Origin of the sequence: Synechococcus sp. MVIR-18-1 (genome assembly GCF_014279835.1) — a bacterium.
Taxonomy (GTDB): Bacteria; Cyanobacteriota; Cyanobacteriia; order PCC-6307; family Cyanobiaceae; genus Synechococcus_C.
Map to the genome: position 1 here is coordinate 826,120 of NZ_CP047942.1, position 446,824 is coordinate 1,272,943.

At 51.5% G+C, this 446,824-nt stretch carries 451 protein-coding genes, 7 tRNA genes, 1 other RNA gene and 2 pseudogenes (1 of these 461 cut by a window edge); 216 read left to right on the forward strand and 245 right to left on the reverse strand.

Annotation, left to right across the window (positions count from 1 at the left end; translation table 11 throughout):
* A protein-coding gene (gene cysS, locus SynMVIR181_RS04425; protein WP_186590116.1) for a cysteine--tRNA ligase crosses the window boundary here: on the reverse strand, positions 1–660 show its 5' portion. The gene continues 837 nt to the left of window position 1, outside the view; 660 of the gene's 1,497 nt are visible here — the first part of the coding sequence; the start codon lies at positions 658–660; its stop codon lies off the left edge, out of view.
* A gap of 32 nt (positions 661–692) precedes the next feature.
* On the opposite strand from cysS, the gene SynMVIR181_RS04430 reads away from it, so the two are divergent.
* Entirely contained in the window at positions 693–848 is a 156-nt protein-coding gene (locus tag SynMVIR181_RS04430) for a hypothetical protein (protein WP_186590117.1), read from the forward strand.
* A gap of 72 nt (positions 849–920) precedes the next feature.
* On the opposite strand, the gene polA is transcribed toward SynMVIR181_RS04430, so the two are convergent.
* Both polA and SynMVIR181_RS04440 read right to left on the reverse strand, forming a co-directional pair.
* Positions 921–3,914 carry a DNA polymerase I gene (gene polA, locus SynMVIR181_RS04435; RefSeq protein WP_186590118.1) on the reverse strand — a complete coding sequence of 998 codons (2,994 nt, stop codon included), beginning with the start codon at positions 3,912–3,914 and terminating at the stop codon, positions 921–923.
* A 24-nt stretch (positions 3,915–3,938) separates the two neighbouring features.
* A complete protein-coding gene (locus tag SynMVIR181_RS04440; RefSeq protein ID WP_186590119.1) occupies positions 3,939–5,114 on the reverse strand; it encodes an efflux RND transporter periplasmic adaptor subunit in 1,176 nt (391 codons plus the stop codon).
* Between the two features lie 168 nt (positions 5,115–5,282).
* On the opposite strand from SynMVIR181_RS04440, the gene ychF reads away from it, so the two are divergent.
* The 4 genes from ychF to SynMVIR181_RS04460 all read left to right on the forward strand — a co-directional run bounded on the left by ychF (position 5,283) and on the right by SynMVIR181_RS04460 (position 9,212).
* On the forward strand, positions 5,283–6,374 hold the full coding sequence (ychF, locus tag SynMVIR181_RS04445; protein ID WP_186590505.1) for a redox-regulated ATPase YchF: 1,092 nt from the start codon (positions 5,283–5,285) through the stop codon (positions 6,372–6,374).
* A 415-nt stretch (positions 6,375–6,789) separates the two neighbouring features.
* Complete coding sequence (locus SynMVIR181_RS04450; protein WP_186590120.1) at positions 6,790–7,800, forward strand: hypothetical protein; 1,011 nt, start codon at positions 6,790–6,792, stop codon at positions 7,798–7,800.
* Positions 7,793–8,674 carry a sulfotransferase domain-containing protein gene (locus tag SynMVIR181_RS04455; RefSeq protein WP_186590121.1) on the forward strand — a complete coding sequence of 294 codons (882 nt, stop codon included), beginning with the start codon at positions 7,793–7,795 and terminating at the stop codon, positions 8,672–8,674. Before SynMVIR181_RS04450 ends, SynMVIR181_RS04455 begins: the two co-directional genes overlap by 8 nt.
* Positions 8,667–9,212 (forward strand): hypothetical protein, encoded by a 546-nt coding sequence (locus SynMVIR181_RS04460; protein WP_186590122.1) that lies wholly within the window; start codon positions 8,667–8,669, stop codon positions 9,210–9,212. Before SynMVIR181_RS04455 ends, SynMVIR181_RS04460 begins: the two co-directional genes overlap by 8 nt.
* On the opposite strand, the gene SynMVIR181_RS04465 is transcribed toward SynMVIR181_RS04460, so the two are convergent.
* Positions 9,209–9,490 (reverse strand): PqqD family protein, encoded by a 282-nt coding sequence (locus SynMVIR181_RS04465; protein WP_186590123.1) that lies wholly within the window; start codon positions 9,488–9,490, stop codon positions 9,209–9,211. The genes SynMVIR181_RS04460 and SynMVIR181_RS04465 overlap by 4 nt on opposite strands.
* A gap of 60 nt (positions 9,491–9,550) precedes the next feature.
* Here SynMVIR181_RS04465 and SynMVIR181_RS04470 point away from each other — a divergent pair, with 60 nt between their 5' ends.
* Positions 9,551–10,333 (forward strand): transposase, encoded by a 783-nt coding sequence (locus tag SynMVIR181_RS04470; protein ID WP_186590124.1) that lies wholly within the window; start codon positions 9,551–9,553, stop codon positions 10,331–10,333.
* A gap of 238 nt (positions 10,334–10,571) precedes the next feature.
* On the opposite strand, the gene SynMVIR181_RS04475 is transcribed toward SynMVIR181_RS04470, so the two are convergent.
* The 7 genes from SynMVIR181_RS04475 to SynMVIR181_RS04505 all read right to left on the reverse strand — a co-directional run bounded on the left by SynMVIR181_RS04475 (position 10,572) and on the right by SynMVIR181_RS04505 (position 18,441).
* Entirely contained in the window at positions 10,572–11,717 is a 1,146-nt protein-coding gene (locus SynMVIR181_RS04475) for a carbamoyl-phosphate synthase (protein WP_186590125.1), read from the reverse strand.
* Between the two features lie 237 nt (positions 11,718–11,954).
* A complete protein-coding gene (locus SynMVIR181_RS04480; RefSeq protein ID WP_186590126.1) occupies positions 11,955–12,815 on the reverse strand; it encodes a phosphatase PAP2 family protein in 861 nt (286 codons plus the stop codon).
* Between the two features lie 373 nt (positions 12,816–13,188).
* Positions 13,189–14,373: a carbamoyl-phosphate synthase gene (locus tag SynMVIR181_RS04485; RefSeq protein WP_255444438.1), complete on the reverse strand. Its 1,185-nt coding sequence runs from the start codon at positions 14,371–14,373 to the stop codon at positions 13,189–13,191.
* 280 nt (positions 14,374–14,653) lie between these two features.
* Entirely contained in the window at positions 14,654–15,853 is a 1,200-nt protein-coding gene (locus SynMVIR181_RS04490) for a carbamoyl-phosphate synthase (RefSeq protein WP_255444439.1), read from the reverse strand.
* A gap of 273 nt (positions 15,854–16,126) precedes the next feature.
* Positions 16,127–16,507 (reverse strand): hypothetical protein, encoded by a 381-nt coding sequence (locus SynMVIR181_RS04495; protein WP_255444440.1) that lies wholly within the window; start codon positions 16,505–16,507, stop codon positions 16,127–16,129.
* Positions 16,500–17,180 (reverse strand): Coq4 family protein, encoded by a 681-nt coding sequence (locus tag SynMVIR181_RS04500; protein WP_186590127.1) that lies wholly within the window; start codon positions 17,178–17,180, stop codon positions 16,500–16,502. The genes SynMVIR181_RS04495 and SynMVIR181_RS04500 overlap by 8 nt, the downstream gene beginning before the upstream one ends.
* The gene (locus tag SynMVIR181_RS04505; RefSeq protein ID WP_186590128.1) at positions 17,146–18,441 is read right to left on the reverse strand and encodes an MFS transporter; all 1,296 of its coding nucleotides are present in this window, start codon (positions 18,439–18,441) and stop codon (positions 17,146–17,148) included. The genes SynMVIR181_RS04500 and SynMVIR181_RS04505 overlap by 35 nt, the downstream gene beginning before the upstream one ends.
* 11 nt (positions 18,442–18,452) lie before the next feature.
* On the opposite strand from SynMVIR181_RS04505, the gene SynMVIR181_RS04510 reads away from it, so the two are divergent.
* Positions 18,453–20,099: an alpha/beta hydrolase gene (locus SynMVIR181_RS04510; RefSeq protein WP_186590129.1), complete on the forward strand. Its 1,647-nt coding sequence runs from the start codon at positions 18,453–18,455 to the stop codon at positions 20,097–20,099.
* On the opposite strand, the gene SynMVIR181_RS04515 is transcribed toward SynMVIR181_RS04510, so the two are convergent.
* From SynMVIR181_RS04515 to SynMVIR181_RS04545, 7 genes are all read right to left on the reverse strand, one after another.
* Positions 20,093–21,112 carry an ABC transporter permease gene (locus tag SynMVIR181_RS04515; protein ID WP_186524946.1) on the reverse strand — a complete coding sequence of 340 codons (1,020 nt, stop codon included), beginning with the start codon at positions 21,110–21,112 and terminating at the stop codon, positions 20,093–20,095. The two genes, SynMVIR181_RS04510 and SynMVIR181_RS04515, sit on opposite strands and share 7 nt — an antisense overlap.
* On the reverse strand, positions 21,112–22,722 hold the full coding sequence (locus SynMVIR181_RS04520) for an ABC transporter substrate-binding protein (RefSeq protein WP_186590130.1): 1,611 nt from the start codon (positions 22,720–22,722) through the stop codon (positions 21,112–21,114). The genes SynMVIR181_RS04515 and SynMVIR181_RS04520 overlap by 1 nt, the downstream gene beginning before the upstream one ends.
* Before the next feature lie 25 nt (positions 22,723–22,747).
* The gene (locus SynMVIR181_RS04525; protein ID WP_186524948.1) at positions 22,748–22,993 is read right to left on the reverse strand and encodes a hypothetical protein; all 246 of its coding nucleotides are present in this window, start codon (positions 22,991–22,993) and stop codon (positions 22,748–22,750) included.
* 112 nt (positions 22,994–23,105) lie between these two features.
* Complete coding sequence (locus SynMVIR181_RS04530; protein ID WP_186590131.1) at positions 23,106–24,422, reverse strand: homoserine dehydrogenase; 1,317 nt, start codon at positions 24,420–24,422, stop codon at positions 23,106–23,108.
* A gap of 36 nt (positions 24,423–24,458) precedes the next feature.
* A complete protein-coding gene (locus tag SynMVIR181_RS04535; protein ID WP_186590132.1) occupies positions 24,459–24,920 on the reverse strand; it encodes a SufE family protein in 462 nt (153 codons plus the stop codon).
* Positions 24,921–24,928: 8 nt separating this feature from the next.
* Entirely contained in the window at positions 24,929–25,405 is a 477-nt protein-coding gene (locus SynMVIR181_RS04540) for a hypothetical protein (protein WP_186590133.1), read from the reverse strand.
* A gap of 42 nt (positions 25,406–25,447) precedes the next feature.
* The gene (locus SynMVIR181_RS04545; protein WP_255444442.1) at positions 25,448–26,029 is read right to left on the reverse strand and encodes a 5-formyltetrahydrofolate cyclo-ligase; all 582 of its coding nucleotides are present in this window, start codon (positions 26,027–26,029) and stop codon (positions 25,448–25,450) included.
* Between the two features lie 296 nt (positions 26,030–26,325).
* Here SynMVIR181_RS04545 and SynMVIR181_RS04550 point away from each other — a divergent pair, with 296 nt between their 5' ends.
* Positions 26,326–26,547, forward strand: coding sequence for a hypothetical protein (locus tag SynMVIR181_RS04550; protein WP_186590135.1), 222 nt, complete (start codon positions 26,326–26,328; stop codon positions 26,545–26,547).
* A 261-nt stretch (positions 26,548–26,808) separates the two neighbouring features.
* Here SynMVIR181_RS04550 and SynMVIR181_RS04555 read toward each other — a convergent pair whose 3' ends face one another.
* The 3 genes from SynMVIR181_RS04555 to SynMVIR181_RS04565 form a co-directional block, all read right to left on the reverse strand.
* A complete protein-coding gene (locus SynMVIR181_RS04555; protein ID WP_186590136.1) occupies positions 26,809–27,549 on the reverse strand; it encodes a carbonic anhydrase in 741 nt (246 codons plus the stop codon).
* Between the two features lie 358 nt (positions 27,550–27,907).
* Positions 27,908–28,132, reverse strand: a complete 225-nt coding sequence (locus tag SynMVIR181_RS04560) for a hypothetical protein (protein WP_186590137.1) — start codon at positions 28,130–28,132, stop codon at positions 27,908–27,910.
* 106 nt (positions 28,133–28,238) lie between these two features.
* On the reverse strand, positions 28,239–28,607 hold the full coding sequence (locus SynMVIR181_RS04565) for an AbrB family transcriptional regulator (protein ID WP_186524956.1): 369 nt from the start codon (positions 28,605–28,607) through the stop codon (positions 28,239–28,241).
* A 1,285-nt stretch (positions 28,608–29,892) separates the two neighbouring features.
* On the opposite strand from SynMVIR181_RS04565, the gene SynMVIR181_RS04570 reads away from it, so the two are divergent.
* Entirely contained in the window at positions 29,893–30,159 is a 267-nt protein-coding gene (locus SynMVIR181_RS04570; RefSeq protein ID WP_186590138.1) for a hypothetical protein, read from the forward strand.
* Between the two features lie 41 nt (positions 30,160–30,200).
* Here the strand turns inward: SynMVIR181_RS04570 and SynMVIR181_RS13235 are convergent, their stop codons facing one another.
* Both SynMVIR181_RS13235 and SynMVIR181_RS04580 read right to left on the reverse strand, forming a co-directional pair.
* Positions 30,201–30,503 (reverse strand): hypothetical protein, encoded by a 303-nt coding sequence (locus SynMVIR181_RS13235; RefSeq protein ID WP_255444443.1) that lies wholly within the window; start codon positions 30,501–30,503, stop codon positions 30,201–30,203.
* Between the two features lie 94 nt (positions 30,504–30,597).
* A complete protein-coding gene (locus SynMVIR181_RS04580; RefSeq protein WP_186590139.1) occupies positions 30,598–32,301 on the reverse strand; it encodes a YdiU family protein in 1,704 nt (567 codons plus the stop codon).
* A 302-nt stretch (positions 32,302–32,603) separates the two neighbouring features.
* On the opposite strand from SynMVIR181_RS04580, the gene SynMVIR181_RS04585 reads away from it, so the two are divergent.
* Positions 32,604–32,939, forward strand: a complete 336-nt coding sequence (locus tag SynMVIR181_RS04585; RefSeq protein ID WP_186590140.1) for a hypothetical protein — start codon at positions 32,604–32,606, stop codon at positions 32,937–32,939.
* 15 nt (positions 32,940–32,954) lie between these two features.
* Here SynMVIR181_RS04585 and SynMVIR181_RS04590 read toward each other — a convergent pair whose 3' ends face one another.
* From SynMVIR181_RS04590 to SynMVIR181_RS04620, 7 genes are all read right to left on the reverse strand, one after another.
* Positions 32,955–33,305 carry a hypothetical protein gene (locus tag SynMVIR181_RS04590; protein WP_186590141.1) on the reverse strand — a complete coding sequence of 117 codons (351 nt, stop codon included), beginning with the start codon at positions 33,303–33,305 and terminating at the stop codon, positions 32,955–32,957.
* A 941-nt stretch (positions 33,306–34,246) separates the two neighbouring features.
* A complete protein-coding gene (gene ruvC, locus SynMVIR181_RS04595) occupies positions 34,247–34,729 on the reverse strand; it encodes a crossover junction endodeoxyribonuclease RuvC (RefSeq protein ID WP_186590142.1) in 483 nt (160 codons plus the stop codon).
* 6 nt (positions 34,730–34,735) lie between these two features.
* Entirely contained in the window at positions 34,736–35,824 is a 1,089-nt protein-coding gene (bchI, locus tag SynMVIR181_RS04600; protein ID WP_186524962.1) for a magnesium chelatase ATPase subunit I, read from the reverse strand.
* Complete coding sequence (locus SynMVIR181_RS04605; protein WP_186590143.1) at positions 35,821–37,209, reverse strand: DUF3370 domain-containing protein; 1,389 nt, start codon at positions 37,207–37,209, stop codon at positions 35,821–35,823. Before SynMVIR181_RS04605 ends, bchI begins: the two co-directional genes overlap by 4 nt.
* A 14-nt stretch (positions 37,210–37,223) precedes the next feature.
* Positions 37,224–38,348 (reverse strand): serine hydrolase, encoded by a 1,125-nt coding sequence (locus SynMVIR181_RS04610; RefSeq protein ID WP_186590508.1) that lies wholly within the window; start codon positions 38,346–38,348, stop codon positions 37,224–37,226.
* Positions 38,349–38,374: 26 nt separating this feature from the next.
* Positions 38,375–39,091, reverse strand: a complete 717-nt coding sequence (locus tag SynMVIR181_RS04615) for an RNA methyltransferase (RefSeq protein ID WP_255444444.1) — start codon at positions 39,089–39,091, stop codon at positions 38,375–38,377.
* Positions 39,092–39,099: 8 nt separating this feature from the next.
* On the reverse strand, positions 39,100–39,489 hold the full coding sequence (locus tag SynMVIR181_RS04620; RefSeq protein ID WP_186590145.1) for a cytochrome c: 390 nt from the start codon (positions 39,487–39,489) through the stop codon (positions 39,100–39,102).
* Positions 39,490–39,545: 56 nt separating this feature from the next.
* On the opposite strand from SynMVIR181_RS04620, the gene petG reads away from it, so the two are divergent.
* Complete coding sequence (gene petG / locus SynMVIR181_RS13240; protein WP_071778027.1) at positions 39,546–39,659, forward strand: cytochrome b6-f complex subunit V; 114 nt, start codon at positions 39,546–39,548, stop codon at positions 39,657–39,659.
* A 10-nt stretch (positions 39,660–39,669) separates the two neighbouring features.
* On the opposite strand, the pseudogene rsmD reads toward petG, so the two are convergent.
* The 5 genes and pseudogenes from rsmD to SynMVIR181_RS04645 form a co-directional block, all read right to left on the reverse strand.
* Positions 39,670–40,248, reverse strand: a pseudogene (gene rsmD, locus SynMVIR181_RS04625) (16S rRNA (guanine(966)-N(2))-methyltransferase RsmD); the annotation flags it as partial.
* Positions 40,206–40,856, reverse strand: a complete 651-nt coding sequence (gene hisH / locus SynMVIR181_RS04630) for an imidazole glycerol phosphate synthase subunit HisH (RefSeq protein ID WP_186590146.1) — start codon at positions 40,854–40,856, stop codon at positions 40,206–40,208. The gene hisH and the pseudogene rsmD, both read right to left, overlap by 43 nt.
* Positions 40,857–40,898: 42 nt before the next feature.
* Positions 40,899–41,222, reverse strand: a complete 324-nt coding sequence (trxA, locus tag SynMVIR181_RS04635; RefSeq protein WP_011618905.1) for a thioredoxin — start codon at positions 41,220–41,222, stop codon at positions 40,899–40,901.
* Positions 41,223–41,419: 197 nt separating this feature from the next.
* The gene (locus SynMVIR181_RS04640; protein ID WP_186524968.1) at positions 41,420–42,583 is read right to left on the reverse strand and encodes a GuaB3 family IMP dehydrogenase-related protein; all 1,164 of its coding nucleotides are present in this window, start codon (positions 42,581–42,583) and stop codon (positions 41,420–41,422) included.
* 60 nt (positions 42,584–42,643) lie between these two features.
* Entirely contained in the window at positions 42,644–43,327 is a 684-nt protein-coding gene (locus SynMVIR181_RS04645) for a CAAD domain-containing protein (protein ID WP_186590147.1), read from the reverse strand.
* A gap of 130 nt (positions 43,328–43,457) precedes the next feature.
* Here SynMVIR181_RS04645 and gyrA point away from each other — a divergent pair, with 130 nt between their 5' ends.
* The 3 genes from gyrA (at position 43,458) to SynMVIR181_RS04660 (ending at position 50,797) form a co-directional block, all read left to right on the forward strand.
* Positions 43,458–46,079 carry a DNA gyrase subunit A gene (gene gyrA, locus SynMVIR181_RS04650; RefSeq protein ID WP_186590148.1) on the forward strand — a complete coding sequence of 874 codons (2,622 nt, stop codon included), beginning with the start codon at positions 43,458–43,460 and terminating at the stop codon, positions 46,077–46,079.
* Between the two features lie 2 nt (positions 46,080–46,081).
* Positions 46,082–47,320, forward strand: a complete 1,239-nt coding sequence (gene crtL / locus SynMVIR181_RS04655; protein ID WP_186590149.1) for a lycopene beta cyclase — start codon at positions 46,082–46,084, stop codon at positions 47,318–47,320.
* 168 nt (positions 47,321–47,488) lie between these two features.
* Complete coding sequence (locus tag SynMVIR181_RS04660; RefSeq protein WP_186590150.1) at positions 47,489–50,797, forward strand: autotransporter outer membrane beta-barrel domain-containing protein; 3,309 nt, start codon at positions 47,489–47,491, stop codon at positions 50,795–50,797.
* Between the two features lie 100 nt (positions 50,798–50,897).
* On the opposite strand, the gene SynMVIR181_RS04665 is transcribed toward SynMVIR181_RS04660, so the two are convergent.
* A complete protein-coding gene (locus SynMVIR181_RS04665; RefSeq protein WP_186590151.1) occupies positions 50,898–52,466 on the reverse strand; it encodes a glycoside hydrolase family 57 protein in 1,569 nt (522 codons plus the stop codon).
* A gap of 131 nt (positions 52,467–52,597) precedes the next feature.
* On the opposite strand from SynMVIR181_RS04665, the gene SynMVIR181_RS04670 reads away from it, so the two are divergent.
* The gene (locus tag SynMVIR181_RS04670) at positions 52,598–54,220 is read left to right on the forward strand and encodes a 2-isopropylmalate synthase (RefSeq protein WP_186590152.1); all 1,623 of its coding nucleotides are present in this window, start codon (positions 52,598–52,600) and stop codon (positions 54,218–54,220) included.
* A gap of 10 nt (positions 54,221–54,230) precedes the next feature.
* On the forward strand, positions 54,231–55,082 hold the full coding sequence (locus SynMVIR181_RS04675) for a carbohydrate ABC transporter permease (RefSeq protein ID WP_255444445.1): 852 nt from the start codon (positions 54,231–54,233) through the stop codon (positions 55,080–55,082).
* Here SynMVIR181_RS04675 and SynMVIR181_RS04680 read toward each other — a convergent pair.
* Positions 55,072–55,443: a hypothetical protein gene (locus SynMVIR181_RS04680; protein WP_186590154.1), complete on the reverse strand. Its 372-nt coding sequence runs from the start codon at positions 55,441–55,443 to the stop codon at positions 55,072–55,074. The genes SynMVIR181_RS04675 and SynMVIR181_RS04680 overlap by 11 nt on opposite strands.
* Before the next feature lie 142 nt (positions 55,444–55,585).
* Between SynMVIR181_RS04680 and SynMVIR181_RS04685 the strand changes: the two genes are divergently transcribed.
* Complete coding sequence (locus SynMVIR181_RS04685) at positions 55,586–55,831, forward strand: Nif11-like leader peptide family natural product precursor (protein ID WP_186590155.1); 246 nt, start codon at positions 55,586–55,588, stop codon at positions 55,829–55,831.
* An 86-nt stretch (positions 55,832–55,917) separates the two neighbouring features.
* The gene (locus SynMVIR181_RS04690) at positions 55,918–56,199 is read left to right on the forward strand and encodes a 2Fe-2S iron-sulfur cluster-binding protein (protein WP_186590156.1); all 282 of its coding nucleotides are present in this window, start codon (positions 55,918–55,920) and stop codon (positions 56,197–56,199) included.
* Here the strand turns inward: SynMVIR181_RS04690 and SynMVIR181_RS04695 are convergent.
* Complete coding sequence (locus tag SynMVIR181_RS04695; RefSeq protein ID WP_115070654.1) at positions 56,196–56,402, reverse strand: hypothetical protein; 207 nt, start codon at positions 56,400–56,402, stop codon at positions 56,196–56,198. The genes SynMVIR181_RS04690 and SynMVIR181_RS04695 overlap by 4 nt on opposite strands.
* Before the next feature lie 115 nt (positions 56,403–56,517).
* Positions 56,518–56,973, reverse strand: a complete 456-nt coding sequence (locus tag SynMVIR181_RS04700) for a hypothetical protein (RefSeq protein WP_186590157.1) — start codon at positions 56,971–56,973, stop codon at positions 56,518–56,520.
* A 96-nt stretch (positions 56,974–57,069) separates the two neighbouring features.
* Here SynMVIR181_RS04700 and SynMVIR181_RS04705 point away from each other — a divergent pair, with 96 nt between their 5' ends.
* From SynMVIR181_RS04705 to SynMVIR181_RS04730, 6 genes are all read left to right on the forward strand, one after another.
* The gene (locus SynMVIR181_RS04705) at positions 57,070–57,327 is read left to right on the forward strand and encodes a hypothetical protein (protein WP_370593876.1); all 258 of its coding nucleotides are present in this window, start codon (positions 57,070–57,072) and stop codon (positions 57,325–57,327) included.
* Between the two features lie 10 nt (positions 57,328–57,337).
* Positions 57,338–57,640 (forward strand): MTH1187 family thiamine-binding protein, encoded by a 303-nt coding sequence (locus SynMVIR181_RS04710; RefSeq protein WP_186590158.1) that lies wholly within the window; start codon positions 57,338–57,340, stop codon positions 57,638–57,640.
* A gap of 107 nt (positions 57,641–57,747) precedes the next feature.
* Positions 57,748–58,302: a hypothetical protein gene (locus tag SynMVIR181_RS04715; RefSeq protein WP_186590159.1), complete on the forward strand. Its 555-nt coding sequence runs from the start codon at positions 57,748–57,750 to the stop codon at positions 58,300–58,302.
* Positions 58,295–58,591, forward strand: coding sequence for a hypothetical protein (locus SynMVIR181_RS04720; protein WP_186590160.1), 297 nt, complete (start codon positions 58,295–58,297; stop codon positions 58,589–58,591). The genes SynMVIR181_RS04715 and SynMVIR181_RS04720 overlap by 8 nt, the downstream gene beginning before the upstream one ends.
* Before the next feature lie 41 nt (positions 58,592–58,632).
* Positions 58,633–59,040, forward strand: coding sequence for a hypothetical protein (locus tag SynMVIR181_RS04725; RefSeq protein WP_186524981.1), 408 nt, complete (start codon positions 58,633–58,635; stop codon positions 59,038–59,040).
* A 3-nt stretch (positions 59,041–59,043) separates the two neighbouring features.
* Positions 59,044–59,706 (forward strand): RluA family pseudouridine synthase, encoded by a 663-nt coding sequence (locus tag SynMVIR181_RS04730; protein WP_186590161.1) that lies wholly within the window; start codon positions 59,044–59,046, stop codon positions 59,704–59,706.
* A gap of 6 nt (positions 59,707–59,712) precedes the next feature.
* Here SynMVIR181_RS04730 and SynMVIR181_RS04735 read toward each other — a convergent pair whose 3' ends face one another.
* Complete coding sequence (locus tag SynMVIR181_RS04735) at positions 59,713–61,818, reverse strand: HDIG domain-containing metalloprotein (RefSeq protein WP_186590162.1); 2,106 nt, start codon at positions 61,816–61,818, stop codon at positions 59,713–59,715.
* 71 nt (positions 61,819–61,889) lie between these two features.
* On the opposite strand from SynMVIR181_RS04735, the gene folD reads away from it, so the two are divergent.
* From folD to SynMVIR181_RS04760, 5 genes are all read left to right on the forward strand, one after another.
* On the forward strand, positions 61,890–62,771 hold the full coding sequence (gene folD / locus SynMVIR181_RS04740; protein ID WP_186590163.1) for a bifunctional methylenetetrahydrofolate dehydrogenase/methenyltetrahydrofolate cyclohydrolase FolD: 882 nt from the start codon (positions 61,890–61,892) through the stop codon (positions 62,769–62,771).
* 41 nt (positions 62,772–62,812) lie between these two features.
* Entirely contained in the window at positions 62,813–63,751 is a 939-nt protein-coding gene (gene crtE / locus SynMVIR181_RS04745) for a geranylgeranyl diphosphate synthase CrtE (RefSeq protein WP_186590164.1), read from the forward strand.
* A gap of 2 nt (positions 63,752–63,753) precedes the next feature.
* Complete coding sequence (locus SynMVIR181_RS04750) at positions 63,754–64,269, forward strand: divergent PAP2 family protein (RefSeq protein ID WP_255444447.1); 516 nt, start codon at positions 63,754–63,756, stop codon at positions 64,267–64,269.
* Positions 64,266–65,738 (forward strand): AAA family ATPase, encoded by a 1,473-nt coding sequence (locus tag SynMVIR181_RS04755; protein WP_186590165.1) that lies wholly within the window; start codon positions 64,266–64,268, stop codon positions 65,736–65,738. The genes SynMVIR181_RS04750 and SynMVIR181_RS04755 overlap by 4 nt, the downstream gene beginning before the upstream one ends.
* Before the next feature lie 2,096 nt (positions 65,739–67,834).
* Positions 67,835–68,011: a hypothetical protein gene (locus SynMVIR181_RS04760; protein ID WP_186524988.1), complete on the forward strand. Its 177-nt coding sequence runs from the start codon at positions 67,835–67,837 to the stop codon at positions 68,009–68,011.
* A gap of 153 nt (positions 68,012–68,164) precedes the next feature.
* On the opposite strand, the gene SynMVIR181_RS04765 is transcribed toward SynMVIR181_RS04760, so the two are convergent.
* The gene (locus SynMVIR181_RS04765; RefSeq protein ID WP_186590166.1) at positions 68,165–68,851 is read right to left on the reverse strand and encodes a GAP family protein; all 687 of its coding nucleotides are present in this window, start codon (positions 68,849–68,851) and stop codon (positions 68,165–68,167) included.
* A gap of 442 nt (positions 68,852–69,293) precedes the next feature.
* Positions 69,294–69,806 (reverse strand): hypothetical protein, encoded by a 513-nt coding sequence (locus tag SynMVIR181_RS04770; RefSeq protein WP_186590167.1) that lies wholly within the window; start codon positions 69,804–69,806, stop codon positions 69,294–69,296.
* A 176-nt stretch (positions 69,807–69,982) separates the two neighbouring features.
* Between SynMVIR181_RS04770 and SynMVIR181_RS04775 the strand changes: the two genes are divergently transcribed.
* Complete coding sequence (locus SynMVIR181_RS04775; RefSeq protein ID WP_186524991.1) at positions 69,983–70,138, forward strand: hypothetical protein; 156 nt, start codon at positions 69,983–69,985, stop codon at positions 70,136–70,138.
* A gap of 20 nt (positions 70,139–70,158) precedes the next feature.
* Here the strand turns inward: SynMVIR181_RS04775 and SynMVIR181_RS04780 are convergent, their stop codons facing one another.
* The 6 genes from SynMVIR181_RS04780 to SynMVIR181_RS04805 form a co-directional block, all read right to left on the reverse strand.
* On the reverse strand, positions 70,159–70,752 hold the full coding sequence (locus tag SynMVIR181_RS04780) for a histidine phosphatase family protein (RefSeq protein WP_186590168.1): 594 nt from the start codon (positions 70,750–70,752) through the stop codon (positions 70,159–70,161).
* Between the two features lie 60 nt (positions 70,753–70,812).
* A complete protein-coding gene (locus SynMVIR181_RS04785; protein ID WP_186590169.1) occupies positions 70,813–71,163 on the reverse strand; it encodes an acylphosphatase in 351 nt (116 codons plus the stop codon).
* Positions 71,112–72,500, reverse strand: a complete 1,389-nt coding sequence (locus SynMVIR181_RS04790; protein WP_186590170.1) for a cobyrinate a,c-diamide synthase — start codon at positions 72,498–72,500, stop codon at positions 71,112–71,114. Before SynMVIR181_RS04790 ends, SynMVIR181_RS04785 begins: the two co-directional genes overlap by 52 nt.
* Before the next feature lie 16 nt (positions 72,501–72,516).
* Positions 72,517–73,812, reverse strand: a complete 1,296-nt coding sequence (locus SynMVIR181_RS04795; RefSeq protein WP_186590171.1) for a glucose-6-phosphate dehydrogenase assembly protein OpcA — start codon at positions 73,810–73,812, stop codon at positions 72,517–72,519.
* A 56-nt stretch (positions 73,813–73,868) separates the two neighbouring features.
* A complete protein-coding gene (gene zwf, locus SynMVIR181_RS04800; protein ID WP_186590172.1) occupies positions 73,869–75,392 on the reverse strand; it encodes a glucose-6-phosphate dehydrogenase in 1,524 nt (507 codons plus the stop codon).
* A gap of 158 nt (positions 75,393–75,550) precedes the next feature.
* Positions 75,551–76,705 (reverse strand): FAD-binding oxidoreductase, encoded by a 1,155-nt coding sequence (locus SynMVIR181_RS04805; protein WP_186590173.1) that lies wholly within the window; start codon positions 76,703–76,705, stop codon positions 75,551–75,553.
* Between the two features lie 186 nt (positions 76,706–76,891).
* Between SynMVIR181_RS04805 and SynMVIR181_RS04810 the strand changes: the two genes are divergently transcribed.
* The gene (locus SynMVIR181_RS04810; RefSeq protein WP_186590512.1) at positions 76,892–77,389 is read left to right on the forward strand and encodes an SRPBCC family protein; all 498 of its coding nucleotides are present in this window, start codon (positions 76,892–76,894) and stop codon (positions 77,387–77,389) included.
* A 210-nt stretch (positions 77,390–77,599) separates the two neighbouring features.
* Here the strand turns inward: SynMVIR181_RS04810 and SynMVIR181_RS04815 are convergent.
* A tRNA-Glu gene (locus SynMVIR181_RS04815) sits at positions 77,600–77,672 on the reverse strand.
* 46 nt (positions 77,673–77,718) lie between these two features.
* Entirely contained in the window at positions 77,719–78,870 is a 1,152-nt protein-coding gene (locus SynMVIR181_RS04820) for a histidine kinase (RefSeq protein WP_186590174.1), read from the reverse strand.
* A 103-nt stretch (positions 78,871–78,973) separates the two neighbouring features.
* On the opposite strand from SynMVIR181_RS04820, the gene SynMVIR181_RS04825 reads away from it, so the two are divergent.
* From SynMVIR181_RS04825 to pepN, 3 genes are all read left to right on the forward strand, one after another.
* Positions 78,974–79,546 carry a hypothetical protein gene (locus tag SynMVIR181_RS04825; protein WP_186590175.1) on the forward strand — a complete coding sequence of 191 codons (573 nt, stop codon included), beginning with the start codon at positions 78,974–78,976 and terminating at the stop codon, positions 79,544–79,546.
* A gap of 66 nt (positions 79,547–79,612) precedes the next feature.
* A complete protein-coding gene (locus SynMVIR181_RS04830) occupies positions 79,613–80,074 on the forward strand; it encodes a cAMP phosphodiesterase (protein WP_186590513.1) in 462 nt (153 codons plus the stop codon).
* Between the two features lie 100 nt (positions 80,075–80,174).
* Positions 80,175–82,805: an aminopeptidase N gene (pepN, locus tag SynMVIR181_RS04835; RefSeq protein ID WP_186590176.1), complete on the forward strand. Its 2,631-nt coding sequence runs from the start codon at positions 80,175–80,177 to the stop codon at positions 82,803–82,805.
* Between the two features lie 118 nt (positions 82,806–82,923).
* Here the strand turns inward: pepN and SynMVIR181_RS04840 are convergent, their stop codons facing one another.
* From SynMVIR181_RS04840 to SynMVIR181_RS13245, 6 genes are all read right to left on the reverse strand, one after another.
* Entirely contained in the window at positions 82,924–84,042 is a 1,119-nt protein-coding gene (locus SynMVIR181_RS04840) for a glycoside hydrolase family 10 protein (RefSeq protein WP_186590177.1), read from the reverse strand.
* A 515-nt stretch (positions 84,043–84,557) separates the two neighbouring features.
* Positions 84,558–84,743 (reverse strand): hypothetical protein, encoded by a 186-nt coding sequence (locus SynMVIR181_RS04845; protein WP_186590178.1) that lies wholly within the window; start codon positions 84,741–84,743, stop codon positions 84,558–84,560.
* Positions 84,744–84,945: 202 nt separating this feature from the next.
* On the reverse strand, positions 84,946–85,980 hold the full coding sequence (locus SynMVIR181_RS04850) for a chlorophyll a/b binding light-harvesting protein (RefSeq protein WP_186590179.1): 1,035 nt from the start codon (positions 85,978–85,980) through the stop codon (positions 84,946–84,948).
* Positions 85,981–86,363: 383 nt separating this feature from the next.
* Positions 86,364–86,603 carry a hypothetical protein gene (locus SynMVIR181_RS04855; protein WP_186590180.1) on the reverse strand — a complete coding sequence of 80 codons (240 nt, stop codon included), beginning with the start codon at positions 86,601–86,603 and terminating at the stop codon, positions 86,364–86,366.
* Positions 86,604–87,059: 456 nt separating this feature from the next.
* Positions 87,060–87,287, reverse strand: a complete 228-nt coding sequence (locus SynMVIR181_RS04860; RefSeq protein WP_186590181.1) for a hypothetical protein — start codon at positions 87,285–87,287, stop codon at positions 87,060–87,062.
* Positions 87,288–87,994: 707 nt separating this feature from the next.
* Entirely contained in the window at positions 87,995–88,132 is a 138-nt protein-coding gene (locus SynMVIR181_RS13245) for a high light inducible protein (protein WP_186590182.1), read from the reverse strand.
* 1,045 nt (positions 88,133–89,177) lie between these two features.
* Between SynMVIR181_RS13245 and SynMVIR181_RS04870 the strand changes: the two genes are divergently transcribed.
* Positions 89,178–89,453 (forward strand): hypothetical protein, encoded by a 276-nt coding sequence (locus SynMVIR181_RS04870; protein ID WP_186590183.1) that lies wholly within the window; start codon positions 89,178–89,180, stop codon positions 89,451–89,453.
* A gap of 313 nt (positions 89,454–89,766) precedes the next feature.
* Positions 89,767–90,531 carry a histidine phosphatase family protein gene (locus SynMVIR181_RS04875; RefSeq protein WP_186590184.1) on the forward strand — a complete coding sequence of 255 codons (765 nt, stop codon included), beginning with the start codon at positions 89,767–89,769 and terminating at the stop codon, positions 90,529–90,531.
* 1,060 nt (positions 90,532–91,591) lie between these two features.
* Here SynMVIR181_RS04875 and SynMVIR181_RS04880 read toward each other — a convergent pair.
* The gene (locus tag SynMVIR181_RS04880; protein ID WP_186590185.1) at positions 91,592–91,822 is read right to left on the reverse strand and encodes a hypothetical protein; all 231 of its coding nucleotides are present in this window, start codon (positions 91,820–91,822) and stop codon (positions 91,592–91,594) included.
* Positions 91,823–92,760: 938 nt separating this feature from the next.
* Between SynMVIR181_RS04880 and SynMVIR181_RS04885 the strand changes: the two genes are divergently transcribed.
* Entirely contained in the window at positions 92,761–92,892 is a 132-nt protein-coding gene (locus tag SynMVIR181_RS04885; protein WP_186590186.1) for a photosystem II protein Y, read from the forward strand.
* 312 nt (positions 92,893–93,204) lie between these two features.
* Here SynMVIR181_RS04885 and SynMVIR181_RS04890 read toward each other — a convergent pair whose 3' ends face one another.
* On the reverse strand, positions 93,205–93,390 hold the full coding sequence (locus tag SynMVIR181_RS04890; protein ID WP_186590187.1) for a hypothetical protein: 186 nt from the start codon (positions 93,388–93,390) through the stop codon (positions 93,205–93,207).
* 210 nt (positions 93,391–93,600) lie between these two features.
* Between SynMVIR181_RS04890 and SynMVIR181_RS04895 the strand changes: the two genes are divergently transcribed.
* A complete protein-coding gene (locus SynMVIR181_RS04895) occupies positions 93,601–93,771 on the forward strand; it encodes a hypothetical protein (protein WP_186590188.1) in 171 nt (56 codons plus the stop codon).
* 296 nt (positions 93,772–94,067) lie between these two features.
* On the opposite strand, the gene SynMVIR181_RS13250 is transcribed toward SynMVIR181_RS04895, so the two are convergent.
* Both SynMVIR181_RS13250 and SynMVIR181_RS13450 read right to left on the reverse strand, forming a co-directional pair.
* A complete protein-coding gene (locus SynMVIR181_RS13250) occupies positions 94,068–94,205 on the reverse strand; it encodes a high light inducible protein (RefSeq protein WP_255444497.1) in 138 nt (45 codons plus the stop codon).
* 1,375 nt (positions 94,206–95,580) lie between these two features.
* On the reverse strand, positions 95,581–95,712 hold the full coding sequence (locus tag SynMVIR181_RS13450; RefSeq protein ID WP_370593877.1) for a DUF3104 domain-containing protein: 132 nt from the start codon (positions 95,710–95,712) through the stop codon (positions 95,581–95,583).
* 238 nt (positions 95,713–95,950) lie between these two features.
* Here SynMVIR181_RS13450 and SynMVIR181_RS04905 point away from each other — a divergent pair, with 238 nt between their 5' ends.
* A complete protein-coding gene (locus tag SynMVIR181_RS04905; protein WP_186590189.1) occupies positions 95,951–96,133 on the forward strand; it encodes a hypothetical protein in 183 nt (60 codons plus the stop codon).
* Between the two features lie 409 nt (positions 96,134–96,542).
* On the opposite strand, the gene SynMVIR181_RS04910 is transcribed toward SynMVIR181_RS04905, so the two are convergent.
* Entirely contained in the window at positions 96,543–96,722 is a 180-nt protein-coding gene (locus SynMVIR181_RS04910) for a hypothetical protein (protein WP_255444449.1), read from the reverse strand.
* Between the two features lie 229 nt (positions 96,723–96,951).
* Here SynMVIR181_RS04910 and SynMVIR181_RS13160 point away from each other — a divergent pair, with 229 nt between their 5' ends.
* Positions 96,952–97,101, forward strand: a complete 150-nt coding sequence (locus tag SynMVIR181_RS13160) for a hypothetical protein (protein ID WP_222929426.1) — start codon at positions 96,952–96,954, stop codon at positions 97,099–97,101.
* A gap of 160 nt (positions 97,102–97,261) precedes the next feature.
* Positions 97,262–97,417: a hypothetical protein gene (locus SynMVIR181_RS04915; protein WP_186590190.1), complete on the forward strand. Its 156-nt coding sequence runs from the start codon at positions 97,262–97,264 to the stop codon at positions 97,415–97,417.
* Between the two features lie 366 nt (positions 97,418–97,783).
* On the opposite strand, the gene SynMVIR181_RS04920 is transcribed toward SynMVIR181_RS04915, so the two are convergent.
* Positions 97,784–98,515 carry a phycobilisome rod-core linker polypeptide gene (locus SynMVIR181_RS04920; protein WP_186590191.1) on the reverse strand — a complete coding sequence of 244 codons (732 nt, stop codon included), beginning with the start codon at positions 98,513–98,515 and terminating at the stop codon, positions 97,784–97,786.
* Positions 98,516–99,136: 621 nt separating this feature from the next.
* Here SynMVIR181_RS04920 and SynMVIR181_RS13260 point away from each other — a divergent pair.
* From SynMVIR181_RS13260 to SynMVIR181_RS04940, 4 genes are all read left to right on the forward strand, one after another.
* Positions 99,137–99,343 (forward strand): site-specific integrase, encoded by a 207-nt coding sequence (locus SynMVIR181_RS13260; RefSeq protein WP_255444499.1) that lies wholly within the window; start codon positions 99,137–99,139, stop codon positions 99,341–99,343.
* A 332-nt stretch (positions 99,344–99,675) separates the two neighbouring features.
* Positions 99,676–100,002 (forward strand): hypothetical protein, encoded by a 327-nt coding sequence (locus SynMVIR181_RS04930; protein ID WP_186590515.1) that lies wholly within the window; start codon positions 99,676–99,678, stop codon positions 100,000–100,002.
* A gap of 375 nt (positions 100,003–100,377) precedes the next feature.
* Positions 100,378–101,457 carry a photosystem II q(b) protein gene (gene psbA, locus SynMVIR181_RS04935; RefSeq protein ID WP_006854385.1) on the forward strand — a complete coding sequence of 360 codons (1,080 nt, stop codon included), beginning with the start codon at positions 100,378–100,380 and terminating at the stop codon, positions 101,455–101,457.
* Positions 101,458–101,718: 261 nt separating this feature from the next.
* Positions 101,719–101,904 carry a hypothetical protein gene (locus SynMVIR181_RS04940; protein ID WP_186590192.1) on the forward strand — a complete coding sequence of 62 codons (186 nt, stop codon included), beginning with the start codon at positions 101,719–101,721 and terminating at the stop codon, positions 101,902–101,904.
* A gap of 917 nt (positions 101,905–102,821) precedes the next feature.
* On the opposite strand, the pseudogene SynMVIR181_RS04945 reads toward SynMVIR181_RS04940, so the two are convergent.
* The 3 genes and pseudogenes from SynMVIR181_RS04945 to SynMVIR181_RS04955 all read right to left on the reverse strand — a co-directional run bounded on the left by SynMVIR181_RS04945 (position 102,822) and on the right by SynMVIR181_RS04955 (position 104,938).
* Positions 102,822–103,093 (reverse strand): annotated as a pseudogene (locus SynMVIR181_RS04945) (DUF3104 domain-containing protein).
* Between the two features lie 184 nt (positions 103,094–103,277).
* On the reverse strand, positions 103,278–103,742 hold the full coding sequence (locus SynMVIR181_RS04950; RefSeq protein WP_186590193.1) for a hypothetical protein: 465 nt from the start codon (positions 103,740–103,742) through the stop codon (positions 103,278–103,280).
* Between the two features lie 467 nt (positions 103,743–104,209).
* Complete coding sequence (locus tag SynMVIR181_RS04955) at positions 104,210–104,938, reverse strand: hypothetical protein (RefSeq protein ID WP_186590194.1); 729 nt, start codon at positions 104,936–104,938, stop codon at positions 104,210–104,212.
* A 317-nt stretch (positions 104,939–105,255) separates the two neighbouring features.
* On the opposite strand from SynMVIR181_RS04955, the gene SynMVIR181_RS04960 reads away from it, so the two are divergent.
* Positions 105,256–105,414, forward strand: a complete 159-nt coding sequence (locus SynMVIR181_RS04960) for a hypothetical protein (RefSeq protein ID WP_186590195.1) — start codon at positions 105,256–105,258, stop codon at positions 105,412–105,414.
* 32 nt (positions 105,415–105,446) lie between these two features.
* On the opposite strand, the gene SynMVIR181_RS04965 is transcribed toward SynMVIR181_RS04960, so the two are convergent.
* The gene (locus tag SynMVIR181_RS04965; RefSeq protein WP_186590196.1) at positions 105,447–106,442 is read right to left on the reverse strand and encodes a ribose-phosphate pyrophosphokinase; all 996 of its coding nucleotides are present in this window, start codon (positions 106,440–106,442) and stop codon (positions 105,447–105,449) included.
* A gap of 96 nt (positions 106,443–106,538) precedes the next feature.
* On the opposite strand from SynMVIR181_RS04965, the gene SynMVIR181_RS04970 reads away from it, so the two are divergent.
* Positions 106,539–107,090 (forward strand): hypothetical protein, encoded by a 552-nt coding sequence (locus SynMVIR181_RS04970; RefSeq protein ID WP_186590197.1) that lies wholly within the window; start codon positions 106,539–106,541, stop codon positions 107,088–107,090.
* Here SynMVIR181_RS04970 and SynMVIR181_RS04975 read toward each other — a convergent pair.
* Together SynMVIR181_RS04975 and SynMVIR181_RS04980 are read right to left on the reverse strand one after the other, a co-directional pair.
* Positions 107,059–108,021 carry an LCP family protein gene (locus tag SynMVIR181_RS04975; protein ID WP_255444453.1) on the reverse strand — a complete coding sequence of 321 codons (963 nt, stop codon included), beginning with the start codon at positions 108,019–108,021 and terminating at the stop codon, positions 107,059–107,061. The genes SynMVIR181_RS04970 and SynMVIR181_RS04975 overlap by 32 nt on opposite strands.
* 286 nt (positions 108,022–108,307) lie before the next feature.
* Entirely contained in the window at positions 108,308–109,396 is a 1,089-nt protein-coding gene (locus tag SynMVIR181_RS04980; protein WP_304623034.1) for an NAD(P)H-binding protein, read from the reverse strand.
* A 148-nt stretch (positions 109,397–109,544) separates the two neighbouring features.
* Here SynMVIR181_RS04980 and malQ point away from each other — a divergent pair, with 148 nt between their 5' ends.
* Positions 109,545–111,071, forward strand: coding sequence for a 4-alpha-glucanotransferase (gene malQ, locus SynMVIR181_RS04985; RefSeq protein WP_186590199.1), 1,527 nt, complete (start codon positions 109,545–109,547; stop codon positions 111,069–111,071).
* On the opposite strand, the gene SynMVIR181_RS04990 is transcribed toward malQ, so the two are convergent.
* Positions 111,038–111,886: a RodZ family helix-turn-helix domain-containing protein gene (locus SynMVIR181_RS04990; RefSeq protein ID WP_186590200.1), complete on the reverse strand. Its 849-nt coding sequence runs from the start codon at positions 111,884–111,886 to the stop codon at positions 111,038–111,040. The two genes, malQ and SynMVIR181_RS04990, sit on opposite strands and share 34 nt — an antisense overlap.
* Positions 111,887–111,899: 13 nt before the next feature.
* Positions 111,900–112,634, reverse strand: a complete 735-nt coding sequence (locus SynMVIR181_RS04995; RefSeq protein ID WP_186590517.1) for a pseudouridine synthase — start codon at positions 112,632–112,634, stop codon at positions 111,900–111,902.
* 176 nt (positions 112,635–112,810) lie between these two features.
* Here SynMVIR181_RS04995 and SynMVIR181_RS05000 point away from each other — a divergent pair, with 176 nt between their 5' ends.
* Entirely contained in the window at positions 112,811–113,776 is a 966-nt protein-coding gene (locus tag SynMVIR181_RS05000; protein ID WP_186525006.1) for an RpoD/SigA family RNA polymerase sigma factor, read from the forward strand.
* Between the two features lie 8 nt (positions 113,777–113,784).
* On the opposite strand, the gene SynMVIR181_RS05005 is transcribed toward SynMVIR181_RS05000, so the two are convergent.
* The 3 genes from SynMVIR181_RS05005 to SynMVIR181_RS05015 are packed head-to-tail and all read right to left on the reverse strand — an operon-like array spanning position 113,785 to position 116,299.
* Positions 113,785–114,264, reverse strand: a complete 480-nt coding sequence (locus tag SynMVIR181_RS05005) for a hypothetical protein (protein ID WP_186525007.1) — start codon at positions 114,262–114,264, stop codon at positions 113,785–113,787.
* Positions 114,265–114,307: 43 nt separating this feature from the next.
* Positions 114,308–116,017 (reverse strand): AarF/ABC1/UbiB kinase family protein, encoded by a 1,710-nt coding sequence (locus SynMVIR181_RS05010; RefSeq protein ID WP_255444454.1) that lies wholly within the window; start codon positions 116,015–116,017, stop codon positions 114,308–114,310.
* Positions 116,018–116,068: 51 nt separating this feature from the next.
* Positions 116,069–116,299, reverse strand: coding sequence for a hypothetical protein (locus tag SynMVIR181_RS05015; protein ID WP_186590713.1), 231 nt, complete (start codon positions 116,297–116,299; stop codon positions 116,069–116,071).
* Between SynMVIR181_RS05015 and SynMVIR181_RS05020 the strand changes: the two genes are divergently transcribed.
* Positions 116,215–117,639 carry an aminotransferase class I/II-fold pyridoxal phosphate-dependent enzyme gene (locus SynMVIR181_RS05020; protein ID WP_186590201.1) on the forward strand — a complete coding sequence of 475 codons (1,425 nt, stop codon included), beginning with the start codon at positions 116,215–116,217 and terminating at the stop codon, positions 117,637–117,639. The two genes, SynMVIR181_RS05015 and SynMVIR181_RS05020, sit on opposite strands and share 85 nt — an antisense overlap.
* Positions 117,636–118,556 carry a phosphatidate cytidylyltransferase gene (locus SynMVIR181_RS05025; protein WP_186590202.1) on the forward strand — a complete coding sequence of 307 codons (921 nt, stop codon included), beginning with the start codon at positions 117,636–117,638 and terminating at the stop codon, positions 118,554–118,556. The genes SynMVIR181_RS05020 and SynMVIR181_RS05025 overlap by 4 nt, the downstream gene beginning before the upstream one ends.
* Positions 118,557–118,573: 17 nt before the next feature.
* On the opposite strand, the gene SynMVIR181_RS05030 is transcribed toward SynMVIR181_RS05025, so the two are convergent.
* The 5 genes from SynMVIR181_RS05030 to SynMVIR181_RS05050 all read right to left on the reverse strand — a co-directional run bounded on the left by SynMVIR181_RS05030 (position 118,574) and on the right by SynMVIR181_RS05050 (position 124,450).
* A complete protein-coding gene (locus SynMVIR181_RS05030) occupies positions 118,574–119,212 on the reverse strand; it encodes a DUF2993 domain-containing protein (protein ID WP_186590203.1) in 639 nt (212 codons plus the stop codon).
* Positions 119,200–120,075: an alpha/beta fold hydrolase gene (locus SynMVIR181_RS05035; protein WP_186590204.1), complete on the reverse strand. Its 876-nt coding sequence runs from the start codon at positions 120,073–120,075 to the stop codon at positions 119,200–119,202. The genes SynMVIR181_RS05030 and SynMVIR181_RS05035 overlap by 13 nt, the downstream gene beginning before the upstream one ends.
* Positions 120,072–121,205 (reverse strand): iron-containing alcohol dehydrogenase family protein, encoded by a 1,134-nt coding sequence (locus SynMVIR181_RS05040; protein WP_186590205.1) that lies wholly within the window; start codon positions 121,203–121,205, stop codon positions 120,072–120,074. Before SynMVIR181_RS05040 ends, SynMVIR181_RS05035 begins: the two co-directional genes overlap by 4 nt.
* 7 nt (positions 121,206–121,212) lie before the next feature.
* Positions 121,213–123,795, reverse strand: a complete 2,583-nt coding sequence (locus SynMVIR181_RS05045) for an ATP-dependent Clp protease ATP-binding subunit (protein WP_186590519.1) — start codon at positions 123,793–123,795, stop codon at positions 121,213–121,215.
* A 166-nt stretch (positions 123,796–123,961) separates the two neighbouring features.
* Positions 123,962–124,450, reverse strand: coding sequence for a GNAT family N-acetyltransferase (locus SynMVIR181_RS05050; RefSeq protein WP_255444455.1), 489 nt, complete (start codon positions 124,448–124,450; stop codon positions 123,962–123,964).
* A 41-nt stretch (positions 124,451–124,491) separates the two neighbouring features.
* On the opposite strand from SynMVIR181_RS05050, the gene lysA reads away from it, so the two are divergent.
* Genes lysA through SynMVIR181_RS05085 form a run of 7 tightly spaced genes read left to right on the forward strand, consistent with a single transcriptional unit; the run spans position 124,492 to position 130,977 of the window.
* Positions 124,492–125,853 (forward strand): diaminopimelate decarboxylase, encoded by a 1,362-nt coding sequence (lysA, locus tag SynMVIR181_RS05055; RefSeq protein WP_186590206.1) that lies wholly within the window; start codon positions 124,492–124,494, stop codon positions 125,851–125,853.
* Positions 125,854–125,883: 30 nt separating this feature from the next.
* Positions 125,884–126,717, forward strand: coding sequence for a diadenylate cyclase CdaA (gene cdaA, locus SynMVIR181_RS05060; protein ID WP_186590207.1), 834 nt, complete (start codon positions 125,884–125,886; stop codon positions 126,715–126,717).
* Entirely contained in the window at positions 126,714–127,487 is a 774-nt protein-coding gene (locus SynMVIR181_RS05065; protein ID WP_186590208.1) for an isoprenyl transferase, read from the forward strand. Before cdaA ends, SynMVIR181_RS05065 begins: the two co-directional genes overlap by 4 nt.
* A 49-nt stretch (positions 127,488–127,536) precedes the next feature.
* Positions 127,537–128,514: a biotin synthase BioB gene (bioB, locus tag SynMVIR181_RS05070; RefSeq protein WP_186525016.1), complete on the forward strand. Its 978-nt coding sequence runs from the start codon at positions 127,537–127,539 to the stop codon at positions 128,512–128,514.
* Positions 128,514–129,461: a rhodanese-related sulfurtransferase gene (locus tag SynMVIR181_RS05075; RefSeq protein WP_186590209.1), complete on the forward strand. Its 948-nt coding sequence runs from the start codon at positions 128,514–128,516 to the stop codon at positions 129,459–129,461. Before bioB ends, SynMVIR181_RS05075 begins: the two co-directional genes overlap by 1 nt.
* A 35-nt stretch (positions 129,462–129,496) precedes the next feature.
* Positions 129,497–130,474, forward strand: coding sequence for a DUF952 domain-containing protein (locus SynMVIR181_RS05080; protein ID WP_186590210.1), 978 nt, complete (start codon positions 129,497–129,499; stop codon positions 130,472–130,474).
* On the forward strand, positions 130,474–130,977 hold the full coding sequence (locus SynMVIR181_RS05085; protein ID WP_186590522.1) for a hypothetical protein: 504 nt from the start codon (positions 130,474–130,476) through the stop codon (positions 130,975–130,977). Before SynMVIR181_RS05080 ends, SynMVIR181_RS05085 begins: the two co-directional genes overlap by 1 nt.
* On the opposite strand, the gene lipA is transcribed toward SynMVIR181_RS05085, so the two are convergent.
* Complete coding sequence (lipA, locus tag SynMVIR181_RS05090; protein WP_186590521.1) at positions 130,959–131,861, reverse strand: lipoyl synthase; 903 nt, start codon at positions 131,859–131,861, stop codon at positions 130,959–130,961. The two genes, SynMVIR181_RS05085 and lipA, sit on opposite strands and share 19 nt — an antisense overlap.
* Before the next feature lie 31 nt (positions 131,862–131,892).
* Positions 131,893–132,462, reverse strand: coding sequence for a recombination mediator RecR (gene recR / locus SynMVIR181_RS05095; protein WP_370586562.1), 570 nt, complete (start codon positions 132,460–132,462; stop codon positions 131,893–131,895).
* Positions 132,463–132,566: 104 nt separating this feature from the next.
* Here recR and psbP point away from each other — a divergent pair, with 104 nt between their 5' ends.
* On the forward strand, positions 132,567–133,121 hold the full coding sequence (psbP, locus tag SynMVIR181_RS05100) for a photosystem II reaction center PsbP (protein ID WP_186525482.1): 555 nt from the start codon (positions 132,567–132,569) through the stop codon (positions 133,119–133,121).
* A 118-nt stretch (positions 133,122–133,239) separates the two neighbouring features.
* Positions 133,240–134,547: an NHLP bacteriocin system secretion protein gene (locus SynMVIR181_RS05105; RefSeq protein WP_186590211.1), complete on the forward strand. Its 1,308-nt coding sequence runs from the start codon at positions 133,240–133,242 to the stop codon at positions 134,545–134,547.
* Between the two features lie 196 nt (positions 134,548–134,743).
* Here the strand turns inward: SynMVIR181_RS05105 and SynMVIR181_RS05110 are convergent, their stop codons facing one another.
* The 6 genes from SynMVIR181_RS05110 to SynMVIR181_RS05135 all read right to left on the reverse strand — a co-directional run bounded on the left by SynMVIR181_RS05110 (position 134,744) and on the right by SynMVIR181_RS05135 (position 143,856).
* Positions 134,744–136,555: a TolC family protein gene (locus SynMVIR181_RS05110; RefSeq protein ID WP_255444456.1), complete on the reverse strand. Its 1,812-nt coding sequence runs from the start codon at positions 136,553–136,555 to the stop codon at positions 134,744–134,746.
* A 272-nt stretch (positions 136,556–136,827) separates the two neighbouring features.
* Entirely contained in the window at positions 136,828–137,967 is a 1,140-nt protein-coding gene (locus SynMVIR181_RS05115; RefSeq protein WP_370593878.1) for an FUSC family protein, read from the reverse strand.
* The gene (locus tag SynMVIR181_RS05120; protein ID WP_186590214.1) at positions 137,964–138,923 is read right to left on the reverse strand and encodes an aromatic acid exporter family protein; all 960 of its coding nucleotides are present in this window, start codon (positions 138,921–138,923) and stop codon (positions 137,964–137,966) included. Before SynMVIR181_RS05120 ends, SynMVIR181_RS05115 begins: the two co-directional genes overlap by 4 nt.
* A 27-nt stretch (positions 138,924–138,950) precedes the next feature.
* Complete coding sequence (locus SynMVIR181_RS05125) at positions 138,951–139,859, reverse strand: LCP family protein (RefSeq protein ID WP_186590215.1); 909 nt, start codon at positions 139,857–139,859, stop codon at positions 138,951–138,953.
* Positions 139,860–139,926: 67 nt separating this feature from the next.
* Complete coding sequence (locus SynMVIR181_RS05130; RefSeq protein WP_186590216.1) at positions 139,927–142,017, reverse strand: cation:proton antiporter; 2,091 nt, start codon at positions 142,015–142,017, stop codon at positions 139,927–139,929.
* A 30-nt stretch (positions 142,018–142,047) separates the two neighbouring features.
* Positions 142,048–143,856: an ABC transporter ATP-binding protein gene (locus tag SynMVIR181_RS05135; RefSeq protein ID WP_186590523.1), complete on the reverse strand. Its 1,809-nt coding sequence runs from the start codon at positions 143,854–143,856 to the stop codon at positions 142,048–142,050.
* Positions 143,857–143,952: 96 nt separating this feature from the next.
* Between SynMVIR181_RS05135 and SynMVIR181_RS05140 the strand changes: the two genes are divergently transcribed.
* Positions 143,953–144,138, forward strand: coding sequence for a hypothetical protein (locus SynMVIR181_RS05140; RefSeq protein ID WP_186525026.1), 186 nt, complete (start codon positions 143,953–143,955; stop codon positions 144,136–144,138).
* Between the two features lie 19 nt (positions 144,139–144,157).
* On the opposite strand, the gene SynMVIR181_RS05145 is transcribed toward SynMVIR181_RS05140, so the two are convergent.
* From SynMVIR181_RS05145 to SynMVIR181_RS05180, 8 genes are all read right to left on the reverse strand, one after another.
* Positions 144,158–144,517, reverse strand: coding sequence for an RNA-binding protein (locus SynMVIR181_RS05145; protein WP_186590217.1), 360 nt, complete (start codon positions 144,515–144,517; stop codon positions 144,158–144,160).
* Positions 144,518–144,891: 374 nt separating this feature from the next.
* Positions 144,892–145,146 (reverse strand): hypothetical protein, encoded by a 255-nt coding sequence (locus tag SynMVIR181_RS05150; protein WP_186590218.1) that lies wholly within the window; start codon positions 145,144–145,146, stop codon positions 144,892–144,894.
* Positions 145,147–145,194: 48 nt separating this feature from the next.
* Positions 145,195–147,000, reverse strand: coding sequence for a DEAD/DEAH box helicase (locus SynMVIR181_RS05155; RefSeq protein WP_186525029.1), 1,806 nt, complete (start codon positions 146,998–147,000; stop codon positions 145,195–145,197).
* 103 nt (positions 147,001–147,103) lie between these two features.
* Positions 147,104–147,457 (reverse strand): phosphomannose isomerase type II C-terminal cupin domain, encoded by a 354-nt coding sequence (locus SynMVIR181_RS05160; RefSeq protein ID WP_186590219.1) that lies wholly within the window; start codon positions 147,455–147,457, stop codon positions 147,104–147,106.
* Positions 147,458–149,137, reverse strand: a complete 1,680-nt coding sequence (locus SynMVIR181_RS05165; RefSeq protein ID WP_186590220.1) for an ATP-dependent RecD-like DNA helicase — start codon at positions 149,135–149,137, stop codon at positions 147,458–147,460. It abuts the gene before it with no gap.
* Complete coding sequence (locus SynMVIR181_RS05170; RefSeq protein ID WP_186590221.1) at positions 149,134–152,793, reverse strand: UvrD-helicase domain-containing protein; 3,660 nt, start codon at positions 152,791–152,793, stop codon at positions 149,134–149,136. The genes SynMVIR181_RS05165 and SynMVIR181_RS05170 overlap by 4 nt, the downstream gene beginning before the upstream one ends.
* Entirely contained in the window at positions 152,790–156,113 is a 3,324-nt protein-coding gene (locus SynMVIR181_RS05175; protein WP_186590222.1) for an exodeoxyribonuclease V subunit gamma, read from the reverse strand. The genes SynMVIR181_RS05170 and SynMVIR181_RS05175 overlap by 4 nt, the downstream gene beginning before the upstream one ends.
* Positions 156,107–156,715 carry a metallophosphoesterase gene (locus SynMVIR181_RS05180; protein ID WP_186590223.1) on the reverse strand — a complete coding sequence of 203 codons (609 nt, stop codon included), beginning with the start codon at positions 156,713–156,715 and terminating at the stop codon, positions 156,107–156,109. The genes SynMVIR181_RS05175 and SynMVIR181_RS05180 overlap by 7 nt, the downstream gene beginning before the upstream one ends.
* A gap of 53 nt (positions 156,716–156,768) precedes the next feature.
* Between SynMVIR181_RS05180 and SynMVIR181_RS05185 the strand changes: the two genes are divergently transcribed.
* Positions 156,769–157,056, forward strand: coding sequence for a hypothetical protein (locus tag SynMVIR181_RS05185; protein WP_255444457.1), 288 nt, complete (start codon positions 156,769–156,771; stop codon positions 157,054–157,056).
* Positions 157,057–157,111: 55 nt separating this feature from the next.
* On the opposite strand, the gene SynMVIR181_RS05190 is transcribed toward SynMVIR181_RS05185, so the two are convergent.
* Positions 157,112–157,501, reverse strand: coding sequence for a putative quinol monooxygenase (locus tag SynMVIR181_RS05190; RefSeq protein WP_186590224.1), 390 nt, complete (start codon positions 157,499–157,501; stop codon positions 157,112–157,114).
* Between the two features lie 292 nt (positions 157,502–157,793).
* Here SynMVIR181_RS05190 and SynMVIR181_RS05195 point away from each other — a divergent pair, with 292 nt between their 5' ends.
* The gene (locus tag SynMVIR181_RS05195) at positions 157,794–158,648 is read left to right on the forward strand and encodes a bile acid:sodium symporter family protein (RefSeq protein ID WP_186590225.1); all 855 of its coding nucleotides are present in this window, start codon (positions 157,794–157,796) and stop codon (positions 158,646–158,648) included.
* A gap of 166 nt (positions 158,649–158,814) precedes the next feature.
* On the opposite strand, the gene SynMVIR181_RS05200 is transcribed toward SynMVIR181_RS05195, so the two are convergent.
* The 8 genes from SynMVIR181_RS05200 to SynMVIR181_RS05235 all read right to left on the reverse strand — a co-directional run bounded on the left by SynMVIR181_RS05200 (position 158,815) and on the right by SynMVIR181_RS05235 (position 166,380).
* Complete coding sequence (locus SynMVIR181_RS05200; protein ID WP_186590226.1) at positions 158,815–159,105, reverse strand: hypothetical protein; 291 nt, start codon at positions 159,103–159,105, stop codon at positions 158,815–158,817.
* A gap of 160 nt (positions 159,106–159,265) precedes the next feature.
* The gene (locus SynMVIR181_RS05205) at positions 159,266–159,466 is read right to left on the reverse strand and encodes a hypothetical protein (protein WP_186590227.1); all 201 of its coding nucleotides are present in this window, start codon (positions 159,464–159,466) and stop codon (positions 159,266–159,268) included.
* A gap of 993 nt (positions 159,467–160,459) precedes the next feature.
* On the reverse strand, positions 160,460–160,786 hold the full coding sequence (locus SynMVIR181_RS05210; RefSeq protein WP_186590228.1) for a hypothetical protein: 327 nt from the start codon (positions 160,784–160,786) through the stop codon (positions 160,460–160,462).
* Positions 160,787–161,821: 1,035 nt separating this feature from the next.
* Complete coding sequence (locus tag SynMVIR181_RS05215; RefSeq protein ID WP_186590229.1) at positions 161,822–162,331, reverse strand: hypothetical protein; 510 nt, start codon at positions 162,329–162,331, stop codon at positions 161,822–161,824.
* Positions 162,332–162,373: 42 nt separating this feature from the next.
* On the reverse strand, positions 162,374–162,883 hold the full coding sequence (locus SynMVIR181_RS05220; protein ID WP_186590230.1) for a hypothetical protein: 510 nt from the start codon (positions 162,881–162,883) through the stop codon (positions 162,374–162,376).
* 2,165 nt (positions 162,884–165,048) lie between these two features.
* Positions 165,049–165,315 carry a hypothetical protein gene (locus SynMVIR181_RS05225; RefSeq protein ID WP_186590231.1) on the reverse strand — a complete coding sequence of 89 codons (267 nt, stop codon included), beginning with the start codon at positions 165,313–165,315 and terminating at the stop codon, positions 165,049–165,051.
* Positions 165,316–165,768: 453 nt separating this feature from the next.
* Entirely contained in the window at positions 165,769–165,993 is a 225-nt protein-coding gene (locus SynMVIR181_RS05230) for a hypothetical protein (RefSeq protein WP_186590232.1), read from the reverse strand.
* A 48-nt stretch (positions 165,994–166,041) separates the two neighbouring features.
* Positions 166,042–166,380, reverse strand: a complete 339-nt coding sequence (locus SynMVIR181_RS05235; protein WP_186590233.1) for a hypothetical protein — start codon at positions 166,378–166,380, stop codon at positions 166,042–166,044.
* A 344-nt stretch (positions 166,381–166,724) separates the two neighbouring features.
* Between SynMVIR181_RS05235 and SynMVIR181_RS05240 the strand changes: the two genes are divergently transcribed.
* Entirely contained in the window at positions 166,725–167,024 is a 300-nt protein-coding gene (locus tag SynMVIR181_RS05240) for a DUF3303 domain-containing protein (protein WP_186590234.1), read from the forward strand.
* Positions 167,025–167,105: 81 nt separating this feature from the next.
* On the opposite strand, the gene SynMVIR181_RS05245 is transcribed toward SynMVIR181_RS05240, so the two are convergent.
* Together SynMVIR181_RS05245 and SynMVIR181_RS13165 are read right to left on the reverse strand one after the other, a co-directional pair.
* On the reverse strand, positions 167,106–167,495 hold the full coding sequence (locus SynMVIR181_RS05245) for a putative quinol monooxygenase (RefSeq protein WP_186590235.1): 390 nt from the start codon (positions 167,493–167,495) through the stop codon (positions 167,106–167,108).
* Between the two features lie 192 nt (positions 167,496–167,687).
* Positions 167,688–167,867 (reverse strand): hypothetical protein, encoded by a 180-nt coding sequence (locus SynMVIR181_RS13165; protein ID WP_222929427.1) that lies wholly within the window; start codon positions 167,865–167,867, stop codon positions 167,688–167,690.
* A gap of 194 nt (positions 167,868–168,061) precedes the next feature.
* Between SynMVIR181_RS13165 and SynMVIR181_RS05250 the strand changes: the two genes are divergently transcribed.
* The 7 genes from SynMVIR181_RS05250 (at position 168,062) to SynMVIR181_RS05280 (ending at position 176,708) form a co-directional block, all read left to right on the forward strand.
* Complete coding sequence (locus SynMVIR181_RS05250; protein ID WP_186590236.1) at positions 168,062–169,210, forward strand: site-specific integrase; 1,149 nt, start codon at positions 168,062–168,064, stop codon at positions 169,208–169,210.
* A gap of 58 nt (positions 169,211–169,268) precedes the next feature.
* Positions 169,269–169,751: a DUF1651 domain-containing protein gene (locus SynMVIR181_RS13265; protein ID WP_255444459.1), complete on the forward strand. Its 483-nt coding sequence runs from the start codon at positions 169,269–169,271 to the stop codon at positions 169,749–169,751.
* Positions 169,752–169,833: 82 nt separating this feature from the next.
* Complete coding sequence (locus SynMVIR181_RS05260) at positions 169,834–170,934, forward strand: carbamoyl-phosphate synthase (RefSeq protein ID WP_255444460.1); 1,101 nt, start codon at positions 169,834–169,836, stop codon at positions 170,932–170,934.
* Positions 170,935–171,190: 256 nt separating this feature from the next.
* Positions 171,191–172,291 carry a carbamoyl-phosphate synthase gene (locus SynMVIR181_RS05265; RefSeq protein WP_255444461.1) on the forward strand — a complete coding sequence of 367 codons (1,101 nt, stop codon included), beginning with the start codon at positions 171,191–171,193 and terminating at the stop codon, positions 172,289–172,291.
* Positions 172,292–172,680: 389 nt separating this feature from the next.
* The gene (locus tag SynMVIR181_RS05270) at positions 172,681–173,811 is read left to right on the forward strand and encodes a carbamoyl-phosphate synthase (protein ID WP_186590237.1); all 1,131 of its coding nucleotides are present in this window, start codon (positions 172,681–172,683) and stop codon (positions 173,809–173,811) included.
* Between the two features lie 255 nt (positions 173,812–174,066).
* Positions 174,067–175,284: a carbamoyl-phosphate synthase gene (locus SynMVIR181_RS05275; RefSeq protein WP_255444462.1), complete on the forward strand. Its 1,218-nt coding sequence runs from the start codon at positions 174,067–174,069 to the stop codon at positions 175,282–175,284.
* Positions 175,285–175,544: 260 nt separating this feature from the next.
* A complete protein-coding gene (locus tag SynMVIR181_RS05280; RefSeq protein WP_255444463.1) occupies positions 175,545–176,708 on the forward strand; it encodes a carbamoyl-phosphate synthase in 1,164 nt (387 codons plus the stop codon).
* 311 nt (positions 176,709–177,019) lie between these two features.
* On the opposite strand, the gene SynMVIR181_RS05285 is transcribed toward SynMVIR181_RS05280, so the two are convergent.
* The 5 genes from SynMVIR181_RS05285 to SynMVIR181_RS05305 form a co-directional block, all read right to left on the reverse strand.
* The gene (locus tag SynMVIR181_RS05285; protein ID WP_186590238.1) at positions 177,020–177,355 is read right to left on the reverse strand and encodes a hypothetical protein; all 336 of its coding nucleotides are present in this window, start codon (positions 177,353–177,355) and stop codon (positions 177,020–177,022) included.
* Between the two features lie 56 nt (positions 177,356–177,411).
* Positions 177,412–179,688, reverse strand: coding sequence for a DUF3854 domain-containing protein (locus tag SynMVIR181_RS05290; protein WP_186590239.1), 2,277 nt, complete (start codon positions 179,686–179,688; stop codon positions 177,412–177,414).
* Positions 179,688–179,981 (reverse strand): hypothetical protein, encoded by a 294-nt coding sequence (locus SynMVIR181_RS05295; RefSeq protein ID WP_255444464.1) that lies wholly within the window; start codon positions 179,979–179,981, stop codon positions 179,688–179,690. Before SynMVIR181_RS05295 ends, SynMVIR181_RS05290 begins: the two co-directional genes overlap by 1 nt.
* Positions 179,982–179,985: 4 nt before the next feature.
* The gene (locus SynMVIR181_RS05300) at positions 179,986–180,210 is read right to left on the reverse strand and encodes a hypothetical protein (protein WP_186590714.1); all 225 of its coding nucleotides are present in this window, start codon (positions 180,208–180,210) and stop codon (positions 179,986–179,988) included.
* A gap of 433 nt (positions 180,211–180,643) precedes the next feature.
* Positions 180,644–180,717 (reverse strand) — tRNA-Pro (locus SynMVIR181_RS05305).
* A 78-nt stretch (positions 180,718–180,795) separates the two neighbouring features.
* Between SynMVIR181_RS05305 and SynMVIR181_RS05310 the strand changes: the two genes are divergently transcribed.
* Complete coding sequence (locus SynMVIR181_RS05310; RefSeq protein ID WP_186590240.1) at positions 180,796–181,179, forward strand: PAS domain-containing protein; 384 nt, start codon at positions 180,796–180,798, stop codon at positions 181,177–181,179.
* Positions 181,169–182,362 (forward strand): HAMP domain-containing sensor histidine kinase, encoded by a 1,194-nt coding sequence (locus tag SynMVIR181_RS05315; RefSeq protein WP_186590241.1) that lies wholly within the window; start codon positions 181,169–181,171, stop codon positions 182,360–182,362. Before SynMVIR181_RS05310 ends, SynMVIR181_RS05315 begins: the two co-directional genes overlap by 11 nt.
* Here the strand turns inward: SynMVIR181_RS05315 and SynMVIR181_RS05320 are convergent.
* Together SynMVIR181_RS05320 and SynMVIR181_RS05325 are read right to left on the reverse strand one after the other, a co-directional pair.
* The gene (locus SynMVIR181_RS05320; protein WP_186590242.1) at positions 182,359–182,712 is read right to left on the reverse strand and encodes a response regulator transcription factor; all 354 of its coding nucleotides are present in this window, start codon (positions 182,710–182,712) and stop codon (positions 182,359–182,361) included. The genes SynMVIR181_RS05315 and SynMVIR181_RS05320 overlap by 4 nt on opposite strands.
* A 73-nt stretch (positions 182,713–182,785) precedes the next feature.
* Positions 182,786–182,857: transfer RNA gene (locus tag SynMVIR181_RS05325), tRNA-Lys, on the reverse strand.
* Positions 182,858–182,937: 80 nt separating this feature from the next.
* Between SynMVIR181_RS05325 and SynMVIR181_RS05330 the strand changes: the two genes are divergently transcribed.
* The 7 genes from SynMVIR181_RS05330 to SynMVIR181_RS05360 all read left to right on the forward strand — a co-directional run bounded on the left by SynMVIR181_RS05330 (position 182,938) and on the right by SynMVIR181_RS05360 (position 187,822).
* Entirely contained in the window at positions 182,938–183,501 is a 564-nt protein-coding gene (locus SynMVIR181_RS05330) for a gamma carbonic anhydrase family protein (RefSeq protein ID WP_186590526.1), read from the forward strand.
* A gap of 27 nt (positions 183,502–183,528) precedes the next feature.
* Entirely contained in the window at positions 183,529–183,651 is a 123-nt protein-coding gene (locus tag SynMVIR181_RS05335) for a photosystem II protein Y (RefSeq protein ID WP_006852358.1), read from the forward strand.
* Positions 183,652–183,694: 43 nt separating this feature from the next.
* Entirely contained in the window at positions 183,695–185,074 is a 1,380-nt protein-coding gene (trmFO, locus tag SynMVIR181_RS05340) for an FADH(2)-oxidizing methylenetetrahydrofolate--tRNA-(uracil(54)-C(5))-methyltransferase TrmFO (RefSeq protein ID WP_186590243.1), read from the forward strand.
* Positions 185,055–185,351 (forward strand): hypothetical protein, encoded by a 297-nt coding sequence (locus SynMVIR181_RS05345; protein ID WP_370593879.1) that lies wholly within the window; start codon positions 185,055–185,057, stop codon positions 185,349–185,351. The genes trmFO and SynMVIR181_RS05345 overlap by 20 nt, the downstream gene beginning before the upstream one ends.
* A 31-nt stretch (positions 185,352–185,382) precedes the next feature.
* The gene (gene crtH, locus SynMVIR181_RS05350) at positions 185,383–186,918 is read left to right on the forward strand and encodes a carotenoid isomerase (RefSeq protein WP_186590244.1); all 1,536 of its coding nucleotides are present in this window, start codon (positions 185,383–185,385) and stop codon (positions 186,916–186,918) included.
* Positions 186,919–186,998: 80 nt separating this feature from the next.
* Positions 186,999–187,280, forward strand: a complete 282-nt coding sequence (locus SynMVIR181_RS05355; protein ID WP_186590245.1) for a hypothetical protein — start codon at positions 186,999–187,001, stop codon at positions 187,278–187,280.
* Positions 187,277–187,822 carry a hypothetical protein gene (locus SynMVIR181_RS05360; RefSeq protein ID WP_186590246.1) on the forward strand — a complete coding sequence of 182 codons (546 nt, stop codon included), beginning with the start codon at positions 187,277–187,279 and terminating at the stop codon, positions 187,820–187,822. Before SynMVIR181_RS05355 ends, SynMVIR181_RS05360 begins: the two co-directional genes overlap by 4 nt.
* Positions 187,823–188,379: 557 nt before the next feature.
* Here the strand turns inward: SynMVIR181_RS05360 and SynMVIR181_RS05365 are convergent.
* Complete coding sequence (locus SynMVIR181_RS05365; protein WP_370593888.1) at positions 188,380–189,102, reverse strand: response regulator transcription factor; 723 nt, start codon at positions 189,100–189,102, stop codon at positions 188,380–188,382.
* A 118-nt stretch (positions 189,103–189,220) separates the two neighbouring features.
* Here SynMVIR181_RS05365 and SynMVIR181_RS05370 point away from each other — a divergent pair, with 118 nt between their 5' ends.
* The gene (locus SynMVIR181_RS05370; protein WP_186525074.1) at positions 189,221–189,493 is read left to right on the forward strand and encodes a DUF6761 family protein; all 273 of its coding nucleotides are present in this window, start codon (positions 189,221–189,223) and stop codon (positions 189,491–189,493) included.
* 35 nt (positions 189,494–189,528) lie between these two features.
* On the opposite strand, the gene grxD is transcribed toward SynMVIR181_RS05370, so the two are convergent.
* The 4 genes from grxD to SynMVIR181_RS05390 all read right to left on the reverse strand — a co-directional run bounded on the left by grxD (position 189,529) and on the right by SynMVIR181_RS05390 (position 191,419).
* Complete coding sequence (grxD, locus tag SynMVIR181_RS05375) at positions 189,529–189,852, reverse strand: Grx4 family monothiol glutaredoxin (RefSeq protein ID WP_186525075.1); 324 nt, start codon at positions 189,850–189,852, stop codon at positions 189,529–189,531.
* 45 nt (positions 189,853–189,897) lie between these two features.
* Positions 189,898–190,131: a BolA family protein gene (locus SynMVIR181_RS05380; RefSeq protein WP_186525076.1), complete on the reverse strand. Its 234-nt coding sequence runs from the start codon at positions 190,129–190,131 to the stop codon at positions 189,898–189,900.
* Between the two features lie 68 nt (positions 190,132–190,199).
* A complete protein-coding gene (locus SynMVIR181_RS05385) occupies positions 190,200–190,739 on the reverse strand; it encodes a hypothetical protein (protein WP_186525077.1) in 540 nt (179 codons plus the stop codon).
* A gap of 26 nt (positions 190,740–190,765) precedes the next feature.
* Entirely contained in the window at positions 190,766–191,419 is a 654-nt protein-coding gene (locus SynMVIR181_RS05390) for a 1-acyl-sn-glycerol-3-phosphate acyltransferase (RefSeq protein WP_255444465.1), read from the reverse strand.
* A 178-nt stretch (positions 191,420–191,597) separates the two neighbouring features.
* Between SynMVIR181_RS05390 and SynMVIR181_RS05395 the strand changes: the two genes are divergently transcribed.
* Both SynMVIR181_RS05395 and SynMVIR181_RS05400 read left to right on the forward strand, forming a co-directional pair.
* Positions 191,598–192,347, forward strand: a complete 750-nt coding sequence (locus SynMVIR181_RS05395) for a pyridoxine 5'-phosphate synthase (RefSeq protein ID WP_186525078.1) — start codon at positions 191,598–191,600, stop codon at positions 192,345–192,347.
* The gene (locus tag SynMVIR181_RS05400) at positions 192,344–192,664 is read left to right on the forward strand and encodes an MgPME-cyclase complex family protein (protein WP_186590247.1); all 321 of its coding nucleotides are present in this window, start codon (positions 192,344–192,346) and stop codon (positions 192,662–192,664) included. The genes SynMVIR181_RS05395 and SynMVIR181_RS05400 overlap by 4 nt, the downstream gene beginning before the upstream one ends.
* A gap of 364 nt (positions 192,665–193,028) precedes the next feature.
* Here SynMVIR181_RS05400 and SynMVIR181_RS13270 read toward each other — a convergent pair whose 3' ends face one another.
* Positions 193,029–193,163: a hypothetical protein gene (locus tag SynMVIR181_RS13270; RefSeq protein WP_255444466.1), complete on the reverse strand. Its 135-nt coding sequence runs from the start codon at positions 193,161–193,163 to the stop codon at positions 193,029–193,031.
* 328 nt (positions 193,164–193,491) lie between these two features.
* On the opposite strand from SynMVIR181_RS13270, the gene SynMVIR181_RS05405 reads away from it, so the two are divergent.
* The 5 genes from SynMVIR181_RS05405 to SynMVIR181_RS05425 all read left to right on the forward strand — a co-directional run bounded on the left by SynMVIR181_RS05405 (position 193,492) and on the right by SynMVIR181_RS05425 (position 195,672).
* Positions 193,492–193,698, forward strand: a complete 207-nt coding sequence (locus SynMVIR181_RS05405) for a hypothetical protein (RefSeq protein WP_186590248.1) — start codon at positions 193,492–193,494, stop codon at positions 193,696–193,698.
* 200 nt (positions 193,699–193,898) lie between these two features.
* Positions 193,899–194,075, forward strand: a complete 177-nt coding sequence (locus SynMVIR181_RS05410; protein ID WP_186525082.1) for a hypothetical protein — start codon at positions 193,899–193,901, stop codon at positions 194,073–194,075.
* Positions 194,076–194,447: 372 nt separating this feature from the next.
* Complete coding sequence (locus tag SynMVIR181_RS05415; protein ID WP_186590249.1) at positions 194,448–194,624, forward strand: hypothetical protein; 177 nt, start codon at positions 194,448–194,450, stop codon at positions 194,622–194,624.
* 176 nt (positions 194,625–194,800) lie between these two features.
* The gene (locus tag SynMVIR181_RS05420) at positions 194,801–195,196 is read left to right on the forward strand and encodes a phosphoribosyltransferase (RefSeq protein WP_186590250.1); all 396 of its coding nucleotides are present in this window, start codon (positions 194,801–194,803) and stop codon (positions 195,194–195,196) included.
* Between the two features lie 8 nt (positions 195,197–195,204).
* Positions 195,205–195,672, forward strand: coding sequence for a nucleoside 2-deoxyribosyltransferase (locus SynMVIR181_RS05425; protein ID WP_186590251.1), 468 nt, complete (start codon positions 195,205–195,207; stop codon positions 195,670–195,672).
* Here the strand turns inward: SynMVIR181_RS05425 and SynMVIR181_RS05430 are convergent.
* The 4 genes from SynMVIR181_RS05430 to SynMVIR181_RS13170 form a co-directional block, all read right to left on the reverse strand.
* Positions 195,660–196,286, reverse strand: a complete 627-nt coding sequence (locus SynMVIR181_RS05430) for a DUF3598 family protein (protein WP_186590252.1) — start codon at positions 196,284–196,286, stop codon at positions 195,660–195,662. The two genes, SynMVIR181_RS05425 and SynMVIR181_RS05430, sit on opposite strands and share 13 nt — an antisense overlap.
* A gap of 80 nt (positions 196,287–196,366) precedes the next feature.
* A complete protein-coding gene (locus SynMVIR181_RS05435) occupies positions 196,367–196,948 on the reverse strand; it encodes a glutathione S-transferase family protein (protein ID WP_186590253.1) in 582 nt (193 codons plus the stop codon).
* Positions 196,949–197,206: 258 nt separating this feature from the next.
* A complete protein-coding gene (locus SynMVIR181_RS05440; RefSeq protein WP_186590254.1) occupies positions 197,207–198,214 on the reverse strand; it encodes an SDR family NAD(P)-dependent oxidoreductase in 1,008 nt (335 codons plus the stop codon).
* Between the two features lie 94 nt (positions 198,215–198,308).
* The gene (locus SynMVIR181_RS13170) at positions 198,309–198,548 is read right to left on the reverse strand and encodes a hypothetical protein (RefSeq protein WP_222929428.1); all 240 of its coding nucleotides are present in this window, start codon (positions 198,546–198,548) and stop codon (positions 198,309–198,311) included.
* Between the two features lie 109 nt (positions 198,549–198,657).
* Between SynMVIR181_RS13170 and SynMVIR181_RS05445 the strand changes: the two genes are divergently transcribed.
* Positions 198,658–199,116, forward strand: a complete 459-nt coding sequence (locus tag SynMVIR181_RS05445) for a hypothetical protein (protein WP_255444467.1) — start codon at positions 198,658–198,660, stop codon at positions 199,114–199,116.
* Positions 199,117–199,119: 3 nt separating this feature from the next.
* Here the strand turns inward: SynMVIR181_RS05445 and SynMVIR181_RS05450 are convergent, their stop codons facing one another.
* Positions 199,120–199,332, reverse strand: coding sequence for a hypothetical protein (locus SynMVIR181_RS05450; RefSeq protein WP_186525493.1), 213 nt, complete (start codon positions 199,330–199,332; stop codon positions 199,120–199,122).
* Between the two features lie 129 nt (positions 199,333–199,461).
* Between SynMVIR181_RS05450 and SynMVIR181_RS05455 the strand changes: the two genes are divergently transcribed.
* A complete protein-coding gene (locus SynMVIR181_RS05455; protein ID WP_186525087.1) occupies positions 199,462–199,908 on the forward strand; it encodes a Fur family transcriptional regulator in 447 nt (148 codons plus the stop codon).
* Here SynMVIR181_RS05455 and SynMVIR181_RS05460 read toward each other — a convergent pair whose 3' ends face one another.
* The gene (locus SynMVIR181_RS05460) at positions 199,909–200,382 is read right to left on the reverse strand and encodes a hypothetical protein (protein WP_186590256.1); all 474 of its coding nucleotides are present in this window, start codon (positions 200,380–200,382) and stop codon (positions 199,909–199,911) included.
* Between the two features lie 55 nt (positions 200,383–200,437).
* On the opposite strand from SynMVIR181_RS05460, the gene SynMVIR181_RS05465 reads away from it, so the two are divergent.
* A complete protein-coding gene (locus SynMVIR181_RS05465) occupies positions 200,438–200,701 on the forward strand; it encodes a cell division protein SepF (protein WP_255444500.1) in 264 nt (87 codons plus the stop codon).
* Here SynMVIR181_RS05465 and arsS read toward each other — a convergent pair.
* The 3 genes from arsS to SynMVIR181_RS05480 all read right to left on the reverse strand — a co-directional run bounded on the left by arsS (position 200,694) and on the right by SynMVIR181_RS05480 (position 203,341).
* Positions 200,694–201,671 (reverse strand): arsenosugar biosynthesis radical SAM (seleno)protein ArsS, encoded by a 978-nt coding sequence (arsS, locus tag SynMVIR181_RS05470; RefSeq protein ID WP_186590257.1) that lies wholly within the window; start codon positions 201,669–201,671, stop codon positions 200,694–200,696. The two genes, SynMVIR181_RS05465 and arsS, sit on opposite strands and share 8 nt — an antisense overlap.
* A 198-nt stretch (positions 201,672–201,869) precedes the next feature.
* Positions 201,870–203,063 carry a glucosylglycerol 3-phosphatase gene (stpA, locus tag SynMVIR181_RS05475; protein WP_186590258.1) on the reverse strand — a complete coding sequence of 398 codons (1,194 nt, stop codon included), beginning with the start codon at positions 203,061–203,063 and terminating at the stop codon, positions 201,870–201,872.
* Between the two features lie 119 nt (positions 203,064–203,182).
* Positions 203,183–203,341: a hypothetical protein gene (locus SynMVIR181_RS05480; protein ID WP_186590259.1), complete on the reverse strand. Its 159-nt coding sequence runs from the start codon at positions 203,339–203,341 to the stop codon at positions 203,183–203,185.
* 60 nt (positions 203,342–203,401) lie between these two features.
* Here SynMVIR181_RS05480 and SynMVIR181_RS05485 point away from each other — a divergent pair, with 60 nt between their 5' ends.
* The gene (locus SynMVIR181_RS05485; protein ID WP_186590260.1) at positions 203,402–204,931 is read left to right on the forward strand and encodes a hypothetical protein; all 1,530 of its coding nucleotides are present in this window, start codon (positions 203,402–203,404) and stop codon (positions 204,929–204,931) included.
* Here SynMVIR181_RS05485 and SynMVIR181_RS05490 read toward each other — a convergent pair.
* Together SynMVIR181_RS05490 and SynMVIR181_RS05495 are read right to left on the reverse strand one after the other, a co-directional pair.
* Positions 204,928–207,579 carry an AAA family ATPase gene (locus SynMVIR181_RS05490; RefSeq protein WP_186590261.1) on the reverse strand — a complete coding sequence of 884 codons (2,652 nt, stop codon included), beginning with the start codon at positions 207,577–207,579 and terminating at the stop codon, positions 204,928–204,930. The two genes, SynMVIR181_RS05485 and SynMVIR181_RS05490, sit on opposite strands and share 4 nt — an antisense overlap.
* Positions 207,570–208,763 (reverse strand): DNA repair exonuclease, encoded by a 1,194-nt coding sequence (locus SynMVIR181_RS05495; RefSeq protein WP_186590262.1) that lies wholly within the window; start codon positions 208,761–208,763, stop codon positions 207,570–207,572. The genes SynMVIR181_RS05490 and SynMVIR181_RS05495 overlap by 10 nt, the downstream gene beginning before the upstream one ends.
* A gap of 109 nt (positions 208,764–208,872) precedes the next feature.
* On the opposite strand from SynMVIR181_RS05495, the gene SynMVIR181_RS05500 reads away from it, so the two are divergent.
* The 6 genes from SynMVIR181_RS05500 to SynMVIR181_RS05525 all read left to right on the forward strand — a co-directional run bounded on the left by SynMVIR181_RS05500 (position 208,873) and on the right by SynMVIR181_RS05525 (position 214,836).
* On the forward strand, positions 208,873–210,039 hold the full coding sequence (locus tag SynMVIR181_RS05500) for a phosphotransferase enzyme family protein (protein ID WP_255444469.1): 1,167 nt from the start codon (positions 208,873–208,875) through the stop codon (positions 210,037–210,039).
* Entirely contained in the window at positions 210,040–210,624 is a 585-nt protein-coding gene (locus SynMVIR181_RS05505) for a DOMON-like domain-containing protein (protein ID WP_186590263.1), read from the forward strand.
* A 22-nt stretch (positions 210,625–210,646) separates the two neighbouring features.
* Positions 210,647–211,654 carry a transglycosylase SLT domain-containing protein gene (locus SynMVIR181_RS05510; RefSeq protein ID WP_370593880.1) on the forward strand — a complete coding sequence of 336 codons (1,008 nt, stop codon included), beginning with the start codon at positions 210,647–210,649 and terminating at the stop codon, positions 211,652–211,654.
* Positions 211,655–211,718: 64 nt separating this feature from the next.
* A complete protein-coding gene (locus tag SynMVIR181_RS05515; RefSeq protein ID WP_186590265.1) occupies positions 211,719–212,423 on the forward strand; it encodes a hypothetical protein in 705 nt (234 codons plus the stop codon).
* Between the two features lie 24 nt (positions 212,424–212,447).
* Positions 212,448–213,770, forward strand: coding sequence for an O-acetylhomoserine aminocarboxypropyltransferase/cysteine synthase family protein (locus SynMVIR181_RS05520; RefSeq protein WP_186590266.1), 1,323 nt, complete (start codon positions 212,448–212,450; stop codon positions 213,768–213,770).
* Between the two features lie 172 nt (positions 213,771–213,942).
* Positions 213,943–214,836, forward strand: a complete 894-nt coding sequence (locus SynMVIR181_RS05525) for a homoserine O-succinyltransferase (RefSeq protein WP_186590267.1) — start codon at positions 213,943–213,945, stop codon at positions 214,834–214,836.
* Here the strand turns inward: SynMVIR181_RS05525 and SynMVIR181_RS05530 are convergent.
* Positions 214,827–215,144 carry a hypothetical protein gene (locus tag SynMVIR181_RS05530; RefSeq protein ID WP_186590268.1) on the reverse strand — a complete coding sequence of 106 codons (318 nt, stop codon included), beginning with the start codon at positions 215,142–215,144 and terminating at the stop codon, positions 214,827–214,829. The two genes, SynMVIR181_RS05525 and SynMVIR181_RS05530, sit on opposite strands and share 10 nt — an antisense overlap.
* An 85-nt stretch (positions 215,145–215,229) precedes the next feature.
* On the opposite strand from SynMVIR181_RS05530, the gene SynMVIR181_RS05535 reads away from it, so the two are divergent.
* Positions 215,230–215,817, forward strand: a complete 588-nt coding sequence (locus tag SynMVIR181_RS05535; protein ID WP_186590269.1) for an alpha-ketoglutarate-dependent dioxygenase AlkB — start codon at positions 215,230–215,232, stop codon at positions 215,815–215,817.
* Here the strand turns inward: SynMVIR181_RS05535 and SynMVIR181_RS05540 are convergent.
* Complete coding sequence (locus SynMVIR181_RS05540; RefSeq protein WP_186590529.1) at positions 215,759–216,706, reverse strand: AEC family transporter; 948 nt, start codon at positions 216,704–216,706, stop codon at positions 215,759–215,761. The two genes, SynMVIR181_RS05535 and SynMVIR181_RS05540, sit on opposite strands and share 59 nt — an antisense overlap.
* A gap of 84 nt (positions 216,707–216,790) precedes the next feature.
* Between SynMVIR181_RS05540 and SynMVIR181_RS05545 the strand changes: the two genes are divergently transcribed.
* The gene (locus tag SynMVIR181_RS05545; protein ID WP_186590270.1) at positions 216,791–217,006 is read left to right on the forward strand and encodes a hypothetical protein; all 216 of its coding nucleotides are present in this window, start codon (positions 216,791–216,793) and stop codon (positions 217,004–217,006) included.
* On the opposite strand, the gene SynMVIR181_RS05550 is transcribed toward SynMVIR181_RS05545, so the two are convergent.
* Genes SynMVIR181_RS05550 through SynMVIR181_RS05570 form a run of 5 tightly spaced genes read right to left on the reverse strand, consistent with a single transcriptional unit; the run spans position 216,991 to position 221,265 of the window.
* On the reverse strand, positions 216,991–217,734 hold the full coding sequence (locus SynMVIR181_RS05550) for an amino acid ABC transporter ATP-binding protein (RefSeq protein WP_186590271.1): 744 nt from the start codon (positions 217,732–217,734) through the stop codon (positions 216,991–216,993). The two genes, SynMVIR181_RS05545 and SynMVIR181_RS05550, sit on opposite strands and share 16 nt — an antisense overlap.
* Before the next feature lie 25 nt (positions 217,735–217,759).
* Entirely contained in the window at positions 217,760–218,788 is a 1,029-nt protein-coding gene (locus SynMVIR181_RS05555; protein ID WP_186590272.1) for an amino acid ABC transporter permease, read from the reverse strand.
* The gene (locus SynMVIR181_RS05560) at positions 218,788–219,291 is read right to left on the reverse strand and encodes an HdeD family acid-resistance protein (protein WP_186590273.1); all 504 of its coding nucleotides are present in this window, start codon (positions 219,289–219,291) and stop codon (positions 218,788–218,790) included. The genes SynMVIR181_RS05555 and SynMVIR181_RS05560 overlap by 1 nt, the downstream gene beginning before the upstream one ends.
* 25 nt (positions 219,292–219,316) lie before the next feature.
* Complete coding sequence (locus SynMVIR181_RS05565; protein WP_186590274.1) at positions 219,317–220,216, reverse strand: ABC transporter permease subunit; 900 nt, start codon at positions 220,214–220,216, stop codon at positions 219,317–219,319.
* Complete coding sequence (locus tag SynMVIR181_RS05570; RefSeq protein ID WP_186590275.1) at positions 220,213–221,265, reverse strand: amino acid ABC transporter substrate-binding protein; 1,053 nt, start codon at positions 221,263–221,265, stop codon at positions 220,213–220,215. Before SynMVIR181_RS05570 ends, SynMVIR181_RS05565 begins: the two co-directional genes overlap by 4 nt.
* Positions 221,266–221,376: 111 nt before the next feature.
* On the opposite strand from SynMVIR181_RS05570, the gene SynMVIR181_RS05575 reads away from it, so the two are divergent.
* Positions 221,377–221,700, forward strand: coding sequence for a hypothetical protein (locus SynMVIR181_RS05575; protein WP_186590276.1), 324 nt, complete (start codon positions 221,377–221,379; stop codon positions 221,698–221,700).
* Positions 221,701–221,719: 19 nt separating this feature from the next.
* Here the strand turns inward: SynMVIR181_RS05575 and SynMVIR181_RS05580 are convergent, their stop codons facing one another.
* On the reverse strand, positions 221,720–223,306 hold the full coding sequence (locus SynMVIR181_RS05580) for a SulP family inorganic anion transporter (protein ID WP_186590277.1): 1,587 nt from the start codon (positions 223,304–223,306) through the stop codon (positions 221,720–221,722).
* A 36-nt stretch (positions 223,307–223,342) separates the two neighbouring features.
* Positions 223,343–224,635: an FAD-binding oxidoreductase gene (locus tag SynMVIR181_RS05585; RefSeq protein WP_186590278.1), complete on the reverse strand. Its 1,293-nt coding sequence runs from the start codon at positions 224,633–224,635 to the stop codon at positions 223,343–223,345.
* A gap of 94 nt (positions 224,636–224,729) precedes the next feature.
* Here SynMVIR181_RS05585 and SynMVIR181_RS05590 point away from each other — a divergent pair, with 94 nt between their 5' ends.
* Together SynMVIR181_RS05590 and SynMVIR181_RS05595 are read left to right on the forward strand one after the other, a co-directional pair.
* The gene (locus SynMVIR181_RS05590) at positions 224,730–225,845 is read left to right on the forward strand and encodes a sirohydrochlorin chelatase (protein WP_186590279.1); all 1,116 of its coding nucleotides are present in this window, start codon (positions 224,730–224,732) and stop codon (positions 225,843–225,845) included.
* Between the two features lie 394 nt (positions 225,846–226,239).
* Complete coding sequence (locus tag SynMVIR181_RS05595) at positions 226,240–226,530, forward strand: DUF2811 domain-containing protein (RefSeq protein ID WP_186590280.1); 291 nt, start codon at positions 226,240–226,242, stop codon at positions 226,528–226,530.
* Here SynMVIR181_RS05595 and SynMVIR181_RS05600 read toward each other — a convergent pair.
* The 6 genes from SynMVIR181_RS05600 to SynMVIR181_RS05625 all read right to left on the reverse strand — a co-directional run bounded on the left by SynMVIR181_RS05600 (position 226,484) and on the right by SynMVIR181_RS05625 (position 231,316).
* Complete coding sequence (locus tag SynMVIR181_RS05600; RefSeq protein ID WP_186590281.1) at positions 226,484–228,142, reverse strand: GMC oxidoreductase; 1,659 nt, start codon at positions 228,140–228,142, stop codon at positions 226,484–226,486. The genes SynMVIR181_RS05595 and SynMVIR181_RS05600 overlap by 47 nt on opposite strands.
* 536 nt (positions 228,143–228,678) lie before the next feature.
* Positions 228,679–228,755, reverse strand: a tRNA-Met gene (locus SynMVIR181_RS05605).
* A gap of 53 nt (positions 228,756–228,808) precedes the next feature.
* The gene (locus SynMVIR181_RS05610) at positions 228,809–229,780 is read right to left on the reverse strand and encodes an asparaginase (protein WP_186590282.1); all 972 of its coding nucleotides are present in this window, start codon (positions 229,778–229,780) and stop codon (positions 228,809–228,811) included.
* Positions 229,781–229,813: 33 nt separating this feature from the next.
* The gene (locus SynMVIR181_RS05615) at positions 229,814–230,308 is read right to left on the reverse strand and encodes a CGLD27 family protein (protein ID WP_186590283.1); all 495 of its coding nucleotides are present in this window, start codon (positions 230,306–230,308) and stop codon (positions 229,814–229,816) included.
* 11 nt (positions 230,309–230,319) lie between these two features.
* Positions 230,320–230,688: a ribosome silencing factor gene (rsfS, locus tag SynMVIR181_RS05620; protein WP_186525120.1), complete on the reverse strand. Its 369-nt coding sequence runs from the start codon at positions 230,686–230,688 to the stop codon at positions 230,320–230,322.
* The gene (locus SynMVIR181_RS05625) at positions 230,681–231,316 is read right to left on the reverse strand and encodes a DUF3318 domain-containing protein (protein ID WP_186518953.1); all 636 of its coding nucleotides are present in this window, start codon (positions 231,314–231,316) and stop codon (positions 230,681–230,683) included. The genes rsfS and SynMVIR181_RS05625 overlap by 8 nt, the downstream gene beginning before the upstream one ends.
* Positions 231,317–231,435: 119 nt before the next feature.
* On the opposite strand from SynMVIR181_RS05625, the gene carB reads away from it, so the two are divergent.
* From carB to SynMVIR181_RS05640, 3 genes are read left to right on the forward strand one after another with little or no spacing between them, the layout of a single operon-like run.
* Positions 231,436–234,759, forward strand: coding sequence for a carbamoyl-phosphate synthase large subunit (gene carB / locus SynMVIR181_RS05630; protein WP_186590284.1), 3,324 nt, complete (start codon positions 231,436–231,438; stop codon positions 234,757–234,759).
* 26 nt (positions 234,760–234,785) lie between these two features.
* On the forward strand, positions 234,786–235,457 hold the full coding sequence (locus tag SynMVIR181_RS05635) for a DUF3386 domain-containing protein (protein ID WP_186590285.1): 672 nt from the start codon (positions 234,786–234,788) through the stop codon (positions 235,455–235,457).
* Between the two features lie 34 nt (positions 235,458–235,491).
* Positions 235,492–236,832, forward strand: a complete 1,341-nt coding sequence (locus SynMVIR181_RS05640; protein WP_186590286.1) for a sodium:alanine symporter family protein — start codon at positions 235,492–235,494, stop codon at positions 236,830–236,832.
* Here SynMVIR181_RS05640 and SynMVIR181_RS05645 read toward each other — a convergent pair.
* Together SynMVIR181_RS05645 and SynMVIR181_RS05650 are read right to left on the reverse strand one after the other, a co-directional pair.
* Positions 236,807–237,046, reverse strand: a complete 240-nt coding sequence (locus tag SynMVIR181_RS05645; protein ID WP_186525125.1) for a DUF6447 family protein — start codon at positions 237,044–237,046, stop codon at positions 236,807–236,809. The genes SynMVIR181_RS05640 and SynMVIR181_RS05645 overlap by 26 nt on opposite strands.
* A 53-nt stretch (positions 237,047–237,099) precedes the next feature.
* Positions 237,100–238,839, reverse strand: coding sequence for an ABC transporter ATP-binding protein (locus SynMVIR181_RS05650; RefSeq protein ID WP_186590287.1), 1,740 nt, complete (start codon positions 238,837–238,839; stop codon positions 237,100–237,102).
* 15 nt (positions 238,840–238,854) lie between these two features.
* Between SynMVIR181_RS05650 and SynMVIR181_RS05655 the strand changes: the two genes are divergently transcribed.
* The 4 genes from SynMVIR181_RS05655 to SynMVIR181_RS05670 are packed head-to-tail and all read left to right on the forward strand — an operon-like array spanning position 238,855 to position 241,126.
* Positions 238,855–239,079, forward strand: coding sequence for an RNA-binding S4 domain-containing protein (locus SynMVIR181_RS05655; protein WP_186590288.1), 225 nt, complete (start codon positions 238,855–238,857; stop codon positions 239,077–239,079).
* Positions 239,080–239,112: 33 nt separating this feature from the next.
* Positions 239,113–239,844, forward strand: a complete 732-nt coding sequence (tpiA, locus tag SynMVIR181_RS05660) for a triose-phosphate isomerase (RefSeq protein WP_186590289.1) — start codon at positions 239,113–239,115, stop codon at positions 239,842–239,844.
* Positions 239,845–239,850: 6 nt separating this feature from the next.
* Complete coding sequence (gene folP / locus SynMVIR181_RS05665) at positions 239,851–240,684, forward strand: dihydropteroate synthase (protein ID WP_186590290.1); 834 nt, start codon at positions 239,851–239,853, stop codon at positions 240,682–240,684.
* 25 nt (positions 240,685–240,709) lie between these two features.
* Positions 240,710–241,126 carry a thiol-disulfide oxidoreductase DCC family protein gene (locus tag SynMVIR181_RS05670; protein WP_186590291.1) on the forward strand — a complete coding sequence of 139 codons (417 nt, stop codon included), beginning with the start codon at positions 240,710–240,712 and terminating at the stop codon, positions 241,124–241,126.
* Between the two features lie 244 nt (positions 241,127–241,370).
* Here SynMVIR181_RS05670 and SynMVIR181_RS05675 read toward each other — a convergent pair whose 3' ends face one another.
* Positions 241,371–245,378 (reverse strand): magnesium chelatase subunit H, encoded by a 4,008-nt coding sequence (locus SynMVIR181_RS05675; protein WP_186590292.1) that lies wholly within the window; start codon positions 245,376–245,378, stop codon positions 241,371–241,373.
* Positions 245,379–245,496: 118 nt separating this feature from the next.
* On the opposite strand from SynMVIR181_RS05675, the gene dapB reads away from it, so the two are divergent.
* From dapB to SynMVIR181_RS05700, 5 genes are all read left to right on the forward strand, one after another.
* Positions 245,497–246,348: a 4-hydroxy-tetrahydrodipicolinate reductase gene (gene dapB / locus SynMVIR181_RS05680; RefSeq protein WP_186590293.1), complete on the forward strand. Its 852-nt coding sequence runs from the start codon at positions 245,497–245,499 to the stop codon at positions 246,346–246,348.
* Between the two features lie 12 nt (positions 246,349–246,360).
* The gene (locus SynMVIR181_RS05685; RefSeq protein WP_186590294.1) at positions 246,361–247,035 is read left to right on the forward strand and encodes a hypothetical protein; all 675 of its coding nucleotides are present in this window, start codon (positions 246,361–246,363) and stop codon (positions 247,033–247,035) included.
* Between the two features lie 17 nt (positions 247,036–247,052).
* Positions 247,053–247,304, forward strand: coding sequence for a high light inducible protein (locus SynMVIR181_RS05690; protein ID WP_186525132.1), 252 nt, complete (start codon positions 247,053–247,055; stop codon positions 247,302–247,304).
* A gap of 353 nt (positions 247,305–247,657) precedes the next feature.
* A complete protein-coding gene (locus tag SynMVIR181_RS05695; RefSeq protein ID WP_370593889.1) occupies positions 247,658–248,482 on the forward strand; it encodes an FAD-dependent monooxygenase in 825 nt (274 codons plus the stop codon).
* 19 nt (positions 248,483–248,501) lie between these two features.
* On the forward strand, positions 248,502–248,714 hold the full coding sequence (locus SynMVIR181_RS05700) for a DUF2949 domain-containing protein (RefSeq protein WP_006852436.1): 213 nt from the start codon (positions 248,502–248,504) through the stop codon (positions 248,712–248,714).
* On the opposite strand, the gene SynMVIR181_RS05705 is transcribed toward SynMVIR181_RS05700, so the two are convergent.
* A complete protein-coding gene (locus SynMVIR181_RS05705) occupies positions 248,705–249,223 on the reverse strand; it encodes an adenine phosphoribosyltransferase (protein ID WP_186590530.1) in 519 nt (172 codons plus the stop codon). The two genes, SynMVIR181_RS05700 and SynMVIR181_RS05705, sit on opposite strands and share 10 nt — an antisense overlap.
* 625 nt (positions 249,224–249,848) lie before the next feature.
* On the opposite strand from SynMVIR181_RS05705, the gene SynMVIR181_RS05710 reads away from it, so the two are divergent.
* The 4 genes from SynMVIR181_RS05710 (at position 249,849) to SynMVIR181_RS05725 (ending at position 251,790) form a co-directional block, all read left to right on the forward strand.
* Positions 249,849–250,406, forward strand: a complete 558-nt coding sequence (locus SynMVIR181_RS05710; RefSeq protein ID WP_186590296.1) for a DUF3038 domain-containing protein — start codon at positions 249,849–249,851, stop codon at positions 250,404–250,406.
* Positions 250,407–250,414: 8 nt separating this feature from the next.
* Complete coding sequence (locus SynMVIR181_RS05715) at positions 250,415–251,050, forward strand: DUF4335 domain-containing protein (protein ID WP_186590297.1); 636 nt, start codon at positions 250,415–250,417, stop codon at positions 251,048–251,050.
* 48 nt (positions 251,051–251,098) lie between these two features.
* The gene (locus SynMVIR181_RS05720) at positions 251,099–251,344 is read left to right on the forward strand and encodes a hypothetical protein (protein ID WP_186525136.1); all 246 of its coding nucleotides are present in this window, start codon (positions 251,099–251,101) and stop codon (positions 251,342–251,344) included.
* Positions 251,345–251,418: 74 nt separating this feature from the next.
* Entirely contained in the window at positions 251,419–251,790 is a 372-nt protein-coding gene (locus SynMVIR181_RS05725) for a hypothetical protein (RefSeq protein ID WP_255444472.1), read from the forward strand.
* Positions 251,791–251,816: 26 nt separating this feature from the next.
* Here the strand turns inward: SynMVIR181_RS05725 and SynMVIR181_RS05730 are convergent, their stop codons facing one another.
* On the reverse strand, positions 251,817–252,266 hold the full coding sequence (locus SynMVIR181_RS05730) for an EF-hand domain-containing protein (protein WP_186590299.1): 450 nt from the start codon (positions 252,264–252,266) through the stop codon (positions 251,817–251,819).
* Positions 252,267–252,454: 188 nt separating this feature from the next.
* Here SynMVIR181_RS05730 and SynMVIR181_RS05735 point away from each other — a divergent pair, with 188 nt between their 5' ends.
* The 5 genes from SynMVIR181_RS05735 (at position 252,455) to SynMVIR181_RS05755 (ending at position 256,677) form a co-directional block, all read left to right on the forward strand.
* Positions 252,455–253,165, forward strand: a complete 711-nt coding sequence (locus tag SynMVIR181_RS05735) for a response regulator (protein ID WP_186525499.1) — start codon at positions 252,455–252,457, stop codon at positions 253,163–253,165.
* An 8-nt stretch (positions 253,166–253,173) separates the two neighbouring features.
* A complete protein-coding gene (locus tag SynMVIR181_RS05740) occupies positions 253,174–254,517 on the forward strand; it encodes an ATP-binding protein (RefSeq protein ID WP_186590300.1) in 1,344 nt (447 codons plus the stop codon).
* A gap of 152 nt (positions 254,518–254,669) precedes the next feature.
* Complete coding sequence (ppk2, locus tag SynMVIR181_RS05745; RefSeq protein WP_370593890.1) at positions 254,670–255,554, forward strand: polyphosphate kinase 2; 885 nt, start codon at positions 254,670–254,672, stop codon at positions 255,552–255,554.
* Between the two features lie 261 nt (positions 255,555–255,815).
* Positions 255,816–256,286, forward strand: coding sequence for a hypothetical protein (locus SynMVIR181_RS05750; RefSeq protein WP_186590302.1), 471 nt, complete (start codon positions 255,816–255,818; stop codon positions 256,284–256,286).
* 238 nt (positions 256,287–256,524) lie between these two features.
* The gene (locus tag SynMVIR181_RS05755) at positions 256,525–256,677 is read left to right on the forward strand and encodes a hypothetical protein (protein WP_186525142.1); all 153 of its coding nucleotides are present in this window, start codon (positions 256,525–256,527) and stop codon (positions 256,675–256,677) included.
* Between the two features lie 514 nt (positions 256,678–257,191).
* Here the strand turns inward: SynMVIR181_RS05755 and SynMVIR181_RS05760 are convergent.
* From SynMVIR181_RS05760 to SynMVIR181_RS05770, 3 genes are all read right to left on the reverse strand, one after another.
* Positions 257,192–257,419, reverse strand: coding sequence for a hypothetical protein (locus SynMVIR181_RS05760; RefSeq protein ID WP_186525144.1), 228 nt, complete (start codon positions 257,417–257,419; stop codon positions 257,192–257,194).
* A 78-nt stretch (positions 257,420–257,497) separates the two neighbouring features.
* On the reverse strand, positions 257,498–258,034 hold the full coding sequence (locus SynMVIR181_RS05765) for a thermonuclease family protein (protein WP_186590303.1): 537 nt from the start codon (positions 258,032–258,034) through the stop codon (positions 257,498–257,500).
* 14 nt (positions 258,035–258,048) lie between these two features.
* Complete coding sequence (locus SynMVIR181_RS05770) at positions 258,049–260,220, reverse strand: glutamine synthetase III (RefSeq protein WP_186590304.1); 2,172 nt, start codon at positions 260,218–260,220, stop codon at positions 258,049–258,051.
* Between the two features lie 500 nt (positions 260,221–260,720).
* Between SynMVIR181_RS05770 and SynMVIR181_RS05775 the strand changes: the two genes are divergently transcribed.
* Complete coding sequence (locus tag SynMVIR181_RS05775; RefSeq protein ID WP_186590305.1) at positions 260,721–261,368, forward strand: DUF938 domain-containing protein; 648 nt, start codon at positions 260,721–260,723, stop codon at positions 261,366–261,368.
* Between the two features lie 410 nt (positions 261,369–261,778).
* Here the strand turns inward: SynMVIR181_RS05775 and SynMVIR181_RS05780 are convergent, their stop codons facing one another.
* From SynMVIR181_RS05780 to SynMVIR181_RS05790, 3 genes are all read right to left on the reverse strand, one after another.
* The gene (locus SynMVIR181_RS05780; protein WP_186590306.1) at positions 261,779–261,970 is read right to left on the reverse strand and encodes a hypothetical protein; all 192 of its coding nucleotides are present in this window, start codon (positions 261,968–261,970) and stop codon (positions 261,779–261,781) included.
* A gap of 574 nt (positions 261,971–262,544) precedes the next feature.
* Positions 262,545–262,778 (reverse strand): hypothetical protein, encoded by a 234-nt coding sequence (locus SynMVIR181_RS05785; RefSeq protein ID WP_186590307.1) that lies wholly within the window; start codon positions 262,776–262,778, stop codon positions 262,545–262,547.
* 641 nt (positions 262,779–263,419) lie between these two features.
* Positions 263,420–263,626 (reverse strand): hypothetical protein, encoded by a 207-nt coding sequence (locus tag SynMVIR181_RS05790; RefSeq protein WP_186590308.1) that lies wholly within the window; start codon positions 263,624–263,626, stop codon positions 263,420–263,422.
* Positions 263,627–264,345: 719 nt separating this feature from the next.
* Between SynMVIR181_RS05790 and SynMVIR181_RS05795 the strand changes: the two genes are divergently transcribed.
* Both SynMVIR181_RS05795 and SynMVIR181_RS05800 read left to right on the forward strand, forming a co-directional pair.
* The gene (locus tag SynMVIR181_RS05795; RefSeq protein ID WP_255444501.1) at positions 264,346–264,678 is read left to right on the forward strand and encodes a thermonuclease family protein; all 333 of its coding nucleotides are present in this window, start codon (positions 264,346–264,348) and stop codon (positions 264,676–264,678) included.
* Between the two features lie 434 nt (positions 264,679–265,112).
* On the forward strand, positions 265,113–265,379 hold the full coding sequence (locus SynMVIR181_RS05800) for a hypothetical protein (protein ID WP_186525151.1): 267 nt from the start codon (positions 265,113–265,115) through the stop codon (positions 265,377–265,379).
* 272 nt (positions 265,380–265,651) lie between these two features.
* Here SynMVIR181_RS05800 and SynMVIR181_RS05805 read toward each other — a convergent pair whose 3' ends face one another.
* Positions 265,652–265,957 carry a heavy metal-binding domain-containing protein gene (locus tag SynMVIR181_RS05805; protein WP_370593891.1) on the reverse strand — a complete coding sequence of 102 codons (306 nt, stop codon included), beginning with the start codon at positions 265,955–265,957 and terminating at the stop codon, positions 265,652–265,654.
* An 801-nt stretch (positions 265,958–266,758) separates the two neighbouring features.
* Here SynMVIR181_RS05805 and SynMVIR181_RS05810 point away from each other — a divergent pair.
* The gene (locus SynMVIR181_RS05810; RefSeq protein WP_186590309.1) at positions 266,759–267,607 is read left to right on the forward strand and encodes a sigma-70 family RNA polymerase sigma factor; all 849 of its coding nucleotides are present in this window, start codon (positions 266,759–266,761) and stop codon (positions 267,605–267,607) included.
* A 95-nt stretch (positions 267,608–267,702) separates the two neighbouring features.
* Here SynMVIR181_RS05810 and SynMVIR181_RS05815 read toward each other — a convergent pair.
* A tRNA-Ser gene (locus SynMVIR181_RS05815) sits at positions 267,703–267,789 on the reverse strand.
* Between the two features lie 362 nt (positions 267,790–268,151).
* Positions 268,152–270,494: a ribonucleoside-triphosphate reductase, adenosylcobalamin-dependent gene (nrdJ, locus tag SynMVIR181_RS05820; RefSeq protein ID WP_186590310.1), complete on the reverse strand. Its 2,343-nt coding sequence runs from the start codon at positions 270,492–270,494 to the stop codon at positions 268,152–268,154.
* A gap of 159 nt (positions 270,495–270,653) precedes the next feature.
* Here nrdJ and SynMVIR181_RS05825 point away from each other — a divergent pair, with 159 nt between their 5' ends.
* From SynMVIR181_RS05825 to SynMVIR181_RS05840, 5 genes are all read left to right on the forward strand, one after another.
* The gene (locus SynMVIR181_RS05825) at positions 270,654–272,855 is read left to right on the forward strand and encodes a mechanosensitive ion channel family protein (RefSeq protein ID WP_186590311.1); all 2,202 of its coding nucleotides are present in this window, start codon (positions 270,654–270,656) and stop codon (positions 272,853–272,855) included.
* Positions 272,855–273,550 (forward strand): trans-aconitate 2-methyltransferase, encoded by a 696-nt coding sequence (locus SynMVIR181_RS05830; RefSeq protein ID WP_186590312.1) that lies wholly within the window; start codon positions 272,855–272,857, stop codon positions 273,548–273,550. The genes SynMVIR181_RS05825 and SynMVIR181_RS05830 overlap by 1 nt, the downstream gene beginning before the upstream one ends.
* A 49-nt stretch (positions 273,551–273,599) precedes the next feature.
* Complete coding sequence (locus tag SynMVIR181_RS05835) at positions 273,600–275,264, forward strand: peptide chain release factor 3 (RefSeq protein ID WP_255444473.1); 1,665 nt, start codon at positions 273,600–273,602, stop codon at positions 275,262–275,264.
* A 59-nt stretch (positions 275,265–275,323) separates the two neighbouring features.
* On the forward strand, positions 275,324–275,560 hold the full coding sequence (locus tag SynMVIR181_RS13275; protein ID WP_255444502.1) for a hypothetical protein: 237 nt from the start codon (positions 275,324–275,326) through the stop codon (positions 275,558–275,560).
* A 64-nt stretch (positions 275,561–275,624) separates the two neighbouring features.
* Positions 275,625–276,314 carry a CPP1-like family protein gene (locus tag SynMVIR181_RS05840; RefSeq protein WP_186590313.1) on the forward strand — a complete coding sequence of 230 codons (690 nt, stop codon included), beginning with the start codon at positions 275,625–275,627 and terminating at the stop codon, positions 276,312–276,314.
* A gap of 9 nt (positions 276,315–276,323) precedes the next feature.
* On the opposite strand, the gene hslO is transcribed toward SynMVIR181_RS05840, so the two are convergent.
* Positions 276,324–277,178, reverse strand: a complete 855-nt coding sequence (hslO, locus tag SynMVIR181_RS05845; protein WP_255444474.1) for an Hsp33 family molecular chaperone HslO — start codon at positions 277,176–277,178, stop codon at positions 276,324–276,326.
* On the opposite strand from hslO, the gene SynMVIR181_RS13280 reads away from it, so the two are divergent.
* Complete coding sequence (locus SynMVIR181_RS13280) at positions 277,131–277,259, forward strand: hypothetical protein (protein ID WP_255444535.1); 129 nt, start codon at positions 277,131–277,133, stop codon at positions 277,257–277,259. The genes hslO and SynMVIR181_RS13280 overlap by 48 nt on opposite strands.
* Here the strand turns inward: SynMVIR181_RS13280 and SynMVIR181_RS05850 are convergent.
* Positions 277,239–277,883 (reverse strand): ABC transporter ATP-binding protein, encoded by a 645-nt coding sequence (locus SynMVIR181_RS05850; protein WP_186590315.1) that lies wholly within the window; start codon positions 277,881–277,883, stop codon positions 277,239–277,241. The genes SynMVIR181_RS13280 and SynMVIR181_RS05850 overlap by 21 nt on opposite strands.
* A 107-nt stretch (positions 277,884–277,990) precedes the next feature.
* Between SynMVIR181_RS05850 and SynMVIR181_RS05855 the strand changes: the two genes are divergently transcribed.
* From SynMVIR181_RS05855 to SynMVIR181_RS05880, 6 genes are all read left to right on the forward strand, one after another.
* The gene (locus SynMVIR181_RS05855; RefSeq protein ID WP_186590316.1) at positions 277,991–278,440 is read left to right on the forward strand and encodes a DUF3531 family protein; all 450 of its coding nucleotides are present in this window, start codon (positions 277,991–277,993) and stop codon (positions 278,438–278,440) included.
* Between the two features lie 135 nt (positions 278,441–278,575).
* The gene (rpsB, locus tag SynMVIR181_RS05860; protein WP_186525161.1) at positions 278,576–279,292 is read left to right on the forward strand and encodes a 30S ribosomal protein S2; all 717 of its coding nucleotides are present in this window, start codon (positions 278,576–278,578) and stop codon (positions 279,290–279,292) included.
* An 85-nt stretch (positions 279,293–279,377) separates the two neighbouring features.
* Positions 279,378–280,034 (forward strand): translation elongation factor Ts, encoded by a 657-nt coding sequence (tsf, locus tag SynMVIR181_RS05865; RefSeq protein ID WP_186590317.1) that lies wholly within the window; start codon positions 279,378–279,380, stop codon positions 280,032–280,034.
* A gap of 2 nt (positions 280,035–280,036) precedes the next feature.
* Positions 280,037–281,215 carry a hypothetical protein gene (locus SynMVIR181_RS05870; protein ID WP_186590318.1) on the forward strand — a complete coding sequence of 393 codons (1,179 nt, stop codon included), beginning with the start codon at positions 280,037–280,039 and terminating at the stop codon, positions 281,213–281,215.
* The gene (recG, locus tag SynMVIR181_RS05875) at positions 281,179–283,713 is read left to right on the forward strand and encodes an ATP-dependent DNA helicase RecG (protein ID WP_186590319.1); all 2,535 of its coding nucleotides are present in this window, start codon (positions 281,179–281,181) and stop codon (positions 283,711–283,713) included. The genes SynMVIR181_RS05870 and recG overlap by 37 nt, the downstream gene beginning before the upstream one ends.
* An 87-nt stretch (positions 283,714–283,800) precedes the next feature.
* Positions 283,801–284,544, forward strand: a complete 744-nt coding sequence (locus SynMVIR181_RS05880) for a M15 family metallopeptidase (protein ID WP_186590320.1) — start codon at positions 283,801–283,803, stop codon at positions 284,542–284,544.
* Here SynMVIR181_RS05880 and SynMVIR181_RS05885 read toward each other — a convergent pair.
* Positions 284,528–286,267, reverse strand: a complete 1,740-nt coding sequence (locus tag SynMVIR181_RS05885; RefSeq protein ID WP_186590532.1) for an NADPH-dependent assimilatory sulfite reductase hemoprotein subunit — start codon at positions 286,265–286,267, stop codon at positions 284,528–284,530. The two genes, SynMVIR181_RS05880 and SynMVIR181_RS05885, sit on opposite strands and share 17 nt — an antisense overlap.
* 146 nt (positions 286,268–286,413) lie before the next feature.
* On the opposite strand from SynMVIR181_RS05885, the gene glyS reads away from it, so the two are divergent.
* Positions 286,414–288,573, forward strand: coding sequence for a glycine--tRNA ligase subunit beta (glyS, locus tag SynMVIR181_RS05890; protein WP_186590321.1), 2,160 nt, complete (start codon positions 286,414–286,416; stop codon positions 288,571–288,573).
* Positions 288,574–288,588: 15 nt separating this feature from the next.
* Here the strand turns inward: glyS and chlP are convergent, their stop codons facing one another.
* Positions 288,589–289,977: a geranylgeranyl reductase gene (gene chlP, locus SynMVIR181_RS05895; protein ID WP_186590322.1), complete on the reverse strand. Its 1,389-nt coding sequence runs from the start codon at positions 289,975–289,977 to the stop codon at positions 288,589–288,591.
* Positions 289,978–290,077: 100 nt separating this feature from the next.
* On the opposite strand from chlP, the gene SynMVIR181_RS05900 reads away from it, so the two are divergent.
* The 8 genes from SynMVIR181_RS05900 to ccsB all read left to right on the forward strand — a co-directional run bounded on the left by SynMVIR181_RS05900 (position 290,078) and on the right by ccsB (position 297,196).
* Positions 290,078–290,845 (forward strand): M15 family metallopeptidase, encoded by a 768-nt coding sequence (locus SynMVIR181_RS05900; RefSeq protein ID WP_186590323.1) that lies wholly within the window; start codon positions 290,078–290,080, stop codon positions 290,843–290,845.
* Positions 290,846–290,899: 54 nt separating this feature from the next.
* The gene (locus SynMVIR181_RS05905; protein WP_186590324.1) at positions 290,900–291,169 is read left to right on the forward strand and encodes a U32 family peptidase; all 270 of its coding nucleotides are present in this window, start codon (positions 290,900–290,902) and stop codon (positions 291,167–291,169) included.
* Positions 291,170–291,671: 502 nt separating this feature from the next.
* Positions 291,672–293,474 carry a translational GTPase TypA gene (gene typA / locus SynMVIR181_RS05910; protein ID WP_186590533.1) on the forward strand — a complete coding sequence of 601 codons (1,803 nt, stop codon included), beginning with the start codon at positions 291,672–291,674 and terminating at the stop codon, positions 293,472–293,474.
* On the forward strand, positions 293,471–293,830 hold the full coding sequence (locus tag SynMVIR181_RS05915) for a DUF309 domain-containing protein (protein WP_186590325.1): 360 nt from the start codon (positions 293,471–293,473) through the stop codon (positions 293,828–293,830). Before typA ends, SynMVIR181_RS05915 begins: the two co-directional genes overlap by 4 nt.
* Positions 293,831–293,895: 65 nt before the next feature.
* Complete coding sequence (locus SynMVIR181_RS05920) at positions 293,896–294,321, forward strand: LptA/OstA family protein (protein ID WP_186590326.1); 426 nt, start codon at positions 293,896–293,898, stop codon at positions 294,319–294,321.
* Positions 294,318–295,046: an LPS export ABC transporter ATP-binding protein gene (gene lptB, locus SynMVIR181_RS05925; RefSeq protein ID WP_186590327.1), complete on the forward strand. Its 729-nt coding sequence runs from the start codon at positions 294,318–294,320 to the stop codon at positions 295,044–295,046. The genes SynMVIR181_RS05920 and lptB overlap by 4 nt, the downstream gene beginning before the upstream one ends.
* Entirely contained in the window at positions 295,043–296,221 is a 1,179-nt protein-coding gene (locus SynMVIR181_RS05930) for an LptF/LptG family permease (protein ID WP_186590328.1), read from the forward strand. Before lptB ends, SynMVIR181_RS05930 begins: the two co-directional genes overlap by 4 nt.
* A gap of 42 nt (positions 296,222–296,263) precedes the next feature.
* Positions 296,264–297,196, forward strand: a complete 933-nt coding sequence (gene ccsB, locus SynMVIR181_RS05935) for a c-type cytochrome biogenesis protein CcsB (protein WP_186590329.1) — start codon at positions 296,264–296,266, stop codon at positions 297,194–297,196.
* A gap of 255 nt (positions 297,197–297,451) precedes the next feature.
* Here the strand turns inward: ccsB and dnaK (SynMVIR181_RS05940) are convergent, their stop codons facing one another.
* Both dnaK (SynMVIR181_RS05940) and SynMVIR181_RS05945 read right to left on the reverse strand, forming a co-directional pair.
* Positions 297,452–299,323, reverse strand: coding sequence for a molecular chaperone DnaK (gene dnaK / locus SynMVIR181_RS05940; protein ID WP_186590330.1), 1,872 nt, complete (start codon positions 299,321–299,323; stop codon positions 297,452–297,454).
* Between the two features lie 548 nt (positions 299,324–299,871).
* The gene (locus tag SynMVIR181_RS05945; protein WP_186590331.1) at positions 299,872–300,147 is read right to left on the reverse strand and encodes a hypothetical protein; all 276 of its coding nucleotides are present in this window, start codon (positions 300,145–300,147) and stop codon (positions 299,872–299,874) included.
* Between the two features lie 688 nt (positions 300,148–300,835).
* Here SynMVIR181_RS05945 and SynMVIR181_RS05950 point away from each other — a divergent pair.
* Both SynMVIR181_RS05950 and SynMVIR181_RS05955 read left to right on the forward strand, forming a co-directional pair.
* Positions 300,836–301,030, forward strand: a complete 195-nt coding sequence (locus SynMVIR181_RS05950) for a hypothetical protein (RefSeq protein ID WP_186525181.1) — start codon at positions 300,836–300,838, stop codon at positions 301,028–301,030.
* 465 nt (positions 301,031–301,495) lie between these two features.
* On the forward strand, positions 301,496–301,792 hold the full coding sequence (locus tag SynMVIR181_RS05955; protein WP_186590332.1) for a DUF3104 domain-containing protein: 297 nt from the start codon (positions 301,496–301,498) through the stop codon (positions 301,790–301,792).
* 158 nt (positions 301,793–301,950) lie between these two features.
* Here SynMVIR181_RS05955 and SynMVIR181_RS05960 read toward each other — a convergent pair whose 3' ends face one another.
* The 3 genes from SynMVIR181_RS05960 to SynMVIR181_RS05970 form a co-directional block, all read right to left on the reverse strand.
* Positions 301,951–302,292 carry a hypothetical protein gene (locus SynMVIR181_RS05960; RefSeq protein ID WP_186590333.1) on the reverse strand — a complete coding sequence of 114 codons (342 nt, stop codon included), beginning with the start codon at positions 302,290–302,292 and terminating at the stop codon, positions 301,951–301,953.
* 204 nt (positions 302,293–302,496) lie between these two features.
* Positions 302,497–302,700 (reverse strand): hypothetical protein, encoded by a 204-nt coding sequence (locus tag SynMVIR181_RS05965; RefSeq protein ID WP_186590334.1) that lies wholly within the window; start codon positions 302,698–302,700, stop codon positions 302,497–302,499.
* A gap of 381 nt (positions 302,701–303,081) precedes the next feature.
* Positions 303,082–303,837: a hypothetical protein gene (locus SynMVIR181_RS05970; protein ID WP_370593881.1), complete on the reverse strand. Its 756-nt coding sequence runs from the start codon at positions 303,835–303,837 to the stop codon at positions 303,082–303,084.
* Between the two features lie 85 nt (positions 303,838–303,922).
* Between SynMVIR181_RS05970 and SynMVIR181_RS05975 the strand changes: the two genes are divergently transcribed.
* The 5 genes from SynMVIR181_RS05975 to SynMVIR181_RS05995 all read left to right on the forward strand — a co-directional run bounded on the left by SynMVIR181_RS05975 (position 303,923) and on the right by SynMVIR181_RS05995 (position 307,239).
* Positions 303,923–304,645: a DUF475 domain-containing protein gene (locus tag SynMVIR181_RS05975; RefSeq protein WP_186590336.1), complete on the forward strand. Its 723-nt coding sequence runs from the start codon at positions 303,923–303,925 to the stop codon at positions 304,643–304,645.
* A gap of 4 nt (positions 304,646–304,649) precedes the next feature.
* Positions 304,650–304,988: a DUF6464 family protein gene (locus tag SynMVIR181_RS05980; protein ID WP_186590337.1), complete on the forward strand. Its 339-nt coding sequence runs from the start codon at positions 304,650–304,652 to the stop codon at positions 304,986–304,988.
* Entirely contained in the window at positions 304,988–305,476 is a 489-nt protein-coding gene (locus SynMVIR181_RS05985) for a hypothetical protein (protein WP_186590338.1), read from the forward strand. Before SynMVIR181_RS05980 ends, SynMVIR181_RS05985 begins: the two co-directional genes overlap by 1 nt.
* A 237-nt stretch (positions 305,477–305,713) precedes the next feature.
* Entirely contained in the window at positions 305,714–305,926 is a 213-nt protein-coding gene (locus SynMVIR181_RS05990; protein ID WP_186590339.1) for a hypothetical protein, read from the forward strand.
* A gap of 95 nt (positions 305,927–306,021) precedes the next feature.
* On the forward strand, positions 306,022–307,239 hold the full coding sequence (locus tag SynMVIR181_RS05995; RefSeq protein WP_186590340.1) for a DEAD/DEAH box helicase: 1,218 nt from the start codon (positions 306,022–306,024) through the stop codon (positions 307,237–307,239).
* Positions 307,240–307,249: 10 nt separating this feature from the next.
* Here SynMVIR181_RS05995 and fmt read toward each other — a convergent pair whose 3' ends face one another.
* The 11 genes from fmt to SynMVIR181_RS06050 form a co-directional block, all read right to left on the reverse strand.
* Positions 307,250–308,278 (reverse strand): methionyl-tRNA formyltransferase, encoded by a 1,029-nt coding sequence (gene fmt, locus SynMVIR181_RS06000; RefSeq protein WP_186590341.1) that lies wholly within the window; start codon positions 308,276–308,278, stop codon positions 307,250–307,252.
* Positions 308,279–308,288: 10 nt separating this feature from the next.
* Positions 308,289–309,656 carry a TldD/PmbA family protein gene (locus SynMVIR181_RS06005; RefSeq protein WP_186590534.1) on the reverse strand — a complete coding sequence of 456 codons (1,368 nt, stop codon included), beginning with the start codon at positions 309,654–309,656 and terminating at the stop codon, positions 308,289–308,291.
* Between the two features lie 2 nt (positions 309,657–309,658).
* The gene (locus SynMVIR181_RS06010; protein ID WP_370593882.1) at positions 309,659–311,122 is read right to left on the reverse strand and encodes a TldD/PmbA family protein; all 1,464 of its coding nucleotides are present in this window, start codon (positions 311,120–311,122) and stop codon (positions 309,659–309,661) included.
* Between the two features lie 61 nt (positions 311,123–311,183).
* Entirely contained in the window at positions 311,184–312,269 is a 1,086-nt protein-coding gene (acsF, locus tag SynMVIR181_RS06015) for a magnesium-protoporphyrin IX monomethyl ester (oxidative) cyclase (protein WP_186525191.1), read from the reverse strand.
* Between the two features lie 74 nt (positions 312,270–312,343).
* Complete coding sequence (locus SynMVIR181_RS06020) at positions 312,344–312,805, reverse strand: DUF2996 domain-containing protein (protein ID WP_186590342.1); 462 nt, start codon at positions 312,803–312,805, stop codon at positions 312,344–312,346.
* Between the two features lie 45 nt (positions 312,806–312,850).
* Complete coding sequence (locus SynMVIR181_RS06025) at positions 312,851–313,387, reverse strand: hypothetical protein (RefSeq protein ID WP_186590343.1); 537 nt, start codon at positions 313,385–313,387, stop codon at positions 312,851–312,853.
* Entirely contained in the window at positions 313,384–314,013 is a 630-nt protein-coding gene (locus SynMVIR181_RS06030; protein WP_186590344.1) for a flavin prenyltransferase UbiX, read from the reverse strand. The genes SynMVIR181_RS06025 and SynMVIR181_RS06030 overlap by 4 nt, the downstream gene beginning before the upstream one ends.
* Before the next feature lie 4 nt (positions 314,014–314,017).
* Positions 314,018–316,399, reverse strand: coding sequence for an RNB domain-containing ribonuclease (locus SynMVIR181_RS06035; protein ID WP_186590345.1), 2,382 nt, complete (start codon positions 316,397–316,399; stop codon positions 314,018–314,020).
* A 127-nt stretch (positions 316,400–316,526) separates the two neighbouring features.
* A complete protein-coding gene (locus tag SynMVIR181_RS06040) occupies positions 316,527–316,832 on the reverse strand; it encodes a TMEM165/GDT1 family protein (protein ID WP_186525196.1) in 306 nt (101 codons plus the stop codon).
* A gap of 6 nt (positions 316,833–316,838) precedes the next feature.
* Complete coding sequence (locus SynMVIR181_RS06045; protein ID WP_186525197.1) at positions 316,839–317,168, reverse strand: TMEM165/GDT1 family protein; 330 nt, start codon at positions 317,166–317,168, stop codon at positions 316,839–316,841.
* The gene (locus SynMVIR181_RS06050; protein WP_186590346.1) at positions 317,161–317,535 is read right to left on the reverse strand and encodes a YkgJ family cysteine cluster protein; all 375 of its coding nucleotides are present in this window, start codon (positions 317,533–317,535) and stop codon (positions 317,161–317,163) included. The genes SynMVIR181_RS06045 and SynMVIR181_RS06050 overlap by 8 nt, the downstream gene beginning before the upstream one ends.
* Positions 317,536–317,653: 118 nt before the next feature.
* Between SynMVIR181_RS06050 and psb30 the strand changes: the two genes are divergently transcribed.
* Complete coding sequence (psb30, locus tag SynMVIR181_RS06055) at positions 317,654–317,761, forward strand: photosystem II reaction center protein Ycf12/Psb30 (RefSeq protein WP_038013133.1); 108 nt, start codon at positions 317,654–317,656, stop codon at positions 317,759–317,761.
* Here the strand turns inward: psb30 and SynMVIR181_RS06060 are convergent.
* Both SynMVIR181_RS06060 and recJ read right to left on the reverse strand, forming a co-directional pair.
* The gene (locus tag SynMVIR181_RS06060) at positions 317,740–319,104 is read right to left on the reverse strand and encodes a chloride channel protein (protein ID WP_186590347.1); all 1,365 of its coding nucleotides are present in this window, start codon (positions 319,102–319,104) and stop codon (positions 317,740–317,742) included. The two genes, psb30 and SynMVIR181_RS06060, sit on opposite strands and share 22 nt — an antisense overlap.
* A complete protein-coding gene (gene recJ / locus SynMVIR181_RS06065) occupies positions 319,101–320,996 on the reverse strand; it encodes a single-stranded-DNA-specific exonuclease RecJ (protein WP_186590348.1) in 1,896 nt (631 codons plus the stop codon). The genes SynMVIR181_RS06060 and recJ overlap by 4 nt, the downstream gene beginning before the upstream one ends.
* A gap of 61 nt (positions 320,997–321,057) precedes the next feature.
* Between recJ and SynMVIR181_RS06070 the strand changes: the two genes are divergently transcribed.
* The 3 genes from SynMVIR181_RS06070 to SynMVIR181_RS06080 are packed head-to-tail and all read left to right on the forward strand — an operon-like array spanning position 321,058 to position 323,091.
* A complete protein-coding gene (locus tag SynMVIR181_RS06070; protein ID WP_186590349.1) occupies positions 321,058–321,822 on the forward strand; it encodes an HAD-IA family hydrolase in 765 nt (254 codons plus the stop codon).
* On the forward strand, positions 321,822–322,160 hold the full coding sequence (locus tag SynMVIR181_RS06075; RefSeq protein ID WP_186525202.1) for a DUF565 domain-containing protein: 339 nt from the start codon (positions 321,822–321,824) through the stop codon (positions 322,158–322,160). Before SynMVIR181_RS06070 ends, SynMVIR181_RS06075 begins: the two co-directional genes overlap by 1 nt.
* Positions 322,161–322,170: 10 nt before the next feature.
* Positions 322,171–323,091, forward strand: a complete 921-nt coding sequence (locus SynMVIR181_RS06080; RefSeq protein ID WP_186590350.1) for a kinase — start codon at positions 322,171–322,173, stop codon at positions 323,089–323,091.
* A 2-nt stretch (positions 323,092–323,093) separates the two neighbouring features.
* On the opposite strand, the gene rpmF is transcribed toward SynMVIR181_RS06080, so the two are convergent.
* Positions 323,094–323,270, reverse strand: a complete 177-nt coding sequence (gene rpmF / locus SynMVIR181_RS06085; RefSeq protein ID WP_006852524.1) for a 50S ribosomal protein L32 — start codon at positions 323,268–323,270, stop codon at positions 323,094–323,096.
* An 87-nt stretch (positions 323,271–323,357) separates the two neighbouring features.
* On the opposite strand from rpmF, the gene ftsH (SynMVIR181_RS06090) reads away from it, so the two are divergent.
* On the forward strand, positions 323,358–325,253 hold the full coding sequence (gene ftsH / locus SynMVIR181_RS06090) for an ATP-dependent zinc metalloprotease FtsH (protein ID WP_186590351.1): 1,896 nt from the start codon (positions 323,358–323,360) through the stop codon (positions 325,251–325,253).
* Positions 325,254–325,285: 32 nt separating this feature from the next.
* Positions 325,286–328,072, forward strand: coding sequence for a UPF0182 family protein (locus SynMVIR181_RS06095; RefSeq protein WP_186590536.1), 2,787 nt, complete (start codon positions 325,286–325,288; stop codon positions 328,070–328,072).
* Positions 328,073–328,447: 375 nt separating this feature from the next.
* On the opposite strand, the gene SynMVIR181_RS06100 is transcribed toward SynMVIR181_RS06095, so the two are convergent.
* Positions 328,448–328,690: a hypothetical protein gene (locus SynMVIR181_RS06100; RefSeq protein WP_186590352.1), complete on the reverse strand. Its 243-nt coding sequence runs from the start codon at positions 328,688–328,690 to the stop codon at positions 328,448–328,450.
* Between the two features lie 468 nt (positions 328,691–329,158).
* Entirely contained in the window at positions 329,159–329,761 is a 603-nt protein-coding gene (locus SynMVIR181_RS06105; RefSeq protein ID WP_006852528.1) for a peroxiredoxin, read from the reverse strand.
* 161 nt (positions 329,762–329,922) lie between these two features.
* Between SynMVIR181_RS06105 and SynMVIR181_RS06110 the strand changes: the two genes are divergently transcribed.
* Positions 329,923–330,216, forward strand: a complete 294-nt coding sequence (locus tag SynMVIR181_RS06110) for a hypothetical protein (protein ID WP_186590353.1) — start codon at positions 329,923–329,925, stop codon at positions 330,214–330,216.
* Positions 330,217–330,254: 38 nt separating this feature from the next.
* On the opposite strand, the gene SynMVIR181_RS06115 is transcribed toward SynMVIR181_RS06110, so the two are convergent.
* The 7 genes from SynMVIR181_RS06115 to SynMVIR181_RS06145 form a co-directional block, all read right to left on the reverse strand.
* Positions 330,255–330,328: transfer RNA gene (locus tag SynMVIR181_RS06115), tRNA-Met, on the reverse strand.
* Between the two features lie 35 nt (positions 330,329–330,363).
* Positions 330,364–331,368: a M23 family metallopeptidase gene (locus SynMVIR181_RS06120; protein WP_186590537.1), complete on the reverse strand. Its 1,005-nt coding sequence runs from the start codon at positions 331,366–331,368 to the stop codon at positions 330,364–330,366.
* 109 nt (positions 331,369–331,477) lie between these two features.
* Positions 331,478–331,945, reverse strand: a complete 468-nt coding sequence (locus tag SynMVIR181_RS06125) for a tRNA (cytidine(34)-2'-O)-methyltransferase (RefSeq protein WP_255444479.1) — start codon at positions 331,943–331,945, stop codon at positions 331,478–331,480.
* Between the two features lie 74 nt (positions 331,946–332,019).
* Complete coding sequence (locus SynMVIR181_RS06130; RefSeq protein WP_186590354.1) at positions 332,020–332,586, reverse strand: bifunctional adenosylcobinamide kinase/adenosylcobinamide-phosphate guanylyltransferase; 567 nt, start codon at positions 332,584–332,586, stop codon at positions 332,020–332,022.
* Positions 332,587–332,590: 4 nt separating this feature from the next.
* Positions 332,591–333,739, reverse strand: a complete 1,149-nt coding sequence (pxcA, locus tag SynMVIR181_RS06135; RefSeq protein ID WP_186590355.1) for a proton extrusion protein PcxA — start codon at positions 333,737–333,739, stop codon at positions 332,591–332,593.
* Positions 333,740–333,745: 6 nt separating this feature from the next.
* The gene (gene psb32, locus SynMVIR181_RS06140; RefSeq protein WP_186590356.1) at positions 333,746–334,423 is read right to left on the reverse strand and encodes a photosystem II repair protein Psb32; all 678 of its coding nucleotides are present in this window, start codon (positions 334,421–334,423) and stop codon (positions 333,746–333,748) included.
* Positions 334,424–334,453: 30 nt separating this feature from the next.
* Entirely contained in the window at positions 334,454–334,861 is a 408-nt protein-coding gene (locus SynMVIR181_RS06145; RefSeq protein WP_186525330.1) for a tellurite resistance TerB family protein, read from the reverse strand.
* 68 nt (positions 334,862–334,929) lie between these two features.
* On the opposite strand from SynMVIR181_RS06145, the gene SynMVIR181_RS06150 reads away from it, so the two are divergent.
* Positions 334,930–335,568 (forward strand): cofactor assembly of complex C subunit B, encoded by a 639-nt coding sequence (locus SynMVIR181_RS06150; protein ID WP_186590357.1) that lies wholly within the window; start codon positions 334,930–334,932, stop codon positions 335,566–335,568.
* Between the two features lie 1,439 nt (positions 335,569–337,007).
* Here the strand turns inward: SynMVIR181_RS06150 and lptC are convergent.
* A complete protein-coding gene (lptC, locus tag SynMVIR181_RS06155) occupies positions 337,008–338,225 on the reverse strand; it encodes an LPS export ABC transporter periplasmic protein LptC (protein WP_186590358.1) in 1,218 nt (405 codons plus the stop codon).
* On the reverse strand, positions 338,222–339,766 hold the full coding sequence (metG, locus tag SynMVIR181_RS06160) for a methionine--tRNA ligase (protein WP_186590359.1): 1,545 nt from the start codon (positions 339,764–339,766) through the stop codon (positions 338,222–338,224). The genes lptC and metG overlap by 4 nt, the downstream gene beginning before the upstream one ends.
* Before the next feature lie 60 nt (positions 339,767–339,826).
* On the opposite strand from metG, the gene SynMVIR181_RS06165 reads away from it, so the two are divergent.
* Positions 339,827–340,477: a Mo-dependent nitrogenase C-terminal domain-containing protein gene (locus SynMVIR181_RS06165; protein ID WP_186590360.1), complete on the forward strand. Its 651-nt coding sequence runs from the start codon at positions 339,827–339,829 to the stop codon at positions 340,475–340,477.
* The gene (locus tag SynMVIR181_RS06170) at positions 340,474–342,297 is read left to right on the forward strand and encodes an FAD-dependent oxidoreductase (protein ID WP_186590361.1); all 1,824 of its coding nucleotides are present in this window, start codon (positions 340,474–340,476) and stop codon (positions 342,295–342,297) included. Before SynMVIR181_RS06165 ends, SynMVIR181_RS06170 begins: the two co-directional genes overlap by 4 nt.
* Here the strand turns inward: SynMVIR181_RS06170 and SynMVIR181_RS06175 are convergent.
* Genes SynMVIR181_RS06175 through rpmG form a run of 3 tightly spaced genes read right to left on the reverse strand, consistent with a single transcriptional unit; the run spans position 342,294 to position 344,798 of the window.
* On the reverse strand, positions 342,294–344,384 hold the full coding sequence (locus SynMVIR181_RS06175) for a ribonuclease catalytic domain-containing protein (RefSeq protein ID WP_370593883.1): 2,091 nt from the start codon (positions 344,382–344,384) through the stop codon (positions 342,294–342,296). The two genes, SynMVIR181_RS06170 and SynMVIR181_RS06175, sit on opposite strands and share 4 nt — an antisense overlap.
* Positions 344,338–344,559, reverse strand: coding sequence for a 30S ribosomal protein S18 (gene rpsR, locus SynMVIR181_RS06180; RefSeq protein WP_006041316.1), 222 nt, complete (start codon positions 344,557–344,559; stop codon positions 344,338–344,340). Before rpsR ends, SynMVIR181_RS06175 begins: the two co-directional genes overlap by 47 nt.
* A gap of 38 nt (positions 344,560–344,597) precedes the next feature.
* Positions 344,598–344,798, reverse strand: a complete 201-nt coding sequence (gene rpmG / locus SynMVIR181_RS06185; protein ID WP_011619264.1) for a 50S ribosomal protein L33 — start codon at positions 344,796–344,798, stop codon at positions 344,598–344,600.
* Between the two features lie 128 nt (positions 344,799–344,926).
* Here rpmG and pheT point away from each other — a divergent pair, with 128 nt between their 5' ends.
* On the forward strand, positions 344,927–347,377 hold the full coding sequence (pheT, locus tag SynMVIR181_RS06190; RefSeq protein ID WP_186590362.1) for a phenylalanine--tRNA ligase subunit beta: 2,451 nt from the start codon (positions 344,927–344,929) through the stop codon (positions 347,375–347,377).
* Here the strand turns inward: pheT and rlmD are convergent.
* The gene (gene rlmD, locus SynMVIR181_RS06195; protein WP_186590363.1) at positions 347,355–348,749 is read right to left on the reverse strand and encodes a 23S rRNA (uracil(1939)-C(5))-methyltransferase RlmD; all 1,395 of its coding nucleotides are present in this window, start codon (positions 348,747–348,749) and stop codon (positions 347,355–347,357) included. The genes pheT and rlmD overlap by 23 nt on opposite strands.
* A gap of 80 nt (positions 348,750–348,829) precedes the next feature.
* On the opposite strand from rlmD, the gene SynMVIR181_RS06200 reads away from it, so the two are divergent.
* The gene (locus tag SynMVIR181_RS06200) at positions 348,830–349,324 is read left to right on the forward strand and encodes an allophycocyanin subunit alpha-B (RefSeq protein WP_186590364.1); all 495 of its coding nucleotides are present in this window, start codon (positions 348,830–348,832) and stop codon (positions 349,322–349,324) included.
* 788 nt (positions 349,325–350,112) lie between these two features.
* Here the strand turns inward: SynMVIR181_RS06200 and SynMVIR181_RS06205 are convergent.
* From SynMVIR181_RS06205 to SynMVIR181_RS06225, 6 genes are all read right to left on the reverse strand, one after another.
* Complete coding sequence (locus SynMVIR181_RS06205) at positions 350,113–351,195, reverse strand: molecular chaperone DnaJ (RefSeq protein ID WP_186522585.1); 1,083 nt, start codon at positions 351,193–351,195, stop codon at positions 350,113–350,115.
* A gap of 41 nt (positions 351,196–351,236) precedes the next feature.
* Entirely contained in the window at positions 351,237–352,904 is a 1,668-nt protein-coding gene (locus tag SynMVIR181_RS06210) for a DUF3370 family protein (RefSeq protein WP_186590540.1), read from the reverse strand.
* Between the two features lie 148 nt (positions 352,905–353,052).
* Positions 353,053–353,184: a hypothetical protein gene (locus SynMVIR181_RS13455; RefSeq protein ID WP_370593884.1), complete on the reverse strand. Its 132-nt coding sequence runs from the start codon at positions 353,182–353,184 to the stop codon at positions 353,053–353,055.
* Positions 353,185–353,186: 2 nt separating this feature from the next.
* A complete protein-coding gene (locus SynMVIR181_RS06215) occupies positions 353,187–353,840 on the reverse strand; it encodes a sigma-70 family RNA polymerase sigma factor (protein WP_186590365.1) in 654 nt (217 codons plus the stop codon).
* A gap of 57 nt (positions 353,841–353,897) precedes the next feature.
* Entirely contained in the window at positions 353,898–354,794 is an 897-nt protein-coding gene (locus tag SynMVIR181_RS06220; protein ID WP_186590366.1) for an ATP adenylyltransferase, read from the reverse strand.
* A complete protein-coding gene (locus SynMVIR181_RS06225; protein WP_255444481.1) occupies positions 354,784–355,761 on the reverse strand; it encodes a SpoIID/LytB domain-containing protein in 978 nt (325 codons plus the stop codon). Before SynMVIR181_RS06225 ends, SynMVIR181_RS06220 begins: the two co-directional genes overlap by 11 nt.
* Between SynMVIR181_RS06225 and SynMVIR181_RS06230 the strand changes: the two genes are divergently transcribed.
* Positions 355,760–356,500, forward strand: a complete 741-nt coding sequence (locus SynMVIR181_RS06230) for an SDR family NAD(P)-dependent oxidoreductase (RefSeq protein ID WP_186590367.1) — start codon at positions 355,760–355,762, stop codon at positions 356,498–356,500. The two genes, SynMVIR181_RS06225 and SynMVIR181_RS06230, sit on opposite strands and share 2 nt — an antisense overlap.
* On the opposite strand, the gene SynMVIR181_RS06235 is transcribed toward SynMVIR181_RS06230, so the two are convergent.
* Positions 356,482–356,889 carry a DUF2237 family protein gene (locus SynMVIR181_RS06235; protein WP_186522593.1) on the reverse strand — a complete coding sequence of 136 codons (408 nt, stop codon included), beginning with the start codon at positions 356,887–356,889 and terminating at the stop codon, positions 356,482–356,484. The two genes, SynMVIR181_RS06230 and SynMVIR181_RS06235, sit on opposite strands and share 19 nt — an antisense overlap.
* A 111-nt stretch (positions 356,890–357,000) precedes the next feature.
* On the opposite strand from SynMVIR181_RS06235, the gene SynMVIR181_RS06240 reads away from it, so the two are divergent.
* Positions 357,001–357,231, forward strand: coding sequence for a hypothetical protein (locus SynMVIR181_RS06240; protein WP_186522595.1), 231 nt, complete (start codon positions 357,001–357,003; stop codon positions 357,229–357,231).
* A 28-nt stretch (positions 357,232–357,259) separates the two neighbouring features.
* Here the strand turns inward: SynMVIR181_RS06240 and SynMVIR181_RS06245 are convergent, their stop codons facing one another.
* Genes SynMVIR181_RS06245 through SynMVIR181_RS06255 form a run of 3 tightly spaced genes read right to left on the reverse strand, consistent with a single transcriptional unit; the run spans position 357,260 to position 362,181 of the window.
* The gene (locus tag SynMVIR181_RS06245) at positions 357,260–357,532 is read right to left on the reverse strand and encodes a DUF4090 family protein (protein WP_186519126.1); all 273 of its coding nucleotides are present in this window, start codon (positions 357,530–357,532) and stop codon (positions 357,260–357,262) included.
* A 52-nt stretch (positions 357,533–357,584) separates the two neighbouring features.
* Positions 357,585–361,205 (reverse strand): methionine synthase, encoded by a 3,621-nt coding sequence (metH, locus tag SynMVIR181_RS06250; RefSeq protein WP_186590368.1) that lies wholly within the window; start codon positions 361,203–361,205, stop codon positions 357,585–357,587.
* Positions 361,206–361,263: 58 nt separating this feature from the next.
* Entirely contained in the window at positions 361,264–362,181 is a 918-nt protein-coding gene (locus SynMVIR181_RS06255; RefSeq protein WP_186590369.1) for a branched-chain amino acid transaminase, read from the reverse strand.
* A 76-nt stretch (positions 362,182–362,257) separates the two neighbouring features.
* Here SynMVIR181_RS06255 and cobN point away from each other — a divergent pair, with 76 nt between their 5' ends.
* Entirely contained in the window at positions 362,258–366,034 is a 3,777-nt protein-coding gene (cobN, locus tag SynMVIR181_RS06260) for a cobaltochelatase subunit CobN (protein WP_186590370.1), read from the forward strand.
* Here cobN and SynMVIR181_RS06265 read toward each other — a convergent pair.
* Genes SynMVIR181_RS06265 through uvrC form a run of 6 tightly spaced genes read right to left on the reverse strand, consistent with a single transcriptional unit; the run spans position 366,024 to position 371,581 of the window.
* Entirely contained in the window at positions 366,024–366,599 is a 576-nt protein-coding gene (locus SynMVIR181_RS06265; protein ID WP_186590371.1) for a hypothetical protein, read from the reverse strand. The genes cobN and SynMVIR181_RS06265 overlap by 11 nt on opposite strands.
* Positions 366,600–366,626: 27 nt before the next feature.
* Positions 366,627–367,280, reverse strand: coding sequence for a PHP domain-containing protein (locus SynMVIR181_RS06270; RefSeq protein ID WP_186590542.1), 654 nt, complete (start codon positions 367,278–367,280; stop codon positions 366,627–366,629).
* Positions 367,273–367,866, reverse strand: coding sequence for a protoporphyrinogen oxidase HemJ (gene hemJ / locus SynMVIR181_RS06275; protein WP_186590372.1), 594 nt, complete (start codon positions 367,864–367,866; stop codon positions 367,273–367,275). The genes SynMVIR181_RS06270 and hemJ overlap by 8 nt, the downstream gene beginning before the upstream one ends.
* Before the next feature lie 35 nt (positions 367,867–367,901).
* Positions 367,902–369,308 (reverse strand): cryptochrome/photolyase family protein, encoded by a 1,407-nt coding sequence (locus tag SynMVIR181_RS06280; RefSeq protein ID WP_186590373.1) that lies wholly within the window; start codon positions 369,306–369,308, stop codon positions 367,902–367,904.
* A 6-nt stretch (positions 369,309–369,314) separates the two neighbouring features.
* Complete coding sequence (locus tag SynMVIR181_RS06285; protein WP_186590374.1) at positions 369,315–369,629, reverse strand: hypothetical protein; 315 nt, start codon at positions 369,627–369,629, stop codon at positions 369,315–369,317.
* A complete protein-coding gene (gene uvrC / locus SynMVIR181_RS06290) occupies positions 369,626–371,581 on the reverse strand; it encodes an excinuclease ABC subunit UvrC (RefSeq protein ID WP_186590375.1) in 1,956 nt (651 codons plus the stop codon). The genes SynMVIR181_RS06285 and uvrC overlap by 4 nt, the downstream gene beginning before the upstream one ends.
* A 55-nt stretch (positions 371,582–371,636) precedes the next feature.
* On the opposite strand from uvrC, the gene coaD reads away from it, so the two are divergent.
* Positions 371,637–372,119, forward strand: coding sequence for a pantetheine-phosphate adenylyltransferase (gene coaD / locus SynMVIR181_RS06295; RefSeq protein ID WP_186590376.1), 483 nt, complete (start codon positions 371,637–371,639; stop codon positions 372,117–372,119).
* Between the two features lie 10 nt (positions 372,120–372,129).
* Positions 372,130–373,080: a hypothetical protein gene (locus tag SynMVIR181_RS06300; RefSeq protein WP_186590377.1), complete on the forward strand. Its 951-nt coding sequence runs from the start codon at positions 372,130–372,132 to the stop codon at positions 373,078–373,080.
* On the opposite strand, the gene dacB is transcribed toward SynMVIR181_RS06300, so the two are convergent.
* Genes dacB through dapF form a run of 5 tightly spaced genes read right to left on the reverse strand, consistent with a single transcriptional unit; the run spans position 373,055 to position 377,949 of the window.
* On the reverse strand, positions 373,055–374,338 hold the full coding sequence (gene dacB, locus SynMVIR181_RS06305) for a D-alanyl-D-alanine carboxypeptidase/D-alanyl-D-alanine-endopeptidase (protein ID WP_186590378.1): 1,284 nt from the start codon (positions 374,336–374,338) through the stop codon (positions 373,055–373,057). The genes SynMVIR181_RS06300 and dacB overlap by 26 nt on opposite strands.
* The gene (locus tag SynMVIR181_RS06310; RefSeq protein ID WP_186590543.1) at positions 374,335–374,850 is read right to left on the reverse strand and encodes a DUF4330 domain-containing protein; all 516 of its coding nucleotides are present in this window, start codon (positions 374,848–374,850) and stop codon (positions 374,335–374,337) included. The genes dacB and SynMVIR181_RS06310 overlap by 4 nt, the downstream gene beginning before the upstream one ends.
* Before the next feature lie 46 nt (positions 374,851–374,896).
* Positions 374,897–375,598, reverse strand: a complete 702-nt coding sequence (locus SynMVIR181_RS06315; RefSeq protein WP_186590379.1) for a DUF1995 family protein — start codon at positions 375,596–375,598, stop codon at positions 374,897–374,899.
* Positions 375,599–375,632: 34 nt separating this feature from the next.
* Positions 375,633–376,820 carry a cysteine desulfurase family protein gene (locus SynMVIR181_RS06320; protein ID WP_186590380.1) on the reverse strand — a complete coding sequence of 396 codons (1,188 nt, stop codon included), beginning with the start codon at positions 376,818–376,820 and terminating at the stop codon, positions 375,633–375,635.
* A complete protein-coding gene (gene dapF, locus SynMVIR181_RS06325; RefSeq protein ID WP_186590381.1) occupies positions 376,807–377,949 on the reverse strand; it encodes a diaminopimelate epimerase in 1,143 nt (380 codons plus the stop codon). Before dapF ends, SynMVIR181_RS06320 begins: the two co-directional genes overlap by 14 nt.
* Positions 377,950–377,975: 26 nt before the next feature.
* Here dapF and SynMVIR181_RS06330 point away from each other — a divergent pair, with 26 nt between their 5' ends.
* A complete protein-coding gene (locus SynMVIR181_RS06330; RefSeq protein WP_186590382.1) occupies positions 377,976–378,206 on the forward strand; it encodes a hypothetical protein in 231 nt (76 codons plus the stop codon).
* A gap of 43 nt (positions 378,207–378,249) precedes the next feature.
* Complete coding sequence (leuS, locus tag SynMVIR181_RS06335) at positions 378,250–380,853, forward strand: leucine--tRNA ligase (protein WP_186590383.1); 2,604 nt, start codon at positions 378,250–378,252, stop codon at positions 380,851–380,853.
* Positions 380,854–380,857: 4 nt separating this feature from the next.
* Here the strand turns inward: leuS and SynMVIR181_RS06340 are convergent, their stop codons facing one another.
* The gene (locus SynMVIR181_RS06340) at positions 380,858–382,456 is read right to left on the reverse strand and encodes a glucose-6-phosphate isomerase (protein ID WP_186590384.1); all 1,599 of its coding nucleotides are present in this window, start codon (positions 382,454–382,456) and stop codon (positions 380,858–380,860) included.
* Positions 382,457–382,561: 105 nt separating this feature from the next.
* On the opposite strand from SynMVIR181_RS06340, the gene SynMVIR181_RS06345 reads away from it, so the two are divergent.
* The gene (locus tag SynMVIR181_RS06345; RefSeq protein WP_186590385.1) at positions 382,562–383,338 is read left to right on the forward strand and encodes a helicase DnaB; all 777 of its coding nucleotides are present in this window, start codon (positions 382,562–382,564) and stop codon (positions 383,336–383,338) included.
* A gap of 72 nt (positions 383,339–383,410) precedes the next feature.
* Here SynMVIR181_RS06345 and SynMVIR181_RS06350 read toward each other — a convergent pair whose 3' ends face one another.
* The 3 genes from SynMVIR181_RS06350 to SynMVIR181_RS06360 are packed head-to-tail and all read right to left on the reverse strand — an operon-like array spanning position 383,411 to position 386,381.
* Positions 383,411–384,331 (reverse strand): N-acetylmuramoyl-L-alanine amidase, encoded by a 921-nt coding sequence (locus SynMVIR181_RS06350; protein WP_186590386.1) that lies wholly within the window; start codon positions 384,329–384,331, stop codon positions 383,411–383,413.
* A complete protein-coding gene (locus tag SynMVIR181_RS06355) occupies positions 384,313–386,010 on the reverse strand; it encodes a PDZ domain-containing protein (RefSeq protein WP_186590387.1) in 1,698 nt (565 codons plus the stop codon). Before SynMVIR181_RS06355 ends, SynMVIR181_RS06350 begins: the two co-directional genes overlap by 19 nt.
* Complete coding sequence (locus SynMVIR181_RS06360) at positions 386,010–386,381, reverse strand: DUF1257 domain-containing protein (protein ID WP_186590388.1); 372 nt, start codon at positions 386,379–386,381, stop codon at positions 386,010–386,012. The genes SynMVIR181_RS06355 and SynMVIR181_RS06360 overlap by 1 nt, the downstream gene beginning before the upstream one ends.
* A 9-nt stretch (positions 386,382–386,390) precedes the next feature.
* Between SynMVIR181_RS06360 and purN the strand changes: the two genes are divergently transcribed.
* Entirely contained in the window at positions 386,391–387,101 is a 711-nt protein-coding gene (purN, locus tag SynMVIR181_RS06365) for a phosphoribosylglycinamide formyltransferase (protein WP_186590544.1), read from the forward strand.
* Here purN and argC read toward each other — a convergent pair.
* Entirely contained in the window at positions 387,092–388,156 is a 1,065-nt protein-coding gene (gene argC, locus SynMVIR181_RS06370; RefSeq protein WP_186590389.1) for an N-acetyl-gamma-glutamyl-phosphate reductase, read from the reverse strand. The two genes, purN and argC, sit on opposite strands and share 10 nt — an antisense overlap.
* Positions 388,157–388,257: 101 nt before the next feature.
* Here argC and ribBA point away from each other — a divergent pair, with 101 nt between their 5' ends.
* The gene (ribBA, locus tag SynMVIR181_RS06375) at positions 388,258–389,868 is read left to right on the forward strand and encodes a bifunctional 3,4-dihydroxy-2-butanone-4-phosphate synthase/GTP cyclohydrolase II (protein WP_186590390.1); all 1,611 of its coding nucleotides are present in this window, start codon (positions 388,258–388,260) and stop codon (positions 389,866–389,868) included.
* Between the two features lie 4 nt (positions 389,869–389,872).
* On the opposite strand, the gene SynMVIR181_RS06380 is transcribed toward ribBA, so the two are convergent.
* A complete protein-coding gene (locus SynMVIR181_RS06380) occupies positions 389,873–390,298 on the reverse strand; it encodes a peptidylprolyl isomerase (protein WP_186590545.1) in 426 nt (141 codons plus the stop codon).
* 84 nt (positions 390,299–390,382) lie between these two features.
* On the opposite strand from SynMVIR181_RS06380, the gene mtnP reads away from it, so the two are divergent.
* On the forward strand, positions 390,383–391,300 hold the full coding sequence (mtnP, locus tag SynMVIR181_RS06385) for an S-methyl-5'-thioadenosine phosphorylase (protein ID WP_186590391.1): 918 nt from the start codon (positions 390,383–390,385) through the stop codon (positions 391,298–391,300).
* Here the strand turns inward: mtnP and murQ are convergent.
* The 4 genes from murQ to dnaK (SynMVIR181_RS06405) are packed head-to-tail and all read right to left on the reverse strand — an operon-like array spanning position 391,294 to position 395,555.
* Positions 391,294–392,229 (reverse strand): N-acetylmuramic acid 6-phosphate etherase, encoded by a 936-nt coding sequence (murQ, locus tag SynMVIR181_RS06390; RefSeq protein WP_186590392.1) that lies wholly within the window; start codon positions 392,227–392,229, stop codon positions 391,294–391,296. The genes mtnP and murQ overlap by 7 nt on opposite strands.
* Positions 392,226–392,627 (reverse strand): DUF3110 domain-containing protein, encoded by a 402-nt coding sequence (locus tag SynMVIR181_RS06395; protein WP_186522683.1) that lies wholly within the window; start codon positions 392,625–392,627, stop codon positions 392,226–392,228. Before SynMVIR181_RS06395 ends, murQ begins: the two co-directional genes overlap by 4 nt.
* Before the next feature lie 44 nt (positions 392,628–392,671).
* Complete coding sequence (locus tag SynMVIR181_RS06400) at positions 392,672–393,577, reverse strand: DnaJ C-terminal domain-containing protein (protein WP_186590393.1); 906 nt, start codon at positions 393,575–393,577, stop codon at positions 392,672–392,674.
* Positions 393,561–395,555: a molecular chaperone DnaK gene (dnaK, locus tag SynMVIR181_RS06405; RefSeq protein WP_186590394.1), complete on the reverse strand. Its 1,995-nt coding sequence runs from the start codon at positions 395,553–395,555 to the stop codon at positions 393,561–393,563. The genes SynMVIR181_RS06400 and dnaK (SynMVIR181_RS06405) overlap by 17 nt, the downstream gene beginning before the upstream one ends.
* Before the next feature lie 142 nt (positions 395,556–395,697).
* Between dnaK (SynMVIR181_RS06405) and pstC the strand changes: the two genes are divergently transcribed.
* Genes pstC through pstB form a run of 3 tightly spaced genes read left to right on the forward strand, consistent with a single transcriptional unit; the run spans position 395,698 to position 398,425 of the window.
* On the forward strand, positions 395,698–396,645 hold the full coding sequence (pstC, locus tag SynMVIR181_RS06410; protein ID WP_186590395.1) for a phosphate ABC transporter permease subunit PstC: 948 nt from the start codon (positions 395,698–395,700) through the stop codon (positions 396,643–396,645).
* Positions 396,646–396,647: 2 nt separating this feature from the next.
* Entirely contained in the window at positions 396,648–397,550 is a 903-nt protein-coding gene (pstA, locus tag SynMVIR181_RS06415; RefSeq protein WP_186590396.1) for a phosphate ABC transporter permease PstA, read from the forward strand.
* A gap of 56 nt (positions 397,551–397,606) precedes the next feature.
* Positions 397,607–398,425 carry a phosphate ABC transporter ATP-binding protein PstB gene (pstB, locus tag SynMVIR181_RS06420; RefSeq protein WP_186590397.1) on the forward strand — a complete coding sequence of 273 codons (819 nt, stop codon included), beginning with the start codon at positions 397,607–397,609 and terminating at the stop codon, positions 398,423–398,425.
* Between the two features lie 222 nt (positions 398,426–398,647).
* Here the strand turns inward: pstB and SynMVIR181_RS06425 are convergent.
* A tRNA-Ser gene (locus SynMVIR181_RS06425) sits at positions 398,648–398,734 on the reverse strand.
* Positions 398,735–398,780: 46 nt separating this feature from the next.
* Between SynMVIR181_RS06425 and SynMVIR181_RS06430 the strand changes: the two genes are divergently transcribed.
* The 12 genes from SynMVIR181_RS06430 (at position 398,781) to SynMVIR181_RS06485 (ending at position 410,071) form a co-directional block, all read left to right on the forward strand.
* Positions 398,781–399,149 (forward strand): 2Fe-2S iron-sulfur cluster-binding protein, encoded by a 369-nt coding sequence (locus SynMVIR181_RS06430; RefSeq protein WP_186590398.1) that lies wholly within the window; start codon positions 398,781–398,783, stop codon positions 399,147–399,149.
* Positions 399,149–400,015 (forward strand): inositol monophosphatase family protein, encoded by an 867-nt coding sequence (locus SynMVIR181_RS06435; protein ID WP_186590399.1) that lies wholly within the window; start codon positions 399,149–399,151, stop codon positions 400,013–400,015. Before SynMVIR181_RS06430 ends, SynMVIR181_RS06435 begins: the two co-directional genes overlap by 1 nt.
* A gap of 47 nt (positions 400,016–400,062) precedes the next feature.
* Entirely contained in the window at positions 400,063–401,241 is a 1,179-nt protein-coding gene (locus tag SynMVIR181_RS06440; protein WP_186588654.1) for an ATP phosphoribosyltransferase regulatory subunit, read from the forward strand.
* A 26-nt stretch (positions 401,242–401,267) separates the two neighbouring features.
* Complete coding sequence (locus tag SynMVIR181_RS06445; RefSeq protein ID WP_186588655.1) at positions 401,268–401,492, forward strand: ferredoxin family protein; 225 nt, start codon at positions 401,268–401,270, stop codon at positions 401,490–401,492.
* A 298-nt stretch (positions 401,493–401,790) separates the two neighbouring features.
* Complete coding sequence (gene htpG, locus SynMVIR181_RS06450) at positions 401,791–403,695, forward strand: molecular chaperone HtpG (protein WP_186588656.1); 1,905 nt, start codon at positions 401,791–401,793, stop codon at positions 403,693–403,695.
* A gap of 61 nt (positions 403,696–403,756) precedes the next feature.
* Complete coding sequence (gene rpmB, locus SynMVIR181_RS06455; RefSeq protein WP_186522701.1) at positions 403,757–403,993, forward strand: 50S ribosomal protein L28; 237 nt, start codon at positions 403,757–403,759, stop codon at positions 403,991–403,993.
* A 35-nt stretch (positions 403,994–404,028) separates the two neighbouring features.
* A complete protein-coding gene (locus SynMVIR181_RS06460; RefSeq protein ID WP_186588657.1) occupies positions 404,029–404,580 on the forward strand; it encodes a peroxiredoxin in 552 nt (183 codons plus the stop codon).
* Positions 404,581–404,648: 68 nt separating this feature from the next.
* The gene (ggpS, locus tag SynMVIR181_RS06465; RefSeq protein WP_186588658.1) at positions 404,649–406,148 is read left to right on the forward strand and encodes a glucosylglycerol-phosphate synthase; all 1,500 of its coding nucleotides are present in this window, start codon (positions 404,649–404,651) and stop codon (positions 406,146–406,148) included.
* Positions 406,148–407,419 carry an ABC transporter substrate-binding protein gene (locus SynMVIR181_RS06470; RefSeq protein ID WP_186588659.1) on the forward strand — a complete coding sequence of 424 codons (1,272 nt, stop codon included), beginning with the start codon at positions 406,148–406,150 and terminating at the stop codon, positions 407,417–407,419. The genes ggpS and SynMVIR181_RS06470 overlap by 1 nt, the downstream gene beginning before the upstream one ends.
* Positions 407,416–408,297, forward strand: coding sequence for a carbohydrate ABC transporter permease (locus SynMVIR181_RS06475; RefSeq protein ID WP_186588660.1), 882 nt, complete (start codon positions 407,416–407,418; stop codon positions 408,295–408,297). Before SynMVIR181_RS06470 ends, SynMVIR181_RS06475 begins: the two co-directional genes overlap by 4 nt.
* Positions 408,294–409,106, forward strand: a complete 813-nt coding sequence (locus tag SynMVIR181_RS06480; protein WP_186588661.1) for a carbohydrate ABC transporter permease — start codon at positions 408,294–408,296, stop codon at positions 409,104–409,106. The genes SynMVIR181_RS06475 and SynMVIR181_RS06480 overlap by 4 nt, the downstream gene beginning before the upstream one ends.
* Positions 409,103–410,071 carry an ABC transporter ATP-binding protein gene (locus SynMVIR181_RS06485; RefSeq protein ID WP_186588662.1) on the forward strand — a complete coding sequence of 323 codons (969 nt, stop codon included), beginning with the start codon at positions 409,103–409,105 and terminating at the stop codon, positions 410,069–410,071. The genes SynMVIR181_RS06480 and SynMVIR181_RS06485 overlap by 4 nt, the downstream gene beginning before the upstream one ends.
* 68 nt (positions 410,072–410,139) lie before the next feature.
* On the opposite strand, the gene csaB is transcribed toward SynMVIR181_RS06485, so the two are convergent.
* Entirely contained in the window at positions 410,140–411,216 is a 1,077-nt protein-coding gene (gene csaB / locus SynMVIR181_RS06490) for a polysaccharide pyruvyl transferase CsaB (protein ID WP_186588663.1), read from the reverse strand.
* A 72-nt stretch (positions 411,217–411,288) separates the two neighbouring features.
* Between csaB and SynMVIR181_RS06495 the strand changes: the two genes are divergently transcribed.
* Genes SynMVIR181_RS06495 through psaK form a run of 3 tightly spaced genes read left to right on the forward strand, consistent with a single transcriptional unit; the run spans position 411,289 to position 412,208 of the window.
* Entirely contained in the window at positions 411,289–411,591 is a 303-nt protein-coding gene (locus tag SynMVIR181_RS06495) for a DUF2499 domain-containing protein (protein ID WP_186522709.1), read from the forward strand.
* A complete protein-coding gene (locus tag SynMVIR181_RS06500) occupies positions 411,588–411,917 on the forward strand; it encodes a DUF3593 domain-containing protein (protein ID WP_186588664.1) in 330 nt (109 codons plus the stop codon). The genes SynMVIR181_RS06495 and SynMVIR181_RS06500 overlap by 4 nt, the downstream gene beginning before the upstream one ends.
* Positions 411,918–411,950: 33 nt before the next feature.
* Positions 411,951–412,208 (forward strand): photosystem I reaction center subunit PsaK, encoded by a 258-nt coding sequence (gene psaK, locus SynMVIR181_RS06505; RefSeq protein WP_186588665.1) that lies wholly within the window; start codon positions 411,951–411,953, stop codon positions 412,206–412,208.
* 55 nt (positions 412,209–412,263) lie between these two features.
* On the opposite strand, the gene dxs is transcribed toward psaK, so the two are convergent.
* Positions 412,264–414,207: a 1-deoxy-D-xylulose-5-phosphate synthase gene (dxs, locus tag SynMVIR181_RS06510; protein WP_186590546.1), complete on the reverse strand. Its 1,944-nt coding sequence runs from the start codon at positions 414,205–414,207 to the stop codon at positions 412,264–412,266.
* 79 nt (positions 414,208–414,286) lie between these two features.
* On the opposite strand from dxs, the gene ilvA reads away from it, so the two are divergent.
* From ilvA to SynMVIR181_RS06525, 3 genes are all read left to right on the forward strand, one after another.
* Entirely contained in the window at positions 414,287–415,813 is a 1,527-nt protein-coding gene (ilvA, locus tag SynMVIR181_RS06515; RefSeq protein WP_186588666.1) for a threonine ammonia-lyase, biosynthetic, read from the forward strand.
* A gap of 90 nt (positions 415,814–415,903) precedes the next feature.
* Positions 415,904–416,407: an SMC-Scp complex subunit ScpB gene (gene scpB / locus SynMVIR181_RS06520; protein ID WP_186522717.1), complete on the forward strand. Its 504-nt coding sequence runs from the start codon at positions 415,904–415,906 to the stop codon at positions 416,405–416,407.
* A 33-nt stretch (positions 416,408–416,440) separates the two neighbouring features.
* A complete protein-coding gene (locus SynMVIR181_RS06525; RefSeq protein WP_006852627.1) occupies positions 416,441–416,743 on the forward strand; it encodes a YggT family protein in 303 nt (100 codons plus the stop codon).
* Positions 416,744–416,779: 36 nt separating this feature from the next.
* Here SynMVIR181_RS06525 and SynMVIR181_RS06530 read toward each other — a convergent pair whose 3' ends face one another.
* Positions 416,780–417,109, reverse strand: a complete 330-nt coding sequence (locus SynMVIR181_RS06530) for a nucleoside triphosphate pyrophosphohydrolase family protein (RefSeq protein ID WP_186590547.1) — start codon at positions 417,107–417,109, stop codon at positions 416,780–416,782.
* Between the two features lie 89 nt (positions 417,110–417,198).
* Between SynMVIR181_RS06530 and pyk the strand changes: the two genes are divergently transcribed.
* The 3 genes from pyk to ftsH (SynMVIR181_RS06545) all read left to right on the forward strand — a co-directional run bounded on the left by pyk (position 417,199) and on the right by ftsH (SynMVIR181_RS06545) (position 422,232).
* Positions 417,199–418,983: a pyruvate kinase gene (pyk, locus tag SynMVIR181_RS06535; protein WP_186522719.1), complete on the forward strand. Its 1,785-nt coding sequence runs from the start codon at positions 417,199–417,201 to the stop codon at positions 418,981–418,983.
* A gap of 19 nt (positions 418,984–419,002) precedes the next feature.
* Positions 419,003–420,232 (forward strand): ABC transporter permease, encoded by a 1,230-nt coding sequence (locus tag SynMVIR181_RS06540; protein ID WP_186588667.1) that lies wholly within the window; start codon positions 419,003–419,005, stop codon positions 420,230–420,232.
* 68 nt (positions 420,233–420,300) lie between these two features.
* Complete coding sequence (ftsH, locus tag SynMVIR181_RS06545) at positions 420,301–422,232, forward strand: ATP-dependent zinc metalloprotease FtsH (RefSeq protein ID WP_186588668.1); 1,932 nt, start codon at positions 420,301–420,303, stop codon at positions 422,230–422,232.
* 84 nt (positions 422,233–422,316) lie between these two features.
* Here ftsH (SynMVIR181_RS06545) and clpP read toward each other — a convergent pair whose 3' ends face one another.
* Positions 422,317–422,907, reverse strand: a complete 591-nt coding sequence (gene clpP, locus SynMVIR181_RS06550) for an ATP-dependent Clp endopeptidase proteolytic subunit ClpP (protein ID WP_011619341.1) — start codon at positions 422,905–422,907, stop codon at positions 422,317–422,319.
* 81 nt (positions 422,908–422,988) lie between these two features.
* Between clpP and psb29 the strand changes: the two genes are divergently transcribed.
* A complete protein-coding gene (gene psb29 / locus SynMVIR181_RS06555) occupies positions 422,989–423,732 on the forward strand; it encodes a photosystem II biogenesis protein Psp29 (protein WP_186588669.1) in 744 nt (247 codons plus the stop codon).
* Here the strand turns inward: psb29 and SynMVIR181_RS06560 are convergent.
* From SynMVIR181_RS06560 to petN, 3 genes are read right to left on the reverse strand one after another with little or no spacing between them, the layout of a single operon-like run.
* Complete coding sequence (locus SynMVIR181_RS06560) at positions 423,684–425,129, reverse strand: hypothetical protein (protein ID WP_186588670.1); 1,446 nt, start codon at positions 425,127–425,129, stop codon at positions 423,684–423,686. The two genes, psb29 and SynMVIR181_RS06560, sit on opposite strands and share 49 nt — an antisense overlap.
* Positions 425,116–425,265 (reverse strand): hypothetical protein, encoded by a 150-nt coding sequence (locus SynMVIR181_RS06565; RefSeq protein ID WP_186590701.1) that lies wholly within the window; start codon positions 425,263–425,265, stop codon positions 425,116–425,118. The genes SynMVIR181_RS06560 and SynMVIR181_RS06565 overlap by 14 nt, the downstream gene beginning before the upstream one ends.
* 1 nt (position 425,266) lies before the next feature.
* Positions 425,267–425,368: a cytochrome b6-f complex subunit PetN gene (gene petN / locus SynMVIR181_RS06570; protein ID WP_011619345.1), complete on the reverse strand. Its 102-nt coding sequence runs from the start codon at positions 425,366–425,368 to the stop codon at positions 425,267–425,269.
* Between the two features lie 73 nt (positions 425,369–425,441).
* Here petN and clpS point away from each other — a divergent pair, with 73 nt between their 5' ends.
* Entirely contained in the window at positions 425,442–425,738 is a 297-nt protein-coding gene (gene clpS, locus SynMVIR181_RS06575) for an ATP-dependent Clp protease adapter ClpS (protein ID WP_186588671.1), read from the forward strand.
* Positions 425,738–427,144 (forward strand): BCD family MFS transporter, encoded by a 1,407-nt coding sequence (locus SynMVIR181_RS06580; protein WP_186588672.1) that lies wholly within the window; start codon positions 425,738–425,740, stop codon positions 427,142–427,144. The genes clpS and SynMVIR181_RS06580 overlap by 1 nt, the downstream gene beginning before the upstream one ends.
* Before the next feature lies 1 nt (position 427,145).
* Here SynMVIR181_RS06580 and SynMVIR181_RS13290 read toward each other — a convergent pair whose 3' ends face one another.
* Positions 427,146–427,373 (reverse strand): hypothetical protein, encoded by a 228-nt coding sequence (locus SynMVIR181_RS13290; protein WP_255444179.1) that lies wholly within the window; start codon positions 427,371–427,373, stop codon positions 427,146–427,148.
* Positions 427,374–427,446: 73 nt separating this feature from the next.
* On the opposite strand from SynMVIR181_RS13290, the gene SynMVIR181_RS06585 reads away from it, so the two are divergent.
* On the forward strand, positions 427,447–427,731 hold the full coding sequence (locus SynMVIR181_RS06585) for a DUF2103 domain-containing protein (protein WP_186588673.1): 285 nt from the start codon (positions 427,447–427,449) through the stop codon (positions 427,729–427,731).
* 71 nt (positions 427,732–427,802) lie between these two features.
* Here the strand turns inward: SynMVIR181_RS06585 and SynMVIR181_RS06590 are convergent, their stop codons facing one another.
* The 5 genes from SynMVIR181_RS06590 to SynMVIR181_RS06610 form a co-directional block, all read right to left on the reverse strand.
* A complete protein-coding gene (locus SynMVIR181_RS06590; protein ID WP_186588674.1) occupies positions 427,803–428,111 on the reverse strand; it encodes a hypothetical protein in 309 nt (102 codons plus the stop codon).
* A gap of 838 nt (positions 428,112–428,949) precedes the next feature.
* Positions 428,950–429,297 carry a hypothetical protein gene (locus tag SynMVIR181_RS06595; protein WP_186588675.1) on the reverse strand — a complete coding sequence of 116 codons (348 nt, stop codon included), beginning with the start codon at positions 429,295–429,297 and terminating at the stop codon, positions 428,950–428,952.
* Positions 429,298–429,536: 239 nt separating this feature from the next.
* A non-coding RNA gene (gene ssrS, locus SynMVIR181_RS06600) (6S RNA) lies at positions 429,537–429,723 on the reverse strand.
* Positions 429,722–430,891, reverse strand: a complete 1,170-nt coding sequence (locus SynMVIR181_RS06605) for a 5-(carboxyamino)imidazole ribonucleotide synthase (protein ID WP_186588676.1) — start codon at positions 430,889–430,891, stop codon at positions 429,722–429,724. The genes ssrS and SynMVIR181_RS06605 overlap by 2 nt, the downstream gene beginning before the upstream one ends.
* Positions 430,892–430,951: 60 nt before the next feature.
* Positions 430,952–431,848: a carbohydrate ABC transporter permease gene (locus SynMVIR181_RS06610; protein WP_186588677.1), complete on the reverse strand. Its 897-nt coding sequence runs from the start codon at positions 431,846–431,848 to the stop codon at positions 430,952–430,954.
* 50 nt (positions 431,849–431,898) lie between these two features.
* Here SynMVIR181_RS06610 and aroB point away from each other — a divergent pair, with 50 nt between their 5' ends.
* Positions 431,899–433,032: a 3-dehydroquinate synthase gene (gene aroB, locus SynMVIR181_RS06615; protein WP_186588678.1), complete on the forward strand. Its 1,134-nt coding sequence runs from the start codon at positions 431,899–431,901 to the stop codon at positions 433,030–433,032.
* A gap of 4 nt (positions 433,033–433,036) precedes the next feature.
* Here aroB and SynMVIR181_RS06620 read toward each other — a convergent pair whose 3' ends face one another.
* The gene (locus SynMVIR181_RS06620) at positions 433,037–434,182 is read right to left on the reverse strand and encodes a class I SAM-dependent methyltransferase (protein WP_255444180.1); all 1,146 of its coding nucleotides are present in this window, start codon (positions 434,180–434,182) and stop codon (positions 433,037–433,039) included.
* A 114-nt stretch (positions 434,183–434,296) separates the two neighbouring features.
* Here SynMVIR181_RS06620 and SynMVIR181_RS06625 point away from each other — a divergent pair, with 114 nt between their 5' ends.
* Positions 434,297–435,106 (forward strand): TPM domain-containing protein, encoded by an 810-nt coding sequence (locus tag SynMVIR181_RS06625; protein WP_186588680.1) that lies wholly within the window; start codon positions 434,297–434,299, stop codon positions 435,104–435,106.
* Between the two features lie 27 nt (positions 435,107–435,133).
* Here the strand turns inward: SynMVIR181_RS06625 and SynMVIR181_RS06630 are convergent, their stop codons facing one another.
* From SynMVIR181_RS06630 to SynMVIR181_RS06640, 3 genes are all read right to left on the reverse strand, one after another.
* On the reverse strand, positions 435,134–435,874 hold the full coding sequence (locus SynMVIR181_RS06630) for a glycoside hydrolase family 104 protein (RefSeq protein ID WP_186588681.1): 741 nt from the start codon (positions 435,872–435,874) through the stop codon (positions 435,134–435,136).
* Positions 435,875–436,137: 263 nt separating this feature from the next.
* Positions 436,138–437,232 carry a hypothetical protein gene (locus SynMVIR181_RS06635; protein WP_186588682.1) on the reverse strand — a complete coding sequence of 365 codons (1,095 nt, stop codon included), beginning with the start codon at positions 437,230–437,232 and terminating at the stop codon, positions 436,138–436,140.
* Positions 437,226–438,083, reverse strand: coding sequence for a TIGR04168 family protein (locus SynMVIR181_RS06640; protein ID WP_186588683.1), 858 nt, complete (start codon positions 438,081–438,083; stop codon positions 437,226–437,228). The genes SynMVIR181_RS06635 and SynMVIR181_RS06640 overlap by 7 nt, the downstream gene beginning before the upstream one ends.
* A 94-nt stretch (positions 438,084–438,177) precedes the next feature.
* On the opposite strand from SynMVIR181_RS06640, the gene nadA reads away from it, so the two are divergent.
* From nadA to SynMVIR181_RS06675, 7 genes are all read left to right on the forward strand, one after another.
* Positions 438,178–439,113, forward strand: a complete 936-nt coding sequence (nadA, locus tag SynMVIR181_RS06645; RefSeq protein ID WP_186588684.1) for a quinolinate synthase NadA — start codon at positions 438,178–438,180, stop codon at positions 439,111–439,113.
* Between the two features lie 377 nt (positions 439,114–439,490).
* Entirely contained in the window at positions 439,491–440,468 is a 978-nt protein-coding gene (locus SynMVIR181_RS06650) for a ligase-associated DNA damage response exonuclease (protein WP_186588685.1), read from the forward strand.
* A gap of 10 nt (positions 440,469–440,478) precedes the next feature.
* Positions 440,479–442,179, forward strand: a complete 1,701-nt coding sequence (locus tag SynMVIR181_RS06655; protein ID WP_186588686.1) for an ATP-dependent DNA ligase — start codon at positions 440,479–440,481, stop codon at positions 442,177–442,179.
* 168 nt (positions 442,180–442,347) lie between these two features.
* Positions 442,348–444,834 carry a ligase-associated DNA damage response DEXH box helicase gene (locus SynMVIR181_RS06660; RefSeq protein ID WP_186588687.1) on the forward strand — a complete coding sequence of 829 codons (2,487 nt, stop codon included), beginning with the start codon at positions 442,348–442,350 and terminating at the stop codon, positions 444,832–444,834.
* Between the two features lie 170 nt (positions 444,835–445,004).
* Complete coding sequence (locus SynMVIR181_RS06665; protein WP_186588688.1) at positions 445,005–445,487, forward strand: DUF427 domain-containing protein; 483 nt, start codon at positions 445,005–445,007, stop codon at positions 445,485–445,487.
* Positions 445,487–446,035, forward strand: a complete 549-nt coding sequence (locus SynMVIR181_RS06670; RefSeq protein ID WP_186588689.1) for a PAP/fibrillin family protein — start codon at positions 445,487–445,489, stop codon at positions 446,033–446,035. Before SynMVIR181_RS06665 ends, SynMVIR181_RS06670 begins: the two co-directional genes overlap by 1 nt.
* 278 nt (positions 446,036–446,313) lie before the next feature.
* Positions 446,314–446,802, forward strand: a complete 489-nt coding sequence (locus SynMVIR181_RS06675) for a tetratricopeptide repeat protein (RefSeq protein WP_186522755.1) — start codon at positions 446,314–446,316, stop codon at positions 446,800–446,802.
* Positions 446,803–446,824: the final 22 nt, after the last annotated feature.

Sequence of the window (446,824 nt, forward strand, 5' to 3'; positions counted from 1 at the left end):
TTCACGAACCATCGCCGAACATTCGATGTGCCATCCGGGGCGTCCGTCACCCCAGGGGGATGGAAAGCTTGGCTCATCGACTTTTGCGCGTTTCCAAAGGGCGAAATCAAAGGGGTGCCGCTTGCGTGCTTCTTCTGCATCGGCGACGCGACCAGCAGCATTGTCCTGTTGATCACTGAGGTCTCGACCGCTGAGCTTCCCGTAGCCCGCGTGCTTCATCACGGCGAAGTAAACATCGCCATCTGCGGAGTAGGCCGCACCTTTGGCCTCAAGCTCTGCGATTAAGCCACGGATGCTGTCAAGACAACGGGTGGCGCGGGGCATGCGGTCAGGGCGCAAGATCCCCAGAGCATCCATGTCTTGATGGAAAGCATCGATGTTTCGTTCGCTTACCTCATCCATCGATGAGGATTCTTCAGCGGCGCGCTTGAGGATCTTGTCGTCGATGTCGGTGAAGTTTTGAACGAACGTCACCACGTAGCCGCGCCAAATCAAATAGCGACGTAAAACATCCCAGTTGATATAGCTGCGTGCATGACCGAGATGGCAGAGGTCATAGACCGTGACCCCACAGCAATAAATGCTGACCTCTCCTGGTTTAAGTGGGAGAAAGGGTTCCGTGCGGCGGGTGATGGTGTTGGTAAACCGCAGGGAAGACATCAGGCTCAAAAAGGGGAATCAAATCGCGGCTGATGCCTGCCTACGCAGATCAAAAGCCTTATTTCGATGTTAGATCCGTGCTGGCGATGCCTCTTCGTTCCTCCGGTGGCTTGGATCGTCGCCGACCGCTAGCTGAACTCAGACCACTGATCCTTAAGAGAAGTGGATTGAAGTGGATTCGTCGCTGAAGTGAGGCTTATTCGCTGCTTTTGATGTCGCTAAATCTCAATGGCTGCTCTTTTGTTTTGTTTTTGAGGTTTTCATTTCGCGTCCATCCAGTTATCACCAATGCCTGTTTCTACGACAAGTGGCACGCTTAGCTGTATGGCTTTTTCCATCGTTTGCACCACAAGTTGCTGAATGTCATTAAGTGCAGTTGGGTCAACTTCTAATACCAATTCATCATGCACTTGTAGAAGAAGTCTGGCTGGCAAATGTTTGCTTTCCAGCTCTGCTTGAAGTTGCACCATCGCCAGCTTGATGATGTCGGCACTGGAACCCTGAATGGGAGCGTTCGCCGCTGCTCGAAGTTGTTGCGCTTCCATCCCGCCGCGTCGCGCCACTTCTAAATTGATCTCGAGTGGATCCATGCCGCTGAGGCGGCCGAGCCCATTTCGGTCGAAGTGGAAAGGACGCCTGCGTCCCAAAATGGTTTCCACATAGCCCTGACTGAGGGCAAGACGTTCTTGAAGTTCAAGGAAAGCGAACACCTTGGGATAGCGCTGTTTGTATTTGCTTAAAAAGTCTTTGGCCTCGCTTTGACTTACACCTGTTTCGCGCGCAAAGCGTTGGGCACCCATGCCATAAATCACGCCGAAATTGATGGTTTTGCCTAGCCGTCGTTCGTCTGACGAGACCTCGTCTTTATCGAGAAGCAAGCGAGCGGTAAGGGCATGCACGTCGTCTCCATCGCGATAGGCCTGTTGCAGGACCTCTTCCCCGGATAGGTGCGTGAGGATGCGAAGTTCGATTTGGGAATAATCAGCGCTGAGCAATTTCCAGCCGTCTTGGGGCAGAAAGGCCTTACGAATTCTTCTGGAAAATTCGGTCCGAACAGGAATGTTCTGCAGGTTGGGATTGCTGCTGCTCAGCCGGCCAGTCGCGGTCACTGCCTGGTTGAAATCGGTGTGGACCCGTCCGGTTTCCGCTTCTACTAGTTGCGGCAAGGCATCCACATAGGTGCTCTTTAATTTGCTCAGCACCCGATGTTCAAGCACCAGGGGCACAACGGGGTGATCGTGTTCCAGCTTCTCGAGCACGGTGGCATCGGTGCTGTATCCGGTTTTGGTGCGACGTGATTTTTTGCGGTCCAGCCCGAGGGTGTTGAACAGCAGTTCACCGAGTTGCTTCGGGGAGGCGAGGTTGAAATCCACCTCTGCAACGTCTTTTGCTTTCGATTCCAGTTGTTCGAGAGTGGCACCGATCTCTGAGGAGAGACCCGCTAGGTAGGGCACGTCGATGCGAATCCCTGTGGCCTCCATCACCGCCAGCACGGGTTCAAGGGGCAGCTCAACATTGCTAAGCAAGTTTGGAAGTTGGGGGCCTAAGTCCTCGAGTTGTTTGTTGAGATCGATCGCCAGTTTGCGGGTGAGATGCACATCCATGCCGCAGTACTGAGCGGCTTGTTCCAGGGGAACTTCGGAGAACGTACTGGCCTTGCCGTCTTTGGCTTTGCCCACCAGATCACTGAACAGGGTGGGACGAATGCCGTAATCCCGCTCGGCCATCACATCCAGGCCATGTTTCGCAGCCGCATCCCTGAGGTAATCGGCCAGCAGGGTGTCCATGACGACACCAGCAAGCGGTAAGCCATGGCGCAACAGAATCAAACGGTCGTATTTGGCGTTTTGAAGGGCTTTTGGGTGCTCGCCACTGGCCAACCAAGGAGCAAAGGCTTGCAGCACCGTTTCCAGTGGCAATTGCTCTGGGCTGGGATCGCCCCGATGACTCACCGGGATGTAGGCCAAATCGTCAGTGTTAGGTCCCCAACAAACGCCAATGCCAACGAGCTGAGCGCGGAATGGATTGAGATCGGTGGTTTCCGTGTCGAGGGCAACGGGGGCTAGGGGATCACGGCAGTTCATTAACTGCGTTAACAGTGCCTTGAGTTGATCAAGGGTTTGAACGAGCCCGGGATGTAAGACCGGTTGGGTTTGGCTGGACTTTGCCTCAGATTCAGCCTCTGATGCCGCCTCGGGCCCTGATGGTTGAGCTGATGTTGTGGCTTCAGCTTTGGCGGGGCCTGGCTCCTCTGCTTTGGCGAGGAGATGGGCGTTAGCCGCTAAACCACCACTGGAAAAGGTGGCCACAAAGTTGGGGACCTGACGGATCAGGCTGTTCAGCTCGAGTTCCTCTAGGCGCTGACTCAGGCCATCGCCATCAACGCTGCCCAGGTCGAGTTTGGGCTCCTCTGGTAGCGGAATGTCCACCAGAATTTCAGCCAGGTGCCGTGACAGGTAGGCATTGTCTTTGTCGTTAGCAAGCTTGGCTTTCAGTGCACCTTTAATGGCGCCACGACTCGCTTTTGGACCCTCTGCTTCCACCTCGGCTAGGGCTCTGTACACCCCATCGAGATCGTCGTTGTCTTTCAGCAGGCTGATCGCTGTTTTGGGACCCACTCCCTTCACGCCAGGGATGTTGTCGGAGCTATCGCCAGTGAGAGCCTTGAGTTCAACCACCTTGGTGGGAGCCACGCCGAGCTTGGCTTGCACGCCGGCTTCATCGATCAAGGTGGGGCCACTGCTTTTGGCATAGGGACCGCCGCCCATATAAAGGACAGCGATGTTGCGGCTGTCGTCCACCAGTTGGAAGAGGTCGCGATCACCGCTCAGAATGCGCACGCTCCATCCATCTGCTGCTGCGCGGTTGGCCAGGGTGCCGAGCACATCGTCGGCTTCAAAGCCCGGGGCCAGACAGAGAGGAAGTTGCAGCTGCGTCTTCAGAATCTCTTGAAGCTGCCTCAGGTCTTGGAAGAAGTGGTCGGGAGCGACGTCGCGATGGGCCTTGTAGTTTGGGTCGGCCTTATGGCGGAAGGTGGGTTCAGCTGTATCGAAGGCGATCGTCACGCTGTTGGGCTTCAGCCCTTTGCAGTTATCGAGAAGGGCCTTGAGGAATCCATAGGTGACGCTCGTAGGAATTCCGTCTTTGGTGCTGAGTCCACCCTCACCGCCTTTGCTGAAGGCGTAAAAACTGCGGAACGCCAGTGAGTGTCCGTCCACCAGCAGAAGCAGGGGTTGATCGGAGGTGGGGCTCATGGGTTTCGGCAGGGGTGGTCAGGATTAGTCGCGTTGTTTCGCCCAGGGCGGCAAGTCGATGAACACCTGCGTTCCCGGTTCCACTCCGGAGAGAATCGCACTTTGGCTGCCGCCGCTAGCGCCAAGTTCGATCGACTTGAATGTGGGTTGATCGTTCTTGCCCACCAGCAACACCCCTGGTTTGCCGTCTTCCGTCACGATCGCCACGGTTGGGACCAAGGTGCTCGCGGCGGTGCGTCCGGTTTGAAAGTTCACGTCTGCCGTCATGCCGATGCGCAGGATCGGAGGTGGATTGAGAAGGGTGAGTTCCACCTCAAAGGAGATCACGTTGTTGGTTTTCTCAGCGCGTGGTGCGATGTCGCGAACTTCAGCGGCAAAGCTTTGATCTGGGAACGCATCAACGCGAACGTTTGCGACTTGCCCGATTTTGATCCGGCCGATATCGCTTTCGGGCACTTTTGCCGTGACTTCAAGGCCCTCGGAGAGCTCAACAATCGAGGAGCTGGTGGCGCCTGCTGAGGAGGATGCAGCAGTGGTTGGTGTCACAAAGGAGCCTGGTTCGGCATAGCGCTCAGTGATCACTCCGCTGAAGGGTGCTCTGATTAACAGTTCACCTCCTTCTATGTCTCTTTGTTGGATTCTTTCCTGGGCCGCTTCAAAGTTGGCTTTGCTGCTGAGGTAGCGGGCTCGATAGTCGTCCCGGTCTTCGGCGCTAATCACGCCACTGGTAAATAACGTCCGACGTCGTTTGTAGTCAGCAGCCTTGGCTTCGTAGTCGGCTTTGGCTTGACGTGCCAAAGCTTGGAGTTCATCGAGACGGTCTTGAAAGTCACCCCGGTCCATGCGGGCGAGCACCTGCCCTTTCTCGACGCGGGCTCCTTCGTCAACGAGCAAGGCTTCGAGCAAGCCTTGCCGTCTTGGGCTCACGTTGACGCGGCGAATCGCTTCTAACTCGCCGCTAGCAGTGACCACACCAGGGAGCGAGCCGCGGGTGGCTTGAACGGTGTAGTCGGATAGGTCGCGACCTCCGCTGCGGGTGCTGGTCAGCATCCAAATCAAACTGCCGCCACCCACAACTGCTGCAGCCACGCCAGCGATGACAAGGCGTTTGCGTCGTCGTCGATCTCCGCTGAGGCGAGTAAGAGAGGTCAAGTCATGGTCCTTGGCGAGTAATGGGGTTTGCCGTTGTTGGCTGACCATGACAGCGCCTGTATCAGAACTTCACACATAGTCTCGCTTGTGTCCTGAAGAATCGACGAACCAGTTGGAAATTTGCACGTTACCGTAACGGTGCTGATACGTAATCGTGCTTTTAGTGAGGTTGCCGGGCGAAGGGGCAGTTGAGGGTCGGTGGATAGATTTGCCTACATGCTTAAAGCTGGAATCGTCGGATTGCCCAACGTTGGCAAATCCACCTTGTTCAATGCCCTCGTGGCTAACGCGCAGGCTCAGGCTGCGAACTTTCCGTTCTGCACGATTGAGCCGAATGTGGGCACGGTGGCGGTTCCCGATGACCGCCTCCAGAAGCTCTCCGACCTCAGCAAGAGCAAAGAGCTGATCCCTACACGGATGGAGTTCGTTGATATCGCCGGTTTGGTGAAGGGTGCCAGTCAAGGCGAAGGCTTGGGCAATAAGTTCCTCTCCAACATTCGTGAGGTCGACGCGATTGTTCACGTGGTGCGTTGCTTTGAAGACGACGATGTGATTCACGTGTCTGGGTCGGTGGGTCCTGCACGCGATGCCGAGGTGATCAATCTTGAACTTGGCTTGGCCGATCTTTCTCAGATCGAGAAGCGGCGTGAGCGGCTGAAGAAGCAAATGCGTACGAGCAAGGAAGCTCAGGTGGAAGATGAGGCTCTTGCGCGCATCCAAGAGGTGCTCGAAGCCGGTGGTGCCGCACGCAGTATCGAGTTGACGGATGAAGAAGCGCTGATGATCAAACCGCTCGGACTGCTCACCGCTAAGCCGATCATTTACGCCACCAATGTGAGCGAAGACGATTTGGCTGCGGGCAATGGCTACTGCGAAGAAGTTGCGGCCCTTGCCGAGAAAGAAGGTGCTGAGTCCGTGCGCATTTCAGCGCAGGTGGAGGCCGAGTTGGTTGAGTTGGGCGAAGAAGAATGTGCTGATTATTTGCAGGGTCTTGGTGTGAGTGAAGGAGGCTTGCGCAGTCTCATTCGTGCCACCTATCGACTCTTGGGTTTACGTACTTACTTCACGACGGGTGAAAAAGAAACACGCGCTTGGACCTTCCGTGCCGGGATGACTGCACCGCAAACAGCAGGGGTGATTCACACTGATTTTGAGCGTGGATTCATCCGTGCGCAAACCATTGGTTGGGAGAAGTTGCTGGAGGCTGGCTCACTTTCAGAGGCTCGGAATAAGGGCTGGTTGCGTAGTGAAGGCAAGGATTATCTCGTCGATGAAGGAGATGTGATGGAGTTTTTGTTCAATGTTTAATATTAAATTAGTAATTTAAAAATTTTGTTGTGCTTATTTGTGATTACAGGGTCGGAGAGTTGATATTTTCTTGAGCTTTGCATATACTGCGGACATGCTTGCTCCGAAAATTAATCTTTAGGTTTAATGCAGTCTATTGCAAGTGATTGCCTGCAATTGAAAAATAATTTTGAGGGTAATTTTTTGACTATCGCCCCACCCCATACATACAGAAGAACTCTTCGCCACCTTTTCGGCGGAGAAACTCTTTTGCCATCAATCTCGATAACGCTTCCGCTGGTGTCTTCCTTAGCTCCACAGCCACTTGAGTAAGCGGGGTGAGAGAAAACTCGTCTCCTTGATCAAGTGGCATTTCAGTGATTTCTTGCCAGCTCAGGTCAAATCACGAGAGACTCCATGCAAACTCACTATTTCGTTGATCAAACCTCATCGCTATTGCGCCCTCGGGGCAGAGATCAGCAGTGATTTGGTTTTGCCAGAGCTGCAAGCTTCCGATTCAGCCTGTGATTCGTTGGTGCAGATCCAACAGGGAGATCATGGGCAATGGCCCAGCCTTGAGCCGAGCCCTCACAGCACGCCAACACTGCGGCTTGCACCTCAAGATTGGCGCTTAGAACTGGAAGGCATTGGCTGGTTTCGTGCCACTGGTGGTGAGCGTTTGGAATGGCAACGTTGGGATGACAGCGTCAGCGACCGCGACATCCGAACGTTTGCTGTAACCAGTGGGCTTGGAGCCCTAGCGATCCAGCGTGGCGCGTTGGTTTTGCATGGAACAGCTCTGGAGCGTGACGGAGAGGCGATTCTGCTGTTAGGGCATCCAGCTGCAGGAAAGTCCACCCTGGCCTGGTGTTTAATCCAAGAAGGTTGGCACTTACTCAGTAGTGAGCTAGTTGCCGTTGGCAGTGATGGGATAGTTCAGCCAGGGATGCATCAACTCAAGCTCTGGTACGACGCTGCTATGACCTTGGAATTGGATTATGCACAGCTACAACCTGTAAGAAAGGGACTTAAGCGATATGCATTGCTAGCTGAAGAGTTAACTTGCATGCCACAGCCAACACCATTACGGCTGATCTATGCCTTAAATCGCGCCAAAGAAGATTCAGGTAAAGAGGAGGATGCCGATGAGGCAGGAGATGAAATGGAAAAAGTATCTCTTAAGGCTTCACGAAATTTCTCACAAACAAATGCCTTAATGCGCCTGCGCAACCAAGCCTTTCACGCCAGGATGTATCGAGGCATGGATGCAGAAGCGCAGCTATTTATGCAGGCAGCTGCACTAGCTCGAACGGTGCCATTGCATGCCTTGATCGTTCCAGATGGAATCAAAGCAATGGCCGAAAGCCTGAAGGAGGTGGACCTCATGCAACCCGAATCGATGCAACAGCGCAAAAAGAGCAAAGAAGAGGACGCAAGCAATGACTGAAGATCACAGCTACTGGTATCTAGCCTCGTATCCAAAATCAGGCAACACCTGGTGCCGGGTTTTTATTACTGAATTGATGAGACTGGCAGGAGAGAATCCTGGAGAAGAATTAAACCTTAATCAAGATATTGAAACTGGAGCGATTGCCTCATCCAGGCTTTGGCTAGACGATCAATTAGGAATCAATAGTTGCGATCTAAGTTTTAGTGAACTTGATCCGTTGCGCGGACGTGCTGGTGCCAGTGCATGGCTATTCGCAGAAGGAGAGCGCTTTCACAAAGTGCATGATGCCTTTAAATCTCCTGATTCCCGTGGACGCCCGGTGGTGAGTACAACATGCTGCTCTGGTGTTGTTTATATCCTGCGCCACCCGGAAGATGTAGTCGTATCACTCAGTCACTTCTTCTCATGGCCGTTGGATCGATGCGTTGATTCCTTGCTTGATCCAAGTGCAGCACTGGTGCCAGGGGAACGCTTTGGCGGCCATCAAGTACGCCAACACATGGGCCGCTGGGATCAACATGTGCGCTCATGGGCTGATCAAACTCAGCTACCAGTTTTGATCATGCGCTATGAAGACATGCTAGCAAAAGGATCAGAAACATTCACCAAATTAGCAACCTTTTTAGGGCTTCCTACTGACTCGAAACTCATTGATCAGGCTTTGGAAAATACCTCCATTGATCGACTCAAGAAGCTTGAGGAAGATGTTGATGGCTTTGCAGAAAAACCTGCCGGTTGTGAGCGGTTCTTCCGCTCAGGTCGGACAGGAGAAGGAGCAGAACAACTTTCAATTGAGCAGCGAAAGCGACTAGCAAATGGGTTGTCTGAAGCGATGAATCGCTTTGAATACGAAGGGCCAGACGTTGACTGATCCTCGAATTGAATTTGTATTTGGAGAGGTGAGTGATCAGCTCAGAAGCGAATTGAAGGCTTTTTGGAGCCAGTATGGCAAGCCACATCAAGAAGAATTGAAGTCGTTTCGAGCAACACTAAGCAATAACCAAAAACGCATGGGTCTACTTAAAAAGCCCATATCGCGACAGCCTGCCGCAATCTCACGTGATCAGTCAGGCGCAATTAACGGCGTTGTATTTGTCGTATTGAGAGAGCTAGAGACTTCCCGAGATCTCGGAAGCCATGCCTACTTTCAACGCATGTATGTAATTCCAGAATCCAGGAATCCACGTCTGGCAAATCAGCTCTTTAGAGCATTCCTTCAAGGGTTTGATCGTGAAGTAGAGAAGCGTGATCATCGAGCAAAAGTATTACTAGCCGAAAACATTAATCCTGGCTTGCAGAAAGCATCCATGCGCCGTTATTTTGCACGCCTTGGCTTCCAAATGCTTGGAGGGAATCAACTTGGCGGTGAAATTTGGGCAAGAAAGCTCAAAACACATTTCTCATTTTAGTCCTCAACCACGGCAATCACTTTCTTCTCCAAGGCAGCTTCCAGCCAAGTTTCGATAGCGGACTTGCATTCATCTGAAGTGACTTCATATTCCTCCTGTAAATTCTTGCAGAGTTCAGGCAGTGTTGGCTGTGTCTTTAGTGCATTCCAAATAGCTGAGCCTGTCTCGTTAAGAACAAGATAGTCGCAGGTATTGCTTTGAAATAAAGCTACATCGCCATCGAGTTCAGTGCAAACAGCTTGGTGATGCTGCTTAAAGCGTTTGGTGCCACTTACCATTTAACTTTTAAAACTCGTCATTAGCATCTTGTCAATAATGGCATAGAAATCGGTTAGGACATGGCACGTCAACCGCGCTATCTGCCAGCAGGACATTCCTTTCACCTCACGCTCAGGTGCAATAGCCGTCAGTTTCTAATTGCCCAAGGCTTGAGACGTGATGTTCTGTTAGCTGTGCTCGCTAAAGCCAAGCAGAGGGTGCCACACAAGTTGTATGCGGTGTGCCTGATGGCTAATCACCTGCATCTGCTTCTGCGTCCTGATGATGCAAGTGAATTGCCAAAGCTGATGCATTGGATTGGCTGGTATTCAGCCATGGCTTTGAATCGTCTTTCTGGACGTTGCGGGCATTTTTGGGAAGCCAGGTATTACGCCACTGCCATTGCTCCAAAAGATCACAGGCGAGTGCTGAATACATTGCGCTACATCCATGCCAATCCCAAAGCAGCAGGAGTACGAAAGGGCTTCTATGACCCCTATTCCAATTACGGGCATTACGGAAGATTGGAATGTGATGGCATCAGTGAGTGGCACCCAAGCTTTCTGCAATTGGCATCAAGCCTTAAGGGTTGCTCCAGGCGATATGCACGGTTCTGCCAGTACTACCGGCACAAAAGCAAAGGCGGCTCTAGGTGCCATTGGGGCTCAAGGATGCTGAACCGTCTGGTTGAAAAAGGCAGAAGCAGTCAAAGCAGGAAGAACCGGGTCTCACCAGGGCAGCAGAAACTACCCTTTGCTTTTGACATCAGACTCAATCAAATTCCAGAAGGCTGGCATCAAGTTGCGGTGAGATTTAGAAGGGCAAATGGCATCCGTGATGGTGATTCAAGAATGCTGCTTTAATCAATTATTTCGCGATTAATCACACAATAATAGAGTCAATACCTACATTACTAGCAGAACTAAATGCGAAAGCAGTATTTACTATGCCTAGGCTCTAATGCAACTTAAATATTAAATATAATATCCTAAGCAAGCCAACCCTAAGCTTAGATCGTGCCAGGTATTGAACCATCAATTAGCTGCTTTTATGAGAGTTTTGATGACATATCAAATCCTAGATGGGCTTGTACTCAAGTACTCACGGGTTCTTAACGGGTTCCCAGCCGTTAGCGGTTGCATCTTTTGCGCCAGGGCTACAATGTGCCAGGGCTAGCTTGCGGTTGGCAGCCGTTGAAAAAACCGAGGTTGCAGCCGTTCCGAACCGGTCAGTCGGGGTACCGACCGAAGCTCCAGAACGGGGTACCGACCTTATCAATTTACCATTGCGCGGATCAAACACTTTGCATGAAACTGCTGCATCATGAACGCGGATATTCCTGTTTTTAACGCTTTCAGATAAGGCTTGAATCGTTGGCTTTTGCCATGCTTTTTTCTTCGTTTCTGCAGCTGAACTATTGCTACCAAAGCGATACTCAATGTTGCCTGACACTCTGGTTTCAAACGCTTCGTCATAGGAAACATTGATCCCAGCAGTTAATCCATAAGCGATCTGATAATCCAGCTCAACCTGCACGCCAGAACCATCTGCTTCTCCTAGATCACCGCTTTGGTAGTAATAACCAATTGAGGCATCCCACTCTGGAGTGATTGCATAACCAACATCAAGCCCATAGGTATCAAGCGCCCCGCCTTGAAAGGCTCTATTTAGCTGCTGCTCTGTATCACCAACAGGGATTAAGGCATAGGCATTGAAGTTCCAGCTATCTGATACTGCTTCTAAACCTGCTGCAATCTGCTGGAAAAAAGCACTTTCCTTGTCGTAGAGCGTGACACCTGTTTCAGCATTGCCTGTATTCATCGGCCTGCTGTCATAGCCGCCGTTCAGCCCATACATCCAGCTGCGGTCGCTGTTCAGCCAGCGATAACCAAGCCTTGAGGAGGTGCTGATCGTGGTGCCAGCAACAGTGGTGTTGATGATGCTGCTGTCATTGCCGTAATCAGCAAAGTTCGCATTGAGCAGTACATCAGCAAAGAACACACTGTTCTCGCCTACAGCGATTGGAAGGAACCCACCAATGCCTGCTTGATTTGGTGTTCCTGCTCCTTGTAGTGCGCCTTGAAAACCCCAGTTGAACTTGACTGCATCCTTGAGGTTGATCTCCATCACCCCTAGATCATCTGCGCCACCTGTCTCTTGAGCAGCAGCAGACAGCAGTGCACTGTTAGCGATTGCGAGTGCGGCAGCTCCGCTCAGCGATAACGACAGGCGCAGTGAACGCTGCATTGATAAGGATGGGATCTATTAAGCGCAGAATGCCTCGCTTTGATGGCAGATGAGAGCTGCAGTAGGCAGTTTCAGCTTTGCTGCTATTCAGTAGGCAATAAAAAACCCCGCTCGTGGCGGGATTGAACATTAGCTACCACTTGCTATCAGTTGATGCTTGGGTGTAATTTGGCAGCCTTTTCGGCGAATAGATGATTAATCTCTAGCCCTTAGAAGTTAGTTGCCTAAACAAAACGATCAGCGGTTCAAGGCTTCCTGCTCTTGGGTACAGTTCGGATTAAGTAGTCGGTCACCTGTTCGCAGTGATTTCACTTCTAATGCAGCAGCACGAAGATCAGCTCTGAAAACAGAATCGCTGTGGAGCTGTGCCACCGTCGCTGAACCCATTACAAATCCTGCCTGGACATCACTTTCCCAGTGAACATTGCAAACATTTCTGCTTTCACCGTAAGTAATACCGCGAGCCAAGATCTGGTCCTGCCTCTCAGGCGCTATCTCGCTGAGAATAAGAGCCCATGCCCAGCCAACCGAGGTATGACCTGAAGGGTATGAACCGTCTTCTCTCAGAGCGTTCTCAATTTCTGGAGTGCAAACCGGTTTTCCATTTTGAGTGAAAGGCCGAGGTCGTTGATAATGGTTTTTGGCGCGATAGGTAGCTAAACCCGCATCAGTTAATGAACGTCTGAGGAGGATATAGAGCTTAGGTGTATCTTCCTGGGTGATCTGAATCCCCAAGGCACATGAATAGATGCCAGAGGCGGTAGGAAAATCAAGATCCGCATCACGTGTAGCTAGGTCCCAACGTGAACTACCTTGGAGAGGCAAATTATCTTCTGCTGTCGCAACATCAAGGGCGTAGGCAGCAGAATTTTTTTTCGGTGGAGCAGCTAAAAGCTTTAGGGAATCGGGCAGGGAGTCAGGCTTGAGATAGCCCTTCATATACCCCTTGAGTGAGCCTGTTTGGATTTCCTTAAAACCAGGAGGAGAACCAATCTCTGACTCGCAATCCGTGCCGGATTCAGCCATAGCTGGCAGTCCAACACTTGCATTGACAGTGGCTAGAGAAAAAGCGACAAAGCTAATCCAAAAACGATGCATGCTTATTTAGGCAATTATCCTGTCTAAACCATATATCGCAATTCATCTTTATTGCTTAAGAAAACAATTTCTTATTTAGGCTGATGACTGGTGGCATTATTTTTATCCGATCAGCTGATCAAGGTCTTTGGCTCGTTGAGAAAGTTCCGATGTCCAGAGAAAGAGCAATCAAAACGACACAGACGAGTCCTAGCTAAACCAGCTTCACTTCATCTGAGTGTCGAGGGTCATTGGTAAGTGGCAACTGCTTGAAGCATTCCCCGCTGCAATAAAAACTCCGCTTGTGGCGCGCTGCAATATACCTAGCTGACACCCTTATTTTAGCGATCTCGTTTTATCTAATTTCAGCTCAATCGTGCCAGGTATTGAACCATCAATAACATGTCGGGGTTGGGCCCGTACTCTTGCGGCAACGTTCCCAGCCGCCACCATAGAACGATGTCTTACTTGGGTTACCTGGGTTACAGTGGAGGTCAGAACGAACCCCGCGTGCGCGTTGGCTCGCTTTCCAAAAACTTAGGTTCGTTCCACTACTTCCTGCTGTTGAAGCCCTACTACCCGGATCGTTGTGCCGTACTGGTTTACCATCCAATTCATTAAATATCTTGCACACCGCATCTGGATCTGCTGCATCATGAACGCGGATATTCCTGTTTTTAACGCTTGCAGATAAGGCTTGAATGGTTGGCTTTTGCCATGCTTTTTTCTTGGTTTCTGCAGCTGAACTATTGCTACCAAAGCGATACTCAATGTTGCCTGACACTCTGGTTTCAAAAGCTTCGTCATAGGAAACATTGATGCCAGCAGTTAATCCATAAGCGATCTGATAATCCAGCTCCACCTGCACGCCTGATCCATCTGCTGTTCCTAGATCACCGCTTTGGTAGTAATAACCAACAGAGGCATTGAGTTCAGGGGTGATGAAATACCCAACATCAAGGCCATAGGTATCAAGCGCCCCACCGAGATAACGCGCATTGAGGCGCTGCTCTGTATCACCAACAGGAATCAAGGCATAAGCATTGAAGTTCCAGGTATCAGAGACTGCTTCTAAACCTGCTGCAATCTGCTGGAAAAAAGCACTTTCCTTGTCGTAGAGCGTGACACCTGATTCTGCATTACCTGTATTCATCGGCCTGCTGTCATAGCCGCCATTCACGCCATACATCCAGCTGCGATCACTATTCAGCCAGCGATACCCAAGCCTTGATGAGGTGCTGATTGTTGTACCAGCAACTTCTGTATTGACGATGCTGCTGTTGCCGCCGTAATCAGCAAAGTTGGCATTGAGCAGTACATCAGCAAAGAACACACTGTTCTCGCCTACAGCGATTGGAAGGAACCCACCAATGCCTGCTTGATTTGGTGTGCCTGCTCCTTGTAGTGCCCCTTGAAATCCCCAGTTGAACTTGACTGCATCCTTGAGGTTGATCTCCATCACCCCGAGATCATCTGCGCTGCCAACGTCTTGAGCAGCAACAGGCAAAAGAGCGCCGTTAGAGAGTGCCAGTGCAGCAACACCACTCAGCGATAACGACACCCGCAAGGAACTCTGCATTGATAAGGATCTATTGAGCGCAGAATGGCTTGCTTGTGCTGCTGTTGCCCGCTGCAGTAGGCAGTTCCAGCTTTGGTGTATCAAAAGCTACAAATTTACCGTTCGTGGCGGGCTGCTGGGTGCAATGTCCCTAGCTGACACCCTTATTTTAGAGATCTCGTTTTATCTATTTTCTGCTCAATCGTTCCAGGTATCGGATGGCATTTAGGCGTGATCAAGCAGTGATCAAAGAAATAAAAAGACGCTGTCATGGCAGAGGCTTGGTTGGCAACGCTATTTATTATTTAGCTGCATCTACTACTACGTCCAATGCTCCAAGCTCACCCGCCACACCCTTCGCATTCGCGCCAAAAGTTCGTCCGCCTATCACTCCCTGACCCGTACAGTAAAACATTTCCTGAAGAACACTGCATTCGTTGCCATACACCGGAACGCAATCATTGGGATTTCCATTCCATCCGCTTTGCCCATGACCTTGCCACCGGCTGTAGCTTGGATTATGACACCTTAACGTGTCCCAATACATTTTACACACGCCCTTAGTACATCTCACGTCATGTACTCTGACAGCCCTGTTCTTGGGTGATGCTGTTAACGCATTAATTGTTGGATTCTCCCACTTTTTCTTCGTCGCTGCTGTTGTACTTGGTCCACCAAAGCGAACTTCAATATCAGCTGAAACTCTTGTATCGAATGCTTCGTCGTAGGAGATATTGACCCCTGCTGTTACTCCACTGGTCATCTCATACGCAAGACGTCCGAGTACGCCAGAACCATTAGCTGTTCCTAGATCACCATTTTGGTAGTAATAACCAACAGAAGCATTAACGACTGGAGTGATGAAATAGCCAACATCAAGCCCGTAGGTGTTCAATGCACCGCCTTGGTAATACCAGTTCAGCCTCTGCTCGGTATCACCAATAGGAACCAAGGCATAGGCATTGAAGTTCCAGTCATTGGAGACTGCTTCTGCATTGACTGCAACCTGCTGGAAGAAAGCACTCTCTTCTGTGCCGCTCACATTGATGCCTGTATCGGTTCCTCCCGTATTCATCGGCCTGCTGTCATAACCAGTATTCAGCCCGTACATCCAAGAGCGGTCACCATTGAGCCAGCGATAACCAAGCCTTGATGAGGTGCTGATCGTGGTGCCAGCAACTTCTGTATTGATCAGGCTGCTGAAGCCGCCGTAATCAGCAAAGTTCGCATTGATCAGTACATCAGCGAAGAACACACTGTTCTCGCCAACAGACAGTGGCAAGAACCCGCCGATACCGGCTTGGTTGGGTGTTCCTGCGCCTTGCAGTGCGCCTTGAAAGCCAATGGTTGGCTTGACCAGATCTTTAAGGCTGATGCTCATCACCCCGAGATCATCTGCGCTTCCAGCTTCTTGAGCAGCAGCAGACAGGAGGCCAACGTTTGAAAGTGAGAGTGCTGCAACGCCGCTGAGCGATAACGACAGGCGCAAGGAACGCTGCATTGATAAAAATCTATTGAACTTACCCTCCCTCCCTCTGGTGTCAGAGGAGGGCTTCAGTGGTCAGTTTCAGCTTTGCTGTTCTTCAGTAAGCAATAAAAAACTCCCGCTAGTGGCGGGGCTAATGAGTAGTTAGTCGGGAGATGGATGCAATGCCTATGTGCACTATTATTGTTGTATCTAGGGGCCAAGATTGTGTAGTAAAAATAGAGAAGCGGATTTCTCAGGATTAGATTATGGGGTAATTTGTGTGCAGTAAAGCTATTTTATTTGTTTTCAGAGAGCCTCAATGGCTTCCATAGCCGGAACGAATTTTTCGTTGTTTTGGTTGAAATCTGTGCACTCTTGATTCATCGCTTCACTCACCAGCTGGATGGTTTGCGTGGCTTGGGAAGACTTTAGCCAGTCTTTTTGCGACTCCCATTTGTTTGTTTTGATGGCTGTGGCCACGATGAGATCAGCACGCTCTTGGCTGTAGTCCGCGTGCAGCACTTTGCAGGCTGCGTAAGCCGATTGCCCCACGAGTGCTCGGCGCATGTCTTGCTCGGACGTTTGGTTGGTCTGGGCTTGTGCGCTACTCCAAAGGATCGCCTGACTCAGCATCAAACCAAGGCTGATCCAGAGCAAATGTTTGCGGGGCATCATCGGCTTACGCATAGGTTGCGCTGAAAGTCTCGCCTGTGGCCATCGGGATGCCCAGTTCCTCTCTCCATTGGCTCAGCGGTTTCTCCCAGCCTTCCTCCCAGCGCTGTAAGACGAGGGGCTTGGCCTGCAGGCCGACGCGCTGTCCGTGCGCAATGGCGCGACTGATCGCTTCGTGGTCAGTGGGTTGAAAACGGAAAGCCTTAAAGCTCGCCAGAAGATTGAGCAGCACATAAGCGGGGAAGCCAATCTGGGTGGCGGTGATCGCCAACACGGCAGACTCCCCCTGCGCCTGGGTGTTGAGCCCAGCGATCACGTGATGGATGTCATGGGTGGTAGCGATGCGTTGGGTGAGCCAAAGGGCTTCTGTGCTCGTGTCTCGAGGACGAAAAAAGTCGGCGTCGTAATTCAAGCGGCGAATCATTCCCGCATAGGCCCAGCCCAGTGTTCCTTCCGGAAGCAACTCCAGCGTCTCAATGTTTGGTTGAAAGGCTGGGAAGCGCTGGTCCATCATCTCGGCACCGCCAGGTAAGGCCTTAAAGCGCGCGATCGAAACATCCATGGCCTCACTGTCGAGGAAGTTGTCGATCAGGTCACCCACCCCATTGAGTGCACCTTCGGTGACAGCAATCTCGCGCAGGATGCGCAAATTTTTAATGGAGCGCAGCAGTTCTCGGGTTCGTGGCATCTAAGGGTTCCTCAATCGGACTCGCACTCAAATTTGGCTTGTAGCGGGGACGGACGGCCTTTAAAAGGGGCACCACCGCTAAACAGGTGCCAGCCATCAACAACCAAAGCACCAAGCCGTGACCCTGGTGGTCGAGAAGGACACCTGCAAGCAGAGGAGCTGCGATGGCACTGATCGCAAAGCACTGCGAGAACAAGGCCATCGCTAAACCGCGATGTTGGAGTGGTGTCTCTTCCACCATGGCCTCTGCCGCAGTAGGTAAAAAAGCCGCCTCCCCAAAGGCGATCGGAACCATCGCAAGCGCAATCAGGCTGCTGCCTCCCGACCAAAGCGCGGACCCAGCCAAAAGCAGGCAGCCAGTAATGAATCCGAGCAGACCCATGCCGAGGCCAAAACGCAGACTTCGCTTTGCAACCCAGTTGCCGATGGGCCACTGAAGCACCATCAACAGAAGAAGCTGCCAAGCAATCAAGCCGCCGCTGGACGTTTCGCTGAGCGGTGCGCGCGCCAGTCCCCCTCGCACCATGTCGAGGGGGAGGGCGCTTTGCATTAGAGACACAATTCCAGTGGCGATCACGCTCACAACCAGCACTGGAATGAGGGGCAGAAGCCAGCGCCAATCTGCCTCTGAGTTGGCTTTCGCTTCTGTCTTGGTGTCTCCGTTCGGCGCCGACTCAGCCTTGAGTTTGTGGTTGTTGGTTGTCGCGGCGCTGGCATGCAATAGCGCTGCCCGTCCATCTGGTAGCGGCGTGAGCAACAACACCACGAGCATGCTCAATACGGCCGCGGCCTCCACCGCGTAAACCATCCTGATCATCTCCATGGAGGACAGCACCGCACCAAGTAAGGCGCCAGTGGCGACTCCTAAGGCGTCTGCGCTGCGCGCGAGAGCGTAACCGCGGCTGGAATTGAAACCGCTGCAGCTCAAGGGAACGGCCAATTCAATCGCAGGGAAATAAAGGCCGGCCGCCAAACCGATCAGCAACTGTCCAACGAGGTATCCGTTGAAGCCTGTGGCCTGAAACAGCACTAAATCCGCCATCAAGGCGAGTAGGGCAGCCGCTCGGACTGGCCATGAGCAGGTCAGCCCGCGGTCCAGCAAGACACCACTCAGCAACCTCGCCACCGTGCCGATTAAGGCAGAGGCCGCTAACCCCTGACTCACTTGCACTGCCGTGAAGCTGGCCTGGTGAAACACAATCGGTGTCAGATAGATGACACCACCCGCTCCAAAAGAGGCGAGCAGGCGAATGAACGCCACTTCTTGCAAAGGTGCGGGAAACTGGTTCCACCAGTGGACTGGTCTTGGCCTTGCGAAGACGCTCAACAGGACTGCGATTAGCTGCAGGTTGTGTATGCAGTCTGCTGTTTTTTGGCGTCTCACCGCGTCCGTTGTGGGCTGCTTCTCAGCTGGAAGTGCAGATCGATGGCACGGTAATTCCCTTTTCTATTGGTGATCTGGCGAAATGGGCGCGGTCTGATGGACGTCACCGCTCCGAACTCAGTACTTGGTTTTCGTTGTTGGCGCCCGAGAGTCGAGCAGGCGTTTTGGAGCTGCTTCAGGCTCCAGTGATCCTGGATCGCAGCATGGCGCGCCAGCTCTTGAACAGCTGGGCTGGCCGGCAATTGTTGGATCAAATTGCTGATTTGGTGCGGGTGGACGACGACACGGAGGGGGTGATTGTGCGTCAAACGATCAACGACCTTCTAACCCGACAGCAGCAGGTCTCTAGCTTGGATTTGCTTGAGGCTTTGCCTGCCGAGAGTGTTCGTCTTGATCTCGATCTCTTGCTCGAACTGGCATCCAGTTGGCGGATGCAACTGGAGCGCCAACAACAATTGGTGCGCAGCCTGGATCGCTCTCCAGTGACGGCCACAGTTTCTGAGCCTGCTGCCGTCTTTCCTCAGGACGCCGACGCGTTGTTGGAACCGCGCTTGATGTCCTTGGCGGTTCCTCATCGTGAGGAGCCATTGGGGTTTCAGCTCTGGTTGCCTGTGGAGGGGGCGCCAAAGCGCGAGCAATGGATGGTGCTGATGCCTGGATTAGGCGGCAGCCCAGATCATTTCCGTTGGCTTGGCCGCGGCCTGAGTCGTCGCGGTTGGGCCGTCTTGGTTCCAGAGCACCCTGGCAGCGATGACGAAGCGGTCCAGGCGCTATTGGAAGGGCGTCTCTCCCCTCCCGGTGCGGAAGTTCTTCCCGCTCGGCTGAAAGATCTTGATGCCCTGCTTAAGGCCCGCGATCAGGGTGTGTTTCAGGTGCCGGGTCAACGCTTGGTCCTGGCTGGCCACTCCCTGGGTGCCTTCAGTGCGTTGCTTTCAACCGGTGCCAGTCCTGCTCCAGGTCTTGCGCGGCGTTGTACTTCGGTTTTGCGTGATTTGCCGCTCAGCAACTTGTCACGACTGTTGCAGTGTCAGTTGGTGGATGTTGCGTTGCCAAAGCAAGTCGCACCGAAGGGTTTGTCGGCTGTGATTGGCTTCAACAGTTTTGGCAGCCTGCTCTGGCCTGCTGGTTCTCTTTCGAAAACCGTCAAAGTGCCTGTCTTATTGACTGGCGGCACCCTCGATCTGATCACGCCGCCGATCAGCGAACAGTTGGGATTGTTATTGGCGATGCCTGCGGATCCTTCCAGCCGCGTTGTGCTTGTGGAGGGGGCGAGTCATTTCTCACCCGTACGCGTTGAGGGGCAGAGGCAAGGCGGACGAGGTGAGGATCTCTTTCAGCTGGGAGAAGAGCTCGTGGGTGTGCAGCCGCTCCAGGTGCAAGCGCTGTTGGAGCAGGAAGTGGTGCAGTTTTTAGTGGATCAAGAACAGAGCAATGGTGAGCAGCGAACCGCTGCCAAGACGCTGCATTTGAAGCGGGGAGAGCTTCATCTTCATCGGCTCGATCGCGAAGCGGCCTCAGCCCTGGTGCATCAATAACGGATGCGTGGATCGAGCACGGCCACCAAGAGATCGACCGCCACGCTCACCATCACGACGAGGGCGGCGATGGCCACAACGATGCCTTGGACAACCGGGTAATCGCGTTGGTTGATGCTTTCGTAAAGGCTCATGGCAATGCCTGGCCAGGAGAAGGTCACTTCAATGAGTAGTGCCCCACCGATGAGCGATGCCACCGTGATGCCTGCAATCGTGAGCACGGGCAGCAGAGCATTGGGCAAGGCGTGGCGCAGTACGACCTGGACTTCGCTCAGTCCACGGCTCCTCGCCGATTCCACATAATCCGATTTCAAGGTGCGGTTCAGATTGAGCCGTAGGGCGTTCGTGAACACGCCGCTCAAAAGGAGCCCCAAGGTGCAGGCCGGCAGCACGAGGTGCCGAACGCTTCCTTGCAGGGCAGCCCAATTGCCGCTGATCACGCTGTCAAAGATCAGAAAACCGCTGCCTTCTGGGGGGATCAAGCTGGGAGGGAATCTGCCGCCAACGGGCAGCCAGCCGAGCATGACCGCAAACACGAGTTGGATGAGCATCGCCGCCCAAAATGGGGGTAATGCGTAGGTGCCAATGCCGTAGAAGCGGCCGGCGAAGTCAAATTTCCCCTCGGGCCTGGCAATCCCGCTAAACCCCACGGCCAAGCCCAGAACGGCCGCGATGATTAAGGCGGTGATCCCAAGCTCCAGGCTTGCCGGGAGCGTTTTGCTGATGATCGAACGCACCGACTCGTTATTAATCAGTGCATTGCCTAAATCTCCATGAACCAGCTTGCTGAGAAAATCAAAATATTGATTCCAGAGCGATTGATCGAGGCCCAGGCTGCTTCTCAGAGCGGCTTTAGCGGCTTCTGGGGCCCTGCTTCCGAGTACTGCATCCACCGGGTCTCCCGGCGCGACACGCAGGAGCAGAAAGACCAGGCTGGCAATCAGCCAAAGCATGAGCGGCGCGAGGGCGAGTCGGGTTGCGCAATAGCGGAAAAGCTCCCTTCCTCGTGCCATTAGCGTCGCTCTCCCAGTTGGGCCAGATCCACGAGCCCGTTGCCATTAAAGATCGGAGGGTTTAATCGAAGCTGACCCCAGGCTTTTGGAGCCACAACCCAGACCGGGAGGTAAGGAGCTCCTTCTGCTGCCATTGCATCCACGGCTCTCAGTTCTTGTAGACGTGCCTTGCCCTGAAGGCTGTCACTACGGCTTAACGCTGCTTGTAGCCCTGGTTCGGTCCAGAAGGTGCCTCCATCCACGGCCTCACCCTCCTTGCAGATAGTCCCTTCCGAGCGCTTGCAGCTGAGCAAGGGGGAGAGATAGGCCTCAGGATCTGGATAGGAGCCACCCCAGTCAAGAATCACGGCTTCGAACGATCCTTCGCTGAGCTGTTTATACACCGTGGTGGACTCCACGCCGTTGAGGGTCATCTGGACGCAATCGGGCAGATCGCGTTTCAGCTGCGCTTGCCAGGTGAGAGCCATCAAACGATCGGAGGGGACGTTGGTGCGAAACGTGAATGGGACTTGCAAGCGACGCCCTGTGCAGTACCCGGCTTCTTGATACAACTGGCGGGCTGTGGCGAGGTTGTAGGCGGGCCAGGGCTCTGTTTTTCCTCCCCGCAAACTGGGGGGGATGAGGGACCGTAAGGGCTCTCTTTGGGTGTAGCTCACGCGGGCGCTGATCAAGCGGCGATCCAGGCTGTGGGCGAGGGCCCGACGCACGGTTTGACGTTGCAGCGGCGGACTATTGGTGCGCAGAGTTACAAAGGTGATGTTCATGGCCGGACCTTTGCTTTCGAGTAGCAGGGCCTTATCTGCCCGTTCGCTTAGGGCTCGTTTTTGATCTTCATCGATGGAGTTGGAGAGCAATACATCCACCTCGCCGCTGATCAGGGCTCCAAACAGTGCTGTGGAATTGCTGAGATTGATGAGGTCGAGACCAACATTTTTTGGTGTTGCTCCCCAGTAGTTGCGGAAGGGCAGAAGACGTTGTTGGGTGTTGCGAAAGCTATTGAGGACGTAGGGCCCCGTTCCTACAAATCGATCATTGAGGAAGCGATCGGCATGGTCGGCGTAGGCCTTTGGGGAGACGGGGGTGAGATAGGGGGAGGTCAGCAGGCTTTCGATCGAGCTGGAGGGCTGTTTGAGCCGCAGGCGCAGTTCAAAGGGGCTGGGTGCATCGATCGCTGCAATGCGATCGTTCAGTAAATAGCGCTGGGAGCCGATGCGAAGGAAGCGCTTCAAGCTGAAGGCCATCGCTTTTGCGTCAAAGCGAGTGCCGTCGTGGAACAGCACATCGCGGCGTAGAGGGATGGTCAGGCTGAGACCGTCATCACTGAACTGAGGTTTGGATGCAGCCAATTGGGGCTGAAGCTTTCCTTTGGTGCCTCGGATGTAAAGCGTGTCGCCGAGAGCGCTCAAAACTTGCAAGACCCCTGTCGTGCTCGCCAGTGCTGGATCAAGGGAGGAGATGCGCCCGGCGCTAGCCACCGTCAGACGCTCGCTTTGGCGTTTGGGCTGGCAGGCGCTTTGGCTGAAGGCAAGGACGAAGCCGATCAACACGCTGGCCTGAAGGCGGGAGCGACGGCGATCAGTCACGCAGCGATTCTTGAGATCAACCGCCATTCAAACCCTTAAGGCTCTGCCGTAATTATTCGAACTCTTCTGTAAGGGTTGAGATCTGTTCAAGAGCGACTTCAAACACGGGGCAACCGTGGGGATCGAGAGGCCATTGGCGAATCCAACACCGGTCATGGTCGTCATCGATGCCGATCACTTGAAATGGACCTTCTCCAGAGCGGAGCTTGATGCAGTCACCTTGATGAAGCGTCATGACAGACCGAGCACTCTGCTGATCGCAGTGTGATCCCAAGGTGAGTGTCAGTTCGTTCGACATGAACGGTTGAGAGCACAGATCTGCAAACGCAGATTTGCTCTGTGATAGTTCTTACAACTTTGCCTTATCTCGGGGCTCCACCGCCAGGGGTGCGTTGGTGATCTGAACCTGCTCAAAGACAGCCGAGATGGGCATCCAGGCTTAGAACCCCCTCAATGGCATGAATGGCTTTGAGCGCCGCACTCATTTGCCCATTGCCAACAACGTGCGTGATCACAACGATTTCAGCTCCCGCATCACTGGCTTCGAGCTGAACGATGGATTGAATAGAGACGTTGTGATCGCCGAAGCAGCTGCCGATGCGGCCGATCACGCCTGGCGCATTTTCTGTTTTGAAACGCACATAGTTTCGCTGGCTTGTTTGCTCCTTGTTGGCCAGGTGGCAAGCGCGCCAGCTGGAGGCTGCAAGCAGGGGGTCGAGGTTTCCGTCTGCTGGTTTGAGTTGGCGAATGCCAGCAATGTTGAGGATGTCGGCCACCACGGCCGAAGCGGTCGGTCCTGAGCCAGCGCCAGGTCCGTAAAACATCACCCTTCCGATCGGATCACCTTCAACCAAAATCGCGTTGTTCACCCCATTCACCCCGGCGAGGGGGTGGTCATTGGGGACCAGGGTGGGTTGAACGCTCACCGCCAGAGGCAGCGATGTGGGATGGCTGGGGTCGGGTTCCATGCTTTCGGCCACGGCAAGCAGCTTCACGCCGTAGCCCAACTGGGTGGCGTAATCCACGTCTCTGCTTTGCAGCGTGCTGATCCCTGCCGTATAGATGCCGTTGCGATCAATGGGCCCCCCGAAGGCCAATCCGGAGAGGATGGCGATTTTGTCGGCGGCATCGAGCCCCTCTACATCTGCGGCTGGGTCGGCTTCGGCATAACCCAGATCCTGGGCGTCGCGCAGGACAGCGTTGTAATCAGCACCCTCCTCAGCCATCCGACTCAGGATGTAATTGGTGGTGCCATTGATAATTCCGCTCACGCGTTGAATGCGGTTGCTGCCGAGCGATTGCTTGAGCGGCTCAATGATCGGAATCCCGCCGCCAACGGCGGCTTCAATCAGCACGTAAACACCTGCGGCCGCTGCGGCGGCGGCAATCTCTTCGCCATGCCTGGCGATGACCGACTTGTTAGCGGTCACAACCGACTTGCCAGCAGCAATCGCACGCATGATCAGGGTGCGAGCTGGCTCGATGCCTCCCATCACTTCCACCACAACGTCCACGGCTGGGTCGTCGACGACGGCTTCAGGGGATGTGGTGAGGATGCTTTCGTCTAGAGCAATGGGCCGCGTGCGGTTTCGATCTCTTACCGCTACACGGACGAGATCCAGATCAGCAATCAGAGGGTGTCTCCCTTCTGGCGTCTGGAGAATGCTTGCCACTCCGGCACCCACAGTGCCGAGACCGAGAAGGCCAATTCCGATCCGGGTGGACATTGAACAGGTTCCGTTTGTGTCGCTGATCAGCAGACTCTATGAATCCATAGCGTCATCGGTGTTTGTTAGGGCATGAGCCTGGGATTGCATCGCTCGCAAAATGTTCAAAAAGCCGTTGGCTCTTGAGGGGGTCAGGCTTGATTGCAAGCCAGTAGCGGCAATGAAGTCGGGATTGACGGCGAGAACTTGATCTGGAGTGAGATCACTCATTCCTTTGATCAGTAAGGCAAGCAGCCCTTTGGTGATCAAGGCATCGGACTCTCCTTGCCAGCACACGTGGTTGTCCTGGAGAGCGGCATGAATAAACACTTGAGACACGCAACCTTGAACCTTGCGGTCTTCGGTTTGGAGCTCTGCGGGCATCACGGGGAGCTTTTTCGCCAGCCAGAGCACGTACTCGTAACGCTTGCGTGGGTCTGGCGTGCCGCTAAGCCGATCTGCCAGGCGGTCTAGCTCCTCGCTTCCGTATTGGCTCGAGGAGCAGCAGGGGTCTGCCATGGACGGTTTCAGCGATTCAGGCTGGGTTGGCGCACCTTAACCATCAGGCCTGTAAGTCCGAGCAGGGCAGGTGCCCCCAGCCAGGCGAAAGCCGGCAGCGCGGTGGATTGGTTTTGGGTTTGCACCACCTCGTCCAGCAAGACGCTGCCCTGTCGAATCGGTAATTCCAAATAGTCGCGATGTCCGGGGCCACCATCCACTTGCAAATCCAAGACGCCTTCAACCAGGCCTGGAAGTATTAAGACCAGTTGTCCATTCGCTCCGATCTCACCGAGTTCTTCTCCAGGTGTTCCATCGGCATTAAGCAGTCGCACAGCGGCACCTTCAACTGGCTCACCTGTGGAGAAGCTGCTACTGAGCTCTAATTGGCCATCGAGATAGCGCAGTGAGCTTTCGATTCCATGGGCCTGCGCCTGCTGGCCTGCCATGACTCCCAGACCTAAAGCAGTGCAGGTGACCAGCAGGCGGCGTGAAAACACGGTCATGGCAGCGGGCTTAGAAGGATTTCATCTTGCAGAACATTCGCTCTAATGGCTAGCCCTACGCAAGCTGCAGCCTTGTTCGGTGATCCATCCATCCAAGGGCTGATCCCAGGGTTCTGTCGGCAGCAAGGTGGGATGGACGCACGCCTCAGGTAAGACGGCAAACGTCGGCAGCGTTGACCACCCAGGTTGACTGAGCAAGCGGTCATAGCAACCGCCTCCGTAGCCCAGGCGCATGCCGTTTCGATCGACGGCAAGGGCTGGAAGTAGTAAGAGGGCCAGTTCAGTGGGTTTTAACGCTGGTGATGTGAGGGGGGCGGGAATAGAAAAGGCATCGCCGCGAAGCTCTCTTGGCGATGGGGCATTTCGCCAAGCGTGATAAGTCACGCTGTAATCCGCTGCCGTTGCAGGCAGGGCAAGGGGTGCAGGCTGCAGTTCGGCCAACAGGCGTAAATCGGGTTCCCCCGGAAGGGGCCAGGTGATTCCGATGGCCCCATGGTGGTGAGGAGGCCCCTGGGCGTTCAGATGGGCAAGCACGCTTTTTACCAGTGAGGCATTCAGCTTTGGCATCAGCCCATGGCGTATGCGGCGGTATTCAGACCTCAGGGCCTTTTTTGTAGCAACCACTTTGAAGCCACTTTTAAGCAGTTTGTGAGAGCGATCTGGGTCTGACCATGGTCTGGGTTCGAAAGGGTGATGTCTGAAGTAACTTCGCTTTATCAAAAAATGAGAACTGATGGACAAGCTCAAAACTTGGCTGAAGCAGCTCAATGCTTATGCAAACAAGCATCTTCAGACCTGGGAGGTTGAAAGAAAGCGCTGAAGAACGGTGGCCTTGAAGACTTGATCGTTGCACTGCATGGTGATCGTTCCTGTTGCGTCTTCTCCTTGTCTAAAACGTGAGTAACACGCTGCTTTGATTGATGAGAGCCGTTTTCTTTTGTGCGTCTCTGTTGCTGGCCTTGCCTATGGCTGCAGCTGAGAAGGGCACGTCGACCGCCCAGGGTGTAAATGAACAGATGGCAACGGCTCAAGCGATGCGCAGCGTTCCCAAAGGCGCAACAGTTGTGGATACCACCTGCAAAGAAATTGGTGTTGGTGCCTTTACTTATCGGTTTCAATGCTCAGTGCATTGGGCTCAATAATCAGCGCAGCTTTCAAGTCCATTCTTGATTTCCTTCTGGGTGGTTTGGTATGTCGATCGAAGGTAAACCAGGTCACCAAATGATGGCCCTGGTCTCTGTTCACCAAGCCCTTGTGAAGATCGATTGAAAGGACTCAGCAAAGAGCTATGTACTCGTTAATCAATGACTTTTTTCTTATCCATCGGCCTTGCTTCTTTCCCGTAAAGGCAGTGCAGCACTGAGGTCTTGAGGGGTAAGATCCATGCTCCTAGCGTCTTCAACTCAGACGATGGAGACCTTGCCGGAGGCAATATCGAAATACCCGGCCACGATTTGAAGCTCTCCCGATTGAACTGCCTTGGCTAAAACGTCGCTGCGTGTCGTGAGTTGTTGAGCCGTTGCACTGGCATTGTTCTTGATGGCGTTCGTCAAGGTGTCTCCTGGGACCAAGTTGGCTCGAATCGGTTTGATGAGCTGATCGAATAGTGGCGTGAGTGTTTTATTCGCTCGAGCGGCTTGAACAGCGCCACAATTGCTGTGGCCCAAAACCAAGATCAAGGGCGTTTTTAAGACTGCAACGCCAAACTCGAGAGAGGCAATTCCCTCGTCAAAAGGAGTGTTTCCTGCGCTACGCACAACAAACAAATCACCAGCAGCAGCATCAAAAATCCATTCCGGAGCAACTCTGGAGTCGGCGCAGCTGATGATGGAAGCCCAAGGGGATTGAGACTCTTCCAGAACGCTTGAAGGAAGGAAGCAATTGTCTAACCAAAGGTTGGACATCACTTGGGCACGTTCGTTCAAACTCGTGGCCTTGTTCTTCGCTTGCCAAGCTGCTGCAAACCGCGCATTTCCATCGATCAGGGCCGTGAGTGAATCGTCTGGCCGGCAGGATTGGGCTGATTCCTTCTGCGCTAGAACCGCTGCTTCGGCCTTAGCCGGCTTGATCAACTGCATCGCAGCCGCGAGACCAAACGCGTTTAGGCCACTACGAAACAAAAAAGAGCGTCGATTGAGTGTCACGAAACCTGCTTGAAGTGAGACTCAATTCCCAGGGTGCTGATCAAGACCCAGTGAAAACGATCTGAAAAGTTTAGACAGGCCTCTCATTCCAATCACACGTTTTGAAGTGCTGTGAACACACTCATTCCAAGCTGTTACAGCAATTGATTGCAGCCAGGTTGGTTTGCGCGCTGATGCTCAGCACCAATTTGTGAGCGTTAAGCCCTTCTCTCGATCGACCGATGCCAAATATCAGCCTGAGCGATCCCTTCCATAATTTCTTCATGATGAGCACCGATTTGAGTCTGTGCTCCTTTGGTTCATAGGCCGTTGACTAATCGATTCCGCGCGCTTGCCCGCTTACAGATGTAAGGAGCTTTTAGATCGATTCTGCGGCGAGATACAGCGAACCAGCAAATCCATCGCGTCGTTTTCGATCACCCCATACACATTGCAGATCCCCCTGTGTTTCCTTGTGATAGAGATCTTCTGCGAGCTGCACAAGATTTCCGCCGTTCTGCAAATAGTCATCGGCGCTCTCGTATCCATTGTTTTGAAGCCACTGCACGGTGAGGTTGATCGCAGTTTCTTCGACCCTGGTCATTGCACCGTTACGTCATCTTGACGTTCTACTCGGCTGATCTCTTCAGTGCTGGGCAATAAAAAACCCCGCTGGTGGCGGGGCTTAACTCAATCGATAGGAGAAGGACTCACTCGTCGCCTTCTTCCTCACCACCCACAGGAATCAAGCGAATCGCTTTTTTGCCAAGCTTGATGGTGAATTCGTCACCAACTTGGAGATCGAGCATGGCGGTGTAAGCCTTGCCGATCAGCAGATTGCCGTTGCCCTGAACTGTTGCAACGTAGGAAAGCTTGCGTCCGCCTTTACCAACGCCAGCGTTTCCGCCGCCGAGGTCAATGCCTTTGGCATTGAGGAGAGCTTCATAAAAGGCGGTGAAATTGACCCGGTCACTGCCGTCTTTCTTTTTAGAGACGTAGCCACATGCTGTGGCGAGATCAGTCTTGGATACATCTCCAAGGTCTTTTACCTTGGTGAGCAGGTCGGAACCGGTGAGCATTTGAAACTTGCGTTTCACTATTACTAACAAACTCCATGCCTACTAGTCAACTATTTGCCCATATCAGTTGCTTTCCCTCTTGCCTCTTTCTCTGTCAGAAAACGATTCCGATTCAGTAATTCTTCAGCAACAGGGATGCTCTGACTCACTTTTACAAGATGCTGCAGGGCTTTTGAGAGTTTGGTGATAATGCTCTATCCCTAGAGAAGAGTCAGATGGAGATCTTGATTTTGCTGCCTGGCTCATTTGCGGTCTGATCCAGCAGCGTGTCTTACATCCATATGCTGAGGAGCTGATGTGGTCGTTCCTTGTGCCGAAGATCAAGGGGATAAACAAGCTCGTCGAATGGTTTGGGCTTGTATTGACTACTAAGAAGGTTGTCAACTTGGTGGCTGCCTCGGTTGTGCTCAGGTGAGCGGCTGTTAATACCAACGGGCCCTGCAGCAGCTTGATCTCCTGAGATCAATCCAGCCTCAGAATGCAGCTCACCAGGCCAGTTCAAGCTATTGGATTAAGCAGGCCTCGCGAATCCATTGCTTATTGCTTGCGTATCGCAACGGTAAAGACAGTGCAGCACTAAGTCAGCCTCTGCCTTTTTTGAAGTCAATATTGATGCGCTGAGGTTTGTGCTGTCGCTTGATGCTCTACCACAAAAGCTTGATGAGATAGTGCGTCTCAGCTCTAACGCTGCACGACAGCAGACAGAGGAATCCACCGTTAACGATTTTTATTCAGTGAGTGGATTTCAAGATCTCAGCACTTCCAATTGCGAGCTGTTTCAGTCGTTATCAGCTGAGCGAGCCGTCTGAGCGACTTGATCTCATCGGCTGCCATCAAGCTTGTGCAGGGTTTTGACGCATGTTGAGGAAATGACCAGCTTTTTACTGACCTCGATGTGATACAAATCGCAAATCACGTCGTGCTGGAGGGTGAGCAGATGATCAAGTTGTTGGTGTAGGCCGGTTTCGCGTCGAAAGGCGACCCTTGACCGCTCACGAGTGATCCAGCCCCTCAATCCATCTTTAGTTTGATATCAAGCCCTGTCTTTGCAGGGGTTTCTCACCTCAGAGTCTTGGCAGCAACGCAGCGAGGCTTGGGATCAGCGTTGAGTTTGCTCTTGGGGGAAAACGATCCGTGATTCTTTGACGCGCATGGACAACGCCCTGTTGCTGAGAGCTCTCCTCAATGCCATGAAGCAAATATTCGGCCGAGAGAGTTGTTGGAGTCTTTATCGATGGTTTCTTTCTCAAGATTTGATTAGAACCTGAGTTCTGCTGGTGAGTGAATGCCCGCACCAAAATCCACAACCCAACCCAACGCCCGTTGCTGGGTTTGGTTCAAGGGCGACCCGTTGAAGACGGAGGGAAGTTGGAAGGGGGGCTGGTACGGAGCTCCTTCCGTGATTGGAGGCGTGAGGATTGAGCATCACGACTATGTGCCGTGCAGGGTGCCGGAGTGGAGGGTGGTGTTCTCGGAGCCTGCTGATTTGCTGTCGCCTCCTTCCGTTCCAGATGATGCGGAGTGGAAGCTGTATCCCACTGAGCCTCAGTGATCAGTTTTCAAACAAAGCAGGTTGTTTGGATGTGCCGCGAATCAAGCTTTGAGGGCTGTTTTACCCAGTCTTTGCAAGCTTTCTAGGCTCTTAAGTGTTTGCTGGGCCTGTGCCAACATTGGGCGCCCTTGGGGCGCACAATCTGCGATCAAAGAGGCCGCTAATGAGGCTTCCGACTTAACCAGCGTCATGCAGTACTCAATTCTGCTCATGGGATCTGAGGCCATGGCCTCGCTTTTCTTGCTCAAAGCGGGAGCAAGCTGATGGAGAAGATCATTGAGCGCTTGTTGGATGGATTCGATTGTTGCTTCTGTCGCTATTCCTTGTTGATCAGGTGGGTTCATGTTGTTCAGTCGATGGCTGAGGCGGTTGAGAAAGCGATTGCATGCAACCTCATGGACGGAAAGAGCAACTTGCAATCGATGAGCTGCACTAAATTTATGATGAGCAGCTGTAATGAGAAATTCCTCCAGCATTGAGGTACTGATCAGGTTTTAGCCGGTAGTATTTTTCTTCGATGGCTTGTGATTGCTCGTCGTAGGGATGGCTAAAGACTTCCTGTAGCTCTTTGATGAGTGCATAGTCGCCTTGCTTCGCTTGTTGATAAGCAGGAGCAATGAGCCACTCGCGCCAGGTGTATTTCGGATTAACGCGCTTCATCTTTTCCGCGATCCCGGTCCGATCCTCACTGTCTCCGATGCGTTCGTTCCAGCTCTGAAGCCAGGCTTGCCATTGATGTTCCAGGTCTGTAGGGATCGATGTATAAAAGCTTGTTTTTAAATCAGACCAATGCTTTGGCATCTTGCAAAGCTCACGAAAGAAAATTGTGAAATCAACTTTGGTTTCGATCATGAGCTGAAATAACGTATTGACCAGAGCTTCGTTGTAGTGGGTAAGACCAAGCTTGTCTGCCCACATCTGTTCAATAGTGGTATTGATTGTTTGTTTAAACCCACCACAGATCTTGTCTAATTGCTCTAAAACTGCCGCATTATCTATGACAAGTAGCCTGATGGACTTCCAAAACATATAAAAATTGGCTTCTGCTGCGACAGGCTGGTTAAAAAAGGAGAAGTGTTCGCCACCCCCAATCCAAGGCTGGAAACGCGGATCAAAGACCTCACAAAATCCAAACGGTCCATAGTCGAGGGTGAAGCCACCAGCTGCGCAATTATCACTATTGAAATTGCCTTGGCAATAACCAATACGTAACCAATTGGCAACTAAATTCGTGAGTCGATCTTGGTAGAGCTCTGCTAACTGTATTAATTGAGTAGAAAAATCTAGAGTTTGATCGATTTCAGATTTGTATTCTCGATCGATTAAATGCAGCACAATCATGCGTAACTCTTTTAATACGTCTGGATGGTCACTGTTTCGAGCACGTCGTGCGAATAATTCCAATTGACCAACGCGTAAAAAGGAGGGTGCTACACGGGTTGAAATGGCAACCGGATCCTCCACTAAAATATCGGGATCAGAAGAGTTGGAGTTTTCTGAATACCAAGGCCGCCTAACTGTCTCTGTTTGTGAAACATAGAGTGTCAAAGAACGTGACGTCGGTACCCCGAGGGCATGCATCAAGTCCTGTGCGAGAAACTCTCTTACGCTTGAGCGCAGAACGGCACGCCCGTCAGCCCCCCGGCAGTAAGGAGTGGGGCCACCGCCTTTTAATTGCATCTCCCAACGCTGACCATTAAGGATTCCTTCGAAGACAGAAATAGCGCGACCATCCCCGTAGCCATTGCCATTTCCAAATGGACATTGTTGATTATATTCAGTTCCATAAATAGATAATGCATACCCTGTGGCCCAGCCAAAAGGTCGCATTGGCTCTCGCGTTTCAGAAAGATCACCCGAGAATAGTTTCTTAAACTCTTCGTTGAAGGCCAGATCTTGATCCAAGCCAAGTTCGCAGAATAATGTTTCGCTATGGCTTACATAGGTGGGTTGTGCCAGGGGCTTTGGAGTAACAGGAACAAAATGACCAGAGCGGACCTGACGAGGCCGATGATCTTGCCCATCTTTTGTTGATTCAGGATCAGGATTAAGGGTGTTTAGTAGTGAATAATTTGAGTGTTGAATAAAATCGTCAAAAGAAGCTAAGGATTGTTTAGAGCTTTGCTTAGGAGGAAGTGACATTCTCGTTGACTGCGCCAGACATCTTTGAATATCATAGCTAGTTGAATATCCTCTGCTCATCCTGCTGGCTTGTGATTGCACTCCTCGCTCTTTTCATTGATTGATAGCTTGATAGGAGACCATTCCTTAATCCATGCTTTGTGCCAACGCCCCATGATTGCTCAAAGATCATGCTGTCCTTTACGGCTCACTTTCTTTTTCTTATTCATGCTGTATTGATTTAAATGCGATTAGTGACTATGATTATGACAATAAAAAGCTCTCAGCATCAGCTTTGGGCTTTTTAGCCTCTGCCATTGACGATGGACTTAATCCAATCCAATGCTATTACCACTCTTCATCGACTGGCATCAGTAGAAGATGTGGTTGAATTTGTACGACTGTGTGTGGAAAAGAACCTCATTATCGACTTTATTTTGAAGGAGGAGCTTGATGCTTTTATCAAGCCAAGCAATAACTCTGGCTCTTGGGTTCGTCAACAAATTGATGGTGTCAGGGTGAAGGCTGTTGATCAAAATGGCTATACGATCTATGCGATCTGGATAAGAGAATCCTTAATGAAGGATTATGTGTCTTATTTGGAATCGATTAAAAAAACCCTCTCTGATGCTTCTGTTTTCTCGTTCCCAGTTATCTGAATCCTGCTTTTTTAATTAGCAAATTGAGAATTCTCCTATGTGTTCTCTTTTGACGCCAATATAATCTTTTAAAACAGCATTTTCGTTGAATTCGCCTGTTAGGCATTCAATCACTTGTGTGTGGATAAATGCTGGTTCTTCTGCCCTCCCTTCTTGGTATGCAAATCTATCGGGGTAGAGGTTTCGATACTCATTGGGGATTGTGATAAACCAGCTGCTGTCATTACCTGCATAATAAATTTCTCCAGCGAGTCGATAGAACTCGCCAAATTCTTTTGCAGATTCTGGAACCTTCCGGTAAATCTTTGCTTGTTCGTCAGCGGTAAGCCCAAGCCAGTTCAGGCTTTGTTCCATCTTCTCGTTCATAGAAGCAGGGCATTCAATCCCCCATTGATAGCAGCTTTTCTTCTTGGTTACTGATTAAAAAGACAACCTGTGTTGCCGTTTCTCTGGCATCAGCGCAAACGCTCTTTTTCCTATCCGCAGGCGCCGACGCACTCGAAGCTTCCAGTGCTGGAGGCTGCCATCGCCATGAAGATGATCACAACCGTGGCTGCCACGAGAACAACAGGTCCGATTTGTGTGTCAGGTCCCATTTTGCAATGCCATCGGTGTGCTGCTTATGACCATCCAAGCTCATGCTGAGCGTTCCATCAATGCTGATCCTGTAAGGCTGGAGTCCTTGAGGGCCTTGGCCTGCATTGATATGGACTCGCTATCACTGCCAAGATTTTTGGTTTCACTACAGATTTCGCCTCGCAGTGAGGCTTTTGTATTTGTCAAAATGTGACAATGATTACTCTTTCGGTCGCGGGCCTGCTTCTCCTGCTCAACGTTGCTCTCATTTCTTCAGTCCTTACTGTTGATCAGTGGATTTGTTGAACAAATCTATTCACAGTGTCGCCATGACGCTGTTGATTTGTCCTCTATTAGCTTGTTAGCCTCATTCTTTTTCAATTGAATTACGTTTAGCTTTTGCTATAGAAGAGCTTAATAAAACAATTGGTCAGTTCGATTGTTATTTCTTGTGATGCATTGTGTTTCATGTTTGTAAAAAGCGTGATGATCGAATTGTATCTGCGGATTTTCTTTTTGTAATCCTGTACTTCTTCTCGTTTCTAGTTCTTTAGTGGTTACATCTTGATCTTTGGGTCGATGAGGAGTCGTTGTTTGTCTTCCTTGGCGGGTCTCAATTTTGCAAGTCAGCATTGTCTTTTCGAGCTGTTTTTAGATACCTGATTGGCATCATGTCTCTTTTTTATTGACCTCTTTTCTAGGCAATCTTTTACTTCTCGGTTTTTTGCTGTCTATTGCTGAAACCATGCGGTCAGCGCAACGGCTAGAGCATCGGCAGCATCATCAGGTCGTGGGGGTGTGTCGAGATTGAGTTCACGCATCACGGCTTCAAGAACTTCGTCTTTGTCGGCATGGCCATGACCCGTTAATGCCTGCTTAATTTGCATCGGCGGGAATTCCACAATCGGCAGCCCAAAGCGTGTGAGCGTCATGATCAACACCCCGCGGGCCTGCACCACGGCGATGGTGTTGCTGGAGCGGTAGAAGAAAAACTTCTCCACGCTGGCCAGTTCTGGTTGATGGATGCGAATGATTTGGCGCAGATCACGCGCAATTTCCACCATTCGCTCTCCCTCGCTTCGGCCTGGATCGGTGCGAATGATTCCGCAGTCGACCATCCGTTGCGAGCCTTCCTGGCTCCCCTTGCGTGGCTCAACGTCGATCACGCCGTAGCCGACCCGAGCTAGGCCTGGATCAATGCCAAGGATCCGCAACGGGAATTAGCTGGCCAAGGCCAGTTCGAATTCAGAGCGGTCGTCCGATTCATTGCGCTCAAACACCTTGCAGAACACCTTCACAACCCGGTCACCGGAGTCGATTTGTTCTAGGGGATCTTTCCGCAACCGATGACGCAGACAGCAAGACACCACGCGGGCAACATCGTCTTCGCTGACCTCTGTTCGCCCTTCAAAGGCTGCAAGGGCACGGGCTGCCCGGTTGGTCACGATGTCGCCACGCAATCCATCCACGTCCAATTCTCCGCAGACCGATGAAATGCTCAGGCGCAAATCATCGTCAATCGTGACCTGCTCAAGGCGTTGCTGCGCTTCCACCACCCTGGCCTGTAGGGCGTCTTGGCCGGCCGTCACGCTGATGCTGAAGGCATCGGGGTCACTATCGAAGGCCGTGCGCTGGTCCACGACTTGCACTCTTAACTGCGGATCGCGAACGGTGCGCACCTCCACGCTCATCCCAAAGCGATCGAGCAGCTGGGGGCGCAGCTCTCCCTCTTCTGGGTTGCCCGACCCAATCAACACGAAGCGCGCGGGGTGACGCACGGAGACACCCTCACGTTCCACCGTGTTCCAGCCGGAGGCAGCGGAGTCGAGCAGAACGTCCACCAGGTGATCATCGAGCAGGTTGACTTCGTCGACGTAGAGCAGGCCGCGGTTTGCTTTGGCGAGCAAACCCGGTTCAAAGGCGCGAACGCCTTCACTCAAGGCTTTCTCGATGTCGATCGTGCCGCAGAGGCGATCTTCTGTGGCTCCCAGGGGAAGGTCCACCATCGGCACTTGGCGTTGTTCCGTGCCAAGGGTTTCGCCTTGTTCTAAGCGCTGCCTCACGTCACTGCTTTGCAGGTCGGGATCGGTGGGTGAGCTGTTGTATGAATCGCCAGCAACCACCTCAATGCCGGGCAACAGGTCTGCCAGTGCCCGGATCGTTGTGGATTTGCCCGTGCCGCGGTCTCCCATGATCATCACGCCGCCAATGCGCGGGTCGATCACGTTGAGCAGCAGCGCCAACTTCATCTCTTGCTGGCCGATGACGGCGGTGAAGGGAAAGACTCTGCGCTTGCGCGGTGAACTCACGGGTGAACGTCGGTTGATGAATTGGATTGTTTCACAGGCAGCACGGTGAGCACCTGCGGTGGTGTGGCATCGGCGGGATAGACCAGTCGCACGCGCACCCGTCGGCTCTCACCTGGGGCCAGGGAAACCGTCCCTAATTCTGGTCCTTCCTGCCCACGTCGCAACACGAGGTGGAAGCGCCGCCGTCCCATCGCCCGCCCGTTGGCTCCATCTAGGCCTGTCACCTCAATGGGGCCGCGAAACATGACCGGTCCGCTGTTTCCAGGTTTGAACTGCAATTTTCCGTTGCTGCTGCCGCGTTTGTCGGGAGATTCCAGGGCGATCGCCACCGTCCGTTTCCTGTTCTCGGAGTTGTGTAGCGGAAGGGTGAGGTCGTATTCCACGCCGTAATTGCCGTGCGCGGCCCAGGCCGTTCCCTTGTCAAATGTTTTGAGTTCAGCGGTTTGCACTTGAGCGGTACCCAGGTCACCTCTCTCCAGGCTGCTGATCGGCCACGAGATCGGCGCTGCGTTGATGTTCAGGGTTTTGGAGCCTGGATCATGCAAGCTTCCGGTCCAGGTGCTGCCGATTTGAACGCCACTCACCCGTGAATAGATCATCCGACCCTTGCTGCCTCGTGGCGTGGGCTGATGTTCTTTTGGGCTGCGCGTTCCGGCGCTGAGCAGGGTTCTCCAGCGTTGATCGCTGGGTGGCGTGTCGTTGTTGCCGTAGGCCGCCACCGTGGCGACATACACCGGTGCGGAGCTGTTCAGCCGCAGCTGCAGGTTTCGGCCATTGAGCAAGGGGTCGAGGCCTGCCACAGGAATGGGAAGCACCAGCAACGCACTGGCATGCCCAGGGTCAATCTTGATTTGCTTGGGAAGCTCAGGAGCCTGCTCCCCACGGAGCAAATCGCCAGCGACCCGGCTTCCTGGTCCAGAGGCGATAGGCGTGGTGGTTTCCGCCATCAGGGAGGGCAGAGGGAGGAAAGGAGCTGCTGTTTGCCCTGGCTTGGTGCCCTGGGACAGCGAGGTGCTGCCGCTGATCACATTGAGCGTGACCGGTTCTGTTCCTAGTGGTTGGGCAAGCACGGCCAACCAGAGGGTGGAGGCCAGCTTCTCTGGTTTGCCGGCGTACACGTGATGGCTGAACAGATCAAACCGTCCGTCCAAGGCAACATTGAGCCCTTGGTTGGCCGGAAAGGTGGAGAGCAGCACCCCTTCACCAGTGATCAGCTCGGGGTTGTTGTCATTGAGCAGCAGTAGTTCATCCAATCGGCCGGGAAGTGGACGCAGCTGCTGCTCGCGTAGAAACGGACCTTCCGCCTGGCTGTCCGCACCTGATGGCAGGCCAGGGATGGTGATGAGGCAGAAAGCCGCGAGGGCCAGCAGCGAGGAATGACGCATGGTGAAAACAGGAATCAGCGTTGACGTGGAGGCGCTGGCTTGGGTTTGAGCACCGGTGCCATGGCGGCAGCCATGTTGCGGATCAGCTCCGTGGAGCGGGGATCATTGAAGGGACCTTTCACAACAAAGGCCGCGACGGCACGGCGACCATCGGGAAGTTCGATCAGCCCGGCATCGGCGTAAGCGATGCCGATGTCACCGGTTTTGTTGAACACGCGATAGCCCTTGATCATCAGGCTGTCATCGGGTTTGCCTTGGGAGCCACCCAGACCTTTGAGCAATCCACCAGGGAGCAAGCGGTTGGTGACGGACGTTCCCATCACTTCTCGGAATAAATCGCGGCCGCGAATCGAGAGCGCTTCTCCGGTATCGACAAGGGCGATCGCTCTGGCGAGATCACGGGCGCTGGTGGTGTTGGTGCCCTTTAAATCCGGAAGCCAGTTGTTCACCTTGGTGGCGCTGAGCCCCAGGCTGTTGAAGCGGGCGTTGAGATCCACTTGACCGCCCACCCGTTCAATCAGCAGATTCGTCGCGGTGTTGTCGCTGACGCGAATCATTTCTGTGGCCACTTCATAGGTGGGGAAACGAGTCCCCAGCGGTTTGCTGGCCATCCAGCCAGCGCCACCTCCCACCACCGTTTTGCTGAGGGTGAGCGGTTCATTCCAGCTCAACCTGCCGGCATCGATTTCCTCGAGGGCAACCAGCAAGATCGGTGTTTTGATGGCGCTCGCGGCCGGCAATGCCGTGTCTGGATTGAGCTGGGCGTAGCGGCCATCATCGAGCGCCAGCATGAAGGCACTCACCTCGAGGTCTGGATCCTGAGCTGCTAGTGCCTTCCAGCGTTGGCTCAACGCGCTGAGCTCTTGTTTGGTTTCAAAGCGCCCAAGCGTGTCGGTGCTGCTCGGTGGATTGATCACAGCGGCCGCTGGATCTAGTTGTTCGTCTTTATCGGCTGGTGTGATCTTTGGCGTGAGCCAGCTGGGAAGGTTGAGCTCTCCGCGCTGGACAGCAGGACCTGCAAGCTTCAGGGCCGAGCCTGTGATCACGCCAAGGCCCACACCCATCAGGACCAGGCGCACCAGCAACCTCAGGGGACGACCCCAACCAGGGGACTGTTGACTGGAACGACTCGAGCCCAAGGGGTGGGGTGCAGGAGAGCCTGAGGTTACGAGCGGTTGCGCCTCGCTGCCCAACGCAATTGACGCACCATGCCGCGCAACAGAGCCACTTCATCGCTGCGGATCAGCGCTCGTTGCACAAGCCCTTTCACCTTGGCCATTCGCGCCCTTGCTGTGTGCTCCAGCAGAAAGCCCACCTCGAGCAGCAGCTCTTCCGCATCGCGCAGGCAGCCATCCAGCTCTGGAGCACTGGCCGGGATCTCGCTCACTGGCGCATCAGGTTGGGCCTGCAAGCGCCGTTCTCGCTCCAGCTCATGTAGCACCACAGCGACGGCATGGGAGAGGTTGAGAGACGGGTAGGTGTCTCCGGTGTGCAACTTGAACACCCGATGGCTGATCAAGAGTTCTTCATTGGAGAGCCCTCGATCTTCCCGTCCAAACACCAGGGCAGAACGCAGGCCTTGCGCCCTACCCGTTTGAATCCAGGGAACGATCTCTTCCGGTGATTGCAGGGGGATCTCGCCGTGATCGATGCGCCCGCAACTGGCCACCACCTGTTGACAATCGGCGACAGCATCGAGCAACGAGGGAAAAATGGTGGCGCGTTGGAGCACGGCATCGCCGTGGACGGCCATGCGCACGGCCTCTGGATCACCTGGATCACACCTAGGTGATACGAGCCTGAGGTCTTGAATGTTGTAATTGGCACACAATCGGGCCACGCTGCCGACGTTGAGAGGTCCCGCTGGCTCGACCAGCACCACGGCCAAGGTCAAGACAGTGTTTTGAGATAGGCGAGCAGATCAGCCATGTTTTGAGGCTCGATTTCAAAGCGGGGCATCGGCGGTGTTTCACCACTCACGATCTGGTGAATGATCTGCATGTCTTTGCGTCGATCACTCACCCCTTTCAGGCTGGGCCCAACCAGGCCCTGGCCTGCGATGCCATGGCAGCCGGCGCAATTGATGCGGAAGATCTGTCCTCCGTGCTGCTCGGATCCCTCCAAAGCCAGGGTTGCTTTGGAGTAGGGATCCTGGCGTGTGTTGCCCAGCATCCACACCAACAAGACGATGCAAGCCATCGCCGCGAACACCGTGAGGCCGGCGATCAGCCCCCGACTCCGCTCTGGGATTGCTGCAGCAGTTGATGACGGTGCCGTCACAGAAGAGACCAGGCCATGGAACAATTGTGCTCAATCTTTTCATTGGGCGCGACGACATGATCGAACCCCTTCTTTGCGGCATTGTTTTGGGTTTGATCCCAATCACCCTGATGGGGTTGTTTGTTGCTGCATGGAATCAGTACCGCCGGGGCAGTGCTCTGGGGGGCTGAGCAGCAAGAGAGCGCTCGTTCCATACCGCCTTTGATCCACCACCGTCCAGGGCGCTGGTGTGGTCAATTTTTTATGGCGGGCATGTTCACAAATTAATAATCCCTCGCTGCTGATCCAGTTGCCCTCGAGCAATGCAAGCAAGGTGGGCGCATAAAGCTCAGATCCATAGGGAGGATCGAAATAGACCACATCAAAGGCGGGCAGGGAGCTTGGACGGCCTGTTTGGAGCCAGCTCACCAGATCTCGGCGGATCACCTCAATCGTTGGAGAGGGAGAACGGCCTCCAGCGATCAGCATGAGATTGTCTCGACAGATGGAGGCTGTTTTCGGATCCTTTTCCACGGCCCACACCCTGCTCACACCGCGTTCAATGGCTTCGCATCCCATCACACCGCTTCCGCTGCAAAGGTCGAGCCAGGAGGCATCCTGAAGCTCTGAGGCGAGCATGTTCATGACCGCTTCGCGAACACGGGCTGTGGTGGGCCTTGTGGAGGTCCCAATAGGACTGCGTAGGCGACGCCCACCACTGAGGCGTAACAGGCCGCTCACGGCACCAAGGGAGAGCCCTGGTGTAGCCATTCCAGCCATCGCGAGAGCAAACGCTGGCCGGTAGCGGCGGATTTTTCAGGGTGAAATTGACAGGCTCCTAGCCGATTGCGCCAAACCGCTGCTGTGGCATGGCCTGAGCCGAATGCAACGCTTGCCGCTCGATCCTGAGCGTCGTGAGGCTCAGCGGCGAATGAATGCACGAAATACATCCACTCCGTGCTGGAAGGATCAGGCAGTAGGGGGGAAGGCCGATCGATCTGCAGCCTGCCCCAGCCCATGTGGGGGATGCGCTCTCCCTGGCCCTTCGGAAGCGCTTTCACCCGTCCAGGGAGCAAGCCGAGTCCCTGGCGTTGGCCTTCTTCGCTGGACTCAAACAACAGCTGCAACCCAAGGCAAATCCCTAGGAGTGGACGATCGGCTTTGTTCCAAGCGACCAACTCAGGGATCAGCCCTGTGGCTTCCAATCGGTCCATCGCTGGGTCAAAGGCGCCGACGCCAGGAAGAATCAAGGCCTGGCAGCCTTCTAGATCTTCTGGATGTTGCACAGCCTTGAGGGAGCTCCCCAAGCGCTTAAAACAGGTTTGAACAGAAAAAAGATTCCCCATGCCGTAATCGATCAGTCCAATGGTCTGAACTGAACGAGACATGGGGATCAGTGGCAAAGCAAATGACGAAGACCAGTAAGGAGTTCAGAGATGCTTCGAAATCGTGCCGGAGAGGGTGGCTTTTGGAACGGCACCGACAACGGTGTCAACTTTCTGGCCGCCCTTGAACACCATCAATGTGGGGATGCTGCGGATCCCGTACTGGCTGGCGACGTTGGGGTTTTCGTCGGTGTTGAGCTTGAAGACTTTGATCTTGCCTTCGAATTCCTTGGAAATCTCATCAACAATCGGAGCAACCATGCGGCAGGGACCACACCAGGGAGCCCAGAAGTCAACTAAGACAGGAACGTCACTTTGAAGGACATCCTGTTCAAAGGATGCGTCGGTTACAGCGGTAGCGCTGGACATTCCGTTTGTCGTCGTTATCGAGGCAATTTAGCAACCACTTCAGAAGAATTCTCGGATTCTTTGTGGGGTCTACAGAACTGTGACGGTTTCGCGTTCAGAGTCGAACACAATTGGGCGAAGACAGAAAGCCCGAACGCGTCGGGCCGGGGGGTGTGAGGAGTGTGTGGGCCGAAGCCCGCACCCCCTGAGATTAAGGCTTATTTGCCCATCCCCAACTGCTGGGCTTTCTGATACACCTTCCCTTCAGTCAGCAGTGATGGCGCAACCACCACTTCAACCTGCTGCATCTCCTTGATGGTGCGAGCCCCGAGGGTTCCCATCGAGGTCTTGAGGCAACCGAGCAAGTTGTGGGTTCCATCGTCGAGTTTGGCTGGTCCTCGCAGGATGCGTTCGAGGCTGCCGGTGCTGCCAACGTTGATGCGCGTGCCCCGCGGTAGTACTGGGCTTGGGGTGGCCATTCCCCAGTGGAATCCACGGCCTGGCGCTTCTTCTGAGCGGGCAATGGGGGATCCGATCATGACGGCATCAGCACCGCAAGCGATGCACTTGCAGATGTCACCACCGGTGACGATTCCGCCATCAGCCACGATCGGGACGTAGCGACCGCTTTCTTTTTCGTAGTCAGCACGGGCAGCGGCGCAATCGGCAACCGCTGTTGCTTGGGGAATGCCGACGCCTAAGACGCCACGGGATGTGCAGGCAGCACCAGGACCAATCCCCACCATCACGCCTGCAGCACCGGCGCGCATCAGTTGTAGGGCAACCTCATAGGTCACGCAGTTGCCGATCACCACGGGCACACCCATCTCGCGGCAAAGCGTTTCCAAATTGAGAGTCTCTTGTCCTTCAGGGCCGATGTGGTTTGTGGAGACCACGGTGGCTTGCACAAAAAACAAATCGGCTCCAGCCTCTGCAATCGCTTTGCCAAAGCGCAATGCTGCGACGGGGGTGCCGCTCACCGCTGCAATGCCGCCCTGGGATTTGATCGCTTCAATGCGCTTGCGAATCAGGCTTTCTTGAACCGGTTTGCTGTAGATCTCTTGCATCAACGGCACAAAGTCGTCCTTGCCGACGGATGTGATGCGATCTAAAGCCTCGGTGGGGTCCTCGTAGCGGGTCTGAATGCCTTCAAGATTTAAGACGCCAAGCGCTCCGAGCTGGGAGAGCCGCACTGCCATGTCCACGTCCACCACTCCGTCCATCGCACTGGCAATGATCGGGATTTCACGTTCGATTCCCCCGAGGGACCAGCTGGTGTTGGTGACTTCCGGATCAACCGTGCGACCCCCCGGCACCAGGGCGATCTCATCGATGCCATAGGCCCGGCGAACAACTTTGGAGCGTCCGAGCTGAATGTCCACCGCGAGTCGTATTAAAGATCAGTACAAACTACCAACCGGTCATGCGCTGCGTGGCCGTGATCAGGGACGAACGGAGCCCCTGAAGGCGGCCCAAATGCCGCCCACGTTTGCGAGCAATGCTTTTCGCTCCTCGCTGCGAATCAGCCTTGTGGTTGAGAACCAGATCACCCAACCAAGGCCTACCAGTTCAAACAATCTTGGAGCGAGAGGGATGCTGCCAATCGCCGCCAGGATTCCGCTGTAAATCCTGATCAGCAGGGTTAAGCCAATCAGGCCCACAAGCAGAAATAGGGGCCGGCGGGACCGTTGCCAGAGCTCAACGAGGTTGTTGTCATCCCACCACTGACGCACTTTGGAGCTCAGCAGATCCCACTCCCCGCCAGCGCTGGAGGTGTCGTCGCTGCTGGCTGTGGCTGCCACTTGGATGCGCTCAGCGATCGCTTCCGATGCTGCGGGCGTTGGAGCGGATGCGGTAGCAGGTTCTTGAACAATCTCGGGTTTCTGAGCGATCACAGGATCTGGAGTGATCGGGGCCGTAGGACTGACGGGTTCTGGTGGCTGGGTCTCGGCTTGAACTGCTGACGGCTCTGCCGCAGCGGGATCGGCTGCTGATGACTCTTCGACAGAAGGTTCTGGTGCTGCAGGCTCTGAGGCTGGCGAACCTGATGCGATCGGATCGGTGCTGTTGATCTCCATCGAGGGGCTGGAGTCAGAGGGCGACGGATTGATCGGATCGGTTTCCATGGCCTTGGTAGCACTGCGCGGATGCGCAACTTTAAGGGCGTTTTCTCGTGCCGTTTTGAAGACGCAGCAAACCCTGACGTAGTCGAGCGTCCTTCTCGCGATAAGATGGGAAAAGGCATTTAGGTCTTGTATGGCGGATCCAGTGGGACCCGGCAGCGGCGGTCCCGGCGAATCCGACGAACGGATCATCCAGACAGATTTGCGCAAGGAAATGTCGCGCTCCTATCTGGAGTACGCGATGAGCGTGATCGTTGGGCGTGCGCTGCCCGACGCTCGAGATGGGCTTAAGCCCGTGCACCGGCGAATTTTGTACGCCATGTACGAGCTCGGGCTCACCAGTGATCGGCCCTACCGGAAGTGCGCCCGTGTGGTGGGCGAGGTGCTTGGTAAGTACCACCCGCATGGTGATACGGCGGTCTACGACGCCCTGGTGCGCATGGCCCAGGACTTTTCGATGTCCATGCCGCTGATTGATGGGCATGGCAACTTCGGATCGGTCGACAACGACCCACCGGCCGCCATGCGTTACACCGAATCGCGGTTGCAGGCGCTCACCACCGACAGCCTCCTTGAAGATATCGAGGCTGAAACGGTTGATTTCGCCGACAACTTCGATGGTTCGCAGCAAGAACCCACCGTTCTGCCATCACGGATCCCCCAGCTGCTCCTGAATGGATCAGCGGGAATTGCGGTGGGCATGGCCACCAATATTCCTCCGCACAACCTCGGAGAACTGATCACTGGTCTGCTGGCCTTAATCAGCAACCCGGAGATCACAGATCAGGAGCTGATGACCCTGATCCCAGGCCCTGACTTCCCCACCGGCGGTCAAATCCTGGGTCGCAGCGGCATTCGTGAGACCTATCTCACCGGCCGCGGCTCGGTGACGATGCGAGGGGTTGCGGGGATCGAAACGATCGAGGCGACCGGTCGCCCGGATCGTGATGCGGTGATCATCACGGCCCTGCCTTACCAAACCAATAAGGCGGCGATGATTGAACGCATCGCCGAGATGGTGAACGACAAGAAGCTGGAAGGGATTTCCGATATTCGCGATGAAAGCGATCGCGATGGGATGCGCGTGGTGGTGGAACTGCGCCGCGACGCCTACCCGCAGGTGGTGCTCAACAACCTCTACAAGCTCACCCCGCTCCAGAGCAATTTCAGCGCCCACATGCTGGCGTTGGTGAACAGCGAGCCGATCCTGCTCACCTTGCGCAAGATGCTCGAGGTGTTCCTCGAGTTCAGAGTTGAGACGATTGAACGCCGCACGCGCTATCTGCTGCGCAAGGCGGAAGAGCGCGATCACATTCTCCTGGGCTTGTTGCTGGCCCTGGACCAACTTGATCCGATCATTGCCCTGATTCGTGCGGCACCCGATGCCGCAACAGCGCGCACGCAGTTGCAGGAGCGCCATGGTTTGTCTGCTGTGCAAGCAGACGCCATCTTGCAGATGCAGCTCAGGCGTCTTACGGCGTTGGAAGCGGACAAGATCCGCTTGGAGCACGAGGATCTTGTCACGAAGATCGCCGACTACAAGGACATCCTTGGCCGTAGGGAGCGGGTGTTCGGGATCATCGAAGACGAGCTGGGGCAGCTGCGCGATCGCCATGCCGTTCCTCGCCGCACTGAGATTCTGGATCTTGCCGGTGGTCTGGAAGACATCGATCTGATCGCCAATGAGCGCTCCGTGGTGTTGCTCACCGAAACGGGGTATCTCAAGCGGATGCCGGTGAGTGAATTTGAAGCCACCAGCCGCGGCACGCGCGGCAAAGCCGGTACGCGCAGCCAAGGGGAAGAGGCGGTCAAACTCTTTATTGGCTGCAACGACCACGACACCTTGTTGCTGTTTAGCGATCGCGGCGTGTCGTATGCCGTGCCTGCCTACCGGGTGCCTCAGTGCAGCCGTACTGCGAAGGGCACACCGATCGTGCAGCTGCTGCCCATCCCTCGGGAAGAGGCGATTACGTCGTTGCTGGCGGTGTCCGAATTCAACGATGACACCGACTTGTTGATGCTCACCACGGGCGGATACATCAAACGCACCAGGCTTTCGGCCTTTAGCAACATCCGCTCCAACGGTTTGATTGCCATCGGCCTGGAAGAGGGTGATGCGCTCACTTGGGTGCGGCTTGCTGTGCCTGGAGACAGCGTGCTGATTGGGTCTCGAGCAGGAATGACGATTCACTTCCGGCTCAATGACAACGAGCTGCGCCCATTGGGGCGTACGGCTCGTGGCGTGCGCTCGATGAATCTGCGCGCTGGCGACAGCTTGGTGAGCATGGACGTGTTGCCGGTGGAGTTGGCGGATCAAATCGCTGCCAGTAGCGATGAGGGCGATGAAGGCAGTGATGAGGGCGACACTGCTGCGGTGGCGGAAGGCCCTTGGGTGCTGGTGGCCTCGGCCTCTGGCCTTGGCAAACGGGTGCCGGTTACGCAGTTCCGTTTGCAAAAGCGGGCTGGCATGGGCCTGCGGGCGATGAAGTTCCGCACCGATGCCGATGAACTTGTGGGCTTGCGGGTGCTGGGTGCGGGTGAGGAGCTGCTGCTGGTGAGCGAAAAAGGTGTGATTGTGCGCACCAGTGCTGATGCAATCCCGCAGCAATCCCGCGCAGCCACAGGTGTGCGCTTGCAGCGGCTCGATAAGGGAGATCGTTTGGCCGATGTGGTGTTGGTTCCACCTGAAGCCGAAACGGACGACGACAACGAAGCCAGTGCAGAGGAGTCGTCTGAACCATCAGCTGAGGGCTGACCTTGGCTGATGGCGCCGATGTGCTGGTGATCGGGGGCGGTCCGGCCGCCCTTTGCATCGCTTCTGAATTGCATCAGCGCGGAGTGTTGGTGGAGGGCATTGCACCGAATCCGGTGGATGCCCCTTGGCCGAACACCTACGGGATTTGGGCGAAGGAACTTGAGCTCTTAGGCCTGGAGGATTTGCTCGAACACCGCTGGAGCAACACGGTGAGTTTTTATGGCGCGGGTGGCTCTGATGCAGACGATCAAGCCACGCCGCACGGGCTGGATTACGGGCTGTTTGATCGCCACAAGCTTCAGCAGTACTGGTTGGGCCATGGTGAGGGAATCACCTGGCATCAAGACAGCGTCGATCGCATCGAGCTGAAGGCTGATCGCACCAGAGTGGATTGCGCCTCGGGGAAGCGGCGCCTGGCCCGGGTGGTGATTGACGCTTCAGGTCACCGATCGCCGCACATCCGCCGGCCGGACCAAGGGCCTGTCGCTGGGCAAGCGGCCTATGGCGTGGTGGGTCGCTTTCAAAAAGCTCCAGTGGAGCCAGGCCAATTCGTGCTGATGGATTTTCGCTGCGATCACCTCAGCTCTGAGCAACGCCAGCAACCTCCTACTTTTCTGTATGCGATGGATTTTGGTGATGGGGTGTATTTCGTGGAGGAAACATCGCTAGCTCTCGCACCGGCTTTTCCTGAAGCTGAATTGAAACAACGCCTAGAGCAACGCCTGGCCAAGGCGGGAAATGCGATCACCGAAGTGATTGATGAGGAGCATTGTTTGTTTCCGATGAATTTGCCGCTACCTGATTTCAACCAGCCGCTGCTCGCCTTTGGCGGTGCGGCGAGCATGGTGCATCCAGCTTCTGGCTACATGGTGGGAGCGTTATTAAGACGCGGGCCTGGATTGGCGGACGCCTTGGCCGCGGCTTTAAAAGAGCAACCAGCGATGGGATCTGCAGCTCTGGCGCGCGTGGGCTGGCAAGCTCTGTGGCCGATGGAGTTGGTGTTGCGCCACCGCCTGTTTCAGTTTGGTTTAGGCCGTTTGATGGGCTTCGATGAACGGCTATTGCGCCGCCACTTCACGAGCTTTTTTCAGCTATCGCAAGCGGATTGGAGTGGCTTCCTCACCAACACCTTGCCGTTGCCGCAACTGATGGGCGTGATGCTGCGTCTGTTTGCGATCTCACCTTGGGATGTGAGGCGCGGGTTGGTGCTGGGGGCACAAAAATTTTCAAGCGATTTATGACTCCGGCTTAACGCATGATGTTTTGTGTTAAGTAAATATTAAATTAATAGCTGCAACCACTTCTTTGTTCGCTTTGGTTCGAAAAGTGCAGATATTTCGTGATCAGACGAGAATGCGCGTTGCCAAGTTCCAGAAAGCAGCCCAAAGTTGAAAAAATTCATTTATTAAATGAAACTTCGACATTTCACTGTCACAGCTTTTGGTGCTGTAGTTGCATGTTCTTTTTTGCCCAAAGCAATGGCAAGTGATTACAATCTTGTAAAAGGTAGCGACGGTAAAGTTTATTGTATTGGTACAACTACTGGGACATATTATTTTGCTGGAGAAAATGTTAAAGGGTTTGGGATTAATGGTAACACTGATAGGGCTGAGTATTCGTCCACCGTTCCTGTCAACCCAGAAAATGGTAATAACGGGAAAGTAGATAAGGGACTTGAAACGAATAGAAATCACTGGTCTAACGAAGGGCAGTCTGTTTGGGGATTTGATTACTATACTAATGGGAGCAGTAATAAGGTTGCTAAAAGTATCTCCCAAGTTATTAGTCTTCAATTCCCAACGGGAATTGGGAGTGCAAATAGGCTAAGGGGATTTGAAGGAGGGACACATCAGCCGAATGTGCTAGATAAAGAAGTTCGAGCTTATACGGTTGAAAATGTCGCTTATTCGGTATCTCTTAATTTGTGCGAATACGAATATAGTGATGACATTCCTCCTGTAAATCTGGAAAAAACTTGGTATACTTCTAAGGAGTTGCTGACCGGTCAGGTTCGTCCTGTTTTTGAGGGCGGTACGCTTCTGTTTGACAAAAATGCGCTTTACTCAGATGATAACTTTGTTGTTAATAATGTTATTGGTAATGCAATTCACAATAACGATTTAAATATTGAGTTGAGAGGTGTTCTGTCTGGTCAGGGAGGACTAAGCTTTTTAGGAAATGGCACGACGACTTTGTCTGGCGCCAATTCCTACATTGGAGATACTAATATTTTATCTGGCATATTTAAAGTAACAGGCTCTCTCAGCGATGTAACCGCAGTTTCTGTGAGTCAAGGCGCTGTATATAAAGTTGCAAGTACAGATACTGTTGGCTCTATTGAAGGTGCTGGCGACATACAAGTGTTTCCTGGTAAAGTGTTAACGACTGGTGGCAATAATCGAAATACTACATTCTCTGGTTATCTCCGTGGTGATGGAGGCCTTTCAAAGATCGGAAGCGGTGTATTAACTATCTCGGGCTCGAAAAATGACTATCTGGGAAGCACGACTATTAGCGGAGGAACCTTAAGGCTAGGTAATCCAAAAGGTATTCCTCAGGCTTCTGCGACAGTAGTAAATTACGGTGGAACACTTGACTTAAATAATCAATCTCCAGTAATTGATTCTCTTGCGCTGAATGGAGGTAATGGTAGCGGAACATTGGATGATATCTTGAAGAATACTGCCAAGATTCAGGGCGGAAATTTACCAGGAACAATTACCTCAAATGGTGGTATGTTGATCGGTATTACGGGTACTAACGCAATATTAAATGCCACGAGCGGCAGAACTTTTCTGCGTGATGGTGTGAATTTAGGAACAGGTTCTTTGACGGGTGGTCAGCTGTGGGCTGCTGATGATGATACGGCTGCATTCACGAATTTTACGTTGAATACAGTTGCTGTGGTTCCTAATGAGCCTGGCAAAGGGGCTGGGCTTGGAACTAATAATCCAGGATTGGTTGTTGGTTTTGGTGAGAAAGATTCGTATTCAATGCGCATTGGTGTAGACGCGCAGGGTAATGATAATGGCGGTCGTTTTACTTATACTGGTGGTAATGTTTATCTCTTTAACCCTGTTACCGACGCTGATCGTAATTCTGATCGATCTCAGTATGAAGGAACGTGGAATGTACTTGATTTCACAGAGGGTGATTTAACGGCTGCAGAGTATTCGACAATGTTTAGTAACACCTATCTATTGCTTGTCGCCCCAGATGGAAGTGATTACGACTATTTGAAGTTTAATGCTGCTGGAGTTCCTGTTGATCCAAAGGGAGCGACGCGTGAGGTTGAGTTGGTCAAGGGATCATTGAAGGTAAATGTTGGTGGCGTTAATCCTAATGCTCGAATTTCTAATTTTTGCGGCAGCGCCCAGGGCGGCCTGTCACAAGACATGTTCAATCAATTCCCGCTTATGTCTACAGAAGATTTTTCTGAGGGTGCACGGCGTGGATTCTGCCCGCGCAATATTGATGCTGCGGGCCAAGCGATGGCTAATTACAATAATTTGCTTGCCGATACGATTTTTGAGCGCACACCAATGCGCCGGTTTACGGAAGTGGAGGTTGCCGCGGTTGAACCTGTCACCGAGCTTGAGGTGGAACCAGTGGTTGAGCCTGCAGTTGAACCGGTGCGCGGCTTGTGGAGCAAGAGCGGTGAGCTGAATGATGCAGCAGCTGGTGAGTATTTAGAGCAAAAGGTTGATCCTCAGCCGCTGGTGATTGCAGATGCGCAAATCGCTGCTGATCATCAAGAGCAGCACGTGATTGAGGTGAACGGCAGAACCTACGCCGAGGATGATTCTTTAACGGCTGAGTATGCAGATGTTGAGGGAGTGCGTGGTTGGTTCCGCGGCTTTGGTGGTTCCTCTGGTGATTACAACGGAGAGACGGGAACGGTTTATAACCCTTACGGCATCTCCGGTGGCGGCGGAGTGGTTGGAGCGGATGTCTCGCTGAGTGAGTCGTTCCAGTTGGGCGCTTATGCCAACTATGGCGACATCAGCCTGTGGCAGACCAACAGCGGCGACACCTTTGGTGGCGGCGGCTGGAATGCCGATGGTTGGGGCGGCGGCATCACGGCTGATTACTGGACCAACAATTTCTATGTGCAGGGATTGCTCGGAGCAACAGGATTCAGCGGCGAGCAGCGGCGGACGATTAATGAGTACGGGGCCATGTACACAGCAGGAACAGCCAAGGGCGAAAAGTCCTCTAGTTCGATGGTGGGAGCGCTGAGGATTGGCGCACCATTCCAGAGTGGTAGCACCTATTTCGAGCCGCAGTTCACAGCGACCTGGTCAGGCAATAACGAGAACAGGTTTAGTGAATCGGCCGATGATGATCGTTTGGGCCTGACCTATAAGGGCCGCAACACGAATTATTTGCAAACGGCACTAGGCATGAAGTTTGCCTGGCCGATGAAGACAGGAGATACGGGGCTATTGACCCCCAGCGTGAAGCTGGCCTGGCTTGGGGATTGGAATATGGGAAATGAAGACCAAACGATTGGCTTTGGTTTCAGCGATAAGACCTATTCAGTGGGATCCAATCAAGAGAATCAAAACGGCGGATTGATTGAAGCGGGTCTTGATTACAGCGTGGCCAAGATTGAATCCACCACGGTGAAGGCTTACTTGCGTGGTGGGGCGGAAGTATGGGGAGGCAATAGGGGAACGAACTGGCGCGCGAGCGGTGGGATGACCTTCCAGTTCTGATTGGGCTAAGTCTGATTGAACCAGCTCTGATTTGCTCTTGTCCTGCAGAGAGAGGATTGTTGAACAAAGCCTCCCTTCGGGGAGGTTTTGTTATTGAGTTTTAAACAGCCACTTGTTTCCAATCAGCAGGTTGAATCAAAGGGAATAGGGAATCTTCTGATTCCACATCGTTGAGCCAGGTTTCACTCATGCTGTCTCGGCCATCGATGCAGGCCATCAGCGTCCAAAAGCGTTCTAAGTGGCGTTCGATGCGTTCTTTGGCCAGTCCAGTGGTGGTGCCTGCGCGCAGGATGAAACTCCAGTCTGACGACTGAGACAGCAGCAATTCGCGGCCAGCTTGATGGAGCATGCGCAGCCCTTGTTCACTGCCAACCCCGCGGCTGCAGCGTTCTTTCATCGCTCTGCCGGCGCGGCTCCATTCCGGAATGATCCAGGCGTTGCTGTCGTTGAGCCAATAATCGTGAAATCCCCCTTGTCCCCAGCTGGAGGGAGAGGGATCGCAGATTTGCAGATTGGGAGTTTTGCTGAGCACCCCGCGCAGGGTGGTGAACGTCACCTGTTGCTCCGGTCCTTGCCGGAACAGCTCAGCTAAAAACGATGGGCCTTCATACCACCAGTGGCCAAACAGTTCGGCATCAAATGGCGCCACCAATAAGGGAGCCGTTTCCATGCGCTCTTCAAGGGCCTCGAGTTGCAGACGCCGGCCCTCGAGGTAATGCTTGGCGTGGTCCTTGGTGCGTGCCTGAGCAAGCTCTGGTTCATAGGGCTGTTTGGCATCCAGCGGAGCGCGTTGGTCGCTAACGCGATGCAACTTGAGGCCCAGCGGTCGTTGGGTGGGCAGTCCAAAGGCTTCAATTTGCTCTTGAGGGAGATCCCAGCCCAGATCACGGTGGAATTCCCGGTAGGCAGGATCGCCGGGGTAGCCATCACGCGCGGACCAGACCGGCAGGGTGGCATCGCTGTCGCGCCCGAAAAAGGCCACACCATTGCGGCTGCTAATCGGGGCGTAGACCCCGTATCTGGGCCTTGGCTTGGCGTGGAGCAAACCATGGCCATCCAGTACCGCGTAGCGCAAACCTGCATCGCGCATCCATACATCAAGGCCCTCGTAGTAAGCGCATTCCGGTAGCCAGATCCCCAGTGGTTGCTGGCCGATCAGGCGATGATGTTCTCGAACTGCGGTGCGCAACTGGGCCCGAACAGCTTCCGGGTGTTCTCGCAGCAACGGCATGTAGCCGTGGGTGGCACCGCAGGTGAGCAGGTCGAGCACTCCTTGTTGTTGCAGGGCGCTAAAGCGTCCGATCAGATCACCGTTGCTGTTGTGCCAGCTGCACAGGTAGCGCTCAAAGCAACTCTGAAGGTGCAGTGCAGCGGCTTTGCGATCGCTGGGGGCCTGTTGCAGCAGCTGCAAGCGCGCTTGAACCCAGTTCGGGAAGCGTTCGTGGAGGGTGCTGTCTGCGAGCAGCGACAACAGGGTTGGTGAGATCCCCATCGTGAGCCGTGCTTGCTGTTTTGGATCGCCTGCAGCCGCCTCCAACATCTCCACCAAGGGGAGATAGCACTCGATTAATGCTTGAAAAAACCAGTCTTCTTCCAGCGAATTCGCTTCGCTTGCCCGCACATAGGGAAGGTGCGCATGGAGAACAAGGGCTAATGCTCCTTGGGCCAACGCTCACCTGCTTGATCACTGATGTGAATGTACCGGTATTTCTCCCTAAAGCCGCCGGCTCGTAACGCCCGCCTCGATTAAGATGGCGTAACTCATAGTCATTCCGACTAAAACCCTTCGAGGCTTTAGCCATGGCCAAGGATCCAGGCCGCGTATTGATCTTCGACACCACTCTTAGAGATGGTGAACAATCCCCCGGAGCCAGCCTCAACCTCGAGGAGAAGTTGGCGATTGCGCAGCAACTGGCCCGTCTTGGCGTGGATGTGATCGAGGCTGGCTTCCCCTTCGCGAGCCATGGTGATTTTGCTGCTGTGCAGCGCATTGCCCAGCAGGTTGGTGGTGAGAACGGCCCGATCATCTGTGGTTTGGCCCGCGCCTCCCGCGGCGACATCAAGGCCTGCGCTGATGCTGTGGCCCCGGCCCCCAACCGCCGCATCCATACCTTTATTGCCACCAGCGACATCCATCTCGAGCACAAATTGCGCAAGAGCCGCAAAGACGTGCTGGGCATCGTTCCCGAGATGGTGGCCTACGCCCGCTCCTTCGTGGACGATGTTGAATTTTCCTGTGAGGACGCCGGACGCAGCGATCCTGAGTTTTTGTACGAAGTGATCGAAGCGGCGATTGCTGCTGGTGCCACCACCGTCAATATTCCAGACACGGTGGGCTACACCACACCGTCTGAATTTGGGAGTCTGATTGCGGGCATTAATCAGCATGTGCCGAACATCGATGACGCGGTGATTTCCGTGCATGGCCACAACGATCTCGGGCTGGCCGTCGCCAATTTCCTTGAGGCCGTGAAATCGGGGGCCCGTCAGCTGGAATGCACGGTGAATGGCATCGGTGAACGCGCTGGTAATGCCGCTCTCGAAGAGCTGGTGATGGCCATGCATGTGCGCCGGCGCTATTTCAATCCCTTCTTTGGACGAGACGAGAATTCACCAACGCCCCTCACGGGAATTCGAACGGAAGAAATCACAAAGACCTCGCGTTTGGTTTCCAATCTCACTGGCATGGTGGTGCAGCCCAACAAGGCGATTGTGGGTGCCAATGCTTTTGCCCATGAATCGGGCATCCATCAAGACGGTGTGCTCAAAAACCGGCTCACCTACGAAATCGTTGATGCCCGAACCGTGGGGCTCTCTGACAACCGGATTTCCTTGGGCAAGCTCAGCGGCCGCAGCGCTGTTCGGGCTCGCCTCGAAGAGCTCGGCTACGACCTCAGCCGTGAAGACCTTGATGATGCCTTTGCCCGCTTCAAGGATCTTGCCGATCGCAAACGGGAGATCACAGACCGCGATCTGGAGTCGATCGTCAGCGTTCAGGTGCAACAGCCCGATGCCAAATATCAGCTCAAGTTGGTGCAGGTGAGCTGCGGAAATAGTCTTCAGCCCACAGCCACGGTGACCCTCGCCGATGAAAATGGCCAGGAACAAACCGCAGCGTCTGTGGGCACCGGACCGGTGGATGCGGTGTGCCGTTCTCTGAATCAACTGGCAGGGGAGCCCAATGAATTGGTGGAGTTTTCTGTGAAGTCGGTCACCGAAGGGATTGATGCCATGGGTGATGTCACCATTCGTCTGCGCCGCGACGGCCAGCTCTATTCCGGTCATTCCGCTCATACCGATGTGGTGGTGGCCGCCGCCGAGGCCTTTGTGAATGCTCTCAATCGTCTTGTGACAGGAACAGCCGGACCAACCATCCATCCCCAACGGGATATGGCTGAGCTGGATTCCAGCCCGGTCCATTAATTAGGGCTCGATGGCGCTCAAATCCATGTCGCTTAAGTCCACCCTGCGTCCGGCTCCCCTGCTGCAGTTGCTGCTGCTGATCCTGCTGGCACTTGCCGTGCTGGTTCCTCTGCTGTGGCTGGTGAGCACGTCTTTAAAAGGTCCCGCTGAAGACATCTTCACGAGCCCTCCTTCGCTGTTTCCGAGCCAGCCCAGCCTCGATGCCTATGGGCGGCTGTTTCGTGATAACCCGCTTTGGACTTACATCTTCAACAGCTCCATCGTCAGTTTTCTTGCGGTGGTGGCCAATCTTTTGTTCTGCTCCCTTGCGGCTTACCCCCTGGCGCGGATGCGCTTTTTTGGACGGGGCCTTGTGTTGGCCCTTGTGGTGGCAACGATTCTCATCCCTTTCCAGGTGGTGATGATTCCGCTGTATCTGCTGATGGTTCAGCTTGGCCTGCGCAACACCTTGATGGCGCTGGTGATTCCTCAGGCGGCAACCGCCTTTGGCTTGTATCTCTTGCGGCAAAGCTTCCTCGGTGTGCCCGTTGAACTGGAAGAGGCCGCTCGCATCGATGGTTGCAGCAAGCTCGGTGAGTGGTGGAACGTGATGATTCCTGCGGCTAAGGCTGATTTGATCACCCTGGCGATGTTCGTATTCATCGGCACCTGGAGTGACTTCCTCTGGCCCTTGGTGATCCTTGATGATCCAGGCCTGTTCACCCTGCCGCTCGGACTGCAGCAACTGGCCAGCAGCTTTTCCCTCGATTGGCGGATTGTGGCAGCCGGTTCAGTGGTGTCGATCCTGCCGGTGCTGGTGATGTTTGTGCTGCTCCAGCGTTTCATCCTTCCCAATGCCAGTGGGGATGCCGTTAAGGGATAGGGATGAAGTCCAGGCTCGTGTTTGGTTTGAACGCAGGCTTCATCTCTCGTTCTACGGGCTTGGGCGTTGATTCAAGTCTCTGGCGTCGTTGACGTTCCTGCGTGAGCCAGTCCTGCTGGGATCGCCTTGATTCGCCAATCTGCTTCTCTAGATCCTGTTGACGGCGTTGCAGGAACTCCAGCTGTTCCTCCATCAAATTGGTGGTGTTCACCTCGGTTTGTTGTTGTTCGAGCTCATGGAGTTGAAGTCGCAGCGCACGGATCGCATCGGTGTGATGACGGAATCCTTGCCAGAGCCCTAGGAACAACAGGGTGAGCAGGGGTAGGGCCATCGCTTCGATGACACGCCATCGAGAAACCATGGTCGGCGAAAAGGCTTGTTTCTTGTTTGCCCATGATTGCCGACGTCAGGTCTGCCCTGCTTTGAACGGTGTCAGGTTGTTGCGCGCTAAACGCTGAACGGGTGGGGTGCTGGTGTAGATCAATTTCAATTGACCCTGGGCCATGTCGCTGCAAGATCTCGATCAATTGCTTGGCTTGCGTCATGACGATCCGGCTTTGGCAGAGCAACTTGCCCAGCCATTGCCCTTGGAGGAGTTGATCGCCCTGGCTCAATCACGAGGTCTCACGATCACGGAAGACGACGTGTTTCAGGCTCAACAGCGTGAGCAGACCAAGGCCAGCGCCGCTGATCTCCAGCAACAAATGGCCCCCGAGTCCAGACGGCTCAGGCACTTCATTCCAGGTTGATCTTGGCGCTAATCGTTTGGGATCTCTGACGATCTAAGACCGTGCTGTTCAATCTCGTTAAAAAGAGTCTGATCTCTTGATGCGTCATGGCTTCTTTCACGATCAACATCGAAGGTGGATCCAGCTTCAGCTGCGCCGATGATCAATACATTCTTGATGCGGCTGAAGAGCAAGGCATTGATCTCGCCTACTCCTGCCGGGCTGGCGCGTGCAGCACATGCGCTGGAAAAATCCTCAACGGAAGCGTTGATCAGGCTGACCAGAGCTTCCTGGATGACGACCAGATGTCGAAGGGCTTTGCCTTGCTTTGTGTGAGCTATCCGCAGAGTGATTGCACGATCAAGTCCAACGTGGAAGACGAGCTTTAAGCGAGCTTGATCACGTCTGGGGTCTCGCCATGGGTCTGGCCAATTAACAAGGCATGGCTCACAGCTCCCTCATGGCTGTGAAAACTCCATGCCGCTTCAACGCTGGAGACCCCTTCAATCGACTGGGTTTGATGATTCAAGCTCAAGTAGCTACCCGTGCAGTTTTGACGCAGCACATAGCGTTCAGCAACGGGGGCTCTCATGGCGTTCTCATCAAGGCTTAATTCAGGGTTAGCGGTGGTCGAAGCGCGATCTTTCGGCCTACAGAATTTCCTTTGTTTTGAACCCTTGACACTGTTACTGAGCGCCCTAGATCCGCTATTCGCGGATTGTTGAATCGTTTTCGGTTGTGAACGCAGATCGGCGGGTCCAGACCAATCCATCAGGGGCTGGTGCTTGTTGCTGATGCCCCCCATTTCGGAACCAGGGATCGTTTAACGCCTCGAAGCAGCTGGGATCGAGCCCCCAGGTGTTGTGGAGGTAGTCGGAGCACATCTGCTCTGATGCAGCTTCGTTTTGTTGCCAGTGCACCAAAGAAAGACGCGTGGGCCGAATCGTTACGACCGCAATCTTTCCAAGCGGTGCCTTCTCCGGGTCTGGTTCGACCGATTCTTCGACCCGTTCTTCCGCTACAAACAACCGCAACGCACTGCTGCAATCGCGCCCATCTAAGGGGTATTTGTCGAGGTAGAGGCGTCGTGCTCGCTTGAACAGTGCTGAGGGCGCGCGCACCATCAGCTGCTCAAGGGCGTCTTGGAGTTGTGGGTGGCTCATCGTGAGCTGATCGTGACGTTTCGGCTGTCTTCTAGCTTCCCCCCTGGCGTTGTGGCACAGAGGTGGAAGACTAGGGACAGCTGCGTGATTGGAACATTGCCGAAACTTGTTCGTTCTTTATACCGATTGATCGCATTAGACGGCAGTCCCCATCCGGTGCTGGATGCTCCCTATGAATCGATGGATGCCGCTGAAGCAGCCGCCCAAAGCTGGTGTTCTGGTCAGGGGCGTGATCTCTCTCTTCAGCAGCGTGGAATTGGTTTAGAGGTGCAAACAAGTTGCGGTGCTTGGAGAACGATTCGCTACCCGCAGGCTTGTCTGCGCGATGGCGGAGAGCACTCCCCCGTTCATTGAGATTTAACCGATGAACGTGAGCGTGGATCTTTGTGTTGTGCCGGTGGGCCTTGAAGGTTCGTTGGCGCCGTGGGTGGCCATCTGTCATGAGCTGATTCAAGACTCGGGACTTGAGTACGAGCTCGGGCCCAATGGAACAGCGATTGAGGGCGATTGGGATGCTGTGTTTGCTTGCGTGAAGCGCTGTCATGAGCGCCTGCACGGGGAGGGGGTGCCAAGGATTCACACCACGCTTCGCGTGAATACGCGCGTAGACCGAGAACAGTCGTTCCGCGACAAAGTTCCCAGCGTTGAGCGTTTGATCCAGCACTGAGTATTCCTCAGGCTTTGGGTCTGGCGCAAATCTGTAGATCCAAAATTGCGCGTTCTCATTTGTCTCTCCTGTGTCTTGAATGAGATCAAGCGTCGGTTAGGCCGTTGATGTGGCAATACGTTCTTCGTTCCAAACGGTTCGCCCTCGTGGTGCTGGGAGCCCCCTTGATCGGGGCAATCTCGATTGGAACTTCAGTGAGTGCCCAGTCATGGGCTGACATCGGGAACTATTCCTCTCTTTTGCGTCGTGCCGGCACCCAAACCTTGGTGGCAAAAGACTGCCCCTCTGGACTCTTTGGTGCTTTTCATGCCGGACGGAATGCCTTGCTGTTGTGCTCCAACAACCTTCGAGATGATCCGGCTCAAGTGTGGACTGTGCTGGCCCATGAATCAGCGCACGTGATGCAGCATTGTCAACAAGGGCCTCTCTTGCCTGATCATCAGATTGGCAACGCCCTTGCCCAAATTGAGAAGCAGTCGTTGAGCGCGTTTCAGGAATTGCGGCTGTACCACCAGTCCCAGCGCCGCGATGAAATTGAGGCCAGGCTGGTTCAAGGATTGCCGATGGCTGAGGTGGAGGCGTTGTTTCGAGGTTTTTGTGGCGATCGGCTAAATCGGCATGCTCCAAAGAGCATTCCTGCTGTGGGGTTAGGCGATGGATGAGGACGCTCCGATCACGCCGATTACCGGTCCCAACATCGATGCAGAGGGCCGTCTCACCTACATGGGGGAGGACGGACGTCGTTATGTGGTGATGGATGGCGACGAACGGGATGAAACGTCCTCAGCAGCCGTCATGGAGGCACTGCGTAGTGCTGGAACCTTGTTTGAGGAAATTGAAACGCTTTGCCAGGGCTGGGTGGATGAGGTGAGTGACGCTGCCTTAACCCGGTCAGAAGCGGTTGCCTTACTGCTGGCGACCCTTGAGACCTTGCTGGATGACGAGAGCTGACACTCCGGTGTTTACGGTGGCCATTCCTGGTTTGATCGTCGATGGGTCCCAAGTTGCCCGGCTACTGGTTGATGACCTGGCTTGGACTCACCGGGAATTTCCTGGCTTTGCCGGTGATTGGTCTTGTTGCTTTCCAGGCATCCAGCCTTCAGGCCGCAACCATCAGCGTGGCGTTTGCGCTCGCCTGGCCGGCGGCGATCGTGGGGATCGTTGCCTCTGCTGGCTTGCTCGGTGAGCGGCACTGGGGGGTGATTTTGGCCATCGTCTCGCTGTCGATGGCTTTGGCTGGATCTCTGCCCTATGGCATTGTGCGCCTCTCCTTGCTTGCGTTTGGGGGAGGGGAGCAAGCGATTGCGTTGGGTGTGGCCTCGATTGTGTTGGGCGTTCTCAACGTGCTGGCCCTGCTGTATTGGTGCCGTCCCGGCCATCGCCGTGGTGGTCGCCTCTGAGCGATGGCCGAGGTATCGGAATCGCTTGAAGGTTCATCCCTCGCGGGACTCTTCATTCATTGCTGGCATCCACATTTTGTGGTTGTGGAGAAGCCGTCCGGGTTGCTCAGTCAGCCCGGTCTTGGCGATGCCCAGAGCGATTCCTTGATCACCCGGGTGCAAGCTGTTCGGCCGGAACTTCGGCTCGTGCATCGTCTCGATCGCGACACCTCCGGTTTGCTGTTGTTGGCCCGGGATCAAGCGAGCTTGAAGGCGCTCGGAGGCTTGTTTGCTGATCGCAAAGTGCACAAGTTGTATGCGGCCGAAGTGCATGGCCATCCCGAAGCCCTGTCCGGGTCGGTGCGCTTGCCATTAGCGCGTTTGTCTACCCACCCACCTCGTTATGGGCCTCACCGGGATGGTCGCTCTTGTTTGACCTTGTGGCGTTGTGCACAGCTGGGAACCGATCGCTCACGCCTTTGGCTCTCTCCTCGAACAGGCCGCTCCCATCAATTGCGGGCGCATTTGGCAGCGATTGGTTTACCAGTGATCGGCGATCCGATCTATGCCGCACCTGAGCAGGGCTCCTCTCTTGAACGTCTTCACCTGCATGCGCTTGGTTTGAGCTTTGCTGATCCCTTCAGCGGGCAGCGCATTCGGGTGCGCTCTCCCCTGCCTTGGGCCTAGGGATATTTAGGCGCTGAAGCTGCGTTTTGCAGGGATTGGATAGGGAATCCGGCGATGCCGCATGCGCCTCCAGACGCGCACAAAGGCATGCATCACCAGATCAACTTCGGCGCGACTCAGACCGCTTTGACTCAGCTGCCCATCGGCCAAGCGCGCCTCCAAGATGCGTTTCACTGTGGTTTGCGCTTCGCTGTCGCTGGTGTCGGGGGGAAGGGATCGCAAGGCGGCCTCACAGCCGTCAGCCAGCATCAAAATTCCGGTTTCTTTCGATCGAGGCGTGGGGCCTCGATAGCGAAATAAGTGTTCCGAAACCGTTGGATCTTTTTGCTGGGCTTGATGCAAGAAAAAGCCCATCCGCAAGGTGCCTTGATGCTCTGGAATGAAATCCGCGATCGGCCGCGGCAAGCGGTAGCGCCGAGCCAATTTGAGGCCTTCATCCACATGGGCTTGGAGAACTCCGGCACTCGCGACCGGATCGTTCAATTTGGTGTGTGGATTCTCTTCGCCGGTGGTTTGATTTTCGATGAACCAGTTCGGAGCATGGAGTTTGCCCACATCGTGATAAAGGGATCCTGTTTTGATCAGATCCACATCGGCCCGAATCGCACGCGCTCCCTCCTCGGCCAACCCGCAGATCATCAATGTGTGTTCAAACGTTCCAGGTGCTTCTGACGACAACCGGCGCAGCAGTGGGCGCTCTTGATCGGCCAGTTCCATCAAACGGGCCCGCGTGAGCAGGCCGAATGAGCTTTCCAGCAGCGGAATCAGCAGAATCGTGAGCATCATCAGCAGACCCATCAGCAAGGCCTCAGACGCGAGTTCTCCGGTATCGGGAGTGAGCCGTGTCCAGGACAGGTTCACGGCTTCAAACGGTTGACGCAGCACCACCATTTCGGCGACTAACGCACCCAACGGCAGCAACACTGCTAGTTGCAACAACTGAGCTCGGCTGCGTAATCGTCCGGCCTGAATGGCGGCGATCGCCGCAACGGCAGCGGTAATCAGCAGCCGGCCTTCGCCCAATCCGCTCACTGGAGTGGGCCAAAGCAAACAGCTCACCGCCATCCAGGTCAGACCACTGGTGGTTCCGAGGCCTTGAGCGAGAAGCAGGGTGGGTGGCACGATCACAGCCAGTGGGCTCACCGCTGCACCGAACCAAATCTTGCTGAATTGGCTGATCAACAGCAGGCCGATCGCCAGAAACCCGTGGGAGGCCTCAAGGCAGGGCCTTTCCCGTTTCATCACGAGCAGCATCACTCCACAACTTGCGAGGGCTTCGGTGAAACGCAACAACCAAATTCCGAGTTTCGGGCTGCGATTGATCAGCCCAAAGAAATCGAGTACGTCGTAGGCCTGGGAGCTAATCGGTTCGCCTTTGCGGGTGATCAGATCGCCAGCTTTCACTTCAATGCTTGGAATCCCTTGCTTGGTGATCAGCTCTTCGATCAGTCGTTGACTGCGCAGCGGATCGGTTTGGAGGTTGCTAGCTCCTTGAAGCGTTGTGGTGGCGATCTTGCTGCCGAGGGTTCTTGCTGGAACGTTCTCAGGGCCTAAGGCTTCGAGTTGCAGTGATGAAGCCTTTCTGAGCTGCTCAATCGCCAGTGTGTTCACAAGGCCTTGGCTGAGCATGCGATCGACAGCCCTACGGATCGCCATATCCCAGTTTTTGCGATCGTTTTGCGAGCGTTTTTCCAGCCAACGTTGCTCGTCTGCGGTCAGATTGACGGGGCCAATTCGGTCGATGTTCTGGCTTCTGGCGACGCGTTCTAATTCGGCAAGATGCCGCTCGAGTCTGAGCTTGAGGAGGCTTGATTGCTGTTCATCCACCACCTGTACAAAGGTGTTGGGCATCAAGCTAGATCGCCTTTGATCGAGCGCTTCGCTGTCGACGACCCTCGCTGCCTTCGGAGCAATCGAATCGAATGGCGCTGGGATTCCAGGTCGTAAGTCGGGTTCCACCAGCCATGGCCAGCTGGAGACCAGGGCTACGGCAATGCAGACCACAAGCAATCCCGCCTTCTGAAGGCGGTTCCAGCGCAGCACAGGGCGTCGCGGTGACTCACTCCGCAACCAGCTTCTCCAGAGCTGGGCTAGGGGATGAGATCGGAACACAGCTGTTGATCACTGATACAGACGCTAACCCCACTGAGGAAGCAAACTGGGGTCAGTGTCAACAGACCTCGATGGCTCTCAGGCTGGATGGCAAGCAGCTCGCCGCGCAGCTTGAAGTGCGTTTGCAGCAGCAGATTCAAAATGGCATGGCTTCAGCAGGGCGTTCACCAGGCCTGGCTGTGCTCCGTATTGGCGACGATCCCGCCAGTGCGGTCTATGTGCGCAACAAAGAGAAGGCCTGTGCACGCATTGGGGTGGAGAGCTTTGGCTCCCATCTCCCAGCTCATGCTTCACAGCAGGAGGTGTTGACAGCCATCCGCGAGCTCAATGCTGATGAACGGGTGGATGGGATCCTGCTCCAGCTGCCGCTGCCAAAGGGCTTGGATGAGACCCCGCTGCTGGCTGAAATCGATCCGAACAAAGATGCCGATGGATTGCACACCTTGAATCTCGGGCGCCTGTTGAAGGGTGAGCAGGGTCCACGAAGTTGCACACCTGCCGGTGTAATGGTGATGCTTCGTGATCAGGGCATCGATCCCGCCGGCAAACGTGCCGTCGTGGTGGGCCGCAGCATCCTGGTGGGCCAGCCGATGGCCCTCATGCTTCAGGCGGCGAACGCCACCGTCACGGTGGCCCATTCGCGCACGCAAGATCTGGAATCGATTACCCGTCAGGCTGAGATTCTTGTGGTGGCAGCAGGTCGCCCCGAAATGATCGGTGCCGATCACATCACACCGGGTTGTGTGGTGGTGGATGTTGGTATCCATCGCCGCCCTGAAGGCGGGCTTTGCGGTGATGTGCGCGCGGAGGAGCTAGAACCCGTCGCTTCAGCTCTTTCTCCAGTCCCTGGGGGGGTTGGCCCCATGACGGTCACGATGTTGCTGGTCAACACTGTGGTGGCCTGGTGTCGACGCCATCAAGTTGCAATGGAATTGTCTGATTTGGTGGTTTGACCCCCTCGGCCTGAGAGAATTCCCTCAGCACTGCGCTCACCATGTCCGCTGCGGCCACTAGCCCCGAAAGCGTGCCGCCCTCCGGTGAGCTCCCCTCCACGTTTGACTTTGCGGAGTACCTCAAGCTCTCCCGCGATCGTGTGGAGATGGCCCTGGATTCCTCGATGGGGCCCGAGCGTCCTGAATCCTTGCGTGATGCGATGCGCTACTCCCTTCTGGCGGGGGGGAAACGCTTGCGGCCGATTTTGTGTCTTGCCGCTTGTGAATTAGTCGGGGGATCGTCCGAACTGGCCATGCCAACGGCGGTGGCTCTGGAGATGATCCACACCATGTCGTTAATTCACGACGACTTGCCGGCCATGGACAACGATGACCTGCGCCGGGGACGTCCGACCAACCACAAGGTGTATGGCGATGCCATGGCCATCCTTGCCGGTGATGCCATGCTCAGCCGTGCTTTTGAAATGGTGGCCGTCCGCAGTCCAAACGTGCCGGCGGATCGCTTGTTGCGGGTTGTTGGTGAGTTGGCTCTTGTCTCTGGAGCCCCTGGTTTGGTTGGTGGTCAGGTTGTGGATCTTGAATCCGAGGGCCAAGCGGTTGACCTTGAGACCCTCGAGTACATCCACCTTCACAAGACCGCGGCGTTGCTGCGTGCCTGTGTGGTGACCGGAGCTCTGATCGGAGGCGCGAGTGATGACCAACTGCAGGCGATGCGCACCTACGCCAATGGCATTGGTTTGGCCTTCCAGATCATTGACGACATCCTCGACGTAACCGCCAGCAGCGAAGTGCTTGGCAAAACGGCCGGCAAGGATCTGCTCGCCGATAAAACGACCTATCCCAAGCTTTTGGGACTTGAAGCCTCGCGTGAGAAGGCGTTGCAGTTGGTGCGGGAGTCCAAGGCTGCGCTTGAGCCTTGGCGCAACAAGGCAGCTCCCTTGTTGGCTCTCGCCGATTACGTGGCGAGTCGCGATTGTTGACCATGACGATTTCAATGATCTCAACGCTGTCCATGCCTGCTCAGATTTTGGATAATGCTGTGCTCGCCTGGGGATTGGCCGCCTGCGGGTTGGCGCAGTTCTCCAAGCTGTTCCTTGAATTGGTGCTGCATCGGCGCTGGAGGCCGGCGGTGTTGTTTGAAACCGGAGGGATGCCTTCGAGTCACTCGGCATTGGTCACTGGCACAGCCGCTGGAGTGGGCTGGCAGATGGGTTTTGATCAGCCTGCGTTTGCGCTGGCTGCCACGGTGGCATTTGTGGTGATGTACGACGCCAGTGGGGTGCGCCGAGCGGCTGGATTTACGGCCGCTCGGCTCAACGAACTTCCTGATTCGCTCTGGCCCAACCCTCCGGAGAAGCCCCTCAAAGAGCGGCTCGGTCATACGCGCACGGAGGTGTTGGTGGGCAGTTTGCTGGGACCTTTAATCGCACTCCCTGGACTCTTTTTTGTGGGGTCGCCCCTTCATTTGGCCCAAACGTTTGGTTTGTTGAGCGGGTGAGCAGGCTGAAGCCCTCTGAGGCCATCCTTACCAACGATCAGCAGACGGCAGCTGCATTGTTTGAGACCTGGCTGGCAAACGAGGATCCCAGTATTCCGTTTGTGTTGAGCGGTTACGCCGGCAGTGGCAAAACCTTCCTCTCGATGCGTTTGCTGCGCCAAGTGGAAGCGACGGGGCTGTGTTGGACCGTTGTCGCCCCCACCCATAAAGCGGTTGGGGTGTTGCGCCATGCCCTTGATTTAGAGGGGCTCCACCCCACGTGGTACCCCTCCACCATCCATCGACTGTTGCGGCTCAAGTTGCGTCGCCAGGGGGATCGGGAGGTTTGCGAATCCACCGAACAAACGGCGGCCTCGTTGGAACATCTCGGCCTGGTCCTGGTTGATGAGTCCTCCATGGTCGATAGCTCGCTGTTGTCTGTCGCACTGCAGTGCGCGCATCCTTTCAAAACTCGGCTTGTGTTCGTTGGCGATCCGGCCCAGCTTCCGCCGGTGGGAGAAGCGGATAGCCCTGTGTTCTCCATGGACCGCGCGATCACAGCGTCGCTTAAGCAAGTGGTTCGTCATCAAGGGCCTGTGCTGCAGCTGGCGAGCTGCTTGCGGGATGGACGCTTGCCCTGTGAGCTGCCGCCCTTAATGCCTCCGCTGCGCAGCGAATTGGGTCAGGTGGGTGTTCTTAATCGTTCGGCTTGGCTAATCCAGGCTCAAGATGGCCTGCGCCGGGCTGCGGCCTGTGACAACCCAGATGCAGCGCGCATTCTTTGCTACACCAATCGCACCCTGGATGCGCTTGTGCCCCATGCACGACGCGCCATTCATGGTGAGATGGCGGATCAGATGGCTGTTCTTCCTGGAGAAGTCTTGATCAGCCGTACAGCGGTGATGGCGCCTGCCTCCCGCGATGGGGCCGAAACAGGGGAAGAACCCGATCTAGTGCTGGGCTCGAATCGGGAAGTGGTGGTGGAGGATGTCACCCCCGAACGTTGTGACCTCGCTGAATTTGGGTTTGCGGGGGAGACGCAGATGGCACTCGCTGGATTCGAGGCACCTGTTATTGACACTGTGACAGCGAGGGTTCGTAGTGGAGAGCTAGAGCTCAGTTTGCGCTTGCAGCCGCCTTCCGGGAGTGCAGCAAGGCAGCGCCTTGATGGGGTCCTTCAGGGGTTACGCACCCAGGCAAGGGATGCGGGAAAGCGGGGTGGACGGCCTCTTTGGCGTCAGTATTTTTTGATCCGTGATGCTTTTGCCTCGTTGGGTCCAGCGGCCGTGCTGACTGTTCACCGCAGTCAAGGCAGCAGTTTTGGAGAGGTGTTTGTTGCCGATGACGTGTTCTGGCCGCAGGATCTTGTCCTGCGGCGGCAGTTGGCCTATGTCGCGGTGAGTCGAGCGCAAGAGGCGGTCTGGATAGCGGGAAGGTCGTCATCAGTCAAAGCCGTGGAACGTTGGACTCGGGCGCTGAGGACTGAATAACACCAATGAGAGTTCTGGGCTTAACTCCCTGACTGCCTATTCATCTGCAATTGGCAGGATTTCAGCTTTGAATGAGGTTCCACCTCATAGAAAGACGCTCATCTAAAGCAGTGCATTCATGTCTTGATGCCCTGCAAATTAGCTCGATGCAAAAGTATCAGATGATTTAAATGAATAAATTGCTCGAAAGCACTGTCTTGGCTGGGATCTGTACACAATTCTTGGTCGCTCAACACCCTCAGTAGGAGCCATTGGCCTCGACGATTTACGACAGCATTGTTTGCAATGAATTGATTGACGCTGATGATTATTTCTGCTTTAATAGAACTAGAGAGAAAGGTGAGTAATTATGCTGACAATTAATTGGGTAGGAACTGTCGTTTTGATCGTATTAATTGCAGGAATGACATGGGTCTCTTACGTAGAAACCCATCCAAAGTGTCTATGAGGGATTTGCGATAAGTATTAATGCTTGGCTATATCGAATGCTTATCTCTCCCTATCCTCTAAAAAAGTCCCAGGTTCCAGATGCTTCGTGATGCACATCGTCACGCAAACTCCATCCTTGAGTCCGCAACTTGTGACGCATTCAAGATAAGCATCGACAGCATCCCAGCGTTCGGTGATTGATTTGCAACTATGTTCATTTTTGAATGCTCTCATCTTGTGCTCCCAAGTGGAAATTGATTACGATGGTTTTTATTTTTTGGCAAGTAAATCATTACGATATAAATTGTTCCTAGGTTAATTTGCTCATCTGAGATGAATTAAGGGCAAGCAAGATAGATCCGGCCTCTTTATATTTGCTTAATATTTACCAGTTATCGATCATTCTTTGGCATTAAAAAACGCCTGTACCGAGGGGTGCAAGCGGACTCTGTTGAAGTGATTTTTAATTTGCAGCAATTAGTGTATTACAGCTGAAAAGCAGAGATGAAATAATGTGTATGTGGCGATACCAATTGAGATCGCTGGAACTGTAAAGCTCATGACTACTCCTGTGGATAACAGTAACTTAATAGGAGGAATTTGCTTCTTTGGCATTAAGAGCTACACAATTCTTCTAAAGAGTAATAATACCTAGACAACTATGCTTGTTTTGCTCTCAAGCGCAGTCCGAAGAGCTAATGTTTGATGAGCTAATGTTCAATCAAGTAGTAACTACTCTCTTTGATCGTGTGGAATTAATCAATCTATAAAGCGCATACCGGAGGCAAGGCACTATTTTTAACATCGTAGATAAAGTCTCTGCTTTGATCGATCTCCTGTGGAGATTCAGCTACCTTGCTAACAACTTCTAATGCCAAATGCATCAGTTGTCCATTTGGGATGTTTTCATTCGTTGAGGTCTGCGGATCTGCCACGAGTAGGACATTGAATTAATGATTAGTTTATTGTTCGCTTTTGACAGTGTTTGTATCTATAGGCACTCTCTTTGTTATGAAGCCTACGCAGAAGGACTCCACATAGATTAAATCTGGTTGGTCTTAAGGTTGAAGGCTTACAGATTTTGCTTAGTAGCGAAAGTTACATCGTGATTCTTGCGGTGTATGCACTCAGTATTGAGCTCGTAACAAGTTTGGCAATGCGAGGCGATCAGTATGGAAAGAAAGAAGTCGTCTGTATCTGTACCCTTCCAACCTCTAGCTATCTCCCTGAACCGCTCCTGACAACAGACGCTCTTGGCGTATGCAAGCTGTAGAAAATTTGTTAAGGAAGGGTTAGCCCTTTGTTGGTGTGTGTGAATTCGAATGATTGAGTAGCTCGGCCGCCAATAAATCCTTGGCCAGCATCGATAAACCTACACCCATCAGAGCCAGAGCTAGGCCTTGATGGGTGTCTGCACTATTAGATACCTTTCTGGAAAGTTCTAGGTGTTGTTTCCAGGAGAAGTGCATTGAAAACAGGCGTCACCATGCTTTTTAGGCTAATTAGTGGTTTCAATCAAAGGTATAAGGCCCTTTAGGCAACGATCTGTAATATGGGAAATGTAGTGACTTGAGCATGTAATCCTCAAATCAGTTGCAATCACTACCTGATTGATTTGCGATGTTATGCCTTACGGGTTAACTTCAGCGCACCTAGCAAAAAGACCAATGGATCCAATTGCTTTGACGATCGGACAAATGTTCGAGATCGAGAAGTTTTCAAGAGAAATTGATAGTTCTAAAGACGTTGAGGAGTTGCAATCTATTGCTAAAAACCTTCTTGTCGCTTGGAAACAGCAGCAAGCTGCATCTGCTTGGATCATCCGTCAGCAACAGGGACTTTGAGTGCATTGAAAGAAAGCATCAAACCGGCCTAGAGAAATGGTTGCCAGAATTTTCTCTTGTAACCTTTTTCGTAGGTTCAATCCTTTTAATTGTGGATCTTGATGTTTAGTGCTGGCCCACGGCACGGCTTCACGTCCCACCTTCATTTCAGCCCTAAATCAGGGTAAGACCGCTGATTCCTTGCCAGCCGAGATAGCCCCCGATTCCGATGCTGACGGCGGCTAAAACCAGCTCGCCTCGAGCAAACAGCACCTCTTTTCCGCGTTCTAATACAGGCACGACTTTTTCTCGACCAATCGCAACGGCGATTAAAGGGGTAAGCATCAACAGGCTTGCTCCGATCGTGAAGGCCAAAAGGCCAATCAGTTCTTGCCAAGTAGGCAGTTGAGCGGCTAAGACAACGCCTGCTGATTTCGCGAACAGCACGAGATCATCAGGACTGGCAACTTCCGCGACCGCACCCAACACCAACAGCAAAGGGAGGGGCATGTTCACAAAGCGATCCACGCTTGCGGTCCATGCCGGCGGTGTGTCTCCATCGGTGAACGATCGCAGCAATTCCCTACTGCCAACGGCGATTAAGGCCCCACCAGCGAGGAGATCCAAGCCCGTTCGGTGATGGGAGCCCTGCGTCATGTCCAGTACCAGTGAATGCCCCACAGTCACCAATAGAGCTGACGTCGCCATTGTGGTGACAACCCATCCCGCAACGAACCAGCCCCCGCGTTGTAAGGGTTTCGGTCCCAGGAGAAGCAGCAGTAGAACGGCGATGTGGATCGGGGATAGGCCGATGCCAGTGCCATAGGCGAGTAGCTCAGCCCAGAGCGTGGTGTCGCTCATCGTTAAGCCGAAACACAAAATTTCAAAGTGATCGTATTAGGGCTTGTGCCCAAGCAACTGCTCAATACAAGAGTTTGCCCAGCAGTGAACCGTTGAGATCCTTGTCAGATACAGGATTTGAGCTGAGATCTGAACTGATTGGTGTCTTATCCACAATGACGAGGAAAATCAGCGGCTGAATTTCGTGGGGTGTGATGCACGCACCGCAGGGTTGGTTGAGCAATGCTCCAATCCGATTCAAGGGGAAGGTATGAAAATTTCGATAACGCCCTTAGACAAAACCGATTAACTAGCAGGTTGTAGATGTTGATAGGATACTTATATGCAACTTAAAAATCGCATCTTCTGCGTTAACTGATTGGATCTCTTGTGTAAAAAATGTAATATTTAGGCTGCCATGCATTACGTTTGAACTATGCCTTATAGTTGGATTTGTAATACGTTATTGTTTGTCTTCTTGGACTGAATAGAAGACAGACTGGACGATGATTTTAAAGTTATTTAGTTGATCGACAATTGTTTTGATCCCAGCCTCGTCGTCATCAGTGAGCAAGGGATACTGGCGATGAAAGGATACGGTAAATGACCCATCCATGCTAATAAGGTTGGTCCTTTCGTGATAGATGAATGAGGAGCACAGGCGCTTTGTTGCTAATTGAGCCATAGCGTCTTGCCCTTTTTTAAATACCCTATCGATCTGGAAGTGTATATATTTATCCTTTCCTGCATTCGCTTGTGGGTTGAATTCGGCTTCGTCTGATTTGGCGAACTCTGATTCTGTGGATTTGGTTGATCCTACTTCGTCGATACCCTCAATGGTCCAAGTCATCCCATCAAGTAAAACATTTACTTTTGCCCACTCTGGTTCTTTCATCCAGATGTCTAAGTCGCATTTATACCCCTCTTTTTTTAGCCCTTCGTAAATGTTTCGACTCGTTAGTTCAAAGGTTACCAATAGGTCACACAATTTATTTCACCCGCAACCCTAACGGGCTTGAGGCAGAACGGGACTTGTGTTTGTTTCAACACCTATTTTATTTGGAGATTGATTCAGTCAAGAGGTGAATTGATGGATAGGAATGTATAAAAAGCACCTCTTAATGGTGAGTGCGTTATTGAATATGATTTCTTGTGAGCAAGTCGTCAACTCAGGTGATTGTGTTGACGGTGGCGCACTGCATGGCTGTAAGCAGCGACCTATTCCTCATGCATTTCATTTCTATTGCCGAGCTCGATGTGCCTGCGGTCAGTCGATCCATGAGCTTGGATCTCAATCTTGTGAGTTGAGCCTGAAAGGTTTAGTCCGCTCAAAATAAGCCGTTGGTAGGGGCATTCCAGCGGGCGATCGCGCGTTGCCCCCGCTCGAAGCCCAGGATGCAGATTGTTCCTGTGCCGAGCTGGAAGTAGCGCCCACCTGCTGCACCGAGTCCCAACCATGTGCCTGTTAAGGCACGTAGCACGTGCCCATGGGCAAAGAGGGCAACATCCCCCTCACCCGGAGCCGCTAAGGCGATAGCAATGGTGTGTTCGCAGCGTTGTTGTACAGATTCCGCGTCTTCCCCATTGGGGCAGCCATGACTCCATACCGTCCAGTTCGGATTGGTCTTGCGAATCTCGGGGGTTGTGATTCCTTCGTAATCGCCGTAATCCCACTCGCGCAAGCTGTCCATGATGTGACGTTGTTGGCCAAGGCCGCCCAGCTCACATGTGCGTGTTGCCCGTTGCAGTGGTGAACTAAAAACGGCTGCAAACTGATGATTTGTGAGCGCAGGCGCAAGTTGCTTTGCCTCTTCTTCGCCCTCAGGCAATAAAGGCAGATCGGTGCTGCCTGTGTGTCGTCCGTTTTTGGCCCATTCCGTGGCTCCGTGTCGAAGCAACCAGAGCTGACGTTCGTTACCCATGGTGTGGATCAGTGCGCTGTTGTGCTGGTGGCTGTTGATTTGGTGGCTGTCTTGTTCCTCTTAAGTCCGAATGTCAAACCAGTCATGTCCAGTGACGGGCATCTTTGAGAACAACACCCTGCTCACGCTTGCTGTGCTTGGGCCGCGCTCAAACCACAGACGTAATTCGTTCAAGGCTCTTTCGCCTCCCTCCGCCTGAACTTCCACGCTCCCGTCTTTGAGGTTGCGAACCCAGCCACAAAGACCAAGATCGATGGCTCGTTGTCGGCAACTCTGTCTGAATCCCACCCCTTGCACGCTGCCTTCGATCAGAAATCTCCAGCGTTCCTTTAAGGGTTGCTGTGGCTGACGCGTGGTCTTTATGAATCCGTCGCGATCTGTGTCGCCACGGTTTCGAGAGCGGCGCGCCATCGGCATGAGATCGTCGAAGAGCTGGCCCAGTGAAGATGCACCCAGCTTGCGTGAACGGTCGGAAGTGCCCATCCCTCTTCTCTGCGATCAACATGCCAGCCATCAACCTGCCACAGCGGTTGCCATCTGCCCATAGGTTCCTCGCTGAGCTCCCAGCGGTGAAATTCATGTCCCATCCACTGATCACCCGCTTTCAGGAGCAAGCTGTCGTGGGATGCCGTTAAGTGGCGATAGCCCACCTGCAATCTCCCGCGTTGGGCGTGAAACGGTAAGACCCCTGCCATGGCATGGGTTTGTCCCTCCCCATCCATCAAACTGGTTCCCAGCATCAACATCCCGCCGCATTCGGCGTACAGCGGTTTGTGTTTTACCCAGTTGCGCAGGCCTAACAGGCTTTGTTGGCATCGGCTCAGTTGTTCGGCATGCAGTTCAGGGAAGCCTCCAGGGATCACAAGTCCATAGGCCGCTTGCGGCAACGGCTCGTCCTCCAAGGGGTGCCAAGGGATTACCGGCATCCCCAGTGCCTCGAGGCAATCCTGCATCTCGGGATAACGGAAATGGAAGGCGTTGTCCTGGGCGACGGCCACTGGCAGTGGCTCTCGCTGGGTGTCCTGTGCCAGAGCGTTCGCGAGCACGGTTTGGATCGGTTCTGGACCTCGCGTTGGCGCTGCCATCAGCCTCTCAAAGACCCCCATCTCCAGATGTTGATCAGCGATCGCTGCCCATTGCCCCAGGCGAACATTCAGTTGATCGAGTTCGTGGGCTGGAGCTAAGCCCAAATGCCGGCTGGGTAGTTCGAGGCTTGAATCCCGCGGAAGACAGCCCAGGCAGGGCACGTCAATGGAGGTCAAGACATCTTCGAGAAGCAAGCGATGGCGCTCAGTGCTGACGCGATTGAGCACCACACCAGCCAGTTGCACGTCGGGGTCAAGATCACGAAATCCGCTCACGAGGGCGGCGAGCGATCGCGCTTGGCCGCCGGCATCCACCACCAGCACCACTGGCAAATTCAGGTGTTTGGCGACGGCGGCGCTGCTTCCTTCGCCCGTTGAGCCGATCCCATCGAATAGGCCCATCACCCCCTCCACGAGGGCTAAGTCGCAGCGACCTCCATAGCCATGGAAACTGGTCTTCACCCAGTCGGGTCCGCACAAGGGCAGGTCGAGATTGCGACAAGGGCGCCCGGCGCTGGCCCCAAGCACTTGGGGGTCGAGGTAATCAGGCCCCACCTTGAAAGGTTGGATGCTCAATCCCCTCTGTTGGGCCCAGGCGATCAGGCTGAGGCTGAGCAGAGTTTTGCCGCTGCTGCTCGATGGAGCAGCGATCACACAGGCCATGCTGCTCAGCTAGGAATCAACTCAGAAGCTTGGCAGCCAGAGGGGCAGCTGCAGCTAGGAGCGGGTTTGAGGAGTCGTGCCCACCTTCAAGGAGGCGAGCCATGTCGGCTTCCACATGGGTATGGAGCAAGGGCACCACTTCTTCCACGAGTTCCATGCTGGCCATGCCCCCAGCTTCAAGGCGCATGCAACCCCCGGATTCTGCGCAGAGAATCACGCACATCGCCCCGCCATGCTCGGGTTTGGAAATCATCCGCAGTCCCACGATTTGTCCTGGATGAATGCTGGGTTGCCCCATGGGTACGGGAGACACCCGCAGCGGCACCTCTGTTCCATCAGGACGTTGGAACATCCCACTGATATCGGAATCGCCGGTTTTGGCATCATGCCGACCGGTCTCTTTCAGGGTCCAACCCAGTCGATCTGCAATCCAAGAGGCCAACAGAAGGCCTTGGACAGGGTGATCTCCCTCGACATCGATGTCGAGTTGCACCACATGGCTCAGGGCATCGCGGCGGTGCGGGGGATCAAACACCATCGCCAGGGTTTGATGCCAGCTGCCCAGCCTCAGCCAGTTGAGATCATTCACGGCTTGCCCGCTTGCGAGCCTGGTGGCGAGAAGGTTCAGGCAGTAAGAGGGATCACCAAGAGCGGAATCGAGAATCAGCCTGCGAGGACTGATCGAGAGCTGCTCCAATAGCTCAGGCGATTCATCGAGCGGCCCGTTCCACCACACCCAAGAGGGCAGGTCATCGGGAAGCAAGGGCTGCAAGGTGTCGAGTCCTTCCTGCAGGGCTTTCGTTCCACCGCGGAGCACCACCACATCACCACAGGCAACGGTGCCCCCGCCTTCTTCCGGTAAGGGGCAATAAGCGGCCACCAAGGTTTCCAACGGGCGTGTGGAATCCAAACTTGGCGCCAGGGTGATCAAGCGCCGTGGTCTGAGCGTGCTTAAGGCCCCGTCAACATGTTGACCACGAAGGTCATCACTGGTTTTGCTGCCATCAACCTTGGCCAGACTGTTTGACACCGAGCTCCCCAAGGGCGGGGTGCTGAGGGGGAGATCAAGCTCAAGGATTGCTTTCCGCCCAGCCTCTTCCACCTCGTCGCGTTGGACACCCATGATTGGGCCCTGGATTCTGCCCGTGCGGACCAGCTGTTGTTCCACCCAGGCTGGCTGCCAGATCAACAGGCAAAAGGTGTGGGCCCCAATGCTGCTGGCTTGGTCGCGGGACCACAATTGATTGAGGTAATTGGAAACCTCCGATGGAGGGAGCTCGAGGGGAGTTTGAAGCGTGAGCTGAGGGGACATGCTGCGGCCTGAAGGAGGGCGGTATCGAGGTGAGCTTGGGTGTTGTTTGGGGCTGTCTAGGGGCGACGCCAGAGCAGGCCGTCTCGTGCCAGCAGGGCGTCAGCAGCGGCAGGTCCCCAGGTGCGTGACTCGTAGGGATGGATCGGCAACTTCCAGGGGCTGTCTTCGATGAGTTCCAACAGAGGGGTATAGAGCCTCCAAGCTGCCTCGACTTCATCGCTCCGCGTGAACAGCGTTGGATCGCTCAACATCGCGTCCGCCAGTAGGCGTACATAGCCCTCATCAGAGGGTTCACCAAAGGATTCGTCGTAAGAGAATTCCATTTCGACAGGCCGGCTGCGCATGCCGGAACCTGGAGATTTCACTTCAAATTTGAACTCAGCACCCTCATCAGGCTGAATGCGCAGGATGAGCTGGTTGGCTGTTGGACTGCCACCGGCAGCATCGAAGAGGTGAACGGGTGCTTCGCGGAAGGTCAAGACCACTTCGCTCAGACGCTTGGCGAGGCGCTTGCCGGTGCGCACATAGAAAGGAACGCCCTGCCAGCGCCAGTTATCGATGAACAGCTTCATCGCCACGTACGTTTCCGTGGTGCTGTGGGGATCGACGCCTGGTTCTTGCCGGTAGCCGCTGAGAGGTGCGCCATCGCTTCCTCCCGGCCCGTATTGACCGCGGATGCAGCAGTTCCAGGGTTCAAGTTCATCGGCAAGGCGTGCCGCTTGAAGAACCTTGGCCTTTTCACTGCGGATGGCCTCTGGATCAAAACGTCCAGGGGTTTCCATGGCGGTGATCGCCAACATTTGGGTTAGGTGGTTTTGCACCATGTCGCGCAGGGCGCCAGAGGTTTCGTAGTAGCCGGCGCGTTCCTCCACTCCGACGGTTTCAGAGGCAGTGATCTGAACGCTGGAGATGTAGTTCCGATTCCAGATGGGCTCGAAAATCGCGTTGGCGAACCGCATCACCATGATGTTTTGGACCGTTTCCTTCCCGAGGTAGTGGTCGATGCGAAAGATCTGGTTCTCTTGGCCGCAGCCTTGAACCACCTTGTTTAGGGATTGGGCGCTGCCGTAGTCCCGTCCGAATGGTTTTTCAATGACAACGCGGCTGCGCTGGGGATCTTTCAGCAGGCCAGCATCGGCCAGGGCTCGGCAGCCACCCGCATAAAACTTCGGCGACACCGATAGGTAGAAGGTGCGGTTGCTTCGTGTGGCTCTTTGACGGTCGATCTCCTGAAGTCGACCCCCGAGCTTCACGACGTCTTCAGGTTTCTGAAGGTCCACCGGTTCGTAAAACATTCCGGCGGCAAATTGCTCCCACGCTTCGGGATGGTCGCGAACCTTGTCACCCATCGCCTCAGCCATTTTGCTGCGGAATTCTTCGTCGCTCCAAGGTCTTCTGGCGCAGCCCAGGAGGGCAAATTCGCTGGGAAGTCGTCGTTGCTGAAATAACTCGAAGAGGGCTGGAACCAGTTTGCGATGGGTGAGGTCGCCGCTCGCTCCAAAAATCACCAGGCACTGTGGAGCGATAACCCGTTCCTGTCGCAGCCCAACCCTGAGTGGGTTCGTGATCGTTGCGGTCATGGCTACAGCAGCTCTTAGGCAGGTTTAACCAGGATTTCTCGATCGGACAGCGCAATTGCTCCTGCAGGCCGTGTTTTGTGGCTGTCTCCTGAAAAACAACAGGATTAGACATTAAAAAAGCCCGCTTTTGGCGGGCTTGATTCATTTACATCAGAGGTTTAGTAAGTCTCAACGTGCCAGCGGTGAGCCTTCTTGAGTGCAGGGCGAAGCTCGGACCAATCGAGGCCTTTGGCCTCTGCTGCCGCAGACATGGCTTCATCAATACCGGGCTCCATGCCACGCAGACCGCAGATGTAAACGTGAGTTTTCGGATCTTCAATCATCGCGAAAATCTCATCAGCGTGTTCAGCAACCCGGTCTTGGATGTACATCCGACCACCTTTGGGATTCTGCTGTTCGCGGCTGATGGCTTTGGTGTAGCGGAAATTGTCGGGATATTCCTTCTCGTAATGAAGGAAGTCCTCGTCATAAAGCAGGTTGGCTGTCTTGGGTGCTCCCATGAACAACCAAGCTTTGCCTCGGAATTTCCATCCGTTCTCTTTTCGTTCCTTGGCCTCAAACATGCGACGCAGGTACGTGCGCATCGGGGCGATGCCGGTGCCGGTGGCCAGCATGATCACATTGGCTTCCTCGTCTTCAGGGAGGAGCATTTCTTTGCCAACGGGTCCTGTGATTTTGACCTTGGTTCCAGGCTCAACATCACAGAGGTAAGTCGAACAAACACCGTTGATGGTTTCTCCATCCAGTTCGTACTGAAGGTGTCGCACGCAGAGGGACACCGTGTTGCCCTCGAGGTTGTCGCCGTGGCGCGTACTTGCGATGGAGTACAAGCGCAGTTTGTGGGGCTTCCCTTTGGCGTCTTCGCCAGCGGGAACGATGCCGATGCTTTGACCTTCCACATATTCGAGTTGTGGATCACCACCGCTCAGATCGAAGGTGATGTGTTGCACCCGACCAATCGCGCCGTCTTTAAGGAGTGAATAATTTTCTGTGACTGTTCCCAAAAAGGGAGCTTTGGGTTTGTAGAGATTGACCGGCACAGCTTTGGCCGCGGGCTTTGGTTGGGAAGTAGTCACAGGCTTCGATCGTGCTGGGGGTGCGGATTTAATGGGTGCGGCTGCCGGCTCTGAGCCCGCTGGACTTACGGACTGGATGCGTGCCCCTGAAGAGAGGAGCATGCGCATCGTGTCGCGAAGCCGGCTGTAAGGGACGTTTAGGCGAGTGTGCTCTACGCGACGTCCACCCAATCCTGTGCAGACAATCGTAAATGTCCTTTCATCAGAGGTTGTCTGCGGAGACGCGTTTACTCGCATTGAAAACGTCCTGTTATGGCGCGACTATAAGCGTCACCACTGACTTGCAAATCAGTTTTCGCTGAATTGAAGTTTCTTCCTTAGAGTCAGCGTCATCAATCTCTCAGGATTAGAAGCGAAAACGGTTTGGCATCTTTCAGTGGTCTGACACAACTGAAGCGCGGCGAAACGCCCAGAGGAGAGGCGATGTCGTCGCATCACCAGCCCATTGAACAGACTGTTGAAAGGATGTCTGATGGCGTCCGCCGCCTTGCTGCTCAGCTGCTCACACCGGTATCTGCGGATCAGATCTGGGCTGTTTTGACGGATTACGACCAACTCAGTGCTTTCATTCCCAACCTTGCAAGCAGCCGGTTACTGCTTCGAGAAGGAAATAAAGTTCACTTGCAACAAGAGGGATGTCAGCAATTCCTAGGAATGAAATTTTCGGCTTCCGTAGAGCTTGTGCTTGAAGAATTTGCTCCTGAGGGGACGCTGAAATTCAAGATGAAAAAGGGTGATTTTCGGCGCTTTGAGGGAACCTGGAGGTTGAAAACCATGCCAGAAGCAACGGCTCTTTTCTACGAACTCACGGTTCAGGGATGTTTAGGGATGCCAATCGGCTTGATTGAGCAACGACTGCGTGACGATCTCACCACCAACCTCAAAGCAGTTGAAGCAGAAGCGCGACGCAGATCTCGTTAGTTGTTGGCTGATCTTTTGACAGCCTGATGCCAATCCATTGGATTGGGATTGGTTTTTTGTTGTTGCGTTCGACCGTGGTGGTCTAGATCTCCAGAACCTGGTGTGTGCCGTCTGCTTGCGGCCTAGTTCATCCACGGTTTGGCATAAAAAAACTCCCCCCGAGAGGAGAGTCTTTGATCAAACTCGATGAAATTTCATCCAGTTCTTCAGTAGCCCCAAGGGGATTCGAACCCCTGTCGCCTCCGTGAAAGGGAGGTGTCCTAGGCCTCTAGACGATGGGGCCAAGAACGTGATCGAAAAGTCTTCTGAACTTCCGCCACCCTGTGAAATTAAGGTTCAGCCTGACCCTCCGTCAAGACAACGTTCTCCTTCTCTTGACCTTGGCCCTGCCAGACGGGCACGTTGAAGGTGAAGCAAGCTCCTTTGTCTGGTTCTGAGATCACCCAGATCCGGCCGCCATGGACTTCAACAATGCGCCTGCAGACCGAGAGTCCAACCCCGAAGCCTGAGGCTCCAGCTGATGTTTGAGGGAGCCGGACGCGGTCAAGAAAAATGCGCTGTTGCTCTTCTTCCGGAATCCCTGGCCCGCTGTCGCAGATACTCACCTGCACCCACTGACTCGTGCGATGCAGCATGGTCAAGGAGATCAAACCTCCGTTGGGTGTGTACTTCAGCGCATTTTCCAGCAAATTCAGGAGCACCTGGCGCATCCTGCGCTGATCGGCAAACACCTTGGGAAGATCCGCAGGGATGTCGGTGTGGATGGTCACATCTCTGCCGAGCCAAAGTTTCTCGAGTTCCAGAATCGCTTCGGCGGCAACACTGGCTAAATCCAGGCGCTGGGGATTGAACAAGGCCTCCCAGCGTGTGCTCCCCACCTCCAACAGATCCATGGAAAGCAACGCGATTTCCTCGAGGCGTCTTTTGAGGACATCCCTGAATCGATGGATATCGATTTGGCCTAGTTCTTGACTTTGCACAGCAAGCGTGGCCGCGGTGAGTGGTGTACGCACTTCATGGGCCACCATGCGCAGCAAGCGCTCTTGGGCTTGCAGGCGGTCAATCAGGGTTTCGTTTTCCTGACGCAGCACCAGCAACTGATCCTCGAGCTGAAGCTCTCTTTGGGTGCGGCTGCCGTCGAGCTCTGTTGGCTTGAGACTCAAGCCAAGGCCACTCACCACCTCGTCTTGCTGCCAGCGCGGCAACCAGCCACGCAATTGCTGAAAGATGCTGCTGCCCGCAAACACCTGTTTTGGCTGCGGTTGCAGCTTCACCAACGATGGGGTGACAACCAAGCGGTGCAGTTCCAGCAACTCAGGTTGTTGGCTTGGATCTGAGATTTGAAGACTGACGTCGAACCCGCAATCTTCGTTCTGCAGGAATTCGACCAACTCGCGGAGGTCGCGGCTGGACAGATGGTGGCGACCAGCAACGAGTAACAAACTCAGTTGTTGGCGCGGATTGCGATCAATCCCATCCACCGACGGAGCTTCGCAATGTTGAGGCTTACCTTATGGGTTTTTGACCTGTCCCGCAGATCCGCTAAGAAGAAGGAGAACACTCTGTTGTTACCTAGGAGACGGCATGTCCCTTCTGCCGCTTGAACAACGGGGCTCAAAGCCACCGAACGGAGAGCCTCCAGTCTCCGAAAGGATGTACTTAGACAGCAATCTGAGGCGGTGGTTTGCGCGGAACCTTGGACTCTGGAGGTCTAGACGTCAATATCTTTTCAACAATGAGGAAGTCTTTTTCCTGGACATGATGATCCGGGTTGAGATCTTCTCGGAATTTCAATTTGGTGAGCCTCGCTACCGCTTCAGTTGGTGGCCTGAACGAGAAACAGACTTTTTTGATCGAAACCCCCGTTACGAGAAGGCCGGCGTCATGGAAGCCACATTGATGGGCCACCAACTCCAGCGGAATCGTGCCTACCTAGAGCCAACGGCTCACCGCACGCAGATCAGGCAGGTGGATGAACACGAAATGATCTTCGAATCTCATTATGGAGACTGGGATGTGCAGGAGTACACCCGGATGATTTATGACGACCGCTATCGCTCTCGAGCCATTTACAGCTGGCAAAACAACGTGCTCGAGATCGTTGAACATCACCACGAAACGCGTATGGAGGATGCCTCAGCTCCGATTCCGGCCTGAAAAGATCCTGTTCGGGTCAATTTGGGTCAAATTTGGACATCTTTCCACTAGCCCTAAGCGGTGAAGATGCGGCACCATGGCTGCGTATTCCGGTTTGATCCTTTGCGTCCCCTTAACCGACTCCGTTCTGCTCTGTCGGCACCATTGCTTTTGCTGCCTCTCTGCTTAGCAGCTCCTGCTGCGATGGCTCAGTCGGCCGCCAAGGCGCCAACGTCGCCTGCCAGCAATGATGACGTATTCCTGTATCGCGGCATGGGGTCGTCCTTCGTTTGCAACGCGCGCACAGCAGGGATTGAGTTCCCGAAAGCTGTTGGCGTTGCGGCGGCAACCTATGTCCAACTTCTGAATGGACGCCACGGCGGCAAGGTTGCATCCACAGGCAACAAGAAGCTGACCAATGAGCAGCTGTTTGCCGGTGCCGAATTTCAAATCATCACCGGTGCCATGCAGTTCTGTCCCGACAAGGTGCCTGCCGACGTCAAGACCAAGGTGGAAGAAGCGTTGAAGAAAGCCAAGGCTGCAAAATAAGCCGATCCTCTCGGCGTGAGAGTGGAGACACCCAGTTCAGGCTTGGTGCCTCCACGGCAGTGACGCCTGCACGCCAAGATCGGTGTAGAGACTCCTGTACATGGCTACCGCCTCCACCACTGCTCCGACGATCCGGCTGAAGGATTACAAGCCTTTTCCCTGTCGCATTCCATCCATTGCTTTGGATGTGGTGATCGGCTCTGATTCGGTTGAGGTCAGCTCGCGCATGGAGCTGACTCCGGTGTTGGGATCGGAGCCGCAAGCCCTCGAGCTTCAAGGGGTGGATTTGCGCTTGCAATCGATTGCCATCGATCACCACGAGCTCAAACCCTCTGACTACAGCATTACTTCGGAAAAACTGATCATTCACCAGCCCCCGCAGGTGCCTTTTCAGCTCAAGACGGTGTGCAGGATTGACCCGCAGGCCAATACCTCGCTTGAAGGCCTTTATGCCAGTGGGGGGATGTTGACCACCCAGTGCGAAGCCGAGGGATTTAGGCGGATTACTTACCACCCGGATCGTCCCGATGTGCTCAGTCGGTTCACGGTTCGCATCGAGGCCGATCGCGAGCGTTATCCGGTGTTGCTCTCCAATGGCAACGCCTTAAGCGCTGGGCCCCTCGCTGGTGATCCCACCCGCCATGAGGTGACATGGGAGGACCCGTCCCTGAAGCCCTCCTATCTGTTTGCCCTTGTGGCCGGTGATCTTCACGAGGTTCGCGATCGGTTCGTCACCCTTTCGGGACGCAACGTGAGCCTGAGGCTTCACGTGGAGCCAGGCGATGAGCCCTTCACAGCCCATGCCATGGAGTCGTTGAAGCGATCGATGGCCTGGGATGAACAGGTGTATGGCTTGGAATATGACCTTGATGAATTCAATACCGTTGCGGTGCGCCACTTCAACATGGGCGCGATGGAGAATAAAAGCCTCAATATTTTTAACTCCAAGTTGGTTCTTGCCGATGCAGAAACAGCATCAGATGCCGAACTTGAGCGGATTGAAAGTGTTGTTGCCCACGAGTATTTCCACAATTGGTCTGGCAATCGCATCACCTGCCGTGATTGGTTTCAGCTGTCCTTAAAGGAAGGGCTCACTGTCTTTAGGGATCAATGTTTTACGGCTGATCTTCATTCAGAGGCTTTAAAGCGTATTGAGGATGCGGCCATGCTCCGCAATACGCAGTTTCGAGAAGACGCAGGTCCAACAGCCCACCCTGTGAAGCCAGATGCTTATCAAGCCATCGATAATTTTTATACGACCACGATTTATGAGAAGGGTGCTGAGTTAATACGCATGCTCAGAACGCTTCTGGGCGAGACACGATTCATGCGTGGTATGGCGCTGTATTTCAAACGCCATGACGGAGAAGCTGCCACGACGGACGATTTTGTAGCGGCGATTGCTGAGGGTGCATGTCTTGAAGGTGAGCCGCTTGGTTTTGATTTAAATCAGTTCAAACGTTGGTATGAACAAGCCGGTACTCCCACGGTGACCGTGGAGCGCACCTGGGATTCCACCAGCGGGGTGTTGCGCCTGAACTTGCGTCAAAGCACGCCTCCAACACCGGGGCAGCCGCAGAAGCAGCCCTTGGTGATTCCCTTGCTATGGACCGTGGTCCCAGCCAATGGGGAGCCTGGGGAAGAGCAGCTTCTCGTGTTTGATCAGGAGGAGCACACGCTGGAACTCAAGGGGCTGCCGTGTTCAGAACAGCCCCCTGCTCTTTCACTCTTCAGGCAATTTTCTGCTCCAGTGCACTGGGAAGCGAGTCAAGAGCCAGCTGAGCTGTTCACCCTTTTGGCCTGCGACAACGATCCATTTGCCCGTTGGGATGCGGGGCAGCAGCTCTGGCGAAGGCTGTTGTTGGCTCGGGCCTCTGGAACTCCGAATGCCGATCTGGAAGGCCAGATGTTGGAGGCTTTGACCAAGCTCTTGGCTCCAGATGGAGAACAAGATTCAGCAGTGCTCTCCACATTGATGGCCTTTCCCGGCGGCCCTGAGTTGGAAGCACTTCAGCAGGAGGCTGACCCCCCCGCTTTGTACCGAGCGGCGTGCGAGCTGCGCGAGCAATTTGGTCAGTCTTTGGCCCCCCTGTTGCGGGAGCGGCTGAATGGTGTCGCGCCCGATCTTGCACTGGCATGGCCCGAGGGTCAGGGTCAGCGGCAACTCACCGGCTTGGTCTGGGCCTGGCTGGCTGCAGCTGGTGATTCAGCGGTGCGCAAAGCTGCTTTGGCTGCCGTCGGTGGTCCGTCGATGACCTTGGCACGTGCCGCTCTGCGGGCTCTTCAGCCTTTGGACTGCCCAGAACGAGAGGAAGCGTTGCGTCAATTCCACGATCGTTGGCAAGAGAAGCCAGTGATCTTTGACAGCTGGTTTGCCTTGGAGGCATCAACGCCTCGGGCGGATGGCTTGCAACGGGTGGCTTCCCTTTTGCAGCATCCACGCTTTGATCCGATGGCGCCCAATGCGGTGCGTGCGGTGTTGGGTGGATTCGCTGGCAACCTTTTGGTGTTTCACGCAGAGGATGGCAGTGGCTATCGGTTCATGGCGGAACAAATCATTGCCTTGGATCAGCGCAATGCGATTACCGCATCGCGCTTGGCAAAGGTCTTTAGTCGTTGGGGCACCTACAGCTCCAAGCGCCAAGCGCTTGTAAAGGCAGCCCTGCATCAACTCTCCTCTGCCCAGCTTTCCTCCAACACCCGAGAGGTTGTGCAGATGATGTTGGGATAAAGGTAGCTCAACTAAAATATGACTTGATGATTGGAGAGAGTGGGCGAATTTGCTCGACTCTCCTCTGATCATAAGCTGATTGGAATCACTATCATTCACCTTGATTGGTGGGCTCTAATTATTGTTCAGGGCCCATCTGCTTGAAGACTTGTTTACGGTATTGAGCCCCTTCTGATCCAGAATGTTTTCCCCATAATCCCTCCCAGTAAAAGTAAATCACCCCGTATCCACGATCATTTGCTAGCCGAACCTTCTCTTTTAAAATATTCATCGAGGTGGTTCGTTTGCCAAAGCCAGCTAAAACTCCAATCGAGATGGGGATGCCCCATTCGCGGGCTTTGCGTAGGGCAGGCTGGTCGAGATCTTTGGCATATCCCCTGAGGGAATAGGCATAGTTTTGAACAACAAGATCATCAATCAGCTGTCCTACCGCCCAGAGCTCCCAATCTTGAAGCCAATTGTTGTAGGCAAACCGAAATGGCCCTGGTGACAAACTAATTCGTACTGGAAGCGATTCTTGTTCCAAGCGAATGCGAAGTTCGCGAAGAAGACCAGTGAGCTGGCGGCGACGCCAGGTCATCCAATAACGATTGGTGTAGTCGCGGGGTGGAGCAATGCCGAATTCAGCTTCATAAAGCCCAGATGTGTAAGGGTCGTAGCCCAATTCCACAGGCCAAGCGAAGTGGTCATCGAGTTGCAGGCCGTCCATCCGGCAGCGTTTCATGACCTCAACCACGAGACCAATGAATCGCTCTCGCACTTGTGGGTGTGCAGGATTGAGCCACACCATCTCCTTGCCGTGCATTTTCATTACCGGGTCACCATTAGCCCGTGACAACACCCAGTCCGGATTGTTTTGAACCACCTCTGCCGAGGCGGGCTCCATTAATCCGTACTCAAACCAGGGAACCACTTTCATCCCGCGTTTGTGAGCTTCTTTGCTCAGGGTGCAAATGGGGTCAACCGTGACACCAGCGCTCTTTAGGGCGGGCTCAATCGGTGCAAATTCACTGGTGTGAAAGGTCGTTCCACGACTCCAAACATTGGGATAAAGCACGGAGAATCCTGCTTGCTCAAGCTCATCGACGGCTTGCTTGATGTTCTGCTGGTCGTAGTACAGCGGGCTAGGACTGTTGGTGAGCCAGACCCCCAACGCCTGTTTTCGCTCAACACTCGGTAAACGACTTTTACTCAGCAGCACGTTTGTGCCCTGGCCAAACGTGGCTGGCGGGGCCATGAACAGGCTGAAAGGCAGGCAGAGGGCCAAAAAAAAGTGACGCAACAGCACAGATCAAGCTTGGGTTGAGTTAGCGGAACATCGGGGCATAAGCCAGTCACAGCCAACGTTTAATGCAGTGATTGCCCGAGTTAAACAGTGCTGTTGTGCAATGCTCATGCCTCCATTCTGACCCAGATCAACAGCGTCACTGTTGGAGCCACAGATGGGCAAAGAAATAGAAGCGCGAGCACGCACGTGTGTCTTACGCGCCCACGCCTGCCCGCCCCTGCGTTACAGGTTGACCCGCTCATCCCTGACCTGATCACGGTTGTTGTTCTTCGATTAGAGCAACCATCCAGTCAGCGCCAGGGATTTCAGCCCCTAAGGCCCTACCCACCCCACCCTATTGATCGATCTGGGCTTGGGCGGCAGCATCATCATCATCACCCGGGCAGGTATTTTTACTTACGCCACGGGGTATAAGGGGTTTTTGGGGCAGACGCTATTAGGTACAGGCTTCAGAAATTTGCAACCTATTTGCCCTGGCAATCTTCTTCGTCGTAGAGAAAGTTCAGGCTCGTCACAGGGCTGCTGAGATCACCTGTGAGCTCTGAATCAGGCTTCAAGGCCACTCCGCTATTCGACAACCATTTGACCGCCTCTGCAAGGAGCCTGGGATTCACTTCACCCACGATGTTGCCTGCCGATCTGAAACTCATCCTTTCGAGTGAGTGGGTCTCAATCCGTTTTGGGGATGTGGATGACAGGCATTCTTGATAGTTGCTCGTAATAAAGCTTGTTCAAGAAGGAGATCTCCTGCCCTTAAGAGAACTAACTAAGTCTTTCTCTACTTGAAATTCATAAAAATGACCCCCCTGCTGAACAAAGAGGCCATTTCCGTCAATAATAAGTGAATGCTGTTTAATTTACCTTAACTGTATCCATTGAGTCTAAGGCTTTAGAGACACTCTTGAAATCAAAACCCATGCTCCTCAAAGCATGCCAGAAGTGGCCCTGTAGGAAGAAAAAAGCCAAGTAAAAGTGTGTATTAGCAAGCCATGCTCTTGCGGTATGCCCATTGTTTAATACAGATACTGTATCACTAAAATAGGGGGAGAATGCAAAATTGAGCTTTAAAGCCTCGCCATAGAATTCAACTGGATAAATCGTTGTATTCTGTGCACACCATATACTTGTCACGAAGCCCATTAGCGCGATTCCTGCAAGTGAATAGGAAAGAATTGCTTCTCCAGAGTAGATGAGTATTTTCTTGAAGGGACCAAATGGACTTGTGACAATGTGCCAAACCCCACCAATGGTTAATATAAAAGCTAATACTGCATGGCCCCCTATTACGTCTTCCAAACTGCTAATGGACAGGAAATTAGTCTGATAGCCCCACACCATCCCTAGGTCAATGTTGGGTTCAACCTTGCGAACTGCGCCAATGGCAGTGTCGTAAATTCCGTGGTGCTGTGCCCATTCAACAAAAGCAATTGCACCCAGGCCTAAAAAGATGAGATGGTGCCCAAGAATAAAAGTAAGTTTCTTGGGATTATCCCATTCAAAATGGAATTTTTCCGCTCGTCCTTCTGCCTTGGATAAATCCTTGGGAGCTCTGAGGGTGTGCCAAATACCAGCAGCTCCTAATACCGCAGAAGAGACCAAGTGAAATGCAGCTATAGCAATGTAAGGCTCTGTATTGGTGATAGTTGCATCTGCACCAAGGCCTAAGCCTAATGAAGCCAAATGAGGAAGAAGGATTAATCCTTGCTCCCCCATGGGCAGCAACGAGTCATAACGAGCCAACTCAAAGAGTGTGAATGCTCCAGCCCAAAACATGATGAGGCCTGCATGTGCTGCATGAGCAGCAATGAAAGAACCAGACCGACTCGCGACCCCTGAATTACCTGCCCACCAGTCATAACTGACTGATGGCTTCCCATAGGATTGCATTTGTTGATTTACTTAGGCATTGTCAGATTAAACAGCTTAGTGACGCCATTGGTCTGTTCTTTAACATTTTTTTGACTGAACAATTGGGCTGTAAATAAGGCATACAAGGATGCTTAAAAGACACAAGCTAATGGCTAATATCTTCCCACAACTCGTCTCTATGATTCCAACTCTCAGTATAAAATGCGCTCATATTCTCTTCAAAAGCTTCTTTCCGAGGCATCAAATGTTTTCTTCGTAGAGCTCGCTTCGCGTACTATTTGAAATTACTTCTTTCTAATGGCGTTATCAGAATTTGAAATCATTGTTGGTGGTTTGACCTCTATACCGGTACTTGCAAGTGTTTTCTTTGTAGTTGAAAAAATATATGGCTCTAAGAATTATCAAAGGAAGCCAGTGAAAGCTTCGCCCGCTCCCAAGTCAACGGCTCCTAAGCCTCCTGCCTCCAAGGCTTCTACCTCCAAGGCTGCTGCCTCAAAGACAGCTGCTCCAGAGCAACAAGATGGATCCAGCGTTAAGCCTCCCTCGACGAAGACTCCATCAACGAAGCTAAAGACATCTATTCCGACCAAGAAAAGTGCCGCTTCAACTCCTGCATCGGTACCTGACCAGGTTGAGTCCATTCAGACAAAAGTTTCTACGCCAGCTGAGAAAAACCCTGAGAGCTCCAAAGATACTTCCTCATAAAAGATGGACTTAGATATACTTAAAGGTCTACTTATGAGAAAATATTAAAGCTATTTTTCGCCTTATCAGCTTAAGTAAAATTAAATTTTAACCTGGTATTTGTCGATATTTGAGTTATCTTCCATTCATGTGATCATTGCCTCACCTGTTTGTTCTTGAGGCTTTGATTAAATAAAATATGTCCAAAATCTCTTTCTTACAGCAAATCGAATCCAGAGTCCAATGCTGACTAGCATTAATGCTAAAAACGTCATGCCCATGACCCACAGACTTGTCTTTTCAGTGCCCAGAAAATCAATACAGTGATAGTAGCCACCACATAAAAATAATATGAATCCTATCGTTCTGAAGTTTTCGAGTCCGTAAGGAGGGCTTGTTGATTTCTGCATGATTCAATTGACGTATTTGTTGACGAATGTAAACCAAAGAATCATTGTTGCTACTGCTGATGGAATAATTGCCAGCAAAGCACTTTCTGCCTCACTTCCGTCGACGATTAATGGCATGACGACAAGAGCAAAGAACAATACGAATATTGCATTGAGGATTGATCTAGATCGAAAATGTGATGCCATGAAGCCTGCTGTTTTTAGTTTGAATGCAGTTGCAAGACCTTCCATTCATCTATCTGCTAACTCTTGAACTGTAGTGTTCCTACGTTGACAAGCCTGCATCCTTATACATGACAGAGAATCATCTGATCGCTCTTGAGCCTTTTTTTGCTGTATTTGGATAGATGGTAAAGCCCAATGCTTTGGTTGATCTCCTCTTGTTTTTAATCTGCCTGACAGCATTTCAATTTAGTTGCCTATTGGCCACTTCTTATAACCTTTTCTAGCATCTATATTTTATCAAGCCTTAGGCAGGCAAATCCTAAATTGCTATCGGTGCGAAATGATTAGTTTTGTCTACCTGTTTTATGGCTATTAACTTGGTAGGCATACTCCTCCCACGCCAAATGACTTGATTGTCCAAGCATTGACCATCGGCATTGGTAATACTTAATTTCTAAATTGCATTAGCGGCATGTTGCTGAAGAGGGCGCTGCCCTTGTAACTTCGATGGGTTATTCTGACGAGTTAGCGAATTGCTTTCAACAAAAAAGCCTGCACAGATTTAACTCCTTGCAGGCACTTTTTCGATCACTAATAGTTTGCTTGGTTTGACTTCTAGAAAAGATTGGCCGTACTCACTAGTGAAGTCCATAGATGGCGTATGGCTATGTTGCCTCCAATGCCAAGTACTGCAATGAATGCTGCGAAATAAAAGAGCTGGAAATGCCCAGTTCTGTTATTGGGCATCCAGACGTCGGTTTCTAGAGCAGGTTTCACCCTAGACCTACCTGGGAAAGAATCCCCTGTCCTGTTAGGAGCTCTGTACCTAGACCAATGACGAAACCCAGCATCGCGAGGCGCCCATTCCATTGTTCTGCAAAGAATGAGAAGCCAAATTTTGAATCACTCATCTGAGTTAAGAAATCTGAAGAAACTGTAACAGATTATTGCGCTTTCCGGCCTGTCTGTTCTTTTTCACCTTTCTTGTTGCTTCTCGCTAAGGGGCTGCTTCAAGTGATTTCCAGGAACCAGTGCGCTTGCCGCGCAAGCAATCAGTGCCCTTCCAAGCTTGCGTCCACACATATTTTGTCTGGCGGAGCGTCAAAGAGGTATTTGTTTAGGCGTGTCTTAATCGATTTTCTATGACGGGACCACTTTCTCTGCAAAATTTTTCATGCGTTTTGTTCATTGCAAGGGAATGATATTTATTTGTCGGTAATGACCAATTATGAATTCATCTGCAAAGCACTCAATCTTGCTAGACATAGGTGAATCTCCTTCAAAGCGGGTTTTCAATTGTGCTTATGGAATTGATCCAGAAATAGTTCTACTCTCTACAAATTTCTATTATTGTATGCAGCCATCTTTAATTGCTTTTGCATTCTTTTTTTAAGACACTATCGCTGTTGCCATGTTGACACCTTAAGAGTCATGCGAGAGTGAAGCCCCAGTCGTCACTACTGCAGGGCGCTCCAGGAGATGGACGGTGTTTTAAAAACCTAACGTTTAGGCCTCTAATTCGCTTTACAATTCAAGGTACTGTCCCTCAACCTCGCGCGGGCTTCTAAATCGCGAAAGGTTGATGGTTGTGGGACTGTTGACCCCGTCCAAAGAGTCACCTATCTATTTTTCTCCAATAGCAGACTTCATTAGTGTGAAAAGTTCTCAATAGCTGTGACTTATGAGCGTGATGCCTGCACAAAAGCGAGGCATTCTCTCTTGCTCCCTTGACCTCTAGCACTGGGACTCTCTGAGAAAGGGAAGGTTCGGACCGTAAATTTGAAAGGTGGATGTCTTCTCCTTCTTCTGGGGCTATAAAGAGTCACTTTTCCCTAAGGTGTTGACTGGAGCAATCAATACTTGACACGGAGTTGTGATTGCGGTTACGCGCCTATCTGTTTTTTGTCATAAATTGAATCTAAGACTCAAGGATAATGAATCAGTTTTGATTCTCAGATGAAACCAATTAAAAGGCGTAATCAGCCTCAAGGTCATGCAAGTAATTCAATTAGCATTTTTGATAAAATATCTAGCAATCCAAGCTTTTGTCGCGATGAGTGGAAACCATCAAAAGACGAGCTTGAAGGGGAAATAAATGATGCTATTGAGTCAATAAGGTTTGCTGTTTTGAGCCTACAGCTAAAGATAAAAGCTACTGACCAGTATGTACTCGGATTGCTAGATGTCGTGGCCGATGACTACAGAGCTCAACGGCCATCAGGGAAAAACTGAAGTAATGATTCTTCCATAAAGCCAGCTCTGTTTAGGTGCAACTTAATAGTAACCACCAGTCGGAATTCTTGTGGATTGTGGAGAGAGCAATCCTGCTCACTCCTTTTACTCCCTTGAAGCATATAAATAGTTTTAGTATTTGCTATTGCTATGTGATTAGCGTATTGGAATTCTTCGCTGACCCCAGGTCACTTTTGCATTACTGGCCGAGCTTATTAATGCGGCGGTTTTGTATCAACGATGACATCTATTCGTAATTTGCAAGATGATTGATCAATTGGCATGGCTTTGAATATTTGAAACACTTTTTCCTATGATCAAAAAACTTTCCTTGGCCTTAGTTCTCATGATGCTAGGAGCATGTTCGTCGGAGTCGGATACTAAGGAATCCACAAATGATACCGCATCCCAAGAACAACTGTCCGCAGACAGAAGTGGTGTAGAAGCCTATGAGCAAAACGACACCACCCTTTCCGGGGAGCAGAACAACAAAGAGTTTGTCAACAAACTCGACGACAAAGCTCTTGTCAGCGCTCTGAGGGATGGTGGTCATGTCATTTACCTTCGACATACTAAAACTGTTAAAGATTGGGGTGACCAGGTCAGCCCTTCACTTGATCTCTCCGACTGCAATACCCAGCGTCGCCTGAGTACTGAAGGTAAAGCTGATGCCAAAGTGATCGGCGAAGGTATTAAGGCGGCAGGTATTCCCGTTGGAGATGTCATTTCAAGCGATTACTGCCGTGCATACAACACAGCTGATCTAGCTTTCGGCACCTACACCAAGAACTCAAAACTGAACTTCCTGCCCTGTGTTGAGTGCACTCCGGAGGGCTACAAAGAATACGCGACGCGCGTTTCTCCTTTGATGTCCGCGAAGCCTGAGTCTGGAAAAAACACGTTCTTAGTTGGACATGATGATCCTTTCCAGGGAGTGACAATGCCTGTCGTTCCAGCTGAGGGTATTTATCCCGAACCGATGGGTGTTGCCTATATTGCAAAACCCCTTGGTGATGGCAAGTTCGATCTGGTCGCCAAGATTAAGCCTAATCAGTGGCAATCGTTGGCTCAACTCTGATCTGTCCTCTACTGCAAGTCCTTTAGAGGTAGCTGGCTCATTGATTGAGCCAGCTTTTTTAATTCGATGAGTATCTATATCATGATTCGTGTTTGTTATTTACTGGCTTGATGCTTTGATTTATTTGAATTTCTGTTTTTGAATTGCATCTAGGTGAGATCATCGTGGTTCGTAGTAGTCTTTATAGGCTTCGCTTTTTTCATGAAATCCAAGGGTATACCTCCATAAATCGTTATTATTATGGGAATGAATACCATCCCTACGATTAGAAGGCCAATAGGCTGCTGTTGTTCATATTCCCTTGTGGCCGCATAAATAGCCAAAGTACAAACAACAGCATAAAGTGACATTGAAGTTATGAATTTTAGCACTTTGATTTATTTGTATATTTTTTACTTTAGGAAACCGTGTCGTATTTAGTGGCATTTGTCGCTACGGCTGAGACTGTCTTTGATTACCTGGCATGGTGACTAAAGAAGATCAGGCTCCGTTCTTAGTATAGTTTGGCAATAAAAAATCGGTATTAATGGTTTTCGATTCCCAGGGGCAAGATTTTCTAGCCTGATTGAGTCTAGACAAGGATAAAACCGTTTTCTATCTCTTACAAAAATAATACGCTGTAAGTTTTCTGGTGTAGTTCGTTTATCTGGTGTCTTACATCGACTCGGTCTTGGATTCGATCATGTTTCTCTAAGCAAAAAAAAGCCGCCCTGTCCAGGAGCGACTTGGTGTATGCGCCACCGTGTTGACCAAACGGTGCCTTCTTCTATTAAAACTAAATGAGAGCCAATTGTCCCAGCGATAAGAACAATTTAATTACTCACTTGTTATGAGGGGTTGTAACTTATGCAATTCTCTCAGTTGTTGGGGAATAGATGTGATCGTGCACAAATTAGACTTGAAAAGCCTTCAGTCACAGCCTTATTACTGATTCGACGATGCTTGTCTCCGTTGTCTCCTCTGAACTGTTGGGTTTGACACCTCTCCTGTATTTGTGAGTGGGGCGTTTGTATTTATACCAATGCCAGTACGTTATGCATATAATTCACTTGTTGTGAGCTTATTGCTCCTCCTCTTCTTCTTCCATTTTCATTATTAGCTCTTTATTCTCTTCTGAATAACATGTTTTTATGAAATCTCCAGGTGTAAAGCTGTCATAGCTTTCGGCCTCGAATTCTATTTCTCCACTTTTAATCTTTTCTAATACTTCATTTGGCTCTAAGCCTGCGGGCGCTTTTACCGTGATGTGATAGATAGTGGGAAACTTTAGCGCCCAAGAGTAAATAGACAAGTTTTAAATACAGAAGATATTTTTATTTTAACTTCCTCCGCTGTTCTATTGCTCTGTCATCTGATTCATTTGCATGTAGTTCAATTGCTTCTTCCACCCTGCCATCAGTTCATGTGGTGGCTGGTTTGGGGTTTGGGCCAGCTGAAAGTAAGAAATGTATTCTAGATAGAGGGTGGTAGTAAGCATTCTCTTGTTTGGTTGGTTTCGACTATTTTTGTTTAATATCCTCTGAATTTTCTTGATCCTAAGCTATGGCCTTGCATTGTTTATTTGTTTCTTTTATTCGTCAGACGGATTACTTCGCTTTTGGTTTTAATTCTTGCAAGCCAAGGTTCTTTTGGAGGTGAACAGTATTTGAAAAGGATTTATTGAAGTTTGTTTTCATTCCTCTCCGATTAGGATGATCCATATTTTTCTCTGGAAATGGGCTAAAGCTTCGATTTAAATACTTTTACTGGCTTTTTACCCCTTAAAAATTTTAGAATTTTCTTTTAACCAATTTCTAATTTGCTTTTTTGTTTATGTGAAGGGAGTCTTGATAAATCTCTAATTCTTTTTTTGCAGTAATCCATTCGTCTAGAAGGTTAGATGTCTGGTAGTCTTTCCAGTTTATTTCGCAAGAAATGACTCGAGCATGCAATGCTCTTTCTGTTTTAGTTCTAAATCGGATAGTACCGCTATCAAGAGGGGCAATTGCAAAATAATACCAGTTTGGTGTAACCACAAATCTCTCCTATTCCTTCTATCAAAGCGTAGCAAGGATCTTGTTGGACTATTAAACGAAATAATCTTTCTGATTCAGTATGACAAGATGCTATTTCATTTTAGTCACAACTAATTTACTTTCTTCCCTGCCATTTGATGCATTGATATGTAAGAAAGGCTTTACTTGTTTTGTTTTTGGTATGTAATCTATTCAAATCAGGTTTTGAAAGGCTATGGATTGGCGAATAATTGCTGTTTTTACGCCCATTGTGCTAGCAATCTCTTGGGCTGTCTTTAATATAGGGCGTGCGGCGTTGGGACAGCTGCAATTAGCTGTCAAGGATTTCAAGAAAAATCAATCATGATCAGCTTAGTGTGTTTCGATCCTCCAGGTTTTTAGCTTCTGTTTTATGAGCCTTTTGCTCTAAATCTTTAGTTTTATATTATTGGGTTCAGTAAGTATTGGGTTTTTGCTTATGATGGGGTGAGTTATTGCTTTTTCTTTCTTCTCTTTTGAAAAGTATTTGCTGTTGTGATTGTCTCAATTAGGCCCCGCCTCACTGTGGTTAGGATTTATTGATTTGTCAAAAGTTCTGTCAATCCCCGCGTTGGATTTGATTTAATAGCCCTTCATCTTCCTGTTCTAATATTGTTTTGAATAGAAGAATGGTGGTATCTTAGATGAAGTAATAAGTTTCTATTACTTCTAACTCGTCGTCAACGAGCTCTATGGCTATTAAGCTCATTTCATTCTGCCTTGATATTAAATCAGCCCAGGCTGTCTTTGCTAGTTCAAGCGTTTCATAAGTTCCAGAACTGTTTTCTTCTTCTACATCGCATTGAAAAATTTGATAGGGAGGCATGTTCAGTTTTTTTGGAGTTTTTTAGGCTTTTTTGGGCTTTTTGATCTGTTTTCGTTAGAGTGATTCTAAGTCTTGCTGCTATCTATCGGTTAGTGCATAAATGCCTATCACTCTATCTCCTGTCATCTATTACTTGAGAATGTTGTATTGGTTAATAGTCTCAGATTGCTTAGCCTCCATGATTGAGATGTATTGTTATTTTCTTCCCTAATGGTTTCTTTGTTTATCGAAGCATGGCCTGTTGAACTAACTTATGGAGACAATCAAGTTTTGGTTTTGGGAACATGGGTTTTTATGCTTACAACGTGTATGGCTCTACTGCTTGGTGCGATTTCAATGTTTGAAGAGGATATTCCTGAACCGGGTAGAAGGAACAAGTGAAGTTATTATTGCCTAGCTAGATAGCGCAAGAGGCCACAAATATTTCTTTATAACTATCGATCCTCATGGATGCCGACTGTTTAATGTAGATAAACTCCTCCGATAGAGCACAGGGTTTTACTCAATAATATGTTTCTTTCTTGAGGCATATAGGGTTTTATGGATAACAGTAGTGAATCTGAAGTGAGGCATATGTCATGATCTTGGTTTCCAGTTCATAAAATCTACACAAAAAAAGAGCTGGATATATCCAACTCTTTTTTATTCTTGGCTAGATCTTAGGTAGCTAGTCGGCTTCAACCGAGACTGATTTGAGAAATAATGCCTCGACCAGTCAGAAGTTCCGTACTGAGGCCTTTCACGAAGCCCATCATTGCAAGCCTCCCGTTCCACTGCTCAGCGAAGGATGAGAAACCAAATCTCGATTTCCTAATTTGAGTTTAAAATTTTAAGGTATCTTAAGTTTGTTGCGCACCATGCGGCTTAGGCATGTTTCTTTCCTGTTATTTCAATAGTAGATGCCCGCTTGTTTGTTCCTCTCGCGAAAGGTCAGCTTCAAATGGTTGTCAAGGAAAGAGTGCTCTTGCTGTGCAAGCAATCAGTAACATTCCAATTTTTCATTCCAATGTCTTTTTTTGGGAAATCATTTATGCCCCCCTGAACCTTTCTGACATTGCGGTTTTTCAGTTGCTCCCATGGAATTCCTCCAAAATAATTTTGATATATCCCAAGTTCGTCACGGTGTATTCAGCTATCTTGAATTATTAGTGTTTTTCTTGTTCAAGAAGAGTTACCTTTGATGCTTTGATGAAGCCTGACAGAGATGAATCAGGCAAGCCCCAGCAGTATTCCTAGAGTGGCAGTCTTTCACCTTGATAGGGTTTTAATATCGTACCGTTTTGGTCTTTACCTCGTTGCATCAAAAAAGTAATGTCCCTCAACCTTTCGCGGGCTTCTAAATCGCGAAAGTTTGATGTCTGTGGGACTGTTGACCCCGTCCAAAGAGTCACCTATCTATTTTGTCTCATAACAGACTTGGTTCGTGCAAAAAGCTCTCATGAGCTGTGACTTATGACTACAATCACTAAGCCAATATGTGCACTCTTTCTCTTTTTTCTTTGCCCTTTAGTGCTGAGACTCTCTACGGAATGCGAGGCCTTATACCTTTTATATAAAAGTAAGGCACTTCATCAATCCAACTGGACTAGATAATGCCTCATCAGCTACATCGTTCTGTGCTTTATGACCTAAGCGGACATGAGCAACTTTGGTTCGACCAAGTAAGAAGTTGTTTGTTGTATCTACGCAACATGCTTCGAAGAAGCCACTCCCTCACTGAGTGGGTTTTTGATGCCAACTCTCATGTGTCATTCCAACTGTGCAGCTAACGCCTCATTAGCAACACCTTTAAGTCAATTGAGCCTGGTCGGCCTGTGCTTTATGGCTTGGGCGGACACGAGCAACTTGGTTTGACTTAGTGAGCAGTTGACGGGTATGCCTATCGAGGAGACACAGCAGATTTCTTACTTCCCATCCAACTGACTATTGGATGATGACGCAACGTTCAAGCGGAGCCGCTTCTGTCCAGGGGGTGGCTTTTTTATTGCCTTCTGTCGTGGGTCAATCCAACTGTCCAGCTAACGCCTCATCAGCAACATCGTTCTGTGCTTAATGCCTTTAGTGCAAGGCCCTTGCTTGATTTGACTGAGTGAGTCGTTGATGGAGGAAGAGTTCTTTATTCGGTTTTGGATTAAACAGTTCGTTCCTGTAAGCCACCCATTGGCGTAGGTTGTTTTTTTATGCCTTATTTTATGGGATTCCGTGAGTAACTGTATCGCCTTCTACCCAGGCGATTTCTGCGTTGTCAACGTTGGCGATCTGGAACATGGTGTTCACCCTCGGGTCTCTCGCTCCGCCTTCAAACCAGATGACCTGCCCCATGAATCAGTCGCCGTTGCCCTTCTGAGCCACCTGCTGTTGAGTCTGAACAATCACGATCTTGCCTGGACGAACTGAAACTCATTTGCTCGAGTGAGTTGGTCTCACCCCAATGGGTAATCTCGCCAATCTGCTCGGATGTGGCAGCAGCAGCCTGATTACTCCCGATACAAAGAGAAGCTCAACTGTGAAGGCTGGCTGGTCAATAGGCCAGAAGGGATGCTCCTCCAGATCAAGCCCAATGCAGCAACGCAACATGCTCAGTTGGGCCATTCATAACTTGATGGCCGCGGCTGGTGTTGGCATCAAACACAAGCAGCCATACGTCACTGTTGGTGCCGTACGCGAACTTGATGCGTTGTTGGGCCTTGTACTCAAAACCAATTCTCCCACTTTTTTACTGTTGCAGGCATTTGTGGGTTAGCGCCAAATACGAGCAATAACCCAGGCAAAAATGCCACAAGTGATAGCGAAGCCGATAGTTGCAAACGACCCCATCAATGGGGGTACTGCCCAACTTGGAACTAAGTAAGACAGGTACCACAGCACATTGCGTAGAGCGCCGCTGCCTAGGCACCAAACAGGTAACCAGTACATGGCTGGAACAAAGAGCACCGACAGGACTGTCGTAGTGACAATTTGCTGGGTTCTGTTCATACAGTCATTTAGGGGCAACGTCCCACATGGCGAATTTCGTAATGAACCGCTTTTCGCAAGTGAGGTTGCGACTGATTAAGTAAAATTCCTTTAACAGCTTACAGATGAAACCACTGTTCCTTATGTAGTTAGAAGATATAAAAAGAGCGATAGCTCATGCCTGAACGTGTTGTGATTTATCCAATCCCCATCATTGGGGCCATCCATTCCGCATGAATTGCTGCAAGCATAGACATGTCAAAGGCATGAACAGCTGGATTGGTTTTATCGACAAACCACAAGACTCCAAACGGAGCATTAATAACAAGTTGCAGCTTCCATCGCCAAGTCACGATTTTCCAAATCTTTTGGAGCAACGGCTTTGGCTCAACAGATGGATCTGTCATCATCGTCACCAAATGGATTTCTAATATGGCTTTCTACAGCTGAGTTGTGTGTCCGCCAGAGGAGAGGCGAGTTACAAACCACTTTCAACCTCGATGGGACCTTGATTTGTTCGGACGAATCCAAAAAGAGATTCTCGTCGCTTAAATACCGATGAAGGGGAAGTGTTGTGAATCTTGGCTTATTCTGAGATCAAGCCCCGTGGCCATCGGTGAGGATGGTGGATATTTGCTTCGAGAATTGCCTCATCAAGTTGCGGCTTTGATTTTGATAATTTTCTTTTTATTACCGAAAATCCAAGAAAGCACTAAATGCTTTCATCCTTATTCAAGAATTGCTGTGATCAGATGAGATCTGTTTCGCAACTCTTCAGCGGAATGCCCTTTAATGCCCCGACTCTTTAGCGCAGACACAATACCTATTCTCATTTATTACCAGAGATTGTGACTATTTTTCCCAAGTAGCTAAATCCTGCGAATAAAATTTTACGACTTCAACATCAGTCAAAAACATGGATCTTCGTCTTGTTGAGCTGCTTGGGAAGTATCAGGAAGAAGAGCTTGAAGCAATAGAAATATGGTTTAACCATACGCAGCCATTGGCTCTTGAAATCATGGGAAGCATGAAGATTGCGCGAGGTACCATTAAAAGGGAACAAAAACCGTAAGTGTTTTCTGCGGATGGTTGAAAGGCCATTTCTTTTTCATAAATGACCTATTTATACTCACATTTTATTACATACATATTTTGAAAATCTGATCTGTTTTTTTATTTTCAGGCAATCTTGCTTGCAAGTATTTAGTATTGTTTCTTTATATCAAACTATAAATAGTGTCGCTTGAGCCTTTTGATTTAAATGCCTCACGAAAATGATCATTCTCTTTGTTTTGATGACTTGTATATTATTAATTCCTGTATTAGCAGCAACCTAAAATCAGACGCTTTGGATATATGGTTAATTACTGGTTTGTTTTTGGGCTTATTGAGCTAATCACCTCTTCTTATGTTCAAGATAAAAATACACGGCCTAGTATTAGTTGATTGTGAACGTTGATTTGAAAATTGCTAAGACTATCCAGATCGAAATTCCTATGGATGTCGTGAGTGTAAGGATCCATAATGTTAGAGCTCTACCTGTTGGCTTGTCATAAAGTAGCTTTTCAATTGATGTCTTATTGCTGAAGAGTAAATGGTCAGAAATTGACATCATTAACTTGCTTGATGTCAGTTTTCTCTGCCACTCAGCGCCGTATCTTGGATATTGTTGATATAAGGGGATTGAGCCTTTTTCACGTCCTGGAAGAATTCTAGAGACCTCGCTTGGAGGTATATCGTATCCAAATCGATTCATGTACTCGTCACTATCTAGCACATAGTCTATAAAATATTCAAACCCCTTTTCCCCAATGATTATCGATAGTGCTAAACATTCTGCTCCATTGTATGCTTTTCTCCCAAGAGCTCTGGCTATTACTTGTTCTGCCAATCGATAGTTGTTGTTGCATTCGATATAACCGCGTCGAAATCGATCAGACAAAAAGAGTCCTCGAATAAAATCCCGTATAGTGATCGAATTATTGCGAAGTTGTGATTCAAGATAAACTTCCCTATCGCTTTCCAACAGGTGAAAAAATACTTGTTGATAGCAGCTCTTTATTGCTTTTTCTGATTCATCCTCTAGGGCGATTTCTATGTTTTGATTGCTGACTGCCTTCACCCTCGAATTTTGGGTTGAGAGAGTGAAACTCTTTGAGGGAATTGTCATATTATTTTGATAATAGTTTCATGCTATGCTCGTTGTTACGCCATGATCTGTATATTGGTAACAATGCAGCGTATCAATGGTGGCTTTGCATTGCTTATAAGTTTCAGTCCTCTTGAGTCTCTACGTGCTTCATACTCTTATCGGGAATTGTTTAAAAGTCGAATTCCCTTTTCGATCAGAGAATTTTATAGTCTGATTGTCTTGATTGACGTGCTTCAGGCCATGCAGTGAATGACTTTAATCCTAATTATTTATATGTAGTGATTGATGTAATTATGCTTTATTGATGATTTTAATGGATTTTCTTAATGGTTGGCTAAAAGAAAAATCTTCAGACGTGGAGTTGTTACAACCAAAATCCTGCAAGTTGTCAAGAGCTCCACAGAATGATCGAAGAAACAACCAGTTAACCCAGGTGGCATGATCGCGATTGTTCGCTGGAAAGATATTGATCCTCTTAATAATAGAGGCCAAATTTACCTTTTCGGCAAGTGATCAAAGCGACACACTGTCCGCGTATCTCCAGAAACGCTCGAACTTTTTGAGGGCCTAGGTCGTGGCGCTGATGAAGAGTTTGTTTTCCCCAGTCCAAGGTGAGATGGGCATCTCACGCGTCAAGCAATTGGGGATGTCTGCAGAAAATGGGGGCGAGCCGCTGGATTCCATGATCATCCAAATCAGTTGTTTCATAGCCATGCAACGCAGGCGATTCGCCGCGGAGTAGATGTTTTCACGCTTCAGGTACGGCTCGGCCACTCATCAAGTGCAACCACTGATCATTACGTGGCTGCTTACCCTCGGGGCAGCAGTTTACTTCGACTTGGGTGAAGTTTCTGAAGGGAGCGACACTTCCTTCAGTCGTAATTCGCATTGCGTCAGAAAAGTTAGATCTCGCCACAGTTTCAAAAGAACTATGAAAACAATCATCTTCTCTATCATTAGCTAATATTGGAAGAGGTGGATTTCCTGCTTTTTACGGCTTTGTCATATGGTTAATTAATGATCTCTGCCGATCTACTTAGGGTGACAACTTGCCTTACATCAACGCATCACAATTATCCAGAAATACTGTCAAGTCTGGTGCCGTTATTCGCTGGAGTGGTGGTAATGACCCAGCGAGATCTCATCACTTACTTGCTCAATACGGAGGCTGATTGGCCATGGCAAGAGCAAAAACAGAAGAGATCTCCGACCGCATCGATGCCCTTCAGGGAATGATCCTTGAGGGTGAGCCCAAGACTTTATGTCTCATTTTTGCGCGACAGCAGTGGGGGGTCTCAAGGGCTCAGGGTTACCGCCTTCTTAAACGTGCCTGGACGCAAATCAAAGCTGATGTTGATGAGACCGGTATTGATAGACAGGAGCTGTTGGCCTGGTCAATTCAGACGCTGATGGCTGCTGCTGCTCAGGCAAAACAACAGAAGAATCCTGGAGCAGTTGTTACTTATATTAAGCAGCTCGACTGGATGACGGGTTCAATTCAATAGTTGGAAGCAGTTCTCAGCGCAGACGTTGAAGCTTCAGGTCATATTTACGACGGCACGGTTATTCCCCGTTGGCTTGCTTGAGATGATTTGGAGGCGCTGCCCCCGCCACGAGAGGTGTTTTTTATTGCCTTGAGATCAGAGTCCATAGCGGACGCTGTAATCACCCAATCCTTAGCTCGTCGCTCCAGGTATCGTCCTCACGCCTCAAACCCACTCCAACAGAGCCGTGATCAGCTGAGCTGATCACGGGGATCAGGAGCGCTCACGCCGGGAATTGTGTCAGCAGCGCAAACTTCCTTTACATTGCCGGTGTCGGGTTAACCGACCTTCTTTATTCGCCACCGGGATTCATCCCACAGGCTCCTTTCCGTTCTCATGACTACCACCATCCAGCAGCGCTCCGGCGCTAACGGCTGGCAGCAGTTCTGTGAGTGGGTCACCTCCACCAACAACCGTCTTTATGTCGGTTGGTTCGGTGTGTTGATGATCCCCACACTGCTTGCCGCTACCACTTGCTTCATCGTTGCTTTTATCGCCGCTCCTCCGGTTGATATCGACGGCATCCGCGAGCCTGTTGCAGGTTCACTGATGTATGGCAACAACATCATCTCTGGTGCTGTTGTTCCTTCCAGCAACGCCATTGGCTTGCACTTCTACCCAATCTGGGAAGCTGCCTCACTCGACGAGTGGCTCTACAACGGCGGTCCTTTCCAACTGGTTGTCTTCCACTTCCTGATCGGCATCTACGCCTATATGGGACGTGAGTGGGAACTTTCCTACCGCTTGGGCATGCGCCCTTGGATCTGTGTTGCATACAGCGCACCTGTTGCTGCTGCATCTGCAGTGTTCCTGGTCTACCCCTTCGGTCAGGGTTCTTTCTCTGACGCCATGCCTTTGGGCATCTCTGGAACCTTCAACTACATGTTGGTCTTCCAGGCTGAGCACAACATCCTGATGCACCCCTTCCACATGCTTGGAGTGGCTGGTGTCTTCGGTGGTTCACTGTTCTCCGCCATGCACGGTTCATTGGTGACCTCATCCTTGGTTCGTGAAACAACCGAGACCGAGTCCCAGAACTACGGCTATAAGTTCGGCCAAGAAGAAGAGACGTACAACATCGTGGCTGCTCACGGCTACTTCGGTCGCCTGATCTTCCAATACGCCTCGTTCAACAACAGCCGTAGCCTTCACTTCTTCCTTGCAGCCTGGCCTGTGGTCGGCATCTGGTTCACCGCCCTTGGCGTGTCAACCATGGCCTTCAACTTGAACGGCTTCAACTTCAACCAGTCAATCCTTGATGGTCAGGGCCGCGTCCTGAACACCTGGGCCGACGTTCTTAACAGAGCTGGACTTGGTATGGAAGTGATGCACGAGCGCAACGCTCATAACTTCCCCCTCGACCTGGCAGCTGCTGAGTCCACACCTGTGGCACTTCAAGCACCTGCAATCGGTTGATCTGGAACCCCTTCAAAGTTCAGATCAACTGAACTAGAAAGCCCCCTCCTCACAGAGGGGGCTTTTTTGTGCCTTCCTTTCTTCCTCAACAACACAGAAAAAGCGATCACAATTCACAAGCAATCCTTCGATCCTTATCCAATAAGGATCCCTTCACATGTCACCCATTCCAGTTGAAAAAAACTAATGGAAAAAACTGACTAGCACGATGACAAAACCGGCCTTCTCAACTATATTTCGAAAAGTAACGGAGATTTATTGATGGGCGAATATGTCGTCTCTGAAAGCATCAACTTTCCGTTCCAACTTGTTATTAGCATCGTTGGAAGCATTTTGATTGGGGCGTATGCGCTCAGCAGCCAACCCAACGAAAACTCAGATGATGATGATTTCGGCAATGGCGATGGGGGCATGATGCAGCCGGTGGCCGCCACCGGAGCCATCTAAGCCCCAAATCAAACGACTTGCCTTCAAAAGCAGGAATTAACACTGCCGTCGGGTGGTGTTTTTTATTGCCTTCTGTCATGGATCAATCCATCTGGTCTAGCTAATGCCTCATCGGCAACACCATTCTGTGCTTTATGACCTGAGCGGACATGAGCAACTTGGTTTGACTGAGCAAGAAGTTGTTTGTTGTGTCAACGCAACATCCCTTCGAAGAAGCCACTCCCTCACTGAGTGGCTTTTTTGATGCCTTCTGTCATGGGTCATTCCAACTGTTCATCTAACGCCTCATCAGCAACACCTTTAAGTCAAATGAGCCTGGTCGGACTGTGCTTTATGGCTTGAGCGGACACGAGCAACTTGGTTTGAATTGGAAGGTAAATGTCATCGAGAGATGTCCATGCCACCTGGTGACCCGATTCCACTTTCCGTATGGCTGGCCTGCCTCTCGATTGGAGTGGGGCTGGGCGGAACGTTAATGCAATTCTTGATGACGGGTTAAGCGCTGGCTGTACACAGCTAAAACAAAATAGTAACCAAATCTTTTCAAAGAACTTTGCGTTCTTGGCAGCGAAGACTCGATATCAGTAGTAGTCGTTTCATTGAGCCAGTTTGCCTTGTAAGTTTTACTTAAATGATCTTCAATTTAATTAACTAAGCAACCAGCTAACTAACTAACTAACTAACTAATTCATGACTCATCAGCAACACCTTCTAGTCAAATCAGCTTGGCCTGACTGTGCTTTATGTCTTGAGCGGACACGAGCAACTTGGTTTGACTTATAGGGCAGATGTAGGGGATGCCTATCGAGGAGACACAGCAGATTTCTTCCTTCCCATCCAACTGACTATTGGATGACGACTCAAACACTTGCAGTGAGCCGCTTCTGTCCAGGGGGTGGCTTTTTTTATGCCTTCTTTTATGGGAGTACGTGAGTGACTGCATCACCGTTTACCCAGGTGATCTCCCCGCTATCAACGTTGGCTACCTGAAACATGGTGTCACCCTTGGGTCTCTCGCTCCGCCTTCACACCAGATGACCTGCCCCATGAACCAGTCGCCGTTGCTCTTCTGAGCCACCTGCTGTTGAGCTTGGACAATCACGAGGTTGCCTGGACTCACTGACAGGAAGGCAGGTGGTGGAGTGTTGGCCAGTGGTGAGGGTGCTGACGTTGGATGATCTGTGCTCATGCTTCGACTGCTCAGTACACCTGTTCTACTCCTTAGCTTGTCTTGTTCTTTCGCAGGATCACGACAACAGCACCACCAGCTTTTTCAAGGCAGCTCTCATTCGCTGAACCTAAGAAGATTGTGCTGATTCGCGAGCTTTGTATTGGAGTTTGAGCAAATATCTGCAGTGCGGATTACTCTTTTCTCAAGTTTCTTGTTTTGCCTCGCATCCAATTGATTTGCATACAGCAGCTTTAAACTGGTAAAACTGATTAATGATCAGGGCCTCTTCAATGTCGTCATCAGGAATTAAGGGAATGGGAAGAAGGATGAGAAGAGGTACAGGTCTGGAAAAGTCTTCGCTGCCACATAAATACGTCTTTACGCCCAACAAAAGCTTGGAAATCCTTTTGATGACAACTTCGCAGCTGTTTTGGTCTTCGAATAAGATCTGCGCTTTGAACTGAATGTCAATCTCGCAATCGTTAGTATCGCTTACGTGATTTGAGTTTCTCCATACTCCTTCAATCATCCACCACATTCCTCCGTTATGAACCCAAACTGTTGCCAATTCTGGAGGGTTTGCTTTGAAGATATTGAGTTGACAATTAAAGCCTTTGTCTTTGAGGATCTTGCAAATTCTTCTGCTTGTAAGCTCGGTTGCTTGCACGGGATTGATCGCAGATGTGCTCGTATTATCATCATCCTTTGCGCAGTTACTGCAGCTTGCAGATGAGGCATGAGCGCGTTCATTTCATACTAAGTAACTGTAAGTATTGTCTGCCTGTATTACGCGTTAAGAGGCGGTAGAAGGGAGAAGGCCAAGTAAAGACTTCTCCTAGCTAGATCAGGGGGTTTTAATGCCGCTGATTTTGGCTATCTGTTGGATTGTCTTAGAGGAAAAGCAAGTTAAGTTCATCAGTGTCTCAGTACACATGTTCTGCTTTATTGCCTTCGATGAGAGATATCTCTTGGTGGTGGGGTGGAGATAACCCGGTGGTAACGCAGGTCCATAGATGCCCCGATGGGTTTCTACAAGGGAGCCACAGGTGCGGCAGTTCCATGTCTTCGCAGATGGAGCCCACTTGCTGTTGTGCGGCTGAATGGTTCCGCAATGGATGACGGTGAACTCGGGCATCAGTTCTTACCTCCCATCCATTCATCGAGCTGAGACCATATTGGCGTGATTGCTGTCTTGAATCTGTCGACGCCATAGCCATCTCCATAGGTGCTCTTCATGCCGTCAAGAGCATGCCCCACAAAGGCCTCCAGGACGTCCTCAGAGCCGCCTAAATCTCTATTAATACGTATTAGTCCATGACGGAAGCTATGGCTGCTGACGTCCTTGTTAACCCGCTGTAGCTTCCTGTTAATGATGGTATTAGAGGGCCAGTGGAAGTCGAAGTCTTTTAGCTCTTCACATAACCAAACCGGCAGAGGAATGACTCGATTGGACTGCTTATTCTTTGTAGCCTTCTGTGCCTTGAACTCGTGCTTGATTGTGAAAGTACAAGCATCAAGATCAAAGTCTTTTGCATCACGTCGTTTGATCTCACTGATACGTGTTCCGGTGTAAGCCTGGATCAAGATTGCCAGCCTCTGATTATTTGCAATGGTTGCCAGTAATGCAGTCAATCCTTTGTAATCAGGCTCAATTGCGGTGTAGATATGCTTTACCTCGCTGGTGCTGAAGTCAACTCGCGTGAATGGGTTTGTCTCCAGGTCATGCAGCAGGCCGCTCTTGATGCTGACGTTGATGAGAGATCGAAGAGTCGCGCAGTTGATCTCGATGCTTCGCGGGCTTAACCCTTCAGAGGCCATTGCCTGCATCCACGCCCTGATGGTGACCGGTGAAGCTTCAGACAAGGAGAAAGGACCCGCTGGATAGCGAACTTCTGATTTGAATACCAACCATCGGAGAAGTCCTCACCCGTCTTGCGCTTCTTGACCGCCACCGCCTCGTTCACCAGGTCACGCCAATCCAGACGCTTGATCTGGTCGTCGTTGGCTATCTCACCCCAAGTAATCGTCTTGGCCGTTGCGTTGTCGAAATCATTAAACCCGTCTGGGTTCGTTGGAATCGTCCACTCGGTGCCTTCTGTGTCCGCTGCCTATCTGCTCTGTCCTCCCGTGGTTGCTGCCTGCTGAAGCTCAGCTATGGCCTGTGCTGCTCTCTTGGTGGCTTGAACCTGATCCCTGGTCTCAAGGCTCTTGGCCGTCCGCTTGCCATCGATCCACAGCACTACCTGGTAGATGCCGCTGGCCTTCCTCTGGATTGTCCTCTATGGCCTTGCCATTGTCGCAGTTCTCGATCAGTGTTCTGCACCAATGCCGCAGTATGACTGGACTTTGCTGGTGCTGACTGCAGTATTACTTAGCGGAACATCGAGCTGACAGAACTTTCCTCATGGATGCGCCAGATCGCTTCGCCGAGCATGTTGGCGACAGACAGCACATGCAGCTGGGGAAAGGTGTGATTGGATGCGATTGGAATGCTGTTGGTGACCACGACCTGTTCGAACAGTCCATCAACAGACAATCGCTCGATCGCTGGTGGAGAGAAAACGGGATGGGTGGCACAAGCAATGACACCAGTAGCGCCTTGCTCTCTCAGCAACTTGGCACCAGAGCAGATCGTGCCTCCGGTATCGATCATGTCGTCGATCAGGATCGCCGTGCGACCGCTCACATCGCCAATCACGGTGAGGCTTTCAGCCATGTTGTGACCAGTTCGGCGCTTATCGATGATGGCGAGAGGCGCACCGTTCATTTGTTTAGCAAAGGCCCTGGCTCGGGCCACACCACCCACGTCAGGAGACACCACAACCACCTCTCCCAGGTCTTGGGCGGCGAGGTGATCCACAAGCACGGGAGAACCGTAAATGTGATCACAGGGAATGTCGAAATACCCCTGGGTCTGAGCTGAGTGCAGATCCATTGCCAGCACCCGATCGACTCCTGATTTGACGAGCAAATTGGCGGTGAGCTTGGCAGCAATCGATTCCCGACCGGCTGTTTTGCGGTCTGCGCGTGCATAGCCGTAGTAGGGAACCACTGCGGTGATCTGTCGTGCCGATGCCCGTCTGCAGGCATCAACCATGATCAGCAGCTCCATCAGGTTGTCGTTCACCGGAGCGCAGGTGGGTTGGATCAGGAAGACATCGCAGCCGCGAATCGATTCCTGAATTTGCACATAAAGCTCACCGTCGGCAAAGCGCTTACAGACCTTCGGGCCATCGGGGACACCAAGGTAGGCCGCAATTTCGCGGGCGAGTGCGGGATTGGAGGTGCCGCTAAACAGGCGAAGACGTCGAGTGTCGTGCTGCAACTTCTCTTGCTCGGCTCGGGCAGCGGTGAGAAAACTTGTCACGATGCCCGCGCTTGAAATCGGCGATGAACCGATCGTAGTGCTGCATCGCCTTCCTATCCATAAACGGTATGGATCGGATCTCCCTAAGGTCGCTTCATGCTCGATTTCACCTTGGCTCTTGTTGGCGCTGGCCCCCTTCCTGAGCTCTCGATACGCGAGGGTGCTCAACAGCTTGCCGATCGCTTTTCGGCTGAATTAGTTCCATTGGCCTGTGGTTCGGAACCCCACAGTGGCTTGCAGGCACTGGCATCGCGTCAGCGCGAACGAAACCGACCCACGCTGCTGCGTTTGAGCGGTGATGCGGCGATGCTGCAAGGCTCCTCTGGAAGCTGGTTTGATGCTTTAGCCGCTTGGCGATGTCCCGTTTTGCTGTTGGCCCAGCCCAATTCAGCTGGTTTGATCCCTGGCATCGCACCTGCCTCCGTTGCCTTGTGTCACTCGCTCAGCATTCCTTTGGTTGGTTTGGCGCAACTTGGGGGCAGCTGGGATTCGGCGGCACGCCGAATGGATGGTTTGCCCTGGTGTGGCCTCTTAGACACAACAGATAACGGTGGGGCTGCTTCTGATGCGCTGGTCCGTTCCATCCAGCAGCGCTGGAAACGCATGAACCCAGGGATCAGTTCTGATCTGGCCAAATTGGCAGGCTGAGATCTGGCTTCAATTCGCGCAGCATCTGCTGACCGACCCGAGGTGCAAGAGGAAGCTCCGTAATTACTGGTGGTGAGGGCGCACTGATCGCAGCAGCAATCAGGCTGAGCATCTCTGTGCTGCTGATATCCGTTGTGACTTGATTGGAAAACACATTCAGCAGCTCGGGCACCACGGTGACTGCATCGATTTCCGATAACTGCTGATGCACGCCTTGGAGCAGCAGCTGTTGCCTCAATCTGCGCTGATGGTCGTTATTGGCCTTGGGTTTGTGACGTGCGAGTTGTTCTGCCTGAGCACCGTTGAGTGTTTGCAGACCGGCCTGCAGGTTCACGCTGTAGCCCTGGGACTTGTCCTCGTACTTATAGGTTTGGTTGAGGGTAACTTCGACGTCTCCAAGTCCTTCCACAACTCTGCGCAAGCCTTGTCTGGAGAGGATTAAGTAGCGATCTGGCTTGTTCGTCGGTAGATCGATCAGCTCGCCAACGACGTCAGAGGTGAGAGCGATTCCACCGTGTTGCCACGTTTTAGAAAGAGCTTGCATCTCCTCGATTCCTGGCAGTTGAACGGCCAGTTCTGTCGGCAACTGCAGAATCTGAACAGGCTGTTTCGTACTGATATTCACCAGCATCAAGCTGTCGGCATTGGCAGGCCCTTGAGGTGCTGCGTTGTTGGAGGGGGCATTCAAGGTGTCTGCATCGAGGCCAACAACCAACACCATCACGGCTTGTTCGGGCAGAGGCGCGAGGGCTAACGGCCCCTCGGACGACTGCACATCGGCGCCGTCAGGGTCTGGTTTGGGCCAGATCGTCGCAAGCGCTGTGCCCGCTAAGGCAATGCCCAGCAATGCAGCACTGATTCGCAGAATGCTGCGTCCGGGGCGGTCGCCCAACCAGCCCTTGGCTGGCTTTTTCTGCGAGTCCTCACTCAACGCTGGATCCCCCATGCGTGATGGTTTGGTGATTGATCAAACAGTCTTGCTCAGCTTCGCTGAATTGGGAATCAAAGTCCCAAAAGGGAACGGCAACTGGACCTTGATCAGGGGTTAGAGCCTCGGTTGATATCAGCTTTGCGAATGGATTCTGGACAATGCAATTTATTTTTTAAGGGTAATTTTGGGTAAATGATAATATGCCTAAGCACGGAATATTGAGTTGTTTATGTAGTCTACTTGTGTCGTTTATGAAGGTTTGATTGAGCATCTTTAGAAAGCTTCTTTAAAAAAGAGCAGCATCCCCTAATTCTTGTCCAGCCATTCCTTCTTTGTAGACTCTTGCGAAAAACTGTTCGAGGGTGTCTTCTCCAAACGAAGGGGTTGCGTTGGGGTCGTAGCAATCACGCTTCTTATCCCAAACCAACATAGATTCACTGGCGTAATAGCAACCGATACGGGCAAACTCGGCGGTGTCTTCGACAGCTGGTACGAGCGTTGCCACTTTTTCTAAAAGTGCAGTGGGTGCCTTCATCACTGCCATTGGTAACGAAAGCATCCTGGGCGCGCGACCTAGTGTTTTAAAGAGCATTTCTCCTTGTGTGCGAGCGCTGAGGGCTGGGCCAGGCCCTCCGATGGGCAAGGTTTGGTTCACTTTATCGGTTTCATTGACACAATTGGCCAAGAAGCATGCAAGGTCTTTTTCACTGATTGGCTTGCAACTTGTTAGCTCTCCATTGCCAAACATCACATAAGGTGCACCTTTTCTGCAGCTCTCAAATTGGCCTGCAATGCTTTTGAAAAAGGCTGTGGGCCGAACGATCGTGTGGGTGATTTCTGCGTCTTCCTGAAGCCTAGTTTCGAAGGCAAGCTTCGCTTTTTGGAATTCTAGAATTGGCTTCTGTACACAGATGGCTGAAAGCATCACGAAATGCGCTACCCCAGCCTTCCGTCCCTCGTTGTAGGTGTTTAGGTTGGCTTCATAATCAATCGCCCATGAATCCTTCTTGCCGCCCGTTCTTGATGCAAGGCAAGAAATCACCACATCGGTGGGCTCGTTGAAGGCATGGGTTGCTAGTGACGCCGGATTGGTGACATCGCCAAATCTCACCTCTGCACCGGGGAAATCGGCCACCACATCGGCTTGACCTTTTCGTCCTCCGATTCCACTGGATTCGCGGGCGAATGCCATCACCTGATATCCACGCTCTACCAGCTCTTTCACGACAAATCGTCCGATGTATCCGGTGGCCCCGAAAACGGCCACCCTCACTTGATCTGGAGAGCGTTCTCGAAAATCATGGCGCGGTAACAGGGGGGGGAGCACGTCGTGACTCGGTCGATCTGGACCAACGCTAAAGCGTGAATCTTTCATTTACAAACGACGCCAGCTAGGAGACCACCGTCATTGCGATCAGCCTGAGCAACGAGCTTCGATCGTTGTTAAGACGCTCCGTAAGATCACAAAGGTCGGATCATTTTTATTTCCTTCGACCGTCTGGCACCCCGAATGATTTGCTTCGATGGTTAATCAATCCAGAAGCGAAAGGGATCGGCGGGTTGGTGTCCTCCTTCATCCAACGGCTTTGCCAGATTCACCTGTGTGTGGAAGCTTTGGACGGCCTGCCCGCGAATGGATAAAGGCTTTGGCGGGCCATGGTGTGTCCGTCTGGCAGATTTTGCCCCTTGCTCCGCCGGATGGCACAGGGTCGCCCTACAGCTCACCCTCCAGTTTTGCCTTGAATCCGTGGCTCCTAGATGCCGAAGATTTGGCAGAGGAGAGCTTTTTGGCGTCCAGTGCTCTCGAGAGTCTTCCTGGAGCTGATGCCAAGGCGGAAGCCACCTCTGTGCTGGATTTCCAGCTGGCCGACGCGCGTGCTTCTGCACTGGGCCGAGCCCTTGCCGCCCATTGGCCTCAGCAATCCTCTTCGCGCAAACAACAATTTGAACGCTGGAGGGTTGACCAAACCCATTGGCTGACCGATCACGTCAATTTCGTGGTGCTGCGCGATCAACACAACGGTTTGCCTTGGTGGTCTTGGCCCCATCCGCTCGCAGTTCAACAACCTGCTGCCTTAGCTCAGTGGCGGCTCCATCATGGTGAGGCCTTGCTGGAGCAGGAACTTCTCCAGTGGCATCTCGATCGACAGTGGCAACGCCTGCGCGTGCAAGCTCGGGATTTGAACATCGAGATTCTTGGAGATCTGCCCTTTTATGTGGCTCGCGATAGCGCCGATGTTTGGAGCCATCGATCCTTGTTTTCGATTGCTGCCGATGGACGTTTACGGCTGCAGAGTGGCGTTCCACCCGACTATTTCTCAGAGACTGGTCAGCTCTGGGGGACGCCTGTTTACAGCTGGGCGCGTCATCGGCGTACTGGATTTCGTTGGTGGCGGAATCGCTTGAAGCGGCAGTGGAGACTTGCCGATCGGTTGCGTCTGGATCATTTCCGTGCTCTGGCTGGCTTTTGGGCGGTCCCTGGCGATGACGACACGGCTCAAAATGGGGAGTGGCAGCGCTCACCCGGCCATGAATTGCTGCGGCTTCTGCGTCGCGACGCGGGTGGGACGCTTCCCATCGTTGCCGAAGATCTTGGCGTGATCACCCCAGATGTGGAACGGCTTCGTGATCGCTTTCGTCTACCGGGAATGAAGGTGCTGCAGTTCGCTTTTGATGGCAATCCCCGTAACCCCTATTTGCCATGCAATATCAAAGGTCGCAGGTGGGTGGTGTACACCGGTACTCATGACAACCCCACGACGATTGGGTGGTGGCAGCGACTTGATGAATCCTCTCGGCGCCAGGTGGGCGAGTTGCTTGGGTGTCATGTGGAAGCACCCGGATGGCAATTGATGGAGCTCGGGATGGCAACGTCTGCTGAGCTTGTGGTGTCTCCCTTACAGGATTTGCTGCATTTGGATGATCAAGCACGATTCAATACTCCAGGCACGGTTGGCGGCAATTGGTGCTGGAGGATGGGCGCTTTTGATGAGGCCTTGCAAGGGGCTCTCAAGGGTTATGGCGAGAGAGCTGCGACCTGGGGCAGGTGATAAGAACCAGGTTGATTGGTTTTTGGAGTGAGGGCCTGTCCGTTCCAGCGCACGGAGTCTGCCTCTCCTGGTGGAGGGTTGATGCTGAGGTCAACTGGGGGTAAGAGCTGCAAGGTCACTGTTCCGGTAGCGCCTTGAAGGTTGGTTCGATCTCCTCCTTCACTGCTCAGGCTGATCTGCCGTGGTTGGTTGAGGTTGATTTCGAGAACGCCTGGTCTTGTTGGTTGATCGAGAGGGAGATCGAGCTGTCCGAGGCTGGCTGTGAGCTCCTCCTCCAGCGGGCGCAATCCCTTCAAGATTTGGTCTGAGTCCAGGGGTGTATTGATCGGGATGGGCTTTGGAGAGAAGGCGTTGAGATTGATCAGATGTCTTTGTTGATGGTTCAGAGCCAGAATCGAGCAGATCATCACAGCGCCGTACACCACGCTCCCTTGCCATGTGGTGAAGATATCGATGCTGCCGAGAGTGAAGCGCGTGCCTCGACCATTGGTCGCCAATCGATTCGATCCTGGTCTGTTAGGCAGGGCTGCACTAAGGCTGTTGCTTGGAAGGTCTAAGTAGGTCTCCAAGCGCTGCAACATCGCCACGAGATAGGCGGCTTCTGGTAAGCGGTCTTGCCAGCCGCGTTCGAGGGCTTCTAGGACCGGCGTTGTGATTCTCACTTCTTTTGAAAGGTCTCGCATGCTGAGACCTTTTCGTTCTCTTTGTTCGCGCAGCAGCTGACCTGCCTCCTCTAAGGAGTTGTTGCGGCTCTCAAGCGAGGTTGGAGCGTGTTGCCTGTTGTTGTGACGTCGCCAAGGGAGGGGAAACTTCATCTCGGCGATGCCGTTATGAGGGGCACTCGTTCCGCTCTAAACGGATGGAAGTCCATTCTGAACGTGTTAACTCTCGCCAGTGGCCCTCAGGTAAAGAACCGAGATCAATGGAGGCGATGGCTGTTCGTTGAAGATCAAGCACCGGGTGGCCAAGGGCCTCTGCCACCCTGCGGATTTGGCGATTCCTGCCCTCCCTGAGGATCACTTTTAAAAGGGTTTGGTTCGCTCCTTGTTTCAGCAGTGAGACCTCTGCTGGTTGTGTGGGTATGCCATCCAGTTCCACACCGTTGCACCAGCGATTCAGTGCGGTGGTGGTGGGCTTACCTCTCACCTGAACCTTGTAAGTCTTGCGGTGCGAGTAGCGGGGATGGGTGAGCTGCAAGGTGATTGCACCTTGATTGGTTAAAAGCAGAGCTCCGCGGCTGTCTCCATCCAGCCGACCAACAGGGTGGAGGCCTCGCCTGAGCGACTTTGGAATGAGATCGAGAACCGTTTGGCGTCCTTGAGGATCACTGCAGCTGCTGATCACACCGGGGGGTTTGTTGAGCAGGATCAGCTTGGGGCTCGATGGTTGAGATAGGGGACGGCCATCCACCTCGATGCGGTCGATGTTCGGATCGGCTTGGTCGCCAAGTCCAGCTGTGACTTGATTCACCTTGACCCTGCCTTCGCGCAACAGGTCCTCAGCGTGTCGTCGCGAACAGACTCCTGCAGCTGCGATCAGTTTTTGCAGCCGTTGGCGGGTCACCGGTTCACTCCTCGGCATCGATCAGTGATCATCGTTGGATAGGACAAACGCCATGGTCGCTACCGCCGTTTTGAAGGCGTAATGGCTCATTCTGTCAAGGGGAGAAGCGGGGTGCCAACATGAAGAAAATCGTTAAAAGTGGTAGATTAGGAAACATAAGTGTTTCGTAATTGTCGATGGCGCCCTTGGCTCTGCTCCCCGATGCGGACCTCGTGCGTTCGTACCTGCGAGACATCGGCCGTGTGCCGTTGTTGAGTCACCAACAGGAGATCACGCTGGGCCGTCAGGTTCAGGAGTTGATGGATTTAGAGGCGCTAGAAGCAGAACTCAAGGATCAGCGCGGCGGAGAAGAGGTCGCCAGAGAAGAGGTTGCGAAAGCTGCTGGTGTGAGTGCAGCGCAACTGAAGCGCAAGCTGCAGGCCGGTCGCCGCGCCAAGGAGCGCATGGTTGCTGCCAATTTGCGGTTGGTGGTGAGCGTCGCCAAGAAATACACCAAGCGGAATATGGAACTGCTGGATTTAATCCAGGAGGGAACGATCGGTTTGGTGCGTGGTGTGGAGAAATTTGATCCCACCCGGGGCTACAAATTCAGTACTTATGCGTACTGGTGGATTCGCCAAGGGATTACCCGTGCGATTGCGGAAAAGAGCCGCACGATTCGCCTACCGATTCACATCACCGAGATGTTGAACAAGCTGAAAAAGGGTCAACGGGAATTAAGCCAAGAGCTGGGCCGCACCCCATCGGTGACGGAATTGGCGTCATTTGTGGAACTACCAGAAGATGAGGTGAAGGACTTGATGTGCCGGGCCCGCCAGCCAGTGAGCTTGGAGATGAAGGTGGGTGATGGTGATGACACCGAACTGCTGGAGCTGCTAGCCGGTGATGGAGAGCTGCCATCAGAACAGGTGGAAGGGGAATGCCTGAAGGGAGACCTGCGCGATCTGTTGAGCCAGCTGCCTGAATTGCAGGGGAAAGTGTTGCGGATGCGCTATGGGATGGATGGAGAGGAGCCGATGAGCCTCACGGGTATTGCCAAATCGATGAAGATGAGTCGCGATCGGACCCGAAGACTTGAACGTGAAGGACTAGAGATGTTGCGCCAGGGTGATGCACAACTCCAGGCCTATGTACTTGTTTAAAACTTGATTTAGAAGAATTCGTCAAAATTGTCGAAATCAACCGCTTTGAAATTCCCTGACTCCACCTGAGTCATGAGTCGTTCTAGCTGCACCCATAAAGCTCCACCTGTAAGAAGAGAAAGGAGCATGGACACTAAATATCCAGCGCCAGAGGCGAAGCCGAACACTTGAAGTGACCCGCCGATGAACAGGGTGATGCCGAGCAGAGTTCCTGCATAACTCATCGTGACTTCTGCCGTACCAAGTGGCAAAAGAGCGAGGCGATCTTGCTTCCAGCCGTCTAAGCGAATCTGGATCAGCTTTGCAAACGTGAGCCCGCACAACACACCGATCGCGAGCCCCAGGCCCGCCACGAGATAAGGCGGTTGGCTGATGGGCGCGTATTCCAGAAAAATTTCACTGGGATCAAGATCACCAAAGAAATCACTGAGCGCATCGAGGTCGGCTTGGTCTAACTCGATGGGCATGAGGTCAGGGGCTAATCCCATAACAGTGAGGGTGTGAGTGTGAGGTGAAAGTGTTGGAGGGACCCTAAGCGGCAGCTAGCGGATTCAGTTGTTGCAGCATGCGTCCGGCAATGCGACGAGGACTGAAGGTGCGTCCGAGCAAGGATGTAAGCGACCTGAGGTCTTCTGTACTGAGGCGATCGTCACGCACAAGCGTGAGCAGCATTCTTCTGCGAAGGTCGGCGCCATCCTTACTGAGCAACAAGCGCAATCCAGCTCCCGCCACTGGGATCAGCTCAGCCCCAGGTGTGGGTGCATCGCTTCCCACCACGTCTAGGAGGCTTTCCAGTCGTTCGAGTCGAAGGTGGCCTTCGGTATCAAACAAGACCTCCAGAAGCTTTTCGCGCATCTCTTTGGTGTCACCAGCCAGGAGGCGCTTGGCTACATAGGGATAGGCCACAGCAATAATTTTGAAATCTGGATCAAGACGAAGGGCAAGACCTTCCTGGCTCACAACAGCGCGGATGATCAGGGCAAAGCGAGCTGGCACTCGGAATGGATAGTCGTACATCAATTCAGAAAAGCGATCGGTAATCGCTTTGAAATTGAAGGTGCCCACGGAGTCACCCAAGCTTCCGCCCAACACCTCTCTCAGCGGCGGAATGATCGACTCCAGATCCGCATTGGGTGCTAAAAATCCCAACTCTTGAAAATCATTAGCTAATGCTGAAAAGTCCTTATTGATCAGGTGAACGACCGCACCAGTGAGCGTTAAACGGTCGGAATCACTGATGGAGTCCATCATTCCAAAGTCCACGTAGGCCACGTGACCGAGGTCTCCCGTTTGACCACTCAAGGCAAATAAATTTCCTGGGTGAGGATCGGCATGGAAATATCCATATTCCAGAAGTTGTTGCAGGCCGCTAATCACACCCGTGCGGATCAGGGCTGGCGGGTTGAGACGTTGAGATTTCAACTCCTGCCGATCTCTCATCTTGGTTCCATGAATCCAGGAGGTGGTGAGCACGCGCCTGGCAGACAACAGTCGTTCAACTTTTGGAATCGTGACGGCTGGATTATCAGCAAACAGGGCTGAAAAGCGTTCGGCATTGTCGGCTTCGCAGTAGTAATCAATTTCTTCAAACAGGCTGCGACCAAACTCATCGATGATCTCTCCCAATCCGAAACCCAAGTTGAGAGGTAGGAACGGTGCACCCAACACTCCCAAGGTGCGAATCAGCACCATGTCGCGGCGCAAAATGAAGGCGAGATTGGGGCGCTGCACCTTCACGGCAACCCAATGCTGACCATGCAAACGCGCCTTGTAGACCTGCCCCAGGCTGGCTGCTGCAACGGGGACGTTTGGAAACTCTTCAAACAGTTGCTCCACCGGAGCGCCTAGCTCTGTTTCCACGGTTTGAAGCGCGATCGCGTGGTCGAAGGAGGGGAGATCGTCCTGAAGCTTGGTGAGCTCATCGAGCCAATCGCGACGGATCAGATCAGGCCGAGTGGACAAGGCTTGTCCCACTTTGATGAAACAGGGCCCCAAATTGGTGAGGGTGCGGAGCAGGGTTCTGGCCAGCTTGCGCTGCACCTCGGAATCTTTGCTTCTGCCGCGTAGGAGCAAGCTGACCACTAAACCAGTGAGAGCCCAGATGATTTGGATCACCCGCGGTAAATAAATCCAAGGCCTCAGTAAGAGCCAGCGAGCATCTCTGCCAGGTGAATAACGCATGCGTGCTTCAGAAGCGTCTTTGGATCGCGTTGTGTTGGCCAAACTGGTTCGCTCTGCCATATCCAACGCATCTCAAAACTTCTGATCGTGGATCTTAGGCAGATCGTTCCTTTAAATCGTTTTATTGGCTAGGGCGTTGCCATCATTTGCATTGGCATCGTTGATGGGTTGTTGTCTGTTCGATTCCTTGGCTTCTGCGCGATTCCTGCCCTGCGTCAGGCGATCGATTTGGCTGGACTGAAGAAGCGCAGGCCCCCATGCACTCCTTAATTCCATTGCTACGGCCTGATCGGCGGCGGCCTCTTCACTTGCCGGTGCATGGTCGGGGCAGAGCTTTGCCACCTGCTTTAAAGCGCTTGCTGCGGCAGCCACCCGGTAGTTGGGATCTCCCAGAACTTCCAGAGATTGGTGGTCCCCTTGAGGGGGAAGGTGCCGTTGCTGAGGCGCAAGCACAACTGGCTTCCCGATTGGGTGTGGCTGGTTGTTGGTTCGGTGTGAACGGGGCAACCGGTTTGCTCCAAGCAGCGCTTTCGGCCCTTGCTGGACCTGGGCAAGCGGTGTTGTTGCCGCGTAATGCCCATCGCAGCTTGATTGCTGCCTGCGTGTTGGGAGGCATCCGACCTGTGTTTTTACCCGTTCCATTCCTGTCTGATCGTGGACATCCCGGTGCGATGTCTGCGCAGTGTTTGGAGAGAGCGCTCAAGGATTTGCCCTCCATCCCCGAGGCGATCGTGGGCGCCGTGTTGGTGCATCCCACGTATCACGGTTATGCCTCCGACCCCATGCCCCTCGTCGCAGCCCTGCATCGTCATGGCTTGCCCGTGCTTGTGGATGAAGCACATGGAACCCACTTTGCTTTCGCTGGTGGTGAGGCGCTACCGCGCTCGTCCCTCCATGCGGGCGCTGATCTCGTGGTGCATTCGTTGCATAAATCAGCACCTGGTCTTGGGCAGACAGCCGTGCTTTGGCTCCAAGGCATGCGTGTGAGGTCTGAAGAGGTGCAAGCGTCGTTGCTCAGATTTCAGACCAGCAGCCCTAGCGCTCTGTTGTTGGCCTCTTGTGAGGCAACGTTGAATTGGATGCTCACTCCGGCGTGGGAGCGCCTGCTGCATCGAAGAGTGAAGGAGGCGCATCAGCTTGCAGATCGCCTTCGTGCTGCAGGACTGCCGTTGAGCCGAAGTGATGACCCCTTGCGTTTGATTTTGGTGACTGCTGAAAAGGGAATCAGCGGTTTGGATGCTGATTCCTGGTTCATGGAACGGGGATTGATCGCTGAACTCCCAGAACCTTTTTGTTTGACCTTTTGCTTGGGCTTGGCATCCCAGCGTGGCTTGGCTTCACGCATGCAACGGCTTTGGCGAAGACTCCAGATGTCTCAAGCCAGTTCTGGGCCTTTGGAACCGCTTCTCTTGCCGCCTTTGGAGACCAGCTCAACGCCTGAATTGCTTCCAGCGCTTGCCGTTAGGGCTCCAGCCTGTGAGCTGTCTCTTCAGGACAGTGCTGGTCGAATTGCCGCTGAAATGATTTGTCCTTATCCGCCGGGGATTCCTTTGCTCATTCCTGGAGAAAGAATTGGATCGGATCGGTTGGAATGGTTGTTGGATCAGCACCGGAGATGGCCGGAACTCGTGCCCGGTAAGGTGAAAGTCCTGGCTGAAGGGCCGCAGGTGCAACTGGGGTGATTTCAGACGTAGTAAGCAGCAGCCAGGGCAAAACCAAGAAGGGTTTTGATCGCAAGCGCTTGCTCAGTGGATTGCTGGCTGGCGCTTTTGGGTTGCTGGTTGTGGGTCTTGGCGGGTGGTGGTTCACGCTCGCGTTGGGGGTGATCGTGCATTTGGGGTTGTTGGAATTTTTCCGAATGGCCCAGTTCAAAGGCATGAGACCTGCCACAAAAACAACGCTTGTGGCATGCCAGCTCCTGCTGTTCAGCACGCAGTGGGCCAATTCAGGAGGTCTTCCTGCTTTATTACCTGATGCCGTGCTGCCTTTATCGGGTGCGGCAATTTGTGGTTGGTTGCTCTTGCAGCCCAAAACCGGATCCATTGCTGATATTGCAGCATCAATTTTTGGCTTGTTTTATCTCGGCTTCCTTCCAAGTCATTGGCTGAGGCTTCGCAATCTGACGGATTTTGATATCGCTCCTGTATTGCAACGTTTAAGTATTGATAATTCCTGGCTTTCGTCGGGTTTATTAATCACTCTTGCGGCCTGTTTGATGGTTGTTGCTAGTGATATTGGTTCTTACATGATTGGTCGTCGGATCGGCCGTCATCCCCTGTCTCCAATCTCTCCTTCGAAGACGATTGAAGGGGCGATCGGAGGTGCATTGTGCTCTGTTTTGGTAGGAGCTTTGATGGCAAGCTTGATGGGATGGACCTTGGGTTGGCTGAGTGGTGGTTTGCTTGGAGCGCTGGTGGCATTATTTGCTCTTGTCGGTGACTTAACTGAATCGATGATGAAACGAGATGCAGGTGTCAAAGACTCTGGTGATGCTCTACCTGGGCATGGCGGGATTCTGGATCGAATCGATAGTTACTTATTTACCCCTGCGGTGGTGTATTACGCCTTGATTTTGGTAATGCCTTTAATCGCAAACTAATGCTCAGATGCTGAAAGTTAGGGGCTAACGATTGCCTTCCCTTGAAGAATTAATTGGCCTGCTTTGAGGTGCGCATGTTGTATGTGAATGCCAGGATCCATCGGCAATAAAAACGATTTTCCTGTCTCGAGATGGGTGATCTCAATGGTGCCCTCTGAGGCCTGAAGACCAAATCGAGCGCGAACAGGATCTTGCGTTGCAATCACGGCAGCCTGCAATTCCAGTAAGTCGTCGTCGATGCTCAAAGCACGAAGAGGAGTTAGCCCTATCAATTGCTCACTGAGGAGATCTCCCAGCCACCTCCAACGATCACTGGCGAAAGCGCGATTGAGATCGGTTCCGCTTAAGACAACCTCCCCATCAATGTTGAAGGGATGGGAGAGCTGAATGGGCTGGCCAGGATGGGAGGGGTTGATGTGTGCTCGAAGGGCACCTGTTTTCAGTTCAGCACGCAGAAGGGGGAGTTTCTGAAAACTCACTTTGCGGGCCGTTAAGGACACACCGTCCAGCTTGCCTCGCAGGAGTTGCAAGGCCGAACCTTGCAGGGTCAGCTTCAACTCACCCACGTCATCGCATTGGCTGCGGATCCAAAGCTGTAGACCATTGGAGAGCAGTTGAAGCAGCGGTCCTGAGCTAGTTGCATTCATGGAGGGCATTCTGATCCCAGCCAGCGTTGTGCCACCAACTCCGGCTGATCGATATGGGGAAGATGCCCGCAATTGGCAACGGATTCAAGCTTGTCTCCTAATAACTCCTGAGCGGACCGTTTTTGAGGAGCGCGCAGGATGCGATCTTGTTCACCCCAGAGCACATGCAAGGGCTGGGAGGGAAGCGGGCTGCCACAACCGGCAAAGCCTCCGCTGCGGGCGAAGGACGCGAGGGAACGCGCCCATCCAGGCACCTTGAGATGCAGGGATGCAATCTCAATTTCAGGCTCTCCAACATTGCTGTCTGGATCGGCGAAGGCTTGTCTGCATAACCCTCGTCTCACGCCGGGTCTTCCAAGAAACCAAACCCCAACTTGGTCGAGGACCGGAGGCAGTGGCATCGGTTTGCCGTCCAGACCTGCTGGAGCCAGAAGCAGCAGGCGATCGATCCGATGGGGATGACGCCGCGCGAGTTCCATGGCAACAGATCCACCCATTGAGGCCCCGATCACACCGATGGTTTGGTCTGTTGGCAGGGTGTCGAGCAGCGCATCGAGGTGGTTCAGAACCAGCTCAGGTCCGTAGCTGGTGTGTTCTGGTCTTGGGCAGAACCCAAACCCGAAGAGATCGGGAATGATCAGCGTGTTGTTGGTTTTGAGCAGAGGCACCAAGCGTCGGAATTCCAGATTGGAGCTATCAAATCCATGCAGCAACAGCACGGGCGGCCCACTGCCCACTGTGACCACTGGGTAATGGTCTGATCCCGCATTGGTGCAAGAGAGTTCCAACCAGTCCAATCCTTGAAGCTGCTCACGGGCCAGAGGATCGAGAAGTGTGGAGGCTGCGTTTTCGAGAATGCGCTTGTTGGTCAAGCCTCAGTCTCCAGCGACGTGCTGACGGAGCGACTGTCCGCGTCGGTGCTCACGAGAGCTTCAAGCAGATCGGTCTCTGTGACTTCGAAGGGGAGATGGTGTAGATCGGATCCTGGCCGGCAGGCGAAGCTGCAAATGGCGCGCAAGTCATTCAAGCCGGTTTCTCCAAGACCAAGATCTTGGAGCGTGATGGGGACTCCAAGCTGCTTGAGCAAGGGCAGAAGTTGACGGCGGGATTGAGCTGCTAATTGATTCCCGCCCAGGCGTTCTTCAAGCCGGAGCTGCACAAGAATGCCGAAACCCACTTTTTCGCCGTGCAACTTGCCGTGACAGGCCGGCAATTGCGTTAGGCCGTTATGCACCGCGTGGGCTGCAACCGTTCTGCATTGCGCTCCTCCAAGGCCTCCGATCACACCGGCGGTAAGACCACAGGCTTCAGCGACGCGCACCCAAGACTCACTGTCAGGACGAGCCATGGCATCAAGGGCATCAATCAAGAGTTGATCGCGAAGCACCCGGGCCATTTGAACGGCCTGTTGGATGATTCCGTCGGTACTGGATCCGCTTCCTACAGAGGCTTCGTACCACTTCGCGAGGGCGTCGGCGATGCCACTGGCCAGGGTTTGGTTTGGTGCTTGACGCACTAGACCGTGATCAAAAATCAAGAGATCCGGGCAAGCATCAAGGGACTGATCAGAAACAAACGCTCCATCTCGGGAATAGATGTTTGCGAGAGCTGTCCAGCCTGCACAGGTTGCGGCACTAAGCGGCACCGTGATGCATGGAAGTTTGAGGCGAAACGCCAAAAGTTTTCCCGCATCTAGGACCTTTCCTCCACCGGCTGCAATCACGCAATCGCAAGCAGATTCCTTCAGAAAAGCTTCAAGGCGGATGAGGTCCTCCTCGCAACAGTCGAAATTGAGTTGGGCCTCTACAACTGTGAGATCGCTTCCAGTGAGATCGGCTTTTAATCCGGCACGGATGGATTGGGTTGCAGAACTACGTCCAAGCAGTGCAGGTCTCTGACAGAGAGCAGCAATGGCAGGAAGACTTCGCTCCCAGGCCTGCTCCCCCCGAATGACCCGGGAAGGAGCGATGGCATGGGTATGGCAAACCAACGATGTGGTCATGGTTGCCTCAAACCCCAGCGTTGGCCAATTGGGGTGTCACTGGGGTGGAGGTGTTGAGGTGGCGGACAACCACTTTTTTGTCGTGGTCGATGTCCACCTCAGCGGAATCACCTTCCTTGATACGGCCGGTGAGGACTTCCTCCGCCAGGCTGTCTTCGAGAAGGCGCATCACTGCACGACGCAGTGGTCTTGCTCCGTAGGCAGGGTTGTAGCCCTCCTCCACAAGACGCTCTTTGAAGGCATTGGAGACCGTCAAAGTGATTCCCTTGTCACCGATTCGAGCGAACACTTCTTTAAGCATGATCTCGGCGATGTCTTTCACTTCCTCACGGTTGAGTTGACGGAAGACAATGATTTCATCGAGACGGTTCAGGAATTCAGGCCTGAAGTACTGCTTTAGTTCCTCATTAACAAGAGATTTAATCCTGTTGTATTGATTCTCCTCAGCATTTTCACCAGAGAATTCAAAACCAAGTCCGCCGCCACCTTTCTCAATCACTTTCGAACCAATGTTCGAAGTCATGATGATCAAAGTGTTTTTGAAATCAACGGTTCTTCCTTTGGAATCGGTCAGGCGACCGTCCTCTAGAAGTTGCAGAAGCAAGTTGAAAACATCGGGATGGGCTTTCTCGATTTCGTCAAAGAGCACAACGGTGTAGGGACGACGACGAACCGCTTCAGTGAGCTGTCCTCCTTCGTTAAATCCCACGTAGCCCGGAGGAGAACCGATCAATTTGCTGACCGTATGCCTCTCCATGAACTCCGACATGTCAAGGCGAATCATCGCTTCTTCGCTGCCGAAGAAATAGGCGGCTAGAGCCTTGGTGAGCTCTGTTTTGCCTACACCAGTAGGGCCCGAGAAAATGAAGCTTGCAATAGGACGATTGGGGTTTTTTAGGCCAACCCGGGCACGACGAATTGCCTTGGACACCGCTTTCACGGCTTCATCTTGTCCGATCAACCGCTGATGGAGAGTTTCCTCCATGTTCAACAATTTGAAGGACTCACTTTCTGTGAGTTTCTGAACGGGAACCCCGGTCCATGAGGCCACAATGTGGGCGATGTCTTCCTCGTCCACAACAGGAGTGGTGAGAAGTTGTGGTTTTGCGACTGATCCCTCTGTGGGTTCAGAGGCCGCCATTTCACCAACTGCAGCCTCAGAGGTTTGAGCCTCATCCCCAGTATTGACTGGGGTATCTTCTCTGCTGCTTTGCAGCAACGTACGGATCTTTTCACGCAACTCAACTTCTTTATCACGCAGTTCTCCCGCACGATTGAAATCTTGTTCGCGAACCGCATCCTCTTTTTCCTTCTGGACGGCGCGGAGCTCTTTATCCACTTCCTTGGCTGCAGGAGGCAGCTTGGAATTGAGCAAACGAACTCTGCTTCCAGCTTCATCAATCAGATCAATGGCCTTGTCTGGAAGGAAACGATCGGAGATGTATCGATCACCCAATGTTGCCGCTGCATCGAGAGCCGCGTCAGTGATTTTCAGGCGATGGTGCTGCTCATAGCGCTCACGCAGTCCCCTCAGGATTTCAATGGTTTCCGGAATGGAAGGTTCGCCCACCGTGACGGGCTGGAAACGACGTTCCAAAGCCGCATCGCGCTCAATATGTTTGCGGTATTCATCGAGCGTTGTTGCTCCGATGCATTGAAGTTCACCTCGAGCTAGTGCTGGCTTGAGAATGTTTGCTGCGTCAATCGCACCTTCGGCTGCACCAGCACCAATCAACGTATGAACTTCGTCGATCACCAAAATCACATTGCCGGCTGATTTGATCTCTTCCATGATCTTTTTCAGCCGCTCTTCAAACTCCCCGCGATACTTCGTACCTGCAACAAGCAAGCCGATGTCGAGGGTGAGAACTCGCTTTTCTTCAAGAATGTCTGGAATATCACCTTGCTGAATCCGTTGAGCCAAGCCCTCGGCAATAGCTGTTTTGCCAACACCAGGTTCACCGATGAGAACAGGGTTGTTTTTTGTGCGTCGGCCGAGGATTTGAATCACTCGGTCGATCTCCTTGTGGCGTCCGACAACCGGGTCCAACTTGGCTTCAGTTGCCAGTTGGGTGAGGTTCGTACCGAATTCATCCAAAGTTGGGGTTTTGGTAGAGCCTTTGGCTCCGCCTCCACCACCAGCACCCACCTCAGCTGTTTCGCCGAGCATGCGAATCACTTGAGTGCGCACCTTCGCCAGGTCAACTCCAAGATTTTCGAGCACTCGTGCTGCAACGCCTTCTCCTTCACGAATGAGGCCTAAAAGGAGATGCTCGGTGCCGATGTAGTTGTGGCCAAGCTGCCTTGCTTCTTCTAAGGAGAGTTCAAGAACACGCTTGGCACGTGGCGTGAAGGGGATTTCAACGGCAACGAAGCCAGATCCCCTGCCAATGATTTTTTCAACTTCAACTCGAGCATCCTTGAGGTTGACGCCCATCGACTTGAGCACCTTGGCGGCGACGCCGGTGCCTTCACCGATCAAACCCAACAAAATTTGCTCTGTTCCAACAAAGTTGTGGCCGAGGCGACGAGCCTCTTCTTGGGCCAGCATGATCACCTTGATGGCCTTCTCGGTAAACCGCTCGAACATCTTGAGGGCCGTTAATGGTGAAACCAAGCTATCAGGGATGAAGAGTTGTTGTGATCACTCTCGATACCAACCCAGATCCCAGTAGTGATTTGGGGTGAGGCCCTGAAAAAGTGTTAATCAATGCAGAAATGTAGTGCGGGTTTCTGTTCGATCAGGGCGGGTATCCCTACCAGCTGAGTGCTGAATTGAGTTTCATTTCTCTTTGCATCTCTAACGACTGAATCAAGGCGTCCTTGCCGTCTCGGTAGTAGCGGTCACGGCGACCAACAGTTTGGAAGCCAAACGCGCTGTAAAGAGTTCGTGCCCCGTGATTGTCTTCAGCCACATCGAGGATGGCGTGTCTCGCGCCTGCGCTGCTGGCATCCAGTAGCAGCCGTTTCAAAACTGCTCGGCCCAGTCCGCGGCGCCGATGCTCTGGTTCAACCCCAAGCACAGTGATTTGGAGTTCATCCAAAACAACCCAGCCACAGGCCATTGCTAACAACGTGTCTGCGCTAGCAGCAATCCCGATACAAATTCGCTGGGGGTCGGAGAGTTCTCGCTCCCAATGGTCTGAAGTCCAAAGGCCATGGAGGGATAGGGCATCGAGTTTCAGGCATGCCAAAGCATGCGTTCGCTGGAGTCGGATCGTTTTGGAGTCAGGGTTGAGAAGCATCGCTACCTAGATTGCCTCGATCGCCTATTCCTGACGACGCCTTGGCCACACCTTATGAATCCGGCTGTGATCCCGTCAGCCCCAATCGCAATCTGGCTCCCGTGTCGGCTGAGCTCGATGATCAAGGCCGTCTGATGGTGGGGGGCTGCTGTCTGAGCGAACTCGCAGAGCGATACGGCACCCCGCTTTACGTCCTTGATGAGGTCAGTATTCGTGCCTCCGCTCAGGAGTATCGGGAAGCCCTAAAGCGTCATTACCACGGTGATTCCCTTGCCGTGTATGCATCCAAAGCCCATAGCTCCCTGGCCTTAACAGGCCTCGTGGCCTCAGAAGGGCTTGGTCTTGATGCCGTCTCCGCTGGAGAGCTGCTTACAGCCCTTAACGGCGGCATGCCACCGGAACGCATGGTGCTGCATGGCAACAACAAATCTGTTGAGGAGCTCGCCCTCGCCTACAGCCATGGCGTGATGGTCGTAGCTGATAACCAGCACGATCTGGATTGCCTGGCTGAGCTCGTTCCTAAGGGCGCAGCGCCCGTGCGCTTGATGCTGCGTTTCACACCGGGCATCGAATGCCATACCCACGAGTACATCCGTACAGGACATCTAGACAGCAAATTCGGGTTTGATCCCGATCAGCTGCAGCCCGTGTTGACAGCCTTGGCAGGGTGTGCGTGGGCTCGTGTTGAAGGTCTACATGCGCACATCGGGTCGCAGATTTTTGAACTGGATCCGCATCGGGATTTGGCGGCTGTGATGGCTGATGCCCTCAAGTTGGCCCGTGAGCTCGGTCACCCAGTGCGTGATCTCAATGTTGGTGGGGGACTCGGAATTCGCTACGTCGAATCAGACGATCCACCGTCGATCGATGCTTGGGTCAAGGTGGTGGCAGACGCGGTGACCGTGGCGTGCCGGGAGCGCGGTCTTGAATTGCCACGCTTGATGTGCGAGCCGGGTCGTTCTCTGGTGGCGTCCAGTGGCGTGACGGTTTACACCGTGGGCGCTCGCAAGGTGGTACCAGGCGTTCGCACCTACGTCTCCGTTGACGGTGGCATGAGCGACAACCCGCGTCCGATCACCTACCAGTCGCTCTACACGGCATGTCTTGCGGACCGCCCCCTGGCGCCGGCAGACGAAACGATCACCTTGGCTGGGAAGCACTGTGAATCCGGCGACGTGTTGCTCAAGGATTTGTCGTTTCCGTCTTGCCGCAGCGGTGAGGTGCTGGTGGTCCTGGCAACAGGTGCCTACAACCTTTCGATGAGCTCGAACTACAACCGGATTCCGAGACCCGCTGCTGTGTTGGTGCATCAAGGAGAGGCGGAACTGATTCAGCGGCGTGAGCAGCCAGAGGATTTACTGCGTTATGACCTGATGCCAGATCGCCTGCGCTCGGTACACTGAGCTTGAAATTATGAGAGGTGCATAAACGGAATGGCGGTGTTGCAACTTCGCCTGCTGATCGACGTTTTATGCGCCTCTGCTCTCGGTTTTCTTCTCTTTACGAGAGTCAACGAGCAGCGAACCCTTTGGCTGTTGAGGGGTTACCTGTTTCTCGTTGCTCTCGCTTGGTTCGTCAAGCGGTTTTTCAATCTTCCGCTGACATCGACGTTGGTCGATGCATTAGTTCTCGCCTGCTCCCTTTCTCTGGCCATTCTTTGGCAGGGTGAATTGCGCCGCTTGATGGAGCTCCTCGGCACAGGGCGGCTCGCCGTTCTGTTGGGCAATCCTCAAAGCAAGCTCAGAGCGACCGCCAGCACTGTCGCCCAATTAACCGATGCTGCAGGTCGGCTGTCTAAATCTCGCCGCGGTGCCTTGATGGTGGTGGATTTAGGCAGTGACTTGCGCCCCGAGGATTTCCTGAACCCAGGGGTAACCGTCGACGCTCAGTTGAGCAGTGAACTCCTTCTCAATCTGTTTGCTTCCGACACACCTCTCCATGATGGTGCCGTGGTGCTGAAGGGAAATCGCATTCTTTCTGCTGGCGTGATCTTGCCGCTGTCGCGTCAAGGCATCAGTCGCTATGGCACAAGACACCTCGCTGCTTTAGGCATTACAGAACGCTTCGACCGCTGCATTTGTGTGGTGGTTTCTGAAGAAACAGGCACGTTGTCGCTCGCGAATCAGGGCAAGCTCGAACGTCCGATCACCAGTTCGCGTCTTCAGGATTTATTGACCGAGTTGATGGCGGCTCCGGTGTCCTCTGCTTCAGCGAAAACCGGGTCTTCACGTAGCGTGAAAAATGCTTCCCAGGACTCATCGCTTTGAGTCAACGCTTGGTCACTAGTTCAGATGACGCTCGGATTGAGGTTTGTCCTGCCGAGATCAATCCTCAGCGTTTGCCCGCTCATGTGGCAGTGATCATGGATGGCAATGGACGCTGGGCCCAATCAAGGGGCTTACCGCGTGTCATGGGGCACCGGGCAGGTGTTGAGGCTCTGAAAGCGACCTTGCGTCGTTGCAGCGATTGGGGTGTGAAGGCTCTTACCGCCTACGCCTTCTCCACAGAAAACTGGTCTCGCCCAGGCGATGAAGTGAATTTTTTGATGACGTTGTTTGAGCGGGTCCTCGAACGCGAGCTTCAGGCTTTGGAAAAGGAGAGGGTTCGGATCCGTTTTCTTGGCGATCTTGAGCCCCTGCCGTCCCGTCTGCAGTCCTTGATCGACGAAGCGACGAAGCGTACGGCGTTGAACGATGGAATTCATTTCAACGTTTGCACCAACTACGGAGGACGGCATGAGCTGGTTGTCGCAGCCAGACGGCTGGCTGAACGGGCAGCAACCGGTGAGCTGGACCCCTCCAAGATCGACGAGCAGACCCTCGCTGGAGAACTGTTCACAGCCGGAGAAATTGATCCCGATCTCTTGATTCGCACGAGTGGTGAACATCGAATCAGCAATTTTTTGTTGTGGCAGCTCGCTTACGCCGAAATCCACGTCACCGATGTTCTTTGGCCCGATTTCGATCGTGAGGCCTTAGTAAGCGCGTTCTTGGATTATCAAAGTCGAACCCGTCGCTTTGGGGGGTTAGTGGTCTAATCGCCGATGCTCTGGGATCCTGAGGGTTCGAGGTTCTCTCTCAGGGTTGATGACGGAAGCGGTTGAAGTGCGCCATGACTGGACGCGAAGCGAGATCGAAGCGCTTTTGGATCTTCCCCTGATGGATTTGCTTTGGCGTGCTCAGGGGGTGCATCGTGCAACCAACCCTGGATATCACGTCCAGTTGGCTTCGCTGTTGAGTGTCAAAACCGGAGGGTGCGAAGAAGACTGCGCGTACTGCCCCCAATCGATGCATCACAGCAGTGATGTCACAGGTCAGCCCGAATTGCAGGTGGCTCCTGTTTTAGAGCGAGCCAAAGCTGCCAAGCAGGCTGGTGCGGACCGATTTTGCATGGGCTGGGCTTGGCGTGAAATCCGCGAAGGTGCCCCATTCGAGGCGATGTTGCAGATGGTGAGTGGCGTGCGTGCCTTGGGGATGGAAGCTTGCGTCACCGCCGGGATGCTCACCGATGACCAGGCAAAGCGTCTCGCTGAGGCGGGTCTAACGGCCTACAACCACAACCTTGATACCAGCCCTGAGCACTACGACAAAATCATCACGACGCGGACCTTCCAAGAACGTCTGGAGACGCTTGAGCGGGTGCGTCAAGCAGGTGTGACTCTCTGCTGCGGCGGCATCATTGGTATGGGGGAAACTGTGAAGGACCGAGCCTCGATGCTGCAGGTGCTGGCGTCGATCAATCCCCATCCGGAGAGCGTTCCGATTAACGCTTTGGTGGCGGTAGAGGGCACTCCGCTCGAGGAACTCCCCCCCATCGATCCCATCGAGTTGGTTCGCATGATTGCCGTGACGAGGATCCTGATGCCCGGCAGTCGGGTTCGCCTCAGTGCGGGTCGGGAACAGCTCAGCCAGGAGGCGCAGATTTTGTGTTTGCAAGCTGGTGCGGATTCGATTTTTTATGGCGAAACGCTCCTCACGACTGGAAATCCCGCGGTGGAGGCTGACCGTGCGCTGCTTCGAACTGCCGGTGTGCAGGCCAACTGGCACTCCCCAGCGGCTGCCTGATGGGAGCTGCGATGGGAGCAGATGGGATTCAGGACGATCTGCTAGTTGCAGCTTTTTATGCCTTTACCCCGTTGGCGGACGCCGATCAACAGGAGCTGCTAACCGCCCTGCCCCCCCTGGCGCAGGCTGAAACCGTTCTTGGTTCGGTGTTGATCGCTGCTGAAGGTGTGAACGGCACGGTCTGTGGTCCTTCGTTGGGAGTGGAGCGATTGCTAGCCCTTCTACGCAGCCAGCTTCCGCTTGGTGAGGCCCATTACGACTGCCTGGAGGTGAAACGCAGCTGGAATCCTGATCAAGTGTTTCGACGCTTTAAGGCCAGGAGCAAGCGAGAGATCGTGACGCTTGGACAACCGCAAGTGGATCCTCGTGACAGTGTTGGCACCTATGTGGATCCTCAGGATTGGAATGCCTTGATTGATGATCCCGACACGCTGGTGATCGATGCGCGCAACACCTACGAGGTGGCGATCGGTAGTTTTGCAGGGGCCTTAAATCCGCAAACGGAAAGCTTCCGGGACTTTCCCGACTGGGTGGATCAGACGCTTCGTCCTCGCGTTGCACAAGAGGGCCCTAAGCGCATTGCCATGTTTTGCACCGGTGGCATTCGCTGTGAAAAGGCCAGCAGTTTTTTGCAACAGCAGGGCTTTGGTGAAGTCCATCATTTGCGTGGAGGCATTCTTCGCTATCTCGAAGAGGTTCCAGAGCAGAACAGCCGATGGCGAGGGGAGTGTTTCGTGTTTGATCAGCGCGTTGCGCTGAATCATCAGTTGGAACGAGGTGACTACTGCCTATGCCATGCCTGCGGTTTGCCGGTTTCCTCTGAGCAGCAAACCCTGCCGAGCTACATCAAGGGCGTGCAGTGTTTGCATTGCATCGATCAATTCACAGAGGCCGATCGCCGCAGATTTGCCATGCGCCAACAACAGATCGACCAGCTTCAGGCCTAGTGCTTCAGTGGCCATGTCTTGCTTTCAGACTTCGCTTGCTGCCCATCCTCTACAGCTTTCGCCGTTGTCCCTATGCGATGCGTGCTCGCTGGGCCCTGCTCCAGGCCGGTCTCATGGTGCAGTGGAGAGAAATTGAACTCAAAGCCAAGCCTGCAGCGATGCTGGAGGCCTCTCCTAAAGGCACGGTTCCGGTTCTGGTCTTAGCTGACGGCAGCGTGATCGATGAGAGTTTGGCGATCATGCGCTGGGCTTTGCAGAAGGCTGATCCCTGTGGCGTGTTGGAGGCTGAAGACTCAGCTCTTTTGATTGAAGAAAATGATCGGTCGTTGAAGCATCATCTCGATCGTTTCAAGTACACCGACCGTTATCCCGGAGCCTTAAAAGAGGACCATCGCCAGGCTGGTCTTGTGATTCTGCGCAGCTGGAGCGAACGCATCAGCAGGAACGGTTGGTTGCTGGCTGATCGGATGGCTTTGGCGGATGCGGCCCTATGGCCGTTTGTAAGGCAGTGGCGTCTGACCGATGCGGCTGGATTTGATGCTGATCCTCACTTGGCACCGTTGCGGGAATGGCTGATGCGCTTTCTCGATGATCCGATGATGGAACGATTGATGCAACGTGCTGATCCCTGGTTGTCAGGTGGAATGCAACCGATTTTTCCGGCTGATGCCATTGCAATTCCCATGGATCAACCGCTGTTTCATCTCGCCTTGGAATCCGATTGGCAGGCTGCTCTAGAGCGAGGCGACTATCGCGTTTCAACGCGCGGCTTGTCCCTCGAACAGGTGGGATTCATTCATCTGTCTTGGCAAGAGCAGCTGCAAGCCACGTTTGACCGGTTTTATGCCGACGCTGGTGCCGTCCTAACGCTCAGAATCAATCCGAAGCTGGTGTCTGCCCCCCTGCGAGCAGATGCCATCCATACAGGCGTGCTTTTCCCGCATCTGTATGGCCCACTTCCCATTGCCTCGGTGGTCGAGGTGAGTCCTTTCTCTTCTCTGCCCGCGTGCTGATGCTTAATGATTTAGAAGCTCAGGCACGCGAACGTGGCTTGCTGCTGCGCCTCAAAGTTGGACGCCCCCTAGGGCTTTGGAGTTTGCGCTTGGTGGTGGCTGAACAGTTGGCGGCTGATCGCTTGCAACTCCAGGGCGAGATGAAAGCTTGGGCCTATGGCGCTACCACTGGATTGCAGCTCGACACCATGCGAGTTCGACCCCAAGCTCCCGCTGGCACGGGAGATCTGATCTGGGCCGCCACCATGGCTTGGGCGCTTGAGTCCACCCCTTGCCTAAGGGCCAGGTTGTTGGCGATACGGGATGCAGAGGGCCAGCATCGGCGCTTGGTGCGTTACTTCCAGCAACGTGGATTCAGCACTGTGCATGAGGTGGAAGCCGCTGTTTGGGACTTGCCTCTGCGGATGGTTTGGGGTGGTGCTGGCGCTCTGATGACGGCGGATTGTGCCGAGGTGCAGCAGCGAGCTGCGCAGCGCTGGACGGCTCAGTCTCCCGCTGCGTGATAGCTGCTGCGAACCAATGGCCCACTACGCACTTGAGTAAAACCAAGGTCTGTGGCGATGGCCCCAAGCTCTGCAAATTCGGTGGGGTGCCAGTAACGCGCTACGGGGATATGGGCCAAAGATGGCCTGAGGTATTGGCCGAGGGTGATGCGCTGACAATCCACATGGCGTAGGTCTTTCAAGGTGTCGATGACTTCCTCTTTGCTCTCGCCCAAGCCGAGCATCAGGCCACTTTTGGTGGGTATCGATGGGGCAAGTTCTCTGGCCGCGGCAAGCAGCCCAAGCGAGCGTGTGTAAGTCGCCCCACGGCGAACTTCGCCTTGCAGTCGCTTCACCGTTTCAAGATTGTGGTTGAAACAAACGGGCTGTGCCTTCAGAACGCTGGCGAGACGTTGCTGTTGAGCCTGGAGGGCTTTGGCTTGATCGGCCACACCGCCCCAGAAGTCTGGGGTGAGCACTTCGATCGCGATCAAGGGATTGCGGGCACGGATCGCCGCCATTGCGCTTGTGAACAAGCTGGCTCCATGGTCTTCAAGGTCATCGCGGGCTACGGCCGTGAGGACCACGTAGCGCAGACCCATGCGAAGCACGGCTTCTGCCACCCGTCCCCCCTCCTCAGGGTTCAAGGCTTCGGGCGCACGGCCTTTATCGACTTGGCAGAACGCACAACTACGGGTGCAGATGGAGCCTCCTAGCAAGAAGGTTGCGGTGCCGGCTGCATAACACTCCCCCCGATTAGGGCAGCGTCCCTCCTCGCAAATCGTGTTCAGCCCATTTTGTTTGACCAGGGATTGCACCTGCTCAATCGCCGAGGCATTACCGATGGGACGTCTTAACCATTCGGGTAAGCGCTCACTGGGGCGGATTTCGCTGTAACGGCTCATGCTCTTTTTCATGACCGCGGCTCTTGGAGTTTCATTCAACTGCTCGACGCCCTTCCAAAGCCCGACTCAAGGTGACATCGTCGGCATATTCCAGTTCGCTTCCAACGGGAAGGCCGTAGGCGATTCGACTCACTTCCGTAAACGGTTTGAGTAGGCGTGCCAAATAAAGACTCGTGGTATCCCCCTCCACGCTTGGGGTGAGAGCAAGGATCACCTCTTTAATTTCATCTGCTGCAACTCTTTTGACGAGGCTGCTGATCTGCAGCATTTCTGGTCCGATGCCGTCCATTGGAGAGATCAGGCCACCCAAAACGTGGTAAGTGCCTACATATTCTCTGGTGCGTTCGAGGGCGAGCAGATCCCTTGAATCGGCAACGACGCAAAGCAAGCCTATGGAGCGCTCTGGATTCCTGCAGATCTCACAGGTGGGTTCCGCACTGAGATGGAAACAGGTTTGACATTCCCCCACCTGACTCCTTGCTGCCAAGAGAGCATCAGCAAAACTATGGATCTGCTCTTCTGGTTGGCGCAGCAAATGAAGGGCCAGCCGTTGTGCAGTCCGTGGACCAATGCCGGGGAGACGTTCGAACTGGTCGATCAACCGTGCTAACGGTCGGGTGAAGCCGCTCAGAACTCTTCTGCAAGTCTTTGAAATCTAGGCAGGGAGATCTCCGGGCAGAATGGGATGGATTCATGAACGATTCGATGCGCTTTCCGTTGCAAGTTCCGCTCCGATCGCTCCTCAGCATTGTCTGTGTTGTGTTGCTTACCGCTTGCAGCGGTGCTGGAGCCGGCCTTAACTCGTTCCAAAGTCCTGACGGCAGATATGCCTTCCTCTATCCCACGGGTTGGACCCGGGTAGCGGTTACGGGGGGGCCCACGGTTGTTTTTCACGATCTGATCAACAGCGATGAAACGGTGAGCCTTGTGGTCTCGGAAGTGAATGCTGATAACGACCTGCAGGCACTGGGCAGTGCTGTTGCCGTTGGGGAACGTTTGCGCCGTGACGTGATCGCTCCAGATGGCAGCGGCCGCAATGCTGAGTTGATCGAGGCACGAGAGCGGGAGGCCTCAGGTCATACGTTTTATGACTTGGAGTACGCCGTGCATCTTCAGGATCGCGATCGCCATGAGCTGGCCACCGTCGTTGTGGATCGAGGCCGCTTGTACACCCTTGCCACAAGCACCAATGAAAGCCGCTGGCCTCGCGTTAAAGACTTATTTGAATCTGTGATTACATCGTTTACGTTGTTGATCTGATCTGTGTTTGCAACTGTGGGAAGGAATGAGCCTTGAACATCGATGACAGACGATTGATCTTCGAAGGCTCGTCCTCATCCCTGGTTGTCACGATGGTCCTGCAACAGCGACAATCATTGTGTCTTTGATCTCCTTCCATAAGATCAAAACTCGTTGGGATGGTCTTGATGACCATCAACAAGTTGGTGCTTGTTTGGCGGGAATCGGGGGACTGCTTGGCGTTTGGCTTCTGTTTTGGCCTGTTCCTACTCAAGTTGAGGGTAAAGGTGTTCTGATCTATCCAGATAATGCTGGTGTTTTGAATGCCAGGTCTGCTGGTCAAGTCTTGAACGTTGATGTAGGTGTAGGCGATCGCGTTGAGAAACAGCAGGTCCTGATGACGCTGTACTTACCTGAGCTTGAACGTGAACTAGAGCAAGAGAAAGGCAATTTAAATCAGCTTCAAAAACAAAATATCGAGTTAAATCAGCGCGATGCATTGAGGCTTGAGACGGCACGACAAACTCTTGATACCACTCTCGCTAAGCTCAAAGACGACGAGCGCCGGCTGGGTGAACTTCAGAGCACTTTTGCCGGGAAGCTTCGCAATCTTGAATGGTTATCGCGGCGGGCTGTGGTGGCTCCACTGTCTAGCGATGTGGTGTCGGCGCAGCAAGGACTGACAAGTACCAGCGTTGCTTTGGATGATCTCAAGATTCAAAGCAAACAGGCCCTTACATCATTTCAACAAATCAAACTTGATCTTGAGTCTGAGCAGCTCGATCGGTCCTTCGTGATTGATGATCTGAAGCGGAAAATTCGCGTTAGCGAGGCGAAATTGGCCTTTGATGGCACGATCACAGCGCAGCGCGACGGCCGCGTGCTGGATCTTCAGGTGATTCCTGGTCAGACGATCAAAATGGGGGATCGTCTTGGCACGATTGGCCGTGGTGATGTGGCACGAGGTAACGGCCCCGATCTGATCGCTGTTGCCTACTTCCCACCTGCGGATGCGCGTCGACTACCCCTTGGGTTGCCTGTTGAAGTGGTTCCGCGCTGGAACCAACGAGGGCGTTTTGGTGGCATTGAAGGAAAGGTGAAGAGTGTGCTCACGTTGCCTGCAACGCAGGAAGATATCGCCACGACGACCGGTAATGCACAGTTAGCGAATGACTTGGCTGGAGATGGCCCAGTGATGCGTACTGAGATCACTCTGCAGCGTCAATCAACGTCTGATGATGGTTTCCTTTGGACGCTTTCTGATGGCAGTGGAGTCTTCCCGATTCGCGATGGTTTGACCGTGGATGCCTTTGCTTATGTGGAATGGCGCTCACCGATTACCTATGTCTTGCCCGGGCTTCGTTCGCTCACAGGTGGTTATCGCTCATTGAGGATTGATCGCCTTTTTGATCGACCTTTCCTGCGTCAACCTGACACTCTTCCCTGATTCTGTTTCTAAAATGTCCATACGCCCATTACTGAAGCAAGAGATTCCTTGGTTGATTTCTGAGTTGGTTTTATTGATCGTGCTATTAAATGCCAATCCACCAGAATTATGGTTTTGGTTTGTTGTCTTTTTAGTGATTTTTGGATATCGAATTGAGCGCTGGTGGACTTCAAGGACTAACTAGCTAGGACTGTTTTCAAGGAAAACTAAGCGTTAATTGGGTTAAAACTGGATGGTTTGGATTTTTAGGCATGGGTAAGAGTTCACGCAGCATGCGTGCATAGGTGACATTCACATCCACAGTGGCGAATAACCGTCGTACCAAGGCATTCACGAGCTGTTCCTGGGTAATGGAAAGGTCGATTTCATCGCTGAGCCCAGTCTGATAGCGCAATTGCGTGTCTCGGAAGGCCTCCTTGCTGGCGCCTACCGCTCGTCTGGCTGAGACCAATTTCGCCAAGCTGGCTTCATGGTTTAAAAAAGCTCGCTCCAGGCGTAAGCGAATCGCATTTCGGGTGCTTGCATATTGTTCGGCGGTTGCTTGCTCTTGAAGTTGCAGTGCTTTCACTCTGTTTGACGTTCCACCGGCATCAAAAATCATCCAGTTGAAAGCCAGCCCTACCGACCATTCGTACCCACTCACCTGTTCGAGGGGAAGAAAAGTATCTCCGCAGCATCCACCCCCGATCAGCGCAAGATTGAAGGTTCGCTCCACGGATCCCAGGCCACCGGCTGCTGCAAACAGGCTGAGTCGCGGTAGTAGCTGGGCAGCCGCTTCGTCTTGGCGACGGATGAGGGCTTGTTGTGTGGCGAGAATTGCTGTGAGTTCTGGATTGTCGTCGTAAGCCGCCAACACAGTTTTTTCTAAGTTCAGGGGCCATCGTGGTTGGAGGCTGATGGGATCCTGTGCACTGGGTGTGATCTCACTTGACAGGTTGAGAACAGTCCAAAGTTCGCGTCGGGCTACCGCACGATCAGCCATTGCTTGGATCAAGCTTTCTTCATCTGCAGCGAGAAGGCTGCTCCGTCTCAACAGATCCACTCTCGGAACAAGACCAGCTTGTTTGAGATCAAGAGTGTCTTCCAAAACAACCAGATCAGTACGAACGATTGCATCGCGAATCTGTACAAGTTGCTCAGCACGTTGAAGGTTGTAATAGGCCTCACTCACTTCAAGCTGAATGACTCTTAATCGGTCGGCATAGAGATTTTCTTGTTGTGTGAGTCGGGCTTGCGCCGCTTGAACTCTGGGAGTTCGAGCAAAATTAATAATGTCGTAGTCGACTTGAAGGCCTGCATCGGCGGAAACGCCATTCATTACAGCGCCGAGACCCCCTCCGGATGGGACGTAGAAGGGGCCAGCGCTTGCTCCACTGACCTGGTTTCCATCGTTTGTGAAAGCAAAATTGGGCGTTTGACCTTTTCGGTTAAAGAGTGATCCCAGCCCGTAAGTGTTGTTGCCGTAGGGGTTGTACGTGGTTGTTCCGCTTTGAAATCCATCGACATTGGCGAATACGCTGATCGTTGGCCAGTAGCGACTTGATTCGGATGCAATGGTGGCGGCCTGGGCCTTGATTAAATCCCGCTGAGCGCCAAGGGAAGGATTGTTGCGGAAGGCAAGCGTGACAGCATTTTCAAGCGTGAGAGAAAGAATGCGCGCTGGCTTGTCAGCCGCAGAAGGAAGGCGAAGAAGAGGGTCTGGCTGCGTATCTTGCTCTGTCAGCTCAGCGGATGCGGGGGCATTGACATCGATGAGCAGTTTGGGAACCTCTAGGGATCTGAGATCGTCACTGCTCTCGATCGCTGGTGCTGGGCCGGTCAACGTGTCAATGGCGTCAACTTGGTTATTGAGACGTTCCCAACTTTTTTCAAGTTGTTCTGTTGTGCCACCTTCATTAAGAGGAGCAACGTTGGTCTGGGCAGATACAGGCGCGTAGGTGCCGCAAATCAATCCGATCGCGGATAGGTAGCGGGTTAGGACCAGATCACAGCGGGAGGATTTCAACACGTGCCTCGGAAATCTCTTCAAATACGACTTTTGGGTATGTTTACGCACATTGGACACGTGTGATAGGTGCCCATTGCGCAACTTCGTTGAGTTTGATCGCTAGCGATCCAGATCGATGGTGACCATGAGACTGTTTGTAAGCTGAACGATGCCCCAACAAATGATCGCCAACATCTTCAATCATTTTTTAAGTGAATAGACTGAGTGGTTGGCAAATAGATTCCAATCTTAAGATCGGCTTCACTCTCTGTGCTTGAAAGTGCTTGAAGTCTTCACCTGTGAATGTTTGTGATAGTTGACTTGGAGTGGGGAGATGTCGCTTCTACGATTGCTGATCGGATGTAGTCAATGAGTGTCATTCTTAGGATAATTTGTCTAAGCTGTTGTTTGCTTATCTGTTTGATATTAGTGGCAAAAGTTCCTTCTGTCGTCTGTTCAAGCCATTGATTAAAATCTTGAGATAGAATCTTAATTTCAAGCATTGCTTTAGGATTAAATTCTTGACAATTGATCGTTTTGGGGTTTTTCAGTTCTGCGCTGATTCTTAGTATTTGAGTGCTCATTATGTCGATTAACTCTGATTCTTTATAGTGGATTTGCTTGATCTGATCGGGCTTCTGAATGGGAATTGTCAAGCTTTTTATGGCCCATAAAGAGGTGAGTAGCTGTGAAGTTAAAAGATCGATTCTGGACCAAAGGCCATGCAATGGGTGCTGTTCAGGATTGACACCCAGCTCCATCTGTGCCAAGACCTGTTGTTGTCTTGCGGCATTGAGTTGTTTCTGGAGGGAGATGCGGATTGCCTGTTGTTGTTTTGGCGAAGTCGCGGTTGGAAACTGTTGTTTGAGTCGACTGCTTTCATTTATTAATTCTTGTCCGATCGAAGAAAGAAGTGATGCAAATTGTCCATGTAAGTTGGGAATTGTTCGACTGGGCCATATCGATTGTGAGGCCCACAGTGAAATGACAATGCCAAGCCCAGTCCAGAAGAGGCGAATGGGACCCCAAACAGTTGCGTTCTGTTCATGGACAAGCCATCCCATCACGATGATATTTCCAGCCACTTTGTAGCCCACTTGCAGTCCTAGGATTCCTCCAAAAAGCCTGGTTATAGCAAGTGCGAGTCCTAGCCCTAAAGGAAGAGGAAGCTCAAGCCCACGTGTAAAAATAATTAGAATAATGACACCCATGAGTGAGCCCAGCAGCCTTTGAATGCCGAGCTTCATTGAATTGCCGTAGGTGCTCGATAAGACAGCTGTTGTTGTTAACGGTAGGTAATACCCATAGGGAATGGGGCTTAGGAGGCCAAGCCCGGCACTTAATCCCGTTACAGCTGCTAGTCGTAGATCTTGTCGTGTAAACCAGGGTCGCTGCTGGTGTCCACGTTGGGAATGGTGGATATCGTCCATCATCGATGCGTTCCTTGAATCAAAATGCGATTGAGTCTTCTTTGACTGCTGACGAGTCGAAGGAAGCGTGTGCACTCCTCCTCCAGGAGGATCTGTTGCGCAAGACCAATCGGATGAAGCTGATTTTGATCATGAAGTTGTAATCGATTCCAACCAATCACATGGTTTGGATCTAATTGTTGTGCTAATTCAGGTAATCGCAGAGGCTGGTACTTACCGGATAAAGAATCTAGAAGTCGCTCGATCAATATCCAATGTGATTGAAGACTACGCCATAGGCTGATGCGTTGATTCCAGCGCAGCCGAGTGAGCTGATCGCGACGCCGCGGACCCAGTTGTTGCTCGATATTCATCAGACGCTGGATTTCTAAAATATTTCTTGTGAGCGAAACAGGATTCAAGGGGGCTGGCATTGGTGTAAGTCCCTGAAGGGCTTGCATATGTTGAAACATTCGCTGATTTAGTGTCGCCATTAATAGTTCATGGAGCTCTTCCATACGCTTCAAGCGATCTTTAGGCCAAAGCAAATGGCTTATCACTAACGCTACGCAAATGCCAACTAGGGTATCAATACTTCTATTTAGAACGTAATTCCAATCCAATAGCGTGTAATCATGGATCCCTAAAAACATCACAGTGATCACAACAGCAGTCGATAAACCGCTGCTCCAACCGAGGCGCCGAAGCAAGGGAACGGTAATGAGAAGACTGATCAAAATTCCGATCCAGCCTGATAGAAGCGTGTGAACTAGAAAAACGACCAACCCCCCAGTCACCGTGCCGAGAATCCTTCCTCGAGCTGCTCGGAGTGTGTTTTCATCTTGATCATCTACTACGAAAATTACGGCCAAGACCGGATACCAAACGAAGTTGATGCGGTCAAAGTGTTGAGCGATTGCACAGGTGATTAAGACACTGATTCCCAGTCGCAGGCTTTGTTTGACAAGGTTGTCGTTCATGCTGGAAGTGCTACCTTTTAGACGCGTTCAGAACAACAATTGGAAGCGCCTGCTGCTGGACTCATTCGCATCGACTCCCCTTGTTGTCTCCTTCGCAGGCCATTGTGTGTCGAGATAACTCACTCCATTTTGATAAAAAGGACGGGCTTTTAGTCGACTCGTTTGAAGATCTGTTGTTCCCATGGTGGTGATTAATTTTCCCAACTCCATAGGACCAAGATCTGTTTCAAGATTACGTCCAGCTGCTGTGATTAGGGCTGGCAGACGGATCAGATGCTGAGGTTGGATGAGTTTGTTGAAGAGACTTTTTAACACAAGTTGTTGTCGGTCAAGTCGTCCTAAATCACCCTGTCCATCGTGGCGCCAGCGTAGAAACCCTTCGAGCTCACGGCCTTTGAGGACCTGGCGACCTGGTTGAAGATCGATCAATAATCCTTGGCTTTTGTCTTGGTAGTAGAGGCGTTTTGGTACATCAACTTCTAGACCCCCAAGTAAATCACTAATGGTGCGGATCCCTTCTAAATTAACGAGTATATGATGATTAATTGGGCGACCCATTAGGCGCGTTAATTCTGTTTTGACAGCATTTGGCCCACCTCTGGCATGGAGTGCGTTGGCCTTCATTGGTCCAAAGCTGCGTGAATTGATATAACTGTCTCTTGGAACTTGAATGATTGAAGTATCACCATTCTCAATACTTAGAATAAAAATAGTGTCTGTATTGCCGCCTCCAGCATCCATTCCGAGAACAACGATGTTTTCATTATCAAAGCTCGACCAGCCTTCGAATGGGTTGCTGATTGAGGTCAGCTTGGGGAGTTCTGTTGATGGAAGGAGAGATCGACTCAGAGGTATCGACAGCAGCAATCCACCAAAGAGTCCAAGCACTGCTGCTGTGAGCAGGGATTTTTTGTTCGGACTTCTTTGGCCGTTCATCTTCAAATCTTAGGTCTGTTCCTCCAGCAGTTCGATTGTGTTGATGTTTGTGTGGTGTGAACCATGATTAATTGAGGGGATCGCTGATCATTAGGGCTGGGCAGGCCAACTGATGGACCAAATTGCTCGTGCGATCACTAGCCGGAATGGGGAGGCCCGCGACCCGCCGTCGTTGTGATCGCAAGATCACGAGATCTTGGTTTTTGCTGAACCAGTGGATTTTTGAATCGATGCCTGGTCCCTGCAGCAATTTGATTTGAATTTGTTGGCTAGAGATGTTGCGAGGACACCAACTCATCAGTTGCTGCTCCATCCAGGATCGTTCGTGTCGGTTAAAGCGTGGATCATGGATGTGGAGAAGACTAATGGTGGTGGATGTTGGGTCTGGTGCGGTTGATAGGAGCCGAAGGGCGAGCTCAAATTGTTCGCGGGCACTCGCCGATAGATCTTTGATTGGAACCAGGATTTGGTTGAGATCATTGAGTTCTCGTCGCCCAAGATTGGCAACGACCACTGGGCAATGCGCGGTTCGGCAGACCCCGTCGACCAGGTCTCCCAGGAGCCATTTGCGCAGTGGGTCAGGCCGTCCGGCTCCAATCAAAAGCAGATCGGCACCCTCCTCTAAAGCGCTTCGACTCATGCCTGCAGCGATGTCATCATCCACGCGCAACAGACATCGCGTGGTTGCAGTGAGGCCCTCTCCGTTGCTTGCCGCCTGATTCAGCCTGGCTCTTGCCGCTGATAGCGCTCGATTTAAGCCACCGCGGGCCTCTTCAAGGCTTGGACTCACTAATGCGAGGGGTAGGAGTTGTCCGTTGTGATCGCCTTCTCCCTGGGAGAGTCGAGCGGCCAATTTGAGCAGGCTCAACTCTGTGTCTGGATTGGCAACTGGGACCAACACTTTGAGAGGGCGGCGTACCACCTCTCCGGGGACCTCTTGATCTTCATCGAGTCCTGTTGTGCCGTATGGGGAGCGCTCATTCGGTTCCATCAGGGCCACAACGGAGCGTGTGGTGAGAGTTGGACCGAGCGTTGCCGTCACAACCATTACGGCAAGAACGGCGTTGAGAACTGTGTTGTCGAGTAAGCCGGCCTGAAAACCAATGAACGCGGTTGCAAGCGTGGCAGCCACCTTGGGCATGGCAAGTGACCACATCAGCAGCATTTGATTGCGGCTGTAGCGGAACCAGCGCCCAGCGATCACTGCAGCAAGTGCCTTGCATCCCAAAGCTCCAGTGAGCATTAGGGCGGTGAACTCAATGTTGCTAATGCTGTCGGCGATGCTGCCGAGATCGAGCAGCAGTCCCAAATGAATGAAGAAAATGGGGATGAATAAGGCTCCCCCTACAAAGATCACCTGCTCTTTGACCTTGCCTTCTGGAAGGACGGAATTCACGGCGAGCCCAGCCAAAAAAGCGCCCACGATTTTTTCAACCCCCGCGAGTTCAGCACCGAGGGAGGCCACAAACAAGGTGAGTAACACCGCCAGAAACACCCTGTTTTCATCGATGACGTTGCGCATCCATAGATGTCGCCCAATCATTCGAATGCCCAAGACGACGACACAAGCAAACACGCTGATGCTGATGAGCAGCGCAATAAAGCTGCTCGGTGTGAGATTTCCCTTGCCAAGGCCTAGGGCTACAGCGAGCAAGACCAGCGCTGCAATGTCCGTGAAAATCGTGCTTCCAACGCTCACAATTACGGACTCGTCACGCTGGGCGCCGTAACTCCTCACGATCGGATAGCCGAGCGGAGTGTGCGTTGCCATCAGGGCTCCCAATAGGAGACTGGGTACTAAGGGGAAGCCAAAGATCTGGCCGATCCCGAACCCTGTACCAACTCCGAGCACAAAGATCAGGGCCCCAAATGTCACAGAGCGTCTTTTGACTCTGTTGAACTCTTCAAGGTCGATCTCTAGCCCGACTGTGAACAGCAGATAGATGGCTCCGATATCGGAGAGAAGGGTGATCGTTTCACTTTTGGCATCGATCCAATGCAACACATGGGGACCGATCAGTACGCCAGCTACTAAGAGTCCGACAAGATCAGGAAGCCTTAACCGTCTTGTGATGGGCGGAACCAAGACGCTGATCGCAACAAGCTGGGCAAAAATGCCCAGTGGGTGATGCATCAGGTGGGATAGCGAAGCAGCCATCAGTGAAGTCTTGGAAGAAAGGTTTTGGCGTTAGAGGCTCAGCGCTTCGTCACTACGTAAGCCAGCTTGAACCCGCCAGAGGTCGGAGTAAGCGCCTGGTTTGTGCAGAAGTTGATCATGGGTTCCCTGTTCCACAATGCGACCAGCGTCCATCACAATGATTTGATCGGCATGTCGCACGGTGCTGAGTCGATGCGCAATAACCAGTGTGGTCCGATTCGCGGTGATGCGCATTAGTGAACGCTGAATCGCAGCCTCTGTTTCATTGTCAACCGCGGCCGTTGCTTCATCGAGGATCAACACGGGTACATTCTTTAAAATGGCTCTAGCCAAGGCGATTCGTTGGCGTTGACCACCTGATAAACGCTGACCACGCTCGCCTACAACCGTATCAAATTCTTGAGGTAGGCCTTGAATAAAGGCTAGGGCTTCGGCTTGTTCCGCTGCCCAAATAATGGACGACTTGGATGCTTCTGAAGATCCGTAGGCAATATTTTCAGCGACGCTTCCGTGGAAGAGGTAAACGTCTTGACTTACGAGTGCAATGCAGCGACGAAGATCTTGCAGATGCAGCGATGCAATTGGATGGTTGTCAAGAAAAATCCTGCCGCTACTGAGCGGATAGAGCCTCAGCAGTAGTTTGACCAATGAACTTTTACCTGAACCTGTAGCACCCACAATGCCAATTGTTTGTCCAGCATGAATGCTTAGGTCGAACTTGTTCAGCAGTGGTTGGCGATCTTTATAGGAAAAGCAAACTTGTTCATAGCGTATGTCTCCTTTGATATCACTTGGGTTGAGGCGAATGTTTCCGCTGGCGATCTGAATCGGTGTGTCGATGAGATCCAGAACGCGCTGAGTGGAGGCCATTGATCGTTGGTAATCATCTAGGGTTCGCCCCAATGTGGTTAGAGGCCACAGCAGTCGCTGGGTTATGAAAACCAGAAAGCTGTAGGTTCCCACTGCGATTAGTCCTTGCCAGGCTTGGATGCCTCCGATCAGAAGAATCGCTAAAAAGGCAAATAAGATCGCAAAGCGAATAAGGGGAATGAAGGCGGCAGAGATTCGAATCACCTCACGATTGCACTGCTGGTAGGCATTACTCGCTGTACGAAGTTGTTCGAGTTCCCATGCTTCAGTTGCAAAGCTTTTGATGGTGAGCATTCCACCAAGATTGTTAGACAGTCGGGAGGCGAGATCTCCAGCTCTTTGGCGGACGTCGCGATATCGCGGAGCGAGGCGGCGTTGAAAACTGAGTGATCCCACAAGGATGATTGGGATCGGAACAAATGCGAAGAGTGCCACGCCTGGTGCCAGGAGTGCCATGGCGCTACCGACCAGCAGAACGGTGGTCACTAATTGCAGAATTTCGTTGGCACCACGTTCCAGAAAGCGTTCGAGTTGATGGATGTCATCACCAAGCACGGTGAGTAGCCGTCCAGTGCTGTCTCGCTCGAAAAAATCCATCTCAAGCTTTTGGAGATGGTCATAGGCTTCTAATCTCAGGCTGTGTTGCGTGGTTTGTGCAAGATTGCGCCACAAAACGCCGTAAAGATATTCAAAAAGTGATTCTGCTGTCCAGACCAGGAAGGACAGCAGCGCAAGCACGATGAGTTGGCTCGGCACTGTTGTGGCACCCAAAGCTGCCAGCCACGATGAATCCTGTTGAACAACAACATCAACGGCCAGGCCGATCAGAACAGGAGGAAGTAAATCAAAGACTTTGTTGATGATCGAGCAGCTCACCGCGATCCATACCCGTCTTCTGTAGGGCTGAAGATGGCTCAGAAGCCTTGGTAGGGCAGGCTTTATGCGCCTAGCTGGATTGGGAGCGGCCATCATCTATGGCAAGACGCTCTATTCAAGCGTTGTGTTGCCCAACAGCGTCAAATTTCTTGAAACGGTGTAGACCGGAACTAGAGATCGGGGAACTGTATGACTCGTTCAAGAGCGTTCAATCGTTTTCATCGCTTCTTAGCGCGGAAGCATCGAGATGAAGTACGGAATGCCGCTTCTGTTTTGCCTGCTGATGAGACAAGACCAATGGATCACATTCAAAAATTGATGGATCGCAGTTTCGTTTTGGATGACAGGCTCGAAATGGAGGAAACGGCTCGATGAGCTGTCTCCTCCATTCGGATCACCAGCGGTTGCCGCCGCCGTAACCGCCGCCGCCGCCGCCGCCGTTGCCGCCACCGCCGTTGCCGCCACCGCCGTAACCGCCGCGGCCGCCGCCACCGCCGCCGCCGCCAGTGCGCTCACGTGGAGTTGCTTTGTTGACGCGGATCATGCGACCCATCCACTCCACGTTTTGGAGGTCGTCGATGGCTTTTTGCTCATCTTCGTCTGTGGCCATTTCAACGAAGCCAAAGCCGCGTTTGCGACCTGTTTCGCGATCGAGAGGAAGACTTGCGCTCTTAACCTCTCCGTATTGACCGAATAGATCGAGAAGATCTTCCTGTTCTGCCTGGAAAGACAGATTGCCGATGTAGATGGTCATTACCTGAGGGGACCGTTGGACATTTGATCAGAAAAGTTTTGGTCCGAAAAGGAAAGTCCTTGATGCTGAAGCTGGAGAGCTGAAGCTTGGGGGAGCGAGCCGATCAGAGCCGAACATGAAGCTGATGCAACACCACGCTACAGGCTTGCCTGGTGCAATTTCTCAACATTCGAACAGAAAATCGAAAAGTTTCATTTTTTTCGCTGTTCTGTTGCATGGTCAGGAGATCCTGACCATGCCCATCATGTTTTTTCCCTACTCAAAGGTTTGCTGAACGAATCAGTTCAGGCCATGGGGAAGGGCGGTTTGAGCTAGGTCGACAATGACTCAACAACGACATTGTGCTGCTCAGAGCATCTTGACTCTGATTGATGTCACTGTGTTTGAAGGAGAGGCCCGTACTTCTCGTTAGCGCGTTCTTTGCAGAATTTTTGGGCTTGCAGGATGGAAGCAATGCCTTTCCCGTTCATCTCTTTGGTGAAGCATGAGCAAGTGAAATCACCCATGCCTTCGGGAAGAGTTAGCCCAGCTTGAGACATTGCGGCAGAGACGCTAGCCATGCAGAACTTTTTGATTTCTTCTGAATCATCGGAAGCTTTCGCTAACGATCCTGAAGTTGTGATCAGCATCGGTGATAAGCAGAGACTGATCACAATCCGGAGACGAAGATTCAAGAGTTAGGAATCCTTGCGGATTTGAAGCTCCTGGTTCATCACTTTGAGCTGGCGAAGAGAATTAAAGACGTTCTCTGGCATGCCTTTGGGAAGGTCTACAAGGCTGTGCGTTTCAAAGATCTGAATCCGGCCAATCATGCGTCCTTCCAGTCCTGATTCATTGGCAATTGCGCCAACGAGGTTGCCCGGTTTCACGCGATCGCGATGACCGACTTCAACTCTGAATCGTTCCATGTCGTCTTCTGGCGGGCGTGATGCACGCTCTGGTCTCCTGCCGCGGTCGTTGCCTCGGTCTCCGCGTCGGTCATCGCGCCGGTCGTTGCGCATGGGAGCTTTCAGCCAGCTTTCATCGCCTTGGACCAACAGTGGGCCTTCACCAACAGCCAACCTCATGGCGGCCAGAGTGAGTTGTCCTGGCTCTACCTCGAGCTCTTGGGCCACTCTTTGGATGAGCTCCTGAAGCAGTGCGGTCTCTTCTTCAGGTTTGTCTTCGCTGGTGGCTTCAGCGCTGAGGCGGGTGCGAAGTCTGTCCAGACGACTCTGGTTGATTTCGGCATTGCTAGGGATATCCATTGGTTCAATGGCCTGTCCCACAGCGCGTTCGAGATTGCCGACGAACCTGCGCTCCCTGGGTGTGATGAAGAGGATGGCTTCTCCGCTGCGTCCAGCTCGGCCCGTACGTCCGATGCGGTGGACGTAAGCCTCACTATCAAAAGGCATGTCGTAGTTGATCACGAGACCGATGCGGTCAACGTCGAGACCACGCGCTGCAACATCGGTGGCAACCAGAATGTTGACGGTTCCTTTGCGGAGGCGTTCCACGGTGCGTTCCCGTTGGTTTTGGGGCACGTCGCCGTTGAGCACAGCCACGTCGTGACCGGCGGCTTCCAGGGATTCCGCAACCGTGAGTGTGATGGCTTTGGTTCGCGCAAAAATAATCACGCCTTCGCCAGTCACTGCTTCAAGCACACGGTTAAGCGCTTCGATTTTGTGAGAGTTCTGCATCGTGATGCAGCGATGACGGATCCTGCGCGCCTCTTTCTCCTTCGTCTTGATCGTGATTTCTGCAGGTTCACGCAAGTAGCGCTTGGACAACCTGCGAATTTCGTTCGGCATCGTCGCTGAAAACAGCACGACCTGACGTTCTTCAGGTAATTGCTCGAGGATCCATTCGACGTCGTCGATGAAACCCATACGCAGCATTTCATCTGCTTCGTCTAGGACCAGGCTGCGCAATCCGCTTGTGTTCAGCGTTCCTTGGCGCATGTGATCCATGACGCGTCCTGGAGTCCCAACCACAACGTCAACGCCACGTCTTAAGGCGTTGATTTGGGAGCGGAAATCAGACCCTCCGTAGATCGCCAACACGTTGAGGTGGGGATGCCCAGCGGAATAAGCCTTGAACGCTTCCGCCACTTGCATCGCCAGTTCACGGGTTGGTGCCAGCACAAGCACGCTCGGGAGCGGGCTGTCGCCTTGCAATCTCTCCAGTAAAGGCAGAGCAAAAGCGGCGGTTTTTCCCGTGCCTGTTTGCGCTTGGCCCACGAGATCGCGCCCCAGCATGAGCTCAGGGATGGCCGCCTTTTGGATGGGTGAGGGTTCTTTGTAGCCCTTGTCAGCAAGGGTTTTTAAGAGTGCGTCACTGAAACCGAATTCCGAAAATCCGGATGGAGCTTCTGGTTCTTCAACGCTCTCGACGACTGTTGTAAAAACCTCTTCGGTGGTCTGAGAAGCGGTGCTCTCAGAAATCTCAGACATACTGAGATCTACTGAACAGGACCCTGAGTCCTGAGCTGGTGTATTGGTCATTCTTGAAAGGCAATTGCCTGATTAATCCTTTAAATCAGGCTTGCAACGTCCAATCGGCCTGAGCCGCGCTGTATTGCTTGCCTTTCGATCAAAGGTTGAAAATTTATGTTAACACTCTGCCGAAATCGTCCTCTAAGCGTTCGATATCGCTTTCCTCAAGGATCGAGCCATGTTGGACCTCAATGATCAGCAAGTCCCCCTCTCCTCCGAACGCGCGGTGGATGGCTCCCTTGGGGATATGCAACGTGTCTCCGGCTGAGACCTTCAACCATTGATCTTGGCAAAACAGCTCCCCGCTTCCTTGGGCCACCGTCCAGTTTTCGCTGCGATGTTGATGGCGTTGAAGGCTTAAACGTTGCCCTTGCCGAATCAGCAAACGCTTCAGCTTGTAACCCTGTCCACTGCCTAAATCCTCGTACCAACCCCAAGGACGGATCACTCTCTCGGACGCGCTCACCTACCCATTCCCGATTTTGCTTTGATCCTCAGGATGCCGAGATCCTGTGGTGCGGCTTAAAACCATCGCTGTTGGATCTGCAAATAAAAGCAGTTGCTGTTTAGCGCGGGTGATGGCCGTGTAAAGAAGCGAGCTGCTTTGGCGATCGTCGAGAGCAGGCCAGAGCAGCAGCACTTTGTCCATCTCACATCCCTGAGCTTTGTGAATGGTGAGTGCCAGAGCTGGCTCTAAGTGCCGAAGACGGGCTGGATGCAAAAGCGCATGCCGGCTTTCTCCAGAGGGGTCGCTGCTGAGAAAAAGAGCCCGTTGATGCGCCCCCTCTCCGACCATGACCCCTAGATCTCCATTGGCGAGTCCGAGTTCCGGCTGATTTTCACTGCAAAGCACTGGTAGACCCGACGGCCAGCGCTGCGGTTCAGCGCCATCAAGCAACCGTTGATGGACGGCATCAACACCCCATGGCCCGCGCCGACGCGGGCAGAGCACCATCAAGCCGTCAAGGATGTTCAGAAGGTCTTGGGCTTGTTGTTGATGGGGTTGTCCATGGGCGTTGATCTCTAAAGCGCTTGCCCTCTCCTTGAGATGGTCGAGATGCTCAATCAGTTCGGCGTGCACAGCCTCAGGAATCTGTTTGGTTTTGGGGCAAGCAACGCTGATGTTTGAGGTTTTAGGCAACGCGCTGAGTTGGGACCAGAACGGTCTCAGGCCTTGATCACGGAGTAGTGCACTCATCTGAGCAAGGGCACCTCGATTGCGATAAACCCTCGTGAGGGTGATGGCCCCATCGTTGAAGCGCCTGATTTGATCCGGTTCTTGGAGATGCTGCCAAACGGCTCCTGCACCAATCGGTGGCAGCTGAGCGCTGTCTCCCACCAGGACCAGTTGGCAATGGGGAGGTAGAGCACTCAACAGGGCACGGCCTAGCTCTAAGTCCACCATCGACATTTCATCGACGATGAGCAGGTCTACATGCAGTGGGTTGCGTCGATGACGGCCAAAGCCTCCAGGACGGGCCTCCAGCAATCGATGCAGCGTGGTGCAGGGCAAGGATGCGGTTTTTGGGTGGCTGCGAATCGCGTCTTGGAGCCGACGTGCGGCCTTGCCCGTAGGAGCGGCCAGCCTCGCCCGAAGCTTGGGTTGATGTTCAAGAGCGCGGAGCAGCATGTGCAACACCGTGCTGGTTTTACCGGTTCCAGGCCCGCCGCTGAGCAGAACCACGCCGTAGTGATCGATCGCACGGACAGCCGATCGCTGCTCCGGACTGAGATCGTTGTTCTTGGCTAGCTGGCTGGATGTGGCGCTGTGGGGTGTGGCATGGATTGGAGCCTGGAAACAGCGGCGCTGAAGTTCGCGTTCGAGCTCTTGCATGGCTCCATGCCAACGACGCCAGGACAGCGTGTTGTGGCTCAGAACCAAAACGGATTGATCACCGTCGAGCCATCCACTCGCCACCAAGGCTTCACGGTGAAGCTTCGGCCAGCCCTTACTTTCGATCCCCTCTGGAGCCTCCGCTTCATCGTGGAGTTGAAGGGAGATGTCACCTCGGCTAAGGGCAAGGGTGAGTGCATGCACAAGCTCGACCAGCGGTTCACTGCTTTGCTCCGGCGGATACCGCCGGAGCAGGGTTGCGAGCAATCCACGCTGCAGGGCAAAGAGAGCATCCGTCGCTGCCGATTTCATGACGACAGCCCCTCAAGCCATTGGTCTAGACGGCGGATTCGTGTCAAAGGTGCAGGTTCGATGACTACTCCAGAGCCTCCTGCAGGGCTGATGCCCCTTAAAAACACATAGGCATAGCCGCCGAGGTGGCGGTTCGGGTCGTAGCCGTCGAGCCTCCAGCGCAGGTAGCGATCCAGGGCCAAAAGGTAGAGATGGGCTTGGAGCGGATAGTGATGGGCGAGCATTTGCTCCTCCATCGCGGCTTGGCTGTAGTGGCGAGGGCCGCAGGCGATGCCACGGCCAGAGTCGTCCCGTTCGCCAATCCAATTGCTTTTCCAATCCGCTACCCACCACCGGGCTGTGGAGGGATCATCCCCATCGGTGAACACCAGATCGATCGATCCCGTCAGAAACCCGCGACTGCGAATGTCTAATTGGCGCAGGCTTTTTGCGTAGTTCTTCCCAAAACGATGGTCGCTGTCTGCTTCGAAGGCATGGGCTAAACCAGCGGAGCGCACTGGATCGCCTTGCTGGGCAACGGGCAGATCGAAGCTGAGTTCATGAAGACGACGTTTAGCGTCCAAATCGGACAACCTCAAGTGTTGGAGAGGGCCGCCTAGAGGTGCCATCAGCACGGTCTTGAGCGCTGAGATCACGGCATCGCCATGCTCGAGGTCAATTCCGGCTCGTCCAAGCTCTTCAGCCACCACCGCCTGATTGGCAGCTTGGTCTGCAGGGCCTTGAAAGCTCACCTTTTCAAGGATTCTGTGCAGACAATCGCCAGCTCCCGGACCTTTTGGGAACTCTGCAAGAGGACCATTCTGATCGGCTGAATCCACCTGGCTGCCAAGAGCTTCGGTGTCTGGCACGGCATCGGTGTTGGCTACGGCATCGATGTCGCGTCCCTCTTCGAGATTGCGTGGATCAATAGGAGCGGGCTTGTGATGTCCTTTTTGAGAGGAGATCCAGGCTGAGTAGCTACTCCGACCCCAGCTGCGGTCGAGGCTGCGTTGAGGAACGTCCGACAGCTGTAAGGTTTCGAGCCGCGGAGCTGGACGCCAGAACTGCAGGGATGTGTTCTTAGGTGGTAAGTGAAGACTCGTTAGGGGGTTGTCAAGCTTGGACAGCTCCGCAACCCAGCTGGCCAAGGGATTGGCATCCTGTCCAGCAGCGGCGACCCAAAACACTACGAGATGGCGCTCTGCGCGCGTTAAGGCCACGTAGGCCAGTCGTTCTGCTTCTGCTGCACTGTCGTGTTGGTCTCGTTCTGCAGCTTTGTGTCCTCGGTCCCAATGGGGGTTGAGCGCCACTTGCCAGGTCCCTTCTGGATCGTTGGGAGGGTTTCGCCAGAGAGGGCCTTTGCCATCAGCTGGTGCTTGCCACAAATAGGGGCAGATCACGACGGGGTACTGCAGGCCTTTGCTGCGGTGCACGGTGACAACAGCCACCGCGCTTTCCGCTAAATCGCTGTGGGGCTGCCTGATATCAGGGGTGGGTTCGATGGGTTGTAAGCGTTGTCGCCTCAGCCAATCTGCGGCGCTGCCCAGGTCGAGGCCTTGTCGATGCATGGCGTCTTGCACCAGTCGCGCACATTGCTGAATGTCGCCTAACAAACGCCCGCGGCTGGAGAGATCAGCAAGCATTCGGCCCTCGAGGAGTTGCGACAAGCAACCGAGCAAACCCAGGAAAGGGAGGTCGTCCTGCAGCTTGCGAAGTTGCCCTGCGAGTCGATCGAGATCACCGTTGGTTTCCGCGTCCTGCAACTGACGGCTTGTCCATTGCATCAAGGCAGAACAAGCCAGTCGCCGCAATCGTCCGCCATCGGCAGGGGTGGTGAGGGCGTCGAGAAGATGTTGCAGCTCCGTCGCGCCGGAGGTGCTGAGGACATCTCCAGGACTCACAAGCCGGCTGGGTAGTCCTCGTTGCGCGAGCTGCTCTCGCACCGCCTCAGCTTGTCGATGCCGGCTGACAAGAACGCATAGGTCTGATGGGGTTAGGGATGGATCGCTGTCCAGGAGGTGGAGGGCATGGCAAGCGACCACGGGCGGAATGGTCGATTCGAGTGCTGTGCGGGTGGGTGGTTCATCGGGGTCATCGGCCTGCAGATCGATGAGTTGGAGAGGCTGTTCACCGTCCGGGAGCTCCAAGGGAAGGGCGCTGGCACAGGGAGTGACAGCCGGCACCTTGAGGTTCGACAGGGTGAGGCCTGGAGCCATCCATTGGTTCATCGCCTCCATCAGGGACGGGGTTGTACGCCTGTTGTCGAGCAGGTTGTCGATTTGATCCGCTGCTTGTCGGGCTTGTTTGTAGGTGTTGAGATCTCCTCCTCGAAAGCGGTAGATCGCTTGCTTGGGATCACCCACCATCAGCAATAAATGGTCTGGCGTTGCGAAGCAGGCCTGGAGCAGGCGCCACTGCAGTGGATCCGTGTCTTGAAATTCGTCGATCAGAGCGACGCGATAACGCTGCTGAATCGGGGCCAGCCAGCGTTGCGGGTCAGCATCTGTCGCTTTGGGATCGAGGGCATCAAGTAAGCCAGAAAAGCTGATCACGCCCTGTTGCGCACGGCGGGCGGCCAGGGTGTGGAGTCCGTGCGTAAGCGCATGGCGCCAGACCTGCTCAGCTGGGCCATCCCACAGCGCTGCAATGGCTTTTTGCAGGGTTGGCTGGGGAAGGTTTGGATTGAGTTCGCTGCAGCGGCGGGCTGTTTTGCTGAAACATCCGGGATGGAAGTAGTCACCCAGTAAGCTCTGTTTGCGCACAGTGCCGTAACTGATACGTAACTGTTGCGTGCCAGTTAGCTGTAAGATCCAGGCGCTGAGTTCGCTAGCGCGATCTTTTTTTGGTTTCGGTGAGTAGGGCTTGGTATCGGTTTGGCCTTGGCTTCTCCAATCCGTTGCGCAGTTGCGAAAGGCTGTTTCTAATACGTGACCGTTGGTTGTCCATTGCGCTTCGAATTCTGTCCAGCTCGATTGGAGCCAGTGGTCAAAGCACTCGATCAGCGGACGCTCTTGATCGTGAGCTCCCTCAGTACCGGCGATCCGAACAGCGCAATCGCTGTCCAAGCGACTTAGGGCATGGCTTAACTGATCAGCGGAGAGGCCGGCATGCAACAGCCCTGATACGTCGTCGGCAGGCAGGGCCAGCACCTGGTGTTCCCAGTAGTCGTAAGCCACCTCTTGGCACAAATGCTGGCTGTCACTCTCAAGACATACCTCCATCGCTGTGCCGTTCTGAAGCGCTTGCCGGCGAAGACTGCGCCGGCAGAAGCCATGGATAGTGGTGATGTCGGCACGTTCAAGCCCTTCCAGTGCTTCCAGCAGGTTGCTGGCAAGCGTGCGACGGGTGTTGGGGTCTTGTCCATGGAGTGCCAGCCATTCTTCCAACACTGCATCGCGGGGTGGGGAGTCGCTTTGTGCGTTTGAGTCGTTGGCTTGGTGTTGGAGCAGGGCCTGTAAGGCGTCGTTGAGACGACGTCCAATCCGATCCCGCAATTCCGCAGCGGCGGCTTCTGTGAAGGTGACAACCAGAAGCTCTTTGAGGTTGAGCTTTCGCTCTGTCACCAGCCGCAAGACCAGGTGGGCTAAAGCAAAGGTTTTGCCCGTGCCAGCACTGGCTTCTAGGAGACGCACTCCGGCATTGAGGGGGTACTGATTGGGTTGAAAACGGCTGCTCATGGCCGTTGCGCCTCCAGCATCGGTGCATACAACACTTGAAAGGCGTCTTCAAAGCAGGCTTCGCTTAAAAAATGGCCCGCTTCGAAGTGGTCGCCAAAACAAAGCTGCATCTCTGGACGCTCCCGCTCTCCCATGCCTGCGAATCCCCCGTCCCAGCGGCTTTCAAACGCTCGGTTCGCTTGTTCCAGACTTTTGCTCAACGTGAGGGCTCTGGCCAATCCACTGGCAGGTGGGACCGGCCAGCAGGATTCAGCTCCTGCGATTGCGAGAGCATGGAGGGAAAAGAGCAGCTCCTGAGCTCGGTCTGGATCCAATGGCTGCCAGTGAAGGGCAAGCTCAAAGTGATCAGCTTTGCTGCTGCTGTTACATCGACAGATCACAGCCGTTGGCGTAGAGACTCCCGACGCTTGCTGGATGAGGTGGGTGAACCAGCCGCCAAGAGCGGTACGCGATTGAAGCCGACCTGCGCTGACCAAAACCGTGGTTGCCCCAGCCCTCAGAACGGTGCGTGACTCGGACTCGGAGCGGATCGATTCACAGTGCAAAGGGCCAAGTCGCAACAGGGTTTGTTGCAGGTTTTGCCAGCGCTGTTCGAGGCGATTGGCCGCCAGTAGGCCTGCCGCTCCAGGCGGAAGTATTCCTTGGCCTCGTAGCTGTGTGGTCCATTCCCCTGGAAGAGCCTGCTCCCAGATCAAGTTCGAATCGGTCGCCAGCCAGTCGAGCTGATTGAGAAAAGACTGGTTCAGAAGGAATTGACGCTCCCGCTCTTCGAGTTCGAGCGCTGAGAGATCTTCCACGGGGGTGGACCACTCCCGTGTGTCTAATCCCCGCGCTTTGAGCCAATAGCGCTGGGGAGCCTCAAGCCAGCGACTGACTGCGTCTAAATCAACGCCGTCTGAATCCAATCTGTTGGGGGTTGCATCTGGACCCCAGCTCAGGGGGTGGGCTAGGCCCAGGGAGTTGTCGCTCAGGCGATGGTGATCACGGCGGTGATCACGGCGATCGAGATTGCGCCTGGCGTCGAGGTGGTGACGATCAGAGCTGAAGGCTGAGCCGGAGCGATTGACGAGAAAATTGCGAGGATCCAAGGGATTCGCTGGTTGCTCCAACACCACGCGCTCGAACTGTTCGGGGGTGAGTTGCTCGTTGAGCAAGGTGAGCCATTGTTGAACCGGCGGCGCGGGGGGAAGCTCTTCGCCCTTGCGTTCATCACGTGCATTCCAACTGATCAGGAGATGTTGTCGCGCGGACATCAACGCCTCCAGCAGCACGTAACGGTCTTGATCTGTGCTCGATGGATCGCCGAGTCGGCGTTGCTGCTCCAGAAGGTGAAAGCCAGGGCGTTCCCGCTGACGTGGAAAGCCTTGCGAATCAAGCCCCATCAGCACGATCAGCCGATGGGGAATCGCCCGCATCGGCTCAAGAGCACTGATTGTGAGGGCACCACTGCGGTGTCCAAAGCGACCGCTATCGGCGGAGAGGGCCTCATCAAGAATCGAGACCACAACGGAGAGATCAAGGTCAAGAGTGCATGCAGAGGCCTGTTGCTGCATCGTGTCGAGTGCTTCGACGATCGCTTGTTGCTCCCAGGCCCAGTCCCCTCCATCGCCGTAGAGATGCTGGAGAAGCTGATTTAACTGCGTGGTCCAAGCGCTGGGACTGTGGGGTTGACGTAGGCGAATGATCCATTGCGCTAGTCCATCCAGGAGTGGCCACCATTGTTCGAGCTGCTGAATGGTGAGACCTCCTTGGAAGGGAGCACAGCCACCAGGAGCGAGACCTGGCTCGGCAGGCAGCACGAGGCCAAGCAGCCAGCGATCAAGACACCAGCTGAGGCTATGGGTGTCATCGCCTCCCCGCTCCTTGCCATCCACCCCCCAACGGAAGCCGGTCTGCTGGAGACACTGGGTGATGCGTACGGCATCTGTGGCCGTGATGCCTTGAAGCGCTTGAAGAGCTGGGTTCGCCAGAAGAGCCTCTAACCCGGATGCCGTGAAGCGCTCACTGGCCAGTCTCAAAAGGGCCATAAACCCTTGGCTCAGTCCTGGGGTGTTCTGTTGGCTTCGGTCGGTGAGTCGCCAGGGAATGCTGATCCCAGTGGCGTCATGATCACCGAAGACGGAGCTGAGGAGCGGGGCATAGCGCTCTACATCCGGCGTCATCACCAAGACATCGCGTGGTTCCAGGGTTGGATCAGAGGCCAGCCATTGCAGGATCTGATCGCGAACCAGTTGGACCTCGCGCCACGGACCTGCACAGGCCAAAAAGCGCAATGAGCTGTCGTGATCAACAGGGGTGAGAGGTGGTGCACTTCCATCCACCAACTGTTGTTGCACTTGTTCTAAGAGCGTGGCTGGCCGCTGTTCGGATGCAGCGATCTGAATCGGTGCGGCGAAGAGATCGCCCTGATCCCATTGGCCGAGCAAGCAGTCTCCGTTGCCTTCCAAAAGCAACTGAAACTCAGCCCCCATACGTCCCAAAATCGCCTCCAGTCTTGGCGATTCCAGGAGCCAGGGCCCATCGGGTGGGGTGTTCCACGCTTGTCCGAGGCTTCTTCGCCTTTGTTCGGAGCGTTGCCATAGATCTGGGCATGGCGTGAGTAGATAGAGCTCGACAGCCATCAGGCCTGAGAGGCCTTGCAGGAGTTCCACCTGCACCGGGGCGAGATTGCTGATGCCAAATAGGCGCAATCGAGGCGGTAGAGCGGCGGCCGAAACATCTCCTTCCCGCAGACGTTGAACGGCCTTGTGCACCTGAAGACCAAAGGGATCACAGGGGAGAAGTTCTGCAAGGGCGCGAACGAGCTGTGGTTGCCAGTACAAATGGGCCGGCAGATCAGCGTCTCCATGGCCCTCAATCCATTGGCTCAGTTCCTGTGGTCGGTAAAGGGCGTAGTCATCCACAGCATCGGCGAGGCAGCGCGCCAGTTGCCAATGATCACGATTGAGCCGTCCAGAAACGCTTGCGTGTTGTTCCCACCAGAGTTTCAGGCTTTCAGCGCTGGGGTGGTCGAGAAGAGCGGGGAGCACGTTTAAAACAGACCAAACCAGTCGTTCTGCGCGCCAAGGATCTTCAGTGGTTGGATCGAGATCCAAGATGCAGCGCACCAGCTGGCGTAAGCGCGATCCAGGAAAGGGAAAACGCACCAGAGCGCTAATGCCGTTGGCTTTGGCAAGCTGCTCGCCGAGCCATCGGCTTGTGGGCCAGGTATTGACGACAATTTCCAGCTCCTCAAACGGACCCGGTGGGTCAAGCGTCAGCGTTTGAGCCAGAAGCGTTGCCAGAAACTCTGTGCGATTGCTGCGGTAAACCGTTAACAACGATCTGCCTGCAGCGATGGAGCCGTCAGGTTTCGTGGAGCAGCTGTTGATTCCCGAACTCCCTCCACTTGCACAACAGCTGCAGTCTCTGGGCAGTACGCCGAGAGTTTTCCTCCGTACACCGCACCCGTATCCACCATCACGATCCGGCCATGACGCTCCACATCAGGTCGGGGGGTATGACCAATCACCACAAGTCCATGGCTTCCGTCGTAATGCTCCCAGAAGGGCTCACGAATGGTCAGGTCGGGATGACCGTTGGAATCAAATCCTGCATGGGTCGCTACCCAGCCGTGTCCCCAAAACACAGTAGGGAGATGTTGGAGACGCATGAGCCATGGGTTGGGACTGCTTCCTTCAGGTTCCTTGAGGGTTTGGAGTCGTGCCTGCTCATGATTTCCCCGCAGCCAAGTTGCCTGTCCAGCGGTGACCAAGGACCAAACCAACTGCATGGTGGACGCGGTATCAGGCCCGCGGTTGATGACATCTCCACAAAACACGACGTGATCATTCTTCGGCAAAACACCGAGTAGCCGCTGCAGTGGCTGATAACAACCATGCACGTCACCGATCACCCAGTGCTTTCCCGTGAGTGATGGCATGCCAAACAGCAGATGGCCTAATCACATTAATTCCCTTTACTTGTACGAATGCGATGCGTAAAAATGCTTACCCTTATGGCCCTTGTGAACTTGGTGTGGATCCACGATCATTGCCAGTGGCTCGTCGCGTGAGCTTGCTTGTGAACGCCCTTGATGGTGCCCAACGCACCAATGAGGCTCTTGCTGCCTGTGCCAATGGCGAAGAGATGCTTGATGTACTCCTCGGAGCATCGATGAAATTGAGGCTCGGCCTCACGCGTGAGCAGCTCCGTGACACTCCACCGATTCGAGATTGGGTCTGGTGGAAAAATAAGCAAGCGATTGTTACGATTGGGAATTAAAAATGGCTTGTTTTGTTATTTATTTAAAGTCTTGAAGCTGCCTTGTTATTTCTATTTAAACTCTGCTATATCCAAGCTTAGATTCATGAATTTTGAGTGGAAGTCCGAAAGACTCCATCAGTTTTCTGCAGTCATCTCCAACAGTTCCATAAACCTCGATGCTGAAGCCGTCACCAAGTTCAGCATGCTTTTGCAAATACTCCTGAACGGGAGGGTTGGAGACATGAGCCGCAAATGCCTCGTCATTGGCATAGACCTCTGACCACACAAACGCTTGTGGGTCTTGAGGATCTTGATCAAAGGTGTGATGAAGCATTCCAGGTTCGGAAGACTGAACGGCCACGTCAGTTATGCGGGCGAGTTCCAGATATTGATCGAGGCAATCCGCCTTGACGTGGATGCGTGCGAGAAGCATGAAGGGAGTGGATCGATCGAATGTTGCCATGGTGAGCAGTGAAGTTGGATGATTCTCTCAAACAGTACGTCTATCTTCTGTTCGGTTCAAACGCGTCTCTCTGATTCGCTTGAAAAGCATGTTGACTGTGATCATGGCTCTGTTGCATTGGCAGTCTTTGATTGATGCATTGACCGAGAGGCTTAGTTTGATGTTTGTTGCCTGAATCCCATGGCCTTTAACTCTAAGACTTTGATGATTTGGTAATATTTTTACTGAATGTGTGTTCGATATACGAGCCAGTGGATGGTTTATTGTTACGTGCTATGGAGCTTGTAGACTTGTGATCGAACTTCTTTTAACCGGAAGTCTCACTTTTATTATGTTTTCTTTGGGGTTATCACTGAAGCCGCAAGATTTTGGAGTTGCATTTCACCAGCCAAAAGCCTTGATTGCAGGAGCAATGGCTCAGCTTTTGATGCTTCCAGTGATTGCTTTTGCCTTGCTAAGGATCTTTGGTTTGCAAGGTGATTTTGCTCTTGGCATTATGATTTTGAGTTGCTATCCTGGAGGCATTACATCGAGTATTGTTACTAAACTATCTCGAGGAGATGTAGCTCTTTCAATCTCTTATACCGCACTCGCTAGCCTTGTGACGGCAGTGACTTTACCTCTTGTTTTGAGTTTAACAGCGCCTGTTCTTATCCCACAGCAAGATGTTGAATTATCAATAGTGCCCTTAAGTCTAAAAGTCTTTGCTTTAGCAACATTACCTGTTGTATTGGGAGTTTCTATTCGCCAGTGGAGCCCAAAACTGGCTGTTCGTTGGCAGTTGCCAAGCAGTCAATTGGCAAATGGTTTATTTGTTGCAGTTTTGATTGGAGTCTTGATTGGTCAGTGGGATGTCTTTATCGCTAATCTTCCACTCCTTGGACCCTTACTGCTGCTCCTCAATCTATTAATGCTTATCATCGGTTTAGTTGTTGGTCATTTGCTGAGATTAAAGAAATCTCAGATTACCTCGCTTTCTGTAGAGGCTGGTTTTCAGAATGGAACGATTGGTATTGTTGTTGGTTCACTGATCAGTGAACCGCTTATTCAAGGTGGATTAAGTCGTTTTAGTCTCCCCTCGGCTGTTTATAGTGTTTTGATGTTAGTAACGATTATTCCTTTCGTTCTTTGGAGAAGAAGTCTCTGACAAGTGATATCACTTTCTTTGTTTGTACTTGTTAGATCAAAAGTTTAATTGTTATTGCTTTTTTGATATTTGGCTGCAGGTCTGTGCAGCCTATTGGCTTAAAAGTAGATGCAAGGACACCTCTACTGAATGCAGTCTTCCTTGGAAAAGAAGTTTCTGTTTAGAGCTAATTTTTTTCGGTTATGACTTCCTGAACCACAACGGCTCCATCGCCTAAGGCTTCAACCATTTCTTCAACAAAATGGTCTGCATAGAACTTGATATTGTCTAGCTTTTCGGAGGGATTTTGATCGTTGGTGACCTCATCAATAGCTTCATCTGCTATTGCCTTTCTCATTTCATCCGTTGAAAGTAAGTGTCGAGCTTCATCGACGCTCATCAATGGGTTCTCAGTGGTCACGCTGAATGCATGAAAAGCCGTGAAGGTGAACCCGATGGTGTGTGTGTACTCAGCCATGACCTGCAGTTTGAACACTGATTAACCTCATTCTTGATGCCCGGGTGTCCGATTGCCTGTGTCGTGCTGATACACAAACGTTGGTTATTGAGGGTCAGTCCTTCCACGAACGAACGAAGTCTTTCGTTGACTTGCTCATTACCTTCTCCACATCCAGCCGTTAGCTCACGAAGTCTGCCTCTGAGGCTGCTTTCACCACTTCCAGGTCGTCAAAAGACGTAGGCTTCAAATGGTCGATGAAGTGAATACGAGCGGCATCCGATTTAATCCATTCATTGAGTTGTTCTCTACTCTGCAGCTCGGGGACATTTAAGTTCACCGTAATGGTGGCAAGCAGAGTTACCTTTTGCGAGTAGTCCATTCTTTAACTGTGAAAGTCGAATAAAGTACTACTTGTGCGAAGAGCAATCAAGTAATCTTTTAAATTGATTATAGTGTTAGGGGCTGGCTAAGCGGTTAATTGTAGGTTCTGTTTGCACTTTTTGAATCATTTTGCTTATTGCAGCGCTTTTAACGCATGTATTTTGCCTGTTAGGGTTTGATATTGACTTTTTTGTTGTCTAGGCGTCCTGTGCCTCAATGATTTTGCTGCAAGAATCTTCTTGCGTATCTATTTATTTGATATCTCTGATGTTCTTTAGGATGAGTATTTCGGATGATGGATGCCCGAGAATGTTGATCATCATTCTTGATTGTTGTGGTTGGTGATTCTGGTTAATTCAGTCTTCAGTACATTTATAAGATCAATCCCTGGGAAGGGGGGTATCGGGCCAGCGCGTCATTGGCCTAAGTCAACGTTGGCTACAGCGTTTGCTACCCCTAATGGCATGTGGACGAACGCTTCAGCGGCTTGGCCTGCACCTCCTGCTCGGGCGTTTGGTAACGGGCAATAAAAAACCCCGCTTGAGGCGGGGTTTTAGACGTGAACCCTAGAGCTCACTTGGTGTATGACAACCCGCGGTAGGTCAGTTGCGCCTTCTTGGTTGCATCAAAACCGGCACCTTGAAGTTGCACGTACTTTTTGCCGCGATAGGTCAGGGTCATTTGAGGTTCCTCAGAAATCCAGGTCCCCGTTCCGTGGCCTGGCGAGTCTGCGCCTCACAGATGTGAGGTGAACGTTGTGTAGCGGCTGCTACGAGTCATTCATAGCAACAACAACCGCCTTCTTGTTGTTCATCACGCTACAAACCTGCACTCAGTCTAGATTTTGTATCACCGATACACAGAAAATAAACGTTCCACTCGCGGCGGGGCTTGCTGTCAAAGTAACGTGTTCACCATTCACTCACGGCATAAAAGTTAGTCGTCAAAGTAGAAGTTTGTGGCTCTGGTCTTTGCAATACACCTTGAGTCGTCAGTTTGGAGATACTTTCAACCCAGACACTCGTCCGATACCGACCTGACCTTGTGAAGCTGCGTCTACCAGCTTTGTCAGCTCCTTGTCGTTCAGGGTTTGGCTTCCTTGCACCTTGAGAGTCGACCAGTCGAACCTCGGTGTCTTTGGAGCTGTGTTTTTGGCGTTCTCTATTAAAGCCTTTGCGACCGTCCTCGTGTCTTCTTCCTCTTTGTCACTCAGGAACACGACTTGAGCCAGTGTCGGCGTGTCCTTTTCGCCGTAAGCGAGGGTCACTAAGTAAAGAAAGAACTGTGTCTTTTCAGCACTATCAGTGGATTCGCTCATGGGTTTGTGGTCTTTGGTTTCAGTTTAAGTGATGGTCTTTTATTCTCAGCCGCCATTACCTGTTTGGTCTTTTCGTTTTCTTGAATTCCAGCACAACAGGATTGTTTGCGGGGCTCGTGAATTGTTCGCCGGAAGATTGATACGGTACAGATCCATATCCCCCCTATCAGGTGAATTTCTTTTTGGCTTTATCCTTCAACATGATTAAGCGCTCACTCCTTGCTGATGGCTGATCAGCGCTGCAGCAATGCAGGTCTTCTTTTGATAGGTCTGCTCTGTTGGTTGGCTTATCCTCTGGTGTCATCACTTTGATAGGTAGAAAGCGAGCTGTTGCCCTTCATGCACCTCTAATCGACAGTTCCGGCACAGGTAGGGGAATGAAGATCTGGCTGTCAAGACTGCACTACCAGTGATGGCAGCACCCTCTGATCGTGATGTCCCAAGGTACAAGAGGTGTGAGAGAGGCAGTAGGCGTGACCCCACCCACCAAAAACAAGCAACCACGCCTGAAGAGGTCTCTCCCTCACAGCTTAATCATAGACATGAAGTGCCATTTAGTCCTTTCCCTTCTTATCCCACCACCAGTGATGCCAGCAAACCAATGCACAAGCTGGGTTTGCAATTGGTTTGCTGGATGGCAGTAAAGCGGAAGTGAATGTTATTCCGGTACGCTTTTTTGCATCGTTAATCTCCAACGAATCAGGTATGGAAGTCTCTAGTACATCTCTGTTGATATGACTCTAAACCTGATCCAGTAGAAGATCGGTAGGCAACGCTGCACCCCGCCCAGCTAAGTAATTACATTGCGATAACAAATGCGCGTGTGAGCACGATCACAACATCGCTTGATATAAGAGATCACCCTATCTGTTGTTCTGGGAGACGGTGTGTTCATCAGGGGGAAGAAAATCCATCGATAAGATTTAGCCCTGCCACGAGCGGGGTTTTTTATTGCAACGGTGAATGCTTTCAGCTGTTTCCGCTTACTAATGACCATCGACACACAGCTGACAATGGCTCTGCTTCAATCGCCGCTTACTTGAGCAGACCCTTCACTCCAATCCAAAAGGTCATCACGGCTTTCTTCCCACCGTCCTGAATGACTGCCATCACTGGCACTTCACGTGGATAAGTCTCTCTTGCCTTGACTGTGAAACGAGCTATGTCACCAGCTCCAACTTCACCGTGTCCTCTGGTTTTAACGTCTTGTCGCCACTCGTCGTAGATGAGAGCGAAGTCTTCACCGTCTTCATCACTGGCTTGGTTTAGGCACTGGTCAAATGCCGCCTCAAACCCTTCAGCCTCAAAGACCTGAAGCCACTTCTGAATAAGCGGATGCTCCACATAGGAACAAACAGTCAGGTGGTTCCCGATGCCAGAGACCGGAATAACCAATGCTTTGCCGTCTTTGACAAGCACGCACGGACTCGATAGCGACCACTCGCTGGACGCATCGATTTGCTCAGCTGCTTGCCACAGTTCCAACTGGTGCTTCTCCACCAGCTCGTCCAGCCGCACGTTGGCGTACATGTCGTCCACATCCATGGGACCAGCGTACGGAGAGACGGCTATCGCTCAACACTCTTTTTATGTTGTAAGCCACTCAGACTTGACCTGAAACGTCAAAACCCCAACGTCGTCTCCCTCATCTCCCTCTGTGATGGCGACACAAGCCAAACAACCATCTTCAAAAGCTTCCCTCGACTTACTGGCGAACTTCGCAGCATCGTCATAAGACCAACAAGCCAGTCCTGTCTCGTCTCTTTCTTTCACGTAGGAGTCCCAAATCTCAGCGAACTCCTCACCGTCAGGACCATTGATGAGCTCATTTACGGCTTCCTCAGCTCCTACTTGCTTGTGCCTTGCCATAAAGACCCTCATCAATGGGTGGTCGATGACACGGGACGTGGTGATGACGCCAGTGACGCCACGAACCGTCGTCGCAATCACTCGCTTTGGGTTTTTCCGAGTGTCGATCACCATCACTGGACACCCCATATCCCAGCCATCTCTCATCTTCAGCTCTCTTGCTGACTGAGCCAGCTGGCCTTTCAGCTCATTGATGAGGGTGCTGACGAGAGTGGTCGAATCTGCCATCTGACAAGGTTACCTTTAACAGTTGGTGCCTTGTATGGAGCTATCTCAATCTCTTCCTAGCCATAACCAACCGGTCGGGACATGCCGAACATGATGATTATGGAGAGAACCAATCTTCTTACAAGTGCCAAGGCGTTGCTTTAGATTGCAATTATACTTGAATTAGTGTACTAAATCCGAATTCCAATCAGTGCCAATATCAACTTTGGCTTCAAAGCTTGAGTAGCTTGAGAAAATAAAATCTGAATCTGCTTCAATATTAATCAAAGCCTCTACAGCAAAGTTGTCGCCACCCGATAGATTGAAATTATTAATTATATCGTATGAATTATCAATTTGATCAAAGTTATCAAAAATAAATCAGCATCAAGATCGCCAGGCATAATATCTTGTCCTTATCCTGCTCGAGTCAATTCATTATCTTTTAGAAAGTCAGTGTAAAACATAAAAAGATAAACATCTAATGAATAATATTCAGTCAAGAGGGAATGCTGAGATGCTAGACACCCGACCGCTGGTAGTTTAGTAAAATTTCTTGAGTGCCATTGCAATCCAATTCTAGAAGGATTTTTGGTTCCTCGTTTTGAGATCTTCTGTGTTGTTAAATGCAGAAATCCTTATATCAAAGGAGAAACAGGAGGAGAACAATGAACGATGTTCCAATAAAGAATATTTTATCTGTGCCCTTATCAATGTCGAAAAGGTCGTATGGCTGTTGATTCATAGTGTTCCTTTGCTAAGGTCAGGAGATTCTAGTCCATTTGCTGGCTGGCTGTGTGCTATTTGTTCGATTTTATGTGTATTGAAGAGTGGAGAATTTATGAAAAATTCAGTAAATGATCATTGAAGCTCTTCCCTCTACCGCCGAAGGGATTAGTAGAACTGATACCAAGCTAAAATGAAGGATTTCAGTATCCCCACCACCAGTAGCGGGGTTTGTATTGCAGTGGGGAAGGCTTCAACAGTTGCGCCTATCAATCAAACTCATCACACTGATGGTGCTGGCTCTGCTGCACGAGCTACTGATGCCACTTTGTGGTCAAGCCTTACTCTTCTATATTCTTTATAATGTCGCAGAGTTCTCACAATGACTACCTATCGAATCATCCTTAATAAGATAACGGGAGAATCTCAAACCGAATGCACATCTGACTCATACGATGAGATTATGAAGCATTGGGAGGAAGAGAAGAATGAACAGGATAAGTTCTGCAAGTTTGACATGGAGTTAGTTCTTTATAGGGACGATGAAGTTATGGATGACTACGAAATTATTGATGCTCAACGAGAGTGGATAATCATTGACTAATACGTAAATCGGCTATGAAAACCATGAAGATGGAGGGAAATGTTTGTTGAACGACCTTGCTTTATCTTTTAAGTATTAGCGAGTTTCCATGAGTCAATCAACAAAGGACTTGAAGAGTTCAATCTAGTTGATGTTGAGAGAGACAAGCTTATAGGTTGGCAGTTGAGAGCGAGTCTTTAACCCATTTGGGGGTAAATCAGCAGAGAAGCCAACGCGAATGGGGGATTGTGATTCGCATCGTTTCAGAAATAGTGAGGAGGTCCAGGAGGGATGATCTCCACGCACGCCATATCAATTTTTCAAGCTAAACTACTAAATCACGCTGGCAAACTGGTCAATTCTTAACTTTAAGGAAGTAAAGGCTTCTTGTCATAAACTACTCTGCGTGAAAAGGAGCATCGTTTAAGACCGATGTAATTTCCTAATATCCTCTCTAGATATTCTTGATCAAAGCCATATGTAAGCTCTCCATACACTCTAAGATGAGTCATGATTTGTTCGGGAGTGATGATGCCGTCAGCTTCCATTTGACAGAGAGCATCAGAGATAAATAGTTGGCTCTTTTGGGCGGACTCTTGCATCGTATTCTAATGACGTTCGAGCCAATAATGATATGTCAGACTATGGGTTGTATTGTGACGATTAGAATTGGAGGCGGATTAATGCTCAAAAGCCTTAAAGAGTTGGTTTCTGAGTCACTCTCTGGTGATGTATAGAAAGCATTGACCTTGTAATGCAATGAAAAAACTTCGAGATGAGCCAAAAGTTCTTAAGAGTGAAAAACGTACATTCAAAAATATTAGTGATTTGTCTCACTGATCCCGGCTTGAGCGGTGTTTCTCATTGCAGCGGGGGACTAATCTTCCTCTTCTTCGTTAAGAGTTGCCAGGTACGGCTCACTTGCTCCTGGCTCATCGTTGTCCAGAACTAATGAACGGATCACATCGTCACTTTCAAATCCCATAAGCCCACGCTCAGGATCAATTGACTTCATCTCAGGATGGTCATTAACTAACTTCTTGTGATCTGTATATCTCTTCACGTAGTTAAATAATTTCTCGCCCAGGTGGAAAATCAAGGCCAGGTTTACAAGCACCAAAGCCAGAACGATCAATGTGTTCACAGGAACTTCGATCTTTTGCTCTAACTATACGAGAGCCTCTGGCGTCTGGATGTATCCATAAAGGCGGATACCACCCTTATTCCATCTGCTCCAGTGCCGACCTCACTCTCTCAAGATCAATCCCTCACCGAGCGAAGGTTTTGAATGCCCTCTGAATAGCAGCAAAGCTGAAGCTGCCTATTGCGTTAGACAAAAGAAAACCCCGCCAAAGGCAGGGTTTCTCGGCTTCTCCTTGGGCGTGTTGCCTTGTTTCCACTCCGTGAAGAAGCCCTCCTCACAGATGAATCATGCCTCAGAAATCTTGCTGAGCAATCCCCCACGTATCAGTTGGTTGACTGTTCTGCGGAATTTCATCAGCATGTGCTCGGTCAATTCCCTACAAGGTTTGACTCCTCACACCCCCCGAAGAAGGCTTAGTCGCCTTCTTTTTTTATGCCTTGGTTCGCTCTTAATTCAGGCTCCTCCCATCTCGGCTGCTCGTGAAAGTGGGGTAACCAGAGCTTTGCAGGTCTTGGTGAGGTGCTGCCCCTGCTGCAGCTGTTTTCGCCGGATGCTGCAGGCCAGCAGTGTTCTGCAGTGGGCATCCACGCCATAGGTGAAGTGATGGAAGGTTTGGCAGATCCGAGGTCCTTTCCAGCCCTCAAGCTCCAGCTCACCGACAAAGCTCCACTCCTCCATGCAGCGCCTTTTTAGTCCGCCTGTACTAACGCCGTGGAGATGCTGGGGTCAAGCTGCTGTTCGCTTCCTCTCGCTTGCAAGGCGCGTTCGCCTCAGCTCCAGTGCTGAATCTGAAATCGTCCTGATGATTTCCAATTCCCGCTTGCAGGCATGGCTGAATCCTTCGGCGATTTCATGTATTGGATCTGACTTCTCGTCCTCTTCGTATTTGCGGCTGATACTTGTTTGCTCTTCAAGCACCCACCAATTCCAGTATTCGTTTTGGTGCGGAGTTAGATCGTCAATCTCGAAGGAGAGTTGGGCATCAAGCAGGGGGGTCACCAACAGTGCTGACTTCTCAAGCTTTTGAATTGTCTCCGGGCTGAGGAACTCGCTTGGTTCGTTCATTCCTTCACCCAAGCGGCTGAGGCAGCTGGGCTCAACCCCTTATGGCGAGGCTTGCACGATCGGGATCATCGGCAAGTCCGCACATTTTCTTAGGACTTCAGATCACCGTGCATCCGCTGCTGCCTGTTGACCAGCCAGCACTCACCGTTGGACTTCTCCTTTTATCTGGCGTAATCGGGTTGCTGCTGCCTCATCAGTGTTTTTGGCTGGATTGCCCATTGCGTTGAGGCCTCTTCCCTCGAAAGGATGAGTTTTAGATCAACTGGGCAAGCCGGATGTTCGGATTAATACCACTGGTCTTTGGCTGTGTAAGCGAGTATTGAGAAATTTCTGAACGCTTTTAAATGGCACGTTTCATGATCCAGTGGTGCGCTCCCGATCCCACCAGCGATGACTACACCAAGGCGATTGTGGATTACATCAAGGGCGGCAAGCCAATGGATGAATTTGCCGGTTTTAAGTTGCTGGCGCGTCAGATCCATCCCCAAACCGGAGGAGGTGTGCTCCTAGTGGAAGCCGACAACCTTGCAGCAGTGCAGAAGCACACCTATCCCTGGACCAAAGGGCTCGGCGTCACGGCGACGATCACGCCTGGTCTCAGCGATGAGGAGTTTGTCGAGCTTGAGGAAAGAATGACCAGCTGACAACCACACCGCGTTGGTGCAAGCAATCGACGCCCCGAATCTCGTCCCGGATTCAGTGATAGTGGAATTGATCTTGATTTTTTAAACCCTGCTGTAACCAAGCATGGTGGGGTAGATCTTCAGTGGAAGGCCGAAGGACTCCATCAGCTTTTTGCACTCATCACCAACAGTGCCGTAAACCTCGATGCTGAACCCATCTCCTAATTCAGCATGTTTCTGCAAGTACTCCTGGACTGGAGGGTTGGACACGTGAGCGGCAAATGCTTGGTCATTTGCGTAGACCTCTGACCAAACAAATGCCTGTGGGTCTTCCGGATCCTGATCAAAGGTGTGATGCATCATTCCAGGCTCGGAAGCTTGAACAGCAGCGTCAGTCACACGGGCCAGCTCCAGATACCTGTCCACGCATCCCGGCTTCACATGGATCCGGGCCAACAGCATGAAGGGAGTGGTTTGATCGAACGTCGCCATTTTGAACCTTGGATTTTGGCAATCATCACAAGGCGCCCCGACGTTTCTGTTCTTTATGTAGCCAAACAGCCCGCCCTGTCAAAAAGGAAGGCTTAGGGCTCAGCGCTGAAAAATATTGTCTGGAATAGATGCAGTATCAAAATTCTCAGGCTTTGCCTCGCTCAGTAGAAGGAGACCACGCAGCTACATCCCTCAATGACCGCAGCGGATGATTCCTGCCTCTAGATCAAGCATGGATTTCATGCCATTGAGGTGATGTCGTTTGGTTTTGGTAGGACAGTGACACTGCCGCTCCTCCTTCTTTTTCGAGCAATAAAAAAGCCGCCCTGGGGAGGCGGCAACTGAGCCCGTCAATGCAGACGTCTCGGGCATCGGGGTGACAGGATTCGAACCTGCGACATCCTGCTCCCAAAGCGGTTGCTCACCCTAGTAGGCAAGGGCTTTTGAAATATAGATCTCAGTCATAGACAGCATTCAGTGTTGCCTTCTGTCATCTGGTGTTATCTGCTGCTTGACGTTTTGCACACATCTTGCACACAATTGGAGAGCAGGATGTCGCTAAGCAGTTGCCACGCATCAGTCAAATTGAGCCTTGGGTGAAGCCCTTTAGGGACCAGATAAAGGTGTCTTGTGGTCCTGGTTGGAAGGTCCTGAATAGTCGTGGAACGATGCGACTTCAGGTCGTTGATGTGGGGTCAGTGATGCTCCCTTACGAGTGGACGCTGAAAGGATCAACGCAAGCCTTGCCTCGTATTCAGCAGATCTTTAAGCGTTGGGATGGTGGGCGCATCACCCTTACTGCTGCATCGCAAGTCGCCAACACAAGCAGTTCACATCAGAAACTCGATTTCACTCAGTTAGTTGATGCTTTTCAGAAGTTCGTTCCTTATGCAGGCGAGAAAACGTGGAAAGAGAATTACGTGCCTGTTCTCCGCAACTGCCGCGAGCAATTCAAAGACCGACCCCCAGTGGACGGTGAAGCTCTTTGTATGGCAGCACTGGCGCAATGGGAACAGGGCACAAGGATGCGACAAATCAGCCGCAGAGTCCTTTCCAAGTTCTTGGATTGGGCGGTGCAAAGGGGTCACCTAAAACCCATTTACAGCCCACCTGCTCGTTTGCCTGAAACGTTGAAGCCAAAGCGGGTTGGGTTCCCACTCAGCGATGCACAAATCCTTTCCTTGATTGAATCAATCCCTGACCCTCGCTGGCAGTTTGCTATTCAATTGCTTGCGGTTTTTGGGTTGCGTCCTGAAGAGTTGCGTTGGTTGCGAATCAAGGATGGTGCTCTTTGGTGCATCTATGAAAAATCAATGGGTGGCATCAAAGGTCAGAAAACAGAACCGCGTCGCTTGCATCCGTTGTTTGTCCGTGATGTTGACGGCACGGCTGTTGATTGGAAGCTTCAGGCTCGTCTTCAAATCGGTGAAGAATTGCCTCCCCTAAGAACTGAAGGAAAAGGTGCTCAAGCTGTCACCTCATATCTGCGAAGACGTAAAACCTGGATGGCAATGATTGAGGAGGCAGACCATGCAGGTGAACAGCTCACGACTTATTCATTCAGGCATCGCTACGCCAAAGAAAGCCATACCAAGAACCTTCCTGTCGCCAACATCGCTGAGGCAATGGGACACACGATGGAAGTCCATCTCAAGAACTACGGCAGGTTCAAACCATCAGGAACAGGAAACCTTTATGCAGAGGTGAACGTTTAGCGAGGAATGGAATGAATAATTTCTAGAAAACCCTTCTCACGGCAGCTCTTGCATGGGCATGCATCGTCATCCCAAACATCGCTTGGTAAGACTTAGGCAGGAGTCTCCTATGGGGTCTGTCCTATGTCCTGCCGCCAGCTTTTGTTGGTCCACCTGTCCTACTAGTTGCTGCTTTCTGGGTGGCTCTGTTTGCTTGGGCGATATGGCGGCTTTGGAAGACGAACGGCTAAAAGAACAGTCTCAACCCAATGGGGAATCTCGCCAAACTTCTCTGATGTGGCAGCAGCAGCCTGATTACGCCAGATACAAAGAGAAGTCCAACGGTGAAGGCTGGCTGGTCAACAGACAGGAAGGGATGCTCCTTCAGATCAAGCCCGATACACCAACGCAACATGCTCAGTTCGTTTTGGTGAGCTATTACCGCTTGTCAGCTCGCATTGGGAAACCCATCAGGCAGCAAAGGATGCTCAGGCATCTAGGCATCGAGATGTGGATCAACTTGCAGAAGATCGGTTGGCAACGCTGCACGCCGCCCAATTGACTTCTTGCAAAGCTGAAACTGCCTACTGCAACGGGCATCTGCCATCAAAGCAAGTCATTCTGCGCTCAATAGATCCTTATCAATGCAGAGTTCCTTGCGGCTGTCGTTATCGCTGAGTGGTGTTGCTGCACTGGCACTCTCTAACGGCGCTGTGTTGTCTGCTGCTGCTCAAGACGTTGGCGGCGCAGAAGACCTCGGGGTGATGGAGATCAACCTCAAGGATGCAGTCAAGTTCAACTGGGGTTTTCAAGGCGCACTACAAGGAGCAGGCACGCCAAATCAAACAGGTATTGGTGGGTTCCTTCCGATAGCTGTAGGCGAGAACAGTGTGTTCTTTGCTGATGTTCTGCTCAATGCGAACTTTGCTGATTACGGCGGTAATAGCAGCATCGTCAATACAGAAGTTGCTGGTACAACAATCAGCACCTCGTCAAGGCTTGGGTATCGCTGGCTGAATAGTGACCGCAGCTGGATGTATGGCGTGAACGGCGGCTATGACAGCAGGCCGATGAATACAGGCAATGCTGAAACAGGTGTCACGCTCTACGACAAGGAAAGTGCTTTCTTTCAGCAGATCGCAGCAGGTTTAGAAGCAGTCTCTGATACCTGGAACTTCAATGCTTATGCCTTGATCCCAGTTGGTGATACAGAGCAGCGCCTCAATGCGCGTTATTTCGGTGGGGCACTTGATACCTATGGCCTTGATGTTGGTTATTTCATCACACCAGATCTCAATGCCTCAATTGGTTACTACTACCAAAGCGGTGATCTAGGAACAGCAGATGGTTCAGGCGTTCAGGTCGAGCTGGATTATCAGATCGCCTATGGATTAACTGCTGGTATCAATGTTTCCTATGACGAAGCTTTTGAAACCAGAGTTTCAGGCAACATTGAGTATCGCTTTGGTAGCAATAGTTCAGCTGCAGAAACCAAGAAAAAAGCATGGCAAAAGCCAACCATTCAAGCCTTATCTGAAAGCGTTAAAAACAGGAATGTTCGCGTTCATGATGCAACAGATCCACAGAATAGCTGCAAGATATTTAATCCGCTCGACGGCCGTCCTGTCGCAACATTTTTCGGGAGCCAATACAAGGCAACACTCACGGCGGGCACGGCGGGAAAGAGGCGTAGGTGGCACTGTAACCCAGGTAACCCAGGCAATGGCGGCTGGGAACCCGCTTGAGTACAAGCCCATCTAGGATCTAATATCTCATCAAAACTCGCTTAAAAGCAGCTAATTGATGGTTCAATACCTGGCACGATTTAGCAGAAATTAGATAAAACGAGATCGCTAAAATAAGGGTGTCAGCTAGGGACATTGCAGCCCGCCACGAGCGGGTTTTTTATTGTCTAAATACTTATCGCAAAGCTGTAACTGCCTACTGCAGCGGGCAGCAGCAACACAAGCAGTGCACCCTTAGTTCATCTCACAAAACCCCATGCTGCGTCGTCTTTCCCTAGGGCTTTTGGCTTCTGCCATCTCTATTGCTGCTCTTCCTGCCATTGCTCAAGAGGACGGAAGTGCTGATGACCTCGGGGTGATGAGCATCAGCCTTAAGGATGTCGTCAAGCCAACCCTTGGTTTTCAAGGGGCACTGCAAGGAGCAGGCACGCCGAATCAAGCAGGTATTGGTGGGTTCTTGCCTCTCTCTGTTGGCGACAACAGCGTCTGGTTTCTTGATGTCCTCGCTAACGCCAACTTTGCTGACCGAGCTGGCGAGAGCAGCATCATCAACACCGATGTTGCAGGAACAACAATCAGCACCTCATCAAGACTTGGTTATCGCTGGCTTAATAGCGACCGCAGCTGGATGTTCGGGCTGAATGGCGGTTATGACAGCCGCCCGATGAATTCAGGGTCGACAGATACAGGGATTGACGTCAGCGGCAAAGAAAAGTCAGTCTTTTTTCAGCAAGTTGCTGTAAATGCAGAGGCAGTTAGTAATAGCTTTAATTTTAATGCCTATGCCCTAGTCCCTGTTGGTGATACTCAACAACGATTGAATCCCTATTACGAATCAGGGGCACTTGATAAGTATGGAATCGATGTTGGCTACTTCATTACTCCTGACCTCAATGCATCAGTTGGATATTATTATCAGGCAGGCGATGCACCCTGCGACCAAGCTGGAGGCAAGAATCCTGATGGGTCTGGCATCCTTGGGAAATTAGGCTATGAAATTACAGACGGATTAACCTTAGGCGGGTCGATTTCCTACGACAATGCATACCAAACCCGTGTTTTAGGTACAATAAGTTATCGCTTTTTTACAGAAAATCAAAGCAAAGCTGAGAAGGAAAAGTCCTCTAATATCCCAGTCATCAAATCTTTAACGCAAACACCATCAAATCGGAATATTTTTGTTCACGATTCTGGCTCCGGGTGCACACCTTCCGCAGATTCGCCATATCCTAACGGGTGCTTCCGTAGTCCGAACGGGATTGACGCTTGTAGGTGTAGACTTTATAGTGAATGCTGTACAAAGCAATGCACACCGTACGATAACGATCCAAATAAGCCCGGCGTGTGTACTGGTTAGTGATCAACTGATTTTACCATTAGTGTTTATATCTGTAGGATAGATTCAGTCTCAGCATGCCAATGCATACTCCACCCATAAGGACATATAGACCTGGTCAGTTGCGCCCCCAAATCTAATCCTAAAGCCCCTGCATTGACAGGAGTTTTTTATTGCTTCAATTACCCCAAAAGCCTACAAATCAGTTTGCAATATCTGGCACTATTGAGCAGAAATTAGATAAAACGAGATCGCTAAAATAAGTGTGTCAGCTAGGGACATTGCACCCAGCAGCCCGCCACGAGCGGGGTTTTTTATTGTCTAAATACTTATCGCAAAGCTGTAACTGCCTACTGCAGCGGGCAGCAGCGATCAAAGCGAAGCATTGTGCGCCCAATAGATCCTTCTCAATGCAGCATTCCTTGCGCCTGTCCTTATCGCTGAGCGGTGTTGCAGCACTGGCACTCTCCAATGGGGCTGTGTTGTCTGCTGCTGCTCAAGACGTTGGCAGCGCAGATGATCTCGGGGTGATGGAGATCAACCTCAAGGATGCAGTCAAGTTCAACTGGGGATTTCAAGGGGCACTACAAGGAGCAGGAACACCAAACCAAGCAGGCATCGGCGGGTTCCTTCCAATCGCTGTTGGCGAGAACAGTGTGTTCTTTGCTGATGTACTGCTCAACGCCAACTTTGCTGATTACGGCGGCAAGAGCAGCATCGTTAATACAGAGGTTGCTGGAACAACGATCAGCACCTCATCAAGGCTTGGGTATCGCTGGCTGAATAGCGACCGCAGCTGGATGTATGGCGTTAACGGCGGCTATGACAGCCGCCCGATGAATACAGGCAATGCTGAAACAGGTGTCACGCTCTACGACAAGGAAAGTGCTTTTTTCCAGCAGATTGCAGCAGGTTTAGAAGCAGTATCAGATAGCTGGAACTTCAATGCTTATGCCTTAGTTCCTGTTGGTGATACAGAGCAGCGCCTCAATGCGCGTTATTTCGGTGGGGCGCTTGATACCTATGGCCTTGATGTTGGTTATTTCATCACCCCAGATCTCAATGCCTCTGTTGGTTACTACTACCAAAGCGGTGATCTAGGAACAGCAGATGGTTCTGGCGTGCAGGTAGAGCTGGATTATCAGATCGCTGATGGTTTAACTGCTGGCATCAATGTTTCCTATGACGAAGCGTTTGAAACCAGAGTGTCAGGCAACATTGAGTATCGCTTTGGTAGCAATAGTTCAGCTGCAGAAACGAAGAAAAAAGCATGGCAAAAACCAACAATTCAATCCTTATCTGAAAGCGTTAAAAACAGGAATGTTCGCGTTCATGATGCAACAGATCCAGATGGGACGTGCAAAATATATATCACGCAGGATTATAATTTTGGAGCGATTTATAAGGGGAGCCAAAGCCAAGAAATATCAATTACGTTCTACAGAACCAAAGCCATCCCAGTCCGGCCAGGGGCGTCCGGCATTGTAGCCCACTGCAACCCAGGCAACCCAAAAGTTGGCGGCTGGGAACCCCCTAAATAGTACTGACCCATCTAGGATTTAGCATCTCATCAAAACTCTCATAAAAGCGGCTAATTGATGGTTCAATACCTGGCACGATTGAGCTGAAATTAGATAAAACGAGATCGCTAAAATAAGGGTGTCAGCTAGGGACATTGCAGCCCGCCACGAGCGGGTTTTTTATTGCCTGTTGAATAGCAGCAGAGCTGAAACTGCCTACTGCAGCTCTCATCTGCCATCAAAGCAAGGCATTCTGCGCTCAATAGATCCTTATCAATGCAGAGTTCCTTGCGGCTGTCGTTATCGCTGAGCGGTGTTGCTGCACTGGTACTAGCTGGCACTCCTTTGCTTCCTGCTGTTGCAGAAGAGAGTGCTGCTTTATTGCGGCAGCAGGAATACGACAAGCTTCTTGAGGAGAATGAACTACTCAAGCAACGCAATGAACAGCTAGAGGCTCAGATCAGCGGCTCTTCTCAAGGCAAAGACGATGCCTTTGATCTGCAGGAGATCAACCTCAAGGATGCAGTCAAGTTCAACTGGGGTTTTCAAGGCGCACTACAAGGAGCAGGCACACCAAACCAGACAGGTATCGGTGGGTTCCTTCCAATCGCTGTTGGCGAGAGCAGTGTGTTCTTTGCTGATGTGCTGCTCAACGCCAACTTTGCTGATTACGGCGGCAAGAGCAGCATCGTTAATACAGAGGTTGCTGGAACAACGATCAGCACCTCATCAAGGCTTGGGTATCGCTGGCTGAATAGCGACCGCAGCTGGATGTATGGGCTGAACGGTGGTTATGACAGCAGGCCGATGAATACAGGTGGAACTGATACGGGGATCATTGTCAGCGGCACAGAGAAGAGTGCTTTCTTTCAGCAGATCGCAGCAGGTTTAGAAGCAGTATCAGATACCTGGAACTTCAATGCTTATGCCTTGATTCCTGTTGGTGATACAGAGCAGCGCCTCAATGCGCGTTATTTCGGTGGGGCGCTTGATACGTATGGCCTGGATGTTGGTTACTTCGTCACCCCTGAACTCAATGCCTCTGTTGGTTACTACTACCAAAGCGGTGATCTAGGAGAAGCAGATGGTTCAGGAGTTCAGGTCGAGCTGGACTATCAGATCGCTGATGGTTTAACTGCTGGTATCAATGTTTCCTATGACGAAGCTTTTGAAACCAGAGTGTCAGGCAACATTGAGTATCGCTTTGGTAGCAATAGTTCAGCTGCAGAAACCAAGAAAAAAGCATGGCAAAAACCAACCATTCAAGCCTTATCTGAAGCCGTTAAGCACAGGAATATCCGCGTTCATGATGCAGCAGATCCAGAAGCTAAGTGCAAGTTGTTTAATCCGTTCGACGGCAGGTTTATCAGTTCCTTGTCAGGGAGCCTTTCCGTACAGTACCTTTACCGTTCAACGGCGTTCGGAACAAGCAGCCATCCTGTCAAATATATCAATCATTGTAATAAAAATGGCGGCTGGGAACGCGTTAAATAGTACTGACCCATCTAGGATTTAATATCCAATCAAAACTCTCATAAAAGCAGCTAATTGATGGTTCAATACCTGGCACGATTGAGCTGAAATTAGATAAAACGAGATCGCTAAAATAAGGGTGTCAGCTAGGGACATTGCAGCCCGCCACGAGCGGGGTTTTTTATTGCCTACTGAATAACAGCAAAGCCACATACTGCCTACTGCAGCGGGCAGCAACAGTACAAGCGAAGCATTGTGTATTGAATTACACCATTACTCCCATGCTGCGTCGTCTCTCCCTGGGGCTGTTGGCTTCTGCCATCTCTGTTGCTGCTCTGCCTGCCATTGCCCAAGAGGACGGCAGTGCTGATGACCTTGGTGTGATGAGCATCAGCCTTAAGGATGTGGTCAAGCCCACCTTTGGTTTTCAAGGTGCTTTGCAGGGTGCAGGAACACCTAACCAGGCAGGCATTGGTGGGTTCTTACCTCTCTCTGTTGGCGAGAACAGCGTTTGGTTCCTGGATGTCCTGGCTAATGCCAACTTTGCTGATTACGAGAACAACAGCAGCATCATGAATACGCAAGTTGCTGGCACCACGATCAGCACCTCATCACGGCTTGGATACCGCTGGCTGAATAGTGATCGCAACTGGATGTATGGGCTGAATGCTGGTTATGACAGCCGCCCAATGAATACAGGTGCAACTGATTATGGAATTCCTTTATTTGGGACTGAGCGGAATGTTTTCTTCCAGCAGGTAGCCGTTAATGCAGAGGCTGTTTCAAATGATTGGAATTTCAATGCTTATGCATTAATTCCTGTCGGTGATACCGAGCAGATTCTGAATTGGGCTTTTGATGGGGGCGCACTCGATACTTATGGAATCGATGTTGGCTATTTCATAACGCCTGCACTTAATGCCTCTGTTGGTTACTACTACCAGCAAGGCGATCTCGGTTCTGCAGATGGCTCTGGCGTTCTCGGACGAGTTGCGTATGAAGTCAGCAGTGGATTAATAGCAGGAGTGAATTTCTCCTACGATGAAGCATTTGAGACAAGAGTTTCAGCTGATCTGAAGGTTCGCTTTGGTGGTGCAAGTACAACAGCACATCGCAAAGTTGTTCAACAACAACCTGTGATCAGTGCATTAACTATGTCGCCTGAAAACAGAGATGTACGAGTCCATGATAGCCTTTGGGGTGACATTAAAGGCGGCTTTGATGATGTCGCCGATGTCGCTGATGATGTCGCCTCGGGCGTAGAGGATGCCGCTGACTACACGGCTAGTGAGCTTCGAGCCATAGCACGAGCAGCAATTAAAGAAGCCAGAATAGCTGCAAAAAACAGGGAACTCTTAGAAGACCTCGAAGGCGACGCAACAGAATTTGCCGAAGCCGCGGGTGAAGCATGTGTTGAGGGACTTTGCGAAGCTGCAGCTATATGAAGCGTTCGAACCTTTAGATAAAACGATATAGCTGAAATAAGGTGTCATTTTTGGACATTGAACCCCGCCACGAGCGGGTTTTTTTATTGCAGCGGGGAATGCTTTAAGCAGTTGCCCTCAACCAATGACCCTCGACACTCAGATGACGCTGGCTCTGCTTCAGGAGCTGTTGATAGCAGTTGGCAAGTGTGCCAGTTGTGTCCAGCTCTTTTCGGGATCACTATCAATCGCGCATTGCCACTAGCTTTTCAATGATTGATCAACTGCCTTGACCACAGTGACGCTGGACAGGCACAGCTAAGTCTCCTTCCTTATCGCTTCTGTTCAACACCAAAACCAGTTAATTCCGCTAACAACCTGATGGCACCAATTGCGTTGTTCTCCCTGCCCGATGCAACGCTATCCCGCGCGATCTGTTCAAGCATCTGAATCTTGCTAGCGAGCATGTCAGTGCGGTCGAGATCAACGAGATCGTCCTTCACTACATCCCTAGCTTCACGGATATAGAGATTGGCTGAATCTTCACTGAGCCCCCATCGCTGCTGAACATGGCGCTTTAGCTCACGTTGCGAATAACCCTTGACGATCAGGTCAGCCAGTTCTTCTATGCGAGCTTTCTTTTCGACTTTGGTACATTTTTTTCCCATGAGATCAGGCTAAATAGGTCAAAAGGAAGAGATGAAGGTGAACTGGTGACGAGCGATCAGATTTCTTCGTCATCGTCGAACTCGTAGACGGGTGGACCTTCGGCAATTAATGCCTTGGCTTGTGCGCCGGAGATGGTGCGCTTGGTGACGTGTTGAAACTTGTTGGCGATCTGAACAGGCAACAAACCAGGGCTGTCTTTGACGATTTTCCAGAAGGCATCGGTGTGACCGTTCAAGGAGGGGGGAGAGAGAGACACCCCGGAAAGGTCTGGGGTGTTTTGTTGGAAGTCATTGCCTTCAGCTGTTGAAGGTTGGATGCACATTGGAAGTGTTGTTAGAAGTTCAGGAAGTAGTGGTGAACTACCTTCTTCACCTACTTCCAACATTTCTTCCTCTTTTATTAGGGGGTGTCTCTCTCTTGTTTGAACCCCTTTCTCTTTTTGTGGCTTTTGTTGGAAGCTATTTCTGAACTCATGCGGCATGAAGTACAGACCAGCAACCCCTTGGCGTGGCTTTTGAACTAACCATCGACGGCAAGCAGTGTCACGACCGACAGAGCTTCTGAGGGTGTTTCCTTCATCAGAAGAAAGCCCCATCAACTGTTCTGCATCACGAAGCCCGATGGGCTTCTCTTGCAGCTTCAAAAGGTTTTGAAACTTGGTCCGCCAGCTTTGGTCTGGAGCCATGTGACTCAGATCGGAATCAAGAGTCCAAGCCCAACCGTTTGGCAAGCCATCGATTAACTCAGTTCGCTGTAAGCGCAGCTGCCACAAGATGCTTGTCTCGCGCTTCTTGTCGGTCTGCAATGTCCGCAGCTCTTCATCACCTTCAACGGCTTTGAGATTGAACAGACCCCACACACCAGCAGGGGTGTCTTTCGTCCCGCTGGCTTTACCTGCACCGTTGTTGTGGTGAATGATGATTCCAGACTTGCCGCAATCGTTGATGAACTTGGCAATTTTGCGAATCACCAGCTTTCCAAAGTCAGCATGGTTCTCGTCAACGCTCAGGCTGCGAGCAACAGCACGAGCAGAGTCAACAATCACCAAGTCGACGTTGTTGCGAATCAGAAGCTTCAGTTGTTCAACATGACGTCCTTTTGCGAGGTCAAACGTCTTGCTAAAGAACCAATCCTTACCGACTTCCAAGCCATCACAGAACTCACTCTTAGCCAGTCCAATTGCTTTGACGCGTCTACCAAAGGTGCCGCCTTCTTCAAGTTGCAGGATTAAGGGAACACCTCTCTTGACGGGGAAGCCAAGGAAGTCGGTTCCCATTGCGACGGCTGCCGCGATGGAATAAGCGAACAATGATTTCCCTGTTCCTGGGTCAGCGCTGATAACGATGGTTTCTTCCTTCGGCAGCAGGAACGGAATCACCCAACTGCCATCGATGTCGTCATCACCTTCAAGGTCTTCGGCTGAACCAAGGAAACCGTTTTCAGTAGTTCCAGCTCTGTAATCGTCGATGTCAGCCAATAGCTGACTCATTTTGACTCGCAGTTTGGTTGCAAGAACGGAACAGGTGGCGTCAACAGTCTCAACATCGTTTATTTCAGCGAGTGCTTTTATCAGACGTTTCCGTTCTGCTGGTGTGTAGCTGCGCTTCAAATCACCTTCATGCGTAAGTAAAGATGCAGGCAAGGGCCATCCTTCAACCTCAGCAGCGGCTAAGAGGTCCTCTAAAGCCTGTGCGCCATGACGAACAAGGAAATCATCGGCTCCATTCTTTCTGCCATCAGGTTCGCTTGGAAGCTGGCAACGATAAGGACGAGCGCCACGATTACGGGTCCATTTACCAATGTCGCCTGCTGCTTCATCAACGCTGATGTTGTCTTCAATATCAGAATCAAACAGGATGATGACCTTGCGACCACGCATCGGAATTGCCTTTAGTTCAGGCAGCAAACGGGTGTCATTTTCTGATTCCCATTTACCGGTTTCGTCGCGACGGTCTCTGGTATTCCAAGTTCCAGTTAGCCCGACAAAACAGAACCCAGTTGGGATGTGCTCGTAACAGCTATCAACCTTGACTGGACCTTCGATAAACACCAACGGGACGCTGATGTTGTCGAGGTAGCCATCAGGCATCAACGGGCTGAAATAAGGTCGCGAACCACTTCCTTTTGGCGCTTTGAATTTGGGCTTACCTGTAGGGAACAAACGTCTGACGATGTAATCATCGCCGTTGCTGTCTATGTATGGCTTGCCCTCAGGGTCGAGGTAGCGAATACCAAGATGGCAGCCATCACTGAAATAATTGTTTTCAGGCAGCTCTGTTTTGACTCCTCTTTTTCTCAGGTATTCGACGTGATCTTTTCGGAGCTTTGGCATCACCCTTGTCCCCCATCAACTAGTTGATCAAGGGTTGTCTCCTCGTAGATCTCGATGGCTTGTTGGAGATGCTTTAGTTCTGCGGCTCTACGTTCGTCTTCTTTGCGCACCGCTTCAACAGTCCGTCGACGCTGCATCTCCCGAATTGCAGGGATGCAATAGAGGACAGGTCCACCGATGGATCCTGTTGCATAAACCCAATGCGTTCCAGGATCGAGCCTGCGCTCACGGCGCATATTTCTAAGGGTGCTGGGCTTTAAAGCCAAAAGCTTTGCGGCTTCAGGCTCATGCACCCATTCAGGAATGTAGTTCCCTGCTCTTAATCGGTCCCCAGATTCGCTCGAAATAGGCGCGGATTTCTGGAGAGTCTTCTGGCTTAGATGCGTTGATGACATCTTGAGCCTCCTGCCTTAATTCGGCAGAGGGCCATCCTTCAGTTTCAAGAATTTCTATTTGAAGTGCTCGAAGAAACCCGTTGATCTTGTAATTCAACAGATCCCCTTTTTTGCTTTCGCCTTTCATGTCTTCAAGACGGCAACCGACAGCGGTTTGTCTTCTGACAAACCTACGAGCCGCTACTGGATCAACATCCTTGGGGATGTTCAAACGTGATGCGCGCCGACATGCAATCGGCTTGCTCATGTAGGACTCCAGGGAGCCTTCAATCGGGCGTGGCTCAATCAGCACTTCAAAAGATTTGGTCTGATGGATGACGCGAGAGACGAAAACGGCGGTCCAGGGGCACTGATGCGGCTATTTCTGTCGGGCTCAATGAGCTTGTTATCAGTATGGCGAGGGTGCCCGTAGGTAGGGCGTAACGCTCGGAAAGTCGTGTGCAAAACCAGTCCCTCACTCAATGCTTTGCACACATTTTGCACACACCACCCTGCAGGCAATAAAAAGCCGCCTTGGGTGGGCGGCTCAGATGTCAGTGCAGGACTGACTTGTTTTGCAGTCGGGGTGACAGGATTCGAACCTGCGACATCCTGCTCCCAAAGCAGGCGCGCTACCAAACTGCGCTACACCCCGTAGCCCGCTCACTTTAAAGGAATGGGTTCTCCTTATCTCATCGATGCGTGTCTAAGCTGACAAAAAGCTTTTCCGGGCATGTCCAATTCCTGGACCCCTGGCGCGGTTGATGCGTTAAGGCAGCAACACAATCTTCCTTTTGTCCGAACGGATGCGCAGGGGCAGGTGGTCGAGTTCAACGAACGCTTTCGCATTATTTATGGCTGGGACGATCGTTTAGTAGGGCAAACGATTGGGATGATCTTGCCCGCATCCTTCCGTGAGCTTCATCATGCAGGTTTCTCACGCTTCAAACTCACGGAGACCTCCAAGCTTGTCAATCATCCCCTTGAGCTGGCGACGATTTGTGGTGATGGAGCTGAGATTCGTAGTGAACACTTCATCGTTGCTGAACGCTGTGATGAGGGTGGATGGAGCTTTGCGGCAACGCTGAGGCCCCTGGAAGGCCCCCATGCTTGCTGAAGACAGCTTCTCAGGGTCAGCAGAAGCAGAGTCCAGAGCTCTGATTCAGCAGATGAGTCAGTCGCTTGGGCTCCTAAGAGTTGCATTCGATTCCACGGGTGAAGCGATGTTGATCGTCGACGAATCCTCTGCAGTGCGTTGGGCTAATCAGCAAGCTGCAGATCTTTGGGGAGGAGGAATCACATTGCAGATGGTTGGTAGGCCTCTTTCAGCCTTGCTGCAGTTTCATCACCTGGATCGAAGCCCCTTGGAGGATGAAGAGCCCAGTCACCCCTTACAACAAGCCCTATCTGCTGAAGGTCGTTCGTCCTATCTCATCCAAGCCCTATCTGCTCCTGCTACTGAAAAGATGCAATTGATCACACGATCGGTGAGTTGGCGTCAGATTATGCAAATGGATCAAAGCTTTGTTTTGCTGATTTTTCGTGATCTTGAACCCTTAGAGAAAGCCTTAGCAAGACAACGTCAATTTATCAATAATCTTGCTCATGAGTTACGAACTCCGCTAGCAATTATTACTGGCAATCTACATCGGATGAGGCGTAAAAAACAGTTTTCTGGCAATATTCAGCAATCTTTGTCTGATGCTACGGAGGAAACACAACGCATTGGCGCTCTTGTTGATAATCTTTTGTTGCTTTCTGAGCTTGATACTGATTACCGCCGCTGGACGTTGCAAATCGATAGCTTGATGAATTTTGTCGATCGATGGATTGTCATGCTAAATCCTGAATCAAGAGGCTTGCTGCATATCGTTACGGTGAATGAATCTGATGACTACCGGGTTCAGCTGGATCAAGATGCTTTTCATCTGATCCTCGATAACCTTCTCAATAATAGTCGTCGTTTTTGTCGTTCTCAGCCCTCAATAGAGATCCGCTTGGTTCAAACAGTGTCTCAGATCCTCCTGCAATTCATAGATGATGGTCCTGGTATCAATAATGACGATCATTGCGTTGCAGTCTTTGAGCGATTTAACCGTATTGAGGAGCATCGAAATGCAGACATGACAGATGGAAGTGGGCTAGGCCTTCCTTTGGTGAAGAGTTTGATGGAGGGAATGGGCGGGTCGGTAAGTTGTTCATCTGCCAAAGAACAAATTGGTGTAGGTCGTCAGGGCCTTGTTGTGACATTGTATTTTCCACGCCATAAATCATCGCTTGGGATGAAAAGCTCTATTTAGAGATAACGCTCGAGCAATTCAGGTAGTAGCTCAAATAAGTCTGGTTTTAGAATGTAGTCACGAGCGCCAAGCGCCTTAGCTTCGCTGCGTTTGTCGTCTTCATTAAAAGCAGTGACGACTACAACAGGCACAACATTAAAGTGCTCGTTCAGCCGTTGTAGGCAGGTCATGCCGTCCATTTTCGGCATCATTAAATCGAGTAAAATTAAATCAATCTGTCGTTGATCTAAGAGTTCCAGTAATGCTTCCCCATCTGAACAAACGACAGCTTCAACCCCCTCGTCAATCAATTCATCTCGAATCAATTCACGTAACCGTGGATCATCGTCAACTACGGCGACGCATTTCATAGATTTCCTGATCCAAGGGGCTTTGACCTAAAACCATTAAGAAAGAATGGAGAAAGATGTAGCTTTGAACAAATGGGTCGCCTGAGATTCGAACTCAGGACCAATCGGTTAAAAGCCGAGTGCTCTACCGCTGAGCTAGCGACCCGCCGCATGGGCATGCCAATCAGGCACCTGTGGAGGTTATCACTCAGCGATCCATGAGCAAGATATTTGCCCCCCGCACTGATGACCCCGTTAGGAATGAACAGCTTTTGGCCTCACCCGTCTATTGCTGCGGATGCCTGGATTGCACCAGGAGCCGTGCTGATGGCAGATGTGACTGTGAGTTCTGGGGCCAGCATTTGGCCAACGGCCGTTGCGCGTGGAGATATGGCACCCATCTTTATCGGTGCCCGCAGCAATATTCAGGATGGAGCTGTTTTGCACGGGGATCCAAATTTCCCGGTTCACATTGCTGAAAACGTGACGATTGGACATCGAGCGGTTGTTCATGGCGCCTTGTTGGAGGCTGGTTGTTTGATTGGTATCGGTGCCGTTGTGCTCAATGGCGTCAAAGTTGGGCGTGGAGCGCTCGTTGCTGCAGGGTCTGTCGTCACGAAGGATGTCCCAGCCCAAATGCTTGTGGCTGGTGTGCCCGCCAAGGTGAAACGTGAGCTGAGTCAAGAAGAGATTGAGGATCAATGGCAGCACGCACACCACTACGCCGAGCTAGCGGCGCAGTGGTCTCAATTGCTGCAAAACCAAACGGACTGCCCACTGTTGATCCCGGCTTCTCCCGACTGTCCTTAAACTCAAAAGGCTTTTGTAGATGAACTCATGGACCTTCGGCTCGTGCTCGTGGCTTCTCCGATCCTTTTGGCACTTGCCTGGGCTGGGTTCAATATCGGTCGTGCTGCTGTTGGTCAGCTGCAGTTGATGATCAAACGAAGCCGGGCTTGATCGTGATCGATAGGGTTGAGTTGAGTTCTCGATCCCATCGTCCTTGAGCGAACAGTCTTCGGTTGTTGTGATTGGTGCTGGTCTTGCCGGTACTGAAGCTGCTTGGCAGGTCGCAAAAGCAGGTGTTCCCGTCACGCTCTGGGAAATGCGTCCGATCAAGCGGTCGCCTGCCCATCACAGCTCTGAGTTCGCTGAACTTGTTTGCAGCAATAGCTTTGGAGCTCTCAGCAGTGACCGTGCAGCAGGTTTATTGCAGGAAGAATTAAGACGTCTTGGATCACTTGTGATCCAAACGGCGGATCATCATTCCGTTCCGGCGGGTGGGGCTCTCGCTGTCGATCGTGGCCGTTACAGCGCTGCACTCACGTCTCTCCTAGATGAGCATCCCTTGGTGACGATTCGTCGAGAAGAGCAGCTAACGCTTCCTGATCCTGATCAGATCACCGTGTTGGCCACAGGTCCTCTCACCAGTGAAGCGTTGGCCGATGATTTACGCGCGTTCACCGGCCGAGACGATTGCCATTTTTTCGACGCGGCCAGTCCGATCGTTGAAGGTGAAAGTATCGATATGTCCAGGGCTTTTCGGGCCAGCCGCTACGACAAAGGCGACGCCGATTACATCAATTGCCCGATGGATCGAGACCAGTTTCTGGCATTTCGAACGGCTCTCTTGGAGGCCGAACAGGCCGAACTCAAGGACTTTGACCAAAACAGTGCCACTTTTTTCGAGGGCTGCTTGCCAATTGAAGAGTTGGCCCGTCGTGGGGAGGACACGATGCGTTATGGGCCGCTCAAGCCCATTGGTTTGTGGGATCCGCGCTGGGGAGACGTGACTGATCGTGATGTGCGCCGCGCAAAACGGGCCTATGCCGTTGTGCAATTGCGACAGGAAGACAAGGACGGTCGACTCTGGAATCTCGTGGGTTTCCAGACCAATCTCAAGTGGGGGGAACAGAAACGGGTGCTGCGTTTGATCCCAGGCTTAGAGCAGGCCGATTTCGTTCGTTTTGGGGTGATGCATCGCAACACCTTTTTGGAGGCACCAGAACTATTGGAGCCAACTCTCCAGTTCCGCCGCCGCCTTCATCTGCTTGCCGCCGGCCAAATCACAGGCACTGAGGGCTATGCCGCCGCTGTTGCCGGAGGCTGGTTGGCTGGCACAAATGCAGCACGGTTGGTTCAGGGGCAAGACCCGATTCAGTTGCCTCACACCACGATGATCGGAGCACTCACCCATTTCATCAGTGAGGCACCATCGGGCAAATTCCAACCGATGCCTCCAAATTTCGGCTTGATGCCTGAACTTCCGGAGCGCATTAGAGATAAACGCGCCCGTTACGGCGCTTACCGCGACAGAGCTTTGGCAGATCTTCAGCGAACCATTGAGAAGAGCCAGGTCGCTCATGTCGCTTGCACCGCTTAAGGCACGACAAATTGAACGGCGTTCGCAGCACTCGACTCGCTCTAGAAAACTTGCTGGCCGGATTGTCGTGTTGGCTGCTGGACCTCACCGTGATGCAGGCAGGGCGCACGGCTTTTGTGGTGGTGTATCTCCCCCGAATCAACCGATGGATGGCGCTGCCATCGATTTGATCCGAGAACGGATTGAGGAGCGTTGCCGTGAGCTCTTAGCCATGCCAGTGCGATCAGAGGTGATTTTGACCGCTACCCCTCCCTTCTCCACGACCGGAGCCTCCTAGGGTCTGGTTCGAAGCATGAATCGGCGCTCCGATGCCTGACTGGGACGTAATCGTGATCGGATCCGGGATCGGTGGCCTGGTCACAGCATCACAACTGGCTGCCAAGGGAGCGAAGACCTTGGTCCTCGAGCGTTATCTGATTCCTGGGGGATCTGGAGGCAGCTTTCGGCGGGAGGGATACACCTTCGATGTGGGTGCTTCGATGATTTTTGGATTTGGAGAGAAGGGGCATACCAACCTGCTAACCAGAGCCCTGGCCGACGTTGGTCAGCGCTGCGCGACGGTTCCTGACGCTGTGCAGCTCGAATATCACCTGCCAGATGGTCTCACCATGGCCGTGGACAGGGACTACGACGACTTCATTACGCGAATGAGTGCCCGTTTTCCCCATGAAGCCAAGGGGATTCGCGCGTTTTACGAGACCTGCTGGCAGGTGTTTCGTTGTTTAGATGCGATGCCATTGCTCTCTTTGGAGGATCCGGCCTATCTCGCAAAAGTGTTTTTTAAGGCCCCACTTGCTTGCCTTGGTTTGGCTCGGTGGCTTCCCTTCAATGTTGGTGATGTGGCCAAGAAGCACATCAAGGATGAGAATCTTTTGCGTTTGATCGATATGGAATGTTTCTGCTGGTCGGTGATGCCAGCAGATCGCACACCCATGATCAATGCCGGAATGGTGTTCTCCGATCGGCATGCCGGTGGCATCAACTATCCGAAAGGTGGCGTGGGTGTGATCGCTGAAAAACTCGTGGCTGGCCTGGAGGCCAATGGCGGCGAAATTCGCTACAAACATCGCGTGACCAACGTGTTGATTGAACAGGGTCAGGCCGTTGGGGTTCGCCTTGCTAATGGGGAGGAGCTGCGGGCCAAGCGGATCGTGAGCAATGCCACGCGCTGGGACACCTTCGCTGGGGAAGGTTCAGCACAGTCCACTCTGGTTGGCCCTGAGCACACGCCAGCCGCTGAAACCACTTGGCGCAAGCGCTACCAGCCTTCATCCTCATTCCTGTCTCTCCATCTCGGCGTTGATGCCTCGGTGGTTCCCAAGGGTTTTCATTGCCATCACCTTTTGCTTGAAGACTGGGCTGAGATGGAAGCGGAGCAAGGCGTGGTGTTTGTGTCGATGCCATCTCTTCTGGACCCTTCTTTGGCTCCAGCTGGACGTCACATCTTGCACACCTTTACGCAGAGCGATATGTGCCATTGGAAGGGGCTCTCTCCATCGGCTTATGCCGAGAAGAAACAGCACGATGCTGATCGCTTGATCGATCGTTTAGAAGCTCTCCTTCCTGGCTTGAAGAGCGCCATTGAATTCAAGGAAATTGGGACGCCCCGCACGCATCGGCGCTTCCTTGGTCGTATGGGCGGGAGCTACGGACCGGTTCCAGCGAACCGACTCCCTGGATTGTTGCCGATGCCGTTTAATCGCACCGGTTTGAAAAATCTGTATTGCGTTGGTGATTCTTGTTTCCCCGGCCAAGGGCTCAATGCCGTGGCTTTTAGTGGTTATGCCTGTAGCCACCGAATCGGGGCCGATCTTGGCCTGAACCCTTGGTCTCTCCCAGCTTGAATCGATAGCAGCACCATCGGGATTTCGCGCTAAAGGTGGTTGTCTGTGCTTAGGGTTTGGTCTCTGTAAAAACGCCCATCGTGGAGCCCACTCCTCCCAGCGCCGCTGAATTGGCTCGCTATCTCGAGAGCAGGGAGGAGCTGAGTAAGCCTTGGATGCTGCAGATGTTGCGCTTGGCCAAGCTCAAGGAAACTCGCGGCAGCATGAGCCAAGAGGATTACATGTGCAGCATTAGGCAGGCACACTCCGATCTCATGCGCTTGGGGGAATTCTGGAAAGGTCGAGAGGCGGAGGTTTTTTCTGGGGTGTATCTCTCCAATGATGTGATCGAGCCCCTGCCTGGCTCTTCGGAGGATCGATGAACGAAACCAACCATCGTTTTCAACTCTCCCCGTTGATTCGCGGGACGTTGATCACCGTTTACTTAGCTCTGGTACTGCCGTTACCAGCCCTGGCACCTGAATCTTTGAGGTTGTGGCTGCTTGCCGCTGTTCCCATGGGATTGCTCATTGTGTTGGCGATGCTCAGCGAACAAGTCACCGTGACCAACTCTGGAATCACTGTTGGTCACCCTTCCTGGTGTAGCTGGTTGCTGCGTCGTGGTTGGAGCCTGAACTGGACCGAAATGAAAGCGCTCGTTCCTGTGGGGACGAGTCAAGGAGGGAAAGTGTTTTACATCACAACCCACGATCAGAGCCAACGTCTGCTTCCACAGCGACTTGAACATTTTGATCGCTTTCTCGATCTCATTCAATCCCAGAGCTCATTGCGAACAACGGGCGTTGGCAGATTGACACCCCCATGGACCTATCAACTGCTGGCTTTTTTGGCGGCTTTGATGCTTGTTGGTGAGCTGTCCGTAGCGTTTGCTGTGCAGCAGGGATTAATTATCGTCCCCTCATGATTCGAATGACCTAGAGAACGAAGAGACTCAAGCTAAAACTTATTTTGTATCGTCAAAATTGAATCATTTTAAGAGATTTAAGCTGTTCCAATGATCTAATGTTTTTGACCCAGTTTTAACTAACGGCACTGATAGCAAATCGTGGAGATCATCGCCACATTTAAAAGTACGAGGCTGCCTGCAATAACAAAACTAGTCATGGATTTTGATCAGTGACAGCTATGCCATTGGACTCAGAGATTATGTGTATAGCATTATTTTTTTCTACTCCTAGCCATGGTTATTCCACTCCAGCTGCTGGATCACAAGCAATTAAATCTTTTCTCAAATCTTTTGTCCGTTTCGTTTTAGGTCGAGACAACCTCAAAACAGCTGTTTGAACAAGCAGAGTGCAGAAAGGGGTCTTGCTATTACAAGGGTCCCTTCGCTTTTATAGAGCCCAACCCTGATCTGGATCGCAGTCGCTCAATGCATTCCGATGGGGCAATTTGATTGTTGGATCTACGTAATCGATTGCCCCTGTTACGTTTTGTAAACTGCCATCACATCATCGACCGTCAGTCCCTGATGTTTTCAAGACTGAATCGGTAGCCCTGCTGGCGAACGGTCGTGATACCTCCCCCATCTCCTAGCCCTGCTTGCTCAAGTTTGCGCCGCAGTGTGAGCACTTGGGTGTCAACGGATCTGGGACCTCCACTGAAGGGGGGCCAGGCCATGCGGAGCAATTCCTGACGACTCCGCACCATTCCGGGTGGCATCAACAGGGCGCAGAGCAAGGCGAATTCCCTAGGGCTCAGCTCAACAGGCTTCTCGCGCAGGGTGACCTGTCGCAGCAGGAGATGAACTTCTAAGGGCCCCACGCTGACGCGCTCCTGAAGGCCGCTGTGGCCGCGTTTAAGCAAGGTGCGACAGCGTGCAGCAAGCTCTTCAAGCCCGAAGGGCTTGCGGAGCACATCGTCAGCTCCGTCATCAAGAAGTCCTACGACCGGCTCAGCACCGGTACGAGCGGTTAAAACGATGACAGGTGCGCGCAATTGCTGGGCCAAGCGCAAAGCAGAACTTTGCTCGAGGAGCTCAGCGCAAACCAATAAATCAGGAGATTGGTCTTGGCAAAGCTCCTGAGCTTCAGCAGGGGATGAAACCGCTGCCGTCAGGTGACCGTCTTGACGCAGACGTTGAACCAGAACAGTTCGCAGCGTGGGATGGGGCTCAACCACTAGAACCCTGAACGGTTCTCGAGGCTGACCTGCAGACGGCACAAATTGTGAGGTGGAGACCAAGTCAGGACTGTTGTCCAGAAGGTCCCGGGATGATGAGGTCACACAGCAGGGAAAACCGCGCTTACGCTAGTACTAATCCACAGCTTGCTGGTAGCAGAGGCTGCAGCTCACACTAAAGATGACATCCCTTCAGCATCCGGAAGCCATTCGACACTTCCAATCGCTGTGCGATGCCTGTCAAGAGCTAACCACCAGATATCACAGCCCATCTGAGCTGAGGCTGTATGCCGATGGGTATTTGCATGCGTTGAGGCGCAGTAGTGCACTGGAAACGCGCGAAATGGCTCGCCTTGAGTCGCTTGTTGAGCGGTGGATCATGGACCCATCAAGCTTCATTGGGCCCGATGGGGACGTCAGCACGCTGTACAGCCATCCCCATCGCGATTGGTGAGAATAAATCTCTGGATGAGATCGAATCGCTCAGTTTTAGCTGGCGAGCTCGATCTCGAGCTTTTCCTTTAGCTCGCCGCTGTTGTACATCTCGATCAAGATGTCGGATCCACCCATAAATTCCCCTTTGACATAAATCTGAGGAATCGTGGGCCATTCTGAGAAATCCTTGATGCCCTGACGAATTTCCATGTCAGACAACACATCAAAGGTCTCAAAACTCATGCCGAGGGCATTGAGAATTTGCACGACATTGTTTGAAAAGCCGCACTGAGGCATTAATTTTGTGCCCTTCATGAACACAAAAATTGGACTGGACTGGATCAGCGTTTGAATGCGCTCTTTCGTTTGGGAATCCATGGATCAAAAATGGCTTAAGAAGATGAGGGCGTAGCGAGCCAATGTTTAGCCAGGCGTGGAAGTGGTGAGCGCTAAGGCATGAATCGCCTCACTCGCAAGATCTTCACGCAAAGCGCCATAGACCAATTGGTGCTGTTTGATTCGGGTGAGACCCTCGAATTGTGCAGACACCACAGTCACCTGAAGATGATCTCCACCTCCTGTGAGGTCTTCCACTGACACTTGAGCATCTGGAAGAGCTCGGCGAATCGCCGAACTCACAGCCTCTGACTGAACCATGCAACGCGGGATTGAACTGAGCTGATGCTGGCAGATCAACGTCGTGAATGACTCCTGTGGATCACTTCTTATTTGGCTGATTTCGCCCCAGCGAAAGGAGTTTCTACAAATCCCAGCTCAATCAAGCTTTGATAGGCCTTCTGACCTTCGCTGCTGGCCGGAGTCATCAGACGGACGACCTCAACAAGAACTGGAACTGCAACTTCTGGCTGATTTTGCCGTCTGAACAAAGCGGCCAAACGCAAATTGGCTTGAGCCAAAAGGGAGAGCGCTTCTCGACCTTTGGAATCCATCTCCCTTGGAATACGTGCATCTAGACCTCTGAAAGCACCGCTGAGATCTCTGTAGAAAGCCAGAAGCTGCTTTGCAGCAGTCCGGGCACTGTCGTAATCGGTCTTGGCTTGATCGAGATTTCCTGATGCCACTGCGGCATCGCCGCGATTGAGAAGGCTGCGGACAGCAGCAACATTGAAACCAGCACCGCTTGAAGCCAGTACTTTGCTCACAGAGGAGTTGGTTCCATCTGAAGACTGAGCCAACACCTGCACGGGAGCAGCAGCCAAACCGGCCAAAAGGGCTAAGGCGGTGATGGTGAGACGGGAACGCATGAACTGAGCAGGACAGTGGGCGGACTTTAGTGGCTTCTTAGCGGTCGGCCTACCGCTTCTCGGGCCGCTTGTTCAGCCGTATGCATTCGATCTGCTAATTGCTGACTCATATGAGCTGCAGCTTCCCTCCCTGTTCCATCGGCTAAGAGGGGGGCTTCGAAGCAGATTGCAGCACTACTAGAAGCTGGGGGACTGGCCTCGCTGTAGGCGATCCCTACGGGAACAACGCTGACAGGAATTCCATTGGACTTGGACAGCTGGGCAAGACGAACCAGTCCCTGCCTTAAGCGGATTGGTTCATCGGTGCGGTTGATTCGCCCCTCGGGAAAGACCACAACCTGCTGACCAGCCGCTAAAAGATCGATGGCATAACGAAGCGACGTCAGGGTCGGACGTCCTTGGTCTACGGGAAAGCAGCCGAGTCGATAGAGAAACCAGCCCTGAAGTCCTTCCATTTCGCTCCGCGTCACCATGAAGCGGCAATCACGGCCAGTAATGCGTCGCCCCGTTGCCATCGGCAAAATCAGGGCATCCCACCGGGCTCGATGGGTCGGGGCCAGAAGCACAGGCCCTTCCTTGGGCAGATGATGAGCTCCAATGACATGACGCTCTCGGAAATACCAAGGCAATGCAAGGTCTTGCGTAAACAACATCGCAAGCGATGACCAGAATGGGTTCATTGCTGAACCCAAGACTTCACCTCTAGTTTTCAGAGCACTGCCCACGGCTAGATAGCGCTGTCCTACAGGGTTGGAATTTAGGTTGCCTCAGTCTCTGTATCGCGGAAGCTTGGGCAGTTAGAGCGGCGTCTCGCTTGCAGACCACCCGCGCATAAAATTAAATCTTTGGACGAGGGTTGTGGCCAGTCTCGGGGTCAACATTGATCACATTGCCAATGTTCGGCAAGCCAGGCGCACGGTCGAACCTGATCCTGTGCCAATGGCTTTGATGGCGGAGTTGGGTGGAGCCGATGGGATCACGATTCACCTCAGGGAAGATCGCCGTCATATCCAAGATCGCGACTTAACCCTCTTACGCCAAACGGTTCGGACTCGTTTGAATTTGGAAATGGCTGCAACCAAGGAGATGGTGGAGATTGCGCTGCGAGAGCAACCAGACATGGTCACCCTGGTGCCAGAACGGAGAGAGGAAGTCACAACGGAGGGTGGCTTAGACGTCCGTAGTCAGTGCACGAGCTTGTCTTCTGTGATCGATACCCTCCAGAGCAACGACATTCCTGTGAGCTTGTTCGTGGATCCAGATCGAAACCAGCTGGAGGCGTGTCAGCAAAGCGGCGCTCGTTGGGTTGAACTCCATACCGGACGTTTTGCGCAGGCCAGCTGGAGGGAGCAACCCATGACCTTGGCACGTCTCATCGAGGCCACGGAACAAGCGCGTTCGATGGGATTGCGGGTCAACGCAGGCCACGGCTTGACCTATCAAAATGTGGAGCCCATTGCTGCAATTCCAGGAATGGAAGAGCTCAATATTGGGCACACCATCGTGGCCCGGGCTCTGTCTGTGGGTTTGCAAGAAGCGGTGAGAGAGATGAAGAGCTTGGTTCAGAATCCCAGACGTGACCCCTTGTTCGGAAGCAGTAGCTCATGACCACACATCATTTTGTTGCAGCCAGTACTCGCTTCTTGACAGAAGAAGAACCCCTTGAAGAAGTGCTTAAAGAAAGACGCAGGCATTACGGCGAACAAGGCAAGGAGATTGACTTTTGGCTTGTGCGCAATCCAAGTTTTCTGGATGCACCTGAATTGTCTGAGATCAAAGCGAAGGTGCCACAACCTTCAGCCGCAGTCGTTTCTACAGACTCCACCTTCATTACATTCATGAAGTTGCGTTTGGAATATGTTGTGGAGGGGCAATTCGATGCTCCAACTGATTCCATTCCAAACCCTCTTGCGGAAACACATTAAAGGATTCGGTTAAGTCTGCTTCCAAAGGACGATGACTAACCAGATTGCTAATGAAAGTGATGTTCGTTTCGGATATATATGAGACGTAATCTGTATAGAAATAGGGATACGTGAGGTAGGTCAACTGATTCTAAATAGAACGCTTGAAGCGCATTCATTGATGTCTGCTTTCAGGCATTTTTGAAAAGTTGATTGTTTTTCTTTGAGCTTGATCGGCTAGATTATTCTTATTGATTGTCTGGCTAGGGATTGTATTGGCAGTTAGATGGTTAGGGGGGATTTTGTATTGGATATCGCTGTTTTCGTTAAAAAACTCGAAAATGCGTAAAACCCCGCACGATTGGGATCAATTTTAGTTGTTGCGCTAATGAAACAATGTTTTAATTCTAATGGTAAGGCTATTTCTTAAAATCTTGACATCGGCAATGGTGATTCGACTTCCTTTGCTTGCAGCCATCTCTGCTTTTGTTTTAGCAGTTGGCCTGGCAGCGGCATCCAATGCTCACCAGGAACTCTTGAAGCGTCAGCTCTGTTGTGAAGGCTGTCCAGTTGATTTCAAGGTTTGTGAGTTTTAGATCGATTGGTCTGTGCTTAATCGTTGCGAACTAGAAAAGATGGCTTTCAGAATCTAGAGCTTGATTTCATGGCGACATGATTTTTCAATCATGTGCAAATCTTTTTCTTCTTGATCTGGTCGTTTCTATTGTGTGGCTATCAAAGATATACAGTTCTGGCGCTGATGTGAATGGAATGAGGGATAGATATGACCCCCAGCGAGCTGTGATAGTGCCGATGCGTAATAATGAGAAAGGTATACAGAGCCTCTAGTGGAGTTTAGTCGCAGGGACATTATTCAAGCTCTATGCAATGAATACAAACATTTGTTTAAAGATGCTTATGATCCAGGGGTCGATTTGTCGTTTGAAGAGTATCAATCAGAGATGGAAGCAAAAACTCTTGAAGAGCTGATTAGGGAAACCTCAACAGATAATGAGTTCTACACCATCGATGACTTTATGAAGCGTTATGGATGATCGAAGCATGGGATTGTCTTGGCTTGCATTCCAAGCTCTCGCTCTTTTGCTGTTTCAACAGATCGATGCCTCCATTACGGCTCCTTTGCTGTCGCTGTCTTTTGCACGATGAACGGCAGCTCTCTTGATCCGGAAGACAGCACAGACGCTGGCACCTCGCTTCAAAGTCGTTAGTAATACGTTGGTTGCAGCATCCATTGATGCAGATCAGTATCGCCTCAGCACAGCCCATTGGTACCTTGATTCGCGAAGGCGAGCACCAGCCATTTAAGGCGTCGGCATGTCCAATTCGGGCACTTGATTATGACGAATCCCAGATGAGGGATGACGACGTGATTAGGCATCAACAGCGTTCAGAAGTGGAATACGACTGCTAAATTTGTGTATTGGTTTTGATCGTTCGGGTGTTGATTCAGAGAGATTTAGAATTTTGCTATAGCTCTTATCAGCTCAGCATAAATTGCTACTTCGGATAGTGATTCATCTTGTTAATAGCATTAAAGCGGTTTTTAATTGCTAGACACATCATGCCGGATTAATTCATGTTCTTGTGCATTGAACTTGTTTAAATGTACTCATGGATGCTTACTTTTATTCTAGGTCCGCATGCACCTTCTAAGCCGAAAGCCCAATTCAATTGATTCGGTTCACAGCAGCAAGCACAGACATAATTAGTCATTAATCACTCTCTTTCTTGTCATACACTGGTTGGAGAGCGCTTCAGAATAGGCATCCAAGCAACTGAGATGATGCCTGTTTTGCCCAAGCTCACGCTCAAGGAAGAGCGTCAAGAACTTGTAAAAAAAATGGCAATGCCCTTCAAAGAAGAACCGAATTACCTGCAAACAAAACAATCATTTTCTTGTTTTGTTTCTCGTATGTCAGCTCCAAATGTTCTGCATTGTCTTGCTGTGATGGATGGCTAATCGTTGCCTTTCGCATCTTTTTGTCTCTAAGTGGTCGTTTCTTGATCCAAGTTGGTATCAATGAGGGTTCTGATCAATATCGGCCAAGGCTCTCGGTGGCATAGCTGTTATGCCACTAATCTCTTGTTGAGAGGATTAAGATGAGACTCCTTAGATTTTATGCGGCTAACGATTTGATGCAGCAACTCACTTGGATCCAATTTGATTGGGCGGTGGAGACAATCACTGCACGCTATGTCTCTCATTCATTCTCTGGTGTTTATGGAGTTCCGCGTGGTGGAGTTTGCTTAGCAGCGGCCTTGAGTCACTCGCTCACCCTTCCCTGGCTCTCAGAGCCAAAAGACGGATGTCTTGTTGTGGATGATGTGTATGAAACTGGCCAGACTTTGTCCTCGATTCGTGATCAAGTTGATGCCACTTTTGTGGTTTGGATGAGCAAAGTTCCTCCAGAATGGTGGAATGCTGCAATAACAACCTCACCCGATGAATGGTTGGTCTTTCCTTGGGAGAAAGTAGCGTTTGCGGCAGAGGATGAAGCTCGCTATCGGGCCTCAAGATCCAAGACTCCCTAAGACTTTTCATGACATCGAAAACGATTTACCTCGCCTCTCCATATGGGTTCTCTGCACAATGCAAACGTCTCTTGCTTCCAGAGTTTGTTGCTGCTCTGTCCCATTTAGGCCTCATGGTCTGGGAGCCATTTGAGCGCAATGGGCATGTCGACACCACCAAGCCTGGATGGGCATTTCGGGTGGCCCAGCAATGCATGCAGGATGTTCGAGACGCTGACGGAGTTTTTGCCATCGTGAATGGAACCCCTCCAGATGAAGGGGTGATGGTGGAGGTTGGAGCTGCTTATGCACTCAATAAGCCTGTTTTCCTGTTCCGTGATGACTTTCGCCGTTGCACTGATTCTGATCAGTACCCTCTCAACTTGATGCTGTTCGCCGGGTTGCCTGAAACCAACTGGGATGAGATGGTATTCAATTCAATTGATTCGATTAAAGATCAAGGAAGTGCTTTGGGACAGTGGGCTCAATCAGGTTGATCAATCCATTCGTTGGCCAACGGGGTAAGCGCTCCTGCAGCGTTGTACTGACGCAGGATTTGATGTGTGATCCCATGGTGATCGCACCAGCGAATGCCACAGCCTGTGATGTCTCCTTGTTGGCGATCTCTGGGGTCAATGAATAGTTCTACGCCTGGTTCTGGTTGCCAAATCGAATACGATCCAAAGGTTGATGATTGGCAGTGAAGTGGCTGCGATGGACTGACTTGATCTGTGCCTTTTTTTGTTTCGACGACATAAATGACGCGATCCAGTCTGCTTACACCATGGCGAACGATCATGCGCCGACGTTGTTGTTGATTGACAACACAAAGCTCTGCTACCCAGCTCCATGGCGTGATGTAATCGGGACCTGTTGACCAGTCTCCCGTCTGGGTGACTTGCATGGTTGGAGGTAACGATTCAAAATTCATTGACTGCTGACGACCACTCTCTGTGTAAGTCAAACATGTCTGAATGATGCCCTCAGTTTCCTCTACTTCAAGAGATGTGGAAAAGCGTTCCTGTTCTTTGGCAGTGTGATCTAGCCTGATAAAACATCCTTGCCAATGCCCACTATTATGCAAGAGCAATATGTTTCGGGGATCGTTCATAGGGAGGGGGGTAGAGTGTTAATAATCACCATTAATGTAGATTTCTATAATCTGTTTTGGCGTTCTTTGTTTTCTGTTGATCAGGAAAGTCCCATAATTTTTTTATAGGCAGGCCTTTCACGAGTGGCTTGGATCAGTGATTCCACAGCGGGATATGCGCCTAAGTCCTCGTTCGGAAAGAATAACTTGATATATGCCAAGTAAGATGAGATTGCGCAATCAGCAGCGCCCCACTTATTATTGATGAAATACCCTTTAGCGATTTCTGAATTGAGTTCGGCTAAAAGTCGAGGCAATATCTTCGCTTTTTGATCGGGAACGAAGATTGCAAATGCTAATGTTGAATTTGCAAAGTGTGTCCATTGGCTGATTAACGATCGATCGCCAGGTCTTAGGATTTCAGCTCCGTGATGCTCTGCTAAGTGCAACAGAATAGCGCCTGATTCGAATAAGATAAGAGGTTGATTATTGGTATCGAGAACGGAATCATCTTTCATTGCTGGAAGTTTTCCGAATGGATTAATCGCCAAAAAATCATCTTTTAGATGTTGACCGTTAGCCAAAGAGAGTTCTACGAGTTCGTAGGGTATACCCATTTCTTCCATGTACCAGCGGGGCATGGATGCACGCGTTTGTGGTCCGCCGTAAAGGATGATTGCCATCGCTGATGAGGTTTTCGATTCTCTTGCAATATTAGTTGATGGAAGGTTTTATTCGCTGGTTTCAAACTGTTGATACGGACTGATATCTTTGTCTTTTGTTTTCATATGTAGATAATTGATGATTAATTCATACAAGCTTTGTTTTGTATTTTATTAAACCGGGGCGTTGTTGGCAAGTCTTATGAATTCCCCTAGCTTGGGGGTGCGGCTTGCTGGTTTGCTGATGCACGTTGATGCTACGTGACTCTCAATGTTGAGTTAAGTTGATAGGCTCTCACGCAACTTTTGATCTATTAGATTTTTGCTAAGGGTCCATAGCTTTTCTGCAAGTTGTTCGTTACTGGCTTCATCGCTGGGTTCCGCCTCTTTAAAAAGATGATGTCCAGGTCTGATCAATTGATTGCTCATGTATCGGAATCCACTCTGCTCGTAGCTATCTCCATCGGCTAGTTCTGCAAGTAGGGAGCCTGCTTTTTGTAGTGTTTCTGTCAGTCTTAGCAAATCTCTTGCGACGAAACTGAAGAGCGCAAGGCCGACGGGATTTTGTTGTCGACTTGTTCTAAAAAATCCGCCGCTTCCTTTGGGAATGACCAGGCCTGGACTCCATGCCAACACGGGTATCTCTTCTCCCCTTTGCTTGAGTTGGTTGGCAAGATGTCGTCCCATCAGGATATTGCAGAGTTTGCTGTCTTTATAGGCTTTGTCGGCATCAAAGATCTTTTGGCCATTGAGCATGGCGATGCTTTCATGCGGCCTTAATCCCTCGAGAGCACCAAGTGTGGCAGGTTGACCAACCCGTCCTCCTCCGCTGTTCGGATTGTGCACTTCTGAGCTCGTAATCACCAGTCTTGGTCTTTTGCTTTTTTGTAGTAATGGTAATAAACGCATGAGGATGAGTTGATGGGCAAGGTGATTGATGCAGAACGTTTCTTCTATTCCTTGTTTTGTAAATTGTGGGTTTCTGATTCCAACATTTTGAATCCCTGCATTAAGAATTAAAGTATCAATCGGCTCATTAATCTGAAGGAGTCTGCTGCAACCAGTTTCAATCTCTACAAGATTTTTAAGGTTGATCGCTATTCCTTTTGCTGTTGTTTGTTTTGGTTCACTTGCTGATAGTGCCTTGACTGTTTCCGTGCATCGCTCTTCTGTACGACAGAGGAGTAAGAGTTGATGCCCTCTTTGCATCAACTGTTTACTTGCCTCCAGTCCGATGCCAGAACTTCCTCCTGTGATTAGGATTCGACGCGATAGTTCATGCTTCATTGAGGTGTTTATTTAGCTAAATATTGGGCTTATAAGTTTTGGTGTATCCGTTAACCCTTTCTGCAAGTTGTTTGTTCATTCCTTGTTGATGATTTTATTGCTGTGGAATGCGTTCCCACCATGATGGCTTTAGGAATGTGTCTTCGCGGTCTGTCTCTATTAGGTCACCGTTATTGAATTGATCAAAGTCATGGGGGTGAATGTCAAATCCTTTTTCTTTGGCAATGTTGCATTGATCATCAACGTCAGCGCACTGACTTGACGCGCAGAGCGCTTTCAAAGTCGCATCCGCTTTGATCGCATTGGCAAGGTCGATGACGGCCTGAGCGGACATTGGCTTTTTGTATGTACTTCTCCTTGCTAGCGCCGACATTCGCCTTTTGGGTTGCTTGACGCTTGATCGGATGTTCCCGTGAAGGATCTGTTTACAACCTCTAGCCCCTTTGAGTTCCAGGGAAGGCGTTGCTCCTGATGGTTCTCAGCATTTCGTTGCGTTGATGACGTTCGGCTTGCGGTGTTGCTATGCCAAAGTCAGTCATGGTTTGGAAGCGATGAAAGGACTGCGCTTGGCACTCTGCGTCTTGCCCTTCCTGAGTGGTGGTGTGGTCTACGCCGACTCCATTTCTTCCTCGATGATTCAATTGCAGGTTGGTCAGCCGATTCGCGCTGCCGATGCATCGTTGTTGGCATCTGGTTGGTTGCCAAAACCCGATCCAGCCATTGAGGGCCTTGAGCAGGATTCATCTGGACCAACACTTCCTGCCCTCTCGTCCTGTTCTGGCACTGGAATTGGCTTTTGTCGCTACGACTATGCCCGTGACCGACAGAGGCTTTCGGTGGTCACGGTTCCTTCACCTTCGTCAGATGTGTCTGGATTGGTGCAGCGTTGGTGGATCGAATAATTTTTAGCCAATGGCGTTTGTGAGCCGGAGCGTTCCCCAAAGATCGAAGACGCAAAAGATCACCCCGATCACGATTAAGTCCCAGGCTCGATGACGGATAGCCCACGGAGCCAGAAATATCTCAGCAATTCCGTGAAGGGCTGTTCCTAGAGCTACGTACTCGAGCACGAGCAATCCGTGTGCCAGCAGGAACAACCCGCTGGCAGCGAAGCGCATCAACACTCGCCAGGAGGTAGACACAGCGTTTGCGAAACAGATTCAAACCTTACCGGTCTTTATTCCTGCGTTGTTCTCCTCTCGCATTAATGGGTACTGTTGAGAAGAGTTATTCCGGTGCAGACGCTAATGGCCTCGTTGCCAGTTCCGGTTGAAGGGCCTCTTGAGCGTGGGTTGCACCAGGACGGCAGGCGTTTAACGCCACAGAGGCGCTTGATTCTCGATCTTTTTGAACAAATTGGCGGGGGCACTCACCTCAGCGCTGAAGATGTCCACCGCTTGCTGGTCGATTCGAAGGCGCGGGTTTCATTGGCGACGATTTACCGGACGTTGAGACTCTTGGTTGAAATGGGATTTCTCCAAGAGCTCGAACTCAGTGATGGGGGCCGTCGTTTTGAGCTTTCAAGCGGTGATCATGGAGATCATCATCATTTAATTTGCGTTCGCTGCGGCCGCACCGAAGAATTTGAAAGCACTCCCGTACTTGAGGCTGGCCGTGAAGCAGCCAAGCGTTTCAACTTTGAATTGATCGAATCGAGTTTGACTGTTCGCGCCGTTTGTCCTAACTGCCTGTGATCATGGATCGCTTGATGGATGCTCCGAGCAGGGCATCCAGAAGTCACCCATCGCGTGGGCACCTTTGCAGCCTTGAGCAGTGGCCTGTGCTTCCGCTTCGGCCCTGGTGGGGTAAGCCATGAACCTTGGGTCATCACCCTCCTGATGCTGGTTTGGCTGGCCATGGTTATGCCGGCTGTGGTCTGTTGTGCTCTTGCCTAATTGCACAAGGCCCATGCTCATCGGTCCTGCTGTCCAAACGCCCATGGTGTTAACCCCGATCGCCAGCAGTCCCATCCCAACGACTGACAGGTTGATCACGCCCATCGCAACGACCCCGATCGAGACCACTCCCATTGGAACCACCCCGATACAAATCACCCCCATTGGCACAACTCCAATGGAGACGGTTCCAAGTGGAGCAATTCCGATTGCGAATTTCTTTGGCTTCGTGCCGCAGTGTCCCCCGTTGGTCTTTGGGTCTGAATCAATCATTGATTAATTATTACTGCTCTTGTGGCAAGCAGAAGGTTCCGTCAATCTGGTGAGTATGGACCTTTCTGGCGTTTCAGGCTTTCACGAAATTATCGTTCTCACACCCCGCGGATTCGAAGAGGGGTTGGATGCGGTTATGGCTGTGCGGGAACAACGCACAGTTTTGCTCAACCTCTCAGAGATGGAGGCGAAACTTGCTCAGCGCACCGCTGACTTCGTTTCAGGGGGCGTCTACGCCTTACAGGGCCAAGAGCGACGTGTGGGAGAGCGGGTGTTGTTATTCGCGCCGGCGTCTGTTGACATTGATCAGCTCAGTTGAGCGCCCCACTACAGCTGGAGCCTCCTCCAGCCGTGCATCCGAAACAGTGAGTGTCAACAGCAATTGGCTGGTTGTTGATGGGTTCAGTTTGATGTAGGAGCTCATCCAGGGTCTTTGCTCCAGAACGCACAGGAAGGCCTAACTGTTGATTGAAATCGCAGTCGAACAGAGTTCCGGTCCAGCTGACACTGATCAAACTTCTGCACATCACGGAGTTGAGGTTGGTGTCACGATGCGCTTGATGAAGCAAGGAGTAATAAGTCTCCAGCTCGCCCCGAGCTTTCAACGTTTGAGCAAATCTCTGGATCGGCATGTTTGTGATTGTTAATAATCTACTGAAATGAATGCCATGATTCTGCAATAACTTTTCGCGATATAGGAGTTCAAGTTCGCCTTGCTCTGGTGGTAGTTGTGCGCCTGAAGGATTGAACACTAAATCCAGTTCAAGCTTGCTATTGGGAAGTCCGTAACCAAGTGCATTTAAGCTTTGTAGTCCAGAAATGCTGCGCTGAAATACACCCAACCCTCGCTGATTATCCACTCGCTCCTCTTCAAAACAAGGCAAAGAGGCAACGACTTTCACTCCTTCATTGGCCAAAAATGCAGCCAAGTCTTCTTGGCCAGGCTCTTGCAGGATCGTGAGATTGCAGCGATCAATCACTTGAACGCCAAGGCCCCGTGCATCGTGCACGAGGGATCGGAATTGAGGATGCAGTTCTGGCGCACCCCCGGTTAAGTCCAGGCAGTTGAGGTTCAGTTTCTGAAGAACCTTGGGAATGAGATTGATCTGTTCTTCCTCCATCATTTCCGTCCGCCACGGTCCCGCATTCACATGACAATGGCTGCAGCTTTGATTGCAGCGGTAACCGAGATTGACTTGAAGCGTTTCAAGTTCGCCACGGTTCAGTGCAGGGAATCGGTTTGTGCTTTGTCGGTGTTGCTGCTCAGTCGCTTGGGAGATGGAGGTCAAGGTGAAGGGGGTAGAGAAGTGCTTGCTAATCCTTATGAATCAAAACTTTATCTTTTGGCAGCAGGGGTATGGGTGTGGAACTAGGCCCATCTTGGATCGGATGACTCTCTCTTGAGGTCCTGCTTTTTTGATTCGTAGTGCTGATGTGATCAACATCTTTCATGCTGTGAGCCTTCAATGCATTCATCAGGCAAAGCATTATTGAGGCAACGTTTTAAACCAATCCACATACTCTTCTGGACCCCCTTTCACGAGGCAGTCAAAACGAAGTGGGTCGTCTGGATCGCTCACTCCAGACAGCTTGCTGTCGCTCAAGTTGGGGCGATCGACTTCACCATGGCTGCTATCAACAAGAACAACACGGGCTGGGCGGTTATAGCTTGCGCCTAGTTGTTGAAGAAGGGTCAGAAATCCTCTGTCACTTCCTCCTCTCAGCCAACCATCACCTGACGGGCAGGGCGTGGACGTTACGGTGTCACCGACTCCAACCAGCATGGGAATGGCATCCCGCTCAATCTGCTGATGACAGAGATCCAGTAGGGCTTGATGGTCGTGGGGGGCGGTGCGCACATTAAAGGTGTCACCGAGCGGCGCTGTCCCGGTTTTCTGAGCGATGTGGCGATTGATAAGCACCAGCAATCCCACTTCTTTAATGGCTCCCTTCAGCATGAATTGGATGTCAGTGGTGCCTACATCCCCAGGTGCTGCCGGTTTGATTCTTTCTTGACCAGTGGAATCATGTCCCAGGTTTGGGGCGACATGCAGAAAAAACGACGTGGGTAGTCCAGCCGTTGCTGCGGCTGACATCAGGGAATCCATCAAATCGGACAACATCAGTTGCAGCTTTCTCTGCCGCTCTACATCTCCTTTGATTCGACTGAACAAACTGTTCAGGTTGATGGTTGGAGAGACCTGGGTATCAAGAATCGCGAGCTTGAGCTCTTCTTCGAGTGCTTGGCCCTGCAACTCTGGCAAGACTTGACTCAATTTTAAGCGCAACAGATCTCCCATCTGTTGAGGCACGGATTCCAGAAAGCTCATTTCCTCATCGCTGACACCCGGGTGTGAGACCACCCCAAATCGATCTTGAAATTGAACCCCACCCGCGGCAAGTCCTGGCAAGTAGAGGCCTTCGCGTTGTGCCTTCTCGTTGTCGCCCAGAGCTTGTTCAACCAGTCGGTTCACACCACGGCGGCCCTCGTGCTCTCCGTTGGTCAGCACACTGAACTGGTTTTGCATGCCTGCAGCAGCTTTCACATAGTCAGCGCGAAGACGGCGTGTGAGTGGATCTTTAACGAGGGGCATGCAAACTCCGTCGAGGTCTTGCACGATCAGCAAGTCTGTCTCCGCCCTCATTTCGTCGCGGAGTGCATCAAGGCTTAGTGGTGCCATTGTTTGAAACGATGTCCTTGCAGGAGTTGTGGAGGAGTTTGATAGCGAGATGAGCTGGGGTAGCGCAGATCTCCTGTGTGGGCTGAGTGGCTTTTAATTCTGTCCATTGAGGAGACAACTCAAGCTGGTCCCATGGCTTTGCGATAGGCGGGACGACGCTCAACCTGTTTGATTGTTGCTTGGATTGATGGATAGGGCGCTAGATCGATGTGGGGAAACATCAAAGGCACGAGATCGCTCCAGCTGCAGAGCTTGTAAGGGCCCGTGTGGGTTCTCATCTCGAACATCGCGCCTGGCCAGGCCTTCTTTAGTGTTGGGGTGTGCACAGTGGTGGGTTGATGGAGACGGTGCTGGATAGCAACTCATTTTTTTCACCGTCCCTTGATCGGGACGCCATCCACCGCCGAATATTGGAGCTGGAGAAAGGCAAGGTTGGCCTCTACAGCGTGGGGCTCTATCCCGCCTCCCTGGCTTACAACTGCGCCATGCAGAAGAACAGTGAGGGACACCTGTTGCTGGCTCCTCGCCCAGGTCGGGACTTGCTTGGAGCGTTTCCCGACGATGTGATTGATGGCATGGACGAAGTCCATGTTGCAACGATTGAGGCTATGGCCACGCACGAGCTTGCTGGCAACCGTGTGACCAACTCCTTAGCCGACCTGCTCATGCGCTGTGAGTTGGTGATTCTCAGTGCTAACAGCAATCACGTTGAGGATGATCTGCGAGAGGCTTGCCGGCTGCGTGCGGAGCTCAACAGAGAACAGGTGGTGATCGCTTGTCTTGCAGGCTCCTTTGGGCATGACCAAATTGCCAATGAGTCCTACGTGCTTTGCGAAAAAGAGCCCAATTTGGCTTTTTTCTCAGGCTTTCATCGTCATGGAGCCTTGCGAAATCCTCTGGATAGTTTTACGGCCAATTTCTGTCATCCCAATGCCTTAACGGCTTTGTTGGGTGCGCGTTTGCTTGATCGTCTGTCGCCGAATATTCAGGTTTCACCGGGTGTTCACAACGTGGAGGGCCAGTACATCAAGGCGGCTAAAAATATGGCATCTGTGTTTGCCGGCTTTGGCTATTCATTCCACAAACAAAATCCAGGCGTTCTGCCCACCTTGCTGACGCTTCTCTTGGATCAATGCCTGGATCAGGCCGCTACGGTCTCGATGGCACGACGCGATCGTCAACGGCTTTATAACCGTCAGCCGTTTTCACTCACTGAACTGGGATATGGGGTCCCGAGAATCGAAGCGGCCCTTGTGCGTGAGGGAGATATGGAGAAAGTTCGAGATCACACCTTTGCCCAGCTCACGGCGATGGTTGCTGATGTGCGAGGCAGCATGATGATGCCTGTTTCAGGTAAGCCAACGCGGAATTTTCAGGTTGGTCAGGTGCTCTCAGACCATATGCGTCTTGAGCAGCGCTGTCCTGAAAGCATGGAGGAATTGGAAGGGTGGTGTGAAGCTGCCGGTTTACGCAAGGGTGGCTTAGAGGGATTGAAGGCATTGCGTTATTGGCCGCAGATTGCACGTAAATATTCAATTCCGGTTCATGATGCATCCATGATTAATTTGCTCTATATGGCTATTTATGGGCGCCAAGCAACCAAAGATGTTGCTTTTTCAGTCATGACAGATAGCCGTCAATTATCTACTTATTGCCAGGAATCTGTGCGACCTACCCATAGCCGTCGTTACGCTGAGGCTTTGCAGAATCTGGATATGCCTGAAGCCATGGATCTCATTGTTAATGCCGTGATTGCTGATAACGCCCGACGCTTAATTCGAGGCGATTCAGGCCTAGAGGATATGGAGGTTGATGATGATCCTCCTGCCTACCTCCGTGCCATGAATGTGATTGAAAATGCGCTTTAATCAATCATGATCAGTTTGTTGGCAACAGATTTGTAGGGATCAGGATCGCAACTCAGAACAATGACCTGAAGCCCTCTTGAGACGGCTTGTTGCAACATCTCCAACACTCCCTCTAAGCGTTGAGCATCAGTATTGGCGAAGGCGTCGTCGAAGAGCAGGGGAAGGCATCCCCCATGCCGTTCTTTAAGGGTGTCAGCAATGGCGATACGTAGGGCAGCATTCAGCTGTTCTTTCATTCCACCGCTTAGCTGGTCAAAGGCAAACAGAGTCCCCTCACGCTGTAGGCCGAGTTGCTGCAGACCGTCCTGTGGGTCGTAATGGATTGAACAGCTGTCTGTTGGGTTTCTCAGTAAGGGTTGAAGGACTTGATTGATGTTGTGCTTCAAAGGAGTGGAATAACGCTGAGAGAGATCACTGCGAGCTTGTTGAAAACGCTGGAGTAGATGGCTACGGGCGCGGACCAAGAGCGCTTCTTGCTGTTCAGCTTGCGTTGCTAATTCAAGCTTTGCGGAAGCTTCTGCCACTGCTGAATGGAGATCACTTTGTCCTAGAGAGTTGCATCGCTCTAAGAGTGCACCACGCTGGACTCCAAGCTCATGACGTTGCTCGGTGAGCTGATGTTCTTGGCGATCAAGCCTCTCTAATTCTAGCTTTGGATCGCTATTGCCTTGGGCTGGATCAAGTTGCTGAAGGGCCTGAATATGTGCTTTTAATGTCAGCTGTTGAGATGTCAAGGTTTCGATTGATCGAGCGAGTTCTTCCTGAGATCCCACCTCTTGTTCAAGCGATTGATGTTGCCTTAAGCGTTGCTCTTGCTCTGTTTTTAGACGTTCTTGCTGGAGGCGCTTTTGCTGCCATTGTGTCTGTACTTTGTCGTGCTGAACTTCAAGCTCTCGAACTTGTTTTTGATGGGTTTCGCTTTCATCTTTCAACATTCGGTAGCGAATTCGGCATTGTTCAAGTTCTTTCTCATGATCTAAATCTTGTTTTAGGTCTCCGGATGGAAGGCCTTGGTTGAGTGTCTCTAACTGGAGTTGCAACTCGTCGAGGTTGGGAGCTTTTTGGTCTGGAGGAAGGACGAGTTGTTTGAGTTGGGCTTTTAAGAGCTCTTGTTGTTGGAAGAGAAGGTTGCGTTGTTCGCTGCGTTGTTGAGCCTCCTCCACCGAGCTTGCGTTCCAAAGCTTTAATCCAGCTTTTAAAGCGATTTGCAGAGACTTTTGTGCGTGCTCGAGTGAAGCCAGTCCTGTGCCTTCGCCGGGGCTGACCTTGAGGCGTACATGTTTTCCAACATCAATCCGGAAGACACCTGCTTGATTACACGATTCACCTTCCTTTAGATCGGAGCCCTCAATTGAAATGGTCTGATCTGCAGATTCCACCAGGATGGTGGATGCCATGCTTTCGATGCGGATGGCTAGGGCCCGAAGCTCCTCTTGCGTTTTGTTCAGTTGTTGAAGATCTTGAGCGCTACCGCCCTCGATCGCGTTGAACGCAGTGATGAGTTGTTGGTGTTGTTCGGTTAAGCGTTGGCGCTCCTCATCTTCGCGACTAAGCCTTTCAAGGCGTTGTTGAAGTTCATCGCGGTCTTTTCGTTGTCTCAGCAAGAGACCCTGTTCTTCCAGGGCCTGTCTTTGTTGCTCGAGTTCTGCCGTTCGGTGCTGTGCCTCTTTGATTTGGTTGCTTTCCGCGTTGTAGGTCGTCTCAAAGTCTTTGAGTTCACGCTCCAAGCTGGCCAAGTTGCCTGCGCAGGCCGTGCTGTCAGCCAACAGCTTGCGAAGAGCGGCGCAGCTTTTTTCGAATTGTTGTTGTTGGAGAGTGAGTGGCTTCAATTGTTGCAGCGCTTCTTGCTGCTGAAGCAAGCGTTGGCGCTGCCGTCGCTGCTCCGGTAACCGCTCCAGTTCCAGGTTGTTCAGCTTCGCTTCAACCCGATCGAGTTCCTCACATGACAACTCAAATGCCTTCAGTTGCTCAAGGCTTGCCGTGTGATGCTCCTTGGCTGCTTTAAGAGCCTCTTGACGCTTCCATAGTTCGCTTTGCTGACGGACGCCTCGCGTGCTCAAGCTTTCAGACACGAGCCGTTCGAGTTCGGAGTGAACGCGTTGATCCAATGGCGATTGCAACGATTGCTCAGCCTGTTGTTCCAAGCACTCGATCAAAGTATTGAGGTCGTAGTGGTCATGGCTGAGGCTCAGCAAGTCGCGACCCGATTCACCCTGCTTTACCCAAAGATGGGCCCAGCGGCTGGGCAAGGTTTTATTCACCTGTCTGCTGTTGAGGATCTCGTCAACGCCGAGTAGGTGGGCTAGTTGATCCTCAGCGGCTGATCCAATCAGGGCCACCTGCCCCTGGGCTTCCAATTGGGTGGTGCCACTGGGACCGCTGAAGCGTTTGAGAAGGGTCCAGTGCTGTTCGCTTGTTTCAAATTCCAGCTTGATTTGGGGATGGCCAGCATGGAGTTGGGAGCGCAGGTCCTGCGCTGCTGTCCCACTGGATGCAGCACGGACAAACAGCGTTCGATGCAGAGCCTCGACCAAGGAACTTTTGCCGCTCTCATTGGCTCCGCCAATGACCGTTAACCCTGGATCAAAGTCCAGAACCAGTTCTTGATGGCGGCGAACGCTGGAGAACTCACTGCGAATCAGCCGCATGAAGCCTCCTGATCCCCGGCCTCTTCCAGCACAATCCTGCGCAGCTCGAGCATCGCTTCTTCGAGCATGGCTCGATCGATGTCGTTGTGTTCAGGGCCTTGGGCACTGTTGTCATCGAGCTCAGTCGCAAGATCTTTGCTGATGCCCTTTATCAAGGGTGCATCGTCGCGTTGCAGAAAGGTTTGAAATTCTCCTGGCTCCGGTCTTCGACGGGGCAATCCGCGGATTCTGAGGTGGAGGAGTTGTTGATCCAAATCCTGCAAGTGCTGTTGTAGCTGTTGGTGCCCTTGAAAAGACAGTTGGCCGCTTAGCTCAACTCTCAAAAGATCTTTGCCTACCTTTCGCTGCACACAGGATTCGATCGTCTCTTTAAGGCGTTGAAGATCTGCCCCACTGCTCACCTTGGCTTCGATCCTGTGCCAGGACATGGCACCTGTTGCAATCGGAGTGACCTCAGGAATGTCTTGCCGTTTCAGGTCAACAAGAAGGACTTGAGAACGCTGATCATGATCAGTTGTGGGAAAACGATCGGGTTCAGGAGTGCCGCAATACCAAGCGCGCGGATTCAGTTGGGTTAGAGCATGCCAATCACCCAGAGCGATGTAGTCCACCTCCTCTGCAGGCCATCGATCGTGATGCAATTGGTTGACCTGCCCTTCTGCGCCAAAACCTTGTACCGAGCCATGGGCGAGTACGACCCTGGGCTGATCGTGGGGCAAAGAACTCCAGTTCAGGGAGTCCAGCCAATCTGCGGGGCTACGACTGTCTCTTTGACGTAGCAACGGGCAAGGGAGCAGCACCATTTCTGCAATGACCTGAGGCTCTGCTTGAAGCAAGAGCTGCAAATTGGGGCAGCGTTCCCGCATTTGACGTTGCACATCTCGGCGCTGCCAGATGCCACCGGCTCCTCCATGGTCATGGTTTCCAGGAATCACGAGCACAGGGCAGGGGATCGAAGCGATGGCTTCCATCACCTCCATCACTACCGCTGGAGCCACAGTGCTCGAGTCGAATAGATCACCGGCCACCATCACGGCATCGACGTTTTGATCGCTGGCTGCTGCAGCGATACGTGAAACGGCATTGACCCGTTCTTGCTGAAGACGGGCCCGTTTTTGAGGATCCTCAATCCAGTGATAAGGCTTGCCGATTTGCCAGTCAGCAGTGTGAAGAAAACGTGGCACCGTTGCTGATCGGGTGGTCTGACCCCATGCTGCCGCTTCCCGGCTCTTTTTCCGCACACTCTGCGCTAGCGGATCTGTAGATACACGGCATTGTTTCGTGTTGAGTCTCATGCGATTCGTCATGGCCGATGCCAATACCAGGCTTTATCCATCGCTTGACGCGATCGCAGGTCTGTTTCATCCGCCCGAGCAAATCAGCTCGATTGACACGCTGGGATCTGGAAACGTGAATGACACGTTCTTGGTGTCTTTGACTGCGGATGCGGACTGTCGGGCCTTCGTGATGCAGCGTCTGAACACAAGTGTGTTCGAAAAGCCCGAGCTGGTCATGCGCAATTTGCTTGCCCTTGGTTCGCATGTACAACAACGGTTGGCGACGGATCCACCTGAATTGGCTGGACGGCGTTGGGAAATTCCAACGGTTCTGCCAACGCGCCACAGCGAAGGCCATTGGGTTGAGCACAACGGAGAGTTTTGGCGCTCGATCTCCTATATCGGAGCTGCTACCACAAGTGATGTGATCCGTGATGCTGGGCATGCGCGCGAGCTGGGGTATGGACTGGGGATGTTCCATCACCTCATCAGTGATTTACCGACTTGCGACTTAGCAGACACCCTTGAAGGCTTTCACATCACTCCGAGCTATCTCAAGCATTACGACACTGTTTGCCGCGATCAATTCGAGAGGCTTGAGAAACGGTTATCACTCGATCCGCGGCTGAAACGTGCGCTTGATTTCGTGGAACGTCGCCGCGACTGTGTGGATGTGTTGGAAGTTGCCTGTGCTCGTGGCGAACTGCAACGCCGACCGATTCATGGAGACCCCAAAATCAACAACGTGATGCTTGATGAACAAAGTGGTCTTGCTGTGGGATTGATCGATCTCGATACGGTTAAGCCCGGTTTGGTTCACTACGACATCGGAGATTGCCTGCGTTCTTGTTGCAATCCTCTTGGCGAAGAGACCTTGCAGGTTGAGTTGGTGACGTTCGATCTCAACCTTTGTCGGGCGATTCTTGAGGGCTATCTGACGATGGGTCGATCCTTTCTTTCCGACCAGGATTTTCGCTATCTACCAGACTGCATTCGTCTGATTCCGTTTGAGCTTGGGTTGCGCTTTTTAACCGACTACCTGGATGGCGATCGTTACTTCCGAACAGATCGGCCTTCTCATAATTTGGATCGAGCCTTGGTGCAATTTGCGCTCACTCAATCAATCGAAGCCCAAGAGGATGACCTCCAGCACATGATTCTCGAACTTTCAGGAGCGAGCTGAATGTCGCGCCATCCCGTGATGGTCCGGCAGGTTTGCCCGCTCCTTCCTCAAGACCCCCAAGAATCCCCTGATCTCCTGCTCAGTGCTGAGTTTGTCTGGCGTGAGGGGGGCATTCTTGAACTCAGCTACAACCTTCGGCCGGCTCAGCGTGATGGAGATTTGCTTGCTGTTTCGCTGCCTTCGATTCAGCCATCGTCCGTTCCAATGCAGGGTGATCGCCGCGATGAACTTTGGAAGCACAGTTGCTTTGAGGCGTTCATCGGTGTGCCTGGCTCTCAGCAGTACTGGGAATTCAACGTATCGCCCTTAGGTCACTGGAACCTTTACAGCTTTGAGCGCTACCGACAGGGTGGCTTTGGGTTGGTTGAGGCCTTGCCACCCTCCGTAACTGTGCGACAAACGCGATGGGACTGCCGTTGTGATGTGGTCTTGGATTTACGTCCCTGGTGGCCGATTGAGGGCATGCCAGAACTCGGTTTGACGATGGTTGTGGAGGAAATCAATGGTCGTCTCAGCTACTGGGCTCTCTCCCATCCAGGAGACGCTGCAGACTTTCATGACCGTCGCAGCTTTCTGATCTGTTGATGGATTGTCCACGATTTAGATGATGACTTCAGTCCGCCGCCTACTGATTTGTCTTCCGCTGCTTGTGGTCCCCCTGGCCTTGGGCTGCAGGCGCTCACCTGCACTCCAGTCCACCCCGAAACAAGAGCAGGACGCCTCTAAACAGGAGGTTCTTGAACAGGTTGAACCAGCGGATCTTGCGCTTCCGTCGCTCCCTACAAGGTCAGATCTTCCCCGCTCTCCATCGGGAGCGCACTATCCGCTGTTTTTGGCCAACCCCGATCAGCTGGCTCAATTGTTGTCAGAGATTGAGCTTGCCATTCGCAACCCCGACGTCTCTTCAGAGGCCATTCCCTCCCTTGCTCATCAGCAGCAGGTGATCTATCGGGTGTTGTCGCATCGCTCTGCTCTCGCCGACCAGGTTCGATCGAAGCTTGATGACCGTTGGCGCTGGGTGTTTGATCAGCACATCGCAGCTCGTCGCTCGTTTCTTGCCATGCATCGTGGTCCGGCTTCATCCAGGCTTCCTGCTTGGCGTATCCAGACCCCGGCTCCTCCCGATCAATTGCTCAAGGCTTATCGAAGTGCTTCAGCAGCTACAGGGATTGATTGGGAGGTGTTGGCTGCTGTGAATTTGGTCGAAACGGGAATGGGTCGCATTGATGGCATTTCCGTCGCCAATGCGCAAGGGCCGATGCAATTCCTACCCACGACCTGGACGGAGCCTGGGATTGGCCGTGGTGGTGACATTCGCGATCCTTGGGATGCCATCCATGCGGCTGCGCGTTATTTGGTTCGTCGTGGAGGCCTTCAGGACATCCGAAAAGGACTCTGGGGGTACAACAACAGCGATGACTACGGCAAGGCTGTGGTTCATTACGCCGACCTGTTGAAACGGGATCCTCTCGCCTATCGCGGCTTGTATCACTGGCAAATTCACTACGCCTCTTCGGCCGGTGATCTCTGGCTTCATGAGGGCTACAACCAGCCACAGCCCACCGATGTCTTGCAGTATTTGCGTCAGAACCCGCACAGCCGTCCTGCAGGTTGAGGTCTAGAGACTGGCGTGATCGCCTTTGACCTCTACGATTCCGATCAGATGAAGGCTGAGCTCTTTGGCTAAGGAATTGACGCATCGGGCCGATGAGCTCAAGACCCTTGGCTGGTCCACGGATGAAGTGGCCCGATACGCCGAGCTTTGGGACTATCGCCAGCGTTGGGGAGCAATGAACCTCGAACGCGAGGATCGTTTGTTCCTGCGTAAGGCTGAAGCCGCACTTCCCGCGATTGTTTCGGGCAAGGCTGCAGCGAAAAAGGCGATCAACGAAAAGTCGTATTACCGCTGGATCTGTTTTCACTTGGAGGCGATGGATGCGGCTGAGGCCGGGTACGCCTTGCCCCAAGGGTCCCGTGGCGCATGGCCGATCTTGCTGGAGGAGGAAAGACGTTTGCTCGATTACTACCAGCCAGTTCTTGGTCTTCCCGACACCATCAAAGCCAAAGCTTTTGATGCGATCCGCGAAGAATTCGCGGCACAGGCTGGCCCACTTGCGGCTGCAGATGGTCAGACGAAGAATTACGACTTCATGTCTGCACTAAAAGAACTCAAGGCCCAAGAGAACAGCAAGTGGCGTCATCTGCGCGAGCAAGAGGGTGACCAGCCCTATCCAGTGCTCAGTGCTGAAGCGGCAGGCTCTTTCCGATCGGAAGTGCGCAGTCGTTTTGGCCCCCTGATGCGTGAGACGCTTCCATCCCTTGCGGAGACTGAAAAACCGGCACCTGACGACAATTGGAGCGCCTCAACGGAAGTTGCGAGCTAGAACGGAGTTATCCGTATTTCGGCCTTGACATCACAACGTTTCGAGACCCTTCAATTGCACGCTGGTCAGGTCCCTGACCCCACGACAAACTCGCGGGCGGTCCCGATCTACCAGACCAGCTCTTATGTGTTCAATAACGCTGAACACGGCGCAAATCTGTTTGGGTTGAAGGAATTCGGGAACATCTACACCCGTTTGATGAACCCCACCACGGATGTCTTTGAAAAGCGTGTTGCAGCACTGGAGGGTGGGGTCGCCGCCGTCGCCACCGCCTCAGGCCAGTCGGCTCAGTTTTTGGCGATTACCAACTGCATGCAGGCTGGAGACAATTTTGTTTCCACGTCCTTTTTGTACGGCGGCACTTACAACCAGTTCAAGGTGCAATTCCCGCGCTTAGGGATCCAGGTCAAGTTTGCCGATGGTGACGATGTCGCGAGTTTCGCGGCGCAGATTGATGACAAGACCAAGGCCATCTATGTCGAAGCGATGGGCAATCCCCGCTTCAACATTCCCGACTTCGCCGGCCTCTCTGCACTTGCTAAAGAACGTGGCATCCCTCTGATTGTCGACAACACACTCGGCGCGGCAGGAGCCTTGATTCGACCCATTGAGCATGGCGCCGATGTGGTGGTTGAGAGCGCTACGAAATGGATTGGTGGTCACGGCACCAGCCTTGGTGGTGTGATTGTTGATGCAGGAACGTTTAACTGGGGCAATGGCAAGTTTCCGTTGATGAGTGAGCCGAGCGCTGCTTATCACGGCCTTGTGCACTGGGACGCCTTCGGTTTCGGCAGTGACATCTGCAAGATGCTGGGGTTACCTGATGAACGCAATATCGCGTTTGCACTAAGGGCAAGAGTGGAATGTCTCCGCGATTGGGGACCGGCCATCAGCCCCTTCAACAGCTTTTTGTTGCTGCAAGGCTTAGAAACATTGAGCTTGCGCGTGGAGAGGCATGCGCAAAATGCGATGGCGTTGGCAACCTGGTTGCAGGAGCAGTCCACTGTTGCTGATGTGAGCTACCCCGGATTACCTAGCGACCCTTATCACGCAAGTGCTAAGCGCTATCTCACCGATCGTGGGATGGGCTGCATGCTGATGTTCTCCCTAAAGGGGGGGTATGACGATGCGGTGCGTTTCATCGACAGCCTCAAGCTGGCGAGCCATCTCGCCAATGTTGGCGACTCCAAGACGCTTGTGATTCATCCAGCCTCCACGACCCATCAGCAGCTCAGCGCTGATGAGCAAGCCTCGGCTGGCGTGACTCCCACCATGGTTCGGGTGTCTGTCGGTTTGGAACACATCGACGACATCAAAGCTGATTTTGAGAAGGCGCTGGCGACCTGAGTAGGGGAGAGGCGGTTGGTCACTTGGAGCCCAAGGCCAAGGTGATCCACCGCCGTGGGGTCACTGGCATAAGCCTTGGCTACGTTGAACAGACAACACCTTGCATAGAAAAAGTCGCTCGTCATTGCAAACATGATGAATAAAACTCACTCAGTGGAAGGGATCTGAGCTGATGGCACTGATACTTCCTAGGAATTATCACAAGATCACCGCTGTTGAACGGAACCGGATCTCTTGGATTGAACCCGAGCAAGCCGAGCGTCAAGACATTCGACCTCTGCGCATTGGCATTCTCAACATCATGCCCTTAGGGAAGCAGTACGAATTCAACCTGCTGCATCCTCTGGGTCTCTCGGTTCTTCAAATTGAACCGATCTGGATTCGCCTCCAATCGCATGCGTACCGAAGCTGGGATCAAGGCCATCTCAACCAGCACTATGTGAGCTGGGAAGAAGCTCAGTCACAGCGTCCATTGGATGGATTAATCATCACCGGTGCTCCAGTGGAGCACTTGGCATTTGAGGACGTCACCTATTGGCCCGAATTGGTTGAGCTGATCAACGAGGCGCGTCACTCTTGTGCCAGCACACTCGGCCTCTGTTGGGCTGGGTTTGCTCTGGCTTATCTCGCAGGAGTGAATAAGGTCACGTTCGATCGGAAATTGTTTGGGGTGTTTCCGATGCGAAGTCTTGTTCCTGGTCATCCCCTGATGGGAACCCAGGATGATCAATTTCTCTGTCCTCAAAGCCGTCATGCGGGATTACCGGACGCGGCGATGGAATCGGCGCAACGCCAGGGTCGATTGAGGCTTCTCGCCCATGGAGAGAAGGTGGGGTACACCATTTTTGAGACGCCAGATCAGCGTCAGCTCATGCATCTTGGCCATCCCGAATACAACGTTGGCAGGCTGCAGGCGGAAATGGAGCGCGATCTCGCTCGTGGCGATGTTCCGCCGCCGGAAAATTTTGACTCTGACCACCCGAGAACGCTGTGGCGTTCCCATCGTAATTTGCTATTTCAGCAGTGGTTATGGTTCTGCTATCACCGCGTCAGCCTTCAGTCCTGAACAGGACAAGCAGCTTTTTGCGTTGTTGTTTCAATGGGCCTTGTTTCGATCGGCCGCTGAGCAGCATCGCGATTGAGTTCCCGCTCCAAGGCGGCAATGCGTCTCTCTCTAAGGCAGTGCCGACAGCCTCCTGTGGTTTGGAGATGCTTCTCAGGCGTGATGTTGATCAGTTGGACCGGATGGTGGTTGCAGCGAATGTTGACCGGGCTCTTGTAGCTGCGGTATTTGATCTCTGAATAATCGAAATGATCACCGAAACGCTCACGCGCTCGTTTGAGAAATTCCGATTCCGTGATACGAGCTGCCATGAGAAGAATGTATGGGGTGTTGCCTCGAAGTCTTCGTCTCTGTTATGGCTCTTTACTGGTTTGTTTCAGACAAGACCCACGATCGATGAGTTGGAACCATCGCGTTGGCTGGCTTGAACCGCAGGCTTCGGCTTACTGGTTTGATCGGTGTCAGAAACAGATTGTCTGGGAGCAGCCCCAAGTTCGGGTGTACGGAAAAGTCCACCGTGTGCCGAGATTGTCAGCTTTTCTCGCAGAGGCTTCGGTGTCTTATCGCTACAGCGGTGTGATTCATCGCGGCCAGGGCTGGCCCGATTGGTTTATGCCCTTGCTTGAGCAGGTGAATCAAAGTTGTTCTGCTCAATTCAATGGTTGCTTGTTCAATTTCTATCGGGATGGAGACGACCGCATGGGGTGGCATGCCGATGACGAACCGGAGATTGATGCCAGATGTCCAATCGCATCGCTTTCTTTTGGTGCCACTAGGGCGTTGCAGTTTCGTCATCGCCAGAGCCAGAGCCGAGAGCAATTAGCCCTTGCGGATGGAGATTTGCTGGTGATGGAACCTGATTGCCAACGGTTATGGATGCACGCCCTTCCGGTTCGCAAGAGGGTACGCACGCCAAGGTTGAACCTCACGTTCCGAGTCTTTCTTCCAATGTCTTCAGCAGCACAGCCCAAATTGGCACCGTGATTAGCGCCATGAGGGTGCTGCGCCAAATCAGCTGTGCTGCTGCAGTGCTGTCTGCCTGCTCTGTTTCTGCCATTAAGAGCACGGAAATAGCAGTGGGGGCGGCAGCTTGTAGGACCAAGGCCTGACGCGCGAAAGCGCTGATGGGAAGGATCAGGCTGAGTCCCAAGACGAATGCAGGAAACAGCAAAAGTTTGCAGCCCAGAGCAGCATTCAAGGTTTTGAGCTGAGCGCTTTGTGTTGCTTCTGTCTGCGATGGAGTTGATCTCGAATCTGAAAGGCCTGCAAGTCGCATGCCCACAACGATTAAGGCCAGCACGATCACAACCCTTGACGGCATCCACAGTGCGGCTGTGATGGTTGCTTGCCATGGTGTTGCCATCACAAGCAAGGCGCCCAGGAGTCCTCGTGAGGCAGGACTGGAACTGAGGTGGTTGATCAACACACGCCAACGCTGCGGATGAGCCGCCTGCTGTGATCCTGCAAGCCAGATCGGTCCGAGCCCCCAGGCCAGGAGCGTTGCGCCGAAGTCGTAGCCGATGCTGATCGATAGGGCTTCCGGGGGGAGTAAGGCCAGCGCGACCGGAATCCCGAAATAGGCTGTATTGCCAACGCAACAGCCCAGTTGAAGTGTGGGCGAGAGCAGCTGATCACCAGCTCGACGCCAACGTCTGAGCATCATCAGCATGGCCATGATGACAACCGCCGCTATGGCGGCTGTGCTGAGCAGGGAGCTGTTCAATCCACCCTTCAACAGCAAGCCCATCAGGCTGATGGGAACGCCATAGCGCACTAGTGGGGTTGCTAATGGCTTGACCCACCCTGGTTTGAAGCGTCCAAGTAAATATCCACCAAGTAGGCCTGGAATGAGTTCAACCAGGAGGCGAAGAATCGCGATGTCTGCCAGATCTCGGTAGAGAATAGGAATATTCGCGATGATGTGCCAAAGTCACAGCTGTCCCATGACAGGTGCTCAGTGGCTGTTTCGGCTCCTTTCTGTTCCATCCCCCAGAGAGTGGAACGGCTCAGTGAAGCCCTGCAAGCTCAACGTGAGCGTCTGCAGGAGCGGTTGGCTGAGCAAATTCATAGCCTCCCCGTTGGCAATGAAAGCTGGCTGCAAACCGAAAGAGAGCTCGTCGCTGCTGAGCGAGCCCTGCACCAGTTGGATGGCCGTTGTCAATTAGTCATTTGATTGAGGAAGCGCCTGCTGCGGTCTTCTTTGGCATGGCTGAAAAACGTCTTTGAGTCTGAAAGTTCAACTACTTTTCCTGCATCCATAAACAGCACCCTGTCAGCGACTTCACGGGCAAATCCCAGCTCGTGTGTGACGACCACCATGGTCATTCCCGCTGAGGCCAGCGTGCGCATGGCATCAAGCACTTCCTTGACGCGTTCTGGATCGAGAGCACTTGTTGGCTCATCGAACAACATCACCTCTGGATCCATCGCTAAGGCTCTGGCGATCGCTACGCGTTGTTGCTGCCCTCCGCTGAGCTGGGCAGGGCGTTTCATGGCCTGATCAGCAATCCCCATTTGGCTTAATAGCGACATCGCCCTGAGCTCCGCCTCTTTTTTCTGCATTTTTTTGACGCGGATTGGTGCCAGCGTGATGTTGTCGAGGATGGAGAGGTGGGGAAACAAATTGAACTGTTGAAAGACCATTCCAACCCTGCGCCGGATTCGTTTGATCTGTCGTTCGTCTTGGTTGGAATCCAGCTGAATCCCGACAATTTCCAACTGACCTTCATCAATGCTTTCCAAGCCATTAAAGGTGCGGATCAAGGTGCTTTTTCCTGAACCAGAGGGCCCCATGACCACAAGAACTTCACCAAGGTTGACGCTGAGATTCACCTCATCAAGAGCGCGATGATCGTCGGAGTAAGACTTACTTATGGATTGCGCGTGAATGGCGATGGACATAGATGTTGTGGAGGTACGAGCGGTCTTAGGAGCTAGTGGATAAGTAACCTTGACGTTCAATGCGCTTTGCTAAGAGGGCCATCCCTGAACAGAGCAACCAATACACACCGGCGAGCCATACATAAACCTCAAGATGACGGCCGATGTATTCAGGATTTGCGAGCAAGCTTCTGCTAATTCCCAACAGTTCTATCAAGCCGAGAATGGCCATCAAGCTGGTGTTTTGCAGCAATCCGATCGCTTGGTTGGTTAGTGCTGGAACAGCAATTCTCATTGCCTGGGGAAGAATGATCAGTCTCATTGTGAGAGACGCATTGAGTCCGAGGGCCGCGGCCGCTTCCGCTTGTGTGGGTGGGATGGATTGCAGTCCACCACGCACATCCTCTGCTACGTATGCCGCTGCAAATAGAGCAAAAGCCATCACAGCTCTGAATACTCTGTTGATTTCCATCTCTACCGGGAGGAAGAGCGGTAGGAGCAATTGCCCGAAGAACAGCACCGCAATGAGGGGGACTGCACGCATGAGGTCGATGTAAACGCGGCAAAGCATCGCGACCAAACCCAAATTGGATGTTCTGCCGATCGCAAGGCCTATCCCCATGGGCAGGGCTAAGAATCCACTCGCTGTGGTCAGCAGCAAGGTGAGGGTCAGGCCCCCCCAGGCGCGAGTCGGCACGGCTTGGAGGTTGGCGGATCCAGCAAGCAGAACCACTCCTGCGGGCACCATCAAGATCCATGCCCAGGGAAGCAAAGGTTGGAGGCGTTTCAGTGGTTGTGGCAAGTGATCACTGGCCAAGGTGGTGATCGTTAGCACCAGGAGAGCGGCCATCCAAACCAAAGGCCTCCAGCGTTGATCAGCGGGATAGCTGCCAAAGGCATAAAGCGGGAGGTTGTGGGTGACGACTCGCCAATCAGCTCCGGTGATCAGCCAGGATCCTGTTGACCAGACAGCCCAAAGAATCAAGCCGAGGATGAAAACACTGAAGGCAGCCTCAATTGGTTTGTGCTGCCAACGCCGGTAGTGCTGTTGCCGAGGTTTGAATTGGCTCGCCATTAGCTGGCGGCAGGGGGAGCATCCGTGGGCTTGAGCAAGTTCAAGGCGGAGAGGAAAAGAGACACGCCAAAGATGGTCCCTAAAGCCCAAAGGCTGTCAGAGGGCCATTCGATCACTAACAGCAATCCGAGGACGGCAGTCACGATTCCGTCCACCACGACAAGACCACGCGCTGATGCATTGGAACTAGCTCCTGTTGCTAATTCCATTAACCCTTCAACGAGCAAGAGCACACCGGCAAACAGCGTGAGGCTGATTTCGCTGTCGATCGGGTCGATCAGAATGAAGACCGCACCACCGATATAAAGCAGCCCTGACAAGCCCTTAAAGAGTTTGCCTTGATTGTTTGGAATATCTCCAATCCGAAGCAGTTGATTGAGCCCTGCAACGAACACAATCCCGCCTAAGCCAATGGTGAGAAGGGTTGCTGATGCAAAGGGCAGCAAAATCGCTGCAATAGACGCCACAATTAAAAAGACCGCGGCGATACGACGAGTATTCATGAAAGCGAACTGTGACGTCTTCAGTTTAATGATTGTGCTGGCTTCTTAAAACAGCTCGGTTCAACAGCTGCATCCCACCATTAATGAGCAAGTTCAAGAGTAGAAAACTCAGCAAAAGCAGCAAAAATCCTTCCATCGCTCGTCCCGTTTGGGTGATGGTTGTGTCACTCACCGAGTAGAGATCGGCGTAGCCAACGGCAATGGCCAGGGTGCTGTTTTTTGCCAGGTTCAAATATTGACTACTGAGTGCTGGCAAGATTGCAGGAAGAGCCTGGGGCAGGACGATTCGGCGTAGGCCGAGGCCTTCTGTCATGCCAAGACTTCGGAAGGCTTCCCACTGGCCGCGGGGGACTGAATCGAGGCCACCGCGAACCACTTCTGCAATGGAGGCTCCTGTAAACACGCTGAGCCCGAGGAGGACAGCTGCAAACTCCACACTGAGCGTGACTCCCAGCAAGCTGATGCCTTGATTGGAGAGGTGGATCAAAGCTCCCAGTGGTGAAAATGGCTCTGAAGGAAGTCCCAGGAAGGCAACGAAATACCAAAACAGAAGCTGCAATAGAAGAGGGATCTGACGAATGAATCCCACGTACAAAGCTGCTAACTGCCGCAATAACGGATTCAGGCTCCGGCGAGCAGCACCGGTGGTCACGCCCAGCAGAGTTGCCAGCACAATCCCTGCAACGATCACGCGCAAGCTGTTCAGCCATCCCATCAGCAGGGCCCAGGCTGTGCTGTCTGAAGATTGATAAGGAAGGGGGTGCTCACTGAGCGCGAAACCTGCCGGTCTCCAAAGCCAATCAAAACTGAGGCCTAGGCCTGTTCGAATCAGATTAACGGCGAGATTATTGATCAGAATCCCCATCACCGTGAGGAGCCCAACCACAATGATGACCTGCCACCACCAGCGTTTTGAACGATTCATTGGAATGGGGGTGAGGTCAGTACGCCTCCATTCCTATGGAGATGATTGAGGCCTCTTGGTATCGGAACGGCACTCTTAGATCCGAGATGCCGATCATAAATCTCACCGTAATGACCTACTGCTTTGATCACTTTGACAATGAAATCGTTGTTTAAACCTAGTTTTTGGCCTAGATCGCCTTCTACGCCAAGAAAACGCCTTAGTTGTGTGAGTTCAGGACGACGTTGGGCTTCTTCAAGCTTATTTTCGATGTTCGCTTGTGTAATGCCTAATTCTTCTGCAGCGATCAATGCATAGATCACCCAGCGCATCGCATCCGCCAGGCGCTGATCACCTCCTGCAGCTAGTGGAGCAAGGGGTTCTTTGCTCAAGACTTCAGGGAGAATCACATGTTGCTCTGGTTTGTTAAAACCGGATCTGGCCGCGGCGAGCTGCGAGCGATCGGATGTCATGGCGCTGCAGCGACCTTGGAGGTAGCCCGCGATGACTTGATTGAGATCCTGATACTTAATGGGTTTGTAATCGATGCCTTTGGCCTGAAAGGCATCGTTGAGGTTTTGCTCGGTCGTGGTTCCTGAGCCCACGCAGATGGTTTTGCCTTTGAGGTTGTTGAGATTGGAGATCCCACTGCTGCGCTTAACCAGGAGCCCTTGCCCGTCATGAAAAACAACAGGAGCAAAGCTGACGCCATTACCTCCCGCAGCATCTCTGCTGAGGTTGAAGGTGGTATTGCGGGATAGGAGATCAATTTCTCCGGTACGCAGTGCAGTGAATCGTTCTGGAGCGGTTAGTGACCTGTATTGCACCTGATCTGGGCTGCCAGTAAACGCTGCTGCAAAGGCTCGACAGATGTCCACATCAAGTCCAGCGAAGGATCCATCCCTTTGCAGAAAACTAAAGCCTGGAATCTTGCCGCTGACTCCGCAGCGAAGCTCGGTTCTCCTTTTTATGAGATCGAGTCTTGAGGCGCCGCCCTCCCCAAGCGTGGCACATCCATTCAAAATGAATAAGAAAGAAACCAGTGGCAGTGCAAGAAGACGGACTCTCATCTGATTGTTTCTGGTAGGGAACAAGTGTGTCAGAGCTCGTTCATCAGGGCTGATCGTTCTTGTCAACACAGAGAACTGGTTTAGCGTTCGCAAATGTTCGTGAATAGCTCGATGACGCGAACGCTGTTGGGATCTGCCCTGGTTTCAGCTCTAATTTTATTTGGAATCGTTCCTCCAGCACTGGCTTGGAAAGAAACTGATCAACAGGCTTATTATAATAAAATGTCTCTCCTTAAAGTAATGCTTGAAGGGGCTCGAATCAGGGCTGTTGAAACGAATGATTTGCAGACACTCTGTCTCATTATGAGCATCGGAAACGACGTAACTGTTCGTTATGTCGAGCTCAATCCGAATGACGTTGAGATCAGCAATCGTCTCGACGGCATGCGGAATGACATGACGGCTTGTTTGGCACTCCTCTACAGCAAGGAATAGTCATCAGGCGGATTCAGGCTTAACCATGACCGCCCTCAGGTTGGCTCCCGATTCTTTCAAAAAGGTTCAGGCTTTCTTTGTTTAAACCTTCAACGTTTACGACGGAGCCACCAAGTCTGAGTTTGCGTATGAGTTGGTTGAGAGCCCCAACACCACTCTGGTCCCAAATGTGTGCCTGACTCATATCAATGGTGATTCTGGCTGGATGATCGTGAATGTCAAATCCCTGTAGGAAATAAATCTTGCTCACAAAGAACAATTGGCCGCTAACCACATAGCGGCTCTCATCTTCACTGATTTTAATTGCTTCGACGCGAATGACTTTTGCGACTTTGCGGCTGAATAAAACACCTGCAAGAGCCACTCCGGCTAGCACTCCAAGAGCAAGGTTGTGGGGAGTGGTGAGCATGGTGACTGCAAACGTCATCACCATCACGGCAGTGTCACTTTTCGGGATATTTCGAATGTTTCTCAAGCCAGCAACATCAGCTGTACTGACCGCGATTCCAATCATGACTGCAACTAGAGCTGCCATGGGGATCTGCTTAAGCCAAGCACTGGCAAGTAAAATCATCGCCAAAAGGCTGATTCCTGAAGACAGTGTGGAGAGGCGTGTTCGTCCACCGTTATCGATGTTCATGACGGATTGCCCCACCAACGCACAGCCAGCCATTCCTCCAAATAAAGAGGAAACGATGTTTGCTATTCCTTGGCCTTTCGCTTCAGTATTCTTGTTTGAATTGGAATCAGTTCTTTCGTCAAGAATGTCTTGAGTGAGGAATGTTTCCATCAAGCCAACCAATGAGATCGATAAAGCTGTCGGCAAGACAATCCCAAACGTCTGTAGATTAAAAGGAACTCTTTGGTTGCTCACATCTCCAAAAGGAAGATTGAACATAGGGAGACCATTGGGGAGTTTGCCAAGATCTTCTACCTTGGGAATATTTAAATCCGGAAATACTGAGCTTAGCCCCATGCTGATGGCTGTAATTACGATGATGGCTATCAGCTGGGAAGGAAGGGCGCGTGTGATGCGTGGCAGACCATAAATAATGACAAGCCCAAGCAAAACGAGCGGCCAAATAACTGCCATTTGGCCTCCAGTCAGAGCCTGTATCACATGGTCATGTCCCGCTTCCCCAAAATGAAGATTGATTCCCAATTGCGGAAGTTGAGCCTGAAAGATTAATAAAGCAAGAGCATTTACAAATCCGCTTAAGACACCTAGAGGCACGAACCTCATCTGATAAGCCAGGCGCAAGTAACCCCAGAGAATCTGAAAGACGCCGGTGAGAATGCCTGCTGCCATCAAGTAGGCCAGCCCCAGTCCCTCCCCTCTCGCATTTCCTGTCGCCACCAATCCGGTCATCAACAGGGCCGTTGATCCCGTAGCAGAGGTGATCATCGCCGTTCGTCCACCGACGAAGGCAATCGTTATGGAGAGACAAAAGGCTCCAAACAATCCAACTCTTGGATCTACGCCTGCAATCCCAGAGAACGCGATCGCTTCTGGAATCATGGCGAAAGCCACGACTAGCCCAGAGAGGACATCGCGTCTCGGATTGCTGAACCAGTTCTGAAGTCCCATTGCGGGAGAGGAAGCCATGGGCGTCAGTGCCACTTTCTTTTCAGGGACCGTATCTCAGAGCGGTGGCAGTAACCCATAGGGATCATGATGTGACTTCAAATGTTTAAGGCCTGGAAGCCAGTCTTGAAAGGCGTCATTGAGTTCTGCCTTATGGCAGGGCAGGTGTGGATGGATCTGTGTGAGGTGCACTCCAGGGCAGGATTCAGTGAGGATGGTGTTGGCATGAAATAGCCAATCCAGTGCTTGTTCTCTCCCCTTTGGATCACCGGCGCTCCAGGCTGCGGTGACCCATGGTTTCCAAATTGCATCGCGATGAATAAAAGATGTGCGTGACACTGGAATCTGAGAACTCATCCCTCCAAGTTGTTGGGCACTGATTTGGCATCTGGGGTGAGGACGCCCGCGTATGAGTTGATTCAGGTCTCTGAGGAGTGAGGGCACGCGTTGGCCCCAGGCTGGACCGAGCCTGCTACTGACTTCGCTGTGGATGCGCCCCTGGGCAGCGGTGGATGTCGCCAAAGCTCCAAATAGAGGCTGAGCATGTTGGCCAGGCACGATGGTCATGCTGGATTCAGAGCAGTGGCCCAGCAGCGTTTTTAGTGTCTCCACCGCTTTGATCGCTGCAGGGTCATTGGCGCTACAAGCGATGAACAGTTCAATGTTTTCGTTCCAGGCCCACTGCAGGCTGGCGCTGTGCTCCCACTGTTCCGCCGCCTCAATGGCGATTTCAAGTTGCTGAACGCTGCATACACTCCGCCAAATCACTAAGGGTGTGAGTTTCTGAGTCCGCAGTCGGATCGCAGTGACAACAGCCAGGAAGGGAGCGGCACCGAGCAGTCCTTTCCACTGCTGATGTGTTTCGTTCTTACTAGCTGTTCCAGGGCTTGCAGGGTTGGTCGGCGCTGAAAGGTCAAAGATGTTGCCGTTTCCCCAGACACCTCGCAGACCCACAATGTGATCCATGGCTAGGCCCTGTGATCGGCTTAAAGGTCCAATTCCACCTGTGAGAACAAAGCCACAGCCCGGAACGGTGGAAAGGCCAACCGGGATCGAGCGTCCATGAATTTGCAGACCGCTTAACACCTCGGCCATGGTGAGCCCGGCCCCAATCTCCACCTCATCTCCTTCTTCGCTGATGATCAGCTGGCGATGGCGCGCTCTTAAGTCGAGTGTCCAAAGCCCATCTGCAGCACAGCGACTGCTGGTGCCCCCTGCGCAAACCAATAAGGGTGTTGGCTGGATCCCTTGGCGTATCAGATTGGAAAGATGGATGGCATCAGTGGAGATCCAACCCGTTGGCTGTGAATCGTCGGCCATTGGATTCCAAAGCGCAGCGAGCTTTGTCATGTTGTGGCTCCCAAGCAAGCTGGTGGTCGAGGCAAGACCATCCGGCGCGATTCAACAAGGCCGAGGATAGTGTCGTGGGAGTGGAACGAACCGAGTGAGTTCAGATCCGAGTGCGCCGCAGCCATCGCCCTATGGCGTCTTGATTTGCGGCCATGGCAGCAGGAATCGCTTAGCGGTTGAGGAATTCGAACGTCTCGCGATCGGTCTGCGCCGGCGCATGCATCCGATTCCTGTTGAACACGGGTTTTTGGAATTTGCTAATCCAATCCTTAGGGATGGTTTAGATCGCTTAAGAGAGCAAGGAGTGGAGCGGGTGCTGGCGATTCCGGCCATGTTGTTTGCGGCAGGCCACGCCAAAAACGATATCCCTTCGGTGCTGAATACCTACAGCGCTGAAACGGGCTTGGAGATTGATTACGGCCGAGAACTCGGTGTTGATCGCTTGATGATTGCAGCGGCAGGCGCTCGGATTCAAGACGCGTTGGATGCCAATTCAGATGTTCCTCTATCTGAAACCATGTTGGTGGTTGTTGGACGGGGGTCATCAGATCCCGATGCCAATTCCAACGTTGCGAAGGTTGCGCGAATGTTGGTGGAAGGTTTTGGCTTCGGCTGGGGCGAAACCGTGTATTCCGGTGTGACGTTCCCGCTGGTGGAGCCAGGGCTGCGGCATGTGGTGCGCCTTGGTTTTAAGCGCATCATCGTGTTTCCTTATTTTCTGTTTTCTGGGGTTCTGGTGACCAGGATCCGCCAGCACAGTGAACGCGTCGCTAACGATCATCCCGAGGTGGAATTTCTGCATGCCTCCTATCTCGGAGACCACGCAAGGGTGCAAGACACGTTTATTGAGCGGGTGGATGAAGTTCTCGGTGGTGAGACAGCGATGAATTGTTCGCTCTGTAAATACAGAGCCCAGGTTTTGGGTTTTGAAACCGAGGTAGGCCTAGCCCAGGCCAGTCACCATCACCACGTGGAGGGATTGACCGATGGCTGCGATCTGTGTGAGCTCGAATGCACCGGGGCCTGTCAGCCCGATGGTGTGCCAATTCCACTGGGGGGTGGGCATCAGCCTCATACGCATGGAGACCATGCTCACGAGCATCCCCACGACCACGGCCATCATCCCTACCCACATGCAGAACATCCTTTAGGTCCAAGCACCCTTCGTGGTCGCAGTGCGGATTCGAAGAGGGATGCTCCTGAATCCTGAAGAACTCTTTCTGCAACTCAGTTTCTTCATGAATTCGTCTCAGGCAAGTCCAAAGAGACTTGAAGTCATCAGTGAGGCTTATCAATCAACGACCAAGCTTATTGTTCGCTCTTTTTCCACAGAATTGGCGGAGTTTTCCACCGGCTTTTGGACGTGATCGTGGCTCGTTGCTCAGAGTCTGTGGTTTTTCGAATTTGGCTTCAATTGAACTTGACACCATCCTGCAAGCAGTACTCGGTTTGAAAAAACTGCTCCACGATCCTCGAAACCCATTGGGCTGGAATGATTCTCATCAGGGCTTCTCTCTGGTCCACCTGATTGCTTCGGCTTTGACGGCGACCCCCTCCATGTGTCTTTCTAGGTGTCATGCCCCTCTGAGGTTTTCCCCCACTCCATGAATCGATTTCATTTTGAACATTGTGATACTTCTGTCTCTGAATCAATCAGTGATGTTGGAATTTCCTTAGTGAGCATGGAAGCGGAAATCCCTGAAGTCCTATATCGCGGAATGAAAGATTTCATTGGATTAAATCCATCTTGGGACCAATATCAACTTCTTAGTTCTGCAATTGCTCAATTTTTAGTTCAAAACGGTTGTACAGATCGAGCCGTCACTGAGCGTTATCTCGACGATCTTTTTATTCGCTCTCAGGTTGGAGCGCCTTCAGGCAAGCTCTCCTCGTAATTGCCATCATCGTCAAGGTTGGGCTTTGCCACGCTGATGTGGTCCAACACGAGCCATCAACGACCAACACGTTCGGACAGCGCCAGAGGCGATTCCAGGCATCCACAACACTGTGGTTCTCATCGCTGCCCATAGGAGCTCCACCCAGCTCATGCACGTAGTAGCCAGGCGGAGGCGCACCTGCTTTCATCGCCTCCATGTTTCCAATAATGGGTTCGATCAGCGGCATCTTGATTAGATCGGTGAGAGGTTGAATCTCCCCGCCCCCCAGACCAATGGCCTCAGCCATCATCGAGTGCATGTGATCCACCATCGCTGTCTCGTTCTCTCCCCACCGGCAGCTGATATGGGGGATGGGAACTCCCCAGCTATCTACTGTTTCCGACAAGGTGACCCTGTTCTGAGCGGAGGGAAGAACTTCCCCATGACCAATCAGAAAACCCAAACGGCAGTTGGAATTCCTTTTTAACCACCAGGGTGGATCAAAGCGATTGATCGCTCCCCAAAGTCCATATCCCCTTGAAAACGGAAGAGCCTCAGGGCGTTGTGGTGGAAGACTTCCAAAGGGAAGGAAAAAACTTCCGGCCCCTGATAACTGGCTGGTGGGATCTAGGTCTTGGAGGGATTGACGGCCACTCCTGCTTGGCACTTGAAAGAAGCGGCAGGTTGAAACGTGATCCATCAAGTGACGCCCGAGGCTTGCTGAGGGATCTTGAAAGCCTCCTTCTGTTGCTGAGTGTTCTGAGAGCAGTAGAAATCGCAGGGAGGCGATGGTGGAAGCGCAGAGAACCACCAAAGCTGCCTCCAGCTCGATTCTCATCCCGCTGCCTTGATCAATGACAACGACTCCTCGTGCGCGACTTTGATCACGGTTCATCATCAGGCGTTCTGCCAGGTGCCCTGAGAGCACCTCCACGCGTCCAGTGGAGAGTGCTGTTTGGAGACTGCTGCCAGGACTGCTCGATGGCGGCCATGGACACTCTGCGGACGGTTGATGCACTGAAAAACCGCGCGAGTGAATCATCTCGATGTCTGCCGAGCCCTGGAGGTCAGCAGCAAGTTGTTGTTCCTCTGGGGTGAAACTTAGCGGCGTGGTGGTGCAACCATCTGGGAGTTGAGCGAGTCCATCTCTGTTGCCATGAATGGCAAATTGCCGTTCCAGTGCGGAATAATGCGGGTCAAGATCTTGATGGCAAATAGGCCAGGATTGTCCTTGGCCATCACGCTCTGCAGCCTTGAATTCCAGATCAGAGAGTCGCAAGGTGATTCCACCCCAGGTCAAACTCCTACCTCCAACCTGGCGCCCTTGTGTCCATAAAAAAGGTTGATCTTTTGGAGTGGAGTAGGGATAGCGCCGCTCATCGGCATAGAGAAGTGGATTGTGTTTCCAATAGCCGGGATGCTGTGCCTGTTGTCGGTGCTGACCGCTGAGAAGGCCACGGATGCGTCGCATGCTGTTGGTTGGTTCGCTCCCCAGTGCTGCTTGCGCGCTGAGATCGGGCCCTGCTTCCACCACCAAGACACGTACCCCTGCTTCAGCAAGCGTTTGGGCTGCTACACCACCGGTTGCACCTGAACCGATCACGATGGCTTCGAAGGGTTTCAGCGGCACAGCTCAAGCGATGACCTGTACTTAGTGTCCCTCTTCGCCCACTGATCTTTTGATCTGAGTGGATGTCTTTGGCCAGAGGCTTCTAGCAGCTGATTGAAAAGCCTCGGCTTGACAACCTTAACCGACTTGACTATTTATAAGTTTGATCAGGTTGGAGGCTTGCAATCGGTTGATCATGTTGCGCATATCTTGATCCAATTATTCAAAACTCTTTCAGTCTTCACTGTTGATAGTCCTGGTGGTTTGGAGATAAAATTATTGTGTCTAGTCCTAGCTTGAAGAGTATTTGTGTTCTGCTAGCTAGCCTGTTTCATGCCCTTGTGATCAGCGCGTGAAGCACTTGTGTTGTTAATATTTCAAGGTTATTTTGCTTTGGAGTTGTGTTTTTTCAGAAAGTAATTTGCTTTTGATTCTTTTTTGAAGAGTTGGGAACCGCTGCTGGGCCTGGACCGCTAAGAAGTCTGCGATTCTTCGACTTTCAAAAAAATTGAAATTTCAGCCAATAAAAAACCCCTCATTAAGAGGGGGTTTTGATTTGGTGGCGGGGGGGAGATTTGAACTCCCGACCTTCGGGTTATGAGCCCGACGAGCTACCAGACTGCTCTACCCCGCGTTGACCTCAAAACTATACAACTTGGGGTTCGCAAGCCAGGGGATTGTGAGCGTTCACGCGCGTAGCTCTCCCTTCACTTCAAGTCGGACTCCTGGACCAATGATCAACATCTTGTCTTCCAGTTCGTCCAGGCTCCCTTGCGTGATCCAATCAAGTTGCCGCAGTAGATGGAGTGCTACAGCCTGTTTGGCACGGCGAGAGCCATCTTCCACCTTGATCGCCACACCTAAGCCATCTCCCGTTCTGCTGAGGCACTGAATGCCCTCGGCGCCACCTTTGCTGATCACCTGTTGATGAGAGCGGGACATGAGCTCGGTATCGAAGCGGCCTTCTCCAGCAACAAGCTTGGGGTGGGCGAGCATGGCTCTGCTGATTTGCTCCAGCTCAGCATGGGTTGAGGAGCCGAGATGGGCGTAGAGCAAGGCCATCTGGGAAAGTTGCAATAGCAGGGTGGGTGCACCGCAGTCATCGCGCTCTGCGACTAATTCCTCTGCGGGGAGCCCGAGAAATTCTCCGACACGTCGATTGATCTCTTGCTGCAGTGGATGATCACCCTGGAGATAGCTCTCCAAGGGCCACCCCATTTTTCGTGATGTGGCAAGAAATGCAGCGTGTTTACCGGAGCAATTGTGCTCCAGGGGACTGTGACCCCATGCTGGAATTGGGCACTGGAGAGAGTCCGTTTCTAGTTGGGCGTTCCAAAGCAGTCGGAAGGCTTCCCTGGCATGCTCAGCCGTTCCGGCATGGGAGGCACAGCTAATGGCCAAACCGCGATCGCCAAAGTCATAGCTTCCAGAGGCGCCGCTGCTGAGGGCAGGCAAGGCTTGAAAAGGCTTTAGTGCTGATCTAACAAAAGATTCATGATCAGGCCGTCCGGCCTTCATCAGGATTCTTCCTTTTGAATCACAAACAACGGCATGCACCCGATGGATGGATTCCACCGATGAACCTCGTTTCAGCACAACCTCAAAAGCAGGAGAGCCTGCATTTCTGGACGATCTGCCGTAGCCAGGAGGAAGTGTCATAGAGGGAGTACTAGTGAAATAATGTCAGCGAAATTAGAGAGCCTGACAGAGACTGGCTCCACCAAGAATGAGCCCCGTTGTTGTGGCCATGGCTCTGCCGAGCCGTCCCAGGATTGGGCGTACTTCATGTTGTGCAAGCAGCAGATCGCGCTCGCGCCAGGACAAAGGTTTTTCCCAGACTTGCCCGTCATACCAACCGGATTCTTCGTATTCCACCCGCTCAGAAAGAAGACGTTTGTGGACGTAGGTCCAACCCAACCATTGGCGTATCAATAACAACATTGGCAAAATCAGCCCAGAAACAGCCCCTGCGAGGACGAGACGGATTGGATCGTGTCTCAAGCTCCAACTACCGCTTGCAATCAGCACAGTGAGAGGAACGATCAGCATCCAACTCAAGAGCAAAGCCTTGTCTAAATCAATTTGTCGATGACGAGGCCAGGCAAAAAACCACGATTGACTTAGCTGGGTGAACTCTTCCTGAGGACGTTGGTCGGGAGGAACAGGACAGGAGATAGTCGCAGCCATACGAACAGGTCTTAGTGGCCTACGGATGGTTCGGAAGCTTGATGAGAACGGCGTTCACCGTGACTCCAAAACGCTTCCAGGTCGTAATAGCTGCGTTCTTGAGATTGAAGGATATGCACGATCAATTCGCCGTAATCGAGCAGGGCCCAACGGCCCTCGTTCATCCCTTCTTTGCGCAAGGGGAGTCGTTTGGCATCTTCTTCCAGACGATCTTCAACCGATCGGGCCATTGCCTTGACCTGAACGTCGCTCTGACCGCCTGCAATCACTAACCAATCGGCAAGGCTTGAAACCTCGTCAACCCGAATCAGCTGGATATCTACACCTTTGCGATCGTCGCAAGCTTCCGCTGCCAGCTCAGCCAGCTGTTCACTATCCATAAACGTTCTCGCTGGTAACGGATTGATTGGAGCCCTGTTGCTGAGCCATCTCTGCCCTCGCTTTGCCTGCACTTTTGCGTAGTGCCTCGAGCCGATCTTCGTAGAAGCTCCTCTTTTTCTTTTTGCGTGTTTGTTCCACCAACTCTTTCAGGGCTCCACCCAAGCTTTTGTAAGAGTTCGGAACGCTGTAGCCAAAGCGGCAAGCGAGATCAATGGCCCGCTCGTCAGCTGAAATCGCATCACGAAGACGCTTTTCTGCGTTGTTTTTGAGATACAAGCGATAGCCAGCAAATCCAGACAAGCCCAGGGCCATAAACAGCAGCAGACCGTCTTGGACCCAAAGCTCACCAATGGCACCACCTAAGCCGATGGCTAGAGCAGCCATTTCCCAACCATCTCTAGGAATGGTGTCGTTTTGGATACGACCAACCTCGTGCCAAAACAGCAGGTTTCTGTGATCTAGAGCAAAGCTGTCCCACAGATCAAGATCCACCTGAATCTCAACCTCATCTCTGCCGATCTCTTCAAGAGTAATCAAAGCAGGTTCCACAGCAGCAGCAGCTTCTACGAACACCCAGCTCTGCATCTCAGGTGGCAGCAACCCTTTCAGTCGCTGGAGCTCACTCATGGTGGATTAAGCACTCCTTTCACCTAACGCTAGCGACCAACCGACCCGAAAGGTTGCTGATGAAATCTTTCAAGGGCTCCACATGGGAGTATTGGCTGGTTTGGCTGTATTGAAGGCCCATGCCCAGGCGGAACGATCTTCGTCGCATCCTCCTGTTGGGTTCCGGTCCGATTGTGATCGGTCAGGCCTGCGAGTTCGACTATTCAGGAACTCAAGCTTGTAAAGCCCTGAGGGCAGAGGGCTATGAGGTGATCCTGATCAACTCAAATCCGGCCTCGATCATGACGGATCCGGAAATGGCGGATCGTACTTACGTCGAGCCGCTCACCCCCGACGTTGTCACTCGAGTCATTGAACTCGAGCGGCCCGATGCTTTGCTCCCAACCATGGGCGGGCAGACCGCTCTGAATCTTGCGGTTGCTCTTGCCGAAAATGGAACGCTGGATCGTTTTGGTGTCGAGCTGATCGGAGCTGATCTCAAAGCGATTCAAAAAGCGGAAGACCGGAAACTGTTCAAGCAGGCGATGGAGCGCATTGGCGTTCACGTATGCCCGTCAGGAATTGCGTCCAATTTGGAGGAAGCTGAATCGGTTGGTGCCTCGATCAGCAGTTATCCACGCATCATTCGACCTGCCTTCACGCTTGGCGGAAGTGGTGGAGGGATCGCTTACAACCCAGAGGAGTTCAGCGCCATTTGCAAGACGGGTCTTGATGCCAGTCCTGTCTCTCAGATCCTGATCGAGAAATCTCTGCTCGGTTGGAAGGAGTTTGAGCTTGAGGTGATGCGTGACTTGGCAGACAATGTCGTGATTGTTTGCAGCATTGAGAATTTGGATCCCATGGGGGTCCATACCGGTGACTCGATCACCGTTGCACCGGCCCAAACGCTCACAGATCGCGAATACCAAAGGCTTCGAGATCAGTCGATCGCGATCATTCGTGAGATCGGTGTGGCTACGGGTGGAAGCAATATCCAGTTCGCCATCAATCCAGCTGACGGCGAAGTGGTGGTGATTGAAATGAATCCAAGGGTGAGTCGCTCCTCTGCATTGGCGAGTAAGGCCACTGGATTTCCAATCGCCAAGATCGCTGCAAGGTTGGCGATTGGATACACCCTTGATGAGATCCTCAACGACATCACTGGACAAACACCGGCCTGTTTTGAGCCCACCATTGATTACGTGGTCACGAAAGTCCCTCGTTTTGCGTTTGAAAAATTTCGTGGATCTCCCGCGGTCTTGACCACCGCAATGAAGTCGGTTGGTGAAGCGATGGCAATCGGTCGTTGTTTCGAAGAGTCGTTTCAGAAAGCATTGCGATCGCTGGAAACAGGCCTGTCTGGCTGGGGGGGGGATCGACCGGAGCCCTCCTGCTCCAAAACTGATCTTGAACGCTCCCTGCGGACACCTTCTCCTGATCGGATATTGGCTGTTCGCAGCGCCATGCTGTCTGGAATGACTGATGACCGTATTTATGAATTAAGCCATATTGATCCTTGGTTCCTTGCAAAATTAAGAGGATTGATTGATACCGAGTCTGAGCTTTTAAATGGTCGTACTTTAGAAGAGCTTGATGAGTCAACGCTATTCAAGCTCAAAGCTTTGGGGTATTCCGATCGCCAGATTGCTTGGTTTGTTGATAGTAAAGAGCTGAATGTGCGAGAGCGTAGAAACCAGTTGGGTGTGATGCCCGTGTTCAAAACAGTCGATACCTGTGCTGCTGAATTTGCTTCTTCCACTCCCTATCACTACTCAACTTATGAACGACCACTTCTCCGTTTGACGGAGGATGGACAACTTCAGCCCTTGGCTCCATCCACAGAAGTTGCCATTGAAACGAGACCCAAATTGATGATTTTGGGAGGCGGTCCTAATCGCATTGGGCAGGGTATTGAATTTGATTATTGTTGTTGCCATGCCTCGTTTTCGGCACAGGATCAGGGCTTCGCGACGGTGATGTTGAACAGCAATCCTGAGACGGTCTCTACGGATTACGACAGCAGTGATCGCCTTTATTTTGAGCCCCTCACACTTGAGGATGTGCTGAATGTGATTGAGGCAGAACGTCCGAATGGAGTGATTGTTCAATTCGGTGGGCAGACACCTCTCAAGCTTGCATTACCACTTTTGAATTGGCTTTCCACACCGCAAGGACTCTCCACCGGCACTCAGATTTGGGGAACCTCACCAGAGTCCATCGATCTTGCAGAAGATCGGGAGCAGTTTGAGGCCATTCTTCGCAAGTTAGAGATTCGTCAACCTCGCAATGGTCTGGCCCGAAGTGAAGTGGAAGCCCGGTCCATTGCTGACAACGTTGGCTACCCCGTTGTTGTTCGCCCATCTTACGTTTTGGGTGGACGCGCCATGGAGGTTGTGTACGACGAGGCAGAACTCAATCGCTACATGAAAGAAGCTGTTCAAGTTGAGCCAGACCATCCAGTGCTTATTGATCAGTATCTAGAAAATGCTGTTGAGGTTGATGTTGATGCCCTTTGTGATCATGAGGGCACGGTTGTGATCGGTGGCTTGATGGAACACATCGAGCCTGCAGGAATTCACTCTGGAGATTCAGCCTGTTGTTTGCCTTCCATTTCTCTGAGTAAAGATGCTCTAGCTCTTATTCGGCGTTGGAGTGAGGCATTAGCAACCACATTGAAAGTGCAAGGATTGATTAACTTGCAATTCGCGGTTCAACGGGCTGTTGATGGGGAAGAAAAGGTGTTCATCATCGAAGCCAATCCTCGTGCGTCTCGAACTGTTCCTTTTGTGGCAAAAGCAACGGGTGTTCCTTTGGCCCGTATTGCAACGCGCCTAATGGCTGGTGAAACGTTGCGCCAGGTTGGTCTGCTGCGCGAGCCAATTCCTCCTTTGCAGTCCGTTAAAGAAGCAGTGCTCCCCTTCCGGCGTTTTCCTGGAGCCGATTCTCTTTTGGGTCCGGAGATGCGCTCAACGGGTGAAGTGATGGGTTCTGCATCCGATTTCGGCATGGCTTTTGCCAAGGCAGAACTAGCGGCAGGTGAAGCGCTACCAACGACTGGAACTGTTTTTCTTTCCACGCATGATCGCGATAAGACGGCACTCGTGCCTGTGGCGAGCCAGCTGATCGGATTGGGTTTCAAATTGATTGCGACTTCAGGAACGGCTATGGCACTGCGTGAGAAAGGGTTGGAGGTTGAGTCTGTTCTCAAGGTGCATGAGGGAAGGCCCAATATCGAAGACCTCATTCGCTCAGGGGGCGTGCAGCTTGTGATTAACACTCCAATTGGTCGCCAAGCTGCTCACGATGATCGTTATTTACGAAGGGCCGCTCTCGACTATTCCGTTCCCACCCTCACCACACTGGCTGGTGCGCGTGCTGCCGTTGAGGCCATTGAGGCCTTGCAAACTCGAACAATCGTGATCCATGCTTTGCAAGACGTCCATTCATCGCTTGCTGGCCAGTAGGGTTTTGAAAGCTTGCTGTTGATCTCTTGACCACGACCTCCAAGACAGTGATCGCTCCAGGTAGCGATTGCCGGGATGCTTTTCGTGCCGCTTATCAAAACCGTTACACCTGGGATCCAGGATTTGCTGGATATTCAGGTCGTTGCATCTGGCTACAAGGTGATCGCTCTGTTGAAGGCACTTTCCGTGTTGGCGCTGATTTAAAGGCCAAGGTTGAAGGGGTTTCAGATGCTGAAGTTGAAAAAGCATTTGCTTCACAGTTGTGGGAAGTATGCATTCATCGTGTGCGTCGCACATTCGAACAGACCCACTCTGAAAATACATTTACCGCTGGTGATTGCACGAACGAGGGCCTTGAAGTCATTATTGGTGGCAAGGGTCAAGGTGATAAGTACCGCATTAAAAATGATGTTGTCACCATGGTTCATCGCCACATTCATGGAACGGTTGTAACCATTCACACCGAAAGTACGACCGATACAGGAGATGGCTACCTCAGTCATTCCTACACAAGTCAATACTCAGATCCAGCCACGGGAGACGTGCGCGGAGGAACGAATCGCTTTACCGACACCTTTGTCCCCGTCTCTGATGGTGGTTCTTGGGTGCTGAGCGAGCGCACAATTCGTACGGATGCTTGCGGAGATTCTCCTGCTAGTGAGCAGACTTTTCGCTTTATTGACCTGACAACCGCTTGAAATGTGTCACCATCTGCTGAGTATCAGTTGATGGATGGAAACACTTATTTCGGCGATCAACGACCCCATTAATGGGGTCGTTTGGGGTTGGCCAATGGTCATCTTGATCGCAGCGACGGGCATTCTTTTGATGTTCGGCTTGCGATTGATGCCATTGCAACGCTTGATTTTTGGCGTTCGTGTGCTGGCTACTAGGTCTACGGCTTCTGAAACAGGAGATATTTCCCCTTTCGCAGCCTTGATGACATCCCTGTCTGCCACGATCGGTACGGGCAATATCGCCGGTGTTGCTGGGGCCATCGCCGTGGGTGGACCAGGGGCTGTGTTTTGGATGTGGGTGATTGCTGTGTTTGGTATCGCAACCAAATATGGCGAGGCTGTGTTGGCTGTGAAATATCGGGAAGTGGATGCTCTTGGAAATCACGTCGGTGGTCCGATGTACTACATCCGCAACGGTCTAGGTAAGAACTGGCAATGGCTTGCGGTGTTGTTTGCCACGTTTGGAATGCTGGCTGGCTTTGGGATCGGTAATGGTGTCCAGTGTTTTGAAGTCTCTAGTGCCTTGGAAGCTTTTGGTATCCCCAGGTTGGTGACCGGATTGGTTCTTGGTGTTCTTGTTTTTGCTGTGATTATTGGTGGTATTGACCGGATATCTCAAGCAGCCTCAGCCCTGGTTCCTGCCATGACGATCCTCTATATCCTCGCTTGCATTCTTGTTTTAGGAATAAATATCGTTGATGTCCCTGCTGCCTTTGGAACCATTTTTTCTAATGCTTTTAGTGGTGAAGCTGCTGTTGGTGGAGCGGTAGGACAGGTGGTCTTGATGGGATTTAAGCGCGGTATTTTTTCCAACGAAGCCGGTTTAGGCAGTGCACCGATTGCTCATGCGGCTGCCAAAACGAATGATCCAGTCCGTCAAGGCACCGTGGCGATGTTGGGCACCGTGATTGATACCTTGATTCTCTGCACGTTGACGGCATTGGTGATCATTACCAGCGGTGTTTATGGCGGGGGTGAGTCCGGGGCCAACCTCTCGATCTTGGCGTTCAACACGGGCTTGAACGGAGCTGGATGGGTCGTTACTGCTGGTCTCGTTGTGTTTGCGTTCACCACCGTGCTCGGTTGGAGTTTCTACGGAGAGCGCTGCACTGAATTCTTGTTTGGCGAAAGGGCGATCAAGCCCTTCCGCTTTGTTTGGGTTGCCGTTGTTGTGATCGGCTCAGTGGCAGGAGATCGTGGTGTTGTTTGGGGTGTCGCTGACACCCTGAATGGCCTGATGGCTCTTCCAAACCTTGTCTCTTTGCTCCTGCTGTCGCCAGTGATTTTTAAACTCACAAGCGACTACAACTTCAACCGTTCTCAGGAAGAGGGCTAACTTCTTTCAGTCGGTCGTTGAGTTGCATGGCCATGGACTGACGCCCTACTGCCAGCACTTTGAGGGTGTCTTCATGCATGCGTAGTTGGGCGTCGGCGACTTGCATTCCTCTAACGAGCTCTTTCAGGTCATCTGGGAGCTTATTGAGGTCATAGCGTTTTCCTTCAAAGGTCAGAATTGGATTCTGGTCTTGGGAAACGGAAGAACTGGTCATCAATGGAAAGCAATCGCAAAGATCTTATTGGCTGGTGTGTTGTTTGAAACCAATCATTCGTTGACGCGGATGAATTGTCTTTCGCAGAGTTCTCGATATCTACCGCCCTGACTCATTAGATCGTCGTGGCTGCCTTGTTGGCTTATACGACCATGTTCGAGAACAACAATGAGATCGGCTTCCTGAACTGTTGCCAAACGATGGGCAATCACAATCACTGTTCGGCCCAGCATGGCTTGCTTAAGTCCCAGTTGAACGGAGGCCTCCGCTTCTGCATCGAGGGCACTGGTGGCTTCATCCAACAACATCACTGCGGGATTTCCAAGCACAGCCCTCGCGATGGCGATGCGCTGGAGCTGTCCCCCTGAAACGTTGGTGCCTCGCTCCTGAAGACGCGTGTTGTAGCCGTCTGGGAGACGGATGATGAAGTCGTGGGCGTTGGCAAGCTTTGCGGCTTGTTGGAGCTGTTCTTGCGTGGCCTGCCGACCAAATCGAATCGCCTCTGCGATCGTTCCAGAAAAGACACTGCTGCGTTGCGGCACCAGAGCCACTTGCTGTCTCAAGTCGCGCGCGCTGACTTGGCTGAGATCTTTGCCATCAAAAAGAAGCTGACCTTTGTTAACGCGATTAAATCGCAGGAGCAGAGAAAAAAGCGTGGTCTTGCCAGCCCCTGAAGGTCCCACAAGGGCCACAACTTGTCCTGCCTGGATCGAGAGATTGAAGTCTTGAAGAACGGGTTGTCCTGGTGTGTAAGCAAACTCGACTTGATCGAAGTTCAAGTCTCCGCGCAGGCGGCCTAGGGGAATCGATGGAACCGGATCTGCCGGTTCCGAGGGTTCTTTCTCGATTTCACGGAGACGGCGTAGCGAGGATTGTCCCTGCTGAAATTCGTTGTAATTCGCGGTGACATGGGCGATCGGATCGATGAGGAGCACCAAGCCGGTGAGGTAGGTAATCAGCTCAGGGACACCTAGATCCCCACTACTGATCCTGATCGCTGCCAAGACCAGGACTGTGGCGAAACCCAGGACCTCAATGATCCCGACCACGGGATGTTGAAGAGCAACAAGCCGATAGGTGTTGTAACGAGCTTGCCGGTGTTGATCGATTTCTTGTTCAAATCGGCTCTCTAACCAGGGTTCTGCGGCAAAGGCGCGTACGAGAGGTAGGCCTTCAATGGCCTCTCCCAGTAAACCTGCCAGCTCACTGACCTTTTTTTGACTGCGTTCTGTGGCGATCATTACTCTCGCTCCAAACAGGCTGATCAGCCAGGCAACGAAGGGTGCGAGCAGCAGGATTGCGACCGTTAGTTTCCAGTCAAGCCAAAGCATGTAGCCAAGAACGGCCACCAATTGCAGAGCACTCGGGATGCTGTCGTGGAGGGTTTTATAAATCACCTCACTCACACGGTCAGCATCCTCTGTGAGCCGATAGGTGAGATCTCCTGACGACATCTTTTCCAAGGCGCCGAGCTGTACCTTTTGAAGCCTCTGAAACAGGTCTCGTCTCAGCGACTGGCTGACTTGTAAAGCAGGACCTGCGAGTAGGGAGTCTTGGCCAAATTGAGCAAGTTTTTGGATCGCGAACACCAACAGAACCAGGCCTATGACAGGCAGGATGCGCTTTAGATCGCCTGATCCCACATCGGGCAACAGTTGGCCCATCAGTCGCATCAACACCAACTGGCTACTGACAAAAACCAGCATGCAAAGTGTGCCGATCGTTAGGAGCCGCCTGTGAGGTCGCAGCAGTGGAATCAACCTGCGGAATCCCGCTTCTGATGGCTTCAGCATCGGGTCAGACTATCAATGGTGAATGGACTAATTGGTGCTGCAATGAGACTTGATCAATTCCTTAAATGGATGGGCTGGGTGGCGACGGGTGGAGAAGCCAAGTTGAGGATTCAGGGGGGTGACGTGTTCGTCAATGGCGACCTGGAGCAACGGCGTGGCCGTCAACTGAAAGCTGGCGATCGCGTCCAAATGGGTGTCGACTCTGCCGAAGTTTCGGATTCTCTTCAGGCTGGGCCTTAAGTTGTCAGCTGCTGAGATGCAGAGGACGGAAGCGTGCGCAAACCGGTAATTGCTGGCAACTGGAAAATGCACATGACCTGTGCGCAAGCCAGGGCCTGGATGGGCACGTTTCTTCCTCTTATTGCAGAACTGCCCGATGACCGACATTTGGTGGTGGCGCCACCGTTCACGGCTATCAGCACGCTTGCTGAGCTGAGCCATGGCACCCGCCTTGAACTGTCCAGCCAGAACGTGCACTGGGAGGGAGAGGGCGCTTACACCGCTGAGATTTCTCCGAGCATGCTCAAGGAACACAACGTTGAGTACGCGATCGTTGGCCATAGCGAGCCTCGCAAGTACTTCAGCGAGAGTGATGAACAGATCAATCACCGGGCGCGATCAGCCCAAACCAATGGATTGATTCCCATTGTTTGCGTTGGTGAAAGCGACGAGCAGCGCAGCCGGGGTGAGGCTGAGCGGGTCATCCGTCGTCAGGTTGAACAGGGCTTAGAAGGTCTTGATCCCAGCCAGCTGGTTGTGGCCTATGAGCCGATCTGGGCAATTGGTACCGGTAAAACGTGTGAAGCGAGTGAAGCCAATCGAATCTGTGGATTGATTCGCAGCTGGGTTGGCTCACCAGATTTGATCATTCAGTACGGGGGCTCGGTGAAGCCCGCCAATATCGATCAGTTGATGGGAATGAGCGATATTGATGGGGTGCTGGTTGGTGGTGCCTCCCTGGACCCTGAAGGCTTTGGGCGAATCGCGAATTACATCAAGAGCTGACTCTTGATGCGTTGGCCAAAGGATTGGGGCACGCGTACGGCAGTGATGGGAGTGATCAACCTCACTCCCGATTCCTTTAGCGATGGTGGTCAGTTCAACCAACTCGATCGTGCCTTGGCCGAGGCATCGCGTCAGATTGCCTCTGGGGCTGATTGTTTGGATTTGGGAGCCCAAAGCACCAGGCCAAATGCCGTTGAAGTGGGAAAGGATGAGGAGCTTAAGCGCCTTTTGCCAACGCTCAGAGCCATTCGTGCCGCTCACCCCAAGGTTCTGATCTCAGTTGATACCTTTCTGGCTTCAGTTGCCAACAAGGCTCTTGAGGCTGGTGCTGATTGGATTAATGACGTCAGCGGTGGCCGACGGGACTCAGAGATGTTGCCGTTGATCGCACAGGCTGGCTGCCCATTTGTGCTGATGCACAGTCGTGGGACCAGCCGAACGATGGATCTCTGTACGGATTACGGGGAACAGGGTGTTGTGCAGGGGGTTCTGGAGGAATTACGTGCAGCAACAGATCGAGCTTTAAAAGTCGGCGTGCATCGTGACCAGTTGCTCTGGGATCCAGGCCTTGGCTTTGCCAAAACAACAGCCCAAAATCTCACCCTTCTGCAGCAGCTCAACACCCTCGTAGATGAAGGGATTCCTCTGTTGTTGGGACCCTCGCGCAAACGTTTTATTGGTGCTGTTTTGGATGAACCAAGGGCTCGTGCTCGTCTTTGGGGAACGGCAGCGGTATGCGCTCGGGCCGTTGATGCTGGCGTAGCTGTCTTACGAGTGCACGACGTAGGACCTATTCATCAAGTGGTGACGATGGCCTCAGCTATTGGTTCAAATCGCTAGAACTGATCTCTATTTCTAAGTGTTGATGATGAGTGAAACAAGTCTCACTCTTTTGTATGACGGAGCTTGTCCGCTTTGCCTTCGTGAAGTCAAGTTTTTGAAACGCCGAGATCTTCATGGAAGGCTTGCTTTTGTCGACATCGATCAGGACACATATGACCCAGCCCAATGGAAGGGAATTGGTTATAGAGAGGCGATGGCACGCATTCATGCCATTCGAGCTGACGGAGAGGTTCTCCAAGATGTAGCTGTATTCCGAGAGGCTTATCGCTGCGTTGGCCTTGGTTGGATCTATGCCCCGACTCAATGGCCTTTGATTGGAACGTTGATCAATCGGATCTATGCACTTTGGGCCTCGCAGCGTCTGCGAATGACTGGACGTGCAAGTCTCAATGAACTGTGCAATTGCAAGCAGATTGTATCGGAATCAGAGCGTTATTAGATGCCACGACAAGGCTTAAAAGTTTTATTATTTGAATATCTATCATCGCTATGTAGATGTTTTCTAATTGAATGATTGACATTGAAAATTAGTGTTTTGGCAATGCGCTATTGATGATTGCTTTAGACATTGCTTTGATTATTCAAAAAACTATGCGTGTACTTAGGTAGATTGAGTTAATGATTTAAGGTCTATTCTCCATCTCCAGGGTTCATCGATGATGCGTAATGTGCATTGATTATTCTTATGTTGAGACCCCTTCAATCCGATCTTCAACCTCTTGATAGAGTTCTTGTAATTGCTGGATATTTTCGTCAGAGGTATCCCAATATCCACGTCCATTGACTTCAAGTAAGGTGCCAACAATGCGCCTGAAGCTGTGAGGATTTAGCTCTAGTAAGCGTTTGCGCATCTCTGGATCATTGATGAATGTTTCATTGGCTTCTTCGTAAACAAAGTTGTCGACAGAACCGCTAGTCGCACTCCATCCCAAGGTGAAGTTCAAGCGTTTCGCTACTTCACGCACACCTTCATAACCCGAATCAAGCATGCCCTCGTACCACTTTGGATTGAGGAGTTTGGTGCGTGAGTCTAGGCGAATCGTTTCACTTAAAGAGCGAACTTGAGCATTCGCCGTTGTCGTGTCTGCGATGTAGCTCGTTGGAGATTTTCCATCTTCGCGAAGTCCCTGAATCAGCTTGGTGGGGTCGCTGTCGAAATAATGACTAACATCGGTTAGTGAAATTTCAGCGGAGTCGAGATTTTGGAACGTTACGTCAGCTGTCTTCATGACTGACTCGAAGACGTCACGCTTTTGATCCATTTCACCAGGGTTATCAGCATTAAAGGCAAATGTTTTACGGGAGAGATACATCTCTTGAAGTTCTCCCTCTTCTTCCCAACTACTGTTTTCAACGGCGAGGTTTACATTAGAGCTGTAGCTACCGCTTGCATTGGAGAACACTCGACAAGCAGCATCACGAAGACTTGTTCCTTCTTTTTCTGCTTGTTCGAGAGAATGTTTTCGAACAAAGTTCTGTTCAATGGCTTCCTCGGATTCGGCGGCCATTTTTACACCTTGATCAATCAGGGCCATCTGATTGATAAATAAATCTCGGAACACACCCGAACAATTCACAACAACATCGATTCTTGGTCTTCCTAATTCTTCAAGCGGAATGAGCTCTAGTTTGTTGACCCTGCCTAAGGAGTCGGGAACGGGGCGAACTCCAATGAACCAAAGGATCTGTGCGAGTGACTCTCCGTAGGTTTTGATGTTGTCTGTTCCCCAGAGCACGCAAGCAATGGTTTCAGGCCAATCGCCCTGTTCTTCTCTCTGTCGTTCGATCAATTTGTCGACAACAATTTTTGCTGCAGCCACGGCTGCCCTCGTAGGAATCGCTTGAGGATCAAGGGCATGGATGTTTTTGCCACTCGGCAGTACGCCTGGATTCCTGATTGGGTCTCCTCCGGGGCCGGGAAGAATGTATTCACCATCCAGAGCCCTTAAGAGGCTCTCCATTTCCATATCTGCGCAGATTTGTTGGAGGCAAAAACGCAAATAGGTAAAGAGGGTGTCAAGCGCAGTGCTGTCGACGCTTGTGAAACCACCAGCCGAACAGGCTCGGAACCAAGGCATTGGCAGTTTGAATCCAAAGCGTGAGATCAGATCCAGGAACCATCCAAAGTTTTCGCGCATATTGACGCGACCATCGCCCCCTGTAAGAGATCGCACCATGGATCCCACAGCCGCCCGCGAAACTTCCGTGATCGTGCGATTGAGTTCCACATCTTCAAGAACACCATCGTCATTTCCCTTATAGATGTCTTCAATCTTGCGGCCGAGAGATTCAGCGAGTAGTCCGGGTAACGAACGTAGGCCCTCTTCTTCACGCTCCAAAGCAGCAATACTCACCAGAGTTGCAATGGCTTCTTCTGCTGTGGGCGGCTTGCCAATGGTATGAAGGCCGCAAGGAAGAAGTCGACTTTCAATTTCCATCAATTGGCGATAAATAGCCCCAACAACCGCGTCGCGATCTTCGAGGGTTAAATTAGAGGAATCATCGTCGGGAAGAGTGACGTCTTTATCAAGATTGCACAAACGCGCGGTTTCTACGATTGCATTCACGATTTGAATGCCCCGACCACTTTCTCTCAGTTGTTGATAGGAACCCACCAACTCACCAAGTTCTTTAAGTCCTTTGTAGAGGCCAGCATTTTCCGCTGGTGGTGTGAGGTAGCTAATCGTGGATGCATACCCCCGTCGTTTTGCGATCGTTGCTTCAGATGGATTATTGGCTGCGTAGTAATAGAGGTTTGGCAAGGCTCCGATGAGGGAGTCTGGGTAACATGTTTCACTCATACCCATTTGCTTGCCGGGCATAAATTCAAGAGAACCATGCGTGCCGAAGTGGAGCACGGCATCTGCTCCCCAAACTTTCTCTACATAGGTGTAGTAAGCGGCAAACCCATGGTGTGGACTTGCACTGCGTGAGTAGAGAAGGCGCATAGGATCGCCTTCGTAACCAAAGGTTGGTTGAATTCCTACAAAGATATTTCCAAAATGACGCCCATAAATCAATAAATTTTGCCCATCACTGTTCAAATTGCCAGGTGGTTTTCCCCAGTTTTCTTCTAAGCGTTCGGAATAGGGTGTTAGCCGTTCATATTCTTCAATGCTCATTCGATGGGCGATCGAGAGTTCTGGTGATCCTTGAAGGGCTTCGGGATCGTTGATCACTGTTTCCATCAGTGCCTTGGCATCACGTGGCATGTTCTGCACGTCGTACCCCTTGGCCTTCATCTCTTGAAGCACCCTGTGAATGGAATCGAAAACATTCAGATAGGCCGCTGTTCCCACGTTGCCCTTGTCTGGGGGAAAGCTGAAAACGGTAATCGCAAGCTTTTTGTCTGCTCGTGGTTTCAGTCGTAATGATGACCAGCGGATTGCTCTCTCAGCAATTGCGTCGACGCGATCTTGAAGAGTGTGGGCTTTGCCAGTGGCGTCATCACGACCAGACAAAACGATCGGTTCGATTGCGCCGTCTAATTCGGGAATCGCGATTTGTAGTGCTACTTGCACTGGATGAAGGCCTAAATCACTTTTCTCCCATTCCTGCGTGGTTTGAAAGACCAATGGAAGGGCAACCATGTAAGGCCTATTGAGCTTTTTCAGCGATTCAACGGCCTTGGGATGGTCCTGACGCGCTGGACCGCCAACCAAGGCAAAACCGGTAAGAGACACAATGCTGTCCACCAGAGGCTGCTCTGAATTGAGCGGGTCGTAGAAAAACGCATTGACTGGTTTTGAGAAATCAAGGCCTCCGCAGAAGATCGGAATAACGCGTGCGCCTCTGAATTCAAGTTCTTGGATGGTTGCCACGTAATGGGCGTCGTCTCCCGTCACGATGTGGCTGCGCTGAAGGACGAGACCAACCACTGGACCCTTGCGGGCTTTGTCGTTGAGATCTGGACGACTTGCCGTCCAGTTCAAATATTCCTTTAAATCCTCAAACATTTGAGGTGCTAGTGGATGCCAAATTCCTAAATCAGGAAAGACTTCTGGATCTGCAACTACAAGATCAGGACGATCATTACCTTCTGATGCGGGAAATACATATTTATCGGCCAGCATCAACAGAAAATTTCGAAGATTATCTGGTGTGCCACCCAACCAATATTGAAAACTCAGCATAAAGCTGCGAGCATCTTGAGCTTTCTCGACAGGCAAATACTTGAGCACGGTTGGAAGCGTGTTCAAGAGTTTGAGCATGGCGTCTTGAAAACCTGCGCCACCTGCTTCTTTTCGCTTTTTCATGAAGCCAGCGATCGCGCTTTTGCTCTGGCCGAGTTGAGCCATCGAGAAGCTGCCTAACTTATTGAGTCGCATCACCTCTGGCATTGAGGGGAAAACCACTGCGGCCTTCAGGCGATCGCGGTGAGGACTAACTGCATCAACAACTTTTTGGGCGAGATCTTCAATAAAAATAAGGGACCCAATAAAGACGTCGGTTTCAGCAATGTCTTTTTGAAAATCTGCATAATTATTTTCGTCACGAAGTTCCTCAATGAGATAGCCACAGAGTTCGATCCCAATCGGACCATTTTGCGCATTAAGGGTGATCGCTGCCTGGGTTAACGCACTCTGATATTGCGGTTCAAGAACGACGTAGACGGCCTTCATGACCGATTGATGATTGTTGTTCTCAGCAGGAACAATCCGACGATCAGCGGAACGGACCTGCGTAAACATCAGCACTTATGAGCAATGTAAAGAAGCTTACGGGTGTGAGTGTCGCTCTGCATGAGATCTGCATTTCGTGTTACATCCGCGCCTGGCCCCATAGGCTGAGTCCATCTGCAGCACGTTCATGAGCGACATCCAGACCGGCTCGATCCCCGTTGTGGTGACTGGTGCGCTGGGTCGAATGGGTGCAGAAGTGATTCGGGCTGTGCAAATGGCTCCTGATTGCCATTTGGTGGGTGCAGTGGACAACACGCCTGGCAAAGAAGGCCAAGACGTAGGCGAATTACTTGGGCTTCATGCTCTTGAAGTGGCTGTGACTGCTGACCTAGAGGGCTGCTTGTGCTCTGCGAGTCAGGCGGTTCGTGATGCAGGGCCTGGGAAAGGAGCCGTCATGGTGGATTTCACCCATCCATCTGTGGTGTATGCCAACACCAGAGCTGCGATTGCCTACGGAGTTCATCCCGTGATCGGGACTACGGGGCTATCGCCCGCCCAACTCGATGACCTCCAATCCTTTTCTGATAAGGCATCTATTGGTGGGGCTGTGATTCCCAATTTTTCAGTGGGGATGGTGTTGCTTCAACAGGCGGCTGCCGCTGCTGCTCGTTTTTATGACCATGCCGAGCTGACGGAGCTCCATCACAACCGTAAGGCCGATGCTCCAAGTGGAACCTGTATCAAAACTGCCGAACTGATGGAGGAGCTAGGCAAACAATTCAATGAATCAGAAGTGGATGAGCATGAATCGCTTGCTGGAAGTCGGGGAGGACAGCGGCCAAGTGGCCTGCGCTTGCATTCCTTGAGATTGCCTGGTCTCGTGGCGCATCAGGAAGTGATGTTTGGCTCCCCTGGAGAGACCTATACCCTGCGCCACGACACGATTGACCGGGCTGCCTATATGCCAGGCGTTTTGCTCTGCGTCCGTAAGGTCAGACAGTTACCGACGCTCGTGTACGGCCTCGAGCGTCTTCTTTAAGGGGTTGGCACGATGTTGATTCCGCTTCGACCTGGAGAATTGCATCGGTTGATTCCCGCTGTGGCAACAGGCCAGCAATTCAGATCGTCCCTTGGTAACCCCCGAAAAATTCTTCAGCGACTCTTGATTGCCACGATTGGGGGGGTGATCACTCTCTTAATTAGTCAGAGCCAGTTATCTAGTCGATGGGGTTCGATTTTGTTGATCATTGGCGTCGTTTTTTTTCTCTACATCTTGTGGGGGCCGATTGTGGAAGCCGGTCGAAAAAATGCAGTGTTGCGCCGTTACCCCGCGGCGGCTCTTTTTGAAGGGGAGGTTGTTAAGGCTTCTCGGCAGGAGCGCGTTGAAAATCAACGGGAGCAGGCTGATGCGAGCGGTCGGCTCGAATTGATTGAAAACCGAAGGACGTGGTTAGTGCTTGAGCTGGCTGATGAAGACGGCTATCTCGGACGGATCTCTTTCCCAATGACCAAGCAGCATGCATCGATACGCTCTGGAGCGTTGATCCGTTGTGTAGTGCTGAGCGACCGCAACGATTTTTCGAGATTGGGAGCCCTAACCGATGCTTGGCTTCCAGGTCTTCGGATCTGGATTGGAGAGTACCCATATCTGCTCCGACCTGCCTTCGAAGACCTCTGTCGGATGCGTTTGCGCAAAGTTTCTTCACAAATGGGTTACACTTCTTAAACACCGGCAGGTTCCCCATGACTCAAGCCTCTACAAACGCAGCAACCATCCGCGGCGCAACCGTGACCACGGAAGATGGTGGGCGTCTCAATGCATTCGCAACTGAGCCACGCATGGAAGTTGTAGACGTGGAAAGCGGCTGGGGCTTTCACGAGCGCGCAGAAAAGTTGAATGGCCGCATGGCCATGCTCGGATTCATTGCCTTACTTGCAACTGAATTGGCCATGGGTGGTGAAGCCTTCACCCGTGGACTTCTTGGCATCGGCTAAACACAGTGATGACCGGCTACCTGGCTCCGATTCGGATCAATGGTGCCGGTCCAACTGGAAGTTTGCTTGCCCTCGGGCTTGCAAACTTCGGGTATAAGGTTCATCTGTATGACCCTCTGAGTTCCGATCAAATTTGTTCTCGTAGTCGGGCGTACGCGCTAACTCATTCCTCTAGACGTCTTTTAACGCGATTAGGACTTTGGGGTGAGTTATCTCCTTTTTTATCACCCTTTAAGACCTTGGGTCTCGAGGATCGTGGTATCAACCAATCGGTGAATTTTACTGAGCTAGATCTCAAAAAAGCAAACAGATCATCCCAAGCGGTTGGTTGGATTTTGGATCATTGCTCTTTGATGACGCTCTTAATAAGCCGATTAGAGAAATCTGGCAATGTCAATCTTTTTTTTGGCGAATCGGCCAACCAATCTCTGCTTCTTAGTCATGATTTTGGTTTGGTGATCGCAGCAGATGGTCCACGTTCACCGACCCGCACATATTTCAAATTTCCTTGGTGGACACACTCGTATTCTCAGGGTTGTTTAACAGCGAAAATTCGTTTTCGTAATGTTGATTCAGAAAAAGCCTTCGAATGTTTCAGGCCAGAAGGTCCTTTAGCCATCCTTCCATTGGGTAAAACTGATTTTCAGGTGGTATGGAGTGCTCCTCTTCATCGATGTCGTCAGTTAGCTGGTCTTGAAACATCGGCCTTTCTTGACCAGCTTTGCACGATCCTTCCGAACGGTCTCGAACCTGATGCGTTGCTCGATTCACCTGCTGCTTTCCCCTTAGAGATTAGTTTTGCTCCAAAACTGCATCAACAGAATGTAGTTCTCGTTGGTGAATCTGGTCATCGTTGTCATCCTGTAGGTGGGCAGGGGCTCAATCTTTGTTGGCGAGATGTTGAAACTCTCCTTCAACTGATGACGTCTGCTTCCTGTGCTCGGCGTGGGCTAAAAGCTGTTCCTGGTCGCTACACCAGGCTCCGTTTTTTCGATCTCTTAACCGTTGGGCTTGCCACAGATCTTCTTGTTCGTTTGTTCTCCAACCGCCAGTCAGCAGTTCTGTTCGTACGACGTCTCGGTCTTTTCATGCTCAAGCACTCACCCTTGTTTCGGAGGGTTTCACTTCAGGCGATGTCAGATGGACCAAGCACCCTTCTGCATAACTTGCCAAAGTGAGTGGAATTGATTGCTTTTAATGGTCATTAGTAGTGACCCGCAACCCAAGCCGTCTGCTGCTTTGCTTGCCTACTTGCAGGGCAAGCTTGGATTGAGTGCCAGTGCCATCAATCTTGGCCTGCGGCAAGCTGAATTAGAACAGGCTCCCCTGCCAGTGGTGCTCTGGAGTTTTGGACTGCTCAGCTTGCAAGGTTACCAAGATGTTTTGGACTGGCAGCAAGCTCAGGAGTAGTGAATCAGAGATTCAACCTGGATGTCATCGGGAAGACGCCCTCGTCCACCTAAAGCTGTGAGTTCCACGATGAAGGCGCAGCCCACCAGTTGACCGCCAGCCTTCTTGACTAAATCGGTTGTGGCCGAGGCAGTCCCGCCTGTTGCTAGCAGGTCATCAACAATCAAAATTCTTGGTTCGTCTCTCATGGCATCGGCATGAATCTCGAGGCGATCCGTCCCGTATTCCAGGGCGTAATCAATTCCGTAGACCTGCCCGGGGAGTTTTCCTGGTTTGCGTACTGGAACAAATCCCAGCTTCTTCTGCGTTGCCAAACCCATTCCCACAATGAAACCCCTGGCTTCAATTCCCACAATCAGGTCTGGATTCAACGAATCGCATAGCGTTCCAAGACGATCCATGACCTCTGCCCAGCCCACGGGATCACGCAACATCGGGGATATGTCTCGGAAGAGAATTCCTGGTTTTGGAAAGTCTGGAATATCTTGAATGTAATGACGAAGATCCAAGGACATGTTCTAGTGAGACTTACACGCAATTATCGCAGATACGACTGTGGATGAGCTTGATTACGTGTGTCCTCTAAGCAGCTCGTTCCTGCTGATTCTCTCAGATTGAATTGATCCATGAGAGGAGAAGATCTACCCCATTCCAAAAGTTTATTTTTTCGCTGGCGCAATAGCGCCTTTAAGCTTCGAAAATTAGTTTCAATCGATAAAGTAATCTTTTGTATCATGCCAGATTAAGTGGTTGTCTTGCTGAGCGGAGGAGAATTTTCGTTGTCTTCTCAGTGAATTAGAGTTGGTTTGTTGCTACTTTGTGCCCATTTTATAGGTTTATTTGTGCAGCCCGTCTGCGCATCGTAGATCCGATTGATGAGTGAGAATCTTATTCTGCTTTGTTCTCTCGTCTCTTGTTTGGCAGGGATCTTGTGTCAATTCCAGCTGTTGCTGCCGTTCCCTTGAAAGAATTGTTTAAAGCCTTAGGGTTGGATTGTTTTGAATAAGGTCAAACATTTTGGTTGCTGATCAGGAGGCCGTGTCCAGGCTTTTCTGATCGTGTGTTAGCACTGCATCCAAGCCTGTCTTGATTGAACTCGAAGCTGTATGACTCGAATCGGTACGCCACCCAGCCATGACTGAAGCAACAGTCACTCCTCTTCCAGCAACGTCTTTGCCAATAGCTGTGCTTGGTCGTCGTGGGATGGAGCGTCTCGATCTCCTTTTGCTCACAGTGGAGTCCTTGGATTTCAACGGTGGGGAGGCCATGCTTTGGGCCACCCAACAACTCGGCTTCGAAAGTCTGTTCCCAAACCGGGTAGAGCTTTGGAAGCGTCGATGCCATAACCCGCTTCGTCGTTCTACGCGTCGTGGAAGACTTGGTTCGGCTGAAACAGAGGCCCTTATCAGGCTTCTCTGTGCCATGGCTGATCGGCTTTATCCGATGCTTCACCAGCTTCTCTCGAGTCGTGAACCCGCTGACCTCAGCAAGCAGCGTTGGGCTTTAGTTGACCAACGCTTGAGGGATTTGATCGCTGAGCGCTTCAATCTCCGCCGGGGGGCTGTTCAACGTTTGCTCAGCACCGATCACTCTTCGTCGATTCAACGACAGCTTGTTTTGATTCTGGCGCTGGCCGCAGGTCCCGGTGGAGTGGATCGCCTTCGGGCCAGTCTTCTTGACCCAACACCCTGATGATTTCGATGCTCAAACTCTCTTACCGCTACGACCAAACGGCGGCCAGGCTTGAGGTGGATGGCCTCCCTGACTTTTCGTCCGGCCATGGTGACAGCGTGATTGGGATCTTGTCTGCTTGGCGTCTTCAATTGGTTGGTGCTCCTGAGCTGGAGGGGAAACGCGATCACCTTGAAGCGTTGATGGCTGTTGTTTTTCCCTATGCACGCCATCAAATCTCCGGTGTTTCCAGGCCTGAAGGCTGGTCGCATCATCCAGTGAGTATCCGCCCTGTTGATGGTGGCCATCAGCTTGGCCTAACCAGTAGTCAGCCTGATGTTCCCCCGTTGGAAATCAAGTTGGATGATGCTGATCTTGCTGATCTTTTGCGCTGCCTAGATGCGCTTCGTGCTGACGAACGCGTGGCTATTTCTTGGCCCGTGATCATCAATCACCCCTTGAGTCGTCGTGAATTAGTGGAGCGGGTTCCTTTGGTTCGTCGTTTGGCTGCACCTGTGTTTGGTGGTGTAGCTCTTGTTGTCGTTGGGGTCATGGCCATGGTTGTTCCATTGCCCAGCCAAGACACCAAGGCTCCTACTGACTCCATAGAGGCTCCCCGTCCAGATCCTGTGAGCGATCCTTCACAAGCTGATCCATCACGTTGAGCTTCTTCTGGTTTTCGCCCATATATTGGCTTTTATTGCTTGCGTTCTATGTCCTCCAGTTGGTCTGATCTGAGACGTCGTGTCGCAAGGATTGGAGCTTCACTGGATGTCGTTGTGCGAAGCGATCCGGAGGTTTGTGGCTTGAGTGGTGCTGATTATCAACTGACCCTTCATCACAGCGGTTACGGAGATTGCACGGTTGGTGATCTCAGTTTGATCGAGTGCCCGAATGAGTTGGTTCTCATTGAATTTGAGCGCTGGATGCGTCGAGCCAAGTTGTCATTAGTGTCATGACCTCGAAGAACATCCCCCGTCTGCCTAGAACTCGAAGAGAACGTCGCGTTTTTAGCAAAAACAAACGTAACTCCATGCGCGTTCCTGTTTGGAGGATGTTTTTGGAGTCGGTCCTTTTATTAATGCTTGGAACCGGCTTGCTTGCAGGTTTGAGCTGGTTACCGACCAAGGTTGATGCAATCGTTGTTGTCAGTGAAGCGATTGCTGATTTGATTCGCGGCCTCAGTCAACTGTTGGAAGCGTTTCTTGGTTTGTCTGCAGCCATTCTGATTGCTGCACTTCTTGTATTGGGTCTGCTGGCTCTTCTCTCAGGCTTGATTCGACTCGTGCGCACGTTCTCTGTTGTTTTTAAATCGTCAGAACGTCGGCAATCGCTTCAAGCTTCCAAAACTCCTCGACGAAGCTCTCGTTCGGGTCGCCGCCGCCGACTACGAAAAATGCGCTAATTCAGACCTTTCTACCTTTCTCAACGTTATCTCGATCGAGGAGCGAGTGAACGTTGCATCATCCAAAGTTCATTCAAGGTCAGACCTCCGTCTCCATTGCGGTCCAGACTTTCGAAATTTCGTTGCAGCCAGGGAAGGGATGCCACCTCCTTACGATCAAGTTTTCCATCAAAATTCCGATCGGCTTGTTGAAATCGTCTTTGCAATCGCAGACCACTTGGGTGGGAAGCGGAGGGCCTGATGTCTTCAATCAACAAATAGTTTCGGGTTGTGTGTCGCTGTAATCTCCGTTCGAGGTAGGGCTGGCCACTGACTTCTCTTCTCTCCAAGCGTCCATCACGATTGGAATCCATCCGAACGAATAAGGCCTCCATCCTGGTGCCGTAATGACGCACAGGGTTGGCTTGAGCACCTTGGTCTGGCAGCAGGAGGCTTGCCCCCAGTGCAACGAGTGTGAAAGGTACCCATTTCTCCATCACAGAAGACTATGCAGTGTGATTGCTGAAGAGATGTCTGAGTGATGACAGATCGTCAATTAACTGTGACATGGTCCGCCTCAGCGAGACAGTTTGCTTGATGCTCCATACGATCGGAGCATTCAATTGAAGTGGCGATGACCCAACCTTCCGGCACCGCTTCGCACTCCCCGGCCAAAAAAGCTTCGATGATTTGGGTCGTGGATGACGATCCGGAACTTCGTCAGATGGTAGGTACCTACTTGATTGATCAGGGCTATGACGTTCGCTGTCTTAGTGATGTCAAGCAGCTAGAGGCAAGGCTGGACTTTCAGCGCCCAGACTTGATCGTGCTCGACTTGATGATGCCTGGCGATGATGGCCTGTCAGCTTTACGTCGCTTGCGAGATGCTGGCGACGATCTACCCGTGGTCATGTTGACGGCCAGAGGAGATGGAGTTGATCGCATTATTGGCTTGGAGCAGGGGGCTGATGACTATCTCGCTAAGCCATTTCTTCCCCGTGAGTTGTCAGCACGCATCGAAGCAGTGCTTAGAAGGCGTAGCTCGATTCCTGCCGGAACTCCCCTGGCTGAAGGCGGTGATGTGACGTTCGGAGAAAATCAATTTGATCTTTCTGCCAGGACCCTGTTTCGCGAGGGCGAGCCTGTTGTTATTACCAGTGGTGAGTTCAGCTTGTTGGCGGCTTTCGTGCAGCACCCCCATCGACCTCTGTCTAGAGAACGACTCATCGAGCTGGCTCGCGGACCAGGGTCTGATACGGATAGTCGCAGCATGGACGTGCAAGTTTCGAGGGTACGCAAGCTGGTTGAACCAGATCCTGCGCGTCCTCGCTATATCCAAACGGTATGGGGATACGGTTATGTCTTCGTTCCTGATGGACAACCTCGTTCGCGTTGAGGGATGGAATGACCCCACGGGTGTGGCAAGTTCGACTGCGATCTTTATTCGGTTGGAGTGGCCTTGCTCTCGGCAGCTGGGCGTTTTGCTTGTTGGTTTTACAGGTGTTGTTTGGACAGCAGCTTGAGCAGCTTCAGACGGTGCAGCTCGGCCGTGATTTGGCCCTCAATGTAAGGCTCACTGAGTTGGCTCTAGAGCGCTACCCCCCCCATCTGGTGACTGAACTCACCGGTCTTGACCTCACAGTTGCGATCCACCCCAAATCGGTTCAAAAGATTCCTTCCGCAGGATTTCAACGCCAGGCGAAAGCGCTTCAGACGCAGCTTTGTGAGCGGCTCTCCCATTGTCCGATGGTTGTGGCGGATCAAGATCACGAGGGCGAACGCGGAATTTGGATTGAGCTGATTTCACCGTTGGAACCGATTTGGCTGCGCGTGAATGTGCGTGCTCCGATGAGCTGGCCGCCTGAGCCCACTCTGTTGGGGTTATCACTGGTTGGGGCGGGCATGATTTGTGGCGGCCTGTTTCTGCTCGTGGAGGTGGAGGCACCGTTACGTGGATTGGAAAAGGCCTTATCCCGGGTTGGGGACGGAATTGATCCTGATGCTGTTCCGGCTCGTGGTGCTCCTGAGGTTCAGCGCCTTACGCGCCGTTTCAATGCAATGGTCCGACGTTTGGCTGCCAATCGAAATGAAAGAGCCACCATGCTCGCTGGAATCGCCCATGACTTACGCGCGCCCATCACTCGGCTGCAGTTTCGATTGTCTTTACCTCAACTCAGTGCAAAAGAACGCGAACGTTGTGCTGGAGATTTGCAATCTTTAGAACGCATCACAGGTCAGTTCCTTCTGTTTGCAGGAGGCGGTGATGAAGAACTCTCTGTGCCTGTTCCTTTGGATCAACTGCTGGCAGAGGTGGCGAGCAGTCATCCTGCCGATCAATTGCAGCTTCAGTTGGACACATTTGAGGTCATGGTGAAGCCAGTGGCCTTGAGTCGAGCTGTTGCCAACTTGATTGATAACGCTTTCACCTATGGCCAAGCCCCTGTGGTGTTGAGGTTGTTGCGCACTGCAGATCAATGTTCGATTGAAGTTTGGGATCAGGGAGATGGCATGCCTCAGCATTTGTTTGAGCAGGCTCTTCAACCGTTTCACCGCCTCGATTCCTCGCGTGGAGGACAGGGCCACTGTGGATTGGGGTTGGCCATTGTTGTGCATGTGGCACGTCTGCATGGTGGCTACCTCGACTGCCGTTATGCCGATGGTTTGAATGACTCGAAGGTTCCAGGGCGCTTCGCTATTCGTTTGTCACTGCCAATAGACCTCATGGTGCAGAACGTTGCGAAAAGCTGAAGTCCTGTTCCTTTTGTTGATTTGGAAGGCACCAATGGGAGGGTGCTGATTGCTTCGTTATGGGCCACAAGGAAAACAAAAAGTCAAAACACAACAGCAAAAGCAAAGAAACGGCATTACCGAATGGGTCTAAGCCCCTATCTGCTGCGGAGATGGGTGGGCTTGATGGACGTGAGCTCAGCAGCGCGGCCCTGGCCGACCGGAAGGGTGATGGACTCCAACGACCTAGTTACGACGGAGAACGACTCAAGAAAAAGATTTACGAGTCTGAACTGGAACAGCTTCAGACTCAACTCGTCAAAATGCAATATTGGATCAAGGAAAAGGGCTTCCGCATGATCATCCTGTTTGAGGGACGGGATGCAGCTGGTAAGGGAGGCACGATTAAACGCTTAACTGAACCTTTAAACCCCCGTGGCGCCAGAGTTGTTGCTTTGGGAACCCCTTCCGATCAGCAGAAAACGCAGTGGTATTTCCAGCGATATGTGGAACATTTTCCAGCTGCTGGCGAAATTGTGGTGTTTGATCGCAGCTGGTATAACCGCGCTGGTGTGGAGCGGGTGATGGGGTTTTGTACCCCTAATGAGGTTGAGGGTTTTCTTGAAGATTGTCCTCAGTTTGAGCGAATGTTGGTTCGTAGTGGTGTGTTGTTGTTGAAGTATTGGTTCTCTGTGAGTGATACGGAACAAGAGGTACGATTTCAATCACGCATTGATGATCCAACCAGGCGTTGGAAGCTCAGTCCGATGGATCTTGAAGCACGTAATCGTTGGGTGGAGTTTTCAGAGGCAAAGGATATAATGTTTGCCAGCACCAATATCCCTGAGGCACCTTGGTTCACCGTAGAAGCCGACGATAAGCGACGGGCAAGGCTTAATTGTCTCAGGCATGTTCTTAGCAAGGTTCCATGGGAAGATATGACTCCGCCAGCGATTGAATTACCACCAAGGCCAAAACAGGGCTCCTATGATAGGCCACCTATTAATGAACAGTTTTTTGTTCCTAATCATTATCCTTATGATCAAACCAGTGAATAATTCTTTTGGCTATTTCAGCCTAGTTTCTATTGTTTAATCCGTTAATTCTTTTCTGGCTAGGTAGGTAGATGAAAACCATCGTCACGTTAAGGTTTCTAAGCTATGGAGCATAGATTGCTGGGGACCTCGATAACTTTTTAAGACTAAGATTCTAATTGTCTCGGTAAATGTCTCATTTTGTTCCCTCTAATTCGTAACAATTGACGCTTCGTTATAGTTTATGCATCTACTCTCAGCTAAGATGAATATCGTCAGGAATGTATGGCAATGAGTTTTTTAAAAATTCTCACGTTATCTTTTTTGATGGTTGGCTTGTCAGGTTTTGACTACGATAAAGGTATAGGTTTGTACTCCTCAAAAGCAGAAGCCTTTGAGGAGTGCGAAGACTGGAAGGATAGCGGGAATGTTGTTGTTTACGCGACAAATATTAATATAGCGGAGGTGGCTTCAAGGTTTGGTCTTGAGAATCCAGCTCCTATATCAAACTCTTCTCGTTCGACAATAGACCAATTAAAATATGCAGATAGGCTCTATGAATGGAATCAATTAGTGGAGAATTTTCTTGCCAAGCACCCCACAAAAGCAATGAAAATGTATTCCCGCATGTGTGAGTATGAGCCAAGTGAAAAATTATTTGTAGGTTATGAAAACAAGAAGATTCAAGAGGGTGTTTGGAAAGACGAAGATGGAATGAGAGGAAGAATGGTAAAAGTGAAATATTTTCGATATTGAGTAATGACTCTTCTGCCAGCAAGAGAGAGTCAGTAGGGGGCAAGGTGCCATTTTTGTTTTTCATGCATCTGATCGATTGTTGAAATGATCTGGGATCCTAAGCCTATGGATCTCTACATTCCTGGCCTTTTTCTTAGATACAGGCTTTGATTTCATATATCACCATTGATTGTGATTGTTTTTCAAGTGCATTACGTCTCAGCATCTAATATTTCAATGTTAAATTTAATGCTTACAGATGGATCTTCGTCTTGTTGCGTTGCTTGGGAAGTACCAGGAAGAAGAGCTTGAAGCGATAGAGCGATGGTTCAACCATACCCAACCATTGGCTCTTGAAATCATGGGAAGCATGAAGATTGCGCGTGGCACTATTAAAAGGGAGAGTAAATAATAAGTTTTGTGCAAATGCAACGAGACTCTTTTTTGATTTGTTGTTGTATTTGCTTTTTAATCTGATACCATGCTGCATCCCTGGCTATACAATTTAAATTATCTATTTCTAAATTCCTTCTTTATCTGATTCGCTTGTGAATTTAATACGTGATGCTTATATTTTGTGTTTATGCTGCGTGCTTATCTTGTCAGTTTAAGCTTGCTTAAGGCTGCGAAAATAGTTTTGTATTAATAAATTTTTTTCATATATTCAACGGGTTGATCTTTGATTGTGCTTATTGTTTCTTGGACTTTCCTTGTGGGAAGCGTGCAGTCGCGTCGTTAGCCATGAAGCTGCTGAAACCAGTATCCGGCGAGTTGCCACGAGCTGAACAGGAAGATCGCAAGAAATAGCCAGTTCACCCATGCGGGGCGATCACGGTTCTCAAACATGCAATGCGGGGGAAGTGACCCTTCAATTCTGCCTGATCAGCGTTTTAAAACCATGAAATCTTTTGAACGCTCTTGCTGGGTCATGTTCGAACGGATTCTGAATACCAATCTGCATTTTGAAGAGACACCTGAGATCCTCCGGCACGTTTGAGATCATGCATTCCTTCAAGCTGTCGATAGACGGCTTTCAATTGTCTTTGAATGTGATCTGTGTGTGGCATGGCGTATAGGGTCAACAGCGCTTCCTCGAGATGGTGCTTTGCATCAATCAACAGGCGGCAATCGGTACTTCCAGGTTCGTAGCCCATGAAAAATCTGAAACTTTTTCTAATTCAGCATGATTGTTTCCAACCAGGTTGTGGCCATTTTTACCAAGCGGCGTATTTCTAGGGCTCTTGTTGCTCTCCACTTGCCTCGATCAAATCCCATGGTCTTGCAATTCCGCCTTGCACGGCCCATAGGCCTGCTTTCCTGAGTTGTGCCTCACTCTGCAATTTTTGATAGTTCAGGTCGTCGCATCGGCCGAGATAACCGTCGTAGGCAAAGACTTGACCACTGCTAATGAGAGGGGAGGCAATGTCCGTTTTCCCCTTCAGGAGCCTTGCTACAACACGCCCATAGACATCCCGGGCCCTTAATTCCATCTGTACGGCTGAGCCTTGCGGCAGTGCTTTGCTCAGCGCTGATTTCGCTTGAGCCGACCAGGGTTGTTGCTGTTGCAAGGGAGCTTGAATGCAGGCCAGTCGAACCGCTCTTCCTTCTCCATTGATGTCAACCAGCACCTCTTGGCCATTGTTGACCTTGAGTACGGTCACAACTTGGCTGGGATGGGTCGTTTCGCCCACAACAGCAATCGGTAATGCTGAACCCATCAGTAGGCCTAAGAGCATGCTGTGACCTACTGCCTTCCTGGTTGATGCCATGACGGGATCTTTGCTCAACTGACGAATAGCATCTCCCGATAGGAAGGAAGAGGCCAACGATCGTCATCGACGAGTCCTTCAAGCCCATCCACAACATCCCGCAGCTGCAGGAGACGCGGTAGAAGAACGTTTGCTGCGTGGTTCATTGATGCAGTGGTGTCGCCGTGATGCAGCTGGTGCAATTCATCATCGAGAGCATTGATTTGATCCTGCATTCGTTGCTGTAGCTCTGCCGCATATTGCAGGGTCCGTTGATCAGGGTTTAGGCCTACGGCTTGTTGTTGGCTGATACTGCGTGCCAATGAGCCCAGATGTTTCTGAACAGCAGGGCTTATTTGTGTCCGAACAATGGACAGTGCAACTTTGGCTTCAACCTCTACGGCCAGCGAGTATTGCTCGCTGTACACCTCGTAGCGGCTCTCTAATTCCACTGGTGAGATCACAGCTTGACGCTGAAACAGTTCCTTGACGTCGTCCCGGCGCAGCACTGGAAGGGCGTTGGCGGTGTTGCGTAGGTTTTCCAATCCCCGTTGCTCGGTGGCTTCCTGATGCCATGCATCGGAATATCCATCACCTCCAAAGACAGCTGCACCGTGTTGGTCCATCACTTGCTTTAGGACGTCTGCCGCACAGGCTTCCAAGGATTGGCCTCCGGAAATGTGTGCCTCAATTTGATCGCTAATCCATTCCAGTGAATCCGCGAGGACGGTATTCATCGCCACCAGTGGACCAGCAACGGATTGTCCAGATCCCACAGCTCTGAATTCGAACCTGTTGCCTGTAAATGCAAACGGGGATGTTCGGTTGCGATCACCAGCATCCTTCTTGAACTCAGGCAGGCTGTCGACACCCAGACGCATCACATCGCCTGTGCTGCTTCCGGTCACCTCGCCACGCTGGAACTGCTGGAAGACTTCTTCTAGCTGTTTGCCCAGGTACATCGAGATGATCGCTGGTGGAGCCTCATTGGCTCCTAATCGATGGTCATTTCCTGCTGTCGCAACGACTGCTCTTAAGAGTGGGCCGTAGCGATGCACACCACGGATCACGGCGGCGCAGAACAAGAGAAATTGCAGATTGTCGTGGGGCGTTGAGCCAGGATCTAGAAGATTGCCCTGCGTGCTGTTGCCCACAGACCAGTTCACATGCTTGCCAGAGCCATTGATGCCAGCAAATGGCTTTTCATGCATGAGACACGTAAATCCATGGCGTTTTGCCGTGCTGCGCAACACAGTCATGATCATTTGTTGATGATCCGTCGCCACGTTGGCGGCTTCATGAACAGGGGCGATTTCGAATTGTCCAGGAGCAACTTCGTTGTGGCGAGTTTTTGCCGGAATTCCGAGCCTGTACAGCTGGTGTTCTACGTCTTGCATATAGACCTGAACGCGTTCAGGAATTGCACCGAAGTAATGATCATCAAATTGCTGCCCCTTGGGCGAGGGAGCGCCGAACAGGGTTCTACCTGCGAGAAGGAGGTCGGGTCGAAGCGTTGCAAATTGACTATCGATCAGGAAATATTCTTGTTCAGCGCCGCAAGAGCTGTTCACTGCAGCTACGTCCTTGTTGCCAAGCAAATGAAGCAACCGTTGCGCTTGGCGATTCATTGCTGCGTTTGAGCGCAGGAGTGGGGTTTTTTTGTCGAGAGCTTCGCCTGTCCAACTCACGAACACAGTGGGGATGCATAGGGTGACGCCATTAGGCGTTCGCATCAAATACGCGGGACTTGTGATATCCCAGGCTGTGTATCCACGGGCTTCGAATGTGGAGCGAATCCCACCATTGGGGAAGGAACTCCCATCCGGCTCTCCCTGGATGAGGAGTTTGCCCGAAAATTCATGAATGGCTTGGCCATCTCTTTGTGGGCTAATAAAACCGTCGTGTTTCTCAGCCGTTGAATTTGTGAGGGGGTAAAAGACGTGCGCGTAATAGTGAGCACCATTGCTGACGGCCCAATCCCTCATCGCCTGAGCAACCGCGTCAGCTACTTCTAAGTTCAGCTTGCCTCCATCACGGATCACGCGACGAACCACCTTGAATGCTTCCTTGGGGAGTGCATTTTTCATGCGCGCCAGTGTGAAGACATCACTGGCCCAGATCTCTTCCAGAGAAGGAGTTGTCTCGCAAGCCATTGGCTTGCGTTGTTGAATGGCCTGTAGAGCTGCCAGTCGTGATGGATGGGGCATCGCTTCTAGGCCCCTCAGGGCATATTTTGATCAACTAAGTTAAGCCCTCGCATGGGGGCCAAAGCTTCGCTGCTTGAGTTCCATGACATCAGCTCATGACATAAACAGCGTCGTTGCAGAGCATGGGAACCGTCGAGAAGCTTTTTAGGCTGTTCTCAATCTCAAGTCTTGCGCTCAGCATCGATGTGTTCCCTACTTATAGCGTTGCTGATCAGGACTGTCTCTAAAAATCAAGAGCTGATTATTGATTAGGATTCTGCACGATCTGCTTGATACATTCTTGACAATGTTTGTGTCGGTAAAGGCTCAATTTCTGATTTTAATAGCATATTCGATGCGAATAGAGTTGATCAACTTCAGGAGGCGCCTGGTTCCTTTTTGTTGCTGATGTATTTGTATCGCATTGGGATGAGCTAATATGGAGCGGGTGATTTGTATTTTAATTCTTAGCTTCCTTGTTCGTTTTGATTACAGATTGATTTCTCAGCTTATTTTTAGTGATGGTTTCACCCACTGATCAAGATCGTCTTTATTTCCCAGCAACAGAGCGGAATCGTGGCCCAATCGGAGATGCTCTTGTTGAAATTCTGCCGCAACAGGGCTCTGTCCTTGAAATTGCAAGCGGAAGTGGTGAACATGCTGTAACTTTTCAGCGGCGGTTTCCCGGTGTTTTGTGGCAAGCCAGTGATCCTGATGCGGATCATTGCAAAAGTATTAACGCTTGGATTGAACATGAATGTCTGAGTGCTCAGATGCCACAAGCCTTACAACTCGATGTTCTTGAACGACCTTGGCCGCTTCCTGAGCCGGTAAGGGTTGAATTAAAAGCTATAGTTGCGATCAATCTTGTTCATATCGCCCCTTGGATTTGTTCTCAATCATTAGTTAAACAGGCCTCTGAATCTCTTCCAATTGGAGGTCGCTTAATTCTTTATGGACCTTATCGCCGAAATGGTTTTCATACGAGCTTGAGCAATGAGGCCTTTGATCAATCGCTGCGTGAGCGCAATACATTATGGGGGGTACGTGATCTTGAAGATGTGGAGAAAATTTGTTTTGATGTTAACCTTAAAAGCATGCATGTCCAAGACTTGCCTGCCAATAATCTCATGATCAGTTTTTCAAAGTCTGTTAGTTCCAATCGATAGATGTTCTGCATTTCTGGTTTGTTACAAGATGGGCTTTATTGAATTTAAATGCTACTAATTTATAATGTCTTTAAGTCGCTTGACTTTGGCAAGAGGGGTTTATTCATATTCTGTTGAATTTATCTTAAGTCTTGCTTGTTCATAAGTGTGTGGCATCGAAATACTGAAAGGCCAATTTTTTCGCTAGTTACTTGCTTGTGATGAGCAATTAAGGCACTATATACTAGCGAATAAGATTATTATTTGGCGTCAACTTTTTAATCTCTATCCGTTTTAGACAGATATTCCCCCTTGAGGAACGATATCATTCTGCTAAACACTATTAATTCCTTGTCAACAACAAATGGTGCCGGTCTTACTTCTTCTGCTTTGGCAATTGAAAGGCTTTATAGAGTGTTAGGTTCCATCACCTACTCAGGTTGATGACATCCTTCTAGCTCACGAATAAGAATTCCCTCGAGAGGGAGGGAGAGTTCACTGGAATGATCCCCATCACCCAGCCCATCGAATAATAGATCGATTCCCACCGTGTGGATCAGCAGTTCTCCACGACTTTTGGCTGGCGCTCCACAGATCGGTTGGACACCCAGCGGTTTTCCCACACGTTGTGGATAAAGCTGGCAATAGGGTGCTGAATGGCTGATTTTGTGGAAAACTGACCAAAGTATGTCATGCTAATGGTTCCCCATCACCCGCCCCGCCTAGCTCAGCTAAGCGGGGCTTTTTGCTGTATGCAATACAAGTAAAGAAGCGATTTAATAGTACGAATGAGCCACTTCTTTTAGGCCTTGCGCCGCCCTTCGGCTGGTTTTATGGATTATTTCATGCTGGACATATGGATTTTAATATTTTTAGCTTGAAGTTGTAACTCTAGAGATGAGATCTCTCGTCAATCTCTGATGTAGATAAGGTTTGCGATGAGATCTTGCGTTGTATGGAAATACTGTGATTGAAGCATTTGTGGATGGAGTAATGCCTTATAGGTGATCTGTCTCGTTGGAATGTTAATGAATGAATTTATCGTTAGGCGATAATGTTGAATAATAAGATTTTTTGACCCTTTCGCGTTTAATAGTCAGTTATCGTATCAGACATCTGTTTGTGTTGTTTAGTAGTATTAAAGGAAGAAGAACGTGTTGATCTAGTGGTGTGGGTCAGAATGTTCAGCTATTGCTATCAAACTGAGACGGTTTCTTCAATCTGGGTTTCCCCCATGACCTCTGAGCTGGCATTGATCCAGATGATCCCCTGTTGTCTTACTAAACAGATCAAATCGCTGTTGCGAAGAACTCTGTATGTGGAAGGTTCCTCCATGCACAGCGCTTTGGCATAGGTGACCGCCGAATGAATATCGTCCTTGCTGGCACTCGGTTTCCAGCCATCAGGAGTGAGCTGTTCAATATTGACCATGAGTAATTTTACTTATTGACCTAATGATCTCGCACTCTGGTTCCCAATAGCAAGCAAAGTGTTCACATCCAAACCAAGGGCTGAATAGTTGTGTTCAACTAATCTGTCCATCTGTTTGATCTGATACATAAAATTAAGAATAGATGTGAAAGTTTTTAATTGTCGGGCTACGTGTTCTCTTATTCTTTAAAGGAATAGCAACTGCAATCTGTGATCTCACTTGTAATTAATTTGTTGAATGCGTGTATAGCTCGCCGAACTATCTTTTCTGGTTAATCTTGATTCAACCTGGCACTATTATTAAGTGTCATTTATGGCTCTGATGAGTAGGCCTATGATCCAAAGTTCGAAATATTCCTCTAAGAGGTAGGTTGAGACTTTCAACTTGATCTGGGTTTGGAGTTGGCTACCGGACTCTTTGCAATGACTCATTTTGCTGAGGCCGATAGAGCTAGGTTCTAACCTTTTGATTGTCAAGATGAGGGGTACTCGCATGGACTTCTTCGGTTCGTAGTAGAAAGATATTTATGTTTTGGATTAACTCAACTCTTTTAGGCATGATTGCTTCCATAGACACCCCAGCAGAACGTTAATGGTCGATGCGTATCTCCGAACGTTTTTTGTTGACTTGATTTGAACGTTTAGTCTAGATCCGTGGCGATGTAGCAACGTCTGCGGAGCTGGTCCACAAAGGCTCTTGCTTCTGTACCTCTGTACTTTTCCTTGAGCTGATCAACGATTCCGCCTTGTTCAAGGTTCTTGCCGTAAGCATCAACCACCAGGTCTAGTGCAAAGTCGATTAGTTCAGCCTCTTCTGCGCTGAGTCGTACATCGACAAAATTTTCCATTCGATCCAGGTTCCTTCAAATCGTTTCATCAGAATTCTGGAGCACTGTCTTCGATTATGCCTTGGGTGTGAAGTAAAGTTATTTCTTACAAGCTTTTGCTTGTGCAGCTTTCTTCGCTTTATTTTGAATATGTTTGCTTTTTGATGGTTTAAATGCCTGCATTTGTATGATAATGCCCAAAATCTATTGTTATTCTTTTGAGGAGGCCAGGCTTCGATCTGTTTGTTTGCAATACCAGACTGGCAATAGTTTGATTGCTAACGCTGAGACTATTGATATGTGTGCCATTCGGTTAGGACCTGAATGAGTCTTCTGGCCTGCTCAGGGTTGATAAGTATTGATACCAACCCTCTTTGATTCTTAAAAGTTTCCAAGGATCGCAATTTTGTGTCGTTTAATGCTTGCATGACGCATTCGATCGAGCTATTAAAGTTTTAGTTCGTATCAAACCCTGCTATGGCGGTTCTTTTTGTTCTCCCCAAAAAACAATCGATCTACCGCCGCTACTGGGCTTCGTCTGCTAAGTAAGCGACGTCGACATGTGCTCAACTCCCTAAGATCTTTACCCTCGTTATGGTCGGGGGACTAGCTGTTCTTTCAGCAACTCTCGATTGTGTTGAGACATCATATGCATGGCATTTTTTCCCACCTAAACCATTGAGATCATCCATCTCAATGGCAAAAATTGCTTCATGCTGAAGTTTGCCTTGGTCACACTCATGTTGCTAGCTCCAGCCACTGTGGCAAGAGCTAGTGATCAACGTCTTCCTCTCGTCCGATTTCAGGGGTGTTATGACGGGGATACATGTACGACAACTGACGCTGAAAAAGTGAGGTTGGCTTGTATCAATGCGCCTGATATTGCCAAACGTCAACGTTTTAGGGCTACCAGGATGAGTTCCACTTCGTATGACAACAGCGCCTTCGAACGTTCTGCTGACAACTTGAGGGCCTTGGTTTCAGGTCGACTGGTGGGTATTCGCCGAATCACAACAGATCGCTATGGACGTACTGTTGCCGAGCTTTTCATTGACGACAAGAACGTTGGGTAGCAGCAGGTGCTGAATGGGTTCGCGGTGATTGTTCGGGAAGATGCTTGGCAATGTGCGTGGTCATCACGCTCATGACCGTCAGGTGGCTCGTTCAACTGATGCAATTGTTGGTTGGCCACGTTGACAATCCATTGCTGTGACACTTGGCTAAGTGTTGACAATCACTTGCACAGTGCTCGCCGGAAGACAGAATTGCCGTGTGAGGAGGGCTTCTTCACGGAGTGGAAACAAGGCAACACGCCCAAAGAGAAGCCGAGAAACCCTGCCTTTGGCGGGGTTTTCTTTTGTCTGGTGCTTCCTTTGATTGCGTGTTTGGCTTGCGTCGTTTGCTCGGCAAATGTTGAGTGTGTCGTATGTGCCCTATGGCTCGGCATTGACCACTGACTTTTGTTTGGAGCAATGGTTGAGAATGGTCGTACTCGAAACATCCAGTCATGTCCCAAGCCCGCGAGATGATCAATGCTCACTTGTTTCCAATTCTGGCAGTTGTAGCCACTGTGAGTTCAGTTTCTGTTGCGATTTCGCTGCGTCCGATTGCTCAGCATTCGACTCGTTGGAACCTCTGCTATGACGACAGCATTGCTTGGTATCAGGCCAATAAACCTGATTGGACGGTTCAAGACAAAGAAGTTTTTGCCTCCAACTTCTGCAATGGTGGTACTCCTGTCATGCCAGGACCTGGTTTTAAGCCTGCAACCTGATTTTGATCAGGGAGTGGCTTCTTGCATCCATATGGAATGCGTTTGTGGGTGTCCAATCAGATTCCAGCTGAGTCTGTCTTTAGAGGGCCTTGTTAACTTCTAGATGCAGTCAAAGTTCTTGACAATCTGCATGATGCTTCTCTCTATATATAGCTCATATCAAAGATGGTAGCTTTCTATGAGCTCGTTGTTTGCCGCTTGAGTGTCAAGATTGTATTTTTTACAGGTTAATCAGCATAAGTTTTAAGTATTTCTATGCTGTTTTGTAGGTACTATTTTGTTGTTGCGAGCTTTTCGTGGGGGATTTCACCAATTAAAAGGACAGCGGTGCCACTGAGTGAAACCATCATCATTCCTCCTTCACCGAATACCTCGTAGTCAATGTCAACCCCGATTACCGCATTGGCTTTCATTGCAGTCGCTCTAACCACCATTTCTTCGGTGGCTACTTGCCGCGCTTTTTCCAGCGCTTGCTCGTATGCACGCGAGCGACCGCCGATGATGTCTCTCATACTTGCAAGCATGTCACGGAAAATGTTGGCACCGATGATGTTGTTGAAATCAGCACGTGAATTGATTAAGTATTAGGTACTTGTGATTCATGAGTTTACTGGAGAGGGGAATTGGCTTGCTCAACTGGTTGGTTGTACTATTTCATCTACAAATCAGATCCTTAATTCTGTTTCATGGCCAACAAATGGTCGGAAGGGGGATCGATCCCCCGCAACCATCCCTGAGGCCAGACCAAGGCCCAGATGAGTGAGCCCATGACAAGGGCGGTTGATTCCAGATCAAAGTCCAATTTGAACATTCAAGCCTGAAGGACGGTAATACCTTGATCCATTCCTGTATCCCTATCCATAGGCGTAGGCAGGACGAAGAGGCCTATAACCGCCAAACCTTCCATTGCTATAGCCGTTACGGCGATATCGATTCCAATCCCGTCGGTCATGACGCACGACACGACGTAGTTGCCTGTTCTAACGGCGTATCTGCCTGTTGCGCTGCTTTGCTTCAGCTGACGGAGCTACGGCCAATGTTGTGGCTCCGATTATTCCGAAGCAAATAACAGAAGTTACCACATTTTTCCAGATGGTGACTGAGAAAACTCTTGAGTTGTAGTCATCGCTTTCCGTGTGATCTTCTGACAATGACGCAAACACAGCACTCAGTTGCTCCTTCAGAGGTAGTCCTTAAGTCAGACCTGTATCTCAGCTTCTTCCACACCAGTTCCTATGGCGTTTTCACTCAACAGCGATAAGCTCCGCCACATTCGTGGGCTGTTTCTGATTCGCTGGTTTTTCTGAAGGTGGTGGATTTAACAGCCACGAAAGGCGATGCACGCGACGATGCAATCTGTCGAACTTCTTCTGAACTGAATGCCATTTCTTGTCAACGGAAACATTGATCAGTTCCTAGCCGAGATGGGGCGGATTCCACTGCTCACGCCAGCTGAAGAAATCACGCTTGGAACCGCTGTACAGCGCGGTCAATTGCCAGAGGCGACACAACGTCAACAAAGGGCTGGCAAACGGGCCAAGGACCGGATGATCAAAGCCAACCTTAGGCTTGTAATCAACGTAAGCCGCAAATACATGCACCGCCAGATGGGCCAATTGGAATCTGGTGATCTGATTCAAGAAGGATGCATTGGTCTGACTCGCGCAGTTGAGAAATTCGATCCAGAGCTGGGCTATAAATTCAGTACCTATGCCTATTGGTGGATTCGTCAAGCAATCAGCAGGGCAATTGACCAAACTGCATCAACGATCAGGGTGCCAACCTCTATGCACAACATGCTTCTCAAATTGAATCATTTGCCTCCTGGATTGAATGAGCAGCAGATTTGTGAGCATCTAGAGATTAGCGTTGTGCAGCTACGAAACCTTCGCCTCGCTCTAGTTGCAAAAAGAACCACCTCGTTAGATATGAAACTTGGCAGCGATGGTGATGGTTCTACCCTCAACGAACTGCTGTGTGATGAGCAGTCAACACTCGATATTGATAAGTTCCAGTGGGAGATTGTTAGGGATATGTTAGAAATACAAACTGAATTTGCTATTAATCATGACCAAGTGCTTCTCCGCCGTAATGTTATTGATGATGAAAGCCTTCAATCGATAGCTAATGAAATTGGGATTAGCCGTGAGCGCGTACGTCAGAGGGTTGAACGCGCAAAAAAACAACTTGCATCTAAGTTGATCGAGCACCGTGAGTTAGTAGCTTGAATGCAGATGTCTCTTCTCTGCCTTTAGCAGTGATTTTTTAGGCACTTAGGCAATAAAAAACCCAGTGAGTGACTGGGCTTTAGCTACTTATTGAACGGAGAGGGTCGGATTCGAACCGACGGTGGGCTTGCACCCACGCTGGTTTTCAAGACCAGAGCCATAAACCACTCGACCACCTCTCCTGGAGGCTTTGATATCTTATCATCTCGCCAACATTAATGCTAGGGCTTTATTTGCCTCTGTTTTGAACTCTTAATGGTATAACTTTTCTCGAAAGTGAGTTCTTGTTGCTCCAAGAAGGTTTGTAGATGTCATCAGTTTCGTTGTCTGGCTGAAATAATCCTGAAAGGATTCTCCTGCTTTTTGTATGCCTTGGTTGGTAATTGTTCGCGTTTCTAATGCTAGAGTCTGCTCCTGTGTAGTTTTTAGTTCAGCTGTTGGATTGTGATAATCTCTGTGCCATATTCTCTTGCCTTAGGCTTATCGAAGTTGACTCTGGGCATAAAAAAGGCTCAAACTAAGTGCTTGAGCCCTTTCTTCTATTTTAGCTGTTTGGCTTTGCTAAGGGTAATAGGCATTTATCAGAATCACATCCAGCCGGACCTGCTTCCGTAAGCTCACCATTGTCATACCTTTGCAAGGCATCAAAAAAGTCATCATTGACTCGGCGTTCAATGACTTCCTTCTGCATGCGCTCATAGGTTTGTGCATCGATGGGTTCAAATGGCAGGCGTGGAAACGTTGCATTGGCATCGAATCGTGCAAGGAGTGCCGCAGAAATGTATCCACCACCCTGTTGAATGGTTTGATGAAGAGCATCAGTTAAAGGTTCGATCTCATGCTCACGAAATTCGATCGTTGCCGATGTGTTGTGAGCGGTGAAGTTCGATTGGACTTGCATGTAGAAGTCAAATTGTGCCAATGCTGAAAAAGCATTGATATCAACAGTGTCTGCTCCTGGCAGATTGGCCCAGCTCACCTCTGTTGGGATTTCTACTAACCATTCCGTGCAGCGGGTATCAAATGGATCGTTCAAAAGACGACCTTGATCATCCTTATCCGACTGGGATGGAACCACGGTGTAGCCATAATCCATGCAGGCCATCGCTACAGGATCATTTTTGCGGAATGTGATCCTGCGGATGAATCGTTGAGCTTTGGGCGGATGCCATCCTGGTGCAGCACCTGTGAGAAGGCTTTTTGTCCCGGCTGGTTGAACTGTGGTGCAGCGGTTTGGACGTCGTAAATCATGTCGATCGCAATAATCCCAGACGGTTTCATTCACGATGGACTTCCACCGTTTTAAGTACTCAGCCTCTTGCTTCTTGTAGTTGAGTCCCTCCTCGGTTTCAGGCCTACCAGCCTCCCACCACTTCAACCATGGTGTACCAAAAGCATGGACGAAGAAGTCAAATAAGCCAGTAAAGCTCACACCCACAATTGGATCCCAGGCGCGACTCTGGCGGTAGCGATCCACCTCAAAGTTGTGATTGAGTAGACACGCAACTGAAAGTGCTCCTGCTCTGAAAGCGTCACGTTGTGAATCTTCATCCTTGGGGTCAATCTGGTTGAGATGCACTTCCGCAAGGTTGCAATGAAAATCTGCGCCAAGGATTTCACCACATGGATTTAAGCCGTAACGGCTCAGTCGATGCTCAAGTTCTTCTTCAGAGATAGGACCATGATTTTGTTGAAGCCAGAGACCAGCTTCCTGACGACCTTGGTCACAATAAATCTCGATAAATTCGCTTCTTAATTCTTGAGTTGATAGCAAATCAGCGTTAGAGCGAGCGAGTGCTTCTGGGGCGAATTGGATGGCGCCTTCTCCGCTGTGGAATTGACGCGTTACAGCTTCCAGCAGCACGTCTCTGCTTGGGCGAGTGTGATAAACACGCGTGTGGTTGGCCATTCGCAGAGCATCACGCTCAGGATTAATTCTCCAGTTCCCTTCCGAATCCTGTTGCCACAAGTTCTCCTTGGCTCCGGCTGCTGATGTGTCATCGGAAGCGAATTGACGCATTCCTGCGCTGCGGCGGATGTTGCCAGCCACAATTGTGACGGCTGCTTCATCAATTAATAGACAACATTCAATCGAAGTGAGCTTTCTGCCAATCGATTTACCAAGCAATTTTGCGACTCGTCCATATAGATCTTTCAGTTTCACTGGATTCGCCATGCCTCCGAAACCCTTGAGGGTTTCGCCGACGGGACGTACATCAGATAGGTCTATGTCGACCTTGACGTTTCTTCCTTCGAAACGAGGATCGCTACTTAGTTCTAAAAGCAATTGGTAGCTATCAACCCAACCTCGTCTGGTATCTCCGACCTTGATGGAAACGTTGTGATCGGTGATGTTATAAGTCGTTTTTTCTTGACGCAGCTCTGCAGGTGTGATTCCAATATTTGAAACGCTTAAGACTTCGATCGGGTTCGTGACGACTGGAAGCTGATCAATGAAGTGGGGCTCAATGATGGCTCCTGTTCCACATCCCATCATTGCTAAATCCATCATCAGCCCGAACGCTTCCCAATCCACAAGATTTGTGGAAGTGCAGTTGTAAGCCCCTGAAAAATTTTCAGGCTTTTCGATCCAAGGAGTGCCACCAATCCATTGCCAGCGACCTGAGGGAAGTGCTTTCTTCTCAGCTTGCATCCTTGCCAACAGATCCATTTCCTCAGCATTAAGGGAGCCAAGTTTTAGGAGTCCTGATCGATTTCTTTCCCCAACTTCGTGCCAGCTTTCTCGACCCTTGGGCAATCGACGGCTGTAAGTGCGATAAAACACAGGGTTGGCTGCGGGCGCACTGACAGGGAAATCACCGTTTGTTGGGGCGGTCCCAGTGGTTTGCGTATCTAGCTTTTCAGTGCGGCTTGGTGTGAGTGTCACTAGCGATAAACGATTTCTTGCCGGAATCTTAACGCCACCAATGGGGTTTGTATGTCTTTCTAGGCACCATCAACAGTGTTTGGCCTCTGGTGGCGGCGTTTTTTATGCCCAAATCTCGCTCCCTGCCACGATGGAAGTCTCCATACAGCAACAATCACCATGGTTGAGCGCCGCAGAAGCTTGCACCCATGGATAAAGCGTGCATTGGTTTGCGCGCTTGCCGTTGTGGTTTCGTTGCTTCCAACGCTGGGGCTCAGGTCAGCGCACGCTCGATCTGCTGATGTCGTTGCCGCTCCACCGAATGCAATTCCACTCCAAGAGCAGCCTTTTTATCCTTCCCTGCAAGAAATTTCGTCGTCTTGGACTGACATCGTTCTGGGTCAAGTTGTTGGAGAGAGTCCAAAAGTCACATTGCTGAACTTTTATGCCGTGATGGCAAAGGTTGGTCACCGTGCTGATTCGCTCGGACAACAGGCAACACTTGATAAGGGACTATTTTCTTCTAAAGAGCGGCGAGAGCAAATTGAAGATACAAATTTGTTGTTTGCTTTGGCTGTGAAGTCTCTTGACTCTTCACATTTTCCGGAGAGTGTTCGTAGCGATATGGCTGATGAGGCAGCGATACAACTTAAAACTGTTCTTGATTATGTCTTTTCGCACAGTCATCAGCCAATCCTAATTCCAAGCATTGCTGACTTGAAATCATCTGGTGATCAAGGCTCTGATCCAGTTGCTTCTTGGAGACTTCCAGGCACGGCAATTGAGCTGACGACTGTGCTTGACAGTGATACTAATAATCAAAATTTTTATTTTTCAAGTTATACGGTCTCATCTATCCATGAAATGTATGAAGAAATTCAAAATCAACCGTCAGTTAATCAACCTTTTGCAACACCTTATTTTTATAAAGACTTTATTTTTACTCCAGGATATCTAGTTCCTCCGAAATGGTATTTGATGCTTCCTGCCGGAATAAGGCGTGTTATTGAGATTCCTATTGAAGGACAAACACTCTTTCAGGTTGGATGTGCGTTCGTGGTTTTTACTCTCTATCTCTTGGTAATCTTTTGGCTTATTGGTCAATTGATTACAACCTATAGAGATTCTGAATCTCTTCAAATCCCTGTTTCTGATTGGCTTCAGGATAATATTGCTTGGACAAGAGTTCTTGTGATTTTACCTATAGTTTTACTGACTTACTTGACGGATCAATTCATAGATAATGTGATTAATTTCACCGGCCTTCCTTTGGTTCTTGCGATATACTTTTTTTACATCGTTTTTTATTTAACGGCAAGCATTTTCGTTTTTTATCTTTTAGAAGCGATTGGTCGTAGTGGTGCTGAGCTTTTGACGCGTCTGCGAGGTGGTCGTTCAACGCTTCAATTGCAACGGATCAGCAACCTGGTGATGCCTCTGAGTAGGGCTGGTGGTCTTCTCGTTGCGATAGTTCTCATTTATCGATTGTTGCTGTTATTGGGCTTGCCTGCTAGTACTGTTCTCGCTTTTTCAGCTGTTCCAGGCCTTGCTATTGGTCTTGGAGCATCAAAATTACTTGGAAATTTATTCGCTGGGTTGTCAATTCAGACGGATCGCCCGCTTCGTGTGGGTGAATTTTGCCAAATTGGTGACAATCTTGGCTTCGTGACGAAAATTGGTCTTCGTTCATTAGAACTTCAAACGCTTGAAAGTACCGTCAAGATTCCAAATTCCGTAGCTGATGAAGCTACTATTATTAACTACTCCAGGAGAGATAGTTTTCTGACGCCTAATCCACGGCAGGGTATGGAATTGCGCTTGCAATTGCCTTCTCACTTTTCACCCTTTCAGTTGGAAGAGTTGCTTCGTCAATCGCGTCTTCTTATCGAGGATCCTGAACGCCTCCACGGTTTGAAGCCAGAGTCATCTCTCGTGAGCTTGGATAATGATTCTGGAGATGGCAAGACATTAATTGTTTTCGTTTTGGTTGAACTTCATGGTTGGCCAGCTTATCTGAATATGAGAGAGACCTTATTGGTCCAACTTGAGGAATTGCTTGAGAGGATCGACTTGTATGAAATTACGATAGGTGTTTCCTATTCCACAACCTCTGAGAAGTTATTGCGTGTCCCCGATCTGCTGCGCTCCGCTGTCAATTACGACCCTGACCTTCATTGTGTTGCTTGTCGTTTATTGAAAATCTCTGCTTGTAGCTATGACCATGAGATTGAAATATCATCCACACATCGTATGCAGAACGATTTCGAAGACAGTATTCATAGGCTTCATCAGCGCTTCATTAAAGTGCTTGGTGATAATGATATTGAAATTCCCTTCCCCTCTCAGACTCTTTTTGTCGAGTCTCTACGTTCTGAAGTCTGATGCAACGTTGTCCCGAACCAGAATTGATGAATGCTTCTGATCAGGTGCTTGCCTATGCCGAAGCAGACTTTAGTGCTGGAGATCAAACTGTTTTGGAAGGTTTACTTGCATTGATTGATCATTCTTGTGTCACCCTTCCTCCAGGTAGTTTGATTCTGGATTTAGGTTGTGGACCTGGAAATATTTCTGAGCGGCTTGCTTCTTGTTGGCCCTTGTCTGATGTGATCGGTATTGATGGGGCCTCCGCCATGATCAGCGTGGCCAATCAAAGACGTTTCACTCGAAAGCCTGCTATTCAGAATTTGAAGTATCAACATATTGACTTGAGTCGTTGTTGTCTTGATGATCTGGAGCCGATAAGAGGTGCCTCTGTAATCGTTAGCAACAGCCTTCTTCATCATCTTCATAACCCTCATACGCTTTGGGATGCTGTCAAGCAGCTTGCTGCACCCAACGCTTTTATCTTGCATCGCGATCTACGTCGACCCTCCACTGTGCAGGAGGTCGATGCGCTTTGTGATCGCTATGTCAGTGGGGCTCCTGCCGTCTTGCAACGTGACTTTCGAGCATCCCTGATGGCTGCCTTCACGGCTGTTGAGGTCTGTGAACAGCTTGTCCTGGCTGGATTGAGCCAATTCACGGTGAAGGAGATTGGTGATAGATACCTCGAGGTGTCTGGTCGGTGGAGATCTTGATGCTTCCTTGCCCATTGACTGTCAGGCTGGTGGTGTCAACAGCGAGATCATGAGCACGCGTTTGGGAACTGAGAGCAGCGAGTCGTTGGACGCACTAAGTGGTGAGGATGGTCTGGCTGAAGCTGTGGCTCGACGTCGCAATTTTGCGATTATCTCCCACCCAGATGCAGGAAAAACCACGCTTACGGAGAAACTGTTGCTGTACGGAGGTGCGATTCAGCAAGCTGGTGCTGTGAAGGCTCGAGGCGAGCAACGCAAAGTTACCTCTGACTGGATGGAACTGGAAAAACAGCGCGGCATTTCGATTACTTCGACCGTGCTGCAATTTGACTACTCCGGTAGCACTATTAATTTATTGGATACGCCTGGTCACCAGGATTTTTCTGAAGATACCTACCGCACTCTCGCTGCTGCTGATAACGCGGTGATGCTTGAAGATGCTGCGAAGGGCCTCGAACCTCAAACACGCAAGCTGTTTGAGGTTTGCAGGATGCGTGAGATTCCTATTTTTACGTTCATCAACAAGATGGACCGTCCTGGAAGAGAGCCCTTAGCTCTGCTGGATGAAATCGAGGCTGAATTAGGTCTTACTCCATGGGCTGTGAATTGGCCGATTGGTAGCGGTGAACTGTTTCGTGGAGTGATCGATCGTCGGACGCGTCAGGTTGTTCTGTTTAGTCGTGCTGAGCGTGGTCGCCAGTCTGAGGAAAAGCTGTTGGATTTGGATGATCCGCAATTGAAAGATTTGGTGGAACCAGAGTTGCTCGCTCAGGCGGTTGAAGATCTTGAACTTCTTGAAGCAGCTGGCGCTGAACTTGATCTTGAATTGGTTCATGCCGGTGAACTCACCCCGGTCTTTTTCGGATCGGCCATGACTAATTTTGGTGTGCGTCCATTTCTCGATGCGTTTATGGATATGGCGCAAAAGCCTGTTGCACGGATTGGTACTGACGGTCCAGTGGATCCTTTACGTCCAGATTTCAGTGGGTTTGTTTTCAAACTGCAGGCGAATATGGATCCTCGTCATCGTGATCGTGTGGCGTTTGTCCGTGTTTGTAGTGGGCGTTTCGAAAAAGATATGTCCGTACGTCATGCCCGTACAGGCCGTACCATTCGTCTTTCGCGCCCTCAGAAATTATTTGGTCAAGATAGGGCTGTTGTTGAAGATGCTTATCCCGGAGATGTGATTGGCTTAAATAATCCTGGGATGTTCTCTATTGGAGATACTCTGTACACCGGGACAAAGGTTGAATATGAAGGGATTCCTTGCTTTAGTCCGGAAATTTTCAGTTGGTTGCGCAATCCAAATCCTTCTGCGTTTAAAAGTTTTCGCAAAGGAGTGAATGAGCTACGTGAGGAGGGTGCTGTTCAGATTCTCTATGACACAGACGAGAGTAAGCGCGATCCCATCCTTGCTGCCGTTGGTCAGTTGCAGTTGGAAGTGGTGCAGTATCGCCTTGAAAGTGAGTATGGCGTTGACACGCGTCTCGAACCTCTTGGTTTTCAGGTTGCACGCTGGGTGACGGGTGGTTGGTCTTCTTTAGAAGACGTTGGTCGTATCTTCAATTGCAAGACCGTGCGTGATGCATGGAATCGACCCGTGTTGTTGTTCAAAAATGAGTGGAATTTAAACCAACTTGTTGAGGAGCACCCTGAGCTTGAACTTAATACCGTTGCGCCTGTGGTCAGTGGTGTTGAGCCAATCAGTCTTTGAGTCGTGATTGTGGCTCTTGGCCACTCACAGCAACGCTTCGTGCTCGCCAGACTGGTCCAATGGATCTGCTTGTGTTGCGTCACGTCTGGCTTCTACGTCCGTGTCCCGACGGCGGAACCGAGTATGTATGTTTTCGTCCTGGGCAGGATCGTGTCGAGGTGGTTGAGGGCTATCACCTCCCTCCTCAGATGCCTTTAATCAAACGCCGAAAATGGCTCGATAGTGCTGAAGTACCCCATTGCAGACGGCAACTTGAAAAGAATCAAGGTTACAAACATGGTCAGCCTCTGTTTTGATTCAATTCAGCTCTCCCGATTGCGTGCTCCGCTCGATACGCTCATTAAAGAGTGAAGTGAATTAATGGCATCAGGGGTTGATCTCGGCTCGAGCTCAGAGTCCCAGGATCCTTATGAAAGGCTTGGAATCTCTGCTGATGCGGGGTTTGAAGAGGTGCAGAGGGCGCGTGAAACGTCCTTGAAAGCCGCTGGTGATGATCCAATGGCAAGGGCTCGTATTGAGACGGCCTATGACGCTGTCTTAATGGGTCGATTGCGCGAACGACAGTCGGGAACGATTAGCTCTGCTGCCGTTACGGCTTCTCGACTTGAGGATCAAAGCGCATCGAAGCCTTCAACGTCGCCAGTTAACACCTCTGCCCTTTTAACCAGAATTCGTAACCTCTCCTTACCTAGCCCCAAGTTGAACTCAGCAGGTTTTCTTCCGAGCTTGAGTTTGGTGGAGGGTCAAGGTCTGCTGGTAAGACTCATCGCTGGAGGGATCGGTTTACTGCTACTTCTCGCGGCTCCAACAGCTGTCGATTTAGTTCTAGCCCTCTCCACGATTGGCTTGTTTATTTCTCAGGTCAAGCGTGGTCGCAGACCACTGGGTGCTTTGGGTTGGAGTTTGGCTCTAGTGGCCTTGGGTTTGGTTTTGGGTGCGGTGATTGGTGCCGTATTCGCGACCCAGGCGGGTTTGCCCTTGAATCCGATTCTCCTAGAAGCATTACCAGCATATCTAGTTGTTCTTGCAGGAATATTGTTGTTGGTTTGAGTTAGATATTCATAGGCTATCGATGAGCTCCGATAAGTCTTTTTCATTAAGTTTGTAAAGCTCACTGCAGAAGTGGCATGTGATCTCAGCGCCTTTGTCTTCTTTGAGCATAATGTTGAGCTCATCTTTGCCAAATAATCTCATTGCGTTGATGCTTCTTTCTCTGCTGCAAGGGCAAGAAAATTGGATTGGTTGTAATGGTTCTCCAGCCGGGATTGGTTGAGGATCTAAGTCTGGAAACACGTCTTTGAGAAGATTTTCAAGGTGATCTTGATTGTCACGCAGATGTTTGCTGAAATTATTTATTTCACGACAGCGCTCCTCTAGCAAGGCAACCAATGCTGGCTCTTCTGCTGCTTTAGGTAGTACCTGTACTAATAGTCCACCACTGCATTCTAGCCCTTCTTGATTGATTGTTTCGCCAACAAAGACGGCTGAGGGTGTTTGTTCTGAGTGCAGTAAATATGATGCAACGTCTTCGCCAATTCCTCCACGAACTAATTCAACAGTGCTGCTAAATGGTTCTCCCTTGCCTTCGTCCCTTACAACATGAAGATAACCCGTGCCAGCAGCAGCATGGAAATCAAAGCTGTAGTGACCGGCTTCATCTTCAATCGGATCTAATTCAAGTTCTGGGTGTCCTACATACCCGCGAACGCGCCCATCCCTACCTGCATCGACAAACAGTCCACCGATGGGTCCATCGGAGCCAATGCGCAAGTTCACGCGGCCGTGTCGCACCTTCATCGAGCTGGCTAGCAACAGCCCAGCACTCATTGCACGCCCGAGCATCACGGTCGTTAAGTAGGAGAGGTGATGCCTCCGCCTCGCCTCGCGAGTGGCCTCTGTGGTGATCACCGCCACAAGCCTGATGCCTCCGCCAGCTGCCGTGGCCCGGACAAGGCAGTCACCCATGGCGTTTGTTCATCGCAGGGGCAATGGTGACAGAGCGTGGAGTCGTCCCTCTCTCAAGGTCCAATGGTTTCCGCTCCACTCCTCAAAGAGATCCGGTTCATGGGTCACCACGATCAGCAGTCGATCTTGGCCGAGATCTTGAAGTAACTCGAGCACTTCGGAGCGCACAGACCAATCAAGACCAGCGGTTGGTTCATCCAACAGCAACACTTGTGGGCGGCGTAGCAACTGCACCGCTAAGGCAAGGCGTCGTTGTTGCCCTCCGCTCAGGCGTTCTGGGGCCTGTCTCAGATCCACATCACCGAGACCTACGCGCCTCAGCACATTGCTTCTCTCCTCACTCCCAAGCCGTTTGTGACCAAGCTTTAATTCCTGAGACACATTCAATCCGAGAAAGTGGCGTTCAGGAAACTGAAACACCACGCCACACAGCCAGCGCCTTTGCCGTCGCGTGAGCGCTTCCTGATTCCAGTGGATTGAGCCTTTCTGCGCTCCTGCTAAGCCACTGATCACCTCGAGCAGGCTTGTTTTTCCACTGCCGCTATTGCCTGAGATCAACACCGGCTCGCCTGGCGATGCTTTGAGGTTGATGTCGTTCAGGACCACGCGTTCTGACGTCGCCGGCCGGAATCGAATGTTGTTCAGCTCCAGCATTGGGCTTCGATGATTCTGTTGATTGCAGTGCTGTGTTCAGCATGATTGATCATGATCGTGGCCGTTCTCTTTTGAGGCAGCGATGATGAGAAGGTCTCAGATAGGCCATGGACGTTCGTTTTCGAGAGGTTGATCCGTTTAATTGCTGGGTGTGGCTTCGGTTTAGTGAAATCCCTAGTCAAGGGGAGCGAAATTATGTGGATGGCATCTTTGACAGCTGGTATGTGATCGGTCGGCTTGGTGGCTTCAATGCCGAAAACCTTCAGGTGCATGAAGAAGCAGAAGATCTGAGCTTCATGCGTTACGACAACGACGATGCCTCCTCAGCGATGCCGGCCTTGATGCACAACATGGGTCAACTCGAGTACCACGAGGAGTGGGCTCGCTGCTGGTTGGATTTGGGTACCAGTGATGGAATTGGCCTAGACGTCTTAATCAATGCGTTGAGGCAACTCAACTCTGATGTTGTGCAGCTGGATCAATTGCTGATCGGTGGCGTCAATGAAGATTGGCCTGTTGAGGATCACCCCGACAGCGTGTTTCCAAACATGAACTGACTCTTTGTTAAATTGAGACGTCCTATTCACCCCGCACACCTGTCCGTTTCGGGTGCTGGACGTTGTGCTCTGAGTTTTTGCTCACCACACGCCATACCTGACAGGTGGAGGCGAACCCGAAACCCCTAAACAAACATGGCTGTTGTCACTCTCGCCGAGATGATGGAGGCTGGTGCCCACTTTGGTCACCAGACCCGTCGTTGGAACCCCAAGATGTCGCGCTACATCTACTGCGCGCGCAATGGAGTTCACATTATTGATTTAGTGCAGACAGCTGTCTGCATGAATAACGCCTACAAGTGGGTGCGCACAGCTGCGCGGAGCGGCAAGCGTTTCCTCTTTGTTGGTACCAAGAAGCAAGCGTCTGAAGTTGTGGCTCAAGAAGCCCTTCGCTGCGGATCGTCGTATGTGAATCAGCGCTGGTTGGGCGGAATGCTCACCAACTGGACCACGATGAAGGCCAGGATTGATCGACTTAAAGATCTTGAGCGGATGGAATCGAGTGGTGCCATCGCTATGCGCCCTAAGAAAGAAGGTGCGGTTTTGCGTCGTGAACTCGAGCGACTTCAGAAGTACTTGGGTGGTCTTAAGAACATGCGTCGGATTCCCGACGTCGTGGTGCTTGTAGATCAGCGCCGTGAAACCAACGCAGTCCTCGAGGCTCGCAAGCTCGATATCTCTTTGGTTTCGATGTTGGACACCAACTGCGACCCCGACTTGTGTGAGGTTCCTATTCCTTGCAACGATGATGCGGTCCGTTCGATTCAGTTGGTGTTGAGCCGTTTGGCTGACGCGATCAACGAAGGACGCCATGGCGGTCAGGACGGCCGTGGCGATGATGGCCAGGGCTGACATCAGCCTCTAAAGCCTTAGCTTTCGCCGCTGCGTGTTCATAGCCGTAGCGGCATTCACATAGACCCCCCACTTAATTCACCTCATGGCGGCCGTTTCAGCCAAGCTGGTTAAAGAACTGCGCGACAAAACCGGCGCAGGGATGATGGATTGTAAGAAAGCCCTGGGAGAAACCAGTGGTGATACGACGAAAGCGATCGAATGGCTTCGTCAGAAAGGCATCGCAAGTGCCGAAAAGAAATCAAGTCGTGCAGCTGCAGAAGGAGCGATTGGCAGTTACATCCACACGGGTGCTCGCGTGGGAGTACTGCTAGAGCTCAACTGTGAGACTGATTTCGTCGCCCGTGGTGATCTCTTTCAGGGATTGCTTCGCGACGTTTCGATGCAAGTTGCAGCCTGTCCAAACGTGGAATACGTCAGCACCGACGAGATTCCTCAAGACATTATTGATCGTGAGAAATCGATCGAAATGGGTCGCGATGATCTGGATGGCAAGCCAGATCAGATGAAGACCAAAATTGTCGAAGGACGTATCGGCAAACGCTTGAAGGAATTGTCCTTGTTGGATCAACCTTTCATTCGTGACAGCTCAATGTCTGTGGCCGATTTGGTCAAGGAAGTGGCTGGAAAAATTGGTGAGAATGTCAGGGTTCGCCGCTTTACTCGATACACCCTTGGTGAAGGCATTGAAATCGAGCAAGTCGACTTTGCTACGGAAGTGGCATCGATGACAAACAGCTGATTTTGACGGCTGAGACTCACGCCACGAGGGGCTACGAGCCCAAGGAACAGCTGCGTCGGCTTCAACAACGATGCCGACGCCTAGTTCCTTTGCTCTATCGAGAGCAAGCGCTTTATTTACAACTAATGCGCAACCTCTTGTTGTCGAGCGTACGCAATGCGGTTGGTCATCTCTTGTGTGAACGGGGTGAACGATTATCGCGAATGTCCTCGGAGCAACAGGCTGAACTTCAGCTGACCTTTGATGGACTTATTCAGCGCTGTTCCTGCCTGCTGACTGTTGAGCAGCTCATGGATCTCGACAGGCGTCTTCAGAAAGAAGCATCGGAGTTTCGCCAGCAAGCCCAACGCGAGGTGAACCAGTCTCTTCAGGCTGATGCTGAGAGTGAACCGCAAGAGATCCATCGTGGCGGGATTGAGTTGAGCCTTAGCCCTCCCATTGAGCATCCTGATCTTCTCGAGGGATTGCTTCCACGAATGGATGCTGAGGTTGATGTTGATCTTCCATCTGTGGAGCCAGTGGATGAGCAGCCGCAGCCTGTTCAGGATTCGATTGATTCTGAGGCTGCTTCCGACGGCACGACAGCTGACTTTGATCTGTTGCGCTCCCTGTTTTTGATGGCTGGTGAGGCCATGCAGCAGGGTGATTCGGCTAGCGGGCCAGCGAGTTTTGAATCCGATGCCTCCGGACTTGGTGCATCCGTTGTCCCATCAGATCAGCTGGAGGAGGAATTGCTCCCCTCGATGCCAGTGGAGTTGGTGAACTGGCTCGATGGACAGGACGCCGCCTTAAGCCGCAGGATTCGAAATTTGTCCCACGCGCTCAATGTTGAGTTGCTGAGAGCAGGTTTGGTTAGCAGCCTTCTTCCAACCACGCTTCTGGATGCAGCGATCGCTGGACAGCTGCAGGCGCTTCCTTCGCCATCGAATCTTTTAAGGCTCAAGCTTCCCTTGCCGATTCCCTCTCAAGACCAGCAGTTGGAAATCCTCAGCGTTTTGGTGAGGCCCGCTGATCTGGAATATGACAATGGTTCGCTGCGGCAGAGCCGCTACCGATTGCGACAACATCGCAGCAATTTGCTCACAATGGTGCAGCAGCAGCGGCATTGGCAAAGCCGTCTTACTAGTCAGGAGGTGCAGAGTCAGTGGTGGCCCAATCCGCCGACGACAGCTCAGGACTGACCCCGCCGCTGGATCGTCAGGGCTTGGAATGTTTTCTTGCCTGGCTTCGGCCGCTTCAGCAGTCGCTCTCCTTAGAAGCTGATAAGGGATTTCTCGATCTTCAAGGTCGTCATGAACGGTTTCATGCCTTCTTGAGCCGCCAATTGGCAACGCCACCCCCGGTGACTTTGCCTAAAGACAGCTTGATGCGTCTGCAGTCTTTAGCGACTGATTTTGCTGCGTATCCCGAACTTGGTGATGCCGGTCGCCGCCGGCTCGTCACTGGCACCCGGCAATGGCTTCACGGTTTGCGCGCTCGTCTTGAGCCATCGGCACCGATGGCACCCCCGCGGATCAGGGTGTCGTCGTCTCCACAGACTTCTGGGCGATCAACGAACCAACCTTTTACGCTCGATTTGGAGTCGCCGCTTGCCAGGGTTCATGGGATTGGTCCCAAGTTGGCGGAACGATTAGCAAGCCTTGGTCTGCTTGTCGTTCGGGATTTGATTCAGCATTACCCACGCGACTACGTCGATTACTCCGCCTTACGCAGAATTGAGGCGTTGGAGGCTGGAGAAACCGCAACGATTGTGGCCACGGTGCGTCGATCCCATGGCTTCACCAGTCCTCGCAACCCAAATCTTTCGATTATTGAGTTGCAGCTTCAAGACCCCACCGGTCGGATCAAGGTGACGCGATTTTTGGCAGGAAAACGATTTAGTAATCCTGCATACCTGCATGGCCAGACCCGTCAGTACCCTGCCGGCGCCACCGTGGCGGTGAGTGGTTTGGTAAAAAGCGGGCCGTATGGCATCAGCTTTCAAGATCCGATCATTGAGGTAATGGAGAGCGCCAATGCACCGTTGCGTTCTCGCCAGATCGGCCGGTTGTTGCCTGTGTATCCGCTCACTGAAGGACTCACTGCCGATCGTTTTCGAAGCTTGGTGGAAGCGGTTTTGCCCGCTGTTCGTCTTTGGCCTGACCCCCTGCCAGCGCCGCGCCGTGAAGCCCTTGGCTTGCTAGCTCGCGATCAAGCGCTGGTTGCCATCCATCGACCAGAAACCAGTGAGCAACTGCAGCAAGCACGTCATCGTTTGGTGTTTGACGAATTTCTTCTCCTTCAGCTCAGCTTGATGCAACGCAGAGCCGCCCTGCGTCAGCGTTCAGCGCCTGTGCTGCATGGGGGGGGAGAGCACCAAGGATTGGTCGGCCGTTTTTTGTCTCTGCTTCCGTTTGAACTCACGGGTGCTCAGAAGCGGGTGCTCGCGGAAATTGAACAGGATCTGGTGCGCCCCGAACCGATGGCGAGGCTCGTGCAAGGGGATGTGGGAAGTGGAAAAACCGTTGTGGCGATTGCCGCGCTGCTGCGTGCTGTGGAAGCTGGGTGCCAAGGAGCCTTGATGGCGCCAACAGAAGTGTTGGCGGCGCAGCACTACCGCAATTTGTGCAGTTGGTTGCCTCCACTGCACGTCAGCGTGGAGCTGCTCACTGGCTCCACTCCACGACGCAGCCGACGACAAATTTTGAGCGATCTCTCCGGCGGAACGTTGCGCATCCTTGTGGGAACCCATGCCCTCTTGGAGGATCCAGTTGCCTTCGATCGTCTGGGATTGGTGGTGGTTGATGAGCAACATCGCTTTGGAGTGCGTCAACGCAACCGTCTTCTCGACAAGGGCTTGCAACCCCATTTGCTCACGATGACCGCTACACCGATTCCGCGAACCCTGGCGCTTTCGCTCCATGGTGATCTCGACGTGAGTCAGATCGATGAACTCCCTCCAGGTCGAACACCGATTCGCACCAAGGTTGTGAAGAGCTCTGAGCGTGAGGAGGCCTATGAACTCATCCGGGAACAGGTGCTTCAGGGCCAGCGCATTTATGTGGTGCTTCCCTTGGTGGAGGAATCAGAAAAAGTGGATCTTCGCTCAGCGGTTGATGTGCATCGTCAGCTTTCGGAGGAGGTATTTCCAGAGTTCAACGTCGGACTGCTCCATGGCCGATTAGCCAGTGCTGACAAGCAGGCCGTGATTGCTGATTTTGCTGGCGGTGCCACACAGATTTTGGTTTCTACCACCGTGGTGGAAGTGGGGGTGGATGTTCCTGAAGCCAGTGTGATGGTGATTGATCATGCCGATCGGTTTGGCTTGGCTCAGTTGCACCAGTTGCGGGGACGGGTGGGTCGTGGAGCGGCCGCTTCCTACTGCTTACTCGTGAACGACAGCCGTAATCCTTTGGCCAAACAACGGCTTGAAGTTTTAGTCCGTTCCAATGATGGATTTGAGATTGCTGAAATGGACCTGCGCTTTCGAGGTCCTGGTCAGGTGCTAGGCACCCGTCAATCGGGTTTGCCTGATTTAGCGCTCGCGAGCCTCGCAGACGATGGCTCTGTCTTGGAGGAAGCCCGGGATGAGGCGGCAAGCATCCTCAAGGAGGATCCCGACCTCAAATGTTATGAGCACATGCGTGTGCTGTTGGAACAGCAACGCAAGCGTTCAGCCGCCGCTGTACAACTCAATTAGTCCTTCACTCGTTCGAGATCGCATCCGGGATGCGTTGTGATCAAGAACCTGGCAATCTGCTGACAGCGTTTTTAGTGTCGCGTCATCATGCTGCGTCCATGGCATTCGATCTTGATTGACGATTGCGGTGAATTCCTGCGACCGCTGCGCTCTGTTGTGATCTGCATGGAGCCACACCCCTATGTGTCATTGGGGGCGCCCTATGGGAATGCAGCAGATCCCTTTTGTCTTCGCCAAGGAGTGAGAAGTCGTTTGCTGGCTGCTCAAGTTCATCTCCAAGGAATCACAAGCGGGGTTGGACTCCAACCACTTCGGTTTGGAATCTTCGATGCCTGGCGTCCCGTGTCAGTTCAATCCTTCATGGTGAGCCACGCCATTGAGCAGGAGTGCGCACGCCAAGGCATTGATCCAGAGGATTCAGAACAGCTGAATCGTTTGGAAAGCGTTCGCTCTGAGGTGGCACGTTTTTGGGCTCCACCGAGTTCTGATTTTTCGATACCGCCTCCCCACAGCACTGGAGCTGCTGTGGATCTCACTCTCATTGATGCAAAGGGGAACCCCTTGGATATGGGGGGGGAAATTGATGCGATCGGCCCCGAGTCTTTACCGCTTCACCATGCTGATGCAGCGCTGAATCATCCTGATGGGACCGCTGCTTTATTCCATAGCCGTCGTTGTTTACTGCATCGTGTGATGACTCAGGCGGGATTTGTGCGTCACCCGAATGAGTGGTGGCACTTCAGTTTTGGTGATCAGCTTTGGGCTTGGACTGTTCAAGCGGATCGTGCCATTTATGGACGGGATCCAGACTTGTTCAGTTTGAAATCTTGAGCATCTCTTGAACGGTGGCATCACCAAGTTTACTGATGTGTTCGCCAAAGCCCCGCCGCCCGCCAGCTTCTTTCCAACTTTGAAGCAAGGGTTCGATCGTTGCTTCAAGGTCCTCAAGAGGCATCTTCTGTAGGAACGGACGGGCTAACTGCTGCAAATTGGCGCTCCCACCAAGCCAGAGCTGATATTGATTGACACCGCTTCCTACAAGGCCAAGTTCAGCCATATATGGACGGGCGCACCCATTCGGGCATCCGGTCATACGAACAAGAATGGATTTTTTAATCTCTAGCTGCTTGAGCTGGGAATCCAGTCTTTCGAGAACATCGGGAAGAACTCTTTCCGATTCAGTAACGGCTAGTCCGCAGGTGGGTAGGGCTGGACAGGCGAGGGCATGCCGTACGAGGGGAGAAACCTCTGCTGGAAGTTCAAACCCTAATTCGGACAACTCACTTTTGATGGATGATTTTTGACTAGAACCAATATTGCAGAGGAGTAAGTCTTGATTTGGGGTGAGTCGTATTTCTAGTTGATATCTATCAACAATGGAGCGAATCCCTTCCTTAACAGTTCCTTCCAGCCGGCCACACATGAAAGGGAGTCCCACAAACCATAGACCTGGCTTTTGGCGATGCCAGCCTAGATAATCCATTAATTTTGCAGGCGGTTCCTGAATTAAACTTTTGATATCCTTTTTAAAATAGTCCTTGATCAAGGTTTCGCGGAACCATTGAATCCCACGATTGTGCAAAAGATATTTCATGCGAGCATGTTTTCTTACTTCGCGATCTCCATGATCTCTTTGCAACGCCATGATTGATTGCAGGAGGTCAAATATATTCTCAGCCTCTACATAACCCAAGGGATCTGCAATTCGTGCAAACGTATCTTCTTGATTATGCGTTCTTCCTAGGCCTCCACCCACATAAACATTGCACCCGCGCATACTTCCGTTCTTGTTTGTGAATAGAACGAGCCCGATGTCTTGTGTGAGTAGGTCAACTGAGTTGTCTCCGGGTACGGTGACAGCAACTTTAAATTTCCTAGGAAGGTAAGTATCACCATAAATTGGTTCATCCTGGCTTCCGGAAAATATCCCTTCTTCGAATTGCCTTTCTCGGGCTTGCTTGACAAGTTTTGCAGGTTTAAATCGGTAACTAAGGTCACCATCAACCCACATGTCTAAGTAAGAACCTTCAGCCGCTTTGGGGCTTAGCAGGTCAGCAATCTCGTCAGCAAGTTTTCTGGCAGCTGGGTATCCATTGTTTTCAAATGGTGCTGCTGGTGCCATAACGTTTCTATTGATATCACCACAGGCGGCTAAAGTAGAACCCAAATTTTTAATGATCGTGCCAATGACTGTTTTAAGGTCGGATTTCGGGATGCCATGCATTTGAAAGGCTTGGCGTGTAGTGATGCGTAGTGTTCCGTTTCCGTATTGATTAGAAAGGTCGTCCAGAGCCGAAAAAAGTTGTGCCGGAACTCTTCCGCCTGGATTTCTAAGGCGAAGCATCATCTGCCAACACTTAATTTTATCCGTTTTTCTTAATTCTCGATGATTCTGTTGGTAACTCCCATGAAACTTCAGTAGCTGAACTGCATCTTCACTAAAGCGAATCTCTTCATTGCTCAGCTCTGTCAATAACGGTTCTCGAAGATGCCCGCTGTAGAGCTTCCGCTTTTCAGCCTTAGACAGAGCTGTGTCAATCGATTCTGTAGGTATTGAAGGGCCATCAAGCTTCCGATCGCGCCCAGCTTCTTGCGTCCCTGAGGTTGTCGTCAAACCTTCGTTCACGGATTCAAGGGATAGGTCTTTTGAAACTAGCGAAGCGGCTTCCAATACAGTCAATTCCTACATATCCAATCGGCGTGTCCTCAACATTCCTGCTTGAAATCGGTACCGAGGAACTGCCCGCAGAGTTTGTGCACTCGGCATTGCAGCAGCTTCAGCAAATGGTGGCGTCCGACCTGAAGGACCTTCGCTTAAGCCATGGCCAAGTCAGGGTGTCGGGGACACCTAGACGCCTTGCTGTGGTGGTGGACTCGTTGATTGATCAACAGCCTGATTTAGAGGAAGAACGCAAGGGACCTCCCGTGAAGCAGGCCCTGGTGGATGGGAAACCCGGTCCTGCCGCTTTGGGTTTTGCGAAGCGTTGCGGTGTGGATCCTTCAGAACTCCAAGCGCGTGACACGCCGAAGGGGCCTTGTCTATTTGCTCGGGTTTGTACCCCAGGTGACACCACCACAACCCTTCTCAATGAGCGCATTCCTGCCTGGATCAATGGCTTGCAAGGCAGGCGATTCATGCGTTGGGGCAATGGCGATCAACGCTTTAGCCGTCCTGTTCGTTGGCTCGTATCGCTGTATGGATCTGAGCTGATTCCGGTCACTCTTTCTGCGGCGCAACCACCTGTTCAAAGCGGTCGATTGAGTCGATCCCATCGTCTTCGCAACAGCACATTGGAGATCGAGCACGCGGATGAATATTTCGATGCCTTAAAGAAGGCTGGTGTGATGGTGGATCGATCCCAACGCGAGCAATTGATTCGCTCAGCTTTGGACACAGAGGCCGCAGCATGCTCTGCCTCTGTTGACTGTCCCGAAGGTTTATTTGAAGAGTTGGTTGATCTTGTGGAGGCACCCAGAGTGCTGAGTGGGGAGATTGCTGATTGTTATCTCGATCTGCCACCTGAGGTGATTGTCACGGTGATGCAATCCCACCAGCGCTATGTCCCGTTGAAACGCGAGAACGCGCATCACGATCCTTTGGCACTTCAGGCACGCGACGTCCTGCTGTCGAAGTTTTTGCTGGTGAGCAATGGCCTCGAGCCTGCGGACGCAACCATCGTGCGGGGCAATGAGCGGGTGTTGGGTGCCCGCTTGGCCGATGCGGAATTTTTCCTCAATGTGGATCGGAAAAGTCCGAGCGAGTCGCGCCGGGATGCCCTGGATCGCGTCACCTTCGCGAAGGGGCTCGGAAGTTTGCGCGATCGATGTGAGCGGATGTCTTGGATGACAGAGCAGTTGATCGAATCGCTTTCGATTCCTTCAGACATCGCCATGCATGCCAAGCGAGCAGCTCACTTCTGCAAGCATGATTTGGTGAGCCAGATGGTGGGCGAGTTCCCTGAGCTGCAGGGTTTGATCGGCGGTAAATACTTGCTCGAGGAGGGGGAAGATCGTCAGGTCGCTCTTGCAGTGGCTGAGCACTACCAGCCCCGTGGTGCTGGAGATGCTCTTCCCTCTAGTGATGCAGGAGCGTTGTTGGCCCTTGCGGAACGCTTGGAACTGCTACTAAGCATCTACTCCAAGGGCGACCGCCCCAGTGGTTCATCCGATCCTTATGCCCTGCGTCGGGCTGGAAATGGCATTGTTCAGATTCTTTGGGATCGCGGTTGGCGTCTTTCTTTGCAGAGCTTGCTTTCGGATGCAGCCTGTTATTGGGCGGAACGATTCCCCTCCTTTGCGGTGCAACCTGAGGCTTTAGTGGCCGATCTGTCGCTTTTACTGCGGCAGCGAATGGTCTCTCAGTTCGAGGAGGATGGCTTTCCAGCTGATTTGGTTCAATCCGTAGCAGGAGAGGCCGTCGGCGATGCGCGTTTGCTTCGTGATCCAGTGGATGCTCGCGAACGTCTTGTTTTGCTGCATCAGCTTCGTCGCGATCAGCGGCTACAGGCGGTCCAGGCTGTGGTGCAGCGCGCTGCAAAACTTGCCGAGAAAGGTGATCTTGGGGCCGATCAGCTCACAACTTCGGGAGTGGTTGCCTCCGATTTGTTCGAATCAGCAAGCGAAGCGGCTCTATTGCAATCGCTCAATGAGCTGTCTCCCCTTGCTCAATCAGGCAATTACAACCAGCTTGCGGAAGGGTTGCAGGGTGCTGCGAAAGCGCTGGAGGCCTTTTTTGATGGTCCGCAAAGCGTGATGGTGATGGCGGACAATCTCGATGTCCGCCGCAATCGCCTCAATCTTCTTGGTGTCTTGAAAAATCAGGCATCAGTCCTGGCGCAATTTGATTGCATCCAGTCCTGATGCCTCACCAGGGTTTCAGCTTGCTGTGACCTTGGAGCGCTCTTCCTCGATCTCCGCTTCACCTTTTTTGACTGCATGACCAGAGGTCTGCGCTTTGATGGCTTGGGCCGCTTCATCGGCAAGGAAGTCACCATCGGATCGCCCCACCGCTGAAGGTACGCAGTCGTAGCTCGAAGGGGCTAAGGCTTGACCGCGCAGAAGACTCCCAAGGGTGCGAGCTGTGAGTTTCACCTGCTGCCAGGGATTCATCATCACCACTTTTTTGTACAGATAGCTGTCGAAGGTCAGCTTCTGGACATCTTGGTCATCGCACATTTCGACGAATGCTTCACGGGCAGCATCGGTGCGATAAAAGATCCGTTGAAGAATATCGAGCACGATGTACGTTGCTCCGTACTTGCGGTCCCAACGTTTCAGGTAGGTGTTCTTGATCTCCTTTTCAGTAGGCATTTGGGTGCCGTTTTTGGAGATTTCCACGATCGCTTCCGCACACATGCGACCACTTTTTGCGGCGAAGTAGATGCCTTCACCGGAACTTTTGGTCACGTAGCCAGCTGCATCTCCAACCAACGCCATGCGACCCACCACTCGGCGAGGACGGGGATGCTCTGGGATCGGATGCGCTTCCACCTTGATGACTTCGCCCTTGAACAGGCGCTTACGGGCGCGTTCGCGAATGCCTTTTTGAAGACCTTTAATCAGGGACTGATTTTCTTGCATGGTCCCTGTGCCCACGGCGACGTGGTCGTATTTAGGGAACACCCAGGCATAGAAGTCAGGTGAGACATCTGTTCCTACGTACATCTCGGCGAGATCTTCGTAGTAGGCCATTTCTTCTGCTGGCAGCTTGATGCGCTCTTGGAAGGCAATCGCCACTTTGTAATCACCGGCATCCATCGCTTTCGCGACGCGGGAGTTAGCTCCATCGGCGCCAATGATTAAATCCACATCCAGGCTTTTCATCTCGCCGGTGGGACCGCCTGCGCTGTAGTCGGCGTAGTGAATGGTGTAAGGACCTTGGCGTTTGTCACCTGTGTCGATCTTTTGCACCAACCCATTGATCAGAGTGGTGCCTAAGTCGGCAGCGCGATTGCGCAGGAAAGAGTCGAACACCTCGCGTCGACACATACCTATATAGGCATTGTCGTCGTAACCGAGTGGGTCCAACTTGATATCAACCTCCCGATTGGAGGGTGAAATCATCTTCATGTTCCGAACTTTGCGGTCGATGATCGAATCCGGAAGATCGAATTCCTCAACCATGCAAAGCGGAATCGCTCCCCCGCAAGGCTTGGCGTTATCGAGTTTTCTCTCGAATAACCAAGTCTTGATGCCGGCCCGTGCAAGCACTTCTGCGGCACAGGATCCGCTCGGTCCACCACCGACAACGGCAACTCTCAGCATCTCAGCAAACTCCGCCGGGTCATTGATTTCAAACTAATCACGCATCTTGAAAAGGGCTACTAGGCCCTAGCCGACCCCCTTACGATTGAAACAACACTGCATGATTCCTCTGGGAAGGGTCGCCGCCACTCGCCGAAGCACCCGGGATGACATTCCTGTCGCCCGACGCTCGAAACCTGCTCCTCGCAAGCGTGGCAGCGGGTTTGGTGTGTTTTTCGCGTGTCTCTTTGTGGGTGGAGGCAGTTTGGCTGCTGTTTGGTTTGGCCCTGGATTGCTGGCAAGTCGTTCTTTTTTGTTTCCATCGGCTCCAGTTCCAGTGGTGGATGGGATTGAAGCGCCGCCAGATCAAGACGGTCGTCTGCTTGGACACTTTCCTTATGAGGAGGCGATTGTCAGCCAACTTGTGCCCGTTGAGGCAGGAATTGAGCTGCATCAAGATGCAGCACTCGCACTGGACTCGATGCGCCGTGCCGCAGCCTCAGATGGAATCGATCTGAGGCTGATCAGTGGCTATCGCTCTCATAACTTGCAGCAGGGGATTTTTTTTGATGTGAAATCAGAAAGAAATCAAACGGCCGAAGAACGGGCCAAGGTTTCTGCTCCGCCCGGCTATTCCGAACACAGCACTGGCTATGCGATTGATCTTGGTGATGGCAGTCGCCCAGATACCAATCTTTCGGTTTCCTTTGAAACGACTCCGGCATTTCGTTGGTTGCAGGATTACGCCGCCAGCTATCACTTCACGCTGTCTTTTCCAGAAGTGAACCCTCAAGGTGTGAGCTATGAGCCATGGCATTGGCGTTTTGAAGGGTCAGCCGATGCATTGCGTCAATTTGAACCGGCACGTCAGCTAGCTCTTGGACGTTGAACACATCATCTTTCCCAGCGTTGCTTTCCCCAGCTCCAAGAGCGTTCCCTTGCCATGCCCTTAGAGGTGTTTGTGCGAGGGGCCTTATGCGTGGCCTATTCCTATCAGTGCCTCAGCAGTGATCCGAAATGGCAAAGCACCTGTCTGTGTCGATCAGAACATGTGGTGACTCCGCTGGATCTGGGGCTTCAGCCCGTTTTGGCTGATGGAGAGCGCGGTAACACCATGAGTCAGGCCGTTTTGGAGATAACCCGGGATCACGGTTTAGGTCGTGAGCGTTTGGGCGGTACGGGCTGGTCTCTTGCGCTTGTGACGTCTCGTTGAATCTTGCGAATCCGCTGAGCTTGCTTTGGTTCCTCGAGTTCTGGGGGCTCGATCGTCTAACAGCCAGTTGTGATTTGAATCTCAGCTAATTGCTTGACTTGGTGGAGGATTCTCCACCGGAACGGATCGAGGTTTTGTGGAGCACCCGCTGAAAACAGATCATGGCTGTCGCAATACTCTCTTCAACGGCAAGCCATAAACAGGAGTCGAGGATCTATGTGCCCTGCTTCATGCGGGAATCAAACGCTATTGCCTGAATCTTTTCGATGAAGACGCCTAGGCAACTCGACTCAGGATTCAGCCTTAGAGCGATGCTCTTTTGGGTCACCCCCTCTCAGCGGACGTATGGAAGAGGGAGCAAATCGATCAAGGGCTTGGCGTTACGCGTGGCAGTTTGCGCATCGGAAGCGAAAATCAAGCGTTACAAGTCTCACTTTGAGATAGCATGTCGCGGCTGCGCCTGCTGGCGTTCCCAAGTTTCCCTTATAACGTTACGGACCTCATGAGCGCCCAGAATAAGGCGATTCGCAACATAGCGATCATCGCCCATGTGGATCATGGCAAAACCACTCTTGTGGATGCTCTGCTCAGCCAGTCCGGAATCTTTCGCGACAACGAGGCCGTTCCAACCTGCGTTCTTGACTCCAATGATTTAGAGCGGGAACGCGGAATCACCATCCTTTCGAAGAACACGGCGGTTACTTATAACGACACGAGAATCAACATCGTTGATACGCCTGGTCACGCTGATTTTGGCGGAGAAGTTGAGCGTGTGCTCGGCATGGTGGACGGATGTTTGCTGATCGTTGATGCCAATGAGGGGCCCATGCCCCAAACCCGCTTTGTCCTCAAAAAAGCCCTCGAACAGGGCTTGAGGCCGATTGTGTTCGTTAACAAGATTGACCGTGCGCGTGTTGATCCAGAAACGGCTGTAGATAAAGTTCTTGACCTTTTTATAGAGCTTGGTGCTGATGACGATCAGTGTGATTTCCCTTACTTGTTTGGTAGTGGTTTAGGCGGTTTCGCGAAGCCCGACATGAAAACAGAGAGCGACAACGTGCGTCCTCTGTTTGATGCGATTTTGCGTCATGTACCACCCCCTGTTGGTGATCCTGAAAAGCCACTTCAGCTTCAAATTACTACCCTTGATTACTCAGATTTTCTTGGACGAATCATTATTGGACGCGTTCATAATGGTGTGATCAGGCAGGGTCAAAAAGCATCTCTTATTAAGGATGACGGCAGCATAAAAAGAGGACGTATTAGTAAGCTTTTGGGCTTTGAAGGTCTGCAAAGAGTTGATATCGAAGAAGCATCTGCTGGCGATCTTGTTGCAGTTGCTGGTTTCGATGATGTCAATATCGGCGAAACGATTGCATGCCCGGATGAACCAAAAGCGTTACCCCTGATTAAAGTTGATGAGCCCACGCTTCAGATGACATTTGTGGTCAATGATTCTCCTTTTGCAGGAAAAGAAGGCAAGTTTGTCACCAGTCGTCAGCTTCGTGATCGCCTGCAGCGTGAATTGCTCACGAATGTCGCTTTACGAGTTGAAGATACAGATTCTCCTGATCGTTTCTCTGTATGTGGTCGTGGTGAACTTCACCTCGGAATTTTGATTGAGACGATGCGCCGTGAGGGATTTGAATTTCAGGTGTCTCAGCCCCAGGTGATTTTCCGGACGATTGATGGCACACCTTGTGAGCCTGTGGAAACACTGGTGATGGACGTTCCTGAAGCTGCTGTTGGTAGCTGTATTGAAAAATTGGGAACGCGTAAGGGTGAGATGCAAAATATGGAAACCGGCGCTGACAACCGCACGCAGCTTGAATTTGTTGTTCCGTCTAGGGGACTCATTGGTTTCCGCGGTGAATTCATTCGCGCTACGCGCGGTGAAGGAATCATGAGCCATTCATTTTTTGAATATCGTCCGATGCAGGGTGATTTTGATAACAGAAGGAATGGAGTTTTGATTGCTTTTGAAGAAGGCACAGCTACTTTTTATGCTCTAAAAGGAGCTGAAGATCGTGGGCAATTCTTCATTACTCCAGGCACAAAAGTTTATAAGGGAATGATTATTGGTGAGAACACGCGTCAGCAAGATATGGAAATTAATATCTGCAAAGCCAAGCAAGTAACGAATATTCGCTCTGCTGGCGCTGATGTTTTGGATTCGCTTCAGTCACCGATTCAGATGACTTTAGAGCGTGCCTTGGAATATATCGGACCTGATGAAATGCTGGAGGTCACTCCTGAATCGATGCGGTTAAGAAAATTACCTGCCAAAAAAATGGCTAAGCGTTGAGCGTTCACGACGATCCCCGATTTCAGCAGGCCGTCGATTTCTTCAATCGACGCGCCTGGTATGAAGCTCACGATGCTTTTGAGGATATTTGGCATGAAACGGCTGGAGCCGATCGGAGATTGTTACAGGGAATACTCCAAATTGCAGTTGCTCATGTTCACTTAGAACGAGGCAATCTTAGAGGTGCAACAATCTTGTTGGGCGAAGGTGTAGGTCGACTTTCTTCTGCAAAATCAGGAGATCTTGGGCTCGATTTGCCTTTCGTTCGAGAGCAGGCTCGTTTGAGACTGGAAGCGCTTCAACGAGAGACCGATCCTGTCGCACTTCCAGTTCCTGAGTTACGTGTGCACTCTTAGCTGTCCAGGTACATTGCCTGGGATAATTAGTTTGATCTGTTTTTTTTCCATCCCTTAGACCTGTAATGATCACTTGGATTGCCAAACTCTCTTCCGTTGCTGCCTTCTTGGTTTTTGCTGGTTCTATGCTTCCGATGCATGCCCAGCAAGAAGCAGGGGAAGATAATTTGATCACGATTGAATCGGATACGCAAAGTGCAGACAACATCACCGGTGTGGTGACCGCCGTCGGTAATGTTCGGATCGTTTATCCGTCTCGGGGAACGGTCGCGACGTCTCGTCAGGCGCAGTATTTCAGCCGGGAGTCGATCCTTGTTTTAAGCGGAGATGTGGATGTGGTGCAAGACGATGGAAACAGTATTCGTGCTGAGCGCGTGACCTACAACCTTGATGAGGAACGAGCTCTGGCGAACCCAATTCCAGGTCAGCAAGTTCAGTCCATTCTGTTGTTAAAACAGAGTCCTGATGGTCAGACTCCCTTAACGCCATGAGCTTGAGTCTTGATCAGGTCACTTTGACTCTCGGTGGCAGGCCCTTGGTACGCTCCCTATCTCTCACCTTGAAGCCAGGTGAAGTGATTGGTTTGCTTGGACCCAATGGGGCGGGCAAAACCACCAGCTTTAATTTAGTGATTGGGTTGTTACGTCCTGATCGGGGTCAAGTTCTTCTAGATGGGCATCCCGTTGCTGACCTGTCGATGCCTCAAAGGGCGCGTCTTGGAATTGGCTACTTACCGCAGGAACCCAGCGTCTTTCGCCAATTGACGGTTCAAGAAAATCTGGAACTTGTGTTAGTTCAAAGCGGACTTTCCAAGGTTGATAGTCATCAACGTTTGCATCAATTAATCGAGGATTTCCATCTCGAGCCCTTTATCCATCGTTGTGGCTACCAACTCTCGGGTGGTGAACGTCGGCGTTGCGAAGTGGCCCGAGCTCTTGCCGTTGGTTTAGAAGGTCCTCGCTACCTCCTTCTCGATGAGCCTTTCGCCGGGGTAGATCCATTGGCTGTGGCCGATCTTCAGCAAATGATCCATGGATTACGCCAGCGAGGAATGGGCATCCTGATCACCGATCACAACGTTCGTGAAACTCTTGCCATTACTGATCGGGCTTACATTTTGACGGATGGAAGCATCCTCGCGTCTGGTCGTTCCGACGAAGTAGCCAATGACCCACTTGTACGACGCCATTATTTAGGGGAGGGATTCCAGTTGTGATAAACGATCTTTGGATTGCAGCTCAACGACAGCTGCGCAGACTTATTCATCGCGTTCCCTTAATTGATCGTTGGCTTCTTGGTGAACTGATCGGACCCTTGTTATTTGCTCTAACAGCATTCACGGTTGTGTCCCTATCCGTAGGGGTGATGTTTGATCTGGTTCGCAAGATTGTTGAATCAAATCTTCCTTGGACCATCGCCGTTCAAGTGTTGTTGCTGAAGTTGCCAAGTTTTATGGTGATTTCCTTCCCAATGGCCACATTGATGGCATCTTTGCTCGCCTACAGCCGTCTTTCTGCCAATAGTGAGCTCACCGCGCTTCGAAGTGTTGGTGTGACGGCGAGCCGAATGGTTGCACCTGCAATCGCTCTAGCCCTGTTGATGACGAGTCTGTCGTTTCTTTTCAACGACGTCATCGTGCCGCGAACAAATCGTTCTGCGGAGTTCACATTACAACGTGCTCTAGGTAAAGCGATTGCTGCCGAAAAAGGAGACAATATTGTTTATTCTCGTTTTGGTCGAGTTTCTGGCCCCGATGGTGATATGGGTAAGGGTTTAACTCAATTATTCTATGCACGTGAGTTCAGGGATGGAACGATGAGTGGCGTGACTGTTTTAGATTTTTCTAGATTCGGTTTCACCCAGATGCTTGTTTCAGAAAAGGCAAACTGGAATGAGCCGCAGGCTAAGTGGGAATTTAAGGATGGCAAAATACTTACGCTCACTCCCTCAGGCAGTACAACATCAGCTGATTTCGATCGATACCTTTATCCACTGAGTCCTGCGCCTCTAAGGATCGCAAGATTGCCAAAAGATGCCAACAATATGACTGTATCTGAAGCCATAGAGGCAGAGCAACTTTTATCTGATGCTGGTGACCGTAAAGAAGCTCGCAGGCTCAGAGTTCGGATTCAAGAAAAATTCACCGTCCCGATGGCCTGCTTGGTTTTTGGTTTGATCGGGTCGAGTCTTGGTGCAAAGCCCAACAGCAGAACGAGTCGCAGTCAGGGTTTTGGTATCAGTGTGGTGCTTATTTTTGTTTACTACGTGTTGAGTTTTAGCTTCAGTTCACTTGGTGTCAAAGGGACATTGGTTCCCCTTCTGGCTGCTTGGGGACCTGTCTTGATTTCTCTTGCAGGTGGTGGAGTGTTGTTGCGACAGGCCAGCCGGTAAGCAAACACGTCAGAATTAGGTTATTAAGCGTTGATGGTGTTCATGGAGATGGCTGGGATGGATCCGGTTCTTGGGCTGGGATTGTTTGCTTTCGCCCTTTTGCTGTTGGCCTTACCGCTCGCCTTCTGGAAAGTGAGCTCAGAGAAGACGTCAGGCCTTGTAACGCTGTTGATCGCAACAGCCAACCTCGCCTTGACCGCTCAACTCGTTTTCCGTTGGTGGCAGTCGGGGCATTTCCCGATTAGCAACCTCTATGAATCGCTTTGCTTCCTTGCGTGGGCATGCACGCTTACTCAGCTGTTGGTGGAGAGATCTTGGCCAACACCGATCGTTGCTGCGTCAGCGACTCCAATGGGCCTGGGATGTATTGCTTTTGCCAGCTTTGCGCTTCCTGATCAGTTACAAGAGGCTTCTCCGCTCGTTCCAGCGCTGCGATCGAGCTGGCTTGTGATGCACGTGAGCGTGATCATGGTGAGTTACGCCGCCCTTTTGGTGGGCTCTCTGTTGTCAGTCGCTGTTTTGGTGACGGATCGTGGTCATGCCTTGGAACTGCGCAGCAGCTCGATTGGAAGTGGAGGATATCGGCGTGCTGCCCTTGCAACTCCCCTTGGCAGCGTGGGTGAGCCTGACGTTCAGTTGTCTTCTGTGCAGTTCACGCGTAATGAGCTGTTGGACAGCCTTAGCTATCGCACCATTACGGTTGGATTCCTGCTTCTTACCGTTGGGATCATTAGCGGCGCGGTGTGGGCCAACGAGGCCTGGGGCAGCTACTGGAGCTGGGATCCCAAGGAAACCTGGGCCCTGATTTGTTGGTTGGTCTATGCGGCGTACTTGCATACGCGTTTAAGTAGAGGTTGGCAGGGCAGGCGTCCTGCCCTAGTGGCGAGCGCAGGTTTGGTTGTGATTGGGGTTTGTTATATCGGCGTTAATCTTCTTGGTATTGGTCTCCATAGCTATGGATGGTTCTTTGGATAACCAGGTTTTTCGTTGGCTATTTAGTTGCTATCTCTAAAAAGAGTATTTGGCAAACGTCAAGAACGGCGATAATAGCAAGTTTTCTTTCTGTCTTTTAATCATCTAACCATTGAATAGAGACAGACTCTCCCATACGTGTGTGATCTCTGAGTACCTCATTGCAAAGTGTGGCAGGATTGAGAGGAATGATGGTGAGAGTGGATAGATCTCAGAGATTCTGGAGACACCCTCACCACCTGTAGTGATTGTGATTCCCTATTGAGGGGAATCTACGAACTCAGCATCGATCACATCGTCATCTCTTGAGGAGGTGGTAGATGGTTCCTCTTCTCCTGAATAAACAGCAGCTCCCATCTCTATCAATGCTGTCTGAACACCCTCCACTCGTTCCTTGATCCTCTGGGTGTCATCAGAGGCAACGGCCTCTTTCAGTTCAGTGAGAACTAGTTCCACCTTGGTTTTGGCCTCAGGAGAGACCTTTTCACCTAGTTCTTCTACCTGCTTTTCAGCTTGGTAGATCAAGGATTCCGCTTGGTTTTTGGTGTCGATCGCTTCCCGCTTTTGCTGATCGGAATTAGCATTTGCTTCGGCGTCTTTCACCATCCGATCCACTTCGCTTTCACTCAAAGTGGATGCACCGGTGATGGTGATCGATTGTTCCTTGCCTGAGCCTTTGTCCTTTGCAGTAACGCTCAGGATTCCATTGGCATCAATGTCAAAGGCCACTTCCACCTGAGGGACGCCACGAGGGGCGGAAGGGATTCCATCTAAGCGGAAGGTTCCAAGGCTCTTGTTATCGGACACCATTTGCCTTTCACCTTGGAGAACATGAATCTCCACTGTGGTTTGGCCATCCATGGCAGTGGAATAGATCTCAGTTTTGTTGGTTGGAATGGTGGTGTTCCGAGGAACCATCACATTCACAACACTGCCCATCGTTTCCACTCCTAGAGAAAGGGGAATGACATCCAAGAGGAGGATGTCTTTCACATCACCTGAAAGAACACCACCCTGAACAGCCGCTCCAATCGCCACTACCTCATCAGGATTCACAGTCTGGTTAGGTTCTTTCCCAGTCGCTGACTTCACCAGTTCAAGCACTGATGGAATGCGTGAACTACCACCCACCATCACCACTTCATTGAGGTCACTGGGTGAGAGTTTTGCGTCTTTGAGGGCCTGTTGAACTGGCTTCTTACACCGATCAATCAGATCAGAGGACATCTCCTCAAACTTGCCTCTGGTCACCGTCATTGTGAGGTGCTTAGGACCATCAGCGGTAGCTGTGATGAAGGGCAAGTTCACTTCACTCTGAGTTGAGGAGGAGAGTTCGATCTTTGCTTTTTCAGCGGCTTCAGTGAGGCGTTGTAGTGCCTGACTGTCGTTTCTCAGATCAATCCCCTCCGCACTCCTGAAGGTTTCTGCCATGTGATCGACAAGGACTTTGTCGAAGTTGTCACCACCAAGGTGCGCATCACCACAGGTACTGATCACTTCAAACACGCCTTCTCCTACTTCCAGGATGGAAACATCGAAGGTTCCACCACCAAGGTCAAACACCAGGATTTTCTCTGAATTCTTTTTGTCCAATCCATAGGCGAGAGCAGCCGCAGTGGGTTCGTTGATGATTCTCAGAACCTCAAGACCAGCGATCTTGCCAGCATCTTTCGTGGCCTGACGTTGAGAGTCGTTGAAATAAGCAGGAACGGTCACAACGGCCTGAGTGACTGTTTCACCCAGATACTTAGAAGCATCATCAGCGAGTTTCCTGAGCACACTGGCGCTGATCTCCTCTGGAGAGAAGGACTTCTCCATCAGTGGTGACTTGATCTTCACCTTGGTTCCCACGGACTCAACGGTATAGGGAACATCTTTGGTTTCATCAGTCACCTCATCGGTTCGCCTGCCAATAAAGCGTTTAATGGATCCAAAGGTGTTCTCTGGATTCATCACTGCTTGGCGTTTGGCAATCTGACCCACCAATTGGTCCTTACCTTTTGTGTAGGCAACAACAGAGGGGGTTGTTCTGAACCCTTCTGCATTGGCGATCACGGTGGGGTTGCCACCTTCCATTACTGAGACACAACTGTTCGTTGTGCCCAAGTCAATGCCAACAACTTTTGTCATTTGTTTATTTCGTGTTCATATATACTTATTGGAATAGACAACAAATCAGAAGGGGGCAAACCCTACAGGCAGGTGAGGGAAACCCCAGTTATTACCGAGGGTGTTCGGTTATGGATGGGTTATTACGACAAAAGGATTAACAAGACATAAAGTTCTCAATACTGAGCAGAATCCCACTCATCACGCCATTCAATTAGTGAATGCTCTTAGTGTTCTTCCCAATGCACCGCTAAAAGAGGAAAATACCGATCCAGCAAGAGCTCTTATCCAAAACGCAGTGCATCCCAACTTTGTTTATGTGCCTCGGTATCCATCAAGCCATGCATGATCCAACCTTCGAGATCCGCTTCTGATGCCAATTCTCGATTGGAATTAGTGAGTGTTTGCCCTTCTGTTCATTGACTTAGAGAGAACTCCTCATTTCTAGGAGGCTGCCCTGGTCATCTACATCAGCCAGATAGGTAGAATCCGTCAAGGATCTGACTAACTTTATCCGAATTAGAATCAAGTTACTCCTTGAAACTAGAAATAGCATGGTTGCGTTAAACTTACTCGCTCATCATTCTATTTGGCAAATAGTTTTCTTCGGTATCGGTGGATAGATAATCTTTGATGTCGTGTAGTTGTTGCTTTAGTTGCTTGTTCTCCATCCGAAACTGATTGTTACTTGCGAGAATCTCAATATTCAAATCTTTCATGTCTTGAAATAGTTGGTACTGTCTAGCGATGCTTGAACCATCTTTGTAGGTGTCAAAGATCTCCCAAATCATTTTTTTGATCTCTTCAATACGCTGGTCTGATACTGTATCTTTAGCGTTTAACATTAGATCAGATTTGAATTATCCAAGTCCTCTATGAAAGGTGCAGAGGCAGGATTAAAAAAATAAAAAGCGTGAAGCTAAGGCTTGTACCATCGCTGCTTGGATCTTCTTCACTATAGCCCTCGCCACGTCAATAGCTGCATACCAGCTTCCCTTGGCCTCATTACTGCGTATCTCCATGTCTTCTACGTTTTAGGATGCGGTTACCCTTTCTGAAGGCGAAGCTAAGTCAAGTAGAGATTCATTGTCTTCGCCTTAGATACACCTAAGCTAACCAAGTGGTATCGCAGTATCTTGATTCATGTGTTGGCTAAGAGTTATGTAATACTCTTAGCTGCATTTAGCAATACTTTGCTGATTCTCAGTCACATTTTTTGTTGTCAGACCAGTCAAAATTGAATGGTAAAAGCAAGGCCCAGTGGGAGAAGTAATGCACCTCCCATTTTTTTTGTTTCATTTACTCCGTGCTAGCAGAGCTTGATTCAAGCTGCTGTCTATGCGAGTTCAAGGCTTTCGATTTGTTCAATCGTTTTCATCTAGGACTGTCAAGGCAATGAGATGAAAACAAATTGTTTCCAGATCCACACCAATTTCATTGTGATTGTTGATACTATGAGTCTGGACCTACATATTGACTTAACCCATTTGACAGGAGTGCTCGTTATAGTAAATAAGTTGTTGTACGCCCATCATGTCAGACATCACTGATAAGTACGAAAAGTTCAAAGTGCCTTACAGCACCAATGAAAAGCACTCCTCAGAGGAGTTTGATCCTAAAGAGAATGGCGGCTTGGATAATCCAGCTAACCGTCACAAAGATAAAGTGCTTGACGATATCTGCGATACCCATCCTGGTTCGCCCATGTGCAAAGTCTTTGATTGCTGATTCGGATCTTTTGATTCGTCTGTTTAATTTGGCACTGTGGGAATTCATCCTCGCTGATGATTTTCTTACGGTCCTTTTTTTTGATTGATTATGTATTGTGTTTCACGTTAATTATTCAAACTGCTTAGACAATTTCAAGAATTACTTGAAATTGATATTATACTGCCTGTTATCGATTGATAGTTGCTTTATTGATTTGCCTGGTATTGCATGTGAAAGACCTTTATTTAACATCAATTCTTCTTCGCTTATGTATCGTTGGAAGAGACTTTCTTACTTTGATGTCATCACTTCCTATTTTCTTTGGTTCTTAGGCTTAATCTCTGTTTCTTGCTGCGATTTGCCATTCAGCCCCTTACGACTGGGCAAAGCGGATCAGCCCTTTAGATTTGCTTTACATTTCGCCATCCAAGTTGGCATTTCCTGTTTGAGTGGGTTAGAGCGGTAGCAGATAGGGCCGAAGTCATGAGTTATGAAGCTAAGGAACGAATGCCATTTCCCTATGGACAGGTTGCTTATCCTGCTTTTCTTGGTGTAAAGCCTGGTGATTACATCATTGTAAAAGGGGATAATCAAGTCACACTCAAGAAAGACCACAGTTGGTGGATGGGCCAAGTTGTGTCCTGTAAAAAAGAGGCTAGAGACCCTAGCGGTCATCATGTGATTCAAGTTGTTGATGTTGATGACGAAAAGATTAGTTGGGTCAATGTAGCCGAAATATCACATGTGCTATACGGGTTGGATGGATTGTCAAATGACTAGCAATCCATCTTTTTCAGGTTGTTATGAATAATGGTTATTGGCCTTAAAGTTTATTTTTGCTTTGTGCACTTGCCAATCCTTGACTCTTTAGCTTATTGATATTGCAAGCTTTGTTTTATGGGCGGATGGATTCTTGTTGCGTATAACCCATTACCTATTTACACATAGCGTGCCATGAATTCAGATAGCGTGAGACCTTCTTTCTTTGCAGAAGTACAGCAATCCTTGAAAAGTTCATCATCCGTCTCTGTCCTCGCTAAGTCTCGAAATTGTTCAGAACTTAGCTGATTCTGATCATTGCTGCTGTGGCACATCGAATTCCATTTGGCACAGAGTGAATCCACCATCTCTTTTCTTGAATAGGGAAGGTTGATCTTTTTCTGTTTTGCCAAATGATGTGTCTCCAGTTCTTTACTAAACTCTAGAGACCCGATGCTTGTTTGACAATCACTTGATGTGAGTGCGCCGTTTTTGTATGGGTTTAGCCTTGATGAATTCATCTTTGCTGATCATCGCGAGATGCATCATATTTCGCTTACTTCATTGATTCTTCTAAGAATCCCAACTCGCGATTCACTGTAAATTCACGAGTTGGTAGGTTTTCATTTGCAAGTGACGGCTTTTATCCTATTAAACATATTTTGAGTTTTAATCGAATGTTTGATTTGGTTTTGTGGCTTCTTCAATCTTTAAGGGTGCAGTTACTAACTAGCCAGTGTGTGGCAAGTAGGAAAGTCATCATTCATTCGCGAGTGCCATCTTCTGAGTTCATAGTGGTCGAGCATCGTGCGCCGAGATTTTTCAGCGTTGGCCAGGCGTTTGATCAATGCATCCGTGTCATGGGTAGAAAGCTCGCCATCCGAATCCCACTTCATGCAGAAAACACCTTTTTTGGGAATGCTGACCATTGAATTAGCCCTATCTGTTCTGTCACGGTATGCGCACACAACTGCTTTGCCATGGAGCAATCCTTAAGAAGTCTTGATTGCGACTGTTGCGACGGCTTGTCGTTTCCTTGAGGTTTTGATCGTGAGTCTTCAAGCTCTCAGCGCGACAGCAGGTCATGTTTAGTCAGCTAGGCCTCCTCAATTGTTTGTCCTAGTTGGTCTTTGGTTCTCTATTGAGATGTTGCACTTTTTTAGGGTTCGCTTGAGTTCATAAACAACCGACTTTGCTTTCATCCTTGACTCTGGAGAAATGTTATCTGCTTGATCTAGCAGTTGCTCTTCAGCCTGGTTAATGTTTGATTTTACTTGTTTCTTGACTCAGAATAGGAGCCTACGACCTGGTTAATTTCCTGTTGGCATTTTTGCTATCAGCTGCTCCTCTAGAAACATATTGAATTCAAATAATTGTTCATCGCTGAGTTGTTGCCTTGATGTTGCTCCTAATTTTGATTGAAGGAAACTTTTTGCCCGTTCTTGATCCCATTTCAGGGTCGTGAGTATTTCGTCCCCTTGCGTGATCAAGTCGCCTCTGCGTAGAGGCGTCTGGACTGCACTGGCTTCTGCTCCTACTTCGAAGCTTTTCAGCTTATTGAGATAGGACACTAGATCGCTATACCTCGTTAATTTGTGCCTGCTCCCATGTCCATATGCTCGCTCTAAATACATGTGTTCATTCTCACGGGTCCATCCGATGCGCTTAAGTTGTAGATCGATTGCGGTGAGTTCTTCGCTCCAATCGTCTGGGTCTATCGGTGCCTCGCTCGGTTCTGAGATCTGTTCTGTGATCGTTTCGGCGATTTGTCCAGAGACTGCTTTTGGTTGCGATTTCTGATCTTGAGACGGGGCTAATCGCGATGGTTCTGATCGGCTTTGCTCGTTTTTAGCTTCAACTTGTTGCTTTTTTGGTGGCTTGGCTTCTCCCTGTTCTTGTTTTTTTACGGAACTTTCTACGGGATGCTTTCGTTCAGTGGGTGGCTTTGCCATAAGGACCCTTTGTACGAGCCGCTCTCGTGCACGGTCTTCTGCTTGCTCTGCATCAGCAGCCTCTCCTAGCGAGCTGCCGAGATCCTGTTCACCCTCGATGCCGCTGACACGCACGACACATCGGTCGCTATCGATGTGGCAAATTTCGACCTTTGTCTTCATGCCTCTGGAGGGGGGTAACCATTTCTAAACTGTTGCGATGGATTCAGCAGCCCTACCATCTTTAACGCCTTTTCTCGATGGCGTTGATCGATGGGCTGAGCTCTTACCTCTCCTTCCAGTGCTTGTGGCTTTGGAGCTGGTACTCTCCGCCGACAATGCCATTGCCTTAGCTGCTGTTGCTCGTAAGCAAAACGATCCAGCTCAGGAAAAGAAAGCGCTCGACTATGGAATTGCGATTGCTTTTTTCCTCAGAGTTGCCTTGATTTTATTGGCTCAGTGGGTTTTGGCGTTTAAACCGTTGCAACTCCTTGCCGGTGTTTATCTGCTGTGGCTCTTTCTTTCTCATATCTGGTTCAAGGCATCAAGCTCTGAGACTCCCTCGGGATCCTCAAGGCCTGCATCTCCGATCTCCTTTACAAAGACGATCGTTGCATTGGCCTTAACCGATCTAGCTTTTTCAGTCGATAGTGTTGCTGCTGCCGTTGCGATTAGTGACCAACTTATTCTTGTGATTACCGGTGCTTTCATTGGTGTTGTTGCACTACGCTTTACTTCGGGACTGTTCATTCGTTGGCTTGATATTTATACACGATTAGAAACTGCGGGCTATCTTGCCGTTGCTTTAGTAGGCGTCAAACTTATTTCTACATTGATCTTTTCTGACTTGCAACTGCCTGAATGGTGGACGTTGTTAACTGTTGCGCTACTGATGATTTGGGGCTTTTCAGAGCGGAAAGAGCCATTGGCACACGAAGTTTGATCTGATGATTGTTGAACTTCGTCAGTCCGTCAGTCTTGTTTTGCTCGCCCGCATGGAGTCGACTGATCCTCCAACGCCTGGGCAATGGTTTCTGCATGAACATGTCAGCTACCTCGTTATGCAACGACGACATCGCTATAAGTTGCACTCTGGTCGTTATGAACTCTCTTTGATTGTTCTCCACGTTAAAGCTCAAAAGCAGCCTGCTGATGCTCACTTCGTTGGTCATGGTTGGGTGATTGGAGACTCTGATTGTCGCTTTAATGCTTTGAGTCCTCTGCTTCGTTGCGCCGTGTTGCCTGATGGACCATGCGATCGTTGTGTTCATAGAGAAGCGCGCTGATGACCTCCCTTAGCTGGCATGCTGCTGTTCTTCTTGAGGGACACGGCGTCGCTTCTGGTCAAGCTTTGAATTCAGTTCATTTAAAGACATCTCCGTACCCCAAGGGCACGATTGCGATGCAATCACCCTATTTTGCGGCGTTAGGGCTTGATCTTTCCCCATTTTGGCCTGGAACATTAAATCTTTCATTTTCACCTGTAGAGCTCCAGCTTAGGAAGCCTGATTATTTTTTTCAGGATCTTGAATGGACCCATTTGCATCCTCCTGAGACTTTTTCGTTTTGGAAGATTCGATTGCGTTCCATTGGTCGTAGTGGTATTAATGTGCCTGGTTTGGTTTATTATCCACATCCAGAAACGAAGGCCAGGCATTGGCAAAATCCATCTGTACTGAAAATCCTGGCTCCCTATGTTGGTCCCATTTGTTTGAATCAAGCGTTTGAGCTCGGGGTGGATCCTACGGCTATCCAAATCTTATATTCTGTTTAATAGTGTTTTTACGGTTTGTAGGCAATCTTTTGGGTTGTCGTGTTTATGACTTGTCTGATTGTTGGACTAGCGTCTTTTTTTGTGAGTCATTGTGTTTTGTCCATGCTTTTGCTTGATTGAATCATTTTTGCCGCTTATTGCGCTTAGCTTTTACGGATTCTCTGAGTATGGTTCGGTTGTAGTTCCGTAATGAGCAACACTTAGTGAGTGGTTCTCAATTGTGCTGGTGGAAACTTGATGACGGACGCTGATCGCATTAAAAATCGCTCAGTATTGCTTGAATTTTTAAAATTCAGGGTCTTGGCGGCTGGTGAGGAGTTTTTTGACAGCACGGGCTTGGAGCATCGACGTCAGTGGTTGGCGTTGGTCCATCCGCAAGCGCTTGTTCTGTCCGATGAAGACCTAGAGCAGATTTGGAATCAAGCTCGCATCCTTTATACGGAGTGTTGAAGGTGTGGATCTAGGCTGAATCTTTCGCTTGACCGGCCATTTCCGCTTCCCCTGTTGCATCGGAGTCCGCAGCCTCTGGTTTTGATTCACTTGGTTTGAGTCAGCCGTTGCTTAAGGCTTTGCAGGAGAAGGGATACACCGCTCCCTCGCCGATTCAGTTGCAGGCCATTCCGGCTGTGATCTCTGGGAGGGATGTGATGGCTGCTGCACAAACAGGAACGGGTAAAACCGCAGGGTTCACGCTTCCGATGTTGGAGCGCCTTAATCATGGTGCTCGTCCAGGGCGAGGTCAAATTCGTGCCTTGGTGCTCACCCCCACCCGCGAGCTCGCCGCCCAGGTGCTGGCCAGTGTTCGGGACTACAGCAAGCATCTTCCTCTCACCAGTGAGGTGGTGTTTGGTGGTGTGAAAATCAACCCTCAAATTCAGCGTCTGCAAAAGGGTGTTGATGTGTTGGTTGCCACTCCAGGGCGTTTATTAGATCTGCTCCAGCAGGGGGCTGTGCGTTTTGATCGGGTGGAGTTCTTGGTGCTTGATGAAGCCGACCGAATGTTGGATATGGGCTTTATTCATGACATCCGACGGGTGATTTCACGGCTTCCTGATCGTCGTCAGACTTTGATGTTTTCGGCCACTTTTAGTGCGCCAATTCGAAAGTTGGCAACGGGGTTGCTCAACCATCCCGTACAAATTCAGGTTGCCCCTGCCAATCAAACGGTGCGATCTGTAGAGCAGGTTGTTCATCCATGCGACATGGCTCGCAAAATTGATCTGCTTAGCCATCTCATTCGCAGTGGTGAATGGCTCCAGGTGTTGGTCTTCTCTCGAACCAAGCATGGTGCCAATCGCGTCGTGGAGCGCCTGAGTCAGCAGGGTCTGTTGGCGGCTGCTATTCATGGCAACAAAAGCCAGGGTGCGCGAACACGGGCCTTGCAGGGATTCAAGGATGGATCGGTGCGCGTTCTTGTTGCCACGGATATCGCTGCACGAGGGATTGATATTCAGCAGCTTCCTCATGTGGTGAATCTCGACCTTCCCAACGTTGCCGAGGACTATGTGCATCGCATTGGTCGCACAGGTCGTGCTGGAGAAACCGGCCACGCCATCTCTCTCGTTGCTGCTGAAGAAGCACTGCTCTTGAAGGCGATTGAGCGCCTCACGGGTGAGTCTCTGCGTCGTGAAAACGTTCCCGGGTTCGAGCCCACCGTTCTCAGTGCTCCACCGCTCGACTTAAGCGGTGGGCGGGGGCGCCGCTCAGGAGGTTCGTCGCGCCGACGACAAGAGACGCGTAGCACGAGAACGTATCGCCGATAACGCTTTAACGTTACGTAAACGTGCCGAATGATTGTTTGGGTTGAGCGTTTATTTGTTGAAGAAGCGAGTCGCCTTCGCTTCGCCCTTTGCCTTCGAGCTGCGCCGCACGAACCAGGATTGGACAGCCACTTGTGCTGACGACAATTCCGACTCCCTTCACCGATTCCAGCACGATTCCTGGTGGATGCTCTCCTGTGGCCCAGCGCCCGATGAGGGGGTGTATCTCGGTAGGGAGCTCCTTTCTCAGTCGCTCGATAAGCGGTTCGCAATGCAAGAGTTTGAGCCGTTTGTCATTCCAAATCGTCACTGCATTGGGATAGAGCGCCATCACTTTGCGGTGAATGGTGAGTGCCGAGGCTGACCAGTCAATCTGGTGGTCTTGTTTGGTGAGCATGCGGGCATAACTCGCTTCTCCAGGGCGATCGGCCTGGTCGCTTAGCTTGAGCCGTGCCCTACGTTCAGCCTCCGATCCGAGTCCTGCCAACGCAATCAATGGCATGGCTTCCACCATGAGATCAGCGGTGAGAGCGCTCATGCGTTCGGCCAGGGTGTGGCCGTTATCGAGCAACCCAATCGCCAGGTTTCGCTCTATCAGAACAGGTCCAGTGTCGAGACCCTCTTCCATTGCCATCACACCCACGCCAGTTTCAGCATCGCCTTCAAGCAGCGCCCACTGAATCGGTCCGGCACCGCGCCACTTTGGGAGCAGAGATCCATGGCCGTTCCAGCAGCCCAGCGGCGGTTGATCCAGCACACTTTTTGGCAAAATCTGCCCGAAGGCCACCACTACGGACAGGTCTGCCTGGAGCTCTGCGAGTTGCTCTTGGCAGCTTTCGTCCTGCTTGATCCGTTGGGGCGTGAATACTTTCAATCCCATCTCAAGCGCTTTGGCCTTCACGGGCGATGGAATCAATGTCTTCCCACGTCCCCGGCGTCGATCGGGTTGGGTGACCACTCCCACAAGCGTATGGCCGGCTTGATGCAGTGCCACCAGCGTTGGCACTGCATAGTCCGGTGTTCCCCAGAACAAAATGTTCATCGTTGCGGGCTCAGGCTTCGCCTGTAATCGCTAAGCCATCCACCCAAACATGGGGTGAAACGCCCTGATGGGTCACCACTTCGTTGGGTTCTAGGTGAACAATCCCTTTCAGAACATCCCGGATATCGCCAGCGATCGTGGCTGCTTCCACAGAAATTCGCTCACCATCCTTCACGAGCCAGCCATCGAATGGCAGTGAAAAAGCACCTTGACTGGCCTTCACGCCTGCATGGAGTGCATTCAAACTCTCGATCAACACAAAGGGTTCGCTGGCGTTGCGATGGTCGAGATGGTTGGCGGCGCTGCTCACGCCTGAGCTTGAACTCACTTCAAACCAATCGGGTCCAACGGAGACCTTGGCTCCGAGTCCGGCGTGACCGGTGGGATGCACACCAAACTGACGAGCCGTGGCCTCTGAATGAAGCAGATTTTCCAACGTTCCGTTGCCGATCAGGCAGAGACGTTTGGTTGGTGTGCCTTCTCCATCAAAGGCAGCTGCTCCTACATGAGCGGGATGCAAGCCGTTGTCGTGCAAATTGAAAAATGGCACGGCGAGTTGTTGGCCAAGCGATTCCTTGCTGCTCAGGCTCACGCCATCAAGAATGGATCTGGCATTCATCATGCTGCTGAATGCACCAAGAAGATCTAGAAATGCCTCCGGTGTGAAACAGACCAAATAACGACCGGTATCGATCGGTTGGTAGTTGAGATGGCTGATGGTGCGTTCTGCGGCTTCCTGAATGCAGCCACCCAGGTCAAGATCAGCACTACCTAGTGCCACTCGAACGGCCCCACCGCTGCGTGGTTTTCTGCCGCTTTCTTCTGCGCGTGCATACAAGTAGAGGCTGGCCTGCGTCCGTTGCATGTGGCGGAGTGCCCCCTCGCTGTTGAGGTAAATCCGCTCGCTATTGCCTTCGCTCAAACCGTTGTAGGGGACGGTTTCAATCGCAGGGTGTTTGGCAAGCAACTCACCTTCCACATCTTTGAGAGTGCTCAGCAACGTCTGAATGCTCTGAGAGGGTTTCAGCGGTCGATCAAGCTCGGGGATCGCTGCCGTGGCCAGCGGTGAGAAACCTGGGATGTCTTCGGCATTGCCAAAGGAACTGGCCTGATAAGCGCCCTTGAGGGCTTTGTCGAGTCCGCCTGGTGAAAGATCAGAGGTGCTTGTCACACCAATCAGTCCTTGCTCATTCCATACGCGCACCGTGATTGAACTGCGTTGAGCCGCCTTCATTTGCTTGGCTTCACCACGGTCCACTTGGACCGAGGCATTCATTCCTCGGCTGGCTCCAAGATCCCACTGACGGATCCCGTCCCTGGTTGCTAGGGCGTGGAGCTGATCCCGCAGCTCTTCCACATTGAGAGGTGTATGGGTCATGGTCAACGGCCTCCCACGGTGATCGAATCAACCTTGATGTGGGGTTGCCCCACGGTCACAAAAATGCTGCCGCTCACTGATCCGCAGTAGCCAGCAGCTAAGTCGAGATCGTTGGCGCACATGGAAATCCTTGGCATCACTTCCTTGGCCTCACCGATCAGCGTTGCTCCCTTGACCGGACGGCCAAGTTGGCCATTTTCAATGATGTAGCCCTCTTCCACAGAGAAATTAAATTGACCGGTTGGTCCCACACTTCCACCGCCCATGGACTTGCAATACAGGCCACGGTCGACCGATTGGATCAGGTCATCGGTGCTGTGCGGACCGGCTGCGATGTAAGTGTTGCGCATGCGGCTTGCCGCTGCGAAGCCGTGGTTTTGTCGCCTGCCGCTACCGGTCCGCGCATGACCGGTGCGTAGTTCTCCCGCACGATCACTCAGGAATCCTTTTAAGACGCCCTGCTCGATTAAGACCGTGCGCTGCGATTCCATCCCCTCATCGTCCATGGACAGAGACCCAAAGGCGCCGGTACTGAGACCTTCATCAATGGCGGTCACTGCAGGGTTGGCAATCGTTTTTCCAACTTGATCTGCAAATGGGGTTGTCCCGCGTTCCACCTGGGTGGTTTCAAGCAGATGGCCGCAGGCTTCATGAAAAATGACGCCTCCAAAACGATTGGCGAGGACCACGGGCATCTGTCCTCCGTCCACGTAATCGGCATGAAGCATGGTTGCTGCACTGCTGCACACTTCATTGGCAGCTGCATCCACATCCCATTCCCGTAAATCATCCGGGCGGTCGCTAGATCCAAATCGGCGGGCAATGCTCGCTCGATGCTCGCCATCGGCGGCTAAAACACTGAGGCCACTGGACTGATGCAGGCGGATATCGCGGGCATATGTCCCATCACTGGCAGCGACAAGGACCTCTTGCCAGTCTCGTGAAAAGCTGCCTCGACGAACCTCTAGGTGCTGTCCGATCTGATCGAGTCGAGCTGTTCCTTCCAGAAGTCGCTGCGTGATTTCACTGAGCTCAGGAGACTGCGCGAGCCAGGTGTCCTTATTGGCTCCGAAATCCCTGAGCTGACTGAGTCCTTCAAAGCCTCGCTCATGCTGCAGAGCATTGTGCTCCAATTCGAGCATGGCTAAGGCTTGATCAAGGGCTTGGGCTAAACCGGATTCACTGAGGTCGTTTGTGCTCACGAACCCATCTCGATGACCCATGAAGACGCGAATTCCAGCGCCCATTCCAAAGGATGGAGACACACTCGTGATGCGCTCCTGTTCCGCAAGAACACCTAAGTGATCCGTGCGTTCTAGGAACACTTCAACAAGATCAGCACCAGCACGAACCCCTGTCTGAAGAAGCGTTTCCAGGCGATCTTTCCAGGGAGTGTGGCTCGGATCCAGAGTGAAGGTCTGGTTAAGAGCGGGATGGGTTTGGACCAAGCCCCTCGTGCGCGTCAACCTTGATTATGGAGAATCGCGGAAGACATCGGAGACATAGGCCCAAGTCAGCTGCCAGCTCTCAACGAACGCTTGGGTGGTATTGCTCGCTGCGGATCGGTGCCATCAAGAACAGGGATGCCATCTGAGCACCATTGGCCACCCAATGGGGAAGTTTGCGCAGCAATTTGATGGGTGCAGGGGCTTGGGTGGCATCCACGGCGCTGAGCGCAGCGTTGTTGTTCACCAAGCGTTCGAGACCATTGAAGAAGCGTGGATTCTTGACATCGAGAACCACTGGAAACACCCGTGCGGTGTTCTCATTGGTCTTGTCGATGACCAAACGGTCGTATTCACGAGCATCCAAACCCAGGGATTCGTAAAACTCCTTGCGTGCCACATCACGCACATACATAGTTGCGAACACCGCTAGAAGGAAGAAACGGCACCACAGTCGTGCGCGCAATCCCCTCACGGTGTCTGGCTGAGCTTTCATCAAGGCATCAAAGAAATCACCGTGGCGATTTTCGTCTTGGCACCAATTCTCGAAAAAGTTGAAGATCGGAAATATCTTGCAGTCGGGATTTTGTTCGAGATGGCGGAAAATAGTGATGTAACGCCAGTAACCAATTTTTTCAGAAAGATATGTGGCGTAAAATATAAATTTTGGCTTAAAAAATGTATAGCTTTTGCTGGCTGTTAAGAAGCCAAGATCCAGCTGCAGACCAAAATCACTCATCGACTTGTTGAGGAAGCCGGCGTGCCGCGCCTCATCACGGGCCATATGCGAGAAGCATTCGGCGAGAAGTGGGTTTTTGGTTTTGATCCGACGGCTGAGTTCTTTGTAAAGCAAAAACCCTGAAAACTCAGACGTGCAACTTTGTTCTAGAAATTCAACGAACACTTTGCGAGTTTCTGGATCAAGCTGATCTGCAGCTCCATCAAATTCACCATTGCGCACAAAGTGATGGCGGTTGTAATCCTTTCGGAACTCTTCGCAAATGGCTTCTAGTTCTGCCTCATTTGGACGCAGATCCATCGCGGCCATCGCCTCGAAATCTGTCGTGTAAAAACGAGGGGTCAGGATCGTGTCCTTCTCCGGGTCTTTCGCCGTAACGTTGGACCCTGGTGCTGCTGTGGCTTCCGTCACGGCTGTTGGAGGCACCATCGGTTGCGTCAGTCACTACGACTCATCGTAGGTCGCCCTCCGGTAACAAACAGCCCAGTGTTACGACCTCTCAGTTAATTCCCACCCAGCCATTTTTGTCCATTCAGCCGCTGTAGCAATCGGGACTGGAGAAGGGCAAGGTTGATGCGCTTCTCATCGATCAAAAAGGATTCCAGCAAACTTGGTTCCGTTCCGGATTCTGCAAGCGCAATGGTTTTACCGGATGTAATCGAATCCGATTCAAAACAGACCCAGAACCGCCGGTCTCCTGGTAAGGCACCGGTGACCATCCAGCATTGGCCACCAACGACAGGACGGTCCCCTTCGATGAGCTCAATCGAAGCGGTGATTTGGTGATTGCTGCTCAGCGCTTTGCTGAGGGATGGGATGAGATCGTCCTTAATGAACGCCTGAAAGGGTTTGTCCTCCAGCTTTGGCTTCGGAGCGGGTTTTGCTGCTGGCTTAGCCGCTGGTTTGGCATCTGCTTTGGCAGCCGCTTTGGCAGCCGCTTTGGGTGTTTCGGGAGTTTCGCTCACCGGACTTTGATTGCTGGGCGAACTGTAGACAGCCCAGTGCTCTCTCTACCAATCATCGCCAATCTGTTGATTCCAATCGTCGGCATCAGCCCCCATTCCTCCCCCTGCATCGGCAGTCGATGGGTCGGCCTGTTGTTGCTTTGGCCGGACGGGCTTGGTGTCTGTGGATTGGGTTGGTGTTGCGTTGGCCTGGCTGCCTCGATGCACCACCCTGAAGGGCACTGAGACGGTTGGGGCGGGATCGCGCACATCCCTTTCTGGCCAAGGCGTGGGTTGAGCTGATCTGGCCTGATGGGGTTGCTCACGAGGCAACGGCTCTTGAACATCGGGCCCTTTTGCCGGCCGACGAACCTCTCGGCGCAGCACAGGTCTCGAGGTCACCATCGCCAATCCAGCCACAGCAGTGACGCTCGATCCCAAGGCCGTTGCGACCGCAATCCAGGCCCCAATGGGCAATGTGGGCAATCTCCATGTGAGCACCCGCAACGATGACGCTTGTCCGAGATTGAGTGAGGCGATCAACAACATCAACACCACCGGACTCAGACAGGGAATCAGCAGCAAGCGTTGAAAGGCTGTCATGGCTGGCGACCCTGCCAACGCTTTAGAGGACTCAAATCTTCGCCCAGGGAATCGAAGAGTCTTACCACCAAGAAATCAATCATCTCGCTGAGATTTTGGGGCTGGCTGTACCAGGCAGGGATGGGTGGTGCAATTCTCGCTCCCGCCTCAGCCAGAGTTGTGAGATTGCGAAGATGAATCAGGCTCCATGGCATTTCTCTCGGTGCCAGCACCAGTGGTCGTCCCTCCTTGAGATGAACATCGGCACAACGTTCAAGCAGATCACTGGCTACTCCGGCGGCGATACGCCCCACGGTGCCCATTGAGCAAGGAACAATCACCATGCCCCTGGTTGCCACACTTCCACTGGCGATGGTGGCGGCTTGATCTCCCCAGCGATGGCAAATCAACGATCCAGTTTCAACATTCAGCCGCGATCTCCAAAATCGTTCCTGAAGCTCAGGATCGACGGGAACCTGGATGGATTGCTCGGCTAGCCAAACCTCATGAGCCCCCCGACTCATGATCAGGTGAACGCTGCGTCCCTGCTGAAGCAATAGTTGGAGGGCCCGCTCGGCAAGCGGTTGGGCTGAGGCACCGCTCACCCCTAAGACATAGGGACGATCAGGTTGCTCCAAGAAGGACACGTCCCTAACCCTCACTCAAGGCCACAGGTATCGGTGACTCTTCCTGTGTTTCTTCGGAGCTCAACACGATGTCCAGGTCGATCTGATTGCGCAGGACGTCCACTTTGGTGACCCGAACCGTGACGGGATCTCCAAGTTTGTAAATGCGGCGATTACGACGCCCCACCAATCGATTTTGGCGCGAGCGATATTCGTACCAATCGTCGTTCAAGGAGCTGACATGCACCAGACCTTCCACCATGGAGGGGGCAATCTCCACGAAGAATCCATAACTCTGAACGCCGCTGATAACACCTTGCTGCTCGTGATCAAGCATGGGTTCCGCGCTTCGTGCTTGAGCCATTGCAATCACATCTCTGCGAAGCTCTGTCTGCTGGCGACGCCGGGAGTTGAGCCGTTGCAGTTGGCGTTCTTGGAGAAGCTCCTGCAAGCGTTGTTGGAGCGACCCGCTAAACAGCGGCCAGGTCATCCTTGAAGCGGCACCTTTGCTGCCCAAGTTGACCGTTTCTTTTTGGCGAACGCTGGGACGATCCTTGCCGTCGTTGAGCAGTTGACACAACACCTGCTGGTTCAATAAATCGGCGTAATGCAGGCTGGGACAGCACCAAGGAGCCAATAGGAGAGTCGATCCATCCTGAGCAGGACCAGCTATCTCATCCGTGTCGTTTGCAGTGTCGATGTCTCCAAGACCATCTTCCGTCTCAATCGATGATTGATCGTCTTCACCGGCGAGGGCGATGTGCTTGGCCTTCGACTGGATCAGGCGGTACTGGGGATCGGGGAGGGTGTGTCGCAGCTGCAGATTGAGCACCCGTCTCGATGGGCTTGCGATTAAGGCTTGTGCAAGTTCTGAAGCTGAGGTGGTGCCCTCTTCATCGAGAGAGAGAGGCAGCTCTAAGGCAATGGCTGCTTTGGCGACATCGTTCAGCGGTCCACTGTCGGGATCATTGGCTTGCAGCACGAAAGCTGGAAGATTGAAATCCAGGCAATGCTCAGTCCAGGTGGCGTGAGCTGCTCGCAGAAATACAGCCAAGATTGAAAAGGGATCCTCTTCCCTTAGCGGTTCAATCCATTGCCGATTGCCACCATCAGGTTCGGTGACTCGCAGGTCTCCAAGCGTTTCCAAATCGGGTGTTGGGAGATCCAATTCAATTTGGCCATGTCTCAAATCTGCGGCATGAAGAGCTTTGGCACAAAAGATCAAAGTCTCGAGTTGTCCGATCTGATCTTTGATCGATTTGAGTGCTGCTGGGATGGCACGAGATCGGGGCTTGCGCCCCGCCAAAGCAGCCAAAGCCTCCGACGTCACTTCAGCGACAGGCCGAATCTGAGTCAGACAAAATTCCCAGTCGCGAGCTTCGCCTTCTGCATCGAGATCAACACGAAGACTCACCGCTGCTTGTGAGTCCCCAACCTTGAAAGCGGCCGCTTTGGAAAGGTTGGCGCTCAGCAACGGGATCCACTTATTGCCCAAACAAAGCGCTTCGCTTTGTTCGCACAGCCACTGATCAAGGCTGTTGCCCGGGTTCACGCGTTCAGCGACAGCAGGAGCATGAATCCACAGCTGGGTTCCACCGTCATGGGGGATGACATGGACTGCAGGCAGATGAGGAGCACCATCAATCTCCCAGTTGTTCAGTAGCAAACAGGGCTGATCGGTGAGGTCTTTGCGGCGTTTATCTGCTGGAGCCTTGATCGTTGTTCTGGGGGCACTGGCCCTGGAGTGCAAATGGGCCTTGGTCAGTAAAAGATCGCGATCAGCATCGACACCACCGTTGAGTGGCAGCGAACGGGCTACATGGCCGCGGGCGGGGTGTTGAGCGATCGGGTATCGGTCCAGCTGTACTTCCACCACTGATGTGGCTGGTCCCTCGAGTTGGTAGTTGCTATCTCCCTCGGGTAGCTCGATGGAGGCGAGAAGACGATCATCGAGGGGAACGGCGAGCAGTCGCTCATCCTGTTGTTCCACTTGGGCCAACAGGCTTGTGGTTGCTCTTTGCAAAATGCATTGCACCCCGCCTTCTGGAGATCGACGACGGCCTGCATCACGAATGATGCGCACCAACACGCGGTCGCCATTCCAAGCGTGATTCAGCTGATGGTCACGGATGTAAATGTCTTCGCCGCCGTCATCACGAATGGCAAAACAGAATCCTTTGCTGCTGCAGCGCAAACGGGCTTCAATGAAGCCAATGTCGTCACCACGGGAGATCGAACTCTCGTCTTCAAGGCTCAGCACACCAAGGCGGTTAAGGCCCTTTAGCGCAATGCTGAGTGACTGCTTGTCGGCTCGGTTGGTTAGACGGAGAATCTTCTCGAGTTTGCTGACCTCAAGCGAGCCGTCTTGGGGGACCTGGTCGAGAAGGTCGGCGACCGTGAATTTCATCGGAGCGTGAAAGAAACCGGCCTTCAGGACCGGGAGTTGAATCAAAACCGTTGCACTCGAAGAGTTGGTAATGCAATCAGTCAATGACAATCCAACTCTAATCGCCCGACTGGGCGCAATCCCCCTCTTAGTCGTCGGTCTGGCTGGATCCCAGTCCGGCTTGGAGCATGGGCATCAGCAAGCGGCCTCCGATGACCAGAAATCCAGTTGAGGCCGCCAGTTGCAGCCAGTCGGCGGGAATCACAGCGGACAAAGACCCTCCAGCAACAGCTCCAATCAAGCTGGCGAGGACTAAGGCGCTGGAGGATCCGAGAAACACCGCCAACGGTCGATCCGATGTGCCGCTGATCGCCACTGTTGCTAGTTGGGTTTTGTCACCGAGCTCTGCCAAGAACACGGTCACAAACGTGGAAATGAGAAGGGTGAAGTCCATAACTATTTAGCGTGATTGGGTCTCTATCAGTGACTGCAAGGCTTGACTTCCCAGCCACAAACCCAGTCCAACCATCAGCAAACCAGCCATTTGTTCCAGGCGTTCTGGGGGAAGGATGGTGGAGAGCCAACGTCCCACCAGAACGCCCACCAGACTTGAACAGATCAACGCCAGCGCGGCCCCGATGAACACCAACCATGGCTCGCCGGATTGGGCGGACAGAAGGAGGGTGGCTAATTGGGTTTTGTCACCCAATTCAGCGAGGAAAACGGTGGTAAATGTGCTCAGTAGAACGGCATTAAAACCAAGCTTGCTGTCGCTACCTGCTTCAGTCATCGGAATCCTGAGGTGAGCGAATCAACCGCTCGAACTTACGCAGTTCCAGGCTTCTTCCGCCATGAACCGATCGAATTTGCTGCCGACAGCAATCAATAGCGAAGGCATTGACTTCCTCCTCAGGTACCGCAAATAAATCGGCCAATCCGCTCACCCTGCAAAAGTCAGGGCGGTCTTCATAAATCCTGCAGCGCCGGCCTCCTTGGTCGAAATGCCTGCACCATCCGTCCTCCCCCACCATCTCCAGATAGATCGTTTGCTGATCGTCCGATAACGCTTCAAGAGCGTCCTGTCGTTCAGCCGGAGCAAGCCTGCAACATGCACCGCAGTGATTCAGGCAGGACCAGTGAAGGGGCGGGCGGCTCATGGTTCAATTCAGAGGTTGCTGTGACAAGGCATCACAGTGATACCTCTTGATAAGGGCAATGCGGTGGAACGCCCCGTACCCTTTTGGAGGCATCACGCTGATCAACTGCTTTCCTTCCATGGGATTTGACATCCACCTGATTGCAAATTTTGGGGCTCTTGCTCTCATCACGCTTGCTGGCCCAGCAGTGATCTTCATCCTCTTCTACAGGCGCGGAGCTCTCTGAAGCTTTGCGAGTGCGTGATACACCGGTGTTCGCGAGACCAGCCGGCCGGTGTAAGCGGCAATCACGGCCGTGAGACAAGCTCCTGCAAATAATTGTTGATCGCCGACGAGTCGCCAGGAAAAAATTAAGGAGACCAAGGGCAATTGGGTGGCTCCAGCTAGTCCTGCTGCTAAGCCAAGCCCTACGCCCACTTGGGTGCTGAATCCAATCACCGCACAGACCGTGTAGCCGAGAACGGCACCGAAGGTGAGCGATGGGTCGATTAACCCGCCTGGTACTCCTGGTGCGAGGGCGAGCATGGGACCGATCACCCGGACAACGGTGATCCAAATGCTCACGATCCCCGAGCTGAAATCAGAATGCTCAGAGCCAAGTTCCGGCAAGCCTCGCTCAAGCAGTTGTTTCACGAGTGCCTCACCATCCGCAGTGCTTGTTCCCCAGCTCAACAGGGCGAGCAAACTCAGTGCGGCGCCTAGGCACAGACCGGTGCGCAGGGGACGCTGTCGGACCAATGGAGATAAGCGTGCTGTGGTCCACACCAGTCCTCGATTGAAGAATCCGCCCACAAGACCAGCGGCGATTCCAATCGGAATCGCCAGCATCAGTTGTTCTTTTTCTGGCGCATACACATTGATGAGACCTAAGCCGAAGATCGGTTCTCCTCCAAGGTTTGAAAATCCAGCCGCGGCCACACACACCAGCAAAGCCGGCCAGATCGTGACGATTGAATATTCAGCTGTGAGCTCCTCAAGCATGAACACAACGCCCAGCAAAGGAGTGTTGAAACCACCGGCTAGGCCGGCTCCTCCGCCAATGGCGACCATCTGTCGTTCGGTGAGAGCTGGCATCCAATTGGGCCAACGTTTTTGCGTGGCGCGTGCCACCGCTGAGCCAAATTGCACCACTGGACCTTCCCGTCCCAGAGGAAACATGGCTGCTGTCGCTACCGACCAAAGGATTCCTCTGTGCAGCGTGCTGCCTGCTTCCATCGCATCTGGCATCAACGATGGATCTTCCAGCGCGTTCATCGTTGAAGGAATTCCAGATCCAGCGCCGCCTCGCCACGGCCCTCGTTGAAGCATCAACAGGATCGGCATCACCACAACGGGAGCGATTGCAATCAGCAGACCAATGGAGGTCCAGCGGGTTTGGCCGGTTGTTGGCAAGAAATCGAACAACCACTCCTGAATGCGATCGACGAGATTCAGGGGGAGGCAAGCCAGGCCAATCAAGACGCCAACAGCTAGCAAGCCAATGAAATGGCGCCCAAGTCGATTGATTTCGTTCAAGACCGACGCTGGGCCACGGAACCGTGAGTTTGTTGTGTTGCGTTCAGAGGTCATGGAAGAAGGCCAAGGCCAATGCAAGCGTCTTGAATGAGGCCAGCAACGTAAGGGTGTCTTGCCCTGTTGTCTTCACTTTCAAATACACCGTTGCTGTTGACCAATCCAGACAGCCTTTCCCCAGATGGATTCCGAATCTCTACGGTTGATCCGTGGGGGCTCGTGCAGCGATAAACGCCTAGGCCGCGGTGCAGATCCAAGCAAGCGTGATGTTCGCGTAGGGCCTGGATTTCGAGCTGCAGTTTTGCTTCTCCTTGCCAGCGGTTGAGGCTGATTCGAAACGCCACGTCCACGACGGTTGGCAGTGGTTGGGTTTGTTGCCAGCGCCAAGCGATCGCTTCCCTTTCACAGTCGTCTTGCGCCAAGGTGAGTTTGAGGTGACCGCCGCGGAGCAATCGCTGGGATGTCACCGTGCAAGCTCTCGACCAAAACAGTGGTGCTGGATGGCCGATTCCAAAAGGTTCCAGAGAGAGCAATGCGGACCAGAGTTCGTGATTGATCGCTGCGAGCGACAACAATGCTTCTGGTTCCACCAGGATTCCTTCCCCACGCTTTTGAATCCAGTTCAGAGCCAAGGCATTGAGCTCCTCATGCAGGCGATGCACCTGCTCGGCTTTCACCGTGAATCCCCCTGCGGCGGGGTGGCCGCCATGGCGCTCGAGAAGGGCTGTGCAGTGGTTGAGAGCGTTGTCGACGGCAAACCCTGCTGGAGCCCGCACCGAGGCTCGCATCAGGCCATCGCCATCAGCAGCCAGTAAGGCGGTTGGACGTTGGAAACGTTCCATGAGGCGTGCCGCAACGATGCCAATCACCCCGTGATGCCAGTGGCCTTGCGCGAGAAGAAGAAAGGGTGGTAATGGATCACGGTCAGACTCCAATAGGGCCAAGGCTTCGGCCTCAATGGCATCACACAGTTCTCGCCGCTGTCGGTTGAGACTGTCGCATTGGCGGCCAAGCTCAATCGCGCTGTTTTGGTCGTCGGCGGTGAGTAAATCCACCACCAATTGGGGATCGCCGATTCGCCCTACGGCGTTGATTCTGGGAGCCAGTTGAAAGCCGATGTCATCGGCGCGCAGTGGCCGATCACCGAGTCCAGCAAGTTGCTGCAGGGCGCGCACTCCCGGACAGTTGCTTTGATGGAGATGAAGCAACCCTTCTCTCAGGAGTGTCCTGTTGGCTCCTGTCAGCGGTGCCATGTCGGCCACCGTTCCAATGCAAAACAAATCACGAGCACTGGCGATGGCTGTTGGTTGGCACATACGTTCTGCGAGTTCGCGCGCCAGGACATAGGCGAGTCCAACGCCTGCTAATCCTCGATAGGGAGAGTGGTCCGGCGTGGTGGCCGGATGAATTAAAGCGAGAGCTTTTGGGCGTTTCTTTGGGAGCGTGTGGTGATCGGTGAGCACCACCTCTATGCCCAGATCTTCAGCTCTACTCAAGGCCTCGTGGGCCGCCACTCCGTTATCGACAGTGACAATGAGCCGAACGCCACCATCGTGGAGTTCATTCACCATGGAACAGTTCAAGCCATAGCCATCAGCCATACGGCTTGGGATCGCTGCTTGGGGTTCCGCCCCCAACGTGCGCAAGGTGCGCAGCAACAACGCCGTACTCGTCATGCCATCGGCGTCGTAGTCACCACAAATGGCAACGCGTTCTGCTGTCAAACAGGCTTGATGCAAGCGTTGGACCGCCGTTTCCAATTCAGGGAAGTGGCCATCCGGGTTGGGTAAGGGGGAATCACTCAGTAAGGCATTCACCTGATCTGGTTCTGTCAGACCGCGGCGGAACAGCAGTGCACGCAGGGGCAGAGGAAGGGGAACCGCATCGAGAGCAGTGAGGTCAATGCCCCGCGGTAGTTGCCATTGCTGAATTGAGGCGGCAGACGGCAACGGGCAGGAGCACAAGCAGCCTGCATTGTGCTTCGTCCTTCAAGCTGTTGCCATGAATTGCATGGCTGTCATGCCTGTCTTGAAGACCGTGTTCTGGGATGTGGATGGCACCCTTGCGGACACTGAAATGGATGGGCATCGACCAGCCTTCAACCGAGCTTTCGTTGAACAGGGTTTGGATTGGACCTGGGATCCAGAGACTTACAAGCGTTTGCTCAGCATTCCTGGTGGAATCCTTCGTATGAAAACTTTTGCGCAGCAGCAGGGTGAGGTCTTGAGCGATGCGCAGTTTGCTCAGCTGCGCATGTCCAAACAGCGTCACTATCTCGATGCAGTGCGTGCCGGAGCTGTGACTCTTCGCCCAGGCGTGGAAAGACTTCTTCGTGAGCTTCAGGCGCGGGCGATTCCTCAATGGATTGTGACCAGTAGTGGTGGTCCTTCCGTATCCGCGTTGTTAGACACCCTGTTTCCCGGCGGCGACCATCCGTTTGCTGGTGTGATTAGTGCCGATGATGTATCGAGGCATAAACCCAATCCTGATCCCTATTTAAAAGCGCTTGCATGCAGTGATACCGATCCTGATGCGGCCTTGGCGTTTGAGGATTCAACGCCGGGCCTTCTTTCGGCCAGAACGGCTGGCCTGCGCTGTCTGCTGATGCCCTCTCCATGGGATCAGGAGCTCCATCGCTATCAAGATCAGGCCGTGGCGATGCTGGATCATCTGGGGAGTGCCCAGATCCCATGCACTGTTTCGAGCGGCCCCCCTTGTCTGGATGGGCTTGTCACGCTGGAGTACTTGCAGATGCTTCTCGTCTTACCTGATTGATGACGACCCATCTCACCCGCTATGAACAGTTTCAGAGACGGATTGGTGTTCAACTCACACGAGCGCTAACTGGATCTTGGCGTCGCCGCAGCCTGGGTGTTCTCTCCCTGCTGCTGGGGTTCCTTTTGGGCAGCAACTTCACCATGTATTGGTTTCAAAAGGTCGATCAACAACGCCCTTTCGTGGTGTTTTACATGGTGATTGTTATTGAGCTGTTGATTCGAGGACGCAGCTATGTGAAGCAAGAACCATGGCCCCTGGGCTGGCTAGCTCTCGACAACATCCGCGTTGGAGCCGTCTTTTCCGTTGTGTTTGAGGCCTTCAAGCTTGGCTCTTGATCCGTCTCCAATGGCTCCAAAAGGGTTGCCTTTGCTCCTTGAAGCCTTGGGTTGGTCCGAACCCGAGCGCTGGTGGAGCCATTGGCAGCAACGCGGTGGTGTTGAACTTGCCCGTTGCGTCTGGCCCGAGAACGTGAACGATGAATGGCTGCTGGGTGTGGCGTTTCCATTGCTCTCGCAGGTAGAGAGCCTCATGGAGATGGGTGGTCGTCCCCTGCTCGGACTGAGTGCTCTTCCTGGATGCGGAAAAACCACCCTTTGCGATTGGCTTGTGCAAGCCAGTTCCGAGTTGGGATGGTCGATCGCGTTTCTTTCAATCGATGATTTTTATTGGCCTGGTCCAGAGCTTGATCGACGGATGGCAGGAAATCCCTGGGGTGTGCCCAGGGCAATACCAGGTAGTCACGATCTGGAGTTGATGGCCATAGCTCTTGATCAGTGGCGAGAGACAGGGATATTGAACGCCCCTCGCTTTGATAAATCCCTCCGTCAAGGTCGAGGGGATCGCAGTGAATGGGTTCGATCCACTCCTGATTTAGTGGTGCTGGAGGGATGGTTCGTGGGCGTTTGCGTGCCTGATGAAATTTGTTCCGCTCAGAACTTGCACTCGCTTGAGCTCACAAGTGAAGAGATGCTGTATCGCGAGCGGCTCATTCGGCTCATCCCTGACTATGCACCGATCTGGGATCGAATCGATAAGCTCTGGCACCTCAAATCTCAAAGCGGTACATCGAGCCGGCTTTGGAAGCGACAGCAGGTGGAGACCCAAACCAGGACCACCGGTGTTCAAGTGTCTGAATCCGCTGTCCAAGATTTTGTTCGGATGATTGAAACTGCATTTCCAGCACCTTGGCTGCAGGATCTGCATCAATCCGATGTTGTGATTGATCTCACAAACCAACGCGCCGTTCGTGAGATCACCTTGAAATGAACTCAGTCCTCGCTGTCATCAGCATCAGCAACCGGATACACAAAACCTTGAGCACGGCCACTCAACACTGACTTGCCGATTGACATAGCACGTTGTGCAGCAGTGGCTGCTTTTGCCTTCCAAACAGCATGCCTTTGATTGCGCTTGCTCTTAGAGGTTTTCTTCTTCGGTACAGCCATTGCAGCCGGAACTCTTCCAAACGCCCATAATCTACTTTCGAGAGTCCGCTCGTCAAATCGCTACTCTTAATACATCGCAGGAACGGTGTGAGTTCAGGTCCGGAAGATCGTGAAATCATCGTCTCCCAGGCATCTGGGACCGATGCCAAGGAAAGCCCCACCAATCCGTTTGCTCGCTTTAAATCGGATCCCCCGCCGAGTTACAGCGAGTTATTGACGCAAATTTCAGCGGGAAAAGTCAAAGATCTGCAATTGGTTCCTGCTCGTCGGGAAGTGATCGTGGAATACGACGACGGCCGCAATGCCACTGTTTCCACACTGGCGAACGATCAACAGATCTTGCGTACAGCTGAATCTGCTGGCGTTCCCTTGACGGTGAAAGATGTTCGTCAGGAACAAGCTTTGGCTGGGTTGGCAGGAAATTTGGCCCTGATCGCCTTGATTGTGATCGGCCTTTCTTTTCTGCTTCGTCGCTCGGCGCAGGCCGCAAACAAAGCCATGGGCTTTGGTCGCAGTCAAGCTCGGATCCGCCCTCAAGATGAAATCACCGTTCGATTTGAGGACGTTGCCGGGATCAGCGAAGCCAAGGAGGAACTCCAGGAGGTCGTGACCTTTCTGAAGCAGCCCGAGAGTTTTATTCGTCTTGGAGCGCGGATCCCTCGGGGTGTTCTGTTGGTAGGACCGCCGGGAACGGGAAAAACATTGCTGGCCAAGGCCATTGCTGGGGAGGCTGGGGTTCCGTTTTTCTCGATTGCGGCATCTGAGTTTGTAGAGCTGTTTGTGGGCGTTGGTGCAAGTCGCGTTCGCGATTTATTCCGCAAGGCCAAGGAGAAATCGCCTTGCATCATTTTTATCGATGAAATTGATGCCGTTGGCCGTCAACGCGGTGCAGGAATCGGCGGGGGCAATGATGAACGGGAGCAGACCCTGAATCAGTTGCTCACTGAAATGGATGGCTTTGCTGATAATTCAGGTGTGATCTTGCTTGCCGCCACCAACAGGGCTGACGTGCTCGATACGGCCTTAATGCGTCCAGGCCGTTTCGATCGTCGTATCCATGTCGACCTGCCTGATCGCAAGGGGCGTGAGGCGATCCTTGCGGTTCATGCCCGAAGTAGACCTCTTTCAGATGAGGTGTCTTTGGCTGATTGGGCCCTAAGAACACCAGGATTTTCGGGTGCTGATCTGGCCAATCTCATCAATGAAGCCGCGATCCTCACGGCGCGACATGACCGTTCCTTTGTAGGCAGCTCAGAATTAGAGGCAGCCCTTGAACGCATCACGATGGGCTTATCGGCGTCTCCCCTCCAGGACAGTGCCAAGAAACGGCTGATCGCATATCACGAAATTGGTCATGCCTTGGTGGCAGCCCTTACGCCTCACGCCGATCCTGTGGACAAGGTGACCTTGCTTCCACGCAGTGGTGGAGTGGGCGGATTTACCCGATTCTTCCCTGATGAGGAGGTGATTGATTCCGGCCTGGTCAGCAAGGCTTATTTGCGGGCGCGTCTTGTCATGGCACTCGGTGGACGTGCAGCAGAGACGGTGGTCTTTGGTCCTGGTGAGATCACCCAGGGAGCGAGTGGAGATCTGCAAATGGTCTCTCAGCTCGCCAGAGAAATGGTGACTCGCTTTGGATTTTCTTCTCTGGGGCCCGTTGCTCTTGAAGGTGGTGATCAGGAGGTGTTTTTAGGTAGAGACTTAATCCATACCCGTCCCTCCTATGCAGAGAGCACAGGTAAAGCAATTGATGCTTGTGTTCGCCAGCTGGCAAGCCAAGCTCTCGATGAGGCGATCGCCTTATTAGAGCCCCGTCGTGAAGTCATGGATCGTCTTGTTGAGGCCTTGATTACGGAAGAAACGCTATCGAGTTCGCGCTTCTATGAAATAGGGGGTCTAGATCAGCCGCAAAGTAGGGAAAATCAATTGAAGAATGATGATTTTTATAAACCCCTTCTGGCTCAAAAGCCAGCTGCGACTTGATTCGCTCCACTCCAGTGGCAAAAATCATCCAGATGGTGGGGCGTTTTGGGATCTTGTTGATCCCACTGATTGTGATTGTCTCCAGGTTGCAGGTGGAGTGGTATTGGTTCGATCAGTTTGAACTTGGATCTGTTTATGGCAAACGTTTATATCTTCAATTAGCAGGCGCACTCTTTGCCTTTTTGTTTGTTGGCGGTTGTGCGCTTTGGCGTCAATCTTGGTTGCGCTTACCTGAATCCCTCAAGGATGAGAAAAAATCTGTCCTGACCGGCTATCGCTTTGGCTTCAGCCTGTTGGCATGCCTCTTGGTTTTGCTCTCCGTTCTTGCGATCGATACCCGTCTGGCCTGGCTGGCCTGGAGCGACCCTTTTTCATTGCCGTACTGGTGGAGTCTTCCCTTTTCGACAGCTTGGCCGCTGCTGAGTGTGTCAATTTTGGCGTTGATGTTGATCATGTTTGGCCTCACGCGCAGCCGACGGTTAGGCCTTGCCCAGGTTTATGGAAGCGCTTGTGTGTGTTTGATCGTTGCCCGGAGCTGGGGACTCTGGAGCCTTGCTTTTGCGATTCCTGATCTCGGTCGCATTGAACCGATGCTCGGCTCTGATGTGAGTTTTGGTTTGGGTCGTTTTTCTGCAATCGCGCTTGGCCTTGAGTTAGTCCTTTTACAGCTATCCCTCACGCTGAGTACAGCGTTATGGAGTCGATTAACACGTTCAACTTGCCTTAGCGATTGGGCTTTTCCAGGCTTAACCGTGCGTCAGCGACATGGTTTGAGGCCAGGTTTTGCTTTGGTGCTGCTTACCTGCTCAGGACTGCTGTGGCTCTCAAGGCACCAGTTGCTTTGGACTCAGGATGGAATCGTTGCAGGTGCCGGATGGCTTGATGTTCATCTTCTGCTTCCTTTGCGATCCGTGGGCTCGATTGCACTGCTCGTGTTGGCATTTGTTGTTTTGCCATCACCATTCTCGAGTCTTCGTCGCCGTCAATTACGGCTGATCCTGGCCTGTATTGCCGTGGTGTCGTTTGGCCTGGAGATGGTGTTATTTCCGTTGATGCATTGGCTTGTGGTGCGTCCGCGGGAATTACAGCTGGAGAGCCCATATATCAGTCGTGCGATTGAGGCCACGCGTCAGGCTTATCAATTGGACGGCATTACCACCACCCAGGTTGAACCATCTCCTCGCTTGAGTCCCCAGGATCTCCAGGACGGCGCAAGCACCTTACGCAATATTCGGTTGTGGGATAGTCAGCCTCTACTCGCGACGAACCGACAGCTGCAGCAGCTCAGGGTTTACTACCGCTTCACCAATGCAGCAGTTGATCGCTATCAGTTGCGTCCTGATTTGCTTGAACGTCAGCAGGTGATTCTCGCTGCGCGTGAACTCGATCAGGCAGCTCTCCCCAAGCGGTCACGCACCTGGCAAAACCGTCACTTTGTTTTTACGCATGGCTATGGATTTACGTTGAGTCCGGTGAATTCAAGCGCAGAAGATGGTCTTCCGGATTATTTCATTAGTGATATCGGTCGTTCAGCGCGTATTGAAGGTAATGAATTCCTAGATATTAGTCGCGCCGATGTCAAGAAGAATGTTCCGATTGGAAGGGCTGCCCTCTATTTTGGGATGCTTCCTTCTCCCTATGCCGTTGCACCAACTCAAATTGAGGAGTTCAATCATCCAGAAGGTGACGAAAACACATATAACCATTATTCAGGACGAGCTGGCATCCCACTGGCATCTTTAGGACAACGGATTGCTGCATCGGTTTACATCCGAGATCCAAGGTTGCTGAATACGGGCGTGTTGCAAGCTGATTCAAAATTATTGCTTCGACGCGATGTCAAAAAGCGCGTGAAGGCTTTGGCACCCTTTTTGCAGTTAAAAGGTGATCCTTATCTTGTCTCCGTTCCCATGGAGTCTGATCTCAATCAGTATCAGGAAGATCAACATCAATATTGGATTGTTGATGGATACACCAGCTCCAACACCTATCCCTATGCCTCAACGCTTCCTGACGGACAAGAGATGCGCTATGTACGCAATTCTGTCAAGGCAATTGTTGATGCCTACAACGGAACGGTAAGGCTCTATGTGAGCGAACCGGACGATCCGATGATTCGTGGTTGGCAGAAGGTGTTCCCCGAATTGTTCCAGCCCTTGGCAGCTATGCCTTCGTCTTTGCGACAGCATTTGATGGTTCCTAGTGCCCTATTTGAGTTACAGGTGCAGCAATTGCTTCGATATCATGTCACGAATCCACGCATTTTTTATAGTGGAGATGATGTTTGGCAAGTTCCAAAAGAGCTTTATGGAAAAACACAGATTCCAGTGGCTCCGTATCACATTACAGCGCAAGTGAAACCCAGTGTTGACTCTGAATTTTTACTCTTACAACCCCTTACTCCGCTCGCACGTCCCAACCTTTCTGGCTGGTTGGCGGCAAGAAACGACGCTGAGCATTACGGAGAACTAATACTGTTGCGCTTCCCTAGCGATGTTCCGATTTTTGGACCTGAGCAGATCCAGGCTCTGATCAATCAAAATCCTGTGATCAGTCAACAGTTTGGCCTCTGGGACCGAGCAGGCTCTCAAGTTGTTCAAGGGAATTTATTGGTCGTACAACTCGGAAATGCCCTTCTCTATGTTGAGCCGATTTACCTCAGAGCACGGCGAGGTGGATTGCCGACATTAACGCGTGTCGTTGTCAGTGATGGCAGTCGTGTGGCAATGGCAAAGGATTTACGCACGGGTCTTGATGCACTCGTGCAGGGGAGTGGGGCAAAAGATGTTGTTGTCCAGGAGCTGGATAAAGCTTTGTAGAACTAGTTTTTGTTTGGATAAACTTATTCCATTTGACGACGTACTTCTCTCAATGTTTTTCCAGGTTTGAATAAAATAATTAATCCCCATAGAAACAAAGGTATGACCACTAATAATGTATAAGCGCCAACCTGTGGTGAACTGTTAAGGGTTAATTGAGATTCATGCAATTGTTATGAGTGATAGATTTTTATCTCAGGTTTCGGCAGTGATCTCCAATCCCACTAATAAGCACAGTCCAATATTGACGCCAAGGATCAATAACAGAATCATCAGTCGCTTAATGATCTGTTTGAAATAGTCAAGCCTTCCAAGCTCACCTCTCCAGTCGAAGAATTGAGGTAAACCTTGGCTAGCAACGTATAAGCGCTTGCTTTATGAGGTGCAAAAGGTTTTGGCTTGCTCAACGCTTTGTTTGTTTTTCATCTCCTTCACGACGCAGTTGCAGGTGGCATTCAAATGGCTCAAGAGCAGTTGTTGCCCAGCTTTCTCGTATTCCTTTCTCATGGCAGATGAGCACTTGCCGAAAATGATCTTGTCCACCATGCCTGCATGGGCTGGAACAACAGTGATTGCAGCCATTGCAGCAAAAGCAATCACGCCTGGCAATCGGGGCATTGATATCAACGGGCTATTGACTTCATGGCAAGGTTGGCCAGACCTCGTATGAATGTCCGTAGTGATACATACTCATCTTCTCTGCACCAGCGCTTGCACTTGATCAGCTGCCAATGAGTCAGCAGGTTTTACGCATTCATGAACCTGAAGCATAGGGTGGCTGCTACGACAAGACAGCTAGCAACAACAACGAGTCCCATCAGAATGAGTCGAAGACAGTCTCATCATTTGGCTTCAAGTCATCATTTGCCTGTCTCCGATGACACTAATGACACAAGACAGCGGGCTGCTGTCCCATTGGATCAGTCCGCAAGATCTGTATTCAGATCCGTGTCGCGTCTAAGCATGGGCAACCAGAAGGACTCCTGAAGTATTGGAAACACAGAAAGACTAAGCATAAAAAATCGGGATAGATCAGTGACCTATCCCGTGTTTTTAATGATCGTTACAGGCTTATGACGGCAGCGATCAGCCGATCGCAGCAAAAAACTCTTTGCTGCCCTTGGGATCAGGCTTCATGGTCTTCTCGCCTGGAGTCCAGTTCGCTGGACAGACTTCATCTGGATTGGACTGCACATACTGGAACGCCTGAAGGACGCGCAGGGTCTCATCAACATTCCGGCCAACAGGCAGGTTGTTGATCGTGGCGTGCATGATCACACCCTCAGGGTCGATGATGAACAAACCACGCAGAGCCACGCCTTCAGCGTCATCGAGAACGTTGTAAGCAGTGGAAATTTCCTTCTTCAGGTCTGAAACGAGCGGATAGTTGATATCGCCGATTCCACCTTGATTACGTGCGGTCTGGATCCAAGCCAGGTGACTGAATTGGCTATCCACGGAGATGCCCAGAACTTCAGTGTTCTTGCTGGAGAAATCAGAGTAGCGATCGCTGAACGCTGTGATTTCAGTTGGGCAAACGAAGGTGAAGTCCAGAGGGTAGAAAAACAGCACCACGTACTTACCGCGGTACTGAGACAAGCTGATCTCTTTGAACTCTTGATCAACTACAGCGGTAGCGGTGAAATCAGGGGCCTGTTGGCCCACGCGCAGGCAACCGTTGTCGGTCATGATGAAAGATCGATGGATACGTGACGGAAGCAGCGGACCAGACTCAATCCAAAGTCGGTCCGACTTCTAGTTACATCTTTTAATTTATCACGCTCTCCCCTTGCTTGCGGCCGGCTTGAATCGCAGAGAGCACTCTGCTGATGGAGTCCTAAAATCAACGAATGATTGATCAACCAATGTCTTGGGATCAGGCCTTATTGCGGAAATTCAGCAGTACAGGTCACTTCCGACTTTTAAATCAAGTTCGCAGCGAGCTCAAAAGTCAGCCACTGAACCGTGACGCTCAGACCAGAAAGCTCACGCTTCAGGCAAGGCCTCACCATGGACAATCTGTACGACAACAGCGGCGGCCAAATCCTGTTCCAGAAGATCAACCAATTTTGACGCTTGAGGAAACGACGAAGGACAATCCAACATCATTCAGAGATCGACTGAATGCGATCGAAATGCGCTGAAAATCGGTCGCACAAATCGGTTTAATGAAGACAAAAAATGGCTCGGGGGAGACTTGAACTCCCGACCTTGGGGTTATGAATCCCACGCTCTAACCAGCTGAGCTACCGAGCCGCAACTTTTTAATTTTAGACGATCGCCTGGACGTCTTAAGCCCGACGACGTGCTGGAAGCTTTGCCATTGGATCTAATGCTGAACCACCACGTTGGCGTATTTCGAAATGCAGATGAGGTCCAGTGCTTCTTCCAGTACTGCCCATGAGTGAGATTTTTACTCCCTGGGGAATGATCTGTCCTTTGCGAACCAGTAGACGGCTGTTGTGGGCGTAGCGGGTGGATGAACCGTCGGCGTGAGCTAACTCCACTAAATAGCCGTATCCGCTACTCCAGCCAGAAAATTTCACGACGCCATCTTTGGCCGCAACAATTGGGGTACCAACGTTGTTTGCAATATCGATGCCCTTATGCATGCGGCCCCATCTCCATCCGAATCCAGAGGTAAAAACTCCTTTTGTGGGCCACATGAAGGATTGATTCCCAACGACACCACCATCCTCCATTCCAGGTAATGGGGGCAGAGCTGGAAAACTTGCGCCGCCTGAAACGGTTGGACGGATCGCCAAGAGGGCCCGCGGTGAAGCTTTGGCAACACGCACTTCGCTGCCGATGGCCAAACGGGCTAGGTCTAGGCCAGGGTTGAGCGAGCGCAATTCACTCAAGCTGACCCCTTGGTCTCGTGAAAAGGTTGAAAGAGATTCGTTCGCTTTGATGCGAACAACGGATTGCGGATCTGGAGGAGATTGAAGCGGCGCCTTATGAAGAACCGTTGTTCCGTCAAGATGACTTGCGTTTGCGAGGCTTTCCTCAGCGTCAGCAGGGAGAACGATCCACGAGCCAGCCTTGATCACCTCGAAGGACGTCTGGTCGTTAAGAGCGGTTAAATCAGTGGAGGTAAGGCCAAGATCCGCGGCTATACCTTTAAGAGTGCTCTTCGTCGAGACCTTGACCCAAATCCTGCTTTGAGTTGCTGGTGCTGATGCCAGAAGAAATGGGGCTTGTACGTGGTCAGCGTCAGCGAAGCCTGGATGCTGCGCCAAAACAGATAAAGACGTTCCTGATGCGATTGCCGTAACGAGAACGAGAAGGGGCTTCATCTGAATCAGCAATTGGTAACGCTCCTGGAGAAGCCGCCACAGCTCAGGAACGGGCTGAAAGTAGCGGGTGTAGGAGATTGGCGCAAGGGCTGAAGTGTCAGCTTGCCAATTACCACAACTGAAGTTGGGACCCTGCTTGGTGGCTGACGATGGCACAAGCCACAGAGAGATTGAGGCTTCGCACGCCCCCTTGGCCATCTTCACCAGCGCTGCAGGGCATCGAAATGGTTGTGATTTGAGTGCAACGGCTGCGTGTTGCCTCCGATAGGCCAGTGTCTTCTCGACCGAACAACAAAATATCTCCCCGTTGGAAATGCATCTCTTGAAGAAGAACCCCTCCTCGACGGCTACAGCCAATCACCCTTGAGGATTGAGCAAGAGACTCAAAAAATGCATCAACATTCTTATGGATAGTGATGTCAACATGAGGCCAATAATCAAGACCAGCCCTTTTTAAATAACGATCTTCAAGGCTGAACCCAAGTGGTTCAATTAAATCCAGTGGTAAACCAAAAGCAGCACAAGTACGAGCAATATTTCCTGTATTTGGAGGTATTCGTGGTTCAAATAGTGCCACCCTCAAAGGTTTTTGGATCAAAGACTGCTGATCTAGTGATTGATTACTTATGGATTGATTGCTTGAAGCTTTCTTCACGGTACGAGTATGCCTAATTGGGTGAGATTCAAAGCTCTTCCTTGAACAACGAGCCAGCTGTCTATTGCGTGTTGTTCTAATCGTTGAGCCAGCCAGCCTTGGCGGTCCCGAAACAATCCGCCGATTTTGGTGGCTGGGACCACTCCCCAGCCTGTTTCTTCAATCACAATCACGGTGGGAGATGTTCGCATGAGAAGACTTTCAATCAGCTCTTCAGCCTCTTGCTCCCACTGAAGATCATCGCGATCGAGGTGGAGTGCTGTAAAGCCACCGAGGGCATCGATCAGCAAGGGGTGATGGGCCTCTTCTGTGCGAATGCATGCAGCAAGCATTGATCCCGGCTCGCGTAGCTGCCAATGCAGGGGTCTTCTTTCGCGATGCAGTCGCATCCGTTCATCCCAGCTTGGATCATTCGACCGATGCGCAGAAGTTGCGACGTAGGTGACCATTTCTTGAGAGCTGAGCAAATGTTCAGCCCACCGGCTTTTCCCTCCACGGCTTGGCCCGCTTACAACAATGAGTCCGTTGGGAACCTCTGATTTTTGTTTGTTTGAATGAGCCAAGGCTTTATCCGCCTCCGTTCATGCCTCGCAATGTGGCGACAGAGGATGGACTGACACGGTTGAGATAACGGAAGATCCAATATTTGAAAATTGTTGCCAAAATCACCGGGAATGTAGCGATGAACAGAAGGATAAAATTCTCTCGCGCTGGAAATCCAAAGTGATTGGCAATACCATCAAGCAGCACAGTCCAACCTTCTGGACTATGGAATCCAACAAAGATGTCGGTGAAGAGAATAATCGCGAAGGCTTTGGCTGAGTCGCTTAATCCGTAAACAGCCTCATCGAAAAAGCCGCGAAGAACCCTTAGTTCTTCGCGGCTGAACAGGCAAACCATGACGAAGGCAAGCGTGGCTGATATGTCCGCTAAAACATTTTTTACAGCATGGGTACTTTCAGCATCAGCCTCTTCTTTGAGCTCAGCAGCCTTTTTCCCTAATTGTTGTTGTAGTTCTTCTTGGCTTGGGATTGAGTCACCGCGAAGAAGAGCATCGAATTCAATTTCTGCCTTATACACTCTCAACTTTTCTACTGCCTGTTCTTCAAGTTGTGGCTTTGGGTAACTCAAGAAGGGCAGGTCTGGAGCAAAGCGGTCGACAGCAGGACTAATGATGTAAGTGCGGCTGACCTGTTGGACTAACAGTGGCACCAGAATCAGGAGTAAAAGAACCTTCAGCGAGATCAGCGTCGAATCCCTGCGTCTTCGAAAGCCTGCAACTAATGTCGCTTCTCCAGCTGGATTGAGCTGCCTGCGCACCTTGTCGAAGACCCCAAGCAGGGAGCGCGGCAGCGGATCTGGAGCTCGAGTCATGGTCGGAGCCGCCGAAGCCCGTCTAGGGCTATACCGATTCACGACACTTTCAATGAGCTGAAGTTGACGCAATTCCTGGGGATCCAGCTGGGCACGCTGGTACTCCAGTTGATCTAGCGATGCACGACAAACATTGATCGCTACTCGGAACTTGCGCAGTACTGTCGCTTGAACCGATTTCGGAACAGAGAGCTCAAGTTCGGGACGGATGGGTCGGTCGCCGTAATACTCCAGTTCCAAGCTCTGGATTAATAGGGCCGCTTCATAGCCTCGATCGAGATCAGAGTTGACATCAAGCGCGTTGGCTTTGCCAAAGGCTCCTATCCAATTGCGAAATGCCATAGCTGATCAGCGGGAGAAGACCCACCAGGTGGCCATCGGCACAATGGTTCCCACCACCAGCAGCACAATGACCCAAGTGAAGGCGTTGCTTTCGCTCGTTTCCTCAACCGTGGGAACGTTTGTGGGAAGAGTGGTGCGTTCAATTTGAATTGGTGGGCCTGGATCTTCGCCCCCATTGAGAACCACTGCAATGCGTTCAATTCCATCCATGGAGGCCTGGCGGAATCGCTCGCCATCTCGCATCGGCTGACTCATCGTGGTCCTCGCGGTACTGCGAAGTAATGCATCTGGCAGTTGATCACTCAGCTCTGCTGAGACAACAACCGCAGCTTGTTTGTTCTGAGTTTCTTCGAGAAAAAGAATGAGAGGACGCTCACTCGTGTTGTCGTTATTAGACCAACGTTCAACCAACTCTTCCCCAAATCCCGTAAGACTCAGCCCGTAGTCCAGTTTGCGAACGGTAATCACCCTGGCGTCCACCTTGGAAGACTCCAGTTGATTCAGTCGCGTTTCAATCTCATTTTTTCCAGCCCGACTCAGCACATCAGCTGAATCCAGGACGGCCTTATCCGGTGGCTGGGCTGGTAGGTCTTGGGGAGAAAAGGCAAAACCCGCTGGCACTGCCAAAAAGAAACAGAGACTTGCGGCGATGAGCAGCTGCAGAGACTTGAAGGGGCTAGGCATCATGAGGCGTTCGATGGGTGGGGTCTGCCGTCAGCTGGCAAGGCTGTCGTGATTCAAGGCCATGATCGCGTCCATGACAGCTTGCGCTTTGCCTTGAGGGAGCTCGACGCTTTTAGCGAGCTCGTCGAGAAACGTTTGTTCCTCAGTGGTCACAGTCCTATCAGCGTGAACCAGCTGCACGGCCACAGCAAGAGCTGTTTCCTTTTGGGATTCTTTGAGTTGGGGTAGGGCATCTTTGATCAATTGACTTGATCCTTTCTCGCGAAGGCGTTTGAGTAGTTGGTCAAACAACATTGCCATCTCACTCTCGCTTCGATCCTTGTAAGGGGTTCGATATTCCAATTGAAGTCTTAAAGCATGCGCTTCATCTTTGCCCAGTACTCCATCGCAAGCCACTGTGGCCAGCGCAATCGCGGCAAAGGCTTCGGATTCGGTCATCAGCGTTGGAGGGTTGACCTCTATTTCAGCAAAAGTGCATTGATCTGACTGCTCATGAGTTGCAAAACATGTTGAGATCCCACCAATGGTGTTTGCTCGCAGGTGTTCTTGTTTTGGGGCTTTCCATCCTTAACGCCAGCACCGCTGAAACCATTACACCAAGCCTGGAGCGAGCCGATGTTCTTGCCGGGATGGCGGGGGTTGGCTTGATGCTCGTTTCCATCCTCTGGACCCGGGCCTCTCCACGCAGTCCGGAAGCGGTTGCGCTGGAGGGTGAACAGGGTTTTGTCCTCTCCTCCGATTTACCCGATGCTGTACGAGCGGAAATGGCGTGGGGTAGCCATCAGTTCTTGACCGCAACTTCTGCTGCCACGATTCTTGTTTTTTGGGAGGGCTCGGTTCTGCTTCGCCGGGGCCTTCTGGGCGTTGGTGATTTTGAACCTGGTGAGATCTGTCGACGATCCGTTCAAAAGCAAGAACTGATTTCGCTTGTAAAAACAGCCCTCTACCCAGGCAAAGCTGAGTTTGATCCCGTTTTGCCCGGCTTGCCTTCCGTGATGGTGCAACCTCTTGGAGAGAGTGGCTGGGTGGTGATTGGTGGCTGGTCGGAGCGATGTTTCAGTCGTTCCGATGAACGGTGGCTATCGGGTTGGGCTGAACGCCTTAAAACGACACTGGAGGTTGCAGAATTAGAAGAAGAAAGCTAGTCATAGCCTTTAGTCTCGATTGGCTGTGCTTGCAGTTGCCTTAACGGGATAGGGCAACGCGTCAACTTATTGAGGACTGATCGCGACCAACCAACCCTCTGTTCTTTCTCGCTTTGATCACAGGAGCTGGTTATCAACCCATCTGATGAGGCCAAGCCACCGAAATTCCTGAGCATTGAAGCTGGCAACTGGTGATTGCCTCATCAGTTCAGCAGGTTGCACTGAAGGCTGATGAAAATTGGTCGAGGGGTCCGGTTCTCTGTGAATGAGGCGCGAGTGATCCAAGGGCAAAACACAATGTTTTGAGCGCCAGTGCAGATGACGAGTGCATCACTTGAGTCAACGGAGATGCGGCAACGCACTTAGCGCGATTTCTGTCTGGATGGACATTCCACCTTTGATTCAAGCTTGCGATTCTCAAAATGGTCTCATCTGAGACAGGCGATGGTCCCTTCGAAGGGAAATGATCATTGAGTGTTCAAGTTCTTCCCATGGGCTTCATCGCTGTCGCTAGTTGCCTAGCCCTTGCTGCTGTTGTGTCCAATGCACTCATTGAAAACTTCTGATCGCTAGATGGATGGCCGTTCGACGCTTGCGTTTGCTTAAGCATTCGCCAGGTTTATGAAGACAGAATTGACCATGATGGCGAACCAGGCAGTACACAAGGAGGCGATTAAATGTCGCTCCAGGTCCCGATGGCAAGGGATGTCTAGATGGTTATCGATATTAATCCATGTATTAACGCCATTAATGCCGTCTATTTTCTAGCTCAAATTCATAGATTGTGATTGGTTGTCTACATTATTTCGTCATGAAAGAAAGCCATCTGGATCGATTCTTTTTGGTGGTAAACGTCTTATTTACTTCGATTTCATCGATTTCGTCTGCGCACTCAATGTGATAAATCTCTTTGAGAGTGTTTGAGTATGCAAGGCAGCGTTGGCGAACCTCCATAGGCTCTGCATAGTATTTTCCATAGGCCGCATTTGTTCTTAATTCATGATCTGGTTTGATAACTGATTCAGCAAATAGGTCAAGAGCGCGTCGACAGGCTTCGGGACAAGAGGAAGGCATGGGTAGAGGTGAATTTGGCTTATCAAAGCGAGCTATCGCTTGTTTGTTGCTTGATATTTGGCAAAAACGACAAGTATATATACTTAAGGATTGGCAGTGGAAGCTAGGGCTACTTCTGGGCTGAATCCCTAAAGGAATAGCAAGCTAGAGCCTCAGAGAGGATTGTTGTCACTATTAATTTCATCGCTAAGCAATAACTAGCGGCACTACTACTGCCTGGAAATTACCAAAATCGATGGGAGATTGTTCGCTGAAACGTGAGCCACCCAGCCTGTCCAGGTTCTCGTAATGGGGTAGCTGATCCTTCTTGGGTTATTGGCAGCTTTAGGCGACGGATTTAAGCCATAGAGCCAATCGGAACCGTCTTAAAACAACACCGGAGGTTGAGAGCTCTTGGATGTCTGATCCTGACCGTTTGCCTTCTCCTCAATCGTGAGCTCGGAACGCACCTTGTTACCTGGCGCAGAAAAAATCAGTGCCCCCTTCTCGCCGATGGATCCGTTGAGCTTTTGTGCCTCTGTAATTTGATTGTTGTCATCGCGTTCTACTCGAACGTCTCCTGTCGCTAATATCTCGTCTGTTTCCCAATTCCAACGGCACTGGCGAGAGAATAAACGTTCACCTGGTTGCTTAATTCGGCAGACTTCAGGAATTATCACAGTATTTTGGTTGAGTTCAGCACGGAATTTTTCGCCGTTGATCTGGATTTTATTGATCAATCCCTCGAATGGATCAGTACTGCTAATAATTTGTTTGCGGAAATTCCAGGTTGTATCTTTTGCACGTAAAAGGCCTTTGTTTTTAGGCATAGTCACAATCACAGGAGATTTAACCGTGATCATTCCTTTTAGTGTATTTCCGTTCAATTCCCGTCCTTTTAATTGTTCAAGAACAACGCCCTCTTGATCAAGGCGTTGTCCGAGAACGGGTCCTTCTGCTGTGAGCGCGCCGTTTTCTAAATTCCATAGCGTCTTCCCTGCTTGAATAGCCGTATCTGGTTTCTTGGTGAGCGCCAGTTTGTCTTTCCATCGATACAGTTGGACAGGACTGGTTAGCGTGAGATCATTGGTGTCTTGCTGAAGAACAGCTACGGTTGCTGTGATCCTTGAACGAGCATCAAAAGCGCGTGGCTGTATTTCCATGGCTAGACGTGAATATTTTGGTTGCCAGCGGAGTCTTTCGCCTTTAAACAATATTTTTTGCCCATTAAGCTGTTGTAGTTGAACATCACCTTCAAGGATAATTTGCTCGCCATCATTGAAGACGACCGCATAGTCAGCCCTGATTTTAAAAGAAGGTTTATTGTTGCTAAATAGAACTCCACTGGGTAGCTTGGCTCTTACTAATCTTCGAGAAAATTCATATCGAGCTTCAGGACTCGAAAGGATCCAGTCGGGATCTCCATTGGATTTTTTCTGCTCTAGCTCCAGCTTGCGAAACACAAAAGGTATGGGTGCTGCTTTTTCCGAGCGGTTCCTTGTTGAGGAGGAGCAGCCCAGCAAAAGGGCACCAACAATGACTGGTGAGATCCAGATCGTTTGTTTCAGAATTCTGCTGGAATGGTATGGCTTCGCAAGAGTCACAATGCTTCCTCAAGTTCCAGTCGTTGCATGACTGGCTGAGGCTGGGGGAGGGGATGGCCTGATTCGAGGCCTCCCCATACCAGTTGTCCAGACCAGTTGTCTAAATCTGAGGATTGGTTGAGCTGGGCCAAAATCCGCTCGCTTAAATCGGGAACGAGGGGTTGCAGGAGCCAACCCACCAGTCGAGCGCTTTCAAGGACTCCATAGAGATCCAAAGCAACTTCGGCGTCTTGACCACCCTTCTTCATTTTGCTCCAAGGCGCTTGGTCGTTGAGGTATCCGTTCGCTTGAATGGCAAGCTGAAGAATGGCCTCAGCTGCTTTCTGAAAGGCCATGGAGGGCATGGACTCGCGGACAGTTGCGATGGCTGTTTCGGCTGCTTGGCGTAACGCATGGTGATCGCTGTCTTTGGACTCAACGATGGGTGTGGACTCGTTGAACCATTTGCGAGACATCGAAGAGGTTCGATTTAGTAAATTGCCGATGGTGTTGGCGAGGTCATTGTTGACGAGATCAACAAAACGCTGTTGTTGGAAATCACCATCATCTCCAAATTGAATATCGCGCAAGAGATACCAGCGCACGGCATCGGTGCCGCAACGATCCAAGAGCACGTCTGGATCAAGAACATTGCCAATCGACTTGCCCATTTTTTGCCCCTCTCTGGTTAAAAAGCCATGTCCGAATACTTTTTTGGGTAGAGGTAAACCTGCTGACATCAACATTGCTGGCCAATACACAGCATGGAAACGCAGGATGTCTTTGCCAATCACATGTTGATCTGCAGGCCAGCCAACAGCGTTTAGGCGTTCAAGGTCAATACTCCCACCGTCATCTAATAGAGCTGTGAGGTAGCCAAGTAAGGCATCAAACCAAACATAAAAGGTGTGGCCTTGATGTCCTGGTACAGGTAATCCCCAGTCCACATTGACCCTTGAAATGGAAAAGTCGCGCAATCCTCCCGCTACGAAATTCTGAATTTCTTTGCGCCGACTTGCTGGTGCAATGAAATCAGACTGGTTGAGAAGAGCTTCAATTTTGTCCTGGAAGTGCGATAAACAAAAGAACAGGTTCTCCTCATCTCTCCATTCCAATGGTTTCTGGTGGATGGAACAGGTTGGGTTGATTGCTTCGGCAGGATCATCTTTGAACTCCTCGCAGCCGACGCAATACCAACCGGTTTGACGGCCGCTACGGATATCTCCAGCCTGTTCACAGCGTTGGAAAAACTGTTGGACGAGAGGTAAATGGCGAGCCGATGTCGTGCGGACAAATCGATCGTGGCTGATGTCCCATTCTTTCCAGGCTTTTTCGTAGCTGGCTGTGACCCGATTGCAGTGATCGATAGGACTGATTCCTTGATCAGCGGCTGTGCGTTGAATCTTTTGACCATGTTCATCCACGCCAGTCACAAAGACCACTTCATGGCCTTCAAGTCTTTCAAAGCGAGCCAGTGCGTCACAGGCAACGGTGGTGTAAGTGCTACCTAGATGTGGTTTGTCGTTGACGTAGTAAAGAGGGGTTGTAAGGGTATAAATCATGGTCGTCCCGGGGTGATCCCCTTCCGGCCTTGGATCCTAACGACCTCCCTTCGTTTCGTCATGCCACTTCTCAACGTTGCGTCTGTCGATGAGGCCAGGTCAACTTGGCTGGCAGCGTTGCACCATTTGGCCCTTGTTGATGGAGACTTCGATCCTGAGGAACAGCGGCTGCTGGCCGAGCAGCTCAATGAAGACTGTCCACTTCAAGGTTTTGATTGGAACCACTGCCGTGCTCCCGATTGTTCTGACATCAACCGTCTGTTCTCTTCAGACCCCAATCGTGCGGAGCAATTCCTGAGGTCAGCGGTCGTGGTTGCTTTAGCGGATGGTCATCTCAGCCAATCTGAACTTGATTTACTCCAAACCTGGGCCTCAGCGCTTGGCCTCAACAGTGAACTGATTAACAGCTTGGTTCCCTGCTCTTCACGGGAGCCCCAGCCTTGGAAACCCTTGGATCCCCTGAAGCAATGGCTCGATGATTTGGATCCTCGTGACGAGAGGATTTCGTCCTTCATTGTTCAGCTGATTCCCTCTCAGTGCCCTTTTGAGCGAGACATTATTTTGTTTGGCCGCAAGCTGGTTCATGTCCCAGCGATGTGCAAAATCAATCCCTTGTACGAGCAGCTAGTAGCGCTGCGTTTTCGTTGTCTTGGCCACCTTTCCATGGATGAACAACTGCGGATCAGTTGTCGCGAATCGGCTCAGGTATGACCACGCAAACTTGCCATAGCCCAGTGGTGGTCTGGGGTGGTGGCACGGGCGGTGTTGCCGCCGCCCTTCAAGCTGCTCGATCCGATGCCAAGACACTTCTGCTCACCCCAGGTCGTTGGCTCGGAGGAATGGTCAGTACAGCAGGAGTGTGTTGTCCTGATGGCAATGAACTCGCCCCTTGGCAGACCGGCTTGTGGGGTGCCTTCCTCAGGGCTCTTTATCAAACCGAGCCAGAAGGCCTCGATCAGAACTGGGTGAGTTGTTTTGGTTATCGGCCAACGACAGCTGAACGGATTCTTCAAAATTGGGTGCAGGCACTCCCGAATCTTGAGTGGTGGGCTAATTGTCAGCTGCTGGATGTGGAACGTTCAGGATCAGCGGTGCAAGCAGTGCTGATCGAACGCGCTGGAGGTGTCCATCGCATTGGTTGCGACGTGGTGATCGATGGCAGTGATCGCGGAGAGTTACTGCCCTTGGTTCAGGCACCCTTTCGTTTGGGTTGGGAGGCTCAGGAGCTGTGGGGGGAACCGAGCGCTCCTCAAGCGCATCGTCTTAAAACGGAAGCCTTTTTTCGAGAGCAGCCAGTGCAGTCACCCACCTGGGTGGTGATGGGTCAGTTGCACAGCGATCACCCTTTCGCTGATCCTGCGTCAGAGCGGGAACTCGATGCTCCCCCGGTGTTGTCGGAGCCGTTTGAACAGGCCTGCGCAGCCTTTGGTGTGAATCGCACCATCAGTTACGGGCGCTTGCCTGGGGGATTGGTGATGCTGAACTGGCCCTTGCATGGCAACGACTGGCATCGAGGATTAGATCGAGCTTTCGACCCCAATCCCAAGGTCCAGCAGGAGCTGATGGCTGAAATGCAAGCCCACAGCCTGCATTTTGCCGATGAACTTCAGCGGTGTAGTGCCGGTGGGTTAACGCGGGGCGAGGCGTTCCCCCACGAGTCTGGAAGTCCTGCTCCCTGGTTGGCGGCCATGCCCTATTGGCGTGAGGGGCGCCGGATGGTTGGTCTCAAGACGGTGATCGAACAGGAGCTCCTGCCTCAGACGACCGGGCAATCGATCGCTGCGCTTCCATTCAATGACGCTGGTGCGTTGGACTCGATTGCTGTTGGCAATTACGCCAACGACCATCACTATCCCGGTCCTGATTGGCCGCTTGCCCCCAAAAGCTGTCGCTGGGGTGGCCGTTGGTCCGGGACTCCCTTTTGCATTCCCTATCCAGCACTAGTCAGTGCTGACCTGGAGAACTTGTTGAGTGCTGACAAGGCCTTCAGTACTAGCCATATGGCTAACGGGGCCACAAGGCTTCAACCGCTTATTTTCAATGTGGGGCAGGCTGCTGGAGCAGCCGCGGCCTTGTCGATTCGGCTCCAGCGTCCACTCGCTGCTCTGCCCGTTCGCCTTCTTCAAGAGCTCCTGATCGAGGAGCCCACAGCTCCCTCTGGAATCGTTCCGCTTTGGGACACTCCTTGGCATCATCCGGATTGGCAACACAGACAGCGCGCATGCCTAGATAACCCTGAGCTTCTCGGCGGCGATGGGGCTTGGCTCGGTTCTGATGCGCACTCTGGGATGGCACCTCCTCCCCAGCCTCAACAGGATGTTTGGTCAGGAACGCTGCTGCCTGATGGCCAAGGTGGATACGAATTGGAACTTGTGAGCGGCCGGCGTTGGCCCTTGATCACCCTCGAGCCTGACTTGAGCAGTTGGCTGGCGCATCAGGAACGCCCGAAGGCCGTTGAGTTGCTCGCGGTGGCCAACCCCTGGGGGCCCTGGTTACGGGGCATCAGCCTGCAGGGCTCCAGTGGGATTTAGTGAGCAGAAGCCACCAGCCTGAGTTGATCACGAGCCGAGTCAACATGCTGCACATTGACGAGCAGGCCCTCACCTGGTTCTGAATCTCTTGGACATTCAGCCGCCACATCCATGGCTAGATCGTCAATGCGCACCAGTCCAAGCTGATCCTGAGGACGCAACCAGCGCAAGAACTGAGCAGCCCACTGCTCTTTGTGATGGAGTTCAAACCACACCTGTTGCCAGTGGCGTTGGTCTTCCCTCGAAATACCAATGCCTTCACGCACCGCTGCATCAAAGTCGCTGATGAGCAGTTGCATGGCATCGCGATCCAGGGCTTCCTCGCCATTGAGTTGGGCTTGGAATTGCCGCTGCACAACAAGATCGCCATAGCGGCGAATGGGTGATGTGGCTTGGGCGTAGGAGGCGAGTCCCAAACTGAAGTGGGCCGCAGGTTGTGTTCCCATCAATCCGCGACTGAGACAGCGCTTGATAGCAGCGAATCGAACGGCTCCATCTGGCAGTGCCTCCAATTCGGAGCTGGGGGGGAGGTCAGCGGGGAGCTGGCTGCGGAATGGCAAAGCCAGGTCCTGCACTTCCGCAATTCGGGCTACCACCGCACCAGCCAAAATCATCGCTTCAGCCACCATCTGCCTGGATCTCCCAGGTTCACTGACCTCAAGAGAGGGCTGACCATCTCGACAACGAATCCTGCCTTCTGGCAGATCCATGAGAAGGGCCCCATTGCGAACTCGGCAGTCCCGCCTGCGGCTGAGAAGCGCATCCAATTCTGCTAAATCGGTGTCTTCTGGTGGCGCTAAGTCGATCAACTCATCGGCGTCTTCATAGCTGAGTCGATAGGTGGGTTGCACCCAGCTGCGTTGGATTCCGTGATCTCCGAGCTCACCGTCGCTGGTGAGTTCAGCCCAAATGCTCCAGGCAGCCGTTCGCGTGCGTGCTCGCAAACTGAAAGGCCCCGTCGACAAGCAATCTGGAAACATCGGCAGATTGCCTTTCGCTAAGTAGAGGCTGCTTCCGCGCCGCCTGGCTTCGAGGTCGAGAGCTGAGTCTTGATCGATCAGTCGCCCCGGGTCTGCGATGTGAATCCAGAGTCGTTGCGTGCCATCCTCGCGACGCTCCAGCGCGATCCCGTCATCAATATCTCGCGTGTCTTGATCGTCGATCGTGACGCAGCGTTGATCGCAAAGATCGATGCGCTTGGAGTCACCGGGGCGTTCGCTTGTATTGAGCTCCACCAAGCGCTCAGCCTCCTCAAGCAGAGCCGGGCTGAATCCTGATGACCAGGTTGTGCCAGCCATCGATGCGAGTTGATGGGGGTCCCAAAGGCCGAGGTCCACCAAGAGAAGGCGAAGATCTGCCCGGTCTTGATCAAGACGCAGACCCACCAGGCTTTGCTGAACGACCCGGTCAAGTTGGGCGAATTCGAGGGACCCTGAAACCACGTCCATGAGTTGTTCCAACCTGTTGCTAAGCGCTGGTGGAAGGCTTTGCAGATCAAGTTGTTGTCGAGCGCTGAGTAGCTTTTTCCAACGCTGCTCTACTTGCTGTTCAAGAGCTTTGAGCCGTTGTTGTCGGCGTAGCGGTTTTAGTTCGACAGCCGAGCGAGCCTTGATCTGATCCTGTTTGTAACGGAACCAAAGTTGGGGCCCCATCAAGGCCAACCAACACAGGGCTAATTGGCTCGGGTTGGTCCCTCCACAGACGAGATCACTAAAAAAGTCGATCTCGACCGTCTCGTCTGATTCCAGGAGCAAGAGCCAAGCTGCGCCCCAACTGCGACGATCGAGACAGGAGGGATCAAGCTGCTCGGCCTTGAGATGCCATGGAGAAGCCCCCAGTCCATCGGGGAGCTCAGCTCCAGATGGCAGGGGGCAAATGAGATCTAATTGCCGCTGGGGTAATACAACGGATTTGCGATCAAATCCAAGCTTCAAGCGCGCTTTGCTGCCTTGAAGAGATTCAACGACAGCCAGTTGATTCCCCTTCGACTCTTGAACGCCGACAAGATCTCCTGGTTGGAGAGCGGACGAAGCCAGTGGATCAGCCTTCTGGGTTAACGAAGGGAAGCAACGCCACAATGCGTGCACGCTTTACAGCATTGGTCAGGTCGCGCTGCTGCTTGGCAGTCAACCCAGTCAAACGACGAGGAAGGATTTTTCCGCGTTCGGTGATGAATTTCTTGAGCAGATCCACATCTTTGTAATCAATGGGATCTCCAGGTTTGATCGGAGAAAGACGCTTCTTAAAGAAGGAACTAGACATAACTCAGGAAAGCTGTTGAACGATGGACACCTGCAAAATCACTTGATTTCCTTGTGGAGAGTCATTTTGTTGAGCTGGGGACAGAATTTCATGATCTCCAGCCGCTCAGTGGTGTTCCGTCGGTTCTTCTCCGTCGTGTATCTAGACACGCCGGGAGAACGCTTTTCGGAGGCGGAGGCGGACCGGCATTCAGTGCACTCGAGAGTGATCACGATCCGGACGCCCTTGTTTTTAGCCATAAAGGACGTTGCGCCGCAGAAGCGAAGCGTAGTAACAAACAACGACTTTACATCTTCAGCTGACAGCACAAACAGTTTTGATGATTGCGCGGAGCTTCGTAGGATCGATATCCGATTGAAACGTTGACGTGCGGGTCTCCCTTTCCTGGTTGCAGGATCTCGTCCAGGTAAATGAAGCCGCTGATCAACTCGGCGAACGCCTATCCATGGCTGGATTTGAGGTGGAGGAGATCGATGATTTGAGTCGATTCGCCCAAGGTGTTGTGGTGGGCCATGTGTTGGAGCGCGATAAACATCCCAATGCCGACAAACTCAGTGTCTGTGTTGTGGACATAGGGGCGGAGGAGACGGTTCAGATCGTTTGTGGTGCCAGCAATGTGCGGGCAGGCATTCATGTTCCTGTCGCCACCATTGGTGCTGTTCTTCCTGCGGTCAATCTCACGATTAAGGCTGGTGAGCTGCGTGGAGTGGCGAGCCAGGGAATGATTTGTTCGCTCGCAGAGCTCGGGCAACCCACCGACGTTGACGGCATTGCTGTCTTGGACGATCTGCTTGAAAGCCTTCCGGCACCTGGTACGGCAGTGGCGTCTTGCCTTGGGTTGGATGACACTGTTCTGGAATTGGCGATCACCGCGAATCGGCCAGATGGTCTGTCGATGACAGGTATTGCAAGGGAAGTGGCGGCACTGACAGGTGCCGCCCTGCAGTTGCCCAAGCCGGTGGCGCCACAGGCGACAGCTGATTTGAACCCCTCAGCCGACCATGCTGCTGCCATGAAAGAGGGGGGTGTGTACGCCTTGACCGAAGTGAGTGGTCTCGATGGTGGGAAAGATGCTCCTGCCTGGCTTCAACAGAGACTTCTCCGGGCTGGTGTAAAACCCGTTAACGCGATTGTGGACATCACCAATTTGGTGATGTTGGAACAAGGTCAACCTCTCCATGCCTTTGACCTTGATGCCTTGGAACGGTTGTGTGGACCCGATCTCAAGCCAGCTGATTTTGGACTTAGGCAAGGACTGGCGAAGGAACCCTTTACGGGATTAGATGGCCGCACCATCACGGTTGACGAGCGTGTTCAGTTGGTCACCTGTCGTGATCGACCGGTTGCGATTGCGGGGGTGATCGGCAGTGCTGAGAGCGGAGTCACGGCCACGACCACCAAAATCTGGTTGGAATCAGCCCTGTTCACTCCCGCCTCGATTCGCAGCAGCAGTCGTGCAACAGGGTTGCGCACGGATGCCAGCTCTCGTTACGAAAAGGGGTTACCGCGTCAGATCACCTTGCCTGCAGCGGGTCGTGCACTCGAACTGATGGAACAGCTCCTAGGCGGAGTGGCAGGCCGCAGTTGGCTGTGCTGTGCCGAGGAAGGCCCGGAACCCGTGGTGACCCTTCGCCGTCATGCTCTTCATCAACTTCTTGGTCCTTTGGCTTCTGAAGAAGAAGAGGGATCCGATGTGAGTGATCAACAGGTAGAGGATTGTCTTTCCGCACTCGGCTGCCACCTCAGCTCTACTGAGGATGGCTGGACGGTGGTTGTGCCTCCCTCCCGTCGGATGGATCTTCTTCGCGAGGTGGATCTGATCGAGGAGGTGGCGCGTCTTGTGGGATTCGACTGTTTTGGTGCTCACTTGCCTGACCCCCTGGCTCCCGGGGGTCTTACGGACATGCAGCAGGCGGAGCGTCGGTTGCGTCGCCGCCTTTGCAGTGCAGGGCTTCAAGAGATCACCTGCTTATCGCTTACGGGCGCTGATGCGGATGATCCCAATCGCATTCCAATCAGTAACCCACTGTTGGCGGAAACCAGCCATCTCAGAACCACGCTCTGGCAGGAGCATCTCCAGATTTGCCAACGCAATCTTCAGGCTTCTCAACCCGGTTGTTGGCTGTTCGAAATTGGTCATGTTTTCCATCCCCAGGACAGAGAGATTGTGCAGACAGCACGTCTCGGCGGCGTGATTTGCGGAGAACGGCGTGTTTCACGCTGGGCGACCAGCGGCAAGGCACTCGCTCCGGATTACTTCAAGGCTCGCGGAGCACTCGCCACTGTTTTGAACTCCTTGGGTCTTGAAACCCAAGACCGTCCCCTAGCGGATGACCCCCGTCTTCATCCCGGGCGGGCTGCAGCGGTGGTGGTGGAAGGCCGAACCCTTGGTTGCTTTGGTCAGCTCCATCCGGTTTTGTGTGCTCAGTACGAGCTCCCCGACGCCACCTATCTGTTTGATCTTGATCTCCCCCGTCTCCTGGAAGCGGTGACGCGTCGCAATCGTTGGGTGCCTTCCTTCAAAGCGTTCTCGACACTGCCTGCGATGGAGAGGGATCTTGCGATGCTTGTGCCGAAGACATTGCCAGCTGCAGACTTAATGCAAGCCATTCGTAAAGCTGGCAAGCCACTTCTAGAAAGTGTGGAGTTGATCGACCGATTTGAAGGAGGTCAACTTCCTGATGATCAATGCAGCCAAGCCTTTCGACTTCGCTATCGCGGTAAAGACAGCACGCTTACGGATGAGCAACTTCAGCCCGTACAAGACAAAGTTCGGCAAGCCTTGGTTAAACAATTCAAGGTTGAACTGCGCAGTTGATGCGCTTCATCAGCACCAGACATTCCAGATGGGTTGTCTGGGGAAAAAAGTCCACGGGTTGAATGCGATCAATGGCATAGGGACCGTCTTCTGAGACCAGTCTCTTGAGGTCCCTCGCCAAGGTTGCTGAGTCACAACTCAAGTAGGCCAAGCTCTTGGGCGGGCAATTCAGAATGGCGTCAAGTACATCTGGCGCCAATCCTTTTCGCGGTGGGTCCACCACAAGAGCATCGTGACTCGGAAGGTAATCACTTAGCAGCAAGGCCACATCACCCGCTTCAAAGCTGGCATCGGTGATTCCATTCAAGGCCGCGTTTTGTTGTGCCTGTTGAACAGAAGCGGGATTGATTTCAAGACCAACCACGCTGATGCCTGTTGCAGCGATCGGCAAGCTGATGGTTCCGATGCCGCAATAGGCATCAATTAAGCGTTTGCAGTCCCCACGCTTCAAAAGCCAATCCCGCAACACAATCACGATCTGCTCCGCCCGCGCCGTGTTGATTTGGAAAAAGGTGGTTGTTTTAAGCAGAAGTTGAAGATCGCAGAAGCGTTCGCTGATGCAATCTCGACCCGCGAGGGTGTGGGTGATCGCACCGAGCACGGTGTTGCTCCGGCGCGGCTGCAGGTTCAAGGTCACACCGGCTACTGCAGGCCAACGGCTCATCCACTCCACGGCCAGGTCTTTCACACCGTTGAGTTCGCTGGTTGCACTGACCAGCGTGATCAGCAGTTCCCCGGTTCGCATACCCACGCGCAAACCAAGGTGGCGCAACCCCAGTTCGCCATGCAGGTCAGCATCAGCCGGCCACCCGCTGGCTTCAAGGTCCTGTTTCAGGGGTTTGATGAGGGCATCGATGCGTGGGTCTAAAACAGGACAACGATTGAGGTTCACGATGCGATGGCTTCCGCGTCGGTAGTAACCCAAACGCAGCTGATCGTTTTGTCGAAGCAGAGGAATGAGGGCTCGATTGCGGTAGCCCAAGTGTTCAAGATCGTGATGGATCGGGGCAGGCGACTGGATGTCGATCCCACCGATTCGTTTCAGGGTCTGTTCAAGTCGCGTGCGCTTCCATTCCGACTGAATGCTCTCCTCGAGGTGTTGCAGAGAACAACCCCCACAGTCTTTGGCAAGGATGCACGGAGGTTTTCTCGCACCTGGAGCGGCAACGAGTGTTTTGAGATGGCGCGCAAACCATTGCGACTTCTTGCGTTGCAGCAATTGCACCTGGGCCTCTTCACCTGGAAGCAACTGGGGAACAATCACCACCCAGCCTTGCCAGCGCGCGAGTCCGAGGCCCTGATGGTTGAGATCGCTCCCCAGAACGGTGATGATTTGACCAGCTACTGGTGGGTCGCTCAAGGACTGGGCCATTGCAAAGGCGTAACACCAATCGCTGCAACTTCATGCGAAGCGATCGATAGCTCTAGACTCATTCAAGCTTGCCAGCTGACATGAGCGTTGTTCGGGATCTGATTCTCAAAGCAGATGACGATCTGCGTTACCCCAGCAGCGGTGAACTGCGATCAATGGTTGATTTTCTCAGCCAGGGTTCGACTCGTTTATCTGTTGTTCGAAGTCTCACAGAGAACGAGAAGAAAATCGTTGATGAATCCGCCAAACAGCTGTTCTCACGAAAACCTGAATACGTTGCTCCAGGAGGCAACGCCTTCGGTCAGAAGCAACGCGCCCAGTGCCTGCGTGATTACAGCTGGTATTTGCGCCTTGTGACCTACGGAGTTCTTGCAGGAAGTACGGAGCTCATCCAACAGATTGGTCTTGTTGGCGCCCGTGAGATGTACAACAGTCTTGGAGTTCCGATGCCTGGGATGGTGGAAGCCATGCGCTGCATGAGAGAGGCTTCCCTCACACTGCTTTCCGAAGATCAGCAAGCCCTCGCAGCTCCATACTTTGATTACCTCATTCAAGGAATGCAAACGTCCACTTAAACGGTCTTGCTTTTCTTCGAGAGCCGCCCGTAGGGGCGGCTCTTTTAATGCCAAAGAGATTCAAAACTGCTTGCAGTAGTCTCACTTGAGACGCTTTATGAGTCCAGTTAAGGGTCTTGGATGAGCCGCATGAGACTCAACTTTGGTTGCTGACAGCGGGTTTGCCTCGCATTGTTGAGGCGGGTTTCTCGTTGCGGATTGCAGCTGTGCTTTGTTTCAGAGCGAAGGGGCTCGTTTGGGGTGATCCCCGAAATTATTGTCTTGTATGTCGTGAATGAGACTTGCACTGAGTCTTGACACAAGACTCGATTGCGATTGTTGTTTCCTTCGTTTGGTGCGGCAAAAGCCTGCAGCGCTGTTGTCTTGCTGCGCAAGGTGGCTTGAGTCATAGGCCTGGCCAGGTCGTCCAATGGTCTTGCGTCACTGTGTCTACAGCAGGTACGCAAGCTTCAAAAATGGTGCTATCACTTGTGTCTTTATTGGCCAAGAATCGCTTGGACATCCGATTGACGGGCTTGGACAGGTTTTAGGCGATTGATTCGTTGCTCCTCGACTCGCTGTGGACGTTCGGGTCTGGATGATCGATTGATTTTTGTTGGCTCTAGGAATGAGGATTCGGCAAGGGTGGCATTTAAAACAATCGAAAAGTGAGTTCATAACAACAAATCAATCTTCTATCTGGCTTGGGACTTGCTCTGAGACCAGTTGTAAGACTCAGCTGAGATTTATGACCCTTAGTCGTCTTGCATGCGTCTTATTATGAGTCCTACTCTGATGCATGCTTGAGATTACTGAGACTCTTTGTCTCTATAAAGCTCCCGCAGCATCTGATAAGCCTCATTCAGTCGTCTCATTCCATCCGTAGATCCCCCGGCGTCTGGATGGGCTTCGATCGCTTTTTTCTTGTAAGCGTCTCGGATGGTACGCAGAGTGAGGGAGGCTCCAGCTTGCGTTGGTAGATCTAGCAATCGCAGCGCACCATGCAGGGTCATGGTGGATTCCAAGGTTTCAAAGGACGTCACACGCCGACTTCGTTTGAAGCGGTTCACAAAGCGACGAATCAACGTTGGGATGCGATCTTCCACGTTGCCTGCGGCAAATGGATCTTCGAGAACTGCAGCAGCGACAATCACATGTTCAAATTTTGGAGACTGCACGGACCAATCAGTGCAGACATCCTGCATTGATTGGTTGACCTGGCTCCAGGTGAAGGTGCGCCCCTCGCTTCCGTCCAATTGGGGCCAAATATCTCGGGCCATCCACAACATCACAGCTTCAAGAACCGTTGCCCCTGGCGCTGATCCATACAGGCTGGTCCAGTGATCGATGGCTTTATTGCAGCAAGCGGTTAAGTGATCAAAGCTCACCACTGGTACAAAGGGACTGTCACGTCCTTCTTCTGGCGTTTGAGGCTGTTGAAGGCTGGTTCGGATGGCCTGCGTGCGGCTTCTCACAAATCCAGGTAAGTCAATGCCTCGTTTTTTTGTGTTGATCTCCCTCGGCTGACTGGTGTCGGGGGTGAGCACTGATGTTGTGTCTTGCTCTTTCGGGTCTTGACTACGGCGAACCAAGACGATGGCCCGGTCCTCGTTGTAGGAGGGTTCCGTTGGTCGCTGGTCTCGCTTTAATTCGATGGCATCAGGCGAGGTCGCGACTGATACGTCGTCCGTTGGCTCCTTGTTGGCTCCAGTGCTGAGAAGATCAGCGACACCTGCCTCGAGGTCTGTCTCGAAATCCGTCTCATCAGTCCAGATTTCTTCCAGCAATCGCGTTAAGCAATCTCCTCTGGACCTGATGCACCACTCTCTCTTCAGCTCGTCGATGCGATCAACGAGATGATCAGGAAGTTCAAGTGTGATCCGACGCCCCATTCAGCCTGCCGCGATGATCCGAGTAAAACAATGCGCGAAGCCTATCGACCTTGCAGTCGGCGCAGCCAATCCTGCTGAGCCTTGATGGCATCGCGATAGCGCTGCTCCAATGAATCGTTAACGCGCTGAGGCATGATCATCGCTGCTGGCAACTGATTGGCACCACTTGATGGCGCGGCAATCGTTGAAGGCTGAATTCTTGGGGCTGGTTTCGGAGTGGTCCGAGGTGTGGCTACAGGTCGAGGAGATCTGATGATGGGGTTTGGCTTGTTGTCTTTCGCCTTAGGGGGATTTGGCTGCGCATTGATCGCCGGTGGAGGCGTTGGCGGAACAACCTTGCGTTTTTTCGCTGCTGCTTCAGCTTTTCTTGCTGCTTCCAGTAACTCTTCACGCCGACGAAGCACTGCGAGCTGGGTCACTGGAACCACGCTTAACAAGTGTCCTGGCGTGGCATCAGCTGGATAAACAACGCTGATTGTGACGGGATTGACAGCGTTTGCCTGAACATTGATTTGGCCGAGGGGCAGGCTCTGCCCCGATTTCATCCCAACATGAACTTCTCGATAGCCTTCCTGACTTTTGATTCCGATCGATCCCCGAAAAGCTGTGAAAGGTTTTCGACCGGATGCCACTGGATGGCTTAAAACCAACTCGTGAGCGCCAATGCCAGAGAGATTCAGCTCAACATCAAAGCGCACTCCGTAGGTGCCAACATTATTAAGAGCGGAATCAATCATCCGTGTTGATAATTGATTGACCTGAATATCTCTCGTTCCAAAGTGATGCTTGCGAGTGCTTGTTAAAGGAATGTGTAATGCACTTTGTGAGAGGTCATGATTGATCGAGGCTTTGTATTCGTCACCAAGGGCCACACCAGCCACTCTTGAAAATACTTTTCCCGTACGAATCTCATTGAGACGGTTCAAATAAATGCGCCCCGGTGCCAGTCTATTGCTATCAAGAACAGCAATAAGCTCTTGCTCTTGGTTTGTTTCCTCTGCTGCTACCACAGCAAGTTGGAATGGCCCGTCACTACGACCTCTCAATAGACCGTTCATAATTCCTCTCGCAGGAAGAACTGAACTCACAATCACTTTGCGACTTCGAGCTGGGATCGTTATTTGCTGTGGGAGCTTGCGATCAAGTTCGCCTCTCAACATTTGCACTGCTGTGGCGTCACCTGGGCCCGTATTCCATGGACGACGGCCAAGGGGCTTTACGCCCATCAAACGATTGGACTGATAGGGCGCCTCAAAACTGTTTTTAACAGAGCCTCTTTTTAATTTGAGGGTCACAGGTTTGCTACCTGGATTGATAGCAATTGCTGCAACTGATAGCAATCCTCTGGATCGACGACCTCCTAACTTACTGCTGTCTTGAGGATAGTATTTATGGTGCATATGCAACCCGAATTCGCCATTAAAAGTGAATTCAGCATTCCTTAATGGCTGGTTGTTTTCAGCGGCGACAGCTGAACCTGGAGCTGTATTGACGAGGATCCCAGGCCCTTTGACAATTTCGGGTTGGTTCGAATGAAGGACTGGAACGTTATTAAAGGTGCCATTGAGAGCACGAGCTCTCTGCCCAGCCATCAAGGGCACGTAAGCATGCGCCTTCTCCACGACACCTAAATCACATGTCGCAATTGCGACGCTGACTAGGACCAGTTTTGATAATCGGTGCGACACGCGAGACTGGTTTTGGGCCATGCGGCTGGATTCTTCCGCAAGTTCCAAACCTAATCGTCTGGTTCAGAAGCGCCAAGTGTGTGTTGGCAGTCTCGATTTCTGGAACAATTCGCCAGGATTATGGAAGATCGTGTGTTTACGCATGTTGCCTCCATTTTTCTGCCAGTCCTCATGTGAGCCCTCCAGTCATTGGCGGAGTCATCACCAACAACGCAAGTTGGAGATGCTCCGTTTCTGGCGCGATGGGCTTGAGCGTCAACTTGCTGCTGTCAACGCGGCGATGACCACACTTGAGGGCCAAATTCAACGGGACCACAGCGACGAATCCTGATCTACCAACTCCTGCCGCAATTGGGCTAGGGCCCGTTTCAGCCTCCGCTGCATTGTCATTGCGCTGACACCCTGCTTTGTCCCAGCAACACGGAGGCTGGCACCTTCGATCACGACCTCAATCAGCGCCTTTTGCTCCGTTGGCGCTAATTGGTGAATGGCCTTCCAGATTCGGCGGGCGCTTTCCTGCATCAGCATCGGCTCCCATCCAGGTTGGTCTGCTGCCACTCTGCTTTCGTCTAGGGGCTCCCACGATTGACGACGGCGATAGGCATGGACCTGAAGTTCCCTCTCCGCTGACATCGAAGCTTTTTGCGGTTCTGAAGAGGTGTTTTTAATTGTGTTTTGGGCTTGTTCTTGGAGCCGTCTAGGGAGTCGCACCAGTCCCACGCTGTCTCTGAGGTAATGAAGAATGGCTCCTCTGATGTGAGGCCTTGCAAACACCTCAAATGGTTTGTCTTGACCTTGCTCATAGCCTTCTGCCGCTCGCAATAACCCAAGCCTGCCCACCTGCTCGAGATCATCTCGATCCAGACCTGATCGTCTTGCGTAATGCCCTGCAATCGGATCGACCAGGTTCAGATGATGCTTGATCCGTGCATTTCTGATCGTGTGGTTTTCGTTCATGGTTGTTATCGAAGAAGGGGGTCGGTATCGGACGGTTGTCCTTCTTTAGACAGACAGCTAAGGGGATGACTCCACAACCGTGTTTCCACGGATTTCGAGAACGACTTCACGCAATAAGGCCTCTGGGCCATGAACTTTGAGCCAGTTCCGATCAGCGCTTGCGGTGGCCAATAGGTATCCAGCAAATCCAAGGGCATTGATGCTGAATCCGGCAGCACCTTCTCGACGACGCCTCACCATCGCCATCCATTGCGGTGTAAGCAAAAGGTTGTAGAAAGATCTTGGGCGTTGATCTTGAGAGGGATGTCCGTTGCCTAGTTGTTTAGAAAGTGATAGATAGCAGTCATAAAGGTGTTGTGCTTGTTCATCTTGGTTCTTGCTTGGATTGAATCGCGAGACAACGGAGCAGCTGTTCAACAAGGAATCGTTCGTTGTTTCGATTCTTCTCTGTGAAGCCAATTGTTTTTGAAACCAGAGGTCTCTTGGACAACTAATCTCGTCTTTGTTGCGTGGCAACAGTTGAAGATGTCGATGGGGTTGACTCGCGCCTGCAATAGGTCCGCTGTTGAAAAACCACAGGCCAGATGTGTCTTGATCAACGTGAACTAATGCGGTCCAGTCAGCCAATGTGAGCCAACTATCCTGGGCGGCCCAATCGGAAGTAATCAGAAGCATGTGTCCACGTTGGACCGGATATTTATTCAAAATGACTGCATGACCTGGATCTAAACGTGCCACCTCAAGTTGTGGGTCCCACGGTTGAAATGGATTGGGTTTAGGTCCCTCTCTCTTTAAATGTTTAGGCAAGCGACTTTCGAGAGTTCGCAACTCGAAATTGGATTCTGGATTACCAACAAGAGGTTCTAATGAGGTACTAAGAGGAACGAGCGCTCCAGACTTCAGTGCCCTCTCGCTTTGCTCGAGCGCTCGCTTCCAGTAGGTCTCAGTTCCCATTTGTTTTGAGCCTCGCTAGGGAGGCACCCACGTAATAACGACTCAAGATTTCATTGAACTTGAGCCCCTTCATGGCCAGGTTTTGTGCGCCGTGTTGACTCATGCTTGCGCCCAAATGGCTGTGCGCCTCAGCAGCGATTTCACTGGTCGATGCGTACAGCGATTCCACTAATCCTCCTTGAAAACTCAGCACCAAACCCTGGGTCGCTTTTGTTGCGGCTGCCGTGGGTGCGCTTTGACTATTGAGGCCTCCATAGGCTTGCCAACGTGTTGTATCACCAAGATTGAAATCGGAATCTGCAGGACGCACAAGGTGCACGAGGGCATAGGACCGTGCAGCAACAGCTTGTGCCTTTAATGCTTCAGGATTCCAGTGACTCGGCATCTCCGCTCCAACTACAGAGGCTACGTAACGCTCCAAAGAAAGTTGATTAATCGCAATCCAACCATCACCTCTGTTGAGGAAATAAACTGTCCCCGGATAGGAGCGCTCATTCACGACTACGGCCCCATTTTGACCTGAATGGCAGGTCACTAGGTTCGAATGACGATCAGCAAAAAGTTTTTTAAGAGTTCGTTTCTGCACGACTTCACCGTTGCTGAATCGGCACTCGGCTTGCCCTGATAAATCCACGGCACGCGGTGGCGATTGACTCAACAAAGCAACGCGCACAATCGGGTTGCCAGGAGCGCCTAGTGGCCTTGCACTAGGAGTGGGCTGCGCTACTGATTTAGTTGGCGGCCGATGGAGCTCACGTCCATCAGCTGGGGAGTGAATCGTTGCTTGATCTTTTTCGGAGCTCTCAAGCAGCGTTTCAAGGGTATTTTTTTGGGTTCGCTGTTGTTCGAGCGTCCCAAGCGCTTGGACACTCCAGGAGACGACACCGATCATTCCCGCGGTGGCGGTCATGCCCAGCAACAGTGGGGTGAGCTGTCTCACTGTCCCTCGGACAACGCTTTTGATCATGCCTGAAATCAACAGAGTTGCTTGGAATGGCCGTGCATTGGTCGTTGGGCGTGGTGGTCTTGGTACAGCACTTGCCAAGGAGTTGCAACGCCGTCAGCCTGCTCTGGAGGTCATGCTTTGCGGCCGAACCTTGGGTTCAGCCGATGACGAGTGTGGAAATTGGCAGGTGGATCTCGAGTCGTCCCAGAGCCTTGCGGTGTTGTCTCAGAGGCTCCTAGGGGATCCACAGCCCCTGCGTTTGGTGATCAATGCCACTGGGCGACTGCATGGAGGCTCCCTCACCCCTGAGAAGCGTCTGCAGCAGGTTTGTGCCGATCATTTGATGGAATCCTTTGCGATCAATGCCGCTGGCCCTCTGCTCTTGGCTAAAGCGATTGAGCCAGCTCTGAACCGGGATCTCCCTTTTCACTTTGCGAGTCTCAGCGCGCGAGTCGGGAGCATCGGCGACAACAGAACAGGGGGCTGGTACGCCTATCGGGGAGCCAAAGCGGCTCAGAACATGTATTTGCGTTCGTTGAGTGTGGAGTGGGCGCGGCGTTTTCCTCTCGCCACAGTCACGATGCTGCATCCAGGCACCACAGATACAGCACTTTCCAAGCCGTTCCAAAATTTTGTTCCGCCGGATCGTCTGTTCAGTCCTCAAAAAGCGGCCGCCCTGTTGCTTGATGTTTTGCTCGAGCAGACAGCAGGCGATAGCGGCCGTTTCCTGGCTTGGGATGGTCAGGAGATTCCTTGGTGAGCGTGCGTTTTGAGGACGTCTAGGGGGATCACCTGCAGCGCTGTGTGTTCGGTTGCTTCGAGTCGAACCGGTGGAGCCATTCCGTCGTCATAGGCCTGCTTCCAGCGTGGGGCACAGACACACCAGTGATCGCCTGGTTTGAGACCAGGGAAGCCAAAGTCGGGCATGGGAGTGCTCAGGTCATTGCCCTGGGCCTTGCTGTAATTCAGAAAGCGTTCAGACATCACGCAACAGACGCTGTGTTGCCCCACGTCGCTGGGATCTGTGCGGCAGTGTCCATCTCGAAACCAACCTGTCATCGGCTCACAACTACAGCCTTCAAGCGCACCACCTAAAACATTCAGATTCCCCTGCCCAACTGGCTTTTGCTCTTGTTGTTGTGACGGCATTCGCTTGCATTTGCTGCCAGGAGTCTGCCGAACGACTGGCACATTCCGAGACGAGATGGTTGACGGATCACGGGGGTTAGGCGTTAAAGGTCGTTCAGTTATGCCTCCTCGATGGATTGGGAGTTCACTGAAGACGCGGCGTTTATCGCCCTCTGCGATGCGTTCCGCGAAAGTGGCGAGTCATCGGCTATTGAGTTCCTTGCCAATGGTGAGGGAGCCTTCCACTTTCAGGATCTTGCGCAGAACGCTGCGGGAGAAGGATTTGATTTGAGCGAGTCCAGCGCGCTGGATGATTTTCAGCAGGACGTGATCGACACGATGGAAAAGCTCTGCCAGGAGTGATCCTGCAGAGCTCACATTGAATCGGTTGTCAGCTGAAGTAAAAGCTGATTTCCTTGTCCTTCAGGCCTTCCCAGCCAGCCTCGATTAATCGGGTGTTCAGGACGTCTTGGCTGAAATGTTTGGCACCGGTGCGAACGATCCGGTTTCTCATCGACTTACGCACTCCACTGCGCTTTCGTTGTGCCTCTTGATCCATGACCTCGCGGTAGAGCGTGAGCATCGCTTCTGGAAGAGGGCTGCCATCGATATCCAATCCAGCCTTAATCGCATTGTCGATGGCGTCGGGGCCGCTGAAGTCCATGGGAGCAAGTGCAGTGCCTCAGAAGTCTGAGGCAACACATTGCTGTGAGGCTTTAAGCGCTGAAGTAGCGAGCGTTGCTGTGCAAAGCAACCAGGGCTGTTGTGCTCTGTTCTGGATGCAGTTGATCGCTTTCATCCATGGTCAAACCAATGCGATCAGCCTGTAGCCATTCCAGTTGTTGACGGGAATCCGCCACGTTGGGACAGGCTGGATAGCCAAAGGAATACCGGCTACCCCTATAGCGCTGGGCAAAAATGTCCCTGAGAGGCATCCCGTCGGGATCGGAGAAGCCGCATTCACGCCGAATCCGGGCGTGGGTCCACTCAGCAAGCGCTTCTGCCATCTGAACGGCTAATCCGTGAAAAAACAGATAGTCGCTGTAGGCATCCTTGCGAAAGAGTTCTTGGCTGAAGCGACTGGCTTCTTCACCCATGGTGACCGCTTGCATCGGCAGTACATCGCAGGGATGCCCCTCTTTGAGGTCTTGGAAGAAATCGGCGATGCAGTAGCGATTCCCACTGCGTTGACGGGGGACGTCAAAACGACCCAGCTCTGCACCACCCTCCGGGTTAAACACCACCACCGCGTTGCCATCGCGACCGCAAGGGAAATAGCCGTAAGCCACTGCTGGATGGAGGAGTTGGTCGTCTTTGGCCCGCGCCAGCCATTTTTGGAGGATTGGCTCGGCCTTATCCGCGAGATCCTGTTCGTACTCTTCACGGCTTTGGTTTTTGGCTTTGCGCATCTGCCACTGACCAGCGAACAGTGCCTGACGGTCGAGGAACGCAATCACTTCGTCGAGGGGAATCTGATCGTCTCCCTGAAGAACGGAGGCACCAAGGAAGGGAGTGATGACGGCTTTCTCCTCAGGAACGGCATCGGATCGGTGGTAACTGACGGGAAGCTTGAGATCAGGTGTCTCAGTTGGCTCAGAGGAGCTCTCAGGCGCTGCGTCGGCTGACTCTGAGGGTTCTGCGTCCCCACCAATCGAGAGACCTTCGGGGGTGCCATCGAGGAAGCCAGCGCGATCATCCCAGCGATCCTTTGCTTTTGCAGTCACTAACGCGTCCATAAAGCGCAGATCTGTGAAAGCGTCTTTGCCGTAAATCACTTTGCCGTCGTACACATCGTTGCAGTCTTTATTCACGAACCTGGGTGTAAGTGCAGCGCCACCAAGGACGACCGGTACGTTGATACCTGCTTCGTTAAAAGATTGCAAATTATTTTTCATGAAGGCTGTAGATTTCACTAGAAGTCCACTCATGGCGATGCAATCAGCCTGATGCTCTTCCTGGGCAGTGATGATTGCATTCACATCTTGCTTGATTCCAAGGTTAATAACTTCATAGCCATTATTGGTCAAAATAATGTCTACGAGGTTTTTGCCAATATCATGAACATCACCTTTAACTGTTGCGATTAAAAACTTGGCTTTTGCAGATCGCTCCCCTTCTTCTTTCTCCATAAAGGGTTCTAAAAATGCCACTGCAGATTTCATGGTTTCGGCAGACTGAAGGACGAAAGGAAGTTGCATTTGCCCGGACCCAAACAGTTCTCCAACCACCTTCATTCCGTCAAGCAAATAGGTGTTGACGATTTCTAATGGCGGATAATTTTCTAAGCCCTCTTTGAGAGCGTCCTCCAATCCAATGCGCTCACCATCAATGATGTGTTGTTTCAGCCGCTCTTCGACAGGTAGGTCGCTCAGGGATGGTCCCGATTCACGGGCGGCTTTGGCACTTACACCCTCGAATAACGTTGTTAGAACTGTAAGCGGGTCATAAGTGCAAACATCTCCTTCGAATCCACGACGATCATTGATCAAATCTCGACAAACTTTCTGATGCTCTTCGCTGATTTTCATCAGGGGAAGAATCTTGGCTGGTGACACAATCGCCGCATCCATTCCAGCTTCACAGCAATCATGCAAAAAGACTGAATTCAGCGTAATTCTGGCGGCAGGAGATAAGCCGAAGCTCACATTCGATACGCCAAGGACAACATGAACTTGGGGGAGATCCGTGCGAATCCTGCGAATGGCTTCGATTGTTTCAGCCCCGTTGCGTCGATCTTCTTCGATACCAGTGGAGATCGGTAATGCGAGCGCGTCGTAAAAGATTTCCCGGGCTGGAATTCCATACTCCACAGCATCTCGATAGGCCCTTTTCGCAATCGCAACTTTTTGGTCTGCAGTCCGGGCCATACCGTCTTCGTCGATCGTGCCAATCACCACTCCAGCTCCATAGCGTTTGGCTAGCTCCAACACCTTGAAGAACCGTTCATCACCGTCTTCGTAGTTGGTTGAATTGAGAATGCACTTTCCTCCAGCAACTTTGAGTCCGGCTTCCATCTTTTGCCATTCGGTGGAATCCAGCATCAAAGGAAGATTCACATTGGTGACGACTCGATTCACCAGCTCGCGCATATCTCGCTCACCATCACGACCGACATAATCAACGTTGATATCAAGCACATGAGCATTTTCTTTGACCTGGCCTCTGGCAACGGCGACCAATCCGTCCCAATCCTCTTCATTCAGTAATTCACGTACTTTCTTAGATCCACTGGCATTGAGTCGTTCACCAATGATTAAGAAAGAATTGTCTTGTAGGTAAGGAGTTGCGCCATAAATCGATGAGGCCGCTGCTTCATAACTGAGGGCTTTTCTTTCATGGTGGTGGGTGCGCACTTTTCTTGGTGCGGCATTTAGCTCTGATGAAATTTCAGAAAGAGCTCCAATATGAGCAGGTGTTGTTCCGCAACATCCACCAATCACTTGAACCCCAAGATCTTCCACAAAGTGCATTAATTGCATTTTCAGCTCCACCGGTGTCAGCCGGTAATGCGCCACGCCTCCAACATTTTCTGGTAAGCCTGCGTTGGGGATGCAGCTCACCACAAATGGAGCATTATCTGTCAGATAACGCATGTGCTCTTTCATTTGTTCAGGACCTGTTGCGCAGTTCAGCCCAAGAACATCAATCGGAAAGGGTTCAAGAATGGAAACAACAGCTGCGATGTCGGAACCCACCAGCATGGTGCCTGTGGTTTCCATCGTTACGGACACCATCAATGGGCGGCGTTCACCGCTGGTTTCAAAGGCTTGCTCAATCCCTTGAAGAGCAGCCTTGATCTGCAGAACGTCCTGACATGTCTCAATGATGAGTAGATCCACATCGCCGGCAATCAGTCCTTCTGCTTGCTCCTGATAGGAATCGCGAAGGAGATCAAAACTGATGTGTCCCAGCGTGGGTAATTTTGTGGTGGGTCCCATCGACCCAGCCACGAATCGTGGTTTTTCGTCGGTGCTGTATTCCATGGCCACTTCCTTGGCCAACTCGGCAGCACGCTTGTTGAGCTCGAAGGTTTTGTCTTCTAAGCCGTACTCGGCCAGCACGACAGAGGCGGCACCAAAGGTATCGGTTTCGATGACATCACAACCGGCGTCAAGAAACTGTCGATGCACGCTTTGAACGGCATCGGGTCTTGTGACGACAAGGTTTTCATTGCAACCCTCTAAGGCTTCCCCGCCGAAATCATCGGCGGATAAGTCGAGCTGTTGCAGGGAGGTGCCAGTTGCTCCGTCAAACACCAAGACAGGTCTTGATGGATCATGCAGCCGCTTTAAAAAACGTGAGGCGATCAGGGTGGGGGTCTCTGTGACGGCCTGCATCGCTCAGTTGCTTCTCTCGAGCCATTCTATGAACTGCTCTTGATCCGAAGGCCGATCCTTAGTCTTCGAGTTCGATCCTGGTGACCCAATGGCTGAATTCAGGATCTCGTCCTTGCGTAATCGACACGAGCCGTTGTCTTAAGGCATCCATTACCGGTCGATGGGTCGGTAAGACCGTGGATTCGAGTTGCCGAATCGGCGTAATTTTCGCTGCAGTTCCCGTAAGGAAGACTTCATCGGCGATACAGAGTTCGGTTTTGTCGACGGGGCGTTCGATCACCTGAAATCCCATGTGCTTTGCCAGCTCAATCACGCTGGAGCGGGTGATTCCCTCAAGAATGTCTTGATCAACTCCAGGGGTGATCAGGACTCCGTCGCGCACCAAAAATAGATTCATGCCACTGGCTTCGCTCACTTTTCCCCGCGTGTTCATGAGCAGGGCTTCGTCGAACCCGCTCGTGACTGCTTCCGTTTTGGCTAGTGAGCTTGTGATGTAAGCACCACTGATTTTTCCGCGCAGGGGAAGTGAGCGATCTTCCTGCCGGGTCCAACTACTAATGCGGCAACTCACGCCATCGGGAGAGAGGTAATCGCCGAGCTCTAAGCCGTAAATCAGAAAATCAGTCTCGATGTTGTGCAGACGTGGTGCGATGCCTAAATCACTGGTGTAAACAAATGGCCTCAGGTAGATGGGCGTTGTGGGCTTATTAGCCCTCAGCACCGCAACGAGAGCCTCCATCACGGTTTCTTCCGTGAGATCAGCGAGCAGGAGCTTGGCGCTCTGGGAGAGACGCCGGGCATGGCGGTCCGGGCGAAACAACAGCATGCCGCCAGGTTTTTCCGGATCTGGAATCGCGCGCATGCCTCCGAAAGCACCGGTGCCGTAATGAAGGGCATGCGTGGCGATCGAAACTTTGGCCTGGTCAAACGGGATGCAGCGGCCTTCAAACCAGGCGTAGGGAAGGAACTGATGCATCGCTCATTGATCGATGCTCAAATTTTCTCACTCACCTCGCTCGGTGGGTGTGATGTGATCAGACCAGAATGGAGACATGCATCGACTGAGCAGTCTTCCTGGCGCCGAAAGCAACGAGGTTTTCACCGTTGTTGAGCAACCGCCTGCCCCCATTCTTTTTCTGACTAGCGCTGCGACCGATATCAGTACGCTCTCCGCTTGTCTTCGGCAGCCAGAGCTGGGGCAGTGGAAGGAGCAATTGCGGGCTTTGCCGCTCGATTGCCTGCGACATCCGGCTCAAATTGACCACTATCTGGCCACAACGGGGCGAGCCGCCCGGGTGCTTGTGGTGCGCTTGCTAGGTGGGCGGGGTCACTGGAGCTATGGGCTTGAACAGTGCAGGCGTTGGCAGTCGACTGCCCCACAACGCACCTTGATCGTCTTGGCGGGGACCGCTGATCAAAACGACGAGCTCCATCCGATTGGATCGGTTTCTCCCACCCTTTCTCAACAGTTGGCTCTGTTGTTGCGCGAAGGCGGGATGCCCAACATGACCAAGGTTTTGAAGGCGATTCATCCCTTCATCACCAGTTGCACGGAACCTGAGGCCTTGAAGGACGCGCCCGATCTTCAGCCGGAACGGATGGCTGATCCAGCCCCATTTGATTGGCGTGATGAATCAGGTGCGAAGGTCGGAGTCCTGTTGTATCGGGCCCATGCCCGCGCCGCTGACACGGATTGGTGTGATCAACTTTTAACGGCGTTGCGAAGTCGTGGATTAGCACCGCGTGCCCTCTGGGTGAGCAGCTTGAGAGATCCCGTGGTTCAGGAGGGGGTGCAACGAGCATTTCAAGCGCAGGATGTTCAGCTGGTGGTCAGCACCACGGCATTTGCATCGGTGCAGTTTCAAGAGGCGGGACTGGGCACTCCGTTGTGGGATGGCCTTGATCTGCCTGTGTTGCAACTGCTTTGCTCGGGACGATCCAAACAAGCTTGGGACGCGACCACCCAGGGGCTCGATCCCATCGATCTCTCCCTTCAAGTGGTGCTTCCTGAGTTGGATGGACGCATCACCACGAGAATCGGTGCATTCCGTGAAGTCCAGGATGCGGAATCCAGTTTGTCGACCGCTGTCAAAAGTTTGGTTCCCGACGCTGCTGGGCTGAATTGGCTTGCGGACCATGCCCGTTGTTGGGTTGATCTTCGTCAAACGGACGCAGCAGAGAAGCGCGTGGCATTGGTGCTTGCGAATTACCCCGTTCGCAATGGACGTTTGGCCAATGGGGTTGGTCTGGATACTCCCGCTAGCACCATCAATATTTTGAATTGGCTTTCTGAAGCCGGTGTTGCGCTTGGCAGCGAGTCGTGTCCCGATGCGTCTCAAGCGCTGATGGCCCAATTGTTGTCTGGACGCAGCAACGATCCGGAGAGTTCTCACCTTCAGCCCCTTGCCTATCTTCCCCTCAACCACTATCTGCGCTGGTGGCGACAGCTCACGCCTGAAGCTCGAGCTCTGATTGAGCGCCGCTGGGGCTCACCGGAACAGGCCGTGGATCTGGAGGAGAAGGGATTTGCTGTGCATGGTCTTCTGCTGGGTCATGTGGCTGTGTTGATTCAGCCCAGCCGTGGCTACGACCCCGATCAGATCAGTGATCTTCATTCTCCGGATCTCCCTCCTCCACATCGTTATTTGGCTCAATATCTCTGGCTGCAGGAGGTGCATGGCACCCAGCTAATGGTCCATGTGGGCAAACATGGCAGCGCCGAATGGCTACCAGGCAAGTCGGTTGGACTGAGTGAGGCCTGTGGGCCAGGACTGGCGCTTGCTCCGATCCCTCACATTTATCCCTTCATCGTGAATGATCCTGGAGAGGGTTCCCAGGCCAAGCGTCGGGGCCATGCCGTGATTCTCGATCACCTCACTCCGCCCTTGGGTCGGGCTGGATTGCATGGATCTTTGCTGTCTTTGGAAGCCTTGCTCGATGAGTATGTCGAGGCTCGTCAGGTTGCTGCCGAACGCTGCGATCTGCTCGAGCAGCAAATCAAGCAGCTACTTCAACGTCTGGATTGGCCTTCCCTCCCCAATGCATCAAACGAAGCACCAAACGATGCATCAAGTTCTCCTGATCAAGACAACGAGTCTTGGGCCCGCTGTCTTGATCAGGTGGAAACGTATCTGTGTGAATTGAAGGAGGCGCAAATCAGAACAGGCCTGCATCGTCTTGGCAGCCAACCTGAACCGTTGATGCAGAGAGAACTTCTTCTGGCCATTGCTCGATCGCCCTCCGGTGGCTGTCAAGGCATCACTCAGGCGATGGCCAAGGTGATTGGACTGGAATGCGACCCTTGGTCGGATGAAGACGGTGCTCGTCTTAGCGCCCACGACTGCAGAACCCTCGAGCAGTTGGGTTGTGATCAGCCCAGACGTGTATCGGCAGCTGTGAGTTGGCTCGATGATCAAGCGCTCCGCTTGCTGGAGCAGATCACAGACGAGCCCTCTGAATCTCTGTGTCCTTTGCTGCAGCAGTGGCTTCAAGACAACAAAGAGCCTGCTCTGCTGCGCTTGCGCGACGAGCTGGTGCCGCGATTGTTGGCCTGTGCTTCCAGTGAAAAGACGGCTTTTCTTGCTGCTTTGGCTGGACGACGGATTGCTAGTGGACCCTCCGGAGCCCCAACGCGTGGTCGTCCAGATGTGTTGCCTACGGGTCGCAATTTTTATTCCGTTGACCTGCGCGGTCTTCCCACCGAAGCGGCTTGGGATTTAGGCCGGCGTAGCGCTGAGCAACTGTTGGATCTCTACCGACTCGAGGAAGGAGAAGATCTAAGGCACCTTGCGTTGTCGGTGTGGGGAACAGCCACGATGCGCAATGGCGGTGAAGACATCGCCCAGATGTTCGCGTTGCTGGGGGTGCGTCCTCTCTGGGATGGCCCAACTCGGCGCATGGTGGACCTTGAAGTGATTCCTTTAAGCCTGCTGGCTCGACCCCGGGTTGATGTCACCTTGCGGATGTCAGGACTGTTCCGCGATGCCTTCCCCCAGCTTGTGGGCTGGGTGAATCGCGCTGTGCAACTCGTCTCATCACTCGACGAAACAGACGGTGAAAACCCGCTTGCGGCGATCACCCGTGAGCAAGGGCCTCAATCGAGGATTTTTGGTTCAGCACCGGGAGCGTATGGCGCTGGATTGCAAGCCTTGATCGATTCGGGTCAATGGGACAACCAGGACGAACTTGGAGAGGCTTTTTTAGCCTGGAGTTCGTGGAGTTATGACAGTGATGTGCGAGCCCAGGCCAATCGAGAAGGGTTAGAGGCTGCTCTGCGTCACGTGCAGGTTGTGCTCCATAACCAGGACAACAGGGAACACGATCTACTCGATTCAGATGACTACTACCAGTTTCATGGGGGGATGACGGCTGCGGTGCGTCGTTCCGGTGGAACCTCAGTGCAGCCCTGGTTTGCAGATCACTCTCGCCAAGAACGGCTTCGCATTCATTCCCTCAGCCGTGAAATCGACAAGGTGGTGAGAAGCCGTTTGTTAAACCCACGCTGGATCCAGGGAATGCAACAGCATGGCTACAAGGGAGCCTTCGAAATGGGAGCCAGCCTCGACTATTTATTTGCCTACGACGCTTCCACGAATGCCGTTCCTGATTGGTGCTACGGGGCCATCTGTGATCAGTGGCTGTTGGAAGCTGGCACACAAGACTTTTTGACCCGGTCCAATCCCTGGGTTCTCAGGGATATGGCCGAACGTTTACTTGAAGCTGCCAACCGAGGATTGTGGTCTCAACCATCCCCTGATCAGCTTGACCAGATCAGGGGCTTGGTTCTTCAAGCTGAGGAGACTGTCGAGAAAGGAGGTCTTAGTTGTTGAGGTCGCGAACCATGGCCTTGAACGGATCAATCGATCCCGGTTTTGCAGAGGGATCCCGCGATTCCGGCGTGTTCTTGGGCTGAATTTCGGGCTCAGACTTCAATTCTTCCTTGCGACCCATAGGGGCAGCATCAGGCGCCATTGGCGTATTGACGCCAGCTGTGCGTAACGCATTCCCCTTCAGTTTTTGATCCAGTTGGGCCTGGGTCATCGTTTCGGCGAATGTCTTTTTGACAGGCTTAGGAATGCCGCTGGAGAGCAAAGACGGAATCGCGGGTTCCTCATTGGGCTTCTCATCACCCAATCCTTGGGTGCGCTTTCCAACGGTGACGTCCATTGCGTCGACCTTGGTCACCAACTCTTTGTTGCCAGGGTTGTCGGCGGTTCCGGGGAAGGTGCGACGAATGGTCTTGGCCTCTCGCATGTAATCCACGTTTCCGTAGGACGACGACGCGTCGGAGTCGAGATAGAAGGCTTCGGCTTTCGGCTTGGCACGGTCCTTCGGAAGGTCCTGTTGACCGTCGTCCTTGGAGCTTGAATTCAGCAGCCGATCAAAGAGGCCCATTCCTGTGATCCAGATCGATACATGAATTTAGCGGCCTTTTAGGTCCATACCGTGGGTATCGGTGCCGCAGCTACGCAAAAGGCCAAGGTTCTTCAACTGTTTGTCGATCGATTCACAGATCAATGGGGTAGGGGCCCAGCGTTGTTGCATGTCGTAGTCGTACCAAGCTTCACCACCGTCAAAACCCAGCTCTGCCGCCGCTTCAATCAAGGCGGAGAACCCCAATCTGTAGCGACCTGGATGAGCAAGGATTGCAAGCCCTCCGGCGCTATGGATGGCTTTGCGGACCTCACCGGCCCTTAGTGGAGCACCGACTGCAGCATCGCCGCTTGAATAGGGCAAAAGGGCAGGATGTCCTGGCGTAAAGCCAAGAGCCAAAACGTGGACCAAGCATCCGCGCAGGATGCAACTGATTTCCATCCCACTCCATAGCGTTGGCGTGGTTTCACCCCGATCGCGGGCGCGTTCCAGCCAAGCAACCATCGGAACGTAGGCAGCGGTCGAATGGTGATCGGTGACCGCAAGGTGACTCAGCTTCCGCTCAGTGGCTTGTTCAATCAGAGCGATCGGTTCCAGACTGCCGTCACTGCAGACGGTATGGCAGTGAAAATTCAGTAAGCCTGGGCAGCTCTCAGGACCAACCGTGTCAAGGACATCCCGCAACGGGTGATCGTCATGCATCTGGGACCGACTCCTGCGCAAGAGCTGCTTCACGAAGACGACGCCAGCGGGCATAAAACTGAATGGTTCCTGCCATGAACACCACCAGTCCGACGGTTAACCAGGTTGCCGCCCCAGTTGGGAACTGGGTCTTGAACACCACCAGCATCACCACGAGAACGAGCAACAGGGTGGGAAGTTCATTGAGGGCACGGAGTTGCCGTCCGCTCCATTGGCAGCTCCCAGCCTGAAGTTGGCCCATGAGTCGATAGCAGAACACGTGATACGCCACTAACAAGCCCACAAACCCGAGCTTTGCGTGCATCCAACCTTGCTGAAGCCAGGACGGCTGGGCAATCAACAGCCCTGCAGCCATCGTGACGGTAAGGATCAGTCCAGGTGTGGTGATGATGTTGGCGAGTCGCCGTTCCATCACGGCGTACTGCGCTTTGAAGGCTTCGCGTACAGGCGATTCCTCCTCCTCTGCTTCCACGTGATAAATGAACAGCCTGACGAGATAAAACAGACCGGCAAACCAGACCACCACCCCAACGATGTGAAGGGTCTTGAACCACAGGTAAGCCTCAGGTGGAAGCGTCAGTGTCATGACCCCATCAATCTCGCTTCGACAATAGAAAGCCGTTAGCTGAGCGAGTTAAGAAACTGTTGTGCGTTCATGTAATGCGTGTCTAAGACCTCTGGAGACATGCGATCAAGATTCCGAGCCATCATCGCCAGCCGTGGTTGCGAACGAAAAAAGTCTCCATGACGATGAATAAAGCTCCAGAACAAGCCATCCCAAATGCCACACCACTCTCCAGGTTTGTAGTCAGACATTTTGCGCACATAATTCGATCCTGATAAATATGGCTTACTCGTAAAGATTCCACCGTCAGCAAACTGACTCATTCCATAAACATTCGGGACCATTACCCAATCGTAGGCATCCACAAAAAGTTCCATGAACCAGGTGTAGATTCGGGTGGGGTGGAAGCCGCAAAGAAGCATCATGTTTCCAAGTAACATTAATCGCTCAATGTGATGACAATAACCAGTATTGAGAGCACGTTTAATAGCATCATCAATGGGCGGAATTCCTGTCGTTCCTTGGTAAAAAGCATCTGGGATGGGACGATCCTCAAACTTCCAAAAATTGCTGTTTCGCATCGTTACTCCGTGACGCAAATACATGGCGGCCATGAATTCACGCCAACCAATAATTTGTCTCAGAAAACCCTCCAAAGAATTCATAGGGATCTCACTCGCGTTTGCTGCTTCGAGCGTTCGGTTTAAAACCTGTTGGGGAGTGAGAAGTCCCAGATTCAGCATGGGTGTTAAAACGCTATGCCACATCACACGGTGCTGGGAGCTGATCGCATCCTCGTAGGTGCCAAAACCAGCCAGTCTGTTTTCAAGAAAAGTGTCCAACCATTGTTGTGCCGACAAGTGATCAACGGGCAAATCAAGTGATGGTTCGTCAGGAACACTGATGCCCTTGGGAAGTTTTTTACGGTTGTCTGCGTCAAAACTCCAACGACCACCCACAGGAGCCCCCTGATCATCGATCAAAACTCCCAGGCGTTTGCGCTGCATTTGGTAGAAATTGGCCATCATTGGCTTGCGCCGGCCATTGAAATAGTCATCCATCACTTCAGTTGGTGTGAGCAACATCGGAGTGGGCAAAATTTCTACGACGCAACTTCGCTGTTGCAGGGTCTTTCTGACTCTCTTGGTTAAAAGATCGTCGACGGGATCAGCGAGGTAAAACGTTTGATATCCAGAGTCGATCAGTTGATTCAGCAGATCTGACGTCTGTTGCTGTTTGTTTGGCGTCAGGGTAAGAACGCTATGGCCTTTGGATTCAAGGCGCTTCTGATACGCCAGCATCGATTGTTGATGCAATTCGAGCTTGCGTGGATGGATGGTGAGTGGCCACTGAGGGTCACCTCCAAGGATCAAGCCGTCAGCAATCAGGGCAATGCTTCTGTTGGCACGAATGCCGGGATGGTGTTCAAACAGCTGATGGGGGAAAACAAGGGTGATGTCCATAGCGTCTTAACCGGCTTCTCCCGCCAGTCGACAGGCACGCTTTCCGAGAGCTGTTGCTGGGATTCGATCCACCAGTCCACCTCGTGGGCTGAGCTGTTGGTTGCGGCAATCCATCACCACCCGTTCGCGATGCCTTTGTTGATCTTCCAGGCGCATGCGCAATTGCCAGTGATTTTTGGCGCTGCGGGTGATCTCATCGGCGCACACCACACCTGTACATAGACCAGGTGCAGCGAGAGCCCGATCAGGACTGATCAGCGTGATGGCGACCCCGATCAAAACTGTGAAGATCAGATTTGTGGCTTGAAAGCACCTTTTCATGCCGTGTCCTCGCCTGCCATCACCACGTTGTTGTCATCCAAGTCTTGAGGATGAAAATAGGCGCGGATCTGTTTGGCCAGCGAGAGTCCCACCCCGGGGGCTTGATGGAGCTGATCCACGCTTGCGAGCTGAATGGCATCAATCGATTGAAAGTGGGCCAGAAGATCTCGTACGCGTTTTGGGCCTAGTCCAGGAATATCGGAGAGGCGTGAGCGTTTCATCCGCTGGCCCCGTTGCTGTCGATGGAAGGTCACCGCAAAGCGATGCGCCTCGTCACGCAAACGTCGCAACAAGGCCACCCCGAGTTGATCGGGCTCGCTTTCAAGGGGTTGCTTGGCTTCTGGGAGGAAAACCTCTTCTCGTTGTTTGGCCAAGGAACACACCACAAGATCCTCATGCAAATCCAATTCGCGCAAAGCTTCCATCACGGCTGATAGTTGACCTTTACCTCCGTCAATCATCACGACATCGGGCCAGTCATGCAGTCCGTCCATGTTCAGACTGCTGCTGGATTGACGCCTGATTTGAACCAGGTCAGCACCCTCCGCTTTCACGCGGGCCCACTTGCGAAAGCGCCTGCGCATAATTTCTGCCATGGCCATGAAGTCATCGCTATGACCGGCCTGAATGCTGCTGCTTTGGATCTTGTAACGGCGGTAATGCTGCTTAGCAGGAAGCCCGTCTATAAAAACCACCTGGGAGGCAACAGCATCACTGCCTTGAATATGACTGATGTCATAACCCTCGATTCGCCTTGGAGGTGTGGCTAATTCAAGAAGTTGAGCGAGATCTTCATTCGCTAAAGCTTGTTGTTCTTGGCTTTGGCGAGCACGGCCTAGTTCAAATTCAGCATTACGCATGACCAAATCAATGAGATCAGCTTTTTGGCGCCGTTGGGGATGCAACACCTGAACTTTGCGCTCTCTTTGCTCGCTGAGCCATTCGGCAATCAAAGGCTGTTGAGGAAGCGGATGTTGCACTAAGACTTCTGGAGGAATTTCAACAGCATCAACCTGGCTGTAGTGCTCTTCAATCACCCGCTGAAGAATTAATCCTGCCTGCAGGTCTGTTGCGTCTGCTGCAAAGCCAAGCCTTCCCACGAGTTTTCCAGCTCGCATCTGGAACAACTGAATCGCGGCAAAGTGCTCATCTTGAGCAACAGCAAGAACATCTCTGCTCACGGATGCATCCGGCAAGCTCATTTTTTGATCTGCCGTTAATTGATCAATGCCTTGAAGTTGATCGCGTATTCCAGCAGCAGATTCAAAATCAAGTCTCTCGGCGTATCGCTCCATCTGCTGGTTGAGGAGTTGCCTGAGCTCATCGCTCCGCCCTTGAAACACCATCGCAACTTTGCGTAAAATCTGGTGATAATCCTCCGAACTAACCTTTTCCTGGCAAACACCTGGACAACGTCCAATGGAATAATTGAGGCAGGTACGGTTTGGATAGAGAGGTCGTGGACGTTGGCGTAGAGGAAACACACGTTTCACAAGAAAGAGGGTTCTTCGTAGTAATCCCACATCTACATAGGGTCCGTAAAAACGATCCAGTGGACTTCGAAATCTTCGACGTCGAGTGATGAAAATTCGGGGGTAGGGTTCGCTCCAGGTAATGCAGAGATAGGGATATTTTTTATCATCTTTAAGCAACACATTGAAATGCGGTTGCTGGTTTTTGATGAGATTCGATTCCAGAGCGAGCGCTTCTGCCTCGCTGTCAGTCACGATGAATTCGATTTCGCAGATCTGACGCACCATCAAGCGAATGCGTGGGCTCAGGTCATGGCTGCTGCGAAAGTAGCTTCGAACCCTGCTGCGCAAGGTTTTTGATTTTCCGACGTACAGCAAGCGGTCGTCGGCATCGCGCATGAGATAACAGCCCGGCTCAGGGGGAATCTCTTTCAGGCGCTGTTCCAGGCGCTCCGGTTGCTCAAGCAAAGGACGCTGCATGTGTTGAATCTAGAGACCCTGCGCTGCATAGGATCCGATCAGTCCTTCATGGCTGATGCGCGCTCTCTACCCGGGCAGTTTTGATCCTCTCACTCTTGGACATCTCGATTTAATCGAACGTGGATGTTCTCTATTCGGAGAAGTGGTTGTCGCCGTTCTCCAGAACCCAGGGAAGTCCCCCGCTTTCAGCCTTGAGCAGCGGCTGGAGCAAATCACCCAGGCCACCTCTCATCTGCAGGGGGTCACGGTGACCAGCTTTAACGGCCTGACGGTGACCTGTGCTCGCGACCATCAGGCCCAGTTGATTTTGCGCGGCTTACGAGCGATGAGTGATTTCGAATACGAGCTCCAGATCGCTCATACGAACCGATCTTTGGATTCTGAATTTGAAACCATTTTCCTCAGTACCGCTGCCCACTACAGCTTTCTGAGCAGTTCAGTTGTGAAGGAGGTAGCTCGATTTGGCGGTCGTGTTGAACACATGGTCCCTCCGGTGGTGGCGGAGGACCTCAAGAGGTTCTTTAATTCGGCTTTATAAGTCAGTTGCGATGAGCGAGATCCAGTTCTCCGTGCTCGACCAGCTCGACCAGCTCGAGGAAATTGTCCTCGAAGGTAGCCGCATTCCTTTTAGTGGTGGAAGGCTGGTAAATGAGCAGGATGCCGTCGAGATCATGGATGGCGTTCGAGCATCGCTGCCTGGGCAGGTTGCTCAGGCTGATCAGTTGCTGCAAAAGAAGGATGAGTTCATCACCTCAGCCCGCAGTCAGGCCGACGAAATTGTTCAAAAAGCTCAGATTCAGCGCGAACAGCTTGTAAGTGCTGCTGCGGTTCGGCAGGAAGCGGAGCGCCAAGTGAATGAGATGAGAGATCAAGTTCGCCAGCAGTGCGAACAGCTCCTCCAGAGCTCTCGCCAGCAGGCCGCTCAAATGGAGCACGACATGCAGTCCAAGCAGGTTCAGCTGGAGCAGCAATTTGCTGCGCGTCGGCAACAGTTAGAGCAAGAGGCCTTGCAACGCCGTCAACAGCTCGATCAGGAAGCGCTCGAACTGAAGCGCCAATTGGCCGAGCACCATGAACGCAGCCGACAGCAGTCAGCTCAGGAGCTCGAGCAGATTCGTAGTGAAGGGGTCAAGCTTCAGAAAGAAGCCCAATCAGAAGCTGAGCGTATTCATCACGATGCACTCCAGTTTCGCCAGCAGACCCAACAGCAGTGTGAGTCGTTGATTCAGCGCACACGTCACGATGCCGCATCTGTTCAGGACGGTGCCAACCGCTATGCCGAGCAAACGCTTGGTGAGCTTGAGCAAAGACTCAAAGAGATGGCCCAGGTGGTTTTGGCCGGTCGCCAGGAGCTTGTCAAAATTCAGATGATTCGCCCCGACAGTTCTGCACCTGAGACAGAGACCTCTGAAGCGAAAAACCGTCAGGGGAAAGCAGTGACGATGAACAAAGCACGTCGTGCCGCGTCCCGTCTCAGATCGATGAAGGGCACGGGCTGAGGTTGTAAACGATCCTCAAAATCTGGCCGATCGTTGCATTCGGTCGGCTAGCACCATTCGAGATCATGCTCACATACCTAGGGCCATCGCTGGTTTGGAGGATTCCAGAAATCGAGCGCACCCCACTGATGGTTCCTGTTTTCCCCCAAAACTTGCCTTGGATCGGTGAGCCGATGAAGTAATTGCGCAGCGTTCCGCGCTGTCCAGCAATCGCCATCGAAGCTTGGTAGTAGGCGGCGTAAGGATGTTGATCCATCCGCATCAGCAACGCTGCGATGGTCTGACTCGACACACGGTTGTTGCGCGAGAGACCACTGCCGTCTGCAACCCTGAGCCCCCTCACGGGGATTCCTTGTTGTTGCATCCAACGATGTGCGGACGCCGATGCAGCGCGGACATCCCATTGGTCAGCTGCTTGTCTCAGCAACACTTCTGCCGTGAAGTTGTGACTTTCGGTGTTGGCAAGGCTGAGCAGAGCATGCATCGGAGCAGAAGTCTCCTCATGCAGCACGATCTGATCATCGCTTTGTTGAGTCTGTTGAGTCTGTTGAGTGTTGGTGATGGGTCGAGCTTGTTGCACTTGGACGGATCCGCCGCGACGCTTCACTTCTTTTTTGAACAGCGTCTCTAACCGCCTGTAGGGATCGCTCACGGCACCTCCCAACGCATTACTGGTTAGGGCCAGCCGAGTAATTGGGGCTCCATAGGCATAGGCGCGATCTGCAGGGTGCCAATCGTTTGGCCACCAATTTTGACGAGGTTCCTCTCGCACCATCAAGTTCACGGGCCCGGCAGAGGCTCCCCGCGCTCCTCCCTGGCCCATAGCGGCCATGGCAAAACGCTGTAAACCGGCAATTCCTAGATCAGGATCACCTTGACCCTTGAGCTCAAGGGTTCCATCAGCACGTTGCACTAACTGTGTTCGCAAGCGGAAATCTGGACCTAATTGGTCGAGAGCGAAGGCCGTGCTGATGAGTTTTTGGTTGGAGGCTGGAATACGTGCCATCGCGCCATTCACATCACCCAACAGATCACCATTGCTGTTGACCACTGACACGCTCCAAGCCCTGGCAACGGGAGCGATCAAGCGATTCAAAGCTTGCTGTAGGGGTTCACATGAACGACCCCGTTGTTGAAGATCAGGAAGAGGTTGGTCGGAGGGCGGTGCTGGAGGGGTTAGTAAAAAAGGCTCCGCACGACCAGGCATCGATGCTGTAGTTGTTGCCGCCAGCGTTAGGAGAAGGAGGGCTGCTTTCATTGCACCTTGACGCCGCTAACGGTCCCATTCAGGCGGTAAAGAGCACCTTCAAGTTCCACGGGTGTGCCGACTTTCAACTTGGTACCGGCGAGAACCACGCCAGATTTTGAAACTGTTGCATCGCCTTCCAACACAAAGCGAGCATTCAGATCGTTAACGCTTGCCCGGTTGGGATCGGGTGCTGTCACGACGGATCCATCAGGTTGTACCTGTACCAGCACTCGGTTGATGTCGTCCACGCGAATCAACTTGACGCTTCCGGCGGGCTGATTCCGAATAATGATGCTCGTCCTTCCAGAGGCAAGGGCGTCCTGGACCAAGGCTTCAGGGTCTGCAGCACTCACACGACGGACGTCAACCATCACCTGCACGGATTTCACTGACCCGTTTGCTTTGGCTAACGCGTTGGTGAGCTTGGGACTCCAAAGAACACCACCAAGGGCCCCTAGGGCAATCAGTCCAGCAGTGGCATCAAGAGCTGAGAACCCTCGTAATCGGTTTCCTAAATCCATACCCATTCCGATCACCTGGTCACAGTAAAAGCGTTAACTGGGAACATCAACCACGTAGATCCTCGATAAAGCGATCGACAGCACCTAATTGACGCCCAAGACTGTCACGATCGCCGTTCAGTGCCATCCCAATCGCTTCAGCGTCTGGTTTTGAAGGCATGGTGCCCAGGAACCGATAGCCATCAGGATCCGCCTTAAACAGATGCCACATCTCCTTTTCGGTTTGCAGGAGTGCCCCTTCAGCCAGTGGCTCTAAGTGGAAGGCAGACCGCCAGATGGAGAGAAACCCTTTGCGCCTTCCCCTGGCGACACTGCCAATGCCCACACCAGCATCTTCAAGCTTTCCATTGAGGAGAACCACCGCTCCTTGCCAGCTGTTGCAGATCTGCTCGACCATCTCGTAATCGCTTGGTTGCGGTCCAATGGCCAACAGCATTCGGCCTGTGATCTCTGGGTCGCTGGAGAGCATCAGATCCTTCAAGGCAAAGCAGTGAGCAGCCAATTCCGGGCTTTCTCGTTGCGCTAAGGCCGTTGATCCTGCATCAGGCCAGCCCAACACCACGTCATGCCCTGCAGTCTCCAAGGCCGTTGCCAGGCGCAAAGCCGGTTTTAGCAGCCTTAGTCCTTCAAAGCGCCAGGTCACGGTCCAACGCCGTTGCTGACGATCGCTCAGAGCTTGCTTGAGAGAGGCGAGGGTCATCGCCTCGGCCTGTACAAGATCGGCAGGAAGGGTGACGGACAAACTCAACTCGTTGGAGTGCTGCGCGGAGAGTACCTAGACGTCAGGCGCGATCGTGGTTCATACGATCAATCGCGTTTTGAATTCGATCGTTGATCGCTGGCAATGTTGAGGGGTCACTCCAGTAACCAAGACTGAGCCGAAGTCCTGATCGACGCCATAAGGGATCCACCTCCATTGCTGCAAGTACGGGGCTGTCACTATCGCGGCCGGAGGAACAAGCACTTCCACTGCTCGCCGCGATTCCTTCACGATCCAGGGCTCGTACCAAGGCGCGACCCGACATGGGCTGACCGTGACGATCGGAGACCAGCACTGAGAGATGGTGCGGTAAACGCTCCCTGGGATGTCCACTGAGACGGATTGCATCGTTTTGGCAAAGCAGGGCAAGCAAGGCATCGCGCAACCGAGCGATCCCAGATCCTGATGATTCGACCTGATTCGCCTGACAAGAAGCGATGTCACGGAATGCTGCCGCCATGCCTTGCGCTAAGACGGGGCATTCAGTACCGGCGCGAAGCCCATTCTCCTGTTGGCCACCGGCAAATAAGGGCTGGATCCGTTCAGCGATGTCTTGTCTTAGGAGCAACAAGCCGATGCCTCTTGGACCTCCGCACTTGTGTGCTGAGGCCGTGAGCAGGTCAACTGGAAGTTCTCCCCAATTAGGGCAACCCTGGCTCAAGACTTGGGTGGCATCGGTATGGAACGGAATCCCTCTGGAACGACAGGCCTCACCTACAGCTTGGATCGGTTGCAGCGTTCCCACTTCACTTTGACCCCAGATCAAGGACACGATTTTGGTTGGAGGGGCTAGCAGTCGATCCAAATGTTCCATTTGGATCTGTCCGTAGGCATCAACAGGCCATCGTTCAACCGTCCATCCGCACGCGATCAATTGCTGAGCTGCAGCTGCAACAGCGGGATGTTCCACAGCAGAGATCACCAACCGCCCTGCTGATTCAGTTTTGGCCAGCCCTATCAAGGCAAGATGGGCCGACTCGGTGGCCCCGGAGCTGAACAGGATGTCCGATCGTTCAGCTCCCAGGCTGTTGCCGATCGAAAGGCGCGCACGTTCCAGTGACTCAGCTGCATCACAGCCGAAGCGATGAAGGCTGGAAGGGTTGCCCCAGCTGCCCTTCTGTGCCTTAAGCATGGAAGTGATCACGCTCTCTCTCACAGGAGCGGTGGCACATCCATCCAGATAAAAATAGGGGTCTTCAGGGTTTGTCATCGCGATTCAAGCGTGACAGGGTTCGCTCTTCGAGGGAGTCGCCAGCGAGGTTGAGCATGGCGTCGAGAGAGGTTGACGACAAAAATTCTTGGACGCGAGCCTGGGCTTCATCGCGTAAGCAATGGTCCGGTTTCTGGCAGGTGTCTTTGCAATCATTCGCGCAGTTCAAGCTCTTCGAGCTCTGCGTTGATTGGGTGGCGGCAGCAGCTGTAGACGGCATGGTTTGTCCAACAGCTGCCGCCGAAGTTGGCTGCTCTTGCCTTGTCTCTGGCAGTAATTCAGGATTTAAAACGCCATCAAAAACTGCTACGGCGGGTCCGGTCATAAACACGGAGCCCTTGCGATCAGGCCAACTGATCTCGAGAGGCCCGCCTGGAAGTTTCACCGTGGCTTCTGATTCCGATAACCCGAGCAGCGTTGCGGCAACGAGCGTGGCGCAGGCTCCCGTGCCGCAAGCCAGGGTTGGACCTGCCCCGCGCTCCCATACACGGATCTCGAGTGTGTGCTGATCGATCACTTCCAAAAAGTGCACATTGGTTTTGGCTGGAAACAAAGGATTTACCTCCAGTGCAGATCCCCATGCGTCAAAGGGAATGGCTTTGAGGTCTTGTACCGGCACAACCACATGGGGATTGCCCATTCCCACAGCGGCGAGCTGAAGAGTGCTGCTCTCGAGTTCGATCTCCCCTTGAGGAAGTCCAGACAGCCCCTTTGAGAGTGTGGTGGGAACTTGTTCGGGTTCCAGGAATGGCTGCCCCATATCGACCCGGATCTGTCCGTCATCACAAAGTTCAGGGACGATGACGCCCGCCATGGTTTCGGTTCTCCATGTCCGTCCTGGCTGATCTCCATCGCTATCAGCAAGAAAACGGGCTAGGCAGCGGATGCCGTTGCCGCACATTTCGGCTTCGCTTCCATCCGCATTAAAAATGCGCATCCGTAGTTCTTCGCCATGCTGTGGGGGCAGGGCCAATATCAAGCCATCGCCTCCGATCCCAAATCGGCGATCACACAGCTGGCGCACCCAATGGGGATCTGGCTCCGTGATGGTCAGAGGAAGTTGTCCCCCGCGGCCTTCCAACAGCACGAAGTCGTTGCCTAAACCCTGATACTTGCTGAATTGCAGCATGAAATGTCCGATCCCTCTCTGATCCTATGGAGCCAAGTTCCTTCGATCCGAGCTTGCCCAGCATTCGCTTGCTGCAGACCTGGATTCGTGATCGCAAAATCCTCAGTCTTGAATTAACCGATGGGCGTCGGCTGATTGGAGTGCTGATCTGGCAAGACCAACACTGTTTGGCGCTTCAACCAACGGATTCTGACGACCCGGTTTTGATCAGTCGTGCCGGCATGCTCCTGGTCCGGCCGTTGCCTAGGGGCCTTTGAAAAACCGTATTTGTGTCACGATCTGTCCAAATGGTCCCTTGTCGTGACGGCTTCCTCGTCCCCATCCGCCAGCCCAGCCTCTTCGGCGGCTGATCGGTATCAACCCCTCGCGCTCGAAGAGCACTGGCAAGAGCTTTGGAAGGACCAGCGCCTCTATGAAACGCAGGACCCGAAGCCAGGTCAGCGCGCTTTTTATGCCTTGTCGATGTTTCCGTATCCCTCGGGAACGCTTCACATGGGGCATGTCCGTAACTATGTGATTACGGATGTGATTGCTCGGGTGCAACGCATGCGGGGTGATGCGGTGCTTCATCCCATGGGTTGGGATGCTTTTGGCTTACCAGCTGAAAATGCCGCCATTGAACGGAAGATCGAACCAGGCGTTTGGACAGATAGCAACATTGCTCAGATGCGAGGCCAGTTGGGTCGCCTGGGATTATCGATTGACTGGGATCGGGAGGTAGCAACCTGTCACAGCGATTACTACCGCTGGACGCAGTGGCTGTTCCTGGAACTTCATGCCGGCGGGCTTGCTTACCAAAAGGACGCCACTGTCAATTGGGATCCTGTTGATCAAACGGTGCTTGCCAATGAGCAAGTGGATGCTGATGGACGCTCCTGGCGCTCTGGAGCGTTGGTGGAAAAGCGGGACTTACGTCAATGGTTTTTACGCATCACCGATTATGCCGATGCCCTGCTGGATGATCTTGACCAACTTCAGGGTTGGCCTGAACGCGTCCGCACCATGCAGGCCAATTGGATCGGCCGTTCTATTGGGGCGGAGATCGATTTTCAAGTTGAAGCGCATCCAGAGACTTCAATCACTGTTTTTACAACGCGTCCAGACACGTTGTTTGGAGTGAGTTATCTCGTTTTGGCTCCTGATCACGCTCTTGTTGATCAACTCACCACAAGCGATGAACGCATTTCAGTTACTGCGTTCCGGGATCTTATGGCTGAACTGAGTCAAGAGGAGCGGACGTCTGATGATCAACCAAAACGTGGGGTTCCCACCGGTGCAGTAGCGATTAACCCAGCGAATGGTGAATCGATTCCCATTTGGATTGCCGATTACGTGCTGGCTGATTATGGAACTGGCGCTGTCATGGGAGTACCGGCCCATGATGTTCGTGATTTTTCATTCGCTCGGCAACATGAACTGCCTGTTCAACGGGTCATTGAAGTTGCAGGAACCAATGAGCATCTCAATGATGGGGAAGCTTGGACAGGACCAGGCACCTTGATTCACAGTGCAAGTTTTAGTGGATTAACGAATGAAGCGGCTAAAACTGCGATTACTAATCATGGGGCCGAGAAAGGTTGGGCTCGGGCTAAACGTCAATACAGGCTTCGCGATTGGTTGATTTCCCGTCAACGATATTGGGGATGCCCAATCCCAATCATTCATTGTGATGATTGTGGTGCTGTTCCAGTTCCCCGTGATCAGCTTCCTGTTGAATTGCCAACTGGAATTGATCTCAAGGGTTCAGGCGGATCTCCCCTCGCTCGTGCCGAGGATTGGGTCAGTGTGAGCTGTCCTAAGTGCGGTAAACCAGCTCGACGCGAGACCGACACGATGGATACCTTTATGTGTTCATCATGGTATTACTTGCGTTTTGCAGATCCTCACAATCGAGATCTTCCATTTGATGCAACCTCGGTTAATCGTTGGTTACCGGTTAAGCAGTATGTGGGGGGGATTGAACATGCAATTCTGCACTTATTATATGCACGCTTTTTTACTAAGGCATTGAATGATCGTGATTTACTCGAGACAAATGAACCTTTTGAACGCTTGCTAACGCAAGGCATGGTGCAAGGCACGACCTATCGCAATCCGAGAACAGGGCGTTATGTCTCCCCAGCGGTGGTGACGGATGAATCCAATCCCCTCGATCCAGATGACGGTGGACCGTTAGAGGTTTTATTCGAGAAAATGTCCAAGTCGAAGCACAACGGTGTGGATCCAGCTGCTGTGATTGATCGCTACGGCGCTGATACCGCTCGGATGTTCATTTTGTTTAAAGCTCCTCCAGAAAAGGATTTGGAATGGGACGACGCGGATGTAGAGGGTCAATTCCGTTTCTTGCAGCGTCTTTGGCGGCTGGTGGATGCGGAGGTCAGTCATGACGCTGCCCCCCCTGCAACAGGTGAATCAGACAGTGAGATGCGTCGGGCCGTGCACCAAGCCATCAAGGCTGTTAGCGAGGATCTCAGTGATGATTTTCAGTTCAATACGGCGATTTCGGAGCTGATGAAGCTGAGCAATGCCCTCTCCTCTGGCTTGGCTCAAGCCTCTACGGGTGTGCGCCAAGAAGCGATGTCTGCTCTCGTGCGCTTACTTGCGCCATTTGCACCTCACCTAGCCGAAGAGTTTTGGCAACGACTCGGTGGTCAAGACAGTGTCCACCGTCAGCCATGGCCAGACCACGACCCTGATGCCCTGGTCATGGACTCCATTGAAGTGGTGATTCAAGTCAAAGGGAAGGTGCGGGGATCGATGTCCGTTGCCGTTGATTGCAGCAAGGAAGAGCTAGAGCGCTTGGCTCTTGCCAGCGACGTGGCTCAACGCTGGCTGGAAGGCAAGCCCCCCAGACGCGTGATTGTGGTTCCCGGAAAGCTCGTCAACCTGGTGCCGAGCACCTAACCGATCAACCTTTGCTAAAGCGCAGTGAGGCTGGACTGTCCCAGCTTCCCTGTGCCATATATCCACGATCGTTGCCCGTGAGATGACGCAGGATCCAGAAAATGGCTTCTTCGGTGCCTGATCCAATGGCCTTCTGGATGTCGGCTGCAGATCTGGACACTCCGTCGGATAAGACGTCTTCTACTTGCTTTTGCAGATTGAGAATGGCGGCTGCGGCTTTTTTTCCTGCTTCGACACCTGGTTGGTGATAGGCATTCACATTGACCAATTCCCCATACAAACCAACGGCCCTCTCAAACAAAGCGATCAGTGCTCCGAGACGGCGCGCATCAAAGCTACGCATGCTGATACTCAAGCTTTGGCGTCCTCCTTCCGTGAGTGCTGAGCGCGTTCCTTGCAGAAACCCATCGAGGAAGTCACCAGGACGCTCCCCCTCGATCGAAGGGATGTCATCCACATCACGCAGGACTTCGATGAAGGTCACGAAAAAATTATCGATTCCGTCACGCAATTGCTGAACGTAGGCATGTTGGTCTGTTGATCCCTTATTTCCATACACGGCAATGCCTTGATGCACTTCTTTCCCATCGCGATCGAGGTGTTTACCAAGTGATTCCATTACCAGCTGTTGGAGGTAACGACTAAAAACCTCTAGTCGATCCCGATAAGGAAGTACGACCATGTCGCGTTTGCCTTTGCCTTCGCCTGCGGCATACCAGGCTGCTGCCATCAGTGCTGCTGGATTGCGACGCACATCTGGACAGCGCGTGGCTTCATCCATTTGGGCTGCGCCTGCCAAGAAGCCACGGATATCGCAACCGATCAAGGCGCCTGGTAGTAAACCAACAGCACTCGTGATGCTGGTTCGACCACCAATCCAGTCGAACATGTCGAAACGCTGGAGCCAGTTTTCTTTTTCAGCCTGCTGATCAAGCTTGCTACCCGCCATGGTGACCACGACCGCTTGCCCTGGCCAACTGCCTCCATGGGCTTCGAGGCGATGTCTGGCTTGTTCCATGCCGAGGTGAGGTTCGGGTGTTCCCCCCGATTTGCTCACCGTGATCACCAACGTTGTACGGAGACGTTCCCCCAGGCTTGCAAGAACCCGGCTCATGCCATTGGGATCCACGTTGTCGAAAAAGTGGAACGGCAGGCCTACGGCATGGTCCTGAAGAGCGCGAATCATGAGCAAAGGACCGAGAGCACTCCCTCCAATCCCGATCCAAAGGACATCAGTAAAGGGCTGTCCGTTAGGTGCCTGAATCGATCCACCAAGAATTGATTGACCGAATTGATCGATGGCATCAATTTCAGCAGAGATGCTCGCCCCAACCTGTTGATCCGGTGCTAGCTGCGGCTGGCGTAACCAATAGTGGCCAACTTGACGCTGCTCATCGGCGTTGGCGATCGCACCCCCCTCCAGTTCTTCCATCGCCTGGAACGCTTGTTCCAGGCGGGGAGTGAGCGCCTCGAGAGCAGAACTATTGAGATGCATCCGACTGACATCAAGCCAGAGCCCGAGATCGTCGTGATACCAAAGCAAATCGCAAAAGCGTTGCCACTGGGTCTGGCTATCGATGGCGCTGAAATCCGGGAAGCTCATCTCTTGCGGAGAACCTTCATCCCTGAACCTATCCGTGATTGTCCGAGATGCCCACGAATTGGAATATCACGGTTATTCTCTCGGCGGAAACGTGGTCTGTGTTTTGTGAGTGTTCTTGGACGTCAGGTTGTTGCCATAACGGGAGTTCTGGGCTTCATCTGTTTGTCCGTTGCTCACCTTCGCAGCACCGCGGAACTTCCTTCAGTCGATGCTGAGATCCAGACGCAGCCTCTGCATGGAGATCCGAGTGTCTTCAGCCCAGAAGAGCTTTTGCTGCTGCAGCGACGTTTTGGTGTGCATGGACCACAAACGCAACTTGCTCAATTGTTCACCCGGGGCATGGACCAATTCCAACCTCTGCGAACGCAAACGGTCAATCGCCTTCAAGAACTAAAGCCCGTGATTAAGCGGGAATCGAGACGTTATCGGGTGAATCCGATGCTGGTTACGGCCATCTTGTTTGATGAAATACAGCATTCCAAGCCGGGAGAAGATCTGCCTTTTGTTGTCCATTCCGGACTTGTCTCAACGCATGGACCTGCTCAGCTTGGAATTAGTGAGTTGATTCATCAAGGTCGACTTCCTTTGCAACCATCAAACGTTGAAATCGCTGAAGCTAGAAATCTTTTGATGAATTCCGAGGCCAATGTTGAATTACTTGCAGCAAAGATAGCTCGACTCAAAAAAGAGTTAGGCCTTTCTCCCGATCAAGTTTTAATTGCGAGTCGCTCGTATGTTGATGCCAAAGCGATCGCAACCCTCGCTTATCTCCATAATGGCAAACTTGATTATCCAAGGCGTGTGTTGCGATACATGCAAGACACCGAGTTGCACGGCCTAATCTTTTCTGAACGTCGTCCAATCACTCAGCCGTTGGTTTGAATACTGATAAAAGTTAGTCATTTGAATCCCATTTTCTGCAATCAATGTCTGTTTATTCATTTTTCTATAACGTTAAGGACATAGAACTTTTAATGCAGCGAGTCGGGTTTGAAGTTCATCCCAGTCAAAACTTCTTGGATCGCCGCGTTCTCCACCAAGATCAACATGACGATGGGTGGTAATGGCCGCTGGTGTGAATCCAAAACGATTGATCCAGTCTGTTAAGACAAGCGCTAGAGAGTCGTATTGGGCGGATGAGTATCCGCTATGGATAGATCTGCTATTGGCTCCATCCCCTGGTGTTTCCAGGCTTAAGTGAAGCGCAAAATTATTAACGGAGCCCCTTATTTTTGGATTGGTTACGGCCCATTCACCTAAAAAAGCTGAATAACCAGCCCCGTAGGCGCGATTGAGTGGATCAACAAGATCAACAATTTTCCCGTTAAGACCAATCACTGTGTGGTAACTCACTTGGTCTGCATCTCTTGGGTGGGGAGTCAAAAAGGTATTCACAGCAGACTGGAGCGAGTACACCGTTTCATGGAGGACAACAACACGGGGATCCGGATTGAGAGCTGCTCCCCAGGGATTAATTCTGAAGCGGTCTCCATAATTTGTTGGATCTGTTGCTACCGATACACGACGATCCTTCAGCGTGCGTTGTTGAGCTTCCAGCCGATTTTTGAGCTTGGAGTCAAAGCCAGAACATTGTTTCGATAAGGGTGAAGACCAGGAGATCGCCCTAGGAGGGAATGGTTGCTTGGTTGGCTCAATATTTTTACGCTCTCGTTTTGCCTCACTGCCCACTTCATCAAGAAGATCGAGGAGAGACGGACCACTCGCTTTCAGTGCACCACTTTGATCATTGCTCAACCAGGCCAAAGCACCCATGCCCAAAACGACAGTGCCGCTACAGAGGATGACCGTTGCACCACGATGCGATACCTGAGACTTCAGTCGCTTCCAGATTTGAGTTAAACGATTGAAAACCATCGATCACGTAAGTCTTTTTGTGATGAGGAGGCTCTAGGGTCCCAGCCGATTTCCCATTGCTCAACAATTGGATCGCTTTTCTTCAGGATTGTCGAGCTAAGACGACCACGACGCGCATAAAGAACAGGAATCTGCTCAGGCCCTTGAAGGAGTGCTTGCCAATGATCAAGACCCCTTAGACGCCAATCATGAGCCCCGATCAGTTCGTCCCCTGGGACAAGTCCTGCGTGTTCAGCAGGACCATTCGGACTCACCTTGTTGATGATGAAACGACCTTTTTGTTTGGAAAGTTGTAGTCCTACGTTTGGGTGCTTTGCGTGAATTGCAACCGCTTGCAAGCCAAGAGCGCTCAGGCTTTCGTGAATAGGAGCTGCCATGGTGGTTTCAAGCCAGGTTGGCAAAAGCTCGGCTAGTGCCATGTTGTGGGCCGCCACAGCTTGAATCAAGTCTGTTGGCTCATAACCCTTGCCGTAGCGGCCTAAGCGTTGCCAAAGGTCACGAACAACACAGGAAAGGGCCGATCCTGATTGTCTAAGTTGTACATCAAGGCAAAATGAAATAACAGTTCCAAGTCGGTAGTAGCTAATTTGAGCAACAGAATTTGCGGCTGTTTGTTTATAAAGCCGTAGCCATGCTTCTCTCGAGCTATCAGCTAAGGATTGGATGTTGCATCCAGGATTTAGGAGGACATGGGAAATATCTTTCCCTAAATCTTCGAGGAACGTCTGTCGATCAGATTTATCCGCTAAAAGCGACAGGGTGAGATCAAAATAACTGGTGATTCCTTCTGCAAACCAAAGTCCATCGCTAATTTCTGCCTTGTCGTATCGATAGGGAACGTAGGCGCCTGGTCGGAGTCTACGCACATTCCATTGGTGAAAGTATTCGTGGCCTATGAGCTGTAGGAGTTGCCGATAGCCATCTTTTTTTGTGAGAGCTTCCCAGGAAAATTGAAGCACTGAAGAATGATCATGCTCTAAACCGCCATAACCTTGATCGAGCAGCTGAATCACTAATTGATAACAATCACCAGCCGGTGGTGGGGTACCCATCAGCGTGCAAGCTGCTTCACAGACCGCCTCGATATCGGCTTGAAGGGGGAGAGGCCAACCCATCGGTGGCTCGCCGATTGTTAGCAACTCATGCTGATGTCCACAAACAGTGAACGGACGAGAATCAAAGGGACCGGCGTGTACTGGCGCATCAACGAGATGGTCAAAGTCTTTTGCTTCATAGCCATCGTCAACACGTGGCAGGGGGAGATGTCCTAACCAATCGGTAGGCAAACACAGTTGGAGATGATGCGGATTCCAGCGTTCCCCATCAATCAGCATGACCACTGCGGGAAGGCACAGGGATGCGAAATCTGGATCTAAATGATTGGTGCGCACCGTGAGCTGACGCGCTTCCAGCGTGTAGGTCAAGCACACGGGATCGAGGTCCAGGAGCTCGGCTGTCCAGCACGAGGGCGCTACTCGCTTGCATCTAATCGCGCGACCTGATTGCTGAAGCTGAAGGCTGTGCAGATGCTGCGCGTGATCGCGAACGGTATAGGACCCAGGTGTCCAACTCGGCATTAGCCAGGATTGATGGTGTACTCGAGGTGTCCACTCGAGTTTCACCTTGAGTTGCTGACGTGCAGGCTCGCAGAGATCGATCGAAATCCTGACGCCATCCATCAGCACATGGCCCGCTCAGCTCCCTGCTGACCTGTTGTTGAAACGGATGGATCCAAGCTGACCCCATCTGCAGAGCGCAGGGCCGACCTCAGGGCATAGGCCCGCAAAATGGTTTTGAGATGCGTTTTGTGTCCTGCAGAATTTCTGGTTTGACCAAGATCCAGCATCAACGCCAACGATCCATCGGCATCCCACCTCCAGCCCATTTGGAGCCCGCTGCTGTCTGTGGCTACCAATTCAGCTGGATAAATATCCTGGCCAAACGCTTTGATTAGGCCTGGACGTTGGACGAGGTAGTGCTCCGCTAACAGAGTTTCCTCAAGAAGCTCGAGGTCTGTGATGACGGTTGGCAGGATGGTCAGATGGGACATGAGCACATGATGCCTGCGCCTTTGAACCTTAGCCACTGTGCTGCGAATTCACTCGATTCAGGTCTCGAGCTGATTTCCCCGTCGATTCAGCAATGGCCTCAGTTTGAGCCAGCGTTGCGATTGGGAGTGATGGCTTCTGGCAACGGAAGCAATTTCGAGGCGATTCAAAGCTCGATTTCTGCTAAAGCGCTGCATGCCGACATTCGCCTCTTAGTGGTCAACAACCAAGGCTGTGGAGCTGAACAACGAGCGGAGCGTCTGAACATTCCTTGTGAGTTGTTCGATCATCGTCAGTTTGAGACGAGAGAACGTCTTGATCACGCCCTTGTGAATGCGTTTCTTGAGGCTGATGTGGATCTGATTGTGATGGCTGGATGGATGAGGATTGTGACTCCTGTGCTGATTGAAGCGTTCCCGAACAGATTGCTCAATATCCACCCATCACTTTTACCCAGCTTCAAAGGTCTCGATGCGGTTGGTCAAGCTCTTCAAGCGTCTGTGCGGATCAGTGGTTGCACTGCACATTTGGTCCAGGCGGATGTGGATACCGGCCCCGTCATCGCCCAGGCGGCTGTTCCAGTGCTTCAGGACGACAGCCCAGAGTCCTTGGCCTTGCGTATCCAAGCCCAAGAACATCGCATCTTGCCCTGGGCTATCGCTCTTGCCGGCATGCAGTGGCGGCAGACCTTGGCGCCTTCTTCCAGCACAGATCAGGGGTAAAAGGGCACGAGAGGTAAACCTGTTTCGCCCGGTAGTCCTGCCATCAGGTTGAGACATTGAATGGCCTGTGCGGCCTGTCCTTTCATCAAGTTGTCAACGGCGCTCATCAGGACAAGACGTCCGGTTCGATTGTCGACTTGGACGGATAAAAAGGCCCGGTTGGTGTGTTTTGCCCATTTGGTTGCTGGATAGGTTCCAACCGGCAACACCGTGACGCAGGTGTGATGGCGGTAAAAACTCTCCAAAACGGTGGTGCAGTCTTCGGCAGTAAGTCCCGGATCGCGCAATCTGGCGTACACGGTTGAGAGCAGCCCGCGCACCATGGGAACCAGATGGGGTGTGAACTGCAACTGGATTCCACATCCGGCAACCTCACTGGCCATCTGCTCAATTTCAGAGGTGTGGCGATGGCCTACGACGCCGTAGGGACTAATTGATTCAGAGGCTTCCGCCAGCAAAAGATGTTCTTTTGCTGCGCGTCCTCCACCGGATGTGCCCGTCTTTGCATCGATAATCACACCGTCTTGTTCGATTAATCCCTGCTTGAGAAAGGGCAACAAAGGAAGCAAGCTCGCGGTAGGAAAGCAGCCGGGCGCAGCTACCAATCGCGCTGTTGCAATAGCAGAAGCATTCCACTCAGGTAATCCGTATGTGGCTTCAGCACAAAGATCGGCATCTGTGCGCTTGCACGAGAGAGCCTCCTGGGCGTAGACGCTCGACCATTGGTCGAGCGAGCGGTAGCGGTAATCAGCGGAGAGATCGACAACGCGTACGCCTCGATCCAGAAGCCCAGGCACCAGGCCACTCGCCAATCCATTGGGGAGGCTGAGCAAGGCCACATCTGCCCGCTCGGCAATTCTTGTGGGCTCAGGACTCTCCACCAGGGGATCATCCGGTAGGGGCAAAAACGGACAGAGCTCGCTCCAACGCTTGCCAGCACTGCGTTCTCCGGCGAGCAGGCTGATCTCAAAATTTGGATGGGACTGCAACAGCCTCAGGCTTTGCAAGCCCCCATAACCGGATGCTCCGATGACCGCAACTCGTTTGATCGCCATGAACTGAGCGGAATGATCGGCTGATCGTACTGGCGTCGATCATGATGAGAGCTTGTTGAATACCTAGAACGCTGAGCCATTCAGCCGCAGCTGCCGAGGACATGGATCCGATCTTTGATTCCATCCCTGATGCCCTTAACGCCATCCGTAATGGCGAGTGCGTTGTTGTCGTCGATGACGAGCGCCGTGAAAACGAAGGAGATTTAATTTGTGCATCGCAGTTTGCGACGCCAGAGCAGATCAATTTCATGGCCAAAGAGGCTCGTGGCTTGATTTGTCTTGCCATCGAAGGAGATCGTCTTGATGCCCTCGACCTCCCCTTGATGGTTGATCGCAACACCGATGAAAATCAAACGGCTTTCACGGTGAGTATTGATGCCGGCCCTGAGCATGGTGTCTCGACTGGAATTTCAGCAGAAGACCGCTCTCGAACGATTCAGGTTGTGCTTCAGGCCGATGCCAAACCATCCGATTTAAGGCGTCCAGGGCACGTGTTTCCGCTAAGAGCCCGTTCTGGAGGGGTGCTCAAACGTGCTGGACATACTGAAGCTGCTGTTGATCTCGCCCAGCTCGCCGGACTCATCCCCTCGGGGGTGATTTGTGAAATACAGAATTCCGATGGGTCGATGGCTCGTCTGCCAGAACTTCAGGACTACGCCAAACAATTTGGCTTACGGCTGATCAGCATTGCTGACCTCATCAGCTACAGGCTTCAGAACGAGCGTTTTGTTCGTCGTCATGCTCAGGCAGTCATGCCTAGTCAGTTCGGACAGTTCCAGGCGATTGGATTTCGCAATGAACTGGATAACAGTGAGCATGTTGCCCTGGTGAAAGGTATTCCCGGGCAACTGCAAGAACCTGTTTTGGTTCGGATGCATTCTGAGTGCTTGACGGGAGATGCATTTGGTTCTCTTCGTTGTGACTGCAGGCCACAACTTGAGGCCGCTTTGTCGCAAATCGAGCAAGAAGGTGAAGGGGTTGTTGTTTATTTACGGCAAGAAGGGCGTGGCATTGGTCTGATCAATAAATTGAAGGCTTACAGCCTTCAAGATGGTGGACTCGACACCGTTGAAGCGAATGAAAAGCTTGGATTTGGAGCAGATCTCCGCAATTACGGAGTGGGGGCTCAGATTCTCGGTGATCTTGGTATTCATCGCCTCAGGCTCTTAACCAATAACCCACGCAAAATTGCAGGACTCGGGGGGTACGGCTTGGAAGTTGTGAGTCGAATCCCACTCATCATTAATCCAGGCGATCATAATGCCAATTATCTAGCCACAAAAAGAGATAAATTAGGACATCTATTCAATGAGAATAGCTCTAACGATGTTGTCACTCTAGCCTGGGATTGTGGCGAAGATCTGATCGCGAAGCTCCCAGATCTTTTAAATAGGGCTGAGATGTTGGCTTCAGAATTAAATCTGAGTTTGCAACCAGAGCAAACACCAAGACTGCTTGCTCTTTGGGAGCGTCCTCAATTTGTTTGGACTATTTCAGGTGACAATTCCGCAATTGAGCAATTTCTCAAAACTTTGGCGTCTTGGACGGAAACAAAAAGGCTTGGCTTCTTGAAAACGGCGAAAGCAGAACAGCGTCTCCATCCTTCATTGCAACTCAATCGCGAAGACAGAGACTTGGCTTCCTTGTTAGACGACAAAAAAAATGGCTGGACAGACCAAGCTGACCAGCCGATTTTGATTCACTGGTCCTAGCGGATCAGTCACTCACTGTGACGCTTTCAATGCGACTGCCATTTTTCAAGGCGAGAACGACATCCATGTCACCGGTTTGTCCAAACACCGTGTGAACACCATCGAGATGGGGCTGAGCTTCATGAACGATGAAGAACTGGCTTCCGCCCGTGTTCTTACCGGCATGGGCCATCGAAAGAATGCCAGGGGCATGCTTCTTACTGTTGATCTCGCAATTGATCATGTAGCCAGGACCGCCTGTTCCAGGCATTCCTTTTGCGCCTTCACGGCTGTTTGGGCATCCACCCTGAGCCATAAAACCATCGATGACGCGATGGAAGGCAAGACCGTCGTAAAAGCCTTCACGCGCGAGCTTCACAAAATTGGCGACGGTGTTCGGCGCATCTTGATCGAACATTTCCAGCTTGATCTGGCCGGCATCCGTTTTCATCAGGACTGTCGTCAAGGCACCAAAAGCAAAAACTGATCTTAGGCAAGCGAGCAAGATGAGTGTCAATGCCAGCTGTTTTAAGCCATGACCACAGTCCATTCCTCCCTCCAAGACGCTCGAGTTGGTGTGATCGGTGGTAGTGGTTTGTATGCGATCGATGGACTCGAATCTGTTGAAGAAGTCACGTTGGACACGCCATTCGGTGTTCCTTCTGATTGTTTGCGCGTCGGCCAACTCAATGGAGTTGAGGTGGTGTTTCTTGCCCGCCATGGACGCTCACATCACCTGCTCCCAAGCGAAGTTCCCTATCGGGCCAATATCTGGGCCATGAGGTCCTTAGGGGTTCGCTGGCTGATATCGGTGTCAGCCGTTGGATCTCTTCAGGAACATCTTCGCCCCCGCGACATGGTTGTTCCAAGCCAGTTCATCGACAGAACGGTGCAGAGGCCTCAATCTTTTTTTGGCGATGGCTGCGTTGCCCACGTCAGCCTTGCTGATCCGTTTTGCGAGCGGTTGAGTGATCTGCTTGCCTCTGCAGCATCGACAGAAATGCCATCCGGACATCGGCTGCATCGTGGTGGCACCTATCTATGCATGGAAGGCCCAGCGTTTTCGACAAGAGCGGAAAGCGAGCTATATCGCAATTGGGGTTGTGATGTGATCGGCATGACGAATCACACGGAAGCCCGTTTAGCGAGAGAGGCCGAAATCGCCTATGCCTCCCTGAGCATGGTTACCGATTTTGATTGTTGGCATCAAGAACATGATGCCGTGACCGTTGAGATGATTATTGGCAACCTCAAAGCCAATGCCACTGCAACGGGGCCAATCCTCTTCGCACTCATGGAAAAATTAGGCCGTGAACGTCCTTCTTCCCCTGCCCATGACGCTCTCAAAGATGCATTAATGACGCCTCCTGATGCTGTTCCTGCGGCTACCAGGCATCGCCTGGATTTATTCACGAGTGCTTATTGGGGACCGGCAACCGCTCCAGTTCAATGAGGCGTTGCATTCAGGGTGATTCCGATCGAACCAAGGGCTAGTCGTAGGTTGCCGTTGTGATTGGACAACAGGGTTTGAGCCTCTGGAAGATCCATGGATCCAGCCGCCATCACCAAGGCTCGTTTGACCGAGCCCTTGGCTTCGTTGAGTAGGGGAAGGCCTTGCTCGCGTGATAAGCCAACGAGATCGGTCAAAATTCGCAGTGAGCGGTCCACAAGCTTGCTGTTGCTAGCAGCGACATCAACCATGCGGTTTCCATACACCTTTCCCAATTTCACCATCACCCCGGTGGAGAGGATGTTGAGAGCCATTTTTGTAGCGGTTCCCGCCTTCAAACGCGTCGATCCAGTCAGCAGTTCTGGTCCGGTGATCAAGCGGATGTCCAAGTGGCAGGGCATGGGCGCTTGTTCTGCGGGAACGCAGGCCATTGCAATAGCCAAGGCCTGTAAATCCACGGCGTATTGGAGGGCACCGCGTACATAGGGCGTGGTGCCACCAGCGGCAATGCCTACTAAGCAATCCTTTGCGCCGAATTGATGTTCTTTGAGGTCGTCTACGCCTGCTGTCTCAAGATCTTCAAGACCCTCTGAACTGCGTAAAAGGGCCGGAGCACCTCCAGCTAAAACACCCTGTACCAGTTCTGGTGGGCTGCAAAAGGTGGGAGGACATTCAGCGGCATCCAAAACACCAAGACGTCCCGAGGTTCCTGCCCCGATATAAAACAGTCTCCCGCCTTGGCTTAATCGCACTGCTACAGCATCGACTGCAGCGCTGAGCGCTTCTGAAGCACCTTCAACAGCTAACTGCGGTTTGCGATCTTCATCGATGAACAGCTTCACGAGATCGACTGTGGACAGTACGTCCAAATCGGCACTGCGGGGATTCGATTGCTCTGTTGTGAGGTAGCCCCGATTTTCAGATGGATTCACAGCAAACCTTCCAAGCGACGACGGACGTCATCCAGACCATCACTTGGGCTTGATGGCTGCACGCTATCGAGCGATTGATCCTCGGTTTGCCAATTGCTGACGTCACGATTGGCAGTGGGAGGAGCCAGCATTAAGCGTTCGTCATCTGATTTGGGTACAAAGCCAGTTTCGACGAGTCGCGCTTCATATCCAGCCTCAGTACAAAAGAGTTCCACCTCGTGTTGATCGAGAGCCTCAACTGTCGGAGTGGGGAAATCCTGGGCCTCTAGCAGGCCTGCATACCGTTCGGCATCGTCGCAGTTTTCAAACATCAAAACCACGGTCTGGCCAGAGAGCTCAAGGGAATGAATGCCCTCACTGTCCTGACCGGCGTCGTAAAGAAGGACGTGAACGAGCATGAGATGTTCGAGGTCGCTTTCAGTCTCTCATCGAAAGTCCTTGCTTAGAGCCGACCTTGATCCAGACTCAGCTCCTGAAGCCTCTGGTAGAGGGCTTGTTCGTCATCGTTCAGGTGGGCAGGAATCACGATGACCACTTCAACCAGCTGATCACCTTGTCGGTCATTCCAAACCAGGCCGCGTTCTCGTAGTCGCAGCAGGCGGCCACTTGATGACCCTGGAGGCACTTGAAGGGTGACGGAACCCGACAGTGTTGGAACATCCACTGCGCATCCAAGGGCCGCATCGGGCGGAAACAGTTCCAAGCGGTACAACACGCGCAATCCATCAATGCGGAGCCCTTCAGCGGTGACAACCTGCAACTGCAAAAAATGATCACGTCCACCAGGTGCGACCCCCTCCAAACGGAGGCGCCAGCCATCCCCTGCGAATGGAGGCGTATCCACCTCGATCACAGTTCCATCGGAGAGCTCCAAATTCACCGCTGTGCCGTGAAGGGCCTGGTCGGGAGTCAAGACAACGGTTGTTTCGAGATTGTCTTGTGAGCGAACAGGAGGTGGAGGTTGGGGAGATGGGGTGGGTCTGCGTTCTGATGGCGAGTCATCGTCATCGTGGGTGTCTTCGGGGCGATCAGGCTCTGGAGAATGACCAATGCCAAGAACGACGGCGAGATACTCCTCGAAATCAGGGAACCCTGAAGCAAACGGGTCTTGATTAAGACTTCGACCGGTGCGACCGCGCTCCCAGGCGACGCGCCTGTCGTGATCACTGAGGACGGCATAGGCCTCATTGACGAGTTTGAAGCGCTCTTCAGCCTGGCGATCGTTTCCGTTGAGATCGGGGTGCCAGCGCCTTGCTTCACGCCTGAACGCACGTTTCAGTGAATCCCCGTCACTGCCTGGATCGAGACCTAGAAGGGCCCAATAATCGGGCTCAGCGATAGAAGTCATCATCCCAAGGGTCGATTCCGCGACGTCCACTTCTCATGCGTTCGTCAGAACGGCTGTTACCCGTGGACCAGGGGTCATCCTCCCAATCATCGTCTGCGAAGAGTTCGTCTTTGAGCGTTCCCAGCGTGCTGCGAATGCCCTGAAGAGGACCTACATCGCTGCTTCGTTCTGCTGAAAGGCGGCGGTTCAAACCGAAGAGAGCTTCTTGAAGGCCGCTCACGCCCATCTCCAATTGCTGAGGATCATCCTGCTCCAGCAGATCCTGGACATCACGCATGGCCATTTCAACAGCTCTTTGCTGCCGTTCGGCGCCGTAGGGACCGAGCTCAAGGGCAGCATCACGCAAACGTCGCTCCGCTTGCGCTACCAAGGTGAGAGCTGAATTGCGCCGCTCAATCGCAGCACGGCGGCGGCGGTCTTCATCAGAGCGCGCTTCCGCTTCGGCGAGGAGTGCCTGCAATTCGTCTTCATTGAGATTCGACCCTCCCTGAATCGTGACGGATTGCTTTCGGCCCGTGGTTCGATCTGTCGCACTGACTTGAAGAATCCCGTTGGCGTCGATATCAAAAGCCACCTGAATCTGAGGCACACCACGTGGGGCAGGCGGAATACCTGATAAACGGAAACGGCCTAATGACTTGTTGTCTTGAGCCATTTGACGCTCACCTTGCCAAACGTGAATTTCTACAGACGATTGATTGGCACCAGAAGTGCTGAACACGTCGGATTGACGCACTGGAATCGGGGTATTCCGAGGAATTAACACTTTCATCAGGCCACCCACAGTTTCCAAGCCAAGGGACAGGGGTGTGACGTCATTCAGCAGCAGATCCCTTAGCTCACCAGTGATGATTCCTGCCTGAACGGCTGCACCCACAGCGACAACTTCATCTGGATTAACGGATTGACAGGGGTCATGAGGAATCAACGTCCTCACGAGCTGCATCACCATCGGCATTCTTGTGCTGCCACCTACGAGCACAACGTCATCAATGTCTTCTGCAAGCCAGCCTGAGTCTCGCAATGCAGCCTGAACGGGAGTGAGCAGTCGATCAAGCAAATCAGGACAAAGGCTTTCAAATGTTTTGCGATCGAGGGTGGTTTCGATGTGAAGAGGGCCTTCCTGACCGGTTGCAATAAAAGGAAGGGAGATCGGAGTGGTGGAAACGCCTGAGAGTTCTTGTTTGGCTTTTTCAGCCGCTTCGGTGAGACGTTGAAGCGCTTGACGATCCCTGCGCAGATCAATTTGATGTTGCTGGAGAAAGGCATCAGCAAGCCAATCAACGATGAGTTGATCGAAGTCATTGCCACCTAGTTGGGTATCACCGTTGGTGGACTTCACATCGAAGACACCATTTGCGATCCGAAGGAGCGAGACATCAAAGGTCCCTCCACCCAGATCGAACACAAGGACCCGACGAACAGCACTGCGATCAAAGCCATAGGCGAGGGCAGCAGCCGTGGGCTCATTGAGAATCCGCTCAATCGACAAGCCCGCAAGACGTCCCGCGTCTCGAGTGGCCTGACGTTGGGCATCATTGAAGTAAGCCGGAACCGTGAGAACGGCTGCATCGACCGTTTCTCCTAAGTAAGTACTGGCGTCATCGACCAGCTTGCGCAGGATGCTCGAGACAAGCTCTTCAGGGGCATATTCCCTTTCGGTTTGCGGACAAGCAACACGAACGTTGCCTTGGTTGTTTGCACGCACCGTGTAAGGAACGGTGAGTGTGTTGTCGTCGAGTTCATCCCAGGCGCGCCCGACAAAACGCTTGAGATTGGAAAACGTGTTGCGAGGGTTGAGGACAAGTTGGCGCCTAGCGGGCTGTCCGACCAGAAGCTCATCTTCTTTGGTGTAACCAACGACCGATGGAGTTGTCCTCGTTCCTTCCGCGTTGGCAATCACCACCGGTCGACCCGCCTCGAGCACGGCGACGACGGAGTTCGTGGTTCCCAGGTCGATTCCGACGATCCGGCCCATAACCGCGCATTTGGTGCCTCCAAGCTAACGGGCCAAACTCCAATCACCAAGCTCTTCTGTGCAGGAATCCTGTGGTGTTCTTGCGCTTACATGCAAAACAGCAGGCATACGGGTACGGTTCGGCAATCTGTCTGCCTGCAGAGTGACCGAATTCAAGGCTCAATACCTACTTCGAAGCAGACCACCAGCGGAAAAATTCGTTGATGGCAGTTTCCAGAAATTGGTCGTGGTCATGGCCTCGATGGTTGCGCTGATCCTCATCTCCATCCTTGTGGTGGTGTTTTGGGGATCCTTGGAGTCGATGGGGCGTTATGGACTGAATTTTTTGTTCACGTCCAACTGGAACCCTGTTGATGACGAATACGGTGCCTTCACGGCGATCTATGGAACGCTCGTGACCTCTCTACTGGCACTTGTGATTGCTGTTCCTTTGGGTGTAGGCACTGCAATTTTCATTACAGAAAATATTATTCCACTTAAAGTTAGAAACATTATTGGATTGATGGTGGAGCTGTTGGCGGCCATTCCCTCAGTCGTTTTAGGGTTGTGGGCAATTTTTATTTTAGAGCCTCTTATTCGACCATTTCTTATGTTCTTATATGAGGATTTGGGTTGGATTCCTATTTTTAGTACTGAACCTTTGGGTCCAGGCATGGCTCCAGCTATCTTGATTTTGGTTGTGATGATTTTACCGATCATTACTGCTATTGCCCGTGATTCGTTAAACCAAGTTCCAATGAGACTTCGCCAAGCTGCTTATGGCGTTGGGGCAACACGTTGGGGAGCGATTTTGAATGTCATCTTGCCTGCAGCCATATCGGGAATTGTGGGCGGAGTGATGCTTGCCCTCGGAAGAGCAATGGGAGAAACCATGGCTGTCACGATGATTATTGGGAATTCAAATGTATTTAGCTGGTCATTGTTGGCTCCAGGAAATACCATTTCAGCCATGCTAGCCAATCAGTTTGGAGAGGCAGATGTAAGTCAACTCTCTTCCCTTATGTATGCAGCTTTTGTTTTAATGGTTCTGACCTTATTGGTTAATGTCATTGCGCAGTGGCTTGTGAAACGTCTGAGTCTTAAGTATTAATCATGAAATATCATTCACTTGCAAGGTCGGCAGATAACATTCCCGACCTCAACTATAAAACTTGGGAGAAGCGCAATCTTGTTAGTCGGCTCTTATCAGTATTAGCAGGGGTGTTTTCATTCCTATGTGTTTTGCCGCTGATTGCGGTCCTTGCATATATCTTAATAAAAGGAATGTCAACCTTTAGCTTAGATCTTTTCACTCAACTTCCACCACCTCCAGGTGGTGAAGGTGGTGGTTTCGGCAATGCAATTATTGGCAGTATTGTTGTCACAACAATTGCGGCGCTAATTGCGATTCCTATTGGTGTTGGAGGGGGGATTTACTTAGCCGAATATTCCACAGGTCGTGGTTTTTCGCAGTTCATTCGTTTCGGAACCAATGTTCTTGCTGGCGTTCCATCCATCATTGCTGGTGTTTTCGTTTATGGAGTGATTGTTTCTACGCGCATTCTTTTTGGCAATACCTTCAGTGCGATTGCAGGAGGAACAGCTCTCTCGGTGTTGATGCTGCCCACCGTTGTTAAGACAACCGATGAAGGCTTGAAGCTTGTTTCCAACGACCTGAGGCGCGCAGCACTCGGAGTGGGTGCATCGCGTTTCGTGACAGTGAGCCAAATCACTCTTCCTAAGGCATTTACCCCAATTGCAACTGGTGTGGTGTTGTCAATCGCTAGAGCGGCTGGTGAAACTGCTCCTTTGATTTTTACGGCACTATTTTCCCCGTTTTGGCCAAACGGGATCTTTGATCCCATTGCAACTTTATCGGTCTTAATTTATAATTTTGCTGCTCAGCCTTATGATCTTCAAAATCAGCTCGCTTGGTCAGCATCCTTTATTCTCGTCGTATTCATATTAGCTCTTAATCTGCTTGCTCGCTGGCTTGGGCGATTTGCTAGCAAATGATCATCACCTTCAAAGGTGTTAATCCCCATTCTTGCCGCCACTGATTTTCTCCAGTTATGACAGCTTCATCATCCCCTGAATCAGTTCCATCTAATTTAGATATTTGCCTATCCATTCAAAATGCAACCATTAGCTATGGAGATTTTGAGGCATTAAAAAATGTCTTTTGTGATATCCCAAGAGGACAAGTCACAGCTTTTATTGGACCTTCAGGTTGCGGTAAGTCCACAATTTTACGAGCCATTAATAGGATGAATGATCTTATTGAGGGATGTTCGCTTAAGGGAAGAATTCTTTTTGATGGTGCTGATTTATATGCTCCTGATGTTGATCCAGTTGAAGTTCGCCGTCGTATAGGAATGGTTTTTCAGCAACCTAATCCTTTTCCGAAGAGCATCTATGAAAATATCGCCTTTGGTGCACGTATTAATGGCTATAACGGCGATATGGATGAATTAGTGGAACGGTCACTGCGTCAGGCGGCTGTATGGGATGAATGCAAAGACAAGCTCAAAGAGAGCGGAAATTCACTTTCAGGTGGTCAACAGCAGCGTCTTTGCATTGCACGCACCATTGCCATTGAGCCTGAAGTGATTTTGATGGATGAACCCTGTTCTGCACTTGATCCCATCTCTACCTTGAAGATCGAAGAAACCATCCATGAGCTGAAGAAGAGTTTTACAATCGTGATTGTGACCCACAATATGCAGCAGGCCGTACGTGTGAGTGATATGACAGCGTTCTTTAATGCGGAAGCTGTTGAAGGCGGGTCAGGAAAAGTTGGTTACCTCGTTGAATTCAATGACACCGACAAAATTTTCAACGCGCCATTACAACAGGCCACCCAGGATTACGTTTCAGGCCGCTTTGGTTAATTGATTGATCTGTTTGAACAGGTCATCTTGTGGTTATCCGTTAAAACTTAGTGCCTTTACTCTGATTCCATTTAAGTTTTTTGTATAGATATTTTGCGTGTTGATCACATTCATTGCTCGATCAAAACTTGCTCTATGTTTGTTTTAGGATCCTATCCCTTTGTTAGGAAATACTTTCCAATAAAAAACCCCTTGTGATCCAGGGGTTTGAGGGTTAGCTAACGGAGAGGGAGGGATTCGAACCCTCGATAGAGTTGCCCCTATACAGCATTTCCAGTGCTGCGCCTTCGACCACTCGGCCACCTCTCCAGTGGCTGAAGTGAGAATGTAGCAGGGCGTTTCCTGAGGACCTGATTTGAGACCAAGTCACACCGTCACAATTCATTGGCCCCAGGCTGGACGAACGATCACCCATCAAGTCCCCGAGGGGGAGTACATCCTCCAGAGCTTTGAGCAGCAGGGCGACCCGCTGCCTTTCTCTTGCCGTAACGGTTGCTGTACGTCCTGCGCAGTGAGAGTTCAAAGGGGACAGCTCGATCAGGCTGAGGCCATGGGACTCTCAAAAGAGCTCAGACAACAGGGTTATGGATTGCTTTGTGTTGCAAGAGCTATCGGTCCTCTCGAAGCGGTGACGCAAGATGAGGATGAGGTTTATGAACTGCAGTTCGGTCGACATTTCGGACGTGGTCAGGTGCGTCCTGGCCTTCCTTTGGATGAGGAGTGATGACTTCAGAACTTGATTGCCGGCAAGTTGCCTTTGATGCTGCCCTCGACGCATCAAGCCAGCAACAGCTTGCTGAGGTAGCCAAAACAGCTTCAAACCTTGGAGCTGCCGTGCTCATGCAGCATTACGGCCGCCTCAGCAGCATCGAAAGTAAGGGTCGCGTAGGCGACTTGGTTACCAACGCCGATCTTGCCGCTGAAAAAGTTGTTCTCGCGTATCTGAGAGAACAGACGCCGGCCATTGCAATTCTTGCCGAAGAAACCGGGTCCAGTGGTACACCAGGCGCTCTTTGCTGGTGCGTGGATCCTCTCGATGGAACGACGAATTTTGCCCACGGATATCCCTTTTTTGCCACATCCGTTGGTTTGATCTGGAAGGGGCAACCACTGCTGGGTTCAGTGGCAGTGCCATTCCTAAATGAGACCTATTGGTGTTCTCCCAACCAAGGGAGCTTTGTCAACGACAACCCGATTCACGTGAGTGACTGCAGCAGCTTGCAGGACAGCCTTCTTGTGACGGGATTTGCTTACGACAGGCATGAGCTTATCGATAACAACTACGCCGAGTTTTGTTGGTTAACCCATCGTTGTCGTGGTGTGCGTCGCGGTGGGGCCGCCGCCGTTGATCTTGCTTTTGTGGCCACAGGGCGACTGGACGGTTACTGGGAGCGTGGTTTGGCGCCTTGGGATCTTGCTGCAGGCGCTGCATTGGTGGCTTGTGCTGGTGGTTCCGTTGGTGACTACAGAAACTCTGCGTTTGATGTGGTGAATGGAAGAATTCTTGCGACGTCACCAGGACTTCACCTCCCACTCAAGCAAGAGCTCGCTTGCGTGACCGCCTTCTCACCCAAGCTTTATGGAGCTTGAGGTTCGGCAGTCATAGGATCGTTGTTCGTGTTTTGTTGACTAGCTGGATGGCCCTGCAACCCGCCACGGGCGCTCGAGATCTGAATCCGAAGCAAGTCCAACAAAATCAGCATCTAAGGGAACAGCTGGCGACGGTGTATCGCCACTGGGGATACGACGAGGTTTCGCCACCACAGGTGGAACGGCTCGACACACTCATGGCCGGTGGTGCCATTGCAAGCCATGACGTGGTTCGACTTGTAGCCGATGACCCGCTGGGTCTTCGGCCAGAGATGACAGCCTCGATTGCTAGAGCAGCCTGCACAAGACTGAAGGATCGACCTAGGCCGCTGCGACTTTGTGCTTGCGGAACCATTTTCGAGAGCCGTGCGGCAGAAGAGGGGGGGCTGTGCATCGAAGAAAAACTGCACAGCGGTGTTGAGCTCTTTGGCGTGAAAGATCTGGCAGCAGAACTTGAACTTTTAACCCTCCTCTTAGAGGCAATGAGTGCTCTCTCGCTGCTGGAAGAGCATCAGCCCCAACTCTTGATAGGCCATACCGCGTTGATGGAATTGGTGTTGGCACCATTCGAGCAACCAAATCGGGATGACATCCGCAGCTGCTTAATTCAGTACGACCGGCTTGGACTTGAAGCGATGGATCTTGAAGCAACGGATCTTGCACGACTCGTGATGCTTTTGGACTGTCGTGGTACACCCATGACCATTCTTGATCGATTGGCAGAAAGCTTTGGCTCACAACCTGTTCTGCATGAATTAAAGCGATTATTTGTGCATCTCAGTCCCCTCGCTCAACAACAATCGCTGACACTGCAATTGGATCCAACCTTTCACCCTCACCATGAGTTGTATGACGGCTTGGTCTTTCAGCTCGTTTGTCAGGGGGTTTCAGCTCCGGTGGTCATTGCCCGTGGAGGGCGATATGACGGACTAGTAGAGCGATGCGGAGAGAGCGAGGCAAATGCTGGGGGTGTGGGATTTAGTTTCTGCCTCGATGACATTCGTGATCTACCTGGCTCGAGTTCCGAGAATCCCAAACGAGAATCCACAGTTTTAATTTGCTGGAGCGACCACTCAAGTCTTGAAAAAGCACTCTTGAAACAGACGAGCTGGCATGCACAAGGACAAGTCGCTCAATGTGATCTCAAGTCTTGTTCCAATCGCGAAGAAGCTGAACAGCGTCTCAAGACTTCTGGATGCAACACCATCGACTGGCTCTCTGACTAGATTGATGGGGAGAGTTACTAACATCTATGGCACACACCATTGTCACCGACATCTGCGAGGGCGTGGCTGACTGTGTTGATGCTTGTCCCGTTGCCTGTATCAATCCAGGGAATGGCAAAAACAAAAAAGGAACGGATTTTTATTGGATTGACTTCGATACCTGTATTGACTGTGGTATTTGTCTCCAGGTTTGCCCCGTGGCTAATGCAATCCTTCCTGAAGAGAGGGCAGATTTACAAATACCTGGCTGATAGCAAATTACCGATATTCAACAATCCATCAGTGGGTTGTACGATATCAATTTACTTGTCATCTTTAACCGTTACTAGCTAATAATCTCTAATTATTGGATACGTGTTTTTTTATGTATTATTGATATTGCTTAGAAAGAGGTTCCATGCAGCGATCCCTCGTCTAATGAATGTCTCTGCATCCATCTGTGCATCCAAATGAACACATTGTTTGATCGGAGGTTCGGAGAACCCCCTCAATAGGCTGTTGTGTTCTCAGGGGTTCTATCTCTAAAATTCAGTTTTTCAAGTTGCTGTCATGGCGGTGTTGGACGAGCAGGGTCAAATTCAGATCCACACCGAGAATATCTTCCCGATCATCAAGAAGGCTGTTTACTCCGGCCATGAGGTATTCCTGCGTGAGCTTGTTAGCAATGGCGTTGATGCCATCAACAAGCGTCGAATGGCAGCAATGGCTGGAGACTGCAGTGAGGGAGACGACGGCACGATCAAAATTCACGTCGATCGCGAGGCTAAAACTCTGACCATTTCCGATAACGGAATTGGTATGACGGCAGATGAAGTAAAGCGCTATATCAATCAGGTTGCATTTTCAAGCGCTGAGGACTTTCTTGAGAAATATAAACAAGAAGATGATGCCATTATTGGACATTTTGGCTTAGGTTTTTATTCGAGCTTCATGGTGGCGGAGCGGGTTGAATTGCTTACCAAATCTGCCAAACCCGACCATGAAGCCGTGCGTTGGTCCTGCGACGGGTCTCCTAATTTCAATCTCACAGGTGCAGAACGCACAGATGCAGGAACCGATGTGATCCTGCATCTTATGGAAGAGGAATTGGAATATATAGAACCTGCAAGGATTAGGACACTCATCAATACGTACTGCGATTTCATGTCAGTACCTGTTCAGCTTGAAGGGGAAACAGTTAACAAAATGGTCGCTCCATGGCGTAAGAATGCTCGGGAACTTTCGGATCAAGATTATATTGATCTTTATAATTATCTCTATCCATTTCAAGGCGACCCCTTGCTTTGGGTGCACCTAAATACTGATTATCCATATAACCTACAAGGAATTCTCTTTTTCCCCAAGCAAACCGGTAGGGCTGATTGGGAGAAAGGAGAAATTAAGCTCTACTGCAATCAAGTGTTTGTGAGCGATTCCATTAAGGAAGTTGTTCCACGCTATCTTCTGCCATTGAGGGGAGTGATTGATTCTCCAGATATCCCATTAAATGTAAGTAGAAGTGCACTGCAGACGGATCGACGTGTGCGCTCTATTGGTAATTTCGTTGCCAAAAAAGTCTCTGATCGTCTTCGTAGTCTTAAAAAAGATGAACCACAAGCCTATGCAGAAGCATGGGAGTCTCTTGCCCCTTTCGTAAAAATTGGAGCGATGGAAGATGATAAATTTGCTGAACAGGTTGAAGAACTGGTGATGTTCGCCACCAATGCTTCAATCTCCACTGACGATACCTCTGATCCAATTGGAGGTAACGAGCGCAACTTCACCACACTTGATGGGTATCGCGGAAGGCTTCCTAATGATGAAAAAATAATCCTGTATTGCACCGACGAAATATCACAATCTGCAGCGCTCAACCTATGGACTTCTCAAGAGCGTGAAGTGTTGTTCGCCGATACGGTGATTGATAGTCAATTCCTCCCTTGGCTTGAATCACGACATGAAGAATTGAAATTTCAGCGTGTTGATGCTGAGTTGGATGCATCACTTAAGGAAGAAACACCCGAATTGAGTGATGGTGATGGGGAAACGAAGAGCGAAAGTTTGCGCAAATTAATTAAAGATGCATTGTCTAACGATAAAGTCACCATTCAGGTTCAAGCGCTCAAATCTGGATCAAACGGGCCTGCGGCTCTGATTTTGCTTCCAGAACAAATGCGTCGTATGAATGATATTGGCGCATTAATGGATCAACGACTACCGGGTTTACCCGATTATCACGTGTTGTTGGTCAATCAAAAGCATCCCCTTGTGGAGGGTCTGCTCAGACTTCAATCCGGTGGGGTCATTGTTGGTGATTCTGGGCAATCACCAAGCGAAATGCTTGCACGAGACCTTGCTCAACATCTTTATGACACTGCAAAGCTGTCAGTGGGAGGTTTAGATCCCAAGGAGCTTGCAAACTTCCAAAACAAAAATTTGCAGCTGATGTCGCAATTGATGGAACGAGGTCTCTAAGCAGACACTTTGCTAAACTATTGACTCGGCCATTGGCCACCGCTTTCTTAAGGACGCCGTTATGTCACGGGTGTGTCAGCTCACAGGTACTCGCGCCAACAACGGCATGGCTGTGAGTCACTCGCATATTCGTACCAAGAAGCTGCAGCAGGCCAATCTGCAGCAGCGTCGCCTGTGGTGGGCTGAGGGAAAGCGTTGGATCAACATCCGCATCACGACACGTGCCCTCAAGACCATCCAGAAGAAAGGGTTGGGTGCCTACGCACGTTCACTGGGCGTTGATCTCGGAAAGCTGTGAAGCCTCTCTAGAATTTTGAAACCAACAACGGTTTCATGAAAAGACGATCCCTACTCCAGACTGCAGTTCTGGGAGCAGGGATTTTTTTATTGGCACCCGCTCGTGTACGGGCTTTAGGTGGTACGTCTCCCGAAATCGGAATCAAAGCTCCTGATTTCGATCTTTTGGGCTTCAGTAGTGTCAATCCAGATCAAAATCACTGGAGTTTGACAAGCCTTCAAGGACGTTGGCTTGTCGTTTACTTTTATCCGAGAGATTTCACCTCTGGTTGCACAATCGAAGCTCATGGCTTTCAGGAAGCATTGCCAGAGTTCAAAAAGCAAAGAGCAGAGGTTGTTGCTATCAGTGCTGACTCAGTAAGCGATCATGAATCATTTTGTAGTTCTGAGGAGCTGAAGTTCCCTTTACTTTCAGACCCTGATGGTGTTGTAAGCAAAGCTTACGGCTCTTGGATGGCGCCATACTCGATGCGCCATACATTCCTTATTGATCCAGAGTCTGTGCTTCAAGCTGCTTGGACAGGAGTTCGACCAGTTGGTCATGCCAACGAGGTGCTCAGCCGTCTCAAGGAGTTACAAACCGGGTAAGTCCTCTGCGCGTGTTAGAGATGGGACGTAGACCATGACTCGGCAGAGTCAGTAAAGGGAGGTGAAGCATGGCGGTCACAAAAGGACAAAGTCCTTTCATTCTTCTGTACCATCGCACGCCATTTGATGAAGGAAAGGATGAAAAGGGCAACAGAATTTGGTGTGATCAGAAAAGTCCAAACGGAATCATCCCAACGCTTAGAAATTTATTTCGTACGCGAAAAAATGGGACATGGATTGCTTGGAGAAAAGTAGACAAGGTTGAGGATTCAGCTGATGAAAGTATCGCGATGTCTGATCCGAAACCATTTACATTGTGCAGAATTCCATTAGAAGATAATCAGATATCAAGTTTTTATCATGTCACGTCAAAAGAATCTTTTTGGCCCATACTTCATACCTTCCCAACCCATTTTAACGTTAATAACGCCGACTGGGGAATCTTTGAAGAAGTTAATCTACGTTTTGCTAAAGCTGCTTGTCATCAAGCCGCAGATTCAGCAACTGTGTGGGTTCATGACTACAATTTGTGGCTTGTTCCTGGTTATATCAGAGAATTAAGGCCTGACCTAAAGATTGCATTCTTCCATCACACACCATTCCCTGGAAATGATGTCTTTGCAATTTTACCTTGGCGCGAACAAATTCTTGAAAGTCTCCTTAGTTGCGATGTAGTAGGGTTTCATATTCCGCGTTATACCGAAAACTTCGCGCGAGCTGCCAACTGTTTATTAGGTGCAAAGAAAGGATCCAAGATACCTGTCAATTCAAGATTCGCTCCAACCGGTTCAGCTTTAACGGAGCCATCTGAAACTCCTTATTTACATTACAAAGGACGAAAGATACAACTCTTGTCATCGCCTGTTGGGACATCACCCGATGTTATCCAAGAGCTTGCAGCACGTGCTGATGTTCAAGAATTAGCCGATCAGATAGATGATGACACCAAGAAGGGTAGAAAACTCATCCTTTCTGCTAGCCGTGTTGATTACACCAAGGGCAATGAAGAGCTCTTGCTTGCCTTTGAACGGCTACTTGAGCATCGACCTGATTGGCATGGAAAAGTAGTTCTTATGCTTGCTTGTGTTGCCGCTGCAAGTGGCATGAAAATCTACGAAGAAACACAACGCACCATTGAAGAAACCGCAGGTCGAATTAACGGACGATTTAGTTTGATTGATTGGGTTCCTATTCGTTTTTCTACACGACGCATACCTTATGAAGAAATGGTTGCTTGGTTTACTCGTTCGGATATCTGTTGGATTACACCACTGCGCGATGGATTGAACTTAGTTGCGAAGGAATATGCAGCAGCTCGTAAGGATCGAGGTGGTGTACTAGTTCTCTCTGAGTTTACCGGTGCTTCTGTTGTTCTTGATGGCGCAATCTTGACCAACCCTTATTCACATCGACAGATGGATGAGGCCATTGAACGTGCATTGGAGATGCCGGAAGATGAACAACTTAAAAGAATGAGTAGAATGAGTAGTGCTGTTGAAAGCTTTACCGTGAGTGATTGGGTAAGTGAACAAATGGATGCACTTGAAACTCAAAATTGTGATGATTGATGAGGGAGAATCAGTTCATACGTAGGATCCTAGCGTCACTTTTTGTTGTCTTGATCTGTAGTGCTGGTTTTGGACTTGCACAGGCAAAAACGGTTGAATCAGTTTCCTTTTTGATGGCAGCTCCATTTGCTGACGCTACTCAAGATTTAGTCCAGCAATTTAATCAAGAGCACCGTGGTGATATCAAACTTCAGGTTATTAAGGGTCCATTAGAAACAGAAGCCATGTCTGATTTGGCGATTAGTAGTTTGCTTCTGGGCAAAGCCCCATTTGATGGACTACTAATGGACGTCACATGGCTGGCAAAGTATGCTGAAGCTGGCTGGCTTGAACCTTTAGAAAGTTATTTTAACGAAGCAGATGTAGATACCTTGGTGGTCGGAGCACGTGCGGGTAACTCGTACAAAGGACACCTTTATCGTTGGCCTATGAACTCAGATATGGGCTTACTTTATTACCGAACTGATCTGATGCAACGACCTCCAGAAACTCCAGATGACTTAGTTCAAGTGAGTCAAGCTCTACAAAATGAGAAAAAGGTAGATTGGGGTTATGTCTGGCAAGGACGACAATATGAGGGACTCAGTTGTGTCTATTTAGAGATGATTGATGGTTTTGGAGGGGATTGGTTGCAGACCAATGTCAACCAAATTGGCTTAAATTCAAAACCTGGTGTAGAAGCAGCGGCGTGGCTACAGGGACTGATTGATCAAGGTATCAGTCCAAGATCAGTCACCAATTATGGAGAACCTGAGGCTCTACAGAGCTTCAAGGTAGGAGACGCCGCTTTCATGCGTAACTGGCCCTACGCCTGGGCCGAGCTGCAAAAATCAGATAGTGCCGTGAAGGGGAATGTTGGAATCACCACCATGGTTGCTAATCCCGGGCACTCCACCGCAACGATTGGAAGCTGGGGGCTCACGGTTTTAAAAGGTTCTACCCATGTGGATGCTTCCATCGAAGCTGTTCGCTTTCTTACCAGTGAGACTGCACAAAAACAGTTGTTTCTCAAATATGGTTATTCTCCAACACAACAACGTGTTTTTGATGATCCTCAATTACTACAAGATAAACCTATCCTTGCTGAATTCGTTCGAGCCCTAAAAGTTGCTAAATCAAGACCCGAAACGCCTTTATATGCTCAAATTAGTGACGTATTAACTCGCCAACTGAGTAGCATCCTTACCGATAAAAAAACACCAGAAGAGGGGATGAATGTAGCTGCTGCCAACACCAATCAAATCTTGATCTCAGCAGGTGAGCAATCATGATTGTTTTTCTTTTACTTCCAGCCTTGCTGCTGCTTTTTATTGTTTTTGTGGGTCCCTTATTTCGGTACGCATGGCTAAGTTTCCATGCAAACTCCGTGATGACTGGCTTAATTGCGATTCCGAATGGAGGTGCCAATTGGCTGCGCTTAATGCAAGATCAGCGATATTGGCAGGATCTTGGGCAAACACTGCGTTTTGCAGGAGTATCTGTTGGTCTTGAACTGATTCTAGCGCTTAGCATCGCTCTCCTCTTGGATCAGCGCTGGCGAGGCCGAGATGTGGTTCGAACATTGACGCTCATCCCTTGGGCTTTACCGACCACAGTGATGGCGCTTGGTTGGCGTTGGATCTTCAATACACCTTATGGACCTGTTGATCATTTCACCAAGTTGGCTGGGATTGGTTCACTAAATATTCTCGGCGACCCTAATTTTGCATGGATGGCTACCGTATGGGCAGATGTTTGGAAGACAACGCCATTTGCAGCCTTAATTTTGTTAGCTGGGTTGCAGACGATTCCAGCTGACCTTTATGAAGCAGTACGGCTGGAGGGTGGAAATTCTTTGATCTGCTTAAGAAGAATCACATTGCCCTTACTCCGCCCTTATATTCTTCTCGCTTTACTTTTTAGAATTGCTCAAGCTTTTGGAGTTTTTGATTTAATTCAAGTCCTTACAGGAGGTGGACCTGCAAGTAGTACTGAAAGTATTGCTTTGTACGCATATTGGAATGCGCTCAGGTTTTTAGATTTTGGATACAGCTCTACCATTATTATGGCAAGCTTTATGCTTATAAGCTTGATTTGTGTGTTTGCCTGGATGTTCCTGCAAATTCTTATTCCTACTCATTCAAAGTCTCGAGGAGTCATTGAGTCATGAATAGACGTTTTCTTATCTCCCTGCTCTTATTATGGTCTTTAGGTCCATTGTTATGGCAAGTTTATACGTCCTTTTGTAGTGATCAGGCTCTTATTCAGCCGTTCATTTCACATGATCACCGTTGGACCTTGACTCATTATCAGAATGTTTTAAATGCTAATCCGCCATTTTGGCGGTATCTTGTCAATAGTTTCATTGTAGGTGTATCCAGCACTTTACTCTGCTTGGTCCTAGCACTTCCTGCTGCTTATGCTCTGAATCGGATTCCTAGACGATTGTCTATTCTCAGTCGTTTGGCTCTCGTTGGTGCAGCCTTATTCCCTTACGTTTTACTCTTTTTAGCTTTGCTTGAGTTGGCTCGGGAATTTAATTTAGGCAATCAACTCTTGGCATTAAGCCTTCCTTACGCAGCTTTATCTCAACCGCTGGCCATCCTTTTACTCAATAATGCTTTTAATGATCTACCGCCTGAATTAGAGGATGCCGCAAAGCTTGAAGGTCTTTCACTTTTTCAACGTTTTCGTTGGATTCTGATCCCGTTGATATCACCTGCTACCGCTAGCACTGCCATTCTTGTGTTTCTGTTTTCCTGGAACGAGTATCCAATTGCCTTAACCTGGATCAGTGATTCAAACAAATTAACTCTGCCGGTTGCCATGGCACGCATTGCAGGATCATCGATTTATTCTGTTCCATATGGTGCTTATGCGGCAGCAACAGTACTTGGGTCGATTCCCTTGGTTTTACTTGTTTTAATCTTTCAAAAACCCATTGTGTCTGGTCTTACTAGCGGAGCTGTAAAAGGATGACCCTTCAAATCCAAGATTTAGGACGTCGTGTTGGGCAACAATGGATTGTTCGCCATCTCAATTTACATGTTGAGGATGGTGAATGTGTCGCTTTAGTGGGTCCATCTGGCTGTGGTAAGAGTACTACCTTGCGACTGATTGCAGGACTAGACACAGTCTCTGAAGGTGAGATTACTCTCAATCAGATGAATGTTTCGAATGTTTCTGCAGCACAAAGAGCTGTTGGAATGGTGTTTCAAAGCTATGCCTTACTTCCACATTTAAGTGTTTTCGCTAATTTAGAACTCGGCCTACGAGTGCGAGGAGTTCGTCCAATTGATCGTCAAAATCGAATTCAAGCCATGCTTGAACTTGTCCAGTTGCATGACCGAGCAGATGTGTTGCCGGCAAAGTTGTCTGGAGGTCAAAGGCAACGGGTGGCATTAGCAAGAGCTTTGCTACGTGATCCAGATGTGTATTTGCTCGATGAACCTATGAGCAATTTAGATGCACAACTTCGCGAGGAATTAAGGCCTGAGCTTCGTCGACTGGTACTCGACAGGCAAAAACCGGTGATCCACGTTACACATGATCAGCACGAAGCGATGGCTATTGCTGACCGTATCGCCGTTTTGCATTCCGGAAGAATTCAACAGGTTGCAACTCCTTCTGAGCTTTATCACCACCCCGAAACTTTGTTTATTGCCAAATTTATTGGTCGTCCTCAGATCAATTGCCTCCGACCTAAGAATGATGTTATTACTGCGGTCAGGCCAGAGTCTCTTTTCTTTGCTAACGAGGGGCTTCCTTGCAAGCTAATGTCTCGCGAATGGCTTGGTAGTTCTCAGCTTTTTTACCTTGATTCTCCTGAAGGTTTTTTGAGATTGGCCTGCTCTACGGCTCTTGATATTCCTGAATCTTTCCACGTTTCTTGGCATCGCTCTGATGAGCATCATTTTGACGTAGAAACTGGTCGACGTCTTTGATCTTTATCATCGAATTTAAATACTTGTTTTAAGTTTTTCCCCTTGCTTTTGCTGTCATTATTTGACACTCAGATATCTTTTAGCGTGGATTTGAGAACTTGTTCGTGTTTATAGGCCTGTCGTTGAATACCTTGTAGATTTGATTTTGACGGTACTTGTGACATGCAGTCACTCCATTGCAATATTATTCTTTCAAGACTTGGCAGATGGGCTATGTCAAGCCAAGGTGCATCTGCTGTTTGTGCAGCGGCCTCCACCTTTGGGTCATAACTGAGTGCCACAGTGGGACACTGGCTAACAGTTGATAAAATAAATGCATGCAACCTCATCGCAACAACTAGACTTGCATTGCTAAAAATATCTTGTGCATGCTCGATATTCTTTGCGATAATTGTTGATGATTTTGCTGCGAGTCTTTTGGGTACCAATCCTTTTTGGCTTAGCGTCCGTAGCAAGTTGACATCTTGATTGGCATGAAAGGCAAACCAAGTTACCGATTTTCCTTTGTTATCGCTTAGTTGATCAACGGCTTCTAATAAGAGTGACCATCCCCTTGGCGTTAGCAGGTCTGTTGGGCGCCAACACAGCACTATATTTCCTCCTCCTTGATAATCGTTTGCTTGGTGGCTCCACACTGGATCGGGTGCCACTGACATCGTCGTTGTGATCCCGATGCGTTTGGCTAGTTGCATCGATGCACTGTCTCTCCAGGTAATTGATTTTGCACTGTTCAGAACCCGACCCACGAGATAGCGGCTCCATGCATACCTCAATGGACCAAGACCTTGCCCCCACAACAAAACCGGTTTGTGTTTTATTCGTGCTACTAATATCAAAACAATGTAATAAACAAGACTTCGAAAACTTGTGCTGTCTTGGAGCAGGCTTCCTCCGCCAAGTACAACCACCTGAACATGTTTGATGCTCTTTAGGACAGTTTTTAAAGATCTTCTATTAACCACCTTTCCATTTGGAACAATTGTTTGAACTGCTGCTGCGTCATATGCAGTAATCAATGGTTGCCATTCTGTAGGCAACTGTTTGTTCAAGACTTCCAGAAGGGCATCATCTCCCAGGTTGTGTTCTCCGTAATAGCCACAGAGGAGAATGCGCCTCGGTGAGGAAGACGGAGCCTTGCCAGACATTTTGGACATTAGGGGGGCCTTCATTATCTGCGCTTAGGGCGCCTACGTTGGAGAATCACTTGGTTGTGATACATGCATGCTCTTTCGCTCGGTACATGGTGGATTCATGTGGCGTCTGTTTTTGAGTGGTTGTTAGCCATGGTGTTGATCGCCCAGCGTGGATCACTCCGCTCTCAGACGAGCATGATCTGGCTCTCAGCAGCCATGATTCCTGCATTGATCAGTGCCATGGCTGCATGCACTTGGCACCTGTACGACAATGCTGAGAGCCTTCGTTGGCTTGTCACTCTGCAAGCCAGTACAACCCTGCTTGGGAACATCACGTTGGCTTGTGCTGCCTGGAATCTGCAACGTGACGCCACGGTGAAGGGATGATTTCCAACTTTGATCCAGCCCCCCTCTTCGCGCTGTCTTTAATTCCCTACCTGGTGTTCCTCTATCACCTTGGGAGAAGCCGGCAGCTTCCAAAATTGACTGTTCTCGGGTTTCAGCTCACGCTTCTGTTCGTTGCCGTCACCATTGCTGCTGCTGTGTTTGCTCTGGTTCGCTACGACTCTGAATTGGTGGCTGTGGATTGGCTTCACGGTGGTGCTGAAGCGTTTCTGACACTGAGCAATGCCTGCATTGTTGCTGGTCTGCTCCGATTCAAATCCCACCAGCCAGTAAATAACTCTTACGAGGAGGAGATCTTGGGGCAATGAAATCGGAAGATGAGGTGTCGCTTGTTGCGCTGCATGTTTATTCCTCTTCTGGCTATTGCTCCTGCCACCGTTTCCTGGTCACCCAAGGTTGCCCTTGTGATGGTGGTCTGCAATGTCATCGCCATCGGGATTGGCAAAGCCACGATTAAGCATCCAAACGAAGGCATCAAACTGCCCGGTTCCTCCTTCTTCGGGGGTATGAGTCACGCAAGCATGCTTGCCACCACAAGCCTGGGACACATGATTGGCATTGGCGCAATCCAAGGTCTCGCAGCTCGAGGCGTGCTTTAAGTTCCCTTCGCTGTTCTCGATTTGAGGCAGCACAGCTGCCTCAAATCAACCAAGCTCAGCCAGCTGATGAGACTTCAGCTGGTGATTTTTCTTCGAGTTTTAGGAAACCCGTGGTTGGAAGCACGAAATGTTTTTTGATCCTCACTGCCATCTGATCCGGAGTTAAACCCAGGGCTTCAAAGCTTTGTTGGGGAGTTGCATGGTCCACAAGCCGGTCAGGAATTCCTATGCGCAGCATCGGAATCGCTAACCCCTTCTCCTGGAGCGATTCAAGAACAGCCGAACCGAAGCCACCTGGCAACGCTCCCTCTTCCATCGTGATGATCTTGCCGATTTTTTGGGCCATGGGATGAATGAGTGCTTCATCCAACGGCCGTAAGAAACGTGCATTAATCACAGTTGCCTCAACGCCCACTGCAGATAAACACTTTGCTGTGGCTACGGCCTTCGGCACCATGGCGCCGTAGGCAACGATCAAAACATCGTTACCTTCACGCACGACTTCACCAAAGCCAATGGGAAGAGCTTCCCAGCCTTCCTCCATTAGGGGAACACCTTCACCGGGGCCACGAGGGATTCTTAGAGCTGTAGGGCCATCGTGATGGAGACAGGTCACCAGCATCCTCTGAAGCTCAGCTTCATCTTTGGGAGCCATCACGGTGAAATTAGGAATCGCACGCATGTAGCTGATGTCGTATTGACCTTGGTGGGTTGGACCATCAGCTCCGACAATTCCGGCCCGATCCAAAACAAAGGTCACGGGCAGTTTTTGTATCCCGACATCGTGGATCAGTTGATCAAAAGCTCTCTGTAAAAACGTGCTGTAGATGGCCACCACTGGCCTGAGTCCATCGCAAGCCATGCCAGCGGAGAGGGTGACTGCATGCTGCTCAGCAATGCCAACATCGATGTATTGGTCGGGAAGTGCTTTTTGCAGGATGTCCAGGCCAGTTCCAGTCGCCATGGCAGCTGTGATGCCAACAACCTTTGGATTCTGTTCGCAGAGTTTGACCAGGGTTTGTCCAAATACCTTGCTGTAGCTCGGTGGTTTTGGGGTTTTGCTGGGTCTTGCTTTACCAGTACTGAGATTGAAAGCTGACTGTGCGTGGTAACCAACTTGATCGGCTTCTGCGTAGGGATACCCCTTTCCTTTTTTTGTAACAACATGAACCATGACCGGCCCACCAACGCGATGTGCGGCCTGGAACGATCGGGTCATTTCAGCAATGTCATGACCATCAATTGGACCCATATAGGTGAATCCAAGCTCTTCAAAAACGGCACCGACTTTGGGAACAGCGAGGCGGCGCATGCTCTCTTTGAGACGATTCAGCTCTGGTGGAATTTCTCCCCCCATAAAGGGGAGATGGCGCACGCTTTCTTCAACGCTTCCAGACAAAAATTGAAGGGGCGGGCTTAATCGCATCCGGTTGAGGTAGGTCGACAGCGCTCCAACCGGTGGAGAGATCGACATATCGTTGTCGTTTAAAACAACGAGTAGTGGGGTGGATGGCAGATGACCGGCATGGTTGATCGCTTCCAAGGCCATGCCACCGGTTAAGGCACCATCACCAATGACGGCAACACATTTGTAATCAAGACCTTGCCGATCACGGGCCATGGCCATTCCGAGGGCTGCTGAGATGGATGTGCTGGCGTGCCCTGCTCCAAAATGGTCAAAACGACTTTCTGTTCGTTTTAAATAACCGGCCACTCCTCCCTGCTGACGCAGAGAGTCGAAGCTTCCATAGCGTCCGGTAATTAATTTGTGTGGATAGGCCTGATGCCCTACATCCCAAACCACTTTGTCCTGGTCCAGATCAAGGGTTTGGTATAGGGCCAGGGTTAATTCAACAACGCCTAATCCAGGGCCAAGATGTCCGCCGCTGTTTGACACCACTTCTAAATGGCGTTCACGAATTTGCTTGGCCACCTCTTCAAGCTGCGCCGCGGACAGTCCGTGCAGCTGATTGGGATGGGTTAATTCGCTCAGATGCATACCCATCCCAAGACCGATTCAGTCAATCTACGAGCCTCCCCGACCCTTCGCGATGGTGAGTGGTTGTCAGACTGCAGTGATGGATCATTATTTGCCGAGGATCCTGCGCGCCCGCGTCTATGACGTGGCCAGGGAAACCCCTTTAGAACTTGCCAACAACCTGAGCCGAAGGTTGGGCAACAGCGTTTGGTTGAAACGGGAAGACCTTCAACCCGTCTTCTCCTTCAAGTTGCGTGGTGCATACAACCGAATGGCTCAACTTTCTGAAGCTGAGCTGAAACTCGGGGTGATCGCCTCAAGTGCTGGAAATCATGCACAAGGAGTGGCACTTAGTGCATCTCACCTCGGTTGTAGAGCCGTGATCGTGATGCCGGTCACCACCCCTGGCGTGAAAGTTGATGCTGTCCGCCAGTTGGGAGCAGAGGTGGTCCTGCATGGTGAGACTTACGACGAGGCCTATGCGGAGGCCAGGTCACGCAGCGAAGCGGAACAACTTTGCTTTATCCATCCGTTTGACGATCCGGAGGTGATTGCTGGACAGGGAACGGTGGGCATGGAGATCCTCCGACAGTGCCATCAGCCACCCGATGCGATTTATGTGGCTGTGGGTGGTGGTGGTTTGATCGGCGGAATCGCCGTGTACGTGAAAAGTCTCTGGCCTGACGTTCAAATCATTGGTGTTGAACCCCACGACGCTGCCGCCATGACGCTGTCGTTAGAGGCCGGTGAACGCATTCGATTGCCACAGGTGGGTCTATTTGCAGATGGAGTCGCTGTCCGTGAGGTGGGTGAGCACACCTTTGCTTTGGCCCAGAAGTACGTTGATGACATCGTCACGGTGAGCACCGATGAAATCTGTGCAGCCATCAAAGATGTTTTTGAAGACACCCGTTCGATTCTCGAACCGGCAGGTGCCCTCGCGATTGCGGGACTCAAGGCTGATGTAAGCCGGCGGTCGCTTCAGAATCAAAACCTTGTTGCTGTTGCCTGTGGAGCGAACATCAATTTCGCGCGCCTGCGCTTCGTTGCTGAGCGTGCCGAATTAGGTGAGGAACGTGAAGCGATGCTCGCCGTAGAAATCCCCGAGCGTCCGGGAAGTCTTCGCTGCCTATGTGAATTGCTGGCAGACCGGAGCCTGACTGAATTTTCCTATCGAATGGGGGCTGGTGATCAGGCCCACATTTTCATGGGCGTTCAGGTGAGCGGGCCCGATGACAGAGCGACTTTGATCGACCATCTCAAAGCGCACGGTTATGCCTGCCTAGATCTCAGTGACGATGAACTCTCGAAGGTGCATCTCCGGCACATGGTTGGGGGTCGACTCCCCGCGAGTTCATCGGCCAGCAATGTTCAGGAGCTGCTTTATCGCTTTGAGTTTCCAGAGCGCCCAGGGGCCTTAATGCGCTTCGTGACGGCCTTGCATCGCGACTGGAGCATCAGCATTTTCCACTACAGAAATCATGGAGCTGATGTTGGTCGGATTGTGGTCGGTGTTCTTGTTAGCACCGATGATCTCAAGGACTGGCAATCCTTCCTAAGTGACCTTGGTTACAGCAGTTGGGAAGAAACAAGTAATCCTGCTTACCAACTCTTTCTTGGTGGATGAGGTGGTGTGAATGGCTAAAACCTGCACCAGCGTTACTTTGAAACCGGTTCATATGGGGAGGTAATGGCACAAGGATTGGAGCGAAGCAACATGCAGGAGTTCAATCTCTCTCTTCCAGCTCGCTTGGAGGCCATCCTCTACCTGAAGGGAAAAGCCCTCTCCCTTTCGGAGTTGGCTGAGCTAGCTGACGCCAGTGAAAAAGAAGCTGAACAGGGCTTACTCGCGTTGGTTGCTGGTTATGCCCAACGGGATACGGCTTTAGAAATTCATGAAAACAGCGGACGTTACAGCCTTCAGCTTCGGGCTGGTCTTGGAGAACTGGTTCGTAATCTTCTACCGGTCAATCTGTCCACCGCAACGCTGAGAACGCTTGCAACGATTGCCTTGAAACGACGAATTCTTCAGTCGGAGCTCGTTGAATTAAGGGGGTCAGGCGCCTACGACCACATCAAAGAGCTGCTCAGTCAGAACTTCATTGAACGCAAACGCCAAAGCGAGGGGCGCTCGTATTGGCTCAGCCTTTCTGAAAAGTTTCATCGCACATTTTCTGTGCTTCCTGATAGAGGGATCTCAGAACCAGACCAGGCTGCATAAAGTTCACCTATTACTCACGCTCAAGAAGCACCAATGGATTTGAGTTTTGTTTCCACCTTTCTTCAGATCATTGCCCAGACGCTACAGATTTATTCGTTTGTCTTAATCGTTCGAGTGCTTCTCACCTGGTTCCCAAATGTGGATATGGGGAACCCAGTGCTTAGCACCGTGAGTTCGATTACCGACCCCTACCTCAATGCCTTTCGGGGCCTGATCCCTCCACTAGGAGGGCTGGATCTTTCTGCCATTCTCGCCTTCGTTGCCCTGAGCTTGATGCAGCAGCTCCTGGTGTCCGCCAGTTACGCGTTTGCCGGTGGCTTTGGCAACTACGGCTAAGGACGATTTGAGTATGGACAATTTGAGACAAGGGCCTCAGCGATGATCGCCGCTCCCTTTCAGCTGCCCACGCGCTGAACGATCACGCAATTTGCTGAGGTTTTGGTTGGCCACATCCTCCAGCTCATACCCAAGTTCGCTGGCTAGTTGAGCGACGTACCAGAGCACATCACCCAGCTCCAGGGCAATCTCAGCTCTTACCTCATCGTCAAAGTGTCCTGCTCGATCGCGTAGCACCTTTTTCACTTTGTCTGCGACCTCCCCCGCCTCACCAGTCAGTCCGAGGGTTGGATAGATGGGATTGCTGCCAGCATCTGGGTACAGAGCGGTGAGCCGTGCAGCGGCCTGATAGGCATTCAGGTCCATACGAAACATGTTGAAGAGAGTCATCATCCAACAAGTTGTCGAGTCCAAAAGGGCAAGACGGTAGATTCCGCAAGCTTCAAGACCTGTGGATGGCCCAGATCGATCTAACCCGTAGAACCAAGATCGTGGCCACCATTGGGCCCGCAACGGAAAGCCCTGAAAGGATCCGTGAACTGATTCAAGCCGGAGCGACCACGTTTCGACTGAACTTCTCCCATGGAGATCACAGCGAGCACGCTGAAAGGATCGCCACGATTCGACAGGTGGCCCACGAATTGGGAGCCCACATCGGCATCCTTCAGGATCTTCAGGGTCCAAAGATCCGCTTAGGTCGGTTCGAAGAAGGTCCGATCACGCTCGCGAAAGGTGATCAATTCGCACTCACGGCTAAGCAGGTGCGTTGCAATCAGACGGTTGCAACGGTCACCTACGACAAGCTGGCCGAAGAAGTGTCTGCTGGAAGTCGCATCCTTCTTGATGACGGTCGCGTTGAAATGAAGGTTGAGCGAGTCGATGCCGTCGACCAGACCCTTCACTGCTCGGTCACGGTTCCTGGCGTGTTGTCCAACAACAAGGGGGTGAATTTCCCTGATGTGCAGCTCTCTGTAAGAGCTCTCACCACAAAAGATCGTCAGGATCTCGCCTTTGGTCTTCAGCAGGGTGTGGACTGGGTCGCGCTGAGCTTCGTGCGCAACCCCTCTGACATGCAGGAGATCAGAGAACTGATTCGTAAGCACGGTTACACCACTCCTGTGGTCGCAAAAATCGAAAAGTTCGAAGCGATTGATCAAATTGACGCGATCTTGCCGCTTTGTGATGGCGTGATGGTGGCCCGTGGAGATCTAGGGGTTGAAATGCCCGCAGAAGAGGTTCCTCTCCTTCAAAAAGATCTGATCCACAAAGCCAACAGCCTCGGGATTCCGATCATTACGGCAACTCAGATGCTCGATTCCATGGCTTCGAGCCCTAGACCTACGCGTGCCGAGGTGAGTGACGTTGCCAACGCCATCCTTGATGGCACTGATGCCGTGATGCTGTCCAATGAAACCGCCGTAGGTGACTTTCCTGTTGAGGCCGTTGAGACGATGGCGACGATCGCCAGACGGATCGAACGCGATTATCCCCAACGGCCCATTGATACCCATCTGCCGAGCACGATTCCGAATGCGATCAGTGGGGCAGTGAGCAGCATTGCTCGCCAGCTCAATGCCGCGGCGATTTTGCCCTTAACCAAAAGTGGTGCCACCGCTCATAACGTCAGTAAATTCAGGCCCTCTACTCCCATCCTTGCGATCACCAGCGAAGTCAATGTGGCGCGCAAACTTCAATTGGTTTGGGGTGTGTCACCACTGCTGATTGAAACCCAGAAGAGCACCACCGCGACCTTCACCTTGGCGATGGCTTACGCCCAAGAGCTTGGTGTGGTGAAAGACGGTGATCTTTGCGTGCAAACAGCGGGAACACTGGCTGGAATTAGTGGCTCTACAGATTTGATCAAAGTGGGGATTGTGAGTGCTGTTCTCGGTCGAGGTACGGGCTTTGGAAGTGGCTCTGTTAGCGGAAAAGTACGCATAGCGATGTCTGCAAGTGATTGCGCCCGACTCGAACCAGGAGACATCCTTGTGGCTCGTGAAACGACAGCTGACTACCTCGACGGCATTCGTGAAGCTGCAGCTGTCATCACAGAACAACCTGGAGAGGATTCTCACGCTGCCGTCATCGCCAAACGACTGGGCGTTCCAGTGATCACAGGGGTGGTCAATGCCACGCAAGACCTTAGAGAAGGCGAAGTTGTCACCTTGCACGTGAAAGATGGTTTGGTTCATCGGGGTACCGGCAGCAACGTGGCGATGAAATTAGACACCATGCTCTGAGTTAGGTCCCTAACCGTTCATGGCTAGCAAGCTGCCTCTTGCCGACACCGTCGGCATGGCTCTCACCACACTCAAGGCAAATCGCTTACGTAGTTTGCTCACGATGCTTGGCATCGTGATTGGTAATGCCTCCGTCATCACGCTGGTTGGTGTGGGACGAGGTGCCCAAAATTTGGCGGAGAACCAGCTCAGCAGTCTTGGAGCCAACGTGTTGTTTGTGGTTCCTGGGAGCAATGACACGCGAAGGCAGGGGGTGGCATTTCCGCGAACCTTGGTGCTGGACGATGCCACTGCCATTGCAACTCAAGTTCCAAGTGTCAAACGGGTCGCTCCTCAGATCTCAGCCAATGAAGTGGTGCAGGCGGGAGCGAGGAGTACGAGCGCCTCGATCTCAGGGGTAACAGCAGCGTTTTTACCGGTGCGTAGTTTTGAGGTTGCCCGTGGTCGATTCATCAGTTCCGAGGATGATCTGAGCGCGAAGACTGTTGTGGTGATTGGTCCAGATCTTCGTGACAAGCTCTTCCCTTCTGGTGCAGCTGTTGGTCAAAGCATTCGGATTAGAGACCAGAGTTTTTCTGTCATTGGGGTGATGGAGCCCAAGGGAGCGGTCTTTGGTTCAAACCAGGATGAAAACGCCTACATCCCGCTAACAACCATGGTGAGTCGCCTCACTGGCCGTGACCCCACCTATGGAGTCAGTCTCAGTTTCATCAGTGTTGAAGCGAACGATGAAAAAAGCACAGGGCCAGCCAAGTTTCAAATCACCAATTTGCTGCGGCAACGGCATCGCATCTTGCGCAAAGACGATTTTGCTGTCAGATCTCAGAAGGATGCTCTCACCATCGTTGGCACGATTACAGGCGGCCTAACCCTGATGCTCGGTGCGATCGGAGGCGTTTCTCTGCTCGTTGGGGGCATCGGAATCATGAACATCATGTTGGTATCCGTTAGCGAGCGCACAGAAGAAATCGGCTTGCGCAAAGCATTGGGTGCACGTAGTTCCGATGTCCTTCGCCAGTTTTTGGTTGAAAGTCTTGTTTTGGCGAGCCTTGGTGGCGTGATTGGAACCGCAGTAGGACTTGGCACCGTGGCAGCTGTTGCCTTCTTTACGCCCTTACCGGCAGCGATTGGTGCTTCGACAATTTTGGTGACGGTGGGGCTATCCGGATCCATCGGTCTGTTTTTCGGAGTTGTCCCTGCCAAGCGCGCAGCGATGCTCGATCCGATCGTTGCATTAAGAAGCCTTTAATTCACCTTGCCTCGAAACAGCGGTTTAGGTAAGGAAACTCTTACAGTCTTGCTACTCACGATGAATCCATGAATCAACGCTGGCGTCAGATAGCCCTTTGGATTCTTCCCATAGGCGTCGCGTTGCTGCTTGTTTGGCAGCTGGTTGGAAGCGGAGCTCTCAATAATCTTCGCAGCAGTAGTGCTCCCACGAGCGGCTCTACCACAGTTGCTCCACGCAATGCTGCCGTTGCTCGAATGAGCTACGGACGCTTCTTGGATTACGTGGCAGCTGGTCGCGTCACGGCGGTTGATATTTACGACGGTGGCCGTAACGCAGTTGTAGAAGCGGTTGATCCTGATCTTGATAATCGCGTTCAAAGGCTCCGTGTTGATCTTCCTGGCTTAGCTCCTGAGCTAATCAACACCCTGAAAGAAGAGGGCATCAGTTTCGATATTCATCCACCGAAGACTGCTCCTCCTGCCCTTGGAATTCTCGGCAATCTTTTGTTCCCCCTGTTGCTGATCGGATCTTTGATCTTTTTGGCTCGTCGTGGCAACTCCATGCCTGGCGGTCCTGGTCAAGCGATGCAATTCGGTAAGACGAAAGCTCGTTTTGCAATGGAAGCCGATACCGGTGTGAAATTTGATGATGTGGCCGGTGTTAGCGAAGCGAAGCAAGATTTGCAGGAAGTGGTGACCTTTTTGAAGCAGCCTGAGCGCTTTACTTCAGTTGGTGCACAAATTCCTAAGGGTGTTTTGTTAGTTGGCCCTCCGGGAACTGGCAAGACTCTTCTTGCTAAAGCCATCGCTGGAGAAGCTGGTGTTCCTTTCTTCTCCCTCTCTGGTTCTGAATTCGTTGAAATGTTTGTGGGTGTCGGTGCTAGCCGGGTCCGAGATCTGTTTAAACGTGCGAAGGAAAACAGCCCTTGCCTCATCTTTATTGATGAAATTGATGCCGTAGGCCGTCAGCGTGGTGCTGGAATTGGTGGTGGTAACGATGAGCGTGAGCAAACGCTTAATCAGCTGCTCACAGAAATGGATGGTTTCGAGGGAAATAGCGGAATCATCATTCTTGCCGCGACTAACAGACCTGACGTTCTTGACTCTGCGCTAATGCGTCCAGGTCGTTTTGACCGTCAAGTCACCGTTGATGCACCTGATATCAAAGGTCGTCTTTCCATCCTTGAAGTTCATTCAAGAAACAAAAAGCTCGAAGAAACCCTTACTCTCGACAGCATTGCAAGAAGGACTCCTGGTTTTACAGGGGCAGACCTTGCCAATTTGTTGAACGAAGCGGCGATCCTTACGGCACGACGTCGCAAGGAAAGCATCGGTATTTCTGAAATTGATGATGCCGTGGATCGCATCATTGCCGGAATGGAAGGTCATCCCCTCACCGATGGTCGAAGCAAGCGACTGATTGCCTATCACGAGGTTGGACATGCCTTAGTTGGCACGCTTGTAAAAGATCACGATCCTGTTCAAAAGGTCACGTTGATTCCACGTGGACAGGCACAGGGTTTGACTTGGTTCTCACCTGATGAAGAGCAGATGCTCGTCTCGCGCGCCCAACTCAAAGCTCGCATCATGGGGGCTTTGGGAGGTCGCGCTGCTGAAGACGTTGTGTTTGGTCACTCCGAAGTCACGACTGGCGCTGGTGGAGATATTCAAATGGTGGCCTCTCTGGCTCGCCAAATGGTGACTCAATTTGGGATGAGTCAGTTAGGACCAATGGCACTTGAGGGTGGCAACCAGGAAGTGTTCCTTGGTCGCGATCTGATGACAAGGAGCGATGTTTCCGATGCCATCTCCAAGCAAATTGATGAACAAGTGCGCTTGATCGTCATGAAGCTCTACGAGGAGACCGTTGCACTCGTAGGCCAACATCGCCAAGCCATGGATAAATTAGTCGAGCAGCTTATCGAACAGGAAACATTAGATGGAGATGAATTCCGTGTTGTTGTTGCTGAATTCACAGAAATCCCCGAAAAGGAACGATTCTCTCCCCTACTAGCTTGAATAAAAAAGACCAGGTTTTGGGAAAACCTGGTCTTTCAGTTGGTTAGTGATGATTTAAAAGACCCTCATTTTGAGGGTCTTTTTTTATACAGAGCGAACTGGGCTCTTATCAATGACATTGTCGATCAAGCCATATTCCATCGCCTGTTGTGGGGACATAAAGAAATCGCGGTCGGTATCGGCTTGGATTTTGTCTAGAGGTTGTCCAGTGCGATCAGCCAATTCATGATTGAGACGATCTTTAAGGAACAAGATTTCGTCGGCTTGGATTCGAATATCACTGGCCTGACCACTTGCTCCTCCTAAGGGCTGGTGAATCATGATCCGAGAATGCTGCAAACTGCTGCGCTTGCCTTTCGCGCCAGCACAGAGCAGAAATGCACCCATGCTCGCGGCAAGTCCAACACAGACTGTGTGCACATCCGGCTTGATGTGTTGCATGGTGTCAAAAATTCCAAGCCCGTCGTAAACAGAACCGCCGGGGGAATTCACATATAGGAAGATCTCTTTTTCGGGGTCTTCCGCTTCGAGAAAAAGAAGCTGAGCAACGATTCGATTGGCGGAATCGCTGGTAACAGGCTCGCCTAAGAAAATAATTCGCTCCCTTAAGAGACGAGAATAAATATCAAAAGCCCTTTCTCCTCTTCCTGATTCCTCGATCACGATCGGGATCATGTTGCATAGCTTCAGTTAGAACAATCCTAACGGCGGCGGCAGCGGCGCTATGGTCTTGATTCAAAGTGGGGTGGAAGGACCTTGACGGATCAACGGACGATCGCTGACAGCAAGCGTGCCTTCCATAAAGCTTTTCCCTACGTGATTCCGTCTCTGTACAGAAGAACGGCAGACGAGCTCTTGGTTGAGCTGCATCTACTCAGCCATCAGCAGCATTTCAAAAGCGACGCTTTGTTCGCTGTGGGCCTGCGTCAGGTGTTTCAGGCGTTCACGCAGGGCTACAAACCTGAGACACACCTCGATGAGCTCTATGCGGCCATTTGCAGCTGCAATGGGTTCAATCCAGAGGCTTTGAAACAGCTGGCAGAGGGATCCACCTCAGCTGTTTCAGGACATACCGTCAGTGAAGTCCGTGAATGGCTTTCCAATCGCGGCGCTGGAGCTCCAGAGCCTTTGGCGTCGGGAATTTCTAGTGTTGGCGGCGAATCGTTTCACTACTCGCGTTTGATGGCTGTGGGTTTGTTGAGCCTGCTCTCTTCCGCCCAGGGTGGTGAACCTTCTGATCCCGTTGAGCTCAAGACCCTCGCCCATGAAATTGGTGAGCAACTAGGACTCTCTAAGCCTCGTCTTGACAAGGACCTCAGCCTGTACACAACCAATCTCGAAAAGATGGCTCAGGCTGTGGAACTGATTGAAGAAACCCTTGCTGCAGAAAGGCGCAAACGAGATCGTCAGGCGGCTGATTCTCAAGCCAGCGATTCACAGACACCTGAAGCTCAATCTGAGTCGTCAGAGGATTCAGCCGCGGAAGAGAGCACTAATTGACCACTGACTTCCCACCAAGCTTGTTGGCCTGAAGCCTTCAATTTGGACGCGTGGATTGCTGGTTTGATTTGAAGGTGCAAGGAATCGGCCTGCTTCAGAAGGGCAGGCCATGATCCGTTCATCAGTCCAAGCGACACGAGATCTCGCGGGCGGGCATTGAGCTTCAGTGCTAAGCGCGTGGATTCGGGGAGAGCTTGATAAAACGGTTTTGTGTCGGGAAGACCTGCCAGTCCGGCACTCAAAAGCATCGGTTTTTTGGGGTTTTGCAACCAACGCCAGCCGCCCACAATCTTATTTTGCCCCCCACGTTTATCTTTCCAAATCACGGCATCAGATTTTTTGGCTTTGTCGTCAGCTGGATTAATACGTTCAAAGCCCCGTTCTTCTAAGCGTTTGCTCACGCGATCAAGGACTGAGGCCCAAGCTGCAGATCCTCCTGGCAATGGCGCCTGAAATTGAAGCCCCGCTCGGTAAGCACCTTTGGCTTGTTGTTTGAGACGAAGCGAAAACGGTGCTAGCGCAAGCCTTGATCGAATCGATTGATTCACTCCGTACTGATCTTCCAAGGGCTCTTTGATGATTTGGCGACTCAGCAGTGTGCCCAGAATTAAATCGACTCGGGCTCCATGCACTTCTAGAAGACTGTCTCGATCAAAGTTTGCTGGCTTTCGACGCTCAGAAACCAAAAAATTCCAACCATTTTTGGGTTGTGATGCGGCAAAAGCGAGCGAGCGATCACCAACAACGCCGCCCCAATGGAGTGTGTTGCCGATCAGGCGAAGTGCAAGGCATCCGTGACTCGCCTGCTGGAGTAGGGGAGCTGTCGTTCCACTAATGGCAGCGAGTGCGTCGCTCGTCCAAAACACGGCAGGAGCGTTGGCAAGACGCTGCATGCATCGACTTTGAAGGGATGTTGGTTGAGGTGGACGTTCGGGTTGGCGTTGGAGTCTTTGAATGAGTTGTTGACGATGCAGCTCATCGGAGCCAAGCAACGTCAATCCCAAGACTTGGTGTTTGCGTAAATTTTTCGTGTCGGTGGCAAGAAGTTGATCAGGAAGGATCAAATAGGCATCGCCATCTTCTGACCATCCCTGCCACCAGATCGAGCGCCCTTGCCGTTTCCACAAGTTTGCAGCTCGAACGAGGCCAAGCCGTTGATTCCAAAGCTGGGGCGCTGGGCGTTTTGAATCTCCGTGAAAGGACTGCATCAAGCTGAATGCCCCTGAGACACGGCTCAGCGATGCATGTGTTCCATCGTCTTGACTTGATGGCTGATTCAGAATGACGCCGATCAAACCGCCCAATAAAACAGCCCCTAAACCCAATGACGTGACGGGGAGGGACTGAGCGATCGATCGGTAGGTGGAGATCTTCAGGAGTGAGTCAGCTGCGGTCACGAGAACGCCTGCGACGACGATCTTTCCACTCGATGGTGGAGAGGTAAGCGACTATCACGCTGACAAAGACCAAAAGGACCGCAGCGGTCATCGCCAATCCCTGACTGACGATGGGAGCTTGCAGTGCTTCGTTCACTTCAGAAATTCAGGGTGCCATCACCGTTGCGACCCCAGACGACCATGGCGATCGAGAAACTGAAGACAGCAGCCAGTGATGCCCAGGCAATCGTGAACAGCATTGAAATAACGCTTGAATGCAGTGAGCTTACCTAGGTTCCTCCACGGAACTGACTGGTTGATTCATTACTTCTTATGACTATGGCAACACCTGGAACCGCGAGCGTCCTTCAACCGGAACGCACAACCCTCCGTTACCCGAATGCAAGAGTCATCGTTCTCAACGATGACGTCAATACGTTTGAACACGTGGTTGAGTGCTTATGCAAAATCATCCCTGGGATGAATAGTGATAGGGCTTGGACACTTGCCCACCAAATCGATGAAGAAGGCGCTGCAGAAGTGTGGGCTGGTCCCCTAGAGCCAGCTGAGCTCTACCACCAACAACTCAGCAGTGAGGGACTCACGATGGCTCCATTGGAACGTAATTAATGCCTCTTGCCGCAACCGTTGATCTGAATGACGTTCCAGGTCTTCGCTGGCCGACCCTGCTCCGATTGAGTCTCTTTCAAGCCTGTCTTGGAACCCTTGCGGTGCTTTTCACTGGGACCTTTAATCGGATTCTGATTACAGAACTTGCCTTTCCTGCATTGCTGGCGGGTGGAGGTTTGGGATTTGAGCAATTGGTCTCACCAGCACGGGTGCTGTTCGGACATCTCAGTGACTCCCATCCCTTAATGGGCAAACATCGGACGCCTTATGTCCTGCTCGGGACGATCGCCATCTGTGTTTTGGCGATTCTTAGCGTTCCGGTGAGTTTCAAAGTGAAGGAAGCTCTCGATAGTGGATCACCCTTGATAGCCGCTGCCGGTATTGCTGCATTTTGCGGTTTATTTGCTCTTTATGGATTGGGTACTTCTTTAGCAAGTACTTCTTATTTAGCCCTCGTCATTGACCGCACAACCGAAGAGCAAAGGCCACGATGCATCGGTGTGATTTGGGCGATGCTCACAGTAGGAATCATCGTTGGCGCCATTGCGATCAGTCTTGCCGTCCGCTCAATCGATGGCATTTCAGATCCAGTGATTCTTCAGAACTGGCTTCAGAAGTTCATGATTTCGATCACTGCGATTGTGATGCTGTTGGCAATTATCTCCACTTGGGGCGTTGAAAAACCAATAGCTCCTGAATCTGTTCGCGCTGTACAGGATTTAGTCACACTTAAAGATGCCTGGGGAGTTGTTACATCAAGTCGACAAATTGTTATATTTTTTGGATTTTTAGTTTTATTTACTCTCGGACTATTCTTGCAGGATCCGATTCTAGAGAGTTTTGGCGCAGAAGTGTTTGGAATGCCAGTATCTAAGACCACATTGCTTAATGCTTGGTGGGGATCGGGAACCCTTGTTGGTTTACTTTTAGCAGGTTGGTTCATCACCCCAAAACTTGGAAAGTTGGCCACTGCCCGTTTGGGTTGCTGGATGGTGATGGGTTCTTTGTTCCTATTGGTAGTGAGTGGTTGGCAACAAGCTTCTGGACTACTTCCTGTCGTGATGGTGTTGTTTGGCCTAGCTGCCGGAGTTGGCACCAACAGCGCACTCACCCTGATGCTCGATCTCACTCTTCCAGAGATGGCTGGAACATTTGTAGGCATTTGGGGGTTAGCACAAGCGCTCTCTCGGGGATTTGGAAAGGTCGTGGGTGGTGGGCTGCTTGATCTTGGTCGTCAGCTTTTGCCCAATGCTGGACCGATGGCTGGTTATGGCTTGGTTTTTACGATTGAAATCCTTGTCATGGCAAGCGCTTTGATTGTTCTGAATCAGCTCAGCGTCGCTCAATTCAGAGAAACCACTACCCAACGACTCGACATGGTGTTGATGGCAGAAATCGACGCTTGAATCAAGCAGCAGGTTTGCGCGTGGAGCAAGTCAGTGACAACAGAGCTTTGGTGCGTAAACGTTGTGTTTGAGCAGCAAAAACATACCGAATCACCTTCCCAGGGCAAAACGCGAGCCCCCGCACCTCATCACCATGGACCTCTGCCGTAAGGATCTTGACTTTTGGGCCCATTCGAGATGTCAACGGACCAGAGATTTCAGTTCTAAGGGAATCGACGGATCGGAGCATGGCTCGCAAGGAACGCTTCCCTCATCTCTAGCCAGAGCGGCTAACTTAAACAAGCTTTACTTTTGTACCCCTCGTGGGCCGTCTTGTCGTTACGCACAGCACCTATGTAAAGGGCCTCATACCTTGGCTCAAGGTGTTGGCGAATGACCCACAGATCCAGACCATCACCCCAGGCGTGATCGCAAGAGTGAAGGGGCGTTGCCAAGACCTCACGCTAAGGCCATCGGTTCCAATCCGAGGTGGATTCAAGCTGATGGCGCGCCGTGGCAGGACAGCTCAAGAAGTCTTCGTCATTACAACTCTGGATAAATCAGACTTGATTGAACGATTAGCCAGCTCCAGGTCTTCGATTTTTTAAATGCATGAAGCGTGTGCTATCCCAATGAATCGATTTATGGATTTAGTAAGAGTTTATTATTGGCGCATCAATTAGTTTTTCGTTAACTCAAAGGTTGTAACGACTGTCCAAGTAGCGCGGATCTCTCTATCTTTCTGACTATTTCCGGTTTCGTACTCACCTTCATAGCCCAAAATCATTGTTTTTCTCTCATTGAGCTTGCATGCTCGGTTAAAGAGCGAATAGTCCATGCCAAAACGTATGGTTTCTTTTCTGGTTTCCTCTTGCCAGTTATTGCACCTTTCCTCAGCTTCAACACCTTCTTCCATATTGTTAGGCGACATGAAGTCATTGCAGCCAAAGAGCCCTAGGAGCACCAAGAGAAATGTAAGTTGTTTCATCGGGACTCATCTGTAGCGTAATTTTAGCTTTCTCCCAGATCTTTACTAGTTTCGTCTCGTCAATAACGCATTGTTTAATCAGCTTGATCACCAAGTTTCTTGAGACCGAGCCTCAAGTTAATGATATCCTTCAGTGAAGCCAGTATGATGTATCAAGCAGACATCATCAGAGACTAACGTCTTTGAAAATAGCTGATTCAGTTTGGATATGACTGGTTGGGTTTTCCTGCTTTTCTATGTATTCCAGAAATGTTGCAGATCCAGTGATAATGATAGCCAACGGCAAGAAATATGAAAACTGGAACTTATTGGATTTTCGTTTGAAAATGAAACGAGACATGGTTTAATCTCAAGTATCCACATGCTAGAAGCTAAAAGCATTACAGCTTGAGATTAAGCTTTGAGTTGTCTTAGAGGAATATGAGATTCTCACCCAATGATCCAGTTGCGTGACCTAGGAGTTTTGATCCCAGAAAAGGATTTCTTACTACACTTTGTGAGTTTGAGGGTTGTTAAACAACAAGTGCTTTGTTCGCGACATGATCAGGAATAAAGCCTGGCCTAGCTCGATTAAGATGATATAATTACTATAATTTATGAAAATCAGTGTTTAGTAATAATTCTCTTCCAAATGCCCTTAAAGTGGTTTATTGGTTGTGGGCATTTTCTTTCCCCTACGATTATCGATTCCTACCATTACCAGAAGACCCATCGGGTATCACTTTTATTGGTTACTGGATTATCTGGCTGGGACTTGGTGGATTATTGGTCATTCCATTTGGTGAGTGGATGAATAAGAGTAAAAAGTGAATAGTTTGCGCAACATATAGATGATCAGTTATCGATGATCAATGGCATCCCAAAGTCTCGATTTTTTGACCAATCGCCTTCTTCCACAGTATTTGCCAACATAAGTTTGCCAATCCCACATCAAGAAAACGACGTCTTGTGCTAATGCTTTGTTGCCTGCTTGCCTCACTTCAGAGGCTTTAGTATTCATAGAGTGCGCGAGATTAATTGCATTTGTACAAGCACCACTAATATTATCATTGTTATATTGAATATCGACGCGATTTATTCCAGATTTCCACTGATCAAGTGGTAATACTTGGGCTTCAGTGGTCCCTGCAAATAATATAACCATACCAGCCAAAGAGCCTGGGACAACTCGTTTGAAGGAGTTCATTGACTAGGCCAAACAGTATCAACATAGCAATACCATTAAAATGACACCATTAAACGAAGCCATTAGAAATCTTGCTGCGCTGGATTCAATCTGCCCAATGAATGCAGGGCAGAGATCGCATCAGAACATAACTGCGCATTTTTTTATTTCGCTGTTATGTATGGCAATCGCCCCTGTTGCAAGCAACTCCACTTCCTCTGCAATCGTTCAAATCGATTTTTATTGTTTGATTATCAAAATGGTGAACCGCTGTGCCGTGCGAGCCCCAGTGTTCGACCTGGAGTTACCAGAAGGGGCGAAAGATTTCGAGAGGATTCGTTTCCGGCTACAAGGCCGGTTTACGGCACCAACACGACAGTCACCCCATGTCGAAAGAGAGTCAGATCAGAGCACTAGAAAAGGCCGTCACCAACACAGCAGTTCTTTACCAATTTAGGGGAAGAGGCCAGATTTCACGAATCCTTTGCAGCATTTGCTGGCCTCGCTCGCCACGCTCATCGGCTGTATGGCCATTGAGCAGGGTGGTGACATGACCCACTTTGCGCCCGGGGATCTCATCTTTTCCGTACCAATGCAGATGCAAGGCATCGATCGAGCGTAGTTTTGAAAGCCGTTCTTCAAGTGGTTCAGCCTGGTCAGCACTGAGACCAAGGAGATTGACCATCAAGGAGCCATCGGCAATGAATTCTGGATTGGGGACATCAAGCCCTGCGGCAATACAGAGTTGTTGATCAAATTGGCTGCTTGAACAAGCCTCAATTGAGAAATGCCCTGAATTATGCGTTCGTGGTGCTATTTCATTTACGAATAAACCCTCTGACCCGTAGAAAAACTCCAATGTCATCACTCCTACATAGCTGAGCTTTGTGAGAAGTGAGGCCGCAATGTTATAGGCCGTTGCTTCAACGAGTTGACTCACCGGTGCAGGTGCGATGACCCAGTCGCAAACCTGATTTTTCTGATGTGTTTCAGCTAAGGGCAGGCTACGAATACGCCCCTTTGAATCTCTGCTGACAACGAGAGCAAGTTCTTGTTCGTAGGAAACCCAGGCCTCGATTAACCACTCATTGGCATCGACGTTTCGAAGCAACTGTGCCAAACCATTTAGATCTTCTACAACCCTTGTGCCCTTCCCGTCGTAACCGCCGTAGGCAGCCTTCGCCATAACGGGAAAGGTCCATCCGCTCGGTAAGGATGGCGACCCAGGATTGAGTTCAGCTAATGAAATCCAATCTGGACTTGGAATCAAAAGGTCATTGAGTAGGCGCCTCTGGGACAACTTATTGACAAGAGGGACCAAGCTCGCCAGTGATGGAGTGAATTGCACTCCCTGTCGCTCCATAGGCATCAAGGCATCGACAGCGACCCATTCGTTTTCGAAGGTGATGCCTACGCAATGCGATGACAGCTCCCTTGTTGCACGGACATCTGTGGATCCAGCAATCACTAAATCCTTAGCTAGTGAGGCAGCAGGGTCTTCGGCTTTAGAAGCTTGCACCGCAAGCGTCAAACCTCGTGTTTGCGCTGCTTCACCGAGCATGAGGGCAAGTTGCCCTCCACCGATCACCCCAATTGTGTTGTCAGCGTTGGGCATCCTTTGCAGATCGGTCTGAGTGGAGCTTGTCATTCTCTCCTTTTAGCAACGATGACAGCCTTAAATCAGGCTTCGTTCTCCTCCGAACGCAAGTCGAATGGCAGTTAGCAATAGAACGAGCAGGAACAGCGCGAGGCCAACCGTACAGGCGTAGCTGATTTCAAGTTCTGCGAAGGCCTGGTCGTAGACGTAATAAACGAGGGTGCGAGTGGAGTCTGCAGGGCCACCCTGTGTCATCAGAAACACCTCCTCAAACACCTTGGTCGCTGCAATCGCGGAGATCACGGCCACCAAGGTGACGTACGGACGCAGCAAAGGCAAAGTGATATCAACATGCTTTCGCCAGCCTTCACTTCCATCCAACTCAGCGGCTTCATAGAGCTCTGTTGGGATGCCTTGAAGTCCTCCCAGGAAAATCACCATGTAATAGCCCAAACCTTTCCACAGGGTGACGAGCATGACTGAGGGAAGGGCTAAAAATGGATTGGTTAAAAAATCGATGGGGATGAATCCTTGACCAAATAAGGCGCCAAGCCATCCGTTGATTAAGCCGTTTTCGGCATAGAGCCATCGAAAGGCAATTGCAGCTACAACGATCGAAACTAAAACTGGCGTGTAGAAAGCAGCACGCAGGATGTGCACACCTGGAAGGATTCGATTGACAAGAACCGCCAGGGTTAGGGCGCCGATCACAATGGGTGGAACAACCCCGAATAAATAAATCAAAGTGGTGCCAAGCACCTGATAAAACATTGGATCGCCAAGAAGCCTCTGAAAATTGGTTAAGCCGATGAATTTCAGTGGCTCGGTGACATCTAGACCTGTTTGCGTGAAACTAATTACAAGCGCCATCAGTGCAGGAACCAGCACGGAAAGGCTTAGAAGAATTAAGGCAGGAGCTAGAAAACCCCAGGCGATCAGCGTGGACCGGTGTTTGGACGTTGAAGGCAGGGCCATCACCAGCGCCAGATGGTTTGAAGGAGAATAGATCCGTCACAGCGGCCGGCATGACCAAATCCCAATTGAGCTCAACATCAGCGCTAGCTGCAAAACGTATCAGCGTTGCGCTCGAACACCATCCTTATGACGTTGTGATCAACTCCGGCGGAGTCGATCATCTCGGTGCTGAGTTACTACGAATTGGGATTCGCCCCAACACCAAAATTCTGGTAGTCAGCAATGCAGATGTTGCAACGCCTTACGGAGGCCGATGCCTTTCAAGCCTCGCCGAGGCGGGATTTCAATCCAGTTTGCTAACGATTGCTGCGGGTGAGGAACAAAAGACACTCAACACCTTCAGCACGATTCTTGATGCTGCCAAAGAGAACGGGTTAGAGCGTCAGTCACTCATGCTCGCTCTAGGGGGTGGGGTTGTTGGCGACATGACTGGTTTTGCGGCCTCTTGCTGGCTGCGCGGAATCGGCGTCGTGCAGGTGCCGACAACGCTATTGGCCATGGTGGATGCCGCCATTGGCGGAAAGACTGGTGTGAATCATCCAGGCGGTAAAAATCTGATCGGCGCCTTTCATCAGCCACGGTTGGTGATGATTGATCCCGACACGCTTCAGACGCTTCCCGTGCGGGAATTTAGGGCTGGTTTAGCTGAGGTCATCAAATACGGAATGATCGGAGATACGGATTTGTTCGACTTGCTCGAGCGTTCCGCCGGCTTTGACGACGCTCTCTCCATGTCCACCGAGCTGCTTGAAACTTTGCTCGAACGGTCTGCGCAAGCCAAAGCCCTCGTTGTTGCTGCTGATGAAAAAGAGGGAGGTCAGAGGGCCATCCTCAATTACGGCCATACGTTTGGACACGTCGTCGAAACACTCACCGGATACGGCACCTGGCTCCATGGGGAAGCGGTAGCGATTGGCATGGTGGCGGTGGCTTCCCTTGCCGTTCAGCGCGGTGTGATGCCCCAATCCGATGCGGAACGTCAGAAACGTTTGATTGAAAATGCTGGATTGCCTATCCAATGGCCAGATCTCGATCCAGATCTGGTTTTAAGCACGCTTCAAGGCGACAAGAAAGTCCGCAATGGTCGTCTTCGCTTTGTCATGCCGTCAGGCATCGGTGCTGTGTCGATCGTGGATGACGTCAGTAATGACGAAATCAGAGCTTGCCTAGCAGCGATGGGTTGATGCCTTAAGGCTCTTGCAGGAATTGACTCCGCTCCCCTGTTCCTGAGTTTGGAAGCAACGGGTTGAATCGCAGGAACGACAGCCAGCGAAATTCACCAAGGCAGGCAGGATCCACGAGACGCAGGAGTGCTTCACGTCGTTGCAGAACCTCAGCAAGTTGGTGTCCCGGAAGCTGTTGAAGACTGCTGAACCGCTCAGCAAGGCCTAAAGCGAGCAAAGCCTCTCCCTGGCGGCATTGCCCCTCCAGGGTCCATCCGTTGCTTGTGGCCTGGTGTACGACGGTCTCAAGACAGAGATGGGCCGTGAGGTCTTGTTTTCCTGCATCAAGCAAGACGTTGTCACTTGCCCGTTGGTTTTGGTAGGCCATGAGGGTCCCCTCCCCGCGTGGAGCGGAGTAGTAGCGATGAGCCTCGAGGGCGTAGTCAACAACAAGCAGATGGCCCGCAATGAACGCCTCAGATGCTTCTGCGAACCAATCGGCGCACGCGTCATGCCATTCCGTTGTCCATCCATCCTCAGCATCTTCTGGAGGCAAGGCAATCTGTGTGGCTGACAACGTTGCGTCCATGCGCTCTTGAAGCTCTTGAGGGATGGGTTCTGTTCCCCAGTGCAGTCTTTTCTCGCCATCGCTTCCTTGTTGCAATTGAACGATTTGACGCCGTAGCCGTCCATCATTCAGAACAAGGCGCTCCACCGCAAAGGCATCGAGGAGCTCATGAGCAATCAAGACACCAATGACCGGGCAGGTCTTGAGATTGGATAAGGAGGTCCAACGGTGTGGAAGACGTTGCTGGGATTCGTATGAGCTCTGGTGCTGCTCTAAACGTTTGCGTTGACGCTGTTCCATCCCTGGATTGGTCTCCACCAAAACCAGCTCAAGGCGATGGATCAGGTCGGGAAGCTGCTCAACCAAATGATCGATGAGGTCACAACTCAACTCCGCTTCGCCAGGCCCAACCTCAACGATGGACAGGGTTTTGGTTGGGTGGTTCAGGGCGAGAGTTCGAAGCCACTGGACAAGTTGACAACCCATCAAGGCTGAAAAATCAGGACCAAGGGTGGTTGACGTTACAAAATCACCTTCCTTGCCAATCTTCAGATGGCCACTGCCATAGGCCCCGTATTCAGGGTCATGCAAAGCCCAGGCCATGAACTGGGAGAAGGGTACGGAACCTCCTGATTGCTCAAAGCGCTGTTGAAGCCATAAAGGGCAAGACGCAGAGTGGCCTGTCATTGACGAGAATGCCTGTAATGCGACAGAGCTATGGGAACACAACCGCGCTTCACACGATTTTTGTTCCCCCTGTTCAGCTTATTTCTGTTGCTCCTCGTCGCAAATCCTGTCCAAGCGATTGACAACCCAGAGCTACTTCCCGACCATCCAACGCCGGTGATCGATCTAGCTCGAGCCTTTAGTGACAATCAACTCAAAGAACTGGAAACGTCGCTGGATGCGTTTGAACAGCGCAGTGGCTGGAAACTGAGAGTTCTCACTCAGTATGAAAAGACTCCTGGGCTCGCCGTTAAAGAGTTCTGGGGCCTCGATGAGCGCAGTTTGTTGATTATTGGAGATCCTCGCGGTGGGAATCTGCTCAATTTCAACGTGGGCGATGCCTTCTTTGCATTAATGCCTCGCACCTGGTGGGTAGAACTGCAAACGCGCTATGGAAATCAGTTTTACGTCCGCGACAATGGTGAAGACGGTTCACTGTTGGCAACGATCGGAGCCGTAGAACTTTGCTTGGATCGTGGCGGGTGTCAGTTTGTTCCTGGTTTGCCACAGGAACAATGGCTCTTAACTCTGGCGACTTCAGTGCTCGGTGGCTTAATCGCAGGATTTGCTGCTTATCCGCGCAAAGAAGGTGAACGGATCGCTTGGGCTTGGGTACTCCTGTTATCTCCCTTATGGGTGATGTTGTTTGGAGTGTTTGGTATCGCACCGGTGGTGACACGAACAAGCGATCTCTTGCCGCTTGTTCGGAACGGGATGGGATTTATTGGAGGCATGGTGGGTGCTTATCTCATCGCCCAGACAATCGTTGGTCGGAAATTGGCAAAAGAAACAGACGAATAATTCTGTCTCTTCAGGTCAAGACCCTGATCAAGGCATACCACAAAGAATCTTGGGTCCTGTGCAAACAGGGGCTTTTAAGCCCTTGCTGCCATCATCTCCGCTGAGAGCTTCCTGGCGCTTATCTCTGATCTGACGCAGCTGACTCAAATTGACTTTGTAAAACGATTGAAGATTGACGAAGCGTTTTACAGGCTGGCCGTAATAGCTGCGACCGCGAAGCGTTGGGAAAGAGGCCCACTCAGGGGCAAGTTTGGCCGCCAACTGAGGTGTCATCACACCAACATCCGTTAGCCGTAGAGCTTTGCGCCTTTGAACGAGGAACAAGGCCCCTTGATCTTGAACTTCAGGTCCAAACCCCCTCACACCCAGACTGCGCTTCACAAGATCCCAGGTGAACGGCATGAACTGATAAGCGCCCGCCGCCGCACTCGCATAACGGGAGGAGTAGATGACACGATCGGGATGGCGATCCATCGACCCCATCAGACTCCCGCCAAACATCACGCGGTAACCAACATCGTGACCGTTTTTCCAGGTTCCTTCAGCAAAGCGAATCGTGTTGAGAAGAGCTCGCCGTTCTGGGGTAATGATGTATGGAAGAGCGCTTACAGACTGATCTGTTGGGGTAGTCAGTCCCGAACGGGAGGCTTCAAGGGTTGGCATCGCAGCGACAGCAGCTTGAGCTGACTGAGACGACATCAACAAAGGACCAAAACTTGCGAGAGCCGCTGGAAGGATTCGACAGACAGTTTTCGCAAGGAAAGTCATACGTGAAAAAAAGAAAGATTGATCGAAGGAGGAGATCAACAGACCGCAGCGAGGCGGCACTCGAAATATCAGCAAAAAATAAATTGAACACAACGGGCTCAATGGACGGAACTTTGACGAACACGCTCAATCAGCCCAAGAGCTGATGTGCCAGATGAGCCATTGTCCCTAGGGACTGGCAAGACTCAAATGGGACGCATCCTGCGCCAAAACCAAAGAGGGCCGTCCGTCTCGGCATAGATAAATAAAAGTAATTGCTGCGATCAGTCGTGCTGAACTGTGTTCATTGCAACCGAGACCAAAGCCTTTGCTGCCTCTTCCGCGCCTTGTTTTGAACCAATCGGGCGGATTGCATCGACAAGTTGTTGATCCAGCTCCCATTCTCCTTGATTCAAAGCATGGCGACTAAGAATCTTGTGCTGTCCGAATGATCGAAGACCATTCATGAGGACGGAAGCTTCCGCGAAGCCATCACGCTCCACGACATGCATGCCTAGGTCTTGGCTTAACGCTTCACAAAACGTGCTGTAACCAGGCTTGCCTAGGTGCCGCTCGCAAAAAGGCATAACATCAAAAGGACGCACGCTTTCGGGCAAAAGAGTGACATTGGCCTCATATTTCAAGTTGGCCCGAAGGTGAGGAGCCACGGGGGCTGGCATCAAAAAATGATGATGAGGCCAGAGACGAAATAGGGCAGGGTCAATTGCTAGACCAAGGCCCCCAAATCCAACAAGCACGAGGGGCTGTTGAATCGTGTCCAAGTGCGCTCTCAATGGAGCAGGAAGCTCGCGCAAGGCAGACACGGTGAGACCTAACGGCTGCTCATCTAAACCCCAAGGCATCGCCATTGAAAAGGGGCAGCGCAACAGCAGCTCACCCTGCCGATATTGAGCGCGAGCTGCTGCTGCGTATTCGCTGAATCGACCACCAAGCGGCTCATAAATGTCATCCCAACCGAAATTCCCCATCCAAACCAAAGGAGCTCCCAACCGTTCAGATAGAACTGCTGCTGCCGGAGGAATGTCACCTACAACAAGCACTGGAGTGTTCTGCTCACCAATCCAGGCAACCTCTTGATCGATTCGTTGTGGCAGATCAGTCTCCAGAGCCTTCAAAGACGCCAACGTCTTCTCTTGATCAACGCCGAGGGCATCGGCCTGGATCATTCCCACATCCCACCCAACGAAGCGTTGCTCTACGGGCACAGCAGCGCAGACGAGCTTTAGAAAATCAGCAGAGACATTGGAACTGACTACAAGCCTCCATGACGGCTTAAGGCGGTGCAAAGCGCACAGAACAGTGGCTTGTCGTGCAGCGTGACCAAAACCATGGCTGCTTAGGCAGACATAAATCAGCATGGCGATCGACTTTCACTGGGGTGCCGCAACAACGTTTGTTCATAAGCGAGGGTTCCATTTGGATGGAACCAGCGATGACTGACAAGGCTGAGATGACGCCCCTCAAATTCAACCCAGGTGAAATGGATCAAGGTTTGCCCAGCTTCGTCTGAACCCGAGCGAGGAACGCAGGCGGCATTGACGTAGGCGGTGCCATAACGATCACGATGGAAAGTCATCCGTTCACCCTTGCCTCCTCTGAGGCTGTGGTGCATGTGGCCAAATACCACAAGATCTGCGGCTCGGCGGCGACGGAGGGTCTCAACAGCGATCGCTAGATCGCGATCACCCCAGTCGATGTGGGGATGCTTCCAATCCCGACCACAGATGCTGGACGCATCAGATCCAAGACCAGTAGGCCCACTGTGAGCAAGCAATACAAGTGGCCAATCCTCGGGAGCATGGGACGCCGCTTTAACGATCCGATCCACTGACTCCTGTTCCGTGACTGGGCCGAAAACGCTTTGCACCGCTTCAGAGATATGGAAACCACCTCCTGAACTGCATTGAAGGCCGCCAACAATGGCAACGGCTGGTGACGACCAATTGCGCAATTTCCAGGAGCAGTCGAGATCACCCAACATTGAAATCTGCTGCCGCAGTCGTTCACCAGTGCGATCTCTGCCCCGGTCGTGATTACCAAGAATCACGGCGCAGGGGAGCTTTAGACGTGTGATTGCCTTCACTAAGCGCAAATCACCATCACTCAAGTCGCCCACGAACAAAAGAGCATCAGGACGTAACTGCTCGAGCAGTTGTTCGTCGTGACAACTCCAGTCACCGTGAAGGTCTCCGGCTATGGCGAGGCGCAATCTGGTCAGGAGTGGTGCCTAGGCTTTGGACATCCTGCCCGATGTGGCCAGAATGTCTGCAATCAACACTGAGACAGATCTAGGGATCAGGATCATGAAAGACGCTCCCAGTGATCTCGTAAGCGCCATCAACCAGCTTCGAAGGGATCGGAACGCCATCGTTCTGGCGCACTATTACCAGGAGCCAGAAATACAAGATATAGCTGATTTCATTGGTGATTCCTTAGAGCTTTCACGAAAAGCAGCCAACACAGATGCGGATGTGATTGTTTTTTGTGGCGTGCATTTCATGGCAGAGACAGCAAAAATTTTAAGTCCAGAGAAAATTGTTCTGCTACCTGACAGCGAGGCAGGATGTTCACTAGCAGATGATTGTCCAGCCGATGATTTTGAGGCATTTAGAGCAAACCATCCTGAGCATTTTGTTGTGAGTTACATCAATTGCACAGCAGCTGTAAAAGCGCAAAGCGACTTGATATGCACAAGTAGTAATGCGGTTGACTTGGTCAATCAACTTCCATCTAATCAACCGATTCTATTTGCACCAGATCAGAATCTGGGTCGTTGGGTGCAACGACAAAGTGGTCGTGAGCTCACATTGTGGCCTGGACGCTGCATCGTTCACGAAACATTTAGCGAAGAAGCGTTGTTGAAACTAAAGCTAGAACACCCTGATGGAGAAGTCATTGCACATCCTGAATGTATGGAAAACCTTCTAGACCTTGCCGACTTCATAGGCTCAACCAGCAAACTCCTAGCGCATGCTCAAACAAGCTCAGCAACAACATTTATCGTGCTCACCGAACCCGGAATTTTGCATCAAATGCAAAAGATGGTTCCAAATAAAAGGTTTATCGATGTTCCGGGGCTAGACGGGTGTAGCTGCAATACATGCCCGTATATGCGAATGAATACACTCGAAAAACTATGGCATTGCCTAGAAACACTGGAACCCAAGATTGAAATGGACGAAAACCTTCGAGTCAAAGCATTGGCACCAATACAGAAAATGCTGGAGATGAGCAAATAGAAAAATTAAATAACCACTCTTCAATAACAAAAGGGACAATACAATTGACGCTCGAAAAGAATCATAAATAAAGATCTCATCAGAAAATCAATACACATAGCTATGATATGCAGAAAACCATTGCTCAGCAAAAACAGCAAACGAAGTAGAACAATACAACAAATGCAATGTCAATTCATCATGGATTACCTGAAACCGAAAAAGGGTAAAAGAGTTCAACAATTAAGAAACTGCTCATCATTGAAATGAGCTGCACTTTTACAAGGAAATGCAAAGCGAATCAAGACAACTAAATAAGTCATAGACACGATCAACAAAATAATCTTAAAAAGCCAATGGAGAACCACATTGAGAGAGAAAATTCGACAAAATAAGGTATGGCGGTTCTTGAGCAACGAACTGAAGGTTTGTACTGCCCTGCAGCAGGGGTATGGATTGATCCAACGCGTCCAGTGAAACGAGCACTCTTGACCCATGCCCATGCAGATCATGCAAGAGCTGGGTCTGAAGAATATTGGGCGGTGAAACAGTCGGAAGGGGTTTTAAGACAACGACTAGGACGGGAGATCAAGCTTAATGCAGTGAGCTATGGAGAAACACTCATCATTGGAGAAGCAAAGATATCGTTTCATAGTGCGGGGCATGTCTTAGGAAGTGCTCAGATACGTATCGAAGTAGGAGGCGAAGTATGGCTTGTGACAGGCGATTACAAACGATGCCATGACCCAAGTTGCGAACCATTTGAAGCGGTGAAATGCGATGTACTGATCACAGAATCAACCTTCGGTTTGCCGATCTATCACTGGAAGCCAGGAAAGGAAATAGCAGCAGAAATTTATAAATGGTGGAATGATGAAAAGGATCGTCCATCATTATTGTTTTGCTATGCATTTGGAAAAGCACAACGCGTACTAGCCGAACTAAGTGGACTGGGAATCAATGAGGAAATTCTCCTGCATGGAGCTGTGGAAACGGTGACACGACACTATCGTGAAGCAGGAATCAACATGGCTAAAACACGTCCAGTGAGTGAATTAGAACGCAAGAATCCACTCAGAGGCAGATTAATCATTGCTCCCCCATCTGCATATCGATCCAGTTGGATGAAGCGATTTAAAGAACCACAAACAGCTTTTGCATCAGGTTGGATGGCTGTGAAAGGAGCGAAAAGAAGAGGTGGTTACGAAAGGGGCTTCGTCCTAAGTGATCATGCAGATTGGTCCGGTCTCATAAAAACAATTAAAGAAAGTGAAGCCAAACAGGTCTATGTCACACATGGACAAGAAGATGTGATTTCACGATATCTGCGGGAAGTAGAAGGCATCAAAGCAAATCCACTCAAATCATTAAGCTGAGGTTCAATTAATGCGCAATGTTAGCTTTAGAACATTTGGAAACTTGATAAACACCCTTGAACAGTGCAATTCTACAAAAAAGAAGATCAACCTAATTAGTACATTCATAAAGGATATTGATCCAAGAGACGGATCATGGATACTCCTATTATTGATGGGCAGTCGACAGAAAAGACTGATCACAGGTCGACGTTTGAAAGAAATTCTACAAGCATCCTCAAAAATGCCCTCGTGGCTTATTGATGACTGTTTTGCTCAAGTGGGAGACTCCGCAGAAACAATTAGTTTATTATGGCCACAATTAAAGAATGAACTTACTACCACAGATATTGAATTCGAGGAGAATGACAATAAATTGTTTAATGAGACAAAAGAGTCAAAACCCCTTCATTGGTGGATGGAAACCTTGCTGCCAGAGATTAAAGATTCAACAGAAACAACACAACAAAGATTAATACTGAAATTGTGGAGTGAAATCACAGACCAAGATCACTACTTAACAAATAAACTAATCACAGGTGGATTCAGGAATGGTGTGTCAAAAGGCCTCGTTGTTAAAAGTATTGCACAAGCATATGAACTAGATGAAAGCACCGTACTTGAGCGTCTGATGAAACCAATGGAAATCAATAAAGTATGGTTTCAAGAATTAACTCAACAAGTGTCGGAAAAAAGAACAGATCGTGGAGCCATTCCCTATCCCTTTTACCTAGCAAGTCCTGTTCAGATTGAAGACATTAAAGAAACCCCACCAGCTGATTGGAGATTGGAATATAAATGGGATGGTATTCGTGGACAATTGATAAAAAGGGACACTGGCGCTTATCTATGGAGTAGAGGAGAAGAACTTGTGAATCATGTATTTCCTGAAATAATAGAGATGGCAGAAGATCTTACTGATGGCACGGTGCTAGACGGTGAGATATTATGTTGGCAAAAAGATATAAGCAAACCGATGGCTTTTGCGTCGTTGCAACGCAGGCTTGGACGGAAGACAGTGAACAAGAAGTTATTGAAGGAGTGCCCAACAGTATTCATGGCATACGATATTTTAGAACATAAATCAACAGATATTAGAGCGTACGATCTAAGAGATAGATTAAAACTTTTGGAGTGTATACAACAAAGCTGTAATCATCCATGCTTAATGATGGACAGTGAAAAAAAGTTTGCAGAATGGGAAGAACTAACTAAAATAAGGGATCGAGCACGTCTCGAAGGTGCCGAGGGTTTAATGATTAAAAAAAACAGCTCACACTATTTATCAGGCAGAAAAAAAGGATATTGGTGGAAATATAAACATGATCCTATGACTCTTGACGCAGTTTTAGTATATGCACAAGCTGGAACGGGTAAAAGGGCAAATCTTTTTACTGACTATACATTTGGATTATGGGATGACAGTAATAAAAATTCAAGGGATCGAAAACTAGTAACTTTTGCAAAGGCATATTCTGGACTAAACAATTCTGAGTTAATGGAATTAGACAAATGGATACGCGCTCATACAATCGAACGATATGGACCAACAAGAGTCGTTGAGCAGAAACAGATTTTTGAAATCGCCTTTGAGGGCGTTATGGAGTCAAAACGCCATAAATGCGGACTTGCAGTACGATTTCCAAGAATCCACCGATGGAGAATTGATAAACCAGTTATGGAAGCAGACTGTATCGAACAAGCGCAAGCATTATTAAAGCAAGTTATATAATGCAAATTAACTCAAAAAATATAGGTTATAAGATGAAAGAGTCTATTGTAAGGAAATGAGTCAGATGAAAATCAAGATAAGATCTGTCTATCTCAACAAAGTACATATCAAGCGCAGAGGAGCACAAAGTAAAAGCTTATACAAAAGGCAACCAATCAATCATTACCAATGAAAAAAAAATCAGGATGTGATGGAGGTCATACAACTGAAGATCTACTCAAACCGATCGAGAGTTGGTTTACACATCAAGGATGGACAGCATCTACCTTTCAAAGACAAAGCTGGCATTCCTATTTAGATGGTGCGAGCGGTCTCATCCAAGTGCCAACTGGATCGGGAAAAACCTATGCAGCAGTGATGGGTCCCATTGCAAGGATCCTGTCTGAAGAAACAAGTCCAAAAGGACTACGAGTGCTCTATCTCACTCCCTTAAGAGCTCTAAGTCGGGATTTGTCGCTAGCAATTCAGGAACCAATCCATGCGATGCAGTGGCCAATACGTGTAGGGACAAGGAATGGAGACACATCCTCAACAGAACGAGCCAAACAGCTTAAAAGTCCACCTGAAATCTTAGTTACTACACCAGAATCACTCTGTGTATTAATGAGTAATCGAAAAGCAAAAGAATTATTTGATGGATTGCATACAGTCATTCTGGATGAATGGCATGAATTAATGGGAAGCAAGCGCGGAAGCCAAACAGAATTGGCATTAAGTTGGCTGAGACATCAGCAACCTTCATTGCAAACATGGGCATTGAGCGCCACAATCGGAAATATTGAGGAAGCTACTGAGCATGCATTAGGAATCAGTACTGCAAATAAAGTAATAATAAATCATGCACCAAAAAGAAAAACAACAATTAGAAGTATAATCCCAGAATCCATTGATGGATTTCCCTGGGGTGGACATCTAGGCCTACGCAATTACGAAGGACTCATTGCAAAGCTAGATCCGAAAATAAGTACATTACTATTTACAAATACACGGAACCAATCAGAACGATGGCACCAATGCTTACGTTATGCATGCCCGGAAATGGAGGGGTTACTAGCTCTTCACCATAGTGCAATAGATCGTTCTGAAAGAGAAGCTATTGAAGAAAATATGAAAATGGGGTTAATCCGTTGGGTGGTTTGTACAAGTTCACTAGATCTAGGAATTGACTTTCAACCTGTAGAAAAAATTGTTCAAATTGGTAGTCCTAAGAACATCGCACGATTACTACAAAGAGCTGGGCGTTCGGCTCATTCCCCTGGAGGAGAATCACAAGTACTATTTATGCCCACAAATGCATTAGAACTCCTAGAGCTAAGTGCATTAAGAAGAGGCCTAGACAATGATTTAGTAGAAAATAGAAAAACGCCTAGTAAGCCGCTTGATGTACTACTTCAACATTTAACTACATTGGCATGTGGACCAGGCTTTAATCCTGAAGAGACACTCATAGCAATCCGTAGAACAGCTTCGTTTGCTTCATTAGAAGACGAAGAATGGAAATGGTGTCTATTGTTTCTCGAAAAAGGAGGAGTCTGTTTAAATGCATATACACGCTTTCGTAAACTTGAATGGAACGCTATTGAAAAGCTGTTTTTTGTAAGTGATCAATCAATAGCCCGACTTCATCGGCTGAATATTGGGACGATCACTTCTGCACCTTCCGTGCGTGTTCGCTTTAGTCGTGGTATCTATCTTGGACATGTTGAAGAGAGTTTCATCAGTCAATTAAAACCAAAAGATGTATTCTTCTTTGCAGGACGTCAATTAGAACTTATCAGAATGAAAGAAATGACAGCCTATGTAAAAACAACAACCAGGAAGAGTTCAATGGTTCCAGCATGGGCAGGAGGTCAGATGGCCTTATCTGATCTTTTGACGACTCAGCTGAGAGAAGAGGTATCACGAGCATCCAAGTTAATTCTAGATACACCAGAGTTAATGTCTTTAAGACCCTTGATCGATCGACAACTGGACTTGTCAATGATTCCTAGTGAAAATCAGTTTTTAATTGAAACATGTATTACCAAGGAAGGACAACATCTTTTCGCCTATCCATTTGAAGGACGTTTTGTTCACGAAGGACTAGGCTTTTTATGGGCATCACGCCTATCAAAGTATCAAAAAAGTACAATCACTGTATCAGTAAATGATTATGGATTTGAACTTTTAGGGCCCAAACAATATCCATTAAGCAAACTAGTTGAAGAAACTCTAGAAATTCTATTGGATGATAAAGATCTAGAGGAAGACATTGAAAATGCATTAAACTTATCAGAATTGTGTAAACGACGCTTTCGAAGTATTGCTCAGATATCAGGACTAATGATGCAAGGATTTCCAGGTAAAAACAAAAGTAGTGGACAGTTGCAAATCAGCGGATCTCTACTGTGGGATGTATTCAATAAGCATGAACCAAAGAATCTACTGCTAAGGCAATCACGATTTGAAGTACTAAATGAACAGCTTGAGTTACCTCGTTTAAAAAAAGCATTACAACGAATACGAAAAGGTGACATTATCCATAGTGAAATCGTTAGACCAGGTCCACTAGCGTTTCCACTGTTAGTTGAGCGATTACGATCTCGGCTCAGCAATGAGTCAATATTAGAAAGAGTCACAAGAATGCAAAATGAAGCGTTGCGGCATGAAAGGTAACATAATTATTGAAAACGGCAGAATAACTAGTGATTAGATAAAATAGCATACTTATTTGTATCCCAGGTCAAATTGTTTCAAGCTGCCAGTTGAAAGCTATTTAAATTTAGGAAAGGAATGCAAGCAGTGCAAAGCTTAAATACCTAGAATATATAAGTTGTAGTGATTCAATGCCAATTGAAGAAAATGTATCGGATTACCCAAGGCCACCATTGATTGAGCTAGTGAATGGGAATGTCTCGGTTCGTATTGCTGATGAAATTATTGCTGAGGATACCCGCTACGTGCGTGTATGTGAAACCTTTCACCCACCAACGATCTATATCAATCCAAAGGCTTTTGTCCATGGCTCTCTACAACAAATCTCTGGACGTGGCTCATTTTGCGAATGGAAGGGAGTAGCTGAGTATTGGTCACTGAGCAAAGCTGATGGAACAGATTCACGATCACGTGCTGGATGGAGCTATCCAAGACCAACAGAACGTTTTTCACTCCTTAAGGATTGGATAAGTCTGTACCCCCGATTAGTTGATGCTTGCATTTTGGAAGGTGAACATGTTTCACCTCAACCTGGTTCATTTTATGGTGGGTGGATTACAAGTTGGACGATTGGGCCCTTTAAAGGCGACATAAACCATCCGGAGTTAATCTGATGAAATGCAAGGAACAATTAACGAACTTACTTCAATCAGATCCTAAAAGTTGCTTCATTCCATCATTGATCGAGGAATTTGAATTGCTATCAAGGGTTAACCTTGAAACTGATATAACATTACTTAAGGGAGTTTGGGAATTAAAATGGAGTAGCTCAAGTCAGCCTTGGCTTAAGCAAGCTCCTTGGCTTGAAAATCTCCAGATTCTTGATCCAGTACAAAAAAAAGGGGTTAATCTATTACGTTTAAGTGCTCCCATTGGCTCTGTAGTGGGGATTGCTGTTGAAGCTGAATTGTCGATCAATAGCACCAATCAAGTTGGCGTACAGTTTAAAAGAGGCGGCTGGCTTGGTCCCTCTTTAGGCAATGGATGGAGACCAAAGCTTTTAGCTACGATTAATCAATCCTTTCCTGCTTGGCTCGATATCACAGGGTTAGATGACTCACTTCGGATTTGCCGTGGAAATGCGGGCACGTGCTTTGCGCTGCTGAAGAGAACCGATTTAGCAGTGAATGACTGGATTCCTCAATCCATAGGAAAAGGGTAGAAATCGATCTAGATAATTTGTAGGTCAGCTATTTCTTAAAAGCTTTTTATCATCTACAATTATTGACAATTCAACAGGTAAAAGCACCTGCAAGCGAACAGGTAACAGTGGGGATAATCGTCAAGCGACGTACCTATTTCAATTGAGCTTTCCTCCTTCACAATAAATTTGCTTTGATCCATCTCATCGGGGAGCATGAAGGTTGTTTTGAGTGTACGCTGTAACAAGTACGGTTAAACAAGATGAGGTATCGTTCGCTTCTACTAGCAATATTTCTGGTGTTCATTTCATTGACAATATCTTCTTATACAGATGTCAATGGAGACTTTCAGCGGAAAGGGATAGAAAAGCTGGAATTAGGTAATTACAATGGAGCTATTGTTGACTTCAGTAAGGCGATCGAAATAGACCCTAATGATGCAGTCACTTATGACTATCGAGGAGTTGCAAAGGCTAAAAAAGGGGATTTTTCCGGGTCAATCATTGATTATGATAAATCTATAGAATTAGACCCATATCGAATTGATACATACGGAAATCGTGGAATTGCGAAGGCTAGATCTGGCAATCTAAATGAAGCTATTTTAGATTTTGATTCAGCAATCTCAATTGATCCAAACAATGGTAATGCATTCTTCAACCATGGAATGTCAATGGATATGACTGGAGATTTAATGACTGCTTGTCTAGACTGGAAAAGAGCTGTAGAGCTGGGCGATGACAAAGGAAAGAAGTTTGTAGAAAAAAACTGTTTGAAATCAAGCTAAAGCGCAGTATTCAAATCATAAC

What these genes read in the sequence shown, in the direction of transcription:
- SynMVIR181_RS06475 (WP_186588660.1), top strand. Translation starts at nt 407,416, where the DNA reads ATGATTGTTTTTCTTTTACTTCCAGCCTTGCTGCTGCTTTTTATTGTT.
- SynMVIR181_RS05535 (WP_186590269.1), top strand. Translation starts at nt 215,230, where the DNA reads ATGAGTTGGAACCATCGCGTTGGCTGGCTTGAACCGCAGGCTTCGGCT.
- SynMVIR181_RS05240 (WP_186590234.1), top strand. Translation starts at nt 166,725, where the DNA reads ATGGCACGTTTCATGATCCAGTGGTGCGCTCCCGATCCCACCAGCGAT.
- SynMVIR181_RS05670 (WP_186590291.1), top strand. Translation starts at nt 240,710, where the DNA reads ATGATGAGTGAAACAAGTCTCACTCTTTTGTATGACGGAGCTTGTCCG.
- SynMVIR181_RS05275 (WP_255444462.1), top strand. Translation starts at nt 174,067, where the DNA reads ATGCAGAGTTCCTTGCGGCTGTCGTTATCGCTGAGCGGTGTTGCTGCA.
- folD (WP_186590163.1), top strand. Translation starts at nt 61,890, where the DNA reads ATGGCTCTCAGGCTGGATGGCAAGCAGCTCGCCGCGCAGCTTGAAGTG.
- gyrA (WP_186590148.1), top strand. Translation starts at nt 43,458, where the DNA reads ATGGCGGATCCAGTGGGACCCGGCAGCGGCGGTCCCGGCGAATCCGAC.
- SynMVIR181_RS06480 (WP_186588661.1), top strand. Translation starts at nt 408,294, where the DNA reads ATGAATAGACGTTTTCTTATCTCCCTGCTCTTATTATGGTCTTTAGGT.
- SynMVIR181_RS05010 (WP_255444454.1), bottom strand. Translation starts at nt 116,017, where the DNA reads ATGGCAGAGCGAACCAGTTTGGCCAACACAACGCGATCCAAAGACGCT.
- psaK (WP_186588665.1), top strand. Translation starts at nt 411,951, where the DNA reads ATGTTTATTCCTCTTCTGGCTATTGCTCCTGCCACCGTTTCCTGGTCA.
- SynMVIR181_RS05390 (WP_255444465.1), bottom strand. Translation starts at nt 191,419, where the DNA reads ATGAACCCATTCTGGTCATCGCTTGCGATGTTGTTTACGCAAGACCTT.
- SynMVIR181_RS06200 (WP_186590364.1), top strand. Translation starts at nt 348,830, where the DNA reads ATGAGCGTTGTTCGGGATCTGATTCTCAAAGCAGATGACGATCTGCGT.
- SynMVIR181_RS05645 (WP_186525125.1), bottom strand. Translation starts at nt 237,046, where the DNA reads ATGACCAGTTCTTCCGTTTCCCAAGACCAGAATCCAATTCTGACCTTT.
- ribBA (WP_186590390.1), top strand. Translation starts at nt 388,258, where the DNA reads ATGGATCCGATCTTTGATTCCATCCCTGATGCCCTTAACGCCATCCGT.
- SynMVIR181_RS04715 (WP_186590159.1), top strand. Translation starts at nt 57,748, where the DNA reads ATGTGGCAATACGTTCTTCGTTCCAAACGGTTCGCCCTCGTGGTGCTG.
- SynMVIR181_RS04920 (WP_186590191.1), bottom strand. Translation starts at nt 98,515, where the DNA reads ATGACAATTCCCTCAAAGAGTTTCACTCTCTCAACCCAAAATTCGAGG.
- SynMVIR181_RS05400 (WP_186590247.1), top strand. Translation starts at nt 192,344, where the DNA reads ATGACCACACATCATTTTGTTGCAGCCAGTACTCGCTTCTTGACAGAA.
- dapF (WP_186590381.1), bottom strand. Translation starts at nt 377,949, where the DNA reads ATGCTGCAATTCAGCAAGTATCAGGGTTTAGGCAACGACTTCGTGCTG.
- SynMVIR181_RS04855 (WP_186590180.1), bottom strand. Translation starts at nt 86,603, where the DNA reads ATGGACTCAACCTGGTCAGGTACCGATGCAGGAGTTGAAGCGGCACTT.
- SynMVIR181_RS05300 (WP_186590714.1), bottom strand. Translation starts at nt 180,210, where the DNA reads ATGAAAGGCGAAAGCAAAAAAGGGGATCTGTTGAATTACAAGATCAAC.
- SynMVIR181_RS06170 (WP_186590361.1), top strand. Translation starts at nt 340,474, where the DNA reads ATGACCACGCAAACTTGCCATAGCCCAGTGGTGGTCTGGGGTGGTGGC.
- SynMVIR181_RS06470 (WP_186588659.1), top strand. Translation starts at nt 406,148, where the DNA reads ATGAGGGAGAATCAGTTCATACGTAGGATCCTAGCGTCACTTTTTGTT.
- SynMVIR181_RS13290 (WP_255444179.1), bottom strand. Translation starts at nt 427,373, where the DNA reads ATGCTCCGATCCGTCGATTCCCTTAGAACTGAAATCTCTGGTCCGTTG.
- SynMVIR181_RS05235 (WP_186590233.1), bottom strand. Translation starts at nt 166,380, where the DNA reads ATGAACGAACCAAGCGAGTTCCTCAGCCCGGAGACAATTCAAAAGCTT.
- SynMVIR181_RS06340 (WP_186590384.1), bottom strand. Translation starts at nt 382,456, where the DNA reads ATGAGCTTCCCGGATTTCAGCGCCATCGATAGCCAGACCCAGTGGCAA.
- SynMVIR181_RS06145 (WP_186525330.1), bottom strand. Translation starts at nt 334,861, where the DNA reads ATGACCGAATCCGAAGCCTTTGCCGCGATTGCGCTGGCCACAGTGGCT.
- dxs (WP_186590546.1), bottom strand. Translation starts at nt 414,207, where the DNA reads ATGCATCTGAGCGAATTAACCCATCCCAATCAGCTGCACGGACTGTCC.
- SynMVIR181_RS05760 (WP_186525144.1), bottom strand. Translation starts at nt 257,419, where the DNA reads ATGGGCTACGAACCTGGAAGTACCGATTGCCGCCTGTTGATTGATGCA.
- SynMVIR181_RS05045 (WP_186590519.1), bottom strand. Translation starts at nt 123,795, where the DNA reads ATGTTCGAGCGGTTTACCGAGAAGGCCATCAAGGTGATCATGCTGGCC.
- SynMVIR181_RS04875 (WP_186590184.1), top strand. Translation starts at nt 89,767, where the DNA reads ATGATCAAAAAACTTTCCTTGGCCTTAGTTCTCATGATGCTAGGAGCA.
- SynMVIR181_RS05315 (WP_186590241.1), top strand. Translation starts at nt 181,169, where the DNA reads ATGCTTGCTGAAGACAGCTTCTCAGGGTCAGCAGAAGCAGAGTCCAGA.
- SynMVIR181_RS05715 (WP_186590297.1), top strand. Translation starts at nt 250,415, where the DNA reads ATGCTCAAACTCTCTTACCGCTACGACCAAACGGCGGCCAGGCTTGAG.
- SynMVIR181_RS05075 (WP_186590209.1), top strand. Translation starts at nt 128,514, where the DNA reads ATGGGAGCTGCGATGGGAGCAGATGGGATTCAGGACGATCTGCTAGTT.
- bioB (WP_186525016.1), top strand. Translation starts at nt 127,537, where the DNA reads ATGACGGAAGCGGTTGAAGTGCGCCATGACTGGACGCGAAGCGAGATC.
- SynMVIR181_RS06100 (WP_186590352.1), bottom strand. Translation starts at nt 328,690, where the DNA reads ATGCCCCGATTGCCAGGCGTGATTGCTTTTGCTGCAATGGCTGCAATC.
- SynMVIR181_RS05150 (WP_186590218.1), bottom strand. Translation starts at nt 145,146, where the DNA reads ATGCTGATCACAACTTCAGGATCGTTAGCGAAAGCTTCCGATGATTCA.
- SynMVIR181_RS05510 (WP_370593880.1), top strand. Translation starts at nt 210,647, where the DNA reads ATGACTTCAGTCCGCCGCCTACTGATTTGTCTTCCGCTGCTTGTGGTC.
- SynMVIR181_RS05610 (WP_186590282.1), bottom strand. Translation starts at nt 229,780, where the DNA reads ATGACACTTCCTCCTGGCTACGGCAGATCGTCCAGAAATGCAGGCTCT.
- SynMVIR181_RS06110 (WP_186590353.1), top strand. Translation starts at nt 329,923, where the DNA reads ATGATTGATCAACCAATGTCTTGGGATCAGGCCTTATTGCGGAAATTC.
- SynMVIR181_RS05485 (WP_186590260.1), top strand. Translation starts at nt 203,402, where the DNA reads ATGGAGACGGTGCTGGATAGCAACTCATTTTTTTCACCGTCCCTTGAT.
- SynMVIR181_RS05410 (WP_186525082.1), top strand. Translation starts at nt 193,899, where the DNA reads ATGCAGATCAGTATCGCCTCAGCACAGCCCATTGGTACCTTGATTCGC.
- SynMVIR181_RS05140 (WP_186525026.1), top strand. Translation starts at nt 143,953, where the DNA reads ATGACTCGTTCAAGAGCGTTCAATCGTTTTCATCGCTTCTTAGCGCGG.
- SynMVIR181_RS05505 (WP_186590263.1), top strand. Translation starts at nt 210,040, where the DNA reads ATGTCGCGCCATCCCGTGATGGTCCGGCAGGTTTGCCCGCTCCTTCCT.
- purN (WP_186590544.1), top strand. Translation starts at nt 386,391, where the DNA reads ATGCCTGCGCCTTTGAACCTTAGCCACTGTGCTGCGAATTCACTCGAT.
- SynMVIR181_RS06285 (WP_186590374.1), bottom strand. Translation starts at nt 369,629, where the DNA reads ATGAAAAGGTGCTTTCAAGCCACAAATCTGATCTTCACAGTTTTGATC.
- SynMVIR181_RS04565 (WP_186524956.1), bottom strand. Translation starts at nt 28,607, where the DNA reads ATGCTCACCGGTTCCGACCTGCTCACCAAGGTAAAAGACCTTGGAGAT.
- SynMVIR181_RS05230 (WP_186590232.1), bottom strand. Translation starts at nt 165,993, where the DNA reads ATGGAGGAGTGGAGCTTTGTCGGTGAGCTGGAGCTTGAGGGCTGGAAA.
- SynMVIR181_RS04685 (WP_186590155.1), top strand. Translation starts at nt 55,586, where the DNA reads ATGTCGCTGCAAGATCTCGATCAATTGCTTGGCTTGCGTCATGACGAT.
- SynMVIR181_RS04930 (WP_186590515.1), top strand. Translation starts at nt 99,676, where the DNA reads ATGGCAAGAGCAAAAACAGAAGAGATCTCCGACCGCATCGATGCCCTT.
- SynMVIR181_RS06005 (WP_186590534.1), bottom strand. Translation starts at nt 309,656, where the DNA reads ATGACCCATACACCTCTCAATGTGGAAGAGCTGCGGGATCAGCTCCAC.
- ychF (WP_186590505.1), top strand. Translation starts at nt 5,283, where the DNA reads ATGCTTAAAGCTGGAATCGTCGGATTGCCCAACGTTGGCAAATCCACC.
- stpA (WP_186590258.1), bottom strand. Translation starts at nt 203,063, where the DNA reads ATGGCACCACTAAGCCTTGATGCACTCCGCGACGAAATGAGGGCGGAG.
- SynMVIR181_RS04730 (WP_186590161.1), top strand. Translation starts at nt 59,044, where the DNA reads ATGGCCGAGGTATCGGAATCGCTTGAAGGTTCATCCCTCGCGGGACTC.
- SynMVIR181_RS04465 (WP_186590123.1), bottom strand. Translation starts at nt 9,490, where the DNA reads ATGGTAAGTGGCACCAAACGCTTTAAGCAGCATCACCAAGCTGTTTGC.
- SynMVIR181_RS05040 (WP_186590205.1), bottom strand. Translation starts at nt 121,205, where the DNA reads ATGACCACATCGTTGGTTTGCCATACCCATGCCATCGCTCCTTCCCGG.
- SynMVIR181_RS06255 (WP_186590369.1), bottom strand. Translation starts at nt 362,181, where the DNA reads ATGCATCAGTTCCTTCCCTACGCCTGGTTTGAAGGCCGCTGCATCCCG.
- SynMVIR181_RS13280 (WP_255444535.1), top strand. Translation starts at nt 277,131, where the DNA reads ATGCCTCCGCCTCGCCTCGCGAGTGGCCTCTGTGGTGATCACCGCCAC.
- cdaA (WP_186590207.1), top strand. Translation starts at nt 125,884, where the DNA reads ATGGCGGTGTTGCAACTTCGCCTGCTGATCGACGTTTTATGCGCCTCT.
- SynMVIR181_RS05850 (WP_186590315.1), bottom strand. Translation starts at nt 277,883, where the DNA reads ATGCTGGAGCTGAACAACATTCGATTCCGGCCGGCGACGTCAGAACGC.
- SynMVIR181_RS05210 (WP_186590228.1), bottom strand. Translation starts at nt 160,786, where the DNA reads ATGAGCGAATCCACTGATAGTGCTGAAAAGACACAGTTCTTTCTTTAC.
- SynMVIR181_RS05920 (WP_186590326.1), top strand. Translation starts at nt 293,896, where the DNA reads ATGATCACTTGGATTGCCAAACTCTCTTCCGTTGCTGCCTTCTTGGTT.
- SynMVIR181_RS06670 (WP_186588689.1), top strand. Translation starts at nt 445,487, where the DNA reads ATGAAATGCAAGGAACAATTAACGAACTTACTTCAATCAGATCCTAAA.
- SynMVIR181_RS05370 (WP_186525074.1), top strand. Translation starts at nt 189,221, where the DNA reads ATGACATCCCTTCAGCATCCGGAAGCCATTCGACACTTCCAATCGCTG.
- SynMVIR181_RS05690 (WP_186525132.1), top strand. Translation starts at nt 247,053, where the DNA reads ATGACTCAAGCCTCTACAAACGCAGCAACCATCCGCGGCGCAACCGTG.
- SynMVIR181_RS05560 (WP_186590273.1), bottom strand. Translation starts at nt 219,291, where the DNA reads ATGAATACTCGTCGTATCGCCGCGGTCTTTTTAATTGTGGCGTCTATT.
- uvrC (WP_186590375.1), bottom strand. Translation starts at nt 371,581, where the DNA reads ATGCAGCGTCCTTTGCTTGAGCAACCGGAGCGCCTGGAACAGCGCCTG.
- SynMVIR181_RS05000 (WP_186525006.1), top strand. Translation starts at nt 112,811, where the DNA reads ATGGCGCCCTTGGCTCTGCTCCCCGATGCGGACCTCGTGCGTTCGTAC.
- SynMVIR181_RS06580 (WP_186588672.1), top strand. Translation starts at nt 425,738, where the DNA reads ATGCCTCTTGCCGCAACCGTTGATCTGAATGACGTTCCAGGTCTTCGC.
- petN (WP_011619345.1), bottom strand. Translation starts at nt 425,368, where the DNA reads ATGCTGTTCACGATTGCCTGGGCATCACTGGCTGCTGTCTTCAGTTTC.
- pyk (WP_186522719.1), top strand. Translation starts at nt 417,199, where the DNA reads ATGGCCCAGATCGATCTAACCCGTAGAACCAAGATCGTGGCCACCATT.
- SynMVIR181_RS05085 (WP_186590522.1), top strand. Translation starts at nt 130,474, where the DNA reads ATGCTTAATGATTTAGAAGCTCAGGCACGCGAACGTGGCTTGCTGCTG.
- SynMVIR181_RS04695 (WP_115070654.1), bottom strand. Translation starts at nt 56,402, where the DNA reads ATGAGAGCCCCCGTTGCTGAACGCTATGTGCTGCGTCAAAACTGCACG.
- SynMVIR181_RS04430 (WP_186590117.1), top strand. Translation starts at nt 693, where the DNA reads ATGCCTGCCTACGCAGATCAAAAGCCTTATTTCGATGTTAGATCCGTG.
- SynMVIR181_RS06225 (WP_255444481.1), bottom strand. Translation starts at nt 355,761, where the DNA reads ATGATCAAAAGCGTTGTCCGAGGGACAGTGAGACAGCTCACCCCACTG.
- SynMVIR181_RS05840 (WP_186590313.1), top strand. Translation starts at nt 275,625, where the DNA reads ATGGCATCAGGGGTTGATCTCGGCTCGAGCTCAGAGTCCCAGGATCCT.
- SynMVIR181_RS06210 (WP_186590540.1), bottom strand. Translation starts at nt 352,904, where the DNA reads ATGGCCCAAAACCAGTCTCGCGTGTCGCACCGATTATCAAAACTGGTC.
- SynMVIR181_RS05830 (WP_186590312.1), top strand. Translation starts at nt 272,855, where the DNA reads ATGCAACGTTGTCCCGAACCAGAATTGATGAATGCTTCTGATCAGGTG.
- pstA (WP_186590396.1), top strand. Translation starts at nt 396,648, where the DNA reads ATGAAATATCATTCACTTGCAAGGTCGGCAGATAACATTCCCGACCTC.
- SynMVIR181_RS05965 (WP_186590334.1), bottom strand. Translation starts at nt 302,700, where the DNA reads ATGGTCAGCATTCCCAAAAAAGGTGTTTTCTGCATGAAGTGGGATTCG.
- SynMVIR181_RS04750 (WP_255444447.1), top strand. Translation starts at nt 63,754, where the DNA reads ATGACGATTTCAATGATCTCAACGCTGTCCATGCCTGCTCAGATTTTG.
- SynMVIR181_RS06610 (WP_186588677.1), bottom strand. Translation starts at nt 431,848, where the DNA reads ATGGCCCTGCCTTCAACGTCCAAACACCGGTCCACGCTGATCGCCTGG.
- SynMVIR181_RS05675 (WP_186590292.1), bottom strand. Translation starts at nt 245,378, where the DNA reads ATGTTTACGCAGGTCCGTTCCGCTGATCGTCGGATTGTTCCTGCTGAG.
- SynMVIR181_RS04710 (WP_186590158.1), top strand. Translation starts at nt 57,338, where the DNA reads ATGAACGTGAGCGTGGATCTTTGTGTTGTGCCGGTGGGCCTTGAAGGT.
- ccsB (WP_186590329.1), top strand. Translation starts at nt 296,264, where the DNA reads ATGGAGATGGCTGGGATGGATCCGGTTCTTGGGCTGGGATTGTTTGCT.
- SynMVIR181_RS06360 (WP_186590388.1), bottom strand. Translation starts at nt 386,381, where the DNA reads ATGTCCCATCTGACCATCCTGCCAACCGTCATCACAGACCTCGAGCTT.
- SynMVIR181_RS05005 (WP_186525007.1), bottom strand. Translation starts at nt 114,264, where the DNA reads ATGGGATTAGCCCCTGACCTCATGCCCATCGAGTTAGACCAAGCCGAC.
- SynMVIR181_RS06605 (WP_186588676.1), bottom strand. Translation starts at nt 430,891, where the DNA reads ATGCCCAACGCTGACAACACAATTGGGGTGATCGGTGGAGGGCAACTT.
- SynMVIR181_RS13235 (WP_255444443.1), bottom strand. Translation starts at nt 30,503, where the DNA reads ATGAACCCACCTGATCAACAAGGAATAGCGACAGAAGCAACAATCGAA.
- SynMVIR181_RS05595 (WP_186590280.1), top strand. Translation starts at nt 226,240, where the DNA reads ATGAATCGATTTCATTTTGAACATTGTGATACTTCTGTCTCTGAATCA.
- SynMVIR181_RS13170 (WP_222929428.1), bottom strand. Translation starts at nt 198,548, where the DNA reads ATGTCCGCTCAGGCCGTCATCGACCTTGCCAATGCGATCAAAGCGGAT.
- SynMVIR181_RS05855 (WP_186590316.1), top strand. Translation starts at nt 277,991, where the DNA reads ATGGACGTTCGTTTTCGAGAGGTTGATCCGTTTAATTGCTGGGTGTGG.
- rpsB (WP_186525161.1), top strand. Translation starts at nt 278,576, where the DNA reads ATGGCTGTTGTCACTCTCGCCGAGATGATGGAGGCTGGTGCCCACTTT.
- SynMVIR181_RS05770 (WP_186590304.1), bottom strand. Translation starts at nt 260,220, where the DNA reads ATGCCCCATCCATCACGACTGGCAGCTCTACAGGCCATTCAACAACGC.
- SynMVIR181_RS04535 (WP_186590132.1), bottom strand. Translation starts at nt 24,920, where the DNA reads ATGGCAGACCCCTGCTGCTCCTCGAGCCAATACGGAAGCGAGGAGCTA.
- tsf (WP_186590317.1), top strand. Translation starts at nt 279,378, where the DNA reads ATGGCGGCCGTTTCAGCCAAGCTGGTTAAAGAACTGCGCGACAAAACC.
- metH (WP_186590368.1), bottom strand. Translation starts at nt 361,205, where the DNA reads ATGCAGGCCGTCACAGAGACCCCCACCCTGATCGCCTCACGTTTTTTA.
- SynMVIR181_RS06635 (WP_186588682.1), bottom strand. Translation starts at nt 437,232, where the DNA reads ATGCTGATTTATGTCTGCCTAAGCAGCCATGGTTTTGGTCACGCTGCA.
- hisH (WP_186590146.1), bottom strand. Translation starts at nt 40,856, where the DNA reads ATGTCTCGTTCAGTTCAGACCATTGGACTGATCGATTACGGCATGGGG.
- SynMVIR181_RS04540 (WP_186590133.1), bottom strand. Translation starts at nt 25,405, where the DNA reads ATGACCGTGTTTTCACGCCGCCTGCTGGTCACCTGCACTGCTTTAGGT.
- SynMVIR181_RS05345 (WP_370593879.1), top strand. Translation starts at nt 185,055, where the DNA reads ATGTCGCTTGCACCGCTTAAGGCACGACAAATTGAACGGCGTTCGCAG.
- SynMVIR181_RS04530 (WP_186590131.1), bottom strand. Translation starts at nt 24,422, where the DNA reads ATGTCCACCCGGATCGGAATTGGCCTTCTCGGTCTCGGCACTGTGGGT.
- SynMVIR181_RS05120 (WP_186590214.1), bottom strand. Translation starts at nt 138,923, where the DNA reads ATGAACGACAACCTTGTCAAACAAAGCCTGCGACTGGGAATCAGTGTC.
- SynMVIR181_RS05960 (WP_186590333.1), bottom strand. Translation starts at nt 302,292, where the DNA reads ATGAATTCATCAAGGCTAAACCCATACAAAAACGGCGCACTCACATCA.
- SynMVIR181_RS06270 (WP_186590542.1), bottom strand. Translation starts at nt 367,280, where the DNA reads ATGCATGACGATCACCCGTTGCGGGATGTCCTTGACACGGTTGGTCCT.
- SynMVIR181_RS05320 (WP_186590242.1), bottom strand. Translation starts at nt 182,712, where the DNA reads ATGAAATGCGTCGCCGTAGTTGACGATGATCCACGGTTACGTGAATTG.
- SynMVIR181_RS06150 (WP_186590357.1), top strand. Translation starts at nt 334,930, where the DNA reads ATGTTGAGATCCCACCAATGGTGTTTGCTCGCAGGTGTTCTTGTTTTG.
- SynMVIR181_RS06660 (WP_186588687.1), top strand. Translation starts at nt 442,348, where the DNA reads ATGAAAAAAAAATCAGGATGTGATGGAGGTCATACAACTGAAGATCTA.
- grxD (WP_186525075.1), bottom strand. Translation starts at nt 189,852, where the DNA reads ATGGATTCCCAAACGAAAGAGCGCATTCAAACGCTGATCCAGTCCAGT.
- SynMVIR181_RS04765 (WP_186590166.1), bottom strand. Translation starts at nt 68,851, where the DNA reads ATGAGCGACACCACGCTCTGGGCTGAGCTACTCGCCTATGGCACTGGC.
- SynMVIR181_RS04785 (WP_186590169.1), bottom strand. Translation starts at nt 71,163, where the DNA reads ATGGCGCGCCGCTCTCGAAACCGTGGCGACACAGATCGCGACGGATTC.
- SynMVIR181_RS04495 (WP_255444440.1), bottom strand. Translation starts at nt 16,507, where the DNA reads ATGCGTAAGCCGATGATGCCCCGCAAACATTTGCTCTGGATCAGCCTT.
- fmt (WP_186590341.1), bottom strand. Translation starts at nt 308,278, where the DNA reads ATGAACATTTTGTTCTGGGGAACACCGGACTATGCAGTGCCAACGCTG.
- pxcA (WP_186590355.1), bottom strand. Translation starts at nt 333,739, where the DNA reads ATGGCATTTCGCAATTGGATAGGAGCCTTTGGCAAAGCCAACGCGCTT.
- SynMVIR181_RS05440 (WP_186590254.1), bottom strand. Translation starts at nt 198,214, where the DNA reads ATGAAGCATGAACTATCGCGTCGAATCCTAATCACAGGAGGAAGTTCT.
- SynMVIR181_RS04605 (WP_186590143.1), bottom strand. Translation starts at nt 37,209, where the DNA reads ATGCGTCATTCCTCGCTGCTGGCCCTCGCGGCTTTCTGCCTCATCACC.
- rpmB (WP_186522701.1), top strand. Translation starts at nt 403,757, where the DNA reads ATGTCACGGGTGTGTCAGCTCACAGGTACTCGCGCCAACAACGGCATG.
- SynMVIR181_RS06500 (WP_186588664.1), top strand. Translation starts at nt 411,588, where the DNA reads ATGATTTCCAACTTTGATCCAGCCCCCCTCTTCGCGCTGTCTTTAATT.
- SynMVIR181_RS13450 (WP_370593877.1), bottom strand. Translation starts at nt 95,712, where the DNA reads ATGGGGCAGGTCATCTGGTTTGAAGGCGGAGCGAGAGACCCGAGGGTG.
- rpmF (WP_006852524.1), bottom strand. Translation starts at nt 323,270, where the DNA reads ATGGCTGTACCGAAGAAGAAAACCTCTAAGAGCAAGCGCAATCAAAGG.
- psbP (WP_186525482.1), top strand. Translation starts at nt 132,567, where the DNA reads ATGCGCTTTCCGTTGCAAGTTCCGCTCCGATCGCTCCTCAGCATTGTC.
- SynMVIR181_RS04515 (WP_186524946.1), bottom strand. Translation starts at nt 21,112, where the DNA reads ATGGCACGAGGAAGGGAGCTTTTCCGCTATTGCGCAACCCGACTCGCC.
- ilvA (WP_186588666.1), top strand. Translation starts at nt 414,287, where the DNA reads ATGGATCATTATTTGCCGAGGATCCTGCGCGCCCGCGTCTATGACGTG.
- SynMVIR181_RS04690 (WP_186590156.1), top strand. Translation starts at nt 55,918, where the DNA reads ATGGCTTCTTTCACGATCAACATCGAAGGTGGATCCAGCTTCAGCTGC.
- SynMVIR181_RS05135 (WP_186590523.1), bottom strand. Translation starts at nt 143,856, where the DNA reads ATGGCCGCTCCCAATCCAGCTAGGCGCATAAAGCCTGCCCTACCAAGG.
- SynMVIR181_RS04520 (WP_186590130.1), bottom strand. Translation starts at nt 22,722, where the DNA reads ATGGCGGTTGATCTCAAGAATCGCTGCGTGACTGATCGCCGTCGCTCC.
- SynMVIR181_RS05525 (WP_186590267.1), top strand. Translation starts at nt 213,943, where the DNA reads ATGGCACTGATACTTCCTAGGAATTATCACAAGATCACCGCTGTTGAA.
- SynMVIR181_RS05480 (WP_186590259.1), bottom strand. Translation starts at nt 203,341, where the DNA reads ATGAGAACCCACACGGGCCCTTACAAGCTCTGCAGCTGGAGCGATCTC.
- SynMVIR181_RS05955 (WP_186590332.1), top strand. Translation starts at nt 301,496, where the DNA reads ATGAGTTATGAAGCTAAGGAACGAATGCCATTTCCCTATGGACAGGTT.
- SynMVIR181_RS05285 (WP_186590238.1), bottom strand. Translation starts at nt 177,355, where the DNA reads ATGGGAAAAAAATGTACCAAAGTCGAAAAGAAAGCTCGCATAGAAGAA.
- SynMVIR181_RS05700 (WP_006852436.1), top strand. Translation starts at nt 248,502, where the DNA reads ATGGTCATTAGTAGTGACCCGCAACCCAAGCCGTCTGCTGCTTTGCTT.
- SynMVIR181_RS05500 (WP_255444469.1), top strand. Translation starts at nt 208,873, where the DNA reads ATGCGATTCGTCATGGCCGATGCCAATACCAGGCTTTATCCATCGCTT.
- SynMVIR181_RS05765 (WP_186590303.1), bottom strand. Translation starts at nt 258,034, where the DNA reads ATGGCATCAACCAGGAAGGCAGTAGGTCACAGCATGCTCTTAGGCCTA.
- SynMVIR181_RS05570 (WP_186590275.1), bottom strand. Translation starts at nt 221,265, where the DNA reads ATGAGAGTCCGTCTTCTTGCACTGCCACTGGTTTCTTTCTTATTCATT.
- SynMVIR181_RS05975 (WP_186590336.1), top strand. Translation starts at nt 303,923, where the DNA reads ATGGATTCAGCAGCCCTACCATCTTTAACGCCTTTTCTCGATGGCGTT.
- SynMVIR181_RS05435 (WP_186590253.1), bottom strand. Translation starts at nt 196,948, where the DNA reads ATGGCAATCATCCTTTACGGCGGACCACAAACGCGTGCATCCATGCCC.
- SynMVIR181_RS04490 (WP_255444439.1), bottom strand. Translation starts at nt 15,853, where the DNA reads ATGCAGCGTTCCTTGCGCCTGTCGTTATCGCTCAGCGGCGTTGCAGCA.
- SynMVIR181_RS04525 (WP_186524948.1), bottom strand. Translation starts at nt 22,993, where the DNA reads ATGTCGAACGAACTGACACTCACCTTGGGATCACACTGCGATCAGCAG.
- SynMVIR181_RS06620 (WP_255444180.1), bottom strand. Translation starts at nt 434,182, where the DNA reads ATGGCCTGGGCTTTGCATGACCCTGAATACGGGGCCTATGGCAGTGGC.
- rpsR (WP_006041316.1), bottom strand. Translation starts at nt 344,559, where the DNA reads ATGTCTAGTTCCTTCTTTAAGAAGCGTCTTTCTCCGATCAAACCTGGA.
- SynMVIR181_RS06590 (WP_186588674.1), bottom strand. Translation starts at nt 428,111, where the DNA reads ATGAAACAACTTACATTTCTCTTGGTGCTCCTAGGGCTCTTTGGCTGC.
- SynMVIR181_RS06165 (WP_186590360.1), top strand. Translation starts at nt 339,827, where the DNA reads ATGCCACTTCTCAACGTTGCGTCTGTCGATGAGGCCAGGTCAACTTGG.
- SynMVIR181_RS05420 (WP_186590250.1), top strand. Translation starts at nt 194,801, where the DNA reads ATGCAGCAACTCACTTGGATCCAATTTGATTGGGCGGTGGAGACAATC.
- SynMVIR181_RS06280 (WP_186590373.1), bottom strand. Translation starts at nt 369,308, where the DNA reads ATGGACATCACCCTTGTTTTCCCCCATCAGCTGTTTGAACACCATCCC.
- SynMVIR181_RS05415 (WP_186590249.1), top strand. Translation starts at nt 194,448, where the DNA reads ATGCCTGTTTTGCCCAAGCTCACGCTCAAGGAAGAGCGTCAAGAACTT.
- SynMVIR181_RS05220 (WP_186590230.1), bottom strand. Translation starts at nt 162,883, where the DNA reads ATGGCAGATTCGACCACTCTCGTCAGCACCCTCATCAATGAGCTGAAA.
- SynMVIR181_RS05490 (WP_186590261.1), bottom strand. Translation starts at nt 207,579, where the DNA reads ATGCGGCTGATTCGCAGTGAGTTCTCCAGCGTTCGCCGCCATCAAGAA.
- SynMVIR181_RS06655 (WP_186588686.1), top strand. Translation starts at nt 440,479, where the DNA reads ATGCGCAATGTTAGCTTTAGAACATTTGGAAACTTGATAAACACCCTT.
- pstB (WP_186590397.1), top strand. Translation starts at nt 397,607, where the DNA reads ATGACAGCTTCATCATCCCCTGAATCAGTTCCATCTAATTTAGATATT.
- SynMVIR181_RS06400 (WP_186590393.1), bottom strand. Translation starts at nt 393,577, where the DNA reads ATGACTTCTATCGCTGAGCCCGATTATTGGGCCCTTCTAGGTCTCGAT.
- SynMVIR181_RS05130 (WP_186590216.1), bottom strand. Translation starts at nt 142,017, where the DNA reads ATGGCTGCTTCGCTATCCCACCTGATGCATCACCCACTGGGCATTTTT.
- SynMVIR181_RS06040 (WP_186525196.1), bottom strand. Translation starts at nt 316,832, where the DNA reads ATGGACTTCACCCTTCTCATTTCCACGTTTGTGACCGTGTTCTTGGCA.
- SynMVIR181_RS05455 (WP_186525087.1), top strand. Translation starts at nt 199,462, where the DNA reads ATGGCCTCGTTGCCAGTTCCGGTTGAAGGGCCTCTTGAGCGTGGGTTG.
- SynMVIR181_RS04890 (WP_186590187.1), bottom strand. Translation starts at nt 93,390, where the DNA reads ATGCCTCCCTATCAAATTTTTCAATGCGATGTAGAAGAAGAAAACAGT.
- SynMVIR181_RS05280 (WP_255444463.1), top strand. Translation starts at nt 175,545, where the DNA reads ATGCTGCGTCGTCTCTCCCTGGGGCTGTTGGCTTCTGCCATCTCTGTT.
- acsF (WP_186525191.1), bottom strand. Translation starts at nt 312,269, where the DNA reads ATGGTGCCTCCAACAGCCGTGACGGAAGCCACAGCAGCACCAGGGTCC.
- SynMVIR181_RS05810 (WP_186590309.1), top strand. Translation starts at nt 266,759, where the DNA reads ATGCCATTTCTTGTCAACGGAAACATTGATCAGTTCCTAGCCGAGATG.
- SynMVIR181_RS06525 (WP_006852627.1), top strand. Translation starts at nt 416,441, where the DNA reads ATGGATTTGAGTTTTGTTTCCACCTTTCTTCAGATCATTGCCCAGACG.
- rsfS (WP_186525120.1), bottom strand. Translation starts at nt 230,688, where the DNA reads ATGGATAGTGAACAGCTGGCTGAGCTGGCAGCGGAAGCTTGCGACGAT.
- SynMVIR181_RS04680 (WP_186590154.1), bottom strand. Translation starts at nt 55,443, where the DNA reads ATGGTTTCTCGATGGCGTGTCATCGAAGCGATGGCCCTACCCCTGCTC.
- SynMVIR181_RS06330 (WP_186590382.1), top strand. Translation starts at nt 377,976, where the DNA reads ATGGAGCCAAGTTCCTTCGATCCGAGCTTGCCCAGCATTCGCTTGCTG.
- SynMVIR181_RS06485 (WP_186588662.1), top strand. Translation starts at nt 409,103, where the DNA reads ATGACCCTTCAAATCCAAGATTTAGGACGTCGTGTTGGGCAACAATGG.
- SynMVIR181_RS05625 (WP_186518953.1), bottom strand. Translation starts at nt 231,316, where the DNA reads ATGAGTGAGCTCCAGCGACTGAAAGGGTTGCTGCCACCTGAGATGCAG.
- SynMVIR181_RS06350 (WP_186590386.1), bottom strand. Translation starts at nt 384,331, where the DNA reads ATGGTTTTCAATCGTTTAACTCAAATCTGGAAGCGACTGAAGTCTCAG.
- SynMVIR181_RS05360 (WP_186590246.1), top strand. Translation starts at nt 187,277, where the DNA reads ATGAACGAAACCAACCATCGTTTTCAACTCTCCCCGTTGATTCGCGGG.
- SynMVIR181_RS04675 (WP_255444445.1), top strand. Translation starts at nt 54,231, where the DNA reads ATGGCGCTCAAATCCATGTCGCTTAAGTCCACCCTGCGTCCGGCTCCC.
- SynMVIR181_RS06310 (WP_186590543.1), bottom strand. Translation starts at nt 374,850, where the DNA reads ATGGATTTAGGAAACCGATTACGAGGGTTCTCAGCTCTTGATGCCACT.
- SynMVIR181_RS06300 (WP_186590377.1), top strand. Translation starts at nt 372,130, where the DNA reads ATGAGCGAGATCCAGTTCTCCGTGCTCGACCAGCTCGACCAGCTCGAG.
- SynMVIR181_RS06530 (WP_186590547.1), bottom strand. Translation starts at nt 417,109, where the DNA reads ATGGACCTGAATGCCTATCAGGCCGCTGCACGGCTCACCGCTCTGTAC.
- SynMVIR181_RS04980 (WP_304623034.1), bottom strand. Translation starts at nt 109,396, where the DNA reads ATGAAAGATTCACGCTTTAGCGTTGGTCCAGATCGACCGAGTCACGAC.
- SynMVIR181_RS06460 (WP_186588657.1), top strand. Translation starts at nt 404,029, where the DNA reads ATGAAAAGACGATCCCTACTCCAGACTGCAGTTCTGGGAGCAGGGATT.
- petG (WP_071778027.1), top strand. Translation starts at nt 39,546, where the DNA reads ATGATCGAACCCCTTCTTTGCGGCATTGTTTTGGGTTTGATCCCAATC.
- SynMVIR181_RS05205 (WP_186590227.1), bottom strand. Translation starts at nt 159,466, where the DNA reads ATGGACTACTCGCAAAAGGTAACTCTGCTTGCCACCATTACGGTGAAC.
- SynMVIR181_RS04550 (WP_186590135.1), top strand. Translation starts at nt 26,326, where the DNA reads ATGAGAGCCGTTTTCTTTTGTGCGTCTCTGTTGCTGGCCTTGCCTATG.
- SynMVIR181_RS06245 (WP_186519126.1), bottom strand. Translation starts at nt 357,532, where the DNA reads ATGGACTTCAGCGGCCCCGACGCCATCGACAATGCGATTAAGGCTGGA.
- SynMVIR181_RS05425 (WP_186590251.1), top strand. Translation starts at nt 195,205, where the DNA reads ATGACATCGAAAACGATTTACCTCGCCTCTCCATATGGGTTCTCTGCA.
- SynMVIR181_RS05465 (WP_255444500.1), top strand. Translation starts at nt 200,438, where the DNA reads ATGGACCTTTCTGGCGTTTCAGGCTTTCACGAAATTATCGTTCTCACA.
- SynMVIR181_RS04720 (WP_186590160.1), top strand. Translation starts at nt 58,295, where the DNA reads ATGGATGAGGACGCTCCGATCACGCCGATTACCGGTCCCAACATCGAT.
- SynMVIR181_RS06440 (WP_186588654.1), top strand. Translation starts at nt 400,063, where the DNA reads ATGGCCCTGCAACCCGCCACGGGCGCTCGAGATCTGAATCCGAAGCAA.
- SynMVIR181_RS05020 (WP_186590201.1), top strand. Translation starts at nt 116,215, where the DNA reads ATGCACTCCTTAATTCCATTGCTACGGCCTGATCGGCGGCGGCCTCTT.
- SynMVIR181_RS04480 (WP_186590126.1), bottom strand. Translation starts at nt 12,815, where the DNA reads ATGCATCGTTTTTGGATTAGCTTTGTCGCTTTTTCTCTAGCCACTGTC.
- SynMVIR181_RS04830 (WP_186590513.1), top strand. Translation starts at nt 79,613, where the DNA reads ATGCGGCACCATGGCTGCGTATTCCGGTTTGATCCTTTGCGTCCCCTT.
- dacB (WP_186590378.1), bottom strand. Translation starts at nt 374,338, where the DNA reads ATGAAAGCAGCCCTCCTTCTCCTAACGCTGGCGGCAACAACTACAGCA.
- SynMVIR181_RS04470 (WP_186590124.1), top strand. Translation starts at nt 9,551, where the DNA reads ATGGCACGTCAACCGCGCTATCTGCCAGCAGGACATTCCTTTCACCTC.
- SynMVIR181_RS05380 (WP_186525076.1), bottom strand. Translation starts at nt 190,131, where the DNA reads ATGGTTCAGTCAGAGGCTGTGAGTTCGGCGATTCGCCGAGCTCTTCCA.
- SynMVIR181_RS04700 (WP_186590157.1), bottom strand. Translation starts at nt 56,973, where the DNA reads ATGAGCCACCCACAACTCCAAGACGCCCTTGAGCAGCTGATGGTGCGC.
- SynMVIR181_RS06050 (WP_186590346.1), bottom strand. Translation starts at nt 317,535, where the DNA reads ATGAGCCGCCCGCCCCTTCACTGGTCCTGCCTGAATCACTGCGGTGCA.
- SynMVIR181_RS05990 (WP_186590339.1), top strand. Translation starts at nt 305,714, where the DNA reads ATGACGGACGCTGATCGCATTAAAAATCGCTCAGTATTGCTTGAATTT.
- SynMVIR181_RS05575 (WP_186590276.1), top strand. Translation starts at nt 221,377, where the DNA reads ATGACGCGAACGCTGTTGGGATCTGCCCTGGTTTCAGCTCTAATTTTA.
- SynMVIR181_RS05905 (WP_186590324.1), top strand. Translation starts at nt 290,900, where the DNA reads ATGCCCTTAGAGGTGTTTGTGCGAGGGGCCTTATGCGTGGCCTATTCC.
- clpS (WP_186588671.1), top strand. Translation starts at nt 425,442, where the DNA reads ATGACTATGGCAACACCTGGAACCGCGAGCGTCCTTCAACCGGAACGC.
- SynMVIR181_RS05640 (WP_186590286.1), top strand. Translation starts at nt 235,492, where the DNA reads ATGGAAACACTTATTTCGGCGATCAACGACCCCATTAATGGGGTCGTT.
- SynMVIR181_RS06025 (WP_186590343.1), bottom strand. Translation starts at nt 313,387, where the DNA reads ATGACAGCCTTTCAACGCTTGCTGCTGATTCCCTGTCTGAGTCCGGTG.
- SynMVIR181_RS06265 (WP_186590371.1), bottom strand. Translation starts at nt 366,599, where the DNA reads ATGGGCCTCTTTGATCGGCTGCTGAATTCAAGCTCCAAGGACGACGGT.
- SynMVIR181_RS05260 (WP_255444460.1), top strand. Translation starts at nt 169,834, where the DNA reads ATGCAGAGTTCCTTGCGGCTGTCGTTATCGCTGAGTGGTGTTGCTGCA.
- SynMVIR181_RS06120 (WP_186590537.1), bottom strand. Translation starts at nt 331,368, where the DNA reads ATGAAGCCCCTTCTCGTTCTCGTTACGGCAATCGCATCAGGAACGTCT.
- pepN (WP_186590176.1), top strand. Translation starts at nt 80,175, where the DNA reads ATGGCTACCGCCTCCACCACTGCTCCGACGATCCGGCTGAAGGATTAC.
- SynMVIR181_RS05795 (WP_255444501.1), top strand. Translation starts at nt 264,346, where the DNA reads ATGTTGCTAGCTCCAGCCACTGTGGCAAGAGCTAGTGATCAACGTCTT.
- SynMVIR181_RS05755 (WP_186525142.1), top strand. Translation starts at nt 256,525, where the DNA reads ATGGATCTTCGTCTTGTTGCGTTGCTTGGGAAGTACCAGGAAGAAGAG.
- ftsH (WP_186588668.1), top strand. Translation starts at nt 420,301, where the DNA reads ATGAATCAACGCTGGCGTCAGATAGCCCTTTGGATTCTTCCCATAGGC.
- SynMVIR181_RS04850 (WP_186590179.1), bottom strand. Translation starts at nt 85,980, where the DNA reads ATGCAATCCTATGGGAAGCCATCAGTCAGTTATGACTGGTGGGCAGGT.
- SynMVIR181_RS04440 (WP_186590119.1), bottom strand. Translation starts at nt 5,114, where the DNA reads ATGGTCAGCCAACAACGGCAAACCCCATTACTCGCCAAGGACCATGAC.
- SynMVIR181_RS05730 (WP_186590299.1), bottom strand. Translation starts at nt 252,266, where the DNA reads ATGGAGAAATGGGTACCTTTCACACTCGTTGCACTGGGGGCAAGCCTC.
- SynMVIR181_RS06240 (WP_186522595.1), top strand. Translation starts at nt 357,001, where the DNA reads ATGGATTGGGAGTTCACTGAAGACGCGGCGTTTATCGCCCTCTGCGAT.
- SynMVIR181_RS05170 (WP_186590221.1), bottom strand. Translation starts at nt 152,793, where the DNA reads ATGAGCAGCCGTTTTCAACCCAATCAGTACCCCCTCAATGCCGGAGTG.
- SynMVIR181_RS13275 (WP_255444502.1), top strand. Translation starts at nt 275,324, where the DNA reads ATGGATCTGCTTGTGTTGCGTCACGTCTGGCTTCTACGTCCGTGTCCC.
- trxA (WP_011618905.1), bottom strand. Translation starts at nt 41,222, where the DNA reads ATGTCCAGCGCTACCGCTGTAACCGACGCATCCTTTGAACAGGATGTC.
- SynMVIR181_RS06080 (WP_186590350.1), top strand. Translation starts at nt 322,171, where the DNA reads ATGGCTCCAAAAGGGTTGCCTTTGCTCCTTGAAGCCTTGGGTTGGTCC.
- SynMVIR181_RS13265 (WP_255444459.1), top strand. Translation starts at nt 169,269, where the DNA reads ATGCATCGTCATCCCAAACATCGCTTGGTAAGACTTAGGCAGGAGTCT.
- SynMVIR181_RS05555 (WP_186590272.1), bottom strand. Translation starts at nt 218,788, where the DNA reads ATGGCGAGCCAATTCAAACCTCGGCAACAGCACTACCGGCGTTGGCAG.
- SynMVIR181_RS06650 (WP_186588685.1), top strand. Translation starts at nt 439,491, where the DNA reads ATGGCGGTTCTTGAGCAACGAACTGAAGGTTTGTACTGCCCTGCAGCA.
- SynMVIR181_RS05725 (WP_255444472.1), top strand. Translation starts at nt 251,419, where the DNA reads ATGCGCGTTCCTGTTTGGAGGATGTTTTTGGAGTCGGTCCTTTTATTA.
- SynMVIR181_RS04970 (WP_186590197.1), top strand. Translation starts at nt 106,539, where the DNA reads ATGCTCGATTTCACCTTGGCTCTTGTTGGCGCTGGCCCCCTTCCTGAG.
- SynMVIR181_RS05790 (WP_186590308.1), bottom strand. Translation starts at nt 263,626, where the DNA reads ATGGAAAATTTTGTCGATGTACGACTCAGCGCAGAAGAGGCTGAACTA.
- folP (WP_186590290.1), top strand. Translation starts at nt 239,851, where the DNA reads ATGCGTTGGCCAAAGGATTGGGGCACGCGTACGGCAGTGATGGGAGTG.
- SynMVIR181_RS06045 (WP_186525197.1), bottom strand. Translation starts at nt 317,168, where the DNA reads ATGACTGAAGCAGGTAGCGACAGCAAGCTTGGTTTTAATGCCGTTCTA.
- SynMVIR181_RS06095 (WP_186590536.1), top strand. Translation starts at nt 325,286, where the DNA reads ATGGTGGGGCGTTTTGGGATCTTGTTGATCCCACTGATTGTGATTGTC.
- SynMVIR181_RS05550 (WP_186590271.1), bottom strand. Translation starts at nt 217,734, where the DNA reads ATGTCCATCGCCATTCACGCGCAATCCATAAGTAAGTCTTACTCCGAC.
- SynMVIR181_RS06205 (WP_186522585.1), bottom strand. Translation starts at nt 351,195, where the DNA reads ATGGGGCGTCGGATCACACTTGAACTTCCTGATCATCTCGTTGATCGC.
- SynMVIR181_RS04905 (WP_186590189.1), top strand. Translation starts at nt 95,951, where the DNA reads ATGCAGCAACGCAACATGCTCAGTTGGGCCATTCATAACTTGATGGCC.
- SynMVIR181_RS05115 (WP_370593878.1), bottom strand. Translation starts at nt 137,967, where the DNA reads ATGATGGACGATATCCACCATTCCCAACGTGGACACCAGCAGCGACCC.
- SynMVIR181_RS05580 (WP_186590277.1), bottom strand. Translation starts at nt 223,306, where the DNA reads ATGGCTTCCTCTCCCGCAATGGGACTTCAGAACTGGTTCAGCAATCCG.
- SynMVIR181_RS05720 (WP_186525136.1), top strand. Translation starts at nt 251,099, where the DNA reads ATGTCCTCCAGTTGGTCTGATCTGAGACGTCGTGTCGCAAGGATTGGA.
- SynMVIR181_RS05265 (WP_255444461.1), top strand. Translation starts at nt 171,191, where the DNA reads ATGCTGCGTCGTCTTTCCCTAGGGCTTTTGGCTTCTGCCATCTCTATT.
- SynMVIR181_RS04845 (WP_186590178.1), bottom strand. Translation starts at nt 84,743, where the DNA reads ATGAGTTTCAGATCGGCAGGCAACATCGTGGGTGAAGTGAATCCCAGG.
- SynMVIR181_RS06320 (WP_186590380.1), bottom strand. Translation starts at nt 376,820, where the DNA reads ATGACAAACCCTGAAGACCCCTATTTTTATCTGGATGGATGTGCCACC.
- SynMVIR181_RS05245 (WP_186590235.1), bottom strand. Translation starts at nt 167,495, where the DNA reads ATGGCGACGTTCGATCAAACCACTCCCTTCATGCTGTTGGCCCGGATC.
- SynMVIR181_RS06395 (WP_186522683.1), bottom strand. Translation starts at nt 392,627, where the DNA reads ATGCTCGTTCACGTCCTTCTTTACGACGCCGGTCAGGACAGTGAGGGC.
- SynMVIR181_RS04580 (WP_186590139.1), bottom strand. Translation starts at nt 32,301, where the DNA reads ATGTCACTTCCTCCTAAGCAAAGCTCTAAACAATCCTTAGCTTCTTTT.
- SynMVIR181_RS05775 (WP_186590305.1), top strand. Translation starts at nt 260,721, where the DNA reads ATGGTTTCACCCACTGATCAAGATCGTCTTTATTTCCCAGCAACAGAG.
- SynMVIR181_RS05710 (WP_186590296.1), top strand. Translation starts at nt 249,849, where the DNA reads ATGACTGAAGCAACAGTCACTCCTCTTCCAGCAACGTCTTTGCCAATA.
- SynMVIR181_RS05290 (WP_186590239.1), bottom strand. Translation starts at nt 179,688, where the DNA reads ATGCCAAAGCTCCGAAAAGATCACGTCGAATACCTGAGAAAAAGAGGA.
- chlP (WP_186590322.1), bottom strand. Translation starts at nt 289,977, where the DNA reads ATGCTGAGAGTTGCCGTTGTCGGTGGTGGACCGAGCGGATCCTGTGCC.
- typA (WP_186590533.1), top strand. Translation starts at nt 291,672, where the DNA reads ATGAGCGCCCAGAATAAGGCGATTCGCAACATAGCGATCATCGCCCAT.
- SynMVIR181_RS05695 (WP_370593889.1), top strand. Translation starts at nt 247,658, where the DNA reads ATGACGCTCTTAATAAGCCGATTAGAGAAATCTGGCAATGTCAATCTT.
- SynMVIR181_RS05615 (WP_186590283.1), bottom strand. Translation starts at nt 230,308, where the DNA reads ATGGCTGCGACTATCTCCTGTCCTGTTCCTCCCGACCAACGTCCTCAG.
- SynMVIR181_RS05330 (WP_186590526.1), top strand. Translation starts at nt 182,938, where the DNA reads ATGACCCCGTTAGGAATGAACAGCTTTTGGCCTCACCCGTCTATTGCT.
- SynMVIR181_RS05460 (WP_186590256.1), bottom strand. Translation starts at nt 200,382, where the DNA reads ATGATTGATTCAGACCCAAAGACCAACGGGGGACACTGCGGCACGAAG.
- SynMVIR181_RS06435 (WP_186590399.1), top strand. Translation starts at nt 399,149, where the DNA reads ATGACTTCAGAACTTGATTGCCGGCAAGTTGCCTTTGATGCTGCCCTC.
- SynMVIR181_RS06035 (WP_186590345.1), bottom strand. Translation starts at nt 316,399, where the DNA reads ATGAAATTCACGGTCGCCGACCTTCTCGACCAGGTCCCCCAAGACGGC.
- SynMVIR181_RS05985 (WP_186590338.1), top strand. Translation starts at nt 304,988, where the DNA reads ATGACCTCCCTTAGCTGGCATGCTGCTGTTCTTCTTGAGGGACACGGC.
- SynMVIR181_RS06105 (WP_006852528.1), bottom strand. Translation starts at nt 329,761, where the DNA reads ATGACCGACAACGGTTGCCTGCGCGTGGGCCAACAGGCCCCTGATTTC.
- aroB (WP_186588678.1), top strand. Translation starts at nt 431,899, where the DNA reads ATGACCAAATCCCAATTGAGCTCAACATCAGCGCTAGCTGCAAAACGT.
- SynMVIR181_RS05585 (WP_186590278.1), bottom strand. Translation starts at nt 224,635, where the DNA reads ATGACAAAGCTCGCTGCGCTTTGGAATCCAATGGCCGACGATTCACAG.
- SynMVIR181_RS06540 (WP_186588667.1), top strand. Translation starts at nt 419,003, where the DNA reads ATGGCTAGCAAGCTGCCTCTTGCCGACACCGTCGGCATGGCTCTCACC.
- SynMVIR181_RS05030 (WP_186590203.1), bottom strand. Translation starts at nt 119,212, where the DNA reads ATGCCCTCCATGAATGCAACTAGCTCAGGACCGCTGCTTCAACTGCTC.
- SynMVIR181_RS04990 (WP_186590200.1), bottom strand. Translation starts at nt 111,886, where the DNA reads ATGAAGTTTCCCCTCCCTTGGCGACGTCACAACAACAGGCAACACGCT.
- SynMVIR181_RS06630 (WP_186588681.1), bottom strand. Translation starts at nt 435,874, where the DNA reads ATGACTTTCCTTGCGAAAACTGTCTGTCGAATCCTTCCAGCGGCTCTC.
- SynMVIR181_RS06235 (WP_186522593.1), bottom strand. Translation starts at nt 356,889, where the DNA reads ATGCCGTCACAACAACAAGAGCAAAAGCCAGTTGGGCAGGGGAATCTG.
- SynMVIR181_RS06355 (WP_186590387.1), bottom strand. Translation starts at nt 386,010, where the DNA reads ATGGATGGCGTCAGGATTTCGATCGATCTCTGCGAGCCTGCACGTCAG.
- dapB (WP_186590293.1), top strand. Translation starts at nt 245,497, where the DNA reads ATGAGCGACATCCAGACCGGCTCGATCCCCGTTGTGGTGACTGGTGCG.
- cobN (WP_186590370.1), top strand. Translation starts at nt 362,258, where the DNA reads ATGCATCGACTGAGCAGTCTTCCTGGCGCCGAAAGCAACGAGGTTTTC.
- SynMVIR181_RS05215 (WP_186590229.1), bottom strand. Translation starts at nt 162,331, where the DNA reads ATGGATGTGGACGACATGTACGCCAACGTGCGGCTGGACGAGCTGGTG.
- SynMVIR181_RS05740 (WP_186590300.1), top strand. Translation starts at nt 253,174, where the DNA reads ATGACCCCACGGGTGTGGCAAGTTCGACTGCGATCTTTATTCGGTTGG.
- SynMVIR181_RS05050 (WP_255444455.1), bottom strand. Translation starts at nt 124,450, where the DNA reads ATGCTTCTCAACCCTGACTCCAAAACGATCCGACTCCAGCGAACGCAT.
- SynMVIR181_RS04940 (WP_186590192.1), top strand. Translation starts at nt 101,719, where the DNA reads ATGGGCGAATATGTCGTCTCTGAAAGCATCAACTTTCCGTTCCAACTT.
- rpmG (WP_011619264.1), bottom strand. Translation starts at nt 344,798, where the DNA reads ATGGCTAAAAACAAGGGCGTCCGGATCGTGATCACTCTCGAGTGCACT.
- SynMVIR181_RS04840 (WP_186590177.1), bottom strand. Translation starts at nt 84,042, where the DNA reads ATGGCCCCGCCAGCCACGTTTGGCCAGGGCACAAACGTGCTGCTGAGT.
- dnaK (WP_186590394.1), bottom strand. Translation starts at nt 395,555, where the DNA reads ATGGGCCGGATCGTCGGAATCGACCTGGGAACCACGAACTCCGTCGTC.
- lptB (WP_186590327.1), top strand. Translation starts at nt 294,318, where the DNA reads ATGAGCTTGAGTCTTGATCAGGTCACTTTGACTCTCGGTGGCAGGCCC.
- SynMVIR181_RS05800 (WP_186525151.1), top strand. Translation starts at nt 265,113, where the DNA reads ATGTCCCAAGCCCGCGAGATGATCAATGCTCACTTGTTTCCAATTCTG.
- SynMVIR181_RS05750 (WP_186590302.1), top strand. Translation starts at nt 255,816, where the DNA reads ATGGCAATGAGTTTTTTAAAAATTCTCACGTTATCTTTTTTGATGGTT.
- SynMVIR181_RS04760 (WP_186524988.1), top strand. Translation starts at nt 67,835, where the DNA reads ATGGATCCAATTGCTTTGACGATCGGACAAATGTTCGAGATCGAGAAG.
- SynMVIR181_RS05180 (WP_186590223.1), bottom strand. Translation starts at nt 156,715, where the DNA reads ATGCCATCACTCACGGGAAAGCACTGGGTGATCGGTGACGTGCATGGT.
- SynMVIR181_RS06075 (WP_186525202.1), top strand. Translation starts at nt 321,822, where the DNA reads ATGACGACCCATCTCACCCGCTATGAACAGTTTCAGAGACGGATTGGT.
- SynMVIR181_RS05880 (WP_186590320.1), top strand. Translation starts at nt 283,801, where the DNA reads ATGCTGCGTCCATGGCATTCGATCTTGATTGACGATTGCGGTGAATTC.
- SynMVIR181_RS04825 (WP_186590175.1), top strand. Translation starts at nt 78,974, where the DNA reads ATGTCCCTTCTGCCGCTTGAACAACGGGGCTCAAAGCCACCGAACGGA.
- ggpS (WP_186588658.1), top strand. Translation starts at nt 404,649, where the DNA reads ATGGCGGTCACAAAAGGACAAAGTCCTTTCATTCTTCTGTACCATCGC.
- SynMVIR181_RS05945 (WP_186590331.1), bottom strand. Translation starts at nt 300,147, where the DNA reads ATGTTAAACGCTAAAGATACAGTATCAGACCAGCGTATTGAAGAGATC.
- SynMVIR181_RS05530 (WP_186590268.1), bottom strand. Translation starts at nt 215,144, where the DNA reads ATGGCAGCTCGTATCACGGAATCGGAATTTCTCAAACGAGCGCGTGAG.
- metG (WP_186590359.1), bottom strand. Translation starts at nt 339,766, where the DNA reads ATGATTTATACCCTTACAACCCCTCTTTACTACGTCAACGACAAACCA.
- SynMVIR181_RS04590 (WP_186590141.1), bottom strand. Translation starts at nt 33,305, where the DNA reads ATGAACGAGAAGATGGAACAAAGCCTGAACTGGCTTGGGCTTACCGCT.
- crtH (WP_186590244.1), top strand. Translation starts at nt 185,383, where the DNA reads ATGCCTGACTGGGACGTAATCGTGATCGGATCCGGGATCGGTGGCCTG.
- SynMVIR181_RS06625 (WP_186588680.1), top strand. Translation starts at nt 434,297, where the DNA reads ATGGGAACACAACCGCGCTTCACACGATTTTTGTTCCCCCTGTTCAGC.
- nadA (WP_186588684.1), top strand. Translation starts at nt 438,178, where the DNA reads ATGAAAGACGCTCCCAGTGATCTCGTAAGCGCCATCAACCAGCTTCGA.
- SynMVIR181_RS05430 (WP_186590252.1), bottom strand. Translation starts at nt 196,286, where the DNA reads ATGAACGATCCCCGAAACATATTGCTCTTGCATAATAGTGGGCATTGG.
- SynMVIR181_RS05165 (WP_186590220.1), bottom strand. Translation starts at nt 149,137, where the DNA reads ATGAAATCGGCAGCGACGGATGCTCTCTTTGCCCTGCAGCGTGGATTG.
- SynMVIR181_RS04475 (WP_186590125.1), bottom strand. Translation starts at nt 11,717, where the DNA reads ATGCAGCGTTCACTGCGCCTGTCGTTATCGCTGAGCGGAGCTGCCGCA.
- SynMVIR181_RS05125 (WP_186590215.1), bottom strand. Translation starts at nt 139,859, where the DNA reads ATGAACGGCCAAAGAAGTCCGAACAAAAAATCCCTGCTCACAGCAGCA.
- SynMVIR181_RS05650 (WP_186590287.1), bottom strand. Translation starts at nt 238,839, where the DNA reads ATGCTGAAGCCATCAGAAGCGGGATTCCGCAGGTTGATTCCACTGCTG.
- SynMVIR181_RS05685 (WP_186590294.1), top strand. Translation starts at nt 246,361, where the DNA reads ATGTTGATTCCGCTTCGACCTGGAGAATTGCATCGGTTGATTCCCGCT.
- SynMVIR181_RS05190 (WP_186590224.1), bottom strand. Translation starts at nt 157,501, where the DNA reads ATGGCAACATTCGATCGATCCACTCCCTTCATGCTTCTCGCACGCATC.
- SynMVIR181_RS04790 (WP_186590170.1), bottom strand. Translation starts at nt 72,500, where the DNA reads ATGGCCTGTGTGATCGCTGCTCCATCGAGCAGCAGCGGCAAAACTCTG.
- SynMVIR181_RS06070 (WP_186590349.1), top strand. Translation starts at nt 321,058, where the DNA reads ATGGCTGTCATGCCTGTCTTGAAGACCGTGTTCTGGGATGTGGATGGC.
- SynMVIR181_RS05145 (WP_186590217.1), bottom strand. Translation starts at nt 144,517, where the DNA reads ATGACCATCTACATCGGCAATCTGTCTTTCCAGGCAGAACAGGAAGAT.
- SynMVIR181_RS04660 (WP_186590150.1), top strand. Translation starts at nt 47,489, where the DNA reads ATGAAACTTCGACATTTCACTGTCACAGCTTTTGGTGCTGTAGTTGCA.
- SynMVIR181_RS05310 (WP_186590240.1), top strand. Translation starts at nt 180,796, where the DNA reads ATGTCCAATTCCTGGACCCCTGGCGCGGTTGATGCGTTAAGGCAGCAA.
- SynMVIR181_RS04805 (WP_186590173.1), bottom strand. Translation starts at nt 76,705, where the DNA reads ATGCGAGTAAACGCGTCTCCGCAGACAACCTCTGATGAAAGGACATTT.
- SynMVIR181_RS05735 (WP_186525499.1), top strand. Translation starts at nt 252,455, where the DNA reads ATGATTTGGGTCGTGGATGACGATCCGGAACTTCGTCAGATGGTAGGT.
- SynMVIR181_RS05825 (WP_186590311.1), top strand. Translation starts at nt 270,654, where the DNA reads ATGGTTGAGCGCCGCAGAAGCTTGCACCCATGGATAAAGCGTGCATTG.
- SynMVIR181_RS04885 (WP_186590186.1), top strand. Translation starts at nt 92,761, where the DNA reads ATGGATTGGCGAATAATTGCTGTTTTTACGCCCATTGTGCTAGCAATC.
- SynMVIR181_RS04780 (WP_186590168.1), bottom strand. Translation starts at nt 70,752, where the DNA reads ATGGGTAACGAACGTCAGCTCTGGTTGCTTCGACACGGAGCCACGGAA.
- SynMVIR181_RS04810 (WP_186590512.1), top strand. Translation starts at nt 76,892, where the DNA reads ATGTCGTCGCATCACCAGCCCATTGAACAGACTGTTGAAAGGATGTCT.
- SynMVIR181_RS04585 (WP_186590140.1), top strand. Translation starts at nt 32,604, where the DNA reads ATGGACTTAATCCAATCCAATGCTATTACCACTCTTCATCGACTGGCA.
- psb32 (WP_186590356.1), bottom strand. Translation starts at nt 334,423, where the DNA reads ATGCCTAGCCCCTTCAAGTCTCTGCAGCTGCTCATCGCCGCAAGTCTC.
- SynMVIR181_RS05980 (WP_186590337.1), top strand. Translation starts at nt 304,650, where the DNA reads ATGATTGTTGAACTTCGTCAGTCCGTCAGTCTTGTTTTGCTCGCCCGC.
- scpB (WP_186522717.1), top strand. Translation starts at nt 415,904, where the DNA reads ATGCAGGAGTTCAATCTCTCTCTTCCAGCTCGCTTGGAGGCCATCCTC.
- SynMVIR181_RS05900 (WP_186590323.1), top strand. Translation starts at nt 290,078, where the DNA reads ATGATTCCTCTGGGAAGGGTCGCCGCCACTCGCCGAAGCACCCGGGAT.
- coaD (WP_186590376.1), top strand. Translation starts at nt 371,637, where the DNA reads ATGCGCGCTCTCTACCCGGGCAGTTTTGATCCTCTCACTCTTGGACAT.
- mtnP (WP_186590391.1), top strand. Translation starts at nt 390,383, where the DNA reads ATGACCACAGTCCATTCCTCCCTCCAAGACGCTCGAGTTGGTGTGATC.
- SynMVIR181_RS05950 (WP_186525181.1), top strand. Translation starts at nt 300,836, where the DNA reads ATGTCAGACATCACTGATAAGTACGAAAAGTTCAAAGTGCCTTACAGC.
- SynMVIR181_RS05270 (WP_186590237.1), top strand. Translation starts at nt 172,681, where the DNA reads ATGCAGCATTCCTTGCGCCTGTCCTTATCGCTGAGCGGTGTTGCAGCA.
- SynMVIR181_RS05200 (WP_186590226.1), bottom strand. Translation starts at nt 159,105, where the DNA reads ATGGCTGAGTACACACACACCATCGGGTTCACCTTCACGGCTTTTCAT.
- dnaK (WP_186590330.1), bottom strand. Translation starts at nt 299,323, where the DNA reads ATGACAAAAGTTGTTGGCATTGACTTGGGCACAACGAACAGTTGTGTC.
- lipA (WP_186590521.1), bottom strand. Translation starts at nt 131,861, where the DNA reads ATGAGCCGTTACAGCGAAATCCGCCCCAGTGAGCGCTTACCCGAATGG.
- SynMVIR181_RS04485 (WP_255444438.1), bottom strand. Translation starts at nt 14,373, where the DNA reads ATGCAGAGTTCCTTGCGGGTGTCGTTATCGCTGAGTGGTGTTGCTGCA.
- csaB (WP_186588663.1), bottom strand. Translation starts at nt 411,216, where the DNA reads ATGTCTGGCAAGGCTCCGTCTTCCTCACCGAGGCGCATTCTCCTCTGT.
- SynMVIR181_RS05565 (WP_186590274.1), bottom strand. Translation starts at nt 220,216, where the DNA reads ATGAATCGTTCAAAACGCTGGTGGTGGCAGGTCATCATTGTGGTTGGG.
- SynMVIR181_RS04860 (WP_186590181.1), bottom strand. Translation starts at nt 87,287, where the DNA reads ATGGAAGGTCTTGCAACTGCATTCAAACTAAAAACAGCAGGCTTCATG.
- SynMVIR181_RS06495 (WP_186522709.1), top strand. Translation starts at nt 411,289, where the DNA reads ATGCATGCTCTTTCGCTCGGTACATGGTGGATTCATGTGGCGTCTGTT.
- clpP (WP_011619341.1), bottom strand. Translation starts at nt 422,907, where the DNA reads ATGATCCCGATCGTGATCGAGGAATCAGGAAGAGGAGAAAGGGCTTTT.
- hemJ (WP_186590372.1), bottom strand. Translation starts at nt 367,866, where the DNA reads ATGACACTGACGCTTCCACCTGAGGCTTACCTGTGGTTCAAGACCCTT.
- SynMVIR181_RS05335 (WP_006852358.1), top strand. Translation starts at nt 183,529, where the DNA reads ATGGACCTTCGGCTCGTGCTCGTGGCTTCTCCGATCCTTTTGGCACTT.
- carB (WP_186590284.1), top strand. Translation starts at nt 231,436, where the DNA reads ATGCCCAGGCGGAACGATCTTCGTCGCATCCTCCTGTTGGGTTCCGGT.
- SynMVIR181_RS06220 (WP_186590366.1), bottom strand. Translation starts at nt 354,794, where the DNA reads ATGGGAACTGAGACCTACTGGAAGCGAGCGCTCGAGCAAAGCGAGAGG.
- SynMVIR181_RS04570 (WP_186590138.1), top strand. Translation starts at nt 29,893, where the DNA reads ATGCCCGCACCAAAATCCACAACCCAACCCAACGCCCGTTGCTGGGTT.
- SynMVIR181_RS04870 (WP_186590183.1), top strand. Translation starts at nt 89,178, where the DNA reads ATGAAACCAATTAAAAGGCGTAATCAGCCTCAAGGTCATGCAAGTAAT.
- SynMVIR181_RS05835 (WP_255444473.1), top strand. Translation starts at nt 273,600, where the DNA reads ATGAGCACGCGTTTGGGAACTGAGAGCAGCGAGTCGTTGGACGCACTA.
- polA (WP_186590118.1), bottom strand. Translation starts at nt 3,914, where the DNA reads ATGAGCCCCACCTCCGATCAACCCCTGCTTCTGCTGGTGGACGGACAC.
- psbA (WP_006854385.1), top strand. Translation starts at nt 100,378, where the DNA reads ATGACTACCACCATCCAGCAGCGCTCCGGCGCTAACGGCTGGCAGCAG.
- SynMVIR181_RS04645 (WP_186590147.1), bottom strand. Translation starts at nt 43,327, where the DNA reads ATGGAAACCGATCCGATCAATCCGTCGCCCTCTGACTCCAGCCCCTCG.
- SynMVIR181_RS04670 (WP_186590152.1), top strand. Translation starts at nt 52,598, where the DNA reads ATGGCCAAGGATCCAGGCCGCGTATTGATCTTCGACACCACTCTTAGA.
- SynMVIR181_RS05785 (WP_186590307.1), bottom strand. Translation starts at nt 262,778, where the DNA reads ATGGTCAATATTGAACAGCTCACTCCTGATGGCTGGAAACCGAGTGCC.
- SynMVIR181_RS06380 (WP_186590545.1), bottom strand. Translation starts at nt 390,298, where the DNA reads ATGAAAACGGATGCCGGCCAGATCAAGCTGGAAATGTTCGATCAAGAT.
- rlmD (WP_186590363.1), bottom strand. Translation starts at nt 348,749, where the DNA reads ATGGCCCAGTCCTTGAGCGACCCACCAGTAGCTGGTCAAATCATCACC.
- SynMVIR181_RS13245 (WP_186590182.1), bottom strand. Translation starts at nt 88,132, where the DNA reads ATGAGTGATTCAAAATTTGGCTTCTCATTCTTTGCAGAACAATGGAAT.
- SynMVIR181_RS05450 (WP_186525493.1), bottom strand. Translation starts at nt 199,332, where the DNA reads ATGCGCTTCGCTGCCAGCGGGTTGTTCCTGCTGGCACACGGATTGCTC.
- htpG (WP_186588656.1), top strand. Translation starts at nt 401,791, where the DNA reads ATGGCGGTGTTGGACGAGCAGGGTCAAATTCAGATCCACACCGAGAAT.
- crtE (WP_186590164.1), top strand. Translation starts at nt 62,813, where the DNA reads ATGTCCGCTGCGGCCACTAGCCCCGAAAGCGTGCCGCCCTCCGGTGAG.
- SynMVIR181_RS06445 (WP_186588655.1), top strand. Translation starts at nt 401,268, where the DNA reads ATGGCACACACCATTGTCACCGACATCTGCGAGGGCGTGGCTGACTGT.
- SynMVIR181_RS04560 (WP_186590137.1), bottom strand. Translation starts at nt 28,132, where the DNA reads ATGACCAGGGTCGAAGAAACTGCGATCAACCTCACCGTGCAGTGGCTT.
- SynMVIR181_RS05185 (WP_255444457.1), top strand. Translation starts at nt 156,769, where the DNA reads ATGCGTAAAAATGCTTACCCTTATGGCCCTTGTGAACTTGGTGTGGAT.
- SynMVIR181_RS04915 (WP_186590190.1), top strand. Translation starts at nt 97,262, where the DNA reads ATGGATCTTCGTCTTGTTGAGCTGCTTGGGAAGTATCAGGAAGAAGAG.
- argC (WP_186590389.1), bottom strand. Translation starts at nt 388,156, where the DNA reads ATGGCGATCAAACGAGTTGCGGTCATCGGAGCATCCGGTTATGGGGGC.
- malQ (WP_186590199.1), top strand. Translation starts at nt 109,545, where the DNA reads ATGGTTAATCAATCCAGAAGCGAAAGGGATCGGCGGGTTGGTGTCCTC.
- SynMVIR181_RS04895 (WP_186590188.1), top strand. Translation starts at nt 93,601, where the DNA reads ATGGTTTCTTTGTTTATCGAAGCATGGCCTGTTGAACTAACTTATGGA.
- SynMVIR181_RS06215 (WP_186590365.1), bottom strand. Translation starts at nt 353,840, where the DNA reads ATGAACGAAAACCACACGATCAGAAATGCACGGATCAAGCATCATCTG.
- psb30 (WP_038013133.1), top strand. Translation starts at nt 317,654, where the DNA reads ATGGGATTTGACATCCACCTGATTGCAAATTTTGGGGCTCTTGCTCTC.
- SynMVIR181_RS06595 (WP_186588675.1), bottom strand. Translation starts at nt 429,297, where the DNA reads ATGAACTCCTTCAAACGAGTTGTCCCAGGCTCTTTGGCTGGTATGGTT.
- SynMVIR181_RS05385 (WP_186525077.1), bottom strand. Translation starts at nt 190,739, where the DNA reads ATGCGTTCCCGTCTCACCATCACCGCCTTAGCCCTTTTGGCCGGTTTG.
- SynMVIR181_RS13165 (WP_222929427.1), bottom strand. Translation starts at nt 167,867, where the DNA reads ATGCCCGAGACGTCTGCATTGACGGGCTCAGTTGCCGCCTCCCCAGGG.
- SynMVIR181_RS06230 (WP_186590367.1), top strand. Translation starts at nt 355,760, where the DNA reads ATGCCTGAAATCAACAGAGTTGCTTGGAATGGCCGTGCATTGGTCGTT.
- SynMVIR181_RS04725 (WP_186524981.1), top strand. Translation starts at nt 58,633, where the DNA reads ATGGGTCCCAAGTTGCCCGGCTACTGGTTGATGACCTGGCTTGGACTC.
- SynMVIR181_RS05155 (WP_186525029.1), bottom strand. Translation starts at nt 147,000, where the DNA reads ATGACCAATACACCAGCTCAGGACTCAGGGTCCTGTTCAGTAGATCTC.
- SynMVIR181_RS04500 (WP_186590127.1), bottom strand. Translation starts at nt 17,180, where the DNA reads ATGCCACGAACCCGAGAACTGCTGCGCTCCATTAAAAATTTGCGCATC.
- ppk2 (WP_370593890.1), top strand. Translation starts at nt 254,670, where the DNA reads ATGGGTGGGCTTGATGGACGTGAGCTCAGCAGCGCGGCCCTGGCCGAC.
- SynMVIR181_RS05655 (WP_186590288.1), top strand. Translation starts at nt 238,855, where the DNA reads ATGGTGAATGGACTAATTGGTGCTGCAATGAGACTTGATCAATTCCTT.
- SynMVIR181_RS06060 (WP_186590347.1), bottom strand. Translation starts at nt 319,104, where the DNA reads ATGACCTCTGAACGCAACACAACAAACTCACGGTTCCGTGGCCCAGCG.
- SynMVIR181_RS06665 (WP_186588688.1), top strand. Translation starts at nt 445,005, where the DNA reads ATGCCAATTGAAGAAAATGTATCGGATTACCCAAGGCCACCATTGATT.
- SynMVIR181_RS04795 (WP_186590171.1), bottom strand. Translation starts at nt 73,812, where the DNA reads ATGTCCCCTCAGCTCACGCTTCAAACTCCCCTCGAGCTCCCTCCATCG.
- SynMVIR181_RS04455 (WP_186590121.1), top strand. Translation starts at nt 7,793, where the DNA reads ATGACTGAAGATCACAGCTACTGGTATCTAGCCTCGTATCCAAAATCA.
- zwf (WP_186590172.1), bottom strand. Translation starts at nt 75,392, where the DNA reads ATGACCGCAACGATCACGAACCCACTCAGGGTTGGGCTGCGACAGGAA.